427 protein-coding genes, 10 tRNA genes, 1 other RNA gene and 3 pseudogenes (1 of these 441 cut by a window edge) are annotated in these 454,171 nt (G+C 57.0%); 253 read left to right on the forward strand and 188 right to left on the reverse strand.

Annotation, left to right across the window (positions count from 1 at the left end; translation table 11 throughout):
- The 3 genes from ACR0EV_RS00005 to trxB form a co-directional block, all read right to left on the reverse strand.
- Positions 1 to 169 (reverse strand): hypothetical protein (locus ACR0EV_RS00005; RefSeq protein ID WP_480798995.1); only part of this gene is annotated, 169 nt, incomplete at its 3' end.
- 196 nt (positions 170 to 365) lie between these two features.
- Positions 366 to 2,057: an adenylate/guanylate cyclase domain-containing protein gene (locus tag ACR0EV_RS00010; RefSeq protein ID WP_480798227.1), complete on the reverse strand. Its 1,692-nt coding sequence runs from the start codon at positions 2,055 to 2,057 to the stop codon at positions 366 to 368.
- A gap of 110 nt (positions 2,058 to 2,167) precedes the next feature.
- The gene (trxB, locus tag ACR0EV_RS00015; protein WP_480798228.1) at positions 2,168 to 3,109 is read right to left on the reverse strand and encodes a thioredoxin-disulfide reductase; all 942 of its coding nucleotides are present in this window, start codon (positions 3,107 to 3,109) and stop codon (positions 2,168 to 2,170) included.
- Between the two features lie 216 nt (positions 3,110 to 3,325).
- On the opposite strand from trxB, the gene ACR0EV_RS00020 reads away from it, so the two are divergent.
- Entirely contained in the window at positions 3,326 to 3,826 is a 501-nt protein-coding gene (locus ACR0EV_RS00020) for an Lrp/AsnC family transcriptional regulator (RefSeq protein WP_480798229.1), read from the forward strand.
- 119 nt (positions 3,827 to 3,945) lie between these two features.
- On the opposite strand, the gene ACR0EV_RS00025 is transcribed toward ACR0EV_RS00020, so the two are convergent.
- The 4 genes from ACR0EV_RS00025 to lgt all read right to left on the reverse strand — a co-directional run bounded on the left by ACR0EV_RS00025 (position 3,946) and on the right by lgt (position 8,168).
- Positions 3,946 to 4,728 (reverse strand): Hint domain-containing protein, encoded by a 783-nt coding sequence (locus ACR0EV_RS00025; protein ID WP_480798230.1) that lies wholly within the window; start codon positions 4,726 to 4,728, stop codon positions 3,946 to 3,948.
- Between the two features lie 733 nt (positions 4,729 to 5,461).
- Positions 5,462 to 6,220 (reverse strand): peptidoglycan editing factor PgeF, encoded by a 759-nt coding sequence (gene pgeF, locus ACR0EV_RS00030; protein ID WP_480798231.1) that lies wholly within the window; start codon positions 6,218 to 6,220, stop codon positions 5,462 to 5,464.
- The gene (locus ACR0EV_RS00035; protein ID WP_480798232.1) at positions 6,217 to 7,284 is read right to left on the reverse strand and encodes a class I SAM-dependent methyltransferase; all 1,068 of its coding nucleotides are present in this window, start codon (positions 7,282 to 7,284) and stop codon (positions 6,217 to 6,219) included. The genes pgeF and ACR0EV_RS00035 overlap by 4 nt, the downstream gene beginning before the upstream one ends.
- The gene (lgt, locus tag ACR0EV_RS00040; RefSeq protein WP_480798233.1) at positions 7,281 to 8,168 is read right to left on the reverse strand and encodes a prolipoprotein diacylglyceryl transferase; all 888 of its coding nucleotides are present in this window, start codon (positions 8,166 to 8,168) and stop codon (positions 7,281 to 7,283) included. The genes ACR0EV_RS00035 and lgt overlap by 4 nt, the downstream gene beginning before the upstream one ends.
- A 97-nt stretch (positions 8,169 to 8,265) precedes the next feature.
- Between lgt and ACR0EV_RS00045 the strand changes: the two genes are divergently transcribed.
- The 5 genes from ACR0EV_RS00045 to ACR0EV_RS00065 all read left to right on the forward strand — a co-directional run bounded on the left by ACR0EV_RS00045 (position 8,266) and on the right by ACR0EV_RS00065 (position 11,472).
- Positions 8,266 to 8,514, forward strand: coding sequence for an accessory factor UbiK family protein (locus ACR0EV_RS00045; protein ID WP_050604795.1), 249 nt, complete (start codon positions 8,266 to 8,268; stop codon positions 8,512 to 8,514).
- A gap of 321 nt (positions 8,515 to 8,835) precedes the next feature.
- Positions 8,836 to 9,336 (forward strand): type III secretion system chaperone family protein, encoded by a 501-nt coding sequence (locus ACR0EV_RS00050; RefSeq protein WP_171091662.1) that lies wholly within the window; start codon positions 8,836 to 8,838, stop codon positions 9,334 to 9,336.
- A gap of 39 nt (positions 9,337 to 9,375) precedes the next feature.
- Entirely contained in the window at positions 9,376 to 10,191 is an 816-nt protein-coding gene (gene proC / locus ACR0EV_RS00055) for a pyrroline-5-carboxylate reductase (protein ID WP_480798234.1), read from the forward strand.
- Positions 10,184 to 10,522: a tRNA-binding protein gene (locus tag ACR0EV_RS00060; RefSeq protein ID WP_480798235.1), complete on the forward strand. Its 339-nt coding sequence runs from the start codon at positions 10,184 to 10,186 to the stop codon at positions 10,520 to 10,522. Before proC ends, ACR0EV_RS00060 begins: the two co-directional genes overlap by 8 nt.
- On the forward strand, positions 10,522 to 11,472 hold the full coding sequence (locus tag ACR0EV_RS00065) for a 2-hydroxyacid dehydrogenase (RefSeq protein ID WP_480798236.1): 951 nt from the start codon (positions 10,522 to 10,524) through the stop codon (positions 11,470 to 11,472). Before ACR0EV_RS00060 ends, ACR0EV_RS00065 begins: the two co-directional genes overlap by 1 nt.
- Here the strand turns inward: ACR0EV_RS00065 and ACR0EV_RS00070 are convergent.
- Positions 11,469 to 12,047: a thymidine kinase gene (locus ACR0EV_RS00070; protein ID WP_480798237.1), complete on the reverse strand. Its 579-nt coding sequence runs from the start codon at positions 12,045 to 12,047 to the stop codon at positions 11,469 to 11,471. The two genes, ACR0EV_RS00065 and ACR0EV_RS00070, sit on opposite strands and share 4 nt — an antisense overlap.
- Before the next feature lie 354 nt (positions 12,048 to 12,401).
- Between ACR0EV_RS00070 and ACR0EV_RS00075 the strand changes: the two genes are divergently transcribed.
- Positions 12,402 to 12,863, forward strand: a complete 462-nt coding sequence (locus ACR0EV_RS00075) for a hypothetical protein (protein WP_171091651.1) — start codon at positions 12,402 to 12,404, stop codon at positions 12,861 to 12,863.
- A 179-nt stretch (positions 12,864 to 13,042) separates the two neighbouring features.
- On the forward strand, positions 13,043 to 14,845 hold the full coding sequence (locus ACR0EV_RS00080) for a hypothetical protein (protein WP_480798238.1): 1,803 nt from the start codon (positions 13,043 to 13,045) through the stop codon (positions 14,843 to 14,845).
- Positions 14,846 to 14,852: 7 nt separating this feature from the next.
- On the opposite strand, the gene ACR0EV_RS00085 is transcribed toward ACR0EV_RS00080, so the two are convergent.
- Entirely contained in the window at positions 14,853 to 15,977 is a 1,125-nt protein-coding gene (locus ACR0EV_RS00085) for a beta-ketoacyl-ACP synthase III (protein ID WP_480798239.1), read from the reverse strand.
- 159 nt (positions 15,978 to 16,136) lie between these two features.
- Between ACR0EV_RS00085 and ACR0EV_RS00090 the strand changes: the two genes are divergently transcribed.
- Genes ACR0EV_RS00090 through ACR0EV_RS00100 form a run of 3 tightly spaced genes read left to right on the forward strand, consistent with a single transcriptional unit; the run spans position 16,137 to position 20,691 of the window.
- A complete protein-coding gene (locus tag ACR0EV_RS00090) occupies positions 16,137 to 16,604 on the forward strand; it encodes a MarR family winged helix-turn-helix transcriptional regulator (RefSeq protein WP_480798240.1) in 468 nt (155 codons plus the stop codon).
- On the forward strand, positions 16,601 to 17,638 hold the full coding sequence (locus ACR0EV_RS00095; protein WP_480798241.1) for an efflux RND transporter periplasmic adaptor subunit: 1,038 nt from the start codon (positions 16,601 to 16,603) through the stop codon (positions 17,636 to 17,638). The genes ACR0EV_RS00090 and ACR0EV_RS00095 overlap by 4 nt, the downstream gene beginning before the upstream one ends.
- 11 nt (positions 17,639 to 17,649) lie before the next feature.
- On the forward strand, positions 17,650 to 20,691 hold the full coding sequence (locus ACR0EV_RS00100) for an efflux RND transporter permease subunit (protein WP_480798242.1): 3,042 nt from the start codon (positions 17,650 to 17,652) through the stop codon (positions 20,689 to 20,691).
- Between the two features lie 229 nt (positions 20,692 to 20,920).
- On the opposite strand, the gene carB is transcribed toward ACR0EV_RS00100, so the two are convergent.
- Positions 20,921 to 24,265 (reverse strand): carbamoyl-phosphate synthase large subunit, encoded by a 3,345-nt coding sequence (gene carB / locus ACR0EV_RS00105; protein ID WP_480798243.1) that lies wholly within the window; start codon positions 24,263 to 24,265, stop codon positions 20,921 to 20,923.
- A gap of 178 nt (positions 24,266 to 24,443) precedes the next feature.
- On the opposite strand from carB, the gene ACR0EV_RS00110 reads away from it, so the two are divergent.
- The 4 genes from ACR0EV_RS00110 (at position 24,444) to aspS (ending at position 28,696) form a co-directional block, all read left to right on the forward strand.
- Positions 24,444 to 25,571, forward strand: a complete 1,128-nt coding sequence (locus tag ACR0EV_RS00110) for an aminodeoxychorismate synthase component I (RefSeq protein WP_480798244.1) — start codon at positions 24,444 to 24,446, stop codon at positions 25,569 to 25,571.
- Positions 25,526 to 26,173 (forward strand): aminotransferase class IV family protein, encoded by a 648-nt coding sequence (locus tag ACR0EV_RS00115; protein ID WP_480798245.1) that lies wholly within the window; start codon positions 25,526 to 25,528, stop codon positions 26,171 to 26,173. Before ACR0EV_RS00110 ends, ACR0EV_RS00115 begins: the two co-directional genes overlap by 46 nt.
- Positions 26,170 to 26,841 (forward strand): CPBP family intramembrane glutamic endopeptidase, encoded by a 672-nt coding sequence (locus ACR0EV_RS00120; RefSeq protein ID WP_480798246.1) that lies wholly within the window; start codon positions 26,170 to 26,172, stop codon positions 26,839 to 26,841. Before ACR0EV_RS00115 ends, ACR0EV_RS00120 begins: the two co-directional genes overlap by 4 nt.
- 79 nt (positions 26,842 to 26,920) lie before the next feature.
- On the forward strand, positions 26,921 to 28,696 hold the full coding sequence (aspS, locus tag ACR0EV_RS00125) for an aspartate--tRNA ligase (protein WP_480798247.1): 1,776 nt from the start codon (positions 26,921 to 26,923) through the stop codon (positions 28,694 to 28,696).
- Positions 28,697 to 28,876: 180 nt separating this feature from the next.
- Here aspS and ACR0EV_RS00130 read toward each other — a convergent pair whose 3' ends face one another.
- On the reverse strand, positions 28,877 to 29,596 hold the full coding sequence (locus tag ACR0EV_RS00130) for a response regulator (protein WP_480798248.1): 720 nt from the start codon (positions 29,594 to 29,596) through the stop codon (positions 28,877 to 28,879).
- A 136-nt stretch (positions 29,597 to 29,732) separates the two neighbouring features.
- Between ACR0EV_RS00130 and mce the strand changes: the two genes are divergently transcribed.
- Positions 29,733 to 30,137, forward strand: a complete 405-nt coding sequence (mce, locus tag ACR0EV_RS00135; protein ID WP_170384716.1) for a methylmalonyl-CoA epimerase — start codon at positions 29,733 to 29,735, stop codon at positions 30,135 to 30,137.
- Between the two features lie 24 nt (positions 30,138 to 30,161).
- Positions 30,162 to 30,434: a DUF1467 family protein gene (locus ACR0EV_RS00140; protein WP_171091626.1), complete on the forward strand. Its 273-nt coding sequence runs from the start codon at positions 30,162 to 30,164 to the stop codon at positions 30,432 to 30,434.
- 7 nt (positions 30,435 to 30,441) lie between these two features.
- Here the strand turns inward: ACR0EV_RS00140 and ACR0EV_RS00145 are convergent, their stop codons facing one another.
- Both ACR0EV_RS00145 and ACR0EV_RS00150 read right to left on the reverse strand, forming a co-directional pair.
- Positions 30,442 to 31,140 (reverse strand): EI24 domain-containing protein, encoded by a 699-nt coding sequence (locus ACR0EV_RS00145; RefSeq protein WP_480798249.1) that lies wholly within the window; start codon positions 31,138 to 31,140, stop codon positions 30,442 to 30,444.
- Positions 31,137 to 31,715, reverse strand: a complete 579-nt coding sequence (locus ACR0EV_RS00150) for a nitroreductase family protein (protein WP_480798250.1) — start codon at positions 31,713 to 31,715, stop codon at positions 31,137 to 31,139. The genes ACR0EV_RS00145 and ACR0EV_RS00150 overlap by 4 nt, the downstream gene beginning before the upstream one ends.
- A 135-nt stretch (positions 31,716 to 31,850) precedes the next feature.
- Here ACR0EV_RS00150 and ACR0EV_RS00155 point away from each other — a divergent pair, with 135 nt between their 5' ends.
- The gene (locus ACR0EV_RS00155; protein WP_480798251.1) at positions 31,851 to 32,126 is read left to right on the forward strand and encodes a DUF167 domain-containing protein; all 276 of its coding nucleotides are present in this window, start codon (positions 31,851 to 31,853) and stop codon (positions 32,124 to 32,126) included.
- Here ACR0EV_RS00155 and ACR0EV_RS00160 read toward each other — a convergent pair.
- The gene (locus ACR0EV_RS00160; RefSeq protein ID WP_480798252.1) at positions 32,114 to 32,362 is read right to left on the reverse strand and encodes a hypothetical protein; all 249 of its coding nucleotides are present in this window, start codon (positions 32,360 to 32,362) and stop codon (positions 32,114 to 32,116) included. The genes ACR0EV_RS00155 and ACR0EV_RS00160 overlap by 13 nt on opposite strands.
- Positions 32,363 to 32,483: 121 nt before the next feature.
- On the opposite strand from ACR0EV_RS00160, the gene ACR0EV_RS00165 reads away from it, so the two are divergent.
- From ACR0EV_RS00165 to ACR0EV_RS00185, 5 genes are all read left to right on the forward strand, one after another.
- Entirely contained in the window at positions 32,484 to 33,191 is a 708-nt protein-coding gene (locus ACR0EV_RS00165; RefSeq protein ID WP_480798253.1) for a M48 family metalloprotease, read from the forward strand.
- Positions 33,188 to 33,556, forward strand: coding sequence for a YigZ family protein (locus tag ACR0EV_RS00170; protein ID WP_480798254.1), 369 nt, complete (start codon positions 33,188 to 33,190; stop codon positions 33,554 to 33,556). The genes ACR0EV_RS00165 and ACR0EV_RS00170 overlap by 4 nt, the downstream gene beginning before the upstream one ends.
- 70 nt (positions 33,557 to 33,626) lie before the next feature.
- Positions 33,627 to 33,878 carry a DUF6455 family protein gene (locus ACR0EV_RS00175; RefSeq protein WP_480798255.1) on the forward strand — a complete coding sequence of 84 codons (252 nt, stop codon included), beginning with the start codon at positions 33,627 to 33,629 and terminating at the stop codon, positions 33,876 to 33,878.
- Positions 33,879 to 33,892: 14 nt separating this feature from the next.
- A complete protein-coding gene (locus ACR0EV_RS00180; RefSeq protein WP_480798256.1) occupies positions 33,893 to 34,162 on the forward strand; it encodes a DUF6455 family protein in 270 nt (89 codons plus the stop codon).
- Positions 34,162 to 34,422, forward strand: a complete 261-nt coding sequence (locus ACR0EV_RS00185; RefSeq protein WP_480798257.1) for a DUF6455 family protein — start codon at positions 34,162 to 34,164, stop codon at positions 34,420 to 34,422. Before ACR0EV_RS00180 ends, ACR0EV_RS00185 begins: the two co-directional genes overlap by 1 nt.
- On the opposite strand, the gene ACR0EV_RS00190 is transcribed toward ACR0EV_RS00185, so the two are convergent.
- The gene (locus ACR0EV_RS00190; protein ID WP_480798258.1) at positions 34,423 to 34,665 is read right to left on the reverse strand and encodes a CDGSH iron-sulfur domain-containing protein; all 243 of its coding nucleotides are present in this window, start codon (positions 34,663 to 34,665) and stop codon (positions 34,423 to 34,425) included. It lies immediately after the preceding gene.
- A 230-nt stretch (positions 34,666 to 34,895) separates the two neighbouring features.
- Here ACR0EV_RS00190 and ACR0EV_RS00195 point away from each other — a divergent pair, with 230 nt between their 5' ends.
- Positions 34,896 to 35,084 carry a hypothetical protein gene (locus ACR0EV_RS00195; RefSeq protein ID WP_480479723.1) on the forward strand — a complete coding sequence of 63 codons (189 nt, stop codon included), beginning with the start codon at positions 34,896 to 34,898 and terminating at the stop codon, positions 35,082 to 35,084.
- 113 nt (positions 35,085 to 35,197) lie between these two features.
- On the opposite strand, the gene ACR0EV_RS00200 is transcribed toward ACR0EV_RS00195, so the two are convergent.
- Positions 35,198 to 35,557, reverse strand: a complete 360-nt coding sequence (locus ACR0EV_RS00200) for a hypothetical protein (protein ID WP_480798259.1) — start codon at positions 35,555 to 35,557, stop codon at positions 35,198 to 35,200.
- Positions 35,558 to 35,669: 112 nt separating this feature from the next.
- Positions 35,670 to 37,058 carry a 30S ribosomal protein S12 methylthiotransferase RimO gene (rimO, locus tag ACR0EV_RS00205; protein ID WP_480798260.1) on the reverse strand — a complete coding sequence of 463 codons (1,389 nt, stop codon included), beginning with the start codon at positions 37,056 to 37,058 and terminating at the stop codon, positions 35,670 to 35,672.
- A 95-nt stretch (positions 37,059 to 37,153) separates the two neighbouring features.
- On the opposite strand from rimO, the gene ACR0EV_RS00210 reads away from it, so the two are divergent.
- Positions 37,154 to 39,109, forward strand: coding sequence for an AsmA family protein (locus tag ACR0EV_RS00210; protein WP_480798261.1), 1,956 nt, complete (start codon positions 37,154 to 37,156; stop codon positions 39,107 to 39,109).
- A 41-nt stretch (positions 39,110 to 39,150) separates the two neighbouring features.
- Here ACR0EV_RS00210 and ACR0EV_RS00215 read toward each other — a convergent pair whose 3' ends face one another.
- The 4 genes from ACR0EV_RS00215 to ACR0EV_RS00230 are packed head-to-tail and all read right to left on the reverse strand — an operon-like array spanning position 39,151 to position 43,722.
- A complete protein-coding gene (locus ACR0EV_RS00215; protein WP_480798262.1) occupies positions 39,151 to 40,647 on the reverse strand; it encodes a phosphomannomutase/phosphoglucomutase in 1,497 nt (498 codons plus the stop codon).
- Positions 40,648 to 40,662: 15 nt separating this feature from the next.
- Positions 40,663 to 41,496 (reverse strand): 3-deoxy-8-phosphooctulonate synthase, encoded by an 834-nt coding sequence (kdsA, locus tag ACR0EV_RS00220; RefSeq protein ID WP_480798263.1) that lies wholly within the window; start codon positions 41,494 to 41,496, stop codon positions 40,663 to 40,665.
- Between the two features lie 5 nt (positions 41,497 to 41,501).
- Positions 41,502 to 43,085 carry a KpsE/RkpR family capsule polysaccharide export protein gene (locus ACR0EV_RS00225; RefSeq protein ID WP_480798264.1) on the reverse strand — a complete coding sequence of 528 codons (1,584 nt, stop codon included), beginning with the start codon at positions 43,083 to 43,085 and terminating at the stop codon, positions 41,502 to 41,504.
- Positions 43,063 to 43,722 carry an ABC transporter ATP-binding protein gene (locus ACR0EV_RS00230; RefSeq protein ID WP_480798265.1) on the reverse strand — a complete coding sequence of 220 codons (660 nt, stop codon included), beginning with the start codon at positions 43,720 to 43,722 and terminating at the stop codon, positions 43,063 to 43,065. Before ACR0EV_RS00230 ends, ACR0EV_RS00225 begins: the two co-directional genes overlap by 23 nt.
- 215 nt (positions 43,723 to 43,937) lie before the next feature.
- Here ACR0EV_RS00230 and ACR0EV_RS00235 point away from each other — a divergent pair, with 215 nt between their 5' ends.
- Together ACR0EV_RS00235 and ACR0EV_RS00240 are read left to right on the forward strand one after the other, a co-directional pair.
- Positions 43,938 to 44,525, forward strand: a complete 588-nt coding sequence (locus ACR0EV_RS00235) for a uracil-DNA glycosylase family protein (protein WP_480798266.1) — start codon at positions 43,938 to 43,940, stop codon at positions 44,523 to 44,525.
- On the forward strand, positions 44,518 to 45,306 hold the full coding sequence (locus ACR0EV_RS00240; RefSeq protein WP_480798267.1) for an SseB family protein: 789 nt from the start codon (positions 44,518 to 44,520) through the stop codon (positions 45,304 to 45,306). Before ACR0EV_RS00235 ends, ACR0EV_RS00240 begins: the two co-directional genes overlap by 8 nt.
- 61 nt (positions 45,307 to 45,367) lie before the next feature.
- Here the strand turns inward: ACR0EV_RS00240 and yghU are convergent, their stop codons facing one another.
- Positions 45,368 to 46,246 carry a glutathione-dependent disulfide-bond oxidoreductase gene (gene yghU, locus ACR0EV_RS00245; RefSeq protein WP_480798268.1) on the reverse strand — a complete coding sequence of 293 codons (879 nt, stop codon included), beginning with the start codon at positions 46,244 to 46,246 and terminating at the stop codon, positions 45,368 to 45,370.
- 236 nt (positions 46,247 to 46,482) lie between these two features.
- Between yghU and ACR0EV_RS00250 the strand changes: the two genes are divergently transcribed.
- Entirely contained in the window at positions 46,483 to 47,001 is a 519-nt protein-coding gene (locus tag ACR0EV_RS00250) for a YHS domain-containing (seleno)protein (RefSeq protein WP_480798269.1), read from the forward strand.
- Between the two features lie 59 nt (positions 47,002 to 47,060).
- On the opposite strand, the gene ACR0EV_RS00255 is transcribed toward ACR0EV_RS00250, so the two are convergent.
- Positions 47,061 to 47,723 carry a J domain-containing protein gene (locus ACR0EV_RS00255; RefSeq protein ID WP_480798270.1) on the reverse strand — a complete coding sequence of 221 codons (663 nt, stop codon included), beginning with the start codon at positions 47,721 to 47,723 and terminating at the stop codon, positions 47,061 to 47,063.
- Between the two features lie 228 nt (positions 47,724 to 47,951).
- Complete coding sequence (gene metF, locus ACR0EV_RS00260) at positions 47,952 to 48,818, reverse strand: methylenetetrahydrofolate reductase [NAD(P)H] (protein ID WP_480798271.1); 867 nt, start codon at positions 48,816 to 48,818, stop codon at positions 47,952 to 47,954.
- A 94-nt stretch (positions 48,819 to 48,912) separates the two neighbouring features.
- Between metF and ACR0EV_RS00265 the strand changes: the two genes are divergently transcribed.
- Together ACR0EV_RS00265 and ACR0EV_RS00270 are read left to right on the forward strand one after the other, a co-directional pair.
- A complete protein-coding gene (locus tag ACR0EV_RS00265; RefSeq protein ID WP_480798272.1) occupies positions 48,913 to 49,818 on the forward strand; it encodes a LysR family transcriptional regulator in 906 nt (301 codons plus the stop codon).
- A gap of 98 nt (positions 49,819 to 49,916) precedes the next feature.
- Complete coding sequence (locus ACR0EV_RS00270; protein ID WP_480798273.1) at positions 49,917 to 50,702, forward strand: inositol monophosphatase family protein; 786 nt, start codon at positions 49,917 to 49,919, stop codon at positions 50,700 to 50,702.
- Positions 50,703 to 50,714: 12 nt separating this feature from the next.
- On the opposite strand, the gene ACR0EV_RS00275 is transcribed toward ACR0EV_RS00270, so the two are convergent.
- Together ACR0EV_RS00275 and putA are read right to left on the reverse strand one after the other, a co-directional pair.
- Positions 50,715 to 51,458 carry a rhomboid family intramembrane serine protease gene (locus ACR0EV_RS00275; RefSeq protein WP_171091573.1) on the reverse strand — a complete coding sequence of 248 codons (744 nt, stop codon included), beginning with the start codon at positions 51,456 to 51,458 and terminating at the stop codon, positions 50,715 to 50,717.
- Between the two features lie 42 nt (positions 51,459 to 51,500).
- The gene (putA, locus tag ACR0EV_RS00280; RefSeq protein WP_480798274.1) at positions 51,501 to 54,899 is read right to left on the reverse strand and encodes a bifunctional proline dehydrogenase/L-glutamate gamma-semialdehyde dehydrogenase PutA; all 3,399 of its coding nucleotides are present in this window, start codon (positions 54,897 to 54,899) and stop codon (positions 51,501 to 51,503) included.
- A 109-nt stretch (positions 54,900 to 55,008) separates the two neighbouring features.
- Between putA and ACR0EV_RS00285 the strand changes: the two genes are divergently transcribed.
- Positions 55,009 to 55,491: an Lrp/AsnC family transcriptional regulator gene (locus tag ACR0EV_RS00285; protein ID WP_480798275.1), complete on the forward strand. Its 483-nt coding sequence runs from the start codon at positions 55,009 to 55,011 to the stop codon at positions 55,489 to 55,491.
- 14 nt (positions 55,492 to 55,505) lie between these two features.
- Here the strand turns inward: ACR0EV_RS00285 and ACR0EV_RS00290 are convergent, their stop codons facing one another.
- Positions 55,506 to 56,279 carry a FadR/GntR family transcriptional regulator gene (locus tag ACR0EV_RS00290; RefSeq protein WP_480798276.1) on the reverse strand — a complete coding sequence of 258 codons (774 nt, stop codon included), beginning with the start codon at positions 56,277 to 56,279 and terminating at the stop codon, positions 55,506 to 55,508.
- 334 nt (positions 56,280 to 56,613) lie between these two features.
- Here ACR0EV_RS00290 and ACR0EV_RS00295 point away from each other — a divergent pair, with 334 nt between their 5' ends.
- The 4 genes from ACR0EV_RS00295 (at position 56,614) to dld (ending at position 62,706) form a co-directional block, all read left to right on the forward strand.
- Positions 56,614 to 57,663: a TRAP transporter substrate-binding protein gene (locus ACR0EV_RS00295; RefSeq protein ID WP_171669514.1), complete on the forward strand. Its 1,050-nt coding sequence runs from the start codon at positions 56,614 to 56,616 to the stop codon at positions 57,661 to 57,663.
- 110 nt (positions 57,664 to 57,773) lie between these two features.
- Entirely contained in the window at positions 57,774 to 59,843 is a 2,070-nt protein-coding gene (locus ACR0EV_RS00300; protein ID WP_480798277.1) for a TRAP transporter large permease subunit, read from the forward strand.
- A gap of 12 nt (positions 59,844 to 59,855) precedes the next feature.
- Positions 59,856 to 61,007 carry an alpha-hydroxy acid oxidase gene (locus ACR0EV_RS00305; protein WP_480798278.1) on the forward strand — a complete coding sequence of 384 codons (1,152 nt, stop codon included), beginning with the start codon at positions 59,856 to 59,858 and terminating at the stop codon, positions 61,005 to 61,007.
- Between the two features lie 19 nt (positions 61,008 to 61,026).
- Positions 61,027 to 62,706, forward strand: coding sequence for a D-lactate dehydrogenase (gene dld, locus ACR0EV_RS00310; protein ID WP_480798279.1), 1,680 nt, complete (start codon positions 61,027 to 61,029; stop codon positions 62,704 to 62,706).
- 10 nt (positions 62,707 to 62,716) lie between these two features.
- Here dld and ACR0EV_RS00315 read toward each other — a convergent pair whose 3' ends face one another.
- Together ACR0EV_RS00315 and gph are read right to left on the reverse strand one after the other, a co-directional pair.
- Positions 62,717 to 64,417, reverse strand: a complete 1,701-nt coding sequence (locus ACR0EV_RS00315) for a SulP family inorganic anion transporter (protein ID WP_480798280.1) — start codon at positions 64,415 to 64,417, stop codon at positions 62,717 to 62,719.
- 322 nt (positions 64,418 to 64,739) lie between these two features.
- Positions 64,740 to 65,399: a phosphoglycolate phosphatase gene (gene gph, locus ACR0EV_RS00320; protein ID WP_480798281.1), complete on the reverse strand. Its 660-nt coding sequence runs from the start codon at positions 65,397 to 65,399 to the stop codon at positions 64,740 to 64,742.
- Between the two features lie 206 nt (positions 65,400 to 65,605).
- Between gph and hemP the strand changes: the two genes are divergently transcribed.
- Entirely contained in the window at positions 65,606 to 65,773 is a 168-nt protein-coding gene (hemP, locus tag ACR0EV_RS00325; protein ID WP_083445319.1) for a hemin uptake protein HemP, read from the forward strand.
- Entirely contained in the window at positions 65,770 to 66,246 is a 477-nt protein-coding gene (locus tag ACR0EV_RS00330) for a hypothetical protein (RefSeq protein WP_480798282.1), read from the forward strand. The genes hemP and ACR0EV_RS00330 overlap by 4 nt, the downstream gene beginning before the upstream one ends.
- 50 nt (positions 66,247 to 66,296) lie before the next feature.
- Here the strand turns inward: ACR0EV_RS00330 and ACR0EV_RS00335 are convergent, their stop codons facing one another.
- The 8 genes and pseudogenes from ACR0EV_RS00335 to ACR0EV_RS00370 form a co-directional block, all read right to left on the reverse strand.
- Entirely contained in the window at positions 66,297 to 69,362 is a 3,066-nt protein-coding gene (locus ACR0EV_RS00335; RefSeq protein ID WP_480798283.1) for an aminotransferase class III-fold pyridoxal phosphate-dependent enzyme, read from the reverse strand.
- A gap of 108 nt (positions 69,363 to 69,470) precedes the next feature.
- Positions 69,471 to 70,355: pseudogene (locus ACR0EV_RS00340) on the reverse strand (NAD(P)-dependent oxidoreductase); the annotation flags it as partial.
- A 78-nt stretch (positions 70,356 to 70,433) separates the two neighbouring features.
- Positions 70,434 to 70,823 (reverse strand): Cu(I)-responsive transcriptional regulator, encoded by a 390-nt coding sequence (gene cueR, locus ACR0EV_RS00345; protein WP_480798284.1) that lies wholly within the window; start codon positions 70,821 to 70,823, stop codon positions 70,434 to 70,436.
- The gene (locus ACR0EV_RS00350; protein ID WP_480798285.1) at positions 70,820 to 73,288 is read right to left on the reverse strand and encodes a heavy metal translocating P-type ATPase; all 2,469 of its coding nucleotides are present in this window, start codon (positions 73,286 to 73,288) and stop codon (positions 70,820 to 70,822) included. Before ACR0EV_RS00350 ends, cueR begins: the two co-directional genes overlap by 4 nt.
- 78 nt (positions 73,289 to 73,366) lie before the next feature.
- Positions 73,367 to 74,131 (reverse strand): SDR family NAD(P)-dependent oxidoreductase, encoded by a 765-nt coding sequence (locus ACR0EV_RS00355; RefSeq protein ID WP_480798286.1) that lies wholly within the window; start codon positions 74,129 to 74,131, stop codon positions 73,367 to 73,369.
- On the reverse strand, positions 74,128 to 75,060 hold the full coding sequence (locus ACR0EV_RS00360; RefSeq protein WP_480798287.1) for an SDR family oxidoreductase: 933 nt from the start codon (positions 75,058 to 75,060) through the stop codon (positions 74,128 to 74,130). The genes ACR0EV_RS00355 and ACR0EV_RS00360 overlap by 4 nt, the downstream gene beginning before the upstream one ends.
- On the reverse strand, positions 75,057 to 75,959 hold the full coding sequence (locus ACR0EV_RS00365) for a bile acid:sodium symporter family protein (RefSeq protein ID WP_480798288.1): 903 nt from the start codon (positions 75,957 to 75,959) through the stop codon (positions 75,057 to 75,059). Before ACR0EV_RS00365 ends, ACR0EV_RS00360 begins: the two co-directional genes overlap by 4 nt.
- Complete coding sequence (locus ACR0EV_RS00370) at positions 75,956 to 77,272, reverse strand: flavin-containing monooxygenase (protein ID WP_480798289.1); 1,317 nt, start codon at positions 77,270 to 77,272, stop codon at positions 75,956 to 75,958. The genes ACR0EV_RS00365 and ACR0EV_RS00370 overlap by 4 nt, the downstream gene beginning before the upstream one ends.
- Positions 77,273 to 77,337: 65 nt before the next feature.
- Between ACR0EV_RS00370 and ACR0EV_RS00375 the strand changes: the two genes are divergently transcribed.
- A complete protein-coding gene (locus ACR0EV_RS00375; RefSeq protein WP_480798290.1) occupies positions 77,338 to 78,000 on the forward strand; it encodes a TetR/AcrR family transcriptional regulator in 663 nt (220 codons plus the stop codon).
- 7 nt (positions 78,001 to 78,007) lie between these two features.
- On the opposite strand, the gene ACR0EV_RS00380 is transcribed toward ACR0EV_RS00375, so the two are convergent.
- Genes ACR0EV_RS00380 through ACR0EV_RS00390 form a run of 3 tightly spaced genes read right to left on the reverse strand, consistent with a single transcriptional unit; the run spans position 78,008 to position 79,312 of the window.
- Positions 78,008 to 78,166 carry a hypothetical protein gene (locus tag ACR0EV_RS00380; protein WP_480798291.1) on the reverse strand — a complete coding sequence of 53 codons (159 nt, stop codon included), beginning with the start codon at positions 78,164 to 78,166 and terminating at the stop codon, positions 78,008 to 78,010.
- 49 nt (positions 78,167 to 78,215) lie between these two features.
- Entirely contained in the window at positions 78,216 to 78,836 is a 621-nt protein-coding gene (locus ACR0EV_RS00385; protein ID WP_480798292.1) for a pyridoxamine 5'-phosphate oxidase family protein, read from the reverse strand.
- 11 nt (positions 78,837 to 78,847) lie between these two features.
- On the reverse strand, positions 78,848 to 79,312 hold the full coding sequence (locus ACR0EV_RS00390; RefSeq protein WP_480798293.1) for a nuclear transport factor 2 family protein: 465 nt from the start codon (positions 79,310 to 79,312) through the stop codon (positions 78,848 to 78,850).
- 305 nt (positions 79,313 to 79,617) lie between these two features.
- On the opposite strand from ACR0EV_RS00390, the gene ACR0EV_RS00395 reads away from it, so the two are divergent.
- The 3 genes from ACR0EV_RS00395 to ACR0EV_RS00405 all read left to right on the forward strand — a co-directional run bounded on the left by ACR0EV_RS00395 (position 79,618) and on the right by ACR0EV_RS00405 (position 82,916).
- Positions 79,618 to 80,181 (forward strand): TetR/AcrR family transcriptional regulator, encoded by a 564-nt coding sequence (locus ACR0EV_RS00395; RefSeq protein WP_480798294.1) that lies wholly within the window; start codon positions 79,618 to 79,620, stop codon positions 80,179 to 80,181.
- 140 nt (positions 80,182 to 80,321) lie between these two features.
- Positions 80,322 to 81,479, forward strand: coding sequence for an acyl-CoA dehydrogenase family protein (locus ACR0EV_RS00400; RefSeq protein WP_480798295.1), 1,158 nt, complete (start codon positions 80,322 to 80,324; stop codon positions 81,477 to 81,479).
- A 165-nt stretch (positions 81,480 to 81,644) separates the two neighbouring features.
- Entirely contained in the window at positions 81,645 to 82,916 is a 1,272-nt protein-coding gene (locus ACR0EV_RS00405; RefSeq protein ID WP_480798296.1) for an NAD(P)/FAD-dependent oxidoreductase, read from the forward strand.
- A gap of 2 nt (positions 82,917 to 82,918) precedes the next feature.
- On the opposite strand, the gene ACR0EV_RS00410 is transcribed toward ACR0EV_RS00405, so the two are convergent.
- On the reverse strand, positions 82,919 to 83,620 hold the full coding sequence (locus ACR0EV_RS00410) for an SDR family oxidoreductase (protein ID WP_480798297.1): 702 nt from the start codon (positions 83,618 to 83,620) through the stop codon (positions 82,919 to 82,921).
- 103 nt (positions 83,621 to 83,723) lie between these two features.
- Here ACR0EV_RS00410 and ACR0EV_RS00415 point away from each other — a divergent pair, with 103 nt between their 5' ends.
- A complete protein-coding gene (locus ACR0EV_RS00415) occupies positions 83,724 to 84,575 on the forward strand; it encodes a LysR substrate-binding domain-containing protein (RefSeq protein ID WP_480798298.1) in 852 nt (283 codons plus the stop codon).
- On the opposite strand, the gene ACR0EV_RS00420 is transcribed toward ACR0EV_RS00415, so the two are convergent.
- A complete protein-coding gene (locus tag ACR0EV_RS00420; protein ID WP_480798299.1) occupies positions 84,566 to 85,468 on the reverse strand; it encodes a LysR family transcriptional regulator in 903 nt (300 codons plus the stop codon). The two genes, ACR0EV_RS00415 and ACR0EV_RS00420, sit on opposite strands and share 10 nt — an antisense overlap.
- A gap of 75 nt (positions 85,469 to 85,543) precedes the next feature.
- On the opposite strand from ACR0EV_RS00420, the gene ACR0EV_RS00425 reads away from it, so the two are divergent.
- The 5 genes from ACR0EV_RS00425 (at position 85,544) to ACR0EV_RS00445 (ending at position 92,717) form a co-directional block, all read left to right on the forward strand.
- Positions 85,544 to 88,756, forward strand: a complete 3,213-nt coding sequence (locus tag ACR0EV_RS00425; protein ID WP_480798300.1) for a reductive dehalogenase — start codon at positions 85,544 to 85,546, stop codon at positions 88,754 to 88,756.
- Positions 88,757 to 88,881: 125 nt separating this feature from the next.
- Complete coding sequence (locus ACR0EV_RS00430) at positions 88,882 to 89,748, forward strand: FAD binding domain-containing protein (RefSeq protein WP_480798301.1); 867 nt, start codon at positions 88,882 to 88,884, stop codon at positions 89,746 to 89,748.
- Positions 89,745 to 90,224, forward strand: coding sequence for a (2Fe-2S)-binding protein (locus tag ACR0EV_RS00435; protein WP_480798302.1), 480 nt, complete (start codon positions 89,745 to 89,747; stop codon positions 90,222 to 90,224). Before ACR0EV_RS00430 ends, ACR0EV_RS00435 begins: the two co-directional genes overlap by 4 nt.
- Positions 90,224 to 92,479 (forward strand): xanthine dehydrogenase family protein molybdopterin-binding subunit, encoded by a 2,256-nt coding sequence (locus ACR0EV_RS00440; RefSeq protein ID WP_480798303.1) that lies wholly within the window; start codon positions 90,224 to 90,226, stop codon positions 92,477 to 92,479. Before ACR0EV_RS00435 ends, ACR0EV_RS00440 begins: the two co-directional genes overlap by 1 nt.
- Positions 92,472 to 92,717, forward strand: coding sequence for a MoaD/ThiS family protein (locus tag ACR0EV_RS00445; RefSeq protein WP_171105585.1), 246 nt, complete (start codon positions 92,472 to 92,474; stop codon positions 92,715 to 92,717). Before ACR0EV_RS00440 ends, ACR0EV_RS00445 begins: the two co-directional genes overlap by 8 nt.
- On the opposite strand, the gene ACR0EV_RS00450 is transcribed toward ACR0EV_RS00445, so the two are convergent.
- Entirely contained in the window at positions 92,714 to 93,418 is a 705-nt protein-coding gene (locus ACR0EV_RS00450; protein WP_480798304.1) for a lysophospholipid acyltransferase family protein, read from the reverse strand. The two genes, ACR0EV_RS00445 and ACR0EV_RS00450, sit on opposite strands and share 4 nt — an antisense overlap.
- Positions 93,419 to 93,560: 142 nt before the next feature.
- On the opposite strand from ACR0EV_RS00450, the gene ACR0EV_RS00455 reads away from it, so the two are divergent.
- A tRNA-Trp gene (locus ACR0EV_RS00455) sits at positions 93,561 to 93,636 on the forward strand.
- Positions 93,637 to 93,764: 128 nt separating this feature from the next.
- Here the strand turns inward: ACR0EV_RS00455 and ACR0EV_RS00460 are convergent.
- Together ACR0EV_RS00460 and ACR0EV_RS00465 are read right to left on the reverse strand one after the other, a co-directional pair.
- Positions 93,765 to 94,088 (reverse strand): hypothetical protein, encoded by a 324-nt coding sequence (locus ACR0EV_RS00460; RefSeq protein ID WP_480798305.1) that lies wholly within the window; start codon positions 94,086 to 94,088, stop codon positions 93,765 to 93,767.
- 58 nt (positions 94,089 to 94,146) lie between these two features.
- Complete coding sequence (locus ACR0EV_RS00465) at positions 94,147 to 95,073, reverse strand: alpha/beta fold hydrolase (protein WP_480798306.1); 927 nt, start codon at positions 95,071 to 95,073, stop codon at positions 94,147 to 94,149.
- A 206-nt stretch (positions 95,074 to 95,279) separates the two neighbouring features.
- Between ACR0EV_RS00465 and lptF the strand changes: the two genes are divergently transcribed.
- Complete coding sequence (lptF, locus tag ACR0EV_RS00470) at positions 95,280 to 96,419, forward strand: LPS export ABC transporter permease LptF (RefSeq protein WP_480798307.1); 1,140 nt, start codon at positions 95,280 to 95,282, stop codon at positions 96,417 to 96,419.
- Here lptF and ACR0EV_RS00475 read toward each other — a convergent pair.
- Positions 96,416 to 97,249, reverse strand: a complete 834-nt coding sequence (locus ACR0EV_RS00475; RefSeq protein WP_480798308.1) for a LysR family transcriptional regulator — start codon at positions 97,247 to 97,249, stop codon at positions 96,416 to 96,418. The genes lptF and ACR0EV_RS00475 overlap by 4 nt on opposite strands.
- 101 nt (positions 97,250 to 97,350) lie before the next feature.
- On the opposite strand from ACR0EV_RS00475, the gene ACR0EV_RS00480 reads away from it, so the two are divergent.
- Positions 97,351 to 97,941, forward strand: a complete 591-nt coding sequence (locus tag ACR0EV_RS00480; RefSeq protein ID WP_480798309.1) for an HD domain-containing protein — start codon at positions 97,351 to 97,353, stop codon at positions 97,939 to 97,941.
- On the opposite strand, the gene speB is transcribed toward ACR0EV_RS00480, so the two are convergent.
- The 10 genes from speB to ACR0EV_RS00530 all read right to left on the reverse strand — a co-directional run bounded on the left by speB (position 97,938) and on the right by ACR0EV_RS00530 (position 108,946).
- Positions 97,938 to 98,780, reverse strand: a complete 843-nt coding sequence (gene speB, locus ACR0EV_RS00485) for an agmatinase (RefSeq protein ID WP_480798310.1) — start codon at positions 98,778 to 98,780, stop codon at positions 97,938 to 97,940. The two genes, ACR0EV_RS00480 and speB, sit on opposite strands and share 4 nt — an antisense overlap.
- The gene (gene nspC, locus ACR0EV_RS00490; RefSeq protein ID WP_480798311.1) at positions 98,777 to 99,946 is read right to left on the reverse strand and encodes a carboxynorspermidine decarboxylase; all 1,170 of its coding nucleotides are present in this window, start codon (positions 99,944 to 99,946) and stop codon (positions 98,777 to 98,779) included. Before nspC ends, speB begins: the two co-directional genes overlap by 4 nt.
- Before the next feature lie 75 nt (positions 99,947 to 100,021).
- A complete protein-coding gene (locus ACR0EV_RS00495) occupies positions 100,022 to 101,245 on the reverse strand; it encodes a saccharopine dehydrogenase family protein (protein ID WP_480798312.1) in 1,224 nt (407 codons plus the stop codon).
- Positions 101,246 to 101,269: 24 nt separating this feature from the next.
- Positions 101,270 to 103,159, reverse strand: a complete 1,890-nt coding sequence (gene speA / locus ACR0EV_RS00500) for a biosynthetic arginine decarboxylase (RefSeq protein WP_480798313.1) — start codon at positions 103,157 to 103,159, stop codon at positions 101,270 to 101,272.
- Between the two features lie 101 nt (positions 103,160 to 103,260).
- On the reverse strand, positions 103,261 to 104,346 hold the full coding sequence (locus ACR0EV_RS00505; RefSeq protein ID WP_480798314.1) for a DUF1513 domain-containing protein: 1,086 nt from the start codon (positions 104,344 to 104,346) through the stop codon (positions 103,261 to 103,263).
- Between the two features lie 3 nt (positions 104,347 to 104,349).
- Complete coding sequence (locus ACR0EV_RS00510; protein ID WP_480798315.1) at positions 104,350 to 105,360, reverse strand: imelysin family protein; 1,011 nt, start codon at positions 105,358 to 105,360, stop codon at positions 104,350 to 104,352.
- Between the two features lie 3 nt (positions 105,361 to 105,363).
- Positions 105,364 to 106,857: a di-heme oxidoreductase family protein gene (locus ACR0EV_RS00515; protein WP_480798996.1), complete on the reverse strand. Its 1,494-nt coding sequence runs from the start codon at positions 106,855 to 106,857 to the stop codon at positions 105,364 to 105,366.
- Between the two features lie 13 nt (positions 106,858 to 106,870).
- A complete protein-coding gene (gene bfr / locus ACR0EV_RS00520; protein WP_171238592.1) occupies positions 106,871 to 107,356 on the reverse strand; it encodes a bacterioferritin in 486 nt (161 codons plus the stop codon).
- Complete coding sequence (locus tag ACR0EV_RS00525) at positions 107,304 to 107,597, reverse strand: (2Fe-2S)-binding protein (RefSeq protein WP_480798316.1); 294 nt, start codon at positions 107,595 to 107,597, stop codon at positions 107,304 to 107,306. Before ACR0EV_RS00525 ends, bfr begins: the two co-directional genes overlap by 53 nt.
- A gap of 77 nt (positions 107,598 to 107,674) precedes the next feature.
- Positions 107,675 to 108,946: an imelysin family protein gene (locus ACR0EV_RS00530; protein ID WP_480798317.1), complete on the reverse strand. Its 1,272-nt coding sequence runs from the start codon at positions 108,944 to 108,946 to the stop codon at positions 107,675 to 107,677.
- A 255-nt stretch (positions 108,947 to 109,201) separates the two neighbouring features.
- On the opposite strand from ACR0EV_RS00530, the gene ACR0EV_RS00535 reads away from it, so the two are divergent.
- Complete coding sequence (locus ACR0EV_RS00535; protein ID WP_480798318.1) at positions 109,202 to 109,729, forward strand: ZrgA family zinc uptake protein; 528 nt, start codon at positions 109,202 to 109,204, stop codon at positions 109,727 to 109,729.
- Between the two features lie 147 nt (positions 109,730 to 109,876).
- On the opposite strand, the gene ACR0EV_RS00540 is transcribed toward ACR0EV_RS00535, so the two are convergent.
- Both ACR0EV_RS00540 and ACR0EV_RS00545 read right to left on the reverse strand, forming a co-directional pair.
- The gene (locus ACR0EV_RS00540; RefSeq protein WP_480798319.1) at positions 109,877 to 110,899 is read right to left on the reverse strand and encodes a HupE/UreJ family protein; all 1,023 of its coding nucleotides are present in this window, start codon (positions 110,897 to 110,899) and stop codon (positions 109,877 to 109,879) included.
- Positions 110,899 to 111,723 (reverse strand): peptidyl-prolyl cis-trans isomerase, encoded by an 825-nt coding sequence (locus tag ACR0EV_RS00545; RefSeq protein WP_480798320.1) that lies wholly within the window; start codon positions 111,721 to 111,723, stop codon positions 110,899 to 110,901. Before ACR0EV_RS00545 ends, ACR0EV_RS00540 begins: the two co-directional genes overlap by 1 nt.
- Before the next feature lie 497 nt (positions 111,724 to 112,220).
- Here ACR0EV_RS00545 and ACR0EV_RS00550 point away from each other — a divergent pair, with 497 nt between their 5' ends.
- From ACR0EV_RS00550 to ACR0EV_RS00585, 8 genes and pseudogenes are all read left to right on the forward strand, one after another.
- A complete protein-coding gene (locus tag ACR0EV_RS00550; protein WP_480798321.1) occupies positions 112,221 to 112,838 on the forward strand; it encodes a DUF4329 domain-containing protein in 618 nt (205 codons plus the stop codon).
- 1,146 nt (positions 112,839 to 113,984) lie between these two features.
- The gene (locus ACR0EV_RS00555) at positions 113,985 to 114,452 is read left to right on the forward strand and encodes a hypothetical protein (protein ID WP_480798322.1); all 468 of its coding nucleotides are present in this window, start codon (positions 113,985 to 113,987) and stop codon (positions 114,450 to 114,452) included.
- Between the two features lie 2 nt (positions 114,453 to 114,454).
- On the forward strand, positions 114,455 to 115,741 hold the full coding sequence (locus ACR0EV_RS00560; protein WP_480798323.1) for a hypothetical protein: 1,287 nt from the start codon (positions 114,455 to 114,457) through the stop codon (positions 115,739 to 115,741).
- Between the two features lie 5 nt (positions 115,742 to 115,746).
- Complete coding sequence (locus ACR0EV_RS00565; protein WP_480798324.1) at positions 115,747 to 117,009, forward strand: hypothetical protein; 1,263 nt, start codon at positions 115,747 to 115,749, stop codon at positions 117,007 to 117,009.
- Positions 116,996 to 117,898: an OmpA family protein gene (locus tag ACR0EV_RS00570; protein ID WP_480798325.1), complete on the forward strand. Its 903-nt coding sequence runs from the start codon at positions 116,996 to 116,998 to the stop codon at positions 117,896 to 117,898. The genes ACR0EV_RS00565 and ACR0EV_RS00570 overlap by 14 nt, the downstream gene beginning before the upstream one ends.
- Positions 117,899 to 117,903: 5 nt before the next feature.
- Entirely contained in the window at positions 117,904 to 118,731 is an 828-nt protein-coding gene (locus ACR0EV_RS00575) for a hypothetical protein (protein WP_480798326.1), read from the forward strand.
- An 897-nt stretch (positions 118,732 to 119,628) separates the two neighbouring features.
- Positions 119,629 to 120,257: pseudogene (locus tag ACR0EV_RS00580) on the forward strand (IS6 family transposase).
- 54 nt (positions 120,258 to 120,311) lie between these two features.
- Positions 120,312 to 120,550, forward strand: a pseudogene (locus ACR0EV_RS00585) (tripartite tricarboxylate transporter permease); the annotation flags it as partial.
- A 109-nt stretch (positions 120,551 to 120,659) separates the two neighbouring features.
- Here the strand turns inward: ACR0EV_RS00585 and ACR0EV_RS00590 are convergent.
- Genes ACR0EV_RS00590 through ACR0EV_RS00600 form a run of 3 tightly spaced genes read right to left on the reverse strand, consistent with a single transcriptional unit; the run spans position 120,660 to position 124,046 of the window.
- Positions 120,660 to 122,162: an ABC transporter transmembrane domain-containing protein gene (locus tag ACR0EV_RS00590; protein WP_480798327.1), complete on the reverse strand. Its 1,503-nt coding sequence runs from the start codon at positions 122,160 to 122,162 to the stop codon at positions 120,660 to 120,662.
- Positions 122,159 to 123,205 (reverse strand): DUF1611 domain-containing protein, encoded by a 1,047-nt coding sequence (locus tag ACR0EV_RS00595; RefSeq protein WP_480798328.1) that lies wholly within the window; start codon positions 123,203 to 123,205, stop codon positions 122,159 to 122,161. The genes ACR0EV_RS00590 and ACR0EV_RS00595 overlap by 4 nt, the downstream gene beginning before the upstream one ends.
- 25 nt (positions 123,206 to 123,230) lie before the next feature.
- A complete protein-coding gene (locus ACR0EV_RS00600) occupies positions 123,231 to 124,046 on the reverse strand; it encodes an alpha/beta fold hydrolase (RefSeq protein WP_480798329.1) in 816 nt (271 codons plus the stop codon).
- Positions 124,047 to 124,256: 210 nt separating this feature from the next.
- Here ACR0EV_RS00600 and ACR0EV_RS00605 point away from each other — a divergent pair, with 210 nt between their 5' ends.
- Both ACR0EV_RS00605 and ACR0EV_RS00610 read left to right on the forward strand, forming a co-directional pair.
- Positions 124,257 to 124,763 carry an RNA polymerase sigma factor gene (locus ACR0EV_RS00605; protein ID WP_480798330.1) on the forward strand — a complete coding sequence of 169 codons (507 nt, stop codon included), beginning with the start codon at positions 124,257 to 124,259 and terminating at the stop codon, positions 124,761 to 124,763.
- The gene (locus ACR0EV_RS00610; protein WP_480798331.1) at positions 124,760 to 125,503 is read left to right on the forward strand and encodes an anti-sigma factor family protein; all 744 of its coding nucleotides are present in this window, start codon (positions 124,760 to 124,762) and stop codon (positions 125,501 to 125,503) included. The genes ACR0EV_RS00605 and ACR0EV_RS00610 overlap by 4 nt, the downstream gene beginning before the upstream one ends.
- Positions 125,504 to 125,512: 9 nt before the next feature.
- Here the strand turns inward: ACR0EV_RS00610 and ACR0EV_RS00615 are convergent, their stop codons facing one another.
- A complete protein-coding gene (locus ACR0EV_RS00615) occupies positions 125,513 to 126,934 on the reverse strand; it encodes a S8 family serine peptidase (RefSeq protein WP_480798332.1) in 1,422 nt (473 codons plus the stop codon).
- A 419-nt stretch (positions 126,935 to 127,353) separates the two neighbouring features.
- Between ACR0EV_RS00615 and ACR0EV_RS00620 the strand changes: the two genes are divergently transcribed.
- Positions 127,354 to 127,686 (forward strand): YegP family protein, encoded by a 333-nt coding sequence (locus ACR0EV_RS00620; RefSeq protein WP_480798333.1) that lies wholly within the window; start codon positions 127,354 to 127,356, stop codon positions 127,684 to 127,686.
- A 396-nt stretch (positions 127,687 to 128,082) separates the two neighbouring features.
- On the opposite strand, the gene ACR0EV_RS00625 is transcribed toward ACR0EV_RS00620, so the two are convergent.
- The 3 genes from ACR0EV_RS00625 to ACR0EV_RS00635 form a co-directional block, all read right to left on the reverse strand.
- A tRNA-Met gene (locus ACR0EV_RS00625) sits at positions 128,083 to 128,159 on the reverse strand.
- A 55-nt stretch (positions 128,160 to 128,214) separates the two neighbouring features.
- Positions 128,215 to 129,216, reverse strand: coding sequence for an alpha/beta fold hydrolase (locus tag ACR0EV_RS00630; RefSeq protein WP_480798334.1), 1,002 nt, complete (start codon positions 129,214 to 129,216; stop codon positions 128,215 to 128,217).
- Positions 129,217 to 130,683, reverse strand: coding sequence for a flavin-containing monooxygenase (locus ACR0EV_RS00635; RefSeq protein WP_480798335.1), 1,467 nt, complete (start codon positions 130,681 to 130,683; stop codon positions 129,217 to 129,219).
- Positions 130,684 to 130,912: 229 nt separating this feature from the next.
- Here ACR0EV_RS00635 and ACR0EV_RS00640 point away from each other — a divergent pair, with 229 nt between their 5' ends.
- The 4 genes from ACR0EV_RS00640 (at position 130,913) to ACR0EV_RS00655 (ending at position 135,112) form a co-directional block, all read left to right on the forward strand.
- Positions 130,913 to 132,460 carry a trimethylamine methyltransferase family protein gene (locus tag ACR0EV_RS00640; protein ID WP_480798336.1) on the forward strand — a complete coding sequence of 516 codons (1,548 nt, stop codon included), beginning with the start codon at positions 130,913 to 130,915 and terminating at the stop codon, positions 132,458 to 132,460.
- A gap of 71 nt (positions 132,461 to 132,531) precedes the next feature.
- Positions 132,532 to 133,635, forward strand: a complete 1,104-nt coding sequence (locus tag ACR0EV_RS00645) for a mandelate racemase/muconate lactonizing enzyme family protein (protein WP_480798337.1) — start codon at positions 132,532 to 132,534, stop codon at positions 133,633 to 133,635.
- A 14-nt stretch (positions 133,636 to 133,649) separates the two neighbouring features.
- Positions 133,650 to 134,381, forward strand: coding sequence for an SDR family NAD(P)-dependent oxidoreductase (locus ACR0EV_RS00650; protein ID WP_480798338.1), 732 nt, complete (start codon positions 133,650 to 133,652; stop codon positions 134,379 to 134,381).
- On the forward strand, positions 134,378 to 135,112 hold the full coding sequence (locus ACR0EV_RS00655; protein ID WP_480798339.1) for an SDR family NAD(P)-dependent oxidoreductase: 735 nt from the start codon (positions 134,378 to 134,380) through the stop codon (positions 135,110 to 135,112). Before ACR0EV_RS00650 ends, ACR0EV_RS00655 begins: the two co-directional genes overlap by 4 nt.
- 3 nt (positions 135,113 to 135,115) lie before the next feature.
- Here the strand turns inward: ACR0EV_RS00655 and ACR0EV_RS00660 are convergent, their stop codons facing one another.
- The 4 genes from ACR0EV_RS00660 to ACR0EV_RS00675 are packed head-to-tail and all read right to left on the reverse strand — an operon-like array spanning position 135,116 to position 139,590.
- On the reverse strand, positions 135,116 to 136,456 hold the full coding sequence (locus ACR0EV_RS00660) for an NAD(P)/FAD-dependent oxidoreductase (protein WP_480798340.1): 1,341 nt from the start codon (positions 136,454 to 136,456) through the stop codon (positions 135,116 to 135,118).
- Positions 136,453 to 137,949: an aldehyde dehydrogenase gene (locus tag ACR0EV_RS00665; protein ID WP_480798341.1), complete on the reverse strand. Its 1,497-nt coding sequence runs from the start codon at positions 137,947 to 137,949 to the stop codon at positions 136,453 to 136,455. Before ACR0EV_RS00665 ends, ACR0EV_RS00660 begins: the two co-directional genes overlap by 4 nt.
- 5 nt (positions 137,950 to 137,954) lie before the next feature.
- Positions 137,955 to 138,872, reverse strand: a complete 918-nt coding sequence (locus tag ACR0EV_RS00670; protein WP_480798342.1) for a dihydrodipicolinate synthase family protein — start codon at positions 138,870 to 138,872, stop codon at positions 137,955 to 137,957.
- A gap of 7 nt (positions 138,873 to 138,879) precedes the next feature.
- Positions 138,880 to 139,590 carry a GntR family transcriptional regulator gene (locus ACR0EV_RS00675; RefSeq protein WP_480798343.1) on the reverse strand — a complete coding sequence of 237 codons (711 nt, stop codon included), beginning with the start codon at positions 139,588 to 139,590 and terminating at the stop codon, positions 138,880 to 138,882.
- A 162-nt stretch (positions 139,591 to 139,752) separates the two neighbouring features.
- Between ACR0EV_RS00675 and ACR0EV_RS00680 the strand changes: the two genes are divergently transcribed.
- Positions 139,753 to 140,703 carry a GlxA family transcriptional regulator gene (locus ACR0EV_RS00680; RefSeq protein ID WP_171647848.1) on the forward strand — a complete coding sequence of 317 codons (951 nt, stop codon included), beginning with the start codon at positions 139,753 to 139,755 and terminating at the stop codon, positions 140,701 to 140,703.
- Between the two features lie 336 nt (positions 140,704 to 141,039).
- On the opposite strand, the gene ACR0EV_RS00685 is transcribed toward ACR0EV_RS00680, so the two are convergent.
- Positions 141,040 to 141,114: transfer RNA gene (locus ACR0EV_RS00685), tRNA-Thr, on the reverse strand.
- 83 nt (positions 141,115 to 141,197) lie between these two features.
- Here ACR0EV_RS00685 and ACR0EV_RS00690 point away from each other — a divergent pair.
- The 9 genes from ACR0EV_RS00690 to ACR0EV_RS00730 all read left to right on the forward strand — a co-directional run bounded on the left by ACR0EV_RS00690 (position 141,198) and on the right by ACR0EV_RS00730 (position 147,008).
- Entirely contained in the window at positions 141,198 to 141,353 is a 156-nt protein-coding gene (locus ACR0EV_RS00690) for a hypothetical protein (RefSeq protein WP_170346170.1), read from the forward strand.
- A 6-nt stretch (positions 141,354 to 141,359) separates the two neighbouring features.
- Positions 141,360 to 142,628 (forward strand): UDP-N-acetylglucosamine 1-carboxyvinyltransferase, encoded by a 1,269-nt coding sequence (murA, locus tag ACR0EV_RS00695; RefSeq protein ID WP_480798344.1) that lies wholly within the window; start codon positions 141,360 to 141,362, stop codon positions 142,626 to 142,628.
- The gene (locus tag ACR0EV_RS00700) at positions 142,625 to 143,101 is read left to right on the forward strand and encodes a DUF2948 family protein (RefSeq protein ID WP_480798345.1); all 477 of its coding nucleotides are present in this window, start codon (positions 142,625 to 142,627) and stop codon (positions 143,099 to 143,101) included. Before murA ends, ACR0EV_RS00700 begins: the two co-directional genes overlap by 4 nt.
- Positions 143,102 to 143,623 (forward strand): GNAT family N-acetyltransferase, encoded by a 522-nt coding sequence (locus ACR0EV_RS00705; protein ID WP_480798346.1) that lies wholly within the window; start codon positions 143,102 to 143,104, stop codon positions 143,621 to 143,623.
- A 61-nt stretch (positions 143,624 to 143,684) separates the two neighbouring features.
- Positions 143,685 to 144,986, forward strand: a complete 1,302-nt coding sequence (gene hisD / locus ACR0EV_RS00710; RefSeq protein WP_480798347.1) for a histidinol dehydrogenase — start codon at positions 143,685 to 143,687, stop codon at positions 144,984 to 144,986.
- Positions 144,987 to 145,084: 98 nt separating this feature from the next.
- A complete protein-coding gene (locus tag ACR0EV_RS00715) occupies positions 145,085 to 145,564 on the forward strand; it encodes a UPF0262 family protein (protein ID WP_171091315.1) in 480 nt (159 codons plus the stop codon).
- A gap of 3 nt (positions 145,565 to 145,567) precedes the next feature.
- Entirely contained in the window at positions 145,568 to 146,020 is a 453-nt protein-coding gene (locus ACR0EV_RS00720; protein WP_171091313.1) for an arsenate reductase/protein-tyrosine-phosphatase family protein, read from the forward strand.
- 3 nt (positions 146,021 to 146,023) lie between these two features.
- Positions 146,024 to 146,422 carry a ketosteroid isomerase-related protein gene (locus ACR0EV_RS00725; RefSeq protein ID WP_480798348.1) on the forward strand — a complete coding sequence of 133 codons (399 nt, stop codon included), beginning with the start codon at positions 146,024 to 146,026 and terminating at the stop codon, positions 146,420 to 146,422.
- Positions 146,415 to 147,008: a GNAT family N-acetyltransferase gene (locus ACR0EV_RS00730; RefSeq protein WP_480798349.1), complete on the forward strand. Its 594-nt coding sequence runs from the start codon at positions 146,415 to 146,417 to the stop codon at positions 147,006 to 147,008. The genes ACR0EV_RS00725 and ACR0EV_RS00730 overlap by 8 nt, the downstream gene beginning before the upstream one ends.
- Before the next feature lie 7 nt (positions 147,009 to 147,015).
- Here the strand turns inward: ACR0EV_RS00730 and ACR0EV_RS00735 are convergent, their stop codons facing one another.
- The 3 genes from ACR0EV_RS00735 to ACR0EV_RS00745 form a co-directional block, all read right to left on the reverse strand.
- Entirely contained in the window at positions 147,016 to 147,231 is a 216-nt protein-coding gene (locus ACR0EV_RS00735; protein WP_480798350.1) for a hypothetical protein, read from the reverse strand.
- Between the two features lie 112 nt (positions 147,232 to 147,343).
- Positions 147,344 to 147,997, reverse strand: a complete 654-nt coding sequence (locus ACR0EV_RS00740) for a DUF1826 domain-containing protein (protein WP_480798351.1) — start codon at positions 147,995 to 147,997, stop codon at positions 147,344 to 147,346.
- Positions 147,994 to 149,205 (reverse strand): GTP-binding protein, encoded by a 1,212-nt coding sequence (locus ACR0EV_RS00745; protein WP_480798352.1) that lies wholly within the window; start codon positions 149,203 to 149,205, stop codon positions 147,994 to 147,996. The genes ACR0EV_RS00740 and ACR0EV_RS00745 overlap by 4 nt, the downstream gene beginning before the upstream one ends.
- A 275-nt stretch (positions 149,206 to 149,480) precedes the next feature.
- On the opposite strand from ACR0EV_RS00745, the gene ACR0EV_RS00750 reads away from it, so the two are divergent.
- The 6 genes from ACR0EV_RS00750 to ACR0EV_RS00775 all read left to right on the forward strand — a co-directional run bounded on the left by ACR0EV_RS00750 (position 149,481) and on the right by ACR0EV_RS00775 (position 152,608).
- Positions 149,481 to 150,356: a carbon-nitrogen hydrolase family protein gene (locus ACR0EV_RS00750; protein WP_480798353.1), complete on the forward strand. Its 876-nt coding sequence runs from the start codon at positions 149,481 to 149,483 to the stop codon at positions 150,354 to 150,356.
- A gap of 91 nt (positions 150,357 to 150,447) precedes the next feature.
- A complete protein-coding gene (infA, locus tag ACR0EV_RS00755; protein ID WP_005978431.1) occupies positions 150,448 to 150,666 on the forward strand; it encodes a translation initiation factor IF-1 in 219 nt (72 codons plus the stop codon).
- 11 nt (positions 150,667 to 150,677) lie between these two features.
- Positions 150,678 to 151,256, forward strand: a complete 579-nt coding sequence (locus ACR0EV_RS00760; protein ID WP_480798354.1) for a Maf family protein — start codon at positions 150,678 to 150,680, stop codon at positions 151,254 to 151,256.
- Positions 151,253 to 152,275 carry a ribonuclease E/G gene (locus ACR0EV_RS00765; protein WP_480798355.1) on the forward strand — a complete coding sequence of 341 codons (1,023 nt, stop codon included), beginning with the start codon at positions 151,253 to 151,255 and terminating at the stop codon, positions 152,273 to 152,275. The genes ACR0EV_RS00760 and ACR0EV_RS00765 overlap by 4 nt, the downstream gene beginning before the upstream one ends.
- On the forward strand, positions 152,272 to 152,454 hold the full coding sequence (locus ACR0EV_RS00770; RefSeq protein WP_480798356.1) for a DNA gyrase inhibitor YacG: 183 nt from the start codon (positions 152,272 to 152,274) through the stop codon (positions 152,452 to 152,454). The genes ACR0EV_RS00765 and ACR0EV_RS00770 overlap by 4 nt, the downstream gene beginning before the upstream one ends.
- Positions 152,455 to 152,533: 79 nt before the next feature.
- Positions 152,534 to 152,608 (forward strand) — tRNA-Phe (locus tag ACR0EV_RS00775).
- A gap of 92 nt (positions 152,609 to 152,700) precedes the next feature.
- Here the strand turns inward: ACR0EV_RS00775 and ACR0EV_RS00780 are convergent.
- On the reverse strand, positions 152,701 to 154,122 hold the full coding sequence (locus ACR0EV_RS00780) for a metallophosphoesterase (RefSeq protein ID WP_480798357.1): 1,422 nt from the start codon (positions 154,120 to 154,122) through the stop codon (positions 152,701 to 152,703).
- Between the two features lie 180 nt (positions 154,123 to 154,302).
- Between ACR0EV_RS00780 and ACR0EV_RS00785 the strand changes: the two genes are divergently transcribed.
- Entirely contained in the window at positions 154,303 to 157,392 is a 3,090-nt protein-coding gene (locus tag ACR0EV_RS00785) for an ATP-binding protein (RefSeq protein WP_480798358.1), read from the forward strand.
- Positions 157,393 to 157,416: 24 nt separating this feature from the next.
- Entirely contained in the window at positions 157,417 to 158,160 is a 744-nt protein-coding gene (locus ACR0EV_RS00790) for a nucleoside 2-deoxyribosyltransferase (protein ID WP_171188310.1), read from the forward strand.
- 48 nt (positions 158,161 to 158,208) lie between these two features.
- Here ACR0EV_RS00790 and ACR0EV_RS00795 read toward each other — a convergent pair whose 3' ends face one another.
- Genes ACR0EV_RS00795 through ACR0EV_RS00810 form a run of 4 tightly spaced genes read right to left on the reverse strand, consistent with a single transcriptional unit; the run spans position 158,209 to position 163,818 of the window.
- A complete protein-coding gene (locus ACR0EV_RS00795; RefSeq protein WP_480798359.1) occupies positions 158,209 to 159,246 on the reverse strand; it encodes an ACP S-malonyltransferase in 1,038 nt (345 codons plus the stop codon).
- On the reverse strand, positions 159,243 to 161,432 hold the full coding sequence (locus ACR0EV_RS00800) for a dehydrogenase E1 component subunit alpha/beta (RefSeq protein ID WP_480798360.1): 2,190 nt from the start codon (positions 161,430 to 161,432) through the stop codon (positions 159,243 to 159,245). Before ACR0EV_RS00800 ends, ACR0EV_RS00795 begins: the two co-directional genes overlap by 4 nt.
- 11 nt (positions 161,433 to 161,443) lie before the next feature.
- Positions 161,444 to 162,646, reverse strand: a complete 1,203-nt coding sequence (locus ACR0EV_RS00805; protein WP_480798361.1) for an acyl-CoA dehydrogenase — start codon at positions 162,644 to 162,646, stop codon at positions 161,444 to 161,446.
- Positions 162,643 to 163,818 carry a pyridoxal phosphate-dependent aminotransferase gene (locus ACR0EV_RS00810; RefSeq protein ID WP_480798362.1) on the reverse strand — a complete coding sequence of 392 codons (1,176 nt, stop codon included), beginning with the start codon at positions 163,816 to 163,818 and terminating at the stop codon, positions 162,643 to 162,645. The genes ACR0EV_RS00805 and ACR0EV_RS00810 overlap by 4 nt, the downstream gene beginning before the upstream one ends.
- 89 nt (positions 163,819 to 163,907) lie before the next feature.
- Between ACR0EV_RS00810 and ACR0EV_RS00815 the strand changes: the two genes are divergently transcribed.
- Complete coding sequence (locus tag ACR0EV_RS00815; RefSeq protein ID WP_480798363.1) at positions 163,908 to 164,822, forward strand: LysR substrate-binding domain-containing protein; 915 nt, start codon at positions 163,908 to 163,910, stop codon at positions 164,820 to 164,822.
- A gap of 96 nt (positions 164,823 to 164,918) precedes the next feature.
- Here the strand turns inward: ACR0EV_RS00815 and amaB are convergent, their stop codons facing one another.
- The 3 genes from amaB to ACR0EV_RS00830 form a co-directional block, all read right to left on the reverse strand.
- Entirely contained in the window at positions 164,919 to 166,415 is a 1,497-nt protein-coding gene (gene amaB / locus ACR0EV_RS00820) for an L-piperidine-6-carboxylate dehydrogenase (protein WP_480798364.1), read from the reverse strand.
- Positions 166,416 to 166,433: 18 nt separating this feature from the next.
- Entirely contained in the window at positions 166,434 to 167,540 is a 1,107-nt protein-coding gene (locus tag ACR0EV_RS00825; protein ID WP_480798365.1) for a saccharopine dehydrogenase family protein, read from the reverse strand.
- A 172-nt stretch (positions 167,541 to 167,712) separates the two neighbouring features.
- Positions 167,713 to 168,582, reverse strand: a complete 870-nt coding sequence (locus ACR0EV_RS00830; RefSeq protein WP_480798366.1) for a hypothetical protein — start codon at positions 168,580 to 168,582, stop codon at positions 167,713 to 167,715.
- A gap of 182 nt (positions 168,583 to 168,764) precedes the next feature.
- Here ACR0EV_RS00830 and ACR0EV_RS00835 point away from each other — a divergent pair.
- Positions 168,765 to 168,840: transfer RNA gene (locus tag ACR0EV_RS00835), tRNA-Thr, on the forward strand.
- 277 nt (positions 168,841 to 169,117) lie between these two features.
- Here ACR0EV_RS00835 and ACR0EV_RS00840 read toward each other — a convergent pair.
- Complete coding sequence (locus ACR0EV_RS00840) at positions 169,118 to 169,594, reverse strand: hypothetical protein (protein WP_480798367.1); 477 nt, start codon at positions 169,592 to 169,594, stop codon at positions 169,118 to 169,120.
- A 551-nt stretch (positions 169,595 to 170,145) separates the two neighbouring features.
- Between ACR0EV_RS00840 and ACR0EV_RS00845 the strand changes: the two genes are divergently transcribed.
- The 3 genes from ACR0EV_RS00845 to ACR0EV_RS00855 all read left to right on the forward strand — a co-directional run bounded on the left by ACR0EV_RS00845 (position 170,146) and on the right by ACR0EV_RS00855 (position 170,954).
- On the forward strand, positions 170,146 to 170,343 hold the full coding sequence (locus tag ACR0EV_RS00845; RefSeq protein ID WP_480798368.1) for a hypothetical protein: 198 nt from the start codon (positions 170,146 to 170,148) through the stop codon (positions 170,341 to 170,343).
- Positions 170,344 to 170,484: 141 nt separating this feature from the next.
- Entirely contained in the window at positions 170,485 to 170,712 is a 228-nt protein-coding gene (locus ACR0EV_RS00850) for a hypothetical protein (RefSeq protein ID WP_480798369.1), read from the forward strand.
- 92 nt (positions 170,713 to 170,804) lie between these two features.
- Positions 170,805 to 170,954, forward strand: a complete 150-nt coding sequence (locus tag ACR0EV_RS00855; RefSeq protein WP_480798370.1) for a hypothetical protein — start codon at positions 170,805 to 170,807, stop codon at positions 170,952 to 170,954.
- A gap of 221 nt (positions 170,955 to 171,175) precedes the next feature.
- On the opposite strand, the gene ACR0EV_RS00860 is transcribed toward ACR0EV_RS00855, so the two are convergent.
- Together ACR0EV_RS00860 and ACR0EV_RS00865 are read right to left on the reverse strand one after the other, a co-directional pair.
- Positions 171,176 to 171,550: a DUF4345 family protein gene (locus tag ACR0EV_RS00860; RefSeq protein WP_480798371.1), complete on the reverse strand. Its 375-nt coding sequence runs from the start codon at positions 171,548 to 171,550 to the stop codon at positions 171,176 to 171,178.
- Between the two features lie 17 nt (positions 171,551 to 171,567).
- Positions 171,568 to 172,491, reverse strand: a complete 924-nt coding sequence (locus ACR0EV_RS00865) for an SDR family NAD(P)-dependent oxidoreductase (RefSeq protein ID WP_480798372.1) — start codon at positions 172,489 to 172,491, stop codon at positions 171,568 to 171,570.
- 110 nt (positions 172,492 to 172,601) lie between these two features.
- Between ACR0EV_RS00865 and ACR0EV_RS00870 the strand changes: the two genes are divergently transcribed.
- The gene (locus tag ACR0EV_RS00870) at positions 172,602 to 173,519 is read left to right on the forward strand and encodes a LysR family transcriptional regulator (RefSeq protein WP_480798373.1); all 918 of its coding nucleotides are present in this window, start codon (positions 172,602 to 172,604) and stop codon (positions 173,517 to 173,519) included.
- 467 nt (positions 173,520 to 173,986) lie between these two features.
- On the opposite strand, the gene ACR0EV_RS00875 is transcribed toward ACR0EV_RS00870, so the two are convergent.
- A complete protein-coding gene (locus ACR0EV_RS00875) occupies positions 173,987 to 175,681 on the reverse strand; it encodes a glycosyl hydrolase 108 family protein (protein WP_480798374.1) in 1,695 nt (564 codons plus the stop codon).
- A gap of 265 nt (positions 175,682 to 175,946) precedes the next feature.
- Between ACR0EV_RS00875 and ACR0EV_RS00880 the strand changes: the two genes are divergently transcribed.
- From ACR0EV_RS00880 to ACR0EV_RS00895, 4 genes are all read left to right on the forward strand, one after another.
- Positions 175,947 to 176,999, forward strand: coding sequence for a hypothetical protein (locus tag ACR0EV_RS00880; protein WP_480798375.1), 1,053 nt, complete (start codon positions 175,947 to 175,949; stop codon positions 176,997 to 176,999).
- 192 nt (positions 177,000 to 177,191) lie between these two features.
- On the forward strand, positions 177,192 to 178,664 hold the full coding sequence (locus ACR0EV_RS00885; RefSeq protein ID WP_480798376.1) for a patatin-like phospholipase family protein: 1,473 nt from the start codon (positions 177,192 to 177,194) through the stop codon (positions 178,662 to 178,664).
- Between the two features lie 12 nt (positions 178,665 to 178,676).
- Entirely contained in the window at positions 178,677 to 182,036 is a 3,360-nt protein-coding gene (locus tag ACR0EV_RS00890) for an AAA family ATPase (RefSeq protein WP_480798377.1), read from the forward strand.
- A 428-nt stretch (positions 182,037 to 182,464) separates the two neighbouring features.
- Entirely contained in the window at positions 182,465 to 184,804 is a 2,340-nt protein-coding gene (locus ACR0EV_RS00895; RefSeq protein ID WP_480798378.1) for a hypothetical protein, read from the forward strand.
- A gap of 612 nt (positions 184,805 to 185,416) precedes the next feature.
- Here the strand turns inward: ACR0EV_RS00895 and ACR0EV_RS00900 are convergent.
- A complete protein-coding gene (locus tag ACR0EV_RS00900) occupies positions 185,417 to 189,052 on the reverse strand; it encodes an SIR2 family protein (RefSeq protein WP_480798379.1) in 3,636 nt (1,211 codons plus the stop codon).
- A 496-nt stretch (positions 189,053 to 189,548) separates the two neighbouring features.
- Between ACR0EV_RS00900 and ACR0EV_RS00905 the strand changes: the two genes are divergently transcribed.
- Positions 189,549 to 189,776, forward strand: a complete 228-nt coding sequence (locus ACR0EV_RS00905) for a hypothetical protein (RefSeq protein ID WP_480798380.1) — start codon at positions 189,549 to 189,551, stop codon at positions 189,774 to 189,776.
- Between the two features lie 218 nt (positions 189,777 to 189,994).
- Here the strand turns inward: ACR0EV_RS00905 and ACR0EV_RS00910 are convergent.
- From ACR0EV_RS00910 to ACR0EV_RS00920, 3 genes are all read right to left on the reverse strand, one after another.
- Positions 189,995 to 190,069: transfer RNA gene (locus tag ACR0EV_RS00910), tRNA-Gln, on the reverse strand.
- An 89-nt stretch (positions 190,070 to 190,158) separates the two neighbouring features.
- On the reverse strand, positions 190,159 to 191,148 hold the full coding sequence (locus ACR0EV_RS00915; protein ID WP_480798381.1) for an NADPH:quinone reductase: 990 nt from the start codon (positions 191,146 to 191,148) through the stop codon (positions 190,159 to 190,161).
- A gap of 91 nt (positions 191,149 to 191,239) precedes the next feature.
- Entirely contained in the window at positions 191,240 to 191,719 is a 480-nt protein-coding gene (locus tag ACR0EV_RS00920; RefSeq protein ID WP_480798997.1) for an SH3 domain-containing protein, read from the reverse strand.
- A 180-nt stretch (positions 191,720 to 191,899) separates the two neighbouring features.
- On the opposite strand from ACR0EV_RS00920, the gene ACR0EV_RS00925 reads away from it, so the two are divergent.
- From ACR0EV_RS00925 to ACR0EV_RS00950, 6 genes are all read left to right on the forward strand, one after another.
- Positions 191,900 to 192,886, forward strand: coding sequence for a 2-hydroxyacid dehydrogenase (locus tag ACR0EV_RS00925; protein ID WP_480798382.1), 987 nt, complete (start codon positions 191,900 to 191,902; stop codon positions 192,884 to 192,886).
- 20 nt (positions 192,887 to 192,906) lie between these two features.
- Positions 192,907 to 193,290, forward strand: a complete 384-nt coding sequence (locus ACR0EV_RS00930; RefSeq protein ID WP_480798383.1) for a GFA family protein — start codon at positions 192,907 to 192,909, stop codon at positions 193,288 to 193,290.
- 111 nt (positions 193,291 to 193,401) lie between these two features.
- Positions 193,402 to 195,189, forward strand: coding sequence for a gamma-glutamyltransferase (gene ggt, locus ACR0EV_RS00935; protein ID WP_480798384.1), 1,788 nt, complete (start codon positions 193,402 to 193,404; stop codon positions 195,187 to 195,189).
- Between the two features lie 93 nt (positions 195,190 to 195,282).
- Entirely contained in the window at positions 195,283 to 196,692 is a 1,410-nt protein-coding gene (locus tag ACR0EV_RS00940; RefSeq protein ID WP_480798385.1) for an FAD-binding oxidoreductase, read from the forward strand.
- 85 nt (positions 196,693 to 196,777) lie between these two features.
- Positions 196,778 to 197,056 (forward strand): hypothetical protein, encoded by a 279-nt coding sequence (locus ACR0EV_RS00945; RefSeq protein WP_480798386.1) that lies wholly within the window; start codon positions 196,778 to 196,780, stop codon positions 197,054 to 197,056.
- Positions 197,057 to 197,198: 142 nt separating this feature from the next.
- A complete protein-coding gene (locus ACR0EV_RS00950) occupies positions 197,199 to 199,706 on the forward strand; it encodes a GcvT family protein (RefSeq protein WP_480798387.1) in 2,508 nt (835 codons plus the stop codon).
- 43 nt (positions 199,707 to 199,749) lie between these two features.
- On the opposite strand, the gene ACR0EV_RS00955 is transcribed toward ACR0EV_RS00950, so the two are convergent.
- The 3 genes from ACR0EV_RS00955 to ACR0EV_RS00965 all read right to left on the reverse strand — a co-directional run bounded on the left by ACR0EV_RS00955 (position 199,750) and on the right by ACR0EV_RS00965 (position 201,877).
- Complete coding sequence (locus tag ACR0EV_RS00955) at positions 199,750 to 200,085, reverse strand: carboxymuconolactone decarboxylase family protein (protein WP_480798388.1); 336 nt, start codon at positions 200,083 to 200,085, stop codon at positions 199,750 to 199,752.
- Positions 200,086 to 200,153: 68 nt separating this feature from the next.
- Positions 200,154 to 200,807 carry a DUF938 domain-containing protein gene (locus ACR0EV_RS00960; RefSeq protein WP_480798389.1) on the reverse strand — a complete coding sequence of 218 codons (654 nt, stop codon included), beginning with the start codon at positions 200,805 to 200,807 and terminating at the stop codon, positions 200,154 to 200,156.
- Positions 200,804 to 201,877: an NAD(P)/FAD-dependent oxidoreductase gene (locus ACR0EV_RS00965; protein ID WP_480798390.1), complete on the reverse strand. Its 1,074-nt coding sequence runs from the start codon at positions 201,875 to 201,877 to the stop codon at positions 200,804 to 200,806. The genes ACR0EV_RS00960 and ACR0EV_RS00965 overlap by 4 nt, the downstream gene beginning before the upstream one ends.
- A gap of 162 nt (positions 201,878 to 202,039) precedes the next feature.
- Between ACR0EV_RS00965 and ACR0EV_RS00970 the strand changes: the two genes are divergently transcribed.
- The gene (locus ACR0EV_RS00970) at positions 202,040 to 202,468 is read left to right on the forward strand and encodes a hypothetical protein (protein WP_480798391.1); all 429 of its coding nucleotides are present in this window, start codon (positions 202,040 to 202,042) and stop codon (positions 202,466 to 202,468) included.
- Positions 202,465 to 203,697 (forward strand): HlyD family secretion protein, encoded by a 1,233-nt coding sequence (locus ACR0EV_RS00975; protein WP_480798392.1) that lies wholly within the window; start codon positions 202,465 to 202,467, stop codon positions 203,695 to 203,697. The genes ACR0EV_RS00970 and ACR0EV_RS00975 overlap by 4 nt, the downstream gene beginning before the upstream one ends.
- A 58-nt stretch (positions 203,698 to 203,755) precedes the next feature.
- Here ACR0EV_RS00975 and ACR0EV_RS00980 read toward each other — a convergent pair whose 3' ends face one another.
- From ACR0EV_RS00980 to ACR0EV_RS01010, 7 genes are all read right to left on the reverse strand, one after another.
- On the reverse strand, positions 203,756 to 204,901 hold the full coding sequence (locus tag ACR0EV_RS00980) for an iron-containing alcohol dehydrogenase (protein WP_480798393.1): 1,146 nt from the start codon (positions 204,899 to 204,901) through the stop codon (positions 203,756 to 203,758).
- A 67-nt stretch (positions 204,902 to 204,968) separates the two neighbouring features.
- Positions 204,969 to 206,351, reverse strand: a complete 1,383-nt coding sequence (locus tag ACR0EV_RS00985) for an aldehyde dehydrogenase family protein (protein ID WP_480798394.1) — start codon at positions 206,349 to 206,351, stop codon at positions 204,969 to 204,971.
- A gap of 90 nt (positions 206,352 to 206,441) precedes the next feature.
- Positions 206,442 to 207,794, reverse strand: a complete 1,353-nt coding sequence (locus tag ACR0EV_RS00990; protein WP_480798395.1) for a glutamine synthetase family protein — start codon at positions 207,792 to 207,794, stop codon at positions 206,442 to 206,444.
- A 90-nt stretch (positions 207,795 to 207,884) separates the two neighbouring features.
- The gene (locus tag ACR0EV_RS00995) at positions 207,885 to 208,916 is read right to left on the reverse strand and encodes a TRAP transporter substrate-binding protein (RefSeq protein WP_480798396.1); all 1,032 of its coding nucleotides are present in this window, start codon (positions 208,914 to 208,916) and stop codon (positions 207,885 to 207,887) included.
- 67 nt (positions 208,917 to 208,983) lie between these two features.
- Complete coding sequence (locus ACR0EV_RS01000; protein ID WP_475196909.1) at positions 208,984 to 210,309, reverse strand: TRAP transporter large permease; 1,326 nt, start codon at positions 210,307 to 210,309, stop codon at positions 208,984 to 208,986.
- Complete coding sequence (locus ACR0EV_RS01005; protein ID WP_480798397.1) at positions 210,309 to 210,827, reverse strand: TRAP transporter small permease subunit; 519 nt, start codon at positions 210,825 to 210,827, stop codon at positions 210,309 to 210,311. The genes ACR0EV_RS01000 and ACR0EV_RS01005 overlap by 1 nt, the downstream gene beginning before the upstream one ends.
- 16 nt (positions 210,828 to 210,843) lie before the next feature.
- Positions 210,844 to 211,629 (reverse strand): N-formylglutamate amidohydrolase, encoded by a 786-nt coding sequence (locus ACR0EV_RS01010; RefSeq protein ID WP_480798398.1) that lies wholly within the window; start codon positions 211,627 to 211,629, stop codon positions 210,844 to 210,846.
- Between the two features lie 103 nt (positions 211,630 to 211,732).
- Between ACR0EV_RS01010 and ACR0EV_RS01015 the strand changes: the two genes are divergently transcribed.
- The 6 genes from ACR0EV_RS01015 to ACR0EV_RS01040 all read left to right on the forward strand — a co-directional run bounded on the left by ACR0EV_RS01015 (position 211,733) and on the right by ACR0EV_RS01040 (position 218,627).
- Positions 211,733 to 212,605: a MurR/RpiR family transcriptional regulator gene (locus ACR0EV_RS01015; protein ID WP_480798399.1), complete on the forward strand. Its 873-nt coding sequence runs from the start codon at positions 211,733 to 211,735 to the stop codon at positions 212,603 to 212,605.
- Positions 212,606 to 212,710: 105 nt separating this feature from the next.
- Positions 212,711 to 212,784 (forward strand) — tRNA-Gly (locus tag ACR0EV_RS01020).
- 128 nt (positions 212,785 to 212,912) lie between these two features.
- Positions 212,913 to 214,733: an ABC transporter transmembrane domain-containing protein gene (locus ACR0EV_RS01025; protein WP_480798400.1), complete on the forward strand. Its 1,821-nt coding sequence runs from the start codon at positions 212,913 to 212,915 to the stop codon at positions 214,731 to 214,733.
- A gap of 159 nt (positions 214,734 to 214,892) precedes the next feature.
- Positions 214,893 to 216,782 (forward strand): acyl-CoA synthetase, encoded by a 1,890-nt coding sequence (locus ACR0EV_RS01030; RefSeq protein WP_480798401.1) that lies wholly within the window; start codon positions 214,893 to 214,895, stop codon positions 216,780 to 216,782.
- 12 nt (positions 216,783 to 216,794) lie between these two features.
- The gene (locus tag ACR0EV_RS01035) at positions 216,795 to 217,718 is read left to right on the forward strand and encodes an alpha/beta hydrolase (protein WP_480798402.1); all 924 of its coding nucleotides are present in this window, start codon (positions 216,795 to 216,797) and stop codon (positions 217,716 to 217,718) included.
- A gap of 105 nt (positions 217,719 to 217,823) precedes the next feature.
- Positions 217,824 to 218,627 carry a methyltransferase domain-containing protein gene (locus ACR0EV_RS01040; RefSeq protein ID WP_480798403.1) on the forward strand — a complete coding sequence of 268 codons (804 nt, stop codon included), beginning with the start codon at positions 217,824 to 217,826 and terminating at the stop codon, positions 218,625 to 218,627.
- Between the two features lie 23 nt (positions 218,628 to 218,650).
- On the opposite strand, the gene ACR0EV_RS01045 is transcribed toward ACR0EV_RS01040, so the two are convergent.
- The 14 genes from ACR0EV_RS01045 to ACR0EV_RS01110 all read right to left on the reverse strand — a co-directional run bounded on the left by ACR0EV_RS01045 (position 218,651) and on the right by ACR0EV_RS01110 (position 233,627).
- A complete protein-coding gene (locus ACR0EV_RS01045; RefSeq protein ID WP_480798404.1) occupies positions 218,651 to 219,487 on the reverse strand; it encodes an alkaline phosphatase family protein in 837 nt (278 codons plus the stop codon).
- A 151-nt stretch (positions 219,488 to 219,638) separates the two neighbouring features.
- Positions 219,639 to 221,276 (reverse strand): ABC transporter ATP-binding protein, encoded by a 1,638-nt coding sequence (locus ACR0EV_RS01050; RefSeq protein ID WP_171092556.1) that lies wholly within the window; start codon positions 221,274 to 221,276, stop codon positions 219,639 to 219,641.
- Positions 221,273 to 222,088, reverse strand: a complete 816-nt coding sequence (locus ACR0EV_RS01055; RefSeq protein WP_480798405.1) for an ABC transporter permease — start codon at positions 222,086 to 222,088, stop codon at positions 221,273 to 221,275. The genes ACR0EV_RS01050 and ACR0EV_RS01055 overlap by 4 nt, the downstream gene beginning before the upstream one ends.
- A complete protein-coding gene (locus tag ACR0EV_RS01060; protein WP_171092552.1) occupies positions 222,085 to 223,041 on the reverse strand; it encodes an ABC transporter permease in 957 nt (318 codons plus the stop codon). Before ACR0EV_RS01060 ends, ACR0EV_RS01055 begins: the two co-directional genes overlap by 4 nt.
- Before the next feature lie 15 nt (positions 223,042 to 223,056).
- The gene (locus ACR0EV_RS01065; RefSeq protein ID WP_480798406.1) at positions 223,057 to 224,643 is read right to left on the reverse strand and encodes an ABC transporter substrate-binding protein; all 1,587 of its coding nucleotides are present in this window, start codon (positions 224,641 to 224,643) and stop codon (positions 223,057 to 223,059) included.
- A gap of 235 nt (positions 224,644 to 224,878) precedes the next feature.
- A complete protein-coding gene (locus ACR0EV_RS01070; RefSeq protein ID WP_480798407.1) occupies positions 224,879 to 225,982 on the reverse strand; it encodes a DUF4147 domain-containing protein in 1,104 nt (367 codons plus the stop codon).
- Complete coding sequence (dtd, locus tag ACR0EV_RS01075; protein WP_475196895.1) at positions 225,982 to 226,419, reverse strand: D-aminoacyl-tRNA deacylase; 438 nt, start codon at positions 226,417 to 226,419, stop codon at positions 225,982 to 225,984. The genes ACR0EV_RS01070 and dtd overlap by 1 nt, the downstream gene beginning before the upstream one ends.
- 42 nt (positions 226,420 to 226,461) lie before the next feature.
- Positions 226,462 to 227,130 carry a nitroreductase gene (locus tag ACR0EV_RS01080; protein ID WP_480798408.1) on the reverse strand — a complete coding sequence of 223 codons (669 nt, stop codon included), beginning with the start codon at positions 227,128 to 227,130 and terminating at the stop codon, positions 226,462 to 226,464.
- Positions 227,131 to 227,206: 76 nt separating this feature from the next.
- On the reverse strand, positions 227,207 to 228,313 hold the full coding sequence (locus ACR0EV_RS01085; protein ID WP_480798409.1) for a TFIIB-type zinc finger domain-containing protein: 1,107 nt from the start codon (positions 228,311 to 228,313) through the stop codon (positions 227,207 to 227,209).
- A gap of 46 nt (positions 228,314 to 228,359) precedes the next feature.
- Positions 228,360 to 229,508: an SPFH domain-containing protein gene (locus tag ACR0EV_RS01090; protein ID WP_480798410.1), complete on the reverse strand. Its 1,149-nt coding sequence runs from the start codon at positions 229,506 to 229,508 to the stop codon at positions 228,360 to 228,362.
- Positions 229,509 to 229,530: 22 nt separating this feature from the next.
- Entirely contained in the window at positions 229,531 to 230,451 is a 921-nt protein-coding gene (locus ACR0EV_RS01095) for a DUF2927 domain-containing protein (protein WP_480798998.1), read from the reverse strand.
- A gap of 49 nt (positions 230,452 to 230,500) precedes the next feature.
- Positions 230,501 to 231,691: a toxic anion resistance protein gene (locus ACR0EV_RS01100; protein ID WP_480798411.1), complete on the reverse strand. Its 1,191-nt coding sequence runs from the start codon at positions 231,689 to 231,691 to the stop codon at positions 230,501 to 230,503.
- A gap of 30 nt (positions 231,692 to 231,721) precedes the next feature.
- On the reverse strand, positions 231,722 to 232,636 hold the full coding sequence (locus ACR0EV_RS01105; protein ID WP_480798412.1) for a 5-bromo-4-chloroindolyl phosphate hydrolysis family protein: 915 nt from the start codon (positions 232,634 to 232,636) through the stop codon (positions 231,722 to 231,724).
- Positions 232,637 to 232,811: 175 nt separating this feature from the next.
- Positions 232,812 to 233,627, reverse strand: a complete 816-nt coding sequence (locus ACR0EV_RS01110; RefSeq protein ID WP_480798413.1) for a pseudouridine synthase — start codon at positions 233,625 to 233,627, stop codon at positions 232,812 to 232,814.
- 61 nt (positions 233,628 to 233,688) lie between these two features.
- Here ACR0EV_RS01110 and ACR0EV_RS01115 point away from each other — a divergent pair, with 61 nt between their 5' ends.
- A complete protein-coding gene (locus tag ACR0EV_RS01115) occupies positions 233,689 to 234,153 on the forward strand; it encodes a nucleoside deaminase (RefSeq protein ID WP_480798414.1) in 465 nt (154 codons plus the stop codon).
- Positions 234,154 to 234,161: 8 nt separating this feature from the next.
- Here the strand turns inward: ACR0EV_RS01115 and ACR0EV_RS01120 are convergent, their stop codons facing one another.
- Positions 234,162 to 234,854: a metal-dependent hydrolase gene (locus ACR0EV_RS01120; protein WP_480798415.1), complete on the reverse strand. Its 693-nt coding sequence runs from the start codon at positions 234,852 to 234,854 to the stop codon at positions 234,162 to 234,164.
- Positions 234,855 to 234,914: 60 nt separating this feature from the next.
- On the opposite strand from ACR0EV_RS01120, the gene ACR0EV_RS01125 reads away from it, so the two are divergent.
- A complete protein-coding gene (locus tag ACR0EV_RS01125; RefSeq protein ID WP_480798416.1) occupies positions 234,915 to 235,580 on the forward strand; it encodes a ceramidase domain-containing protein in 666 nt (221 codons plus the stop codon).
- Positions 235,581 to 235,656: 76 nt separating this feature from the next.
- On the opposite strand, the gene ACR0EV_RS01130 is transcribed toward ACR0EV_RS01125, so the two are convergent.
- Both ACR0EV_RS01130 and ACR0EV_RS01135 read right to left on the reverse strand, forming a co-directional pair.
- The gene (locus tag ACR0EV_RS01130; protein WP_480798417.1) at positions 235,657 to 236,220 is read right to left on the reverse strand and encodes a DUF4202 domain-containing protein; all 564 of its coding nucleotides are present in this window, start codon (positions 236,218 to 236,220) and stop codon (positions 235,657 to 235,659) included.
- Between the two features lie 154 nt (positions 236,221 to 236,374).
- The gene (locus ACR0EV_RS01135; protein ID WP_480798418.1) at positions 236,375 to 236,533 is read right to left on the reverse strand and encodes a hypothetical protein; all 159 of its coding nucleotides are present in this window, start codon (positions 236,531 to 236,533) and stop codon (positions 236,375 to 236,377) included.
- Positions 236,534 to 236,761: 228 nt separating this feature from the next.
- Here ACR0EV_RS01135 and gatC point away from each other — a divergent pair, with 228 nt between their 5' ends.
- The 5 genes from gatC (at position 236,762) to rnpB (ending at position 240,465) form a co-directional block, all read left to right on the forward strand.
- Entirely contained in the window at positions 236,762 to 237,049 is a 288-nt protein-coding gene (gene gatC, locus ACR0EV_RS01140; protein WP_171092525.1) for an Asp-tRNA(Asn)/Glu-tRNA(Gln) amidotransferase subunit GatC, read from the forward strand.
- A 3-nt stretch (positions 237,050 to 237,052) separates the two neighbouring features.
- Positions 237,053 to 238,540 carry an Asp-tRNA(Asn)/Glu-tRNA(Gln) amidotransferase subunit GatA gene (gatA, locus tag ACR0EV_RS01145; RefSeq protein ID WP_480798419.1) on the forward strand — a complete coding sequence of 496 codons (1,488 nt, stop codon included), beginning with the start codon at positions 237,053 to 237,055 and terminating at the stop codon, positions 238,538 to 238,540.
- Positions 238,541 to 238,578: 38 nt separating this feature from the next.
- Complete coding sequence (locus ACR0EV_RS01150) at positions 238,579 to 239,283, forward strand: hypothetical protein (protein ID WP_480798420.1); 705 nt, start codon at positions 238,579 to 238,581, stop codon at positions 239,281 to 239,283.
- A complete protein-coding gene (locus ACR0EV_RS01155; RefSeq protein WP_480798421.1) occupies positions 239,234 to 239,950 on the forward strand; it encodes an N-acetylmuramoyl-L-alanine amidase in 717 nt (238 codons plus the stop codon). Before ACR0EV_RS01150 ends, ACR0EV_RS01155 begins: the two co-directional genes overlap by 50 nt.
- Before the next feature lie 123 nt (positions 239,951 to 240,073).
- Positions 240,074 to 240,465, forward strand: an RNA gene (rnpB, locus tag ACR0EV_RS01160) — RNase P RNA component class A.
- A gap of 6 nt (positions 240,466 to 240,471) precedes the next feature.
- Here rnpB and ACR0EV_RS01165 read toward each other — a convergent pair.
- The 3 genes from ACR0EV_RS01165 to ACR0EV_RS01175 form a co-directional block, all read right to left on the reverse strand.
- Entirely contained in the window at positions 240,472 to 240,804 is a 333-nt protein-coding gene (locus ACR0EV_RS01165) for a GYD domain-containing protein (RefSeq protein ID WP_480798422.1), read from the reverse strand.
- Between the two features lie 66 nt (positions 240,805 to 240,870).
- Positions 240,871 to 241,713 (reverse strand): DUF2182 domain-containing protein, encoded by an 843-nt coding sequence (locus ACR0EV_RS01170; protein ID WP_480798423.1) that lies wholly within the window; start codon positions 241,711 to 241,713, stop codon positions 240,871 to 240,873.
- A gap of 13 nt (positions 241,714 to 241,726) precedes the next feature.
- Positions 241,727 to 242,362 (reverse strand): DUF1326 domain-containing protein, encoded by a 636-nt coding sequence (locus ACR0EV_RS01175; RefSeq protein ID WP_480798424.1) that lies wholly within the window; start codon positions 242,360 to 242,362, stop codon positions 241,727 to 241,729.
- A 266-nt stretch (positions 242,363 to 242,628) separates the two neighbouring features.
- On the opposite strand from ACR0EV_RS01175, the gene ACR0EV_RS01180 reads away from it, so the two are divergent.
- From ACR0EV_RS01180 to ACR0EV_RS01190, 3 genes are all read left to right on the forward strand, one after another.
- Positions 242,629 to 243,336: a DUF533 domain-containing protein gene (locus tag ACR0EV_RS01180; RefSeq protein ID WP_480798425.1), complete on the forward strand. Its 708-nt coding sequence runs from the start codon at positions 242,629 to 242,631 to the stop codon at positions 243,334 to 243,336.
- Between the two features lie 127 nt (positions 243,337 to 243,463).
- Positions 243,464 to 243,631: a 50S ribosomal protein L33 gene (gene rpmG, locus ACR0EV_RS01185; RefSeq protein WP_037309480.1), complete on the forward strand. Its 168-nt coding sequence runs from the start codon at positions 243,464 to 243,466 to the stop codon at positions 243,629 to 243,631.
- A gap of 220 nt (positions 243,632 to 243,851) precedes the next feature.
- A complete protein-coding gene (locus ACR0EV_RS01190) occupies positions 243,852 to 244,358 on the forward strand; it encodes a hypothetical protein (protein WP_480798426.1) in 507 nt (168 codons plus the stop codon).
- Positions 244,359 to 244,488: 130 nt separating this feature from the next.
- Here ACR0EV_RS01190 and ACR0EV_RS01195 read toward each other — a convergent pair whose 3' ends face one another.
- Positions 244,489 to 245,226, reverse strand: a complete 738-nt coding sequence (locus ACR0EV_RS01195; RefSeq protein WP_480798427.1) for a Bax inhibitor-1/YccA family protein — start codon at positions 245,224 to 245,226, stop codon at positions 244,489 to 244,491.
- Between the two features lie 183 nt (positions 245,227 to 245,409).
- The gene (locus ACR0EV_RS01200) at positions 245,410 to 245,619 is read right to left on the reverse strand and encodes a DUF1127 domain-containing protein (RefSeq protein WP_480798428.1); all 210 of its coding nucleotides are present in this window, start codon (positions 245,617 to 245,619) and stop codon (positions 245,410 to 245,412) included.
- A gap of 127 nt (positions 245,620 to 245,746) precedes the next feature.
- On the opposite strand from ACR0EV_RS01200, the gene ACR0EV_RS01205 reads away from it, so the two are divergent.
- The gene (locus tag ACR0EV_RS01205; RefSeq protein WP_480798429.1) at positions 245,747 to 246,628 is read left to right on the forward strand and encodes a LysR family transcriptional regulator; all 882 of its coding nucleotides are present in this window, start codon (positions 245,747 to 245,749) and stop codon (positions 246,626 to 246,628) included.
- A gap of 6 nt (positions 246,629 to 246,634) precedes the next feature.
- Here the strand turns inward: ACR0EV_RS01205 and ACR0EV_RS01210 are convergent, their stop codons facing one another.
- Positions 246,635 to 247,591 (reverse strand): NADPH:quinone oxidoreductase family protein, encoded by a 957-nt coding sequence (locus ACR0EV_RS01210; protein ID WP_480798430.1) that lies wholly within the window; start codon positions 247,589 to 247,591, stop codon positions 246,635 to 246,637.
- 330 nt (positions 247,592 to 247,921) lie between these two features.
- Here ACR0EV_RS01210 and ACR0EV_RS01215 point away from each other — a divergent pair, with 330 nt between their 5' ends.
- The 3 genes from ACR0EV_RS01215 (at position 247,922) to ACR0EV_RS01225 (ending at position 250,574) form a co-directional block, all read left to right on the forward strand.
- Positions 247,922 to 248,293 carry a helix-turn-helix domain-containing protein gene (locus ACR0EV_RS01215; protein WP_480798431.1) on the forward strand — a complete coding sequence of 124 codons (372 nt, stop codon included), beginning with the start codon at positions 247,922 to 247,924 and terminating at the stop codon, positions 248,291 to 248,293.
- Between the two features lie 40 nt (positions 248,294 to 248,333).
- Complete coding sequence (hisN, locus tag ACR0EV_RS01220; protein ID WP_480798432.1) at positions 248,334 to 249,125, forward strand: histidinol-phosphatase; 792 nt, start codon at positions 248,334 to 248,336, stop codon at positions 249,123 to 249,125.
- A gap of 114 nt (positions 249,126 to 249,239) precedes the next feature.
- The gene (locus ACR0EV_RS01225) at positions 249,240 to 250,574 is read left to right on the forward strand and encodes an 8-oxoguanine deaminase (protein ID WP_480798433.1); all 1,335 of its coding nucleotides are present in this window, start codon (positions 249,240 to 249,242) and stop codon (positions 250,572 to 250,574) included.
- Here the strand turns inward: ACR0EV_RS01225 and guaD are convergent.
- Entirely contained in the window at positions 250,571 to 251,857 is a 1,287-nt protein-coding gene (guaD, locus tag ACR0EV_RS01230) for a guanine deaminase (RefSeq protein ID WP_480798434.1), read from the reverse strand. The two genes, ACR0EV_RS01225 and guaD, sit on opposite strands and share 4 nt — an antisense overlap.
- A 139-nt stretch (positions 251,858 to 251,996) precedes the next feature.
- On the opposite strand from guaD, the gene mgtE reads away from it, so the two are divergent.
- Together mgtE and ACR0EV_RS01240 are read left to right on the forward strand one after the other, a co-directional pair.
- Positions 251,997 to 253,391, forward strand: coding sequence for a magnesium transporter (mgtE, locus tag ACR0EV_RS01235; protein WP_480798435.1), 1,395 nt, complete (start codon positions 251,997 to 251,999; stop codon positions 253,389 to 253,391).
- Positions 253,388 to 253,945 (forward strand): 5-formyltetrahydrofolate cyclo-ligase, encoded by a 558-nt coding sequence (locus tag ACR0EV_RS01240; RefSeq protein WP_480798436.1) that lies wholly within the window; start codon positions 253,388 to 253,390, stop codon positions 253,943 to 253,945. Before mgtE ends, ACR0EV_RS01240 begins: the two co-directional genes overlap by 4 nt.
- Before the next feature lie 3 nt (positions 253,946 to 253,948).
- Here the strand turns inward: ACR0EV_RS01240 and ACR0EV_RS01245 are convergent, their stop codons facing one another.
- Entirely contained in the window at positions 253,949 to 254,176 is a 228-nt protein-coding gene (locus ACR0EV_RS01245) for a putative hemolysin (RefSeq protein WP_480798437.1), read from the reverse strand.
- A 133-nt stretch (positions 254,177 to 254,309) separates the two neighbouring features.
- Between ACR0EV_RS01245 and ACR0EV_RS01250 the strand changes: the two genes are divergently transcribed.
- The 3 genes from ACR0EV_RS01250 (at position 254,310) to ACR0EV_RS01260 (ending at position 257,824) form a co-directional block, all read left to right on the forward strand.
- Positions 254,310 to 255,125: a TIGR00282 family metallophosphoesterase gene (locus ACR0EV_RS01250; RefSeq protein ID WP_171092487.1), complete on the forward strand. Its 816-nt coding sequence runs from the start codon at positions 254,310 to 254,312 to the stop codon at positions 255,123 to 255,125.
- An 87-nt stretch (positions 255,126 to 255,212) separates the two neighbouring features.
- Entirely contained in the window at positions 255,213 to 256,991 is a 1,779-nt protein-coding gene (locus ACR0EV_RS01255) for an SLC13 family permease (protein WP_480798438.1), read from the forward strand.
- A gap of 95 nt (positions 256,992 to 257,086) precedes the next feature.
- Complete coding sequence (locus ACR0EV_RS01260; protein ID WP_480798439.1) at positions 257,087 to 257,824, forward strand: YbaY family lipoprotein; 738 nt, start codon at positions 257,087 to 257,089, stop codon at positions 257,822 to 257,824.
- A gap of 13 nt (positions 257,825 to 257,837) precedes the next feature.
- On the opposite strand, the gene ACR0EV_RS01265 is transcribed toward ACR0EV_RS01260, so the two are convergent.
- The 4 genes from ACR0EV_RS01265 to ACR0EV_RS01280 form a co-directional block, all read right to left on the reverse strand.
- Positions 257,838 to 259,499 carry an FAD-binding dehydrogenase gene (locus tag ACR0EV_RS01265; RefSeq protein ID WP_480798440.1) on the reverse strand — a complete coding sequence of 554 codons (1,662 nt, stop codon included), beginning with the start codon at positions 259,497 to 259,499 and terminating at the stop codon, positions 257,838 to 257,840.
- 11 nt (positions 259,500 to 259,510) lie between these two features.
- The gene (locus ACR0EV_RS01270) at positions 259,511 to 260,368 is read right to left on the reverse strand and encodes a bile acid:sodium symporter family protein (RefSeq protein WP_480798441.1); all 858 of its coding nucleotides are present in this window, start codon (positions 260,366 to 260,368) and stop codon (positions 259,511 to 259,513) included.
- A 73-nt stretch (positions 260,369 to 260,441) separates the two neighbouring features.
- Positions 260,442 to 261,176, reverse strand: coding sequence for a glutamine amidotransferase (locus ACR0EV_RS01275; RefSeq protein ID WP_480798442.1), 735 nt, complete (start codon positions 261,174 to 261,176; stop codon positions 260,442 to 260,444).
- A gap of 16 nt (positions 261,177 to 261,192) precedes the next feature.
- A complete protein-coding gene (locus tag ACR0EV_RS01280; protein ID WP_480798443.1) occupies positions 261,193 to 262,965 on the reverse strand; it encodes an SLC13 family permease in 1,773 nt (590 codons plus the stop codon).
- A 110-nt stretch (positions 262,966 to 263,075) separates the two neighbouring features.
- Between ACR0EV_RS01280 and ACR0EV_RS01285 the strand changes: the two genes are divergently transcribed.
- Together ACR0EV_RS01285 and ACR0EV_RS01290 are read left to right on the forward strand one after the other, a co-directional pair.
- Entirely contained in the window at positions 263,076 to 263,816 is a 741-nt protein-coding gene (locus tag ACR0EV_RS01285; protein WP_170519960.1) for a YebC/PmpR family DNA-binding transcriptional regulator, read from the forward strand.
- Positions 263,817 to 263,964: 148 nt separating this feature from the next.
- Positions 263,965 to 265,245 carry a permease gene (locus tag ACR0EV_RS01290; protein ID WP_480798444.1) on the forward strand — a complete coding sequence of 427 codons (1,281 nt, stop codon included), beginning with the start codon at positions 263,965 to 263,967 and terminating at the stop codon, positions 265,243 to 265,245.
- An 11-nt stretch (positions 265,246 to 265,256) separates the two neighbouring features.
- Here ACR0EV_RS01290 and ACR0EV_RS01295 read toward each other — a convergent pair whose 3' ends face one another.
- Both ACR0EV_RS01295 and ACR0EV_RS01300 read right to left on the reverse strand, forming a co-directional pair.
- A complete protein-coding gene (locus ACR0EV_RS01295) occupies positions 265,257 to 265,946 on the reverse strand; it encodes a nitroreductase family protein (protein ID WP_480798445.1) in 690 nt (229 codons plus the stop codon).
- Positions 265,947 to 265,973: 27 nt separating this feature from the next.
- Positions 265,974 to 266,867 carry a LysR family transcriptional regulator ArgP gene (locus tag ACR0EV_RS01300; RefSeq protein ID WP_480798446.1) on the reverse strand — a complete coding sequence of 298 codons (894 nt, stop codon included), beginning with the start codon at positions 266,865 to 266,867 and terminating at the stop codon, positions 265,974 to 265,976.
- Positions 266,868 to 266,955: 88 nt separating this feature from the next.
- On the opposite strand from ACR0EV_RS01300, the gene ACR0EV_RS01305 reads away from it, so the two are divergent.
- From ACR0EV_RS01305 to ACR0EV_RS01335, 7 genes are all read left to right on the forward strand, one after another.
- Positions 266,956 to 267,555, forward strand: a complete 600-nt coding sequence (locus tag ACR0EV_RS01305; protein ID WP_480798447.1) for a LysE/ArgO family amino acid transporter — start codon at positions 266,956 to 266,958, stop codon at positions 267,553 to 267,555.
- Between the two features lie 40 nt (positions 267,556 to 267,595).
- Positions 267,596 to 268,504 carry a DMT family transporter gene (locus ACR0EV_RS01310; protein ID WP_171092466.1) on the forward strand — a complete coding sequence of 303 codons (909 nt, stop codon included), beginning with the start codon at positions 267,596 to 267,598 and terminating at the stop codon, positions 268,502 to 268,504.
- An 86-nt stretch (positions 268,505 to 268,590) separates the two neighbouring features.
- The gene (gene betI / locus ACR0EV_RS01315) at positions 268,591 to 269,163 is read left to right on the forward strand and encodes a choline-binding transcriptional repressor BetI (RefSeq protein ID WP_480798448.1); all 573 of its coding nucleotides are present in this window, start codon (positions 268,591 to 268,593) and stop codon (positions 269,161 to 269,163) included.
- Positions 269,160 to 270,668 carry a choline-sulfatase gene (betC, locus tag ACR0EV_RS01320; RefSeq protein ID WP_480798449.1) on the forward strand — a complete coding sequence of 503 codons (1,509 nt, stop codon included), beginning with the start codon at positions 269,160 to 269,162 and terminating at the stop codon, positions 270,666 to 270,668. Before betI ends, betC begins: the two co-directional genes overlap by 4 nt.
- Before the next feature lie 70 nt (positions 270,669 to 270,738).
- A complete protein-coding gene (betA, locus tag ACR0EV_RS01325; RefSeq protein ID WP_480798450.1) occupies positions 270,739 to 272,397 on the forward strand; it encodes a choline dehydrogenase in 1,659 nt (552 codons plus the stop codon).
- 55 nt (positions 272,398 to 272,452) lie between these two features.
- Entirely contained in the window at positions 272,453 to 273,100 is a 648-nt protein-coding gene (locus tag ACR0EV_RS01330; RefSeq protein ID WP_480798451.1) for a thermonuclease family protein, read from the forward strand.
- 100 nt (positions 273,101 to 273,200) lie between these two features.
- Positions 273,201 to 273,440, forward strand: coding sequence for an HP1242/YdcH family protein (locus tag ACR0EV_RS01335; RefSeq protein WP_171092456.1), 240 nt, complete (start codon positions 273,201 to 273,203; stop codon positions 273,438 to 273,440).
- 75 nt (positions 273,441 to 273,515) lie between these two features.
- Here the strand turns inward: ACR0EV_RS01335 and ACR0EV_RS01340 are convergent, their stop codons facing one another.
- On the reverse strand, positions 273,516 to 274,916 hold the full coding sequence (locus tag ACR0EV_RS01340) for a helix-turn-helix domain-containing protein (RefSeq protein WP_480798452.1): 1,401 nt from the start codon (positions 274,914 to 274,916) through the stop codon (positions 273,516 to 273,518).
- 63 nt (positions 274,917 to 274,979) lie between these two features.
- Positions 274,980 to 276,185: a multidrug effflux MFS transporter gene (locus ACR0EV_RS01345; protein WP_480798453.1), complete on the reverse strand. Its 1,206-nt coding sequence runs from the start codon at positions 276,183 to 276,185 to the stop codon at positions 274,980 to 274,982.
- Positions 276,186 to 276,368: 183 nt separating this feature from the next.
- On the opposite strand from ACR0EV_RS01345, the gene ACR0EV_RS01350 reads away from it, so the two are divergent.
- From ACR0EV_RS01350 to ACR0EV_RS01360, 3 genes are all read left to right on the forward strand, one after another.
- The gene (locus tag ACR0EV_RS01350) at positions 276,369 to 277,901 is read left to right on the forward strand and encodes an acyl-CoA carboxylase subunit beta (protein WP_480798454.1); all 1,533 of its coding nucleotides are present in this window, start codon (positions 276,369 to 276,371) and stop codon (positions 277,899 to 277,901) included.
- Between the two features lie 113 nt (positions 277,902 to 278,014).
- Entirely contained in the window at positions 278,015 to 278,500 is a 486-nt protein-coding gene (locus tag ACR0EV_RS01355) for a DUF6497 family protein (RefSeq protein ID WP_480798455.1), read from the forward strand.
- Between the two features lie 133 nt (positions 278,501 to 278,633).
- Positions 278,634 to 278,987 carry a hypothetical protein gene (locus ACR0EV_RS01360; protein ID WP_480798456.1) on the forward strand — a complete coding sequence of 118 codons (354 nt, stop codon included), beginning with the start codon at positions 278,634 to 278,636 and terminating at the stop codon, positions 278,985 to 278,987.
- A gap of 86 nt (positions 278,988 to 279,073) precedes the next feature.
- Here the strand turns inward: ACR0EV_RS01360 and ACR0EV_RS01365 are convergent, their stop codons facing one another.
- The gene (locus tag ACR0EV_RS01365) at positions 279,074 to 280,225 is read right to left on the reverse strand and encodes a DcaP family trimeric outer membrane transporter (protein ID WP_480798457.1); all 1,152 of its coding nucleotides are present in this window, start codon (positions 280,223 to 280,225) and stop codon (positions 279,074 to 279,076) included.
- Between the two features lie 650 nt (positions 280,226 to 280,875).
- Here ACR0EV_RS01365 and ACR0EV_RS01370 point away from each other — a divergent pair.
- Positions 280,876 to 281,079 (forward strand): hypothetical protein, encoded by a 204-nt coding sequence (locus ACR0EV_RS01370; RefSeq protein WP_480798458.1) that lies wholly within the window; start codon positions 280,876 to 280,878, stop codon positions 281,077 to 281,079.
- Positions 281,080 to 281,195: 116 nt separating this feature from the next.
- Complete coding sequence (locus ACR0EV_RS01375) at positions 281,196 to 283,241, forward strand: acetyl-CoA carboxylase biotin carboxylase subunit (RefSeq protein WP_480798459.1); 2,046 nt, start codon at positions 281,196 to 281,198, stop codon at positions 283,239 to 283,241.
- 76 nt (positions 283,242 to 283,317) lie between these two features.
- On the opposite strand, the gene ACR0EV_RS01380 is transcribed toward ACR0EV_RS01375, so the two are convergent.
- The gene (locus ACR0EV_RS01380) at positions 283,318 to 283,764 is read right to left on the reverse strand and encodes a DUF4174 domain-containing protein (protein ID WP_171092440.1); all 447 of its coding nucleotides are present in this window, start codon (positions 283,762 to 283,764) and stop codon (positions 283,318 to 283,320) included.
- Positions 283,765 to 283,932: 168 nt separating this feature from the next.
- Between ACR0EV_RS01380 and scpA the strand changes: the two genes are divergently transcribed.
- The 6 genes from scpA (at position 283,933) to ACR0EV_RS01410 (ending at position 289,398) form a co-directional block, all read left to right on the forward strand.
- Positions 283,933 to 286,059: a methylmalonyl-CoA mutase gene (gene scpA, locus ACR0EV_RS01385; protein ID WP_480798460.1), complete on the forward strand. Its 2,127-nt coding sequence runs from the start codon at positions 283,933 to 283,935 to the stop codon at positions 286,057 to 286,059.
- A gap of 107 nt (positions 286,060 to 286,166) precedes the next feature.
- A complete protein-coding gene (locus ACR0EV_RS01390) occupies positions 286,167 to 286,769 on the forward strand; it encodes a VOC family protein (RefSeq protein WP_480798461.1) in 603 nt (200 codons plus the stop codon).
- Entirely contained in the window at positions 286,766 to 287,254 is a 489-nt protein-coding gene (locus ACR0EV_RS01395; RefSeq protein ID WP_480798462.1) for an N-acetyltransferase family protein, read from the forward strand. Before ACR0EV_RS01390 ends, ACR0EV_RS01395 begins: the two co-directional genes overlap by 4 nt.
- A gap of 45 nt (positions 287,255 to 287,299) precedes the next feature.
- Positions 287,300 to 287,980, forward strand: a complete 681-nt coding sequence (locus tag ACR0EV_RS01400) for a TerB family tellurite resistance protein (protein WP_480798463.1) — start codon at positions 287,300 to 287,302, stop codon at positions 287,978 to 287,980.
- Between the two features lie 4 nt (positions 287,981 to 287,984).
- Complete coding sequence (locus ACR0EV_RS01405; RefSeq protein WP_480798999.1) at positions 287,985 to 288,986, forward strand: endonuclease/exonuclease/phosphatase family protein; 1,002 nt, start codon at positions 287,985 to 287,987, stop codon at positions 288,984 to 288,986.
- Between the two features lie 37 nt (positions 288,987 to 289,023).
- The gene (locus ACR0EV_RS01410; RefSeq protein WP_480798464.1) at positions 289,024 to 289,398 is read left to right on the forward strand and encodes a hypothetical protein; all 375 of its coding nucleotides are present in this window, start codon (positions 289,024 to 289,026) and stop codon (positions 289,396 to 289,398) included.
- 7 nt (positions 289,399 to 289,405) lie between these two features.
- Here the strand turns inward: ACR0EV_RS01410 and ACR0EV_RS01415 are convergent, their stop codons facing one another.
- The 5 genes from ACR0EV_RS01415 to ACR0EV_RS01435 all read right to left on the reverse strand — a co-directional run bounded on the left by ACR0EV_RS01415 (position 289,406) and on the right by ACR0EV_RS01435 (position 295,191).
- A complete protein-coding gene (locus ACR0EV_RS01415; protein WP_480798465.1) occupies positions 289,406 to 290,950 on the reverse strand; it encodes a Ppx/GppA family phosphatase in 1,545 nt (514 codons plus the stop codon).
- A gap of 49 nt (positions 290,951 to 290,999) precedes the next feature.
- On the reverse strand, positions 291,000 to 291,689 hold the full coding sequence (locus ACR0EV_RS01420; protein ID WP_480798466.1) for a P-loop NTPase family protein: 690 nt from the start codon (positions 291,687 to 291,689) through the stop codon (positions 291,000 to 291,002).
- Positions 291,690 to 292,763 (reverse strand): AI-2E family transporter, encoded by a 1,074-nt coding sequence (locus ACR0EV_RS01425; RefSeq protein WP_480798467.1) that lies wholly within the window; start codon positions 292,761 to 292,763, stop codon positions 291,690 to 291,692. It abuts the gene before it with no gap.
- A gap of 89 nt (positions 292,764 to 292,852) precedes the next feature.
- The gene (locus ACR0EV_RS01430; protein ID WP_480798468.1) at positions 292,853 to 293,827 is read right to left on the reverse strand and encodes an isopenicillin N synthase family dioxygenase; all 975 of its coding nucleotides are present in this window, start codon (positions 293,825 to 293,827) and stop codon (positions 292,853 to 292,855) included.
- Positions 293,827 to 295,191: an FAD-dependent oxidoreductase gene (locus tag ACR0EV_RS01435; protein WP_480798469.1), complete on the reverse strand. Its 1,365-nt coding sequence runs from the start codon at positions 295,189 to 295,191 to the stop codon at positions 293,827 to 293,829. Before ACR0EV_RS01435 ends, ACR0EV_RS01430 begins: the two co-directional genes overlap by 1 nt.
- A 169-nt stretch (positions 295,192 to 295,360) precedes the next feature.
- Here ACR0EV_RS01435 and proS point away from each other — a divergent pair, with 169 nt between their 5' ends.
- The gene (gene proS, locus ACR0EV_RS01440) at positions 295,361 to 296,701 is read left to right on the forward strand and encodes a proline--tRNA ligase (RefSeq protein ID WP_480798470.1); all 1,341 of its coding nucleotides are present in this window, start codon (positions 295,361 to 295,363) and stop codon (positions 296,699 to 296,701) included.
- Positions 296,702 to 296,817: 116 nt separating this feature from the next.
- On the opposite strand, the gene ACR0EV_RS01445 is transcribed toward proS, so the two are convergent.
- Complete coding sequence (locus ACR0EV_RS01445; RefSeq protein ID WP_480798471.1) at positions 296,818 to 297,177, reverse strand: hypothetical protein; 360 nt, start codon at positions 297,175 to 297,177, stop codon at positions 296,818 to 296,820.
- Between the two features lie 357 nt (positions 297,178 to 297,534).
- On the opposite strand from ACR0EV_RS01445, the gene ACR0EV_RS01450 reads away from it, so the two are divergent.
- Together ACR0EV_RS01450 and ACR0EV_RS01455 are read left to right on the forward strand one after the other, a co-directional pair.
- Positions 297,535 to 298,830, forward strand: a complete 1,296-nt coding sequence (locus ACR0EV_RS01450) for a lipoprotein-releasing ABC transporter permease subunit (RefSeq protein ID WP_480798472.1) — start codon at positions 297,535 to 297,537, stop codon at positions 298,828 to 298,830.
- The gene (locus ACR0EV_RS01455; protein WP_480798473.1) at positions 298,823 to 299,509 is read left to right on the forward strand and encodes an ABC transporter ATP-binding protein; all 687 of its coding nucleotides are present in this window, start codon (positions 298,823 to 298,825) and stop codon (positions 299,507 to 299,509) included. The genes ACR0EV_RS01450 and ACR0EV_RS01455 overlap by 8 nt, the downstream gene beginning before the upstream one ends.
- Here ACR0EV_RS01455 and ACR0EV_RS01460 read toward each other — a convergent pair.
- Positions 299,493 to 299,930, reverse strand: coding sequence for a DMT family transporter (locus ACR0EV_RS01460; RefSeq protein WP_480798474.1), 438 nt, complete (start codon positions 299,928 to 299,930; stop codon positions 299,493 to 299,495). The genes ACR0EV_RS01455 and ACR0EV_RS01460 overlap by 17 nt on opposite strands.
- A gap of 93 nt (positions 299,931 to 300,023) precedes the next feature.
- Between ACR0EV_RS01460 and ACR0EV_RS01465 the strand changes: the two genes are divergently transcribed.
- Positions 300,024 to 300,428: a c-type cytochrome gene (locus ACR0EV_RS01465; RefSeq protein ID WP_480798475.1), complete on the forward strand. Its 405-nt coding sequence runs from the start codon at positions 300,024 to 300,026 to the stop codon at positions 300,426 to 300,428.
- On the opposite strand, the gene ACR0EV_RS01470 is transcribed toward ACR0EV_RS01465, so the two are convergent.
- Together ACR0EV_RS01470 and ACR0EV_RS01475 are read right to left on the reverse strand one after the other, a co-directional pair.
- Positions 300,419 to 301,111: a hypothetical protein gene (locus ACR0EV_RS01470; RefSeq protein ID WP_480798476.1), complete on the reverse strand. Its 693-nt coding sequence runs from the start codon at positions 301,109 to 301,111 to the stop codon at positions 300,419 to 300,421. The two genes, ACR0EV_RS01465 and ACR0EV_RS01470, sit on opposite strands and share 10 nt — an antisense overlap.
- 42 nt (positions 301,112 to 301,153) lie before the next feature.
- On the reverse strand, positions 301,154 to 301,816 hold the full coding sequence (locus ACR0EV_RS01475) for a DNA-3-methyladenine glycosylase I (protein ID WP_480798477.1): 663 nt from the start codon (positions 301,814 to 301,816) through the stop codon (positions 301,154 to 301,156).
- 422 nt (positions 301,817 to 302,238) lie between these two features.
- Between ACR0EV_RS01475 and ACR0EV_RS01480 the strand changes: the two genes are divergently transcribed.
- The 7 genes from ACR0EV_RS01480 (at position 302,239) to ACR0EV_RS01510 (ending at position 310,126) form a co-directional block, all read left to right on the forward strand.
- Positions 302,239 to 303,189 (forward strand): ABC transporter substrate-binding protein, encoded by a 951-nt coding sequence (locus tag ACR0EV_RS01480; RefSeq protein WP_480798478.1) that lies wholly within the window; start codon positions 302,239 to 302,241, stop codon positions 303,187 to 303,189.
- An 8-nt stretch (positions 303,190 to 303,197) separates the two neighbouring features.
- Positions 303,198 to 304,247, forward strand: a complete 1,050-nt coding sequence (locus tag ACR0EV_RS01485) for a quaternary amine ABC transporter ATP-binding protein (RefSeq protein ID WP_480798479.1) — start codon at positions 303,198 to 303,200, stop codon at positions 304,245 to 304,247.
- Positions 304,244 to 306,310 carry an ABC transporter permease gene (locus ACR0EV_RS01490; protein WP_480798480.1) on the forward strand — a complete coding sequence of 689 codons (2,067 nt, stop codon included), beginning with the start codon at positions 304,244 to 304,246 and terminating at the stop codon, positions 306,308 to 306,310. The genes ACR0EV_RS01485 and ACR0EV_RS01490 overlap by 4 nt, the downstream gene beginning before the upstream one ends.
- A 105-nt stretch (positions 306,311 to 306,415) precedes the next feature.
- Complete coding sequence (locus ACR0EV_RS01495) at positions 306,416 to 307,120, forward strand: NnrU family protein (RefSeq protein WP_480798481.1); 705 nt, start codon at positions 306,416 to 306,418, stop codon at positions 307,118 to 307,120.
- Between the two features lie 31 nt (positions 307,121 to 307,151).
- Positions 307,152 to 307,673, forward strand: coding sequence for a DUF2478 domain-containing protein (locus tag ACR0EV_RS01500; protein ID WP_480798482.1), 522 nt, complete (start codon positions 307,152 to 307,154; stop codon positions 307,671 to 307,673).
- A gap of 87 nt (positions 307,674 to 307,760) precedes the next feature.
- Positions 307,761 to 309,008 (forward strand): D-arabinono-1,4-lactone oxidase, encoded by a 1,248-nt coding sequence (locus ACR0EV_RS01505; protein ID WP_480798483.1) that lies wholly within the window; start codon positions 307,761 to 307,763, stop codon positions 309,006 to 309,008.
- The gene (locus ACR0EV_RS01510; RefSeq protein WP_480798484.1) at positions 309,005 to 310,126 is read left to right on the forward strand and encodes an alanine racemase; all 1,122 of its coding nucleotides are present in this window, start codon (positions 309,005 to 309,007) and stop codon (positions 310,124 to 310,126) included. Before ACR0EV_RS01505 ends, ACR0EV_RS01510 begins: the two co-directional genes overlap by 4 nt.
- A 35-nt stretch (positions 310,127 to 310,161) precedes the next feature.
- Here ACR0EV_RS01510 and ACR0EV_RS01515 read toward each other — a convergent pair.
- Positions 310,162 to 310,245, reverse strand: a tRNA-Tyr gene (locus ACR0EV_RS01515).
- Between the two features lie 116 nt (positions 310,246 to 310,361).
- On the opposite strand from ACR0EV_RS01515, the gene rlmB reads away from it, so the two are divergent.
- The 4 genes from rlmB (at position 310,362) to ACR0EV_RS01535 (ending at position 312,653) form a co-directional block, all read left to right on the forward strand.
- Positions 310,362 to 311,132 (forward strand): 23S rRNA (guanosine(2251)-2'-O)-methyltransferase RlmB, encoded by a 771-nt coding sequence (rlmB, locus tag ACR0EV_RS01520; protein WP_480798485.1) that lies wholly within the window; start codon positions 310,362 to 310,364, stop codon positions 311,130 to 311,132.
- A gap of 15 nt (positions 311,133 to 311,147) precedes the next feature.
- Entirely contained in the window at positions 311,148 to 311,429 is a 282-nt protein-coding gene (locus ACR0EV_RS01525) for a hypothetical protein (protein ID WP_480799000.1), read from the forward strand.
- A gap of 98 nt (positions 311,430 to 311,527) precedes the next feature.
- Positions 311,528 to 311,986, forward strand: a complete 459-nt coding sequence (locus tag ACR0EV_RS01530) for a YHS domain-containing (seleno)protein (RefSeq protein ID WP_480798486.1) — start codon at positions 311,528 to 311,530, stop codon at positions 311,984 to 311,986.
- Between the two features lie 196 nt (positions 311,987 to 312,182).
- Positions 312,183 to 312,653: a CoA-binding protein gene (locus tag ACR0EV_RS01535; protein ID WP_480798487.1), complete on the forward strand. Its 471-nt coding sequence runs from the start codon at positions 312,183 to 312,185 to the stop codon at positions 312,651 to 312,653.
- Here ACR0EV_RS01535 and ACR0EV_RS01540 read toward each other — a convergent pair.
- The 4 genes from ACR0EV_RS01540 to ACR0EV_RS01555 all read right to left on the reverse strand — a co-directional run bounded on the left by ACR0EV_RS01540 (position 312,650) and on the right by ACR0EV_RS01555 (position 316,700).
- Positions 312,650 to 313,222, reverse strand: coding sequence for a hypothetical protein (locus ACR0EV_RS01540; RefSeq protein WP_171092393.1), 573 nt, complete (start codon positions 313,220 to 313,222; stop codon positions 312,650 to 312,652). The two genes, ACR0EV_RS01535 and ACR0EV_RS01540, sit on opposite strands and share 4 nt — an antisense overlap.
- Positions 313,223 to 313,291: 69 nt before the next feature.
- Positions 313,292 to 313,609: a phosphoribosyl-ATP diphosphatase gene (locus ACR0EV_RS01545; protein ID WP_480798488.1), complete on the reverse strand. Its 318-nt coding sequence runs from the start codon at positions 313,607 to 313,609 to the stop codon at positions 313,292 to 313,294.
- Positions 313,606 to 314,367 (reverse strand): imidazole glycerol phosphate synthase subunit HisF, encoded by a 762-nt coding sequence (hisF, locus tag ACR0EV_RS01550; RefSeq protein WP_171185026.1) that lies wholly within the window; start codon positions 314,365 to 314,367, stop codon positions 313,606 to 313,608. The genes ACR0EV_RS01545 and hisF overlap by 4 nt, the downstream gene beginning before the upstream one ends.
- 110 nt (positions 314,368 to 314,477) lie before the next feature.
- Entirely contained in the window at positions 314,478 to 316,700 is a 2,223-nt protein-coding gene (locus ACR0EV_RS01555; RefSeq protein WP_480798489.1) for a fused MFS/spermidine synthase, read from the reverse strand.
- Positions 316,701 to 316,925: 225 nt separating this feature from the next.
- Between ACR0EV_RS01555 and ACR0EV_RS01560 the strand changes: the two genes are divergently transcribed.
- Positions 316,926 to 317,372, forward strand: a complete 447-nt coding sequence (locus ACR0EV_RS01560; protein ID WP_480798490.1) for a DUF302 domain-containing protein — start codon at positions 316,926 to 316,928, stop codon at positions 317,370 to 317,372.
- A gap of 1 nt (position 317,373) precedes the next feature.
- Here ACR0EV_RS01560 and hisA read toward each other — a convergent pair whose 3' ends face one another.
- Positions 317,374 to 318,093, reverse strand: a complete 720-nt coding sequence (gene hisA, locus ACR0EV_RS01565) for a 1-(5-phosphoribosyl)-5-[(5-phosphoribosylamino)methylideneamino]imidazole-4-carboxamide isomerase (protein ID WP_480798491.1) — start codon at positions 318,091 to 318,093, stop codon at positions 317,374 to 317,376.
- A 134-nt stretch (positions 318,094 to 318,227) separates the two neighbouring features.
- Here hisA and ACR0EV_RS01570 point away from each other — a divergent pair, with 134 nt between their 5' ends.
- Positions 318,228 to 318,629 carry a DUF2147 domain-containing protein gene (locus ACR0EV_RS01570; RefSeq protein WP_480798492.1) on the forward strand — a complete coding sequence of 134 codons (402 nt, stop codon included), beginning with the start codon at positions 318,228 to 318,230 and terminating at the stop codon, positions 318,627 to 318,629.
- Between the two features lie 3 nt (positions 318,630 to 318,632).
- Here ACR0EV_RS01570 and hisH read toward each other — a convergent pair whose 3' ends face one another.
- Both hisH and hisB read right to left on the reverse strand, forming a co-directional pair.
- A complete protein-coding gene (hisH, locus tag ACR0EV_RS01575) occupies positions 318,633 to 319,271 on the reverse strand; it encodes an imidazole glycerol phosphate synthase subunit HisH (protein WP_480798493.1) in 639 nt (212 codons plus the stop codon).
- Complete coding sequence (gene hisB / locus ACR0EV_RS01580) at positions 319,272 to 319,859, reverse strand: imidazoleglycerol-phosphate dehydratase HisB (protein WP_480798494.1); 588 nt, start codon at positions 319,857 to 319,859, stop codon at positions 319,272 to 319,274. It lies immediately after the preceding gene.
- Between the two features lie 154 nt (positions 319,860 to 320,013).
- On the opposite strand from hisB, the gene ACR0EV_RS01585 reads away from it, so the two are divergent.
- Complete coding sequence (locus ACR0EV_RS01585; protein ID WP_170384414.1) at positions 320,014 to 320,253, forward strand: Lrp/AsnC family transcriptional regulator; 240 nt, start codon at positions 320,014 to 320,016, stop codon at positions 320,251 to 320,253.
- On the opposite strand, the gene ACR0EV_RS01590 is transcribed toward ACR0EV_RS01585, so the two are convergent.
- The 3 genes from ACR0EV_RS01590 to ACR0EV_RS01600 form a co-directional block, all read right to left on the reverse strand.
- Positions 320,250 to 321,116, reverse strand: coding sequence for a GNAT family N-acetyltransferase (locus ACR0EV_RS01590; protein WP_480798495.1), 867 nt, complete (start codon positions 321,114 to 321,116; stop codon positions 320,250 to 320,252). The genes ACR0EV_RS01585 and ACR0EV_RS01590 overlap by 4 nt on opposite strands.
- 81 nt (positions 321,117 to 321,197) lie before the next feature.
- Positions 321,198 to 321,272, reverse strand: a tRNA-Gly gene (locus ACR0EV_RS01595).
- 33 nt (positions 321,273 to 321,305) lie between these two features.
- A tRNA-Gly gene (locus tag ACR0EV_RS01600) sits at positions 321,306 to 321,380 on the reverse strand.
- Positions 321,381 to 321,528: 148 nt separating this feature from the next.
- On the opposite strand from ACR0EV_RS01600, the gene ACR0EV_RS01605 reads away from it, so the two are divergent.
- Entirely contained in the window at positions 321,529 to 321,681 is a 153-nt protein-coding gene (locus tag ACR0EV_RS01605; protein WP_480798496.1) for a hypothetical protein, read from the forward strand.
- Positions 321,682 to 321,693: 12 nt separating this feature from the next.
- On the opposite strand, the gene ACR0EV_RS01610 is transcribed toward ACR0EV_RS01605, so the two are convergent.
- The 4 genes from ACR0EV_RS01610 to ACR0EV_RS01625 form a co-directional block, all read right to left on the reverse strand.
- Entirely contained in the window at positions 321,694 to 322,077 is a 384-nt protein-coding gene (locus tag ACR0EV_RS01610; protein WP_480798497.1) for an MAPEG family protein, read from the reverse strand.
- A 78-nt stretch (positions 322,078 to 322,155) separates the two neighbouring features.
- Positions 322,156 to 325,593, reverse strand: coding sequence for a pyruvate carboxylase (locus ACR0EV_RS01615; protein ID WP_480798498.1), 3,438 nt, complete (start codon positions 325,591 to 325,593; stop codon positions 322,156 to 322,158).
- A gap of 161 nt (positions 325,594 to 325,754) precedes the next feature.
- Positions 325,755 to 326,876 (reverse strand): alpha-hydroxy acid oxidase, encoded by a 1,122-nt coding sequence (locus ACR0EV_RS01620; RefSeq protein ID WP_480798499.1) that lies wholly within the window; start codon positions 326,874 to 326,876, stop codon positions 325,755 to 325,757.
- Between the two features lie 38 nt (positions 326,877 to 326,914).
- Positions 326,915 to 328,690, reverse strand: a complete 1,776-nt coding sequence (locus tag ACR0EV_RS01625) for a sensor domain-containing diguanylate cyclase (RefSeq protein ID WP_480798500.1) — start codon at positions 328,688 to 328,690, stop codon at positions 326,915 to 326,917.
- A 179-nt stretch (positions 328,691 to 328,869) separates the two neighbouring features.
- Between ACR0EV_RS01625 and ACR0EV_RS01630 the strand changes: the two genes are divergently transcribed.
- Positions 328,870 to 331,470: an ATP-dependent helicase gene (locus tag ACR0EV_RS01630; protein WP_480798501.1), complete on the forward strand. Its 2,601-nt coding sequence runs from the start codon at positions 328,870 to 328,872 to the stop codon at positions 331,468 to 331,470.
- A gap of 4 nt (positions 331,471 to 331,474) precedes the next feature.
- Here ACR0EV_RS01630 and ACR0EV_RS01635 read toward each other — a convergent pair whose 3' ends face one another.
- Together ACR0EV_RS01635 and ACR0EV_RS01640 are read right to left on the reverse strand one after the other, a co-directional pair.
- Positions 331,475 to 331,765, reverse strand: a complete 291-nt coding sequence (locus ACR0EV_RS01635; RefSeq protein WP_480798502.1) for a DUF1330 domain-containing protein — start codon at positions 331,763 to 331,765, stop codon at positions 331,475 to 331,477.
- Positions 331,766 to 332,138: 373 nt separating this feature from the next.
- A complete protein-coding gene (locus ACR0EV_RS01640; RefSeq protein WP_480798503.1) occupies positions 332,139 to 332,363 on the reverse strand; it encodes a DUF1127 domain-containing protein in 225 nt (74 codons plus the stop codon).
- 993 nt (positions 332,364 to 333,356) lie between these two features.
- On the opposite strand from ACR0EV_RS01640, the gene mraZ reads away from it, so the two are divergent.
- The 10 genes from mraZ (at position 333,357) to ACR0EV_RS01690 (ending at position 343,448) form a co-directional block, all read left to right on the forward strand.
- Complete coding sequence (gene mraZ, locus ACR0EV_RS01645; RefSeq protein WP_480798504.1) at positions 333,357 to 333,860, forward strand: division/cell wall cluster transcriptional repressor MraZ; 504 nt, start codon at positions 333,357 to 333,359, stop codon at positions 333,858 to 333,860.
- Between the two features lie 4 nt (positions 333,861 to 333,864).
- The gene (rsmH, locus tag ACR0EV_RS01650) at positions 333,865 to 334,857 is read left to right on the forward strand and encodes a 16S rRNA (cytosine(1402)-N(4))-methyltransferase RsmH (protein ID WP_480798505.1); all 993 of its coding nucleotides are present in this window, start codon (positions 333,865 to 333,867) and stop codon (positions 334,855 to 334,857) included.
- Entirely contained in the window at positions 334,854 to 335,222 is a 369-nt protein-coding gene (ftsL, locus tag ACR0EV_RS01655) for a cell division protein FtsL (RefSeq protein ID WP_171092339.1), read from the forward strand. Before rsmH ends, ftsL begins: the two co-directional genes overlap by 4 nt.
- Positions 335,219 to 337,006 carry a peptidoglycan D,D-transpeptidase FtsI family protein gene (locus ACR0EV_RS01660; protein ID WP_171092337.1) on the forward strand — a complete coding sequence of 596 codons (1,788 nt, stop codon included), beginning with the start codon at positions 335,219 to 335,221 and terminating at the stop codon, positions 337,004 to 337,006. The genes ftsL and ACR0EV_RS01660 overlap by 4 nt, the downstream gene beginning before the upstream one ends.
- A 22-nt stretch (positions 337,007 to 337,028) precedes the next feature.
- A complete protein-coding gene (locus tag ACR0EV_RS01665; RefSeq protein ID WP_480798506.1) occupies positions 337,029 to 338,528 on the forward strand; it encodes a UDP-N-acetylmuramoyl-L-alanyl-D-glutamate--2,6-diaminopimelate ligase in 1,500 nt (499 codons plus the stop codon).
- A complete protein-coding gene (locus ACR0EV_RS01670; protein ID WP_480798507.1) occupies positions 338,525 to 339,919 on the forward strand; it encodes a UDP-N-acetylmuramoyl-tripeptide--D-alanyl-D-alanine ligase in 1,395 nt (464 codons plus the stop codon). Before ACR0EV_RS01665 ends, ACR0EV_RS01670 begins: the two co-directional genes overlap by 4 nt.
- Positions 339,920 to 339,955: 36 nt before the next feature.
- Complete coding sequence (gene mraY, locus ACR0EV_RS01675) at positions 339,956 to 341,038, forward strand: phospho-N-acetylmuramoyl-pentapeptide-transferase (protein ID WP_171184995.1); 1,083 nt, start codon at positions 339,956 to 339,958, stop codon at positions 341,036 to 341,038.
- Positions 341,035 to 341,580, forward strand: coding sequence for an AAA family ATPase (locus tag ACR0EV_RS01680; protein ID WP_480798508.1), 546 nt, complete (start codon positions 341,035 to 341,037; stop codon positions 341,578 to 341,580). The genes mraY and ACR0EV_RS01680 overlap by 4 nt, the downstream gene beginning before the upstream one ends.
- On the forward strand, positions 341,577 to 342,974 hold the full coding sequence (gene murD / locus ACR0EV_RS01685; protein WP_480798509.1) for a UDP-N-acetylmuramoyl-L-alanine--D-glutamate ligase: 1,398 nt from the start codon (positions 341,577 to 341,579) through the stop codon (positions 342,972 to 342,974). The genes ACR0EV_RS01680 and murD overlap by 4 nt, the downstream gene beginning before the upstream one ends.
- Positions 342,975 to 343,073: 99 nt before the next feature.
- Positions 343,074 to 343,448, forward strand: a complete 375-nt coding sequence (locus ACR0EV_RS01690) for a glycine zipper family protein (RefSeq protein ID WP_171092324.1) — start codon at positions 343,074 to 343,076, stop codon at positions 343,446 to 343,448.
- On the opposite strand, the gene ACR0EV_RS01695 is transcribed toward ACR0EV_RS01690, so the two are convergent.
- Entirely contained in the window at positions 343,445 to 344,626 is a 1,182-nt protein-coding gene (locus ACR0EV_RS01695; protein ID WP_480798510.1) for a BaiN/RdsA family NAD(P)/FAD-dependent oxidoreductase, read from the reverse strand. The genes ACR0EV_RS01690 and ACR0EV_RS01695 overlap by 4 nt on opposite strands.
- An 813-nt stretch (positions 344,627 to 345,439) precedes the next feature.
- Here ACR0EV_RS01695 and ACR0EV_RS01700 point away from each other — a divergent pair.
- From ACR0EV_RS01700 to ACR0EV_RS01790, 19 genes are all read left to right on the forward strand, one after another.
- Entirely contained in the window at positions 345,440 to 347,263 is a 1,824-nt protein-coding gene (locus ACR0EV_RS01700; RefSeq protein WP_480798511.1) for an adenylate/guanylate cyclase domain-containing protein, read from the forward strand.
- A 21-nt stretch (positions 347,264 to 347,284) separates the two neighbouring features.
- Positions 347,285 to 348,424, forward strand: coding sequence for a phosphatase PAP2 family protein (locus ACR0EV_RS01705; RefSeq protein ID WP_480798512.1), 1,140 nt, complete (start codon positions 347,285 to 347,287; stop codon positions 348,422 to 348,424).
- Between the two features lie 21 nt (positions 348,425 to 348,445).
- On the forward strand, positions 348,446 to 349,996 hold the full coding sequence (locus tag ACR0EV_RS01710; RefSeq protein WP_480798513.1) for a S8 family serine peptidase: 1,551 nt from the start codon (positions 348,446 to 348,448) through the stop codon (positions 349,994 to 349,996).
- Between the two features lie 143 nt (positions 349,997 to 350,139).
- The gene (ftsW, locus tag ACR0EV_RS01715; RefSeq protein ID WP_480798514.1) at positions 350,140 to 351,303 is read left to right on the forward strand and encodes a putative lipid II flippase FtsW; all 1,164 of its coding nucleotides are present in this window, start codon (positions 350,140 to 350,142) and stop codon (positions 351,301 to 351,303) included.
- On the forward strand, positions 351,303 to 352,400 hold the full coding sequence (locus ACR0EV_RS01720; RefSeq protein WP_480798515.1) for a UDP-N-acetylglucosamine--N-acetylmuramyl-(pentapeptide) pyrophosphoryl-undecaprenol N-acetylglucosamine transferase: 1,098 nt from the start codon (positions 351,303 to 351,305) through the stop codon (positions 352,398 to 352,400). The genes ftsW and ACR0EV_RS01720 overlap by 1 nt, the downstream gene beginning before the upstream one ends.
- Positions 352,397 to 353,806: a UDP-N-acetylmuramate--L-alanine ligase gene (gene murC, locus ACR0EV_RS01725; RefSeq protein ID WP_480798516.1), complete on the forward strand. Its 1,410-nt coding sequence runs from the start codon at positions 352,397 to 352,399 to the stop codon at positions 353,804 to 353,806. Before ACR0EV_RS01720 ends, murC begins: the two co-directional genes overlap by 4 nt.
- Positions 353,807 to 353,884: 78 nt before the next feature.
- Positions 353,885 to 354,133, forward strand: a complete 249-nt coding sequence (locus ACR0EV_RS01730) for a DUF2484 family protein (RefSeq protein WP_480798517.1) — start codon at positions 353,885 to 353,887, stop codon at positions 354,131 to 354,133.
- Positions 354,130 to 354,396: a DUF2484 family protein gene (locus ACR0EV_RS01735; RefSeq protein ID WP_480798518.1), complete on the forward strand. Its 267-nt coding sequence runs from the start codon at positions 354,130 to 354,132 to the stop codon at positions 354,394 to 354,396. Before ACR0EV_RS01730 ends, ACR0EV_RS01735 begins: the two co-directional genes overlap by 4 nt.
- Before the next feature lie 21 nt (positions 354,397 to 354,417).
- Positions 354,418 to 354,711, forward strand: a complete 294-nt coding sequence (locus ACR0EV_RS01740; RefSeq protein ID WP_480798519.1) for a hypothetical protein — start codon at positions 354,418 to 354,420, stop codon at positions 354,709 to 354,711.
- A complete protein-coding gene (gene murB / locus ACR0EV_RS01745; RefSeq protein ID WP_480798520.1) occupies positions 354,708 to 355,634 on the forward strand; it encodes a UDP-N-acetylmuramate dehydrogenase in 927 nt (308 codons plus the stop codon). The genes ACR0EV_RS01740 and murB overlap by 4 nt, the downstream gene beginning before the upstream one ends.
- 109 nt (positions 355,635 to 355,743) lie before the next feature.
- Entirely contained in the window at positions 355,744 to 356,661 is a 918-nt protein-coding gene (locus ACR0EV_RS01750; protein WP_480798521.1) for a D-alanine--D-alanine ligase, read from the forward strand.
- On the forward strand, positions 356,649 to 357,656 hold the full coding sequence (locus ACR0EV_RS01755) for a cell division protein FtsQ/DivIB (protein ID WP_480798522.1): 1,008 nt from the start codon (positions 356,649 to 356,651) through the stop codon (positions 357,654 to 357,656). Before ACR0EV_RS01750 ends, ACR0EV_RS01755 begins: the two co-directional genes overlap by 13 nt.
- A gap of 8 nt (positions 357,657 to 357,664) precedes the next feature.
- Positions 357,665 to 358,999, forward strand: coding sequence for a cell division protein FtsA (gene ftsA / locus ACR0EV_RS01760; RefSeq protein WP_171092297.1), 1,335 nt, complete (start codon positions 357,665 to 357,667; stop codon positions 358,997 to 358,999).
- Positions 358,986 to 359,405, forward strand: coding sequence for a hypothetical protein (locus ACR0EV_RS01765; protein ID WP_480798523.1), 420 nt, complete (start codon positions 358,986 to 358,988; stop codon positions 359,403 to 359,405). The genes ftsA and ACR0EV_RS01765 overlap by 14 nt, the downstream gene beginning before the upstream one ends.
- A 346-nt stretch (positions 359,406 to 359,751) precedes the next feature.
- Positions 359,752 to 361,356, forward strand: a complete 1,605-nt coding sequence (ftsZ, locus tag ACR0EV_RS01770; RefSeq protein WP_480798524.1) for a cell division protein FtsZ — start codon at positions 359,752 to 359,754, stop codon at positions 361,354 to 361,356.
- A 213-nt stretch (positions 361,357 to 361,569) separates the two neighbouring features.
- On the forward strand, positions 361,570 to 362,490 hold the full coding sequence (gene lpxC, locus ACR0EV_RS01775) for a UDP-3-O-acyl-N-acetylglucosamine deacetylase (RefSeq protein WP_480798525.1): 921 nt from the start codon (positions 361,570 to 361,572) through the stop codon (positions 362,488 to 362,490).
- Positions 362,491 to 362,616: 126 nt separating this feature from the next.
- Positions 362,617 to 363,477, forward strand: coding sequence for an outer membrane protein assembly factor BamD (locus ACR0EV_RS01780; protein WP_480798526.1), 861 nt, complete (start codon positions 362,617 to 362,619; stop codon positions 363,475 to 363,477).
- A 36-nt stretch (positions 363,478 to 363,513) separates the two neighbouring features.
- Positions 363,514 to 365,163: a DNA repair protein RecN gene (recN, locus tag ACR0EV_RS01785; RefSeq protein WP_480798527.1), complete on the forward strand. Its 1,650-nt coding sequence runs from the start codon at positions 363,514 to 363,516 to the stop codon at positions 365,161 to 365,163.
- Positions 365,164 to 365,263: 100 nt separating this feature from the next.
- Entirely contained in the window at positions 365,264 to 366,949 is a 1,686-nt protein-coding gene (locus ACR0EV_RS01790; protein ID WP_480798528.1) for a chloride channel protein, read from the forward strand.
- Between the two features lie 3 nt (positions 366,950 to 366,952).
- On the opposite strand, the gene ACR0EV_RS01795 is transcribed toward ACR0EV_RS01790, so the two are convergent.
- The 7 genes from ACR0EV_RS01795 to ACR0EV_RS01825 all read right to left on the reverse strand — a co-directional run bounded on the left by ACR0EV_RS01795 (position 366,953) and on the right by ACR0EV_RS01825 (position 375,328).
- Positions 366,953 to 368,320: a DUF3179 domain-containing protein gene (locus tag ACR0EV_RS01795; RefSeq protein WP_480798529.1), complete on the reverse strand. Its 1,368-nt coding sequence runs from the start codon at positions 368,318 to 368,320 to the stop codon at positions 366,953 to 366,955.
- A 174-nt stretch (positions 368,321 to 368,494) separates the two neighbouring features.
- The gene (locus tag ACR0EV_RS01800) at positions 368,495 to 368,836 is read right to left on the reverse strand and encodes a DUF427 domain-containing protein (protein ID WP_480798530.1); all 342 of its coding nucleotides are present in this window, start codon (positions 368,834 to 368,836) and stop codon (positions 368,495 to 368,497) included.
- Positions 368,837 to 368,899: 63 nt separating this feature from the next.
- Positions 368,900 to 370,690 (reverse strand): aminopeptidase P family protein, encoded by a 1,791-nt coding sequence (locus ACR0EV_RS01805; RefSeq protein WP_480798531.1) that lies wholly within the window; start codon positions 370,688 to 370,690, stop codon positions 368,900 to 368,902.
- A 136-nt stretch (positions 370,691 to 370,826) separates the two neighbouring features.
- Positions 370,827 to 372,704, reverse strand: a complete 1,878-nt coding sequence (gene cobT, locus ACR0EV_RS01810; RefSeq protein ID WP_480798532.1) for a cobaltochelatase subunit CobT — start codon at positions 372,702 to 372,704, stop codon at positions 370,827 to 370,829.
- A 123-nt stretch (positions 372,705 to 372,827) separates the two neighbouring features.
- Positions 372,828 to 373,814 carry a cobaltochelatase subunit CobS gene (gene cobS, locus ACR0EV_RS01815; RefSeq protein WP_480798533.1) on the reverse strand — a complete coding sequence of 329 codons (987 nt, stop codon included), beginning with the start codon at positions 373,812 to 373,814 and terminating at the stop codon, positions 372,828 to 372,830.
- 191 nt (positions 373,815 to 374,005) lie between these two features.
- A complete protein-coding gene (locus ACR0EV_RS01820) occupies positions 374,006 to 374,560 on the reverse strand; it encodes an NYN domain-containing protein (RefSeq protein ID WP_480798534.1) in 555 nt (184 codons plus the stop codon).
- Positions 374,561 to 374,701: 141 nt separating this feature from the next.
- Positions 374,702 to 375,328: a J domain-containing protein gene (locus ACR0EV_RS01825; protein ID WP_480798535.1), complete on the reverse strand. Its 627-nt coding sequence runs from the start codon at positions 375,326 to 375,328 to the stop codon at positions 374,702 to 374,704.
- A gap of 107 nt (positions 375,329 to 375,435) precedes the next feature.
- Here ACR0EV_RS01825 and ACR0EV_RS01830 point away from each other — a divergent pair, with 107 nt between their 5' ends.
- Positions 375,436 to 375,690, forward strand: coding sequence for a BolA family protein (locus tag ACR0EV_RS01830; protein WP_480798536.1), 255 nt, complete (start codon positions 375,436 to 375,438; stop codon positions 375,688 to 375,690).
- Positions 375,691 to 375,702: 12 nt separating this feature from the next.
- On the opposite strand, the gene ACR0EV_RS01835 is transcribed toward ACR0EV_RS01830, so the two are convergent.
- Positions 375,703 to 376,779 carry a PLP-dependent cysteine synthase family protein gene (locus ACR0EV_RS01835; protein ID WP_480798537.1) on the reverse strand — a complete coding sequence of 359 codons (1,077 nt, stop codon included), beginning with the start codon at positions 376,777 to 376,779 and terminating at the stop codon, positions 375,703 to 375,705.
- A 212-nt stretch (positions 376,780 to 376,991) separates the two neighbouring features.
- On the opposite strand from ACR0EV_RS01835, the gene ACR0EV_RS01840 reads away from it, so the two are divergent.
- Entirely contained in the window at positions 376,992 to 377,711 is a 720-nt protein-coding gene (locus ACR0EV_RS01840; protein WP_480798538.1) for a hypothetical protein, read from the forward strand.
- 5 nt (positions 377,712 to 377,716) lie between these two features.
- A complete protein-coding gene (locus tag ACR0EV_RS01845) occupies positions 377,717 to 378,394 on the forward strand; it encodes a hypothetical protein (protein WP_480798539.1) in 678 nt (225 codons plus the stop codon).
- Positions 378,395 to 378,431: 37 nt separating this feature from the next.
- Here ACR0EV_RS01845 and ACR0EV_RS01850 read toward each other — a convergent pair whose 3' ends face one another.
- The 6 genes from ACR0EV_RS01850 to pepN form a co-directional block, all read right to left on the reverse strand.
- Positions 378,432 to 378,845 carry a DUF4177 domain-containing protein gene (locus ACR0EV_RS01850; RefSeq protein ID WP_480798540.1) on the reverse strand — a complete coding sequence of 138 codons (414 nt, stop codon included), beginning with the start codon at positions 378,843 to 378,845 and terminating at the stop codon, positions 378,432 to 378,434.
- A gap of 80 nt (positions 378,846 to 378,925) precedes the next feature.
- Positions 378,926 to 380,182, reverse strand: coding sequence for a peptidase T (pepT, locus tag ACR0EV_RS01855; RefSeq protein WP_480798541.1), 1,257 nt, complete (start codon positions 380,180 to 380,182; stop codon positions 378,926 to 378,928).
- Between the two features lie 147 nt (positions 380,183 to 380,329).
- Positions 380,330 to 381,841 carry an Asp-tRNA(Asn)/Glu-tRNA(Gln) amidotransferase subunit GatB gene (gatB, locus tag ACR0EV_RS01860; protein WP_480798542.1) on the reverse strand — a complete coding sequence of 504 codons (1,512 nt, stop codon included), beginning with the start codon at positions 381,839 to 381,841 and terminating at the stop codon, positions 380,330 to 380,332.
- Positions 381,842 to 381,922: 81 nt separating this feature from the next.
- On the reverse strand, positions 381,923 to 383,182 hold the full coding sequence (locus ACR0EV_RS01865) for a hypothetical protein (RefSeq protein ID WP_480798543.1): 1,260 nt from the start codon (positions 383,180 to 383,182) through the stop codon (positions 381,923 to 381,925).
- 129 nt (positions 383,183 to 383,311) lie between these two features.
- Positions 383,312 to 383,740: a hypothetical protein gene (locus ACR0EV_RS01870; RefSeq protein ID WP_480798544.1), complete on the reverse strand. Its 429-nt coding sequence runs from the start codon at positions 383,738 to 383,740 to the stop codon at positions 383,312 to 383,314.
- Positions 383,737 to 386,289 carry an aminopeptidase N gene (gene pepN / locus ACR0EV_RS01875; RefSeq protein WP_480798545.1) on the reverse strand — a complete coding sequence of 851 codons (2,553 nt, stop codon included), beginning with the start codon at positions 386,287 to 386,289 and terminating at the stop codon, positions 383,737 to 383,739. Before pepN ends, ACR0EV_RS01870 begins: the two co-directional genes overlap by 4 nt.
- Positions 386,290 to 386,498: 209 nt before the next feature.
- On the opposite strand from pepN, the gene ACR0EV_RS01880 reads away from it, so the two are divergent.
- From ACR0EV_RS01880 to ACR0EV_RS01895, 4 genes are all read left to right on the forward strand, one after another.
- Complete coding sequence (locus ACR0EV_RS01880; RefSeq protein WP_480798546.1) at positions 386,499 to 388,634, forward strand: malate synthase G; 2,136 nt, start codon at positions 386,499 to 386,501, stop codon at positions 388,632 to 388,634.
- A 79-nt stretch (positions 388,635 to 388,713) separates the two neighbouring features.
- The gene (locus tag ACR0EV_RS01885) at positions 388,714 to 389,139 is read left to right on the forward strand and encodes a GlcG/HbpS family heme-binding protein (protein WP_480798547.1); all 426 of its coding nucleotides are present in this window, start codon (positions 388,714 to 388,716) and stop codon (positions 389,137 to 389,139) included.
- Between the two features lie 219 nt (positions 389,140 to 389,358).
- Complete coding sequence (locus ACR0EV_RS01890; protein WP_480798548.1) at positions 389,359 to 390,135, forward strand: gamma-glutamyl-gamma-aminobutyrate hydrolase family protein; 777 nt, start codon at positions 389,359 to 389,361, stop codon at positions 390,133 to 390,135.
- A gap of 147 nt (positions 390,136 to 390,282) precedes the next feature.
- The gene (locus ACR0EV_RS01895) at positions 390,283 to 391,893 is read left to right on the forward strand and encodes an autotransporter outer membrane beta-barrel domain-containing protein (RefSeq protein ID WP_480798549.1); all 1,611 of its coding nucleotides are present in this window, start codon (positions 390,283 to 390,285) and stop codon (positions 391,891 to 391,893) included.
- Between the two features lie 56 nt (positions 391,894 to 391,949).
- On the opposite strand, the gene ACR0EV_RS01900 is transcribed toward ACR0EV_RS01895, so the two are convergent.
- Together ACR0EV_RS01900 and ACR0EV_RS01905 are read right to left on the reverse strand one after the other, a co-directional pair.
- Positions 391,950 to 394,190, reverse strand: a complete 2,241-nt coding sequence (locus tag ACR0EV_RS01900; RefSeq protein ID WP_480798550.1) for a xanthine dehydrogenase family protein molybdopterin-binding subunit — start codon at positions 394,188 to 394,190, stop codon at positions 391,950 to 391,952.
- A 3-nt stretch (positions 394,191 to 394,193) separates the two neighbouring features.
- Entirely contained in the window at positions 394,194 to 394,658 is a 465-nt protein-coding gene (locus ACR0EV_RS01905; protein ID WP_480798551.1) for a (2Fe-2S)-binding protein, read from the reverse strand.
- A 99-nt stretch (positions 394,659 to 394,757) separates the two neighbouring features.
- Here ACR0EV_RS01905 and ACR0EV_RS01910 point away from each other — a divergent pair, with 99 nt between their 5' ends.
- Positions 394,758 to 395,336, forward strand: a complete 579-nt coding sequence (locus ACR0EV_RS01910) for a TetR/AcrR family transcriptional regulator (protein WP_480798552.1) — start codon at positions 394,758 to 394,760, stop codon at positions 395,334 to 395,336.
- Here the strand turns inward: ACR0EV_RS01910 and kynU are convergent.
- On the reverse strand, positions 395,329 to 396,522 hold the full coding sequence (gene kynU / locus ACR0EV_RS01915) for a kynureninase (RefSeq protein ID WP_480798553.1): 1,194 nt from the start codon (positions 396,520 to 396,522) through the stop codon (positions 395,329 to 395,331). The two genes, ACR0EV_RS01910 and kynU, sit on opposite strands and share 8 nt — an antisense overlap.
- 175 nt (positions 396,523 to 396,697) lie before the next feature.
- On the opposite strand from kynU, the gene ACR0EV_RS01920 reads away from it, so the two are divergent.
- From ACR0EV_RS01920 to ACR0EV_RS01945, 6 genes are all read left to right on the forward strand, one after another.
- Positions 396,698 to 397,147: a methyltransferase family protein gene (locus tag ACR0EV_RS01920; protein ID WP_480798554.1), complete on the forward strand. Its 450-nt coding sequence runs from the start codon at positions 396,698 to 396,700 to the stop codon at positions 397,145 to 397,147.
- A gap of 127 nt (positions 397,148 to 397,274) precedes the next feature.
- Positions 397,275 to 398,846, forward strand: a complete 1,572-nt coding sequence (locus tag ACR0EV_RS01925) for a Re/Si-specific NAD(P)(+) transhydrogenase subunit alpha (protein ID WP_480798555.1) — start codon at positions 397,275 to 397,277, stop codon at positions 398,844 to 398,846.
- 13 nt (positions 398,847 to 398,859) lie between these two features.
- Positions 398,860 to 400,314: an NAD(P)(+) transhydrogenase (Re/Si-specific) subunit beta gene (locus tag ACR0EV_RS01930; RefSeq protein ID WP_480798556.1), complete on the forward strand. Its 1,455-nt coding sequence runs from the start codon at positions 398,860 to 398,862 to the stop codon at positions 400,312 to 400,314.
- 148 nt (positions 400,315 to 400,462) lie between these two features.
- Entirely contained in the window at positions 400,463 to 400,819 is a 357-nt protein-coding gene (locus ACR0EV_RS01935) for a VOC family protein (protein WP_480798557.1), read from the forward strand.
- A gap of 107 nt (positions 400,820 to 400,926) precedes the next feature.
- Positions 400,927 to 402,204: a DUF3422 family protein gene (locus ACR0EV_RS01940; protein WP_480798558.1), complete on the forward strand. Its 1,278-nt coding sequence runs from the start codon at positions 400,927 to 400,929 to the stop codon at positions 402,202 to 402,204.
- A 107-nt stretch (positions 402,205 to 402,311) separates the two neighbouring features.
- Positions 402,312 to 403,409 carry an MFS transporter gene (locus tag ACR0EV_RS01945; RefSeq protein WP_480798559.1) on the forward strand — a complete coding sequence of 366 codons (1,098 nt, stop codon included), beginning with the start codon at positions 402,312 to 402,314 and terminating at the stop codon, positions 403,407 to 403,409.
- Between the two features lie 7 nt (positions 403,410 to 403,416).
- Here ACR0EV_RS01945 and ACR0EV_RS01950 read toward each other — a convergent pair whose 3' ends face one another.
- The 3 genes from ACR0EV_RS01950 to ACR0EV_RS01960 all read right to left on the reverse strand — a co-directional run bounded on the left by ACR0EV_RS01950 (position 403,417) and on the right by ACR0EV_RS01960 (position 407,200).
- Positions 403,417 to 404,397 carry an ABC transporter permease gene (locus ACR0EV_RS01950; RefSeq protein WP_480798560.1) on the reverse strand — a complete coding sequence of 327 codons (981 nt, stop codon included), beginning with the start codon at positions 404,395 to 404,397 and terminating at the stop codon, positions 403,417 to 403,419.
- Positions 404,390 to 405,397, reverse strand: a complete 1,008-nt coding sequence (locus tag ACR0EV_RS01955) for an ABC transporter permease (protein WP_480798561.1) — start codon at positions 405,395 to 405,397, stop codon at positions 404,390 to 404,392. Before ACR0EV_RS01955 ends, ACR0EV_RS01950 begins: the two co-directional genes overlap by 8 nt.
- Before the next feature lie 96 nt (positions 405,398 to 405,493).
- A complete protein-coding gene (locus ACR0EV_RS01960) occupies positions 405,494 to 407,200 on the reverse strand; it encodes a peptide ABC transporter substrate-binding protein (protein ID WP_480798562.1) in 1,707 nt (568 codons plus the stop codon).
- A gap of 285 nt (positions 407,201 to 407,485) precedes the next feature.
- Between ACR0EV_RS01960 and ACR0EV_RS01965 the strand changes: the two genes are divergently transcribed.
- From ACR0EV_RS01965 to ACR0EV_RS01985, 5 genes are read left to right on the forward strand one after another with little or no spacing between them, the layout of a single operon-like run.
- Positions 407,486 to 409,306, forward strand: a complete 1,821-nt coding sequence (locus ACR0EV_RS01965; RefSeq protein WP_480798563.1) for an ABC transporter ATP-binding protein — start codon at positions 407,486 to 407,488, stop codon at positions 409,304 to 409,306.
- Positions 409,307 to 409,311: 5 nt separating this feature from the next.
- Positions 409,312 to 410,478 (forward strand): acetylornithine deacetylase, encoded by a 1,167-nt coding sequence (argE, locus tag ACR0EV_RS01970; protein WP_480798564.1) that lies wholly within the window; start codon positions 409,312 to 409,314, stop codon positions 410,476 to 410,478.
- A gap of 43 nt (positions 410,479 to 410,521) precedes the next feature.
- Positions 410,522 to 411,688: a M20 aminoacylase family protein gene (locus tag ACR0EV_RS01975; protein ID WP_480798565.1), complete on the forward strand. Its 1,167-nt coding sequence runs from the start codon at positions 410,522 to 410,524 to the stop codon at positions 411,686 to 411,688.
- A 15-nt stretch (positions 411,689 to 411,703) separates the two neighbouring features.
- Positions 411,704 to 412,867 (forward strand): M20 aminoacylase family protein, encoded by a 1,164-nt coding sequence (locus ACR0EV_RS01980; protein ID WP_480798566.1) that lies wholly within the window; start codon positions 411,704 to 411,706, stop codon positions 412,865 to 412,867.
- Positions 412,868 to 412,884: 17 nt separating this feature from the next.
- Complete coding sequence (locus ACR0EV_RS01985) at positions 412,885 to 414,048, forward strand: M20 aminoacylase family protein (RefSeq protein ID WP_480798567.1); 1,164 nt, start codon at positions 412,885 to 412,887, stop codon at positions 414,046 to 414,048.
- A 42-nt stretch (positions 414,049 to 414,090) separates the two neighbouring features.
- Here ACR0EV_RS01985 and ACR0EV_RS01990 read toward each other — a convergent pair whose 3' ends face one another.
- Together ACR0EV_RS01990 and moaA are read right to left on the reverse strand one after the other, a co-directional pair.
- Positions 414,091 to 415,413: a 3-deoxy-D-manno-octulosonic acid transferase gene (locus ACR0EV_RS01990; RefSeq protein WP_480798568.1), complete on the reverse strand. Its 1,323-nt coding sequence runs from the start codon at positions 415,411 to 415,413 to the stop codon at positions 414,091 to 414,093.
- Between the two features lies 1 nt (position 415,414).
- Positions 415,415 to 416,422 (reverse strand): GTP 3',8-cyclase MoaA, encoded by a 1,008-nt coding sequence (moaA, locus tag ACR0EV_RS01995; RefSeq protein WP_480799001.1) that lies wholly within the window; start codon positions 416,420 to 416,422, stop codon positions 415,415 to 415,417.
- 91 nt (positions 416,423 to 416,513) lie between these two features.
- Between moaA and ACR0EV_RS02000 the strand changes: the two genes are divergently transcribed.
- Positions 416,514 to 416,945 (forward strand): hypothetical protein, encoded by a 432-nt coding sequence (locus tag ACR0EV_RS02000; RefSeq protein WP_480798569.1) that lies wholly within the window; start codon positions 416,514 to 416,516, stop codon positions 416,943 to 416,945.
- Here ACR0EV_RS02000 and ACR0EV_RS02005 read toward each other — a convergent pair.
- From ACR0EV_RS02005 to glmU, 4 genes are read right to left on the reverse strand one after another with little or no spacing between them, the layout of a single operon-like run.
- Positions 416,933 to 417,619: a DNA alkylation repair protein gene (locus ACR0EV_RS02005; RefSeq protein ID WP_480798570.1), complete on the reverse strand. Its 687-nt coding sequence runs from the start codon at positions 417,617 to 417,619 to the stop codon at positions 416,933 to 416,935. The genes ACR0EV_RS02000 and ACR0EV_RS02005 overlap by 13 nt on opposite strands.
- 4 nt (positions 417,620 to 417,623) lie before the next feature.
- Positions 417,624 to 418,166, reverse strand: a complete 543-nt coding sequence (locus tag ACR0EV_RS02010) for a pyridoxamine 5'-phosphate oxidase family protein (RefSeq protein WP_480798571.1) — start codon at positions 418,164 to 418,166, stop codon at positions 417,624 to 417,626.
- 3 nt (positions 418,167 to 418,169) lie between these two features.
- Entirely contained in the window at positions 418,170 to 419,993 is a 1,824-nt protein-coding gene (glmS, locus tag ACR0EV_RS02015) for a glutamine--fructose-6-phosphate transaminase (isomerizing) (protein ID WP_480798572.1), read from the reverse strand.
- 4 nt (positions 419,994 to 419,997) lie between these two features.
- Positions 419,998 to 421,350 (reverse strand): bifunctional UDP-N-acetylglucosamine diphosphorylase/glucosamine-1-phosphate N-acetyltransferase GlmU, encoded by a 1,353-nt coding sequence (glmU, locus tag ACR0EV_RS02020; protein WP_480798573.1) that lies wholly within the window; start codon positions 421,348 to 421,350, stop codon positions 419,998 to 420,000.
- A 134-nt stretch (positions 421,351 to 421,484) separates the two neighbouring features.
- Between glmU and ACR0EV_RS02025 the strand changes: the two genes are divergently transcribed.
- The 3 genes from ACR0EV_RS02025 to ACR0EV_RS02035 all read left to right on the forward strand — a co-directional run bounded on the left by ACR0EV_RS02025 (position 421,485) and on the right by ACR0EV_RS02035 (position 424,707).
- The gene (locus ACR0EV_RS02025) at positions 421,485 to 422,156 is read left to right on the forward strand and encodes an HAD-IA family hydrolase (protein WP_480798574.1); all 672 of its coding nucleotides are present in this window, start codon (positions 421,485 to 421,487) and stop codon (positions 422,154 to 422,156) included.
- A gap of 39 nt (positions 422,157 to 422,195) precedes the next feature.
- Complete coding sequence (locus tag ACR0EV_RS02030; RefSeq protein ID WP_480798575.1) at positions 422,196 to 423,386, forward strand: DegT/DnrJ/EryC1/StrS family aminotransferase; 1,191 nt, start codon at positions 422,196 to 422,198, stop codon at positions 423,384 to 423,386.
- A gap of 157 nt (positions 423,387 to 423,543) precedes the next feature.
- Positions 423,544 to 424,707, forward strand: coding sequence for an isovaleryl-CoA dehydrogenase (locus tag ACR0EV_RS02035; RefSeq protein WP_480798576.1), 1,164 nt, complete (start codon positions 423,544 to 423,546; stop codon positions 424,705 to 424,707).
- Positions 424,708 to 424,759: 52 nt separating this feature from the next.
- Here the strand turns inward: ACR0EV_RS02035 and ACR0EV_RS02040 are convergent, their stop codons facing one another.
- Positions 424,760 to 425,362, reverse strand: a complete 603-nt coding sequence (locus ACR0EV_RS02040; RefSeq protein WP_480798577.1) for an OmpW/AlkL family protein — start codon at positions 425,360 to 425,362, stop codon at positions 424,760 to 424,762.
- Between the two features lie 136 nt (positions 425,363 to 425,498).
- Here ACR0EV_RS02040 and ACR0EV_RS02045 point away from each other — a divergent pair, with 136 nt between their 5' ends.
- From ACR0EV_RS02045 to ACR0EV_RS02205, 33 genes are all read left to right on the forward strand, one after another.
- Positions 425,499 to 427,025 (forward strand): AMP-binding protein, encoded by a 1,527-nt coding sequence (locus tag ACR0EV_RS02045; RefSeq protein ID WP_480798578.1) that lies wholly within the window; start codon positions 425,499 to 425,501, stop codon positions 427,023 to 427,025.
- The gene (locus ACR0EV_RS02050; RefSeq protein WP_480798579.1) at positions 427,025 to 427,486 is read left to right on the forward strand and encodes a hypothetical protein; all 462 of its coding nucleotides are present in this window, start codon (positions 427,025 to 427,027) and stop codon (positions 427,484 to 427,486) included. The genes ACR0EV_RS02045 and ACR0EV_RS02050 overlap by 1 nt, the downstream gene beginning before the upstream one ends.
- Positions 427,483 to 429,090, forward strand: coding sequence for a carboxyl transferase domain-containing protein (locus ACR0EV_RS02055; protein ID WP_480798580.1), 1,608 nt, complete (start codon positions 427,483 to 427,485; stop codon positions 429,088 to 429,090). Before ACR0EV_RS02050 ends, ACR0EV_RS02055 begins: the two co-directional genes overlap by 4 nt.
- 1 nt (position 429,091) lies before the next feature.
- A complete protein-coding gene (locus tag ACR0EV_RS02060) occupies positions 429,092 to 429,517 on the forward strand; it encodes an ASCH domain-containing protein (RefSeq protein ID WP_480798581.1) in 426 nt (141 codons plus the stop codon).
- A gap of 5 nt (positions 429,518 to 429,522) precedes the next feature.
- On the forward strand, positions 429,523 to 431,454 hold the full coding sequence (locus ACR0EV_RS02065; protein WP_480798582.1) for an acetyl/propionyl/methylcrotonyl-CoA carboxylase subunit alpha: 1,932 nt from the start codon (positions 429,523 to 429,525) through the stop codon (positions 431,452 to 431,454).
- A gap of 77 nt (positions 431,455 to 431,531) precedes the next feature.
- Positions 431,532 to 432,383 carry a hydroxymethylglutaryl-CoA lyase gene (locus ACR0EV_RS02070; RefSeq protein WP_480798583.1) on the forward strand — a complete coding sequence of 284 codons (852 nt, stop codon included), beginning with the start codon at positions 431,532 to 431,534 and terminating at the stop codon, positions 432,381 to 432,383.
- A gap of 1 nt (position 432,384) precedes the next feature.
- Positions 432,385 to 433,173, forward strand: a complete 789-nt coding sequence (locus ACR0EV_RS02075; protein WP_480798584.1) for a crotonase/enoyl-CoA hydratase family protein — start codon at positions 432,385 to 432,387, stop codon at positions 433,171 to 433,173.
- A 187-nt stretch (positions 433,174 to 433,360) separates the two neighbouring features.
- Positions 433,361 to 433,726: an NADH-quinone oxidoreductase subunit A gene (locus tag ACR0EV_RS02080; RefSeq protein ID WP_050602775.1), complete on the forward strand. Its 366-nt coding sequence runs from the start codon at positions 433,361 to 433,363 to the stop codon at positions 433,724 to 433,726.
- Positions 433,717 to 434,250, forward strand: coding sequence for a NuoB/complex I 20 kDa subunit family protein (locus tag ACR0EV_RS02085; RefSeq protein WP_037307875.1), 534 nt, complete (start codon positions 433,717 to 433,719; stop codon positions 434,248 to 434,250). The genes ACR0EV_RS02080 and ACR0EV_RS02085 overlap by 10 nt, the downstream gene beginning before the upstream one ends.
- A gap of 11 nt (positions 434,251 to 434,261) precedes the next feature.
- Entirely contained in the window at positions 434,262 to 434,864 is a 603-nt protein-coding gene (locus ACR0EV_RS02090; RefSeq protein ID WP_480798585.1) for an NADH-quinone oxidoreductase subunit C, read from the forward strand.
- Between the two features lie 24 nt (positions 434,865 to 434,888).
- Positions 434,889 to 435,011, forward strand: a complete 123-nt coding sequence (locus ACR0EV_RS02095) for a hypothetical protein (RefSeq protein WP_256367953.1) — start codon at positions 434,889 to 434,891, stop codon at positions 435,009 to 435,011.
- The gene (locus ACR0EV_RS02100; protein ID WP_170343780.1) at positions 435,011 to 436,234 is read left to right on the forward strand and encodes an NADH-quinone oxidoreductase subunit D; all 1,224 of its coding nucleotides are present in this window, start codon (positions 435,011 to 435,013) and stop codon (positions 436,232 to 436,234) included. Before ACR0EV_RS02095 ends, ACR0EV_RS02100 begins: the two co-directional genes overlap by 1 nt.
- Positions 436,234 to 437,352, forward strand: a complete 1,119-nt coding sequence (nuoE, locus tag ACR0EV_RS02105) for an NADH-quinone oxidoreductase subunit NuoE (RefSeq protein WP_480798586.1) — start codon at positions 436,234 to 436,236, stop codon at positions 437,350 to 437,352. Before ACR0EV_RS02100 ends, nuoE begins: the two co-directional genes overlap by 1 nt.
- A gap of 32 nt (positions 437,353 to 437,384) precedes the next feature.
- Positions 437,385 to 437,606 (forward strand): DUF5337 domain-containing protein, encoded by a 222-nt coding sequence (locus ACR0EV_RS02110; RefSeq protein WP_480798587.1) that lies wholly within the window; start codon positions 437,385 to 437,387, stop codon positions 437,604 to 437,606.
- A 12-nt stretch (positions 437,607 to 437,618) separates the two neighbouring features.
- Positions 437,619 to 438,917, forward strand: a complete 1,299-nt coding sequence (gene nuoF / locus ACR0EV_RS02115; protein ID WP_480798588.1) for an NADH-quinone oxidoreductase subunit NuoF — start codon at positions 437,619 to 437,621, stop codon at positions 438,915 to 438,917.
- Positions 438,918 to 438,922: 5 nt separating this feature from the next.
- Positions 438,923 to 439,339, forward strand: a complete 417-nt coding sequence (locus tag ACR0EV_RS02120) for an MAPEG family protein (protein ID WP_480798589.1) — start codon at positions 438,923 to 438,925, stop codon at positions 439,337 to 439,339.
- 37 nt (positions 439,340 to 439,376) lie between these two features.
- Entirely contained in the window at positions 439,377 to 439,727 is a 351-nt protein-coding gene (locus ACR0EV_RS02125; RefSeq protein ID WP_480798590.1) for a hypothetical protein, read from the forward strand.
- Positions 439,728 to 439,828: 101 nt separating this feature from the next.
- The gene (locus ACR0EV_RS02130; protein ID WP_480798591.1) at positions 439,829 to 440,233 is read left to right on the forward strand and encodes a DUF5333 domain-containing protein; all 405 of its coding nucleotides are present in this window, start codon (positions 439,829 to 439,831) and stop codon (positions 440,231 to 440,233) included.
- Positions 440,234 to 440,236: 3 nt separating this feature from the next.
- A complete protein-coding gene (locus ACR0EV_RS02135; RefSeq protein ID WP_480798592.1) occupies positions 440,237 to 440,683 on the forward strand; it encodes a DUF5333 family protein in 447 nt (148 codons plus the stop codon).
- Between the two features lie 7 nt (positions 440,684 to 440,690).
- Positions 440,691 to 442,712 (forward strand): NADH-quinone oxidoreductase subunit NuoG, encoded by a 2,022-nt coding sequence (gene nuoG, locus ACR0EV_RS02140; RefSeq protein WP_480798593.1) that lies wholly within the window; start codon positions 440,691 to 440,693, stop codon positions 442,710 to 442,712.
- On the forward strand, positions 442,709 to 442,924 hold the full coding sequence (locus ACR0EV_RS02145; protein WP_480798594.1) for a hypothetical protein: 216 nt from the start codon (positions 442,709 to 442,711) through the stop codon (positions 442,922 to 442,924). The genes nuoG and ACR0EV_RS02145 overlap by 4 nt, the downstream gene beginning before the upstream one ends.
- Positions 442,917 to 443,954, forward strand: coding sequence for an NADH-quinone oxidoreductase subunit NuoH (nuoH, locus tag ACR0EV_RS02150; protein ID WP_171092162.1), 1,038 nt, complete (start codon positions 442,917 to 442,919; stop codon positions 443,952 to 443,954). Before ACR0EV_RS02145 ends, nuoH begins: the two co-directional genes overlap by 8 nt.
- A 4-nt stretch (positions 443,955 to 443,958) precedes the next feature.
- Entirely contained in the window at positions 443,959 to 444,732 is a 774-nt protein-coding gene (locus tag ACR0EV_RS02155; protein ID WP_480798595.1) for a methyltransferase domain-containing protein, read from the forward strand.
- Complete coding sequence (gene nuoI, locus ACR0EV_RS02160; RefSeq protein WP_170331439.1) at positions 444,729 to 445,223, forward strand: NADH-quinone oxidoreductase subunit NuoI; 495 nt, start codon at positions 444,729 to 444,731, stop codon at positions 445,221 to 445,223. Before ACR0EV_RS02155 ends, nuoI begins: the two co-directional genes overlap by 4 nt.
- Positions 445,220 to 445,630: a carboxymuconolactone decarboxylase family protein gene (locus tag ACR0EV_RS02165; protein WP_171092158.1), complete on the forward strand. Its 411-nt coding sequence runs from the start codon at positions 445,220 to 445,222 to the stop codon at positions 445,628 to 445,630. Before nuoI ends, ACR0EV_RS02165 begins: the two co-directional genes overlap by 4 nt.
- Positions 445,627 to 446,229 (forward strand): NADH-quinone oxidoreductase subunit J, encoded by a 603-nt coding sequence (locus tag ACR0EV_RS02170; RefSeq protein ID WP_170615376.1) that lies wholly within the window; start codon positions 445,627 to 445,629, stop codon positions 446,227 to 446,229. The genes ACR0EV_RS02165 and ACR0EV_RS02170 overlap by 4 nt, the downstream gene beginning before the upstream one ends.
- A 4-nt stretch (positions 446,230 to 446,233) precedes the next feature.
- A complete protein-coding gene (gene nuoK, locus ACR0EV_RS02175; protein WP_005984024.1) occupies positions 446,234 to 446,539 on the forward strand; it encodes an NADH-quinone oxidoreductase subunit NuoK in 306 nt (101 codons plus the stop codon).
- A 7-nt stretch (positions 446,540 to 446,546) separates the two neighbouring features.
- Positions 446,547 to 448,724: an NADH-quinone oxidoreductase subunit L gene (gene nuoL / locus ACR0EV_RS02180; protein WP_480798596.1), complete on the forward strand. Its 2,178-nt coding sequence runs from the start codon at positions 446,547 to 446,549 to the stop codon at positions 448,722 to 448,724.
- Complete coding sequence (locus ACR0EV_RS02185) at positions 448,724 to 450,268, forward strand: NADH-quinone oxidoreductase subunit M (RefSeq protein ID WP_480798597.1); 1,545 nt, start codon at positions 448,724 to 448,726, stop codon at positions 450,266 to 450,268. The genes nuoL and ACR0EV_RS02185 overlap by 1 nt, the downstream gene beginning before the upstream one ends.
- A 15-nt stretch (positions 450,269 to 450,283) precedes the next feature.
- Positions 450,284 to 451,726, forward strand: a complete 1,443-nt coding sequence (gene nuoN / locus ACR0EV_RS02190; protein ID WP_171105703.1) for an NADH-quinone oxidoreductase subunit NuoN — start codon at positions 450,284 to 450,286, stop codon at positions 451,724 to 451,726.
- A gap of 54 nt (positions 451,727 to 451,780) precedes the next feature.
- The gene (locus ACR0EV_RS02195) at positions 451,781 to 452,530 is read left to right on the forward strand and encodes a biotin--[acetyl-CoA-carboxylase] ligase (RefSeq protein WP_480798598.1); all 750 of its coding nucleotides are present in this window, start codon (positions 451,781 to 451,783) and stop codon (positions 452,528 to 452,530) included.
- A gap of 12 nt (positions 452,531 to 452,542) precedes the next feature.
- Positions 452,543 to 453,322, forward strand: coding sequence for a type III pantothenate kinase (locus ACR0EV_RS02200; RefSeq protein WP_480798599.1), 780 nt, complete (start codon positions 452,543 to 452,545; stop codon positions 453,320 to 453,322).
- Positions 453,319 to 454,171, forward strand: the 5' portion of a protein-coding gene (locus ACR0EV_RS02205; RefSeq protein WP_480798600.1) for a ribonuclease J. It continues 815 nt past the right edge of the window; 853 of the gene's 1,668 nt are visible here — the first part of the coding sequence; it begins with the start codon at positions 453,319 to 453,321; its stop codon lies beyond the right edge, outside the window. The genes ACR0EV_RS02200 and ACR0EV_RS02205 overlap by 4 nt, the downstream gene beginning before the upstream one ends.

Below are 454,171 nucleotides of genomic sequence, written 5' to 3' on the forward strand. Positions count from 1 at the left end.
AGCCCTTGAGCGGGTTGAAGCCGCCATTCATCAGCAGTTCCAGATCGCAGATCTGGCGCGGGCTCAGGTCATGGCTGGTCAGATCCGCCGCTTCAACCTTCAGTTTCTGCGCCGAGTCATAGGACACATAGAGTTCGGGGATCGGGGCCAGATTGCTTAACATCGTCATTGGAAAACTCATATCGCAGTGTTGATTAGCCAGTGGGTATCAGGCGTTTTCGGGGCATTTGCACGGACTGATGGGCGAAGTCCACCGGCGTCAATGAAACAAAGGAGGATATGCGCTGATTTTTCCTGAATTGGAAGGAATTTCTAACTTGGCAGCAAGTCGTGTGAAATGGTTCCTCAGGATGGAATGAATTCCCTCACGCAGAGTATAACTGTTCCTGTTTTTGTCTGTTTGTCTCTAGTTGCGAGGCGCGCGTCACTGGCAGGGCGGGAATCGGCTCTGAGACGCCACGTAGCTCGAAGGGTCGGACCTCTGCCTGAGCCACATCCACACCCGCGGCGCGCAGTAGTTCGTCAGAAACCAGCAATTCGGCTCCCAGAGCTTTGGTTTCGCTCTCCAAGCGGCTGGCCACATTGACCGCATCACCGATGATCGTTTTCGCGGCGTGGCCTTGCGCGCCGATTTCGCCCACGACCAGATCGCCAAGATGCAATCCCATGCCGATGCGAATCCCAGGGCTTCCTTCTGCCTCAAGCTGTTGGTTGAAGTGATCCAACGCCCGGCTGATCGCTATTGCCGCATTTAACCCTGCACGGGCAGAGGCCGCCGCATCGCGTTTTTCGAATACAGCCAGCAGCCCATCGCCCATATACTTGTCCACGATACCGCCTTCATTCGTTATGGCGGGCACAACCGCATCGAAGAACCGGTTCAAAAGAAACACGATGTCATAAGGCAATTGCCCCGTTGTGCGGGCGGTAAAGCCTCGCATGTCCAGAAACAGAACGGCCAGCTTGCGTTCCTGTCCCTGACTGGCATGCCCGCGAATCCGTCCACCATCTGGACGGAATACACGGAAAACGGTGGTCGGCTCGGTGGGGCGGATCTGGCAGGCCAGTCGTGTCTGGGGCGAAGCGCCAACTGCAGCCAGACTGCGCGCCTCGACCTCACTAGGTGCTGGCAGTGCGTCGCCGCCGTCCTCAACAATGACGCGGCATGTGGTGCAGCGCCCCTTGCCCCCGCATAAAGCGGCATGAGGTACGCCATTGGCCTGCGAAATCTCAAGCAAAGTCATACCTTTTTCCGCAACGACATCAGGCCCTTTCGCATATGAGATGCGCACAGAATGCCTGCGTCGCCATAGTTTACGCCCAATAAACACAAGACCCGTGATGCCCAATGCCATCCAAAATGCCATCATGGCGTTGTCTTTGACGCTGAACAACGTCTGAAAGGCTTCGGGGGACGGCCAGTTATAATGCTCGATATACTGTTCGCGCAGGAATTCGTCAGAAAAATCGGCCCAGATGCGACGACCTTCGGTCAACAAGCCTGCCAGTGCGAAAAGCGGAACAAAGACCGCGACACCGATCAGATAAGGCACCGCCCGAGACCACCATTTGGTCAGCCGCAGCCACATATGCAACCCGATGCACCCATGCACCCAGACGATCAGCAGCAGAGCACTTTGCATCCAGACGGCAACGCTGGGCCACATCAGTATGATGATGTACCCCATCTCGTCATTGACGTCATAGATCTCATGCGCGACCCGCGTCTGAATAATGTGTGAGATCAACTGCAAAGGGATCAGCAGGCCTAATACCACCTGAAGCGCTGTGCTGAATGGCATGCGCAGTGTCCTGCGCTGCGCGATAGATACCAGGGCCAGACCGGCATGCACGAACAGCGCCACGTAGAGAAGTACACTGATGGCGTCGTGGCGCGTCACGCCTTTCCGGCCATCCTGCATCCCGTGCAAGTAGTCGGTATGAAACAGTCCCAAGCCGATATTGATGAAATGAAAAAACGCAAAGACAAACAGGACCAAGCCACTGCCGATCCGAAGTCGGGTTGCCCACCCGCCGCGCCAAAGAGCGTTGTTCAAAAGCTCACCCGTTTTTCGCCTGTCTTGTGGCAATCCTGATACGGCACTGTGACTGGGTCAAGGCGGCAGGGTGGAAGTCCCCGACCCGTGTCAGGGACCAAAGCTCGCCACTATTCGTTTTCGGCCAGGAAACGTTCGGCGTCCAGTGCGGCCATGCAGCCCATGCCAGCGCTTGTGACGGCCTGACGGTAAACGTGATCTGTCAGATCGCCTGCCGCAAACACACCCGGAACTGAAGTCTCAGTTGTGCCCGGCTTGGTAACGACATAGCCGCCCATATGGGTTTCCAGCGTGTCCTTGACCAGCTCGTTCGCTGGGGCGTGACCGATGGCAACAAAGACACCTTTACACGGGATCTCTGTGATCTCGCCAGTTTTGACATGTTTGACGCGAACGCCTTCCACGCCCAACGGCGCGTCAGTACCGATCACTTCTTCCAGTTGGTGGAACCACAGCGGTTCGATCTTTTCATTCTTCATCAACCGGTCTTGCAGGATTTTTTCCGCCCGCAGCTCATCGCGACGGTGGATCAAAGTGACCTTGCTGGCGAAATTGGTCAGGAACAGGGCTTCTTCCACAGCGGTGTTGCCGCCGCCGATCACCACAATCTCCTGCCCGCGATAGAAGAACCCGTCACAAGTGGCGCAGGCCGAGACGCCAAAGCCTTTGAACTTCTCTTCTGACGGCAGGCCAAGCCATTTAGCACGCGCGCCAGTAGCCAGGATAACCGCATCTGCGGTGTACGTTGTGCCACTGTCGCCTTTAGCGGTGAAGGGGCGTTGGCTGAGGTCCAGATCGCTGATGATGTCGCCGATCACTTCACAACCCATTGCTTTTGCATGGTCCTGCATGCGCACCATCAGGTCCGGCCCCTGTACTTCGGTATCACCGGGCCAGTTTTCGACTTCGGTCGTCGTAGTCAATTGGCCGCCGGGCTCGATCCCCTGAACCAGAATGGGCTCCAGCATGGCGCGGCTGGCATAAACCCCTGCGGTGTATCCTGCGGGCCCTGACCCGATGATCAGAACCTTGGTGTGTCTTGTGTCGGCCATGCTAACCCCGCTCGAATTGCCTGAAATGGGCCGTTAGCCCGTCGCCCCGATATAGCGACCGACCGACCCGGCTTAAACCCCCATCCTTATTGTGACCTCCTGCGCTGTATCCGTAAGAAACGAGCGATTTGAAAACAAAGAAAATTGCGCATGTGCGAAACATTATTGCGCGCGTGTGGGGGGCTGATATAAGAACCGAAAAACCAGGAGCATTTTATGGTCACGACTCGGCTGGATGATATTGATCGAAAGATTCTGGCGGAATTGCAGGCAGACGGTCGGATGACCAATGTTGAGCTGGCCAAAAGGGTCGGCATCTCGGCACCGCCTTGTCTGCGTCGGGTGCGCACACTGGAAGAGTCCGGCTATATCACCGGCTATCATGCCGAGGTCAATTCACGCGAGCTTGGTTTCGAAGTGCAGGTGTTTGCCATGGTCGGGCTGGACAGCCAGGCCGAAACCGAACTGCGCGCGTTCGAAGAACGATGCCGCGAATGGCCGCTGGTTCGAGAATGTCACATGCTAAATGGCGAGGTCGACTTCATCCTGAAATGCGTCGCCCCCGATCTCAGCAGTTTCCAGCAGTTTTTGACCGGTGAACTGCTGACCACGCCTAACGTGGCCAGCGTCAAGACTTCGCTTGTTATCCGCGGCGCAAAAGACGAGCCAGGCGTGCCGTTCGACGTTCTGGAAGAACGTATGAACCGGATGGCGTAACGCCGACACGTTTCGGATGTGCTGTGTTTGGTGGCAGCATCGCAGCCACCGCAAGGGATAGAACCCAACTTAGTACCAGCTGCATGATGCCCCCCATAATGCAGTACTTATTATCACGCTCAGGCTGACATCGCGTCGATCTCTCCATCTCCGGCGCGCGGCATTAGCAGCGGGCCAAAATCGTTAAGCGACTCGATATGAGCGAACAGGTTCAGATAAATCGACCGCAACGAATGGCTGATCATGCGAACCGCGTTCACACCTGGGTGATATGTCTCGAACTGTAAACCATCTACGCGAATAACGGAATGCCGTTTGAGGCAAATGTGAAACAGTTCGACTGGCGTTGGTGGCATTGTTTCAATCACACCCATCCCATCCTGAAATTCAGAGACCGGCGTCAGAATCGGTTCACCGCCATGTAGATGCCGCAAATGCCCCGGAGAGCCTACGATTCGCGCCGCTGGTCCGGCAATTACGCCCGACATCGGCTTTTGCATCCCAAACGTGTCCGCCATGATCCGAGTCAGCGGGCGGGTCCGTCCGCGTGAATCCTCACGCCCAGGGATCAGAGTGACAGACCCCTTCCACAACACAGTTTGCGAGCTGCCGTCCTGCGTCAGAACTGTGTCGCCTGGCATCAGGTCCTCAATCGCAACCGGTCCGTACTCCGTTTCAACCAGCGATCCTCGCGAAAAGGCGCAAAACGCGTCTTCAAACATCGGCAGAGCGGGTGCGATGTGACGGGTTTGAGCCACGTCTCCGTTTGGCAGCAGGCTGCTGACTTCATAGCGGCGCAGTTGCGCCTTAGGTTTTGCGACCGGCCGCGGTGCTTCCCGCAGCATGGGCGACGTTTCGATGGCATTTCTGGCCGCACGGGCCAATGAATTAGGAATAGTCATAAATATTCCGTCCCCTCAAATGTCCGAACAGGCCTGGCGTACCCCCGTACAGGCCCACCTGACGAACAGGTTCTTTGTCTTGAAACGAATGGAAGACCCTTGGACGGCGACCGTTCCGGCCCCGCATGGCGACAAAATCCCGCTTTCCAATGGTCAACACATTGACCCCCCAGACAAACTCGTACTTCACGGGCGGCAATTGCCCGCACACACACAAACTCCTGAAAAAAATCGTAAATTTTAACTTACGACTTACGCGACATCGGGCCGGAGCGTACCCGTTGCGCGTTTACCCCGTCTTTTGACCGGCAGCTTGGTCTTGGGGTTCTCCTGATTCAGCGCCGGGCCGCAATACGGCTGGCAACCCTCGCAGAATGGCTTGATACCCGTTTCCACGGCATTTCCAGCTTATGGTCCCGAGTGGCGGCAACCATGGCTTTGAGAAAGCGGGATTTGGGTTTCATATTTCTGGTCCTGCATTGTGCGGGAAGGTCATTCCCGCATCCTGTGTGAACCTTTTGTGACGGCGATTTGCGGCACGGATAAGGCTTAACGGGGATGTTTTGCAGACAAGAAATAAATTTGCACAGTCCTTTCACTCAACACGCCAGCGTTCAAAACACGAACGTCAGATACCCATCTGATTGCCGGCAAAACTCGTTACGATTCTTGAGTCTGGTAAACACAACAAATGTGGCGGAAAAGTGGCAGTGCGCCTAAATCTGGACCTGAATCACAATCTTATGACCGAAATCAGCCTGCCGTAATCGGCCTCATTTTTGTGCGTTGCGCGGCGATAGGAATAGAACCGATCCGAGTCGGAATAGGTGCAGTGCCGGGTCCATTCGGCATGTCCAACGCCAGCCTTCCGCAACCTGTGCAGGCCAAAGGCGGGCAGATCAAATTGCAACCGGTCATCCTGTCCGTTTGCAAAGAATTGCGTGTTTTCTGAAGAATCGGCGATGAATGCGTCCAGAAACTCGGGGCCCACTTCATATGCGCGCTGCGAAATGCTGGGGCCGATCACGGCGCTGATGTCGTTTCGATTGGCGCCAAGCGCTTCCATGGCATCCAGCGTGGCTTCCAAAACACCGTCCAGCGCCCCGCGCCAACCCGCATGGGCAGCACCGATTACCTGAGCATTTGGGTCGGCAAACAGAACCGGCTGACAATCCGCAGTGAGAATCGTCAACGCGAGGCCAGGTGTTGAAGTGACGATGGCATCGGCCTTGGGTCTTTCGCCCTGAACCGGCCCTTCAACTGTCAGAACTGTCGGAGAATGGACCTGATGCACACCGATCATTGCCTCAGGTGTAACCTCCATTGCGTCCGCCACCCGCCTGCGGTTCAACGCCACAACCTCAGTTTGGTCAGACGAGCCATAGCCGCAATTCAAACCGTCAAAGATGCCGGACGAGGCTCCGCCGCGACGGGTGAAAAACCCATGACGCAGTGGTAACAGCAAGTCTGAGGTCAGAATTTCCAATGTCATGGCTCTAATCCTGGCGGTGGGGCGGCATAGGCCGGGAAAAGGCCCATCACTTTGAACAGATTTCCCATTTCATCCGGGTGCGTCAACCGGCGATGCGCGGCAACCAATGCGTCCAGCTCAGAACCGCTCAGCGCCTTGGACAAAGCCTGCGCGCGCGCCGTTATGCCAAGCCGCTCCAGAAACACGCCCTGAGGTGTCACGCGCGTATGGCGACATCCGCAAGCGCGAGTTGCGACAGCCAAAGGTTCAAAATCCACATGTGCCGTCAGATCGGCCTGACCGGGCGCTGCCAGAGGATCGGCACGTTCGTGGTTTTGCAGAGCCTGCAACGTGTCGCCCAGCGAATGCCAGTCACCGTAATCCACGATCAAAGCCGCACCGCCATGGCTGGTGATCCGACCAGCAATAACGGTCAGAATGGGAATCGCTGCTGCACATAGCTCGATCAGATCGCCGTCTTTAGTGTCCGCAAGCCTGTCCTTCAACGCTGCTTGCGGTCCGATTGGGCCCCGCCCAAACAGCAGCGCGCCGTCCCGCTCACCCACCAAGCGTTCTCTCCACCCGTCGCCATCACGCAGAAACTGACGAATAGGCAAGGCATCAAAGAATTCGTTTGCCACCAAAAACAGAGGCTGGTCCGGCAGGTCTGCGACGCTGCCTATCCAGGTCGGCGCGTAATCCTTCAAGGTCTCGGCCTGCACCTGTTTCAACACCGGTGAGACCTCGACCAGTGTCACTCTTGCAGCATCGTGGAACCTAGGTACACCCCGCGTCGCGCGTAGAATGTCGGCCATAAGTGTGCCGCGCCCCGGACCCAGCTCGCACAAGGTAAACGGCGCGGGCTTGCCCTGATCCATCCAGCATTGCGCCAAGGACAGCCCGATCAGTTCTCCAAACATCTGACTGATCTCAGGCGCGGTGGTGAAATCCCCCTTGGACCCGAGTGGATCGCGGGTTGTGTAGTAGCCCAGCGTGGGGTGCAACAGGCATTCGGCCATGTAGTCTGCCACGCTCATCGGCCCATCCTGCCGGATGCGGGCGACCAGATGATCGGTCAGGGTCATGCCGCCCGCCGCGCGCGCAGGGCGAACCAAAGGCCAATCGCGATCATCGGCAATGACAGGATTTGACCCATGGTCAGGCCATAGCCGCCCACATGCCAGGCCAGCCCCAGCGGGTTGCCGGGCGACACGAACTGAGCATCCGGTTGACGGAAGAACTCGACAATAAAACGCGACGCGCCGTAGCCGGCCAGAAACAGGCCCATGATCAGCCCGGGTTTCTGAAAGGCCCTTCTGCGATAGACCATCCACAGCAGCAGCGCGCCCAACAACAGGCCCTCAAGCGTGGCTTCATACAGCTGCGACGGGTGCCGGGCGCACATACCTGCGACCACGCCGGGGCAGTCCTGCGCGGCGAAGCCGGGGAAGACCACGGCCCAAGGTAGTTCGCTTGGGCGACCCCACAGTTCGGCATTGACGAAGTTGGCCAGCCGCCCCAGCAACAGGCCAGGTGGAACGGTGTAGGCGACCAGATCACCCAGCGACAGGGCGGGGATTTGATGACGGCGGGCAAACAGGTAGGACGCGAGGATAACGCCCATTAGGCCGCCATGAAACGCCATGCCGCCTTGCCAGACTTTCAGAATCTCTAACGGGTTCGATAAGTAATAGGCCGGCTGATAAAACAGCACAAAGCCAAGCCTGCCACCCAGAATCACGCCCAGAATGATCCAGGTGACCAGATCCTCCAGCTGTTCAGGCTTCATCGGAGGGGTATCTGCGTGCCATAGGCTTGGGCGCCGCAGCGCCACAACGGCCAGCCGCCAGGCGATAAGAATGCCGGCAATGTAGGCCAACGCATACCACCTTAACGCGAACTCCATCCCGAACAGCGAGATCGAGAACAATTCGGGCGACAGATCGGGGAAATTCAGAACAGCCTGCATGTGCGTCTCATTGCCCGGGGTTTGCAGGGCAAGTCAACCTTGAGCCCACGCCATTCTTTGCCCATATACAGATAAACCGTGATACCGGAGTGAACACATGCAAACCCGCAACAAGATCCTGGACGATGTTTCCCAACTGATGACCAATGCCATGGGCGTGGCGCAGGGCGCGCGGGAAGAAGCCGAAAACGCGATGAAGTCAATGATCGACCGCTGGCTGGCCGACCGCGATTTCGTAACACGCGAAGAATTTGACGCCGTCCGCGCCATGGCCCAGAAAGCCCGCGAAGAAAACGCTGCACTTGAGGCGCGTATCGCCGCGCTTGAGGCAAAACTGGACAAATAACGCCTCGGCGTTCCTTGTTTCAAAGTTTTTTGTGCAACATTCAAAACCGCGCAATCCAGCTCGGATTGTGCGGTGACGTGTATTTTCACGCTTTGCGGAATTTAATCAAGACAAAGCTGGTCCAAGTGCCAATATTTTGACCTGCGTTGCCGACTGTCCACAACTTATTGCTGTTATCCCCAAGAAATGGGGTTGTCAGAACCCACGCCACATCGCACCATATTTAGTACAGGTCTACGGGGGAAGCCCGGCTTGTAGAGCAGGCAACTAGCGCTGGGGCGCTGCCAGCCCCGAAATGCTAGAGATTAGTGAGGTGGCATTATGGCCCTTTCCGAGCAGTATCTCGAAGAAGACATTCATCCGATCGACATTGTTGAACATCTGGCCGAACATCACGACTGGGATTTTGATCGTATTGGGGACGATCAGATTGCCATGGCTGTCGAAGGCCAGTGGCGGACGTATTCAATCACTCTGGCCTGGTCCAACTATGACGAAACGCTGCGCATGGTGTGCTCTTTCGAAATGGAGCCACCGGCCGAGCGTGAGATGCAGCTCTATGAGTTGCTCAACAAGATGAACGACCAATGCTGGGCAGGTGCCTTTACCTATTGGGCGAACCAGAAGCTGATGGTCTACCGCTATGGTCTGGTCCTTGCAGGCGGGCAGACGGCCAGCGCGGATCAGATCAACACGATGATCACCGCCGCCGTCATGAGCGCCGAGCGGTACTACCCCGCGATCCAACTGGTGACCTGGGGCAATCGAGAGCCAGAAGAAGCCATGCAAGTGGCCATTGCAGAGGCCTACGGCCGGGCGTAAAGCTTTGCCCCAAACCGACTAGTAACGCGGGAGGGGCAAATGGACATGGTACGTGTTGCCGAACAGGGGCTTGTGCTTCTGGGGTGCGGAAAGATGGGGTCCGCAATGCTGGCGGGGTGGCTGGAACACGGCCTCCCGCCAGCGTCCGTTTGGGTGATCGATCCGTACCCCTCTGACTGGCTGAAAGGGCAGGGCGTCAACATCAACACCCCCCTGCCCGAAGCCCCTGCTGTGGTACTTGTGGCCGTTAAACCGCAAATGATGGGCGAGGCATTGCCAGCCATTCAGGCACTGGGCGGTGGTAAAAGCCTGTTTGTTTCGGTCGCGGCAGGCACACCTATCACCACGTTTGAAACTGTTCTGGGCAGCGACACGCCCATCATTCGCGCGATGCCGAACACGCCTGCCGCCATCCGTCAGGGGATCACAGCGCTGATCGGAAACAGCCACGCCTCTGGCGATGATCTGAATTTGGCCGAAAACCTACTGTCTGCAGTGGGTGAAACAGTGCGCCTGGAGGATGAGACTCAGATGGACGCCGTTACCGGGTTAAGCGGCTCTGGCCCGGCTTATGTCTTTCACCTGATCGAAACACTTGCCGCCGCGGGTGAAGCGCAAGGACTTTCGGCGGAACTGGCGATGAAACTGGCCAAGTCGACCGTTGCGGGAGCCGGTGCGTTGGCCATGGCAGCTGAGGATGATCCAACACAATTGCGCGTCAATGTGACGTCCCCGAACGGAACCACACAAGCTGCGCTTGAAGTACTGATGCATGATGAGCAGGGGTTCCCCGACCTGCTGCACCGTGCCGTTAAGGCTGCAACCGAGCGATCCAAGGAGCTGTCGCGTGAGTGAGATTTCTTTCGACGACTTTCTCAAAGTCGACATCCGAGTAGGCGAGGTGATCCGCGCCGAACCCTATCCCGAGGCCCGCAAGCCTGCGATCAAGATGTGGATCGACTTTGGCGACGAAATCGGCGAGCGCAAAACCTCGGCTCAGATCACGGCACATTACGATCCGTCGGCTCTGGTGGGTAGGCAAGTCATGGCCGTTGTCAATTTCCCACCGCGCCAGATCGGCAAGTTCATGTCCGAAGTTCTGGTGCTGGGCCTGCCCGATGAAAATGGCGAGATCGTTCTGATTGGACCGGATGGCAAAGTTCCAACTGGCGGACGGATGCACTGATGAAACTGCTGATCACGCGCCCGATGACACCGGCAGTCGAGGCCCGCGCCCGTACCGAGTTTGATGTAGAGATACGTGAGAACACTCTGCCCATGACGCAGCAGGAGATGCTGTCCGCTTTGACGGAATTCGACGTTGTATTGCCAACGCTGGGGGATTTGTTCTCGGCGCAGGTTTTTGCAGATGCCGGTACATTGCGCTGCAAGCTGCTGGCCAATTTCGGCGTTGGTTACAATCATATCGACGTCGAGGCCGCGCGCGCAGTAGGAATTGATGTGACCAACACGCCTGGTGCTGTCACCGATGCAACCGCAGATATCGCGATGACCCTGCTGCTGACCACGGCGCGTCGCGCAGGCGAGGGCGAGCGGCTGGTCCGATCGGGTCAGTGGCAGGGGTGGCACCCGACGCAGATGCTGGGGCATCACGTGACAGGCAAGCGCGTCGGAATTGTTGGAATGGGTCGCATCGGGCAGGCCATCGCTCGGCGTTGTCACTACGGTTTCGGAATGCAGGTGGGATACCAGTCCCGTAGCGCTAAGGATTTGGACTTCCCGGCTGAGTTCATTCCCGATTTGCAGGCTCTGGCCGCCTCGGTCGACTTCCTCGTGCTGGCGGTTCCTGGCGGGGCTGACACCCGCCATCTGGTCAACGCTCAGGTCCTAGAGGCGATGCCCGCTTCGGCCATTCTGGTTAACATTGCGCGGGGTGAGGTCGTGGACGAAATGGCCCTGATCTCGGCGCTTCAATCCGGTCAGATCGCAGGGGCAGGGCTGGACGTTTACGAGTTTGAACCCAAAGTTCCACAGGCCCTTTGTGACATGGAAAAAGTCACCTTATTACCGCATCTGGGCACGGCCACAGAAGAAGTGCGCAGCAGCATGGGCCAAATGGCGTTGGACAATGTTGCGGCCTTTGTGGCGGGCGGAGCATTGCTCAACCCGGTCTAATCGCCCACCGCCTCGCGCCAGTGCTTGCGGCAGAGCGAGACATAGGTCTCGTTGCCACCGATCTGTACCTGAGCACCCTCGGTGATGGCCTTTCCGTTCTCGTCCTGACGAATCACCATAGTGGCCTTGCGCCCACATTTGCAGATGGTGCGGACCTCGCGCATCTCATCTGCAAGGGCCAGCAAGGCGGCTGATCCGGGGAATAGTTTACCGCGAAAGTCCACCCGCAACCCATAGGCCAATACCGGCACATCCAGATCATCTACGGCACGCGCCAATTGCCAGACCTGATCATCCGACAAGAACTGAGCTTCGTCGATGAAAACACAAGCCACGCGGCTTTGGTTCAGGCGGTTTTGGATCATGGCGAACACATCGTCATCGGGCCGGAACGTATCAGCCTGTTCCGAAATTCCGATTCGTGAGGCAATGCGCCCGGCGCCCGCGCGCCCGTCAATGGCAGCGGTCATCAGATAGGTCTGCATCCCTCGCTCGCGATAGTTATGCGAGGCTTGCAGCAACACAGTCGATTTGCCCGCGTTCATTGTGGAATAATTGAAATACAGCTTTGCCATGTCGCGGGTCTAAATCGCTTGGCGGAAAGGAACAAGACAGCAATCATTTTGGTGGAGCGACGTCGCCGTTGTTTCTGCAGAGGCCGAGCTACGCTCTAGGGGATGGAACCCCCACATCTGCAACAGCGACGCCGTCGGCCAACATGTGGCCAAAACGCAGCGAGGCCAAACAATACCACCTCGCAATCACTCGTTACCGGCTTGAACTGCCGCCACTCACTCACAAAATCCCCCGCTTATCTGAGGGATAGTCAATGTATGACATTTCAATTATGACTCAGTTATGGGAAATTTCCCGACGCTTTCCCCCGTTTGGACATCGGGCGGGCGTTTGCAGGTAACAAAGGTAAAAAAATGGCAGATATCGGGGCCTATCTGAAGAAACACACTGAAGCATTGGTCAAGGACGTCGGAATCGAGGCCGCATGTGAAATTACCGGGAAATCCAAGGCCACATTAGGGCGGTATTATTCCGACAACGCCGAACATGCGGACAGGTTTATGCCCGTGGATGCAGTGGCTCGCCTTGAAAATGCAGCGTCTTATCCGCATGTGACATCCGCTTTGGCTGACCTGAAAAACATCACTCTTTCATATGGTGATCGCAACTCGGATGAACCACGCACAGGCGGTGTAAATTCGGACGTGATCGCGCTCAGCCAGCGGTTTGCGATGCTGATGACAGAATATCAGGCTGCTATCGAAGACGGAATTATTACCGTGAACGAGGCCAAACGGCTGCTGAAAGAAACCAGTCTGTTGCAGCAAGTCCTTATCGAGATGAAGCTGCATCTGGAAGAAGAAAGCGTCAGCTGAGCCTACCGTCTTAGGTGAATGCTCGCGCGCTGGCTGAAAATCGCCGGTTGCTTTGTCTTCATGGCGTGACACTGATTTACGGTCAAATCATGGTCCCAAGCGGTGCAGCGTGCCTCAATTCAGTCACGCCCATGGGATAGGACGTATGGCGCAGACTGTGCTGTCGAGGATCCGAGACCATGCAGACATCGCAAAAGCGCTATAGCAGCCACGCCGACCCGGTGGTTCGGTGGGCTTTCCTGTGCGCCTTTGCGATTCTGGTGGTCCTAATGACGCTCAGCGGCCACTACGAAGGGTCTGACGATGTGATGCGTTGGGTTGGTGTGCGCGACCTATTGGCAGGGCAGGGTTGGTTCGACCCTTATCAGCACCGGTTGGGACCCGATGGTGGCACCCTGATGCATTGGTCGCGTTTGGTCGATGCTCCGATTGCCGGACTTTACACCGTACTGAGCGTGTTCATGGCACCGGACATTGCCTTTCAGATCACGGCCTTTGCATGGCCAGCGCTGTTGGCCGCGCTAACCCTTTGGGCTTTTGCTGTGACAGGCGGTGTGTTGGGGGGGCGCGAAGGCGCTGTCTCGGCTTTGGTGATCGGAGTTCTGACACTCGAACATTCTCGCAAGTTCGATTATTTCTCGTTCGATCACCACAATCTTCAAATCCTTCTCTTTGCTGCGGGGCTTGCATTTTTTGTACTGCGAAAAGAAAGGCCCCATGCCGCATGGCTGCTGGGCGTTTGTCTGGCCCTTTCAGTGTCCGTCGGCACCGAGTCGATCCTTCAGGTCGCCCTTATTGCGGTGTTTTACGCCATCGACTGGATTGCCAATGGTGCGTCTTCCCGTCAGCGCACAATGGGCTTCGCGACTGCGTTGGCAGTTACACTTGCGCTGACCAGCTTTGCCACAACAGGTCGAGAAGGGTTTTTCTACCCGAGCTGCGATGCCCTGACCCTGAGCGTGGCCTTGCCCGCAGGTGTTGCCGCTTTTGGACTTTTGACTGCGGCCCGGATCGGTTCGGGCTGGTCGGTTCCGGGTCGGTTCGGGGCCTGCATGGCGCTTGCTGTAGTGACACTTGCAATCGCCCTTACGATTGCACCCCACTGTCTCAGCAATCCAATCGACGCTCTGCCCCAAGACATGCGGGACTACTGGTTAAGCCAGGTGGCAGAGGCTCAAAACATTTCCGTCGTGCTTGAGCGACACAGGGGTGAGGCCGTGGCTTTGATCGCCATGTCCATTCTCACAATGGGAGCGGCACTTGCCTTCGCCGTAAGATCGCAGGCCAGATTGGAATACACCTTGTTTCTGGCCTTGATTGCTGCCGGATTCGTCGTATTCCTCTACCAGACCCGCATGATGACCTTCCTGAGCGTTTCGCTCGTGGCGGTTCAGGCGCAGATTCTTCGCGTGCTTTATGTCTATTACGCACGGGATCGTCGAATGGTGACCGGACTAGCGATGGTGGCGTTTGTAATCTGTGCCTCGCCAAAGGTAGGCATCAGTTTGGAAAAACAGATAGGTGCGCTTTCTCAACCCTCATTCGCCGCTTCGGCTGCCGCTGTTGGGCAAGATGCGTCAGAAACAGGGGCATCTTGCCGTACACCGCAAGCCTACGCGGCTTTGCAAAGTCTACCCGGCGGCATGGTTTTGGTTGATTTCGACTTTGCCGCGCATGTGCTGCGATACACGGACCATTCGGTGCTGGGCGGAAACTATCATCGGAATCAGGCCGGAATTCTGGCGCACATTGACCTGTTCCGGGTCGAAGCCTCCAAAGCCGCGCCGCGCTTGGCTGAGGTTGGCGTAGACTACGTTATGCTCTGCACGTCAGCACCAAGGGCTGAATTCTGGGCATGGGCGTCAGACGGGCGTGGCTTGCAAACTCGGCTGGTCGAAGGCGAAGTGCCGAGCTACCTCAGAAGTATTCAGGGCACGCCCGGCGACGCGTTCCAGATTTTCAAAGTGGTGGTCGAAAAATAGGCGTTGTTCAGGCGTGGCGCTTCACGATCACCGAGCCCACCGAATACCCGGCCCCGAAAGAGCAGATCAGACCCAGATCGCCCTCTTGCAGGTCATCCGAATACTTAGAAAACGCGATGATCGAGCCAGCAGATGAGGTGTTGGCATAATCCTGAAGGATGTTGGGTTGTTCATCTGCCTCTGGCGTGCGGCCCAGAACCTTCTTACCGATGAAATCATTCATGGTTTTGTTCGCCTGATGTAACCAAAGGCGTTTCAGGTCGGTATTTGCCACTCCTTCGGATTCCATGTGGTCACTGATGTGTTTGCTGACCATCGGCAACACTTCTTTGAACACTTTTCGACCGTTCTGCATGAATTGCATGTCGCGTCGATCAATCATCCCATCCGGGCGCGAGCGGCGCAGGAATCCGTTGTTGTTGCGGATATTGTTCGAAAACGCAGTCGCGCAACGCGTTGACAGGATTTCGAAATGCGGGCCTTTGGCTTCTTCGATCCGTTCGATCAGGGTCGCCGTCGCCACATCGCCGAAAATGAAGTGACAGTCCCTGTCCCGCCACTCCAGATGGCCCGAACAGATCTCGGGATTTACCACCAGCGCCGCGCGCACCGATCCTGACCGAACCATGTCTGCAGCTGCCTGAATGCCGAATGTAGCCGAAGAACAGGCGACATTCATGTCAAAGCCGAATCCATCGATGCCCAGTTCCTGCTGTATTTCGATTGCAATCGCCGGATAGGCACGCTCGTGGTTCGAGGCGGCGCAAATCACCAGATCGATATCCGCAGCCGTACGCCCGGCCTGTGCCAACGCTTTCTTGCAGGCATCAACCGCCATCTCGGTCATGATCCCGGGCTCTTCATCGCTACGTTGGCGCAGGGCTGGATGCATGACCTCAGGGTCCAGCACACCAGCCTTATCCATCACAAAACGATTTTCGATTCCCGACGCCTTGACGATGAACTCTTCCGAGGAGTGCTGCATCGGCTCCATCTGACCAGCCGCGATAGCCTCGGCATTCTTTTCGTTTTGTTTGTCGGCATAGGCGTTGAACGCTTGGACCAGTTCGGCATTGGTGATGACGTTCTGAGGCGTAAAGACACCGGTACCGGTGATGGCGGGGGTATACATGGCGAGCCCTGAATGTTTCGGATCTGCACAAAATGCAGTCATGGTGTGATTTGATCAAGGTATGTTGACCTAAGGGAATGTGTTCACAAGTCTAACTTCATATCTTGAATAGTTCAAAATTCGAAGTATATGGCCGTCTGACTCGCGCGGAGACTTCACATGCAAGATGATACCAGCGTCCGGCTTAATCGCCTCAGCCCCGAGATTCAGGCGATCATGGGGGTGTATGCCCTGTACTGGAAGCTTGAAGAAACCTTTGACTGTATCGAAACGGATCTGAACCATCCAGAATGCCACATGCTGATCAAACTGGATCAGCCGAAACGCATGGGGGTGCTGGCCGCCGATATGCTCAGCGTCCCGTCCACGATCACTGCCACTGCCGACGCATTGGAAAAGGCTGGCTATCTGACCCGCGAACGCGACCCCGAAGACCGCCGGGCCTGGTTGCTTGTATTGACCGAAAAAGGTGAAGAGGCGCGCAACATGCTGGTCACCGAAGCCGGAGGTCTTTTTCACAGGGCTTCTGGTCTGAACAAAGAAGAAACTGCCGAGTTCGCGCGTCTGGCGCGCAAAATCCGTGACAACGTTTTGAAAACGGGAATTCCCGAGGGATTGAAGAAATGAAACTCCTGACCTCTATCGGCCTTGCTCTGGCCGTTCTGGCAAGCCCCATTGCCGCCCAAGACACTCCAAAACCGGTAAAACTCATACAGGTGCACGAAACAGCGCCTGGTTTTACCCGCCAGTTCTTTGGCCGCGTGGCTGCGCGTCAAACCGTTGACCTGGCCTTTCAGGTCTCGGGCCAGATCGTCGAGTTTCCGATCAACGAAGGCTTTGTGATCCCCAAAGATGGCCTGATCGCGCGTTTGGATCAGGAACCGTTCGAACTGCGTCTGGATCGGGCTCGGTTACAAAAGGAACAAGCTGACCGCACCGTTGCGCGCCTCTCGCGTCTACGGGGTACAACCGCAAGTCAGGTGGCAGTCGACGATTCGGAAACCGAAGCGCAGCTGGCTGCGATTGCCGTGCGGGACGCGGAATATGAACTGGATCATGCGACCCTGACCGCACCATTTGATGCGCTGGTCTCCAGCCGCGCGGTAGAAGCGTTCACCACCGTCTCGGCAGGTGCTCCGATCGTCCGCATCCATGACATGTCTGAATTGCGCATTGAAGTGGACGTGCCAGAGATCCTGTTCCAACGCTCTGGTCAGAACGAAGACATCAGCATCACAGCCAAGTTCCCCGTCAGTGATGAAGTTTTTCCATTGGAAGTTCGTGAATTCGACGCCGAAACCTCAAGCGTTGGCCAAACCTTTCGAATCCAGTTTGGTCTGACCCCGCCTGAGGGGTTACAGATTTTCCCCGGCTCGTCCGTGACTGTAAACGTGCAAGTTAATGATGGGCTTAGCGGAATCTTCGTACCGCCAACGGCCATCGTGGCCGATGCGACCGGAGACCTAAGCGTTTTTGTTTTTGCTCCGGTCGGTGCGGATGAAGGCTCTGTTCGCCGCGTGCCTGTGACGATCGAACCCTCGCAAACAGGTGATGTACGGGTTCTGACGGGGCTGTCTGACGGTGACGAAGTGGTCGTCGCGGGAGGAGCAGTGCTGACCGACGGCCAGGCCGTGCGCCGTTTCACCGGTTTCGCAAATTAAGGGGCTGACGGATGAACATCGCTCGTGGCTCAATTGATCGGCCGCTGTACACATGGCTGATCATCCTCATTGCCCTGTTTGGTGGCATTTGGGGTTTCCTGTCGCTGGGCCGGTTGGAAGATCCGGCCTTCACAATCAAAAACGCCGTTATCGCAACGCAATACCCTGGCGCTACGGCGGAACAGGTGGCGCTTGAGGTGTCCGAGCCGCTTGAGTCCGCCATTCAGCAGATGGGTGAAGTGGACGTTATCACTTCGGTCAACCAGCCCGGACAGTCTCTGATCGAGGTCGAGATCAAATCGACTTACGATGGAAGCGAATTGCCCGACATCTGGACCCGGCTCAGGGCCAAAGTGCGCGACGCCGCGCGTGGTCTGCCATCTGGTGTTGGCCAACCTTATGTGAACGACGGCTTTGGTGACGTGTTTGGCCTGTTCTACGCCGTTACCGCCGAAGGGTTTTCCGACGCTGAAAAGCATGAGCTGGCCACATTCCTACGGCGCGAGCTGTTGACCGTAGACGGTGTGGCGGACGTTGAGGTGCAGGGCCTGCCGAACGAGGCCATCTTTGTCGAACCGGACCTGGCGATCTCGGTTAACCAGAACGTTCCGCTTCAGGCGATCAACGAAGCCATCGCCAATGCGGATTCGGTCAATTCCTCAGGCTCATTGCGCTCGGAAAGCGGCCGCACAACTATTCTGACCGCGGAAGGTTCGGACAGCGTGTCCGCCATTGCAGGTCTTTCAGTTGGCTCGCAGGGGCAGGTGATCAACCTGTTCGACATGTCCGATGTCTATCGTGCCCGTCAGACCGACCCTGACATAATGATACGCTACAATGGGACCGAAGCCTTCACCCTCGGAATCGCCGGGCTGTCTACGGAAAACATCGTTGAAGTTGGCAAACGGGTCGACGCCAAATTCGAAGACCTGAACACGGCCATTCCTTTTGGCGTGGATATCTTGCCGATCTATCAGCAGCACGTTGTGGTCGAGCAGGCCTCGAACGACTTTCTTGTCAATCTTGCCATGTCCGTGGCCATTGTGGTTGCCGTGCTGGGTATCTTCATGGGGTGGCGTGCCGCCATCGTAGTGGGCTCGACCCTGCTGCTGACCGTGGTTGGTACGCTCTTGTTCATGTCGCTGTTCTCGATCGAGATGGAGCGAATTTCGCTGGGGGCCCTGATTATTGCCATGGGGATGTTGGTGGACAACGCCATCGTGGTGGCCGAGGGCATGCAGATCGCGATGTTGCGCGGCAAGTCCTCGCGCGATGCCGCCGAAGATGTGGCTTCGAAAACCCAAATCCCGCTGCTGGGGGCCACTGTAATCGGTATCATGGCCTTTGCAGGCATTGGTCTCAGCCCTGATGCAACGGGCGAATTCCTGTTCTCGCTGTTTGCAGTGATCGGTATTTCGTTGCTGCTGAGCTGGGTGCTGGCCATCACGGTCACACCGTTGCTGGGTCACTACTTCTTTAAGCAAGGCAAAGAAGGTGAGATCGACGCTTACGGAGGCATCTTGTTCCGCATTTATGGCGCGATCTTGCGTTTTGCACTGCGTTTCCGGTGGCTGGTTGTTGCGGGCCTCATCGGCGTGACTGTTGCGTGCTACGCCGGGTTTGGATTGATGAAGCAGCAGTTCTTCCCCAACTCGAACACGCCTTTGTTCTTTGTGCATTACAAGCTGCCGCAAGGCACACCGATTGCACGTACAGCGCAGGACATGGCGGTGTTCGAGGACTGGCTGGCCGAACGTGAGGATGTGGTTTCGGTCACAACTTTTGTCGGGCAGGGTGCAACGCGATTTATGCTGACCTATTCGGCAGAAAAGCCGAACCCAAGCTACGGACACATGATTATCCGCACCGAAAGCCTTGAGGACATACCGGCACTTCAGGCGGATCTTGAGGCGTTCGGATCTGTTCAGTTTCCCGAAGGCGAGTTTGGAACCAAACGTCTGATCTTTGGTCCTGGCGGTGGTGATCCGATTCAGGCTCGGTTCTCGGGGAGTGATCCGGTCGTGCTGCGTCAGCTTGCTGACGAGGCCGTGCAGCGTATGGCTGCAGCATCGCCAAATGCGTTGCTTGTCCATCACGACTGGCGTGAGCAGGAGCTGGCAGTTCAACCGATCTATGCCACCGAACGCGCGCAAACTGCCGGCGTCACGCGTGAAGACATCGCCGCTACACTGCAATTCTCGACCGACGGCATCACCGGTGGCGTGCTGCGCGAACGTGATCGTCAGATCCCGATCATCCTGCGCCGCCCGGCCGATGGCGATTATTCCATTGTGGATCAAGTGGTTTACTCGGATCAGTCCGAGCGGTTTGTGCCGATCGAACAGATGGTTGATGGGTTCGAGTACAAGTCGCTCAACACACTTGTTCACCGCCGCGACCGTGTTCTGACGATCACCGTCGGAGCAGACATCCCGCCCGAGCTTACGGCGGCGCAGGTCCATGCCGAAGTCCGCGAGGCCATCGAAGCCATTGAACTGCCCCCGGGCTACAAGATGGAATGGGGTGGAGAGTTCGAGGACTCGCGCGATGCGCAGGAGAGTTTGGGCAAGCAATTGCCGCTGAGCCTGCTGATCATGGTGCTGATCTCGGTCTTGCTGTTCAATGCGATCCGTCAGCCGATCATCATCTGGCTGCTGGTGCCGATGTCAGTGAACGGTGTGGTCATCGGCCTGCTGGGAACAGGGCTTCCGTTTACCTTTACGGCGCTGCTGGGTCTGCTCAGCCTGTCAGGTATGTTAATCAAGAACGGTATTGTTCTGGTCGAAGAGATTGATCTTGTTCGTGCCACCGGCAAACCTCTGCGCGAGTCTATCGTCGAAGCTTCGGTCTCTCGTTTGCGTCCCGTGATGCTGGCGGCAATTACGACCATTCTGGGTATGGCACCGTTGCTGACAGACGCGTTCTTTGTTTCGATGGCCGTGACCATCATGGGCGGTCTGGCCTTTGCGACCGTCCTCACGATGGTCGCAGCACCCGTCTTCTACCTGCTGTTTTTCAAGCGGGACGAAAGACGCGAGGCGCAAGCAGCGTGAAGTGTAGGTGCGACCGGGCCCGGCGAAACAGCCGGATCCGGTTGCATCATATCAATGGAACAAACGGCACATCGCAGGCGGCCAGAATTGTGAGTGCAGCGAGAACCAGAATTGTGCGCATTATTCGTACTCCTTAGTTCCTCAAAAAATGCGCGCCCGCTGATTCCAGGTCAACGGGCGCGTATCCATTTGAACTTGAATGAGCCAATTGTAGCTCAGGCGGCGTGGGTCAGCCTTGCAGCGACTTTACCTCTACATCCCCTTCAGCCTGCGCCTTGATCGCCAGCGCGGCGGCGTTGGCTCCGGCGGCGGTGGTGAAGTACGGGATTTTGTCATAAAGCGCGATTGACCGGATGGCCTTGCTGTCCTCGACCGCCTGCGCGCCTTCGGTAGTGTTCATCACCAACTGCACCTGACCGTCTTTCAGCATGTCCACCACATCCGGGCGGCCTTCGTAGACCTTGTTTACAACCTCACAGGCGACGCCTTGTTCGTCCAGCCAGCTTTGGGTGCCGCGGGTCGCCACAAGCGTAAAGCCTTGGTCTACCAGAACCTGTGCCGCCTCCAGCATAGTGTTCCCTTTGTCGGCGTCCTTGATGGAAATGAATGCCCGGCCCGAAGACGGCAGCACCATCCCCGCGCCCATCTGCGCCTTTAGGAAGGCGCGCGGGAAGTCGCGGTCCCAGCCCATGACTTCACCGGTCGAACGCATTTCCGGGCCCAAAATGGTGTCAACGCCAGGGAAACGAGCGAAGGGCATGACAGCCTCTTTCACTGAGAACCACGGCATGTCCGGGTCGGCCAATGTCATCTGGTCCGCGATCTTGGTGTCCTGTCCTGCTTTGTAGGCAGGGCGCATCGGGAAGTTCGACAATTTTTCGCCCGCCATCACGCGCGCTGCGATCGAGGCAATCGCGCTGTCGGTCGCCTTGGCTACGAATGGCACGGTGCGCGAGGCGCGCGGGTTCACTTCGATCAGATAGATCTCATCGTCCTTAATCGCGAACTGTACGTTCATAAGGCCCACAACGTTCAACGCTTTGGCCAATTTGAACGCCTGATCTTTTATCTGGTCGATAATCTCCGCGGACAGCGAATAGGGCGGCAGCGAACAGGCCGAGTCACCCGAGTGAACGCCAGCCTCTTCGATATGCTGCATGATGCCCGCGACGTGGACGTCAGTGCCATCGCACAGCGCGTCGACATCCAGTTCCACGGCACCGGCCAGATAGCTGTCGAGCAGAACGGGGCTGTCGCCCGAAACCACTACGGCCTCGTTGATATAGCGCCGTAGCTGATCCATATCGCGCACGATTTCCATTGCGCGGCCGCCCAGCACGTAAGAGGGGCGAATGACCAGCGGGAAGCCAATTTCTTCAGCGATCTCAAGTGCCTGTTCGTCGGTAGACGCGATGCCGTTCTTGGGCTGCTTCAGGCCCAGATCGTTGACCAGCGCCTGGAACCGTTCGCGGTCTTCGGCCAGGTCGATGGCGTCCGGGGTGGTGCCCAGAATTGGAATGCCTTCGGCCTCAAGCGCGTTGGCAAGTTTCAGCGGGGTCTGACCGCCGAACTGAACGATCACACCGTGCAGCGTGCCGTTTTCCTGCTCTTTCGTCAGAATTTCCATGACGTGCTCGAAGGTGAGCGGTTCGAAATACAAGCGATCCGAGGTGTCATAGTCTGTCGAGACCGTCTCGGGGTTGCAGTTGACCATGATGGTCTCGTACCCCGCTTCGGTCAGCGCAAAACAGGCGTGACAGCAGCAATAGTCGAACTCGATGCCCTGACCGATCCGGTTCGGGCCACCGCCGAGAATGACGACCTTTTTGCGGTCGCTCGGGCGCGCCTCGCATTCGACCTCACCCATCATTGGAGCCTCATAGGTCGAGTACATATAGGGCGTCTGCGCTTCGAATTCTGCGGCACAAGTGTCGATGCGTTTGAACACTGCAGTGACGCCCAGATTGCGGCGGGCGCGGCGGACGTTGTCTTCTTCACGGCCGGTCAGGTTGCCCAAACGGGCATCGGTGAAGCCCAGCATTTTCAGCTTGCGGATACCGTCTTCGGTCATCGGCAGGCCGTCCTTGCGCACCTGACGCTCGGCCTCGATGATCTCCCGGATGCGGGCCAGAAACCACGGGTCGAACTTGGTGACGCCGAAAATCTCGTCATCGGTCAGACCATGACGCATCGCTTGCGCGATGGTGCGCAGGCGGTCAGGTGTCTGTTGGCTGATCGCCTTGATCACGGCAGCCTTGTCGTCGGCTTCATCCCACACGCCCACGTTCAGGCCGGGGATTTCGATCTCATCAAAGCCTGTCAGACCCGACTCCATCGAAGCCAACGCCTTTTGCATCGATTCGTGGATGGTGCGGCCAATAGACATGGCTTCGCCCACCGATTTCATCGCGGTGGTCAGGTAGGGTTCGGAGCCTGGGAACTTCTCGAACGCGAATTTCGGGATCTTGGTGACGACATAGTCGATGGTCGGTTCAAACGACGCGGGAGTGACCTTGGTGATGTCGTTGTCCAACTCGTCCAGCGTATAACCCACCGCCAACTTTGCGGCGATCTTCGCAATCGGGAAGCCGGTTGCTTTGGACGCCAGCGCCGAGGATCGCGACACGCGCGGGTTCATCTCGATCACGACCATACGGCCGTCATCGGGGTTGATCGCCCACTGCACGTTCGAGCCACCGGTCTCGACCCCAATCTCGCGCAGAACGGCGATCGAGCCGTTGCGCATGATCTGATATTCTTTGTCGGTCAGCGTCAGGGCAGGGGCGACGGTGATCGAGTCGCCCGTATGCACGCCCATCGGATCGACGTTTTCGATGGAACAGACGATGATGGCGTTGTCAGCAGTGTCGCGCACCACCTCCATCTCGTATTCTTTCCAGCCCAGCAGGCTTTCATCGACGAGGATCTGGTTGACTGGCGAGGCATCCATGCCCGAACGACAGAAGTGGATGTAATCCTCGCGGTTATACGCCACGCCACCGCCGGTGCCTCCCAGAGTAAACGCCGGGCGGATAATGGCGGGCAAACCGATTTCTTCCAACTCGTCCAGCGCCATCTGCACGCCGGCATCCAGATCAGTGGAACCGTCTTCACGCTTGGGCGCGGTTACGATGGTCGCCTTGGGGTTTTCCAGTCCCAGCCGGTCCATCGCCTCACGGAACAGGGCGCGGTCTTCGGCCATTTCGATGGCGTCGCGCTTGGCACCGATCATCTCGACACCAAATTTGTCCAGCACACCCATCTCTTCCAGTGCGAGCGACGTGTTCAGGCCGGTCTGGCCGCCCATTGTGGGGAGCAGGGCGTCGGGGCGTTCTTTCTCGATGATCTTGGCGACTACTTCGGGTGTGATCGGCTCGATATAGGTGGCATCTGCCAGCCCGGGATCCGTCATGATCGTGGCGGGGTTCGAGTTCACCAGAATGACCCGGTAGCCTTCTTCACGCAGCGCTTTACAGGCTTGAGCACCGGAATAGTCGAATTCGCAAGCCTGACCGATAACAATGGGACCCGCCCCGATGATCATGATCGACTGAATGTCGGTTCTCTTCGGCATGGTCTGGCCCCTTCGATTTTGCATGAGTCGCGGGCACCGCCCAAGCGCCCAAATTGTCGTGCGTTATAGGGACCGCGCAAAAAGGTTCAAGGGGTATCGGAAACAGAAGCGAAATTGCCGCTTTCCCCCCTTTCCCTTGGCAGAGTATTCTCTATATCGCCCCACACGGCAAATGAGGATGCAATTGCGTATTCGTTTCGATCAAGGGCCGGCCGGGCGTGGAACCCGGTTCGAGCGTCCGTCTCAAATCATCCGCGCGGATGTTGCGGAAGAGGTGCCCCAGGCTTTGGGAGCGCTGGATGAGGTGCGCGCAGGTGGTTCCTGGGTGGCGGGGTATGCGAGTTACGAGCTTGGTTATGCGCTGGAACCCCGGTTGCTGAACCTGTTGCCCAAAGATCGCCGTCTGCCTTTGTTGTGCTTTGGAGTATACGACGCGCCGGATCGTGTTGTTCTGCCAGCAGCAGCAGGAGAGGTCAGCACTTTTGAGCCCCGTTGGGACGAGGCGCGTTATACGCAGGCGTTTCAGGCCGTACACGATGCTATCGGTGCTGGCGACATTTACCAGGCAAACCTGACCTTTCCGATCAATCTGACGGTCTCGGGCGACAGTGAAATGCTGTATGCAGCACTCGCTGCAGGGCAACCGGTTGGCCACGGAGCTCTGGTGCAACAGGACGGATTGCCCGATTTGCTCAGCCGGTCGCCCGAACTGTTCTTTCGCACAGACGAGGCGGGCAAGATCGAAACCCGCCCAATGAAGGGAACCCAACCGCGCAGCGACGACCCGGAGGAAGATGCGCAGCGCCGGGCCTTTCTGACCTTGGACGAAAAGAATCGCGCCGAGAACCTGATGATCGTTGATTTGCTGCGAAACGATATCAGCCGTGTGGCATTGCCCGGATCTGTTCACGTGCCCGAGCTGTTCAAGGTCGAGACCTACGCCACTGTGCACCAGATGGTCTCGCTGGTGCGTGCTCAGTTGCACAAATACGTGGGGCTGGGTGATATTTTGACGGCGCTATTCCCTTGCGGGTCGATTACGGGCGCACCCAAGATTCGCGCGATGGAGATACTGGCCGAACTGGAACCCTGGCCGCGTGACATCTATTGTGGGACTATCGGCTGGGCCGCGCCGGATGGCCGGTCTGAGTTCAATGTGGCCATCCGTACCCTGATGCTGGAGGATGATCACGCCACGTTGAACGTGGGCGGTGGTCTCGTTTGGGACAGCACTGCCCCTTCAGAATACGAGGAGGCGCTATGGAAAGCCCGCTTTGCCCGTCAAATGAGCCTGATTTCCGCGTGATCGAAACACTGGCCTTTCGGCCGGATCAGGGATTTGTGCGGAAGGCCCGTCACCTGGCGCGTATGGCCCGCACGGCACGGGTTTTCGATCTTCCGTTCGACTTGGATGCCGCAAGTGAGACCTTGGCTGCTGCCGAGGGGGATCGTCCACTGCGCTGCCGATTGACGCTGGATGCGAGCGGCGTGTTCGAACTGACGACTGGTGCCTTGGCTGAAAACCCGCCGATCTGGCGCGTGTCCCTGTCCAAAGAAAGCCTGGCATCGAACGACCTGTGGTTGCGGCACAAGACCACCCACCGCGCGCTCTATGACAAGGCACGTGCTTCGCTTCCAGAAGGTACAGACGAACTGTTGTTCCAAAACGAACTTGGCGAGCTATGCGAAGGCACCATCACCAACCTGTTTGCTGAAATGCCGGATGGTCGGTTTCTGACGCCTGCGCTGTCCTGCGGGTTGTTGCCGGGTATTTTGCGTGAAGAGCTACTGGATAAAGAAACAGTGACCGAGGCCGTGCTGACCTTGACCGACCTACAAAACGCGCGGACTGTGTACATGGGCAATTCATTGCGCGGGTTGATCCGGGTGGAGCTGATAGATACGTGACCAAAGATAGCACTTTGATCGGCCCGCCTGTGGCGCTGTTGCGGCTGCGGTTGGAATTCGGGCTGTTCTATATCGGACTGCCGCTTCTGATTGCCGTTCTCTTTCCGCCAAACTGGATGTTTCCGGCGTTGCTTGCGCTGACCGGGCTTGGCATTGTTTTGCTGCATCAGACACCGGGTTTTCAATGGGCCGAACTGCGGTATGAGTGGGCCAACTGGTCCTTTCGAGAAGTATTGCTGTTCACGGTTGTTTTGGCCGTCTTCTGTACCGGCCTGATCCAGATCACGCGTCCGGATGCGGCGTTTTTTCTGGCTATTCACCGACCCGAGATGCTGGCTTTTATCTGGATCGGCTATCCACTGTTGTCAGCCCTGCCGCAAGAGCTGCTGTTCCGCCCTTTGTTCTTCCGCCGGTATCACGCGATCCTGCCAGACGGGCGCGCGGCCTATTTGCTGAACGCAGCCATATTCTCGTTCGCGCATCTGATGTACTGGAGCTGGATTGTCGCCCTCATGACCTTTGCGGGCGGACTTCTGTTCACATGGGCGTACAGGCAGCGCTGCTCGTTCTTTTATGCGGTGCTGTTGCACGCAATCGCGGGCAATATCATCTTTGCAGTGGGGCTGGGTGTCTATTTCTACTCTGGCAACGTGCAAAGGCCGTTTTGACGGGGCGACCTGCCTTGACTTTCCGGGCCTGACAGGGTGTATCGGCGCGACGAATTCTGCGCCCGAAGGGATATGATCCATGCACGCCTATCGCAGCCACACCTGCGCCGCTCTGACCGCCGCCAATGTCGGTGAAACTGTCCGCCTGTCCGGCTGGGTGCATCGGGTTCGAGATCACGGCGGCGTGCTGTTTATCGACCTGCGTGACCATTTCGGCGTGACACAGGTTCTGTGCGACGGCGACAGTGCTGCTTTCGCAGAGTTGGAGAAAGTGCGGTCCGAGTGGTGTATCCGCATCGACGGGACTGTCAAAGCACGCGACCCAGAACTGGTGAACCCAAAACTGCCGACTGGCGAGATAGAAGTTTACGTCCGCGAGCTGGAAGTGCTGGGTTCCGCCGAGGAATTGCCGCTGATGGTCTTTGGCGATCAGGAATACCCCGAGGAAACCCGCCTGCGCTATCGTTATCTGGACCTTCGCCGCGAGGCGATGCAGCGCAATATGACTTTGCGGTCGGACGTTGTGGCATCCATGCGCAAACGCATGTGGGATCAGGGCTTCCGCGAGTATCAGACACCGATCATCACCGCGTCGTCGCCCGAGGGCGCGCGTGACTTCCTGGTGCCCTCGCGACTTCATCCGGGCAAGTTCTACGCTTTGCCGCAAGCTCCTCAGCAGTTCAAGCAGCTGATCATGGTGTCTGGCTTCGACAAGTATTTCCAGATCGCGCCGTGCTTCCGTGACGAAGACCCGCGTGCTGACCGTTCGCCCACTGATTTCTACCAGCTTGACCTTGAGATGTCCTTTGTCGAGCAGCAGGACGTGTTCGACACGATTCAACCCGTTCTGACCGGCGTGTTCGAAGAATTCGGCGGTGGTCGCAAAGTCGATCAGGAATGGCCGCAAATTTCCTACAAGGACTCGGCGTTGTGGTACGGCACCGACAAACCCGACTTGCGGAACCCTATCAAAATGCAAGTGGTCTCCGACCACTTCCGCGGGTCGGGCTTTGCGATCTTCGCAAAGCTGTTGGAGCAGGACGGCACCGAAATCCGCGCCATCCCCGCGCCAACCGGCGGCAGCCGCAAATTCTGTGACCGCATGAACGCGTTCGCCCAGAAAGAGGGTCTGCCCGGCATGGGCTACATTTTCTGGCGCGATCAGGGCGAAGGCATGGAAGCCGCTGGTCCTCTGGCCAAAAACATCGGGCCTGAGCGGACTGAGGCAATCCGTCATCAGCTGGGTTTGGGCGTCGGCGATGCGGCGTTTTTCCTGGGTGGCAAGCCGAAAGCTTTTGAAAAGGTTGCTGGCAAGGCGCGTGATGTTATCGGTGAGGAACTGAACCTGACCGAGAAAGACCGCTTTGCTTTTGCCTGGATCGTGGATTTCCCGATCTATGAGCAAGACGAAGAAACAGGCGCGATCGATTTCGAGCACAACCCGTTCTCGATGCCGCAAGGTGGTATGGAGGCGCTTCAGGGTAACCCACTGGACGTGCGCGGATATCAGTATGACTTGGCCTGTAACGGGTATGAGCTGGTCTCGGGCGCGATCCGGAACCACAAGCCTGAGATCATGTTGAAAGCCTTTGAACTGGCGGGGTATGGCGAGGATGAGGTCAAGTCTCGCTTCGGCGCTCTGTTCAACGCTTTCCACTACGGCGCACCGCCGCACGGGGGCTGCGCGGCAGGCATCGACCGGATCGTTATGCTGCTGGCGGACGAGGCAAATATCCGCGAAGTCATGATGTTCCCGATGAACCAGCGTGCCGAGGATCTGATGATGGATGCGCCCTCTGATCCAACTTCGGATCAGTTGATGGAGCTTGGTTTGCGCATCATCCCTCAGGACTAAGAACAATCGCCCGCATTAAGCGGGCGATTTTCATTTGGCGGCAGGAAACGTTCCGCGTATCAGTCCAGAGGGTTTTCCAAATGATCTCGATTGCTTCGAATGCTTCGCGCCGTCTCGCGCGTCTGACGATAGGCCCAGAGGCACAGAAGCGTTGCGGTGATGAAATAAGCCGTAATCATTTCAAATCGCTTCCCGCTGTTCCAGTCGGTTCTGCACCATCCCAGCGACTTGCGCCGCCTGTGCAGTAAGCGGTGCCCCGCTTGCGCGTGACAGAGCCAGTTTGCGCGCGGCCTCGGCCAGCGGTTTATCTCCTGCCTCTCGTGCGACGCCCTGAAGGAACTGGGCGGCATAATCCAGAGTGTGCTGATCGTTGGGTCCGGTCAGGAAATCAGCGATATGGGCCATGTCATCCTGATAGGCCAAGGGGTCTGGCTGGATGACCTCGTCCCGGATTGCATGTAACCCGCTTGGACGCCGATCCTCGGGCAACCGTTCCAGAATGGACTTCTGAAAATAGGACATTGATTTTAGCGGCTTGGCCAAAAATCCATCCGCGCCGGCAGCCAGTGCCAGACTTTCGTTGGTATCATCGCCAGACAGGCCCATGATGACGCTGATACGAGGCGTTGCCTCGGCCAGTTCGGCGATCAGATCGGCCCCCGACCCATCTGGCAGACCCATATCGATCAATATGACCGAGGGGCGATAAATCTGAAGGTGCCGTCGGGCCGATTTCAGACAATCCGCGCGGCGAATACGTGCGCCGCTGTGCAGGCACATCAGTCTGATCGCGTCGCACGCGTATCGGCTGTCTTCGACAACCAGAATGGTCTGACCCAGCAAGGGCCGCGTTGCGGTGGGCGTGACGGTGGTGGTGGCAAGTAGGCCCGAATCGTCCATGGCAGCTCTCCTATCCAGCAGATGCCTCACGCTAGGAACTACTGGCTAACACGACGTTAACGCGCGATTTGGCGCACTTGTCCTTTGGCCTAACAGCCCCCATAACCCATGCAACGCAGGACATCAGGAGTGAGATATGATTGGACGTCTGAACCACGTCGCCATTGCCGTGCCGGATCTTGAAGCAGCTTCGGCGCAATATCGCAATGCGCTGGGCGCCAAGGTCGGCGCACCGCAGGACGAACCGGATCACGGCGTCACGGTTGTGTTCATTGAACTGCCCAACACCAAAATCGAGCTTCTGTATCCGTTAGGTGACGACAGCCCGATCAACGGCTTCCTGGAAAAGAACCCGTCGGGCGGCATTCATCACGTATGCTATGAGGTTGAGGACATTATCGCGGCCCGGGATCATCTTAAGGAAACCGGTGCCCGCGTTTTGGGTTCAGGCGAGCCCAAGATCGGGGCCCATGGCAAGCCGGTTCTTTTCCTGCACCCCAAGGACTTTAACGGCTGCCTTGTCGAGTTAGAGCAGGTATAACCCCCCAGCGCCGGAGGGCTTGAAATGACCATCACTGCCGCACTTGTACTGTTCGCCGTCATCTGGTTCCTGACGCTGCTGATCGTGCTGCCCGTTCGCATTAAAACACAAGGCGATCTGGGCGATATCGTTCCGGGCACTCATGCTGGTGCCCCGGAAGTGCATCACATGAAGAAAAAGATGTGGATCACGACAGGTATTTCCGTGGTGCTGTGGGCCATCATTGCCGGTATTATTTTATCGGGATTGATCTCGGTCCGGGATTTCGACTGGTTGAACCAGCTGGAGCCTCGCTGACCCAATGTCAGGCCCTTGGGCCTGACACCGCGTGATAAATGTGGGTGAACGTGGCTGCACCTATAATTGGAATCACCAGATTAACCAGCGGCACCGAAAGCGGAACCGCCATCAAGGTACCTGCCACCCAGATCGTAGTTGAATGCTTGGCGCGCAGCTTTCGCGCGCCATCGCGCCCGATCCGACGCATGGCGGCCAAGGTAAAGTACTCCCGCCCCAGCAGAAACCCGTTCATCGCCCAGAAGATAAACGGCGCCAGCGGGGTGAAAATCGCATAGAGAATGAACGCCAGCAAGTTGGCGACAATCAGCACGCCCAAAAAACTGAGACTGTCCATAAGCGCTTCGGACACTGGTATGCGCCGCGCAGGTTCCAAGGTTGGAAAATGCTTGTCTTCAACCGCTTGGGCGACCTCATCCAGAAAGATCGACGTGATGGCTGATGCCACCGGAACCATCAGGAAAATAGGTAGAATCAGGACCAGAACGATCCCTGAATAATTCAGAACGTCGTTCAGCCACGGTACAGCACCGATGAAGGGCAGGGAAATCTCACTGCCCGACAACCAGTTGATCAACCAGATTGCCACTGCACAGGCAACGATCAGAAGCAGGATCGTCAGACCCACGCCGCGCAGCAAAACCCCCCGAAATTTCGGGTCTCCGATCTGGCCAAGTGCGCTGAAAAAGGCGTTTAGGATGATCATTCGCTGACCCATTCCGTCAATGCCGACAAGTCTGGCCTTGGCCGCTCGGGCGGTGCCGATCCTTCGGTCGCGATATGGATCAAACCAGCCACGCGTTCGTTGTCTGCCAATCCAAACGCTTTTGCGCAGAATTCGCTGTCATGTGATTGCCAGCCCGATAGCCAGTTTGCGCCCCAACCGGCCGCCAGTGCGGCATTCAGCAAGGCCAGACAGACCGCCCCGGCGGAATAGGTTTGCTCGATCGTGGGGATCTTTTCAGACGGTTTTTGAACTTCGATTACTGCCACCGCCAAATGCCCCATGTCGAACTGGCTGCGCGCTTTGGCGATGTCTTCGGGGCTTTTTCCCAGCTTTTGACCACATTCTTCGGTCAAAGCCGCCAAACGCGGCATCGCGCCTTTTTCCAACACGATGAAGCGCCAAGGCTCTAACTTGCCATGATCGGGGCTGCGCGCAGCAGCGGTGAGCAAAGGCAGCAATTCGTCCCGTGTCGGGGCCGGAGCAATCAATGTCTTGGCCGGGCGGGAACGGCGCGACAGTAAAAACTCCAGAGCGGCGGGGCTTTTCAGGGACATATGTTAACTTCCTTTACATCACGACTCTGTATCTTGGGCGGCAACCCGCCCGATTCAAGGGTGTGCCGATACATTGCGTGGATCATTTTCATTCCGACGCCAGTCATGCAAGTTTTTGAAGAAAAAGGGGTGACAATGGCGAAATCCAAATTGCGCGATCTGCCCGATCTCAGCGTGCTGGCAAAGGCCGGGGCGACGTTGAGTGTTAAGGTGACGCCAAAGGCGTCATGTGATCGAGTGATCTGTGAAGAAGATCAGATCAAGATGTATGTGACGGCCCCACCTGAGAACGACAAGGCCAATCAGGCTGTTACGACATTGCTCGCCAAGTGTCTTAGAGTGGCCCCCTCGACGCTGACATTGCAACTGGGGCAGACCGCGCGGAACAAGTTATTTCTCTATGATCCCTGAGGCCCGGTTTCGCGAATCTGATAGACGCCCTCGGGCAGGTCCAGCGCTGCGGCCAGGTCCCGTACCTGTTCGGGCGATAGGGTGATCCTCTGAACCTGTTCGGTGCGCGGATCCAGCTGTTCCAGCGTGACGCATTCGGCGAAATTGTTGATCACCACATCTTCCTGCAAAGGTTTTTCACCTTCGTCCACAAGCGTAATGACCGTCGAGTCGAATTCATGCTCAATCGAAAACATGTGTCCACAGTGCAAGTCGCCGAGGCGCAATGCAAGCCGTTACTTGCCAAGGGTGCAGTGGCATCAGCTGAAGGGGCGTACTATGTTGAAATTGCGGCCCGATCGGCCCAAGGGATGTATCATGCGCAGATGCTTTATTTTACCGCTTTTCCTGCTGTTGTCGGCCTGTGCACAAGGTGTCTTCAGTGTACAATCGCCCGAGGACTGGCTGGGAGACGCATCGGGTGTCGAACCGACGGCGCAGACCTTTCAGCAGGTTAGCCAGGCTGTTGGTGCGGAAGCACGAAAACAGTGTCTGAAACAACCCAGACGCCAGAATTGTGAGTTCAGGATCCTGGTTGATCTAAACCCGCGGGCGCCGGCAAACGCGTATCAGACTTTGGATGAAAACGGGCAACCGGTGATTGTTTTTACGCGGTCTATGATCCGGTCCGCGCAAAACGCGGACGAGCTTGCCTTTGTCATGGGCCACGAAGCGGCCCACCACGTGTTGGGGCACATTGCCCGGCAAAGCGAAAACGCCAGCGCCAGCGCCGCAGAGTTTGGCAGGCGAGAACAGTTGCGCGGCGGTGATGCAGCCGCCATAGAAGAGGCGCAAAAGCTGGGGGCCAAAGTTGGTGTTCAAGCTTACCTGAAGGATTTCGAGCTGGAGGCAGACCAGTTGGGCACGATCATTACCCACAACGCCGGATACAACCCATTGGTAGGTGCGAAGTTTTTTGACCGGATACCGGATCCCGGCGATAAGTTTCTGGGAACGCACCCACCAAATGAGCAGCGCGTTCAGATCGTGCTTGAAACAGCAGCACAGTTGGGTTTGACACAGTGAGCGGCCTTGTGCGTCTCGGGGTGATCCTGACGGATCGCGGCTCGAAATATGCGGTGTCCGGGGCGACAGTTTCTTCGCGGCCCGAAATCGACAGCGTTTTGAATGATCTGAAATCGGACAAAGCCTATGCCAAAGCGACTCACAACACGTGGGCCGCGACTCTGCCGACCGGTGCGCTTAAGGCGGATGATGGGGAAAGCGGGGCGGGTATGGTAATCCTGCGCATGATCGAACGGGCGGAATTGCAGAACCATGTGATCATCGTCACCCGTTGGTATGGCGGCAAGAAACTGGGCGGTGATCGGTTTCGCCGGGTTCAGGATGCGACCCGAGCCTATCTGGATCACATCGGCTTCCAATCTTGACCTGTGTCAATGTTTGAAGGTGCAAATTCGCTACCCTTTTGCCAAAGCGCGATAGGGAAAGGAAAACACCATGCCCACCCGAGAGACCCTGCGATTGCACGCCGGTTTGGTGGACGATATGGCCAGCATGCTGGACATCGATCTTGAAGAAGCGGCCATTGGCGGTTCGGTTTCCGTGGATCAGATTTCCGAGGCAGTTCTACGGTGCACTGACTGTCCGAACCCACAACACTGTCAGACCTTGTTGAGCCAGGCGGCAACCGCACAGCGAGCGCCTGAATATTGCCGGAACCAGGAATTACTCCATAAATTAATGCCTTAACCTAAAGGTCCGCCATGCCACGTCTAGGCAACATCATGACCCATTTGCGGCTTGTGCTGCGGATGGGGCAAGCCACCGGCACCGATCTGGCCGGTGCATACCGCAAGGGTTATTTAAATCACGAAGAATGGGCTGAGATCGTGCAACAATGCCGTGGTTGCGCCTGGGCCCACGACTGCCCGGAATGGCTGGAGCAGAGGGGCCAGATTGATGAAGCTCCAAGCAGCTGCCCCAACCGAGAGCGATTCGCGGCACTTAAGGCGCAGCAGTTGGAGAACGTGTGATGGCACAGATCCCGCTGGGCGAAATTGAAAAGCACTTTTGGCTGACGCGGTCTGTGTCGCGATGCATGGGCATTTCATTGACCGAGGCGATGGCGGACGGCCGTCTGACACCAGAGGGCTATGCAGAATTGGTCACACGATGTCGGGCTTCAAATTGTGACGGCCAATGCGCTTTGTGGCTAGCTGATCAACAGGCACTGGTCGAAAAGGCCCCGGATTTCTGCGCAAATGCCGAGACCCTGAATGGTCTGAAGACCTGATCACAGTTTACTGTGGCTGCCATCGCATAGCGGTTTCTTTGCGCTATGTTTGCACGCACAGAAAAAGACCTTTTTACTAGCGTCCGCCGTATATTTTATTGGCTCGAAATCGCTGTCTTTGTGGGAGCCGTCGCAAAACGGTTGTCGCGCAGATTTTCCACATGAACACCAAAAATAAGTCTTCCCTTCAACAACCTCGACCGGAATCGGCGATTTCTGGGCAATATTTGGCGCGTCTGACATGTGGCTTCTCCGTCTTTTGGCTAATGTCGTGACAACAGTGTAGAGCAGAGCTGCCAAAAAGGTAGCTTTGAAGCTGTAAATGCCCTTGTCCAAAGCTAAAACCGGCATGGAATCGCTTTGACTCACAAAGACGTGATCGATTCAGTTGCCAGATCGAAGCTCAGCCCGTATTCTGGATATGGCCCCGAAAAGTTGGGCAATATCAGAAAAGTAATAGAGGATTGACGGACATGAAACTGAAACTCGCTGCCGTTGGCGCATTTGCCCTGATTCTGACTGCCTGCGCGCAGCAGGAAGAACCGACTCCTGTTTTTGTTCAGCCCAGCTATGACAAAGCCGGCACGCCCAGCTGCCCAGGCGGTTATGAACTGGCGACAACCGAAGCAGGTCAGACTGTCTGTAACCCGGTTACTCAGTAAGCTTTTTGCAGGCGGTCCACGACCGGACCGCCTGCACAATTGCTCGATGAACAGCCGCCTTTGAGGCGGTTTTTTCTTGCAGGTACTAAGTTAAGTGCACACCATTCAGCGGTTCAGTATTTCCTGAAACCGTATTTGTGTTTGAACCTGAACGAATTGGACTTGTGCCGTTTGATCTGCCTGTAAGGCACATGCCCGATCACCCGCCGTTTCGGGCTGTGAAAGCGATATGTTTTGGGGTGCTTTTTGTGGTGCAGCTGCCGCTGTTTGACATGTGCCGTGGATTTTGGCGCAAGATAATAGCGCTTGATCTTAAGGTGCCCGGTCTTGTGAAAGCTAAACTGCTTATCGCTGACCACGATCAACCCATTTGGGCCACCCGACGCCGTTTGCGCTGAAGAGGGCGCTGCAAGCCATAACGCGGCAATCATAAACACCACGCTGTTCAGGCCGATTTTGACGTTTCCAGACATGAAACCCTCCGTTTATGGATTTCAGTCTAAGATCGCGTCTTTAGATGCGTTGGGCCAATAAACTTGCTTCACGCTTTGCCCAACTGTGGTGAAACAGGCAGGCGGAACAGTTCTAAGCGAGCTTGCCCCAAAGATCGTATTCTCCGGCCTCGTCCACCTCAACTGTTACGATATCGCCAGGATTAAGTGCTTCGAACCCTTCATCAATGAACAGGTTGCCGTCGATCTCGGGCGCGTCCGCTTTGGTGCGGCAGGTGGCGGCTTCGTCATCGACCTCATCCACGATGACCTGCAAGGTCTGGCCGACTTTTGCCGCCAGTTTGGCTTCGGAAATCGCCTGGGCCTTTTCCATGAAACGATCCCAGCGCTCTTTTTTGACGTCGGCCGGGACGTGATCAGGCAGGTCGTTCGACCGCGCGCCATCCACGTTTTCATATTGAAAGCAGCCAACGCGATCCAGTTGCGCTTCGTCCATCCAGTCCAGCAGAGTTTGGAATTCAGCCTCAGTCTCTCCCGGATAACCGACAATAAAGGTCGATCGCAGGGTGATGTCTGGGCAGATGTCACGCCAGGCCCGGATTTCGTCCAGTGTTTTGGCTGCGGCGGCCGGGCGGGCCATACGTTTCAAAACGTCGGGGTGCGCGTGCTGGAAGGGAATATCCAGATAGGGCAGCACATTGCATCCAGCGTCCGCCATCAGAGGGATCAACTCGCGCACATGCGGATAGGGGTAGACATAATGCAGGCGCACCCACGCCTCCAAACGTCCCAACTCCCGCGCCAGATCGGTGATATGGCTGCGCACTTCGCGGTCTTTCCACGGGTTCACATCATATTTCCGGTCCAGCCCATAGGCCGATGTGTCCTGCGAGATCACCAGCAGCTCGCGTACGCCGTTATCGACCAGCTTTTCCGCCTCACGCAGAACCGCATGGGCCGGGCGGCTGGCCAGTTTCCCGCGCATATCTGGGATGATGCAGAACTTGCACTTATGATTACAGCCCTCCGAGATCTTCAGATAGCTGTAATGGCGCGGGGTCAATTGCACGCTGCTGGCAGGCAGCAGATCGACAAACGGATCAGGTGAGGGCGGCACGGCCAGGTGTACAGCATCCAAGACCTGTTCATACTGATGCGGTCCAGTGACAGCCATGATGCGGGGGTGATGTTCCCGGATGTAATCCGGTTCCGCCCCCAGACAGCCGGTTACTATGACCTTGCCGTTTTCAACCAGTGCCTCTCCGATTGCGTCCAGCGATTCCGCCTTGGCGCTGTCCAGAAATCCGCAGGTGTTCACAATGACGGCATCGGCCCCGGCATAATCGGGCGAAATGCCGTATCCTTCAGCGCGAAGCCGGGTCAGGATGCGTTCGCTGTCCACCAACGCCTTGGGGCAACCCAGCGACACCATGCCGATGGTCGGCTGGTCGGAACGGGGCGTCTCGGTGATCCGGGCGGCGGGTGCCAGGTCGGGGCGGAGGTTTGGCGGGTTCGTTGTCATGGCGCGGCATATAGTGGGGAACGCTTCCCCTTGCAAATGTGACGTGTGATTTGAATGATCATGGCAAAGAAAAGCCAAAAGGCGGAGAGCAGATCATGAAGTGGCTGATGCGCATTCTATTTGTTGTTGTGGCTGTCGTTGGGCTGGTCATTGGCGCGCTTTTGCTGATGCCCGGGGACAAGCTGGGCGCGATTCTGGCCGAGCAGGTGAAGGCGCAAACCGGGCGTGATCTGACATTGAGCGGTGATGTGCGCCTGTCCTTTTGGCCCGTGCTGGGAATGGAAACCGGCCCGGTACGGTTTGGCAATGCAAGCTGGGCAGGGTCCGAGCCAATGCTGAGTGCAGACAGTCTTGCCGTCGGTGTGGACGCTGCTGCTCTGTGGAATGGGGATCTGCGTATCAAACGCGTATTTGCTGAAAACCCGATATTGCGGCTGGAGCGATCAGAGGGTCGGGCGAACTGGGAGTTTGGTGTCCCGACTTCTACCCCAAATGCCGAAACGCCTGGAACTAACGACCCCGCCAATACGACAGGTGAGGTCACTCTGGATCAACTGGAGCTGACGAACGCTCAGCTGATTTACGTCGAGAACGGCGTCACACAGATGGACTTTTCCGGTGTGACACTGGCCGCAAGCTGGCCCAAGGTTACCTCCCCCATGATCATGCAAGCCGCAATGGCCGTACCCGGCGGAGCCGTTGAGGTAGACTTGAAAATTCCGGACCTGCCAGCCTTTTCCAATGGCGACGTCACGGCGCTGGAACTGGCTTTGACTGCGCCGGGGGGTGAGATCGGTTTCAACGGTCGTGTCAATCTGGCCGGTGAAATGGACGGCACCACCAGTGTCGAGGCACGGGACAGCGAAAAGATGTTTGCAGCTTTTGGTCAGGCTGGTGTGCATATCCCGCCGGGTTTGGGCGGCAAGGCGAATATCGCCGCGCATATGACCTATACGCAGGACGGGCGTATTTCGTTGCGGGACATGACCGCTCAACTGGATGACAACCGTTTCGTGGGCGAGGCGGATATCACCATTTCGGACCCACCACAGATCGTAGCAAGGTTGGATGCGGGTGATCTGGATCTTTCGCGAATCTCAGAATCGGAGGCAACATCGAGCGGTGCCTCTCAACCAAGTAGCTCTGCAGTAGACGGGTGGTCGCAAGAGCCTATTGATGCCTCCGCTCTGGCGCTGGCGAACGGTAAAATCCGCCTGACGGCGAACTCGATCGCCGTGCCGGGAATGGAATTTGGCAAAAGCGATCTGACTTTGTCTCTGGATCGCTCTCGGGCGGTACTGGAAATGCATCCGGCCACGCTGTTTGCAGGTCAGTTGAACGGGCAGGTGGTCGCCAACAATCGCAATGGCCTGTCTGTCGGTGGCAAAATCTCGGCCAGCGGGATCGATCTGAAACAGGCGTTGACCACGCTGGCTGACGTTGAACGTTTGTCGGGCACTGCTGCGGGCAGTCTGGAGTTTCTGGGCGTTGGCCAGACAGAGGAACAGATCATGCGCTCGCTCAGCGGCAAGGGAAATCTGGATGTCGGGTCCGGAGTGATTTCCGGTTTCGATCTGGACCGCCTGATGGGGCGGGGGACCGGATCGGGTGGAACGACCGTGTTCAACAGCCTGACGGGCAGCTTCACCATGGATCAGGGCGTGCTGACCAACAATGATTTGCTCATGTCGCTGGAAAACTTCCGTGCGGATGGCACGGGAACCGTGGGTTTAGGCGCGCGCGATATTGACTATCTTTTCACACCCGTGGCACTGCGGGCCAATTCCGGAGAGGGTATATCTGTTCCGGTACGCATCGTCGGTCCGTGGAGCAATCCGTCCATCAAGCCGGATCTGACCAAAGTCATCGAGGCAGCGGCAGACGTGAAGGTCAAGGAGCTGGAAGACGACGCCAAGCAGAAGGTTTTTGAGAAGGTCGGAAACGAGCTGGATACGACGATCACCGACAGCGGCCAGATCGAAGATGCGCTGAAGAAAAAGCTGGAAGACGAGGCAAAAAAAGGTCTGCTCAAGCTGTTCGGCGGCAATTGAGCGCGGCGCTTGGGGCGAAGATACGCCCCAAGCCTTTTGGGTCAGATGGTCTGATCGTAATCGCCAACACCAGGCTCAGTGCGGATCACGGCATCAATGTCGGCAAAGATCGCACGCATTTCAGCCTCGCTTTCACTACTCTCGCACACAACCACCAGATTAGGGGTGTTGGACGAGGCCCGCACCAGCCCCCAACTGCCGTTGTCCAGAATGACTCGCGCGCCGTTGACGGTGACAACCTCTTTGATCGCGCGGCCCGCAAAGGTTTCGCCAGCCTCGGCTTTGGCGACCAGCTTGTCGACCAAACGCTGAAGGATATCGTATTTCTCGGTATCCGCGGCATAGGGTGACATTGTGGGTGTGGACCAGGTCTTGGGCAGCGCCTTGCGCAGGTCCGACATGCTCTGATCCGGGTTGCGGTCCATCAGTTTGCAGATCTCGACCGCCACGCGCATTCCGCAGTCATATCCACGCCCGACAGGCTCGGCCAGGAAGTAGTGGCCGGATTTTTCGAACCCTGCCAAAGCGCCAATTTCCTTGACGCGCCGTTTCATGTGGCTATGGCCGGTCTTCCAGTAATCCGCTTTGACATCCAGCGCCTGCAATTCGGGATCGCTGGCAAACAATCCGGTGGATTTCACATCCGCGACAAAAGTTGATCCGGGATACAGCTTGGCCAGATCTCGGGCCATGATCACACCCACCTTGTCGGCGAAAATCTCCTCGCCTTCGTCATCGACCACGCCGCAACGGTCGCCGTCCCCGTCGAACCCAAGCGCCAGATCAGCGCCGCTGGATTTGACCGTGTCGGACATGTCATGCAACATCTCCATCGCTTCGGGGTTCGGGTTGTAGTTTGGGAAAGTATAATCCAGCCGGTTGTGGCTGGGCACGACCTCGACCCCGATCCGCTCGAAAATTTCGGGCGCAAAGGCCGAAGCGGTGCCATTGCCAGTGGCACAGACCACTTTCAACGGGCGGGACATTTTGAAATCACCGACGAGGTCATCGATGTAAGCTTCCTTCACGCCTTCGACGAATTCGTATGATCCACCTTCGTGCTGTTGGCCTTCACCGTTCAGCACGATGTCACGCAACTCCGACATCTCGTCCGGGCCGTGGGTCAGAGGGCGGTCGAAGCCCATTTTCACACCTGTCCAGCCATTGGGGTTGTGGCTGGCCGTGACCATTGCAACGGCAGGCACATCCAGATGAAACTGCGCGAAATAGGCCATCGGGCTTAGCGCGGGGCCAATATCTTTCACGCGGATTCCGGCCTGCATCAGACCAAGGACCAACGCGTTTTTGATTGCCAGCGAATAGTCGCGATAGTCGTTGCCAACGGCGATCACGGGTTCAATCCCGCGCCTGCGCATCTGGGTGCCCAGACCCAGTCCAAGCGCGGTCATTCCGGGCAGGTTGATCTCTTCTGGGTATTTCCAGCGCGCGTCATACTCGCGAAACCCGGTGGGTTTGATCATCGCGTCGCGCAGAAAGCTCCAGGTGTTGGGGGTCACCTCGGGGAGGGGTTTGGTCATAACAAGTCTCAATCGTTAAATCTGAATAGGATTCGCTTTGGCCAGCGCATCAAAGCGCATCAATGTGTCAACAAGTTGGGGCATTTGGTCGAGGTAAATCATGTTGGGCCCGTCGCACGGTGCGTTGTCGGGGTCCTGATGCGTCTCCATGAACACAGCAGCTGCGCCGACGGCGACCGCTGCACGTGCCATCACAGGCGCAAACTCTCGCTGACCGCCGGAAGAGCCGCCCTGCCCACCAGGTTGTTGCACCGAGTGGGTCGCGTCCATCACCACCGGATACCCGGTCTGGGACATCTGCGGCAATGACCTCATATCGGCCACCAATGTGTTATACCCGAACGACGTACCGCGCTCAGTCAGCAAGATGTTCTGGTTTCCCGTGCTTTCGATCTTGGCAATGATGTTGGGCATTTCCCACGGGGCGAGGAACTGACCTTTTTTCACGTTGATCACGGCACCGGTATTGCCGGCGGCCAGCAGCATGTCGGTTTGACGACACAGAAAGGCAGGAATTTGCAGAACGTCCACAGCCTCGGCTGCGAGGGCGCATTGTGCCTCGGTATGGACATCGGTCAGGACCGGGATGCCCATCGTTTTGCGAATGTCATCCAGAACCTGCAGGCCCGCATCGATTCCCATGCCGCGTTTGCCTGACAGAGATGTTCGGTTCGCTTTGTCATAAGACGCCTTGAACACATATTGCGCACCGGCTGCATCGCAGGCTTCTTTCATCTTGCCCGCAATCATTTGCGCATGGTCTGCTGTTTCAAGCTGGCAGGGGCCAGCAATGATGGTCAGCGGAAGGTCGTTGCCGACCGTCAGGTCGGAGATATTTACATGTTTCATGAGTCTTATGAGGATACCTGTTCACGAAGGACCGACGCAGTAAGCGAGATCAAGAGGTAGATACCAGCAAATAACAGGAATGCCAAAATCGTATTTTCAAACTTGCGCGGATAGCTGGGTTCCTGACTGGGAATAGGGTTCACCGAAACAGTCAGGTAGCGAACCTGCCGATTGGCTTCGGACCGGGTCGTTTCCATTTGCTGCATTGCCGTTTGCAGCATCATGTCCCGGGCCGCCAGATCAGCCTGGGCGATCTGAATACGCACGCTCAGCCGGGCCAGCGAATTTTCGCCGGCAGAGGCGTCCTGCATTTGGGCATTCAACTCTTCGAGCACTTTTTCCAGCCGGGCGATGTCAGCCTGAACACCATCTACTTTGGCTTTGTTCGGGCGCAGGTTGTCTTGCAAAGCCGCTAGCTCCAGCTCTTTATCCTGAACCAGTATCTCGATCTCGTTGATGCGACTTCGCAGGCTTGCGATTACGTTTTCCGGATCCAGCACAGCACCTTGCAACTGAAGTTCAATCAGCTCTTCCTGCGCCTGTTTGCGCGCCTCCTGCGCCGCCTCAAAGCTTTCAATCGCATCACGCATCTGGTCTTCACGTTTTTTACCGGAAAGCGCGTTCACCCGGTTTTCGGCGTACGAGATCAGACGTTCTGAGAATTCGGTCGAGGTCTGTGGATCTGGGGCCGCGACCTCCATCCGAATGACACCTTCGGTTGGATCGTAGCCGATGGTGATCATGCGTTTGAACAGTTTATAAGCGTCCTCAAGTGATGCGTCGGCGGCCAACCTCTGAACCGGGTCGATCCAGTCTTGTTTGAAGACATCCGAAAACCCTGCATCCTGATCCAGCAACAGCAGCGCCTCTTTCGATTCAAGAAAGGACTGCACGGAGATCGAGTCCTGCGTTGTGGCAAACTGGGTTCCCGCCAGCAAACCACCAACACTGCCCGGGCCACCATCTGCCTGCAGGATCAAAAACTCTGAATCGCTGGCATACATTGGGGTGGCGATGCGGTAAAAATAAAAACCCACGACAAAGGTTGGCAGAAATACAAAGACGGCCAGTCGCGCAAACAAAGCAAATAGTTTGCGTTTGCGTCTGCGCGCAATGTCTTTCTGGATTTCCCCGATTTCAAGGTTGCGTCGTTCAGCCGGGCTCAGCTCGGGTCCCGGTAAATTGGGTTGTTTCGCACCCACAGCCTGCGGAAGCTTGATACTGACCTTGTCCTTGGTGTTGTTCTCTTCGCCGTTGGTCGATGGTCTGGCCGCAGCAAGATCCAGAAGATTGGTGCGCTGGAAGGGGTCGATGCCCTTTTGACGCAACAAACGCACCGCATCGTAGTCCGAAGTCGCAGCCAGCCCATGTTTCTGCGCCAACCGTCGTGCGATACGCAACTGGCGTCCCGTCAAACCTTCGCGTTTGATATCGTCCAACTGCGTTCCCGGCTGCGCCTGATCCGCAGCGGGTTGGCCTTGCGTTGCATTGCGAATGCGCGAAATTGCGTCTGCCCGCGCTTCGGCGGAGCCTTCGGCCTGCTGGTTGCGGCGCCAGTTGTACTTTCTAACCTTGGGATTCGTAGTCATATAACTGCTTAGCCTCTTCCAAGGATTCAAACATGTACAATTGCCCGTCCAAGAGGACGGCGGCTTGTTGGGCGAATTTCTCCAAAACGGACGGACTGTGCGATACGATGACCAGAGTTGTGGTGCGCAGCCTTTCTTTCAGGATTGAGCCGGCTTTTTCATTAAACTCGACATCCGTTGTTGCGGGCATCCCTTCGTCGATCAGATACATGTCGAAATCCAGCGCCAGCATCAAAGCGAAGGTGAACCGGGAACGCATCCCCGAGGAATAGGTCGCTAGTGGTTGATCGAAGTATTCACCCAGACCACACAGCCACTTGCAATAGGCTTCGATATAATCCGGATCCATACCATAGATTTTGGCTATGTAGCGCGCATTCTCAAGCGCTGACAGTTTTCCCGACACACCACCCGTAAACCCCATGGGAAAAGAGACGCGGCATTCGCGTCGGATCACGCCCTCGTCTGGTTTTTCCAGACCAGCCATCATATTGATTAGTGTGGTTTTTCCAGTGCCATTCGGGGCTAGAACCCCCAGTGACGTGCCCAGCTCGACCCGGAACGAGACCTGATCCAGAATCACCTTGCGGCGGGTTCCGGTCCAGAAGGACTTGCTGACATTGTCGAACTCTAACATTCGGGGCCTGCTGCTCGTGTTCCGTTGTGTTGCCGTTCTTTGGGACGGCCGGAGAAGGTTATTTTTACCGTTCCATGTTGGCTACATTATGTCGAATTATGAAACAAATGATCAATGCGTTGCGGTAAAACCTGTGACAACCTGATTGGCGGTGTGTCCGGTGGGTCTTATGTTCCCCATCGAGACGCGTGGGCCAGAAGAGGTTTTGACATCAGATGGACAGCTTAGCTGACGAAATTCGAGCCTGTCGTCTGTGCGCAGACAGCTTTGCACAGACAGCAACGGCGCATGAACCACGCCCGGTAGTTTGGTTTCGTTCAGGCACACCAGTTCTGATCGCAGGGCAGGCGCCGGGTGCACGCGTGCATGAGTCGGGGCGGCCGTTCACCGACCCTTCGGGTGACAGATTGAGGCATTGGTTGGGGATTGATGAGACGATCTTTTATGACCGCGACCGCGTGTCGATTGTACCCATGGCGTTCTGCTTTCCCGGTTATGATGCCCGCAGCGCCGACCTTCCGCCGCCCGCCCTGTGCCGAAACACCTGGCATGATCGGGTGATGAGCGTTCTGGGCCAGGTGCCGTTGACCGTCCTGGTCGGGGGGCATGCGCATAAGTACCACCTTGGCGTACGCGGTTCGGTCACAAGCACCGTCCAAAGCTGGCAGGACCATGCGCCGCGGGTCTTTACCTTGCCTCATCCGTCCTGGCGCAATACGGCATGGTTAAAGAAAAACCCGTGGTTCGAGGCCGAGCTTTTACCGGTTCTGCGCGCGCGGGTCCAAGAGGTGTTGAATGACTGAACCCACGGCGTTGGACGCAGCACATGCCGCGATGCAGGCAGATCCGCAAAACGATTCCGCCCGATTGCGATTTTTTGAGCGGCTGGCCGACAGCGAGCTGTTCCTGATGCTGACCGAGGAAGCGCGGGACGAGAATATCTCGCCCGAATTGTTCGACGTTGCGGACGGGCGCTTTGTGCTGGCCTTTGACCGAGAGGAACGGTTGGCGCAGTTCGCAGGTCGGCCCGTACCTTACGTGGCGCTTTCAGGGCGGGTGCTTTCCGGAATGCTGGCAGGGCAGGGGATCGGGCTGGGCCTGAATCTGGAAACTGCGCCATCTTCGATGCTGGTGCCGGCAGAGGCGCTGGGTTGGTTGGCCGAAACGCTGCAACACAGTCCAAAAGAGGTTGAGGAAAAACTGGCAGAGTTCATGTCGCCATCTGGCTTGCCCGATAATTTGCTGACCGCGTTGGATGCCAAACTGGCAACCGCAACTGGGTTGGCCTCTGCGGCCTATTTGGTTGCCACCAAGTCAGGATCTGGCGCGCAAGGGCATTTGTTGGGTTTTGTCGATGTGGTTGATGGGGCTGAGCCCGCGCTGGCTAAGGCCGCGTCCGAGGCGCTGACTTTTTCCGGGATCGAGGCGGGCGCGATGGACGTTGGTTTCTTCGCCGCCGGTGAGCCTGCTGCTGCGTTGTTGGCCAAGGTTGGACTTCGGTTTGATCTGCCCAAGCCCAAAAGCGTCGAGCGGGTGAGAGAGGCCCCCGGCAGCAACCCGGACAATCCGCCAATTTTGAAATAAACGTCTAAACGCATACACGCGGCGCAAACCGCACCGCGTGTTGTTGCATTAACGCGTTTAGTTATTCCGCCGCTGGTTCCAGTTTGTCCTGCGTGCGTGTCTCGAAATCGCTGGCATCGTGGCGCTCGTGCAGCTGCGTGTGCGGCTCGCCAAAGGCGCGGTTGACCATGCGACCGCGCTGAACCGCCGGACGGGCGTCAATTTCTTTCGCCCACCGCATGACGTTTTTGTACGATTCAACGTCAAGAAACTCGGCGGCGCTGTAAAGACGGCCCAGTACCAGTTGGCCATACCACGGCCAGATCGCCATGTCGGCAATCGTGTACTCGTCGCCAGCAATGTAGGTCTTGTCCACCAATTCCCGATCCAGAACGTCCAACTGGCGCTTGGTCTCCATCGCGAAGCGGTTGATAGGGTATTCCCATTTCTCAGGCGCGTAAGCGTAGAAATGGCCAAACCCGCCGCCCAGATATGGCGCGCTGCCCATTTGCCAGAACACCCAGTTCATCACCTCGGTGCGCTCAGGGCCGGACGCAGGAAGGAACGCGCCAAACTTTTCAGCCAGATGAAACAGGATCGAAGCGCTTTCGAACACGCGCGTGGGTGTATCCCCTGACCGGTCCCAAAGGGCCGGGATTTTCGAATTTGGGTTGGCTCCGACAAAACCCGAGCTGAACTGATCGCCCTCGCCGATATTGACCAGCCAGGCATTGTATTCAGCGCCTTCGTAACCCAGCGCCAACAGTTCTTCCAGCATGACCGTAACTTTGACGCCGTTGGGTGTGGCTAGCGAGTACAGTTGCAGAGGGTGGCGTCCGACCGGAAGGTCTTTGTCGTGGGTCGCTCCGGCAATCGGCCGGTTGATATTGGCGAACTGGCCGCCACTTTTGCTGTCCCAGGTCCAGACCGCTGGGGGGGTGTACGGGGATTGGTCGCTCATCTCTTGCCTTTCTTGCCGTTATCAGGGCTGTCTTAAAGCTAATATTGCAAACCGCCGAGTCCAACCCGCTGCTGTTGGCTTATTCTGTAACAATCCCGGTCCAAACTCTCACGTTTTCTCGTGTCGGGTCACAGCGGCGTTAGGGGGACTACGAACTGTACGGGAATCGCATATTGTCTTGTCAGACCTGCCACAATGGCATCACGGACACAGTTGACCCGAAAAGGATAGACCACATGAAACGCTTTGCATTGACCTTCGCTGCGGCCATGGCACTGGCGGTTCCGGCTTTTGCCGGACCTCAATATGTTGATGGCACCGGCTTTGCTGTCTCGGGTTATGACGTGGTTGCATATCGCAGCCTGGATCAGGTGCCGGTTGGCCAGTCGCAGCCCGAAGCCGTGCGCGGAAAAGCCGACATTACTGCGGAATATAACGGTGCAACCTGGGCTTTTGCGACCGAAGAAAACCGCGACAAATTCCTGGAAAACCCGGCCTTCTATGCCCCGCAATATGATGGCCACTGCGCTTATGGCGTGTCAAAAGGCGGAAAGGTTCCGGCCAACCCCAACTTGTGGCGCATTGTCGATGACAAGCTGTACCTGAACATCACCGACGTCGTTGTTGGTTTTTGGGAAGAAGATGTGCCCGGCAACATCAATATTGCTGAAGGCAACTGGCCAGGCATCGAATCCTCGGACGCATCCACAAGTGTGATCCCGAAATTCACCTCGGAAGGCCCGGTCACAAACTGATCTGACGCCTTGGAGTGAAAAATTCAAAGCCCGGCTGCTCTGGCCGGGCTTTTTTGCATTCAACCCGCCACCCAGAACTGATCGCGGATATCCTGATCGGCATCAAACCGGATCTTCACGCTTTTGGCGCCTGGAAATTTGCGTTCGCAAATCGTGTCCGGGATCACCACCTCTCCAGCACCGGTGTCCTTGGACTGAAAGCTCAGAATCTCTGCCTCGGTATGCCGCGCGCCGCTCAGGACTGTCGTTGGCAGGGCCACACGATTTGCACCGTGATGCACGGGGGTCGTGACAAAATAGGTCAAGTGCCGTCCGTAACAGCCGACCGCATCTGGAACATGGTCCGAAACGCACGCTTCGGGCACGTCAAACGCATCTGCGTTGTGATTATGAGACAAGACTTGCTCAGGGCTCAGCATTGCCTTGCAGGCGGCGATGTCTTCCTGCGGCAACTCAATGATCCGTTTTTTTAACTGCGGACGGCGTGGCTGAGGCGGACCAGCGTTACCACCACCTTTTTTCGTCAATCCTTCGTTGCGTAAGAAATCATAGGCGGCCTTGGCGCGCGAGAACCCGGAACTGTCCCCATCCCGGTGATCGGGATGCGAATGAAAGGCGATCTGCCGCCACGCCTCTCTAATTTCATTGGAACTGGCAGATGGGGGTAATCCCAAATCTGCAAGGGCATCAGTGCGCGCCCGCACTTTATCTACAGGTTCCATACTCAAAACACTCGTTACAAACTACACGCCCTCAGTGTCGCCCAGGTCATAGTTTTGTCAAATTCCGGGGTGGATTTGCGAGGGTGCAGACAACAATCGCGATCTTGCGATTCAATTGTCCTGTAAAACTGCAAATTTGCGAATGTGAGTGTGAAACAGTTCACACAAAATAGAACGAAAGTCGCCCGAGGTGAACGTAACCCGGGCGAATCGTTGAGTTTTTCCGAATTAGGCGACGTTTTCCAGCTCAACGCGCGGCGTGATGCCAAGCGCAAAGCACACATCGCGGGTCAGTTCCGGACGGTTCAGTGTGTAGAAATGCAGCTTGTCCACGCCACCTTCGATCAGATCTGAACACAGCTCGGTACAGATCGCGGTTGCCAGCAGATCCTCCCGCCCATCGCGCACTGCCTTTTCAAAGGCCTGCTCGACCCAGACAGGAATGTGCGTGCCGCAGCGCTTGGCGAAATTGCGGGCACCAGCCCAGTTCTCGATCGGCAGAATGCCGGGCACAATCGGCTTGTCGATGCCAGCTTTGGCGCAGGCGTCGCGGAACCGGAAGAAAGTTTCAGCCTCGAAGAAGAACTGCGTCAGGGCCTCGTCCGCGCCCGCGTCCAGCTTGGCCTTCAGCCAATCCACATCCGCAGCCAAATCGGCTGCTTCGGGGTGTTTGTCAGGATAGGCGCCGACGCGAATGCTGAACATCTCGGTTTCGGCCAGCGCTTCGATCAGTTCGACCGAACTGGCGAAGCCCTCGGGATGTGGCACGAACTTGTCCTGACCCTTTGGCGGGTCGCCGCGTAGGGCGACGATGTCCTGCACACCAGCGCGTGCAAATGTGTCGGCAATTTCCAGCGTTTCCTGTCGCGAAGCATCGACACAGGTCAAATGTGCAGCGACGTTCAGTCCCGACGACTTATGAAGGGTCGAAACCGCGTCACGCGTCAGCTCGCGCGTTGTGCCACCAGCGCCATAGGTAACGGACACGAAGCGAGGGTCCAGGGGGGCCAAAGTCTGAACCGTGTCCCAAAGACGGAATGAGGCTTCCAGAGTTTTGGGCGGAAAGAACTCGAATGAAATTTCAGGTTTGGACATAACGGCCTCGCTGGATCATCTGAGCCTCTTGTGCCATGGCAGGCAATGTGAGACAAACTCATATTATTCAACAACAACATGAGTGCTGTTCGAAATGCATATTGAATTCCGGCACCTGCGTACCATCAAAGCGATCCATGAATGCGGTGGGCTGGCGCGTGCAGCAGACCAGTTGAACATCACTCAGTCTGCGTTAAGCCATCAGATCAAAGGGTTAGAGGATCAGGCCGGGGTCGAGCTTTTCCTGCGTCGCTCCAAGCCCATGAAACTGTCGGCCGCCGGGTTGCGCTTGCTTCGCTTGGCGGAACAGATCCTGCCACAGGTCGAGGCCGCTCAGCATGAATTTTCTTCGCTGCGGGATGGGCGCACCGGGCGGATGCATATCGCCATTGAATGCCATGCCTGTTTCGAATGGCTTTTCCCGGTTCTTGAGGCTTTCAGGAAATCCTGGGGCGACGTTGATGTGGATATCCGCCCCGGCCTGGCCTTCGACGCGCTTCCGGCCTTGCAGAAGGAAGAGGTTGATCTGGTGGTGTCGTCCGACCCCGAAGACTTGCCGGGCGTCGAGTTTGTGGAGCTGTTCGACTACAACGCCGTCTTTGTGGCCGCCTCGACCCATCCGCTGGCCGAGAAAGAATATATCGAGGCAGAGGATTTTCGCGGTCAGACCCTGATCACTTATCCGGTGGAGCGTACGCGTCTGGATGTGTTCAGCCAGTTGCTGATCCCTGCGCGTGTTGAACCCGCCGCGATCCGGCAGGTCGAGTTGACCGCCGTCATTCTGCTGCTGGTCGCGTCTAACCGGGGGATTTCAGTCTTGCCGGATTGGGTCGTGCGCGAGGTCAAGTACAACTCGGACTACGTAACCCGCCCCCTGACAAAGGAAGGGATCACGCGCCGCCTGTACGCGGCGGTCCGGTCGGAAGATCTGGAGAAACCTTATGTGCAGGAACTGGTGAAACTGGCCCGGGAAGAAGCGCGCAGACTGCAATCACAGTAACGGCGTTTCCTGCGGGTCTGTTATGCGTATCATTCCTCTTGGCAATAGCGCATTGCGGCAGTATACGCGCGGTTTGACCGGACAGGAGCCTTTTGACAATGGTTGGCAGTGCAAATCTCAACATCATGATCAAAGCCGCGCGTAAAGCGGGGCGTTCTTTGGTCAAGGATTTCCGTGAAGTCGAGAATTTGCAGGTGTCGATGAAAGGCGCGGGGGACTTCGTCTCCAAAGCCGATATTGCCGCCGAGGCTGTCCTGAAAGAGGAGTTGCTGGGCGCACGTCCCACCTATGGCTGGCTGGCCGAAGAAGGTGGTGCGATTGACGGCGAAGACCCGACCCGTCGTTGGATCGTCGATCCGCTGGATGGCACCACCAACTTTCTGCACGGCCTGCCGCATTGGGCGATCTCAATCGCGCTTGAACACAAGGGCAAGATTGTTGCCGGTGTGATCTATGATGCCGCCAAGGACGAGATGTTCTTTGCCGAAAAAGGCGAGGGCGCATGGATGAACGACACCCGCATTCGCGTGTCGGGCCGTCACCGCATGATTGAATCGGTCTTTGCGACCGGTTTGCCCTTTGGCGGTCGTTCGGACTTGCCGGCGACTCTGCAAGATCTGGCGCGTTTGATGCCCGCGTGCGCTGGTGTGCGCCGCTGGGGTGCTGCTGCGCTTGATATGGCGTATGTCGCCGCTGGCCGGTACGAAGGCTTCTGGGAACGCCGCCTGAACGCGTGGGATCTAGCGGCCGGTATCATCATCGTGAAAGAGGCTGGCGGCTTCGTCCAGGCTTTGAACCCCGAAGGCAGTGTGCTGGAGGATGGTGAAGTGATCTGTTCGAACGAACCGATCTTTGACCAGTTCGCCAAGGTTATCCGGGGCTAAACAGTTCTTAACTTACTTGCGCGGAACACGTGGAATACGTGACTGCGAAAGCTTGTATTTCGCTTCCGGGTGGGGCGGGTGGCCATGGGTGCGGTCCCAAAACTGCACCCCTCCGCGCCGCAGCCAAAGCGGTATGCACAGGATCAGGCCCACAGCAAACCCTCCGGTATGGGCCCAATAGGCAATGCCGCCTTCGTCGGGGTTGCTGGTGACGCTGCCAAAGAACTGAATCGCCAGCCAGACCCCCAGCATGATGAAGGCTGGAATGGTGAAGACCCTGAAATAGACAATCAGGATCAGCAGGATATCCACCCGCGCTTTCGGGAACAGCAACAGATACCCACCCATCACACCTGCAATTGCGCCCGAGGCGCCGACGGTCGGTACTTGAGAGTCCGGCCCGGTGATGATGTGAATGAGGCCAGCGCCAATCCCGGCTGCCAGATAGAACAGCAAGAAGGGCAGGTGTCCCATCTCGTCTTCCAGGTTGTCACCGAAAATCCAAAGGAAAAGCATGTTTCCGGCCAGATGCATCCAGCCGCCATGCAGGAACATGGAAGTCACAAGGGTTTCCAACCCAAACCCATCGCTGACGCGCGCTGGGATGATGGCGTAGTCGAAGAACAGCCTGCCGATCCGCGGCCCGTCATCCATGATCCCCACATAGCTGAGGAAGATCAGGATGTTGGCCGCCATCAGAGCATAGACAACATAAGGCGTGCGCCCCGAAGGGTTATGGTCACGGATCGGAAACATGGTGCGACGCTGGGCTTTTGCGCGCCCAGCGTCAAGGCAAGCTTATGCCGCACCTCCCAACAACGCAGCGTTTCCGCCCGCTGCTGTCGTGTCGACGCAGACATGACGCTCACCCAGAACCCGCGCACGGTCAGGCTTGCCGGGGATCAGGGGCAGAATCGGGCCGTCGCGGCGCGCCAGATGCTGCTCGATCTGCCGGGCGGTCTCATCATCCCCCCACCACAACACGCCTGAGATGCCAGACAGGTTTTCCAACCTGTGCAGGTCCAGCATCCCGGTCGCCTGAATGGCCGTGCCACCCAGCGCCTGAACAGCCTCAGCCTGCAAAGCTGCGGCTGTCTCTCCGGGCCCCATACACAGCAATGGCTGGCGAGGGTATTCACTCAGGCGGTTCGATTCTCCGGTCGGACCGGGCAAGGATTGGGTTTTGACTGCCGCTGGTTGCCCTTGAGGGGCTGGCAGGTCGGCCACGGTGCTCCAAGTATCCGCCGTATTTTGACGATCCGGCGCGCAGAAGCGGGCCATGTAGTTCGGCCCGCCCGCCTTGGGGCCGGTGCCCGACAAGCCTTCGCCGCCAAAGGGTTGCGAACCGACGATGGCCCCAATCTGGTTGCGGTTCACATAAATGTTGCCGGCATGGATCGCCTCGGTCACATGCTGGACCCGGTCGTCGATGCGCGTATGTAGGCCAAAGGTCAGGCCATATCCAGTGGCGTTTATATCGGCGATGACCTTGTCAATGTCCTGCGACTTGAACCGGGCCACGTGCAGTACGGGGCCAAAAATCTCGCGTTCCAGCGCGGCAATGCCAGAAACCTCGATCAGTGTTGGGGCAACAAAAGTGCCTTCGGGCGGCAGCGGAAGCTCTTTCAGAACCCGCCCTTCGCCGCGCGCCTTGGTCACGTGATCAGCTATGCCTTGCCGGGCTTGTTCGTCGATGACCGGGCCGCAATCGGTTGAGATGAGCCAGGGATCTCCAATGCTCAGGGCGTCCATTGCGCCTTTGAGCATGGTCAAAACGTCGTCGGCGATGTCTTCCTGCAGATACAGACACCGCAGGGCTGAACAACGCTGGCCCGCCGATTGAAAGGCGCTTTCGACGATCGATTGCACGGCTTGTTCGGGCAGGGCGGTGCTGTCGACGATCATGGCGTTCAGACCGCCGGTTTCCGCGATCAGCGGTGTACCGGGGCGCATGTTCCCGGCCATCGCGGCCCTGATCTTGAGCGCGGTGGCTGTAGACCCGGTAAAGGCCACGCCCGAAACGCGTTCATCCGACGTTAGCGCCGCGCCCACAGCAGGCCCGCCTAGCAGCAATTGCAACGCATCGCGAGGCACGCCTGCCTCGTGCATCAATTGAATGGCGCGATGCGCAACCAAAGGCGTCTGAGGCGCAGGTTTGGCCAACACAGCGTTTCCGGTGGCCAGCGCCGCTGCGATCTGCCCTGAGAAAATGGCCAGAGGGAAGTTCCAGGGGCTGATGCAGGTAAAAATTCCGGCAGACTTGGCCGCAGGAATATTGGCTGCGTAATACCGCAGGAAGTCCACCGCCTCGCGAAGTTCCGCCACCGCGTCAGGCAGGGATTTCCCGGCTTCGCGAGCAAGAAGGGCGAAAAGCTCGCCATAGTTCGCTTCATAAAGATCGGCAGCAGCGTTCAGAACGCGCGAACGCTCAGCAGCCGGTGCGTCCCAGGGGTTGGCCGAGGCCAGGGCCAGCTCTGCATCCGCCGCACTGGCTGGCGCAACGGAACCGGGCCGGTCCTGCGGATTGGCCGGGTTGGTAACAGGTTCTTCGGCCTCTGGCTTGGCCTTGTCAGCCAACAGGGGTTGAGCAAACCAATGATGCGCCCGGAACCCATCCCGCGCTGCTTCGATCCGATCCAGAGTGGGCGTGTGGTGCAGATCAAACCCTTTGGAATTGGGGCGTTCTGGTTGAAACAGCTCGGGTCCTGTCGGTAGGGCGGGCGGCGGCGTCTGTACGGTGACAAACGGATCTGCGGCGACCTCTTCCGGCGGCACGTTTTCATCGACAATCTGGTTCACGAAGGACGAGTTCGCCCCGTTTTCCAGAAGGCGTCGCACCAGATACGCCAGCAAGTCGCGATGCGCCCCGACCGGCGCATAGATGCGGCACCGGGTGTTCTGTTTGCCCATCACGATCTGATGCAGAGTCTCGCCCATGCCATGCAGGCGCTGGAACTCATAAGGTTGGTCGTCAGCCATATGCAGGATGGCGCTGACCGTATGGGCGTTATGGGTGGCAAATTGCGGGTAGATCCGGTCGGTCATGTTCAGCAGTTTGCGGGCATTGGCGATGTAGGAAACATCGGTTGCCGCCTTGTGGGTGAACACTGGAAACCCACCCACCCCTTCGACCTGCGCACGTTTGATTTCTGTGTCCCAATAGGCGCCTTTGACCAGTCGCACCATCAGCTTGCGGTCGTGACGTTCGGCCATGTCATACAGTGTATCCAGAACCAGCCCGGCGCGCGGCCCGTAAGCTTGCACCACGATACCGAACCCGTGCCACCCGGCGAGGGCCGGATCAGACATGACTGCCTCTATGACTTGAAGCGATAGCGAAAGGCGGTCTGCCTCTTCGGCATCGACGTTCAGACCCATGCCAGCGGCTTTGGCCAGCAATGCCAGAGCCCGCAGGCGCGGGACCAACTCGTCCATGACACGCTGCTCCTGCGCCAGCTCATAGCGAGGATGCAGGGCGGACAGCTTGACCGAGATGCCGGGATTGGCGCGGATGTCGTAATGGATGCAGGCCTCGGCAATGGCCGAAATGGCGCGCGAGTATGACAGGTGATAGCGCGCGGCGTCCGCCTCGGTGCGTGCGGCTTCGCCCAGCATGTCATAGGAATAGGTATAGCCCTTATCCTCCATCCCCCGCGCACGTTTCATGGCGGACTGAATGGTTTCACCCAAAACGAACTGCCGCCCCATTTCTTTCATCGCACGCGCCACGGCGGTGCGGATCACGGGCTCGCCCAGGCGCTTGATTGCGCCGCGCAGCGCACCGACCGGAGAGGCCTGGCCTTCGTCCAGCACCTTGCCGGTCAGCATCAGCGCCCAGGTCGATGCGTTCACCAGCGATGATGAGGATTGCCCCAGATGTTTGCCCCAATCGGATGGCGCGATCTTGTCTTCGATCAACGCATCGATCGTGTCGGCATCGGGCACGCGCAGCAGTGCTTCGGCCAGACACATCAGGGCGATGCCTTCGTCGGTGGAAAGGCCATATTCGGCCAGAAACACCTCCATCAACCCGGGTGAAGTGCTGGACCGGATGTCACGCACAAGCTGCGCCGCGGCGGCACAGATGGCGTCGCGATCTGTATCCGTCAAATTGGCCTGAGTGATCAGGGTATCAAGGGCAGCCGACTGATCGGCATAGGTTGGGGTGTCAATGAGTGTGCGCAGGCTGTGTGACATGGGTCCTCCGGTCTTTCGTGATAATATATGTCGGAAGAAACGGGACAACGGACCGAGTTTAGCATAAAAAGAGGCGAGTGTTCCGAATTTACCGTGAAAGACAGTGCAAATGAACTTTCCAGATCTGGACCGCTTCGACCGGTCGATTCTGAAAATACTGGCTGAGGATGGCCGTGTTTCGGTTGCCGATCTTGCGCGCGAGATCGGTTTGTCGAAATCCCCGACACAGGCGCGGCTAAAGAGGCTTGAGGCAAGCGGCGTGATAAAAGGGTATCGTGCAATGCTTGACCCAATCAGATTGGGCCTGGATCACGTGGCATTTGTCGAGGTGCGTATGACTGACACGCGAGAAAAGGCACTGGCAGAGTTCAATGCTGCCGTCCGCAAGATCGCCGAGGTCGAGCAAGCCCATATGATTGCATCGAACTTCGACTACCTATTGAAGGTTCGAACCGGATCCATGTCAGAATACCGCGCGGTGCTGGCAGAAAAGATTTCGTCTCTGCCACACGTAGCGAGCACATCCACCTTTGTTGCGATGGAGGCGGTTAAGGAAACCGGCATGTTGGGCGCATTGGACGTGACGGGCTGACCACCCGCTGGTGATCAGCGGGACAGTATCCGGCGCTTTTCAGCCATGGCTTCGCGGCGTTGCTGTTCGATTCCCAGTTTGAAGGAATCTTCAACGAAATCGATATGTGCAAACGCAGCCTGTTCCGCACGCTCCTCGTCGCTGTCGATCACGGCCTGACCCAATTCCAGATGCTGCTCCAACAATTTCTTGCCAGACCCGTCAATCGACTTCAAAAAGCTGCGGTTGTAGAAGACGCCTTGCTTGGTCAATTCATAGATGGACGCCATCATGTGAATAAGGGTTGCATTCTGGCTGGCATCAACAATGGCGGAGTGCAGCGCGAAATCTGCCTCGCGCGAAGCCACGGCATCATTTTCTTCCCACGCGCGTTGGTTTTCGGCCAGAATCTCGGCAATTCGTTCCTTGTCCGCCTTGGTCGCGCGTCGGGCGGCCAGCCTGGCAGCAAACCCTTCCTGCTCTCGGCGATACTCCAGGTAGTCAAAAAAGGCGGGTTCGTGTCGTTCGTAAAGTGAGAGCAAAGCCGGCAGCATCGCCTGCCCGGTCAGGGCGGCGACAAACGTACCTTCGCCGTGCTGAGTGGTCACCAAACCACGTTCTTCCAGCACGGCCAGAGCCTCGCGCAGTTTCGGGCGCGACACGCGCAGCATCTCTGCCAGATCACGTTCAGAAGGAAGCTTGCGCCCCTGTTTAAGAATGCCCGACGCGATCAGATCTTCGATTTGTGAGACAACCGCATCTGCCAGCGATTCGTGTCCGACCGGTTCAAAAATCGCCTTGGTGTTCATGGGTTTTGCCTCATATGAAATGCGAAGATCATATTACTGGTAAATAAATATAACCATATATCGAAAATTTTCAAGCAAACACGATTTGCTGGTTTTTTAGGCATAATGCTACGAATTAATTGGAAAAACTTCCAAAACTAGGTGTCAAATTCAAAAACATAATTCGCTGGAGAACCGCGTTGGCATGCTGCCGATGAAAGCAAACACAAATCCAGTGGTAAACAAAATTGTTGACTGGATTGCCATGGTAAAGTTAGTTTACCACCGGAGCGGCGCTGGAAGAGCCTGCGCCAATGATCGGGCCGAAACCCCGACCAACCCTGGAGGAGATCTCATGAAGAAGACCCTGACGAGCTTGGCCGTGGCGGCCAGCATTATCGCCGCACCTGCGGTTGCCGCAGACAAACTGCTGTTGAAAACGCCGATTGCGTTCTCGACAGAATTGCCGGGCCTGGGCTCGCCGATCCCACGTGTTGCCGAACAGCTTGACGTGATGTCGGGCGGCACGCTGAAGATGAAAGTGTACGAGCCGGGCAAGCTGGTTCCGCCGTTCGAAATTCTGGACGCTGTATCCACTGGCAAGATCAACTCGGGCTACACCACAGCAGGATATTGGGCCGGTAAAATCCCGGCTGCGCCGCTGTTTTCGGCTGTGCCTTTTGGCCCGGAAGCGGGTGAATACATGGCGTGGCTCTATTATGGCAACGGCATGACCCTGTATCAGGAAATGTATGATCAGGCCGGTTACAACGTTCACGTTCTGCCCTGCGCGATCATCGCACCCGAAACCTCGGGGTGGTTTGCGACCGAGATCAATTCGCCCGAAGACCTGAACGGTCTGAAGATGCGTTTCTTTGGTTTGGGCGGCAAAGTCATGCAGAAGCTGGGTGTTGCAACCTCGCTGCTGCCGGGTGGTGAGATCTTCCCCGCGCTGGAAAAAGGCGCGATTGACGCGACTGAATTCTCGATGCCTGCCATTGATGCGCGCCTGGGCTTCCATAAACTGGTCAAGTTCAACTATTTCCCCGGCTGGCACCAGCAGGCGACTGTATTCGAATTGCTGATCAACAAAGACGTCTGGAATGAAACCAGCGACCAGCACAAGGCGATCATCGAAAGCGCCTGTAAGGCGTCGATGGCAGACAGCTTTGCCGAAGGTGAAGCGATCCAGCATGCCGCGCTGATCGATAACGTTGAAAACAACGGTGTCACCATCAAGCAGTGGTCGCCCGAGATGTTGGATACCTTCCGCGCCACCTGGGACGAGGTTGCTGCTGAAGAAGCCGCAAACGATGCATTCTTCGCACAGGTTCTGGCGGACATGAACGAATTCCGCGACGGCTACAACCTGTGGAAAACCAACGCGTTCCTCCCACGTCAGTAAACTCTCCCTAACTGACGTTACCGGAGCGGCGGAACCCGCCGCTCCGAACTCTCCCGAAATTGGAAATTCTAACCCTTCACCGTCCCGCGCGCCGGGGTGCTGAGCGAGGTATGACCATGACCAACGAAAAGTACACCAATGATCCGGTCGAAGCCTATGAAGGCATCCTGGAACATCCCGAAACCGACCGTCAGAAGATTGCCGTCGCCATCGACACCAGCGTCAAAGCGGTAGGACATGTGGTCATGTGGGCGAACGTGCTGCTGATGGGCGCAATTTTCGCTCAGGTCTCGCTGCGTTACCTGCTCAGTCAGAACTATCCCAAGCTGGACGAGATCCAGTGGCACTTCTACGGCATCGTCACGATGATCGGTATTTCTTATGCCTTGATCACCGACAGCCATGTCCGCGTTGACGTCCTGCACATGCAGCTGTCCCGCCGGGCGCAGCGGATCATCGAAGTGATCGGCATCCTGACCCTGCTGACCCCGTTCATCTATTTGATGGTCGATCAGGGATATGACTATTTCTACGAAAGCTTCCGTGTCAACGAACGCTCGGACAGCCCCACTGGCCTGCCTGCGCGCTGGGCGTTCAAGGCGGTCATCCCGATCAGCTTCATTCTGTTGGCTTTGGCAGCAGTGGCGCGGCTGATCCACGACGGGCACGCGCTGCTCTATGGGCCGGCCTCAGAACGGGAAGGCGCACCGCTGCGTCGTATCCTTCTGGTACTGGCCGTTTTTGCCGCCGTCTGCGTGGGCTTGACCTTCCTTGTCGAAACGACCGAGGAAAAGCTGGTCATCGCGATGTTCCTGACCTTCATCGCGCTGCTCTTCACCGGGTATCCTGTAGCATGGGTACTGGCCGGTGTCGGTGTGGCCTATTGCGGTCTTGCATACCTGTTCGACAATGATCTGATGCTGTGGACGGGTCTTGAGAGCACCTTCACCGGGCTCGATTACTTGACCCTGGGTGCTGTAGTGAACCGCGTTTATGCCACCATGTCGAACGCAGTTCTGGTCGCCCTGCCGATGTTCATCTTCATGGGCCTGATGCTGGACGAATCCGGTGTGGCCGAGCGTCTGATGTCATCGATGCAGCGCCTGTTCGGAACCGTGCGCGGAGGTCTTGCAATCACCGTGACCCTGATCGGGATCATTCTGGCGGCCTCGACCGGCATCATTGGAGCCTCGGTCGTGCTGCTGGGCGTGCTGTCGTTGCCGTCCATGATGCAGCAAAAATATCAGCCCACTCTGGCGGCTGGTGTGGTTTCTGCATCCGGTACGCTGGGTATCCTGATCCCGCCCTCGATTATGCTGGTGATCATGGCCGACCAGATGGCCCTGTCTGTCGGGGATCTGTTCATGGCAGCCGTTTTCCCTGGTGTCATCATCGGTGGCCTGTACCTGACCTATATCTTCCTGCTTGCGTTGATCAAACGTGACGCAGCCCCCGTGCCCGAGGGCGCAAAAGCCCCCGACTGGGCTGCCGTCAAGGACGTTCTGATCGCCGTCATACCGACGCTGATGCTGATCCTCGCCGTGCTGGGCTCGATCTTTGCCGGTCTGACCACACCGACCGAAGCCTCGGGCATCGGTGCGCTGGGTGCGACACTGCTGGCGCTGGGCTATCGCAAGCTGACTATCGCCAAGCTGTGGAACGTGCTGGTGTCGACTTTCAACACCACTGCGTACATCTTCGCGATCTTCCTTGGCGCGACCGTGTTCTCCTACGTCCTGCGCGAACTGGGCGGGGACGAGTTGATCGAGCATGTGGTGCAGTCCACCGGCTTCGGAGCCAACGGCACCGTCCTCTTCATCCTGTTCATCGTCTTCCTGCTGGGCTTCGTTCTGGACTGGATCGAGATCACGCTGATCGTGCTGCCCCTGATGCGCCCCATCGTGAACGGATTGGGCATCGACATCCCCGGCTTCGGCGTACTGGATGAACCGGCGCTGGTGTGGTTCGTGATCCTGGTCGCTGTGACGCTGCAAACCAGCTTCCTGACCCCGCCGGTTGGCTTCGCCCTGTTCTACCTGAAAGGCGTCTGCCCGCCCGAGATCAAGCTGACCCACATCTACAAAGGCATCATCCCCTTCGTGTTGTTGCAGCTGACCGGTTTGGCGCTAGTGTTCCTCTGGCCGACCCTCGCCACCTGGCTGCCCTCGGTCGCCTATTAAGGAGCTGCCCCGATGCGTCTGAGCCAATGTCATAACTTCCACGACTTCCGGCGGCTGGCCAAACAGCGGCTGCCGGGGCCCATCTTCAACTATATCGACGGTGGCGCGGATGATGAGGTGACGTATCGGGAAAACACCAACGCGTTCGACCGGTGCGATCTGTTGCCCTCGGTCCTGCGTGGGGTGTCGGACGTGGATATGTCGGTCACGGTCATGGGGCAAAAGCTGGACATGCCCGTCTATTGCTCGCCCACCGCTTTGCAGCGCTTGTTCCACCATCAGGGGGAACGCGCAGTTGCGGCGGCGGCTGAGAAATACGGGACAATGTTTGGTGTGTCGTCATTGGGCACTGTCTCGTTGGAGGAGCTGCGTAAGAAACACAAGAACCCGCAGGTCTATCAGTTCTACTTTCACAAGGATCGCGGCCTGAACGCCGCCATGATGCAGCGCGCCAAAGAGGCAGGTGTCGAGGTCATGATGCTGACCGTCGACAGCATCACCGGCGGCAATCGTGAGCGCGACTTGCGCACCGGGTTCTCGATCCCGTTCCGCCTGACGCTGGGCGGGATGATCCAGTTTGCGATCAAGCCGATGTGGGGGATCAACTACGTCACACACGAGAAATTCCGCCTGCCGCAACTGGAAGAACACGTGGATATGGGTGGCGGCGCCAGCTCGATCGGCGGCTACTTTACCGACATGCTCGATCCGTCGATGAACTGGGAAGACGTGGCACAGATGGTGCGCGACTGGGACGGACAGTTCTGCCTCAAGGGCATCATGACCGTCGAAGATGCTAAACGCGCGGCTGAGATCGGATGCACCGGCATCATCCTGTCGAACCACGGTGGTCGCCAGTTGGACGGCTCACGCACGCCCTTTGATCAACTGGCCGAGATCGTCGATGCCGTCGGCGACAAGCTGGATGTGATGATGGACAGCGGCATCCAACGCGGCACCCATGTGCTGAAGGCGCTGTCGATTGGGGCCAAAGCCGTGGGTGTTGGTCGTCACTACCTGTACCCGCTAGCTGCCGCAGGGCAGGTGGGTGTCGAGCGCGCGCTTGGCCTGATGCGGGCCGAGATTGAGCGCGATATGAAACTGATGGGTGTCACCAGCGTCGACCAACTGAGCCGTGAGAATATCCGTTTCCGCAACGCCTGAACCCAAAATGGGGGCCGACATGACCAATGACGAGTTGATCCAACACTTCCGTTCCATCGTCGGTTCGCGCCACGTCCTGACCGGCGAACGCGCGACCGAACGGTTTCGGCGTGGCTTCCGCTCGGGCGAGGGGGAGGCGCTGTGTGTCATTCAGCCCGGTACTCTGGTGGAACAGTGGAAAATCCTGCAAGCCTGCGTTGCCTCGGACAAGATCGTCATCATGCAGGCGGCCAATACCGGCTTGACCGAAGGGTCGACTCCGTCAGGCAGCTATGACCGCGATGTCGTGTTGATCAACACGCGCCGGATGGACACACTGGTCCCTCTGAACGACGGCGAACAGATCGTCAGCTTTCCGGGTGCCACCTTGTTTGCGCTGGAAAAACTGCTGGCTCCTCTGGGGCGTGAACCGCATTCGGTGATCGGTTCGTCCTGTATCGGTGCATCGATTGTGGGCGGGGTCTGCAACAATTCGGGCGGGTCTTTAGTAGAGCGGGGCCCCGTTTACACAGAACTGTCTGTCTATGCCCGGATTTCTGAGCAAGGCGAGCTTGAACTGGTCAACCATCTGGGCATTGATCTGGGCGACACGCCCGAGGAAATCCTGGCAAGCCTCGACGCCGGCACTTTCGACCGCAACCCGGGCGCCACGAACAAACGGGCATCAGCCAGTGACTACGCGCAGATTGTGCGGGATGTGGACGCAGAAACGCCTGCGCGATTCAACGCAGACAAGGCTAAACTGTTCGAATCCGCTGGCTCTGCCGGGAAACTAGCGGTCTTTGCCGTACGTCTTGATACCTTCCGGAAAAATGACGCGGAAAAAGTGTTCTATATCGGAACAAACAACCCTGATGATCTGGCCGCTTTGCGCCGCCATATCCTGTCCAGTTTCAAGTCATTGCCCGTTTCGGCCGAATATATGCAGCGTGAGGTGTTCGACATCACCGCCAAATACGGCAAGGACACGGTTGTGATGATCGACAAACTGGGTACGGATCGCTTGCCGTTCTTCTTCGCGATGAAAGGCGCGGTCGATGCACGTCTTCGGCGCATCCCGTTGCTGGGCAATTTCACCGACCGTTTCATGCAAATGGCCGTGGCGCTATGGCCACGTGTTCTGCCCAAGCGGATGGTCGCGTTCCGCGACAAGTACGAACATCACTTGATCCTCAAGATGAAAGATGACGGTGTCGCAGAGGCTGCCGCGTGGCTGCCAGATTTCTTGGAAGACCGCGACGCAGGGTTTTTTGAATGCGACGCCCGCGAGGCCAAGATCGCTGGTTTGCACCGTTTCGCCGCAGCCGGAGCCGCCGTGCGTTACATGGCTCTGCATAACTCAGAGGTAGAAGACATTATCGCGTTGGACGTCGCGCTGCGCCGCAACGATCAGGACTGGCTTGAAAAACTTCCGCCCGAGATCGAGAGCCAGCTGGTGCACAAGCTCTACTATGGCCATTTCATGTGCCACGTCATGCATCAGGATTACGTTGTCAAAAAGGGTGCAGATCCAAAGGCGTTGAAGGCCGCGATGCTTAAGCTATTCGACGAACGCGGTGCGGAATACCCGGCCGAGCACAATGTGGGCCATTTGTACCCGGCCAAGCCTGATCTGGCGGCGCATTACAAATGCTGCGACCCGACCAATTCGTTCAATCCCGGCATTGGAAAGATGTCGAAGGCGAAACACTATCAATGAGTGTACATCGTTACGCCTTTTGACGCTTGTGAAAGGCTTCGAGAAGGCTGGTGCCGCTGTCGAAAAACGCGGCCTCGCCCACAATGCCGGTCACGCCACAGCGATCCAGCTCGGCTTTTACGTCCGGCTCGACCAGCGTAAATACCAGTCGGATGTTGTTTTCACTCAGGACCCCGGCCATGTTGCGCAAGGCGTATCCAGCGGTGAAATCGACCTCATCTATGGCTGACGCATCAATGCAGAACCATTCAGGTTTGGCGTCCGAACTTTGAGCAATGGCGGTGACTTCATCGGTAAAACGCTGCGTGTTTGCGTAATACATGCCGTGCGAAAACCGATAGATCACAAGGCCGGGCTCAAACTGGTTGGGCGGGGCCAAATCTTTTGAATGCCAGCCACCGGACTGGGTTTTGACAATCACAGCATTCTTTGGGCGATACCCTCTGCGGGTGTGATCGACCAGCGACAGGACCATGGCAAAAATGATGCCCTGTTCTACGCCAACCACGACAACCACAGCTGCGGTTGCAATGGCCACCCAGAACTCGGATCGAGCTTGTTTGTAAATCGTTGCCAAGCCACGCAGATCGATCAGTTTCAACCCGATCAGGAAGACGATGGCAGACAGGGCGGCATTCGGCAGGTAGGCAAGCGGTTTGGTCAGAAACAGGATGACCAACAGGACAATGGCAACCGTGGTCAGTTGCGCCACCTGACTGCGGCCACCCGCGCTGGCGACCATTTCGGTTTTGGTGGGGCTGCCGTTGACCACAAATGTGCCGGTGAACGCCGCCCCGAAATTAGCAAGCCCCAGCCCGATCAGGTCTGTGTTCTCGCTGAACCTCTCGTCATATCGGGCCGCGTACGCGCGCGAGGTCGCAGCGCTTTGGGCCAGAATGACAACGAAGATGGACAGTGCAGTAGGCAGGAGTTGTTTGAACAGGGTCCAACTCCAATCCACCTCGGGGATCGAGAGCGACGGCAAGCCGCCGGGCACTACTCCCAGAAGGGCAATGCCAACCGTTTCGAAGGAAAAGGCCCAACTGCATAAGATCACCCCCACGATCGCGATCAAGGGTCCTGGTACTTTTCGCGACAACATTGTGCAGGCAACAACAATGCCAAGAACGGCCGCCGATACGCTCACGGTTGGCCAGCTGACCTGAGCAAAATTGTTGAAAACATCGGTCAGTCGCGCAAGCGTGCCGTGCCCGGTGGCCTCGATCCCCAAAAGACCGGGGATCTCTCCCGTGGCGACCTGAATGCCTACGCCGGTCAGGAAACCAACAAGAACGGTACGAGACAGGAAATCGGCCAGGAATCCCAGTCCGATGATCCGCGCGCCGATCAAAAACACCGCTGACATCAATGCCAGAAGCGACGCCAAAGCCAGGTATTCGGACGAGCCTGTAACCGCCATGCCTGCAAGAGCCGAGGCGGTAATGGCCGCCGTTGCCGAATCGGCCCCGACCACAAGGTGCCGTGATGAGCCGAACAGGGCGAACAGGGCCATGGGAATCAGGATCGTATACAGCCCGGTCACGACCGGCGTGCCCGCAATTTTGGTGTAACCCATAACTTCTGGTATCGCGAGGCAGGCAAATGTAAGCCCGGCAAGCATCTCGGCAGGAAGGCGTGATCGGTCCAAAGGCAAGACACCTTGCAGCACTGGCAAAGCCGACAGTTTGCGATTTCTGCCCGGTTTTTCCATGGGTTACCTTTCGCCCGATTTGTTCTTCATTTCCACCTTTCATACCACCAGAGCGCCGGGTCGGGATGAATGCAAGGGAAGAGGGATAAATCAAGATGGCTTTACAGCCGTTTTTGACAGGTTTTCAGGGAATTTTTCACAACTACGGGAAACCCCCAATTTCGCGCGCCGCCTATCAAGGGTAAACATGACCTACCGTACTTACCACACAAACACACGGTAATTACTTTCCCCGATGAGGGGCTGGTCACACCCCCTCGGCCGGCCCCTCTTAACTTTTGAGGACCTGTAGACGCCGACCGTTTTCGAAAAACGAATGCGCTCAGTTGGTGGCCAGTGTTGTCACATGAGCGGGTAGGTCTGCGGCAGTCTCATAAGCAAAATCATGCGGAATGTCCTGTACGGGGGACTTTCGATACCCTTCCGTGAACAGAAGAAAAGGGACTTTTGCCCTGACAGCGGTTTCAGCGTCAACTTCGCTGTCTCCGACAAAAATACGTGGACCTGTACCGTCAAGGGCGTCGAAGCTTGCAAACAGATGTTGGGGGTCTGGTTTCCGAGTCTGCAAACTGTCGCCGCCAAGCACGACGTCGAAGAATTGCGACAGGTTCAACGCCTCCAGCACATGCCGCGCCGGGGCTTCGGGCTTGTTGGTGCACACGCCCAGAACGCAGCCCATCTGTTGCAAACGTTCCAAGGCGGCGGGAACTCCGGGATAAGGAACGGTCGTTTCACTGGCGGCGGCATTGTAGTGCTTGAGGGTCAATTGCGCCAATTCCGCGTGACGGTCCATCGACAGATCACAGTGGCGGATCACGCGTTCGACCAGCTTGGGCAGGCCATTTCCAACGAATCCTTTGATGATCTCGAATGACAGGGGATCCCGTCCGGTGTCATCCAGCATTCGGTTTGTCGCTGCAGCAAGATCACCCAGGCTGTCCACCAGCGTTCCATCCAGATCAAATACAACAGTTGCGGTCATGTTTTACCCGCCCTTTCCACTCTGCCCACAGAGGTAACCCGCCCTTTTTCCGGGTGCAATCACTTGTGTTAAAACGACACTTGACAATCCTTACTAAAATAATCAGATTAACCGCAGGAACAGAAAGCCAGCCCATTCGAGGTCAGCCAGATCACATGAAACGCAACTGAATTGGCGCGATGCCGACACGCTCTGGAGATGTCCCGATGAACGTACAGAACCCGACCCCAACCCAAGGTTACGCTGTCTCGATGCTTCCGGCGCACAAGGCCGAAGACCTGACCAAAGGTGGCAACCTGGCGCATATCGAATTGGGCGACCAACTTTACACCCTGCGCATTACCCGCGCGGGCAAACTGATCCTGACGAAATGAGCGCTGGCAACACGCGCGGCGGCGCTACGGTCGGTCGCCTTGCTGACTTGGACCTCGTCGAGGCGGGGGCGGTTATGTATCTGCGCATGTGGAGCGCAGGTGAAGGTGCAAGGGCCGATGTCGCCAGTGACTTTCAGATCGCTTTGGGCGCAGAAAGCGGGCAGGCCGCGATGCTAACACTGGATCGTCTGTGTTCACTTTGCGCAAATTACGGTCGACGCCCCTTAATCCAGCATGGGTTGGGATGTGGGTGTCTTGGCGCGGACGAAAACTGTTTCGCTCAGATGATTTCAGCCGCCTCTGAAGGGGCGCGTGAAGACGCAATGATGATGGCGTCATTAATTGTGCGGCCGGATTTTGCGCCCGCACTGGCCGCGTTATCCGAAGAGTTGGGTCTGGCTCTCAGGCGTATGACGGCTGGGTTCCGGATCCCGACAACGGGTCACCATACCCCCTCGGCCGTTCTCCACTGATCCCCGGTTCAGGACGGCTTAACCCCGGCATTGCGCCGGGGTTACTTAGTTCAACAGCACCCACATCCGGCATGATGATGATCGTGATCGCAAACCGGGGCAGGGGTGTAATCACCCACTTCCGACAGCACGTCGCGCAAGGCCCAAAGGATCATGTCCACATCTTCGGCCTCAATGGTCAGCGGTGGGCGGATTTTCAGGATGTTGTCCTTTGGTCCCTCGCTGCCGATCAGAATTCGGTGGTCACGCATCCGGTTTTTGACATAGCTGCAAATCTCGGTGCCTTCAGATCCATCAGGGTTGATCAGTTCCACACCCAGAAACAGCCCCATACCCCTCACGTCACCAACACAGCCAAAGACGTTTTCGATTTGGCGTAGCCCGGTCATAAGACGATCTCCCATCAGGCGGGCATTCTCCTGCAGACCTTCGTCGTCAACGATATCCAGCACCTCTTTGCCGATCCTGCAGGACAGGGTCGAGCCGCCGAAGGTGGAAAAGAACTCAATCCCGTTGTTGAAGCTGTCTGCGATTTCTTTGGTCGTTACTAGCACGCCCAGAGGGTGCCCGTTGCCGATCGGCTTACCCATGACAACAATGTCAGGCAGCGCGCCCTGGTGTTCAAAACCAAAGTAGTACTCGCCCAGACGGCCAAGACCTGTCTGAACCTCATCGGCGATGCAGACACCACCTGCGGCGCGGATTTTTTCATAAACCGCAGGCAGATAGCCCTTAGGTGGAATGATCTGTCCGCCGACCGAGGGGAAGGTCTCCGCAATGAACCCGGCGACGCCTTGCCCGCGCTCGTTCAAGGCTGTGATTGCCGGGTCTACAAGTTCGGCAAATCTCTGTGCCCGATCCGCATCGTCGCGCTTGAACGTGCCACGGTAGTCATCCGCAACCTCAACCAATTCAACCCAATCGGCTTTCCCGACGCTGCCCGGTTTGTTGAACTTATAAGCCGAGATTGCCACAGCCGCATTCGTATTCCCGTGATAGCCATGATCCGGTGTCACGATCCCTTTTGCTCCGGTATGGGCGCGGGCCAGTCGCAGCGCCAGTTCATTGGCCTCGGTCCCGGAATTGACGAAGAAGCAGACCTCGAAATGATCCGGCAGTTTTGAGAGGATCTTGTCGGCAAAAGCGGTCTGCGCTGGATGCAGGTAGCGGGTGTTCGAATTCATCCGCTTCAACTGGTCAGCTGCCACGGCCTGAATACGCGGATGCGCATGGCCGACATGGGGGACGTTATTGTAGGCGTCCAGATAGGGGCGGCCCCATTCGTCGAACAGGTGATGCTTCCAACCACGCACCAGCATGACCGGATCGTCATAGGTCAGTGACAGGTTGCCGCCAAAATGATTGCGTCGCCCCTGCAAAACCGTTTGTTTGTCTGTGGGTTGGTAAAACACCTTGTCATCCGGCAGGTTCAGCAAGGCCGCCGGGTTCGGACAGACCGCGTGCCACAGTTCCATCTCGTCAGGATCGCCAACACCGGGCCAGTCCGCTTCCATGCCAACTGTTGTCATGGCCAACTGGAAATGCACATGCGGGGACCAACCGCCATTCTGGCTGGCATCGCCCAGCCGGGCAAACGCTGCCCCTTGTGCCACCGGGTCGCCGGGTTTCAGCCGGTCACAGCATTCCGGATCCAGATGCCCGTAAAGCGTGTAGAACTGATCACCTTCGGGCGTTTCGTGGTGCAGGATGATCACACCGCCATAGTCGAGGTGGCTGTCGCGGTTCTCGACCACCTCAACCCGCCCGCTCATGGGCGCGTGCAGCACCGTCCCGGCAGGCGCAAACACATCCACGGCCAAATGCACTGTCCGCCGGTCCGAGGCCTTCCAGGGGCCCTTGCGGAACCCCGGTTCGGCATAGATCAAGCGGGGTTCGTAATAATAGCCCAGCCACAGATCCTGCCCATATTCCTCGCCCACTCGTGCGGCCTCGGCCAGAGGCATGTGGAACGGATTCTGCGGCCAGACACAGTTTTCAACCGACAGCGAGCCCATGGGAACATCGCTCAGATCCTGATCGAACATCTGGGCGAACTGACCGCGATGATCCTGCAAATATTCGTGGATACGTTCAGCTCCATCGACCACCGGCAATCCACAAGCCGCACGCAAACGCGCCGACATGAGGCCACCATTGACCGAGGCATTCTCAAGAAACCGCCACGCAGGCGCCTGAGAGATTGTCACATAAGGATCATCCGGGTTCTCGGCGGCCATCAGGGTCGAGTTGACGACCGAAACCGCAAGCCGCATCCGCAACAACGGCCAGATCAGATCCACCTCATCCTCGCTCAGCCGGTTGGCCGCGTGATACCCTTTCACCAATGCAGCCAGCGCCCGTTCCGGCTTGGGGTGGTCCAACACGATATAGGCCCCGGCTATCGCCAGATCGCAAACCCGCGGCGCCGCGCACATGTCACCCAGATCAATCAGCCCCGAGATCCGCCGCCGTTCGCTCAACTCCCCTTCGACCAGAATGTTATAGTCATTGGCATCATTGTGAATGGCCTGCTTGGGCAGATCCGCAAGGGTACCGGAAATCGCTGCAAACCCGCCGCGGATTTCCTTTAGCAAGGCTTGCCGCGAAGGATCTGAAATCGCGCCCAGCTTTACCGCAATCCAATCCGCCTGCATCAGGTCCCATTTGAAGCCGGCCCTATGCAACCCCTCATGCTGGAACCCTTCCAGGGCCCGGTCAGTTGCCCCCAACACGCGCCCCAGTTTCAGGATCAGTTCTTCGGATTTTGGTGCCGCCTTTGCGTAACACTGACCTGGCAGACACTCCAGCAGCCATACCAACCTCGGCTGAGCCTCAGAATCCGCAATCTTGGGCAGCATGTCGCCGTTCAAATCGGGGAACACTTTGGGAAAAGGCAAACCCGGTGCTTCCGACGCAATATGAGCCAGCGCCTGTATCTGCAGGTCTACCAGATTCGCCTCGCAGCCCGCACGCATAACCTTCAGCACATAATCCTGTCCATTGGTGGCCTGCACCAGAAAGTTCAGGTCATATTCGCCATCCAGCCGCGTCAACCGTGCGTCCAGCCCCCAATGCTGACGCAGCGCATCTGCCCAGAACTTCACCAATTCGCTCATGTCGTTCTCCGTCCCGTCACGCCCGGGATCCTATTCATCTGGCTCAAAATACCTTCGGGGGTGAATTGGCCCACCGGGCCAAGAGGGGGCAGACAGCCCCCTGATCCCTCAATCCAAAGCGCGCAGGCGTTTGAACAGCGACGACGTATCCCAGCGCCCGCCGCCAAGTTTCTGCACATCCTTATAAAACTGGTCGACCAAAGCCGTCAGAGGCAAAGAAGCCCCGTTTGAATTGGCCTCATCCAGACAAATCCCCAAATCCTTGCGCATCCAGTCCACAGCAAAGCCGTAATCGAAATGATCGTCCAGCATCGCCTCGTGGCGGTTCACCATCTGCCAGCTTCCAGCCGCGCCCTGACTGATCACCTCGACCACAGAGCGCCCGTCCAAGCCGGCCTTTTCCGCAAAATGCAGCGCTTCGCTGAGGCCCTGTACGACACCGGCGATGGCTATTTGATTGCACATCTTGGTCATCTGGCCCGTGCCGCTCTCGCCGATACGGCGGCATATCTTTGAGTAAACCTGCATCAGGGGTTCCGCTGCATCATAGGCGTCCTGATCCCCGCCGCACATGATTGACAGGACCCCGTTTTCCGCCCCGGCCTGACCACCCGAGATCGGGGCGTCGACAAAGGCACATCCTTGCGCTGCTGCTGCCGCGTAAAGCTCTAATGTGACATCTTTGGAAACCGTTGTGTGATCAACAAAGATGGCCCCTTCCGACATGCCTTGAAAGGCGCCGTTTTCGCCCGCGCAGACCATGCGCAGATCGTCATCGTTGCCGACACAGGCCATGACAAAATCGGCATCTTTGACGGCATCTTTCGGAGTGACTGCCATGGCTCCGCCATGCTGTGCCACCCAGGCCTCAGCCTTGGCGGTGGTGCGGTTGTAGACGGTGACGTCATGACCTGCGGCCTTCAGAAATCCGGCCATGGGATAGCCCATGACACCAAGGCCAAGGAACGTGACTTTTGCCATTTTGTGATCCTCTCGGCTGTTCGACCGTTGCCTAGGGCCGAAATCTTCGACGAAGACAAAGCAAAGCTGCGCCCAAAGGGCAACCCCAAGTCAGCCTTTCCTACCCAGATCCTGCAATATGGGACAATCGGGCCGGTCATCCCCGGCGCAGGCGTCTATCAGATGACTCAGCGTGTCGCGCATGGCGTTCAGGTCGGCGATCTTGGCCTCGATCTGCGCCAGATGATCCCGCGCGACCTGTTTTACATCGGCGCTGGCGCGGGTTTCATCCTCGTACAGCGCCAATAAAGTCCTGCAATCCTCGATGATAAACCCAAGCGCGCGGGCGCGGCCCAGAAAGTTCAGTTTATGCACGTCCTGATCGCGAAACCGGCGATACCCGTTGTCGTCGCGCAGAGGCTTGATCAGGTCGATATCCTCATAATACCGGATCGTCTTGGCGGGCAGGCCTGTGCGGGTAGAAACGTCTCCGATATTCATGCGTGCACCTTTTTGGTGGCCAAGGTCGGGGTTTCCGGCAGGCTGGCGCGGACGCGACGCAGGCGGAGAGCATTCGAGACCACAAATACGCTGGACAGTGCCATCGCGCCCGCTGCCAAAGCAGGCGACAACAGATGACCGCCAAACGGATACAGCACGCCAGCCGCCACCGGGATCAGCAGGACATTGTAACCAAACGCCCATCCGAGGTTCTGGCGAATGTTTCGCATTGTGCGACGGCTGATCTCGGTCGCGTTTGCAACGCCGCGCAGATCACCGGACATCAGAACGACGTCGGCCGTCTCAATGGCCACATCCGTTCCTGTTCCAATGGCGATGCCGATATCCGCAGATGCAAGCGCCGGGGCATCGTTGATCCCGTCGCCAACAAAAGCCAGCGTTCCGAAATTGTCCCGCAGAGCCGTGATCGCGTCCACCTTGCCGTCCGGCAACACCTCGGCAGTGACGTGATCGATCCCCAACCGATCAGCCAACGCCTGTGCTGTCCGCGCGTTGTCTCCGGTGATCATGGCCACAGTCAGCCCCATTTGGTGCAACCTTTGCAGCGCTTCTTTGGTGCCGGGCTTGATCGGGTCGGACACAGAAATCGTAGCAGCGGCCTGCCCATCGAGAGCAACGAATAACGGCGTTGCCCCTTCGGAGGCGCGCGCTTCGGCCTCTTCCGCCAAGCGGCCAAGATCGATCCCACGGTTTTCCATCAGCCTGTACGACCCGACCAGTACGTCCCGGCCTTCAACGAGGCCCTGTACGCCAAGGCCGGTAATTGACTGGACGTTCGACGCCTCGGGCAGAGCGGAAGGGCCGGCCCGGGTGATAGCTGAAGCAATTGGATGCTCCGACTGTGCTTCGAGGGATGCAGCAAGTCGCACAACCTCATCCCGGTCAAACCCGTTCGCCGTCATCACGCTTTCCAACTCGGGACGTCCGAGTGTCAGAGTTCCGGTTTTATCCAGCGCGACAATGCGTGCTTGTTGAAGCTGCTGCAATGCATCGCCTTTGCGGAACAATACTCCCAGTTCTGCTGCACGCCCTGTGCCCACCATGATAGAAGTGGGCGTCGCCAGTCCCATCGCACAGGGGCAAGCAATGATCAGCACCGAAACACCTGCAACAAGCGCCAGCGGCAGGGCGGGGCTGGGGCCGAATACCAACCAGATTATGACGGTGATCACAGCAACGAGAATGACGGCTGGGACGAAACGATAGGTGATCTGGTCGACCAGCCCTTGAATGGGCAATTTGGCCCCCTGTGCCTGCTGCACCATGCGGATGACCTGAGCCAGAACCGTGTCGTCCCCAACGCGCGCGGCACGCACCCGCAAGGCACCGGTCCCGTTCACCGTGCCGCCAACAACAGCGGCCCCTTGCGATTTTCCGACCGGCACAGGCTCGCCAGTGATCATGCTTTCGTCAACGTAAGACGTGCCTTCAAGCACTTCAGCGTCTACTGGTACGCGTTCGCCCGGACGGACGCGCAAAGTGTCACCCACAGCAATGTCAGCAATCGGGCGGTCCTCGGTTCGGCCATCTACTTCGACCCTTGCGGTCTTGGGCTGCAAGCCTACCAGCTTCCGAATTGCGGCCCCGGTTCTGCCTTTGGCGCGCGCCTCCATAAGTCGGCCCAGAAGGATCAGTACAACGATGACAGCTGCGGCTTCGAAATAGACATTCGCGGTGCCTTGCGGCAGCACACCCGGGGCGAATGTGGCCACCACGGAATAGAGATAGGCAGCCCCGGTCCCAAGCGCGACCAGCGCGTTCATATCTGGCGTGCCGTTCAGCAGGGATGGGATGCCCTTGCGGTAAAACACTCGTCCCGGACCGATCAACAGGGCCGAGGTCAGCGCAAACTGGATAAGCTGACTGGTCTGCACACCGATAGTCGCGTGTACCCAATGATGGAATGCGGGGATCATGTGCCCGCCCATTTCAAGAACAAACACCGGCAGCGCAAGGACGGTGGCAAGCATCGTGGTGCGGCTCAGACTGTGAATTTCGTCATCTTCGCGGCTTTCAGGTTCCTGGGCGTTCTGAAGGCGCGCGGGGTACCCGATTCTGGTGATTAGCTGTGCCAACTGCTCTGGCGTGGTTGTCCCGGCCGCGTATGTCACTTTGGCGGTTTCAGTGGCGAGATTGACCTGCGCGTCGATCACACCCGGGTTGGCTGCCAGCGCGCGTTCGATCTTGGCGACGCACGAGGCGCAATTCATCCCGTCGACACTAAGATCTACGCAATTGGTTTCAGCTGGATACCCTGCCGCGTCCAGCGCCGCAGTCAGAGCCGTAACCGGCCCGTCAAACGCCACTTGCGCTGATTTGGTTGCAAAGTTGACTGAGGCCGCATCGACACCGGGCACGTCGCGCAGGGCCGCTTCGACACGGCCCACGCAGGAGGCGCAGCCCATGCCGGTGATTTTGAGTTCTGTGAGTGTTTCATGTGCCATGCGACTCGTTCCGCAGATTGCCTTGCCCTCCAAATGAGGGTTCCAGTCACGGGAAGGTCAAGGGGTCATGGCAAAATTCTATGTCTCTGGCCCGCGTATATTACGCTCCATCAGGCGTTGATACAGACGCGGTGAGAGGCTGTTCAGCCACCAGGACAAACGCGCCACGCGTCCAACCGGAATCATCGGCTGCGATTTGTCCAACCCTCGCAGGATTGCTTTGGCGGCGGCCTCGGGGCTCATCTCGTCCATACCATCCTTTGCCGATCCGGGTCTTGCAGTTCCATCGGCCTGCTCTTGAGCGTTGCCCGGGTTGGTGGCCACGAAGGACGGCGCCGCGATCTGAACCTGAACGCCATGAGGTGCTTCTTCGGAGCGGAGCGATTTGAAAAAACCCTCAAGCGCGTGTTTCGAGGCCGCATAGGCGGTTCGGTGATAGAGCGGCGCAAACCCTGCCACGGACGAGATCGCCAAATGCGTTCCTTTCGAGGCCCGGACCGGTTGCAGAAACCCGCGGGCCATTTCAACGGCTGCAAAATAGTTGATGTCGAACACCATTCGGTGGCTGGCAGCGTCGGACTGATCGAACCCCCGAATTTGCGTGACCCCGGCGTTGTAGATGACCAGATCAATACTTTCGCTGGATTCGATCACCCTTAGAGTTGCGTCAATTAGCTGCTCGGGGACTGTCAGATCGCAGGCGATTGGCAACTGGTTTGGCTTGGTGTCCAAGCCCGAGACATCACGGTCCAGTAACACGATCCGCCAACCGCGAGCTTGCAGGGCTTGGCTCAAGGCCCGCCCCAAACCGCCTGCCCCGCCTGATATGACAGCTGTCTTCATAGCCCTGCCTGCTTTCGCCAGAACGCGAACACCTCGGCGCTGGTTTTTTTAGGCGTATAGCCGAATTCTGATTTTAGCGCGGAATTGTCCAGAACCGGCCTATATTGCAGGAACCGCACCTGTTCCGGACCGTAGCGAGACAAGCCAAGCGGGCGTGCCACGGTCAGGGCCGCTTTCAGCGCCCAAGCGGGAAGACGCAGAACCGATTTCCCCATGGCGCGGGCCAGATCTGTTACACCCATCTCGCCGTCTCCGGCGACGTTGTAAATGCCGGGTGGCCCGTCGGTCGCTGCGCGCTGTAGGATACGGGCCAGATCGTGCGTCCAGATAAACACAAAAGGGCTTTCGCTGCCGGTAACAGCCAGCATGCGCGGTTTGTGAAACAGGGCGGTGATCTGGTTTTCAGTGCCAGCCCCCAACACCGTTCCCACGCGCAGAACCACTTGTTCAAGATCAGGGGCGACACTTCGGGCTTCCGCCAACAATTCTTCGACCTGTCGTTTGTGATAGGAATAGGGGAATTCGGGGTTGCCTCGCAGCGGGTCACGCTCGCGCAACGGCACTGGATTATCAGCGTGATAGCCATAAGCAGCCCCCGATGATGTGACCACCAGTCTGCGCACCCCATTGGCAACCGCCGCATTCACCACTTTGCGCGTTCCTTCGACGTCAACAGCATATGCTGCGGCGCGTCCCATCTTGGGCGGGGGCGTCACGATTGAGGCCAGATGCACGATGACATCCGGCTTCACCTTGGCAATCACGCGGGCAGGGGCATCGCTTGTTACATCCATGGGCAGATAGGCGACGTGTTCCGGCAAAGCCTCCGGGCGCTTTAGGTCGGTGGCAAAAACCTCATGCCCCCCAAGTTCCGGCAATAGTGCTTGCCCGACCATACCGGCGGCGCCTGTGATCAGAATACGGGTCATCGCGCGGCCTCGGTTCGGGCCATGAATGACGCAAGCGCAATGCCCGAAATCGCGTGCCAGATGCCCCAGAACGCGGCGACAACTGCCATGCCGCCCAGCCCGTGGAAAAAGGCGAAGATCAAGACCAGTCCAAGCCCTGAATTCTGAATGCCGGTCTCTATGGTGATTGCGCGACGATCAAAGGGGGACAGCCGGGTCAGAGTGGCCACGACCCAACCGCCCCCCAGCGCCAGAGCGTTGTGAAGGATCACAAGCCCGGCAACAGCCCCGGCAAAACTGAGGAAGAACCCCCAATTGGCGGCCAGGGCAAGAAGGATGAAGGCTGCGAAGATACCCATCGACAAGTATTGCAGCGGTGTGCGCAAACGTGCGGTCAGGTCAGGTCGACGCTGATTCAACGCAATACCCAGAACAAGGGGCAGGATCAGCATCAAGCCGACGAGGATGGCGATTTGCACCGGGTCGATCTGGGTTTGCTGCAGGATCGCCCGTGTTGGTGGATACAGCCCGCCCCAAAGCGCGATGTTGAAAGGCGTCATGAAGATTGCGCCGATGGTTGCGAATGCGGTCATCGACACAGACAGCGCCGCATTGCCGCCCGCGCGATGCGTGATGAAGTTCGAGATGTTGCCTCCGGGGCAAGCCGCCACAAGGATCAGCCCTAACGCTATGGATGCACGCGGCTCTGTGACCCAGACCAGCGCAAAGGTCAGTGCGGGCAGGACCACAAACTGAGACACCAGCCCGACAACCACCGGTTTTGGCGCGCGTCTCAGGCGATCAAAATCCCGAGGCGTCAGATCGATCGCGATCGAGAACATCACAATGGCCAGAATGGCGTTCAGCAACGTCAGAGATGCCGGGCTGAAATTTAGAGTGACTTCGTCAATTCCACTCATGCAGTGGCTTTCCGCAGACGGTCGATCCAGCCGGTGACGGCCTTTCTATAGGTGGCCTTGTCGACGTAGTAAGCCATGCGGGGCAGGTCGATATAGTTCATACCTCCGGTGGCGCGCGTGTAGTCTTTTTGTTTTTCGGTTTTCAAATCGGCCGCCGCCGGGCAACCTTTCTGAAGACCCTTGATATAGCGCGCCACCATCTCGGCCTGCTCGTGCCTCCCCTGCCAGCCAAGACCCGTGGCCTCGACCATGCCCAACACAAACAGATCGTCCCGTTCGGGGTGGATGGTGTTCAGGTACAGATGCGGGGCATCGCCCTGCCAGTTTAGTAGGTCCTTGTCGACAAACGGATAGTGCAGCTTGTACCCGGTCGCAGCGAGGATCATGTCATACTCTTCGCTGGAACCGTCCTTGAAGTGAACGGTGTGACCCTCCAGCCGGTCGATATCCGGACGAATGCGCAGATCACCATGGCCCGCGTGATACAGGACCAGTGAATTCACCACCGGGTGGCTTTCGTACAGCTGATAATCGGGTTTGGGAAAGCCGTATTTCTGAGGATTTCCGACGAACCAGCTTAGGATCAGGCTGTCGACCTTTCGCTTTAGCCACATGGGCAGGCGGATCTTGCCACCCATCGTGTCAGCGGGTTTGCCAAAGACGTACTTCGGAACGAAGTAATACCCGCGCCGCATCGACAGGTCGCAACGTTTTGCATGGTGGATCGCATCCACCGCAATGTCGCAGCCAGAATTGCCCGCACCCACAACCAAAACGCGTTTGCCGTCGAACTGGCTGGGATACCTGTATTGCGAGGCATGGATCAATTCGCCGTCGAAGGTTCCGGGGAATTCTGGCATGTTCGGTTCCGACAGGGTGCCGTTTGCTATCATAACCCCTGCGAAGTCGGCCTGATGGTCGCCTTCGGCATCCTTCCAGAACACGCGCCAACCGTCTCCCGAGTTGCCCAGTGGCGTGATCTGGGTGACTTCGGCATTGAACCTATAGTTCTCACGCAACCCGAAATGATCTGCGAAAGCACGGAAATAGTCGCGCATCGCACGGTGAGAAGGGTATTCGGCCACAGCCTCATCCATCGGGAAATCTTCGAACTCGGTCATACGCTTGGACGAGATCAGATGCGCCGTTTCATACATGGTTGATCTGGGGGCATCGATGTCCCACAGGCCGCCCACATCGGAATGAAGCTCGAACCCTTGAAATGCGATGCCCTGTTCTTTCAACACCTTGGCTGCGGCCAATCCCATTGGTCCCGCCCCGATCAGGGCGAATGCGTTGCGCGTTTCTGTCATGAACCCTCCCGAAGTTCGTGAGGCTTAACTTGAACGAACGACCAAAATAAGGCAAGATGAAAATCATGACTCTAAAAAACATAGAAAAACCAAGGCAAAGAGCGCCCTCCAAGCGGTCGTTGGAGACGCGCGCGCGGATCATGGATGCTGCGGAATTGATCTTTGCTGAGCGGGGATTCGAAGGTGCCTCGATCCGCGATATTGCCGCTTTGGCAGGTGTGCAGATTGGCCTGGTGCACCATCACGGAGGCGGAAAAGAAGAGCTTTTCTATCGCACCGTTGCCAGACGCGCGGATGAGTTGGCGCAGTTACGGATCGACGCGCTGAACAAAGTGAGGGCCGAGGAACCGCTGACATTGCACACCATTCTGGACAGTTTTATCCGCCCCTATGTGGAGCTGGCTGAAACGGGTGGTCCGGGCTGGATGGCCTATGGTCGACTGGTTGCGCATGTGTCGGTCGATCCACGGTGGAGCGACATTGCGGCCGAGTGTTTCGATCCGACGGCCCAGCACTTTATAGACGAGATTGCTGCGCTTTACCCCGATGTAGATCCGGCAGTGCTGGCCAGTGGTCAGGTGTATTCGGTTTCGGCCATGCTGGCGCATCTTAACAGCGGCTGGCGCGTTAAGGCGCTGTCGCAGGGCGGTGAACAGCCTGACATAAAGCCCTTGGTCGAGTTTTGTGTTGCAGGTATTGCTGCGATGGTCAAAGCCAGTCGAGGCTGAACGCCTTTCACTCCTGCTTCAGGTGATCAAACAGCATGGTGCTGAATACGGAAGGAGACGAGCGCACAGCGCTGGGTGACGCGAAAAACCCAAGCATCACAATCAGCAAGATCAGGGCCGCTGCCGTAATACAGGCTGCCGAGAGTTGAACGACTGAACGAACCATTGCACAAATTCCTTTCCTGAATATCGAAATCCTGTGACAGTCCGGCGAGTTAGTCTGACTTGGCCAGCTGTTGCTTCAACCGTTCATTCTCTGCCTGCAACTGGGCCAGCTGCTGTCCAAGCGTGTTCAGATGGGGGCGTAACTCGGCTTCGGTGAAGCGAGGGGTGATGTGACGCGGGCAGTTCCAGTCCAGTGCCTCGACACGTATGATTGCTGCCCGTTCCGCCGGGGCCTCGGCCCCTTCGGGATACAAACTGGCTGCGGCTGCTTCGCCTTCAGTAAATTCGACACGCCCCAGAATCTTCAGGCGGCGCTGGTTGGCGTAATCCATCAGGATCATTGCGATCCGATCATTCCCATCCAGGTTGCCGCGCGAGATATACTGCTTGTTGCCAGAAAAATCCGCATAGCCGATGGTCTGCGGCCCCAGCACTTTCATAAACCCTACAGGTCCACCGCGATATTGCACGTAGGGCCAGCCGGTTTCGGACACAGTGGATTGATAAAACCCATCCCGTGCCTGAATGAACTCTTTCTCGGGCTCGCCGATCAAGTGGCCTTGCTGTGGCCCACTTTCGATGAACTTGGCATAGGTTTTTGCCGATCCCATCCGCTCTTGATGGGCGCGGACGGCTGGGGTGAAGGCGCGTTCGGAAAAGGCACGGGGCATGGTAAGTCCTTTCAAAGACCCAAGTCTGACAGTCCGGGATGATCTTCAGGGCGTTCGCCCTGCGGCCAATGAAACAGACGGTCATCTTCGGTGATCGGCAGATCGTTCAGCGAGGCGTGGCGGTGCGACATGCGCCCGTCTTCGGCAAACTCCCAGTTCTCGTTACCATAAGAGCGGAACCAATGGCCGCTGTCGTCTCGCCATTCATAAGCATAGCGTACTGCAATGCGATGTCCTGCAAAGGCCCAGAGTTCCTTGATCAGGCGATAGTCCAGCTCCTTGCGCCATTTGCGCGTCAGGAAGGCGTGGATGTCGGCATGGCCTGACAGAAACTCAGCCCGGTTTCGCCATTGACTGTCCTCAGTGTAGGCGGGCGTCACCCGGTCGGGGTCGCGACTGTTCCAGGCGTTTTCCGCCATCCGCACTTTCTGAGTTGCGGTTTCACACGTGAATGGGGGCAGAGGAGGGCGAGACATGGGGCAAGGGCTTTCAGGTGAGTGATGCGGCCAAAAGGGCCATGGTCAGAAGGAACGGAACGTACTGAGGGGGGAAAATGCTGGCGCGACGTTTCATCGGTCAAATCCTCTGGTGTACAGATCGGTTAGCTTTGGACTTCAAAGTGTACCGATCTGTTAACTTTTGCAAGAGTAAACTTCGAAAAATTTCAGATTGAGACTGTCTAGTCAAATAAAGTAATTTAAAATCAATAACTTGATTTGGTGTTATTGTACTTCGCGATTCGGGCTAATATGTACAGAACGGTACACTATGGAGCCGAATCATGCGCCCAAACAAACGGGACGAACTGGTGAGCAAGGCCCTGAAGGTCTTTTACCGCGATGGGTTTCACGCAACCGGCATGGACAAGCTGGTGGTGGAAACGGGTGTGTCCAAAACGTCGATGTACAAGCACTTCCGCACCAAGGAAGAGCTGATCCTTGCGGCCCTGCGTTTGCGGGACGAAAGCTTTCGCGATTGGTTTCTAAAGCGGATTGACGAGATGGCGGAAACCCCAGCCGAGCAAATCCTCGCCAGTTTCGATGCGCTGAAAGAATGGTTCGAAGAAGACGAGTTCCGGGGGTGCATGTTCATAAAGGCAGGTGCTGAATTCCAAGACCCGGATCACCCGATCCATGTACAGGCTGCCGAACACAAACAATTCCTACTGGACCATTTCACCTCGGTTGCCGAACAAGCCGGTGCTCAGGATCCGCATAAACTGGCCTGTCAGATCGTTGTCTTGCAGGAAGGGGCAATTGTCTCGGCCGTTTTGCTTCAACATTGCGATCCGGCGCAAGACGCCAAGGATGCAGCGGCAGACCTGCTGGCAACAGCATTGTCCTGAACCTGCTCAAGCAAAAACGGTTCTTTCAGTTTTGGGCAAGGGACGTTGCGTTGTTCTGCGGCGAGACGCGGCGTCACATGCATTGGCGTGAATCAGGCAGAACGCTAGGCTTATAGGAAAGACTGTCTGGAGAGCGTTCGATGCCACTTTTCACTTCCACCGCAGCGTGGGTCACCGACGAACACCGCATGTTTGCGGATATGGCGGGTCGGTTTATGGATGATGAACTGTCGCCCAACATTGAAACCTGGGTCGAAAACGGCGTGGTGGATCGCGACTTTTGGCGCAAGGCAGGTGAAACCGGGCTGATGGCGGGGGCGATCCCCGAAGAATATGGCGGTGTCGGTGGCGGTATGGGCTTCGACGCAATCACAGCCTACGAACAGGGCGCGCGCGGCGATGCCGGTTGGGGCTATGGCATTCAGTCGATTGTAACGCACTACCTCACGGCCTATGGCAGCGAGGATCAAAAACACAAATGGCTTCCCAAACTTGCTTCGGGCGAAATGGTCGGTGCTTTGGCAATGACGGAGCCCAGCACCGGTTCAGATGTGCAAGCAGTGCGGACTACGGCTGAGAAAGACGGAAATTCGTATCGGCTGAATGGATCCAAGATCTTTATCACAAATGGGCAGTCCGCTGATCTGATCATCGTGGCAGCCAAGACAGACAAATCCGAAGGCGCGCGTGGCGTGTCTTTGATCGTGGTTGAAACCGAAGGGGCGGAAGGCTTTCGCCGGGGGCGGAACCTTAAAAAACTGGGTATGAAGGGCAACGATACGGCCGAGTTGTTCTTTGAAGACGTCAAGGTGCCGATGACTAACCTGCTTGGGGCCGAAGAAGGGCAGGGCTTTTACCAGCTTATGAAACAACTGCCGTGGGAACGGCTGAACATCGCGATCATGGCGCTGGGCGCGATTGATTTCGCTATCGCTGAAACGGTGAAATACGTTCAGGAACGCAAGGCCTTTGGGCAACGGGTGATGGACTTTCAAAACACCCGGTTCAAGCTGGCGGAGTGCAAGACCAAAGCCGAGGTTCTGCGCAGCTTCATCAACGATTGTGTTGCCAAGCTGGAAGCCGGAGAGCTAGACGCGGCCACCGCTTCGATGGCGAAATACTGGGGTTCAGAGGTGCAGAACGAGATCATGCACGAATGTCTGCAACTGTTCGGCGGCTATGGGTTCATGATGGAATACCCGATTGCGCGTCTTTATGCGGATGCGCGGGTTCAGATGATCTACGGTGGCACCAATGAGGTGATGAAAGAGTTGATCGCACGCTCAATCGACGTCTGACGGTTTCTGGGCGGCGTCCCGCCCGTTTCCATCATTTCTCAAAAAAGACCTCTTTGGTGCGTATGCATCAAGAGGTCTCTTTCGTTGCAACTGCGCCTGAACGACTCCGCTTGCAAAGGTTTGTTTTCGATAAGATGATCCGCGCAAAAGACTCAGAGGCCAGACGTGAACGATCCCGAAAATGCTCTTTGGCGCAACACCTGCTCCGAAACGGTCTCCGCGTCTCCCTTGAACGCCGACACCGAAGTTGATCTGGCGGTCATTGGGGGCGGATATACTGGATGTTCAGCGGCATTGACGGCAGCACGCAGTGGTGCGTCGGTCTGTTTGCTTGAGGCATATGAGATTGGTTTCGGCGGTTCGGGTCGCAATGTCGGTTTGGCCAATGCCGGCCTTTGGCTTCCGCCTGAAGAAATCCGCTCTCATATCGGACAGGCGGCTGGTGACCGCCTGATAGATCTGCTGGCCCAAGCGCCGTCAGACGTGTTCGCGTTGATCGAGGAGCACGACATCGCGTGCGAACCTGTGCGCAACGGAACCTTGCATTGCGCGCATTCCGCAGCCGGACTGAAAGACCTGCAGACGCGCCACGCACAGCTGAGCGCGTCAGGTGCGCCGGTGGAGCTGCTGTCAGCGGATCAGGCGTGTGACCGGACCGGCAGCAATGCCTTCCATGGGGCGCTGTTCGACCCCCGCGCCGGGACCATACAGCCACTGGCTTATGTGGTGGGGTTGGCTCGTGCGGCTTCGAAGGCTGGGGCCCAAATCCACGAGCAGAGCCCGGTACAGACCATGCGCCATGAAAACGGCCAATGGGTCCTGATCACACCGAAAGGGGTGGTGCGGGCCAAGTCCCTCATTCAGGCTACCAACGCATATCACCTTGGTTTGCCGAATACCGCGCCCGCCTATGTGCCGGTTTATTATTTTCAATACGCGACCGTCCCGCTCTCGCATAATTTGCGCGCCAACATTCTGCCGCAAGAAGAAGGGTGTTGGGATACCGGTTTGATCATGACGTCGTTTCGATTGGATCAGGCGGGCCGCATGATTATTGGCGGTATGGGCGACCTGGGCAATGCAGGTCAGAGCGCGCACGCTGATTGGGCCCGGCGCAAACTGGCAGAGCTTTATCCGCAATTGGCCGACCAGCCGTTTGAACAGGGTTGGCACGGGCGGATCGCCATGACGTCCGACCATATCCCAAAAATCACGCAGATCGGCCCAAACGCTTTGGCCGCACACGGGTATTCTGGTCGCGGCATCGGACCCGGCACGGTGTTTGGTCGCATGATGGCCGAAAGCCTTCTTGCCGAGGACCCCTCACTTTTGCCTGTGCCCGCCGTGCCCGAGCATCGCGAAAGTTGGACACGTGTGCGCCGCGCTTTTTTCGAATCCGGCGCGGCGCTGACACATTTGGTAAAGGCACGGTTTTGAGGTCAGACAGACCGGGTGATGCCACCATCCACCCGGATATTCTGTCCGGTGATGTAGCCGCCCCCTTCGGATGCCAACAGGGCCACAACCGAGGCGATCTCGTCATAGCTGTGCCCATAACGCCCCATTGGAATGCGACTGCGGAACTCCTCGTTTTCGGGAAGACTGTCGATGAAGCCCGGAAGAACGTTGTTCATGCGGATGTTCTCGGCGGCATATTTGTCCGAGAACAGCTTGGTGAATGCGGCCAACCCGGCCCGTAACACGCCCGAGGTCGGGAATACCGGATCAGGTTCGAATGCGGCAAAAGTTGAGATATTGATGATCGACCCACCACCCTGCGCCTGCATGATCGGCGTCACCAGCCGGGTCGAACGGACCGCGTTCAGGAAATAGACATCCATGCCGGTGTGCCAATCCTCATCCGTCAGCTCAAGGATCGGGGCGCGGGGGCCGTGACCAGCGGAATTGACCAGTACGTCAATACGCCCCCACAGGGCCATCGCGGCATCGACAAGCTTTTGCAAATCTTCCGTGGACTGGTTCGAGCCGGTCACGCCGACGCCACCCAGCTCATGCGCTAAGGCTTCACCTTTGCCCGAAGCGGACAGAATACCCACCATGTATCCGTCTGCAGCCAGTCTGCGTGCGGAATCTGCACCCATGCCACTGCCGCCGGCTGTTATAAGAGCTACTTTTTCCATCTGACGTCTCCGTTTTCAATTGATCCCAAGATGGCGATCAAGGTCCGGTTTGACCAATCAGTTATACTGGCTTTATACTGTAGAAAAACTATAGTCTTATACCATGGCAGCCCTTCCACCTCTGAACGCCCTGCGAGCTTTCGAAGCCTCCGCGCGTCATCTGAACTTTCGTCTCGCCGCTGAAGAGCTGGGCGTGACACAAGGCGCTGTCGCGCAGCAGGTACGCGGGCTGGAGGCGCGGTTGGACGAGGTTCTGTTCGACCGGCTGCCGCGTGGTTTACGGCTGACCGAAGCCGGGCGACGGTTCCATGCGCCTTTACGCAGGGCCTTCAGGCTGATTGAAGAGGCTGTAGAAGATCTGTCTCCGGAGCGTCGGATAATATTGTCTGTCACGCCCAGCTTTGCCTCAAAATGGCTGGTGCCGCGGCTATCGGATTTCATCGACTCGTATCCGGATATCTCGGTTCAGGTGGACGCGCGCGAACGTCTGGCGGATTTCAAATCGGATGGCGTGGATCTGGCGGTCAGGCAGGGCAGGGCTCCTTTCGGGTCTGATCTGGATGCCGTGCCGTTGTTCTCGACAGAATTCATCCCGGTGTGCAGTCCTGCCGTTGCCGGGCAAGTGACCAAACCGTCTGACCTGCTGGGGCAAGTGCTGCTGAACGACACTCATGGACTGTGGCCCTTGTTTCTTGAAAGGGTGGGTGTAAGCGGCAAAACTCGGATGATGAGTTTCAGTCAAACTAGTCTTGCGATTGATGCCGCGCTGTCAGGCCAGGGGGTCGCTTTGGCAAATGCAGCGCTTGTAACGCCCGAACTCGCTTCGGGTCGTCTCGTTCGACCACTTGAGAATGTCCTGATCGAAGATCTCGGGTTCTATATTGTCGCGCCGCGCAAGCCGCGTCAGCCACAATTGGTCGAGATCATGCGCAACTGGTTGTTGTCTCAGGTCTGAAGGGTCGCCGCGATGGCCTCGATTCGTGCGCGCAACCAGCGGTGCGCTGGATCATTTGCCGATCTCTGATGCCAAACCATGTAGATCGAGACAGGTGGGCAATCGAAGGGCAGAGGCGCGCAGTCCAGCGTTTCCAGCGGTCCTTGTTTCATCAGCGCAGTGTCGGTCGAAATCAGGTTGCTGCCCTGAACAAAGGCGGGAATCGCGTTGAAATGTGGCAGGGTCACAACCGCAGGTCTGATCTGGCTTTGATCGACGCCGCGCATTACGACACGCGCGTTGCGTCCATCCGCAAAACGCACCTCGACATGATCTCGATCGCAATAGGCTTGCCAACTGTCTGGCGGTGTACGTTGTGTCGCGTCGTAGAAGATCATAAGCGGGCTTTCGAGTATGCATTTTTGAAAGATATCCGGCCCGTCCGGCGGTAGCGGGGTCAGCATCAAATGACACCGGTCACTTCGCAGCAGATCAGGATCGGGAACGCCCGAGGGGATGAATTCAAGTTGCAGACGCACGTCTTCGGCGCGGGTTTCACGAAGGAGCTGCGGAAAGAGCAACTCGCGTGGCATATCATTTGCGGCGATACGAATGTTGATCTGTTCAGACAGCGGATCGAACGGCCGACCTTCGGTCAGCGCGCGCATCCCATCCAGCACCTTTTGCGTGGGCTCCTTCAGAGCCAAGGCGCGCTCGGTCGGGGTCAGGCCTTGACCTGAACGAATAAAAAGCGGGTCGCCCAACACTTTCCGAAGCTTGGACAGGGTATGGCTGATCGCCGATTGCGATACTCCAAGTCGGTCCGCAGCTTTCGAGACCGAATTTTCCTCGAGTATCGTCAGAAATGTGCGAAGAACCTTGCCGTCAAGGTCACTGAAATCGATTTTGCTCATACCATTTATGATTAAGTATGAATGGTTTTGCTGTCCATGGTGAGTTACGAGACTGGCAGCAACAGGAGATATGCGATGGGGATCCGTTTTTTCTCGGATAAGAATCGACCCGTTCACATGGGTCGTTACCCGCTGGAGCGGTTGGCCCGTATGGACGACACGCCGAACCTGTCGCTCTTGCCTTCGATGGTCGACCTGAGCTTTCACCGACTGAATCAACCAGACAGTATCGTCAACGCGATGGGCGAGTTTCAGGCGATGATGGACGCCATCCGCGACGGGCTGGTGAACCCGGTTGCGTCAGAGATACCGTCAGACCCGCAGGAACGCGCCAACCATCTGAAAGCGTTTGGGTATTTCAACGATGCGTCAATGATGGGTTGCGGGCCCCTGCCATCTGATACGTTGCTGAACGAACCGCGCCGTAACCCGGATATCGACCGGCTTGCCCATGCGTTGCGCACGCGCCAGACCAAGACGTTGGCCTCGGGGATCGACGTCATCATGGCCGATCTTAAAGACAGTATGGAGGCTGCGCCCAAGCCGATCGACAGCCACCGGCACAGCATCGTGTTTCTGTACGAACACAACCGCGACCCGGACCCGTCCGAACCGGGTGCCGATTGGATCATCGACGCGCAGGATCATCGCGCCTGTCTGCTGGCCACCGAAAATGCCGTGGTCATCGCCAACTATATCCGTCTGCTGGGTTTTGACGCGCGGGCGCACAGCGTGATGTCGTCAGACGTTGATTTGGGCAAACTGGCCGTGGCCGCCGGGCTGGTCACGGTCGAAGACGGTGAACTGATTGCGCCGTGGCTGGGCACGCGATTTGGTCTGGCTGCCGTCACGACTGAGATGCCGATTGCCCATGACCGACCGCTCCGACCCATGGCGCAACAGCCCTGGTTTCACACACAAGGCCCGTCATGGTGGTTGGGAACGGGTTTTGCCAAGAACGCCCTTAACCGTGATCCTTATGCCAAGCGGCGCTATGTAAATGGGGCGCATCCGTTCGAGAAACTCAAACGAGTCGAGACACCGACCACGTATATCGACGAAGAAAACGTCGCCCGTGTACCCAAACGTGCCGACATGTTTGCCCGTGCTCAGTTCGGCGATATGGGCAAGTCGCTGCAGGATTCTGCGAAAGGTGGCTACTATGTCCGCAAGGCCGCGCCCAGCTTCGCGCAACGCCGCGCCTTGGGTGCGTTTGTATTGTTGCAGGATGGCGAAAACGCTGAGGCTGCAATGCCAACGGATGCCGCTCGGAATGCGGCGAATATAAAGGCGGCGACCTATTTCCTCGGGGTCGATGCGGTGGGCCTTAGTCGTTGTCCGGAATGGGCGTGGTACTCCCACGATGCGACGGGCGAAGAAATCGTCCCGCCCCATGATCAGGCGATCAGCATGATCATCGATCAGGGCTATGAAACGATGGAAGGCGCCAGCGGTGACGACTGGATCAGCGTTGCCCAATCCATGCGCGCCTATCTACGCTTTTCGCTGCTTGGGGGCGTGATTGCGCAGCAAATCCGCAACCTCGGCTATAAGGCCAAAGCGCATACGGTGATGGATGGCGAGGTGCTTCAACCTCCGTTGCTGTTGCTATCCGGTCTGGGTGAGGTCAGTCGGATCGGGGAAGTGATCCTGAACCCTTATCTCGGCCCGCGACTGAAGTCAGGGGCAGTGACCACCGATATGCCGATGGAACACGACAAGCCGATTGATTTCGGTCTGCAAAGCTTTTGCGAGTCTTGCAACAAATGCGCGCGGGAATGTCCGTCGGGCGCGATCACGGCTGGGCCGAAGCTGATGTTCAACGGCTATGAAATCTGGAAATCCGACAGTCAGAAATGTGCGACCTATCGGGTAACAACACCGGGAGGGGCGATGTGCGGGCGGTGCATGAAGACCTGCCCTTGGAACCTTGAAGGCATCTTCAAGGAACGGCCGTTCCGCTGGGCCGCGATGAACATCCCCTCTGCCGCGCCCGCACTGGCCAAGCTGGACGATGCGGTCGGCAATGGCGGTCTGAACGAAATCAAGAAATGGTGGTGGGATATCGAGCTGCAGCCAGACGGGTCCTATCGCCCCACAACGCACCCATTGAACCGGCGTGACCTACAAACGGATCTGGACCTGAAATACGAAGATCAGACGCTGGCTGTCTATCCCGCCTATCTGGCCCCGCACCCGTGGCCCTATCCCTTTGCCATGGATCGTGAGGCCGGAATTGCGGCCTATGAGGCCATGGTGACAGCCGATGAATACAAGTCCCGCAAGGCCAGCGGGGATATGTCGGTTATCCACCGCTATCAGATCGCCGGTGACGCACCGGTGATGCGGGTTGCCGTAACCAAGGTCGATAAGATGACTGCCGACGTAACGAAGTATGAATTCTCAACGCTGGACGGTGCGCCCCTGCCGGGATGGGCGGCGGGCGCACATCTGGACGTGTTGGTCGCGCCGGAATTCTTGCGGCAATATTCCATGTCCGGCGACCCGTCGGACAGGTCGATCTATCAGATCGGTGTGCTACGCGAAGATGAAGGGCGCGGGGGTTCGGCGCTTTTGCATCGCATCTTCAACGAGGGGCGCAAAGTTTTCATCTCGAAACCGATCAACCATTTCGAACTGGATGAAACGGCAACCAAGACCTTCCTGATGGGCGGTGGTATTGGTATCACTCCGATGATTGCTTTTGCTCATCGCCTGCACGCTCTGGGCCGAGTGTTCGAACTACACTACTCTGCCAGCACAAGGGACGGGGCAGGGTATCTGGAGGATCTGGCCGCGATGCCCTGGGCAGATCGCGTGCACTATCATTTCTCAGATGAAGGTACCCGCGCCGATCTGGATGCGATCCTGTCAGGATACCAAGACGGATGGCATGTTTACACCTGCGGGCCAGATCGCTACATGGAGGGAGTCATGCTGGCGGGTGAGCAGCAAGGCTTCCCCGACGAAGCCCGACATCTGGAGTACTTTTCGGTTCCTGAAACGCCCGAATACGAAAACCATCCGTTTGTAATCAAGCTTGCGCGTTCAGGTAAATCGCTGCCTGTGCCTGCAGACAAAGATGCTGCGCAAGTGCTGAACGAGGCCGGTTTTCACGTGGACGTGAAATGTTCCGACGGTATCTGCGGGGTGTGCAAATGCGGCGTACTTTCGGGTGATGTAGAGCATCGGGATTTCGTTTTGTCCAAGAAACAGCGTGAAGGCGCGATGATCCTTTGCCAAAGCCGCGCAGCGGAACCGGATGGGGTGATTGAAATCGATCTCTGATCCCTGCTGAAAAGCGACATTTGGAATTTGAATTTTGGTCGCTCGGCCCATGGACGCCGGACGAGGGGTGAATTAACGTCGCCCCGAACCCAGATATTCCTGACCAACAGGTACGAGGTAGCTTCATGGATTATCACAGCCCCGCCAGCTTTGCCGAAGCTTCGGCTCTGGCCGCAAACGCGACGGGCATCACACGGTTTCTGGCGGGTGGCACCGATGTATTGGTGCAGTTGCGCTCGGAACTGGTGACGCCTGATACGCTGATCGACATCAAGAAAATCAACGGTGTACACGACATCACCCGCAATGCCGATGGCAGCTGGACGCTGGGTGTGGCCGCGACAGGTGCCGAGATGAGCGAGCATCCCGATCTGGGCAAGGACTGGCCCGGTGTGGTCGAAGCGATGGACTTGATCGGATCCACCCAGGTGCAGGGGCGCGCAACTTTGACCGGCAATTTGTGCAACGGGTCTCCGGCGGCTGATTCCGTGCCAGCGATGGTCGCAGCGGGTGTGACCGTCACGGTCACTGGCCCGGATGGCACCCGTGAGGTTGCAGTCGAGGATATCCCAACTGGCCCCGGCAAAACCTCACTGGCGAAGGGAGAGGTCATCTCGGCCGTACGGATTCCCGCCCGGGGCGACAGCGCAGGTGATGCCTATCTGCGGTTCATCCCGCGTACGGAAATGGACATCGCAGTGGTTGGCGTCGGCGTCAGCTTACGACTGGACGGGGACACCATAACCGAGGCTCGGGTGTCGCTGGGGGCGGTTGCCCCCACGGTTCTGCTGGTGGAAGATTGCGCGAAAGCCCTGATCGGCAGCACGCTGGACGATGCCGCGTTGGATGCGCTGGCTGCCGCCGCCTCTGCCGCCTGCAACCCGATCGACGACAAGCGCGGTACGATCGCATTCCGCACCGAGGTCGCTGGCGTTCTGGCCAAGCGCGCCGCGAAAATCGCCTATGCCCGCGCGAAAGGAGAAAACGCATGAGCAAGCTCCACGTATCCACCACCGTGAACGGGGACGCGGTTGAATACCTCTGTGACCCGCGCGAAACCTTGCTGGATTGTCTGCGTGACAAGCTGAACCTGACCGGCGCGAAAGAGGGTTGTGGCACCGGCGATTGCGGTGCGTGTTCCGTCACCGTCGATGGCCGTCTGGTCTGCTCCTGCCTGATGCTGGGCGTTGAGGCCGAAGGTAAGCAGATCGAAACCGTCGAAGGCATTGCAGACGGCGACGTTCTGCATCCGCTACAAAAGAAGATTATCGAATACGCTGCTTTGCAGTGCGGTATCTGCACTCCGGGTATTTTGGTGGCGGCAAAGTCGCTGCTGGAGAAAAACCCCAACCCGACCGAAGAGGAAACCCGGTATTGGCTGGCAGGCAACCTGTGCCGCTGCACCGGGTACGACAAGATCATTCGCGCTGTGATGGATACGGCGGCTGAGATGCGGGAGGCGTCGTAATGGCTCTGGACGATCGTAAATCAGACTTCACTTTTGTGGGCACCCGCCCCAACCGTCCTGACGGTCTGGACAAGGTGACAGGTCGCGCCAAGTTCGGCGCGGATATCTCAGCGCCTGGAATGTTGCACGGCGCTGTTCTGCGCTCGCCTCACGCCCATGCGCGGATCGTGAAGATCGACACGTCAAAGGCCGAGGCGCATAAGGATGTCAAAGCCGTTGTGACCCGTGCGGATTTTGCCGACGTGCCCTTCAAGCCGGGGCTGGAAGGCGAGTTCTGGAATGTTCTGGAAAACGTCATGGCTGGTAAGAAAGCGCTCTATGACGGTCACGCGGTGGCGGCTGTTGCGGCGACGTCTGCGCTTGCGGCCCGTGATGCGCTCAAGCTGATCGAGGTCGAATACGAGGTGCTGCCCCATGTCACCGACGTGGACAAAGCAATGGCTTCGGACGCACCCGTCATCCGCGAAGGCGCGGCAGACTATTCCGTACCCGAAGGGATGCACCCCAACGTGGTCCGCTATCACGAAAGCGGTCACGGCGATGTCGAGGCTGGCTTTGCCGAGGCTGATCTGGTCATCGAAGACAGCTTTGTGACCGAGGCCACGCATCAGGGCTACATCGAACCGCACGCCTGTCTGGGTATGCTTGGTAATGACGGCAAAGGCGAGCTGTGGTGCACAACGCAAGGCCACTGGATCGCGCAGAAAACCTGTGCTGCGCTACTGGGCATCGAAACCTCGCAACTGCGCGTCACCGCGTCTGAAATTGGCGGGGGGTTCGGCGGTAAAACCACTGTTTTCATTGAACCTGTTGCGCTGGCGCTGAGCCGCAAAGCCAATCGTCCGGTCAAAATCGTCATGACGCGCTCAGAAGTTTTCCGCGCCACTGGCCCGACGTCTTCTGCGTCGATGGATGTGAAGATCGGGATGAAGAAGGACGGTACAATTTCGGCAGCACAAGGTGTCTTCCGCTTGCAAGGTGGCGCCTTCCCGGGTGCCCCGGGCGATATGACCGCCATGTGCGCCTTTGCGCCCTACAATCTGACCAACGTTAAGCAAATTGGCTATGACGTGATGTCGAACCGGCCCAAGCAGGCAGCGTACCGGGCGCCGGGTGCGCCGATGGGGGCTTTTGCCGTTGAATCTGTGATTGATGAGCTGTGCAACAAGCTAGGCCTGGACCCCATTGATGTGCGCCTGAAAAACGCAGCCCATGAGGGCACCAAGGCCAGCTATGGCCCGACCTATGAACGCATAGGTTTGGTCGAAACGCTTGAGGCTGCCAAGTCACATCCGCATTACGAAGCACCGCTGAAACCGGGGCAGGGGCGCGGGATTTCCTGCGGGTTCTGGTTCAACCATGGTGGTGAGACCAGTGTGTCCTTGGCCTTGTCAGAAGATGGCTCGGCCCAGCTGATGGTCGGAACGCCCGACATCGGCGGGTCGCGCGCGTCGATGGCGCTGATGGCGGCCGAGGTTCTGGGCATCGCCTACGAGAACATCCGTGTCACTGTCGCCGACACCGCGACACTGGGTTACAACGACGTCAGCCACGGCTCGCGCGTAACCTATGCCTCGGGTCTAGCTACGATCAAAGCCGCAAAACATGCGGTCGAGAAACTATGCGAACGCGCGGCGTCCAAATGGGGAATCCCGGTGGATGCAGTGAAGTGGGAAGACGGCTGCGCGGTGCCCTCGGGCCCCAACGCGGGCGATTTCGATCCGATGCCGCTGGCCGACATTACTGCGGATATGGGGTCAACCGGCGGTCCGATCTCGGGCCACTTTGAAGCAACCCCAGAAGGTGCGGGCGTGTCCTTTGGGACCCATATCGTCGATGCCGAAGTCGACCCTGAAACCGGCAAGACCTCGATCACGCGTTACACGGTCATTCAGGACGCCGGCAAGGCGATCCACCCGACCTATGTTGAGGGTCAATTCCAGGGTGGAGCCGCGCAAGGTATCGGCTGGGCGCTCAACGAGGAATACATCTATGGCGAGGACGGTCGGTTGCAGAACTCGATCTTCCTCGACTATCGCATTCCCGTTGCCAGCGACCTGCCGATGATTGACACGGTGATTGTCGAAGTACCCAACCCCGGCCACCCATTTGGTGTGCGCGGCGTGGGTGAGACGGGCATCGTGCCGCCATTGGCTGCTATTGCCAACGCTGTGTCCAACGCGGCTGGCGTGCGGTTGAAGCAACTGCCCATGTCGCCGCCGCGCATTCTGGCTGCGCTCAAGGACAATGGTTGAGGTCCACCTTTGGTCCGGCCTCCGGTCATTGACCGGGGGCCAACAGGTGGTGGAGGTTGAGGCCAAAACCACTGGCGAACTTTTGCGGGCGTTGGTTCAGGCCCACCCGCAATTGCAGGCCCCCATCGATGCGGGGGTTTCTATCGCGATTGACGGGCGCGTCATTGCCACCGGGCTGACTGAGCCGATCCCCGAAGGCAGCGAGGTCTATCTGATGCAACGCCTTAGGGGCGGTTAGACATCAGGCGACCAAGGCTCACGCCCCACCATTCGGTCGGCTTCTGCCGTGATGTCATTCATGTGCTGCTCAAGGCTCAGGCGCAGGGCCTCAAATTCTTCTTCGCTGGCCTTGCGCGGCACCGTTTCGGTCCATTCGCGGCACAAAAACACCCCTTCATTGCGCCAGGGGCGTGGCATCAGCAGGCGGTCCCACGTACCGGCCTCGCGCGCGTGTTTCGCAGAAAAAGTGATACCAAACACACGTTTGCCCGAGGTGCGCGCCCAGACCAAAGGCACAGTCGACAGCACCCGTTCTGGCCCACGCGGCCCATCGGCAGCAATACCAATGGAAATGCCCTGTTTCATCTTCCCAAGCACTTCGCGTGACAAGGCGACGTGCCGCTTGTGGCTGGACATGGCGATAGTGTCCATGCCGAACTGTTCCTGCACCCGGCCCACCATGCTGCCGGCGCGGGCTGCGGACGTGATCGAACAAATCCTGCCCTTGTCCAGCGGAAAGAAATAAGGGGACTGCGCCAGCCGCTGGTGCCACAGCACAACGATGACCGGCTCGCCCTGTTCGGCCAATTGGTCCAGTTCTTCATACCCGATGCGCTGCCAGCGCGTGTTGCGGTTGACCCATCGAATATAGCTGGCGATCCGGCGTGCCACCCAGTTCAGCACAACTTCGCTGTCTGCGATCTTCTTGCGGAGGTTCACACGGGCTTCCTTTAACTGACCGGACCTTGTCTTAGCGCACTGCGCATTTTGCGCAACTTGTTTGTCGGATCAGATAGTGGTGTGGAATCTGAAAAAGCCTCTTGAGTCCGCCGCGCGGCTGGCATATCTGGGTGCTCACCACAGGGGTATAGCTCAGTTGGTAGAGCGACGGTCTCCAAAACCGTAGGTCGCGGGTTCGAACCCTGCTGCCCCTGCCATTTTAATCCCATGAGAGAACCTGACCGGGATGTGTATGCAACCCACACAAGTTCTGCGCGCACGACGTTGGTATAAACACCGTCGGCGATCTGGGGCGATTTTCAGGACTTTTCCGTAGAGTTTGAAGTCAATCCGATTTCTCGGGCTGAGACACGGCCCCCAGTTTCTGAGCCCAAATTTGCCGATAATCCTGAAACAAATCAGTTCTTTTCATATGAAGTGCCGCCAAGGCACACGCGGCCCACATTGCGATATCGTATTCCGCGTCGCTCTTCTTCAGTATGTGAGCGTGTAGTGCCGCAGCTTCTGGTGTTGAAGGTTTACGCATTAGCGTAAATGCTCCGCAGACAGTCAAAACCGTTTCACTAAAGGACATGGCAAGCGAATTGGCCACCTCCGCGTAGCGCATTATGCAGTGGTCATGTAAACGCGCAGCAAATATGTCGTTCATATCCGGTTAACTTTGCGACAGCGATTCAGCCCCAAAGAGAGGTTGGGCAACCGACGGATCAGACCACTAGTGCCTGATCTCCGATATTGGTCTTTTGCCGGGTCGGCATCGTTTTTGCCGGATGGCCGTCGATTGTCAGGGCGAGATCTTGGTAAAACCCGTTGCTGTCGAACCACCATCGATGAGATTTCATCAACTTGCGCTGACCTTTGGGAACCTCTCGCAGGTATTGGTGGTCGCAAAAAATATCCCAATGACCTTTCGAGGTCAGCTTGGGCATCCCCACGCGACCCGCCCGCTGCCGCCCGCCGTGTACAATTCCGCCGGCCAGGGCCAAAACCTGGTCTTTGCCGCTGTAATAGTTGGTGAACCGCTTGCTGCGCTTTTTCAGCACCAGATCACCCCAGGCGCCTTTTGCCAACCACTTTGCATCGACATCACCAGACGCGAACACGACCTGATCCGCCGACCAGACCTTGTTTCCCGGTCCGGCGGCATCCCCGAAATCCGAAAATGCGCGTAGGACGACCAAAGCCCCCATGGAATGCGCGATAAGATGTACTTTAGGGCGAGGAGACATTCCCAGTAGCGGCAGAATCCCGTCCCCGACCAGATGTGGGGCCACAGCCTTGGCATCGTTACGGTCTGAGTCGTAGGCGTGAACCGATCCGTCGCTGGGCCAGTCAAAGGCGACGACCGCCCCCTGATACCCGTCGGACCTGAGATTGCTTTCAATTTTCGCCAACCGATCCAGCATGCTTTTCTGGCTTGTATTGAACCCGTGGACATAGATCAGGACGTCAGAATCTCCGCCTTCTTGGCGGACAAGATCGAGCCATTTACCTTTCTTGATGATGCTGCCCTTACGAATTTTACCCCCCGGGCTTTGTTGGGTGATGTGTACGTATCTGGTCTTTGCGGCAGGCTTGAAGGTGAATTTCTTCTTTTTTGCGTTGTATGTGCGGCGGGAAAAAAACAGGGCCATGCTTCAAACTCCATTCCAAGTAATCTGTGAAATGTGCCACGAAGTGCCGTTTTTTACAAAGTACCCTACCTTTCCATAAGGAGGACGGTTGACGCTGACAGCAAATCGAAACACGCGTACCCCGCGATGCAGGCTGCCAATCCCTGTTTCCTCTGCCGACAGAATGGCCTAGTGTCCGCTGCAAACAAACACACTCACGAGGGACCATGTCGCGTTTTGATGGATACTTCCTGCGGCAATTGCTGATATTGTTCGGCTTTTTCACCCTCGTGCTGGTGGGCGTGTTCTGGATCACCCGCTCTGTCAGCCTGTTCGACCGTGTCATCAGCGGTGGGCAATCGGCAATGGTGTTTCTCGAATTTACCGCGCTAACGCTGCCAACCCTGATCCGTACAGTCATGCCAATGGCGGTTTTTGCAGCAGCAGTCTATGCCACGAACCGCCTAAGTCGCGAAAGTGAGTTGACGGTGATGCTGGCCACAGGCTCTAGCCCACGCAGGTTGGCGCGTGCCGTTGTTCTGTTTGGGGCGATTACTGGGCTGATGATGGCGGCCATCAGTGTTTTCCTGCGCCCTGCTTCGGTCGAGCAGTTGGAAATCCGGCAGGCCGAAGTCGCAGGGGATGTGACAGCCCAGCTGTTGAACGAAGGCGAGTTTCTGCACCCCGCCGAAGATGTCACGGTGTATATCGGGCGTATTGATCTGGATGGAACGCTGCATGAGGTATTCGTGTCGGACCGGCGTGATCAGGAAAATGCGGTCAGCTATTCCAGTGCCACAGCTTATCTGGTCAACAATGACACCGGTATTCACCTTGTCATGGTCGATGGCGTAGCGCTGCGGCTGACCAAAGAGGGAAGACGGTTGTCCTCGACCCTATTTCAGGATGCGTCTTACGACATATCGGAGTTGACCAGCGCTAGCCCTATGGCACAGCGTAGCCTGGAAGCCATTCCAACGCTTGAGCTGATCCAAAACCGGGCTGAGATTTCTGCCGCGGAAGGGTATAGCGAAGGAAAACTGGTCGAAGAATTGCACCAGCGATTTTCCTGGATTGCTATCTGTGTCGCCGTTGCTCTGGCTGGGTATTCAACACTGATGCTGGGCAGTTTTTCCCGGTTCGGGCTTTGGCCACAGATCCTGGGTGCGTTCACCATTCTGGTGCTGCTTGAAGGGGTCCGCGGGTTTGTTTCGCCGGTTGTCATAGATGACCCCAAGCTTTGGATTCTGCTCTATCTGCCTGCCATAATGGGGGTGTTGATTTCGGGCATCTTCCTGCTGATTGCGGGACGTCCTATTCTGCGAAAGCAAGCGCGCACAGACAGAACGATGCCGACACCCGCTTAGGCACGCAGATCTGCCAGACAACTGCGAAGTTCATCAAACTCGGGCTGGTCACTGCGCGTAACCAGATACATTGGCAACGGCAAGACGACGCTATCTTTCACGCGTTCCAGTTCGCCTGAGATGAGGTGGTCCGAAACAACATAGTCTGGGAAATAGCCGCAACCCCCGCGCTTTAGGACATACCGCAGCGCCATCATGCAATTACCCAGAAACAGGGTTTGCCCGGACGCGCGTCGCGCGGCTGATCTGACGTGGTCCTGATAAACCTCTCCCAGCTCAAGATTAACGAAAACCAAATCATCTTCGGAGATTTCCTTTTGCGGTGTCTGCACCAATGACAAAACCTCAGGTTCCAATTCGCACCATGTGACACGCCGGTCCGTGGGTTTTTCATGCGTGATGGTTGCATCCAGCACATGAGTTGCCACCGCTTCGACCATGTCGAGATCGTGATCGTAGTTCAGCGTCAACAACAGTTTGTCAAAACGCTGTTCAAAGCGCACCGCGAGGTCCACCAGCAATGGGTCCCAAATGCTGAGTTGCCCCCCTAAGCGCAGCGCCGGGCGGCTCTGGGCCTGCATCGGTAAATCGTGCGAAGCAAAGGCCCACAAAGAGAGCATCTGTTCCGCATAAGGTTTGAATTGCCGGCCGAATTCAGTCAGAGCCGTACCCCCGGCACCGCGTGTGAACAACGGCCTGCCGGTTTCTTCTTCGATCAGGCGAATGCGCGCGCTGACGGCTGTCTGAGTGACGTTCAGCTTACGGGCCGCCGCATGGAAACCACCGGTTTCGGCAACACAGAGAAAGGTCTTAAGAGCTTTGGTTTGCATATTGACAGTATTTTTTCATCAATTCGATAAAATCAATTCATTTTTTTGAACAGCAAAGCTGCGGTATTCCTTAGGTCAGGAAACTCGCCGGAGGATCAGCAATGCTGGACAAAAGCCACAAACCCACCTGGACCAGTTTTGAAGAGGCTACCAAGGCCGACTGGGACGCCGTTATGGAGTATGAGGAGGCATATAATGCCGCTTTGCCTGACCGCATCCTCGACGCCATTCGGTCGTTGGACGAGGAATGGACACCCTATCCCGTGAACCGCTATCAACACAGCCTGCAAGCTGCGACGCGTGCGTATGAGGACGGAGCAGATGAAGAATTGGTGGTCGCGGCCCTGATCCATGACACCGGCGATATTCTGTCGCCCTACAATCATGGTGAGCTGTCAGCGGCGATGATGAAGCCGTATGTCAGCGAAAAGACTTACTGGATTCTCAAGCACCACTGCGTGTTTCAGGGCTATTACTACAACCACCACCTTGGCGGCGACCGCAACGCCCGCGACAAGTACCGCGACAGCCCCTATTGGGAGGACTGCCGCTATTTCTGTCACGAATACGATCAGAAAGCGTTCGACCCGGATTATCCGACCAAACCGCTAGAGTTTTTCGTGCCCATGCTGCGCCGTGTCCTGAACAAAGGCGAAGGGCATATGGAGTTGAACGAAACCTCTGAGGCTTAGCAGGCCGCCATCAGCCGATAGACGATCTGCGCGGCAGTAAAGTCCCAGGCGGCGTTGCCGTCCGGGGCTAGTTCGACCACGTCGTAGCCCACGCATTTGCGGCCTTTCAAGGCGTGTTCAACCAGACGCAAGGCTTGGTAGTACCCCAAACCTCCCGGCACGGGCGTTCCTGTTGCGGGCATCTGGGACGGGTCCAGACCGTCGACGTCAAAGCTGACATAGATCAGTTCAGGGAAATCCTCGGGCAGGTCGACCGCGTGAATGTTTCCGGTGACCAGTTCCTCGGCATCTACGTGAAAGACGTGGTTTTTTAGACGACTTTTGGCCTCTTCTGTGGAAAAGGCACGGACGCCGAACTGGGCCAGCCGGACGCCTTCTTCGGCCAGCAAGTGCATGACCGAGGCGTGGGAGTGCCTTTCACCCTGATAGGTATTGCGTAGGTCGGCATGGGCGTCGATCTGGACGATTCCGATTGGCTGGTCCAAAGCGCGCGCTACACCCATGACTGCGCCGTAGCTGAGCGAATGCTCTCCACCCAAGGTCACCGGCACTTTGCCCGTACGAACAGCAGCTTCGGTGCGCTGGGCGAGGCTTTCCATGACATCGGGCAGGGGGCCGTCGCAGTTCAGTGGTTCTTCGGTGAAGATGCCCTCGACGCAAGGTTCGGCATGGCCGGTGATGCGTTCCAACTCGTTGCTGGCCTCGATAATCGCCTCGGGACCCTTGGCGGTGCCCGAGCCGTAGGACACAGTGCGTTCTAGCGGCACGGGGATGACGCGGAACCGCGCGTGCTCGCTGCGTTCGGATGCGGTCAGTTCACTGTCGAGGAAAATGCTCATGAAAGGCGGTCCTTAAAGTCGTCATAGCCGAACTGTTTGATGATTTTCAGTTCGTCCGTTTCGCTGTTCCATAAGGCAATGGTTGGCAGGGGAACACCGTTGAAAGTATTGGTCTTGACCATGGAGTAATGGGCCTGATCGAGGAAGGCGAACCGCTGGCCGATTTCCAGCGGCTTGTCCCATATGTAGTCGCCGATCACGTCGCCTGCCAGACAAGACGGACCACCCAAACGATAGGTATGGCCCGCCTCTGCCTCGTCCATCAGGGCGGGGCGATAAGGGGCCTCAATCACGTCGGGCATATGGCAGGTTGCTGAGATATCGGTGATCGCAAGGTTCATGCCGTTTGTCGGCAAGTCGAGGATTTCTCCGACCAAAATACCGGCATCCAGCGCGACGGCCTCGCCAGGTTCGAGGTATACATCAACATCGTAGGTCTTGCGAATGCCCTTGATGAATTTCACCAAACCCTCGCGGTCATAGTCGTCACGCGTGATATGATGGCCACCGCCGAAGTTGAGCCATTTGAGCTGATTGAGAAAGGGTTTGAGTTTGGGTTCAACGGCCTCCCACGTGCGTAGCAGTGGCTCAAACCCCTGTTCGCAGAGGGTGTGCATGTGCAGCCCATCCACACCGGTCATGGTTTCGGCGATTAGTTGGCTGACAGGTGTGCCAAGACGTGAACATGGGGCGCAGGGATCGTATTTGGGAATCTCACCTTCGGAGTGTTCAGGGTTGATCCGCAGACCGACCTGAACGCCCGCAGCCTGCGCCCTGGAGAGGAACCGATCTTTCTGAGCCGGAGAGTTGAAGATGATGTGGTCGGACAGTGACAGGATTTCGTCGATATCACTGTCCTTGTACCCGGCGCAAAAGGTTGCGACCTCGCCACCGTATTCTTCGCGGCCCAGCCGGGCCTCATAAATGCCTGACGCGCAGGTGCCGCCGAGGCGCTCTCGCACCAGTGGGGCCAGCGAGAACATCGAAAACGCCTTGAGCGCGCTGAGGACATGCGCGCCGGATTGCGTGCCAATGTCGGAGAGGATGGTCAGGTTGCGTTGGACTGCTTTTTCGTCGACCACGAAGCAAGGTGTGGGGACACGGCTTAGGTCGAAATTGCGGAAAGCGCCGGCGTCTCCGGCTTGTGTGGTCATCATGTCGGACATAACCGGCGTCTCCGTGTGATGGAGAGGCCGGGGGCGCTGCCCCCGGACCCCCGGAGTATTTAGGAAAAGATGAAGTTAAAACTCGACCGGGCCGTCGAGTTCGTGGACCTGCCATGGCAGACCGTGGGTGTTCAGCATGTCCATGAAATCATCCGGGTCCAGCTGTTCCATGTTCCAAACACCCGGATCGGTCCAGTTGCCTTTCAGCACCTGTGCCGCGCCGATCATCGCAGGCACGCCGGTTGTGTAGCTGACGGCCTGGGAGCCGACCTCGGCATAGCATTCCTCGTGGTCGCAGATGTTGTAGATGTAGTAGGTCTTTTCGCCTGAGCCATCCTTGGCCTGACCTGTTGCGATGTCGCCGATGCAGGCTTTGCCTTTGGTTTCCGCGCCCAGATCACCGGGATCGGGCAGCAGGGTTTTCAGGAACTGGATCGGGATGATTTCCTTGCCGTCATGCATCACCGGGTCGATGCGGGTCATACCGACGTTTTCCAGCACTTTTGCGTGGGTGATATAGGCGTCGCCGAAGGTCATCCAGAAGCGCGCGCGCTCGATCTCGGGGAAGTGGGTCGACAGCGACTCCAGTTCCTCGTGATACATCAGGTACATGTTTTTGGGACCGATGGCAGGGAAGTCGAACTCGACCTTGTGAGTCATGGCGGGGGAGTGTTTCCACTCGCCACCTTCCCAGTGGCGCACTTCGGCCAGCACTTCGCGCAAGTTGATTTCCGGGTTGAAGTTGGTGGCGAATTCCTGATCGTTCGAGCCGCCATTGGCGTCCAGCACGTCAATCTGACGGATGGTATCCAGCTTGTGCTTCTTCAGCCATTTCGCGAAGACGCTGGTCACGCCCGGATCGAAGCCTGAACCGAGGATGGCGGTTAGGCCCGCCTCTTTGAAGCGTTCCTGATAGGCCCATTGCCAGTGGTATTCGAACTTAGCCTCATCCTCGGGCTCGTAGTTCGCGGTGTCGAGGTAGTGGATGCCTGCCTCAAGACACGCGTCCATCAGAACCAGATCCTGATAGGGCAGCGCGAGGTTCACGAGGATTTCCGCACCGGTTTCCTTGATCAGCTTGACCGTGTCTTCAACCTTGTAGGCGTCCAGTTCAGCGGTGGCGATATCAACGCCCACGCGCTCTTTCACCGCTTTGGCGATGGAGTCGCACTTCGACTTGGTTCTGCTGGCCAGGGTGATTTCGGTGAAGATGTCCGAGTTCATCGCCATCTTGTGCACGGCTGCGTGGGATACGCCGCCCGCGCCGACAACCAGTGTTTTGCCACTAAGTGAACCCATGGGGGTGATCTCCTCTCATAGGGGTTATTCGTAATAGGTGTAGCCGTTGATCGAGTCGCGATAGGCGCTCATCAGGGTTTTGCGGTCCTTGGCTTTCAGAGTACCGGTCGAGATCGCCTCGTCCACCATTTTGCGGAACGCGGCGACGCAATCGGTCGGATCGAATTCGACGTAAGACAGGACCTGACTGATCGTGTCGCCCTCTTGTTCGTGCAGCAGGTCAAAGCCGCCATCGGCGCGCAGGTCGATGGTAACGACATTGGTGTCGCCGAACAGGTTGTGCAGATCGCCCAGTGTTTCCTGATAAGCGCCAACAAAGAAGACACCCATGAAGTATTCGTCGTCTTCAGGCAGCGAATGCACTGGCAGGCTGGGTGAGACACCATCGGCCAGGATGAAGCGGTCGATCTTGCCGTCGCTGTCGCAAGTAATGTCGGACAGGACTGCGCGTCGGTCGGGTGTCTGGTTCAGGCCCTGAAGCGGTACGATGGGATGGAGTTGATCAATGGCCCAGACGTCGGGAAGGGATTGGAACAGCGAGAAGTTGCAGTGGTAGATATCGGCGACTTTCTCAAGCTGCTCGTCCACATCCGTGTCCAGTTCGTCAGAAGCGGCCAGCGCCTTGAGGCGAGCCATCAGCGACAGGTAGATACGTTCGGCGCGGGCCATTTGGCGCAGGTCAACATAGCCGCGGCGGAACAGGGCGCGCAGTTCATTGCGGTAGAAGGTGGCGTCGTTCCAGCATTCCTGCAGGCGGTCTTTGCTGAGGTATCCGTGCACGGCGGCGAGGTCTGAGACCAGGTGATGGTCGTCTGCTTCGACCTCGGGGCCGTTGGGCGCGTCATAGAGGGTGCTTTCCAGCACGTTGAACACCAGCATCGAGGACGTCGCGACAACCGCACGCCCGCTTTCGGTGACCAGCGTGGGGTGGGCAATCTCGGCCTCATCCATCGCGTAGGCCACGGTTTCGACGACATTGGCGCAGTATTCTTCGACCGTGTAGTTGATCGAGTTTTCAGCGGCCTTCTTCTCACCGGTGTAGTCCACGCCCATACCGCCGCCCAGGTCGAGGTGGGTCAGGGGCACGCCCTCGCGGGTGAGTTCGGTGTAGTATCGGCAGGCTTCGCCCACAGCACGGCGGACATCGTTGACGTCTTGCACCTGGCTGCCCAGATGCGAGTGTTGCAGCTTCAAACAGTGCAACAATCCGGCTACTTTTAGCTTGTCCACCGTAGCGACCAGTTGATCTGTGTTCATGCCAAAAGCAGACCGGTCACCCGAGCTTTCTTCCCATTTACCGCTGATTTGGTTAGTCAGTTTGACCCGGACACCGATCAAGGGTTCGATGCCCAGTTCGTTGTAGACCTTGATCACCGTGTCTGCCTCTTTCGGGCTTTCCAAAACGATGACTGTGTTGAAACCAATCTTACGAGACAGAATCGCCAGCTGGATGAACTCGGCATCCTTGACACCGTTGCAGACGATCAGCGCCTCAGACGCCAGCCGATGAGCAAGGGCTACCACCAGTTCAGGCTTGGACCCGGCCTCGAGGCCATAGTTGTACTTCTTACCGAACTCGACGATCCGGTCGACCACCTGCGCTTGCTGGTTTACCTTGATCGGGAAGACACCGCGATAGGATCCCTTGTACCCCACGCGTGCGATGGCATCGTGGAAACTTTCGTTCAGATGCGCGATTTCATGTTCCAGATAAGAAGTTACCCTCAGAACCATCGGCGCTTTGATGCCCCGGTCATCCAGATCGCTCAGGATGCCCGGCAGGCTGATTGCTTCAGCCTCGGGCGCCATTGGATTGCGCAGACCGATCTCGCCCTGTTTCGTCACCTCAATGAGGCCCTTGCCCCATTTCTCAACCCCGTAGATGGAATGCGGTGCGTCGGGCGTCTGTTTCAATCAAGTCGGTCCTTAACGTAGGGGTGCCAGTTTCGCGCCCGCCAATACGGCAGCAGCTTGATTCTTCCAAGTGTAAACTATGTGATAGTGAAAACCGAATTTTACGCGATGCGGCGGATCGGGATCAAATGATTGTCCCACTGGCACTTCTTATGGGCGCGGATCGCAGGCGAAGTACCGTTCAATACGCCAAACAGGCCGGTTCCGGTGGTAAAGACCAACCCGTCCGTCCCTGCGCCCAAGCCGCACACATCCTGTAACGCAAAGGCGTTCGTCAAGGCCCCTCTGGCTGTGTCGAACTGATGCAATGTGTTGCCGCGCGGGCAAGTGATGGCAATGGTCGCACCATCTGGCGCAAATGCGATGCTGCCCGCATAGCCTTGCAGCGCGCTTTGATCCTTGTCGGGGGCCGTCAGCTGACGAGGATTTTCACCCCGACGGTGCAGGCCCAGCAGGGGCGGATGCTTGGCGCTGCTGCCTTGCCACTGCATCGCAAAACCTACAAGCCCATCTTGCCGAACAGCCAGATGACGGATCGAGTTCTTATGCAGATCTTGAGGCAACGAAACCTGATCCAGAACAGTGCCGGACAGGCTCAGATAGGTCAGATTAGGGGCCATAACCGGCAGGTTCAGCTTCGTGCGCCCGGTTTCGGGATGTGTTTCTATCCCACCATTGGCGACTACAAGAGTTTGCCCATCGGGCATCAGGCGAATGTCGTGCGGACCGATGCCGCCTGAGGAGAATTCACCTATACGTTCATAGCTTTCCGCATCCCAGATGCTGATGCGGCCTACCCCGGCCTCGTAGTCATTCTCGGTTGCGAAGAAAACCGCGCCGTCCGCCGAGAATGTGCCGTGGCCATAGAAATGGCGACCTTCTGGGGCGGTTAGCTGTGCAAGCTGCGCGCCGGTGGCGCAGTCAACGACTATGGCAAATGTTCCGGGGCGGCGGGCAAAGGCGACAGCCTGCGCCTTGTACGGGTGCGCTGCGGCTGCATGTCCGCGAGCGGGCAAGGGCACAGTAAACAGGGTTTCGCCTTGTTCATCCAACCCCGCGAACCGGTACGAGCCATCGGGAAAAAGCCCTGCGGCCAGAAAGTCAGGAGCACCGACGCTCGCCCATCCCTGGATCGGAGACAGGGTTGTCGCGGCCAGACCGGCCAGAAAATGGCGTCGTGAGGGCACAGATCAATCCCCGTCCAGCGAATTGAAACCTGCGCTGATCCCAAGGGTCGGACCCAGTTCGGTGGCGGCAATACCGCGGATATCCCGAATGGATTGTTGCAGGGCTTCGATGCGGAATCGGGCCTGCGGGTCAGCGACACCGGCCAGCGCGGGATCGTCAATGGATTGGGCGTTCTCGATTGCGCGGGCAAAGGCGGCGTCCAGATCGGCTGCGATTTCGGGATGATCGAAGGACAAACGCGCCGCCAGGTCGCGCAGGGCGATCAGCGACAGTTCTACGTGACGCAGCGACCGCTCGGATCGGCGCGCTTCGGCCCGGTTGGGACGCGGTCGGTCGAATGTGCCCAAAGGGCGGCCCAGTCGTGTATCGGCAGTAAACTCAAGCCCTGCAGACAGGGCTTTGAACAGCTCTTGCAGGGCTTCGTCCTGTGTCCGATACGGGCTGTTGTCTCCGGGTTGAGTCAGGCTGGGCGCGTAGCTTTGCCAGCCTTCTGTTATGGCTTGGGCATTGGCGTCAATGTCCGCCGTGATCGCCTGAATAAGATCGCAGCGGTACTCTGCACTGCCTTGATCGGCAAACGTGGGATCGTATAACATCCGCTCCAACGCAAAGAACCCGCGCCCCGCGATGGACGTCTCGGCATAAGCTTCGGGGCTTTGCACTGCTTCATCCTCGGTCGCGATATGCTGTGAAAGCGCCTTCGCGGTGAACCCTTTCGTGTCAGGCCAGAAAGCCAACGCAAATGCGCGGTCATCGACCTCGGTTGGGCCAAATCGCAAGTGGCTGGCTGAAATCCAGCTGTCAAAGGCGTCATCATATGCAGCACGCAGCGCAGGCGAGGTCGGGGTGCAATCTACTAAGGCGGCACTTACGAGTGCGCCGGTTGTCTCGCGCAACTTGTCGAACCGGGGCAGGATATGCGTTTCGGTCACATCCATCAGGATTGGCGCGCGATCCTGCGCCAGTGTCGCGACGGGTATGATCAATGCGGCGATGAGGGGCAGGTAGCGCATGTGTCAAAGGCTTTCCAGAAAACGGATCAAGGCATCGCGGTCTGACTTGGGCATCGACACAACTGTGTCGCGCGCAGCCTGTGCCTCACCGCCATGCCACAAGATCGCCTCTAGCAGATTGCGCGCCCGTCCGTCATGCAGGAATTGTGTGTGACCCGATACACGCTGGGTCAGACCAATGCCCCACAAAGGTGGCGTGCGCCATTCGCGACCCGTTGCGCGGGCCTCGGGGCGATTGTCTGCCAGACCTTCGCCCATGTCATGCAACAGCAGGTCGGTGTAAGGCCAAATCAGTTGAAAACTGTGCTCGGGCCGGTCTTCCATGCGGTGGGTTACATGCGACGGCGTATGGCAGGACGCGCAGCCTGTGGCGTGAAACACTTCTTTGCCACGCAGCACTTCTGGGCTGTCCACATCCCGGCGACCGGGAACGCCCAGATTGCGGCTGTAGAAGGCGACCAGATCCATGCCTTGCTGATCAATCTCGAACCCGCGCACGTCATTGTGGCCATGCGGGGCTTCAACGCAGTTCACCTGCAATTCGGTACAATCGCCTTGCGGCGCGGGATAGAACGGGCTGGATATGCCGATATCGCCGGCAAAGGCCGCTGCCGATTGTTCCATTATGGTTGGCATACCGGCCTTGTGCCCGAACCGACCCATCATCGGTGCCCCATATTCGACGGACCAGACGATATTGGGGCGCCCTGAAATACCATCGCCATCCATGTCGTCTGGATCAGCCTGTGCCAACAGATCTTCGACAGGGATCGCTTCAAGCAGACCTAGCCCGATCATCTGAGGTGCGACACGAGGGCTCAGCATCGCGTTGGGGTGCAGAGGCCCATAGCCCAGGTTTGCAGCCTGATAGGTCGGGTGGCGTAGTGAAGCGGTTTCACCCTCTGATAACTCTACAGGGATTTCCTTGTACGCTATATCCAATCGGTACTCTGCCGGATGCCCTGCCAACGCAAAGTCCTGCATCTGTCCGCCATAGTTGGGATCCGGCAGGGTTGCGATGTAATCTTCGATTCCTGCAGGACCATCTTCTGGCGCGCCGGGGATCGAGATCCGAAGGAACATGGAAATCGCCTTGTCCTCAGGTCCGTTCGGAGTGTGCCCGCGCCCATCCTTGATATGGCAGCGTTGGCAGGATCGCGCGTTGAACAGCGGCCCCAACCCGTCAGAGGCCAGCGTGGAAGAAGGCGACGAGACCCAGATTTTTTTGAACAATCCATTGCCGACCTTGAAGTCCAGCTCCTGATCGAAACTCAGGTTGCCAGAGGGCTGTGAAAACGCATCTGCGTTATTGCGCACGCGTACAGTCGCGGCGCCTGCAGAGAGCTCTTCAAACGGCTGCGGCACGCTGAAATCCAGCGGCGGGGCTGTGACGAGGGCGATGCGGGCGCGCTCATCCATGGTTCGGGGGGTGATGTTCAGATGCAGATCCTTCAGATCCGCAGACAGGGCAGGGGCGGCCGCAAAGGCGGCCACCATAAGGGTAAAAAGGCTACTCGCCTTCGTCCATTTTTGACGCGTTGAGTTGCGCATAATTTGCTTCGCCGATCCTTTCGTACAGGTCGAGCTGCGTTTCGAGGAAGTCGATATGACCTTCTTCATCCGCTATCAATCCTTCGAACAGCGACATGGAGACATAGTCGCCCACTTCGCGGCAATGATCGCGCGCCTCGGCATAAAGTGCACGCGCGTCCAGTTCGGCGGCAAGGTCACATTCCAGTGTTTCCTTGGGTGTTTGCCCAATACGCAGCGGGTCCAGTTTCTGCAGGTTGGGGTGGCCTTCCAAAAAGATGATCCGCTCGATCAGCTTGTCCGCGTGCTGCATCTCTTCGATGCTTTCCTCGCGGCTTTTCTTGGCCATGTGGCCAAGGCCCCAGTCCTCTTGCAGCCGGTAGTGCAACCAGTACTGACTGACTGCGGTCAGCTCATGCCGCAGAGATTTGTTGAGATATTCGATGACCTTTGGATCGCCCTTCATCTTCTTTCTCCTGAGTTACTGCTGCGCGTAAGGCACGCAGTTGCATGGGGACTTCCAGATTATCGCTTGCCCGCATCGTGTCTAGGAAAAGAGGCATGCACCCGCCACAATCCGCTGACTTTCCAAGGGCATGGTAGATTTTGCCGGGGGTGATAATGGTCTGTGGATCCGCCGTACGCATCCAGTCGATGGCGGCGCGGATATCATGATCAGAGATGTTGGTGCAGTGGCAGACAATCATTGTCGTTGGCTCGGGTTTTTCAGGCGATCAGGTAGGGATACGGGCCGGAAAGCAGATATTCCCGGCCCGCTCGGGGGTTATTGGAATACGGCGTTGGGGTTATCCAGGCTGTCGGACCCTTCAAACGCGATCCCGTCCAGTTCAAGTGCTGTTACGATGCGTTCGATGGTTTTGGTTTGATCGACCAGACCGTTGACTCCACCCATGATCAGGGCCTCGCCACCTTCATTGCCGCGTTCCAGCATCTGGTCATAGGCAAACCCTGCTTCCGCAGTCGACTTGATCTTGCCCAAGGCTTGCATGGTTGCGGCCAGTTTCGCCTTCATCTCGGTGTCCAGCGCCGGGTCGGTTGCGGTAACCAGATCCGAGAGGGACGCGCCCGAAACCGGTGTTCCGTCGATGCGCGTGTAGCTGCCCAAATAGACGTTCTGAATGCCCAGACCGTCATAGTAATGGCTGTTATGCGTGTTGTCCGAGAAGCAGTCATGCTCTTCTTCGGGATCGTTCAGCATGAGCCCCAGACGCATGCGTTCACCGGCCTGCTCACCGTAAGACAGTGACCCCATACCGGTCAGGATCGCACTGACGCCTGCAGCCTCATTCTCCATCAGGGCGGCACGGGCGGCGCCGCCTTCCTTCCACTGATCTGCCATCCAGGCCAGATCACTGACCAACAGATTGGTCGCAGCACTCAGGTATTGGGCGCGACGGTCACAATTGCCGCCAGTGCAGTCATCGCCTTGCACATAGTCGGTGGCCGGGCGGTTGCCTGCACCTGCGCCATGGCCGTTCATGTCCTGCCCCCACAGCAGGAACTCGATCGCATGATAGCCTGTGGCCACGTTGGCTTCGATTCCATCGGCCTCGTGCAGCGTTTCGCTCAGCAGCTCGGGGGTGATTTCGCTGGCATCAATGGACTCGCCCGACAACTCGAAGCTCAGGTTGGCGATGACGTTCAACACGGCAAATTCGTTCTCGTCGGTGGCGCCGCCATAGGCCGCATCGACATAATCGATCAGACCTTCGTCCAGCGGCCATGCATTCACCTTACCTTCCCACTCATCAACGATGGCGTTGCCAAAGCGGTAAACCTCGGTTTGCTGATAGGGCACGCGTGCTGCGATCCAGGCGGCGCGGGCCGCGTTCAATGTGGCATCCGAAGGTTCCGCGATCAGCGCATCAACGGCTGCTTGCAGGCGTTTGGCTGCGATCAGGCTGTCATCAAATTTTGCTTCGGCAATATTGGCGTAGTTTTCCAGTACATCTGCCTTGGCGGGCGCGTCACCGGCAAAAGCGGCGGTCGCTGCGCAAAGTGTCAGAGCGCTGGCGGCAAAAAACAACTTGGTCATGGAATTGGTGCTTTCTTGTCTGATTGTGCGGGAATGCCCCGCTCGCATTGCGCCTGAATAACTGAGTTAATTACTCAGCAAAGTCAACCTGACTTTTATTGTCGGAAATAAATTTAAAGCCCAGAGCTACTAAACTCCCCATATCTGGTGGGGTCGGAACAGGCCGTTGCAATTGCACGCCGGTTGATTCGCGCTAGAATCAGCGTTGTGATTCTGTTTGTGGCGGTTTGGTTAATGAAGTGTGCAGTCCTGGCCATGTTCCTGTTTCCCGCGGCTCTTGCAGCGCAAGCAACGCAGGTGACATCGCCTCATCAACATGGCACAGGCCAATTGGACATTGTTCTGACTGAGACAGGGTTTTCATTGAAACTCAATGTGCCCAGCGTAGATATCGTGGGATTTGAGGCTCCGGTTTCCAACGATGACGAACGTACGCAAGTCGCTATCGCGATTTCTGAATTGTCCGAGCCCTTGGATCTGTTTGTTGTCCCGGAAGAAGCAGGATGTTTCACCGCATCCGCAAATGTGATCCTGACACACGACATTGCGGGTCAGGTCGATACCGACGGTGCTGCCTCCGGAATATCCCCCAACGAGAGTCATGCAGAGTTTCAGGCTGACTATGTTGTCCAATGTCAGGACATGAGCTTGCTGGACAGCATTGATTTTGCCTATTTCGAGAAATTCAGTGGAACGGAAAAACTGTCAGTCCGTGTCGAAGCGGGTGGGGCAACGCAAACCCATGAAGCGACCCGCGAAAAGCGCAGTATAACCTTGCCGTAAATTGGACAATTGCCACACTTAGCGCTTGTTTGGTCGGTGGTTGGCTTCTGGGTAGTGAACGCTGTGATTTGTCAGGGACACTAACGCCGAAAAATAGACCCACGGAAAATTGCGCCCCGAAACTGACGGGCTGCTTTGGTCTATTGTCTACGTCCAAAATCCCACAACACGTTCTACAAGCCAATAGGATGCGATTGCGCCAATCGCGTAGCTTACAACGATATCTGCCAGGCCCTTCCGTTCGGTTTGGATGCGGGCTGCGGCAGGAATAAGCCGTGTGCACACAATGCCAAGCATCAAGACAACACCAACAAACAGCAATTGGCCAATCTCGACACCGATATTGAAGCCTAGGAGCGCAATGAAGATATCGCCCTGGGGCAGCCCAATCTCGCTGAGAGCACCGGCAAAGCCCAGACCGTGCAACAGCCCGAACGAGAATGACACGATCCAGGGCCATCGTTCAGACAGGCGCAGTGTGTCGTGGTTCCGTTTGGCGATTTCGACCGCCAGAAACACGATAGACAATGCAATGACGGCTTCAACTGGCGGAGCAGGCACGTGAAGCAACCCAAGCGACGCCAAGGCCAGTGTAATGCTGTGGGCAACTGTAAATGCGGTGATTGCTCCGATCAGCCGCCAGACGTCGCGGATCAGAAAAAGCAGGGCGAAAACGAACAGCAGGTGGTCGAACCCTTCAAGAATATGTTCGGTCCCCAATCCCACATAGGTCACCAGTACCGACAGGCGGGTGGTTTCGGCAGGGATGAGGAATGTGGTTTCTGTCGGCGTAAGGCGTGTGCTGGTCGCGGGCGAAGCCAACAGGTGCACCCGTACCAATACATCCGTTTGCGTGTGTTCTAGGCCGGGAATTTCCAAGTTCGCCCCTGCGATCCCGCCGCCGCAGACGGTCTCCCAACTCGACACCCAGGCCGCGCCATCGAAATACGGGGCAGGGGGATGGGCAACTTCGCATTGCTCGGGCAAGCTGACGTCAATCGCCATCGGTTGCCCCTGCACATCCGGTTTTCGCCAGAATATGCGATAGCTTTCTGGGCCGGTTTCGGTGATCTCAAGATAACCCGGTTCAAGAGCGTGGGCATGTACAGCTGTCGCCTGAAAGATGGTCAGCACGCCAAGACCCAGAATGAACGCAATGTGGCGCAGCATCAGTTGACCACCCGCTGGTCATTTTCGACAGTGATTTGGTACTTGTGCTGCAATCCCTGCACAAACGCATCTCTGACCACTGACTGGTTAATTTCCCACCACTTGGCTAGCACTTTGTCTTCAACATCTGCCAGATCGGGAAGTTCGGCTGAGGTCCTGTCAATCACCCGCACCAGATGCAGCCCATAGCCGGATTGTACCGGACCTGCCCAATGGCCATCCGGAAGCTGCTCCAGCGCTGCGGCAAATCCAGTACCGAACACGCCGTCTATTCGAACAGTCGGAGCGAGCGTTACCTGGGAAGGCAGAAGGGTCAGATTCCGCAACCCTTCAGGCGTGCGTCCATCATTCAGCGTGGCCAAAATGGTTTCGGCCTGCGCAACAAATGCGGGATCAAGCACCACCTGCTCAAACCCAATCTGAGGCGGAGTTCGAAACTCCCCCGCATGAGCGCGATAGACCTCCTCCAGATCCTCTTTTGTTGGCGATGCCGCACCTGCGGCCGAAGTCGCAATGAACTCCATCTTCTTTCGCAGGCGGTTGCGAATGATCGGGTCTTGTTCGTCCATGCGCAAGGCGCGCGCCTCGCGCACCAGGACTTCTTCAAGGACGAGATTGGTAATCAACGCATCCAACTCTTCCCCGTCGGGCTTTCGCCTCCTAATGGCTTCAAACTGCCGTTCCAAAGCTTCGATATCGGTCTGGGTGATATCAATCGCCTCAGTGTCAGGTTCGTTGCTTCCAACCAGTGCGAACAGTACGAAGATTCCCGCACCCATCAGAAGGAAATGAAGAAACGGTTCTCGAAGAATACGAATTGCCATTGAGTTGTGCCTATCGGCCAGTTTCGTTGATGAACTTTGAGTATCTTTTCGCTATCTATACATAAAAATAAAACAATATGTGTGGGGAACGGGGTTTCCGACCTCGTACATGCTGCGAAAATAGCGCAAATTCTACAGCAGTTCTTGCGTTTATGAGACATGTCAGACCAAAGTGTTTATCCGTTGTTTTAGGGTCATCCTTGACACCCTATGGACAACGGTTGCTGCAAAGCTGAGATTTACGGCGACATCTGTAGGGACAGGTAGAGCGGCCTTTTCGCTGTAAATTTCACCAGCCCGAGCAGCCGAAGACAACGCAGATAGACCAAAGTCGAACGACAAGTCGGGCTGGAAAAGCACTGGGAAGGCGCAACAGGATGTCCAGAAGTATCCAGCAGCGATGAACGGATTTGCTTTTGTCGCAGTTGGCGCCTTTCATAAGGCGATCCCTGAAGCGGTAGCACTGTTCTTATTGGGTACGTAACAAGGAGCAAGACATGATCGAGTTTAGCATTGTTGCTTTTTTTGGGCTTTGCCTTCTTTTCGCAGTCCATCGACTTTGCTTTGCAGACGGCAAGTGTGAAGCCATACGCCGCCTTGGCTATACCTTAGCGGTTTTGACACTCTGGCCACCCGCGGCGACCCTAGCCCAATCACAGGAAGAAATCAGTGTAGCGAAAGCGACATTGTCCAGCCTGCAGGGTATTTCTTTCAGCAATAACACAGAGTATTGCGGCTACCTTGCATATGATCCAGACGGTAAACTTGTTGCTACCCCCGCTCAGCGTGGTGACAACAAAAGCTGCCTTTGGGATCAGAACGAAAACGGTTTGGTGCTTGTTTTGTCTTATCACACGCACGGGAGGTTCGATCCAGAATACAGTTCGGAAGTTCCAAGCGTTGCAGATATTGAAGCAGATGAAGATGAAGGTATCGACGGCTTTGTATCAACGCCAGGCGGGCGTTTGTGGTACGTAGACACAGAGCGAATGGAAGTGCGCCAAATCTGCGATATAGGATGTTTGCCGAAAGACCCCAGGTTCGTTCCGGGTTTAGAAGGGGAAATCTCCTCGGTTTACTCTTATGAGGATCTTCTTGAATACGAGAGCGACTAGCTTCGGGTAAAGGTCCTACGAAACCGTTGCTCTACTTCAATAGTAAAGATCACAAGTAGGGGGATCCGTGTAAGAGTGCGGTTGATAATCGAGTGAACGGTTCTTTTCCCCCTCGGATTTGCTTGCGCTGATTACACTTCAAGCTGCTTGCCCAAATGAAGAGTTGCCATATAGTGAAGCAACTCCGCGCGAAATTTGTGTTCGCGAATGGAGCGTACCATTGAGTAACAAAGATACCATTCGAAACGGTTTAGTGGTTTTGAGGAAGACTCGGCAGAGGGTCTTTCGACATTAATTTTTCCAAGGGCCTAATTCTCATGTTGGCGGTCAGAGCGATGACCAGCCAACCCGGCGCTCGTTCGGCTCTTGATTTGCGCCAAGGAAGACATGTTCGTGTTCAAGCGCCGACGTCGCTTGGCAGCTGTTTAATTGGGCTTTCTGAGCAAGCTTGATGGTCATTTTGGTTATGAATTCAAACGCTGTGTGCCGCGTTGTGAGTTATTTGTGCAACGCTTAAAAAGTTCGGATTGTTTGATCGCCTTATGGGTGCATTTCGCTTGCTCTTGCGGAGATTGGCTGTAAACAAATCTCAAGAGCACGTAAATTAGCAAGTTGAAGAAGAATGAAGTTAAGATACTTTTTTTAAACAAGATTTAAAATTACATCAATGCGAAGCGGGCTTGAATACCTTTCGGACGCTCAGTAATCAATCAAATTGAGTCGAGAGATAGGGATTGAGATTCCAGTGTTTCGTCATGCGCTGATCACTCATAAGTAGAAATTGGTGCTCGATATCATGATGGTCAATAACCCCAAAACAGCGGCTCGGGGCCGCAGTTTCCGAAGCTGCAGATCCTTTGATTCCAGCGTGCGCATCAGGTGTGGTCTGTCGGGTTAATCCAAGCCAATCCTGACTTCTCGAGGTTAGTTAACCATTCGCTAACGGATGATCTTTAACGGTCAAAATTCGGCCAAAAATATCAGGCGGCAAGTTTGGTCGCCGCAATAAAAACTGGGTGTGGGAAGTGAAAATTAAAATAAGATGGAGGTGCCACTTTGATAGGGTTGTGTGAAGCCGCTGTAGGTCGGTTTGTTCGTTTGGGTTGCGTTCCGGTGCTGTTGGTGGCGCTGACAGGGTGCGCAGGAATGACAACTCAACAGAAAACGTTAGCTTGCGGCGGAGCCGTTATTGGCGGCACCCTTTTGGGTGCGCATGTGGCGGGTAGCGAAGGTGCAGCAGTCGGTTTCGCGCTGGGCGGCGCTGCTTGCGGTGTGATTTTGCATGTGGCTCATGAAAAGGACCAGGCACGTATCGCAGCAGCGCAGAAACAGGCGGCCTTGTCCAACCGTTCCAGCAAGAAAAGCTTCACCACCCAATCCGGGAAGAAGGCAACCGTAACCACCAAAGTCGAGCCACGACCGAAGCCCAAAAAGCTTAGCGACAGCTTGTTTTCGGCAATTCCAGCCTCAGCCGCGAGCAGTGAGCAACCCAAGCAGGAATACTGTCGCTACGTCAGCCAAACAGTGACTGTCGAAGGGCAAAGTGCAAATCTCGGCGGCCAAATGTGGTGCTCGACCGACGGAGATTTCAAACCATACAAGGGAGGGCTGTAAGCATGGATGGTCAAATTCGCAGCGCTAACTCAGCTTATCTTTCGATGGATCTTTCGCAGGGTGGTTCAACCGGGTCCGAGCTTCTGCAAGCGGCGGAGGACGAAGCCCGCAAATCTAAGATCATGCTGACCGACATTGTTGGGGCAGTGCCGGCGTATCTTACGCCGGCCATGGCGAATTGGTTTCAACTGCACATCATGGCAAACCGTCGGGCCGCACTGGATGAGATTGACGCCAAATTCGGTGAGGCAGAGCGAACTGTGCATGGTGAACCTCTGTTCTATGAACGGCGTCGAAACGAAGCTGAGGACAAACGCGTTCTCAACAAGCGCGAAGCGATGGCAAACTGCCGCGAGCAAAACAAGGTTTTGTTCGAGAAGATCGACAGTTCCAAAAGCGATCTGGCGATTAAAAACAGCCGCTTTGAAACTTTGCGCAATAAGCACAAGCGGGAGCCGAAGTCTCCGAATCCGATCTTATATATGCTGGGAATCCTTTTGATCGCGGTTGCAGAACTAGCGATCAACTACGAGTCGTTCCTTGCGATCGAATACTTCTCACCCGCAATTGCATTGGGAACCTCGCTGGTTGTAGCTGCCGCAATCGCCGGCTCTGCCCATGGTTTCGGAACCATGATCTGTCAGTTCCGCTATCGGTTCGATCCAGCGCGTCGCGACGATGAAATCAGTTCTGGCTGGATGATGCTAAGCCTCAGTCTGACCGCACTGAGCATAGCGCTGGCCGCGGTCTGGTGGGGTCGAGTGATTTATTTTGATGAGCTGATGAGAGAGACTCTTGTTACCGGTGGAAACAGCGCAAGCGCGATGCGTGTTATCGGTGGGTCAATGCTGGGCAATATCCTCGTCTGGATCTTGGGCGTGTTGCTGGCCTATTTCACGCATGATGCCGACCCCAATTTCCCGGCGCGGGCAGAAGAGCTTCGCAAAGAAGAGAAGGAATACAACTCTCTGAAACAACGCGCTGAAAAAGAGACAAAGCGTGCGTTTCAGCAAGCCGATGCCACCTTGGAAAACCAGTTGGAGGACATCAGCAACCGGAATGACTCCATGTCCTCAATTCCTGAGCATCAGGAAGCACGTGAAATGTTGCGTCAGGTTCAAGCACAAGACCAGAAGGTTTTGGGTTTGTTGATGAACTACCGTGAAGCTCTTGTTCAACGGCTCACCGAAAAAAGTGTGCTGCAAAAACCGCTGGAACGAAGTGATGAGTACGCGACGATTTCACGGGAAGAATACTCGGCGCTTGCCCTGCAAATGAAGTATCTGTGACCACCATGGCTTTTATACGACTACAAAAATTCGCCTACGTTTTTGCTGTTTGTTCGGGGGGCGCGTTGCACGCGGCCCCTTACACCAACGAGCGATACTGTTCGTACGAGGATTTGCCTGAGGCATTGCGCCAGACCGTTCTCATCATTGACGGTACGGTCATTTCACCGGAAGCAGCCGAGACCGGTGCTTCTGAGGAAAACCAGGATTGGCGGCAGTTTGCCGTGTCATATTTGGATGCGTCCCCGGAAAATTCACAGATCAAGCTGGCTCCACGCGAGCGAGTGACTGTTGTAGCTACCAACGCTGCGGGGTCCGGTTCCAAACCTTTAGTGACTGGATGTGTTCCGGTCTTTTCTTCGGATGAACGGGCGGCACTGCAGGGGCAATCTTCCAAGTTGTCCATCTTTATCGGGAAAGATTGGCTGAGTGAATGGAAAGCAGACACGAAAGAGTTCCGACGCCAATCTGTTTTCAAGCTGGTGGATGAAGTACGCGGGCTTGGCGCGCAGGATGTAGCCCCGGCGGCTTTCCGCGATGGTGCCCTCGTGTCTTCACTAAAGCGAGGGGCGGTCGTCAACGTTAGCGACGGTGTCCCGCGCGTGGTCATTTTTACCGATCTGTCTAAGTACGAGTTTCCGGATGGTGATGTCGAGACCGTGCGCCGATTGGGCTTTGCGGATGGTCAGCAGGCCGGTATTGATTTTGATCGGGCGGAACTTCACATCGTCTCAAGAGGCGCGGGCGTATCAGACGAAGTTGCAGCCTATCTGGACGCGTTCTTTCTTAGCTCTTCTGCGCAAGTTGCCAGCTACAGTGACTCGTCGGGGCAAATCTCCGATACTCCTGAACCTGCGAAGGTCGAGTTCTATCAGGGCGCCTGGCAAATCGGTGGTTTTGGCAAGTTTCCCGTCCGCATGCGTCTTGCCACCGACCGCAACGGAAGTCTTGTTCACTCGTGGATCGAAGAGAATCGCGATGGGCAACGGCCGGTTCCGATCTCGGGATCTCTGACCTGTTCTGGAAACGGTCAATGCGACTATATCGGCGATTCAAAGTTTGCCCAGTCGTACAGTGTGTCTGCAGGTTCTGATCCTGAATGTGGCCAGCACATGCCATTTCTCGGTTACCGAAGCCTGAACATGACTGTGGCGCAGGATGCTGTTGCTGGAGAGATCAGTGATCAGACCTGTTTTACCGAGGAACAGGAAAGCCAAGGCGACGCCTTCAAACTGGACCTGCGAAAGATTCCAGATGGACTTTGGTAAGTTTCGAACAAGTCTGGCTGCTGCGTTTGCAGCGGCCATCCTTTTTTCCGCGTGCGGCGTGTCTGCGCAGCAATCGCTTTGCAAGGACGGTGAGGTAGATGGCGAACCCTGCACGGTCGAGGCGTGGCAGACGGTTGAAATAGAGCACAATTTCCGCCTCCAAAGGTTGCAGCGATTGTCCAAAGGGCAGGCTGGCTTTGACTATTCGGCTGCCGTTATGCCGCGTGACATGCATGGGCTGGCCGATTTCCCGGTCGATATTCCAGTACTGCGGGTCGTGGCCAAATCGGATGTCTTCTTTGACACGGGCAGCACGGAAATCCGCCAAGAAGCGCTGCCTTTTCTGGACATCATCGCCGAAAATCTGCGACTGGAGCCTCCCGATGTGGCGCTGTTCATTGGCGGTCATACGGATTGGCGCGGGAGTGCTGAATTCAATATGGACCTTGGCCAAAAGCGGGCACAGAGTGTAGCTGAAGCATTGGTTCGGCGTGGCATTTACCAAGCCCGCATTTTCGCGGTGTCATTCGGTGAGCACATGCCGATTGCCGACAATGATACCCGGGCTGGAGAAGCAAGAAACCGTCGGGTAGAGTTTCTTTTCGGTGCGCGTCAACAGGCCGTGGTGACCGTGCTTGAACAGCAGGCGATCCTTCTTTGCCCGAAGTCCGAATGTGGGACCGAGCTGAAATTTGTCGCTCGGGAAGTTCTGGTTCCGCTGGAGCATCGAAAGAAGGTTCTGGAATTGGCCGCTCGGTACGAATCTGTGTCGCTGGATGCAAACCTTACGCCTGAGGAACTAGCAGAAGAAAAACAGATCATCGAATTGGCGCGAAAGAGCATTCCCGTCGTGCTGGAGCGCAAACGGATTTATATCGAACTAAAGTGATCTGGTTGAGCTTTGACTTAAAAAAAATACTGTTGGTAGCATGGCTCGTCGGCGCGACCTTTGTGGCTCAGGCCGTTCAGGCCGAAGCGGAGCTGGATCTTGAGGCTTCGAACGCGCTCGTACGTTGCCAGACCGCGTTCGACGAAAAGGCCTTCAAACATGCGCAAGGAATTCTCTTCGACGGTGACTTGCTTTGTATCTATGGTGCGATATCTTCTTCAGCCGCCCAAGCGATCATCTCACGAAACCAGCTAATGCAAGTCAAGACAGTTGTCGCCCGTTCTTATGGAGGGGACGTGTCTTCATGGTTGGCTGCGGCGGAGAGTTTCGCAAATGGCATCGACCTATTGATCGTCGATGGGTTTTGCTTTTCAAGCTGTGCGATTTACTTGCCACCAATGGCTGAGAAAATTCTGGCCGTTCCAGGATCTCTTCTTGTTTGGCATGGAGGTCCAAACCGTTGGAACGATGCCAGAGACTACGGAGCTGTCTCTGATCAAGACCTTGAATCCTATGCCGACCTGAGCCAACGCACAGAAAACTTTCTCGAAAGTTACGGGATTAATCCTCTGATATTGTGGGTTTCCCGGCAACCGTTGAGTCCGAGGTATGCAAGGCAACTGGCCTCAATGGGCCTAAGCGATCGAACAATGGCTGGCTATGCGTTTTCACCCCGACGCCTAAAAAACTGTTTCGGCTTTTTGTCAGTCGACGATCTTTGGCACCCAGGAGGGAACAAAAAAGTTCTGCGGTTAAGCAAGGAAATTTCTCAGAAATATGTGGTGGCGGAATCACCAAAGCAAATTGTGCAATGTTCAAATCTAACAGAATGAGTGTGGTGAAGTAGCGCCATGAGAGAATACATTCGGTGCAGCTATGGATTTAGGCTCACCTGCCAACAGTTTTCTGGCAGAGAATTTCTGGCGGTTTACAGGGGCTTTTGGGGCGATGAGGTTCGGAAGGATACCCGAGAATGCATCTTTGTGGTCGGCGACAGGCCAACAGCACGGTATCCGCGCCCAGACACGGCCTCATAGCTTACCGCAAACTGCGAAAGCTCGCTAGACCGGTGAAGCACCTCGGACTCCCATTGTTCTATCAGTCGTCGGGGATGCGGTGCTCCGGACACTTCAATCATCTCCGGTATCGTTTGAGTGGAAAAATACTTACAAGGTACAAAAACCTTTTGGCCCCAGAATATACTACCGATATTTCCAGAGTTCTGCATTTCTCCGTCAATCAGGTTCGGGAGGAAGTTCCCAATCAGGTTCCCGTTTGGTCGATGCATAGCATCAAAATGGTATGCGATTGACGCATCGGCCAAACTCTTGAGACACAAGTGAGTGAGAGAATGGACACTGCATCTGAGCTTGCGAATTCCCCACCACCCTCTCTAAATTGAGACCCCCTGGGGTGGATACTCACCTCGGGGGTCTTTTTCCACGCGCGACGCGGGGACTTATCCTTTGCACCTGGCATCGCCGCGAGTCGTTCGTGGCCGTGTTCATCCCCCGTGTTAGCGGGCCGATTGTCAGGACAGTTCAACGTGTCCCTTGATTCCGTTGCTGAGCTTGTAGTTCACCCGTGAAAAGAACTCGCCTTGCGGCACGACAGTGCCCACGCCGGATTTCACCCATCCTCTGCACTCCAGCGTGAAGTTTTGGGCTATAAGCTTTCCGTCTGGGATCTTGACGCGTCCGGCGCAAGTCCATGCATTCCCGAGAACCGTAATGCGAATGATCCCGTATCTGCGATACACAGTGTCGTACTGGGACTTAGAGGAAATCCTGGCAGAACGCTGCGCTCTGGTGGACAATACCACTCTCAACAGGTGGGTTGTGAAGTATTCACCGATGATCGCAGCAAGAGCGCAATCGAAGAAACACCTAACGCTTAGCTCCTGGCGAATGGACGCGACATATGTTCGTGTTCGCGGCAATTGGAAGTATCTTTACAAGGCCGTCGACAATGCAGGAAATACCCTTGATTTCATGCTGTCTGAGCGGAGGAATCGTCCAGCAGCAGCACGGTTCTTTGCCTAAGCGCTGTCTTCGAATGGAAACCCGAGCAAGATTGTCATCGACAAAAGTGGCGCCAACGCAGCGGGTATTCTAGAGGTGAACAAAATCCTTAAACGGTTTGTTCGCCCCGCCAAAATTCAAACAGTCAGTTCAAAGTACTTGAATAACCTGATCGAGCAGGATCATCGGTTATCAAGCGTCGCATGCGGCACATGTGCGGGTTCAAGTCCGCATCGGCTACTCTGGTCGGAATTGAGGTCGACAACATAATCCAGAAGCAGCAATTCTCTAGCGCTGCGACCTCGGAATTTCGGATGTTTGCTGAGCTCGCAGGATAGATGTGTCCAGTAAGTCGCCGGCTCTGGCCGTTCCAAAAGTTTGCGACACTTCCCGCCACCATCCTACGCTTTGCCAACTACCCGCTGGCACCGCTGTTGATCGGCTTCTCCTCGGACGGCCGCTGAACAACAATTTATTGCGCGTCATGCAGCTTTACGACGGGATGGGCTTTATCTGGCAACGACCGATGACACTGGGTCTGCTGGCAATCGCGGTGCTTCTTGTCTTACTTCCAAGCTACCGCCAACGCCGGGCGCGCGCCCGGGCTGAAGGCGTCGCAGGCGGTCATTGAGCATAGAGTTCGTTTGGTGTGTTAGGAAAATAGCACTCCAAACGAATGCAAGTCTCGTCCAAGTCGCAGGCGTTTAGATTGCTCTTAATCTATGTGCGTCGGAAACAAGTTAACTAGCGCGGAATTCACCAAGTGTTGCGATCTTCGTTGCGCGCCGCCAAAACGACAATGAATTCAGGTGCATGCACTTAGCATTTCGAACTAGGATTATCTTGGGTTTCTGGAGAACAAGTCGAAGACATGAAACGGCAAGTTTCTGATCGACTGTTAGGTTCGCGCCGCGCTCTGCTAGTTTGAACTCCAAGCCACCTATTTCAAGGATGGTATCCTGTAGTGAAACGCTCTCCGCTGCCCAAGTAATTTCTTCATCCGATGGTCGTCGACGCAAACCTAAAGTCAAGGCTCGGCGCAGGCTTCCTTTCAGGATTAGCGGCTGATCGGTGAGAACGCCGACAGCTCGGCGCAGGCTTCCCGGGGTCAGTTCAGAAAAATCATTGCCGTCCAGTTTCAAAGACATATCCTCAGGTGTTGCGTTGCCAAGCAGTGCGATTTCGATCTGGTCCATCATTGTGCTGGAAACAATGGCTTGTTCCCCGGGGCGTATTTTCAAATCTGGGCCATGTGTGGTGGTGATTTCGACCGAAACGGGTTCCTCACGCAGACGAGCTTTTGCGCTTCGGGATGCCGCCAGCGGGCGGTTTAAGGCCCTCAACAGGTTGTTGTGGGCCGCATGGTATTTTGCAGCATAATCGCTGGAGGTCATCGCATTGCGCAAAGGTCTGATCATCAGACCCAGAGCCGCCAAACCGGCCGCGATTGTTCCCGCAGACAGGCCGCCAGTTCCGCCGATCACCATGATTAGGCTTGCGGCGATTGCGGCAGAGAACTCTGGCACGGCTTTTCGGACTTCGCTCAGACCCCGGCGAGCGCAGGCCGCATCGGCCACGCGGTCTGCCCGACGGTCCAGCGACTTCATCTCGATGTGGCGCCGTCCCAGCGCCGAAAGCCTTGGCGCAATCGGTAGGCGCTCGGTGACATCTGCTGCCAGCCGCGCCCGCAGTTTTCGCAATTGGCTGTGCGCGTCCAGAAGTTTGCGCTGTGTCAGCGCCGCCCAAAGCGCTGAGGGCAGGATCGCGCAGACCGCCACCCAGACAAACCGCTGGTCAAGGTAGATCAACACAGCTGTCGCGACGGGCAACAGAACAGCAGCCTGAATAAGCCGTGGCAGACCAAGGCCCGGCCAATCCTGTAGTGCCGACAGGTCTCCGGTAAAGCGCAGGACATGATAACCCATGCGCCTTTGGTCCAGATCACGTTGGTCGCTGCGGCTTGCGTGATCGAACAGCCTCAGGCGGACGTCCTTGGCGTAGTTCTGGCCCAACCGTTCCGCGAGTGTCCTGAAGACCAGTTGCATCAGCGCGCTGCACAGCCCTGCCACCCCGATGATTGCAATCGGAAAAACCGGCAGGTCTGATCCGGTGTGCAAGGCGACAAAGACCGTGCGCGTTGCAATGGCCACCGCTGCAAGAGCGGTGGCCTGCGAAAGGGTTGCGAACAGAATCCAGACAAAAAGGCGACGTCTTTGACCCTCAAGCAGTTCCGGGGGGGTCATGCGGCGTGCCGGGCCCGCTCAATCCCGGCGCGTGCGGCCAATGTGTTTGCATAGGCCGGATCAAGAAGCTGACTGCGTGTCAGAACCTGAACGCTCGTGGCATTCTGAGCTTCTTCGACCGCCATAGGCGAACATGACAGCATCCCTGTCAGTGCGATTGGGCGAATGCCTTTTCGGCCCAGCTCAGCTACACCCCCAGCGGCTGCGACCGGATCGGCACAGGCAAATAGGTACTTTGAGAACCGGTCACGGACGGAAGCGTCGGCCAGCAGGGCGGCTGTTTCCCGCTGGAAAATGCCGTCTGCCAACTCCATCACCGCTATGTCGCAGCCGAAGGCTTCCGACTCGCCCAGAAGCGTATCAATGCCCGCAACGATGCGCGGCATGGGTTCTAGATAGGTGGTGACCATGCCTGCGTCGGTAAAATCGGCCACAAAGGACGCGCCTGCATCGACAAAGGAGTTGTAATCTCCAAACGCGCCAGTCCCTGTGCCTTTCAGCACGGCCACCTGCCACCCGGCCTTGGTCAGACCGTGGGCCAGTGCCGCCGTTGCTGTTGTTTTACCAGAATTCATCGCGGTTCCAACCACACAGATTACCGGAATCTGCGCCGGTCTTGTGCGTCCGGGCAGGGCGAAATCACCGGTGTTTAGAACAACGCCGTCCTTTGATGTGATACGTCCCAGCGGCTGAACGCGGGTCGGGGGTTTGATACGCTCGTTCCGATGCACCATGCGTCCAAGACAGCCCCCGCCTGCAAGCATATCGCTGCCCTTTTTGTCGATCTCGGCAAGCCCTTCGAACTGGTCGGGCGCGTATCGCGCGCCGCAGGGCAACACAACAAGATCACCCGGATACAGGGTTGCGGGCCGCCCTGCGGGCAACTGAATCCGTTGATGGTTGCCGATGGAGGTGACACGGCCAAGGATCAGATCTCCGGGTTGCGCCTGTGCAAAGTCCTGACGCAGTCCATACGCCAGACTCTGATCGATACGTCTGGTTGCAAAACACCATTTTGCGTCTTCGAAGTGATAGTTTTCCATGGGTAATCTCCTGTTCTCAAAGAATTTAAGATTCACAGACAAGTTTTATTAAACCCGCTTCGGCGCAGTCAGCGAAGCTATGCGCACAGTTGGGGATTTCCGTCAGAGACAGATCAGGGACGATTCCCCGGGCTTCGGCGGCAGCTCGAAAGGCCCTGCAATAATGCCGCGCGCGGGCCAACCGGTTGCGGCCTTGGACATCGTCGATATCATGCCCTTTTCGCAGGGCATCATCCCGGCAATGATCCTCAGCACCCACATAGACCCGAAGTTTCAGTTCGAGGTAATGCCGCAATTGATTATGAGCCAAGGTGGGGACGTTTATCTTCAGGGGCTTTTTCGCCGGGGCCAAACCCATCGGAAAGGGCTGTGTAAAGTCCGGCAGGCAATACCAACCGGCTGCCGCGATATGTAGGGTGGCCACACGTTGCGGGTAAAGCATTGCAAATCGGTGCGCGAGCTGCGCGCCGCCGGAATAGCCAAATAGGTCGAGCTTGTTTGTGTTTTTAACACCCATTTGCTCAACCAAAGCGAGCATTGCGAGAAGGGATCGGTCGGGCCGGCAGTTGCCAATGCGTTGAAAATGTGGCCATTGCTTTCTAGAGAAACGGGGCGTGATCAGTACTTGCCCTTTGGCCTCACAATGGTTTGCGAAAGCTTTGGTCATCACTGAAGCACGCCGTGAAATTCCGTGCAAAGCCAACAAGGGAGGGGTATCGGGCGCGGGCATGCTCGGGATGTGAATGTCGGCGGACAGTGTACGTTCGCCGACACGGACCGAAAGCCGGGTGGTCGTCATTGGTCCGTTGACAGGGGGAACATCCATTGCGGTATCGAACATCATTTCAGCTCCTGATTGATTGTAGTCTTGCTGGGACAACGAGGCTGATTGCGATCTATTCCATCTTTTTTGAGAAATTTGTTTTGGGTTGGTCAGAACATACTGGGTCGTGTTCAAACGACACGCGTCTTCATTTTTTCTTCGGTCCCGTGGAATAGTATTCGCTACCATTCGTTGTCATTGGACATGACCCGAAACAGGAGAGACGGCATGACGGACCGGTTCCGTAAAGATCTGGTGGCGCTGGTGCCAAAACTGCGCCGATTTGCACTGTCTCTGGCAGGCAACCAGCCGGACGCCGATGATTTGGTGCAGTCTGCCTGTGTGAAGGCTTTAAAGAACGCAGCCCAGTTCCGCGAAGGGACGCGTATGGACAGTTGGATGTACCGAATTATTCAAACCCTCTGGATCGATGATCGTCGACGGGCCAAGACGCGCGGGGCGCCTGTAGACCCCGAACTGGCGGGTTTGAGCGATGAGGGGCGATCAGCGCGTCTTCCCGAGGATCGGATGATGCTCGACATGGCAAGAAGCGCTATGGGTGCACTACCCGAGAAACAGCGCATTGTTTTGTCCCTCGTTGCGGTCGAAGGGCTGACCTACAAAGAGACTGCAGATGTCCTGGAGGTGCCCGTCGGCACGGTTATGAGCCGTTTGTCGCGGGCCAGAGACGCTCTGCTGCCGCAATTGGGGATGACGAAAGGGCCGATGCAATGAGTGCTAAACCTACAATGGACCATTCCCGCCTCGCAGCTTTTGTGGATGGGGAACTTTCACCCGAAGAGGCCGCCGCCGTTGTCATGCATTTGGCGGATCACCTCGAGGATCAGGCCTATGTCGACAATCTCATGGCCGCAAATGAAGCCCTGTTGCAGGCGTTCAGCGATCCTGTGGACGAACCCGTGCCCCAGGAGATCAAGAACGCCATTCTGGGTGAGCCGCAGACAGCCGAGATCATACCCTTTCGGAAACGACCCGCCGTGTGGATAAGCACCGCTGTGGCGGCGACGCTGGCACTTGCCGTTGTCACAGGTCCAGACCTGTTTGCGCCGACTTCCGCGCTGAATCTGACTTTGGGGCCCGTCGATACTAGCTCTAAGCTCGCCGTTGCGTTGAACAACTTGCCGTCTGGCGTGCCAGAGGCAGCAGGGACGGATCAGGAGTTTATGATCCTCGCCACGTTGCCGATTTCAGACGGATATTGCCGGGAGTTCGAGGTCATCAACCGCGCAGCGCAACGCATCGACCTCGGCATCGCCTGTATCATGTCCGACAGCTGGATGGTGGAAGTGACGATGTCAGAGCCGCTGTCTGCGTCAGGTGCTGAGGACGGATTTGTGACGGCAAGCGGTGCGGAAATGCAGGGGTTGATGCCGTTTCTGGATCGGCTGGGGGCAGGGGCGTCACTCGACCCCGCCGCCGAAGCGAATTTGATTGAAAACGGTTGGACGCCTTAAAGCGGAAATCTAGCATAGGGTCGCAGCATTCAGCAGCCCGTGGCCGAAGACCTCATCTGCACCGGGCGCGCCCAGGTCCTGAGCGGTATTTCTCAAAAGCTCCCGCACCTGATCTGGTGACAACGTGCCATCTTGCGATAGCATGATTGCAACCGCCGCAGTGACAAAAGGAACGGCAAAAGAGGTACCCGACTTCATACGCGCACCGCGAATGGATGTGGCAGACAACATGTTGACGCCCGGCGCTGTCAACTCGATATGCGGCCCGCGCTGCGCTTTGCGATAAATGCGTGTCCGCGCATCCACGGCTGTTACAGCCAGTACTGTGTCATATGCTGCGGGATATCTCAGTTCTCCGGCCGGGCCTTCGTTCCCGGCTGCCGCGACTAGAACGATCCCATCTTCCTCCACCATCTGATTGACGATGTTCTCCAAAAGGCTGTTGTTGGGGCCGGTCAGAGACAGGTTAACGACACGTACACCACGGGCTTTCAAAACGTCCAACCCGCGCAGCAACGAGATTATGTCCGCGCGTTCGTCCGAGCCTTCGCGCGCAAACGCGTCCACTGCGATGACCTCTGCACCGTGAATCAGTCCGGGAACCCGGCTGTCGGGATCACCGATCATAAGGGACGCTACTGCGGTGCCATGAATCGCTTTGGATGGCGAAAGGGATTGGTTGGAAACTTGAATCAACTCCAGCCGCGCACCGGTCATGATCTCATGGTCAGTATTTATTCCGGTATCGATCATGCCCACGGGAACCCGCACGGGGCAGGTTGCCCGAGCGTGCTCGATACTTGGCCATTTGATCATTTCCCATGCCGGGCAGTTTTCATGCAAACATGGACTCGACGATGCCACGCGCGTTTCGCTTTGTTCAAAGCGATAATAATGATTAAAATCTGCAGTGCCACCGCTTGGAAGAGCGCGCACCCGATCCCGAGCGGCTTCTAGATTCAGCCCGCCGGGTGTAGTCAGACGAGTCAGAACCCGATCAGAGGCTTCCAGGTTTTCTGTCGCGGCAATTGCAAATCCTTCTGATAGAAGTTGTTCCAGATCCTCGGACGATGCATCGGCGACAACTATTTCCGCAGTTGCACGCGTCGGCAGTTCGAGAGGTGCCGGGGCAGGCGCCTGCGCGGGCTGCGGCGCAGGTGGTCGGTTGGTCAACCGTCTGAAAAGGTTGCCAAGCGGGTTTTCGCCTGAGGACCTTTGACCGCCTCCTGAGCCACCACCACCTCTGCTGCCTCCATCGCCTCTGTCGTCATCCCGGTCATCATCCCCGTCATCCCCGTCGTCGTCATGGTCGTCTGCCCATGCGACAGAAAGAGATGACAGTTGCCAGTCCATCGGTACGGCAAGCTGCAGAGGCAACAACAAGCCGAGCACAAGGCTGGTCTTAAGAAGCTGAGCCGATATCTTTCTCATTTGAACATCCAGTTGAAGCTAATGTTGTAACACGACAACGAAGCTCGTGAGTTTTTATTCCAAGCAAGACACAAGGTGACTCCACTTGTTCTGCGCCTGTGAACGTCTTCAAATTTGTTTGTCTATAAATCCACAACCACCAGCGAGAGGGATGTGTCGCAAATTTTTTGGAACGGCCAGCACCAGCGAGTTACTGGACACACCTATCCTCCGATCTCGGCAAATAGCCGAAAGCCAAACGCCGTCCCAGCTCCCTGACAAAAACAGTTGCTAAGTAGCTAATTCTAGACTTCGAACCGCTGTTTCGAAACTCACCAGCTGGGTGACATAGTTTCTTCTATTTTTTTACCTTGTGAGTGACTGGTGAACATAGCAACGTCATGTAGATTTTTTTGTTCAACTATAAGGAGGTAAATCACATGGCTGGAAAATTCGAGGTTTTAGTAGACAAAGCGGGAGAGTTCCGGTTTCGGCTCAAAGCTGGAAATGGCGAGATTACTTTGGCCAGCGAAGGTTATGTACAAAAAGCAAGTGCCGAGAACGGCATCGAGTCAGTGAAGACTAATGCGCCAAACGACGACCGGTACGAGCGTAAGGAGACGAAGTCAGGCAGGTACATGTTTAACCTCAAAGCCAGCAACGGGCAGGTGATCGGTACCAGCGAGAGCTACACCAGTGCATCTGCTCGGGATAATGGAATTGAGTCCGTAAAACGAAATGCGCCAGACGCGCGTGTCGAAGACCTGACCTGATTTGACAAGACTATGCTTCGGCTGACCAACTTTGGGCAGCCCTTGGCGACGTCAGACCAATCGGCCGCAAGATCGAGTGCTTCGATCTGATCAACGAGCATGTCTGTGGATCTACACAGCGCTTTTGCGATGCCATCCAACGCCTTTAGTGTTTGGGGGTGTATGCCTTGCAGCCCGCCATTGTCGAAGAAGAACGTATTGTCCAGCGCCACTGCCAAGCCAGCGGCCTGATAAGCTACACCCAGCATTTCGTCGCAGATTTCCTTAGGTGAGGCATTTTGCATCATTTTTCCTTTCCAATAGGTTTTTAGAAACCAAGTGGTGGGAAAGATGGCGGGACCTTTTCAAGGGAAGATATGATTTTCTTTCAAAATCATATACTAAACTTGAGCGATTTGGTAGCGGAGGAGGGACTTGAACCCCCGACACGCGGATTATGATTCCGCTGCTCTAACCAACTGAGCTACTCCGCCTTGAGTGAGAGGCGATTTAAGCGAGGGGCCGGGGAGGGTCAAGAGGGAAATCACCCTAACCGGGGATTTCTTTTACCGCCTCAGGCATCGCCTTCTGCGTGGACGTACAAGGGGCTGTCGTCGCTTCTACGATCCTGCGGATGAACGCAGCGCATGTTTCCGGTTCTGTAATCAGAATCATATGACCCAGCCCGTCCAGTTCTTCGTAACTCAGGCCATATTTGGTCATCGGGGGGCCATGAAGCGCCGGAGACAGGAGCGCGTCCTGGCGGCCGTAGAGGATACCCCCAGGTACAGACAGCTCGGGATATCTGGCCACCTGAGCGTCGCAGCTGGCATCCAAGCCTATGACATCCTGCGAGGCGGTAATAAATGCCGAAGGGCGCAATCCAAGCGCGCCGCCTGCACGGTCCAGAAAGTCATCCGGTGGGGTTTCTGGCCCAAAGGCCACGCCCAGACTGTGCGGCGCTGTTTTTGAGGCCATGGGCACCGCGATCGTGTTGGCAATCAGGCTGCGCAGCCATTCTGTCCGGATTTCGAGCGGTTTGAAGATCACCGGTGTTTCGGGCAGCCTGTGCGTCAGCGGGGCCAACAAAGCAAGGCCGGACACCCGCTGGGGATGATCCAAAGCCAGTGCCAGCGATATCGCGCCTCCCAACGAGTGTCCGACCAGCACGGCTTGATCAACGCCTTTGGTTTCCAGAAATTCGGCAATCATTGCGGCTTGTTTCGGCAAATGCGCCAGGTCTGCCATGTCTCGTGTCGAGTACCCGCATCCGGGTCGATCCAGCGCTATGACGTGGTATTCCTCTGACAGTTGATCCACCAGCGCGTACGTGAAGTGCTGTAACTGCCCGGCGAGGCCGTGAATCATGACGATGGTTTGTGCGTTGGGATCGCCCTTTTCCACAAAGTGAATGCTGCCGCCCTGAACGGGCACAATCTGACCCAGCTGTGGCACGGTTTTCAGACCCTGACGCATTATCTTTCGGGTCCACAATGCCATGGCCAGAAGAAAGACGATAAAAGCTGCGATCAGACTTAGAACAATTGTCATTTAGCTATCTCCGGATCCAACGGGAATGTATTGCTCCAGCCCTGACTGTGCCATGCGTTTTTGAAATTCGCCAACAGTTCCCGGCCAAAGAGTCGTGTTCTTACCGTCCGCATCTATGTACCATGAGGTACACCCCCCGGACTGCCAGACACTGTCGGCGTGACGATCCGCCATTTCCTGCTTAAAGCCCGCCTGTTTTGTCTCGTGAGGTGTGATTGCGGAAAACCCTTTGCGCTTCATCTCGCTCAGAATTCGGCCGATATGCTCGACCTGCGCCTCGATCATCAGCACGACTGAGTTGTGCCCCAAACCTGTATGCGGACCCAGCAAAACAAAGAAATTGGGGAATCCCGCGACTGAAGTGCCCAGATGAGCGTTCATACCGTCTGCCCATGCCGTGCGCAGTGTCAGTCCGTCAGAGCCCGTGATGTCCAGCCGCTCAACCACATTGGTCACGTGAAAGCCGGTGCCCCAGATCAGCACATCAGCCCGGACCTCAGTACCGTCCGTTGCAATGATTTTATCCCCGTCGATATGGGCAACGCCCTGCGGGACAACGCTGACATTGTCGCGGGCGAGCGTCGGGTACCAGTCATTCGAGCTGAGAATGCGTTTGCAGCCGATCTGGTAGTCGGGTGTCAGAACGCGCTGTTCCTCTGGGTCGGTGATCGCGGTTTCCAGCGATTTTCGCCACATCTTCAGAGCAAAATTCATCGCCCGCTCTTCGCCCCGGAACACGCGGTGACGGAACTCAAAAAACATGAAAATCAGCTTGCGTCTGATACGTGGCAACAAAGGAATGCGGGCGTATAGCTTGCGTACCCACGGCGCGATCGGGCCATCCGGACGCGGCATCACGTATGGCGCGCTGCGCTGAAAGATGGTGACATGGCGTGCGAGTTTGGCGATCTCAGGCACGAATTGCACAGCCGACGCCCCGGTGCCGACAACTGCAATCTCTTTGTCTGTCAGATCCACTTGGTGGTCCCATTGGGCCGAGTGAAAACTGGGGCCGGGAAAACTTTCTGCGCCCGGAAGATTCGGAATACTCGGATGATGCAAGGCCCCAATTGCAGAGACCAGAAACCGGGCCAACCATAGATCCCCATCGACGGTTTCAACGTGCCAGCGGCCGCCATCCCATCTGGCCGACTTAAGTTCGCGCCCGAAATGGCACAGATCATAAAGTCCTTCTTGTCGCGCGACGTTTTTCAAGTAGGCCTGAATTTCGGCACCCCCGGCATAAGCACGGCTCCAGTGCGGGTTCGGATGGGTGGCCATGGAATAAAGGTGCGAGGGCACATCACAGGCTACGCCGGGATAGGTATTTTCGCGCCACGTGCCACCGATATCATCGGCCTTTTCCAGAATCGCAATATCGGAGAGGCCACGTTTGCGGGCCTCAAGCGCCATGGTCAGCCCTGAAAAACCGGCGCCGATGATCAGCATTTCCGTCGCGTGGTGCATTTCTGCGCCCCTCCTGAAACAACCATACGGGTACGTGTTGCAGATGTATGCACCTGTTTGACAGTGAAGCAGGTTACTTAACGAAAGGTAACCAAAGGTTCGCTTGCGCTGCGTGCGTACGAAAATACCGGGATGTGACCCGTGTCGCTTCCTGCAAGCACATATCGCAATCAGAGAGGTGATCGCCCGGCGAATCCGCCAGTTTGTTTGAAAATTGGAGGATTGCCCTTTGACTACTCGCACAGCTGCGCGGTCCGGTGGACGCTCTGCCCGCCGCGCCCAACGTACCGCTCCGAACTTTGCCATGCTGCCGGGCCTGACCCGAGGCATTCCCGTTTGCGAAGTCATGGACGGAAGCCAGGTCGAACGCATCGACAACGCCGCGATGGACATTCTGGAAAACGTCGGCGTTCAATTCCGCGACCCCATCGCGCTGGAAGATTGGAAGAAAGCCGGTGCCAAGGTTGTCGGTGAGTTGGTCTATCTGGACCGCAACATGGTCCGCGAGCTGATCTCGACCATTCCAGCGCAGTTCACCTATCATGCGCGCGACCCGCAAAAAAACCTCGCACTAGGTGGCAAACACTCGATCTTTGTTCCGATGACCGGCGCGCCTTTCCTGCGCGATCTGGATGACGTGCGGCGGAATCCGACGCTGGATGATCTGGCGATGTTCCACAAGCTGTCGCATATGATGCCTGCATTGCACAGCTCGGCCCACCACATCGTCGAGCCTTACGATCACCCGATCAGCCAGCGGCATCTGCGCATCACCTATTCGTCGATGAAATACTCGGACAAGACTTTCATGGGCATGACAACCTCGCCCAAGAACGCCGAGGATGTGATGGATATGTGCGATATCCTGTTCGGCGAAGGCTTTATCGACGACCACCCAGTCACCACCGGCAACTGCAACGGCAACAGCCCATTGGTGTGGGATGAAACCATGCTGGGCGCGATGCGCGCCTTTAGCCGACGCAACCAGCCGGTTTTGTGCTCGCCTTTCGTTTTGGGTGGTGCGAACACACCCGCGTCGGTGCCCGCGACCGTAGCGCAGCTGACAGCCGAGGCGTTGTCGGCGCTGGCCTACACACAGGTGATCCGCAAGGGCGCACCTGCGATCTGGGGGCATTACCTTTCGACCGTGTCAATGAAATCCGGTGCGCCCATGGCGGGCACACCTGAAATCAGCCTGATGAATTTCATGATCGGTCAGATGGCGCGGTTCTACGACGTACCGTGGCGCACTTCGAACACGCTGGGCGGGGCCAAGACGTTTGACGCGCAAGCGGGATACGAATCCGCCACAACGCTCAGCGCGGTGATCCACGCCGGAGCCAATTATATCTGGCACTCGGCAGGTTGGAACGAGGCGGGCATGCACTGTTCGGTCGCCAAGTTTGTAGTTGATGCCGAACAATGCGCGATGGCTTACCGCATGGCGGAAGGCCCGAAGTGGCACGATTTCGATCAGGCTCTGGCGGCGGTTCCAGATGTAGGCCCCGGCGGTCACTACCTTGGCCACCCGCACACGCAGGACAATTTCCAGACGGCGTTCTTTATGCCTGAACTCTTTGACAACAACTCGATCGAACAATGGGTAGCCGAGGGCGAAGTGGAAATCACCGAACGCGCCTTGAAGCACGCACGCAAGCTGCTGGCCGAATATCAAGAACCAACACTGGACGAAGCCAAAAATGAGGCGCTTCTCGACTATATCGCGCGCCGCGAAAGGGAAATCCCGGCAGCGGATGAGTTGAACCAGACCTACTGATACAATCTCCCCGTACTGGCCCGCCCACAATCCGGGCGGGCCCTTTTTTCGTTCAGGACAAGCAGAGCAGCATGAAGATCGCCGAACTCCATATCTACAGCCACGACCTGCCGGTCAAAAACGGACCATACACCATGGCCAAAGCACAGGTCTGGTCGCTTGATACCACTCTGGTCAAAGTCGTTGCGGATAACGGTCTGGTGGGTTGGGGCGAGACCTGCCCGGTTGGCCCGACCTACGCCGAGGCGCATGCAAAAGGCGCCCGCGCTGCATTGATCGAAATGGCCCCCGGCCTGATCGGAACCGAAGCACTTCCGCTAAACTTGCATCGCCAGATGGATGGGCTGCTGAACGGGCACACATATGCCAAAGCGGCTATCGATATCGCAGTTCATGATGTGTTGGGCAAACATCTGGGCGTTCCTGTCTGCGATCTGCTGGGCGGAGCAACCACAGACACGGTGCCGTCCTATTATGCCACTGGCGTTGGTGCGCCGGACGATATTGCCCGTCTGGCCGCCGAAAAGATGGCCGAAGGCTACCCGCGTTTACAGATCAAGGTCGGGGGCCGCCCGGTTGAGATCGACATCGAAACCATCCGCAAGGTCTGGGACGTCGTCAATGGTTCAGGCATGCGTCTGGCGGTCGACGGCAACCGGGGCTGGACCACACGTGACGCTTTGCGCGTCAGCCGCGAGTGTCCGGAAATCCCGTTCATCATGGAACAGCCCTGCAACACCATCGAGGATCTGCAGAAGATCCGCCCTCAGGTAACGCACGGTATTTACATAGACGAAAACAGCACCGACCTGAACACAGTGATCTCAGCAGCAGGGACCGGTCTGGTCGACGGTTTCGGGATGAAAGTCACTCGGATCGGTGGGTTGCACCCCATGCGCGCTTTCCGCGACATTTGCGAGGCCCGCAATCTTCCGCACACCTGCGATGACAGTTGGGGTGGGGATATCATCGCCGCTGCCTGCACTCATGTCGGTGCAACGGTTCGGCCCGATCTGTTGGAAGGCGTCTGGCTTGCCGCGCCTTATATCGAAGGCAATTACGATCCCGAAAATGGCATCCAGATCAAAGGCGGGCATATTGCACTACCTACCGGGCCGGGGCTGGGCGTGGTGCCTGACGAAAGCCAATTCGGAACTCCTGTCGCGTCGTTCTAACTGTGGATGATCTCATGACCCTGAATGGAAAATCGGCTTTGGTCACTGGTGCGGCTGGCGGCATCGGGGCGTCAATCGTTCACCGTTTGCGGGAAGCCGGAGCGCGGGTCGCGGTTGCGGACCGGTCGGTCGTTGGCATTGAGGCCGACGCGCATCTGCCCGGCGATCTGCTTGATCCAGACTATGCCGACCAATTGCCCCAGGCCGCGGCGGCTGCGCTGGGCGGGCTCGATATCGTGATCAACAACGCAGGTGTCATCACACGCGGGTCTGTCACTGATACGTCAGATGCGGATTGGTCGTTGTCACTGGGCGTCAATGTCGAAGCCCCGTTCCGTATCTGTCGCGCGGCGATTCCGATCATGGCAGAAACGGGAGGGGGGGCTATCGTCAACACTGCGTCTTGTTGGGGGCTGCGCCCTGGCCCCAATCACGCCGTTTATTGTATGACCAAAGCGGCCATTGCGTCCCTCACCCAGTGTATGGGAATGGACCATGCCCATCAGGGTATCCGCATCAACGCTGTATGCCCGAATGAGGTGAATACGCCTATGCTGCGCTCGGGTTTTGAAAAGCGCGGCTTTGATCCAGATACGGCCGTGGCCGAGTTGGGCCAGACCGTGCCGCTGGGCCGCATCGCTGAACCCGAGGATATTGCAGACGTCATCATGTTCCTCGTCTCAGACGCGTCGCGTTATGTTTGCGGTACGCTGGTTGAGGTCAACGGTGGGAAGCCCGTTTCATGAAGCGGTTCGAGGGCAAGGTGGCATTGGTCACAGGCGGGCGCAGCGGCATCGGTCAGGCCATTGCCCGTCGGTTGCGGGATGAAGGCGCACAGGTCTTTACCGCGCAACGAGGAGAAGACAGCGAGTTTCAAGGCATCGCAGCGGATTTCGCCGATCCCGACAGCCCGGCTCAGGTGATCAGCGAAGTGGTCTCTGATGCTGGGCGCCTGGATGTATTGATCAACAACGCGGGTATGATGCAGGAAGCCTTGGTCGAAGACATGAGCCTAGAAGACTGGCACCGAAGCCTGATGGTCAACCTGACCGCTCCGTTCCTGATGATCAAAGCCGCGCTGCCGCATCTGCGCGAAACCAAAGGCAGCATCGTTAATACAGGATCCATCGAAGGTTTGGGCAGCAATCCCGGTCACGCGGCTTATTGCGCGTCCAAAGCGGGGCTGCATGGGCTGACCCGCGCCGTTGCGGTGGATCACGGGGCTGAAGGTGTCCGTTGCAACGCCGTCGCACCGGGATGGATTGATACTGATCTGAACGAGGATTTCATTGAATCCATGCCCGACCCCGCTGCATTCCGTCGTGACGTTGCCAAAATCCACCCTGTGGCCCGGACCGGGCAACCCGAAGAGGTTGCAGCGCTCGTTGCCTTTCTGGCGTCAGCGGATGCGGCTTTTATCACCGGGCAGGTTTACACGGTGGATGGCGGGCGTATGGCTAAACTCAGCTTGCCCTGACCATCATTCCTTGCCGGATCGCCATTCTTTCCAGAACAGGTAGCTGTTTGCCCCAAGCGATGCGAATGGCTCGGGCGGCAGGCGCGGAAGGTCCGGCTGCGCTAGAAAGTGATCCGCGATCTCTGATCCGCCTTGCATCACCAGTTCTGCGATCCCCATGCCCTGCAGGGTCCCTCGGGCGATTCCAAGACCATTCTGACAGCAGGCCGAAAATACGCCGTTTTCAAGCTCACCAAACGCTGCGGACCCGTTTCTGCTAAGGCAGAGCATTCCGGCCCAGCGGTGCTCCATCTTGACGTCTGGCAGGTGCGGGAAACGTTCCTTGAACTTGCGGTCATGTACCCGGCCAGCATTGCGCATTCGCGTCGCACTGGTTTCGATCGTCGGATGAAAGCTGGAACCGGTGCGGATCAGGATGCGATCGCCGTAGCTGCCGGAAATGCGCCGTACCGATGTGCCCATCGGATCCGCCGGTGTCACTGACCAGCGCGATTGTCCACCAAGCGTCTTGATCTGTGCCTCGGTCAGCGGGGCCGAGATCGAGGCGTAAAGGCAGATATGCATCAATCGTCGCTGGTAGAACCCAAAGCTTTCGAGATGGCCATTATTGGCCAGAATGATCCGCCCGGTGCTGACCCTGGCTTTGGCTGTGTTGACCACCCAGCCTGCGCCCTGCTTTTCGAAACTGGTGACGGGCGAGTTCTCGAACACGGCAATCTGATCAGCCAATTGGGCTGAAAGCGCCCGCACGTAGGCTGCGGGCTGGATCATCACTGTTCCTGGTGCGTAAAGCCCCGAGGTGTAGTGTGGGCTGCCCGTGATCTCTTGCATCTGCTGCTGGTCGTAGAGCGTATGCGGCTCGCCCAATTTCGTCAGATGTTCTGCAAACTCTTTATTGTGCGCGTCGCCCACTTTGGTGGCGGCTGCATTGTACTTGCCGCAGGGGTCGAACATCTCTTGCGGCAGTGCGCAGTCCGAGGCTACGTCGGTCGCAAAAGCTATGGCCTTGCGGTTCAACGCAATGGCAGCACGATCTGCCTCTAACGCATCGCCCGCGTAGTTGTCCGAGGCCAGATCATGTGGCAGGTCGATCATAAATCCCGAGTTTCGCCCTGCAGAGCCATCGGCAAATCGGCCGGCTTCCAGTAGAACGACCTTGAGTGACGGATCCAGTTGATACAGACGCCGCGCCGTGCTGAGCCCGGCGAACCCACCGCCGACAATTGTGATGTCAGCGGTCAGGTCCTTGTCCAGCTCCGGCAGGGGCGTCTGGGGTGGCAGGATGGCATTCCATCCCGCCGGGCCCGTCTGTCGGGGTAGTCGTTTGGCCTTGAACCGCGTCAATCCACGGCCTCGTCTGCGTCATCGGCCAGATCGATCCAGATCGTTTTCAACTGGGTGTACTGATCGTGGGCGTGGACCGAATTGTCGCGACCGCCAAAGCCCGACTGCTTGTAGCCGCCAAATGGCGTGGTGATGTCGCCTTCGCCAAAGCTGTTGACCGTCACAGTGCCCGCCCGGATTGCCCGCGCGCCTCGAATTGCGCGCTTGGCATTGGCCGTGAAGATCGAGGCGCACAAGCCATAGTCAGTGTCATTGGCAATCTTGATGGCTTCGTCAAAACCCGAAACTTCGATTACCGACAGAACCGGGCCAAAGATCTCCTCTCGCGCCAGGGTGGCGTCATTGCCGGGCACTTCGACCACAGTGGCCTCGACAAAGCCTTTGTCAGCTTTGCCACCGATCACCACGTTTTCGGCCTGATCCAGATAGCCGCAGACCTTATTGTAATGCCCTTCGCTTACCAGCGCGCCCATGCGGGTTTCCGGGTCCAGCGGGTCGCCGATATTCCACTGTTTGGCATGATGCGCGATGCGCTCCAGCAGCTCGGCCTTCGCATCCTTGTGCACGATCAGGCGGGAAGAGGCCGAGCAGTTCTCGCCCATATTCCAGAACGCGCCGTTGACAACATGCGCGGCCACACGGTCAAGGTTTTCAGCGTCATCCATGACGATGGCCGGGTTTTTGCCGCCCATCTCCAGCACCACCTCTTTGGCGTTACTTTCGGCGGAATAGGTCAGGAACCGTTTGCCGGTCACGGTCGAACCGGTGAAAGACACCATGTCAATATCCATATTCCGCCCGATGGGTTCGCCGACCTCTGCGCCGCCGCCCGGAACGATGTTCAGAACGCCGCGGGGCAACCCAGCCTCCATCGCCAGCTCGGCCATACGCAGTGCGGTCAGCGTGGTTTCCGCCGCTGGTTTCACCACCACTGAACACCCTGCCGCCAGAGCCGGCCCGATCTTCCATGCCAGCATCAGCAACGGGAAGTTCCAGGGCAGCACCAGACCGACGACGCCAATCGGTTCGCGCACGACCATGGCGATGTGATCGTCGCTGGCCGGCGAGACCTGATCGTAAATCTTGTCAATCGCCTCAGCGTGCCATTTCAGGCAGTGGATCGTCTCGGGCACATCCACGGTTTCGCAATCAAAGATGGTCTTGCCGCTGTCGATGCTTTCCATCACCGCCAGTTCGCGCGCATTGCGGGTCATCAGTTTGCACAGCCGGATCAGCACATCCTTGCGTTCGGACGGATGCAGCTTGGACCAACGGCCATCGTCAAACGCCTCGCGCGCCTTTTCGACAGCAAAGTCCACATCCGCTGCGCCGCAAGATGCGATATCTGCCAGTTTGTCGCCAGTGGCTGGGTTCACTGTCTCAAAGGTCTCACCCGAAATCGCGGGACGGAAGGCACCGTCGATGAAAGCGCCTGTGGGCAGCGTCAAGCCTGCGGCGATGGATTTGTATTCGTCCTGTGTCAGCAGATCCATGTCTCTTACCCCTCAGCCACAATGTCAGCGATTGTCTTCTTGAGCACACGCGTCACCTGTTCCAATGCGCGTTTGTCGTCTTTGTTCAGACCCTTCAGCGGAGGCCGCATGGCGCCCGCATCGATCCCGTTCATAGTCACGCCATGCTTGATGGTCTGGATGAACTTTCCACCCTGTTCCAACACCCGCATCAGCGGCATCATGGCCGACATGATCCGCCGACCTTTGGAGAAATTCCCCTCAATCACGCAGGCATTGTAAAGCGCCACATGCTCGGCAGGCAGGAAGTTCGACCCGCCACAGACCCAGAACGGTGCGCCCCAGGCGAAGAACTCCAGCGCCTGGTCGTCCATACCGCAGCCCAGCTGGATGTGCGGATAATCCCGCGCCAGCAGGTGCACCCTGTTGATATCGCCCGAACTTTCCTTGATGCCGCAGAAGTTCCGGCTGCGGCCTACACGGTCAAGGAATTCCTCACCCATCATCGTGCCGGTGCGGTGCGGGTAGTTGTACAGCATTACAGGCAGGTCCGCGGCCTTGTCGATGGCCAGTGCGTTCAGTGCGTTTTCGCGGTCGGTTGGCACCGAATAGGGCGGGCTGGCGAGTAGGATAGCATCCGCACCAATCTCACGTGCGCCCGATGCAAGGGCAATCGAGTCCGACGTCAGCATCGCACCTGTGCCAACCACTAACGGCAGTCTGCCATTCAGCTTCTTATGGGTGAATTTGGCCAACTCCAGCCGTTCGTCCACGGTCTGAGCATAGTTTTCACCGGTTGAGCCGCCCGAAATTAGACCGTGCACGCCGTTCTCGATCAGATATTCGATCACGTCGGACAGGGCGTCCCAATTTACGCTGCCATCATCGTGATAGGGCGTGACCACAGGGGTATAGATACCCTCAAACTTGAAAATCGGGTTCATTCCGTCCTCATGCAGGTTTCGAAAGGGGCGGGACGCCCATTGGGACATCCAACGCGTCAGGCATCACGAACATCTCAATTTGATCGCGTGACAGGTTCCAATGATCTTCTGCCAGCTTCGCGGCGGCGGCTTCATCTCGTGCCTCGATCGCTGCGATGATCGCGTCATGCTGCTGACTGGCAAGGGACAGGTTTTCTGACATTTCACCGCTTTGCGGGCGATAAAACGTCATACCGATCCTTGCGTGATCGATCAGCAGTCGGTTGAACGACGGCAGAAGGTAGACATTACCGGACATTTCGCCGGTCACATCGTGAAAACGGTTGTTGGCCAGTGCTCGGTCTTCGCCAGAGCCCTTGCGCAGCGCCGCTTTGAACGCTTGCTGCGCGTCTTTTAGAGCGTCGATCTGCGCCGCGCGCGCGTTCACCGCCGCCAGACGCAGGATCGCGCCGTACACCATTGGGGCGGCAAGGAAGAAATCGCGCAGCGTGGTATACGACATCTCGGAAACCCGCGCGCTGCGATTTGTTCGCAGATCCAGATAGCCTTCTCCGGCCAGTTGCCTGAAGACCTCGCGCAGCGGTGTGCGTGACAAACCAAATTCGTCGGACAAATGCGCTTCGTCCAGATCTGTGCCTGGCTGCAGGCGCAGCGTCAGGATGGATGTTTTCAGATGCTCTTGTAACGCGGTTTTACGCGATTTGGCTTCGTCTTTCATTCCCTGAATCCGTTCTTTCGCTGCCGCGTTCGAATCGTGCGCGGTGAGTGCTATGTATTCCAAGAAAATACAACTTGTATACAAAAAAATTTCGTGCAGCATGGGCGCCTGCAAAATAGACTCACATTTGGGCGCTGCCCCAATTTCAAAACGGTACAACTCATGCCACAAACTCGGCACATCACATTTGTCTTGGTTGAAGAGTTCTCGCACCTCGCGTTCTCATGCGCGGTCGAACCGCTGCGCATTGCAAACCTTGTAAGCGGGGAAGACCTGTATAGCTGGAACTTCGTTTCCGAACAGGGCGAACAAGCGGTGTGCTCCAACGGGTCAGTTACACTGGTGCATTCCGGACTGGAAAGCCTAACCAAATGTGACCAGCTTTTTGTTCTGTCGGGTATCCACATGCGCAAGCATGTCACGCGTCCTTTGCTTGCTACCCTGCGACGCGAACGCGCCCGCGGCACGCCGATCGGGGCCCTTTGCTCGGGTGCCTGGGTTTTGGCCGAGGCCGGTTTTCTTGACGGTATGCAGGCTGCGATCCACTGGGAATACCATGACGCTTTCATGGAGGCGTTTCCCGAAGTTAATCTGGTCCGCAGCGTGTTCGTGGCTGACGAAAAGCACATTACTGCGTCCGGCGGTACTGCGACGGCAGACTTGATGCTTCACCTGATCGAGCGCGACCATGGCGAAGAGTTGGCAATCGATGTGGCTGATCAGATGGTTTACAACGCGGTGCGCAATGCAACGGCGAAACAGCGGGTTTCGCTGCAATCACGCAATGGCATGCGCAATGCGCATCTCGCCAAGGCGATCAACATCATGCAGGACAGTATAGAAACCCCTGTCTCACCGTCCTTCATTGCCGAAGAGCTTGGAATTTCCACTCGGCAGCTTGAACGGTTGTTCGGGAAGTACCTGAATACGTCACCCAAGAAGTACTTCATGGAGATGCGGTTGGAGCGCGCCCAGAAGTTGCTGCTGCAAACCGAGGCCTCGGTCACCGAGATTGCAATTGCCTGCGGGTTCGAAAACCCCGGCCACTTTTCGCGCGTGTACCGATCCAGCTTTGGTGTCACACCGCACGCGCAGCGCAACAAGATCGACTGAGTACCGTTTACGTAAGAATTCTGCTGTTCGATACGGCAGGGGATGCCGCATTTCACCGGTCCAAAACGGACCAGAGCGGGCATCCCCCTAACCCTGCCGAGATACCCCCTCATTAAAACCGGACTAGTCAACAGATCGACAGGATGATTTAGCAATAGATTGCGATATTGGCATAACTATTACGAGAACTTGTCATCGATGAGTTTCTTGTGCCCACATTCCTTAATCTTTGCCTTAATTTCGGTCTTCGGATCTCTCATGAGAGGCCGTGAGCCCGCAGGAAAACACACGTTTTTCCGCGCCCAACGCGACATAGTTTTTTGCTTTTGCGGGGAATGGTGCTGCTGGAGAGAATTGAACTCTCGACCTCTCCCTTACCAAGGGAGTGCTCTACCTCTGAGCTACAGCAGCGCTGTGGGCGGGTGATTAGACTCAAACGATACGCGGCGCAAGGGTGTCTGGACGGTTTTTTTCGCCTCCTGTAGAGAAAGATCATGACAGATAAAAATTCACCAAAAAAACAAGGCAAATCCGGGGACGCGCGGGAAGAGCGTTTGAAGGCGGCGCTGAAGGCGAATATGGCGCGGCGCAAGGCGCAAGCCAAGGCGCGGGCAGCCTCGGGGGACAAAGCCGATAAGGACGAGGGATAAGAGCAGATGGATTCGATTCTTGTAACGGGCAACGGCCCGCTGAACGGGCAAATTCCGATCGCGGGGGCCAAGAACGCGTGCCTGACGCTGATGCCCGCAACTTTGCTGAGCGAAGAACCGCTGACGCTGACCAATGCGCCGCGACTGAGCGACATCAAAACCATGACCGCCCTGCTGCAATCGCTGGGGGCCGAAGTGTCGTCGCTGCAGGACGGACAGGTGATCGCGATGTCGAGCCACAGCCTGACCAGTCAGACAGCTGACTATGACATCGTGCGCAAGATGCGCGCGTCGAACCTGGTGCTTGGCCCTTTGCTGGCGCGTTTTGGGCAGGCGGTTGTCTCGCTGCCCGGTGGTTGCGCGATTGGCGCGCGTCCGATGGACCTGCATGTCGAAGGGCTTGAGGCGCTGGGTGCGGAGATCGAGCTGAAAGACGGGTATCTACACGCTAAGGCACAGGGCGGGTTGAAAGGCGCGGTGCATGAGATGCGCTTTGCCTCGGTTGGGGCAACTGAAAACATCGTCATGGCTGCGACGCTGGCCAAGGGAACCACTGTTCTGAAGAATGCCGCGCGCGAGCCTGAGATCGTCGATCTGGTCGAATGTCTGCGCAAGATGGGGGCCCAGATTTCGGGCGAGGGGACCTCGACCATTGAAATCCAGGGTGTCGACCGGTTGCATGGTGCCACGCATCAGGTCGTTACGGACCGGATCGAACTGGGCACCTATATGCTGGCGCCCGCGATTTGCGGCGGCGAGGTAGAATTGCTGGGCGGGCGCATGTCGCTGGTCGAATCCTTCGCCAAGAAACTGGACGCTGCCGGCATCAACGTCACAGAAACCGAAAAGGGGCTGAAAGTGGCGCGCAAGAATGGCCGCGTTCAGGCCGTGGATGTGGTGACAGAGCCGTTTCCGGGCTTCCCGACGGACCTTCAGGCGCAGATGATGGCGCTGATGTGCACTGCCGAAGGAACCTCGGTGCTGGAAGAACGCATTTTCGAAAACCGATTCATGCACGCACCCGAACTGGTGCGCATGGGCGCGAATATCGAGGTGCATGGTGGCACAGCCACAGTCACCGGTGTTGAAAGCCTGAAAGGTGCGCCAGTTATGGCAACGGACCTGCGCGCCTCGGTCTCGCTGATTCTGGCGGGGCTGGCGGCAGAAGGTGAAACAACGGTCAGCCGGGTCTATCATCTGGACCGCGGATATGAGCATGTGGTGCGCAAGCTGGAAGGCGTGGGTGCAAAAATCGAACGGATCAAGGGCCAATGACAGACGCAAGTTTTGAAGACGGGCGCGAGGCCCCGCTGAATCTGGGCGCTGAGGACAGCGACGACCTTCAGGTCATCTCGACACTGGCGCAGGACGCGGTTTTCCCGGTGACCGAGATGAAGTGGCAGCCGTCGCAGCGCCGTTTTGGTCTGCTGCTGAACCGCTTTCGTTGGGAAGATAAGGACGCTGCCACCCGCCGTGATCGCCCGTTCGAGCGGGTGCAATCCGTGCTGGTATTTGATTCGGTCCTTTCCGTGGCCAGCCAGGGCGTTGATCGAAGTGACACAGATATGATCATGTCCCTTCTCTCGGTCGATTTCGAAGCGGGCGAGGATGGCGCTGGTCAAATCTTGCTGACATTGGCGGGCGACGGTGTGATCCGTCTTAAGGTCGAAGCCGTCGACGTGACCCTTAAGGATGTAACCCGCCCGTATCTGGCCCCGTCGGGTCAGGCCCCGCATCACCCCGAATAGATGCAGAATAAGCGCGGTATCTCTCAGGCGTTTTCCAAACCGTCAGGAGGCGTCGCGCTGCGTCCGGCCACCGTGTTCGACGTGTTCGACATCAGCCAGGTGCTGATCCGGTCGATCACACAGCTTTGTGTGGCCGACCACAATAACGATCCTGACAACCTAAAACAGTGGACCGCAAACAAGGATCCGGAAACCATCCGGGGTTGGTTCAGACCAGGGTCGCAGATCTGGGTGGCCGAGCATGAAGGGCAGGTGGCTGCCGTCGGAGGTTTGTTCGAGACCGGGAAGATCACCTTGCTCTACGTTGATCCGGGTCATGTGGGCAGCGGGGTTGGGGCCGCGCTGCTCAGTCAGTTGGAACAACAACTGGCTGCGTGCGGTTGCACCGAAGCGCATTTGGATGCGACTCGGACGGCGCGGGAGTTTTATCTACGCCATGGGTGGGAAGATACCGGACGGTGCAGTGACCGCCAGGATTTGTCCTGCTTGGCCATGCGCAAATCGCTGCACCCCGGCGACTGAGGGTTGAGACCCGACCCTCGCAGCGATATGTCCCATTGCGCAACGCTCGGAGTGCCTGATCATGCCCGTTTTCCTCGACACCACATCGCCCGATTTTGAGGATGCCTTCCAAACGCTGCTGTCTGCCAAGCGCGAAGACAGCCCAGATGTGGACGCAGTCGTGGCTCAGATCATCGATGATGTTCGCAACAGAGGTGACGCGGCGGTCATCGAGTTGACTGCTAAATTTGACCGTCTGGAGCTGACACCTAAAACACTGGCTTTCAGCGCGCACGAAATCTCAGACGCGGTGGCTGAGGTCGGGGCGGAAGATCGTACGGCACTGGAACTGGCTGCAGCCCGCATCCGATCTTACCACGAAAAGCAGATGCCCACCGATCACAGCTGGACGGATGAAGCCGGAGCCACGTTGGGTTGGCGTTGGTCTGCGGTCTCCGCCGCGGGGCTGTACGTGCCGGGCGGTCTGGCGTCCTATCCGTCGTCGGTGTTGATGAACGCCATTCCGGCTAAAGTGGCGGGCGTGGAGCGGCTGGCCATTGTGGTGCCTACGCCGGATGGACAAGTGAACCCGCTGGTGCTGCTGGCCGCGCAATTGGCGGGCGTGGACGAGATCTATCGCATCGGCGGAGCGCAGGCTGTGGCCGCACTGGCCTATGGCACCGACACTATCGCGCCGGTCGACAAGATCACCGGCCCGGGCAATGCCTTTGTTGCAGCCGCCAAACGCCGTGTCTTTGGAAAGGTCGGCATCGATATGATCGCGGGCCCGTCGGAGATTTTGGTGATTGCCGACAAGGATAACGACCCCGACTGGATCGCGCTGGATTTGCTCAGTCAGGCCGAACATGACGAAAGCGCGCAATCCATCCTGATCACAGACGATGCAACTTTCGGTCAACGCGTAGCTGAAGCAGTCGAAAAACGCCTTGAAACTCTGCAACGTCGCGCTATCGCTGGTGCCAGTTGGCGCGACTTCGGCGCAATCATCACCGTAAGCGATCTGGATGAGGCGGCAATCCTGTCCAACCGCATTGCGCCTGAACATCTGGAACTGTGCGTCGCAGATCCGGTGGCGTTGAGCGAAAAAACCATCCACGCCGGGGCGATCTTTCTGGGTCAATACACGCCCGAAGCCATCGGCGACTATGTCGGCGGCCCAAATCACGTGCTGCCGACTGCCCGGTCTGCTCGGTTCTCATCGGGGCTTAGCGTGATGGATTTCCTCAAGCGCACGACGCTTAGCCAGATGACCCCCGAAGCGCTGCGCGCCATTGGCCCCGCCGCCGAACAACTGGCGCAATCGGAGAGCCTTGAGGCGCATGGCTTGTCGGTTACGGCACGGCTGAACCGTCTGAATGGTTGAATTGACGCAAAGACCTGGCCTATGTGGCGTTTCTGTGCGTTGCTACGCGAATTTCGTTGTTATAGGTCTGTGCTGACACAAGGATTGTAGCTGTAAAGATGACCCGCATCTCGCATATCGAACTGGATGACCGAAACCTGCCGCCGCCGACGCCGGAGATCGAGCAGGAGCGCAAGGTTGCCATCTATGATTTGCTGGAAGAGAACAGTTTCTCTTTGCCCAAACGCGATGACCGCGTTGTGCCCGACGGGCCCTATCACCTGCAATTGTCGATCCGCGACAAGCGGCTGGTCTTTGACGTTGCAACAGAGGAAGAGCAGAAAGCGGCGGAATTTCATCTGTCGCTCGGCCCCTTTCGGCAAGTGGTCAAAGACTATTTCCAGATCTGCGAAAGCTATTTCGACGCGGTGAAATCGCTGCCGCCCAGCCAGATCGAAACCATCGATATGGCTCGGCGCGGTATCCACAACGAAGGCAGCCGCGTCTTGCAGGAAAGGTTAGAGGGCAAAGCCGACGTAGACACCGACACCGCCCGCCGCCTTTTCACGCTGATCTGCGTGCTGCATTTCGGAGGCTAACGGGTGACGCCTCTGCCGCAGTCGATCCTGTTCTGTTGCGACCACAACTCGGTTCGGTCCCCGATGGCCGAAGGCATCATGAAGAAATTCTACGGCACCGGCACTTACGTTCAGTCTGCCGGAGTTCATAACGATCTGGATATCGACGGCTTTTGCATTTCTGTCTGTCACGAAATCGGGGTCGAGCTGTCCCGCCACCGCACCCGATCCTTCGACGAAATGGAAGAGTGGGGCGATGACCTCAGTTCGTTCGATCTGATTGTTGCCTTGTCACCTGCCAGTCAGCGCAAAGCGCTGGAACTGACCCGGATTTTTCATCTGGATGTCGATTATTGGCCAATAATGGACCCTACCGGGATGGGTGAGACGCGCGAAACCAAGCTACACCACTACCGACAGACCCGCGATCAGATCATCAAGCATCTGAAAGACCGCTGGGGCGAACCAACGGAGTGACCGATGAACCAGACCGTTCAAACCTATTTCGAGGCATTCAACGCCGGTGATGTTGATGGCATGTTGGCCTGTTTGTCCGACGACGTGGCCCATCACGTGAACGAGGGCCAAATCCGTGTGGGCAAGGAAAAGTTTGCGGCCTTCTGCGCCCATATGAATCGCTGCTACAAAGAAAACCTGACCGATATCGTCGTTTTCGACGCCCAAGGTGGCACCCGCGCTGCGGCCGAATTCGTCGTGAATGGCACCTATTTGGAAACCGACGAAGGCCTGCCTGAAGCGCACGGCCAGACCTATCGTTTGCCTGCCGGATCGTTCTTTGATCTGAATGACGGCAAAATTACCCGCGTCACCACTTTTTACAATCTTGCGGACTGGACCAAACAGGTCTCGAATGGCTGAGGTCAGCGCTGTCCGCCCCCTGACTGGAGCGGCGCTTGAAGCCGCTTTGGACGATGTTGCCCGTCTGCGGATCAAGGTCTTTCACGACTGGCCTTACCTTTATGATGGCGACCTCGAGTATGAGCGTAAATATCTGCAATCCTACCGGGACAGTGATCAGGCCATCGTGGTCGGTGCTTTCGACGGCGACCGCCTGATCGGCGCGTCAACCGGTGCCCCCCTGATGGATCACGCCGAAGATTTCGCCGCCGCGTTTGAAGGCACAGGTCTTGAGTTGGGCGACACCTTCTATTGCGCAGAGTCGGTACTGTTACCGGAGTATCGTGGGCAAGGTGTCGGCCACAAATTCTTTGACGAACGTGAGGCCCATGCCCGCCGCCTTGGGTTTTCCAAAGCCGCATTCTGCGGGGTGCAACGCCCGGACGACCACCCGATGAGACCTGCACGATATCGCCCGCTCGACACCTTCTGGCGCGCACGCGGTTACACGCCTCTACCCGGCGTCATTGCGCAGTTTTCCTGGAAGGACATCGGAGAAGACGGCGAGACGCTTAAGCCGTTACAATTCTGGATCAGGGATCTTTAATCGTTGTCTACGGTGCGCGCCTGCGGCTTAAGAAACCGTATTTCACGGCCCAAGCCCGAAGCGAGAGGCGTTTGTGTTTGTCTTGTTTCACGGCCGTTTTGGATTGCTGACCGCCTTTGCGGTTGAACTCATAGACGTCAATGACACGCTCGGCGCACCCACAGGCTTCGCCCATCCCAACCTTGGCGAAGTAGAACTTCTCGAATTCTTCCTGTTTTTGCATCACGGGCCTCCTTCGCACATTCAAGCACGTCAGACGGCGGATGCCAATTCACGTTCCAGTCGGAGCATAACTGAGAGAAGGTCCCGGGCAGAGCATGCCCGGGCAATTGTTTTCAGTGCCCCAAGATCGGGTCAAACTCACTTTCAGGGTCAAGGACCGGATCCAGGACAAGCACCAACCGCGTCTCGCCCGTGCCTTCAATCGGAGGCGAGCGGTGCAGAAACCCGGGATCCGGTTGAGCGGGCCAGAGCGTGCCACGTAATAGAATTGGTGCGCCGGTTGGGGTTGTGAAAACGCGCGAAGGGTCGGCGCCATCTGCCGAGACCCCATATTGCGTTCCCGTTCCCTTATAGGTGCAGACGAGGCGCGCGGTCACGGCATCGATGTGGAACCTGCGGCATGCATTGGTCGTTATCACGTCCAACCGCAGCCGCAGCCATTTCGCGTTCATCAGACCGGCAAAGATATCGGACAGCGCTGCAATGTCATCCACCAGCCGATCGCGCTCTGCGCCCGGTGGCGTGCCCCGCGCGTCGCACACTTCTGAAACAGCCTCGCGCACCAACTCGGGGCGCAGGATCACGCGGGTTTTGGGCAACTGTTCGGGTTCAAGCCCGTTCAGCCACGATTGAAAACCCTGCAACGGTTGTCTGTTCCATACGGCCGCAGCGCGGCCGGGCTTGTGAATGGCTGAAAGACTGTCCGGCGTGGTGCAAATCTCGATCCCCATAGCCGCGTCTTGTACGATGTTCTGCACAATGCTCATGCCGCAGCCTCGGCGCGGCGCCAGATCGGGAAGGGGTCTGGCAGCTTTGGCAGGTCTTCAAGACGGCTTGCAGCGACAGCGGGCAGCAGTGCGGTATCCAATCGGGCTTTCAGTTTAGGCCAGTCGATGCCGCTGCCTATAAAGACGATCTCTTGCCGACGGTCGCCCCAGGGTTCTTGCCAATGGGCCTGCATGTACGCGCGTGCGCTTTCGTGATCGGGGCGGCGTTCTTCTGGCACGGTTGCCCACCAAGTGCCCAGTGGCTGCACGGACGACAACGCGCCTGCCAGTGAAAACTCAGCCACCCAATCCGGGCGCGTGGCGATCCAGAAATGGCCCTTGGCCCGGATCACACCGGGCAGATCGCCATTCAGGATTTCAAGGATCTTTTCAGGGATAAAGGGCTGCCGCGCCCGGTACACATAGCTGGTGACGCCATATTCTTCGGTTTCCGGCACGTGATCGGCAAATCCATAAAGTTCTTTGGCCCACATCGGGTGCTCATGCGCCTTTTCGAAGTCGAACAGCCCGGTATCCAGAATTTCGTCTGCGGCAACATCTGAGTGGTTGGTTTCAATAATCTTTGCATCCGCGTTCAGGCTTCGGATGATCTTGCGCGCAGCTTCTACGCGGTCTGGCCCGGCGTCGGCAACCTTGTTCAAAATGACCACATCGGCAAATTCGATCTGATCGGTCAGCAAATGTACCAACGTGCGCTCATCTTCTTCACCCATCGTCTCGCCCCGGTCGCGTAGGAAATCGTGGCTTGAGAAGTCATTGAGCAGATTGACCGCGTCGACAACAGTCACCATCGTGTCCAGGCGTGAAACATCCGACAGGCTTTCGCCAAGTTCATCGCGGAAGTCAAAGGTGGCCGCTACGGGCAGAGGCTCGGAAATACCGGTGGATTCGATCAGCAGGTAATCAAACCGCCCTTCTGATGCCAGCCTGCGCACCTCGTCCAGCAAGTCGTCGCGCAACGTGCAGCAGATGCAGCCGTTCGACATTTCGACCAATGTCTCGTCTGTGCGGGAAAGCTCGGTATCGGCGCGAACAAGATCGGCATCGATATTCACTTCGGACATGTCGTTAACAATCACGGCCACCCGTCGGCCATCGCGATTGTTCAGTACGCGGTTCAAGAGGGTTGTTTTGCCCGCGCCCAGAAAGCCGGACAGAACAGTGACCGGAAGTCGGGTTTCAGTCATGGGGTGCGCTCCTGTGTTTTTTTTTAGCCCGAATCGGGGGGCAGACGGGTGTTTGCCTTCGCCCGCTATAAATTGCCGGCTATGTAATGTTATTACATTATTAATGACAAGCCGGTTTTTGACGGGTTATCGTTTGATTGCTGAACCAGCGTCTCGCAACACCTCCACAGCGCTTGGGTGCGGGTCAGAAGGACGGCGCGGAAACAAATGCCCTGTACATGCCGCGCCGTCCTCTTCTAGTGTCGCGGCAACCGAGTCATAACAGATGCCAAATCATGAAAATCGCCACTGCCGCTTACGACCTCAGCTGGCTCGACAGTTGGGCACATTATGAAGACAAATTGGACCGCTGGGTCGCCGAAGCCGCAGGGAAGGGGGCCGAACTTCTGGTTTTTCCCGAATACGGCGCAATGGAGCTTTCCACTCTGGATGGGGTCGAGGTGGCAGGTGATCTGGAACGCTCAATCCATTCAGTGTCTGAGCGGATGGGGGATGTGCAAACCCTGCACAGCCGCCTTGCGAGGACATACAACACATACATCGTGGGCGCTTCCGCACCGGTTGTGGATGGCCACGGTCGTCCAGTGAACCGTGCCGCGTTTTATGCGCCGGACGGAGGTTGCGACCATCAGGACAAACAGATCATGACCCGATTCGAGCGTGAAGACTGGGACATTGCCCCCGGTGGTCCGCTGAAGCTGTTCAACACCGCGCTGGGCAAGATCGGGGTGCTCATCTGCTATGACAGCGAGTTCCCTTTGCTGGGCCGCGCCCTGAGCGAGGCGGATCTGATCCTTGTTCCGTCCTGCACCGAAGCCCTTTCCGGTTATTGGCGTGTTCGCATCGGCGCGATGTCAAGAGCATTGGAAAATCAATGCGTTACAGTGATGGCTTCGCTGGTCGGAAATAACGAATGGTCCCAGGCCGTGGACAAAAACACCGGTACGGGCGGTGTATTCGGCCCGCCGGACAAGGGTTTTCCGGCCACAGGAGTGCTGGCCGAAGGCGCGCTGAACCAACCCGGCTGGACCTATGCCGAGGTGGATTTGAATGCAATTTCACAAGTCCGTACGGACGGCCATGTGCTGAACCGCGCTCATTGGCAGGAACAAGCCCCCCGAGTCGAATCGGTCACAATATCCAGCCTTTAGGTGATTCCGCCCTTGAAATAAGGGCAAAATAGGCTCATTTAGGCGCACATCCCTGCAGATTCTGCGGGTGCAACGTAATGATGGAGACAACATGGCCAAGGAAGATACGCTCGAATTTCCCGGTGTCGTGAAGGAACTCCTGCCTAATGCGACGTTTCGGGTCGAGCTGGAAAACGGCCATGAGATCATCGCACATACGGCAGGCAAGATGCGCAAGAACCGCATCCGTGTTCTGGCCGGCGATAAAGTTCAGGTCGAAATGACCCCGTATGATCTGACCAAAGGTCGGATCAACTACCGCTTCAAGTAACGCCTGCCGCAATGGCGTTTATTTTAGGATCGGGCAGCCCGAGACGGCTGGACCTGCTGGCCCAGCTTGGTGTGCAGCCCGACGCCATCCACCCCCCGGACATCGACGAAACGCCGCTAAAAGGGGAGCTTCCGGTTCCTTATTGCAGCCGTATCACACGCGAAAAAGTGCAGGCGGTGCAAGCGGATAGCGATGACTTCACGCTGTGCGCAGACACCACCGTCGCTTTGGGACGGCGCATTCTGGGCAAGCCCGAAGATGCAGGCCAGGCCGCCGAATTTTTGCACGCGTTGTCCGGTCGCCGTCACCGGGTCATAACCTCGGTCGCTGTACGGTGTGGGGATCGAATACTACAGCGTGACGTGGTCTCGCAGGTGAAGGTCAAACGCCTGTCCGATGTCGAAATCAATGCTTATCTGGCGACAGGGGACTGGCAGGGCAAAGCTGGAGCTTACGCCATTCAAGGCCCCGCAGGTGCGTTCATACCCTGGATTTCGGGATCGTTCACCGGCATTGTCGGGTTGCCCCTGTCCGAAACCGCCGCTCTGCTGCAGGGTATCGGCTATCCACTTTATCGCGAGGCGTCATGAAGGGCCGCACCATCGTTCTGGACCACATCGAGGACCGCGAAGCCGCGGCCCTTATGGTTGATGGCAAGCTTGATGACTTCCTGATTGCAGCGGACGCGCCTACGCCCGGCACGATTTACCGCGCCCGCGCCGACCGTCCGGTCAAAGGGCAGGGAGGCATGTTCCTGACAACTCCGGATGGGCCTGCCTTCTTGCGGCAAGTCAAAGGGTTGGCCCCCGGTGCTATGCTTCTGGTGCAGGTGAGTGGCTATGCCGAACCAGGCAAAGCCATTCCGGTGAGCAACCGGATCCTGTTTAAAAGCCGCTATGCCATTGTCACGCCCGAAGCGCCGGGCCTGAACATTTCGCGCAGCATCAGGGATGAAGAAATCCGTGACCAGTTGCTTGAAATTGCGCATGAACAGATGGGCGACAGCCGTTACGGTCTAATCCTTCGCTCCTGCTGCGTGGGTGCTGATGCGGATGATATTGCCGAAGACATCTCGGCCATGTTGGCGCAAGCGGATCAGGTGATGACTGACTCAGGCACCGAGCCAGAGGTTCTGAGCGAAGGTGACAGCCCTCATGTCCTGGCCTGGCGGGATTGGACAGACCCGGCCGAGGTTGTCACGCGGGCCGGAAGCTTCGAAACTCACGGTGTGCTGGATGCACTGGATGTGGCGCGTGGTGTTTCCGAACCTTTGCCGGGTGGCGGATACCTCTATATCGAACCCACGCGCGCATTGGTTGCAGTGGATGTGAATACCGGCGCCGACACGTCCTTGGCGGCTGGAACCAAAGCCAACTTTGCCTGCGCCAAGCTGTTACCCCGCGCCTTGCGCGTGCGTGGATTGGCGGGACAGATCACTTTGGATCTGGCACCGATGCCCAAGAAGGACCGGCGTGGTTTTGAATCCGCTCTGCGGGCTGCTTTCAAGTCGGATCCAGACGAGACGATTCTGGCAGGCTGGACACCGCTGGGACATTTCGAACTGCAACGCAAACGCAGCCGTTTGCCGCTAGCGGAGATCCTGAAATGAGCTGCCCGATCTGCGGAGAAGACACGGTGCAGAAGTTCCGTCCGTTCTGCTCAAAACGCTGCGCGGACATTGATTTGGCCAAGTGGCTGAACGGTTCTTACGCGGTCCCTTCGCAGCGCGAAGACGACCTTGAAGCGGACGCTGAAGCCCAAGAGCTTATGCCGAAACGGCCGCACTGAAAAAATGTAAAAAAGCCTCTGGACACTGCCGGTGGCAAGTCATAGAACGCCTCCACCCAACGACGATTGTCGTTCCCGTGCCCGGGTAGCTCAGGGGTAGAGCAGTGGATTGAAAATCCTCGTGTCGGTGGTTCGATTCCGCCCCCGGGCACCATTTTAAGATGAGCTCAACAGGACTTTTCAGCAGTTGCTTTTCCACAGGTTGGACGGCCTCATGACGTTCCGGAACTCAACTGCACGCCGACTCTAACAATTACCACCGGCGTTTTTCAGAAAATCGGCCAGTCGCGCGTTATGCTGTTTGACCGCAACGGCTGCGGCTTTGGAAAAGTCCGACCAAGGCCAGTTCTGGGGATCAATGGATTTACACAGTTGTGAAAACAGCGGATTATCTGCATCGTCTGGGGTCTCGGCGATTTGGACTGAGACGCGATAGTCCGAGGTGTCGTCACCCTCGTTGTACATACGAAGCGAAGCTAGGTTGGCGTCATCGTCGATTAGCACAATCGCGCCTCCGATGAGCGGTTTGACCTCGGGGCTGTCAACGACCCATCCACCGCTGTTATAGGCGGCGAAGCTTGGGACAAAGAAATGCTCCAACGGCATGATTGCTTCAAAAGGCTTGTGCGTGTGGCCAAAAACAAGTGCTACGTTCGACGGATCGGTCTCGCCAAATTCTGATTTGATTTGTTCTTGAACCGGAACCTGCATGAACCGCTTGACGCCTGCACCATCGTCGCTGAGCAACTTCTCGGTCTGCCCGCGTTCAAAATAGTCTGTGACCAACGCGCCGACCATATCACCGACGCCTTTGGCAAGTGTTTTCCCGGTCGCTCCGCCCTTTTTCAGAACCAGATTTCGGGCCGCACTGCCCAGCAGTGATCCAATCGCCTTGGGGCTGTTTTCGGTATTGTAAACGTTTTCCTCGTCGACACCGATATGGCCAGAACGGCCAAGAACGGACCAGACAAAATCAATCCAGGCAAAGTTCTGGGCTTCCCAGGCTTCCATTGTCTCGGGTGGTGTTGTTTTTGGGTAGAGGAGATCCGCGAATTCGCTGACCATCAGATATGCGTCTTCAATAAAGTGCCCGTGGCTGACCACAATAAGCGTGTCGCCGGATGTGATGGCGTAATTGGGATAAACGGCTTTGATCTTGACGTCGACAAGCCAAGGAAGACTGTGTGCGATTGCATTGACAAAATAGCTGGGAACACCGTCGGGTTCGCGCATCGGAGTGATGTGCGGTGGGCTGGGCAAAGGGGTGCTCCAATCGGCTGAACTCAGACGATCCGCATATTGTCGCTCTCTGCAGGTTTCCCAAAGATGATGGTCATGATTGCCGGGGATGAAAATAATCTCGGGGTCGAAAAGCCGGGCGGCGGGATCTTCCGGCATGGTCAGTTCAAGAAAGTGGCGAAAGGCCATCGCAGCCACGTTTTCCGTACTGAAGGCCAGATCAAGAATATCCCCGTTCAAAATGAGCGTTGGGAGGCGCTCACCTGAATTGTCGTTGATGAGGTGCCTCAGGCAGTTCGCCAAGTGGATCAGAACATCGCTGGGGTGCATCGGATCCACACTGCCGTCGGTCGCGTTCAGGCGAGTCAGAATGCTGTTATCCGCCCCAAAATGCATATCTGAAAGACAGACATATCTGATGTCGCCCATAATCCACCCAAAACATGTTTAAATTACGATTTATTGCTTCGTGCCGGTGTATTGACACGAAGAATGACTATTCCGTTGACTTATCACAAAACTTGACCTTGCGACACCTTTGCGTGTTTGTTTGAACAATAGCTGGATTTTGACCAGAATGTTTTTTCATTTTTGCGCGCAGGTGACTTTATGGCGAAGACCTCCGCTGGTACTCAAAACGACTCTGGGCTTAGCGGTGAGCGGCGGCGGCTTGTTCTTGCGTTTGTCGATGTTGTGGGCTCAACCGAATTAAGCACCAGGATGGATTCCGAAGATTTCGCTGACTTGATGCTGGCGTTTCAAAAGTTCGGAAGCCAGACATTCGAGAAATTCGGTGGAAAAATTGCGCACTACCTAGGCGATGGGCTTCTTGTCTATTTTGGATATCCTCAGGCGCAGGAAAACGATGCCGAGCGGGCCGTGCGCGCGGCTTTTGAGATGCTGGAAGGGCTGGGTCAAGTTGGTCAGCCCCGGCTAAAATCACCGTTACAAGCGCGCGTAGGTATTCACGCCGGGCCGGTGATCGTAGGGCAAAGCAGCGACGGCTTGGGTGATATCCTTTTGGGCGAAACGGTGAACGTTGCAGCGCGTATCCAATCAGCCGCATTGCCCGGAACAATCTTTACCAGCGAGACTGCGCTGAATCTTCTGAAAGGAAAATTTGCGTCCCGACCGCAACCCCCAGCCCGGTTAAAGGGGCTTGCGAATGAAGTTGTTCTTCATCAATTGCGCCAATCCACGCCGGCGAAACGATCAGTGGCGCGGCCCCTCAGCGCGCTGGTGGGACGAGAGGAAGAGCTTTCGACGTTGAAGTCAGAATTCGAGGCCGTGCTTGGCGGCTCGCGGTCCAGTGTTAGCATTGTTGCAGACCCGGGCGTGGGCAAGAGCACGTTGATCGACAGGTTTCAGGCTGGTCTGTCCGAAACGCCGCATACCTGGCTAGAGGCGAGATGCGATGTATTGCAAACCGGCGCGGCTTTGCATCCGTTTATCGAATTGGCGTTGAAAAGCCTTGGAATAACAGACCCGCAGGATACCGAAGACGCAGCGTTTCGGTTGAACGAGGGGTTGGCAGCTTGGGATGAACGACCGGAAAATACGTTTCCCGTCATCGCCAATTTTTTGGGACTCCGAGTGCCAGAGTTATCGGTTCTGGCCAGTGAAAGCCCTGAAAGCCTGCGCAAACTGACTCTGGAAACACTGGTTCTCTGGATCGAGTTTCTGTCCAATCAACGTCCCGTTGTATTGGTGTGCGAGGATCTGCATTGGAGCGATGCAACAACGATCGACTTGCTAAATCTGATGTTGCAGAGGGAAACGCCTGCAAAGCTTTTGTGCCTTATCACGTCGCGGAACGCCAAAGACGGTATCGACAAAAAGCTGATTGGTCGCGTTATTGAGCTGCCGACACTTGCAGGTGCTGAGGCTCAGCAACTTATTCACGCGATTGACACCGGGCAGCGTCTGAATGCCGATGACACTCAGCAATTGATTGACCGGGCACAGGGCGTGCCGCTGTTTCTGGAAGAACTGACGCGGCAAGCATTGCGCGAGGAGGTCGGGCACCAATCCCTCATTCCTACATCGCTCGACGGCCTTGTCATGCAACAGCTTGATCGCTTGCCAAAGAGCGCCAAAGGCACTGCTCAGGTTGCCGCGGTTTTGGGACAGGCTTTTGATCAGACGCTACTTGCGGCGGTGTCTGAGCTTGATGCTGAAGGTTTGGATGCATCAATTGATATTTTGCTGGATGCTGATCTGATCCGGCGTCATGCGGGCCAACCGGGCAGCTATTTCTTCCGCCACGCCCTTACGCGCGATGGCGCTTATGGCACTTTGCTGCGGCAAAGGCGCAAGACCCTTCACGCAGCGACGGCGGATCAGTTGATGACGCAATTCAGCGGACAGGGTGACATGAACCCGTCTGTCGTCGCCCATCACCTGCTGGCGTCCGAACAATTCACGCCAGCGGCTGAGTGGTTCAAAAAAGCGGGGCGGAGTGCTGCAAAACAGGCTGCGGTCGAGGATGCTGCGACACTGTACAGACGTGCGCTTGAAGCGTTGGATGGTGCTTCGGAAACGCCCGAACGCCACAATTCTGAACTGTCTTTGCAGATATTGTTGGGCAACGCTTTGATGGGTGTGCGTGGATTTGGATCTGATGAAATCGTACCGGTTTGGGAACGCGCCCTGAGCATTGCGGAAACGCTGAAGGATTACGATGAGCGGTCGTCGGCGCTCAATGGTCTGGCTGCATATTGGATTGGCAAAGGCGATTGCGCAAAAGCCTGTGATTTTGCACTTCAGATACTGTCGTGGTCGGAACCTGCCAACCATCGCATTGGTATGCTGCGGGCGCATTCATCGCTTGCGAATGCAAAGTTCCAAATTGGCGATGTACAAGATGCGTTGGACCATGCCGAGACGGCGGTCTCACTGTATCAACCCGATGACTTTGCAAACGTAACATATGGTGTCGGAACCGATCAGGGCGTTGTCGCCTATGGGGCCGCAGCGGCGTCGCATTGGTGGTTGGGGGCCGCGCAAACCGGACTTAGACGGGCCCGTCAGGGTGTCGCTCTTGCTGAGGGGCTTGAATCTGCCCTGAGCCTTGCTGCAGCTCGGTCTTATCTGGCGCTTATGCACCATTACCGCGGGGACGAGGAGCTCGCATACGAGGTTGCTGACGAAACAGTGATGTTTTGCGCCAACCTTGGGATACCGTTCTGGCAAGGGTTGTGCCTGTTGCTGCGCGCCGGTCAAAAAGTCGATCAGCCTGCAAAACGTCTGCAAGACATAGAAGCGGGGCTTGGTATTCTGTCGGGCAGCGGCAGCCAATCCGCTGTGGGCTTGGGCTTTTCCATAATGGCCAGCGCGCAGGCAGATCAGGGCAACCCCGAGATCGCGCTGGGTGTTTTGCAAACGGGAAGTCAGATGTCGGCAATGCTGGGTCAGCATTTCTGGGATGCGGAACTGAAACGCTTGTTGGGAGTGGTTCAGGCGACGATGGGCGACCGTACGGCAGCGGTTGAAAGCGTGTCCGAAGCCGTGGACCTGGCGCGCGGCAACCACGCCCGCTCGTTGGAATTGCGCGCGTTACTAACCCTGGACGATGTGCTTGGGTCCGAGGATCGGACCACCCGAAATCGAATGGCGACTGTCCTGAAGGCACTTGAGCCTGGGACAGATACTCTGGATGCGCAAAAGGCATCTCGGATCCTCGCTTCTGTGAATTCCTGAAGTCAATTTGTGGAGCTTTTTCAAATGTCAGAACAGATCGTGTATTGCTCGGGGCCGATGTTCAGCGTCGGGGATCTTTGGGAACAGCAGAACATTGCTGCCGTGCTTGAGGCCGGGGGGTTCACAACCTATTTGCCGCAGCGTGACGGCCTTGAGGTTGGCAAGTTAATGGCCCTGCTTCTTGATCCCCAGATTTCTTCGCAGGAAGGGCAAATTGCGCTCTCGATCGTTCGCAAAGTCACTTATTCGCTGGATATTTATCAGTTAATTGGTCGGTGCACATGTCTGGTCTTCAACATGGATGGGCGTGTGCCTGACGGGGGCAGTCTTGTTGAATCTTCCATTGCCTATGCGGCTGGAAAACCAATCGTGATCTACAAAACCACACCGATCACAATGCTCGCCGGGACCGACAACCCCATGATCGAGGGGCTGTCTACCAGTTGGACCTATGTCCATGACACAGTCGACATCGTTCCGGCACTGCAGGCCCGTATCGCGGCGCAATCCGATGCGGACTATGTGTATACCCCGCCATCGGTTGTTGGCCTTGTGCTTGAAGTGGGTTCAAGCGTCGCAGACAAGAACTCGAAGCTTCGGCAAATCCTCGCGGCAATTGCCGCTGCTCCAACCGGGCCGGATGCGTTGAAAGAAGCCAAAGCACTTTTGGAATGGGCCAAGACGGACAAGGCCTTTCAAGCGGCTTTCGGGTCCGGTCAAACAAGTTTCTTGGGCGCTGACGGACAGCACAAACTTGTCAGCCTGTAACCAACGCAATCGCTCAGGTGTTGTTGCTTTATGAGAGGGAGCGTCAGGTTAGGTAACCTGCGCTCTCTGATCGTCCATACCCATTGAAACCAACATTGGCGTGTCGTGTTGTTTGCTTTGGAAGGAGGCCTTATCGCTCATCCCGTTCCAGTTGCTGAGGATCAGGGATTGTGCCACAGCACCGCCCAGCGTGGTGCCCGGACCAGTAACGATGAACAGATCCGGCGCGAACTCACGTGCGGCCTGCGCTATCGCGTGGGTGAAGTCGTAGGTTTCCGTGACCTGATGACCCAGCGTATACTCCCACAAAGTATCCGAGTCACACGCCCCCGGCCACCAAATTTGGCCTCGACCGTCGATCATTGGCAGACTGGGCTGTTGGAAAAGGTCTGCGCCCAGCTGCGCGCGACCCTGTGCGGCCACGGGGGCCTGAAGGCGCGAATGAAAACCTGCGTGATTGGCAAGGCGCAAGGGAAAACGCTCCTGCACCACCGGCACGGCTTTTTCGAACGCGGCTAGCCCGGCCTCATCCCCCGCCAGTACAAGCATTCCACCCAGATCAATTGATAGGGTCAGCGTTGCACCCGTTCCGCTGATCTGATCAACCAGAGCCAAAAGCTCGGCCTTGCGTTCAGGATCCGGATGCCAATCCGTGTTCAGGAATGGATAAACCAGTTGCCCGCCGATCATGTTGTCCTGCATCAGCGTGCCCATTGTGTTGACGACCTCGAACCCACCTTCGGCAGTCAGCGCACCCGTGCAGGCCAAGGCCGAATACCAGCCCATCGAGTTGCCCGTCACCGCGACCACGTCGATCTTGTTGCGGTCGATGGAACGGAAGTCGCCAAGTGTGGCTGCATAAATCAGGGCCGATGCATTGTCGCCGCGCGTATGTTTGGCAACCGAATACCGTGCCGCGCCGTCCAACGCAGTCAGAGTTTCCTGCCCCTGCGCGTTACGCATCTGGTCGAACCGCGCCAGCAACGCCTTGTCCGGAAACTGCCGCCCCAGCACACCCAATTCGGGTTTGTTATACGTACCCCGACCGGGGCAGATGACAACGGCGGTCTGTTTATCTCCGCTCATACCGAAGCCTCCATCAAACGGCGCGCTGCGATCTCGATGCTGTCTTTGGACGGCATTGTGGCGGCATAGGCCGTGCCGGTTGCGATGAAGCTGTCTTCGGCGGTGATGCGGGCCAGTGGCACACTTGCCGTTTCGTGGAAATGCGCCATCAGCGCTTCGGCTACACCGCCATGATGGCGGGTTTCGTCAACGATCAGGATACGTTTGGCCCCGGCGACTGCTTGTGTCAGTGCATCCTTCGGCAAGGGTGACAGCCATCGCAGGTCAACGATCCGGGTATTGATACCATCGGCTTGCAACGCCTTTTGCGCCTGGTGGCTGAGATAGACGCCATTGCCAAAGGTCACGATGGCCAAATCCCCTCCGTCTCCGTTTACGCCGACTTCTCCGAACCCGATGCGTTCGGACGGGTCAGGATAGGTCTGCATCCACCCACCATCACCTGCTTCGTGCAAGTCCCGCATCGGATAAAGCGCGATGGGTTCAAGGAAGACAACGAGCCGCTGTTCTTCGCGCGCCAGCCGCACGCATTCGCGCAGCATCCGCGCGGCATCAGAGCCGTTCGACGGGCAGGCCAGAATCAGGCCCGGAATGTCGCGCAAAACGGCGACGGAGTTGTCATTGTGGAAATGCCCACCAAAGCCCTTCTGGTATCCCAGCCCGGCAATACGCACGACCATCGGGTTGGTGTATTGACCGTTCGAGAAGAAGGGCAGGGTGGCAGCCTCGCCACGCAACTGGTCTTCGGCGTTGTGCAAATAGGCCAAGAACTGGATTTCCGGCATCGGCGTATATCCGTTCTGCGCCATGCCGATGGCCAGACCCAGGATCGATTGTTCGTCCAGCAAAGTGTCAATCATCCGGTCGGGGCCGAAGCGGGCCTGCAGTTTTTGCGTCACGCCGTAGACACCGCCTTTGCGCCCGACATCTTCGCCCATCATCACGATCTCACCGTGCTCCAGCATCAGATCGGTCAGGGTCCAGTTGATCAGGCGCGACATGATCTGAGGTTCGGATTGCGCCTTTAGATCGCTGCCGAACACGTCGGCTCTTTGCTCTGGGCTTGGACCATTGGTCGGCGCACAGGGGCGTACGGGTGGTATCAGGCTGGCCATAACGTCGCTTGCTGTTTTCAGACGCGGACGGGTGACGGCTTTGTCTGCGACACGGGCGACACGTGCGCAGGTATCGGTATAGACGCGCAAGGCGTCCTCGGACTGCATCGCCCCGGATTGTTCCAGCAGGCGGACGGAATGCAGCAGGGGATCGTTGGCCTCTTCTGCCTCAACTTCTGATTTCGGCAGGTAGGTTGTTGGCATATCTGCCCCGGCATGACCGTAAAGACGCACAGTGCGGACATGCAGGAAGGCGGGTTTGCGACGGTGGCGCACATAGTCGGCCGCCTCTTGTGCGACGCGGAATGTGTCGAACAGATCAAGCCCGTTGCAACTGAAGTATTTCAATCCCGGTCGGTTCTGGAAAGTCGCTGCGATCCAGCCCTGCGGTGTCTTGGTCGAAATACCGATACCGTTGTCTTCGCAGCAAAACAGCAAAGGCAGAGGGACTGATTGGTAAGACGTCCATTGCGCAGTGTTGAATGCCCCTTGCGCGGTTGAATGGTTGGCCGAGGCATCGCCAAAGGAACAATAGACAATCGAATCGTCCGGCATTTCAGCATGTTCGGGGCGATGGCGGCGGGCCGCGCCAATGGCATATGCCGCGCCCACAGCTTTGGGCAGGTGGCTGGCTATGGTTGAGGTCTGCGGCGGAATGCACAGCGCCTTGGACCCCAGTACCTTGTGCCGTCCGCCGCTGATCGGGTCTTCAGAAGACGAGGCGAAGGACAGCAGGATATCCCAGGTTGGGCTTTGACCCGGCACCTGGTCGGAGCGGGCAATCTGAAAGGCAGCATCGCGATAGTGCAGAAAGGCCGGATCGGTCGGGCGCAGTGCAGCAGCAACAGCTGCCATGCCTTCGTGCCCGGAAGAGCCGATGGTGTAAAACCCCTGACCGGCTTTCTGCATTGCGCGGCTTTGCCGATCCAGCGCCCGGCTGAGGCATTGTGCGCGATAAAGCCCCACGGCCTCGGTCTGGGTCAAGGGGCCAGCAGGGGCGTCACCTGCAGGGAAATCCTGCGCCGCCACGCGACGCAGGAAGTTTTCGTGCACAATGGCTGCGCGATCCATATCGAATGTCCTTAGGCGAAGGCTTGCAGGCCCGTTTGCGCACGGCCCAAAATCAGCGCGTGCACATCATGGGTGCCTTCATAAGTGTTCACCGTTTCCAGATTGACCATGTGCCGGATGACGTGGAAATCCTGGCTGATACCGTTACCGCCATGCATGTCACGGGCGTGGCGCGCGATCTCGAGCGCTTTACCACAATTGTTGCGCTTGATCAGGCTGATCATTTCGGGTGCGGCGCGGGCTTCGTCCATCAGGCGACCCACGCGAAGGGCGGCCTGTAGGCCAAGCGCGATTTCAGTCTGCATGTTGGCAAGTTTCAACTGGAACAACTGGGTTTGCGCCAAAGGTCGCCCGAATTGCTTGCGATCCATCCCGTATTGATGGGCAGCGTGCCAACACGCTTCGGCTGCGCCCATGGTGCCCCAGGCAATGCCGTACCGCGCGCGGTTCAGACAGCCGAACGGACCTTTGAGGCCCTCGACATTAGGCAGCAACGCATCTTCTGAGACTTCGACATTGTTCATCACAATCTCACCTGTGATCGAGGCGCGCAGCGACAGTTTGCCTTCGATCTTGGGCGCGGACAGTCCCGCCATGCCTTTGTCCAGAACAAAGCCTTTGATCTTGCCGCCATGTGCCTCGGACTTGGCCCAGACCACAAACACATCCGCGATCGGTGCGTTTGAGATCCACATTTTCGAGCCGTTCAGCACATACCCGCCTTCGGTCTTTTTGGCGACGGTCTTCATCCCGCCGGGGTCCGAGCCCGCATCGGGTTCGGTCAGGCCAAAACATCCGATAAACTCGCCACTGGCCAGTTTCGGCAGGTATTTTTGGCGTTGTTCTTCGGTGCCGTAGGCATAGATCGGATACATCACCAGACTGGACTGCACGGACATCATCGAGCGATACCCGCTGTCGACACGCTCAACTTCACGCGCCACAAGGCCATACGTCACATAGCTGGACCCGATGCCGCCGAATTCTTCGGGGATGGTTGTGCCCAGCAGCCCCATCTCACCCATCTCGCGGAAGATACCGGGATCGGTTTCTTCTTTGGCAAAGGCTTCGGTCACGCGTGGCAGCAGCTTGTCCTGCGCATATGCACGCGCGGCGTCGCGCACCATGCGCTCGTCTTCGGCAAGTTGATCTTCCAGCAAGAAGGGGTCTTCCCAGGTGAACGGGCCAAGCTGCGGGCGGGATTGTGGTTTCATGAGAGTTTCCTTTCTACAGCTGATTTAAGGCGTTCAAGACCAGCTACAATTGTATCTTGGGCGTATGCGAAGCTCAGGCGGAAATGTCCGGGCAAGCCAAAAGCGCGACCGGGGACAAGGGCGACACCGGCATCTTCCAGCACCCGGGCGCAGAAGTCAGCGTCATTTTTGAAGGGTCCCCCGTTATCTTCAAGCAATTCCGCGCAAGATGGGAAGGTATAAAAGGCCCCATCAGGCGCGTCACACCGCAGCCCAGGAACCGCGTTCAGTCCAGCAACTACCAGATCACGACGTTGGGCGAACAGGGTGCGCCTTTCTTCCAGCAACTTCGGGTCACAGGTGATTGCTGCCAAAGAGGCCCATTGTGAAATCGAGCACGCGCCCGAGGTCACCTGACCTTGCACTGCCACCATCGCCTTGATCAATTCGGCCGGTCCGATCCCCCACCCGATGCGCCAGCCAGTCATGGACCAAGCCTTGGCCACGCCATTGACGACCAACATACGTTCGGTAAGTTCTGGTGCGGCTTCGGCTACCGAGGTGAACGGAACAAAGCTGAGGTGCTGATAGATTTCATCCGCCAGAACCCAAATCTGCGGGTGCTGGGCCAATACGGTGGACAGAGCGGCGATCTCGCCTTTCGAATAGATGGCGCCGGACGGGTTCGATGGTGTGTTGAGCATCAGCCAGCGAGTGCGGGGTGTGATAGCAGCCTCAAGCTGTTCGGACTGCAATTTGAAAGCTTGTTGCATCGGGCAAGGCAGAACAACCGGTGTGCCACCAGCCATGCGGACAATATCGGAATAGCTGGTCCAATAGGGCGCAGGCATGATCACCTCGTCGCCGGGGTTGAGGTTGGCCAGCATGGCGTTTGCAATCACCTGTTTTGCCCCGGTCGACACGATGACTTGCGTCATTTCGACCTTTGCTTGCAGGGCGATCTCGCTACGCAGATCGTGAATGCCTGCTGTCGGCGGGTACTTAGTCTTGCCGTCTTGCGCTGCGGCGTGGGCCGCCTCGACCACGTGGGGCGGCGTGGGCAGGTCAGGCTCGCCCGTTGACAGAGCCACAATATCGCGGCCATCCGCGCGCAGACGGGCAGCGGCTTCTGAAATCTGTACAATCTCGGAAAGCTCGATACCGTTTAACCGGTCGGCGCGTTGGAACAACATGGCACTTCCTTTGACATTCGGATTGAACCTAGTGCCAAATTCACTTGAGAAAAATACGTCAATAGGTATCTTTTCTGTGACTAAAACTCATGGATCTCATGCCCCGGATCAGCGCTCTCCCATCTCTTGCCCTCATGCGCAGCTTCGAGGCTGCCGCGCGTCATGAAAGTTTTACCATGGCTGCGGAAGAACTGGGCGTTACGCAGGGCGCGGTCAGCCGTCAGGTGCGCGAGTTGGAGGCGGCGATTGGTGTCACGTTGTTTCGACGTGTCGGGCGCGCGGTGCGCCTTTCCAAGGCAGGACGCGCGTTGCGCAAGGAACTGGCCGGTGATCTTGAACGCCTTAGCGGAACGATCAACCGTGCTATTGCGGCCGGAGATGGTGCAACGCTTTTGACAATGGCTGTTTTGCCCACCTTTGCGACGAGGTGGTTGGTGCCGCGCCTCACTGATTTTAAGACACGGCACCCGGGGATTGAATTGGATCTTCATTCCTATACCACACCCTTCAGTCTGGAAGAGCAACGCGTGGACGTCGCCATTCACTTTGGTCACGAAGACTGGCCGGGCGCCGGACTGCGCAAGTTGTTTCCAGAAAATCTGGTAGTTACGGCTGCACCAGCCCTTCTTGGCGGCGCTGGATTGACCGAGAAACGGGATGTGTTCGATCTGCCATTGCTGCATCTCACCTCTCGACCTGATCAGTGGTCCAACTACCACGCCGGTCTCGGGCTGGATGCGCGTGCTGTGTTCTCAGGTATGCGCTTTGATCAGTTTTCTATGCTGATCGAAGGGGCAGTGGCCGGGTTAGGGGCTGCGATTCTGCCGTCTTATCTGATCGAGGCCGAGTTGGCTTCGGGCGCGCTTGTCGAGATTGGTCAGATCGCGAACACGTCGGGCAGCGCGTATTACGTCGCTTTTCCAACAGGGCAGAAAAATGAAGCGGTTCAGCTCTTTTCGGGCTGGTTGATCAAACAGTCAAAGCAACGGCGATCAGCTAGGTAGCTATGGGGATCAAAAAAGGCCGCACCGGGTTTACCCCTCCGATGCGGCCACCTTGTGTCGATTTCATATGCTGCTGCTTCGTTAGCTGCACAGGCCTCAGATGTCGAACTTCACCCCCTGAGCCAAAGGCAGCTCAGCTGAGTAGTTCACGGTGTTTGTCTGTCGACGCATATAGGCTTTCCACGCGTCCGAGCCGCTTTCACGTCCGCCGCCAGTTTCCTTTTCACCGCCGAACGCGCCGCCAATCTCGGCCCCTGATGGCCCGATATTGACGTTCGCGATCCCGCAATCGGACCCGGCTGCGGTAAGGAACTGCTCGGCCTCGCGCATGTTCAGGGTGAACACGCAAGAAGACAGCCCCTGCGGCACATCGTTTTGCAGCTCGATGGCCTCGTTGAAATCCTCATAGCCCAAGACATAGAGGATTGGCGCAAATGTTTCGGTTTTTACAGTATCGGACTGTGCGGGCATCTCGACGATCGCAGGTTCCATATAGACGCCGCCGGGGACACCTTCGGTTACGCGGTTGCCGCCAAAGACCTTACCACCTTCACCCTCTGCCGCCTTCAGCGCAGCTGTCATGGCTGCGCCCGAGGCTTCATCCACCAAAGGCCCGACCAGCGTGCCTTCGGCCATTGGGTCGCCGATGGGCAAACCGGAATAAGCTTTCTTGAGGCGGGCCACCAACTCGTCCTTGATCGAATTGTGAACGATCAGGCGGCGCAAGGTGGTGCAGCGCTGACCTGCGGTGCCAACGGCCGAGAACACAATGGCGCGCACGGCCATTTCCAGATCTGCCGAGGGACCAACGATCATTGCGTTGTTACCGCCCAGTTCCAGAATGCATTTGCCAAAACGCGCCGCCACGATGGGTGCCACCGCGCGACCCATACGCGTCGAACCGGTTGCCGAGATCACAGGCACATCTTCGCTCGACACCAGTGCCTCGCCCAAAGCCGCGCCGCCGATAACGGTCTGTAACAGACCGTCTGGGGCGTCGCCAAAACGGGCCAGCGCACGTTCAAAGATCTTCTGGCACGCCATCGCAGTCAGCGGTGTCTTCTCGGACGGTTTCCAGATCACCGGATCGCCACAGACAATCGCCAGCGCTGCGTTCCACGACCAGACTGCAACCGGGAAGTTGAAGGCCGAGATTACACCGACCGGCCCGGCAGGGTGCCAGGTTTCCATCATCCTGTGCCCTGGACGCTCGGATGCGATGGTCAGACCGTAAAGTTGCCGCGACAGGCCAACGGCAAAATCGCAGATGTCGATCATCTCTTGCACTTCGCCCAGACCTTCGGACGTGATCTTGCCGGCTTCCCAGCTGACAAGTGCTCCAAGATCGTCTTTGGCTGCGCGCAGTTCTTCACCCAGCAGTCGGATCAACTCGCCCCGCTGCGGCGCGGGCACCACGCGCCAGGCTTTGAATGCAGCTTTTGAGCGGGCGATGATGGCGTCCATCTCAGATGCAGGCGTCTCGTGCACATCGGCCAGAACACGGCCGTCGATTGGAGACGTCACCTGCAACGTGCCTCCGGTCAGCTCAGCCGCCGTCAGGTCCAGTTTCAAAAGTGTGGATTCTGCTGTCATTACAACGTCTTTCATGTCTCAGGCCGCTTTGTTTTGAGGGGTTGCATCACCAGCGCTATAGAGCGCGCCAAATTCAGTGTTCAGGAAGTCGGGCAGCTTCACCTGCTCTTGCCGGACAAAGCCTTTCGAAGGCAGCGCTCCCGTACGCATCAGGTCGACAACGCCAAGAACACCTGCGGCTGTCGTGACCTGAATGGCGCTCCAGGTCTGGCCACTGATTTCACGGGCAAAGCTTTTGTTGATCAGTGATTTCTCACGCAGCGCGCCGTCGATTATGCCCTTGGCGGTGCAGTAGACCAGAACAACGTCCTGATCGGTGCGGGGCAGGGCGGACTCGAATATCTCTTTCAACAGATCGCGGCGACGTTCCAGCCCCAGATCATGCAGGAGAAGTTTCAGAATGTCACAATGGCCCGGGTAACGGATCGAACGATAAGAGACCGACCGCGCCTTACCTTCCAGCGTTTCGGGCAATGTGCCCAGCCCGCCCGAAGTGTTGAAACATTCGTATTCCACGCCGTCATGCCCCAGAACCTCATAATCCTCCAGCGGAGCGGTCTTGACACGCTTGCCGTTCACGATGGCATCGCAGGGGTTGCAATACTCGTTGATCAGCCCGTCGGTTGACCAGGTCAGGTTGTATTTCAGCGCGTTGGTCGGATAAAGCGGCAGCGCACCGACCCGCATATGTAAGCTGTGTATTTCATCGAACTCAGCGGCCAGAGATGCGCCCGCGATACCAACAAAGCCCGGCGCCAGTCCGCATTGGGGCATGAACGCGGTTTGGCTGCCCTCGGCCAGCGCGCGCACAGCGTTCGTGGCGGCCACATCCTCGGTCAGGTCAAAGTAGTGCGCGCCTGCTTTCTGGGCCGCCTCAGCAATCTTTGGCGTCAAAAAGAAGGGCGCCGCCGAAATGACGGCATCAAAACCGCTTAGACCTGCGGCCAAACTATCTGTGTCGCTGGCGTCGACTTGCTTTGTGGGTACACCAAGCTTGGCAATTTCTGCCAGTGATTTCAGGTCGTGATCCGCGACAGATACGGTGTAATTTGGCGATGCTTTCAGCAGGGTCGCGATCATCTGCCCGATTTTGCCTGCGCCTACAATACACACATTCCAGGACATTACTGTCTTTGCCTCCCAATTTGTGCCTCACTTAACGATGGTTCGCAGGCTGTTCGTGTGGCAGAGTAAAATTTGACGAAACGTATAGGTTTTCTGTCGTTTTGACGAATAATCCAGAGTTGTGACGGATCAGAGGCAGGCTTCTGTCGTTGCCTGAAATGGTGATTAAAGGTTACAACACGCGAATGTCTGACATGGCGCGGATGGCGGCTATGTCCTGCGCGTAAAGCTCTGTAAACGCGTCGAATATATCCGTATTCCACCCAGGTAAATCCAACTCTTCCTCAACCTGCTCGAGGCGCGCTTGATCCTCGAGGACTTGCGCCAATTCTTCGCGTTGGCCTTGTGGGCCCAAGGGTGTGCGTCGCCCAAGGATCTCCAGAACTTGCCTCTGCCCTGCGTCGGTCAAAAGCGAAGACAAGAAGGAATACTCATCGGGAAGGAGGGTCTCGTTCTGCAGCCCTGTCATTGCCCGGACAATATCACCCCAGATCAGAGGTAGATTTTCGTTTTCCCATACTGTCAGTTTTACCTGAGGCGCAAGCTCGCGCAGGTCTTCGATCATGCTGAGCCAGCTGAGGCAACTGAGGTCGGTGTTGGCTAGAATATCCCGCCGATGGTCTTCGTGGATGGACATCAGCGTTTTGGGAATAAAAATTCCCGGGTTCACCAGCCCGACAAACAACTCAAGCTGCGCGCCCTCCAAAAGGGTCTCGGTAAAGGCTGTCCGTCTTCCGGCAAAAGGGTAAATCTGACCATGTTGCAAAGCTGTTCGTCGTGGACCAAAGAACTTATCGCTCGAAAGAACGACACGCTCCAGGTTGACGTCTTGTGGAAAAAGAGGGGCAAGGCCGTCCCGTGTTTCTTCGATTGATGTGCCTTGGATCAGCGCATCCGACATGATCTTGACGAATTGCCGGGACATGCGTGGGCCCATCGGAGCAGTTTTCAACTCTGCCAGCATCTGTCTGTTTGCAACTAGCGAGGACAAGATGTGCCCTTCATCGGTAAAGGCTGCACCGGCATGAATGATTACCTGCATGTCGTCTTCCGTACCTTCAGCTACAGTGCCCAGCCTCGCACATGTCCTGCGCTCAGCCAGACGTATGCGGCGTTTTTGCCTGAGTGGTTTTTTGCACTTTCTCAGGAAAACCGACAATACCTTAGTTCAAGCTGAAAATGAGGCTTGCAGTCCCCCGCCAGAGGAAGTAATCGACTGCCAACGCCCCTATAGCTCAGCTGGTAGAGCAACTGATTTGTAATCAGTAGGTCCGCGGTTCGAGTCCGTGTGGGGGCACCACTTTAACGCGTCAACTTGAGATTGACTTGCGCCACTGATCTCCGGCGATCAATTTGTGCTGTTAGGCCGACTTTCGGTAATCCGCATTTTTGTGCTCTCTAGTCGAGCCTCAAACGCAAAAGGATGACTCGGCGCGTTCCCACTATTTTTGCTGCTCAAAAAGCCAGCCCTCGTCCGCTTATATATGATTCACGCTTCCGCGGAGCCACCGTTAGAGGTTCGCTGGGTCTTACGCGTAAAGCCTGCCTGAAAAAGGACAATGCTTGTCTCGAATCGCTTAATGTTTGCGGCAGATTTCAAGCATTCTTTTGTAAGCAGTGCTACCTTTTCCAGTATTAAAATACCCCTTCACGCCAAACCTTGATTTGGCAGCTACAAATGAACCGTTGAAAAAGACTCTATCTGAGGAAAGAACGCTTCGTCTGATGCTGGATTGGTTTTTCTGAGGATAAATTCCCCAGCCATCTTCGTCGCTGAGCGAGAATGTAAACTGTCCAGCGTTCAGCAAGATACTTTCCCACTTTAAGTTTCCATAGTTAGATATGTCGCCAAGTTGAATGATTACTTCGCCGTTGCTATCGACCATTAATAGCATTTTTTTGGTTCGACCTGTTGAAACGAAACTTGTGGCAATCCAACAGTAGTCACTATCCTGAAAAACGCCCCAAAGACCAACTTCCTCCTTTCTTAATAAAGTACCTTGAGCCATTGCGGCATGGACCGTTGCTGACATTAGTATGGTTAGAGCGCCCAAGCGCATTCTGCGAAGACTATTTTTCAAATGCGAAGCTTCTCGTAAAACTCTGAATCTGTCATTCAAGGATAGTGATAGAAACAGATAGGTTTAGCTCTTTGTCGAAATCAAGTGCCCTTTGTCCCAGGGCTGTCTACATCGCCCTGCTTTTGACCCAACTTCGTCGCGGCGATCTTGCGAAACCATTCCTTACGAAACTTTGCGTGTGCGTCGGAACGCATGTAACGTTTCAAGCACTAGTTTTTTAGGGCGGGCTGAGTACGCTTGCGGCAAGCGTGTCTTTTTCTCCCCTCAGAGGCCTTATTTGATCCTTCTCGGCGGTTGCGGAGCAACTTACTCCGGCCTCTTCTTTGGATAAATGATATCTTCAAGCTGCGACTGTGCTTTTGTGAGCATGGATGATCGTAAAGAAAAATTGCTCACCCAGCGACTTCCACCGTGCAACCCGGGCGCGCCTTGGATGCGAAGCTATTGGTCGTCATTCGAAATAAACGCACTCGTGCTCTGGAAAATCGGCTATGCTTGCAATTGTCAGAATTCAGGAGACCGACATGCTCTACCCACTTGCCACGCTCAAAGCTGATAAGCTCAACTTGGTTCAGGCGCTCGAAAAAGAAATAGGAAGCCCGGTAGTGGCGTTTAAAGCTGTAGACGCAGACACCGTGACTCTTCCGAAAGATCAGCTTGAAAAGCTACAGGCCCTGGAAGATGAGTTGGATGTCGTTCTTGTGGCGGTTCGGCCAAACTAATCTTCTTTCAATGGTCGGGACGCGGCTTTTGCGAATTTAAGGGATGTTCAGTGGTGATTGAAACGCCCATCCCTTGTGACTCCTAATCTGTTTGATCGCTCTCAAAGCCGCTGTGGTGTCAACATCCTTAGGAGGTTCGCTATGCCGCAATACAACGATATGTTCGAACTTTCGGTTGAGGATATCGACTTAATCGAAAGCTCACTTCGCCGCGCTCAGACAGCACTTTCCCATGCTGAGCGGGATGAGAGCGAGCAGGAAAAGCGGGAGCGTGAAGATGCGTTGAACAGAATTCACGAGCTGTTGGGACGACTACACGATCAGAAGATCTTCTATCGGCCGAAAAGTGGAGTTTACGTTGGGGGGTAGGTGGCTTCCGTCTTATATTCTCGGTTGCGCTTTCACGAATGCGGAAGGGTCTATGCAACGTTGACACTTCCGGCAATCGCCTGAATTCGTCCTTGCCTAAGGGAATTGCACAGCTTGGCGAGACCTATCAGATCGCGCGACGCATGGCTGCGCAGAGCCGCAAACACATGACTGCTCTGGATGGGGACGAGCCTGCAGGCGACGCTGGTGTTGGGCCGGTTTTTGGCAAGAAGGAACGCTAAGGTGACGTGATCCTTAAAGCCATTCCCGACCAACCCAAATGCATCCTGCGTAAAACGGTTCACCAGAACGTTGAGGTTGGATCGGAACTCCATACAAACGGGCATAATGTAAGAAGTCGGCAAAGCGGAGTTTGCTCGAAGATTCGCAAGTGGGTTTAGTTTTAGGCGGGTTGAACGACGGCGACTTTACTCTGGCCGCCGTCCATCTGATTAAATGTCAACTAAAAGGAAAGCTGGTAGTAGGCTGAGATCAACACCGCGATGATCACAATTTCAACGACCAGAGGCGGCAAGACGGCTCTGTCGAATCCATCGATCAGTAAGCCAACAATTCGCCCAAACGTCACCACACCCATCAGGAGCGCAACGGCTATGTAACTCAGTGTCTGCCCGGTCGTTAGACCAATCATCAGCAAAGCAACCGAAGCCAGAAACAATCCACCGATCACTGAACGGATCGTGCTGAGTCCGGCAGTACCCACCGGCTCGATGGCAAAATTGGCGACCATGCGCCGAGGGGCGAACATCGACATGATGCCGAGCCCGGACAGCATAATGGCTGCAAGGATGACGAGTATGTTCAGTGTTGTTTCCATTAAATTTCTCCTTTGGCTCAGGCGAACTGATGCAGCGCCTCGTTTGCGTTGTCCTGCATTTTGATGTCCGATAGGGTTGCATCAATGCTGGCTTGATCCACCACAGGTCCGGTGGGATACCCTGCTTGGCTGGCATAGAAGTGGCCGGTCTTGAATTCCGGGTTGAGCAACCCTTCCAAATACCGTTTTGCCCCTGCTTCCACGCTGTGCATCATCCCGAACAAAGGCATCAGCACGCCACCCACATGTTTGAAGATGATGCGTTTCACCATCGACAGATCGTCAAAGCCTGCAGTACCAGCAGTGCCACCCGGGCTCATGGTAACAAAGCGAATATACGGGTGCTGGCGCGCCATCGCGCCCATCCACAAGGTCGCCACCAGCTTGGCATAGCCGTAGGTCTGCATCGGATCACCCTCGGGTCCGAACTTGCTACCATCGGCAATTGATCTGAATTCTGCCACCGTACCTACAGTCAGATCGGGGCGCTTCATCCCCATTTTAGGAATACCTCTTGCGGCCTCCGATCCCGCGTAAAGCACTGTGGATGTCACCAGTTGGCGCTCCAATAACGCGTCCACCAGCACCACATGGCCCAAAACGTTTGTGGCAAAGATGTTGGTGACGCCGGCGCTGGTCAAGCTGTTGGGCTTACGCCCGCCCGTACCGCCCGCGTTTAGAATGACAGCATCAATCGGCGTCGAGATATCAGCGACCGCTGCGCGAACCGAACCGGGATCGGTGACGTCCATCAGAACAGTTTCAAAGATCTTGCGTTCGGTCTCATGCTCTAGCGACGTTCTGGCGGCCTCAGCTTTGGTTCGGTTGCGGCAGGCCAAATAAATCCTGGCAACGCCTTTCTGTAACGCAAGCTGTCGGGCGGCTTCGCGGCCAAGCCCGGCATTTGCGCCGGTAATCAACACAGATTGAATCGGGTTCATGGTTTGGTTCCTTGGGGTCTCGTTTGATGGGGCCAAGGTAGGGCGGCTAGTAATTGAACTGTAGGTGGTTATTTCTGGACACAATGCTTCAAAAATGAAACACAAGGTTCATGTCGATCAAAGAAAGCCATTCCCTGAATTGGGACGATCTGAAGTACTTTCTGGCCGTTGCCCGCACCGGAACGTTGCGCGGTGGGGCAGACAGCATTCAGGTGAACCACACCACGCTGACACGCAGGGTTTCGGTCATGGAAGAACGCGTGGGCAGCCGGTTGTTCGACCGCTCCAAGTCTGGGTTGGTTCTGACGCAGCTTGGCGAAGACCTGTTGCCCCATGCCGAACGTGTCGAGGCAGAAATGACTGCCGCATCGCGGGTCATCGTCGGCAGGGACGCACAGCCGTCTGGCACCGTTTACGTCACTCTGCCTCATGGGTTGGCGATGACATCATTGATGGAGGACTTTGCCGCCTTTGCCGAGCTCTATCCGGACATCATCCTAAATATGAACTTCACCAATGATATCCGTGATTTGATGCGTCGGGAAGCCGACGTCTCGTTGCGTATTGCAGATGAAGTGACAGATGACGTGGTCGGACGAAAGCTGGTCCAGATGTCTCAGGCAGCCTATTGCACACGCGATTATGCCGAACAGATCAGCGACAATGGCGGCGAAGGACTGCACCTGATCGGGTGGCATGAACCGGAAGAGGCGACCACTGCCAAATGGGTTAAAGACAGCTATTACCCGAAAGCCCAGCTCAAGCACCGTGTTTCGGAACTTGTGCCATTGATCGCATTGGCGGCGTCCGGTCTCGGCATGGCGTATCTGGCTTGCAACCTCGGGGACCGACACCCCAACTTGATCAGGGCACCGTTTCAACGACCCTTACCCTATCGGAGTATCTGGCTTCTTCTCCACCGTGATTTGCGAAATACAGCAAGGGTCAGGCTGTTTGTGGATTTCTTGGCTGAGCGGGTAAGATCAAGGCGCAACGAATTCTGGGTCTCTGGAACAGCATTCAGATAGTGGTCATTCGCTGCGTCTGGACAAAAAAGCAGGTCAGGGCTCAAAACGAACGAATGCTTCAACAGATTTCCGGATGCAATTCTGGTGTATGAAGCAGTTGCTCGATTCTGATTTTACGATCATTTTGACAGCGCATTGCTGATGACTGGCTGTGGACAGAGGATCGATGGGCAAATCCTGCCAAGCGACTAATTTTCCGCAAGTTTTCATAAACGCAATGCTTGAAATAAAGGTCGGATCGTCGGTCGGAAAAGGCCAGCTCTTTCCAAGCAAGTTTGGGTGATCTGCACCCGGCTCAAAGTTGCTGAAAGTTTTCGCGACCTGTTTCTGTTAATTGTAGCCATCAATGGCAAGCTGTGAGGTTACAACCTGTTCAAACTGGTCGTGCCTGATCTTGTGATAGATGACCATGTTGAATTGTTTCCGGCGAGCTTGTGGCAAACACAGGATCAAACCGATACTATCGATCACATGTTCTGCTGTAGATCTCTAAATTTTTTGTCGATTTTACCGAGAAAACCCCAACTCGTTAGCAGTGAAAACAAAGTTAACATGGTGGTCTTGTCGCCATCGGCAAGCAGTTGTTGCAATTGCGGTTGAGACGAACTTAAGCCGAGCTGCGGAAGTACGGCGGTGACAACAAGGCCGATGATGCCGATAACAGATTTTTTGCCGTCCAGCATCTTGCCAATCATCGGTCCAAGTGCATTGTTGACGGGTGTCAACTCGTCGAGGGCTGCTGCAGGCGTCGCAGTAGTTTTTTCGTCCGACGAGGCATTGATCTTTTCGTCCAAAATCGTTTTCAACAAATTGATTTTTTCATCATCGTCCTGTTTCTCAAGGCGCTTCTTCAGAATCCCTATGGCCAATGCCTTAACGGCTGCAGATTTTCCGCCCGTCAAAGCCATTAATGCAATTCTCAGGACGTCGTCAGCTTCAATGTCCAAGTCTCTTTCTTTAACTTTCATGATTTTGATAGGACGTTTGCCCTCTCCTTTCGGTAAAGTACTCAAAAAGACACGCAACTTGTTGACACGATTTATCCAACCAGTCCCAAAGATGGCAAAATCTTCGAGACCTCGCAGGCGTTGCTCGTATAGCTCAAGGTATTTCTCGGATAGTACAGACGGGTCGGTCTGATTGATCGCGCTTAGCGTGATCCGCCCGATTATTCCGTCTTCTTCCAGCTTATTGCCGTCGACTGTCATGCCAAGTTCATTGAAGGCCCGTTGCGCAGTTCTTTGAGCCACACTTGACCCTGAGTGAACCGCCATGTTGTAGACGACCATTGCAACGCGGTCAGGTAATTTATCGCACTTACATTTGATGTAGTAGTTTGTGTAAAGGATCTCATCGGCATCCTTTTGACTCAGTGCGGCCACGTCATCATCCGTAAGATCCGCAACATCTATTTCTAAAGCCTCGGCTAGTGTACTTTTCGTAACACCGAAGTTTGTGGCACCGCCTTTGTCTCGCGGATCATTTACGAAGCCACCTTCAGCGTCTTTGATGAATTCATGAAGCTTTTGGAAGCGGAGATCTCTGCTGGCTAAATTCGTCGAAGAACCTGCCTGAGTTGGCGATTCGGTTTCCATGGACGCCATCAAATCCGTATCGATTGCGGGTGCGCCCAGATAGACCGAAGGTCGGGGCGGGGAGGGAGGGCGTCCACTCCAATTGTCGATCATTTCGTTGAGGCGATCCGCCCAGGCTTCGTCTCCGCCAGCCGGGTAAACACCTTCGTACAAGTCGCGAGATTTTACTCCTTGAATCTGAATGTGTGGCTTTTCGATGAGTTTGCCTTTAGAGTTGTAGATCGGCGTCATTCCATTTTCTTTTGCGAGCACATGCATCCGGTCCCACCAAGCCTCCTTGTGGCCAGTGGTATCCCAACTCCATTTACCGTTCTCTTTTAGGACGAAATCGACGGCGAGCCCGTATTGATGTATCGAATGCCACGGTCCAACCCAGGTCACTTTGGTTCCTGGCTTCGTTCTGCCTTGCGCATAAAGGTCTGCTTGCCGCTCCGGGGTGCGAAATGCCTCGAACACCTCGAATGGAATTTTTTCTTTCTTTAGTTGAGACTGTATGGCTACGACTTTTTCCCTAATTGCAGGATGCAGTTTTGAGATGTCGTTTTCCCGCTTTCTTGAATTTCCCATAACTTAATTCGCTCCTCAAAAAAAAATCGGCGGAAAATATCTGCCACAGACTTTCAGCTCACAATACCGCTGTAAAGTCCTTGAAATTTCGCGCATCTATAAGTGTACACTCTAGCACACTTGATGAAATTTTGCAGGGTTAGATACTTTTTGTTGAATTGATCCTACGACCGAACAAACAAAGGGCATCACCCAAATGGTCTATGTTGATTTTCGATTTTAAGGTTAAGATGGCTTGTGATGTGTGAAAAAAGGGAAACTTATTGTGGCCCAAGAAGTTCGAGATCTTGCGCTAGAAATTTATGATACAATTGTCGACCCATTGACTTGGACGAGTGTTCTTGACCAGTTGGTGGATCGCATGGGAGTGCAGGTGAACACAACATTAGAATGGTTTCAAGACGATGGAGATTTGTCTCTGACTGGGCCGTTTCATTCTGACTTTTATACAAGTACTGTACAGAACACCTATATTGTAAAGTGCCAACATCTTGAAGCCAAAGATCGGGAAATTTTACGGGAACAAACCCTAGGTCACGACGAGATTGAACTTCTTGGCAACACTCCTCTTGCGCCGTCGGTTAAGGAACTAAAAGGCCAAGAAAACGTTCAAAAACAAATGCATCTTGGTATTTTCTATCACGCGGCCGGAATGTTGAATAAAGAAAATTCATGGATATTCCTGTTTTCGGTTCAATTAAACGCCAATAGGGAGCCTCCAGACCACGTAGAATGCGAATACTTGGTCCAACTTCTGCCCCGCATCGAAAAAGCTCTCGACCTCAGTTTTCCTATGCGGCAACTGAATGAACGTTACCAAGGTTTACTACCCGCCATCGACTGCTTGAACATAGGCGTTTGTGTCCTTGATGTTAGGGGTATGATTGTGGCGCGAAATCAGGAGTTCCAGCGACAACTGGAAACTTTTCGCACCTTCCGAGTTAGTCCGGACGGAGAGTCGCACATCACGGATCGTCTTGGGCAAGAGTTTTTGGAAAACCAGATGTCCGATCTTTTTCAACACGGCGAGATCGGCGCGCGACAACGTAAGGAAAGTATCGTTAGCTGCGGGTCTTTGTTTGAGTTTCTGGCCGTCGGCCCTGTGTCAACATTTATTCAAAGTGTAGTCCTGTTTCTAATTTCGATTCCAGTCGCTGTTGGTGTTTCAGGAGCCCGTGGAAATACTATTCTGATAATACAAAATCTGCCAGCGTTGGTCGCATGTACCACATCGTTTTGGGTTACAGTGATGGTGGCTAACTGCGGTCGCACAAATTACTTGCTCAGGGGTCGTGGCATCAGTTTCAATCGTAGTTAGGCTTTTCTGCGAAGCCTGAAATTCGCGGAAAACTTGAGGCTGCTACGTTTTAGACACCTTCGGGTTTGAAGGTGGTTTGAATGAGACAGTCTCACAAATCTACTAGGGTGATCTGTGATCGCCAAGCGCAAGGTAAAATATTGTTTTTCGAATTGAAAACCAACAATGCAGATATTTTTAATATGAGTTAATATGCAACTTCTTATAGAACCTGAAGTCCGTAGACGTCTAATCGAAATCAAGTCGGAATTTGAATTGCAAGCTCTGGCCGGATCGTGTGTGAGTGACAGCAGTGAATTGTCTGGGATAGATCGATTTTTTTGGCTTCGGGCAACTAAGACCGCGACTGAAAATGGTGGCCACAAAATTCGTTCAATCTTTTCTGAGCCCTCACCGGACGTCGAAGAAACTTATCGACTTTGCAATCTGATCTTACAGGGCGGAGGAACACTTGGTCTGGCACACGCCGGGTTTGTCGCCGGGTTAGAGGCGGCAGGGGTACGCTTTGCTGGATTGGCCGGAACCTCGGCCGGATCAATTATCGCTATGGGCATTGCCGCGATACGCGGTGGCGACCTGACCCGTGCAACTGCAGAACGGCTGGCAGACCTTACCGAAACAGTTCCAATGGATCACTTCATCGACGGCCCGCGACCGATCCGCAAGTTTATCAAACAAGCGCTCAAGCAACCTAAGATTTACCAATTCCGCAGTTGGTTAGGTTTGTTCGCTGCCGTACGCAGACTTCGTGATCGCCGAGGTCTGAACCCAGGGCAAGCGTTTGAGAATTGGATGGAGTCTGTTTTGGACGATCTGGGTTTCAAATCTATCGAGGATTTGTATCAAGCCCTCGGCCAGATTTGGAATGACCTTGAGGACTTACGCAACGACGGGACCAAATTGAAGGGTCAAGGCGACAAAAAAGCTATTCTGAGAACCACCGACACAGAGCTTGAACATCCTGAGGTCGAACTGCTTCAATTGATTGCTACCGCGATGCCAGTCGGTCTGAAGATGCAATTTCCAAAGGACCTAAACTTGTTAAGTGACGAGTACAGAAAAACCTCGCCCGCGCGGCTGGTGCGGACGTCGATGTCGATTCCAGCGTTTTTTGAACCGGTGGTTATGCGGCCCGATAGAAAGACCTGGCCCGAATTCGCCGAAAACAGTCTTAAGGGTTTGTTTTCATCGGACCAAATTCGCAAGTTCAGCGAGCTTGAAAAATTTGTCTTCCTCGATGGCGGGTTGACCTCGAATCTTCCCAGTGACTCTTTTCGCGAACTAATGCCTAACGTTCCGACTGTCGTTGTACCACTGATAGGCAATAGCGAGGCACAGTACGTTTCGCAACGCAGAAGGCTGTCTGATTTGGTCGGTGACGCTATCGCCTGTGCAACAGCTGTCAGGTTACAGCGCGACCGCGAGATCTGGATCCAAAACACTGCGCTGCGGAACCAGTTTGAGGATCGAAAAAGTGGGGCAAGCGACGATTGCTTCAAGAAACGTAAATATCCTGTGGGAATCGCGCCTATTGATCCGGGTGACGCCAATTGGCTGAATTTCGTCATGTCCAGCTCTGAGAAAACAAAGCTCTATCTGGCCGGTATCGAACGCGCGAAAGAGTTTCTGCAAGACTTAAACAAAACGGAGAATAAGAACGAATAGGGGGAGTTCATTATGCTATTTAGTGCCTTTAGTAATTACATTCGAAAGCTGGAAGACCTTTTAACGATTCAGGGTACAAATTCCGACTCAGACAGCCCTGAGCAGCAAGAAAAAGATCAAGCCAAAGCTGTAATGGAGATCCTCGAAGATCTGCTGCCAGACATCGAAGCTTTGGACCGCCAGCGCGAAACGCACCAGAACACCATCGCTAAAGTTGATGAGTGTCGCGCTAGGGTCGAAACCTTGCGGCAGCAGCTTCAATCCAGTGTTGACGAACGCGCTCGAATACAACGCGACGCGCAACAGTTCGAAGAAATCATCAATGAAAACAGAGAGAAGCTGGAGACCGCACCAGACTCCGAACGCGATGTGCTTACTGAAATACTCAGTGGGGCTCAGGCGGATTTAAACAATTGCCGACAGGCCATTGCTGACATTAACTCAGCGATCGGCGTGGCAGAGGCTGAAAGCACGGCGGCACAAGCGGAACTGGACAAGTCCGAGATAGGTTTGCAAGAGCAAGACCAGAGGCTCAAAGCAGCCTCCGAGCGAGTTGCAGGTAAAATCCTGGACCTGCCGAACGAGCTGAACGATCTGTCCAAAAAGATCATCTTCGGCATCTTTCCAGGCGATGGCGCACCGTTTCTCATCGAAGGTAAATCCAACCTCCCGCTGCAAGAAGCAACGACACTGTTCGAACAGATTCGGGATTTGAAAAGCCTGTCTAAGGAAGCCGATAGCAGCGACGCGGACCTGTTCTTTCGCCTCAATTGCAAGTCATTGGAAGAAGAGCTGCAATCGTTGCTGGATCATCTGACGGCAAAACGGGTTGCCGAAGAAATGGATGGTCAAACCTATGTAAACCAGCTGCGCGGAAACTACGACAGGATCAGCCGAAACGCAGAAAAGGTCATAAAAGCGCTTTCAGAAGAGCAAACGAAGATCGCACGTGCCAAGCAACGCTTGCAGGACCTTCAAGACTTCGTTGACGCAGTCATCCAAGACCTTCCGCAATATAGCGAGCAGATACAGAGCGAAGCAGAAATTCGTGAGGGCGGCGGCGAAAACCAGATCCACAACATCGACCTGCAAAAGATCCAGGGCCTGTGTAAAAACGGGGTGTCCTTTTGCAAACGGCTTGGTGACTTTCTCAAGGAAAGCCAGGACAATCTCGAAAACCTGCAAAGCGACTTCTGCAACGCCCGAAACAGAGATACGGCTGAACAGCAATCACGCCTCGTTTCGCGAGATATCGAGCGAAATCCACTCATCAGACCATACCCCCTTTTGTGGGCAGCGTGCGTGACGCTTCTAGTCAAGATCATTCTGGGCCACAATACAACCGAACTGTTGCATGACCAATCATTCGGAATCCTAATCATCAGTTTTGTAGCGACCTGGATCGCTTCGATCTGGATAGGATTTGCGGGGCGTAGAAACAAGATGGAAGCACTGCGCGACCATACCTCGCACCAGATACAGTGCCTGATCAATCCAAGCACCGTGAGCGATCCGGGCAATCCGCAGAATACTGGCGCCGCATCGAAGAACGTATTTAGGTCAGACGCACAGCCTACGGAGACCAGGGACGAATTGGGTCCGATTCAGCAGCGGATACACGATTGGAACTTGGCTGATGAAGCTACAAAATTCCTGCCGGTCCCGTATGGTGAAACAGTAACCGGAAACTCCAAGTCTTCTGATTTTAACGTTTATTTCAATGAATTGCGGAATAATGAGAGAGTCTTTTGGCGCAATGCCGGAGCCCTGATTATTCCAGGCGTTCTACTAGGCTTGGTGATCTTGGGCAATTTGGGAGGTTCATCACAAAGGGTTTTTGTGGCTCGCTTCCTAGAATCCCCGCCATGTGTACTGGCGACTGGTCGGTTGGTTTTCACCACAAAAGACGACTTCTTCATCCGCGACGTATCACCGTCCACTACAAATCTGACGGGATGGATTGAAAGGATATTCCCGGAAATCGGCGCGCAAGTAGTGCCTCGGGATCTGGTAATCCGTGTCATCCCGATTAAGGACGCTAATGACGATCAGGGCTTGTTGGATTGCACGGTACCAGACCCTGATCACAATACCCTGCGCATCCATCACGCGAGCAAAGCGCTTGATGCGTTGGGTGAAGAAGAAGTGCGCCAAGAGATACTCTCGGGCTTGCGGGAAGTAGCCGCAAACTTTGGCGGCGCATCAGTTGCCGTTTGGTCGCGTGAGACGGATCCTGAAATTGCAAAAGCGCGCGACGAAATGGAAGAGTTACTGGCCGTAACCGACCCAAGTGAATTCGATGGCCGTCGTTTCGTTGCCGCCTTCGGCAGCATTCAGCAGTCTCTGGCTGAAAAGCTTGTGATCGCCGAACACCTGTCGGTCGCCGACACGATGCGCCTGACATGGCCCGGGACAAGCGCGCGAACTCCGGTGACGAAATTTCCGAATCCGCTGCGGGTAGACTTGCTAGATCAGGAGGACTTCGATGCGCTATCCGAACTGGTTACGAGGATCGCTGCATCAAACGAGAAACTGGCGCAGCTTGTCGAGCAGGAAATCGCTTTGGGAAACAACCCAGCAGCGGTTGTTCTGCCTATCCTACATGAGCTGCAGGAAAATACGCCCTCTTCAGAAGTGAAGGGCAGCACATGGATCACCAATCTTCTTCTGCCCAATGGCGCCCCCGCCGGGAAAGACTGGCCGGACACGCTGATTTTGCCGTTCTTCACTGACGAGGTGAAATTCACCGAACCAAAAGACAACATAGCTTATAAAAAAAATCCTCTAAAAATGGCCTTTGTCTTTGGTGCGCGGTCAGCGAATTTCAAAGACCCGACGGTGGGGATATCACCTGAAGATACTTATTTTAGCCGCATTGCGGAGCACTTGGAGCAATGCTTGCAAAGCTCCGATAATCTTGCTTTGGACGGTGCTAATGCAGAATTAACTTTGGACATAATAGGGCTTGCCAGCCGTACCTGGAAAGACAAGCACCGAAAGTACTCCAAGGGACAACTGAACCTCGCCCTAGCCGAAGGCCGTAGGGCTGCCGCTCTTCACAAGTTGGCAAAGCAGATTTCCAACAAGGAGGCTCAGAACCGAATTCACATTATGATCGGCGACAGCCCAACTGACACCCTGAACCTTGCCCAAATCTCAGACTTGTTAGCCGGAGTAGAGGAGGAATGGCATGAAAAGCTCTCTAAATTCAATCGTTTCTCTAAGCATGAAGAGTTTGCAGAAGCCCGGTCCAACTTCATTACGCCATCCGCCTCAAAAAGTGACGATCGGCTACCGCTCGAAGAGCTCTTTGCGCGCTCCGTTGTCGTGAAGGTCGAACATGTGAGAGGCGGACCATGTGCGAATACTTGACAGACTAGCAGACGGATTAAGAAAACGACCCGCAAAACTTTCTGTTTGTTTGGAGCAATTCCACCAGCCCAACGTCTTAAGTGGCCAATACCCAGAGTCGCCGAAACGAAAGGCTTCGAGAGCTGTTTTCTTTTTTAACGTGTTTCCGACTTTGCTACCTATGAGGGTTGCTGCGGCCAAAATGAAGGGTTTAGGTCTCTTGATGTCACGCTTTCTCCTTTGAAAAAGCTAACCATGTCTGGAATGTTTGCCTTCATTTTGGATGTAAACAGATAACCGAGGAAGGCTGCAGTCGGCTGAAACGATGACAATTGTTTTGGCCTAATTTTATGGAATGAAATATTATTAAATTCACAATTTTATGGAGTTTTTTACCTGTTTTGTTTAGAATTTGAATCATTATTTAGTTAATTGACAGTAGGTGAAGCATGTCGACTAATAAGACCTCACCAGATCATATGGTTCTTTGCGTTCATGGGATTGGAAACCAACTGCCGGGCGATACAGTCGGCGATGTGCTGAGCGGTGCTCTGGAAGAGCATAATCGGAATGGTAAGCGGCCGGCGATTGCTGACGAAACTATCGTGAACCTGTTTGAAACGTCCTTTGCAGAATATGATGGTTTGTCGGTCATGGAAGAACTCACTTATCCGGGCGGCAAAAAGCAAAAGGTGCAAACCCCAATTCATGATCGCCCAAAAGGCAAAGATCCTCGGCGTGAAGGGATGCAAAAGAAATTTCCGATGCACGTCAAGCGCATACGCGAGCAGGGCGCCCAAACAAGTGAAATAAAAACTGTCATGGCCGAGGTCTATTGGGCCGACATTTCACCCGAGCCCAAGGGTGCATTTGCAACAATCTTTGATTTGATTAAGGTCTTGATGTCGATCGGTTACTTAGCGCTCGACAACGCTGCTAATACCGACGCTCGCGGCGGTTATCGTTTCGTTGCATGGTTTTTGTGGGCGCTGATCGGCGGGGTCGTTGCGCTCAACGCGGCGTTGTTGATGGGCGTTCTGGTGCTTCTGCTTGAAGGATCGCTGGTCGATTTCAACAATATCCAGGCGGAAGGCTTCATGGGATCATGGGTCCAGTCCCGTCTCACGCAGGCAATTGCCGGGTTTGCGGTCTTGGCCCTCGTGCTCGGATTTTTTTGCAATCTGCGAAAGTCGGAAGACCCCTTATGGAAATGGTTTGGGCACTGCACAGTCGTGCTGATGGTGCTTGGGTTGATTGGGTTGTTCATCCTGCCCGCAGCAGAAGCCGTCGTCGCCGCCACGGGTATGCTGACGATTCTATTCGGTCGTGTAATCGGTCATACACGATGGGAATTAAGTCTATGGCGTCAATTTGGCGTTGGAACTGGCACTTGGGGTTTGTTGATCTTGCTCTTCGTTCCCTTTCTGCCCGGGGCCTCTTTCGCTAGTTCTGTTTGCTCGTCGCAGATCAGCACGTTTTGCAGTCTTGTTACTTCTGACCAATTTAGCGGCGAAGCTGACCAGTTGCTATTTTTCATAGGTTGTCTGATGCTGCTACTTTCGGTCCTTTGGGGGCTATCTGTCTTGCTGTGCCTTTTTGTCTACGTAGCTTGGGCGCGCGACCGCAGCGATATTCAGGACTCTGCGCCCTCTCAGCAACGCCGAATATATGCCCCAATTTGTTCCGCGCTATTGTTGCTTTGGATGATTGCGGCCTCGTCCTTTTGGGTGGCCATTCAGCATGCAACCGACAACCTCCGTGCCAAGACGCTCGACACAGAGCACCTTATAGGCATCGAAGAAGGCCTGCCTGAGACAATCACAGTCGCAAGCCACAGTTATGGTCCAGATAGGGTGTTATCCGAAGCCTTCGTGGCAATCGTCGAAATGCTAACTCCTACCATGGCAATTGGGGTGATTTTCCTTGTGATTTTGCTTGTTTTTGGAATTTACGTTGTGGTTCAGCGAGCGCTGAACAGGGATGTTTTGTTCAAGGCTACAACCGCGGAACCGTCGGTCGGACGGGTGCTGTTGAACGGGCTCTTTCAAGGCGTTTTCGCGGCTTCAACTCTGGCGTTTGCAACCATACTGGTGCTTCGGGTATTTGATGTGAATCTCAGTTGGATGAGCGATGGTGTCATCGGCAAAGTTTTCCTGCCATTTGTGCCGGTGTTTTTGTTGGGTTTGGCATTGGTGGTTTACCAGATGCGCGATCTGGTCGCGGGTGGATTGGGTGTGTTTCGGGACATTGTTGTCTATGCGAACAACAACATTTTGGATTCGTCGTTTGATGCCGAGAATGGTCTGCTGAATTTTCCTGCTCGCAAGCAGATAGAAGGTCGGTTTGAGCGTGTCTGTAAGTTCATGATGGAGCGAGTTGAGCCCAAACGCGTTACTATAATCTGCCATTCGCAGGGAACGGTTGTGGCAACACGCGCGCTCAGAAGGTTACTTGCCGAGGATCTATTCAAAGACTGTGAGGTTACATTGGTCACAATGGGCTCACCGGTCACTCATCTTTATCGCAAGTACTTTCCAAAAGCTTTTCAAATTGAGCCGGGTGACTTCCACAATGCAGGTAAGCCCATAAACTGGTACAATATCGGGCGAACTGATGACTTTGTTGGTACCTATATTGAGAATCTCGACGAGCTTAATGGGCTTAAACCGGCGCCGGTTAGCAAATCAAAGAGGAACCTTTTGGTCCCGGCAGGAGGACATCCTGGGTATTTCACCGATCCATATGTGTGGCAACATTTTTCCACCAAGATAGGGTTTAACTTGCTGTAACCAAATTGTCCCGACCGAAACACAGACATGTCGGTTTGAGGTTGGCGCGGATTGATCCCAGCCTGCGGAGAACGTCGTGTGATCCATCAAATTTAAACATAACCATCCGGCGACTAAGTTGAACTGTTGGCCAAAACATATGTATCTCAAGAGGCCTCTTTGATTTGGCAGCCTAGAGCCCCTAGCTATAGCGCTGAACGATCGCTTGGAAGCGAGCAGTCTCTCGGCAGTAGCGTGCAAAGAGTGTATCCCACCTTGTATCCCATTGTTGGAAGACTGGGATACACGACGGGTGGGAGGGAAGCATTTCCCCTTGTTTTTGCTCTTTCGGAGAATGGTGGCTGGGGTGGTAGGATTCGAACCTACGATACACGGTACCAAAATGCGAAAATGCCTTACCGGGTGCTAATTTTGCCTTACATTTTTTACTTAAAGTACAAAAGCTTGCGTGGTTAAAAAACGCGAGATGTGCATTTTTACTTACAATTTTGTGGATCGAGCCGTGTTTCCATTACAGCGCACATCACAAATCCTTACTGACCGTCCATTGCTGTGGAAAATTTCCACAGTTGTGTGCTGATTCTATTCAATTGGCTGACCTAACCGATGACGCTATCTCGAATTCCAACGACGCATTAACTCGATCCACTTGGGGCTAGCGCGTAGTTCTGAATTTGCCACAACTATCCGCTCCAAGACGGCATCAATCTCGTAAGGCCAAGAACTGGCGTCCTCGGGCAGCGCGAGATAGAGGATTTCTAGAACTCTATCAGGATATTTGTCGACGATATTGCCTTCGCCTCGTCGAATAGAGGGTAGGACAATATGATCGCGCTCAATTGGACCGATGAGTGGCAAGATAGCTTCGGATGTTTCCATGAAAGTATCCGGGTTGGAAAATGCCAATTCAATCAATCTTGCGGTGTTTTTGGGCGTGCGAGCGGCTATTTGAACTGGCCAGACATTCTTCAGAAAACGTTCTTGCATAGACTTCCAGCGCTTAGAGTCGTCGTCATCGCCCATGCCTCGTCTCTCCAACTGCCAAAGCGCCTGTGCTCTAAATGTATCCCCTCCGTTTAGTAACAAATGACGAAGTTCGGCGTCGCTTATTCGCACTTCCCCTTCGGCATCGTCTGAGTACACCCAGCTTGCCAATACGAGCCCGACCAAACCGTCTCTTTTGTCTTGATCGTCGGTCGCTCTACTGGCCACTTTGTCAAACAAGTGTGGTTTCAGTTTTTCAGATAGTTCGAAGCTGGGAATGCTCTTGGCACCCCAAAGATAGCCTGTCCACCAAGCCTCTATTTTTTCAGCGGAATCTCCATCCAAAACACTTATTAATTTTTCATCGGTCCATTCTGGGTCAATAGCATAAAGCCAATGTATAATGTGGCTAACAAACACCAAGGCAAGGCAACCGTCGTCGCCGGGCAATGACAATGCTCTTTCAACAAGCACTTTCCATTCGTCGGGCAACCCTTGCCCTGTTTTCAAATCGTTTCGGCGAGGATCGTTGTATAGAGCCTGAGCAATTTTGCCTGCTGGCGAGTTTAGCGCTTCCGATGCCCAATCTGGTTCGTCGCCACTCCTAACAATTCCAGAACCGCCAACATCGGGGTTTTCGCTCAACGTATCTAGTAATCTTGAAGTCAATCGTTCGAAAATCGACACGCATTCACTAGAAAGTTCTTTCGACGCATTTAGGAGCCAGTCGGAAACAGGGTAAATGATGCCTCCCAGAGCTTCGTCGTTAGCAGTTAACAAAATTTCGGCAATGAAATTTTTAAGCCGAGAACGGTCCTCTTTTCGTCTCTCGCTATTTAGAAATCTTCGCCAAGCCCATTCAGGAAAGATGCCATTCTTAGCTTCCAGATGAAGAGCAGAAATCGCTAGGATTGGTCGTTTTGTGCACAAGCCTGAAAATGGGTCACGCTCATCTAGGCCGAAGCCAGAATTACTCGATAGCTCCTGAGCTTTAGGCAGTATGTTGGATAAAGGTTCCTTCAAGAGCTCATCAAAGTTGGTATGTGTGCGCACTATACCACCACGGCTTTCGAGAGACTCATCAGCCTTTTCGCCACGTTCTGGAGACCACTCTGGAGCAACCTTTTGCAGTCGCTCGATCTCAGCATCATAGTTGATATTCAAAGTGCAGCCATTGGAGTGTAGCCAGTGAATCCTGTCGGCAATCGCCCATGCGCGCCTAACTACAAATTCGTGCTCGGGCTCGTTTTCCCTACGCTCTCGCCCCTCAAGAATTCGCTGTTCAAGTCTTCTCGTTGTAGGCATAGGCAACGTAGCCCACCGCTCTTTTAGAGCCAGAAGCAGGTCCCGCTGATGGTGAATGTCCCAGAAGGCCTCTCGGGTGACTCTTTCGAAATACTCTTCAAACTCATCGTTTGGAATGACTTCTTCAAATCGACTCGCCCAAATCCGAAGTCGCGCAAATGTGGTGTCATCATTGGTAGACCAACTCGCCACTTCTTGGCGTGCCTTTCGAGCGTCGAGTTCAACTAAGCGCTGAAAAACACTGGTGTATTTCAGAACTGCGCCTCGAAAGCCTTCATTTCGTTCGTGGCCACCGATGTCTGGATCGTCAGAAGGGATAATTGGAGGAATGTCTAGCCACTTGTAGTGACCGCTCTCCGATTCTAGCTGAATGCCAATATCTAGGTTGCGTTTCAAAGCGGAGACTACATCAGCAAGCCACTGGTCAGGGATGTCAAGTTCGGGAGCATGCTCAAGGTATTTGAGCTCTAATCGAACCAGATCACCAAGTTTGGTTTTCTCATCGATTTGAGGGGGTACCACCGATCCGAAGTAATTGTGCGTAGCAGCTAATCTGGGGCGCGAAAGAGTTTCGTACTTTCGTACTGTGGCCTTGCTCCAACCGACGACTTTCAATTCATCGGAGAACCTATACCAATCCAATCTGTTGTCGTCGCTCGCGAAACGCCAGTGCTCAAAAAGGTAATACCAAGCCTGAAGAACATGTGGTTCACACTTGGTTTCGGCATTCCCAACGTGCCAGCGGATTGTCTCTTGAATCCTTTCATGTAATCCATGTTGCCTTGCACCCCACCAAACTGCCGCGTTCTGATCGGATACTTTGGATAACCAACGACCCAACAAGTCTATGCGGTCCGGCAAGAGGCCTGCTCTCAAAGACGCTCCACCTCGTAGCAAAGTTACATGATCGTCTCTAAGTCCAGCCCTATCCCTCCGGTTCAACAAAAACGCATCCCATGCCGTCGACGGGATTTCTCGCTTCGGGTTTAAATCATCTGGATTTACTGGTGGCGGAACCTGATCTGTGGCCAAACCATACAGCAAGAACGGATCAACGAACTTGCCTTCGTCTTCACCGAAAAGGACTTTACGAGGCGGAGAGTAACGGATCGTTCGATCAAACACACAAAGCCAAGTCGCCGGTGGGGGTGGATCGCTTTCGAAGAACTTTCTGACGCCTTCTTTTGTCGAGACCAAATGCGTAACTCGCTCGCGCTCAATCGGCGTCAGTGCTTCTGGACCGCGTCTAGCGAGTTCAATGGTACGGTCTTGCCATGCTTCGGGCTCCCTCGCACGGTCGGCCCATTCCGCGAGAGAGATCCAAAGCGCTTCATGCTGGTTGTCACTTGCGTAGGGGATAGCCGCCACGCCCTTGTGCTGCCAGCGTGCATTTGCGTCATCGTCTGTGCCCGATTGGAATGCATAGACTTCGTCCAAGCGCCCACGCGACTTATTCAAAGCCTCAAGCAAGTATTGCACGGGTGGATCGTCTGCGGCGTAACCTACAAAGACTACTGCGTAGCGATCGATTACATCCTTGAAAAAGTTTGTCGCCCAACCCTCTGCCAAATAGGCTCTTCCAAATTCCGCACTAGATAGTACGAACCCGTCGCCTTCTGATCCGTCATACTTCTCAGTTGCCCGTCCGTGGAGATAGACGACACCGTTAAGTTCGCCGGGGCGAGCCGGGTCTGGTAAACGTGGAGGTTGCCAGACCTGAAGTTCACGTCCGCAGTCATCGAAGAGCCTGTCGAAGTTTGTGGTAACGAGTTTTGTTACCCCGTCTTTTGATGTGGCAAGATCAAGAAGGAGCGCATGCGCGGTCAGGTCCACGCCCTCCTTTGGTATAAGAGCCTTAGCTACAGCTCGATCTATGTCAGCCGATAGGAAATCTCGCTCCAAAAGACCGAAAACCCTGTCCGCAGAGATGAGACCCGGCACCCCAGTTTGATCTTCCATGTCTTGCGCCGCTTCGAGAATCTTGTTCGCTGGGCTGCTAGCTCCAACGCCCAAAGACGCAAGAACTTGCCTAGCCAGACCAAAGAAATCAGGAAGTTGGGCTTTGGCTCTAGAGACACCAGCCCCGCAAAAAAACACTACTCTTCCTTCGTCCAAAGCGTGCAAGAGTTCGTCTGGGATATTTGGGCCGTTTTGTATGAATCGCATTTCGACGTTCGCGGATATGTAGACTTAAAATAACTTAAGAGTCGTCGTGTGTTATAGGAGCTTTCCGATAGTGTAGTGCCGGGATTTCCAACAGCCAAGGCCATTGACGCTGGTATGATTCAAAATGCCGCGCAGTGGGCGAACTGGAGTGTTGCAGGCGATTTTTTGGTGATGGCATTAGATGCTTGTGTGACTCTCAAGCTTCACTTTTGAGTGTCAGGGAGACTTACCTAGATGACAGCGCTGAGACCGGCTTTGGTGTTGGGAAGTTGCTAGGAGACAAATTACCATGAGCTACAAAAAGAATGCCGACCTAAAGGGAGTTCGGTTACTGCGCGCAGACCAAGTCGTAGAAAAACTGCAAGGGATAGGGATGACTGACGTCAATGTAACTTGGGTTAATAATCGCATCGACCGTGGGCAACTACCCTGCACAAAAGTTGGCAAGTATCGTCGGATTCGTGAAGACGTTTTAGAGAAGATGATAATGCGCTGGTATCGGGACGCTGACCGCTAGACCAAGAGCTAGGCGTGAACAGCCAATTTCCCCGGTTCAATTACCATACATCGTAGGTTTCGTTTTTGTAATGAAAACAGAATGTTACCGGTTTATTTCCGGTAATATTTTTGCCGTTTCCACAGTTTTTCCACAGTTTTCCACAGTAATTTACGCTTGGATTTGCGAAATCGCGCAAAAACGAAAATTGTAAGCTATTGTAAAGTAGGGAAAAATTATGGCTGGGGTGGTAGGATTCGAACCTACGATACACGGTACCAAAAACCGCTGCCTTACCACTTGGCTACACCCCAACGGTGAGCGGCTGTCTACGATTGTTGTTGGCGGGGTTCAAGTGCTATTTGCCAAAAAAATGTGAGCGCCGTAAAAATTTCTGGGGTGGTCATTTTGTGGCGACCAACACTGCCCCGACACGGTTCCCATCTTGAACCATATCATGAGCGGCAGCGCAGTCTTCTAATGCAAAGACGTTCTGGACAGGGCAGATCAGGGCACCCTCGGTCAGTGCATTGTGAAGGGTCTCAATGGCGGCAGAGCGTAAGCTTGCCGGCAAGAGATAGATCAGGATCGTTTCGAGCGTCACAGCCTTGAACATCATTGGTCCAAAAGGAAAAACCGGTGCCATGTTTTGCGCCGAGCCGTAGGCGTTGATGCGGCCATTTTCGGCAATTACGGTGGTGTTCGTTTCGATATTTGCTCCGAATTCGACCTCGATGACGCGGCTGATTGTACGTCCGTCATTGGCGTCCAATATCTGATCAGCAAGATCTGGACTGTTGTAGTCGATCACCACATCCGCGCCAGCTGATTGCACCCTGTCGAAATTGCGGCGGCTGGCGGTCGTGATCACGCGTGCGCCCGCCCATTTTGCCAGCTGAACGGCGAGATACCCGACCGTACCAGCACCACCGTGAATCAGAATCGTATGCCCTTTGGGTGTGCCACCCGAGAACACAGCATGGCAGGCCGTCAGGCCCGGAATACCCAGAACCGCTCCAGTCTCGAGCGACACCGCGTCTGGTAATTCGACGGCCTGATCGCTGGGCAAGGTGATGTGGCTGGCGGCTGTTCCAAATGCGCGTTGCCATTGCCCATTCCAGACCCACGCGCGTTGCCCGATCCGGGACACGGGGACGCCGTCGCCGACAGCCGTGATCACGCCAGAGCCGTCGCTATGGGGGATGATCAAAGGGAAAGGAGGTTCGGTGACACCGGGCCGGGCTCCGGCGCGGGCCTTTATGTCGGATGGGTTGACGCCTGAAAATGCCAACTCGACAGTGACTTCACCCGGACCGGGATGAACCGGAGGAAGGTCTTGAAGATGCAAGACTTCGGCTGCGTTTCCGAAAGCGGAATAGGTAACTGCGCGCATGGAATCCTCCGTTTGCCCCAGTTACAGCTTAAACCGGCCGCGATTTCAAACCATTTGCAAAAGGTGTTCAGCGCGACCTTGGACGCGCGACTTATTCGCGGATTTCTGAGGGGTCGACGCCCCAAAGATTCGCCTTCAAAGTCCAGCCCCGATAGCCACCCGCCGTGATCCGGCACCAGTCCAGCGAACACGTGCCAAGGCGGGCCACGACGCCGGTTTCAAAATGTGCATTCACGGGGGAATTGGGATCAGGGCGGGTATAGACGGGCAGCATGTCAGACTCGATCAACACTGTTCGCACACCTGACAACAGGGCATAGTGAACCCAGCCACCAGCCCCGTCTCGGTCCTGAACTTTGCGCCAGTTGCCGTATTCTGCCGTGACTTGCAATGGCATCCCGCGCCGCTTGAACACCCAATCGATTCGATGGCTCAGCGACGGCCCGCGCCGAACGTTCCCTTCGGCGGCCTTCATTGACACATAGCGGGGTAGGGGCAGGTTGGTGACGGATCCACGCTTATCCTCGGCATGTGCGGCCCAGGCACCGAACATGACCAGAAATAGAGCCATAGCCGCCGGAAATCGGCGTTTTACCGGTCGAATACCACTCACTGACTGCCCGCTCTTATGCCTGTTGATCCGGTTTCGAAAAAAGGTCGACTCAATGCCATTGGGGTTCTTGTGCCCCGCCTTATCCTGCGCCACGATGCCATGGCGCGCGTCTGTTTGCAAAGCAGTGGGAGGGCCAAGGTGCCAAGAGAACGTCTGAGTGTTGTCGTTACGCGACGGTTGCCCGAAGCGGTGGAAACCCGGTTGAGCGAGTTGTTTGACGTGCGCCTGCGCGATGACGACACGCCGATGACGCGCGAGGAGCTTGTCGCCGCAGTTCAGGAAGCCGATGTGCTGGTGCCTACGGTGACCGATACAATTGATGGCGGACTGTTGGGACAGGCCGGTGAAAACCTTAAGCTGATTGCAAATTATGGGGCTGGTGTCGACAATATTGATGTGTCCACAGCCCGACAGCGCGGCATTCTGGTTTCGAACACGCCCGGCGTGCTGACTGATGACACAGCCGACATGACGATGGCCCTGATCCTTGCCGTCACGCGCCGCATTCCCGAAGGGTTGGGCGTGATGCAGCAGGGTGACTGGACCGGCTGGGCCCCAACCGCCTTTCTAGGTGGTCGTATTGGTGGTCGGCGTTTGGGTATTCTAGGCATGGGCCGGATCGGGCAGGCTGTAGCGCGGCGGGCAAGCGCGTTCGGAATGCAGGTTCATTATCACAACCGCCGCCGACTGCGTCCCGAGACCGAGCAGGAACTGGAGGCAACCTATTGGGAAAGCCTAGACCAGATGGTCGCACGAATGGATGTGATCTCGGTCAATTGCCCATCAACGCCTTCAACATTCCATCTGATGAACGCACGTCGACTGAAGCTGATGAAACCATCGGCAGTGATCGTGAACACCTCGCGCGGAGAAGTTGTGGATGAAAACGCATTGACCCGGATGATCCGGGCTGGGGAAATCGCGGGGGCGGGACTGGACGTTTACGAACAGGGTACTGATGTGAATCCGCGACTGCGACAGCTGCCCAACGTTGTGCTCTTGCCGCATATGGGATCGGCTACGCTGGAAGGGCGGATCGAAATGGGTGAGAAGGTTATCATCAATATCAAGACCTTCGAAGATGGCCACCGTCCGCCAGATCAGGTTGTGCCCTCTATGCTCTAAGCCACCGGAAAGGAGCCTTCATGGACCGGTTTGAAGGGGGGTGCCGCTGCGGACGTTTGCGCATCAAGGCTTTGGGCCGTCCTCTAAGGGTTGGGATTTGTCATTGCCTGGACTGTCGCAAGCATCATGGGGCTCTGTTCTATGCCGCAGCAATATTCCCCAGCGATGCGGTCAAGATTTCCGGCCCGTTACAAGGATATGAAGATCGGTTCTTTTGCCCAACCTGTGGTTCTCCGGTCTTTGCGCGCAGCGGTTCTGAGGTCGAGGTGCATTTGGGATGTCTAGACGTGCCCAACCAATTGACGCCGACCTATGAGTGCTGGGCCTCGCGGCGCGAAAACTGGTTGCCCGACTTCACTGGAATGAAGCGGTTTGACCAGTATCGGGATGACGCTGCACCGTAGATGACGTGGCGAACCCTTACTGTTAACTCACGCCTGTACGGCAAACCATTGCAGAGCGCGGTAGTTGCTTACAGGCTTGAAATAAAACGAAGTATTGGAGGATTTGATCAGATGAGATGTGTTTCCGCTTTGTTACTTTCGGCATTTGCGTTTTCTACGCCGGTCCTGGCTCAGGAGGCGGCTGATGCCGTGGCGCCAGAAACCGCCACGGAAGGGCAGGTGCAGGCCCTGACTGAAGAGGTCATCGCTGCACTTGAGGCGAAGCTGGGCGGTGTTCCGGTCATATCCGAAAACTGGATGGTGGCCGCCGCCAACCCACTGGCCGTTGAAGCCGGGGCCAAAGTACTGCGCGCAGGCGGATCTGCCGCGGATGCGATGGTCGCCGTGCAGGTCGTGCTGGGTCTGGTCGAGCCGCAATCCTCGGGTTTGGGCGGGGGGGCGTTCCTGGTTTGGCATGACGCAGCGACAGGGCAGATGACAACGCTGGACGGGCGCGAAACGGCACCACAGGCGGCCACACCAACGCTGTTTCAGGACGAAAACGGTGAACCGCTAAAGTTCTTCGATGCAGTTGTCGGAGGGCTGTCGGTGGGAACTCCGGGCACGCCCGCCTTGCTGGAAGAGGCGCACCGCCGTTGGGGGCGTTCCTCTTGGCCTGGTCTGTTCACCGATGGCATCCGGTTGGCGGATGAAGGTTTCCTGGTCTCGCCGCGCTTGGCCAGCCTTGTTGAAAACGACGCCGAGCGCCTGTCGCACTTTCCCGAAACGGCCGCTTACTTTCTGCCGGGCGGAGAGCCTTTGCAGCAAGGGCAGCGCCTGATGAACCCGGCCTATGCGGATACCTTGCGTGTATTGGCCAGTGATGGGGCCGCAGGGTTTTACGGCGGTGAGATTGCTGCGGATATTGTCCGCGCTGTAAGGAACGCTCCGGGCAATCCCGGGGTTCTATCCGGCATTGATCTTGCGCTGTATCAGGTGATCGAACGCGAACCGGTTTGTGCTGCATACCGCGCTTATGAAGTCTGCGGAATGGGGCCGCCATCATCTGGCGCGCTGACCGTGGGGCAGATTCTGGGGATGCTGAACAGCTATGATCTGGCAGCGATGGGCCCCGAAAGCGCGGAAGCCTGGCGGCTGATCGGAGACGCCTCTCGCCTCGCTTTTGCGGATCGGGGTCGTTACATGGCCGACAGTGATTTTGTACCCATGCCGACAAAGGGATTGGTTGATCCGGACTATCTTGCGCAGCGCGCGGCTTTGTTGGATGCCGAAGGTGCGTTGGCCGAAATCGCGCCGGGGCAACCCGAATTCGACCATGCGCTGAACTGGGCGGATGATGTGTCGCTCGAGTTGCCTTCGACCTCGCATATCTCGATCGTGGACAGCTATGGCAACGTGCTGTCGATGACGACGACCATCGAAAACGGCTTTGGTTCACGCCTGATGACGAACGGGTTTCTTTTGAACAACGAGTTGACGGATTTCTCGTTCAAAACCCATAGCAACGGCGTGCCGATTGCCAACCGGATAGAACCCGGGAAACGCCCGCGTTCGTCCATGAGCCCGACCATCGTGATGCAGGACGACGCTCCGGTTCTGGCCATCGGGTCGCCGGGTGGCAGCCGCATCATCGGCTATGTCGCGAAATCGATCATTGCTTGGGCCGATTGGGGAATGGATGTACAGCAGGCGGTGTCCTTGCCGCATTTGGTCAACCGCTTCGGAACTTACGATGTCGAGGCAGCTACTGCTGCCGAAGGGTTTACGGACGCTTTGGTTTTGCAGGGTTTTGAGGTCAATCCACGCGACCTGACATCGGGCCTGCACGCCATTGAAATCGGTGACGTGCTGAGCGGTGGAGCAGATCCGCGCCGTGAAGGGATTGCGCTGGGCGAGTAGGCCCTTGGTATAAGTGGGGATTGCCCAAACTTTGCGGGCCTTTTAGTCATTGGCTGAAAGGCCCGCAGTGTTTTTGGGCAGGGGAGGATGACGATGGTACAAGCTGAGGTGTTGCCTAGAAATGAATCTGGCATAGAAACCGCGATCAGCATTCTCAAACAACGGTTCGGCGACAGACTGCAAACAAGCGCCGCGATCCGGGAACAGCACGGCCACACCACGACATGGATCGAAAATCAAAGTCCGGATGCCGTGGTCTTCCCACACACAACGCAAGAGGTTTCAGACATTGTTAAAACCTGCGCGGCGCACCGAGTACCGGTTATCCCCTTCGGCACTGGAACGTCGCTTGAGGGGCATGTGAACGCGCCGGCTGGCGGCGTCTCGGTCGATCTTACGCAAATGGACAAGGTGCTGGCGGTTCATGCCGAAGATCTGGACTGCGTAATACAACCCGGCGTGACCCGCGAGGCGCTGAATACGCATTTACGCGATCAGGGTCTGTTCTTTCCGATTGACCCCGGGGCCAATGCGTCGCTGGGTGGTATGGCCGCCACTCGCGCCTCGGGTACCAATGCGGTGCGATACGGGACGATGAAAGACAACGTTCTCAGCCTCGAGGCAGTCATGCCGGATGGCCAGATCATCCGCACAGGGCAAAGGGCTAAGAAATCCTCGGCCGGGTACGATCTGGCCCGTCTTTTGATCGGGGCTGAAGGCACGCTTGGGATCATCACTGAACTGACCCTGCGGCTGCATGGAATCCCCGAAGCGATCAGTTCTGCCCGATGCTCGTTTCCCACGGTAGACGCGGCCTGCCGCGCGGTGATGATGACGATTCAGTACGGTATTCCAGTCGCCCGGATCGAGTTATTGGACGAAATGTCGGTGCAAGCCGCCAACGCCTATTCCGGGCTAAGCCTGCCGGAAACGCCCTTATTGCTGTTGGAATTTCATGGCTCGGAAAGCGGCGCGCTTGAACAGGCTGAAACCTTTGGCCAGATCGCAGAAGAATTCGGCGGTACCGATTTTGCCGCGACCACGACCACCGAGGAACGGAACAAGCTGTGGCAGGCGCGCCATGATATGTATTGGGCGTGTCTGCAACTGCGCCCCGGCGCACGTGGCATTTCAACGGACGTCTGTGTGCCGATCTCACGTTTGGCCGAATGTGTGACGCAAGCCCAAAGGAAAGCCGCCGACCTTGACCTTCTGGCGCCCATCGTAGGGCATGTGGGGGATGGCAATTTCCATACTCTGCTGCTGATCGACATGGAAAACGCCGATGAACTCGCCAAAGCTGACGCCTTTGTGGGCTGGCTCAACGAGCTTGCGATCTCGATGGAGGGCACATGCACCGGGGAACATGGGATAGGGCAGGGCAAGCGACCTTACCTTGAGAAAGAGCTTGGAGCAGCTACGCAGTACATGGCGGCAATCAAGGCCGCGCTGGATCCCCTCGACATCATGAACCCCGGCAAAATTCTGTCTGATCGGCCCTAGTGGTTTCGCGATCTGGTCCGTTTTGTGCCCTTAAATCGTCCACATGTTTTGGTCTGAAAGGTGCAAAGACAGACAGGTGGTCGACATGAGTGCAAAATATCTGGCAGGCTTTGTTGCGGTCTGTGGATTGGCTGTTGCCGGGCTGGATTTTTACCAGCAGGCGAAGGCATCGGAGAACGGCATAAGCATCAAAGGCTATATGGCTTCGGTATCTTCGCGTGTCGGCTTCACTGACAACCATGCCGAGGCAGAGGCACAGACATCCCAACCACAGGAACCAGCATCGCTGAAACCTTCGGACGAGGGCGGCAAACTGGTTTGTACCACGGTCGGAACCAGTAAGCGTTGCAGTTCCAGTGGCTGAAGTGAACCGCTGAATGATCAATCTGCGACCTGCATTTGGTGTTCGGGTCGTTTTTTTCCTATCACTGGTCGGATGAATGTCGCGCGCCGCCCCTTAACTGCGCCATATGGTGTCAGCTGAATTCAAGGGGAGACGCCCGGTTATGAAAACCCAAGTCAAAGCACTGGTCGTTGGCGGTGGCGCCATCGGAACCTCGATTGCCTATCACCTGGCTAAAGCGGGCTGGGATGACGTGATGCTGATCGAACGGGACGAGTTGACCTCTGGCTCGACCTGGCACGCAGCTGGCCTTTTGCCGCTGTTCAACATGTCTTACGCAACCACCCATATCCACAAATACTCGGTCGACTTCTACAAGACGCTGGAAGAGGAAACTGGTCTGAACGCGGGCTTCGCGGTGGTCGGCAACCTGCGCATGGCGCAGACGCAGGATCGCATGGACGAATACATGCTCTATGCCTCCACGGCCGAGACATGTGACGTCAAATACGAATGGCTGACCCCGGATCAGATCAAAGAGCGCTGGCCGCTGATCGAAACCGGCGATCTGAAAGGTGCGATCTATCACACCGAGGACGGCTATATTAACCCCGCAGACGTCACCCAGGCCATGGCCAAAGGCGCGCGTCAGCGTGGCGTGGATATCGTCCGCAAGATGCAAGCTGATGCCTTCCACTGGAACGGCACGCATTGGGAAGTCACCTGCACCAAGATGATCGAACAGGGTGGCAACCTTGTCCCTTCTGATGAGCAGGTTGTCATCACCGCCGAACACGTTGTGACCGCATCGGGAAACCACGCGCAGCGCACGGCCAAGATGCTGGGCATCAAGATGCCTGCAATTCCGGTCGAGCACACCTTTATCGTCATGGACAAAGACCCAGAGCTGGTCAAATGGCGTGAAGCCGGCAACCCCGAGCACCCCGTTGTGCGCGATGCAGACAACGAATCCTACGCGCGCGAAGAGCGTGGCGGCTGGATTCTGGGTATCTACGAACACGGCGCGCCTGCGCGGTTCGAATACGGTGTGCCAGACAGCTTCCGTGCCGACCTGTTCCCATTGGACATCGATCGTATCGCGGACCAGTACATGGCGATGGCAGAACGCGTGCCGTCCTGCGCCGACTCTGGTCTGAAAGACGATTTCAACGGTCCGATCTGTTACACTCCAGACGGCAACCCGCTGGTTGGCCCAGCTCCGGGCCTGCGCAACATGTGGCTGGCCGAAGGCTTCAGCTTTGGCATCACCGCCGCGGGCGGCACCGGCTACTATCTGGCGCAGATGATGGTCGATGGCGAAGCCGAGATCGACATGGCCTCGCTGGACCCCAAACGCTACAGCAGCAACTGGATGACCACCGAGTTCGCGGCCCGCAAGAACGAAGAGTGCTATGAGCACGTCTACATCCTGCACCACCCGGATGAAGAGCGTGAAGCCTGCCGTCCACTGCGCACCGTTCCGGCATATGACCGGCAGAAAGCCCGTGGCGCTCAGTTTGGCTGGGTCAACGGCTGGGAACGCCCGAACTATTTCGGCCCCGTCGATGCACCTGACAACTTCGACAAGGAAAGCCGGTCGTTCCGTCGTGGTGGCTGGTGGCAGTACGCCGTTGAAGAAGCAAAAGCGATCCGTGAAGGCGTTGGCCTGATCGACGCGTCAGCCTTTACCAAGCACGTTGTCAAAGGCCCCGGTGCAACCCAGTTCCTGGATTGGTTCACCTGCAACAAGCTGCCCAAGGTCGGTCGTATCAACCTGACCTACGCGTTGACGTCGCACGGCACCACCCGCACCGAGTACACCATCGTCCGCAATGGCGAGAACAACTATTACATCGTGTCCGCCGGTGCCTGGACCGAATACGACGCCGACTATCTGCGCAAGGCGGCCGAGGACAAGATGGAGGAGTTCGGTTACATCGAAATCCAGGACGTGACCACACAGTGGGGCGTCTTCGCCATCGCTGGACCCAAGTCGCGTGATGTGCTGAAAGAGGTCATCAAAGACGCCGATCCGGAAACCGCGCTGTCCAACAAGCGCTTCCCGTGGCTGTCGGCCCGTCAGATCGAGCTGGGAATGTGCCCGGTCAACGCGATCCGCGTGGCCTATACTGGCGAGCTGGGCTGGGAACTGCATCACCCGATAGAAATGCAGAACTACCTGTTCGACCTGCTGGAAAAAGCGGGTGAAAAACACGGTATGAAACTGGTCGGAGCACGCGCCCAGAACTGGCTGCGTCAGGAGAAATCCTATCGCGCCTTCGGCACCGAACTGGGCCGCGACGCAACCCCACTGGAAGCTGACCTGCCGCGCTTTGTCGATCTGTCCAAGGAGTTCCACGGCAAGGCCAAGCTGGAAGAGACCGGTGTGCGCGTGAAGTGCTGTACCCTGCTGATCGACGGTCCGGACGATGCCGACCCTTGGGGCCGTGAAGCGCTTTACACCTTGGAGGGTGAGCGCGTGGGTCGTCTGACCTCGGGTGGCTATTCGGTGGCCTTCGAGAAATCCATCGGCATGGGCTATGTCACGCCCGAACTGGCGGTCGAAGGTACCAAGCTGAAGGTCAAGATGCAGGATAAGCTGTGGGATGCGGTCGTCACCTGCGACAGCCCTTACGACCCGAAGAACGAGGTTATCCGCAAAGACGGTTGATCAAAAATAGGCCCCGGACAACTCCGGGGCCTTTAACTTTTCGTCACGCGGATAGTTCGTCGAAACACTCCAGCGCTTTGGCGGCATACATCATGGCTGGCCCGCCACCCATCTGAATGGACATTGCCAACACGTCCGACACTTCATCTCTTGTCGCGCCTGCTTTGATTAAGGCTTCTGTGTGTAGGGAGATACAGGACTCGCATCGGAGCGTTACCGACATACCCAAAGCGATGAATTCCTTTGTCTTGTAGTCAAGTGTTCCGCCCTCCTTCACAACCTTCCCAAGCGCTCCGAACGCGCGCGTGGTTTCTGGGATTGACCCGTTGAGATTACGGAGGCTCTTGCGAGTTTCCGAGAGTTTTTCTTGCCAGACCATTGCAGCCTCTTTTCATATTGCACAAGTTGAATATGATGCAAATAACAGGGCTCTGACTTTGATCTCGATCAGTCCGCTGGTCGCGATGAGATAAATGCAAGGTTGTTGGCAGGCATATCGACGGTGCTCAGCACGTTGAGACCAAATTCCTCAAACAACGCAAGTATGTCGGTGTCATTTTTGTACCCAATGTCCGGATCTTGTTCCGTCAGAGCTTGGTGAAATCTCTTGTCTCCGTCACTGGTGAGCAGTCCTGACCGCTTAAACGGCCCATAAAGAACAAACCGCCCAGATGGCGCGAGTGCCTTTGCTACCTCTGCGAAAATGGTTCGTGTTTCCTGCCAACTGATCAAGTGTATCAGGTTGATCAAAACGATCATGTTTTGTCCGGGAAACCGAGCATGCCAGCCTGCGGCGGTCGCATCCAGTTCTTCGGCCAAGGCGACATTCGGAAAATCGCGCGCGTAGGCGTCGATACTGGCCCGCCGATCTGTGTCGATTTCCGTAGGCTGCCACTCCAGACCGGGCAACAGTGCCGCAAAAGCCGTAATATGCTGACCGGTCCCACTGGCAATCTCCAGCGCCTGCCCTTGTGACGGAGCCCAGTCGCGCAGCAATGCGCATAAGACGTCAGAGTTTCGCGATGCCGCAGGGGCCACCATTTTACCGTCCTCGGCTGTTTTTGCGACACTGGCAGAGGGGGGAATCTTGCGTTTGGTCATCGCTTCAACCTTTCCGGGGTCAACATGGCAACATTCTCGGCATCAAGGGCAGGGGGGCTTCCGACCACCAAATCGCAAAGCAACTGAGAGGCGGCCGGTGCCGTTTGGAAACCGTAACCGCCTTGGCCCGCGCTCCAGATGAAAGTTGGGTCGTAAGGGTCGCGTCCGAGCACCAAAGTCCCGTCAGGTGCAAAACTGCGTAGGCCGGCCCAACTTGTTTCGACACGTTTGACTGCTTCGGTCATCAGGGCTTCGTAGCGTGCCAACCCTTCTGCCAGCACCATGTCATCAGCATAGGCATCCTGAGGCGGAACAGGGTCTGCTTCGGATGGTGAAACCAACAGTTTTCCGGCATCGGGTTTGGCGTACCACGTTTCACCCACGCCAAGCATCATGGGCCAGCGCGACACATCATGGCCTCCGGGGGCGGGCAGTCGGGCCATAGACCGGCGGCGTGGCGTGATACCGATAGGAGGAAGGTTCGCAAGTTCGGCGATTTCGTCGGCCCAGGCCCCTGCGGCATTAATCAGATTGCGTGCCTCAAAACTCTGACCGGCGGTGACGATCCAATGTGTGTCTTTGCGGATGGCCGTGACTTTGAGTTTGGTTGAAACCGTCCCGCCGTTTTGCCGGATGGTCCGGGCAAAATCCTGCAATAAACGATCTGTGTCGATGTCAAAAGCGGCCTCGCTGACCGCTGCAAAACCGACATGCTCGGGGTTCAGGATCGGAACACGTTCCATGGCATCATCTACCGGGATCCGAGTCATGTTTAGGTCATTGCAATCGGCATCGAACAGCTGAGATTGGTCTTGCGCGCCGACCAGCATCAGACCCCGTGGAGTCAGATAGCCACCGTTCTGTGTGTGCAGAAAGGCAGCACCAGCCTTATTGAGGGCGACCACTGAAGGGGGTCCATAGCTTTCCTCAAACAACGCCGCAGACCGCCCGGATGCGTGATAGCCCAAGGCGTCTTCTGCTTCGAGCACCATCACTTTTCCGTGCGTCGACAGACGTGCGCCCGCGCTGAGCCCGGCGATACCGCCTCCGATGATCAGGAAATCAATCATTTCTTGCTAACCCTACAGATCAGAGACAGGCCGGTTTTCTGTGGAGACACATTTGCCCGCGCGCCTCTGGTTTGTTTTGCGTTTTGCTTTCCGGACTATAAGCAGCCTTGAATTTGTGCTTCAACCCGGTCAAAGACGTATCAAAATAAACAGGAGGGTAATGTGACTGCTGCGGACCTTCATCCAATGGCGACAGGGCATATTCCCCGATACGTCGTCGCAGCTGACGGAAGCGACTACCTATTCTCAGCAATGGTTGTTTTCTTTGTCGTTCTGGTGGTGCTGATCGGTGTTGGTTATCTGACGCTTCATTCCGTTCCCGAGAAAATGGCCCACGAAAACAATCACCCACAATTCCAGTTGGTGGGTATTCTGGCGCTGCTTGCATTGTTTACACATAATGGACTTTTCTGGGTTGCCGCCATACTGGTCGCAGGGTTCCAATTTCCGGATTTTGCCACGCCGCTCCGAAACATTGCTGACGCCATTCGTTCGCTTGCTCGGGTCCCAGCGCCCGAACCGGTGCCCGAGGTGACAGAACCAACGCCACCCGTATCAGAGGCGGGCGAAGCGCAGGAGCACAGCAAATGATCGAGACCATGCTCTGCGCCTTGATTACGGTTCTGCCCGACTATCTGTTCCGTCGGTTTGTTCAGGGCAAACGTATCGGTCACGAGATCACGTTGTTTACCATGTGGTACGAACTGCGTTGGGGCCTGACGACATGTGCGATTCTGGCGCTGACCGTGATCACCACGTTGTTCTATTTTCACCCGGCCAGCAAAACCGCCGCATCCTATTTCCGTACCGTGACGATCCTGCCGCAACTGGGCGGTCGTGTGTCAGAAGTATTCGTTAAGAACAACGAACTTGTAACGGCTGGCCAGCCGATTTTCCGGATCGAGGATTTCAGCCAGACAGCGCAGGTTCAGGCGGCAAATGCACAGATTGCGCAGGTTCAAGCCTCGCTTAAAGTTGCAGAAACCGACCTGGCCGAGGCTGACGCAGGTATTGCCGGCGCAAAGGCTGCTCTGGCGCAGGCGCTCGAAGATTTGGAGCGCAACACAACCTTGCGGGACGAAGGGTCAAGTGCGGTACGTCTGGCTGAGATCGAGCGCCTGGAAAACCTTGTCGCCGAGCGTGAGGCACAAGTTGTTGCCGCAGCAGCCAAACGCGCAGCGGTCGAACAGCAAATCGAAGAGCTGATCCCGGCGCAACTGGCCAGTGCCATTGCGCAACTGGACGCCGCACAGACCGAACTGGACAAAACAGTGATACTTGCCGGTGTGACCGGACGGGTGGAACAGTTTAGCTTGCAAGTCGGCGACTATGTCAGCCCGTTGCTGCGCCCCGCTGGTATTCTTGTGCCGTCCCATACCGGGCATGACCGTTTCCAGGCTGCATTCAACCAGCTGTCTGCTCAGGTGATCAAGCCCGGCATGATCGGTGAATTGGGCTGCATGACCAAGCCTTTCACAGTTATCCCTACGGTCGTGGTCGAAGTGCAGGATGTCATTCCTTCCGGCCAGATCCGTCCCTCGGACGAACTCAGGGATGTGCAGGCCAACAACAATCCCGGCTCGATTCTGGTGTATATGGAACCGCTTTATAAAGGTATGGCCGATGACATCCCTCCGGGCAGCAATTGTCTGGCCAATGTTTACACCGACAACCATGAGCGGTTGGAACATGAGGATCTCGGTTTTTGGGAGGCAGCATTCCTGCATGTGGTGGACACGATCGGTGTCGTCCACGCGGCCGGTCTGCGTTTGCGTCTGATCCTGATGCCGGTGAATACTCTGGTTCTGACCGGTCATTGATCCGGGTTCGGCAACCAAATTGCGAAGGGCCCGGCAGGTTTTGTCGGGCCCTTTGACTTTAAAGCGCTGTTCTGAAAAGCTGCGTCAGATTTTCTTTTGTCAACTCAATCGGGTTGCCCCCGCAAGAGGGGTCAATGATCGCGCCTTCCACCAGCTCTGGGATCGACGCTTCGGTGACGCCCAGATCAGAAAGGGTGCGCGGGATGCCGAGGCTGTCGTTGAATTCCTGCACAAAGCTACGGAAGCCGTCAAAGCCGCCGTCAATGCCCAAATAGGCCGCGGCCTGCTGGAACCTGTCGGCGATGGCAGGGGCGTTGAACTCCAACACAGCTGGCATACACACCGCGTTGGTCGTGCCGTGATGAGTGTTGAACACTGCACCGATCGGGTGGCTCATCGCGTGGATGGCACCCAGACCTTTCTGAAAGGCCGTCGCGCCCATGGCTGCTGCGCTCATCATCTGGGCGCGGGCTTCGATATCGGTGCCGTCGGCATAGGCGCGCGGCAAGAATTCTTTCACCAGGCGCATCCCTTCCAAAGCAATGCCCTGACTCATCGGATGATAATGCGGGCTGGAGAAGGCTTCAACGCAGTGCGCGAATGCATCCAGACCGGTGCCTGCTGTGATGAATTTGGGCATCCCAACGGTAAGTTCGGGGTCGCAGATCACCACGGCCGGAAGCACTTTGGGATGGAAGATGATTTTCTTGGCGTGGGTTTCGGAATTGGTGATGACGCTGGCACGCCCCACTTCTGATCCTGTCCCGGCGGTGGTTGGAACCGCAATGATCGGTGCGATCACGTCCGCGTCCGCGCGGGTCCACCAGTCGCCGATATCTTCAAAATCCCATACAGGGCGAGTCTGGCCTGCCATGAAGGCAACCATCTTGCCAAGGTCCAGACCTGACCCCCCGCCAAAGGCGATGACCCCGTCATGGCCGCCCGCGTGATACGCAGCGACACCCGCTTCAAGGTTCTTCTCGTTCGGGTTGGGATCTACGTCGCTGAACAGCCCACGGCCCAAACCGGCAGCTTCCATGATCTCCAACGTTGCAGAGGTAATCGGCAGATCTGCCAAGCCCTTATCTGTGACCAGCAGAGGCTTTTTCATACCGGCCGCAGCACAGGCTTCGGGCAGTTCCTTGATACGCCCTGCGCCGAATTTGATTGCGGTCGGATAGGACCAGTTTCCAACAAGTGACATGTCAGGTTTCCTTTGTAATTTGTAACCTGCTCGGGCGAGGGGGTCAGACCCGAGCAGGCCTTCGCCCTTAGCCCGTGACCTTCTTCAGGTGGTAGGATTTGGGACGGGTGAGATTGTGATACCCAATAACCGAAAGGCCACCGCCGCGACCTGTGTTTTTGCATCCGGTCCAGCAAAGGCCAGGGTCCAGATAATCCGCACGGTTCATGAACACCGTACCGGTCTCGATCTGGTCGCCCACTCGCGCTGCGCGATCTACATCGCGTGTCCAAAGGCTGGCGGTCAGGCCAAATTCACTGTCATTCATAAGCGCGATTGCTTCGTCATCCGACGAGACCTTCATGATGCCCACAACCGGCCCAAAGCTCTCATCCCGCATTACGCGCATGTCATGGGTGACATTGGTCAGGATTTGCGGGGTCAGATAGGCGCCGCCATCGTCCTGAGGGAACGTCTCGACATGCGCAACCGCGCCTGCCTGAACCGCTTCGGCAATCTGCGCGCGCACTTCCTCAGCGAAACGCACGTTGGCCATGGGACCGATGGTCGTCTCAGCGTCCAGCGGGTTGCCCAGCTTATAACCTTTAACGATCTCCACCGCCTTGGCGACAAAATCATCGTAAAGGCTTTCGTGGACGTAAATCCGCTCGATCCCGCAACAACATTGGCCGGAATTGAACATCGCGCCATCAATCAACGTATCGACAGCGGCATCCAGATCGGCGTCCTCCATGACGTAACCCGGATCCTTGCCGCCCAGCTCGGTCCCGACGCCAGTAAAAGTACCAGCCGCCGCGCGCTCCATCGCCTGGCCACCACCGACCGAGCCGGTGAAGTTCACGAAGTCAAACGCATTGCCCGCGATCAGGTCATTGGTGACGTCATGGCTGAGAAACACGTTCTGGAACACATCTTCTGGCACACCGGCTGCGTGGAAGGCTTGCGCCATCCGCTCACCGACCAGCAGGGTCTGCGTGGCATGTTTCAGGATCACTGTATTGCCCGCGATCAGTGCAGGGGCGACGGTGTTGATCGCTGTCATGTAGGGATAGTTCCAGGGCGCCACCACAAACACGACCCCGTGCGGAATGCGCTTGATGTAACGTTTGAACGTTTCGTCCTCGCCCACCGCGATATCAGCCAGAGATGCTTCTGCAATCTCCGCCATATGGCTGGCACGTTCGTTGAAGCCACCGAACTCGCCACCGTAACGCACCGGGCGGCCCATCATTTGCGCCAGTTCTGGCACGATCTCATCATTCATCGCGCCAACAGCGGCCACGCCTGCCATGACAAGATCAATCCGCTCCTGCAGCGGGCGCGCCGCCCAATTTGCCTGAGCGGCGCGTGCCCGACCCGCAACCTCAAATGCCGCATCCCGAGACAACACGTCTCGTTCCGCAAAAACCGATCCATCAATCGGCGAGACACATTTCAACATCTGCCCCATCTTCACTCCGTATAGAAAGAAAGCAGGATCCCTGCTTCATCTGGCCAAAAATACCTCGGGGGTCTGGGGGCAGAGCCCCCAGCCAGCACCCTATGCCCGCTCAAACCCGCGGGCGACTTCCCAATCGGTGACCACGCGCTCGAACTCCTCGATCTCGACTTCAGCGGTGCGTGTGTAGTGATCGACTACCTCGTCTCCCATGGCCGCCCGCAACATGGCCGAACTGTGCAACGCATCCCGTGCGGCACGCAGGTTGCCTGGGATCATACCCGTATCACCCTGATACACGTCGCCCGTGGTGGGCGGTTGCAGTTCCAACCCCTCTTCAATCCCCGCGATCCCGGCAGCCAGCATCCCGGCCATCGCCAGATAAGGGTTCATGTCCGACCCCGGGATCCGGCACTCCACCCGCACGGCTTTGGTACCGTCCCCGCACAGCCGGAAACCGGCGGTGCGATTGTCCACTGACCAGATGATCCGCGTTGGTGCGAAGGTGCCCTTCATGAAGCGTTTGTAGCTGTTGATATAGGGGGCCATAAAATAGGTGTAGTCGGCGGCATATTTCAACAAACCTGCCATGTAGCTCTTCATCAGAGCGGACATACCCAACTCATCCGCTGCGTCATAAAACGCAGGCGTTCCATCTGCCCAAAGCGATTGATGGACGTGGCTGGAACTGCCCACTTTTTCATGGTGCCACTTCGGCAGGAAAGTCGCGGCATGGCCATGTTGCCAGGCGATCTCTTTCACAGCATTTTTGGCGATCGAATGATACTCGGCAGTGTCCATTGCAGGTGCGTATTTGATGTTCAGCTCTTCCTGTCCGGTCTCGGCCTCACCCTTCGTGTTTTCGACCGGAATGCCCGCGTCCCACAAGTGATTGCGGATCGGGCGCATCACGTGTTCTTCTTTGGTGGTTTGAAGAATGTGGTAATCCTCGTTGTAGCCCGAGATTGGCTCCAGATCGCGGAAACCTTCCTTGCGGATCTGGTCAAAGCTTTTTTCGAACAGGAAAAACTCCAGCTCGGTGGCACACATCGCGTCATAGCCCATGGCCTTCAGGCGATTGACCTGACGTTTCAGGATCGAACGCGGTGCGTGCGGCACTTCTTCATGTGTGTGGTGGTCCAGCACATCGCACATCACCATGACCGTGCCCTCAAGCCACGGAACCGGGCGCAGGGTGGTCAGATCGGGCTTCATGACATAGTCGCCATAGCCGCGTTCCCAACTGGTCGACGCGTAGCCGTCTGGCGTGGCCATCTCTAAATCGGTGGCCAACAGGTAGTTGCAGCAATGCGTCTCTTCCCACGCGCTTGCCACAAAGTGACCCGCATGAAAGCGCTTGCCCATCAAACGACCTTGCATGTCGACCATGCAGACCAATACCGTATCCACCGTACCTTCAGAGACTTGCGTCTTCAGATGTTCGAACGTGAGCATGTGCCACCTTTTTCTTTGCCGAGTTCAGCTTTCGGCCATTCGTCCTGATCGACCTGCCCCTAAAAAGGGGCAGGTCGGTTTTGCAGCTGGTTAACCGTAACGATAAGGCCGTCCAGCCTTGAGCATGTCGGCATTGTATTGCTTGAAAATTTCAACAACCTTCGCCTTCGTCTCTGACTCGGCTGCGATCTCGTCCCAGAATGCAACGGCTGCTGCCTCGACAGTTGCCCATTCTTCATCCGGGATCGATGTCAGTTGCAACTTATCACCGTTGACGCGCAGGCTGGCCTCGCCACCCCAATACCACCACTGGCGGTAATAGTGAGACTGATCGGTACAGACGCGGAACAAAGTCTGCAGGTCTTCCGGCAGCTCGTTCCAGCGATCCATATTGGCGAAGAATGAACCCGCCCATGCGCCCGAGATGTTGTTGGTCAGGAAGTAGTTGGTCACATCCGCCCAGCCCACGGTGTAGTCTTCGGTGATCCCTGACCACGCGATACCGTCCAGCTCGCCCGTTTGAACCGCGACCTCGATGTCTTCCCATGGCAGAGTCACCGGCACGACGCCGAACTGCGACAGGAAGCGGCCCGCTGTCGGGAAGGTGAAAACGCGCTTGCCCTGAAGGTCGGCAAGGCTGTTGATCGGGTCTTTGGTCGCGAAATGGCACGGGTCCCAGGCACCAGCCGAGATGTGCTTGACGCCAACTTTAGAATACTCGGCGTCCCAGATTTCGTTCAGCCCATATTGATTGAACAGAACCGGTACGTCCAGCGAGTAGCGCGAGGCAAACGGGAAGTAACCGCCGAACACGGTGACTTCGGTCGGCGACGCCATCGAGTCGTCATCCGACTGTACTGCGTCGATCGTGCCGCGCTGCATGGCGCGGAACAGTTCGCCTGTCGGGACCAGTTGGTCCGCATAGAACAGCTCAATCTGCATCCGATCACCGGCGATGGTGTTGAACATCTTGATGGCCGGATCGATCACGTGTTCGGCCAGCGCCGGGCCCGCATAAGTCTGCATCCGCCATCTGATCGTTGATTGCGCCAGTGCAGGTGTCGCCAGCGCGGCTGCGGGCGCGGCTGCCGCGCCTTTCAGAAATGTACGTCTGTTTGTCATTCTCTCTCTCCGTTGGTCAGTTTCAGCAATGCGGGGGATACCCGCGATGTCCCGGTTTGGTCCGGGATCATTTGTTGTAAACATACTCCGGCAACCACAGCGCGATCTGCGGGAAGGTCATGATAATGGCCAGTGCAAGGGTCATCACCATCACGAAGGGCAGGATCGACCCGTAAATGTCACGCAGTGAAATCTCCGGTGGCGCCATCGCGCGCATCAGGAACAGGTTATAGCCGAAGGGCGGTGTCATATATGCGATCTGGGTCGTAATCGTGTACAGCACGCCATACCAGATCAGGTCGAAGCCCAATGCCCCCACCAGCGGCACGTATAGGGGGGCAACGATGACCAGCATGGCGGTGTCGTCAAGAAATGTTCCCATCAGGATGAAGCTGAGCTGCATGAAGATCAGGATCACCCAGGGGTTCAGGCCCAGACGTTCAGTAAACAGGTTCTCGATCGCGCGCACCGCGCCCAGCCCATCGAACACGGCGCCAAAGGCCAGTGCCGCGAGGATGATCCACATGAACATGCAGGTGATGCCCAGTGTTGACCGCACCGAGGTTTCGAAAACCTCGCGTGTCATCCGGCCCTTCAACACTGCGGCGACAAACGCCGTCAAAGCGCCGATGGCCGAGCTTTCAACTAGCGAGGTCCAGCCATTCACAAATGGCACCATCATCGCGGCAAAAATGCCCAGCGGCAGCAAACCTGCGCGAAGCAAGCGCAGCTTTTCCGCCATGGGAACATCACGTTCTTCCGCTGACAGAGCAGGCCCCAGCGCTGGGTTAATCCGGCAGCGGATCACGATGTAAAGGATAAACATCGCGGCCATCATCAGCCCGGGCAGAAGCCCCGCCAACCAAAGCTGACCAACCGGTTGACGGGCGATCATTGCGTAAAGAACCAAGACCACCGAGGGCGGTACAAGGATGCCCAGTGACGATCCGGCTTGTATCACCCCCGTCACCATCTTCTTGTCGTACCCACGTTTCAGCAATTCAGGCAGCGCAATCGTTGCGCCGATGGCCATGCCTGCAACGCTTAGACCGTTCATGGCCGAGATCAGAACCATCAGGCCAATTGTGCCAATGGCCAGACCACCGTTCAGCCCGCCCATCCAAACGTGGAACATCTTGTACAAGTCGTCTGCGATTTTGGATTCGGCCAGCACATAACCCATGAAGATGAACATCGGCAGCGTCAGCAGCGGGTACCATTTCATCAGCTTCATGGCAGCGGAAAAGCCAATGTCGTAGCCGCCACGATCGCCCCAAAGAAACAGCGCAGCCATGACAGCGACAAAGCCAATCGCTCCAAAAACGCGCTGCCCCGTCAGAAGCATCAGCATCATGGTTGAAAACATCAGGATGGCGATCATCTCGTATGACATCAGATCACCTCACGCGGGATGTCATCGCCCTTGAGGCGCAGTATGTCTTTGAAGAGTTCCGAGATGGCCTGAAGCAACATCAGAAACAGCCCAAGAACCATGATCACCTTGATTGGCCACAGGTAAGGACGCCACGCGGTCGGACTGCGTTCGCCATATTGCAGGGAATAACTCAGCGAGTCGAAGCCGCCATAGATCATCACACCCAGATAGACGATCAGGAAGAAGACCGTGATCGCATCGGTCCAGGCCCGCCGGCGGTTTGACCATTCGCTATACAGCAGGTCCATACGAACGTTTGACCCCATCTGAATGGAATAGGGACCGCCGAGCACATAATAGGCCACCATCGCAAACTGGGCCATTTCAAGGGTCCACAGAGACGGCAAAAAGAACGTTTTCGAGATCGAGGACCAGAGCAGAATACCCATCATGACGAATATGCCATACATGACCACACGCCCGATCCAGCGGTTCGCGCGATCAATGATCGCCACATATCCCCGCATGAATTTCATTGAGATATTGCCTCTGTCATGCTGTAGCCTCGGTGTTCGAAAAGGCAGAAATGACGGATTGCAGGATCGGCGTGAGCAGCCCCGCCATACGGTTCACACCCGCAGGAGTGTCGATCAGGTTATTGCGCACCTCGATCATGACATTAGGTAACCCGCGTTTGATCGCGTGTTCCTGCAAAGTATGCGTGACGCCGTCAGAGGCCGAGTAGGGTTCGTTCAGCGCGATGTTCAGCCCGCTGCCTTGCGCCTCTTGCAACATGATCCGGGCCGCACGGTCGTCTTTGTCGTGCAATATTCCCAGCTCAACCGTGCGCCTCTGTCCCTTGTAGATCGGAGTGAAGCTGTGGATCGTAATGACCACTGGCGACTCGTTTCTTGCGTCCAAGGTGGACGACAACAGGTGTCGGAATGGTTCATACACATCCCGCGCGCGCTGGGCGCGCTGCGCCATCGTTAGGTTCATGTTGCCGGGTACTGCAAACACTTCGCTGATTTGCGGCATAGCGTCTTCACGTTCCGGCGGGCGGTTACAGTCATAGACAAGACGACTGACGCGAGAATGGACCAATGGGGCGTCCAGCGCCCCCATCAACTCAACCGAAAGCTCCATTGCGCCAATATCCCATGCTGCATGGGACCGGGCCGCATCCTCATCCAGACCCAAGCCGTGCAATGCGGCGGGGATGAAGCGACTGGCATGTTCGCACACCAAAACCGCATGGGCGCTGCCGCGTGCATTGAGCAGGCGTGCAGCCGGAGCCTCGACGGTTTGCAGCAATGATGACTCGGACTCGTGATGCATAGGTAGCATTTGTTACAGCAGCTTCCCAACTGTCAAGAAAATTACTGTAGACAAAATTACAGGCAAGAATATTCTGTAACAAACTTAAGAAACGAGGGTGCCGATGGCCACCGTTGTGAAACTTGTCAAACAGCGGATTCAGGATGAGCTGGACGATCTGACCCGATCAGAGCGCCAGTTGGCGTCTATCCTGTTGCAGGATTATCCGATGGCAGGGCTGCAATCGATCACCAAGCTGGCAGCTGCTGCGCAGGTCTCGACCCCAACCGTTATCCGTATGGCCCGCAAGCTTGGGTTTGATGGTTTTCCGGATTTGCAGGATGCGCTGCGCGAGGAAGTCGCCGCGCAGATCAAGAAACCGATCTCGAAACGGGATGCCTGGGTCGTCGATGACGATGCAGAACACCCGACAACGCGCTTTGCGCAGGCCGTCTGGACGAACATGCGCCACACGCTGGAGCGTCTGGACAAAGAGATGTTCGACGCAGTGGCCCAGTTGCTCGCTGAAACGGACCGGCATCTTTATGTGGTAGGTGGCCGTATCACCCGATCCAACGCGGATTACCTGTTCAATCATATGCAGATCATCCGACCCAATGTGACCATGCTGGGCAATTCAGCCAATGTTTGGCCGCAGTACCTTTTGGACATGGACGCGTCCTCGGTTCTGGTGATCTTCGACATTCGGCGGTACGAGGCGCATCTGGAAAAGCTGGCCCAGGTTGCCTCGAGCCGGGGCGTCACAGTTGTTCTCTTTACCGACCAATGGGGTTCACCCATCGGAAAGACCGCGAATTACACCTTCCACGCCTTGGTCGAGGCTCCTTCAAGCTGGGATTCGACGATAGCGCTGCAGCTGATTTCAGAAACCTTGATTGCAGAAGTGCAAGAGGCCCGGTGGGAGGAAAGTAAGGAACGGATCGAGGAACTGGAGCAGTTTTTTTCTTCGACCCGGCTCTTCCGCAATCAGGATTGAACGGACGAATCTGATTAAGCGCTTTGGTGCAAAAACGGTGGCACAAAATTTGCCACTTCCTGCTTGACGCGCACCTGTGCATGACTTAACCAACGCAAACCATTTGCGGGTATAGCTTAATGGTAAAGCCCCTGCCTTCCAAGCAGGCTATGTCGGTTCGATTCCGTCTACCCGCTCCAATCTCCCTTACTTTTCTGCGTCAAATGGCCCTTTCGGGTGGCTGATCCATGTCGTGATGCTTGACCAAAAGGGCGGCTGAGGCCAAGAAAGCGTTCACTTTGTAGCGTTCAATCCATAAGGGCCCGACATGGCAAGACAGACCGCCAACAAACCAGCTCCAGCCGTTGCACCCGGTGCCAGCGAAGAGCGGGCCCGCTCAAAGAAAATTGGGGTGTTGGCCTCGCTCTGGCCTTTCATGAAGCCCTACAAGCTTTTGATGATCGGCGCGACTCTGGCGTTGATTCTGACCGCAAGCATGACGCTGACCCTGCCACTTGCGGTGCGGCGCGTGATTGACAACTTCCGCATTCAGGACGGCGAACTGCTGGATTGGTATTTCCTGGCAGCACTGGGTATCGCCGCTGTTCTGGCTGTGGGCACCGGCATCCGGTATGCGCTGGTCACGCGGTTGGGCGAACGTGTGGTGGCTGATATTCGCAAGGCCGTGTTCGATCGCGTGATCGCGATGAGCCCTGAATTCTATGAACGCATCATGACCGGCGAGGTGCTCAGCCGGATCACAACGGACACCACGTTGATCCAATCGGTGCTCGGGTCTTCGGTGTCGATCGCGTTGCGCAACATGCTGATGTTCTTCGGTGGGCTGGTGCTGATGCTGCTAACCTCGGCCAAATTGACCGGGCTGGTGCTTTTGTTGATCCCGATTGTCGTTGTTCCGATCCTGGTTCTGGGTCGCCGTTTGCGCGTGATCAGTCGCGAAAACCAGGATTGGATCGCAGCCTCGTCCGGAAACGCAGGTGAGGCATTGGGCGCTGTTCAAACGGTGCAGGCCTTTACCCACGAACAGGAAAGCCGCAAACAATTCGGAGAGATGTCCGAAACCTCGTATGTGGTCTCGTTGCGTCGCATTCAGACCCGTGCGATTCTGACGGTCATCGTGATTTTCCTGGTCTTTTCGGGCATCGTCGGCGTCTTGTGGATGGGTGCCAATGACGTACGAAACGGTGTGATGACCGAAGGCGTTTTGGTGCAGTTCGTGATCTATTCGATCATCATGGCAGGCTCGGTTGCGGCCCTGTCCGAAATCTGGAGCGAACTTCAACGCGCGGCCGGGGCGACCGAGCGTCTGGTCGAACTTCTGAATGCCGAAGACACCGTGACCGATCCCGCCAAGCCCTTGACCCTGCCTAAAGATGTTAAAGGTGAAATCCGGTTCGAAGACGTTAGCTTCCGCTATCCAGCGCGCCCCGACACTGTCGCGCTGGATCATCTGTCGCTACAGGTCAATCCGGGCGAAACGGTGGCCTTTGTCGGACCGTCAGGTGCAGGCAAGACGACCGTCATTCAGTTGATCCAGCGCTTCTATGATCCCAATTCGGGCCGGGTCACGTTGGATGGTCATGACCTGCGAGAGCTGGATCGGGCAGATTTCCGTACACATATGGCTCTGGTTCCTCAGGACCCTGTGATTTTTGCCGCCTCGGCCCGTGAAAACATCCGCTTCGGGCGTTTGGATGCAACCGACGCCGAAGTTGAAGCCGCGGCTCGTGCGGCCGCCGCACATGATTTCATTGCGGCCTTGCCGAAAGGGTATGACAGCTTTGTCGGTGAACGCGGTGTGATGCTGTCCGGTGGGCAAAAGCAGCGCATTGCCATCGCCCGTGCCATCCTGCGAGACGCGCCGGTTTTGTTGCTGGACGAGGCGACCTCGGCTTTGGACGCGGAAAGTGAACGTGCCGTTCAAGGCGCGGTGGATCAGATGCGTGCCGGGCGCACGACGTTGATCGTCGCGCACCGATTGGCAACCGTGAAAAAAGCCGACCGTATCGTCGTGCTGGAAGAGGGCCGTATCGTGGCGCAGGGCAGCCATGATGATCTGGTGTCTCAGGACGGGCTGTATGCGCGTCTGGCCCGGTTGCAATTCACCGACGGTGTTGCCGCAGAATAAGGGTGACGCATGGGCATTTTCCCATTCGCCGTAGCGTCATTCTACATTTTACCCGTTGTCACAGCTAAGCCCTCGCTTGCGCGCGGTCGGTTTTGATCCCATCTTGGAGGCGAACAACAAGCCCGCGCGAAATGCGGGAGATCATACGGGAGGAACCACATGGCTTTTGTGGGATTGGAAGACAAAACGCGCATGGAACAGGAAATGCCGTGGGAGGATCGGGATTTACCCGTCACCTTCCATCAGCTCTTGTCGCGCACGGCAGAGAAGTTTCCCAACCACAATGCCATCAGTTTTCAACTGTTGTCGGGGCCAACCGACAAGGCCGAGACCCTGACCTGGTCGCAACTGCAGGGCAAGGTCAATCAGGCGGCAAACCTCTTCCGTTCGCTGGGCGTTGGCGAAAAAGATGTAGTGGCCTATGTGCTGCCCAACTGTAACGAGACACTGGTTACGATGATGGGCGGCGCGGTTGCGGGGATCGTGAATCCGATCAATCCGCTGCTTGAGCCGGAACAGATCGCGGCCATTCTGCGCGAGACCGGCGCAAAGGTTGTGGTGACGCTGAAATCTTTCCCAAAAACGGATGTGGCCCAGAAAGTGGAAGAGGCTGTACGTCACGCCCCCAAGGTCAACACCATTTTGGAAATTGATCTGAACCGTTATCTGACTCCACCCAAATCCTGGCTTGTGCCTTTCCTGCGCCCAAAGATGGGTGACAAGGAAAAACTGGCCCATGCGAACTACAAGAACTTTAACAAAGAGCTGGCCAAGCAGCCGACGACGCTGACGTTTGCAGACAGCAAGGAAGACCGCGTTGCGTGCTACTTCCACACCGGTGGTACGACGGGTATGCCAAAAGTGGCGCAGCACAAGTACTCCGGCCTCGTCTATAACGGCTGGCTGGGTCATACGCTGCTGTTTGACGAAAACGACGTCATCATGTGCCCGCTTCCCATGTTCCACGTCTTTGCGGTGCATGTGATTATGATGGCGGCCGTGTCCTCGGGCGCGCATGTGATTTTCCCAACACCTGCCGGGTATCGCGGAGACGGCGTTTTCGACAACTTCTGGAAGCTGATCGAACGCTGGAAAGTATCGTTCATTATCACCGTTCCCACTGCCATTTCGGCCAAAATGCAGCGCCCGGTCGATGCCGATATCTCGAGCGTGAAAACGGCCTTCTCTGGCTCGGCCCCGCTGCCGGTGGAGTTGTTCCGTCGCTTTGAAGAAGCCACGGGTGTGACGATCGTTGAAGGCTATGGCCTGACCGAGGCCACGTGTCTGGTGTCTTGCAACCCTGTGGATGGTGAGAAAAAGATCGGATCGATCGGTATTCCGTTCCCCTATACGGATGTGAAAATCCTGCAAAGCGGACCGGATGGACCGGTCGAATGCGATACAGATCAAATCGGAGAAATCTGTATCTCGAACCCGGGTGTCTATGCGGGCAACACCTATACCGAGGCCGACAAGAACGTCGATCTTTACTATTACGACAAGTATTTGCGCACGGGTGATCTGGGGCGGTTTGACGAAGACGGCTATCTGTGGATCACGGGCCGCGCCAAGGATCTGATCATTCGCGGTGGCCATAATATCGACCCAGCCGAGATCGAAGAAGCGCTATTGGGACATGAAGCTGTCGCGTTTGCCGGTGCCATTGGTCAACCAGACGCGCATTCCGGTGAAGTGCCATGTGCGTTTGTCGAACTGGTCGACGGGGCGTCGGTCACGGAAAAAGAGCTTATGGACTACTGCAAGGTTCATGTGCATGAACGTGCGGCGCAGCCCAAGCATATGACCATTCTGGACGAACTGCCGAAAACTGCCGTTGGTAAGGTCTTTAAGCCTGATCTGCGCAAGCGGGCCATCACACGTATCTACAATGGTGCGCTTGAGGCAGCTGATGTATCGGCACGTGTCGTTTCGGTGATCGACGATAAAAAGCGCGGCCTTGTCGCGCAGCTTGACGCGAACGGATCTTCGGAAGACGATGTCTCAAAAGTGCTGGGCGCATATACCCGGCCGTGGGAGTGGTCTGAGTAAGCCGGAGGGACAATGGACTATGAACGCCTGATTGACGAGGAAACCTGGGCGTTCATACGTCGCACGGCTGAAAGCTATCCCGATGATGCGGTTGATCTTTCAATCCAGGATCAGCGTCGCGTCTATGACACCATGTGTCAGGATTTCCGACAACCTCGCCCTGCGGGTGTAGAAACACAGGATCAGGCGGCTGATAGCGTTCCGGTCCGTATCTACACCGCCGGGCAACCCACCCGAACCATCGTCTATTTCCATGGCGGTGGGTTCGTTGTGGGCGGATTGGACAGCCATGACGATGTCTGCGCCGAACTGTGCGCCCAGACTGGGTATCGTGTTGTTTCGGTTGACTACCGGCTGTGCCCGGAACATGTGCATCCCGCGCAGTTCGACGACTGTTGGACGGCGGTGAGTTGGGCGGCGCGTGAATATGGTGACCCGCTGATCCTGGCCGGAGACAGTGCCGGCGGGAACCTTGCCGCTGCCGTGGCCCATCACGCGCGTGGGCGCTTGGACGGCATCTTGGGGCAAGTGCTGATCTATCCGGGGCTTGGTGGCGACCGTAACAAGGGTTCGTATCTTGAACACGCCCATGCGCCATTGCTGACCTTGGACGATATCAAGTTCTATGAGACCGTTCGATGTTCAGGTGATCAGCCTCAGAACGACCCGACCTATGCGCCCTTGCAGGACAGCGATTTTTCGAACTTGCCCCCGACCGTGGTTGTGACTGCCGATTGCGACCCGTTGCGTGATGACGGGCTGAACTACTGTCAGCGAATTACCGCAGCAGGGGGGCAGGCCCAATGGATCAACGAGCCCGGCCTTGTGCATGGCTATCTGCGGGCGCGGACTACAGTGAAACGCGCTGCAGAGAGCTTCGAGCGCATCTCGGTCGCCGTCGAAGCCCTGGGGCAAGGGATCTGGTCTTACGACTAATGCAGTGATTTGAAAGCTCTGATCCTCAACGACCTTTTGTTTTCACAAACGAAGATCATCTAACTGTGCTATGGTCTCTCAAGTTTTCTGAGGAGACCTTACCCAATGGCCGACCCTTTTCAGAACGTAGATGCCGCAGGACCGGAATTCATAAAGCTGTTTGCGGATGCGATGGACCAGCGGCAAGCGGACCCGGCGATGGAGCGGATCGTTGCAGCCTATTTGGATCATCTGAACGTGGCGGATGCGTCTATGGTCGTTGAAGTTGGGGCAGGTGCCGGCGCCGTAACGCGTCGCATCGCATCACACTGCTACCCGGTAAAAGTTGTCGGATTTGAACCTTCGAAAGGGTTTGTCTCAGAAGCCAACAGTCGGGCTAAAGATCATTCGAACCTGACTTTTACGGTCGCGAACGGTGCAGCGCTTCCCTTGGAAGATGAAGCCGCCGATGCGGTTGTCATGCACACAGTGCTGACCCATGTGGAAGATCCCAAGTCATTGGTTGCTGAAGCCTTCCGAGTGCTGAAACCCGAAGGAGTTTTGGTTGTATGTGATGCTGATTTCTCAAAAGCTACCTTTAGTGCCTTTCCAAATGACCCGCTGGATATGTGTGCAAAAGAGTTTGTGCGCGAATTCGTAACCGATCCTTTTATCGTCGCAAAACTCAGGTCAATGATTGCCAATGCTGGGCTTTCGGTCCGGCACTTTGACGTTCAGAGCAGAGTTGTAACAACACTAGAACAAATGTTGCCTTGGGTCGATTTGACCACCAAACAAATGTACGAACGGGGTGATATCGGAAAAGAACTGGCGGAGGCACTTGTGTCCGAGCACGAACGGCGCGCTCGAAACGGGTCACTTTATGGATATCAGGTTTTTGCGACGGTCGTGGCTGCGAAGGCCACATAAGCGGCCCCGAAGCGACGTGCGCATTACCTTAGAAACGGTTCCGCCTTCATCGTCTCTGCAATGGGGGCGCCCATGCGGCTCAGGATTGTCGGTGCCAATTGCAACTGGCTGATGACGGTCTCTGCGTCAGGTCCTTCTGCATCGCCGAAGTAATACAGCGCTGTTTCCTGTTGCAACGGGTCACGACCGCCGTGATGGCCACGCTCGTCCTGCCCGTGATCGGCGGTGACAATCACATCATATCCCAGCTGACGCCAACGGGGGATGAAAGGGGCCAGCATCTCGTCGGCGACAAAGCACGCATGATCCATTTCTTCGCAATCGTGGAAGAAACGGTGGCCCATGCTGTCCAGCGTGCAGGTGTGCAGAATGCCATAATCCAGTCCGAAGCGCAGGCACAGGTTGGTGAGTGTCCCATACAGGTCCACGTCGGATGGCGTCATCTGGTTGTCTTTGCCATATCCCGTCATGCTGTGGAAGCGGCCGTGGTTGATCGTCTGGCTTTCGGGTTCGTCATATTCAATGTCACGGACATAGTCGAACGGGTGGCGATTGAAGAATTGGGACCAATAGCTATGCGTTACTGCTCCGGTTACGCCGCCACCTTCGCGAACCTGACTGAATACGTCCTTGTGGCTCAAACGAAAGACGTTGCCGTTGCCGGTGCAGCCATGTTCCTGCGGCGACACACCTGTGTGGATTGACGCGTAACAGCTGGCAGAAGTCGAAGGTAGCACGGCCCGCAACTTCCAAACCCGTGCGTCGCCGCTGTCGACCCAGCCTTCCAGATTGCCAAACAAACGACGGAAATTGCGGTAGGGGACGCCGTCCAGAATGATAAGCAGAAGTTTGCGGTCCATGCCCGAGCCTTTCAGTAAATTCTTCAGCCGAGCCTAGGAGATTCGCGGCCCAAAACGCGACTGTTCACGCCCCCAATAACAAAATCCCGACACCTGTCATCTGACAAAGCGCCGGGATTTTCAGATTTCATGGAACTGTCACAAGCGTGGATCAGTTCCCTGCGCTCTCCATCTTGCGATGGGCGACAACCTCTTCCAGCCAGCCCAGATGCATTTCGGGCACCGAGCTGAGCAGAAGGTCGGTATAGTCGTCAAACGGCGGGCTCAGCACCTGCGATTTCGGGCCGTACCGCACCACACGCCCCTGATACATAACCGCGATGCTGTCGCTGATCGCGCGGACCGTCGCCAGATCGTGGGTGATGAACAGATAGGCCACGTTCTCGATCTTTTGCAGATCCAGCAGCAGCTTGAGAATGCCATCCGCCACCAGAGGGTCGAGCGCAGACGTCACCTCATCACAGATGATCATTTTCGGCTTTGCCGCCAGTGACCGGGCGATGCAGACACGCTGTTTCTGACCACCGGACAGCTCGGCCGGATAGCGATCGATGAACTTTTCGCCCAACTCGATCTCGTCCAGCAATTCGATGACCCGCTTGCGCTTTTCCGCACCCCGCATGTTGAAGTAGAACTCCAGCGGGCGGCCGATGATGGTTCCTACGGTCTGACGCGGGTTCATCGCCACGTCGGCCATCTGGTAGATCATCTGCAATTCGCGCAGGTCTTCGCGGGTTCGACCTTTGAGGTCCGGCGAGAGTTTGCGCCCGGCAAAGGTGATTTCACCATCACGAGGGGGCAACAAACCGGTGATGACCCGCGCCAGTGTCGATTTGCCCGAGCCGGATTCGCCCACCACAGCCAATGTCTGCCCCGGATGAAGCTCGACATTGACGTTGTGCAACACGTCGAAGTTCAGCCCCTTGTAACGCGCGGTGATACCGTCAACGCTGAGCACCGGTTCTGGTGTCGGCTGTTTCTCTTCATGTTCGATTGAGCGGACCGAGACCAGTGCCTGTGTGTACTCTTCCTGCGGGTTGTTGATGATCTGATCGGTATTGCCGTACTCGACGGTGTTCCCCATACGCAGAACCATGATGTCATCGCTCACCTGCGCCACAACTGCCAAGTCGTGGGTGATGTAAAGTGCGGCAACTCCGGTGTCCGCGATGGCTTCTTTGATTGCCATCAGAACATCGATCTGGGTGGTCACATCCAGCGCCGTGGTGGGTTCGTCGAAAACCACAAGATCAGGCTCGGGGCACAAGGCCAGAGCCGTCATACAGCGCTGCAACTGCCCGCCCGAAACCTGATGCGGGTACCGGTCGCCGATATTGTCCGGGTCGGGCAGACCCAGCTTTGCGAACAGTTCACGCGCCCGGCCTTCGGCCTCTTTGCGGCTGAACTTTTTCTGTTCGACCGCAGCCTCGACCACCTGATCCATGATCTTCTTTGCCGGGTTGAAGGATGCTGCGGCGGACTGGGACACATAGGTCACCTCACCACCGCGCAGCTTGCGGATATCCCCGTGCGAAGTTTTCAGTATATCACGCCCGTTGACCCACACTTCACCACCGGTGATCTTCACACCGCCCCGGCCGTAAGCCATTGAGGCAAGGCCGATGGTGGATTTCCCGGCACCGGATTCCCCGATCAGGCCCAGCACCTTTCCGCGTTCGAGGTCAAAGCTGACCCCGTGCACGATCTCGATGTCATGAGGTTTTTCACCCGGTGGATACACGGTTGCGCCGATCTTGAGGTCGCGGACCTTGAGAAGTGGATCGCTCATCCCCGGCCTCCTTTCAGTGATGTGGTACGGTTCAGAACCCAGTCAGCCACCAGGTTGACCGAAATCGCCAGTGTCGCGATGGCGACAGCGGGATAAAGCGCCGCACCGATACCATAGACGATGCCGTCCTTGTTTTCCTTCACGATGCCGCCCCAGTCCGCCAGCGGCGGCTGAACGCCCAGACCCAGGAAGGACAGGGTCGAGACAAACAGAACCATGAAAATGAAACGCAGACCCAGTTCCGCCACCAGCGGCGACAGAGCATTGGGCAGGATTTCGCGGAAGATCACCCAGATCTGGCCTTCACCCCGCAGGCGCGCGGCTTCCACGTAGTCCATTACAGCGATGTCCACTGCAACAGCGCGTGCCAGACGATAGACGCGCGTGGCATCCAACAGGCCCATGACGATGATCAGAACAGGGATGGTGACCGGAACCATGGCCAGAACAACCAATGCGAAGATCAGCGATGGAATCGACATGATCAGATCGACTGTGCGCGACATGACCTGATCGACCCAGCCGCCCATGACTGCCGCCAGAAAACCCAGGATCGAGCCGGTCACAAAGCTGAGGATCGTTGCTGCCGTGGCGATGAAGATCGTCGTGCGCCCACCATAGATCATGCGGCTGAGAAGGTCGCGGCCGATGTTGTCCGTGCCCAGCCAGAATTGCGAGCTCGACGGCTCCCACACGTCGCCAACAACCTCGGCCATGCCATAGGGGGCCAGCAGGGGGGCAAAGATGGCAACGAAGAAATACAGGCCGGTAAAGCCAAGACCGATCATTGCAGAGATAGGAATGTTCTTCATTTCGGATGCCTCAACCTTGGGTTGGCAAGGATCGAGACGATGTCTGCAATCATGTTCAAACCGATATAGATCGCGGCGAAGATTACACCGCACGCCAGGACAACGGGCACGTCACGCTTGGTCACGTGATCCACCAGATATTGCCCCATGCCGGGATAGACGAAGACGACCTCGACCACGACGACGCCAACAACGAGGTAGGCCAGATTCAGCATGACCACGTTTACAATCGGCGCGATGGCATTCGGGAATGCGTGGCGGTAGATCACCTGAAAGTTGCTCAGGCCCTTAAGCTCTGCCGTCTCGACATAGGCCGACTGCATCACGTTCAGAATTGCAGCGCGGGTCATACGCATCATGTGCGCCAAAACCACCAGAGTCAGCACGATGACAGGCAAAGCGATAGAGTTCAGCTTTTGCCCAAGGGTCATGCTGTCGTTGATCATTGCAAGCGGCGAGAAGAAGCCCAGTTTGACGGCAACGAAGTAGACCAGCACATAACCGATCAGAAATTCGGGGATAGAGATCGTAGTCAATGTGACCGCCGAAATCATCTTGTCGGGCCAGCGGTTGCGGTAGCGGACCGCCAGAAGGCCCAGAAAAATAGCCAGTGGAACCGAAATAATAGCGGCCCAGAACGCCAAAAACAGCGTGTTGCCCAGACGGCTGCCAACGGATTCAGCGATGTCGAGCTTGTTTGTCAGTGATTGGCCCAGATCACCCTGCACAATGCCACCCAACCATTCAAAATAGCGGGTCAGGGCTGGCCGGTTGAGGCCCATTTCTTCACGCAGGTTTGCCAGCGCTTCGGGGGTTGCGGATTGGCCAAGGACGGCTTGCGCCGCGTCCCCGGGAAGGGCTTCAGTGAGGCCGAATATCAGAGCCGATGCACCGAAGAGAAGCAAGAGTCCCAGCGCTAAGCGCTGGAACACCAGTTTGATGATGGGATGCATGTACAGTAGCCCGGATCAGACGAACCACATTTTGCGGGACATGTTGCCGTTCATCAGCTCTTGCGTCGGGTCGGTTTCCCAACCGTCCAACTGGTTGCTGATGCCCTCAACAAAGTCGTTGAACATCGGGCAAATCAAGCCGCCTTCATCGCGGACCATCATGCCCATCTGGCTGTAGATGCCTTTGCGCTTTTCAGGATCCAGTTCAGCACGTGCGGCGAACAGCAAGTCGTCGAAGGCCGGGACCTTGAATCGCGTGTCGTTCCAGTCCGCAGTCGACAGATAGGCTGTTGCATACATCTGATCCTGAACTGGGCGGCCACCCCAGTAGGACGCACAGAATGGCTGAACATTCCAGACTTCCGACCAGTAGCCATCATTTGGCTCGCGCTTGATTTCAAGCGGAATGCCAGCTTCTGCTGCAGACTGTTGGAACAGAGCCGCTGCATCTACCGCACCAGGGAAGGCACCATCTGCCACGCGCAGAATAATTGGCGAACCGTCATGGCCCGACTTCTGATAGTGCTCTGCGGCCTTTTCAATGCTGAATTCGCGCTGCGGAATTGTCTCATCAAACAGCGGGTATGCCGCGTTGATCGGCATATCGTTCCCGATCGAACCATATCCTCGAAGCACTTTCTCAACCAAATCTTCTCGGTTGATGGCGTGTTTCAGAGCGAGGCGCAGTTCGTTGTTGTCGAACGGTGCAGTGTCAATATGCATGATAAAGACGTAATGTCCGCGTCCTGCGGTTGAATGCACTGTCAGGTTTGGCGCGCGTCCCAAAAGGTCGGCCACTTTCGGTTCGACCCGGTTGATAGCGTGAACTTGTCCAGATTGAAGCGCGGCCGTACGGGCCGTGGCATCGTTGATAACGATCACTTCTACACTGTCGAAGTTTCCAAAATCCGAGTTCCAGTGGTTTTCGAATTTTGTGTAAAGGTGGCGCACACCGGGTTCATCCACTTCTACCTTATACGGTCCGGTTCCGATGCCCGCGCCAGGATTTTCCATACCTCCATCAGGCTGAACGATCAGATGATAGTCGGCCATCAGATAGGGCAAGTCAGCGTTTGGCTCAGTCAGCGTGACCTGGAAGTTGTCCCCGTCAGCCTTCATCGACTCGATACCTTTCATGATGCCAAGCGCACCAGATTTCGAGTCTTCGTTCGAGTGACGCTGCATCGTTTTGAGCACGTCTTCGCTGGTCATCGTTTTCCCGTTGTGGAACTCAACGCCTTGACGCAGCTTGAACGTCCATACTTTGGCGTCTGCGCTACCTTCTACGCTTTCTGCCAGGCGCGGCTCGATGGTGCCATCGGGTGCCACTTCAACCAACTGATCGCCGAATTGTTTGCCGTTCTGGAAGGGAACTGAACTTGCGTAGGTCGCAGGGTCAAGCGAGTTAGTCGATTCGCCACCTTGCAGACCAAACTTGAGGTCACCGCCTTTTTTGGGCCCTGCCGCCCGCGCGGCATCCGCAAACATTGTGCTGGCCATTGCTGCTGAAACACCTAAAGCCGCAGCTTTCCCCATGAATTCGCGCCGGGTCATCTTCCCGGCAGTGACCTGGCCGGCCATGTGCGTGATTTGTTCGTTCATTGAGTATTCTCCCTATTGAGTGGTTTTAGCCCTTTGCGGACTTTTTATTGACGCATGAGTCAAAGTTGGCGCATTTCAGACAACCGAGCAAGGATATTTCGCGCGTATTCCGAAAACGATGGTCTTCACGATAACGTCACGAACACCGCCTTCGTGATCTGTATGTTGAGAAACCGTCTGCATAATCCTTCATTTTCGGTTCTTGATGGAACAAAGTGTAAGGGAATGCGTCAAATCATACGCGTATTGCGACAATTAGGTCCATTACGTTGGTCCCGGTTGGTCCCGTCACCAAAAGCGCACCCGCTGAATCCAGAAAAGTACCGCTGTCAGCGTTTTGAAGGTAGGTTTCGGCTGCGTCCACCCAGGTTGCGCCAGTCACGATCCCTCCGGCTGCGTTTGTTGGGCCGTCCGTGCCATCTGTACCACCAACAACAACCGTCAGGTTCGTTTGACCTGAGATCTCTTTGGCCAATGCAAGCGCCAGTGCCTGATTTCGCCCACCGCGCCCTGGGTCATCGGGGAGAACCACGGTCGGTTCACCGCCAAAGATCATCACACCCTTGTCCATGCCGCGTAGCATCGATCCAAGCTTTGCCGCCACTCGCAGATAGTCATCGTGCAGCGCTTCGTCATTGGCCAGTACCGTTTGACCCGCTTCGCTTGCTGCTAAGGCAGCCGCATTTCGGGCATGTGCGTTTGACGCCACGATCTGTGTCGTCGCCGTGAAGCTGTAGTCATCTGGCAAAGCTCCAATGCCCGAGCCAATGACATTGAGATCGTCGCCGGGCACGTCTGAAATCGCCAGAACAGTCGCGTGTGCACCTTTGAAATGAGACAGCAAACCGCCGCCCTTGATGCGTGACAGCTTGCGCCGCTCGGCGTTCATTGCCCGAATGTCCATCCCCTCAGACAGCAGTTTGCGGTTCAACGCTTCCAGATCGTGTAAAGACGTGCCGGTCAGAAGATCCTCGGCCAACGAGGACGCGCCGCCTGAAACCAACAGAAGGACATGAGAGCCCGGCGGCATCTGCTCCATCGCAACGCGGAGCGCGCGCCCACCCGCAAGGCTGCGGTCATCCGGCACCGGATGAGAGGCCTCGATCACCTCGACCGACTCGGGGAGATCGCGACCGTGTTCGTCTTTGGTGACCACAAGAGTGGGGACCGGACCAAACTGAGCCAGCGCCGCACGTGCCATGGCGGCAGCAGGTTTCCCAGCGGCGAGAATCCGATCGGGCTTGGGAACATCCGGCAGTGCGGCCTTGGTGGCAGCGAACCCATCGACCGCATCAACTCCGGCCTGCCAAAACGAAACGGCTTGCTTTGTGATATCCATCAATTCTCAATCCAGATCGTAACAGGGCCGTCGTTTACAAGTTCGACCGCCATATCAGCCCCAAACTGCCCCGTTTCCACCGCAACACCTTGTGCGGAAAGGTGATTTGCAAATTCTTTATACAGGCGTTCACCCTGATCCGGCGGGGCTGCGGTTGAAAACCCCGGCCGGTTGCCGCTTTTTGTATCGGCGGCGAGTGTAAACTGGCTGATCACTAAAGCCGATCCGCCAATATCCCGAAGTGAGCGGTTCATTTTCCCCGCATCATCTTTGAAGATACGAATCTTGGCCGCCTTTTCGGCAAGCTTCTTGGCCTGCTCGTTGCCATCGCCCTGCATGGCGCAAACTAGAATCATCAACCCCTGTCCACATGATCCTGTGACAGTGCCATCGACCGACACTTTGGCATGCGATACCCTCTGCAATACTGCGCGCAAGGGATTCCTCCTTGTTATGCAAAAGCCAACCTCTGGGATTGTTTAATCCCGCCATTCCACAAAGTCACTCGGTGCGGCGCGTTCTGTGCGAAAGCTATTTGCAGGATGATCAGGGTCCGCATAGCCAAAAGAAATCGCGCACAGGATCAAGCGGTCTTCGGGGATCTGAAAATAGCGATGCAAGAATGGACCGTAAGTGGCCAATGCGGCTTGTGGTATGGTCGCGATCCCCAACGCTTGGGCTGCCAGCGCGAAGGCCGTGACAAAACCACCGCAATCCATCGCGCCATAGGGGCCAAGCTCGGCCGGGCTTGAAAGGATGGCGCAATGCGGTGCGCCAAACAGGGCAAAGTTTTGCATCATTTGCTGCGCCGACCCGGCGCGGTCCCCGCGTTCCACTCCAACAGCTTCGTACAGCGCCCAACCACAGGCGCGGCGGCGATCCCGGTACACGCCGGAGTAGGAGGTTGGAAACGGTAGATCCGGTGCTGGGGTTCCGCTGACGGCCTCAGCTAACATTGCTTTACGGAACGCATCTGTTTCATCTGCGCTGGTGATCACCAACTGCCAGGGTTGTGCATTGCACCAGCTAGGGACTTGGGATGCGCTTGCTAGGATCTGTTGAATCTGTGCACGGGGGACTGGCTCAGGCAGAAACGCCCGGCAGGAATAGCGGCCATTCAGCAGAGTATTCAGTTCAGCTAACGACACGGCAGACCCATCCCTTTGTTTCCGCGCTGAACATGACCGGGCTTTGCCCGATGCACAAGCCTGTCCGCAGGTCCGACTATTGCCCTGTGGCCGCCAAATATCCGACACCCGCAGCCACCAACAAACCTATTACAACAGCGATGGTGATTTTGATCGCTGACCAAGGACGTTCGCCTTGAACCCGCCCGGTTCTGCCATTGACCACAAATCGGTAGGTCTGGCCGCGGTATTTATAGGCGGCCATCCAAACCGGCAGCAGGATATGCTTGAACGTAACATCACGCACATCTGTATCTACGGCATGAATGCGCTGCCGGTCCCCGCCGATGTCAAAACGAACATCCCGCTCGATCACGCGCGCCATATGGGCGCGGGCTTCGGCGTACCCTTCCCGCAGTTCAACGCTGTAGGCTTCAGCACGGAAACCGGCCAGGTATTCGGGCTGATAAGGCTCCAGCGCGGGCAGATCCCAGGGCTCCAGCGCGTCGGTGTAGCGTTTTGGAAGCGATTTGGAGGCCAGCACCAACACGTCGTCAAAAAACCGCGCGACGCGGCCGGACTTGGGGGTCCAGCGTACCTTTGGCACTTGTTGCTGAACCCGCTTGCCGTCGCGCATAATAGTGCGGGTTTCGTAATAAACAGTGCCGCGTTCACCGCGATACGTTGATTTGGTATCGGCGTCGAAGGTCCAATAGGGCACGTAAATACCCTGCATCTTGCGCCCTTTGCGGGCATATTCCTTCAACCCGTTTGGCGCAAACCAAAGCCGCCCTAACCAATCGCCCATCGCCTTGTGCGCTGATCGTTCGTCAAACGCAAAAGGCAATACGCCTTTTGGTTTGATATGCCGGTTGATCCCGGTATCTGTCACGACCGGTGTGGCGCAGAACGGACATTCCGCGGCATGGGTGTTTGGGTCAAACTCTACCTGCGCGGCACAGTTAGGGCAGGATAGAACGCGGGTTTCCTCGATCTCGCTGTCCGGCAGGCGGTCAGCGATGGCGGCGTCAAAGTCCAGCTCTCGCAGACTGGCACCGCCCCAGGGCCCAGCGCCGATTGATTTGGAGTGCCCGCAGTGATCGCATGTCAAAGTGCCGTCACCCGGGTTGAACCGGTAGTCCGCGCCACACTGGTCGCAGGGGAAACGGTGTTCGGTCGGGTCAGGGGCGGTGACGTGTGTCATGAATTACCCGGTGGTCATGATGAATAGGAAGGAAGACCGTGTTTGTTCACGTTCCAGGCGGAGGAGGCGGCAGGATTGTGAACAACTGCGCAAGTTCCTGCACGTCGCCTGCCTTTTTCCAACCGTCTTGTCCTGCGGTCCAGACATATGTGTCACGTGTCAGTTCGCCTTCGCTGGCCATGCGTCCCATCTTGGCTTTGGAAAACGGCCCACTTGTCTGACCATCCACAGCGATATGCCACACATGTTCGACAGGTGGCGGAGGAGGCGGTGCCGCATGTGCTGCCGGTTGCGGGGCAGCGGGGGCGGGCGATCCCCACGGGCCACTGGGTTGGCCCGCTGCCATGTTCGACATCTGATGCGCCATCGCCATCCCCATACCCATGCCAAGACCGGCGCCCATGCCGCCGCCTTGACCCGGATTGCTGGCCGCGGCCGTCATCGCCTCTGCAGCGGAATACTGTGTGAACTTGCCCAGATCGCCTGCCAACCCCATCGAGGTCCGCTTGTCCAGAGCCGCCTCAACCGCCGGGGGCAGCGAGATGTTTTCGATGTAAAACTCTGGCATTTCCAGCCCATAGCTGTCCAAGACCGGCGAAACTTCGGCGGCGATCAGCTTGCCCAGATCGGCGGTGTTTGCGGCCATGTCCAGAACAGGAATGCCTGAGCCCGAGATAACGCGGCTGAACTCCTGCACGATGATGTTGCGCACCTGAAAGCTGATTTCATCCATGGTGAATTCGCCATCTGTTCCGACGATTTCAACCAGGAATTTCGCGGGGTCTTTTACACGCACCGTGTAGGTGCCATAGGCCCGAATACGGGTCGGCCCGAACTCGGGGTCGCGCAGCATGATCGGGTTTTTGGTGCCCCATTTCAGGTCATTGAAACGGGTTGTGTTGACGAAGTAAATCTCGGATTTGAACGGCGACTGAAAACCGTGATCCCAATGCTGAAAGGTGGTCATGATCGGCATGTTGTTAGTCTCAAGCATATAGAGACCCGGTGTGAACACGTCGGCCAATTGCCCTTCATGCACAAATACTGCCGCCTGACCTTCACGCACGGTCAGTTTGGCGCCGTACTTGATCTCGTGCCCTTCACGCTCAAACCGCCAGACCATGGTGTCACGGGTGTCATCCACCCAATGAATCACATCAATGAATTCTCCGGTCAGAAAATCGAAAATTCCCATTTGGGTTCTCCTGTCCTTGGGGTCAGAGCGGCTGACCCATTAACTCGCGGGCAATAATACGTACGACGGGGCGTGCTTCATCCACGCCCACGCCGGGTTGCAGGCGCTGATCATACAGCATCGTCAACAGTTTCTCGTCATGGCTGGTCAGCAGCGCAAACTCATCATCATCGTTGAAAATCGAAGGCCGCGCCGCTGGGCTGTCGTTGGACAGGCCAAGTCCCTGCGCAATCTCTTCGTGAATACAACTGCGACGTACCAGATCCGTCAGTTCGGCCCGGATTAATGCGACTGCACGCACATATTTGTAGGGTGACGTCCTGGTCGCGGAGGCAAAGACCAGACAATCGAAATTGGCGCGTGGATTGGCGACGAGATCCAGCGAAGCCTGGCTGATGTTCGGGATCAATTGCTTCAGGCGTGACGCGACATAGGCGCTGTCGTCCTTGCCTGCGAAAAAGACATGGAAGTTGGCGTTGCGCGATACAACCGAAATCGGATGCTGGGTCAAACTGGCCAGACGGCTTGCGAACACCCGCACTTGTTCCGCATCCTGCGTCCGCGTTTCGGGCAAAACCGAAGGGCCAAACTCGGTCTGGATGCGCACGGGGCCGGACCACCGGCTCAGTTGCCCATCTGTCTGGCGTGAACCGATCGAAACACTCTGCGTCGGATATTCGCTGTAGAACGCGATCGCTTCGAAGTTGCGGGCCAGATCGTCGGCATCATAGGGCGTATCTGGTCCGCCGCCATCTGTGCGCAACAGCCCACGAACCAGAAGGTCACGCTCAACCCGCTGGTAGAAGCGCGCCAGATCCTGACTTGCCGCAGAAGGCGGTACATACGCATTCGCCGCTGTCGGTGCGGGCTCGGGCCGGGGTTGCGGCGCAACAGTGGACGTCAGGGTTTCATCGCAATTGGCCAAGGCCAATACCGAAATCACCCCTAAAGCAAGTTTCAGAGAGTTGAAGCGCCGCACGCGGATCCCGCCTTTAGCCAGGTACCGCCGTGCCGGAATTGTCACCAATTCCGTCCCGGCGCGCTTTGGCAGCGGCCAGCGTGTCACGCAATTCGGTCTCCATCTTTTGCAATTCGACCTCAGCCGCCGCGCGTTTCGCTTTTCCTTCGTCCGCAATCGCCAGGCTTTCGTTGATAGTTCCGATCAGGTCAGCATTGGCCTGTTTGACCGCTTCGATGTCGAAAACACCGCGCTCCATCTCTTCGCGGATCATCTTGTTGGACTCGCGCAAGTTGGCCGCGTTCGAGGTCAGCAATTCGTTTGTCAGATCGTTGGCGTCACGCACGGCAGCGGCAGCCTCGGCGCTGCGCTGGATGGTGACGGCCTGCGCCAGTTGGGTTTCCCACAAAGGCACGGTGTTCACCAGCGTCGAATTGATCTTGGTCACCAGCGACTTGTCGTTTTCCTGCACCAAACGGATCGAGGGCAGTGACTGCATTGTAACCTGGCGAGTCAGCTTCAGGTCATGAACCCGGCGTTCCAGATCGTCGCGTGCGGCACGCATGTCGCGCAACTCCTGCGCCTTCATGACCTGTTGATCTTCGGGTGCGGCCTCAACTTCGGTCTCTTTTTCCGGGATGTCGTGGCTGTCCAGCTCGGTCAGCTTTTCTTCACCGGCTGCGATATACAGTGCCAGTTCGTCATAAAAGCCCAGCGTCTTCTCATACAGCAGATCAAGCGACTTGATGTCCTTGAGCAACGTATGCTCATGGCTCAGAAGATCGTCGGTTATGCGGTCGATCTGGTCCTGAACTTCTTCGTATTGGGCGGTGAATTTGGCAAAAGGTGCGGCCTTGCCCAGCAGTTTTTCCCACCAGCTGCGTTCGCGGCGCACATCCAGTTCACTGACCGAGAAGCCTCGGATCGTGGTCACGATGTTGCGCAGACTGTCCCCGGCAGGACCCACATCCTTGTTGCGCACATCGGCGAGCATCGCTTGACTGATTTCCTGCAATTCTACCTGTGCAGACGACCCAAACGACACGATCGAATTGGTATTACCCATGTCGATCTCGTCCATCCGCTTGCGGATCTCGGCGCTGACAGGTTCGTCGGCGTCTTCCAGCGACACGACTTCGGCCTGTGGTTCGGGCAGAGCAACGGCGGTGACTTCCTGCACCAGGGTTTCGGCCTGAACTGCCTTGTTCTTGATCTCATCGGACATGGGGATGTTCCTCGCTCAAATAATGGCCGGTCAGTCCAACCGGACGCCTTCGCGCTGCAGCCTTTCGCGCAGCACGTCAATTTCAACCGTCAGATCACTGCGGTCATCCAATAGCATTTTGCGCGTACGCGCGGCGAAATTCTGTTCCAGATCGTCAAGCAAAGCTGAATAATCCGCAAGCGCCTGCGCGTCGCGGGTTCGGGCGTAGACGTCGGCAAACTTGACGGTCGCGTCCCGTGCACCCTGCAGATAGACGGTCAGATACTTTCTGGCGCCAGCCAGATCGCGGGGATCTTCCTCAACCGTGCGAAACAGATCCCGCGCGGTGTCCTGAAAACGTTCAACGCGCGCCTCGATTCTGCGGTCGCCTGCGCGTTTGATCGCATCCGTCATCTCGGACAGGTGCTTTTCTGCGTCATCGACAACGCGGGCGACACGGTCTTGTTGAAAGGTGTCGATCCCTTCCATGCCTTTGTCTTTCATCGGATCAAACCCGAATGAGACAGAATGCAAAAAAGTTGCTGCCACGCCAAATAGAACCGGGGCCAGAAGGCTTGCCTGCGCAACGGTTTCCGCATCCAGCAGTTCAGTCCGGTAAGCGGCGAGGCCCGCGCCAAGGCCGGTCAGAATACTAGCGAAAATCTTGCGCGGAAAAGCAGGGCGACGCGCGGTCTTTCGGGCGTTATACGCGGCTTCGGCCCGTAGACCTTCGCGCAGCAGGAACGCGGCAGCTGTCAAGATACCAGCTGCGATCAGTCCGATGGTCATACCGATCGCACCATCGTTCAGCGACAAAAACACCAAAGGAATGGCCGGAAGAAAAAGAAGGTTCGCCCGCGCGCCAGCAGGTTCAACCCGTGCGCCATCAAATTGCCCCCTTGGCAGAGGTGAATCGTCCGACGTATCGCCTTGCGGGCTATACTTGCCGCCAAACCGCTTTGCCATGGTCTAAAGCCCCCCAAGCAGGCCGGTGCAGACACCAAGCAACAGCAGCAACAAGACAGCGTAGGCGAGTTTTTGCACTCCGCTTCCGGACATCACGCCCCCCAAACAGCAGCATTCACTGAAAATTTAGGGGATGCGAGGGCTTAGCGCTAGGGGGAAGGTTGCCGAACCCGCATCACTTGCGAAGTTTCTTGCCGATTGGTGCCCGTTTTCTTTGCGGTCGGGCAGTGCGTTTTGGTGCGGCCTCGGGTTTGACGTCTCCGTCCAGCCCAAGTTGATCGCGCATCACACGGCGGCGGATCTCTTCAACCTCGCCCTGCTTCAGGCTGCCCAATTGGAACGGGCCGTAAGACACGCGCAACAGGCGGTTCACAGTGAAGCCGATATCTTCCATCGCGCGGCGGATTTCACGGTTCTTACCTTCTCGAAGGCCAATGGTCAGCCAGGCATTAGCCCCTTGCTGGCGATCCAGCGACACGGTCATAGGCTGAAACCGCTCGCCTTCGATGACCAACCCTTTGCGCAGTGGTTCGAAATCTTCGTCTTTCGGGCGGCCATTCACCCGCACGCGGTATTTGCGCAGCCAACCGGTCGAGGGCAATTCGAGCTTGCGTTTGATGCCACCATCATTGGTCAGCAGCAGCAATCCTTCGGAGTTCAGGTCTAGTCGACCAACGCTCATCACGCGTGGCATATCGTCGGGAAGCTTGTCGAAAATCGTCTCGCGCCCTTTTTCGTCACGGGTCGTTGTCACAAGCCCCGCAGGTTTGTGGTACAGCCAAAGGCGCGAGGGCTCCGGTTCCGAGACCGGTTTGCCATCGACAACGATCTTGTCTTTGGCCGTCACGTTCAGGGCTGGGCTGTCGATAGCCTTGCCATTCACGGCCACACGGCCAGCTTCGATCATGCGTTCGGCTTCACGCCGCGATGCAACGCCGGCACGGGCCAGGACTTTGGCGATCCGGTCGCCAGGAGGAGGGGTCTTGTTCATGTCAGGCCCATACCGCATCCCGCGCGCTTGCGAAAGGCGGGTTTCTGATGCAGTCAGGGGCATGACGTTCAAATCGCATATGGATCAGGCTCTGGCCGAGGCGCGCGCGGCAGCGGATCGCGGTGAGGTGCCAGTAGGCGCCGTTGTCGTCGGGCCGGACGGTTCCGTTGTTGCAGCGGCAGGAAACCGGACGCGCGAGTTGAACGACCCAACCGCGCATGCCGAAATTCTTGCCCTACGGGAGGCATGCGCGCGTGCAGGGTCCGAGCGGTTGCCGGACCATGATCTCTACGTCACGCTGGAACCCTGTGCGATGTGCGCTGCGGCCTTGGCAGCCGCGCGCATACGGCGAATTTACTACGGCGCGGCCGATCCCAAGTCAGGAGGGGTGGCGCATGGCGCGCGCGTGTTTTCACACCCGCAAGCGCATCACGTACCCGAAATATACGACGGGATCGCCGGTGACGATTCAGCAGAGCTTTTGAAAGATTTCTTTGCATCGCGCCGCAAAGACGTGCTGGGCTGAAGCCCGACTTACAGTTTGATGGGCTGCATCACCTCTGGCTCGATCACGTTGACCTGCGGTAGCCCGTCTATCAGCGTCTGTGCTGATTGTTCGAGGATCGGGAAGGTCTTGTAATGGCACGGAATAACCGTTTTGAAGTTGAAGTACCGCTTGGCCGCGTAGGCTGTGGCCTTCATGTCCATCGTGAAATGCCCGCCAGCCGATAATATGCCGATGTCAGGTTTGTAGTAATCCCCCATCCAATCCATATCGGCCATGATGTCCGTATCGCCCGAGACATAAAGCATCTGCCCCTCAGCCGCGATCATGAAGCCTACCTCGCTGCCGCCGGTACGCAGCCCGTCCGGTGTTGAAAAAGTCGAGCTGTGAGACGCCGGAACCATAGTGACCTTGACCCCGTTCAGGTCGACCGTACCGCCTTTGTTGAAGCCTATGGTCTCGATGCTTTCGGCTTCGCTCCAGTATCCCATCAGATCGTACTGACCGACCACGGGGATTTTCAGGTGTTTGGCCAGTGGGAGTACATCGGCCACATGGTCAAAATGGGTATGTGTCAAAAGGATATGGGTGGCCCCATCCAACGCCGCGTCGTGCTGATCTTCAGCTAGAGCGGGATTGCCGGTCAGCCAAGGGTCGATCAAAAGAACCTGTCCCTGGGTTTCGATGCGAAAACTGCCATGACCCAACCAAATAATGTTCATTCCAAATTTCCTCCCAAATGGTGTCTTGGCAGCAGCCTAGCATCGGCTATGTAAAATTCCATGGATTGGATACGAGAAATTGATGGCTACTGTGAAAGGCTGTCGCCGGACTATTGGGCAGAGCCGATAAACGCGGTCACCAACGCGGCCTTTCTGATTTCTGCTTGGATCATGTGGAGGCGTGTTCGCAATCAGGACATGCCACTTGCCATGATCCTCGTTGCGCTTTTGGCGATGATTGGAATCGGCAGCTACCTATTTCACACGCATGCGCAGGTCTGGGCGGCCCTGGCAGATGTGGTTCCGATCCTTCTGTTTATTCTGGTTTACATTTTTGCCGTGAACAAAAACATCTGGCGGATGTCATCGGGGTTGGCCTTCGGGGGGACGGTGCTTTTCTTTCCCTACGCGGCTGCAACTGTTCCGCTGTTCCAGCTTATTCCCGGGTTGGGGGGATCGGCTACATATGCGCCGATTCCGCTGCTCATCCTGATTTATGCGACTCTGCTGCGGGGCCGGGATCCGGTTTTGGCCAAAGGGATGTCCGTTGGAGCGTTGATTCTGATCCTCTCAATCACGTTCCGTGCGCTTGATTTGCCGGTTTGCGGGCAGTGGCCGTTGGGCACGCATTTCATGTGGCACATTCTGAATGCCATCATGCTGGGTTGGATGATCGAAGTGTATCGCGCGGCCCTGATACGGGCCCGCTTTGCAGAGAGTCTTTAAAGCTATGAGGTGGGACGGTCCCTATCGATCGTCCTCTAAGTAAGAAAAGAGCGTTCCAGACTGCGTCAGTTCCGACTCAATCCTGAAAAGCTGCGGCTAGTTGTTCCGGCAAGTCGAATTCAGTTAAAACCCGCGCGCGGCCCTCGGATGACATCTTGCGGGCCGTCTTTTCAACGATGCTTTGGATTTTCTCAGCCGAGTGTTTCGCGGCAAAGGGCTGGAAATACCATTTCAGGAACACAAAGCAGATTACATCTTCAAGCGCCTGCACCTCTTCGTCGCGCTTGATGCCCTGTTTCCGCAACATACGACCCGCAGCTTCAACCTGTTCGGAGTCATATCCTTCCTGTGTCATCAAACCCATGACCACCTCGGCGTGATGCACGGCCTGTGCCTTGCGCCAGGCCAGATAGCCTGCCCGGCCTTCGGGATATTCACTACGGGCAAGTTTCCAGCGTTCTACATGCTGACCTCGCGCTGCAATTTGAAGAGCGTCAGAGGCGTTTGGAAACAAACGGCCCAACTCGGCACTCATGCGTTCGCCGTAAAGCAGCGCTTCGGGTCGCCCGTCGTCGAGGTTGGGGTCATGTGCGTTGGCTGCATCAATTGCGTCCAGAACCGCTTGTCTTTGCGCGCTCATATCTTGCTCCACTGGCTTGCCTACGCCACGAAAGTTTCGCAGCCGTCTTGGATATTGTCGCTCATGCTAACGGCTTGCAGTGGGATGCGCATCCTGGAAAATGCAAAAAGGCCGGGTCAGAGAGGGGATGTCCGACCCGGCCGGGACCTGCGCTTTACTTGGCAGGTTTAACCTGATCCTGCGTGACCGGTTCCGCGATAGGGGACGGGAAGGTCAACGTACGTGTCAGGTTGCTTGTGTCGATACCCAAAGCCATGGCCGGCGCGGCCAAAAACGTGGCGGACAAGACTGCGGCTGTGATCAGGGATTTCATTGTGTTTCTCCGGTTTGCGTTGTGTCGCTTTTAATAAAATGAACAGTACAGTTCAGTTTTCAAGGCCGATAATGAACTAATCAGTTTACTTTTTCGCATACCCCTCATTCAGATTTGAATGGCAGGCAAAGGCGCGGAGCCCGAAACTCGGGCTTGCCTGTTGCGCAGCGGTCTTGCGACTGCCGCAACAGACGGGTAAACGCCCCATAACGTATATGAGGGAAGCCGATGTCGATTGACCAAAGCACCGCCGCCAAAGTGGCCAAACTGGCCCGGATCAAGGTCGAGGATGACGCGCTGCCGGCGCTGGCATCCGAATTCAACACCATCCTGGGTTTCATTGAGCAACTGAACGAAGTGGATGTCGAAGGGGTTGAGCCGATGGTCTCGGTCACGCCGATGCGCCTTAAGCGCCGTCAGGACGAAGTGACCGACGGGAACCAGCAGGACAAAGTGTTGGCAAACGCCCCAGACGCGCGCGAAGGGTTCTTCGCAGTCCCCAAAGTGGTGGAGTAAGACATGAGCGAACTGAACAAACTGGGCCTGGCCGAGGCCCGCGATGCGCTGCGCAAAGGTGACGTGACCTCGGTTGAGCTGACCGAATCCTGCCTAAAGGCCATTGACGAGGCCGACGCGCTGAACGCTTTTGTCCACAAGACGCCCGAAATCGCGCTGGAGCGTGCCAAAGCAGCGGACGAGCGGATCAAGGGTGGCGACGCACCGTCGATGTGCGGCCTGCCAATTGGTATCAAGGATCTGTTCTGCACTAAGGGCGTGCCGTCGCAAGCCGCGTCGGGCATTCTTGAAGGCTTCAAGCCTGAATACGAATCTACTGTCTCGCAGCAACTGGCCGATGCAGGTGCGGTGATGCTGGGCAAGCTGAACATGGACGAATTCGCCATGGGCTCGTCCAACGAAACCTCTGTCTATGGCAATGCGGTCAGCCCGTGGCGCCGTGGCAATGATGATGCGCAACTGACACCCGGTGGTTCGTCGGGTGGGTCAGCCTCGGCCGTGGCAGCCGATCTGTGTCTGGCCGCGACCGGCACCGACACGGGCGGTTCGATCCGTCAGCCTGCCGCGTTTGTGGGCATCACGGGTATCAAACCCACCTATGGCCGTTGCTCGCGCTGGGGCATCGTAGCGTTTGCATCCTCGCTGGATCAGGCCGGTCCGATGACCAAAGACGTGCGCGACGCGGCCATCATGCTCGAAGCCATGTGCGGACATGATCCCAAGGATTCCACCAGCGCCGAGTTGGCAGTGCCAAATTTCGAGGCGATGCTGACCGGTGACATCAAGGGTAAGAAAATCGGCATCCCCAAGGAATACCGCATGGACGGTATGCCAGCCGAGATCGAAAAACTGTGGGCAGATGGCGCTGAGATGCTGAAGGCTGCCGGGGCCGAGATCGTCGATATCTCGCTGCCGCACACCAAATACGCGCTGCCAGCATATTATGTGATTGCCCCGGCCGAGGCGTCCTCGAACCTCGCCCGTTATGACGGTGTTCGCTACGGTCACCGCGCGCAGCTGGCACAGGGCGACGGCATCACCGAGATGTACGAAAAGACCCGCGCAGAAGGTTTCGGTCACGAGGTGCAGCGCCGCGTGATGGTTGGGACCTATGTTCTGTCGGCAGGTTTCTACGACGCTTACTACAATCGCGCGCGCCGCGTCCGCACCTTGATCAAGAAAGACTTCGAAGATGTGTTCGCCGCAGGCGTTGACGCGATCCTGACCCCGGCAACCCCCTCGGCAGCCTTTGGCCTGGGCGAAATGACCGACGCGGATCCTGTTCAAATGTATTTGAACGATGTCTTCACAGTGACCGTGAACCTGGCGGGTTTGCCCGGTATTTCGGTGCCTACAGGGCTCGACAAACAAGGTCTTCCGTTGGGTCTGCAGCTGATCGGACGTCCGTGGGAAGAGGGCGATCTGCTCAACACCGCCTATGCGCTGGAAAACGCGGCTGGCTTTGTGGCCAAGCCCGGGAAATGGTGGTAAGCCTCAGGCAACTGAAGCACGATACACGGAGCCAAGTAATGCGCGTTTTGCTTTTGGTCCCCGCCCTGACACTGGCTGCGGCCTGCACGGATGTTGCGCCGCTGACCAGCACCGGGTTCAATACGCCCGAGTATCAGGCACAGCGCGAAGCGCAGTTGGCCGGACAAGGCGCAGCAGGCAACCCGCTTCTGGGTCCTGTCGATGTGTCCCAGCAACCGTTGGGCGCGCCAGGTTCGGCAGGCTTCGCAACCGGTGAGAATGCCGATATTGCCAATCAGGCCGCTGCGGCCTTGGCCAGCACGTCGGGGCAGGGCTCTGGCGTTGTGCCTGCGGCACCAGCATCAAACAACAGCGCAATTTCCGACGAGCAGGACTTTGCTGCGGTGTCTGAACGGCGCAGCATCGAATCCGACGCCGCCCGGATTGAGCAGAACCGCCAAACTTACGAAGTTGTGGCCCCAACCGCCGTGCCAGAGCGCAACGCAAGCGGTCAGCCCAACATTGTGCAATACGCCCTCAGCACCTCGAACCCGGTCGGCACACAACTCTACAGTCGCGCGGGTTTTAACCTGCAAGCCAAGGCTCAGAGGAACTGCGCGCAATTCCCATCCCCTGATCAGGCACAGATCGAGTTCCTGTCCAATGGCGGCCCACAGCGCGATCGCAAGGGCCTGGATCCGGACGGAGACGGCTATGCCTGCGGCTGGGACCCAAGCCCGTTCCGCAGTGCCGTCAACAACTGAACTTTCGCGTATTTGGCATCCGTCGCCCAATTTCGCTGCGCGACGAGATGGTCTGACGCCGTCCTTAATCGTGATCCACTATACGGCCATGGACAGCGCGCAGGCAGCTCTGGACCGTCTCTGTGACCCGAAAGCCGAGGTTTCGGCCCATTACCTGATCGGCAATGACGGAACGCTTTGGCAGATGGTGCGCGAAGAAGACCGCGCGTGGCACGCCGGGGCAGGGGAGTGGGATGGCAAGGACGACATAAATTCGCGGTCGATCGGGATCGAATTGGATAACACAGGATCGCATCCCTTTACCGAACCACAAATGGCGACCCTCGAAGCGTTGCTGTCGCGGATCATGAATGCGTGGTCCATCTCGGCATCGGGCGTGATCGGCCATTCCGACATGGCTCCGGGCCGCAAATCAGACCCTGGGCCCCATTTTGATTGGCAAAGGCTAGAGCGGCAAACTTTGGCACGACCGCGCGGTTCAGACATCTCGTCAGCGTCGCCAAGTCCGGGGGAATTCCGAGCCGCCGCGCGACGGGCAGGTTTCACTGCCCCGGTGGAAGATACTCAACTGCTGGCTGCCGTTCGGCTGCGGTTTCGCCCTTGGGCAAAAGGCCCTCTTGAAACTGCGGATTTGAGTGCGCTCACTCCGCCCAACACAATAACCTGATCCGCTCTTCATCTGGCTAAAAATACCTCGGGGTTGAATTGGCCGCAGGCCAAGAAGGGGCTGGCCCCTTTGCCCGCTTTCCACTCTTGACGCCGCAGGGCGCAAAGCCTACCCATCCCCCGCGCGGAGGGCCGGATGGCCGCTGGGGTCGCAAGGCCCGAGAGGAAAGTCCGGACTCCACAAGGCAACGGTGCCGGGTAACGCCCGGGCGGGGCAACCCGACGGAAAGCGCCACAGAAATCAGACCGCCACTCATGTGGTAAGGGTGAAACGGTGGGGTAAGAGCCCACCGCGCCGCTGGCAACAGGGGCGGCACGGCAAGCCCCACCGGGAGCAATGCCAAATAGGGTCCCCGCGCGGGTTGGTCGGCGTCAGCCGATACCACCGCTAAGCGCGTCTTGGCCGAGAGGGACCGGGTTGGCAGCTTGAGCCGTGCAGCAATGCACGGCCTAGAGGAATGGTCATCGAAGGGGGTAACCCCGGAACAAGATCCGGCTTACAGGCCCTCCGCGCGTATTCACTTATCCTCCGGGCGGCGTGTAAGCCCCGGTTAGCCGTGCGGCTTTTTCGGTGACCGCGACGAATTCATCCGCGGTCCAGGCGCGGACCGTTTCGATATTTGTCACTGCACCTGATGCGGCAACGGCCATGCCTACTGCGACGGCGTCGGTTCCGTCTGGGGCTTCGCTGATTACAACAACATCGTTGCCGCCTGTGGTCATGTAAAAAGACAACAGCCTGCCGCCAACTTTCTCGAGCAAGGCTTTGACCGGGCCAGTGCGGTTCTCTGGCTTTTGCAACATGCCTTTGACGCCAGCTTGCGAATATGATGCGTAAGTGATGAAAATGGGCATAAAAACCTCCATATTGTAACAATCAATTGGGGCCATTGCATCGGCTGACCCCGGGGCCGATTGGTGTCAGCCACCCGTAAGCAACGGGGCTGCGATCAACCAAACACCTGCGCCGATCAGAGCAATACCCGATACCGGAACCAGCCAGCGGGACGTGGGCAGCAGTTTTTCCAGGGCCACATACGCAGCAATGCCGACAATCCAGTAAAGGTTCATGATGCCGCCAACAAAAAGCAGCAGCATCAACGCCCAGCAGCATCCCAAGCAATAGGTGCCGTGCAGGCCACCTGTTCTGAAAGCCCCCAAAAGACCGGGATGGTTGTGGTCCGCCAGAAACCGAGCAGGGCTTTGGCAATGGCGCAGACACGCGGTCTTCAACTCCGAAAACTGGTAAGCGCCTGCAGCCAGCAATACGATTCCTGCAAAGACGCCGGAACGGATCGTCATCATCGGACCGTCAGACAGACCGATATGCTCCAACCCCCATTGCAAGGCGGTTGCGGCAAGACTGAAAGCCCCCCACGCCACCAGATAACCCGACAGAAAGTACAGGCTGAATCTTGCGGTACGCGCCTTTTCCGGACCCACACGCTTGAGCGCGGTAAACAAAAGCACGGCAGGCGCTGCGCTTGGAGTCATCATGGCAATCATCATGACCCACCACATGAGAAAGATCAGCAGGGCGTAACTGATGCTCCATGGTGTGGCAGAACCCATGGTCATAGGCTCGCCGATCGGGCCAGCCATCCGCGTCATTTCAACTGCGGACATATTCATGCCAACCCCAGCGGCGGTGTACCAGGCGGCTGCAAGAACGATCAGCAGAACGCTGCCCAAAACGATCACGGTGTCCTGTCGCAACAACCGTTCAACAGTACCGGCGTGGTGTGAAGAGTTTTGCCTAGTCATGAGGCACCCAAATCTACGCGCCCAATACGCCGTGACCCGAGATGTTCAGATGCGCCAGATGGGCGTGCGTGGCATCAAAGGACAGGCTGATCTTGCTGCCGGTGGTTTTTGCCGAACCCGACGCGGCCTCGGCCTGACGGTACTCGAACCCGTTTGGCAGATGGATCGCCGCCCGATGTGGCGCGCCAGAGACGATATGGGGAATTGGGTTGACCTCAACGTCGAAAACACCCGTGACCTTTGCATATCCGCTGCGATCTTCGCGGCTCCAGTCCAACTCGATCGGAACGAACAGTGTTTCATGCTTGGTTGGGGCCATCGCGCTGAAGACGTACCAGAACGTGGCCATTTCGTCAGTGTCTTCTCCGGTCATGATTGCCTGCAACGCGGCCCGCTGATCGGCCGAGGCGCTTTCGTCGATGATCAGTTGCATCTGACCGTTGCCTTCGTGAATTGGTCCTGGCCAATGGTAAACGCCTGCCGCCCGAAGACCGCTCAGATCAGTGTCGCCATAGTGGCCGCTTTGGATGTCGAAGACGACAACCGCCTCGCAATTGCCATGAGACGGCAAAACGCTGAACTGGCAAGGGCAGCCGAAATTGCAATTGCAATTGGCCAGCTCTTCGGCCTGAATAACCCATTCTGTCATGATAACCCCCCAAGAAAAGTTGTCTAAAACAACTCTGCTCAATGCGGGGCGCCCCCGCACATGCTGCCTCGGAAATCGAGCCTGGATTTGGCTTCTTGGATGCGCGAACGTATCACAAATCCGTGATATGTACAAACATGTGAGCAATGTCCCCGCGATATGCAGGTTTTATTGCGAAGTCTAATCACGCTGGGGTTGAATGCGGTATTCGATTTTACATTCGGCTGTTAGGTTTGAAGCACAGATTTAAATCCGGGAGGTTCATTATGAGTTTTATGAAAACGCTGGCGTCTGTAGCCATTGGGTTTGCCGCGGCAAAGGGCATGGACAAGTATCAAAAAATGGGCGGAATGGCGGGCCTGCAGGATTTGATGCAGGGCTCAGGCGGCGGATTTGGTATGGACCAGCTTGGCAAAATGGCCGAGCAATTTGGTTTGCCCGGAGGCGCAGCGGGACTTCAGGACATGATGGGCAAGATGGGACTCGGCGGCAGCGCTGCCGGAGCTGCGGGTTTAGGAGGGCTGTTGAACGCGATGCAAGGGGCCGCGAAAACGGCCAACCAACAGACCGGTGATATGATGGAAACTGTGTTCAGCGGCACCCCGGCTGGCGCAGCGATGGAAGCACAAGCCAAACTGATGCTGCGCGCTATGATTCAGGCAGCAAAGGCGGATGGCGAGTTGGATGATCACGAAAAAGAAATCATTCTGGGTGAATTGGGCGATGACATCAGCGACGAGGAACGGGCGTTTGTACAAGAGCAGTTGAATGCACCGATTGATGTCATGGGATTGGCGGCTGATTCTGGCGCGCCGCTGAGAACACAAATTTACGCCACATCTCTTGCAGCCATACGTTTGGACAACGCGCGCGAAGCATCGTACCTAAGCCAATTGTCCACTGCGCTGGGCCTCTCAGACGCGGAAAGAGATCAGATTCACACATATATGGGGGCACCAACTCTGCCGGATTGATTACGGGACAGATTCCTGTTGCAGGTCAGGCCGATTGGCCTTGACATAGTTGGTGCAGCGCGTAAAAGCGCACGCTCATAGGAATTCAACCGAAAGGCCCCTGCCTTTTCGGACGCAGGAGATAACCATGGCGAAGCCGACGACAATCAAGATCCGCCTGAACTCGACCGCGGGCACGGGCCACTTCTACGTGACCAAGAAAAACGCGCGTACCATGACTGAGAAAATGACCATTCGTAAATACGATCCGGTCGTTCGTAAGCATGTCGAGTACAAGGAAGGCAAGATTAAATAATCTGCCGTTCCACTTGGACATTATTGTAAAAGGGGCTCTGATTGGCAGAGCCCCTTTTTTCTGTTCTGGTCGGCTGGCATTTGGGGAGGGTTTGGGGCAATCTGATGCGCGTCCGTTGCAGCGACGCATCAGCGGATGGGGCAATCGCATCGGCTGCGGCTTGCTTTTTGCGGTACCCTGCCAGTACGCTTCAGCAAACCGCCACAAAATGTTGAGCGCCATGAAAAAAATCTTGTTATCCACATTCGCCGTCCTGACCCTCGCGGCCTGTGAAGATCCGTTTAACCGCGAAGGTGTCGGATTCACCGGAATCGACGGTGAGCCACGCACAATCTCAGAAGTACCGGGCGCTGTTGCCTTTCTTCCTGAGGCCACAAATGTGCCAGCAGAGCTGGCAGAGCTCCCGACTGTGACTTTGTTGGTTGATGAGACCGATCCGTCCAAAGTTGCGTCGGTGGCGATCAACAATGGCGGGCAGACGCCGAATACAGCTGTTCAGCTCGAGGGCAGTGACACCGACCTGTTCCTCAGTACTGTCAGCGTCAATGGAACGTTGTTCGGCGTGTTGCGAACCTCAACCAACAGCGTCACAGTCGACAACTCTATTGGGATCGGCTTTGCGGAAGAGACCGAGCGATTCACCGGATGTTTGCCAGCAGGCAACGTGTTCCGCAGAGGGACGTCCGAGCGGAGTTCCGGCTTTGCCGTTCCTCTGAATTGTAGCTGATCGGTTTAAACCTCTCAAAAAAATGCCCTGCCTAATAGGCGGGGCATTTTTTCTTGCGGTCTCGAAAGGCGACGCGCTGAAAAGAAAAGGGCCGGTCGATGACCGGCCCTTTTGACGAGATGAGGAATTGTTACTCGCGGTTCCCCAGCAGTTGCAGCAGGAACATGAACATGTTGATGAAGTCCAGATACAGGTTCAACGCGCCCATGATTGCGGCTTTGCCCAACCACTCCTGATCGCCTGCGTGGGCCATCTGAAGGTAGGTTGTCTTGATCTTCTGAGTGTCATAAGCGGTCAAACCCGCAAAGATCAAAACGCCCAGGATGGACACGGCAAACATGACGGCAGGCGACTGCAGGAACAGGTTGATGACCATTGCAACAACCAGACCGATCACGCCCATCATCAGGAACGTGCCCATGCCCGACAGGTCTTTTTTGGTGACATAGCCGTAGAGCGAAAGGCCAGCGAAGGCGATCGACGTTACCAGGAAGACCTGAGCAATCGAAATGCCGGTGAAGGCAACAAAAATCCAGCTGAGCGACAGGCCCATGACCGCTGCGAAAACGTAGAAGAACAGTTGGGCACCTGCTGCCGACAGCCGGTTGATTGCGGCACCAAAGCCAAACACCATGGCCAGCGGTGCAAACATGATGATCCAACCCAGGATGTTCGGGCTCAGCGTGACCGGATCACGGAATACTGCCAGCAATTGCGGGTTTGAGCCAACGGCCCAGGCCACGGCGAACGTGATCAACATGCCCACGGACATTGTGCCGTAGACTTTGTTCATATGGGCGCGCAGGCCCTCATCAATCTCGGCGGCGCGCGCGCCGGATGCCGTCCGGATCGTGTCGAATTGTGCCATCAAAGGGTCTCCCTTATCGAAAAGTTCAGTCGCCCCGGCGTTGCGGGGCGGTTTCCCCGTAAATATCGGCAACTAGAGGCTGTGTTTCAAGAGATTCCGGGCGAAAACCGACTAAAACACGCAACAAATTCGGCGACAGGTGATACGAAGCCACCCATCGCCGTAAAAAAGTGAGTTTAGAACTTATCTTTTCCAGAATTCAGGCGCATCCCAGAAGAAACGATGCGCCTCGGCAGAGGCTTCTGCGCGGGTCACTCCGATATCCTCAAGTGCGGCATCATCCAGTTGAGCCAGTTTGTGACGCTGCCGGTTCAGTTCGAATGCCCGAAAGATCCGCGACATCAGGGACCGGTTGGCAGGTCTGCAAGTCGAATGAAGTGCAATTTGGGTCATGATCTTTGTCCTTTCCAGGTTTTTCGATGCTTTCCGTGTCCGGCATCAATTTCCTTGATTGATATGGAGGCATATGACATATTTTAAAAACGAATATTTTTGATGACACACATAAGGAATTGTGAAGATGCGAAATCTGGACATTACGACCCTGCGGTCCTTCGTGGCAGTTGCGGATCAGGGCGGTGTCACACGCGCTGCCGGATTTTTGCATCTGACGCAATCCGCAGTGTCCATGCAGTTAAAGCGGTTAGAGGAGCTGCTGGGTTTGGAATTGCTGGATCGCAGCGGTCGCACCATTGCGTTGACAGCTTCTGGTGAGCAGTTGCTGGCGTATGCCCGTCGGATGATTGCCTTGAATGATGAAGTGATCGGTCGTCTGACGGATCAGGCGTTTGAGGGCGAGGTGGTTCTGGGTGTGCCCCATGACATCGTCTACCCGGCGATCCCGCGGGTTCTGCAACGGTTCAACGTAGATTTTCCACGTGTGCGTGTGCAGTTGGTGTCGTCCTACTCACTCCAGCTGAAAGACATGTACAAGCGTGGTGAATGCGACTTGATCCTGACAACTGAGCCATCCACGGCTGAGGGGTCAGAGACCATAGCCGAGCTTCCTTTGCGTTGGATTGGTGCGCCGGGTGGGTCTGCGTGGCGCAAACAGCCACTTCCCCTGGCGCTTGGGCGTCGGTGTCTGTTCCGACCGCAGGTGATCTCGGCACTGGATGCCGCTGGAATCCCGTGGGAGCTGTCAGTGGAAACCGAAAACGACCGGACGATTGAAGCCACGGTCAGTGCCGATCTTGCAGTTCACGCCATGTTGGACGGAACCGAAGCCTCGCATCTTGAGCAAATCGAATCTGGCGGCGCATTGCCCGACTTGCCAGCCCACAAGATCAACCTTTATGGCGGCGAGCCAGGCCGTGGCGCAGTCGTCGAGGCGCTGGCGCAGCTGGTGCGTCAGAATTTCCGGATGCTGGGTGGCACCCCCTTGCGGGCGGTGGTGGGGTAATTGCGATCAGGGCGTGATCACGATCTTACCTGTCGATTTCCGCTCTTTCAGCAATTGCATTCCGTGGGCGACATCATCAAGCGGCAGAGTGTGGCTGATATGCGGCTTGATCCGCCCTTCAGCATGCCACTGGAAAAGGGTCTCGAAGCTGTTGCGCACAGCTTCGGGGCGAAATTTCAGGTATCCGCCGATGTAGAAGCCGATAACGGTCAGGTTCTTAACCAATAAGTGGTTCGCCGGAATCTGTGGAACCTCGCCCCCGGCAAAACCAATCGGAAGCAAGCGGCCCTCGGGGTTGGTGGCGCGAAAGGCGGCTTTGAACACGTCGCCGCCGATGGCGTCATACACGACGTCTGCGCCGCCCAACGCTTTGACGCGCTTTCTCAGGTCCTCTGAGGTGTCGATCAGGTGATCAGCCCCTGCAGCCTGAGCAACGGCAAGCTTGTCCGTGCCCCGCGCCTGCGCGATCACCCTGGCACCCATGAGTTTGCCGATCTCGACAGCCGTCAAACCAACGCCGCCCGCTGCACCGGTTACCAAAAGCGTCTCGCCCGGTTGCAATCTGGCCCGATAATCCAGCGCCATGTGACTGGTACCATAAGCAATCTGGATCGCTGCGGCATCTTCGAAACGCATGGCATCTGGCAACGGGATTGCTCGATCTGCGTTAAAAACGCCGTATTCTGCAAGCCCATCCCGCCCAGAATAAACTGCGATCCGGTCGCCCGGCGTCAAACTTGACACGCCCGGCCCGACTTCATCCACGACACCCGCTATTTCCATGCCCAGCGTAAACGGGGCAGGGGGCGTGTCCTGATACGTTCCCTTTTGCATCAGAAGATCGGCAAAGTTCAGGCCACAAGCCCTGATCGCGACCCGCACCTGACCCGGGCCCGGAACCGGGACATCAAGGTCGCATAACTGCGCCGCTGCTCCGTCAGATTGAACGCAATAGGCCCGCATCGTTTTCCTCACATTTTGGGTCATAGGCGCGCGTGAGGTGGCGAAAGTCAATTGGTTTAGCGTGGTGGCGGGCATCGGAAACCAAAAGGTCAGTTGTCAACGTTGGGACCGGGTGCGCTAGGTTTGTCGTTATACAACCACAACCCTTCTAAGGGGGGTGCGACTCAACCGTCTTGAAAAAAACTCAAAAACCGGCATTATGAACGCTTAGTGCTGTGTAGGGGGCGGTACAGTCCGTATTAGGGGGTAATTAAGGGGAACCCTCTAGACATGCGATAGCGGACGTCGCGACCTCCCACGCAGATGTTTGTGTAGTATAGGAGAATACCAATGACTCATCACGTCGATGTCCATGTGGGCAAGCGCGTTCGGCATCGCCGCTGGCTGATTGGCATGACCCAACAGCAGTTGGCGCAACAAGTTGGTATCAAGTTTCAGCAAATCCAAAAATATGAGACCGGAGCCAACCGAATCAGCGCATCCCGCCTTTGGGACATCGCCGAGGCATTGGAAGTGCCGGTCAGTTTTTTCTTCGAAGGACTGGAAGAAGCCCAAAAAAGCGACTCGGACAAGAAATCCGTTCCTGCCGATCTTATGGGCGACAAGGAAGCGCTGGATCTGGTGCGGTCTTACTATGCGATTCCGGAAAACCAGCGCCGCCGTCTGTTTGAACTGGCGCGGGTTCTCAGCGACGTCGCCTGATTGACTTGACTTTGTTGGGCGTTGCTCGCACCTGTGGGCCATGCAACCGACAATTTTGAACGACATCGAAATCGCCGAAGAAATGGCCGACGCAGCACGCGCGGCCATACTTCCTTTTTTTCGCCAAACCAATCTGGAGACAGCAAATAAGCTGACCGATGGGTTTGATCCGGTCACGGTGGCCGACCGTGCAGCCGAAAAGGCGATGCGAGAGGTTTTAGCCCTACGCCGCCCCGAAGACGGCATTCTGGGCGAAGAGTTCGGTGAGCATAAAGGCAGCAGTGGCCGAACCTGGGTTCTGGACCCGATTGACGGCACACGCGGTTTTATCAGCGGCACACCAACCTGGGGCGTTCTGATTGCATTAAGCGATCAGGATGGGCCGTTCATGGGGGTCATTGATCAGCCCTATATCGGAGAGCGCTTTGTGGGATCGCCAACCGGCGCTCATTTTTCTGGTCCGTTGGGCACCCGAAGCATGAAAACGCGCGATACAAAAACACTGGACCAAGCAACTCTGTTTACTACGTTTCCCGAAGTCGGGACCCCAGAAGACAGAAAAGGGTTTCACACCGTATCCGAGCAGGTGCAACTGACGCGGTATGGAATGGATTGCTATGCCTATGCGCTGCTTGCGGCGGGGCAGGCGGATCTGGTGATCGAGGCGGGATTGAATTCTTACGACATTCAGGCGCCCATTGCGGTCATTCAAGCGGCAGGCGGCATTGTGACAGATTGGCAAGGTGGCCCTGCGCATGATGGTGGTCGTGCCTTGGCTGCCGCGAACGCGGACATTCATGCCGCCGCCCTTGAGGTCCTGCGCCATTTCTGAACACTGTTGCCGCGCACAAGAATGGCGGTTAAACCGGATATAGCCGGTTCTTGAGCCCGTTTTCCGCCGGCCAACGCACTCCTTGCATGAAACGGGCAGATGCAGGAGAGCGATATGACCGAAATCCTACTAAAGAACGCTGACCTTATCCTGACGATGGATAACACCCGGCGAGAATTGTCCGGGTCTGACATTCTGATCCGTGATGGGCAGATCGCCCGGATCGGGAATGGGTTGCAGACGCAGGGCGAAGTTCACGATGCCTCGGGCTGTTTGGTGACACCCGGTCTGGTGAACACCCATCACCACCTTTACCAAACCCTCACCCGCGCAGTTCCGGGCGGTCAGGATGCGTTGCTGTTTGGGTGGCTGCAAACGCTTTACCCGATTTGGGAAAGGTTTGGGCCGGAAGAGATGTTCACCTCTGCGCAGATCGGTTTGGCTGAACTGGCGCTGTCGGGCTGTACGCTCAGCTCCGATCACCTTTACCTCTATCCCAACGGTGCGCGGCTGGAGGATACGATTGCTGCTGCGTCCGAGCTGGGGATGCGGTTTCACCCTACGCGTGGTGCAATGAGCATCGGCGAGAGTGATGGTGGCCTACCACCGGACAGCCTTGTTGAACAGGAAGCCGCCATTTTGGACGACATGATCCGTGTTGTTGACGGGTTTCATGACCCGTTAGAAGGGTCGATGTGCCGCGTTGGCCTTGCCCCGTGTTCGCCGTTCTCTGTCAGCCGCGAGCTGATGCGTGATGCAGCTTTGCTGGCGCGAGACAAAGGTGTGATGCTTCATACCCATCTGGCCGAGAATGACGAAGACATCGCCTATTCGCAGGCGCAGTTCGGCTGCCGCCCCGGTCAGTATGCCGAAGATTTAGGCTGGACCGGTCCCGATGTCTGGCACGCCCATTGTGTCAAACTGGATGGGGACGAAATTGATCTGTTTTCACGCACCAAAACAGGCGTGGCCCACTGCCCGTGTTCCAATTGCCGCCTTGGTTCCGGCATCGCACCGGTGCGTGCGATGCGCGACGCGGGCGTCAAGGTCGGCCTTGGCGCAGATGGGTCAGCCAGCAACGACAATGGCAACCTGATGTTGGAAGCCCGGCAGGCCATGCTGCTGCAGCGCGTTGCCAATGGCGCAGATGCGATGTCGGCCCGCGAAGCGTTGGAAATTGCGACGCGTGGCGGGGCCGATGTGCTGGGCCGCACTGATTGCGGCCGGCTGATGCCTGGTAAACGCGCTGATATCGCGGTGTGGGATACACGCAGCATCGAAAGCGCAGGCAGTTGGGACCCCGCAGCGCTGCTTCTGGCTGGGCCGATGAACGTGAAACACCTGTTCGTTGAAGGCCGTCAGATTGTTCGTGATGGGCATATCACTACGATTGATCTGCCCCGTGTGATCGAGCGTCAGAATGCGCTGGCGCGGGCGTTGCAGGCTTAAGCGGCCTGTCGCCCACCGATCCAAACCTCGGCCACGGCCCGATCATCACCCATCATGATGGTCGGGAAAATCGCCTCCCAAACATCGTTTGCATGGGCCTCGCGCTGGGCGATGGCTGGGGTCGAGGCGAGGTCGAGCACAACCAGATCCGCCTCCATTCCCGGTGCGACATTGCCGATGCAGTCATCCATGCGAAGGCTCAGCGCGGACCCGACGGTGCCCAGCCACAGCAATTGCGCCGGATGCAGCGGGCGGCCACGCAGTTGGCCGATTTCATAGGCCGCGGCCATTGTGCGCAGCATCGAGAAACTGGACCCGCCGCCTGTATCCGTGGCCAGACCGATGCGGTGGCCCTCATGGATCAGGCCGCTCATGTCGAAAAGTCCAGACCCGATGAAAGTGTTTGAGGTGGGGCAATGGATCAAAGACGCATCGACCTCGAGCAACCGGTCCCGTTCCCTATCTTCCAGATGGATAACGTGCCCATACAGGCCGTTCTGACCCAGCAGGCCAAACTTCTCGTAAGTGTCCAGATAGTCCCGCGCGTCGGGGAACAGAGACTGGACCCATTCGATTTCATCTGTCTGCTCGCTCAGATGGGTTTGCATCAGGCAATGCGGATGCTCCGCCCACAACGCGCCCATCGCCTCAAGCTGTTCAGGAGTTGAGGTCGGGGAAAAGCGCGGGGTGATGGCGTATGAAAGCCGGTCAATGCGGTGCCACTTTTCCAGAAGGGCGGCAGATTGGTCATAGGCGGTCTGAGCCGTATCGCGAAGACCTTCTGGCGCATTGCGGTCCATGCAGGTCTTGCCCGCCACCACACGCTGTCCGCGCTGCTGTGCTGCGGTGAAGAACGCATCCACGCTTTCGGGATGGATCGTGCAAAAGCTGCACATTGTGGTGGTGCCATGTGCGGTGGTCAGGTCCAGATAGCGATTGGCGATCTCGGTCGCATAATTGGTGTCGCCAAACTTCATCTCTTCCGGGAAGGTGTAGGTGTTCAACCAGTCGATCAGCCGTTTTCCCCAGCTGGCAATCATCGCCGTCTGCGGGTAATGCACGTGCGGATCGACAAACCCTGCCATGATCAGATGATTGCCATGGTCCTTGGTGACTGCGTCAGGATGAGCCTGTGCCAACGCATCGACGGCGCCAACATCTGCAATGCGCCCGTCTTCGATCACGACCGCTTCGTCCAACCGCGTGGCGTCGGTCGGCTCTCCGTCAAAGGGTGAGCCCGTGAAACTTAGAACGCGCCCTTTCAAAAGCGTCTTTTGCGCCATTTGCCCTGTTCTCCACCTGTTTGGAACCGCACATCAGCATAGGCGGGCGAAAGAAGTGGGTAAATCGGCGCATTGTCATTGTTTTCCGGTAGCTGCTTCTTCTATTTAGAGGCCAATCGCCGAAACAAGGGGGCAGCGCATGACGACAGGCACTGACGAAGCCGGACACGATCTGCCCCGGGACGAGGACGCCTATGCGCTGGATCCCAAAGCAGTGGCGGGGATCCTCTATGCGGTGGATATCGATGATCGCGAAAAGCTGATCGAGTTGATGGAGCCGCTGCACGCGGCTGACATCGCCGACCTTCTTGAACAGATCAACCCGTTTGACCGGGCCCGCCTGATCCGCCTGTATGACAAGGAATTCGACGGCGACATCCTGTCCGAACTGGATGAATCGGTTCGGGAAGAAGTGATCTCGGTCCTGAAGCCGGACGTTCTGGCAGACGCTGTGCGCGAAATGGAAAGCGACGACGTCGTTGACCTGTTGGAAGACCTTGAGGAGCCTCAGCAGGAAACCATCCTGGACGCGTTGGAGGATTCTGAACGGATCGCCGCCGAACAGGCGCTGTCCTACCCTGAAAACTCAGCCGGCCGTCTCATGCAGCGCGAGGTCGTCATGGCGCCCGAGCATTGGACAGTTGGGCAAACGATTGATTTCATGCGCGCGAATGATGATCTGCCCGAGCAGTTCTATCATGTGGTGCTGGTCGATCCGCGCCTGAAGCCAGTGGCGCAGGTGACTTTGGGCAAGCTGATGGCGGCCCGACGCGAGGTGCCGTTGCATGATCTGACGGAAGAAGAGTTCCACATCATCCCCGTCGATCAGGACGAGGAGGACGTGGCGTATGCCTTCAATCAGTACCACCTGATCTCGTCGCCGGTTGTGGACGCAGATGGACGTCTGGTTGGCGTCATCACCATCGACGATGCGATGGTGGTTCTAGATGAAGAACACGAAGAAGACATTCTACGCCTTGCCGGTGTCAGCGACGAAAGCTCTTTGTCAGACAGCGTTGCGGCGACCAGCCGGCGAAGGTTGCCGTGGTTGGCAGTGAACCTTTGTACGGCGATCTGTGCCTCGCTGGTAATTTCACAGTTTGAGGCGGCGATTGATCAACTGGTGGCTCTGGCCATCCTGATGCCGATTGTGGCTTCGATGGGTGGTAACGCGGGCACGCAATCGCTGACGGTGGCCGTGCGTGCGCTGGCGACGCGTGACCTGACCAATGCAAACGTTATGCGGGTGATCCGACGCGAATTGTTGGTCGGCATGCTCAATGGGCTTTGCTTTGCCATCGTGTTGGGAACCGTGGGGATGTTGTGGTTCGATTCTCCGCTGCTGGGTGTCGTGATCGGATCGGCCTTGGTCGTGAACATGATCATCGCAGGGTTCGCAGGTACGGTAGTACCGGTCGTGCTGGACCGTTTGGGTGTAGACCCGGCGCTGGCGTCCGGGACCTTTGTGACAACCACAACGGATGTCATGGGGTTCTTTATCTTCCTTGGCCTTGCCAGCGTGGTGCTATTGTGACCGATCTGACCGAAATCAAAGCCGCAGCCCGTAAAGCGGCCTTTGCGCGCCGTAAGGCTGCATTCGATGCGCGTTTGCCCGGTGCGGCAGGACGGTTGTCCGAGGTTCTGGCAGGGCATCGGGGTGTACCCATGTCAGGCTATATGCCAATCCGGACTGAGATCGACCCGCTGCCCGCGATGGCCGAGGCATCGGCTTACGGGCCGGTTGGCGTGCCGGTCATTCAGGCCGCTGGTCAACCTTTGAAATTCTCTCGCTGGACACCCGAAGGTGCGCTGAAAGATGGCCCGTTTGGTGCCAAAGTGCCCGAGGTGGACGACTATTTCGATCCCGAGATTCTGGTCGTGCCGCTGGTCGCGTTTGATGCAAATGGCGGCCGGCTGGGCTATGGTGGCGGGTTCTATGATCGCACGCTGGAGGGTCTGCGCGCCAAGCGCCCGACGCTGGCCATCGGTTTTGCCTTTGATGCGCAAGAGGCCGAGGGCCTGCCGTTAGAGCCGACAGACCAACCTTTGGATATGGTCATCACGGAAAGCCGGGTGCTGACTTTCTAGGTGTTATTGCTCGAAATGGCTGCGCAAGTAATCCCAGGCATCCACTTCGGTGCCGTCTTTAAGGATGCAGACGCCGTAGACGCTGCCATCTTCGTTTTTCCGAAGTTGGTACGTCCCGTCGTTTTCGATGCAAAATGTTGCCGCAGGGTTGGGCATGGAGGTTTTGGTGCCTTCGGCAGCGGCGGACGTAGCGACCAAGACGCTGGCGGTCAGTAAAACTAGAGACTTCACGAAGAATTCCTTCTATGTTCAAACACTGTTTCAAAACATTGCCACGGTTGAATGTGAATTCAACCCTCAACTCAGCGGCAAAATTCATGCTTCCGCCTTGTTATTGCCCTGCACAGCCCCTACGACCCGGATTATGAGGATTTTGTTTCTTGGTGACGTCATGGGGCGCGCGGGTCGCGCCGCCGTTCAGCAACACTTGCCGCGCCTGCGCGACGAATGGCGGCTGGATTTTGTTGTGGTCAACGGTGAAAACGCGTCCAACGGTATGGGGCTCAGCGGTGATCACGCCAAGCTGCTTCTGGATGCGGGTGCGGATTGCCTTACGCTGGGCGATCATGCCTTCGACCAGAAGGACATGTTGCAGTATATCGAGAAAGAGCAGCGCATCGTGCGCCCGGTAAACTTTGCCAAAGGCGCGCCAGGGCGGGGTCATCGGCTGTTCAATGCGCCGGGCGGGCGTAAGGTACTTGTCGTACAGGTGCTTGGACAGGTTTTCATGAAACGGCCGTTTGACGATCCGTTCTCGGCCATTGAACCGATCCTGAAATCCCACCCTCGCGGGGGGCAGGCGCAAGCCATTATCGTGGACATGCATTGCGAGGCGACGTCCGAGAAAATGGCGATGGGCCACTACTGCGACAAGCGCGCAAGCCTTGTGGTCGGGACGCACACGCACGTGCCGACCGCGGATTCTCAGATATTGCCGGGTGGTACGGCGTATTTGACAGATGCCGGTATGTGCGGAGATTACGACTCGGTCATAGGCATGGACAAACAGGAACCGATGCGCCGATTCATCACGGGTATGCCAAAAGCACGGTTCACGCCTGCAAATGGCGAGGCAACCCTGAGTGGTGTGTTTGTGGAAACTGACGATCGCGACGGTCAGGCTAAATCTGTTCAAATGGTGCGCGTCGGCGGGCGTTTGGAACAGGCTGGGCCCGAATAATCAACGTCAGGCTTGCTCTGCTGCGCGCAATGCGTGAAACTGCATGCCATCAGGCGCTTGGGCCCGGGTTCGGACAGAATACCACGAATGAACTTCCTTTCACTGACAGACACAGGCAGCGCAATTCTGGCGCTGCTCATCGTCGCGGGCATGTTCGTCATGTTCCTGCGCGAGGTTTATCCAACCGAAGTCGTGGCAATCGGTGGCGTATCTTTGATGCTTGTCACAGGCATTCTGCCTTATCAAAGCGCGTTGGCGGTTTTGTCCAATCCTGCGCCGTGGACCATTGCGGCGATGTTCATCATCATGGGCGCCCTGGTGCGAACAGGGGCATTGGACTCATTCACTTCAACCGCGCAGAAACAGGCGCAGGTCAACCCACGTATCGCAATTGGGTTGCTGATGGGTTTTGTTGTTGTGGCCTCGGCTGTGGTGTCGAACACACCAGTTGTGGTGGTCATGATTCCGGTCTTTGTGCAAATCGCCCGCACCCTGAATGTGCCTGCATCCAAACTGCTTATTCCGTTGAGCTATGCGGCTATTCTTGGCGGCACACTGACGCTGATTGGCACGTCGACCAACCTGCTGGTGGATGGTGTGGCACGCGCTCAGGGAATGACACCCTTTACAATCTTTGAAGTCACACCGCTGGGGATCGTCCTTGTGATCTATGGGATGATCTACCTGCGCTTCATCGCGCCCAAGCTTTTGCCCGAGCGCGATAGCATGGCGTCGCTTCTCAGCGACCGGTCGAAGATGAAGTTTTTTACCGAAGCCGTCATTCCGCCAGACAGCAACCTGATTGGACGCGAGGTGACAGGTGTGCAACTGTTCAAGCGACCCGGTGTGCGCCTGATCGATGTGGTCCGAGGGGATGAATCACTGCGGCGTAACCTGAAAGGCGTCGAACTGAGGGTCGGCGACCGCGTCGTGTTGCGAACCGAGATGACCGAGTTGTTGAGCTTGCAAAGCAACAAGGAACTCAAGCGCGTGGATCAGGTTTCTGCCGTTGAAACCAAGACGGTCGAGGTGCTGATCACGCCCGGATGCCGTATGGTAGGGCGGGCTTTGGGAATGCTGCGACTGCGCAGGCGCTATGGCGTTTATGTCTTGGCCGTTCATCGCCGCAATCAAAACATTGGTCGCCAGTTGGACGAACTGGTGGTTCGCGTCGGTGACACCCTGCTGCTGGAAGGTGCGCCCTCAGACATCCAGCGCCTTGCGGCGGAAATGGACATGGTGGATGTCACGCAACCTTCTGCTCGGGCTTTCCGCCGTAGTCACGCACCGATTGCAATTGGTGCGCTTGTCGGGATCGTCGCCCTGGCCGCGCTTGGTATCGCGCCGATCCTTCTGTTGTCGATTGTAGCAGTCGCTGTGGTCCTGATGACCCGCTGCATTGACGCGGACGAAGCGTTTTCTTTTGTTGAAGGCCGGTTGTTGGCACTGATTTTTGCCATGCTCGCCATCGGTGCGGCATTGGACAGCTCTGGCGCTGTTTCACTGATTGTCGAGGCTGTTGCACCCGGGCTTAGTGCCTTACCGCCCTTCCTGATCATCTGGGCGGTCTACCTGCTGACCTCGGTCTTGACCGAGCTGGTCTCAAACAACGCCGTTGCCGTCGTTGTTACACCGATTGCCATCGGGTTGGCTCAGGCCGTTGGAATGGATCCGCGCCCCCTTGTCGTCGCTGTGATGGTGGCGGCCTCGGCATCATTTGCGACGCCGATCGGTTACCAGACGAATATGATGGTGTACGGTCCCGGCGGCTATCGGTTTACCGATTTCATGAAGGTGGGTATCCCTTTGAACCTGACGGTCGGATTGCTGGCATCCCTGCTTATCCCGTTGATCTGGCCAATCTAATGTCGGCGCGGAATTGCCACTCGTAAACTGCTAGACTTGTAAATCCCGGTTGATACACAATCTTTTGTGAATGTGATTTGCAAAGGGGATTTGCCATGCTGACAGCAGCCCAAGCCACATTGGCAGGCGCAGCGATTGCAACCATCATCAGCGGTGCCGCAATGGCGGGTACGGTTGAGGGGACTGCAACCTACCGCGAACGCATTGCGGTTCCACCTGACGCAAACCTGTTTGTCGAACTTCAGGATATTTCGCTGGCGGATGTTCCGGCCGTGACATTGGCCGCGCAGCGATACGCATTGAGCGCTGTGCCGGCGCAGTTTGAACTGACATACGACGACGCGCTGATCAAGGAAGGGCATAGCTATGCGGTGCGCGCATCGGTCATGCAGGGGCAAAAGCTGTTGTTCACCACAGACACGGTTTACCCTGTTCTGACAAATGAAGCGGGAAACTCGGCTGACCTGCTTTTGGTTCAGGTTCAAAGCCAGCAAAGTGCAACCCTTGAAAACACCGAATGGGTCGCAGCAACCCTGAACGGCGCGCCGCTGGAGGCTGAACGACGCCCCGAACTGAGCTTTGGGCAAGACGGGTCCTTTGGCGGCAGTGGCGGCTGTAACCGGTTCAGCGGTCAGGCCGAGATTTCAGGCAATCGGCTCACATTTCCCGACAACATGGCCGCTACTCTCATGGCTTGCCCGCCCGATTTGGATGAGGTTGAGCGCGCCTTCCTGAAGACGATGCAAAGCGTCACGTCCTTTGCGATGGAAGGCGACGCGCTGGCTCTTCTGAACAGCGACGGAGAGCCTGTGATCAAGCTGGTCAGCAAATAGAGCAGCAGGGCCGTCAGGCGACGGCCCTTGACCGTCCTGCGTTGCGCCCTGAAAAGATGCAACCGCCCAGGAATGTTCCTTCCAGCGCGTTGTACCCGTGATAGCCGCCGCCGCCAAAACCGGCAACTTCGCCCGCTGCGAACAGGCCGGGCACAACGTTGCCATCTTCCCCGATCATCTGGCTGTCCAGGTTGGTTTGTAGCCCGCCCAGCGTTTTGCGGGTCAGGACGTGCAGCTTAACCGCAATAAGTGGACCGTTGGCTGGATCCAGGAACTTGTGCGGTTTGGCTGTGCGGATCAACTTGTCTCCGCGATAGTTTCGAGCGGCCAGAATCGCCATCATCTGGGCGTCCTTCGAGAAAGGATTATCGACCTGCGAGTCGCGCGCTTCGATCTGCCCGCGCAAGTGCGCTTCGTCAATCAGCCCACCGCCCAGATGGTTCATCCCGTTGACCAGTTCGGTCAACGTATTGGCCACGACGAAATCCTCGCCATGTTCCTTGAACGCCTCGACCGGAGCGGTTGCCTTGGAACCGGACAGAATGCGCTGACGGATCACCTCTTTCCAGCTGCCCGAGGTAAAGTCCGGGTTCTGTTCAGACCCGGACAGGGCGAACTCTTTCTTGATGACCTTTTGGGTCAGAACAAACCAGCTGTATTCGTATCCTGTTTTCAGGATTTCCTTCAGCGTCCCAAGTGTATCGAATCCAGGCAGGCACGGCGGTTTCAGACGGTTTCCTTTGGCGTCGAACCACATAGAGCTGGGACCAGGCAGAATGCGTATGCCATGGGCAGGCCAGATCGGATCCCAGTTGCGAACGCCCTCGGTGTAATGCCACATGCGGTCGCCGTTGATGACGTGTCCTCCCGCTTTTTCACTGATCCCGATCATGCGGCCATCGACATGAAACGGCACACCAGCCACCATGTCTTTTGGAGGTTCCCCAAGACGATCCTTGGGCCAGTTCCGCCGCACCATTTCAAAGTTGCCGCCGATACCGCCAGAGGTAACGATGACCGAAGGTGCATAGACCTCGAACTCACCCACTTCGTCACGGTTTGTCTTGCCGCCACGCTGGATGGTGTCTTTGGCCAAAACCTCGCCAGATACGCCCTTAGCCGTGCCGTTCTGCATGATGATATGGCTGACCTGATGGCGGAACTTCATTTGGATCAGACCGGCGCTGGCATGTTCGCGGACCCGACGGATGAAATGCTCCAGAACGCCGGGGCCAGTGCCCCAAGTGATGTGAAAACGCGGGACAGAGTTGCCATGCTCGTTCGCATAAGAGCCACCGCGTTCTGCCCAACCTACGACCGGAAACCAGCGCAAACCCATCTCGTGCAACCACGGGCGCATTTCACCAGCCGCAAACTCGACATAACTCTCGGCCCATTTGCGGGGCCAGGCGTCTTCCGCGCGGTCGAACTGTGCGCTGCCCATCCAGTCACGAAGGGCAAGCTCTTGGCTGTCCCTAATGCCCATCCGGCGTTGTTCCGGCGTGTTGACCATGAACAAACCGCCGAGGCTCCAGAACGCCTGACCGCCCAGAAAGCTCTCGGGCTCCTGATCGACAATGATCACCTTCTTGCCCCGGTCGCCCAGCTCAGCCGCTGCTGCCAATCCAGCCAGGCCCGCGCCAACGACAATCGCATCTGCTGTGTTCTTGGTCATAAACTGTCCTTTTAGCGTCGGCGAAACCAAACGAGGAACGGCAGCACGACGGCATACATCGTGATCCCGTAGACTGCTGACGGCAGGGCCAGAGGGCTAAATCCGCTCTCTGTGCCGGTGATAAGGGCCGCCAGCGTAATTCCCAGTGTCGAGTTCTGGATGCCTGTGTCAATTGATATGCTTTTACACTCGGCCCATGACAGATTTGCAGCGCGTGCGATCCCTAGCCCGATAAGCAAAAGGGCAACGTTGAGCGAGATCAGACCGGCGCCCATGATGCCCAGGTTATCAATGAAAATCTGCCAGTTTCCGGCCAGGGCGGCCACGACAATCAATACAAACAAAGCGGTTGCGAGCGTTGAGAGCCCACCCTCGATACGGTTTGCAAACCCGGTTGCAAACCTGCGAACTCCGACGCCTATGGCGACGGGAAGGGTGGTGATCAGAAACATGGCAATGGCCAGACCGCTGATCGACACATCAGGTGCATTTTCACCCATGAAATAGGTGATGGACCATGCCGCCAGAAAGGGCACTGTCAGGATTGACAAGATGCTGATCACAGCAGTCAGGCTGACGGAAAGCGCCACGTCTCCCTTGGCCAATTTGGTCAAAATATTGCTGGTCACACCGCCGGGGCAAAAGCTGAGCAGCATGAAGCCAACCGCGATTTCAGGGGGCAGGCCAAACAGAGTGACGGTGAGGAACGCAGCAATGGGCAGAAGCACCACCTGACAGACAGCACCGATTGCAAACGGGTATTTTCGGTTCAGTACGCGCCGGAAATCTGCGGTCTCGAGTCCAATGCCAAGTGACAGCATGATAATGGCCAGCGAAATCGGCAGGCCAACATTGATGAGCAAGTCCAAGAACAACTCCTCCCAAAGTCGTTTCGGATCAGCCTATGCGAGCATGAAAGGCGCAGGCAACCGCGCCGTTGGGTCACTTGTAGCGTTCGACGAAACGACGCAGGATTTCGCCGGGTTGGGTGACGTCTGCGGCGTTGCAGATGTCGATCAGACGCTGGGCATCTTCGGGCGGGAAATAGCCGTGATGCTTGTAGATGTTGATACGCTTTTCAAAATCTTTCGCGTCCGCTTCGGGGTGAAACTGTGTGGCATAGACGTTCTGGCCAAAGCGGATCATCTGAATTGGGCAGGGGTCTGAGGCGACAAGATGCACGCAGCCTTCGGGCAATGCCTGAACAGCTTCTTTGTGACCGACGAAGGCGTCGAATTCCGGGATCAGCCCGGCTGTCAGCGGATCTGTGGCCCCATCTTCCGTCAGGCGGCAGGCTGAAGGTCCGACCGGTTCGCTGTACTGGACTTTGCTCACGTCGCCGCCCAGATGCGCGGCCAGAACGCCTAAGCCGTAGCAGCAGCCCATGAAGGGGTGATCCTGCGCCGTGATCTGCGGCATCAAGCCCATAACCGCGCCTTCGATCTGTGCGTCCAGTTCAGATTTCGTTGCTGGATCGTCGCTGACACAGCCGGGACCTCCGCCAACGATGACGCCTGCATAGTCCGTCACATCCAGATCGTCCGGCAGGTCCTCACAATCCAGCCGGATGCGGTGTGTCTGCTCGGGCGTCAGACCGGTCTTGTCCAGAATCGAAGCGTATTCGGCGTCGGATGCGTCCGTTTCAGGGCGCAGTTGCAGGATCAAAAAGCGTTTCATGTGCTACCTTTACCCGTCACAGCGGCCAGAAGACAAGGATGGCGGGGATGGAAACCGCGATGATCAGCACTTCAAGCGGCAGACCCATGCGCCAGTAGTCGCCGAACCGATAGCCTCCCGGACCCAGAACCAGCGTATTGTTCTTGTGTCCGATGGGCGTGAGGAACGCGGCCGAGGCAGCGACGGCAACCGTCATCAGGAACGGGTCGGGTGAAACCTCAAGCGTGCGGGCCATTTGTATTCCGACCGGTGCGGCGACAATGGCGGTGGCGGTGTTGTTCAGCACATCCGACAGAGTCATGGTCACGACCATCAGCACAGTCAGGATCGCCCAGGCAGGCAGGCCATCGGTCAGCTGGATCAGCGCATTGGCGATCAATTCAGTCCCGCCAGAGGTCTCCAACGCACTGCCAAGTGGGATCATCGACCCCAGCAGTACGACCACCGGCCATTCGATGTGATTATAAATATCCGCAATCGGCATGATTTTGGTCAGCACATAGGCGATGACCACTAGCCCCAGTGCAATGGGCAAATAGATCAGGCCCACACTTGCGGCCAAAACCGCAGCAGCGAACAGCCCAATGGCAAGCCATGCCTTATCGTTGGCGGTGACATTCAGACCACGCCCGGCAAGGGGCAGGCAACCCAACCATTCCGTTACATCCGCCGCCCGGTCGCGCGGGCAGAGCAGTAGCAGAATATCGCCGGGCTCCACCTCGGTCTTGCGAACCTGCTCGGTAATCCGCTGACCCTGACGCGAGATGCCCATCAGAACTGTGCTCTGCCGCCAGGCCAGTCCAAGCCCTTGTGCGGTGCGTCCGGTGATACGGGCGCTTTCCGGTACGACCACTTCAATAACGTCCAACCCGTCACCTTCTGCCGTCAGCACCTCTTGCCGCCGTGTGTCCGAGAAGTCGAGGTTCAGCGCGGCGCGAAATTCGTCCAACGCCTCGGGCCGAGCTTCCAGAACCAGTGCGTCGCCTTCTTTCAGCGTGGCATGGGCGGATCGGCCGTATCGCCGCTTGCCATCGCGGATCAGACCGATGATGGCGACGTCGGATTTTTCAGCGGCCTCATAAAGCTCGCTGACTCGTTTGCCGATATGCGCGGATTCAGGGGGGACAGTTAGCTCGGCTATATACTCCGCCAATGCTTCCGATGTTTCAGTTTGCGGCCCGCGATTTGGGATCAGGCGCCAGCCGACCAGAGCGACAAAGGCAAGACCAGCAATTGCGGCTATCCCGCCCACGGGCGCAAAATCGAACATGTGAAACGGCTCGCCCAGCGTTTCCTGTCGGATCGACGCGATGATGATATTCGGAGGTGTGCCGATCAGCGTCGCCATCCCCCCAAGAATGGTGGCAAAGCTCAGCGGCATCAGCGACAGACCCACTGATCGCCCCGCTTTTCGCGCGGTCTGGATATCAACAGGCATCAACAGCGCCAGCGCCGCCACGTTGTTCATGAAGGCCGATAAGACCGCGCCGATTCCGCCCATCAGAGCGATATGCGCGCCCAGCCCTCGTGAGGCATCGACCAATGTGCGGGTGATCATGAACACCGCCCCTGACCGGACCAAACCGGCAGAGACGACCAGAACCAGCGCCACGATGATGGTGGCCGGGTGGCCGAACCCTGCAAAAGCGTCATCCACTGGCACAACACCCAGCACGACACCGATCATCAGTGCGGCAAAAGCCACAAGGTCGTAACGAAACCGACCCCAAAGCAGCATTCCAAAAACCGTAATGAATAGCGCAAAAAGAATAATCTGATCTGTCGTCATACAGTCACCATAGTCCCAGCCCCGCAAGGAGCAAGTCGCTCTCTTGATCCCGCCCCCTGCAAACGTCTATATGAGCGCCGAACACGTAATCACGATGACGAGGACGCACTATGGCAGGCCACTCCAAATGGGCCAACATCCAGCACCGCAAGGGACGTCAGGACGCCGCGCGGTCCAAACTGTTTTCCAAACTGTCGAAAGAGATCACAGTGGCCGCCAAGATGGGCGACCCCGATCCCGACAAGAACCCGCGCCTGCGTCTGGCGGTGAAAGAGGCAAAGTCGAACTCGGTTCCCAAGGACGTGATCGACCGCGCAATCAAGAAATCGGTTGCAGGTGAAGGCGACGATTATGAAGAAATCCGCTACGAGGGATACGGCCCGAACGGTGTCGCGGTGATCGTCGAGACCATGACCGACAACCGCAACCGCACCGCCTCGACCGTGCGTTCGACCTTTTCCAAGAATGGCGGCAATCTGGGCGAGACCGGCTCGGTCGGGTTTATGTTCGACCGTAAGGGCGAAGTTGTCTATCAGGCGGATGCCGGCGATGCGGATACGATTTTCGAAGCCGCGATCGAGGCCGGGGCCGAGGATGTCGAAAGCTCGGAAGACGGTCACATCATCTGGTGCGCCGATACTGATCTGAACGATGTGTCGAACGCATTGGAAGAAGCACTGGGTGAATCGGAATCCACCAAACTGGTCTGGAAACCCACAACCACGACCGAGTTGGGTCTGGAAGACATGCAAAAGCTGATGAAGCTGGTCGATGCGCTGGAAGACGATGACGATGTGCAGCGCGTCACAACCAACTTCGAAGCCACTGACGAAGTGATGGCTCAGCTCTGAGTTGATAAAGACTTTGATTAAGAAACCCGGCCCAGCGTGCCGGGTTTTTTGCGTTTTCGGGCTGAGTCCAAGAGTTATTGGCTGAAACCTTCCAAACGCTTAGGCTGGGGTAACGGTGAAAATCTGGGAAGGCGCACTTTAAAAACCCATGACGGACGTGACCTCTGATACGGCAAAGCGCAACGTGCCGGTTCTGACCGGCCAGAGTATTGTGTCACAGGTTGCGTGGACTCTTGGCAGCCCATCGGTGGTATTGCCGTTTCTGGCGGTGTCTTTCGAACTGCCCATGTTTGTGGCAGGCGCGCTGGTTTCGGTGCGGATGGTTGGAAGCATGATTTCCGATTTCTTTCTGGCGCAATCCATTGCAGCTAAACCGCAAAAGAAGCGCGCAATTGCCATAACCGAGGTCGCTATCGGCGCCTGTCTTGTCCTGGCAATGGCCGCAGCCGCGACCGGCGTCGTCCCTTTGATCGCGGTAGTTTTCGTTTCAGTCTTTTTTGTAATCGGTCTGGTGGACGAGGTTCAAAACCTGATGTTCACCGATCTGCTGGGCGATCATGTCCATTCCCGATCCCGCATGGTGATGCACTATCTGCAGCTTGGCGGAGGTGGATTATGTGCCATTGGCCTTGCATTGCTGGTGCATCAGATCACCAAGGAAAACCCACCCTTCTCGCGCCATTCCACCATGATCGGCGTGTCTGTTGCGTTCTTTCTGCTGTCGGGGTTGTTGATGTTGGCAATGACAGAGAACGCACGCTCTGCCGCACAAGCAAAGCCGACTGAAACAAAAACTAGGTTGTCGCTCAAGTCCAGTCTTCAAGGCGTCTTGGGCATGTTCGAGCAGGCTTGGTTTCGGCGTTACATGGCCATGCGTATCCCTTTGGTGGCTGTTTCGCTATCAGTTCCCTTTTTCGCACTCATCGCGGCGGAGGCGCATCATAGTTCGGCGAAAGGTCTGACTGCGATGATCGTGTCTTCCGCCTCGGGGTATCTGGTTTCCGGGCCCTTGTGGCAAATCGTGAACATGAAGTCTCATCGCGCCGTCATGGTGGTTGGAACTTTGATGGTGGCAGCTACCGGAAGCGTTCTTTTGGCGTTCCATTACTTGGGCATCGATCACGAGGTTCATCTGCATGCCGTTGCGCTGTTTGTTGTTACGGTCGCAGTGACTGGGATCAGCAGTGCGCGCAAACTATATTTTCTGGATGTCGCGCCCAAAGAACAGCGTGTGCAGGGATCTGCCGCAATCAAGTCTTTCACACGATTGTTCGCGGTTCTGCTCTCGGCGGCCTTGGCCGCTGTCGCGCATATGCACGAGGTCGCCTTGGCGGTCAGCTTCATCGTTGCCGCCAGTCTGGTGGCCTGCGCGACGTGCTATCGCATGATGTCACCCATACAGAACGATGCGCCCGCTTCGCAGGAGTAATCCGGGAGTCCTCAGAAGAAAGAAGAAATCTCCTCCAACGGTTTCTTCAGCTTTGCCACCGCAGGCACCGTTGCGTTTTCCGAAGGGTGACCCACTGCGATGATCATTGTCGGTTTTTCTGATGCAGGGCGGTCCAGTGCATCGTTCAGAAACCGCATCGGATTCGGGGTATGGGTCAAAGTGCTGAGGCCCGCGTGGTGTAGCGCAGCCAGCAGAAACCCGGTGGCAATGTTCACGCTTTCCGGCACGTAGTAGTTCTTGTACCGCGTCCCATCTTCGAAGTGTCCCCAGCGCTGGGCGAACACCACGATCAGCCAGGGTGCAATAGTCAGATGTTCTTTGACAGCGTTGGTGCCGATGGGCTCCAACGCTTTTATCCATTCGTCACCTGCGCCGCCTGCGTAGAACCGGCGCTCCTCTTCTTCAGCTTCTTCTCGAATGCGCTGCTTTAGGTCAGGGGCCGAGATCGCAGCAAAATGCCAGGGTTGATGATTGGCGCCAGACGGCGCGGTGCCCGCCGTCCGCAGGCATGTTTCGATCACAGAGCGGTCCACCGGGCGAGGGCTGAAATCCCGCACCGTATGGCGCTGGCGCATCTTGTCGTAGAACTCTTGTGCGGCACCTTGCATGTCAGCATCGCTGATCTCGGACCGGTCCGGCAGGGGGATGGGATCATAGCTGAGGGCATCGCGTGAGAACATCGGTTCCTCCGAAACTGTGGTGTGCGATCAGTCCGCTTTGGGTGGCAGCAAGACCTGCTTGGCGGCACGTTGAACCGCATGTGTAAGCGGTTTGAGGGCAGGTGCAAGTACGCGACCAACCTGCCAGCTGAGCGCAACATCCAGCGGAGCATTGGCCAGGAGGGGCCGCAACCGTCCCTCTTCCAAAGCGTCTTGGGCAAGGGCCGCTGGGTTCATACCCCATCCCAGCCCGGCAATCGCGGCATCCACGAAGCCGTTCGAGGACGGCAGGAAATGAAATGGCGGCGACATGTGGCCCGCGACGTATTGCGACAGCCATGCTTTTTGCAGACCATCCTTTTGGTTGAAAACTAGGCAGGGCGCTTTGCTGAGCGTGCCCTCGTTCACACCATCCTTGAACCACGTGTTGATGAAGGAAGGGCTGGCTGTGGGTAGATATCGCAGCACACCCAGCGCCGTTACGTCACATCCGGTCACAGGACGCCCGCCCACAGTGACAGCGGCGCTGACCTCACCACGTTTCAGCCAATCTGCCGAATGGTCCTGGTCGTCGACGACAAGATCGAACAGCATATCGGGCACTTGCGCCATTGCATCGATAAACCATGTAGCCAGAACATCGGCAGGTACCGCTATGCGCACCCGTGCGGATCGCGGGTTCTGTTCCAACGCCAAATCGCGGGCCAATTGCGCCTCAAGAAGACCGACATCCTCGGCATAGCGGGCAATACGCAACCCTGCAGGCGTTCCGGTGCAAGGTGTAACCCGATGGATCAAGGATGCGCCGACCCGATCCTCCAGCGCTTTGATCCGTTGGGAAACTGCAGAAGGCGTGACAGCCAATTCCGCAGCCGCAGCTTCAAAGCTCCCAAGGCGCAGGATAGCAGACAATGCGGACAGTTGGTTTGGATCCAGCAGCATTAGAGTTTCTTAAGTCAGAGCAGAATCTTTAATTTGATAGGTCACGCCAAGGGGCTTAGTCAACGCTTGGAAAGGTTCAGGAGTTCCGATGCCAACATCCATGATCGCCGGTTTTGTACTGGGTTTCAGCCTGATCCTCGCGATCGGTGCGCAAAATGCCTTTATCCTGCGGCAGGGATTGCGACGCGAGCATGTTTTCGTTTTGTGTCTGACCTGTGCTGTGTCCGATGCTGTATTGATCGGCGCAGGAGTGGCTGGTTTTGGCACTCTAGCGCAGGCGGTGCCATGGTTTGAAACCGTGATGCGCTATGGCGGGGCCGCGTTCCTGACATGGTATGGGCTGCGCAGCCTTGGCTCGGCCTGGCAGGGCGGCGCAGTGATGGAGATCGGCAATGGTCAACGCACCAGCTTGAAAACCGCGCTCTTCACAGTGCTCGCCTTCACCTGGCTGAACCCGCATGTCTATTTGGACACTGTCGTGCTGATCGGTTCAATCTCGGCGCAGTATGACGACCGTCTGGGGTTTGCACTGGGCGCAATGACGTCCAGCTTTGTCTTCTTCTTCTCGCTGGGGTACGGCGCAGGCATTCTTTCGCCTGTTTTTACCCGCCCGCGGGCGTGGCAGGTGCTGGATGCCGGGATTGGCATTGTCATGTTGGGGATCGCACTGAAACTTGTTGTCATGTGAAGGGTTGTTCCTGACCGGGTTTCGGTGTTCAACCTAAGCCATGACTTCACACGCCGTTTCGTCCCGCCCCATAGCAGGCATGTTCTGGATGTTTTCCGCCGGGCTGTCTTTTGTTGTGATGACGGCTTTGGTGAAATCTCTGGGGACGACCATGAACCCGATTCAGGCAGCGTTTCTGCGATACGCTTTGGGGCTGGTTTTTTTGCTCCCGGCTCTGCGATCGATCATGGCAACACGGCTGACACCCCGTTTGTTGACGCTGTTCGGCGTACGTGGTGTGGTTCATGCCGTCGCGGTGATGCTGTGGTTTTTTGCCATGACGCAGATCCCGTTGGCAGAAGTCACTGCTATGAACTACATGACACCCGTCTACGTGACTTTGGGGGCAGCCCTTTTTCTGGGCGAAAAACTGGCCTTTCGGCGGATCGCAGCAATTCTGGTTGCTTTGGTCGGGGTGTTAATCATCCTGCGACCGGGCTTCCGAGAGGTGTCTCCGGGGCACCTGGCGATGCTGGGCACAGCTTTGACGCTGGGCGGTTCGTACCTGCTGGCTAAGCTGTTGGTGCGCGATGTGCCACCTTCGGTCGTTGTTGCGCATCTTTCGATTTGGGTGACACTGGCGCTGATCCCGTTTGCTGTGGCGGTCTGGACTCAGCCCAGCTTACGCGACCTGGGTGTTTTGTTTCTGGTGGCCTGCTTTGCCACCGCCGGGCATTATTTCATGACCCTAGCATTGCAAGCTGCACCCGTGGCTGTCACGCAGCCGATCACATTTCTTCAACTGATCTGGGCCACACTGTTGGGCGCTGTTGTGTTCCACGAAAGCGTCGATGTTTGGGTCGTTGCCGGTGGAACCTTGATCCTGTGCGCCGTCAGTTTCATCTCATGGCGCGAAGCCGTTCTGAATCGCCGAGACTTGACGCCTCCGAGTATTGCGCCGAAGCTATGAAACGCGTCTTATGGACGCTTTCATTGATTGACGAGTCAATAAAAAACTCCTAATTTGGGGTCATAACGCCTGTTCAGGGGGGAATGATGCCAAAAGTAGGAATGGAGCCGATCCGCCGGGATGCAATTGTCCGCGCCACGATTGCAGAATTGGGCGTGCAGAAATCCCTTGATGTGACAGTCAGCCAGATCGCGAAACGCGCGGGTATGTCCAGTGCACTGGCGCATCACTATTTTGGCGGCAAAGATCAGATATTTTTGGCAGCCATGCGTCAAATTCTGACGGATTTTGGCGAAGAGGCGCGTGCCAAATTGAAGGCGGCCGCGCCCGAGGAGCGAGCAATGGCAATCATTCAGGCGTGCTTTGCCCCCTCATGTTTCACACCGGACGTGATTGCGGCGTGGATGACCTTTTATGTCCTGGCGCAGACCAATGATGACGCGCTGCGCCTTTGGCAGGTCTATCAGGCGCGTATCCGTTCGAACCTTATAGATGCGCTTCGCCCCAAGATGAAGGATCCGGTTGAGGCGGCTGAAAACATGATCGCCCTGATCGATGGGCTATACATCCGAGCGGCTCTCAGCGCCCCGGAAGAACCGCAATTGGCGGTGAACCACGCAATGCGCGTGCTCAACACTCTGCTCGAGGCCGAAAAATGACAAAACCAAACATTCTGATCCTGATGGTGGATCAGCTGAACGGAACCCTCTTTCCCGACGGTCCCGCAGACTGGCTTCATGCCCCGAACCTGAAGAAACTGGCCGAGAAGTCGACGCGGTTTGCCAACGCTTATACGGCCTCGCCGTTATGCGCGCCCGGTCGGGCCAGCTTCATGTCCGGCCAACTGCCATCGCGCACCGGCGTCTATGACAACGCAGCCGAGTTCCGCAGCGACATTCCCACCTATGCACACCACCTGCGCAGGGCGGGATACTATACCTGCCTGTCCGGCAAAATGCATTTCGTCGGTCCCGACCAGATGCACGGGTTCGAGGATCGTCTGACCACCGACATCTACCCGGCCGATTTCGGCTGGACCCCAGATTACCGCAAACCGGGCGAGCGGATCGACTGGTGGTATCACAACATGGGCTCCGTGACGGGCGCGGGTGTTGCCGAAATCTCGAACCAGATGGAGTATGATGACGAGGTGGCCTACAACGCCAAGGCCAAGCTTTATGATCTGGCGCGCGGCAAGGATGATCGCCCGTGGTGTGTGACCGTCAGCTTCACGCATCCGCATGATCCTTACGTAGCCCGCCGCAAGTATTGGGATCTCTACGAAGATTGCGAGCATCTTCTGCCCGAGGTCGCTGATATCGGCTACGACAATCAGGACCCGCACGCCAAGCGGATCTTCGACGCCAATGATTGGCGCAGTTTTGACATCACCGAAGAAGACATCCGCAAATCCCGCCGCGCCTATTTCGCCAATATCTCTTATCTGGACGACAAGATCGGCGAGATTCTCGAAGTGTTGGAAACGACCCGGCAAGAGGCGATCATCCTGTTTGTCTCGGATCACGGGGACATGCTGGGCGAACGCGGCTTGTGGTTCAAAATGAACTTCTACGAAGGTTCAGCGCGTGTGCCGCTGATGATTTCATCACCTGATCTGCCTGCCGGGCGGATCGACACGCCGGTTTCCACGATCGATGTAACACCGACTCTTGGCGCCTTGGCCGGTGTCGACATGGATGAAATCGCACCATGGACGGATGGCGAAAACCTCGTTCCGCTGGCGAAAGGTGTCGAACGCACCGCGCCGGTGGCCATGGAATACGCCGCCGAGGCATCTTACGCGCCGCTGGTGTCGCTGCGCTATGGCAAGTGGAAATACAACCGCTGCGCGTTGGACCCGGACCAGCTTTTTGATCTTGAGGCCGACCCGCACGAGATGACCAATCTGGCAGACAGTCCCGAACATGCGGGTACGCTGCAAACCTTGCGCGCTAAATCCGAAGCCCGTTGGGATCTGGATCGATTCGACGCCGACGTCCGCGCCAGCCAGGCGCGCCGCTGGGTCGTGTACGAAGCGCTGCGGCAAGGCGGATATTACCCATGGGATTACCAGCCGCTGCAAAAAGCATCGGAACGCTACATGCGCAATCACATGGATCTGAACATCGTCGAGGAAAACGCCCGGTTCCCGCGCGGCGAATAACCTCTTCATCTTTTTGAAAATACTCCCGCCGGAGGCATCCAACCTTCTCGGCGGGGCAGGAGTTGTGGAAATGGAAGCAGATTTTGTCATCGTAGGCGCAGGGTCCGCAGGCTGCGCAATGGCATATCGTCTGAGCGAAGCCGGGGCCTCGGTCCTGGTGATTGAACACGGCGGGACAGACGCGGGACCGTTTATTCAAATGCCAGCCGCGTTGAGCTATCCGATGAACATGTCGCGTTACGACTGGGGCTATCAGTCCGAGCCCGAGCCGCACCTGAACAACCGTCGTCTGGCTTGTCCGCGTGGCAAGGTGATCGGCGGCTCGTCTTCGATCAATGGCATGGTTTACGTTCGTGGCCATGCACGTGATTTCGATACCTGGGCCGAGATGGGTGCAGATGGCTGGTCCTACGCTGATGTCCTGCCATACTATAAGCGCATGGAAAGCTGGCACGACGGGGGGCACGGTGGTGATCCGGCATGGCGTGGCACGAATGGTCCGCTTCATGTCTCGCGCGGTCCACGCGAAAATCCCTTGTTCAAAGCCTTTGTCGATGCGGGCCAGCAGGCCGGATACGAGGTCACGGGCGACTATAACGGCGAAAAGCAGGAAGGCTTTGGCCCGATGGAACAGACCGTCTGGAAAGGGCGGCGTTGGTCGGCGGCAAATGCCTATCTGAAACCGGCGCTCAAGCGCGACAATTGCGATATCATACGGGGCCTGGCGTCTCGGGTTGTGATGGAAAACGGCCGCGCCACCGGGGTGGAGCTGATCCGCGGCGGCAAGTCTGAAGTTATCAAAGCCCGGCGTGAGGTTGTTTTGGCAGCGTCCTCGATCAACTCGCCCAAGCTGTTGATGTTGTCCGGCATCGGTCCGGCTGAGCATCTGGCCGAGCACGGGATTGACGTTGTTGCGGATCGACCGGGCGTTGGTGCCAACCTGCAGGACCATCTGGAGCTCTATATCCAGCAAGCCTCGTTGCAGCCGATCACGCTGTACAAGCATTGGAACCTGTTCAGCAAAGGTCTGATCGGGGCGCAGTGGTTGTTTACAAAAACCGGCCTGGGCGCGTCGAACCAGTTTGAAAGTGCGGCCTTTATTCGGTCGAAACCGGGCGTAGAATACCCTGACATTCAGTACCACTTTCTGCCCATCGCGGTCCGTTATGACGGGCGGGCGGCAGCGGAAGGACACGGGTTCCAGGCGCATGTCGGTCCGATGCGGTCTCCGTCGCGAGGAGCAGTGACGCTGCGGTCCGCTCAAGCTGCGGATGCGCCAGTGATCAAGTTCAACTACATGAGCCATGAACAGGATTGGGAAGATTTCCGCACCTGTATCCGTCTGACGCGGGAAATCTTTGGCCAGGACGCTTTCAAGCCCTACGCGGGCAAGGAAATCCAACCAGGTGCCGCCGTGCAATCAGATGAAGAGCTGAACGCATTTATCGCAGAACATGCCGAAAGCGCTTATCACCCCTGCGGCACCTGCCGAATGGGGCGGGCAGACGACAAGAATGCTGTGGTCGATCCCGAAGGCCGAGTCATCGGTGTGGACGGGCTGCGCGTTGCGGACAGCTCGATCTTTCCTCAGATCACGAACGGCAATCTCAATGCACCGTCGATCATGGTGGGTGAGAAAGTGTCGGATTCCCTGTTGGGCAAAGACCCGCTGCCCAAAGCCAATGACCGGCCTTGGATCCACCCGAACTGGGCAACGGCACAGCGTTAACCTTTTGACATACCCCCCGGTTGAATATGCCTGATTTCAGGCGCATATCGGGGGCATGTTAAGGATTTGTTTAGCTTTTGTTCTGCTCCTGCCGTGTGTGACGCTGGCAGCTGAACGTCTTTCAGGCCAAGTTATCGTATTAGATGCAGATACTTGGGATGTCGGCGGCATCCGGATTCGCCTGCATGGAATCGATGCTCCCGAGCTGGATCAATCCTGTCAGGATGCCGAAGGGTCAACGTGGCCTTGCGGTGCCTGGGTTACACAGGAAGTTCGCCGGTTATTCCAGGGAAAAACAGCGTCGTGCATGCCGGTGGACCGGGATCGATATGGTCGCGTTGTCGCGAGATGCATGTTTGGGGCGCAAGATGCGGCCGATCAACTGGTGCGGCAGGGTTTGGCCTTTGCCTATAGCAAGTATTCACATGCCTATGAACCCGCCGAGCAAGACGCAAAGGCTCGGCATGCCGGGCTGCATCAGCAGCAAGTTCAGGTGCCTTGGGTACATCGCGCCGCCAAGAAGCCCGCGTCATCAGACGGGTGCCGGATTAAAGGAAACATCTCTGCCCAGGGCGAAAAGATTTACCACCTGCCGGGCCAGGCCTTTTATGCCAATACCCGGATTAGTACGTCCAAAGGCGAGCGTTGGTTCTGTTCTGCAGCTGCCGCCCGCGCCGCAGGATGGCGTGCGTCGCGACGCTGAAATTTGCATGAAAACTGCATGAAATTGATCCGCGTCAAAGCGGGTTCTCATGGGCGCGTCTACGACTGATTTGCAACGACTTATTATGGAGCGAACAGATATGTCCCACACCCCGCATGAACTGGCTGAAGAGTTCCCGGACAAAGTTGAATTGATGAGCCAGCTCAAGCAATCGGACGCGCATTTTGCCCGGCTGGCCGACGAGTACCACGAAATAAACCGCGTGGTTCATCGCGCAGAAACAAATGTCGAACCGATGGAAGATCTGGCTGAGGTTGAGCTGCGCAAAAAGCGTGCGGCCTTGAAAGATGAGATCTGGTCGATCCTGTCCAAAGCCTAAGCCAAGAGATGGGGGCTCTGCCCCCGTCGCGGCCCAAGCCGCGACTCCCCCGAGGTATTTTGGGCCAGGTGAAGATCAGGTGACTTCGTAGGGCAGGGTGCCGCGCATATGGGTGTCGATGCTTAGGCGGCGTTCCAGGGGCGGAACCGAGCGCTGGTGGCATGTTTGCCGTTCACAGATGCGGCAAGAGATGCCGATCGGTTCGTATGCACTGGCGTTATTGATATCGAGATTGTCGGCATAAACAAGCGCAGGTGCGTGGCGCACTTCGCACCCCAGAGCGATCGCATAGCGTCGGACAGGGGCGCCGAAGGATCCGCCGGACTTTGACACGTCCCGTGCAAGAGAAATATAGCGAACCCCATCTGGCGTTTCTGCAAGTTGGCGAAGAAAGTGCCCCGGTGTTTCAAAGGCGCGGTGCACGTTCCACAAGGGACAAGCGCCGCCAAAACGTGCAAATTGCAGGCGCGTGGCCGAGTGTCGTTTGGTAATCGTGCCGGCCTGATCCACCCGAACAAAGAAGAAAGGGATACCCTTTGCTCCGGGGCGCTGAAGCGTTGATAGCCGATGGGCAATCTGCTCGATTGACGCTCCGAACCGATTGCTGAGCAGTTCCAGATCGTGGCGCTCTTCTTGCGCGGCGGTCAGGAAGGCGGAATATGGCATCAAAGACGCGCCTGCGAAATAGTTGGCAAGGCCGATCTTTGCAATCGACCGGGCCTCGTCGCTTTGGAACTTTGCAAAATCGAGCGTTGCTTCCAACAGCTTGTCCTGGCTGATCAATGCAACCTGCAACAGCAATTGAAACACTTGGGTTTGCGGCGCAGCGCGCGAGGACAGGCGCAGTATCTTGCTTTCCGCATCGTAACTGCGCAGTGGGTCCATATCTGAAAAAACGACCTGAATACCGCGCTCTGACAGGCTGTTCAGGGCGGCCTGCCGTATTCCTCCGGGGCCGTCTGCCCGGTTGGCGAACAGTTCTGCGGCCCTGTCTACAGCGTCGATGTAGTTGTCGCAGTAATGAAAGAAATCGCGCACTTCTTCCCAAGGGCTGGCCTGAATACGTGCATCTTCGCGCCCCAAGGCTTCGTCCAGTGACGCCAGGCGTTCGTGTGTTTGGCGGTAGGTTTTGTGTAACTCGATAAAGGCGCGCGCCAAGGCGGGGGCGTTGGATGCGGTCAGGCGCAGATCAGCGAGTGGAGGTTGGGCATCGGCGAACACCGGGTCGGCCAATGCCTCACGCATGTCAGATACAAGCCGTTCGCTGTCGCCGGTACTGAGCTCGGTCACGTCCATGCCGAATTCCTGCGCCAAGGCTAACACAACCGTCGTCGAAATCGGTCTGTTGTTATTCTCCATCTGGTTCAGGTAGGGCAGGGAAACACCTAGTTTGGCTGCGAATTCACGCTGGGTCAGAGTCAGACGTGTGCGCATCTCGCGGAGCTTTGCGCCCGCATAGAGTTTTTGAGTCGCCATTGGGGGCCTTTGCAAGTTTCCTAAATCCGAAGACTAACTTTGCAAAGTGGCCCGTGCAAGCGATTAGAGCCCCAGTTGTCGTTCCCGTCGGATGACTGCCGCAATCGCACAAATGGCCAAAAAGGCTGTTGCCAGCATCAACCACAAAAGAGGCATCGCGCCGGTTTCGTGCGTCAACAGCGCGCCCGCCAACGCGCTTAGCCCTGCGCCGCCGCCCAACATTATGGCGCCGCTCAAGCCTGATGCGGTAGCCGCCAGGTGCGGGCGGACAGACAGTGCGCCGGCGGTTGCATTAGGAATGACCATGCCGTTTCCGATGCCGACAAAGGTCATGAGTCCAAAGAAGCTGAGCGCCGTTCCGCTGCCCACAAGAAAAAGCGATGCCGATAGCGCGACGCCGAAGGCATTTAGCAGGCTGCCCCAAAAAACCATGCGGTTCACGCCGACCCGCATGGAATAGCGCCCGCTGATGAAGTTCCCCGCGAAGTACCCGACGGCAGGTGCACCAAAATAGATGCCAACCTGCGCGGCGCTTAGCCCGAATAATTCAGTTCCAATAAAAGGGGCGCCGCCCAGATAAGCAAAGAAGGCCCCCGACGAAAATGCGCAGGCGAGTGAATACCCCCAGAAGCGTGGCGAGGTTAGCAATTCGGGGTATTCCTTGAATTGCTGTACGAGTGATTTCCCGCTTTTTGCTGCTGTTTCGCCAAAATCTGTAAAAGTCAGAAAAAGCGTCAAAGCACCAATTGCGAAGGGCAACCAGAAGTTTGCTTTCCAGCCGAAAGCCTCCTCGAGAATGCCGCCAATTGCAGGTCCGATCATGGGGACTACTGCCATGCCCATGGTCACGTAACCGATCATGGATGCAGCCTGGTCTTGATCGTACATATCCCGCACGGCTGCGCGGCTTAATACGATGCCTACAACAACGACTGCCTGACACATCCTGAAGGCCAGGAATATTTCGGCATTCGGCGCATAAATGCATCCCAATGTGGCTAGTAGGAAAAGCGCGAGTCCCCAAAGCAAAACAGGTCTGCGGCCCGCCTTGTCAGCAATTGGGCCAATCACGATTTGCAAAACGGCGTTGATCAAAAGGTAGAGGGCTATCGAGAGTTGCATGACCTTGTAATCGGTGTCGAAGTACAGGGCCATATTCGGCAGGCTCGGCAAGAACAGGTTCATGCTCAGGGCGGACAGGCCCGAGAGCAAGACAAGTGTTGCCAATGTAGGTGGTGTGCGCTGCATGGCGCCTGAGCTGAACTGCATAGTTCACATGTATAGTCATGGAATTTCGGAATGCCAGCCGTTGAGAAAAATCAATTCGATACTTAGCTATTTTGCAGTTATCCAGAATGTTGTTGCTGATACTTTGCAAATTTGCCGAAAAGAACTTTGGCTCAGGCTGTCTAACAGGTAGTGTCCGGTCAAATTTTAAAAGGGATACGCGTCATGAAAGACATCCTTTCGGAGTTGGAAAATCGCCGAGATGAGGCACGACTGGGCGGTGGGCAAAGAAGGATCGATGCCCAACATTCACGCGGCAAGCTGACAGCACGTGAACGGATCGAATTGCTGCTGGATGAAGGCAGCTTCGAAGAATTCGATATGTTTGTCAGCCACCGCTGCACTGAATTCGGTATGGAAAACCAAAAGCCTGCGGGTGATGGGGTCGTTACCGGGTGGGGCACAATCAACGGCCGTATGGTCTATGTGTTCAGCCAGGACTTTACCGTTTTCGGTGGGTCGCTCTCGGAAACCCACGCGCAGAAGATTTGCAAGATCATGGATATGGCTGTGCAGAACGGAGCGCCGGTCATCGGGATAAACGACTCGGGCGGGGCGCGAATCCAAGAGGGCGTTGCATCGCTGGCGGGGTATGCCGAAGTGTTCCAGCGCAATATTACGGCGTCCGGAGTTGTCCCGCAGATCAGCGTGATCATGGGCCCCTGTGCCGGTGGCGCGGTCTACAGCCCGGCAATGACTGACTTTATTTTCATGGTCAAAGACTCGTCTTACATGTTTGTGACCGGCCCGGATGTGGTCAAAACGGTCACCAACGAAGTGGTGACGGCCGAGGAACTGGGTGGCGCGTCGACACACACCAAAAAGTCGTCGGTCGCGGATGCTGCGTTTGAAAATGATGTCGAGGCGTTGGCCGAAGTACGCCGACTTGTAGACTTTCTGCCCCTCAACAACCGTGAGAAACCCCCGGTTCGTCCGTTCTTTGACGAACCCGGACGGCTTGAGCCGTCGCTGGATACCTTGGTGCCAGACAATCCCAACACGCCCTACGACATGAAGGAACTCATTACCAAAGTGGCGGATGAGGGTGACTTCTACGAAATCCAGGAAGATTTCGCCAAGAACATCATCACCGGCTTTATCCGTCTGGAAGGTCAGACCGTTGGGGTCGTTGCCAACCAGCCGATGGTTCTGGCGGGATGTCTGGACATTGACAGCTCGCGCAAGGCAGCGCGCTTTGTGCGCTTCTGCGATTGTTTTGAAATCCCGATCCTGACCTTTGTAGATGTTCCAGGCTTCCTGCCGGGCACGCAGCAGGAGTACAGCGGTGTGATCAAGCACGGCGCGAAGCTGCTTTATGCCTATGGTGAGGCTACAGTGCCCAAAGTGACCGTGATCACACGGAAAGCCTACGGCGGTGCTTATGTGGTTATGGCGTCCAAGCATTTGCGTGGTGATTTCAACTATGCCTGGCCCACAGCCGAGATCGCGGTGATGGGAGCAAAAGGCGCAACTGAAATCATCCATCGTGCGGATCTTGGGGACGCAGAAAAGACCGCGCAGCACGTTGCAGACTACGAAGATCGGTTTGCCAACCCCTTCGTCGCTGCGGAGCGCGGCTTTGTCGACGAGGTGATCATGCCTCAATCGACCCGCCGTCGTGTGTCCAAAGCGTTCGCCAGTTTGCGGGGTAAGCAGCTGAAGAACCCTTGGAAAAAGCACGACAATATTCCGCTGTAACTGCGCTGGGGCGGTGCAGGCCGCCCCGGTGTTCCTATGCGTCGTCAGGCTAAAAAATGGGCAAAACCCGCTCAAAATTGAGGCGGAATTGACAAGAATCGGCAAATAGTTGAATGATCCGACCCATCAGACATAGAACAGCGCAGTTCACAAGCACTGCGCGCGCGATCCCGGAAGGAGGAGCCCGCCCTTGGCGGGTCCGGGATCGCGCCATTTGTCTGCTGTTCAGCGCGCTTTGTACTTCTGCCTTTGCTCAATCGGATGCCCAGCTGCCGGTGCCGTCTGGCCAGCCTGTGCATTTGGATGACGTCTTGCTCGACAACAATCCGGGCGAGCTTTGGGTGCGCTTTCGCTTCATCGCTCCAAAAATTGGCGCGACGGTAGGACGGATCACTTATGATGTCGCGTCGAAAGACATGGAGCATCTGTGCCAAATACTGGCCGTTCCCTATGTGGCCCAACATGAATTGCAGCCAGCGCGGGTCGTCATTTCATTGGCAGACCGACCGGTGGAGTTTGGCGATGCTGCCCCGGACGCGACGCAGTTTTTTGAAGCCTACCGGCTTGAGCAGTCCCGGTGTATCTGGGAGGGGCTTTGATCATGAACTCTTTCTTTCATGACGTCAGAGCATCTCAGACCAACGGTGCGGCTTTGGAGGTGCGCAACATGATCCCATCCCTTTTCGGGTTTGATTTTTCTTTGTCTTTAAGCGTCAGGCCGGGGGTATTGCCATGCTAAAGCATCGCGGATTTCCCGGGCGCCTGACTGGCACAGATTTTCAGTTCACCATTCGTCGTGCCAATCCCAAGGGCGTGACGCCGTTGACGCGTCGGGAGAGGTTTCGCGACCGTAAACCTGCGGACAAACGGGCGGACACTGCGTTCATGGAAGCGCTTTGGGCGCATTTCGGAGATCAGCCCTTCGAGCGGGGCAATCTGGATGCCGGCCGCCTGAGCTGGTTGTTCGGACGCGAAGTTGTACCTGCAGAAGACCCGTTCGATCCCGCGAGCTATGATGCGCTTTTGGTCATCGATGTGGATGCGGTCCGCGCGTCCTTTCCCGAAATCATCGACGGAATTGGCTGACTGTGACATTGGCTGCTACATATCAGCGTGCCGAACACGGTCTTGCAGGGGTCCTGCCCGAAACCGGGCAGGATTTGGGTGCGAGATCAAAAGTTCAGCTGAGCAGCCAACTGAACACGATTGCCGTCAAAGGTCCGGCCGGTGGGCGCGTCGTTCCGCTCACCATAGATGTACTCGGCGCTGAGCGTCAGATTGTCAGTCGCCTTGTAGAAGGCGTTGACATGGATCGTCTCCAACTCGGTGAAGGACAATGTGCCGGTCGAGGTGGGAAGATCATAATTCTCGCGGCCATACGCGATGCCGACATTCCACTTTGGGCTCAGGTCTTGCCTGAATTCGACGGTATAGCCATCCACATCGTTCGCTTGTCCGCCGACAATCGCATCGCCAAGGCCGATCAGATAGGGGCCAAGCGCCTCACCCGTTACATAGTTGACCTGAAACAGCCCACCTTGCCACGGGCGAACCGAGGCAGAGGCGGTGAAACCCGTTTGGTCAACTTCGACATTTCCGGAATTGGCTTTGCCATAAAGAACGGCACCACGCGCAATGTAAGTACCATCGTTGTATTCCGCCGAAGCTGTCAGGACCGGATCATCAGAGTTCGAACCGCTAACGTTTTCTTCCAGCGAAACAGCGAACTGAGCGTTGCCGCCAAGTTGACCCGTATATCGCAACTGTGGAACACGGGCGAATGCAATCCCGACCGGGCCGTTGAATTCAACCGAGGTAGGATAGGTGTCCAGCGGCTGGAAGTTGGTCCAGTATTGGCCGATCAGGAACTGGTCGCCGATTGTGATGTTTGCGTGACGCACGCGCAGTTCGGCGGTGCCACCCGAGCCGAACAAATCAAGCTCCAACTGTCCCCCGATGTCTCCGATCCCACTTGGTGTGGTGGTGCGCAGGCCAATCCGCGATTGGCGCACGGTCGCCCCAAAGGTGCCGTCGGTCGCGGCAGACGGTTCACCGATGACGTTCACGAAAGCAGTATCGCCCTGATCGAATTCAAAGTCGTAAAAAAAGTCGGCCTTGACGTAGCCATAAACGTCCAAAGTGGTGTTGCCGATCCGAAAATCTCCGTTGGCAGGGCTGCTATTGGCGGATTCCAGCGCTTCGACCCTGGCGCGCAATGCGTCAAGTTCGGCCTGTGTCTGGGCATCCTGAGCATGGGCAAGCGTGCCGGTCACACTAAGCGCCGAGGCAGCAAGCAGGAGTGCCTTCATTCGTGTCGTCGTCATGTGGGTTTTTCCTTGTGTGCGAGTGTGCATCCGCACCGTTTCACGCGGTCGGTGACGACGGAAATCACGAGAATGGGACGAAAAAGCCCAAATATCTCAAGGAAATGTGCGATGCGATCCTGGAAAATTCACACCAGGGTGAACCGATCTGTCAACCATATGAATGTGAATGCAATTTTGCATTGCAGAATAATGTCGCTGCGTGATGCCGCACGTGCAAATAACCGCTTCCACACGGGAAACTGTAACGGCAATGTGACGGGCAAACAGGGCATGACGTCGATTTACCAAAGACCCGGGATCGGCACGAACTTGCGCGAGCTGCCTCAGCGTGGGCAGAAACCAGCCGAGTTATCGTGTGGAAACAATACTGTGTTTGCAGGTGATATTGTGGCGTGCACAGTGAGCGGGCCGTGCGGCTCTACTTTGCCTGCGCCGCACATGCACCTACTATTCCGTACCCCTTCCTTACGCGGGCAGGCTTGTGTTCCCCACAAAAACCTGTCCGCGTTTTTCTTTTTGCGCCCTGTACGCAAAAAGAGGCAAAAACCTGCACAAAAGCTGCTTGTGCGCCCTTTGATATTGAATATCACGCCGCGTTTCGCGCATCAGAGCGCAAACGAAGCAAGACAACCAGAAGGGCAGTTACAATGCGAATCTCAAAACTTATCCTCGTTGCAGCGACCTGCGCGGGCTTGTCTGCCTGCGGCGACACCACAGGTGAACAAGCAATCCTTGGAGGCGGAGCCGGCGCTGTCGGTGCAGCCGTCCTCAATGCCGACCCGCTTGTTGGCGCGGCCGTTGGCGCAGCGGGCAACGTGCTTTACTGCAAAACGCAAAACAACTGTAACTAACGCATCTTTTTCGGGGCGTCTGTCGCCTCGTCCGTCATCGCGCATCACGCCGTCGTGGGGATCGCTCCCTGCGGCGGCGTTTTGCGTTTCCAGAACACCAAGCCAAAGGACGTTCCATGTTCAATAAGATCCTGATCGCCAACCGGGGCGAGATCGCCTGCCGGGTCATCAAGACCGCCCGCAAAATGGGTATCGGCACAGTTGCCATTTATTCGGATGCGGACAAGAACGCACTGCATGTGTCGATGGCGGATGAAGCTGTGCATATTGGCCCACCACCGGCCAACCAGTCTTACATCGTGATCGACAAGGTTATGGATGCCATTCGCCAGAGCGGTGCACAGGCCGTGCATCCGGGTTACGGGTTCCTGTCGGAAAACGCCAAATTCGCCGAGGCGCTTGAGGCTGAAGGCGTGGCTTTCGTCGGCCCTCCTAAGGGCGCGATCGAGGCGATGGGCGATAAGATTACCTCGAAGAAAATCGCTCAGGACGCAAACGTGTCGACGGTTCCGGGCTATATGGGGCTGATCGAGGATGCAGATGAGGCGGTCAAAATCTCGAATGAGATTGGCTATCCGGTCATGATCAAGGCCAGCGCCGGTGGCGGTGGTAAAGGCATGCGGATCGCGTGGAACGACGAAGAAGCGCGCGAGGGCTTCCAGTCGTCCAAGAATGAAGCTGCAAACTCGTTTGGGGATGACCGGATTTTTATCGAGAAATTCGTGACCCAGCCGCGCCACATCGAAATTCAAGTTCTGTGTGACAGCCATGGAAACGGGATCTATCTGGGCGAGCGCGAATGCTCGATTCAGCGCCGGAACCAAAAGGTGGTCGAAGAGGCACCGTCGCCTTTCCTCGACGAAGCGACCCGCAAGGCGATGGGCGAACAGGCCGTGGCCCTGGCCAAGGCCGTTGGCTATTCCAGCGCGGGTACGGTGGAATTCATCGTCGATGGGGAAAAGAACTTTTACTTCCTCGAAATGAACACCCGTCTGCAGGTGGAACACCCGGTCACCGAGCTGATCACAGGCGTCGATCTGGTAGAACAGATGATCCGAGTGGCAGCAGGCGAGCCTTTGTCGATCACGCAGGAAGACGTGACGCTGACCGGTTGGGCCATTGAGAACCGCCTGTATGCGGAAGACCCTTACCGGAACTTCTTGCCGTCGATTGGTCGTCTGACCCGGTATCGTCCTCCGCAGGAAACTGCGGCCGGTCCGATGCTGGTCAACGGCAAATGGCAGGGCGACGCGCCTGAAGGCGAAGCGGCTGTGCGCAACGATACCGGCGTCTATGAGGGCGGCGAGATCAGCATGTATTACGACCCGATGATCGCAAAACTCTGCACCTGGGCACCGACCCGCGAGGCCGCGATTGAGGCGATGCGCGTTGCCCTGGACAGTTTCGAGGTTGAAGGCATCGGTCACAACCTGCCGTTCCTGTCTGCTGTGATGGACCACCCGAAATTCATCAGTGGTGACATGACCACCGCCTTTATTGCTGAAGAATACCCAGATGGGTTTGAAGGTGTTTCCTTGCCCGAAGCTGATCTGCGTCGGATTGCGGCATCCTGCGCGGCAATGCACCGCGTGGCCGAGATCCGCCGGACCCGCGTGTCGGGCCGGATGGACAATCACGAACGCAAGGTTGGCAAGCGCTGGGTTGTTTCGCTGGAAGGCCACGAATTCCCGGTTCAGGTCAACGCTGATAAAGATGGGTCAACCGTCAAGTTTGAAGATGGCTCGACCCTGCGTGTGGCTTCGGACTGGACGCCGGGTGACCAACTGGCCGTGCTGGATGTCGATGGCAGCCCGTTGGTTCTGAAGGTTGGTAAGGTTTCGGGCGGGTTCCGCATTCGCAACCGTGGGGCCGACCTGAAGGTTCTGGTGCGCCGTCCGCGACAGGCAGAGCTGGCCAAACTGATGCCGGAAAAACTGCCGCCGGATACCTCAAAAATGCTGCTGTGCCCGATGCCTGGTCTGGTCGTGAAAATCGATGTCGAAGTGGGGCAGGAGGTGCAGGAAGGTCAGGCGCTGTGCACCATCGAGGCGATGAAGATGGAAAACATCCTGCGGGCCGAGAAGAAGGGCACGGTTGCAAAGATCAACGCTGGCCCCGGCGACAGCCTTGCCGTGGACGAAGTGATCATCGAGTTCGAGTGATCATGGCTGTGCTTTCAACATATCTCCAAAAGTCTCCGGCGTTCTGCGCCGGAGCTGCGAGGTATTGCGAAAGCGCTCAACCGCCCTCGCGCCGGTCGCGGATTTCGCGCTCACGCAGGGGTGTCTTGTCGATGGACCGGCCGATTTCGCGAACGCTCCAAGGCGCAGGTTTGCGCAGTTTGACCACACCGTCCTTGTCAACGAACACCATTTGGAACCCGCGCGGGCGCAGTTGTGACCGGATCGGGGATCGCGCCGAAGGATCGGTGTCTGTCAAGACCACGACATCCCGGTCTCGCATAGCCTCTTCGCCATCCAGCAGCATGTCGATCTGTTGCTGGAACCGCGGGTCGGCAGGCGTATCGGCAAAGACCACGATAGGTCGGTTGACCCATAGAAATTCGCTGAGTTCGCTGTCCCCAACCGGGCGAACAAAGCTGTCATCTGAGGGTGCCGTGCCGTCTGCCGCCCAGGCGGCCAGAGGGATTAGTGCCGAGAAAACAAAGGCAAGCGTGCGAGTCATGTGGCCTCCTGTTCTTTCGAATATAGCCCCTGTCTCTGCGATTGCGACTGACGATTTACCCAGAACACTCAAAATTTCGCGCTTGCCCTCCGACGCAAGGGTCAAGCGAAGGACCTCAATGCGGACGCTTTCCGCGGCCGCCACCCGAATTGACGAGAGGAAACTGAAATGACCGACACGAAGGACTGGAGAGCGCTGGCCGAGAAAGAGCTGCGCGGACGTCCGTTGGACGATCTGACCAAGGAGACGCTGGAAGGCATCGCCGTAAAACCGCTGTATACGCAGGAAGATACGGCTGATCTGCCACATATGGGCTCGCTGCCGGGGTTTGGTCCGTTCACACGCGGGGTAAAGGCCACGATGTATGCCGGTCGCCCTTGGACGATCCGGCAATACGCGGGCTTTTCAACTGCTGAAGAGTCAAACGCTTTCTACCGCCGAAATCTGGCAGCCGGTCAACAGGGCGTCTCGGTTGCCTTCGATCTGGCGACGCACCGGGGGTATGACAGTGACCATCCGCGTGTCGTGGGCGATGTGGGCAAGGCCGGAGTGGCCATCGACAGCGTCGAGGACATGAAGATCCTGTTCGACGGCATTCCGCTGGACAAGGTCTCGGTCTCGATGACCATGAACGGTGCGGTGGTTCCGATTTTGGCCAGTTTCATCGTTGCGGGCGAAGAGCAGGGCCATGACAAATCGGTGCTGTCCGGCACCATTCAGAACGACATTCTGAAAGAGTTCATGGTGCGCAACACCTATATCTATCCGCCTGAACCCTCGATGAAGATCATCTCGGACATCATCGAATACACCTCGAACGAGATGCCCAAGTTCAACTCGATCTCGATCTCGGGCTATCACATGCAAGAAGCCGGGGCGAACCTGGTGCAGGAACTGGCCTATACGCTGGCGGACGGGCGCGAATACGTGCGCGCTGCCACCGAGGCAGGAATGGACGTGGACAAGTTCGCGGGGCGTCTGTCGTTCTTCTTTGCCATTGGCATGAACTTCTTCATGGAGATCGCCAAACTGCGCGCCGCGCGGACACTATGGCATCGCGTGATGACCGAGTTCGGGGCGAAGTCTGAACGATCCAAGATGTTGCGGACGCACTGCCAGACCTCAGGCGTCTCGTTGCAGGAGCAGGATCCTTACAACAACGTGATCCGTACAGCTTACGAGGCAATGAGTGCGGTTCTGGGCGGAACGCAGTCGCTGCACACCAACGCTCTGGACGAGGCGATAGCTCTGCCCACCGATTTCTCGGCCCGTATCGCCCGGAACACCCAGCTGGTGTTGCAGGAAGAGACCGGCGTGACCGACGTGGTCGATCCGCTGGCGGGTTCCTATTACATCGAAAGCCTGACCAACGAACTGGTCGAAAAAGCCTGGGCCTTGATGGAAGAGGTCGAGGAGATGGGCGGCATGACCAAGGCCGTGGCCAGCGGCATGCCCAAACTGCGGATCGAGGAAAGCGCGGCCCGCCGCCAGGCCATGATCGACCGAGGGGACGAGGTGATCGTCGGGGTTAACAAGTACCGCAAAGAACAGGAAGACCTGATCGACATTCTGGACGTAGACAACGTCGCTGTGCGTGAAGCACAGGTCGCGCGTCTGGAACGTATCCGCGCTACCCGCGATGAGGCCGCGTGTCAGGCTGCGTTGAACGCGCTGACCACCACTGCCCGCGAGGGTGGCAACCTGCTGGCTGCTGCGGTCGAGGCCGCCCGCGCCCGCGCATCCGTAGGAGAGATCAGCATGGCAATGGAAAAGGAATTCGGTCGCCACCGTGCCGAAGTGAAAACCTTGGCAGGTGTGTATGGCGCGGCTTACGAAGGTGACGAAGGCTTTGCCGCGATCCAGAAGTCCATTGAGGAGTTTGCCGAAGCTGAAGGGCGTCGCCCCCGTTTGCTGGTGGTAAAGATGGGACAGGACGGTCACGACCGGGGTGCCAAGGTCATCGCCACGGCCTTCGCTGATATTGGTTTTGACGTCGACGTCGGGCCTTTGTTCCAGACACCGGCTGAGGCCGCGCAGGACGCGGTGGACAATGACGTGCATGTGGTCGGGATTTCCTCGCAAGCTGCTGGGCACAAGACGCTGGCCCCGCAGTTGGTGGAAGAGCTGAAGAAAGCCGGTGCCGAGGACATCATCGTCATCTGCGGTGGCGTGATCCCGCAGCAGGATTATCAGTTTCTGTACGATCATGGGGTGAAAGCGATCTTTGGGCCGGGCACCAATATTCCCGAAGCCGCGCAGTACATCCTGCGTCTGATCAGCGAAGCACGCGGCTAAACCGTAGTATAGGTTTTTCGTCGAAAAACCTTGTGATCCCGCGACAATGGCGAAAACATGCGACCAGACCTGATTGGGTCTGGTCGAATTGTTTTTGGGAGGGGCGCATGTTGCTCGATCATCTGGCTGTCGCCGGAGAAACGCTGGAAGAAGCATCCGCGCATGTCGAACAGGCTTTGGGTATTGCGTTGCAGGCGGGCGGCAAACACGAGAAGTTTGGCACCTATAATCGACTGTTGGGGCTCAAAGATGGCCTGTATCTTGAGGCGATCGCCATTGACCCAAACGCGCCCACGCCGGAACGGACCCGCTGGTTCGATCTGGACCGGTTCACAGGTAAACCGAGGCTGACCAATTGGATTTGCCGCGTGCCGGATATCGAGGCGTCTCTTTCGCTGTTTCCCAATGGTGTTGGATCGCCGATTGATCTGACACGCGGGGCCCTGAGCTGGCGTATGGCCGTGCCACCGACTGGCCGCCTTCCCTTTGACAACCTGTTTCCCGCGCTGATTCAGTGGCAGGGGGATCTGCACCCGGCGCAGATGTTGCAGGACAGCGGCTGCCGCCTGCGCAGGTTGGTTGTGTTCCACCCCGATGCGCTGACACTGGCCAAACATCTTGGCGCGTTGGACTGGGTGGTGTTCGATACGGGGCCAGCCGCTTTGCGGGCCGAGTTTGAAACCCCGCACGGCGTGCGTGTGTTGGAATGAAGGTTCGACAGGCGCGGCCAGAAGATGCTCCTGCGATTGCCGAGATCACCAATCAAATCATTCGCGAAACGCTTGTGACCTTCACAACCGACGAGCGCACCGCTGATAGCATCACGGAAGATATCCGCGCCCGAGGTCTGGGTTTTCTGGTTGCAGAGATTGACAACCAGGTGGTTGGGTTTGCGACCTTTGGACCTTTTCGCTCGGGCCCCGGTTATGTTCACAGCTCCGAACATTCGATCCAATTAGCACCCGACGCGCGCGGCAAGGGTGCTGGTCGCGCACTAATGGCGGAACTTGAACAATCCGCGCGTTCCAAAGGCATCCATGTGTTGGTTGCTGGGATCTCGTCCGCAAACCCTTCGGCTATTGAGTTCCACACAGCGGTGGGGTTCGAACAGGTCGGGCATATGCCTCAGGTCGGTTACAAATGGGGGCAATGGCTGGATCTTGTGCTGATGCAGAAAATTCTTTCTCCGGAATGATCTATCGCACCTGACAGTCCCGTATTGTGGCGCTAGGGTACGGCCATGTCGATCTGGACCCGCATATCCGACGCGCTCAGCGCTCTTGCACAGGGCGAAAGCCTGACTGCTGTTTTTGAAAAGCTACGCTCGCCGCCTGAACGCTCGGTTGCGTTCACGATTGCCGTTATTGCGCTGGGCGCAAAAATGGCCAAAGCGGACGGGCAAGTGACGCGGGATGAGGTCACGGCCTTTCGAGATGTGTTCCAGATCGCACGTGAGGATGAAGAGGGCGCGGCGCGGGTTTTCAATATGGCGCGCACGGATGTCGCCGGATACCAGGACTATGCCCGCAAGATCGCCCGGATGTTTTCCGAAGACAGCACCACGCTCTGCGACTTGATGGAGGGGCTGTTCCACATCGCTATGGCAGACGGGTTTTACCATCCCAATGAAAACGAATTCCTGGAAGAGGTCAGCCGCATCTTTGGTCAGACAGACGCGCAGTTTCTGGCCTTGCGCGCGCGGTTTGTACCCGAGGCACCCAACGACCCTTATGTGGTGCTGGGCGTATCACGGGACATGCCGGTAACTGAGATCCGCAAAGTCTGGCGTCAACTTGTGCGCGAGACTCACCCGGACGCAATGATGGCACGCGGGGTCCCGGAAGAAGCGATCCGGTTGGCTGAAAAAAAGATGATCGATATCAACCGCGCCTGGGATGAAATCAACGGCGCGGCGGCCTGAGGGGATGCGGCTGGCGACCTATAATATCGAATGGTTCGCCAATCTTTTCGACAAAAATGACACTCTCATCGTCGATGACAGCTGGTCGGGCCGGCACGACGTCACAAAAGCTCAGCAGGTCGAGGCAATTGCCAAGGTGCTGACCGCGATAGACGCCGATGCAGTTCTGATCGTTGAGGCGCCGAATACCGGCAAACGCCAGAACACGGTGCGCGCGTTGCAGGTCTTTGCCGAGGCATTCGATCTTCGCACCTCGGATGCGGTGATGGGTTTTGCCAATGACACACACCAGGAATTGGCGCTGCTGTATGACAGGTCAGTTCTGGACGTGCGCCACGACCCAAAAGGGGACATCGACGAGCTGTCCGCCCCTCGGTTCGATGGTGAATTCAAAATTGACCTGGATGTTGATGCGACCGAAGACATCGTCCGATTTTCCAAACCGCCAATGGAACTGGCTCTGACCACTCGGGCGGGCAATGACGTCAGGTTGATCGGGGCACACCTAAAGTCAAAAGCGCCGCATGGGGCAGATTCAAGGGATGAGGCGATCCGCATTTCGATTGCCAATCGCCGCAAGCAACTTGCGCAGGCGGTTTGGTTGGCCAGAAGGGTCGAGGCGCATTTGGCGCAGAATGAGGCTGTCGTCTTGCTGGGCGATCTGAATGACGGGCCGGGTCTGGATGAGTTTGAACATCTGTTCGGACGGTCGTCGGTTGAGATATTGTTGCAAGCGGGGCTGTATGATCCGCATGCGGTCAGGGCGCATGAGTTCAGGCCGGGTTCGGTGCCGTCCACTGCACGTTTTGCGCGCCCTGACGAAGGCCGGTTTCTTGAGGCCTTGCTGGATTACATCATGATCTCAGAGAATTTGCGGGCCTTTGATCCAGCCTGGCGCATTTGGCACCCGTTTCGGGATGTTACATGCTGGTCTGAGCCAGAGTTGCGGCAAGCATTGTTGACAGCTTCGGACCATTTCCCGGTCACACTGGATATTGATCTGTAACCTTTGCAGCGTGCGCCTGAAGGCTTATATCAACGTTATGAAACGGATTGTTTTGATCAGCGTCGTGTGGGCGTCTATGGCTGCACCAACACTGGCACAAGAAGACACGGGCAAATCCCTGATGGAGCAGGGGGCCGAGCTGTTTTTCGAAGGGCTGCGCAAGGAAATGGAACCAGCGCTGGATGAGTTGCTTGGGATGGCGGACGAGTTTGGACCAGCCATGCAATCTTTCCTGCAAGAAATGGGCCCCGCGCTGGCGGAACTGGCTGCTGAGGTCAAGGATTGGAGCGCTTATGAATTGCCGGAAATCCTGCCCAACGGCGACATTATCATCCGCAAAAAGCCGATAGAGGACCTGCCCGAACCTGAAGGCAAGGACGACGAGGTTCCCGAGGGCGCAACTGATATCTGAGATAATCTCAGTTTTTGATGATCACGCGCATTTCGGATTTCAGTGCGCTTGCCAGTGAATTCAGCCGTGCTTCTGCCACTTCGCTGAACAAGGGCGCCGCTGCTTCAGGCAGATACAGCTCAAGCTCGCGTTTTTTGGGGTAGAGTTTCAGTCGACCCATATTGGCATCGTTGTGCATCCACAGCATCGCGCCAAATCGCATGGCCTTACCCAGTATCTCGGCCTGTTTCTGGTCTTTCTCGTCCAGTAACTCATACAACGGGGCAAAACGGTTGCCTTCACGTTTGTTGCGATACCGATGCTGCAATGCAAGCCCGATAAAAACACGCTCGGAATGCTTCAGGCCACCAAGATTTGCGCGGGTGACATAGTCGAAACATGCTTCGGCCCGGTAATCCGGGTGGGCCCGCCAACTGACGTCGTGCAGCAGGCAGGCCGCCTTGATCAGGCGTACCCGGCTGGGCGGCGCTGACCTGAACAAGGGCATCACAAAATCATAAAGGTGGCGACCAAAGCCGGGCAGGCGCGCATCTTTGGCTTCGGAAAAGCGACTGGCTTCGATCAACGGGTCGCGGTCGCGTAGTTCCTGTGACATCTGTTCGTAAAGCAGACCTTCGCGGATGCCATAGCTTGAAATCGCGATATCCTTGGGTTTGAACGTTCGGATCAGCCGCGCCAGTACGTCCATCGCATAAGGAATCAACGACATGCGCGAGCTTGAGACCCCAGCTTGGCTGCGCAGCTTGTCGGGATCGTTCTTTTCGATGAACTTGATCGTTTCACGCACCTGTTTGGTGGTCATGCGGTATTCGTGCAGCACGTTCAGCGGATAGCCCCGCCGCAGCATGTCCAGTCGTGCAAAAGCTCGCCAGCTGCCTCCGACCAGAAACAGGCGATCTCTCTGCGGACCCATCTGATCGCGCAGCTCTTCCATCGTAGACTTGATATGCGCCTTGCGCGCCCGTCGCCCGCCCTTGATGTCGCGCAGCTTCAGCGGCCCGAGGGCTGAGGTCACACGGCGGCCGACTTGACCGTCGCCGATTTCGGCCAATTCCATCGACGAGCCCCCAATGTCGCAGATCAGGCCGTAAGCACCGGGCCAGCCCAACAACACGCCTTGCGCTGACAGGCGGGCCTCTTCAGCGCCGTCGATCACGGCCACATGCAGCCCGGTTTCCGCTTTGACCTGCGCGCAGAAATCAGGGCCGTCTTCGGCCTCTCGCACGGCGGCTGTGGCCACCACGTGCAGCCCGGGCAGATCCAAATCCATTGCCAGATGCTGGAACCTGCGCAGTGCCGCCAGCGCGCGGTCGCGCCCGCGCGGGTTCAAACGCCCTGTCTCGGACAGACCCGCGCCCAGTTCGCACATCACCTTTTCGTTGTAGAAATATGCGGGTGATCGGGCCGCCCCGTCGAAGATGACCATTCGAACCGAGTTCGATCCAACATCGACCACCCCGACCCGTGACAGAGCCCGCGTGCCAGGGTCGTCGAACAATGGTTTTCCGAATGGTCCCCAGTCCGGGATGTCGGTTTCGACGGTCTGATCCATGTGTCTTCCAGATAGTGCAGTCAGAGGATGCGAAATTGGAGCTTGCGGGTCAATCACCCGTCTCGATCTCATCCGGGCTTGTGTTCAAAACCCGGACGGCCAATGCGCGTGTGATGTCACGTTTTTCCGCCAATGCCACGTAGTCCAGTTGCTTGACAACATTTGCGGCGGTTTCAAAGCGGCGGTCCATGTGCTTGACGAGATAGGCAATGACCTCGGGGCCAGGATTCAACTGACGGTCCACAAACAGCTTGGCGAGAACCGCACCCAACAACGCATCATCGGGTGGATCCAAGGCGACGTGATGGGCCCCCTCAACGCGGCTTTGCAGGTCTGCCAACGGCAATTCCCAGAACTTCGGCACAAGCCTACCGGTCATCAATAGGGCGTGCCCCTCGGCCAGAACCAGATTGTGCAGGTGAAACAGCGTTTTTTGCTGCTCCAGATCTCCGGCAATCATCGGCACGTCTTCAACTGCAATCGGTTTACGCGCCAGTTCAGGGACGTCGTCATAGCGCAATTCAGAGGCTTGGATGATCCGACCGCCGGTTTCGCCGGCCCAAACATGCGCCAGGTGAGTTTTGCCCGCGCCTGCCGGGCCGCTCAGCACCAGTTTGTTTCCGGGCCAGGACGTGGCCGAGATCATTGCGACGGCCAAAGCATTGGCTGGCGAGACAAAGAAGTCTTCTCGCCCAAGCGCAGTTTTGGCGGGCAGATCAAAGCTGAGTTGTCGGGCCATTTACTCGGTTTCCTGATCCTGGCTTTCAAGACCGGTGTACAGGCGGCTGTCCAGGTAGAGCGAGGTTCCGAACCGGGCCAGAACGCCAAGGGCCGCTGCGACCGGAACGGCAACCAACATCCCGACAAAGCCAAACAGCGCGCCAAAAACCGACAGTGCCAGCAACAGCCAGACCGGGTGAAGCCCAACGGAGTTTCCGACCAGTTTGGGTGTCAGAAAATTGCCCTCGGTCACTTGCCCAATGGCAAAAATACCCGCGATCAGCCCGATATGAGCCCAATCGCCCCAAAACTGGAATAGCGCCAGTCCGATGGCCAGCGTACCACCGATCAAAGCACCCAGATAGGGAATGAACGTGACCAATCCCGCAATAAAGCCGACGATCAGGCCGAATTGCAGACCCGCGAGCATCAGTGCGACCGCATAGTACGTGCCAAGGATCAGACAGACTGTACCCATCCCGCGCACGAAGGAGGCCAGAACGGCATCAATCTCGCCCGCCAAGCGTTTGATGGTCGGGGCGTGATCGCGCGGCAGCAACTCTCCGATCCGGGCGATCATGCGATCCCAGTCCAACAGAAGATAGACTGCAACAACCGGCACGATCACCAGAAGAACCACGATGTTGATGGCGGACCCCAGCGACGTCAGCACCGTTTGCAAAACGTCCCCGGTTTTGGACTTTAGCGTTTCACCAAAAGACACGAGCATCTGGTGCGTGCTGGATTCCCGGTCCAACAGAGAGGGAAACTGTTTTTCTACGAAACCGCGCAATTGCTTGAACAGCTCAGGCATCACGTCCACAAGATCCAGCAACTGGGTGATCAAAGCTGGCACGACCATCAGGATAGCCAGCACAAACCCCAGGATGCCAACAACGGTAATGATTGCCGTGGCCGCCATACGCGACAGGCCAAGCCGTTCAAGCCGATCAGCAACGGGATCAAGAAAATAGGCAATGGCCCCGCCGATCACAAACGGCAGCAGGACATCTCCCAAGGCCCAGAGGATCAACACAAATACAACAGCGGCAACGCCCCAGTATCTCAGCTGATCCTTAACCGGCAATGCCATCACGATCCCCTTTTTCAGGTCATTGATGGTGTTCTTGGCGTATCAAGGCGTGTGATGCAAGCGCTTCATTTGGCCTGAATTTGCGGCCTTTAGTCCTTTAGTGTCCCCAGTTCAGGCGTATCGTCGCCTGCGGTCTCATCAGGCCAGTTGGTGCGCCAGATTTCGGCAGACCAATGCCCGCAATGGACAGCTGGGCGGTCGAAACCCGGCAGCGCAGCCAACAATGGTTCGACGATGACGTCGTGGCGAGGGACGGCGAAGTAAGGGAAAGAGTACCTCTCTTTGCCTGACCGGTTGACCACCCGGTGCGGCGTGGACTTTAACCGGCCGCCAGACCAAAGCTCCAGCATATCGCCGATATTGACGACGAACCCGCCCGGCGGGCAGTTTGGCGTGATCCATCCCCCATTGCGCGTCTGTACTTCAAGTCCGCCCACCGGATCTGGGGCGATGATGGTCAGCGCGTCTGTGTCTTTGTGCGGATGGATACCATAGCCGGCCTCGCCCTCAGCCTGCGGTGGGTAGTGTAGCAGGGTCATGTTGGTCATCGGGTCTTGGAACGCACTGCGCAGCGTGTTTGGCTTCAGGTTCAGACCTGTCTCTAACGCCCCGAGCAAAAGATCGGCGACCCGATCCAGCTGGCTCCAGTAACCCAGAATGATCTCTTTGGCGCCGGGTACTTCGTCCGGCCACAGATTCGGCCCGTACAAAGAACAGACCGAGCGTATCGGGGCATTTGCCGCGACTTCGTGATGCAGCTTGTAGCCTTCGTATTTGTCCGCGTTGCCCGAGCCATCGTTGGGTGTGAAGAACCCCATGGGGATATAGCCGCGATAGTTTTCGCGGGTAATGGCCTGATCCCATTTACGCGCTTCATCGATGGCAAAGATCTCTCGGGTCGCCTGTCTGACTTGATCAACGGTTTCCTGAGTCACGCCTGTCCCGGTGATGGACAGGAACCCGATCCCGGTACAAGCCTCAAGGATGTGCTGCACCGTTGCTTCGTATGCATCGGTTTTCGGTTCGCTCAAAGGCGAGATGTCGATTGTTGGAATGCTGTCCATTAGTGAATCCTAACTCCTTGGCGTTCCAGTTCCGTGTGAACAGGTGCCAAATTCAACTGGTCCAGGTCCTGATTGCTTTTGAGTGAAAGGGCGGCCGCAATGCCTGCACCCTGACCCATGACCGCACAACATGCCATGTTGCGCGTGGCGGCGTGCGCTACCCGATCTGCACCATGCGACCGACCTGCAACCAACAGACCCTTGATTCCCTTTGGTAGCATAGACCGGTAGGGAACCTGCATATAACGCCCCGTGGTTGGCAGGATCAGGATCCCATAGCCGTCGATGAATTCGGGATAGATGCCAATGGTATCTTCAAACCGACCCTGATGGCGGGCGTCGTTTTCGGTCATGTTATACACTGCGTCGATCTTGCGCGTGTCGCGGATGCCAATGGTCATACCGAAGTTCCGGAGCCGCGCGTTTTCACAGCCCGGCATGAACCGGCGCAAAGCGTCGATGGCCAGCATCGACTGGCGGCGGCCCTCGATCTCGCCGCGTGTCAGGCTGTCGGGGTCGGTCCCGTCGATCTCGGCCAAGTGGATGAGGTTCATGTAAGTCAGCTCACCGGTGTCATGCATCGCGCCCCAGGTGCCTGCAATAGTGTTCAGATGCGGCGGGATCAGCCCTTCATCTATGGCTTGCTGAAATGGCTTGTGAACAAAGGGCGAGAACATGTCGTCCTCTTTGCCGCTGGTCTCGATGTTCCATTCACCGCCTCCGCCCCAGTCCTTGTATGTCTGTGGGTCAGCTTTGACGCCCTCCATGAAGGCGCGTTTGTCGACGCCAGCCAGATGGAACATGACCGAGGCGGCCATCATATCCTCGCGCGGCGTCTTGTGGGTCGGAGCACCTGCACGATGGGCTACATCCGCGTCGCCGGTGGCATCAATCACGACCTTGGCCAGAATTGCTTCGCGCCCGGCCTTGGATTCGGTGATGATGCCGGTGATCCGGTCGCCCTCCATGATGGGGGCGACGAACTGACGGTGCAGCATTGGATGCACGCCTGCCTCTTCGACCAGCTTGTCGGCCACCAGCTTGAACCCTTCGCTGTCCAGTTCATAACTCAACGACTGGCTTTCCGGCACCGCCGCGCCCATGTCCTTGGCGCGGGTTTCGAACTCCATCCCGATACCGCCTGCTTCGACGGTTTTTTCGTGGCGGTACCACGCGAACCCCTCGACGCCCACAGCAGTGATGTTGCCGCCCATGCAACCGAAGCGGTCGACCAGAGATACTTCAGCCCCGGCGCGCGCCGCCGCCAGCGCTGCGGCCAGCCCCGCGGGACCAGAGCCAACAACCAACACGTCGGTCTGATGGATGACGGGGATTTGGCGAGCGGGTTCCTGAATAGTTTGCATCGGCGCCTCTTGAGTTTCGCAATTCTGTTACAATTGAAACTCTCGATTGGCGGGTCAATCAAAAAACCGACTGACGCGAAGTCGCAAATCTGCCAATGTTCGATTGCCCCCGGCTGGGCTTTGGAATAATCACCTGTGCAGTCGAATTCTTACCTTTGAAGGTCCATCCATGCGCCTGAGCCGTTACTTTCTGCCCGTTCTCAAGGAAAACCCGTCTGAGGCCCAGATCGTCAGCCACAGGCTGATGCTGCGCGCGGGTATGATCAAGCAAGCCGCCGCCGGGATTTATTCGTGGCTGCCGCTGGGCTTCAAAGTACTGCGCAAGCTGGAAAACATCGTGCACGAGGAACAAGCGCGTGCAGGCCACATCGCGATCCAGATGCCGATCCTGCAATCGGCCGACCTGTGGCGCGAATCCGGGCGCTATGACGACTACGGTCAGGAAATGCTGCGCATGCAGGACCGTCATGGGCGCGACATGTTGTATACGCCCACCGCAGAAGAGCTGGTGACCGATATCTTCCGCGGCCACGTCAACAGCTACAAAGACCTGCCACTGACGCTGTATCAGATCCAGTGGAAGTTCCGCGACGAAATCCGCCCACGCTTTGGCGTGATGCGGGGGCGTGAGTTCTATATGAAGGACGGCTACAATTTCGACCTGACCAAGGAAGATGCGCTGCACGCGTATAACCGCCATCTGGTCAGCTATCTGCGCACTTATGAACGCATGGGCTTGCAGGCGATTCCGATGCGCGCCGATTCTGGCCCGATCGGCGGCGATGACACGCATGAGTTCCTTGTGCTGGCGGATACCGGTGAATCCGAAGTCTTCTATGACAGTGCAGTCACCGACCTGACCTTCGGCGACCGCCAGATCGATTATGACAACCGCGAACAGTGCCAGGCTATTCTGGAAGAGTTCACCTCGAAATACGCGCGCACGGACGAGACGCATGATGAGGCGTTGTTCAACCAAATCCCCGAGGAACGCCGTCGCGTGGCCCGAGGTATTGAGGTTGGTCAGATCTTCTACTTCGGCACCAAGTACTCTGAAGCGATGGGTGCAACGGTTCAGGGTCCTGACGGTAAGTCCGTCCCTGTTCATATGGGCAGCCATGGTATCGGCGTCAGCCGCCTGATCGGCGCGATCATCGAGGCCAGCCATGACGACAAAGGTATCATCTGGCCCGAGGGCGTAACACCGTTCCACTGCGGAATTGTGAACCTGAAGCAGGGTGATGAAGAAGCAGATGCGGCCTGCGACAAGATCTATGCGGCGTTGACCGCCTTGGGTCTGGAGCCTTTGTACGATGATCGCAACGAACGGGCAGGGGGCAAGTTTGCAACCATGGACCTGATTGGTTTGCCCTGGCGTATCACCGTCGGCCCACGTGGTCTGAAGAATGGTGTGGTTGAACTGACCTGCCGCCGCACAGGTGAAAGCGAAGAGCTGAGCCCGGAAGCGGCAGTCACCAAAGTTGCAGAAATCTATGCGAAGATCGCCTGATCGCAATCTTCAGGTGCACAATTAACAGTCACCGTGAACTCGTTAGAACAAACTAGGCGGCCAGCATTTTGGTCTGGCCGTCAACCGCGGCCAACTCAGGTTGCCTGGCTTTGATCTCAGTCCTGGTCTGCCGTTGGGCGCTCTGCCAGAACGTCGCCATTGGCGCCGTCGCCGCGCGCGACCACAATCGGTCGACCCAGACGGCTGACCAGTTCGCGAAACTCAAGACCCAGAAACCGCAGCCCGCAAACGCGTGCGTCGGTCGTCCGATCCGTGATGCACAAACGTCCCTGACGGAACGCCAGCCGGTATCCTTTTTCTTTGAGGATATCAGCCAGATTGCTCCAGCTTGCCGCGCTGACAAAGATTGGCCGAATGGCCGCGCGCAGCAGTGCCGCAGTCTCGCAATCCAGTTCTGTTGAAGCCTTGCGGGTCGGAATTGCGCCCGCGCCATTGGTAGAGATTTGAAAATTCATTGAGCGACCCCCGCTCTTTAAATGTGTTCCCCCGTAGTTAGGGTGACAAAGTTTCTGAAAATAATCAAAAAGAGTAATAAAATTTCGCCCTCATTGTTGCCTTTTCGATTCACAGACTCACAAAGTGCGATGATTAACTTCATAACTGAAACAATATCACCTTGTCTGTGAAGGGCTTCACAACTCACGGTGTAGCACGGCGTTTTGAAGTCATCCGTTTCGCCGCGACTTGTCCCCGGCGACCCGAATCACTGCTGCGCATTCAGGTTCAGGAACCGAGTCTTGGTGACTACCGGCTTGACCATCTGGTGAAATGCCGAAACTGTCGCCGCAAACAAGAAACAGCCCGGAGCAGGCATGGCCAACACACCCCCGCCCTTTGCCCCTTTTGAATGGAAGATAGCATGGCGTTACCTAAGGGCCCGCAGGGCCGAAGGTGGTGTCAGCGTCATGACGTGGATTTCACTGATCGGGATCACCCTCGCCGTGTTTGCTCTGATCGCGACATTGTCGGTCCGGTCTGGTTTCCGTTCGGAATTTGTGGGCACCATTCTGGGGGCCAACGCACATGTAACGGTTTTTTCTTCAGGTGAAATCGACGCGCAGGGTCGGCTCGACAGAACGATAGCCGATTACGAAGACCGCTCGGCCCGGATCGCGGAGGTGCCCGGTGTTGAAAGAACAGCACCTTTGGTCAAAGGACAGGTGTTGATCACCAATCGTGATCGCAGTAGCGGGGTTGAGGTGTTTGGCATCCGTCCTGACGATCTGCGCGACCTGCCGGGTATTGCGCAGGCGGAACAGTCTGCAGGCGATCTGACTGAGTTTCAGAGCGGTGAAGATGTCATTGCCATTGGATCCGGCGTGGCGCGTAGCATCGGTGCCACCGTGGGGGATGTTATCAAACTGACCTCGCCCAATGGTGTCAAAACTGCCTTTGGCACCTCGCCGCGTGTGAACGCGTATCGCGTCGTTTATGTGTTCTCGGCAGGTCGTTATGATATCGACCGCACCCGCGTGTATATGCCGTTCTCGCAGGCCCAGAGTTTTTTCAACCGCGAAGGTGTTGCAGATGAGATTGAGGTGATGGTGGAAAAGCCTGAAGAACTGGGCCCGATCCTGATCTCGATTCTCGAAGCCTCGGGCGAACGCAGTCAGATATGGACTTGGCAGGACGCCTCGGGGGGCTTTCTGCGGGCATTGGAAGTTGAAGACAACGTGATGTTCATCATTTTGTCGATCCTAGTCCTGATCGCTGCGATGAATATTGTTTCGGGCCTGATCATGCTGGTCAAAAACAAGGGGCGCGATATTGGCATCCTGCGGACCATTGGCCTTAGCGAAGGGTCGGTTCTGCGTGTCTTTTTCATTTGCGGGGCGTTCACCGGCCTGATCGGGACTGCGATGGGAGTCATTCTGGGATGCCTCTTTGCGATCTATATCGATCCGATCTTTTCTTTCGTGAATTATGTGATGGGCGGCGGCGTCTGGGATCCGTCGATCCGCGGCATTTATGCTTTGCCGGCCGAGTTGCACCTGAGCGACGTTCTCAAGGCAATTGGCCTGTCGCTTGGCCTGTCCTTCATCGTCACCTATTTTCCAGCGCGCCGTGCGGCGCGTCTGAACCCGGTTGAGGCGTTGCGCTATGAATGATGTCACATTGCGTCTGAATGGCCTGACCAAGACTTATCTCAAGGGCACACCGGGCGAAGTACAGGTTCTGCGCGGCGTCGATCTGGATCTGCGCGCGGGTGAGGCCGTGGCGATGGTTGCCCCGTCCGGTGCGGGCAAATCAACGTTACTTCACATTGCTGGACTGTTGGATATGCCCGACGAAGGTTCGGTCGAAATTGCCGGGCAGAGCGTGGCTGGCAAGGGCGACCGAACCAGAACAGCGTTGCGACGGCAGGATGTCGGGTTCGTCTATCAGTTCCATCATTTGCTGCCTGAGTTCACAGCGCTTGAAAACGTCACTCTGCCGCAACTGGCGAACGGCATTTCCGAAAAAGCGGCGCAAAAGCGGGCCATGGACCTTCTGGACCGGGTGGGTGTTGCCCCACGCGCCAGCCATCGCCCAGCGGCACTGTCGGGAGGTGAACAACAGCGGGTTGCATTTTGCCGGGCGCTGGCCAACAAACCGCGCGTTTTGCTGGCGGATGAGCCAACCGGAAATCTGGACCCCGAAACCTCGGATCAGGTGTTTGATGCGCTGATGTCACTGGTCCGGGACGAGGGGTTGTCGGCCTTGATTGCGACGCACAACCTTGAACTGGCGGCGCGTATGGATCGGACGGTTAGACTTGAGGCTGGGGTGCTCAGGCCAGTTGAGTGATCGCAACACCAACGGCCATTACGGCGATACCCCCGGCCCGCATCCACGTCAGCGGCGTGATCTGAGCACCAAACAGGCCGAAATGGTCAATAGCCGCCGTGCTGATCAATTGACCCAGCAGAACAAAGAATACCGCGTTGCCGACCCCGAAATGCGGGGCGACGTGGGTGATCGACAGAACGTAGAACGCGATCAGCACGCCTGCCAGCAGCAGATGTTTCGGGGCCGCAGTGACCTTGGATAGCGCTTCGAACCCCGGGAACAGCAGCATCACAAGCGCTGACGCGGCAAAAGCGATTGCGAACAGGATCACGGCAGCAGTGGTTGGCGATCCGATCAGCTTGCCAAGGGCCGCGTTCAAAGCGGCCAGAATTGGCACTCCGATCCCGGCTGCCAGCATTATGGCTGCGTATTGTGTCATGTCCTGCATCCTCCCGCCTGCGTTGATCTGGATCATTGCGCCAAGGCGCCCACCGGGCAACCCTGCAAATGTCTATCGTGGCAGGAGGATACGATGTTCAAAGCAAAACTTGGTGTGCTGGTTTTTTCAATTTCGCTCGCCACCTCTCAGGCGGTTTTTGCGCAAGACGCCAAGACCGGTGAGGAGCTTTACATGCACTATTGTGCAACCTGCCACGGGATCGATGCGACCGGGCAGGGGCCGATGGCCAGCGTGCTGGTCGTGCAGCCAAGTGATTTGACCAGCTTGTCTGGCGAAGACGGTGTATTCCCAACCGCTCGTGTGGTTGCTCGAATCGATGGGCGTGACCCGTTGGTCAGTCACGGCAGCCCGATGCCGGTTTATGGTCCGTATTTCGACGGACAGGACACATCTATGAAAACGCCGCAGGGTCAGCCGATCCTGACAAGCCAACCTATTGTGGATCTGGTGGCCTATCTGGAAACGCTTCAGGACTGACTGCAAATCCCATCTACTTCGGCCTCGCTCCAAGGCAGTAGTACCGCCCGTTCACGCCCTTTTTCCGGCAATGGGGACAGGTCGAAATGTGCACCCAGCATAGTGTGGAGCCTTGCTGTGCGCTCGGCCTGAGGGTCCAGCGCGCGGCAACACACGTATTCTTCGACAATCGCGCCCTGCTGTTCGAAGCCATAGGACAAAAAGTCAGGTGAGGTATCCAGATCGAACAAATACGGATCCCGTCTTCCGCCGTGTTCTGCTGCGGCCCGCAAGGGGTGATAGCCGGTGGTTGCACGATTCTGCCATTGCCAGACATGGGTCAGTTCATGCGCTAGCAGCATCGCGGCGATTAGGTTCATCTGATCGGGGAAGTCGGTCATATAGTCTTCCAGATACCAGTCGCGCGCAAAATAGACCTTGTTGAAAAGGGCGACTGCAGCGGGTTTGCCGGTGACAAGCCCCGCTTCGACAGGCGGTAGGATGCGTTCGCGGCATGCCAAACGTGGGCGTTCTTCCCTGAAATACGTCACCGGAGCAACTGGTGCGCCTTCGACCAGACGTACGTTGTCGAGGTTCAGTGTTTCGCCTTGAATACTTTCTGCAAACACGCGCTCTGGTTCGGTCAGCGGGCGGCCGCAAGACGATAGAAATAAGAAAGTAACTAGAAATAAGCGCAGAAACATAGGAAGAATCCTAGTCTGCTGCGCCCGTTCAGCAAACCGTTTTCACAGGCTCATAGCCAGAACCCGGCTTATTTCTGTCAAGGACCGTCCGGACTGGTCCATCCAGGTGTTAAAGGCCTGCTGAACTGCAAGCATCGCTTTCTTGGATGAGACGGGTTTATCGATCACGCCCTCGGCGATCAATCGGGCGGTAACGTCCTGGGACAGAATGAAACTGTCGCGTCCAATGAACCGCATAGCATATTGTGCCGACGCCCCGCCCAGACGCGAACCGCGCTTGGCCAACAGTGCAAGCAAGCTGATATAGTCTTGCGAAGGCCAGCCACCCAGCACTTTGCCGGCGCCGCCTTCTTCACGCAATTCCATTAGAAACACAGCGTTGTCCCGCACCGTCGAAATCTTGGTGCCGTTGCGTACGATTCGCGTATCTTGCAACAACGCATCGAATTTTTCGTCGTCCATAAAGGCACATCGCCCCACGTCAAAACCGTCAAACGCGGCTTCGAAACCATCCCATTTGTTTTCGATGACCTTCCAGTTGAACCCGGCCTGAAAAACGCATTTCGTTATGATGGCCAGCCAACGATCTTCTGGTAGGGCTGCCAGTTCATCTGGGCTTTTGGGCTTGTACAGCATTGCGTGCAAAGCATCTGTACCGCCGTGCCGTTCAGCAGCAATTTCGAAGATTTCGTCGAACGCGCGCATATACCAAGCCTTAGATATTACCTCTTGAGTGTTTACCTTTTGTTCCATCATTGCAATCAAAAAGTAAAGTCACCACTGTCTGGCGATACAGTGACCAGTTTTTTAGTCGGGTAAGAAAAAGTACGGTCTTTTTCAAAGAAATTCTCGACAAGCGGTCGAAAGTTGGTTTCTGATTGACTCGTCAGTCAATGTCCCGCGCCGTAGTCTGTGGGGCTACGGCAGGCCGGGTTGAGTGCGGTCGTCGCGCTCGGGGGAAGCGCAAGTGATTTGGCAGAGGAGCCTTTCTGGCTTTTATTGTCGCGACACTTTCCTTTTCCGGCAAAATTTGTGCATGTTGCGACATGGTATTGTCATCAACCAAATATACCGGCGGGATGATCCTCGCCGGGGTGGGCAAAACAAAAAAGACAGGGAGAAAGTCCATGAAAAAACTAAGCGTAAGCCTAATGGCTCTGAGCGTCGCGGGCGCGGTGCAAGCTGCGGATATGGGCGCCGTGGACGAGCCGATCAAGCTGGCGATCAACGAATGGACCGGCCAGCACGTGACCACTCATGTGGCAGGTGAGATGCTCAAGGCCGCAGGGTACAACGTCGAATACGTGACGGCTGGCATGATGAACCAATTCCAGGCTCTGGCTGACGGTGATATCGACGCGACACTGGAAATCTGGTCGTCCAACGTGTCGGACGAGTATGCCAAGAAGGTTGACGAAGGAACCGTGGTCGAAATCGGCGATCTGGGTCTGGATGCCAAAGAAGGCATCGCATACCCCGCGCATGTCGCTGATCTGTGCCCAGGGCTGCCCGCATGGGAAGCGTTGAAAGATTGCGCGCAGGTGTTTGCGACGGCAGAAACTTTGCCTGGTGGCCGTCTGGTCGACTATCCAGCTGATTGGGGCACACCCGGCGCGGACCGCATGACCGGTCTGGAACTGCCGTTCAAAGCCGTACCAGCGGGGTCCGAGGGTGCTCTGATCGCCGAGCTGCGCGCCTCGACCGAGCGTAAATCGCCGCTGCTGATCACTTTCTGGCAACCGCACTGGGCGATGTCGGCCTATGATGTTCAGTTCGTCGACCTGCCTGCGGGCGAAGAAGCGTGCTTTAACGATCCGGCCTGGGGCCCGAATCCCAATGCGGTCAACGATTGCGACTTCTCGCCGTCCCGCATCTTCAAAGCCAGCTGGAGCGGCATGGAAGACAAATGGCCCGCCGCTTATGAAATCCTGTCCAACTACCAACTGGCGGTCGAAGACCAGCAGCCAATGATGGGCGCGATCGACGTTGATGGTGGTTCGGTTGAAGAAGTTGTCGCCGCATGGATGGCCGAAAACGAAGGCAAGTGGCGTCCGGTTGTTGACGCAGCGACGCAGTGAGCACGTAAGTGACTGACGCGACTATGCCAGCCATTGCCTGCCAGAACCTCTGGCAGGTTTTTGGCCCCGGCGCTGAAAAGGCCCTGACCGACGCGCTGTCTCGGTCAGGGAATGACGCTGATAAGGCCGCCTCCGATCTGCGGGAAAACGGATTCATACCGGCGGTGCAGGATGCCAATTTCGAGGTCAAAGAAGGCGAGCTGTTCGTCATCATGGGCCTTTCGGGGTCGGGCAAGTCGACGCTGATCCGCTGTATCTCGCAACTGCTGCCCGGCACGGGTGGCGAGATTCGGGTGGACGGTGCGAATGTCATCGGAGCCTCAAAGAAGGCCCTGACCGAACTGCGCCGCAAAAAGCTGGGCATGGTGTTCCAGCACTTTGGTCTGTTCCCGCACATGACCGTCGCCGAAAACGTGGCCTATCCGCTGCGCGTGCAGGGTGTGAGCAAAAAGGAACGGCTAGCGCGGGCGCAGGAAGTGATCTCACTTGTCGGTCTGGAAGGGCGAGAAGACAGTTTTCCCCGCCAGCTTTCCGGGGGTCAGCGTCAGCGTGTGGGAATTGCGCGGTCCTTGGCCGTGAACCCCGATATCTGGTTTCTGGACGAGCCGTTTTCGGCCCTCGACCCGCTGATCCGTCGCCAGTTGCAGGACGAGTTCCTGCGCATTCAGGCGACGTTGAAGAAATCCATCGTTTTCATCACCCACGATATTCAAGAGGCGCTGAAACTGGCCGATCGCATCGCGATCATGCGCGACGGCAAGATCGTTCAGATCGGAACGCCGACGGATATCGTGCTGCGGCCTGTAGACGACTACGTCCGAGAGTTTTCAAAAGACGTGGCCAAGGGTCAGCACGCCAAGGTCGCTTCGGTCATGCGGAGCGAGGCGGAATATGGCCCGGACGATCCCGGCCTGACCACTTCGATGACGCTGGATGCCGCCCTTGCACATTGCATGGAACTGTACGAGCCCGTGCCGGTGCGGGATGCCAGCGGCAATGTCGTTGGCACGGTTCATCCCTCTGATCTGGCCGCCGCATTGCAGGTGGACGAAACATGACCGCTGTCACTGATCTTCCGACGCAACACAGCGTGCACCTGACGGCGGGTGCGAAGGCTGCTTTGATCACGGTCATCGTCGGTGCGGTTTGCCTTGCGCTTGAGGGCATCGCCCCGTGGCTGGTCAAATGGCCTGCCGTATGGGAACTGCCTGCAACCCAATGGGTTGGGGCGTTTCTTGATTGGTTTCTCAACCTGATTAAACCGGCGATGCGGCTGTTCTCGGACATGATGACCTATCCAATGAACTGGGCGAATTTCGTGCTGGGCAATACGCCATGGCCCATCCTGATCGGGATTGTGACCGCGTTGGGGTGGTATCTGAGCGGCTTGCCCATGGCGGCGTTGGGCTTTCTGGGACTCAGTTTCGTTTTGGCATCCGGTTATTGGGCTGAAAGCATGAATACGCTGGCCCTTGTCGCAGTATCCGTCCCGGTGGCACTTATTTTGGGCGGTGGTATCGGCATCCTTGCCAATGAAGTGCCGAGGGTTAAAACCTTTGTTCAGGCCGTTCTGGATGTGATGCAGACGGTACCGACCTTTGCGTATCTGACACCGCTTTTGCTGCTGTTCGGCTTTGGGCCTGTTGTTGGCCTGATCGCTTCGGCCATCTACGCCGCGCCGCCGATGGCGCGCAATGTGATGTTGGGGCTGGAGCGGGTCGAGCCCGAGATCAAAGAAGCTGCCATCATGTCTGGTGGCACCCGGTTCCAGCAATTGTTTCAGGTCGAAATCCCTGCTGCCACAACGCAGATCATGGTCGGTGTGAACCAATGTCTAATGGCCGCTCTGTCGATGGTCATCATTGCCGCCGTCATCGGAGGTTTCAACGACATCGGCTGGGAAGTTCTGCTGACCATGCGCAAGGCGCAGTTTGGTGAATCGCTGATGGCGGGTCTGGTCATCGTGGTTTTTGCCGTGGTGATCGACCGGATGAGCGGCACGCTGGCAACCGAGCGCAAACGCTATGACAGCCGCGTTGTCTGGGCCATGCTGGGCTTTGCTGTTGTCTTCACGGCCGCCTTCTGGGCGTGGCTGCCGAACCCGTCCGAACTGACTCTGCTGGACCCTTTGGCCGAAGCCGTTGACAGCGGCCTGACAGCGTTTACGCAAAACAATGGCCCGTGGCTGGATGCGCTTAAGAACAATTCGCTGTTCTATGTGCTGCTGCCTTTGCGGATCGGGCTGGATCAAGCAGTTCTGCCTTTCACCTGGGGCTTTCAATGGACAGCGGGTATGAGCTACGGCCTGTTCACCGTTGGTGCCGTGATTGCCCTGCTGATGGCGTGGCGTGGGCGGCTGACGGGCGGCCTGATCGTTTTGATCCTGATCGGAATGCTGGAAACCGGCATCGCCAACCTGCCGTGGCCCTTTGTCCTGACCGGCGCTGCCGCGCTGGGCTGGGTCGCAGGCGGGTGGCGCCTGGCGGCGCTCTGTGTGGGGCTGCTGTGCACCATCCTGGTTTCGGGCCTGTGGGAAAGGGCGCTGCTGTCACTGTATCTCAGCGGCGCGGCAGTGTTTTCCTGTGCAGTCGTCGGCGGGCTGATCGGCCTGGCCAGCGCGGTGTGGGAGCCGGTGTGGAAAGTGGTCCGCCCGATCTGCGACATGCTGCAGACGATCCCGCTGTTCGTGTTCCTGATCCCGGTTCTGATGGTGTTTCAGATCGGCGAGTTCTCGGCCTTCCTTGCAATCTGTGCCTACGCGATTGTCCCGATGATCCGCTACACCCGTCACGGGCTGGTCAATACGCCTGACGAGATGATGGAGGCTGCGATCTCAAGCGGCGCGACCGAGTGGCAGATCATGCGCGATGTCCGTGCGCCTTATGCCGCGCCGACGATCCTGCTGGGGCTGAACCAGACCATCCTTTACGCCTTCGCCATGCTGGTTATCGCGGCGCTGATCGGCACCACCGGTCTGGGTCAGTCGATCTATCTGGCGCTGGGTCAGGCAGATGTGGGGCTTGGTATCTCGGCGGGTGCGGCGATGGCGATTCTGGCACTGATCGCCGACCGCATCGTTCAGGGCTTTGCTGAAGAGCGCCGCGCGGCGCTTGGGCTGTAAAGCAGGACAGGGGTGGTTCATCTGCCCCTGATCCTAACTTGATTTCGGACAAGGAAGCCGCTGCCATTCTGATCTAGACCGATCCCAATACATTCGGAGATCACCATGACCGGTTGGGTCTTATTCCTTGCAGCGCTCATCACTTTCCTTCTTAGCCACGCGATTCCCGTGCGACCTGCCGTGCGTGGGTGGCTGATCGGAACGTTGGGACATCGCGGATATTTTGCGGGGTATTCCATCCTGTCGCTCGCTGTGCTGGCCTGGCTGATCATTGCTGCGGCGAACGCACCGTATGTGGAGGTCATTCCACCATTTGCAGCCTTGCGTTGGGTGCCGATTCTGATCATGCCGGTTGTTTGCTGGCTGGCTGTTACTGGGTTGGCCATCCAAAACCCGTTTTCTTTCGGTGGGTTGGGCAACCGCCCCTTTGACCCTGAGCAGCCAGGTATCCTGCGCACAACGCGCCACCCGATCCTTGCCGCGCTGATGTTGTGGGCGGTGGCGCATCTTGTGGCCAATGGCAGTCTCTCCCACGTGATTCTGTTCGGGCTGTTCGCGGGGTTTGCGGCAATGGGCATGGCCTTGATCGACCGGCGCAAATCCCGCGAAATGGGCTTTGAATGGGTCCGCCTGTCACGAAACACAGCACGGCTTTCACTCCGCGCACCGCGCCCCTTGCCGCGCCCCTGGGCCTGGCTGACCGCGCTTGTCGTATACGCGGTTCTCCTTCACCTGCACGCACCTGTGATCGGCCTGTCTCCGCTTCCATGGCTGTGGGAGTGGTCGGACACGCTCGGGCGTGCTATTTGACTCTTCGCAAACGAAAAACAAGAGGTCCAAGATGCATCTGGCCTATGTCACCACCACTGATCGCGGCGCTACGGATCGCCTGTTAAGCGCTGTTGCAGAACACCTTTTGGCCTCTGGCGCGAAACTGGCGGGCGTTGTTCAAACCAACACCGAATGCGCAGACAGCAGCAAGTGCGACATGGATGTGCGCGTGCTGCCCGAAGGAGAGACCATCCGCATTTCGCAATCACTGGGAACCCAGTCGCGCGGTTGCCGTCTGGATCCGGCTGCTCTGGAGCAGGCGGTAGGCTATGTAACGTCGTCGCTGTCCGACGCACCTCAACTGTTGATCATCAACAAGTTCGGCAAGCACGAGGCCGATGGCCGCGGGTTTCGCCCGGTGATCGCTGATGCACTGGCGCAGGACATCCCGGTACTGGTCGGTGTGAACGGACTGAACAGTGAGAAGTTTCAGGACTTCACAGGTGGTGATGCGGAACAGCTGGACTCGGACCTGAACGCAATCGTCGCTTGGTTCGAACGCGTAAGCGCGCAGCAGGCCAACGCGGCCTAAACCAAGTCACGTCACGTAACACGCTGATTCCCTGCCTTGTTTCACTGACTTCGGGCTGCAATCCTCGGAACACGGAGGATGAGCTGAATGTGGTCAAACTGGGCAGGAAACGAAAACACGAATACCGCGGTCATGCGCCCGACAACACTGGATGCGTTGCAACGCGCTGTGATGTCGCCTCAGACCTTAAGGGTCGTTGGCGCTGGTCATTCCTTCACACCGATTGTGGCGGGGGCCGAGCGTATTCTAGACCTGTCGCAGCTTGAGGCCCCGACAATCGGTGCGGCTGAGGACGGGCAGGTTTGGGTGAACGCCAACGCGCGCTTGCGCGATCTGTCCCCAGCTTTGGCTGATAGGGGGCTGGCTTTTCGCAATCTTGGTGACATCAATACCCAATCGCTGGCTGGGGCGGTTTCGACTGCGACCCATGGCACGGGGCATGAGCTGCCCTGTCTTGCCGCAGAAATCACTGATGCGCGGTTTGTCGGAGCAAGCGGTGAGACACTAACCTCTTCAGATATTTCTTTGGACATGGCACAGGTCACGCTTGGGTTGCTGGGTGTCCTGACCGAAGCTCGCATCAATGTTGTGCCCAAGTACAATCTGCGCCGTCAGGTCACGCTGACCGATTTGCCTGAGTGTCTGGCGAACATGCACAAGAACTGGGCTGAGAACCGGAACTTCGAGTTTTTCTACATTCCTTTCACTGGCAAAGCCGTCGAACTACGCCATGCAGTGGTCGACGCGCCTGAAACCAAGGCCCCACGTGACCTGGATATGCTGGCGGTCAAGGTTCTGAAACTGGCCCGTAACGCCGGGCGGTTCAGCGGTGGTTTGCGTTTAGCCTTGCTCAGACTTTTGACGATGGCGCAATCCGACGAGGATTACGTAGGCGAAAGCTGGCGGGTTTTGTGCAGTGACCGCCATATCCGCTTTAAGGAGATGGAGTATCACTTGCCCACTGAGGTCGCCGGCGACGTTTTGGCTGAGGTGTTCCGTCGTCTCGAACGGGACCACAAGGATATCTATTTCCCCATTGAGGTACGACAGACCGCAGGCGACACTGCGTGCATTTCGCCGTTTCAAGGCGGCCCGCGTATCTCGGTCGCTATTCACACGGATGCGGATGAGGATCACAGTCGCTACTTCAACGCGCTGGAGCCGCTTTTTGTTGAGGCCGGAGGTCGCCCGCATTGGGGCAAGATGCACAGCCTGACATACCGGGAACTATCCGGCCTTTACCCCGATTTCGACCGCTTCTGCGCCTTGCGTGAGCAGCTTGATCCGCAGGGCAAGTTCCTCACGCCTGCCTTGGCGAAGCTGTTTCAGCCATGAACGACCCGTATGTCGCCAGTCTGTCGCAATCTCTGCGAAACTACGGTGTGGATCATCCGGTCATCGCAATTGACCTGAACCGGCTCGAGTCCAATTGCGCGAAGGCGATGGCCAGTGTTGATGCTGGGCTTGAGAAACGCTTGGTTGCTAAATCTTTGCCCTGCTTACCGCTTTTGGATCAAATCCGGGGTCTGATCCCAACTTCGGGGCTTATGACGTTCTCAGAGCCAATGTTGACCACTTTGCTGCAAGCTGAAGGCGGCACCGATCACCTGATCGGCAAGCCTTTGCCCGTCAGTTCAGCAGCGCGAGCGCTTCAGGCATACCCCGACGCTGCAGATCGTGTGCAGTGGCTGATCGACACCCCAGAACGCTTGCAGGAGTATCTGACGCTCGCGGATCAGACCGGCTTGTCTTTGCGGTTGTCGCTTGAATTGGACATTGGCTTGCATCGCGGTGGTCTGAGCGTGGATCAGGTTTCCAGTGTGGCAAAAACGATTGCCGCACACCCATTGGCGCGGTTGAGCGGCGTAATGGGGTATGAGGCGCATCTGGCAAAACTGCCTTCTGTTCTCAGGCCCCGAGCCGAGCGGCGCTGTGCCGAGATCTATCGTCTGGCCGTTGCAGCTTTGCCAGAAAATGGGGCCGGGTTGTGTTTGAACACTGGTGGCAGTCTGACTTTTCAAACCTATGCCTCATCCGGTTCCGCAACAGAGGTTGCCTTTGGTTCGGTTCTGGTCAAGCCTTCGGATTTCGACCACAGCTCGACAAAGGCATTTCAGGCTGCAGCATTCATTGCGACGCCGATACTCAAGACCATGCCCAGCAATGCTTTGCCCGGGTTGGAGTTTCTGCCGCGACGCAAAACGGACGTTGCTGTTTTCGGGGGGCATTACCTTGCACAGCCGATCTACCCTGGGGGTTTTTCCTATTCCTCAATCTTTGGTCGATCCAGCAATCAGGAGGTCTGGACAGGCCCGGCGTCAAGTATTGTACAACCCGGCGATATTGCCTTGCTGCGCCCGACACAAAGCGAGGCGGTGTTGAACCAATTTGGCAAGGTTTTAGCTTTGCGGGATGGTGCGGTTGTACAGGAATGGGAAACCCTGCCGAATTAACAGCAGGTTGCATTGAATCACACATCTTTGGAAGATGGTGGGCGACCCTGGAATCGAACCAGGCGTGCGTCTCCGCGAGGGAGTTACAGTCCCCTGCCACACCTTGCGGCCTGTCGCCCACTGTCAGGCGTTGCACCTGACGTGGAGGCGTGATTACTAGCGCACCAAAGGAGCGTCAACAGGAAAATTCCGCTTTGGCGCAGGAAACCGAATTCCCGGCCCGGAGGCCCACAAAATGAAGAAACCCAAATGGGTCGTCGAAAAGGAACAGGCGCGCAAAGCGGCCGCCGCGGAAACTGTCTGGCTGTTTGGCTTGCACGCGGTGCGGGATGCTTTGATGAACCCAAATCGTCAGAAATTGCGCCTGATCGTGACACGTAATGCGCGTGACAAGTTGTCGGAAGCGATTGATTTTGCTGGGATCGAGGCCGAGATGGTTGACCCGCGCAAGTTTTCCGCACCCATCGATGCGGGGTCAGTCCATCAGGGGGCCGCGCTTGAGGTCAAGCCCTTGGACTGGGGCGGTCTGGCTGAAAACTGTATCGGTCGGGAAAACCCGCGCGTCATCCTGCTGGATCGCGTAACCGATCCGCATAACGTTGGGGCGATTCTGCGTTCGGCCGAAGTTCTGGGGGCGAGCGCTGTGATTGGTACGCGCCATCACTCTGCACCTGAAACGGGCGCGCTGGCCAAAACCGCCAGCGGTGCACTTGAACGTCAACCTTATCTGCGGGTACGCAATCTTGCGGACGCGATCATCGAGCTTCAGGGCATGGGCTTTCTGGTTCTAGGACTGGATGGCGAATCCGAAGTGACGATCGAAGGTGCGCTGAGCGAAGGACGTGATCGCCCAGTGGCCCTTGTGCTTGGCGCGGAAGGCCCAGGCTTGCGGCAAAAAACCAAAGAGACCGTGGATCAGTTGGTGAAAATTGACGCAGCAGGTGGGTTTGGGTCGCTGAACGTCTCAAATGCGGCGGCAATCGCCTTATATGCATCTCGTCCCTGATCGAAGGAGAGCGTCATTTCCGGCCCATCCAAAATCGCCACCTGCTGTTATTGCGGGACCCGTGCGGCTCTGGTTCTGAAAGGAAAAGAGCGGCACGAGCTTAGTTGTTCAAGCTGCGGGGCGCCGTTGCATGATTTGAAGATGCTGCCAAAGCGCAAGGCTGGGAAGACCAAACCGGCGCGACCTGCGGTGTCTCATATGGTGCCTCCAAAGGCGAAACGCAAAAAGAAGAAAAAGAGCATGTTCTCGCGCGTGTTCGACGAAGCTTGGGATGTGATTGAGGATATTTTCGACTGATCTTCCTCGCGTTGAAACTCGATCACATCCTTGTCAACAGGGCTTCCGTTGCCCGTGAAAACTTGCATCTTGATACTCTCAAGAACGCAGATTCTGACATGACGATGCTGATCCGACGTACCATCCTTGGCGCGCTAAGCGCGCTTTTCCTCACTTCTGTCGCGTTTGCGCAGGATAAACCTGTCTATTTCGCCACCGAAGGTGTGGCCTTGGCGGGGTATGATCCTGTGACCTATTTCGAAGGCGCGACGCCTGTGATGGGTGCCCCGGAAAACGCGGTTATGTGGAAGGGGGCAGAATGGCACTTTTCGTCTGCCGAAAACCGCGAGCGTTTTGAAAGCAACCCGCGCGCCTTTGCTCCGCAGTTTGGTGGGTATTGTTCTTACGCGATGGCCAACGGCGTTCTGAAAAGCACCGATCCCAACGCATGGCAGGTTGTTGATGGCCGACTGTACCTGACGCATTCACCTCAGATCGAAGTGATGTGGCGGAAGGACAGGGCGGAGTACATTGAAATGGCAGAAGAAAACTGGCCGGTGATCTTGTATCAGAAATAGGCGAGAATCAGCTAATTGTGAAAAGTCATCACAAAAATGCGCGCCCCCTCTTTTTTTTACCCAACTCATGCCTAAATGTCACAGTGACCGCGGAACGGAACTGCCGCGGGTCATTTCACTGTCCCTCGTTCCAACAACTGGCGCCCAAGCTTTCTTGGGCGCTTTTTTCTTTTGGGAACGATGCTAAGGATAGGGCATGCCAGACTATTCCGATCAGCACCTGAAGACCATTCTGCAACGGACCAAGACGGTTGCCGTTGTCGGCGTGTCAATGAACCCTGTGCGGCCCAGCTTTTACGTGGCGCGCTATCTGTCGCTGAAAGGGTTCGATGTGATCCCCGTCAATCCGGGACACGCGGGCAAGGAACTGTTTGGCCAGACGGTGCGTGGAAGTTTGTCAGAGATATCCGGGCCAGTAGACATGGTCGACATTTTCCGGCGGTCCGAAGCTGTGCCGCCTATCGTTGAAGAAGCATTGGCAACCTTCCCTTCCCTCAGCACGATCTGGATGCAAATCGGTGTCGAACACCCCGAAGCAGCCGCCCTCGCCGAAGCCCGCGGTGTGGAGGTGGTGATGAACCGCTGTCCCAAGATCGAATATCAGCGCCTGTTTGGCGAACTGCGTATGGGCGGGTTTTCGACCGGGATTATCTCGTCCAAGCTTTAGGGCGTTGTCGGCTGATAGGGTTTCAACCTAGCCACCTGTTCCTGCCGCCGTTTCTCTAGCACCACGTCGCGCGGCACCCACTCGTATCGGGTGTCCTCGACTAGTGGAGACCAGAACAAAACTCCACCATAGCGCCACGGATCCAGCACAACACCGTCATAAAGCGATTCCCCCTTGCGGCTGATGATTGCCGTGCTGTGGTCGATCCTAAACGGATTGTCGGCATTGGCGATCGCGCGGTGCATCTCCAACGTTTGAAAGTTTTCCTGTTTCAGGCGGCGCTCAATGTCTTCGGCCCAGTGCCAGCATAAGCCGCGCGGGCGTAGACCCTTGTTGACTTTTGTATTGTGGATCAAGGGTGGGTCGGTGATCTGGTATTCATCAACAAGTTGCGCGGTGTAGGCATAAGCGACTTGCGCCGCGCGTTGGGCTTCGTCGGGATCTACATCGGGCCCCAAGCTTTGGATTTGAGTTGCCAGCCGTTGAACCTCGTCCCCGGTCGAGGGTGGTGGCGCAGAGCAGGCCGCAGCAATGGCAAGCGTTGCTACAAGCATCAAAACTCGGATCATGTCGCGCCCTCGGCCTGCCAATCTGACGCCCGAGTATAGCCTCCCAAACAGCGCCTTGGAACCCGTACGCTACCCTTTGGGGCGGGATGCCTTTTCGGCTATACCGCTGATGCCCTGTCGGCGTGCCAGTTCGTCCAGAACGTCATCCAGCGCAACGTCCCGCGCAGCCAGCATGACCAGAAGGTGATACAGAACATCAGCCGCCTCAGAGGTCAGCTTGGCTTTGTCATCCTTGACGGCCTCGATGATCGCCTCAACGGCTTCTTCGCCAAACTTCTCGGCACACTTCTCGGGACCTTTGGCCAGCAGCTTGGCTGTCCAGCTGGAGTCCGGGTCTGCCCCTTTGCGGGCCTCAATCGTGACGGCCAGATCGTGCAGGATGCTCATGTCAGCCTCATGGGAATGCCCGCAGCGGCCATGTGTTCCTTGGCCTCGCGGATGGTGTATTCGCCGAAATGGAAGATCGAAGCAGCCAGTACGGCGCTTGCACCGCCTTTGGTGACACCTTCGACCAGATGGTCCAGATTACCGACGCCGCCGCTGGCGATCACCGGCACATTCACCGCGTCGGAAATGGCGCGGGTCAGGGGCAGGTTGAAGCCTGCCTTGGTGCCGTCACGATCCATCGAGGTCAAAAGGATTTCCCCGGCCCCTTTGGCAACAACTGTTTTGGCAAATTCGACCGCATCAATACCGGTGGGCTTGCGTCCGCCATGGGTGAAAATCTCCCACTTGCCGGGGCTGACGGTCTTGGCGTCGATGGCGCAAACGATGCATTGGCTGCCAAACTGGTCCGCCGATTCCGCGATCACATCAGGGTTGGCGACGGCAGCCGAGTTGAAACTGACCTTGTCCGCCCCCGCCAGCAACAGAGCACGCACATCATCCTTGGTGCGCACGCCTCCGCCCACGGTCAGCGGCACAAAGCATTGCTCGGCCGTGCGTTGCACCACATCAAACATCGTGCCGCGGTTTTCGTGTGTTGCGTGGATGTCCAGAAAGCAGATTTCGTCCGCCCCAGCGGCATCATATGCCTTGGCAGATTCCACGGGGTCGCCTGCATCGCGCAGGCCAACGAAGTTCACGCCTTTGACCACGCGGCCGTCAGCAACATCAAGACAGGGGATGATCCGGGTTTTCAGCATCAGGGCGTCCTTTGTTGCCGGACCTTTACCGGCAAAGCGCCGGTGATGCCACAGACGTTTTGACGCCTATGGCCCGGATTGCACGGGCCACGGGCGTATGAAGAACCGCTTTAGCTGTCCCCTTCCTTCAGAAGCTTAAGCGCCGAGAGCAGGTTGGCCTTGTCGTCGGTCCAGGGTTGCGCGCCGTCGGTCTCGACGATTTGCCAGTTCCCACCCTGCACGAAGCCGTCAATCCGCGCCGAGTCGGGGCTCAGGATTACAACACTGCTGGTGGCGGCCCCGGTTTCAACCTGTTCTTCTCCCACGGCCAGCCGCTGATGCGCAGCGGTCAGGTTCAGGCTGTCGGCAATGCGAGCCAATGGCGGAACCAGGTCGTAGAAGCGGTTGGTGATGTGGAACACCAGAACTCCGTCTTCGGTCAGGCGACGCGTATACATCTCGACCGCCTCTTGCGTGATCAAGTGCAGAGGGATGGCGTCTGAGCTGTAGGCATCCAGAACAAGGATATCGAAGGCAAACGGCATTTGTTCCAGCACGATCCGGGCGTCACCCAGATGTGTTTCTGAATCGGGTGTGCATTCAGACAGGTAGGTGAACAGGGACGGATCGCGCGCAATTTTATCGACAGTTGCGTCAATCTCGAAGAAATCCCAATTTTGGCCGGGTTGGCGGTAGCAGGCCAGCGCACCTGTGCCCAGCCCCACAATGCCGATGCTGTCAGATTGTTTGCCAAACTCAGAAGTGATCACCTGCGCCATCGGGCCTTCGGGGTGATAGTAAGACAGCGGCGTTGGCCGTGTGTCGTATTCGGATTCGCGCTGCCAGCCATGCACCGTGGTGCCGTTTTTGTAAACGCGGTAGCCGGCGCTGGAATAGACCGAATGCACGCCAAAGAAGCTGCGATCTTCGAAAACCGGATCATTTTTGACTGCGAACGCTGGCAACAAAACAATGGCAAGTACAACCGGGATGCGCAGAGCTTGAGCCCGGAATAGATACAGGACTGTAAAGATCAGCACGAATAGCGCGCCTGCGCGGGGAATGTCATCGCTCAGGGCCGCAACGTTGCGAGTTGCACCTGCAATGACGAGGATGAATACGCTGGCTGCGACGCCAATGATGACATGGCGCAACGCAAAAACCGGTGCTCGGACAAGGAATAATCCCCCTGCCAGAATCATGGTGATTGGCGCTTCAAGCTCTCGGGTGAAAGCAAGTGGAGCGACAATCGAGTTGAACAATCCGCCGATCGCACCGCCCACGGAAAGGGCGATGTAGAACACCGTCAATTGCTCGGCTGACGGGCGCATATCATAGAGCAAGCGGTGTGCGAAGAGTGCGACGATGAACAATACAGGGACATAGAGCAGGATGACCACAGGTGCGTCATGTTCGCTGACCACCTTGGACACCAGCACGACGCCAACAGCCAGTGCAGCGAGCATTGGCAGGTTCAACGCATCCAAGGTCAAGTGTTTCCATTTGGCGAAGGCGATGACGAAGGACAAGATGTAAACCGCCAACGGAACAACCCAGATCAGTGGAAGCGCGCCAAGATCCGTGCTGACACGTGTCGTGAAGGACAACATCAAAGACGAGGGGATGAAGGCAACAAACACCCAGACTGCGATCTGTTTCAGAGCTGGAAAACTGGTTTTGAGCGTGGCGTGCATTGAAGCCTCGGCTTGTCGAGACCCTTGCAATGCGATCACCCCGCTACCGAGTAATAGTGCCCCAAACAGAACGAATCCGATCAACCAGCCAAAACTGATTTCACTTGCTCCAAAGAACGGATCAGCGACCAGAGGGAAGGCCAGTAAGGCCAGCAAAGACCCAACATTGCTGGCGCTGTACAGGAAATATGGATCATCTGCCGAAGGCCCGCCCGATTTGGCGTACCACGCCTGCAGCAACGGCGCGTTTGCAGACAGAACCGCAAATGGCACGCCGACGCCCATGGCAAACAAACCGAGCGTTTGCAACGCGGTCGAAGTCGAGGCGTCGTAGCTCCAGCTATCGCTGGTGGACAGCGGCAGGAAGGTTAGCGCTGCGACCCAAAAGGCGAAATGTGTAATGATCTGCCAGCGCAGGGGCAGGTATTTGGTTAAAAGGTGCGCATAGACGTAGCCAAGAATCAGAACAATCTGAAAAAACAGCATCGCAGTTGTCCAAACTGCCGGAGCGCCTCCGATCTTGGGTAGGACCAGTTTGGCAAACAGGGGCTGCACAAAGAACAATAAGCTCGCGCTTGTAAATATCGCCGCACAGAACACCGCAACAGTTGCGGTTTTGAACCGGGATGTGTTTGGAACATCAATGCTGAAAAAACTCACGCGCGCCACCTGAATTGGATCGTTTGAGGCGCAAGTTAGGAGCGAATTCCGGCTGAATTGGGGCTTGAGTGGGTGAAATGTTGGGCTTTCGGGCGGATTGTCTTCGAATTTGATGGTAAAATTGCGGTTCAAAATCCGGCAAAGCTTTGCCGATGCCAGACTTGTGATTGTGAGAATTCTGAAACTTGCGACAATTGGGGTGAATTTCACAAAAGGAAATCCGATATGCGAACACTGATACTTGCTTCAATTCTCTCGTTCGGAGGCGCGCTGTCCGCAATGGCTGATGACATCATCAAAGTACAAACAGATAAATCCGTCGCTGAGGCGTTGGATGCGCTGGAAGCGGCGGTCGGCAATGCCGGTGCCACTGTGTTCGCTCGCATTGACCACGCAGCTGGTGCGGAAAAGGTCGGTACGCCCATTCCCGCCAATCAGGTGTTGATTTTCGGCAATCCAGCATTGGGCACGCCCGCGATGCAGATCGACCCACGCGCCGGTTTGTTCCTGCCGCTTAAGGTTCAGGCGTATGAGGATGCCAACGGTCAGGTTTGGCTGGCATATGAAGACCCCAAAGAAACGATGGATGAACTGGATGAGGTTGAAAAGTCACCCGTCATCGAAAAGATGCGCGGTGCGCTGGCCAAACTGACCACTGCCGCCGCGCAGTAATTCAGTTCAGGGCGCGAATGGCCTCGGCCAGGTCAATCGCGCCATCATACAGCGCGCGACCCGAGATTGCTCCGTTCAGTTCGACACCACAGTCACGCAGGGCAATCAGATCTTCAAGAGAGCTGACGCCGCCCGAGGCGATGACCGGGATAGACACGGCCTCAGCCAGCGCTGCCGTGGCCTCGACATTTGGACCCTGCATCGCGCCGTCGCGGTTGATGTCGGTATAGATGATTGCAGCGACGCCTGCGTCCTCGAAACTACGGGCGAGATCAGTGACTTGCACATCAGTCTCCTCGGCCCAACCTTTGGTTGCCACCATCCCGTTGCGAGCATCGATGCCTACCGCGACCTTGCCTGGAAAGGCTTTGGCGGCATCGCGCACAAGATCTGGGTTTTCGACCGCTACCGTCCCCAGAATCACGCGGGCCAGACCTTTGTCGATCCAGGTTTCGATGGTGGCCATGTCTCGGATACCACCGCCCAACTGAGCAGGCACGTCGCAAGCTTTGAGAATCGCCTCAACCGGGGCTGCGTTAACCGGTTCACCCGCAAAAGCACCATTTAAGTCCACCAAATGCAGCCACTCACATCCGGCTTCGACAAAGGCACGGGCTTGTGCGGCGGGGTCTTCGTTGAACACAGTGGCCTTGTCCATTTCACCGCGCAGCAAGCGCACGGCGTTGCCGTCTTTGAGGTCGATGGCTGGGTAGAGGATCATTTCGGGCGGCCCTATATTTGTGTTACACGCGCGGGATATCGCACAGGCAGGGCAGGGGATGCAACGCGACGCTGGGTCATTCTTGCCCGTCGGTCCTTGGCGGGTCAGACTGCCCTCAATACAGGGAGAAAATCATGAAGAAATTTACTTTCGCAGCGGGCTTGTCGCTTCTTGCGACCAGCGCTTTGGCAGCAGATCCTGTCGACGGTTTGTGGAAAACCGCGCCGGGTGACACAGGCGGCTATTTGCACGTTTCAATTTCTGAATGCGGCAGCGCGATTTGCGGCACCATCGACAGCGCATTTGACGCGGATGGCAACCAGCAACTGGAATATGAAAACCTGGGCAAACAGATCATCTGGGACATGGTCCCCGAAGGTGGTGGTGCCTATGACAATGGCAAGATCTGGGCCCCGGACCGCGACAAGACTTACAATTCGAAAATGTCGCTGGACGGCCAGAACAAGCTGACCGTCAAGGGGTGCGTGGCTGGTGGTTTGATCTGTCGGGGTCAAACCTGGACGCGGGTTCAGTAATCCTCAGGGGGTCCAGGTCAGGAAATTGGCCAGCATACGCAGACCAACATCCTGACTTTTCTCGGGGTGGAACTGCATCCCAACCATCGTGTCGCGGCCAATCACGGCCGTGACCTCTTGCCCATAATCAACGTAGGCCAGCCGCTGCGCCGGATCGTTCACACGAAAATGGTAGGAGTGGACGAAATAGGTGTGATCACCGGATTTCACTCCGTTGAACACTGGGTGATCGCTTTCCAGAACCAGATTGTTCCAGCCCATATGGGGGACTTTCAGGGCTGCATCCGAAGGCTCGATTCGGACAACATCGCCTGCAACCCAGCCCAAACCATTGGTTTCGCTGTATTCATGGCCCTTGGTAGCCATCAGCTGCATCCCAACGCAAATTCCCAGAAACGGACGACCTTTCTGTTCAACCGCCTCGACCATCGCGTCATAGATGCCCTTGTGCCCACGCAGTTCAGCTGCACAGGCGGGAAAGGCTCCATCTCCGGGCAAAACCAAACGGTCTGCCCGGGCGACAACATCGGCGTCCGAGGTCACAACAACCTCACCGGCATCGACCTCTTGCGCCATGCGCTGAAAGGCTTTTTCTGCCGAGTGAAGATTGCCGCTTTCGTAGTCGATAATGGCAGTCAGCATTTATAGCGCGCCTTTGGTCGACGGAATTGTATCCGCCTTGCGGGGGTCTGTTTCGACCGCATCGCGCAGCGCACGCGCGACAGCTTTGAAAGCCGCTTCGGCAATGTGGTGACTGTTAAAGCCGTGCAATTGATCGATGTGCAGGGTAATGCCGCCATGTGTGCTGAGCGCCTGAAAGAACTCGCGCACAAGCTCTGTGTCGAACGTGCCGATTTTCTGCGTCGGCAGGTCTACATTCCAGATCAGGAACGGACGTCCCGATAGATCCAGCGCGCAGCGCACCTGCGCGTCGTCCATGGGCAGATGGCATTCACCGTAACGGCGGATGCCTTTTTTGTCGCCCAAAGCCTGCGTCAACGCCTGACCCAGCGCGATGCCGGTATCTTCGACCGTGTGGTGGTCGTCGATGTGATAATCGCCCTTGGCGCTGATCGTCATGTCGATCAGCGAATGGCGCGCCAGCTGGTCCAGCATATGGTCAAAGAAGCCAACACCGGTCTGGTTGTCATAGGTGCCGGTGCCATCCAGATTGACCTGAACCGTGATCTCGGTCTCGGCGGTCTTGCGGCTGATCGAAGCGCTGCGCATGGGCGAATTCCTTTTGCTACAGGCGCGCTTATAAACGGGGTTGGGTCGCCTTATCCAGACCGTAGGTTGCATTCAGTCCAAACTGTTGCAGGGGATTGCGCCCGGCTTTGCCCCGTGTCAGCTTGCAAGCAACACGAACCGATGGGGTCACACCATGTCCACCTGCGTTTTCATCCAGATCCGCTGCAAACCCGGCACCACTTACAAGGTGGCCGAGGAAATCGCCCTGCGCGAAATTCATTCCGAGCTTTATTCCACCAGCGGCGAATACGACCTGCTTCTGAAGCTCTACATCCCGGAATCTGAGGATGTCGGCCATTTCATCAACGAACATCTGCTGGTGATTCCCAATATTGAACGATCGCTGACCACCATGACGTTCAAGGCGTTTTAGCCCAACTCAAACGTCGTCACGCCAAAAACACGGTCAAGGTCGATATCCGGCTGGTGACTGGAATACATCCTGGCCGTTTCGAACACTTTGCCCAAGCCAAGTTCATCGGCCAAAGCAAAGGCTTGAGTGTTCGGCTGTGGCATGTCCACAAAAACCTCATGCTCGTTGTGGTCTTCGGGAATCGTGGTCAGCAGAGCTGCTAACAAAGCCCTTGCAATATCGGCATTATCCGCAAATAGCGGACCAACCTTGTACCCGGTGAGGCAAGGTCGCAGCGTCGCGTAGCCTCGGATTCTGCCATTGTCGGAATAGACCTTCGATGCGTGATTGTATGCACTGAGCCAGCTTGCAAGGAACAGATCACGTGGAGCGGGAAACATGTCGCGGTCATAGGCTTTCAATTCGTCTGACGCGCTGCTGAGGTCCGCGATGCGATCATTCGAAGACGTATCCAGCTTCGCCAATATCTGCCTTTTCGTACCGAAAAAGCGGTAGTTGTTGTAAGCGAAAGTAAAGCCGGACTTGCGATAATTGTCCTGCTGCTCGACAACGCCATCCAGACCCATGTTGCGACCGCTGCAATGAGCAAGCGCGTGCTGCGCGATCTCAAGCCCATGACCATGATGCCGGAACTCGGGTTTAACGATGTAAAAGCCCAGAAACGCGAAATCGGCGTTGTAATTTACCGCCGAGACCGAAGAAATCATCTCGCCTTCCAAAAAACCGCCCAGAAACCCGTCCGGGTCTGTTGGGCGAAAGCACTCCGCGTCGTGTACGCCGGGGTTCCATCCCTCGCGCCCGGCCCAATCCACGGCGTGCTGGACTTCGGCGGCGGTGAGGGGGCGAATGGTGTAATCAGACATAAGGTAATCCTGCATTGCGTAATGCGATCAGAATGACGCACCGCGGGGCAAAGAACCAGCATGTTGAGAGAGTTTTGTATCTGGAGCGGGCGAGGCGATTCGAACGCCCGACCCTAACCTTGGCAAGGTTATGCTCTACCCCTGAGCTACGCCCGCATCAGATACATATGTGGCCCGAAGACCTCTCAATGGAGCGGGCGAGGCGATTCGAACGCCCGACCCTAACCTTGGCAAGGTTATGCTCTACCCCTGAGCTACGCCCGCGCCGTTGAGTGAGGAGGGATGTATAAATTCCCACGCGGCGCTGCAAGCGGAAAAACACAAAAAAGCGGAAAAATCTTTCGACGGAAATTCGATCCTGAAGCGTTCTATTTTCAGAGCATCACAAAACAAGAGGGGCTAAGTGAACGAAATGGCGAATACAGCGGACCTGAAAATGGCGGTGTTGGCGGTTTTGATCGTGCTGACAACGGTGATCTGCACGCAGGACGAAAACAGGGTGGCAGAGATAGAGCCGGTACTGATTCAAGCCCCGGTGGTCGAAACGCGAATTTTGGCCAGTTAATCCCGGAAGTGGTCAGAGCGCCAAAACCAGGTTCGCAATGGCTGCGATCACTATCGAAGTGAATGTCAGCCCCATTCCGATCTGTCGTAGGATGATGATTTGCGGGGTTCTGCCAAACCCGTAAGCGTGCAACAGACGTCCAGCCAGCAACGTCAGGCCCAGCAGATGCACAAGCCAGCCACCCGCGCCCTGCAACTCAACCATCGCAATCAGCAAAAGGCCGATGGGCGCGTATTCGGCGCAATTGGAATGCGTCCTTATCGCCTTGATCATCATTTTGCTGCCTCCATCCCCGACCGAGATTTTATCGCTGCGACGCTGCAGAATCACTTTGACGCTGAGCGTCACATAAAGAATTGCGATCAGGGCCGCATAGATCGGAGTGATTGAAAGCAAGGTGTGTCTCCTTTCCATGAAGGAATAAGGCCGCCCGGTTCCCCGCGCGGCCCTTGTAAGCTTAGAATGCTAAACCGGTTATTCCAGTTCGACCAGCAGGTCCTTGGCGTCAATCTGGCCGCCGGGCTGGATGTGAACGGCTTTGACCGTTGCATCACGCTCGGCGTGAATGCCGGTTTCCATCTTCATCGCTTCGATGGTCAGCAGCATGTCGCCTTCTTTGACCTGTTGGCCAGCGGTCACGGCGACGGTGGCCACAACACCAGGCATCGGGGCCCCGACATGGTTGGGGTTGCCGACTTCGGCTTTGGGCCGGGCTTGTGTGCTTGAAGCAACCATCCGGTTCGGAACCCGGATCACACGCGGTTGACCGTTCAGTTCAAAGAACACGCGGACTTCGCCGTTTTCATCGGTTTCGCCAATCGCCTGACAGCGGATTTCCAGCGTTTTGCCCGGGTCGATCTCGGCCGTGATCTCTTCGCCCGGCTCCATGCCGTAGAAGAACGTGCGTGTTGGCAGAGTACGGACCGGGCCATAGATCCGGTGGCGACCCATGTAGTCCAGGAACACCTTGGGATACATCAGGTAGCCGTTCAGATCTTCGTCATCGACGTCTTTGCCTTCCAATTGCTTGGACAGTTCGGCACGCGTGGCTTCCAGATCGACCGCAGGCACGTCCTTGCCGGGGCGCTGGGTGTTGGGGGCTTCGTCCTTCAGAACCTTCTTGATGATCGTGTCAGGGAATCCGCCCGGAGGCTGACCCAGATTGCCACGCATCATGTCCACGACCGAGTCGGGGAAGGCCACGTCAGTCGACGGGCTTTCCACATCGTCGCGCGTCAGGCCCTGGCTGACCATCATCAGCGCCATGTCGCCGACAACCTTAGAAGACGGTGTCACTTTCACGATGTCACCGAACATCTGGTTCACGTCTGCATACATCTGGGCGACCTCGTGCCAACGCTCTTCCAAACCCAAGCTGCGCGCCTGCGCCTTGAGGTTGGTGAACTGACCGCCGGGCATCTCGTGCAGATACACTTCGGACGCCGGGGCCTGCAGGCTGGATTCAAACGCCGCATACTGTCCGCGAACCGCTTCGAAATAATCGCTGATCTCACGGATTGCCTTGATGTCCAAGCCGGTGTCACGGTCGGTGTGGCGCAGGGCCTCAACAACAGTGCCCAGGGTTGCCTGCGAGGTGTTGCCCGAGAAGCTGTCCATCGCGCAGTCCACGGCATCTACACCCGCCTCGGACGCGGCCAGAATGGTCGCGCTGGCGATACCCGCCGTGTCGTGCGTGTGGAAGTGGATCGGCAGACCAACCTCTTCTTTCAGCGCGCGGATCAGGATTTTGGCCGAGGCCGGTTTCAAAAGACCCGCCATATCTTTTAGGCCAAGGATATGCGCGCCTGCATCGCGCAACTCTTTCGCCATTCCGACATAGTACTTCAGGTCATATTTGGCGCGATCCGGGTCCAGAATATCACCGGTGTAACAGACTGTGCCTTCGCAGATCTTGCCGTTTTCAACGACCGCATCCATCGCGACACGCATGTTTTCAACCCAGTTCAATGAGTCAAATACACGGAACACGTCGATGTTCTGCGACGCCTGACGCACGAACTCCTGCACCACGTTGTCGGGGTAGTTGGTGTAGCCGACCCCGTTTGCCCCACGCAGCAGCATCTGGGTCATCAGGTTCGGCATCGCCTCGCGCAGGTCGCGCAATCGCTGCCACGGGCATTCCTGCAAGAAGCGATAGGCGACGTCAAACGTTGCACCGCCCCAGCATTCGACCGAGAACAGCTGCGGCAGGTTGGCCGCATAGGTCGGAGCCACTTTGATCATGTCGATCGAGCGCATCCGGGTTGCCAGCAGAGACTGGTGCCCGTCGCGCATGGTGGTATCGGTGATCAGCAGTTGACGCTGCGCCTTCATCCAGTCGGCCACAGCCTGCGGGCCCTTCTGTTCCAGCAGGTTGCGCGTGCCCATCTGCGGCTCGGCCTTCTGTGCCGGGGGTTTGGCCTCTTTCAGGTCGGCGCGCGGCTCGGGGCGATCCTTGGTCTCGGGGTGCCCGTTCACCGTAATATCCGCGATATAGGTCAGAACCTTGGTGCCCCGGTCGCGGCGGCGTTTGAACGCAAACAGGTCCGGCGTCGTGTCGATAAACTTGGTGGTGTATTCATTCGACAGGAAAGTTGGGTGTTTCAGCAGGTTGATGACAAAGTCGATATTTGTGCTGACGCCGCGAATACGGAATTCGCGCAGGGCGCGGTCCATCCGGTGAATCGCCTTGTCCGGTGTTGGGGCCCAGGCTGTCACTTTGGTCAGCAGTGAATCATAGTACCGGGTGATCACGCCGCCTGCATATGCCGTACCGCCATCCAAACGAATGCCCATGCCGGTGGCCGAGCGATAGGCGGTGATCCGGCCATAGTCGGGGATAAAGTTGTTCTGAGGGTCTTCGGTCGTAATCCGGGTCTGCAGTGCATGACCGTTCAGGTGTACATCCGCCTGGCTTGCAGCGCCGGTGGCTTCGGCCAGAGTCTTGCCTTCGGCAATCAGGATCTGCGCCTGTACGATGTCGATACCGGTGACTTCCTCGGTGACGGTGTGTTCCACCTGCACGCGCGGGTTCACTTCGATGAAGTAGAACTTGCCGGTTTCCATATCCATCAGGAACTCGACCGTGCCCGCGCATTCATAGTTCACATGGGCGCAGATTTTGCGGCCCAGTTCGCAGATTTCCGCACGTTGCTCTTCCGACAGATACGGAGCAGGCGCGCGCTCGACGACCTTCTGGTTTCGACGTTGGACAGAACAGTCTCGTTCATAGAGGTGATAGATCTCACCATGCTTGTCGCCCAAAATCTGAACCTCGACGTGGCGGGCGCGGGTGACCATCTTTTCCAGATAACCCTCGCCATTGCCAAAGGCGGCCTCGGCTTCGCGACGACCTTCCAGCACCTTTTCTTCCAGCTCGTCTTCCGACTGAATCGGGCGCATACCCCGACCGCCACCGCCCCAGCTGGCCTTGAGCATCAGCGGATAGCCGATCTCGGCAGCTTCTTTGCGGATGGCGTCCATGTCATCACCCAGAACCTCGGTCGCCGGAATCACAGGAACATCTGCCGCAATAGCAACACGCCGTGCGCTGGCTTTGTCGCCCAAGGCGCGCATGGTTTCCGCTTTGGGGCCGATGAAGGTGATACCGTTTTGAACACAAGCATCCACGAAGTCGGGGTTTTCCGACAGCAGGCCGTAACCAGGGTGGATCGCGTCAGCGCCACATTGCTTTGCCACGCGGATGATCTCGTCAATCGACAAATAGGCTGCGACCGGACCCATGCCCTCGCCGATCTGATAAGCCTCGTCCGCCTTGAAGCGGTGTAATCCCAGCTTATCTTCCGCAGCGTAGACGGCAACGGTGCGTTTGCCCATCTCGTTCGCTGCGCGCATAACGCGGATGGCAATCTCGCCGCGGTTGGCGATCAGGATCTTGTTGAAGTCTGTCATAGTAGGTCCCGGTCTTTTTGTGTTTGGGCGTCTTATTGGGCAAACAATACGCGCAGGTATATCCGTTCTTCTGGGTAGAACCGGCATGTTACCGCTCGCAAACGCCCTTTGGTCGCTGCAGCCTTATAGTCATGCCGCGCTGCAGCATCAAATGTTTAGCGTTATCTCTCGATTTGAGGCAGATCTGCCAAGCCCATCTGCCCCATATTTGCGTGCAGATCCTGTTGTAGAATGTCGATGACATGGGCAGGGCCACGTGCGCCAAGTGCTGCTAAACCATACAAAAAGGCGCGCCCCAGCATGACAAAGTCCGCCCCAAGGGATAACGCGCGTAGAACGTCCAGCCCGCCTTCGATGCCACTGTCAATGATCAGGGGAAGATGGGTGGCGGTTCTGATGGCTGGAAGAACCTCTATGCTGGCGGGCGCTGCATCAAACTGCCGCCCCCCGTGATTCGAGACCCAAAGCGCGTCCACCCCGACCTGTTCCAGACTGTGTGTATCTTCAGGCCGAAGGATGCCTTTTATCAACAAAGGACCATCCCAATGGTCGCGCAGCCACGAGACATACTCCAAATCCGGTGAGGTCCTGAGCAAGTATCCGACATGCGCCGTCGGCGGCAGGTTGCCCGGATTTTCGATGTATTTTTCCAGTGTACGCATGCGCGGCGCGCCACTGCGCAGCATTCCCATCGCCCAGGCAGGGCGCATCACGATCTGTGCAAGCAAGCGCGGCGTCAGTTTTGGCGGCTGTCTTAAACCCGAGCGTGTTTGCCTTTCCCTGCGCGATGCAACGGGAACATCTACCGTCAGGACAAGCGTTCGAAAACCGGCGGCGCGTACACGGTCCAGCATATCCTTACGAATGTCCGGATCCCGTGGCGGATACAGTTGAAACCACGCGTCTGGCCCAAGGTACGGGGCAAGATCCTCGGGGCTCTGACTGGCGACGGTCGACAGGGTAAAGGGAATTCCCGCCTTTGCGGCAGCCTGCGCCAACAAACGCTCTGCATTGGGCCAGACCAGTCCGGACATCCCGATAGGTGCAATGCCGAAGGGCAAAGAACAGGTGCGGTTCAGAATCGCCTTTGACGTATCAAACTCCAATTCTCCGTGCAGGATCGATGGCGTCAGCCGGACGTCATCCAGCGCCTTTCGGTTGCGCAAAAGGGCCGTTTCCGCACCTGTTCCGCTTTCCACATATTCCCATACGAAATGCGGCAAACGGCGGCGCGCGCGGCGTTTCAGGTCCGGAATGCTCGGAAAGGTGCTGTGCAAGTCCATGCGGATTGATCCGACCCGCTGTGCGATTCGGCAAGGGGCTAGGCCGCAACTGAACCTTTCGGATCTCTTTCGGCATCGGATCGTTCGGGCTTATTGTGCATCCCACCAGCAACTTGAACCTGGTTGCGCCCTTGGTCCTTGGCGACGTAAAGCGCATCATCTGCTGCGCGCATAAGGTCCTGCGGCATGGTTCCGTGTTTCGGGTAATGTGCAACGCCGACCGAGATTGTGATCCGCGGCAATGCCTTTTCTCCGTAGCGGACCGCGACTGCTTCGATCGCCTGACGCAATTGTTCGGCACGGGTCATGGCGTCTTCGGGGGTGTTGTCTGGTAGGATCAGCATGAACTCTTCGCCGCCGATACGGCAGGCAACTTCGTCCCGATCGCAACCCTGTTCCAATGCGGCCCCAACCGCACGCAGGACCATGTCCCCGGCGTCATGTCCATGCGTGTCGTTGAATTTTTTGAAGTGATCCACGTCAACCGCAATCAAGCTCAGCGCGGAACCCGTCTGTTGACTGCGGCTTATGGATTTCCGAAGCGTATCGGTCATGTGACGGCGGTTGAACAGGCCGGTCAGCGGGTCGCGCACCGATTGGTCATGTAACTGATCGCGCATGCGGACATTGGCGATTGCCATGCTGATCTGTTCGGCGCAAAGCTGTGCCAGTTTGCGGCTTTTGTGGAAGCAAGCCTCGCGCCCTTCAAGCGCACGCAGATGCAGCAGGCCAACGGTTTCCCCGTGGGCCAGAATGGGAAAGCAGAAATAGGGCCGGCCGTCATGCGGTTCTGCGTGTTCGCAGACAAAGTCGATCTCGGATGCGCCAAATTCATAGGTTCGCCCCCTTCGCAGACCCCAGCACCCTTCGGGGTGAATATGCGCCTTATGTGTGCCACCATTCCAACTGGCGCAGCCATCCAGCACATCCCGCGAGTTGGAATAGACATAAACACTGCCCTCGGCCTCGGGCAGTATGTGGGTCATGAAGCGCGATACCATGTCGAATAGCTCATCCAGCGATCGGCTGGACTGTAGCCATTCGTTCAACTCGCCCAATAAACGCACCTCGCGTGCGAGGCGGAGTTGATCATCCATCAATGCGCGCTCTTTCTGCGCGCGCAGTTCTAATACGCCCAATTGCTTACGGTTGGTGCGATGAATCACAAGGCTCACGGTGCTCAGCGCGAGCAAAACCACTGTGCTGACGACGATCAAAGAAAGCCGCACGCGGCTGATAAACAGGTTTCTTACGTCTGTGATGTCAGAATAGAATTCGATTGCCCCAAGAAATCGGCCATTCTGAACCACGGGCGCATAGATTTCAGCAACGTGGCGGGTATTGGTGTCAAAACCCTCTAGCTGGTGGGTATCCAGCGAGTCGACCTCGGCAATCGGTTTTTCAGCGTGTTTGTAGAACAAGTTACCCATCGCGACGACGTCAGCGAAGTAAGGTTTTGTGTTTACGGTTCCAACATCAGTCTCGCGCGTAGACCAGAACACGTGACCGGACGCGTCGAACAGCTTGAACCTATAGATGTCAGAGGTTTCAGGCAGCAAAGCCAGAAAGGCTAGGTCATGCTGACTTAGGATATGCCGTTCAAAACTCACCTGCAGATCATACAGCTGGCTTTCAACTTGGCGCCCCATTTGAACGGCACGATGGCGTAAATCGGATTCCAGCATATGATCGACGACCGGACCAGGGATGGCATAGATTCCCCAACCGGCCAGCGCTGTAAGCGCAAGCAGCATTGTCGTTATTATGAAGGTCTTTAGCCTTGTGCTGATGCCTGCCGTCCCAGCCCCGTCCATGTCCACACTCTCCCACATTGGTGAGGACAGGATGTGCGGAGGGTTTTGACAGAGCGTTAACTCAGCCCGGAACACACCAAAGCAAATGTTAAAGATTTATGCGAACAGAGGCAAAAAGCCTGTGAACAAGCCGTGAACAAACTCTTTCCCTTCAGGCTTATCCGGCGTAGTTTGGGCCCATGAGCAGTTTTGACGAAATGGACGCCTTTGAAGGCGCATCGCTGTCGGCGCGGGCCATGGCCGTGCGCCCTTCGCCATATCTGGATGAGCTGAACCCGGCGCAACGGGAGGCGGTCGAACATCTGGATGGCCCGGTTCTGATGCTGGCCGGAGCAGGGACGGGTAAAACCAAGGCTCTTACGGCCCGTATCGCGCATCTACTCAACACGGCGAGGGCCCGCCCGAATGAGATTCTTTCGGTGACGTTTACCAACAAAGCCGCGCGCGAGATGAAAGAGCGGGTCGGTCGCCTGCTGGGCCAGCCTGCCGAAGGGATGCCGTGGCTGGGCACGTTCCACTCGATCTGTGTCAAGCTGTTGCGCCGTCACGCGGAATTGGTCGATCTGAAATCGAACTTCACGATTCTGGACAGCGATGACCAAAAACGACTGCTGAAACAGCTTACTCAGGCGGCGAACATAGATGACAAGCGTTGGCCTGCGCGGTTGCTGGCCAGTATTATCGACGATTGGAAAAACCGTGCGTTGACACCGGATAAAGTGCCCGCCGCAGACGCGGGGGCGTACAACAACAAGGGTATTGAGCTTTATGCACAGTACCAGGCGCGCCTGCGAGAGTTGAATGCGGTAGATTTCGGCGACCTGCTACTGCATATGGTCACGATCTTCCAAGCCCATCCGGACGTTTTGGAACAATACCAGCGCTGGTTCCGCTACATTCTGGTGGACGAGTATCAGGACACCAACATTGCCCAATACCTTTGGCTGCGTCTGCTGGCCGGAGGACACAAGAATATATGTTGTGTGGGGGACGACGATCAGTCGATTTACGGCTGGCGCGGGGCCGAAGTGGGCAACATCCTGCGGTTCGAAAAGGATTTCCCGGGCGCTTATGTGGTGCGGTTGGAGCAGAACTACCGCTCGACCCCACATATTCTGGCGGCAGCCTCGAACGTCATTAGGGGCAACGAAAACCGACTGGGCAAGGAGTTGTGGACGGCTGAGGAAGACGGGCACAAAGTTCGTCTGATCGGTCACTGGGATGGCGAAGAAGAAGCGCGCTGGATTGGGGAAGAGATTGATGCGCTACAAAGCGGACAATCTAGGTTGGGTCAAGGGCGCAATAACCCTCGATCTAAGACTGTTCAGCAAGAGATCGAACGCAGAATTAAGAACGAACTTCCCATCTGGGAGGAAGATACGCCACTTGACGTATTGCTGAGCGACGAGCGGTTTTATAGGGACATAAAAACTCGTAAGTGGCTCCTAAAAGAACTTGGTCTTGAAGCGAAATACTCCAACTTTGCTCCATTTTTTGAGCGGTTCTATTTAGATGAAATCGCAATTCTGGTCCGTGCCTCGCACCAGATGCGTGCGTTTGAGGATCGTTTCCTGACCATCGGTCTGCCCTACAAGGTGATCGGCGGCCCGCGATTCTATGAACGGATGGAGATTCGCGATGCCATGGCCTATTTCCGGCTGGTGATCAGCCCCGAAGACGATCTGGCCTTTGAGCGTATTGTGAACACGCCAAAACGCGGCCTTGGCGACAAGGCGCAGCAGACCATTCAGATGACCGCACGTGAAAACGGTGTTTCTTTGGTGGATGGTGCCCGGATCGCCGTCGATAACGGGCTGATCAAGGGGAAGGGTGGCAAAGCCCTGCGCGAGTTGATTGATGGGCTGGCGCGGTGGAACGCAATGACGCGTGGCCCGCGGATCGAGGTCGACGACGACTCGGTGATTGATGACGGATCACCCTTGCGGTTCGGCGCGCCCGAACACTCGCATATCGAACTGGCCCAGATCATCCTCGACGAATCCGGCTATACGGCCCATTGGCAGAACGACAAGACCCCCGAAGCGCCGGGGCGTTTGGAAAACCTTAAGGAACTGGTCAATCAACTGGACAACTTCGAGAACTTGCAAGGGTTTTTGGAGCATGTCAGCCTTGTCATGGACAACGAACAAGACAGCGACGGGGCCAAGGTTTCGATCATGACCCTGCACGCCGCCAAGGGGCTCGAATTCCCGGTTGTCTTCCTGCCAGGGTGGGAGGACGGGTTATTCCCTTCGCAACGGTCGATGGATGAATCCGGCCTCAAGGGGCTCGAGGAAGAACGGCGTCTAGCCTATGTTGGCATCACCCGCGCCGAAGAGGTCTGTACGATTTCATTCGCCGCCAATCGGCGGGTGTTTGGGCAATGGCAGAACTCCATGCCTTCGCGTTTCATCGACGAATTGCCGGAAGAGCATGTCGAGGTGCTGACGCCTCCGGGTCTGTATGGCGGTGGGCAACAGACAGCGGGAATCGAAACCCGTGCGGCCGAAGCCAATGTCTATAACTCACCGGGCTGGAAGCGGATGCAGGCGCGGCAGGGGCAATATGGCATGTCACAACCCCGCGAAAGTCGGAACACGGTGATCGACGCCACCGCCCTGGCCAGTTTCACTCTGGGTGAGCGCGTGTTTCACCAGAAATTCGGCTATGGCGCGGTCATCGGTATCGAGGGCGACAAGGTCGAGGTCGATTTCGATAAGGCGGGCACTAAGAAGTTGGTGTCACGATTCCTGACCAATAAGGATGACGTCCCGTTCTAAGGCATCATAATCCTTCGACAAGAACCAGATTGGTCGAGGCCGTGGCCTGTCGGATCGTTGCCAGTGCGATGTAGTCTGGGTCATCTTTCCAGGCTTTTGCCGCGGCAAGGTCTGGAAACTCCATCAGCACAATTCCACCGTCCGGCCAATCGCCTTCGATCCGTTCGACCGGTTTGGAAGAAACGGTGAGCAAACGGCCGCCGTGACGATCAAAGATTGGCATGAACCCCGCCAGATAGTCTTGATACCCGTCCGGGTCGCGTATGTCGATTTGCGCGATGAAATAGGCAGCCATGGCGTCCTCCGGATCAGAAATCAGGATGCCATCCTACACCTGCGCCCGAAAAAACAAAAAACGGCGGTTCCCAGGGAGGAGGAAGGGGAACCGCCGTCTTGTCAACATCAGAGCAGGGAGGAGGAGAGCCCTGATGTATACGAACCCGGGTTTGAGCCCGGTATGGGTAAGACGCGGCGACGTCAGGGAGGAGGACGACGTCGCCGCGCGCTTTCAACATCAAGGCAGGGAGGAGGAGAGCCTCGATGTATCAGGTTCCGGCATCCTTAGGCCGGTATAAGGTGCGGCAACGTCAGGGAGGAGGAGAGACGTTGCCGCTGATTACAGACCCTAAGGGAGGAGTAAGGGCCTGATCTCGGTATCTGTGGCGCGCTCAACGCGCGGTGTGGTCTTCTGCCGCCTGCATTGCAACCCGGCGGATCATCGAGCGGTGCAGGCCCAAATCGGCCAGTTCGCGGTTCGACAGGGCGGACAGTTCGTTTACCGTCTGGCGGTACATGCGATAGCGTGCAAAGCGGGTCTTGGCGTTTTCTACCAGTGCGTTCAGTCCGAACGCCGGTGCGCTCTTGGGTGCGGTTTGTGTGCTTGCGACTGCCATTTTCATCATCCGTCTATCATGCGTTACCGATATCAGTCGGTCCGTGCTTGAGACTGAAGATAGGCAAATGCTGCGATTGCACAATGGGTCACGTCATCAATGCTGCTATGCAGCAAATGCATAGATTGGTTCGCTTTTTTCCCAACGACGATATGCGCCTTTAAAATATAGGTTTTACCTAAGGGCATCTTGAGTGCCCCAAAAAACACATCGATGTGAACTGCCTTGGAATTGAGCGCATTCGACGAGAATTTGTGCGACCTGAAACGCTGATGGTGGATCTTGGATGTGCGGAATATGCCGCGAAATGACCGTTTGGAAGGCTTGTAGACGTCTTGCCGATTCTGACCATTCGGGTTGAAAGCAGTGCGAAGTACGGCATCCAAAGTACTCAAGTGGCTACATATGGGAATTCGTGGGCGATGCTGGTGTTGGCGGGGAAAGGCCGATAGCTTTGCCCCCTTTTTCTGGTCGATTCTGGTATTCGACTGCTTCCTGCAGGCCGAAAAATCCAGTCTGAACGAGAAAATACAAATTTTTTCGGGAAAACGCGGGAATTTTTTCCCGACAACTTCTTTCTATATGTAGGGAAAGCCGGATCGAGTTGCGCTATCAGTGGTGTATTGATGTCAAAAACTCGACGATTTAGTATATACATCACGTGCCCCAAGCGCCACGATCGAAAAAATTCCTGTTGATTTCCATGAATTCCCATGGCATCCCTTATGCATCCGATGAGGACGAGGCAGCAGGGGCACCAAACGACCCCGAACCAAAAATACAAATCAGGTTTCATACAGGCATCTCGCTTTCATCACTCAAGAGATCCGGCGCGCGGGCGAGCAGACATCCCCCCAGGTGGCGCGTGCAGCTGGACATCCCGCAAAGCGGGTCAATGCGGCGGGTTGATCAGTGGCAGCAGATCAACCCGCCGTTTTTCTTCCGGGGGGAACGTGAATTTGAGGTGGGGCGCAAGCGAAAGGGACAGTCGTCTTGGCGCGCAGGTTTAGAGGTGAAAGCCACCATAAGGTGGACACGAAGGGCAGGGTCTCGATCCCGGCCTCTTTTCGCCGTGTGCTTGAAGCCTCTGATCCCAACTGGCAGCCCGGTGACAATCCTGAGCTTGTGATTGTGTATGGCGATCACCGCCGCAAATACCTTGAGTGTTATACGATGCAGGCGATTGACGAGGTCGACGCCAAGATCGATGCGCTTCCGCGTGGCTCGATGGAGCGCAAGATGCTGCAACGCATGTTCCACGGTCAGTCTTTTCCGACCAATGTCGATGAGACCGGTCGTCTGGTCTTGCCCGCCAAGCTGCGCACCAAGATCGACCTTGAAAATGAGGCCTTCTTTATCGCCGCTGGTGACACCTTCCAGATCTGGAAACCCGAGACCTACGAGGTCGAGGAACTGGCCAAGGCAGAAGAGTGGATGGACGATCTGCCCGACGATTTCGATCCGATGGTCTATCTCGACGGCGTCGGGGACGCGTGACGGCATGTCCGGCGCTGTCTCCTCCTCCGATAAACCCCATATTCCCGTTTTGCTGCGTCCATTGCTGGACGCAGTGTCTCCGGTATCCGGTATTTGGCTGGATGGCACATTTGGTGCCGGCGGATATACGCGTGGCTTGCTGGATGCCGGGGCCGAAAAGGTCGTTGGCGTGGATCGTGATCCTCTGGCCTTTGACATGGCCGCGGATTGGGCGAGCGAGTATGGCGACCGGCTGGTGATGCAGCCTGGTGTTTTCTCGCGGATGGACGAATACGCACGGGATCTGGACGGGGTAGTGCTGGACCTTGGTGTGTCTTCGATGCAGCTGGATCAGGCCGAGCGTGGTTTTTCCTTCATGAAAGACGGCCCCTTGGACATGCGCATGAGTCAGGAAGGCGAAAGCGCCGCTGATTTGGTCAACACATCGACCGAGGCGCAACTGGCTGACATCCTGTTCCATTTCGGCGAGGAACGCGCAAGCCGCCGGATCGCCAAGGCCATTGTGAAAGCGCGAAGCGAAGAACCAATCACTACGACCCTGCGTCTGGCTGAGATTATTGAATCCTGCCTGCCGCGCCCCAAGCCCGGACAATCGCACCCTGCGACCCGCAGCTTTCAAGGGCTACGGATCGCGGTAAACGCGGAATATGAAGAGCTTTTTCAGGGGTTGATGGCCGCGGAACGCGCGTTGAAGCCTGGCGGGCAACTGGCCGTTGTGACTTTCCATTCCATCGAGGATCGAATGGTCAAACGGTTCTTTCAGTCCCGCGCGGGTAAGACAGGGCGCGCAAACCGCTATGCGCCTGAAATCGAACAAAAGCAGCCGCAATTCACGCTGAAAACCCGCAAGGCCGTTGGGCCAGATGAGCAGGAATTGCAGGAAAACCCGCGTGCGCGGTCCGCCAAATTGCGCGTGGCAATCCGAACCGAGGCTCCGGCGGGGGAAATTGATGCCCGTGCCATTGGGATGCCGCAACTGGGGGGAAGGGCAAAATGAAGAGTATTTTGTATGTGTTGACCGCTCTGTCCGTTTTTGGATTGGCGCTCTGGGCCTATCAGGAAAACTACCGCACCCAGCAGGTGGTCAAAGAAACGCAGAAGCTCCAGCGCGAGATTGGCATGGCGCAGGTTCGTCTGGCCGTTCTGAATGCAGAATGGGCCTATCTGAACCGTCCGGACCGACTGCGTGAACTTGCAGATTTGAACTTTGAACGTTTGGGCCTGTTGCCCCTGCGGGCGGAACAGTTTGGACGTGCTGATCAGATTGCCTATGCCGAAGACCCCGATCTGCCCATCGTTGATCCGATTGAGTTGCAGGCCATCACCGACATTCAGGCGTTGGGCGAGGTACAGATTCCATGACCCGCACCCCCCTACGCCCTCTGGCCCGAATTCTTGATGCCCGCGCCCGAGGTGAAAATCCCAAGGCGATTGAACGGGAAAACATCCGCAAACGCCACGAGGATATGAAAGACCGCGCTCGCGCCCGTGCCGAAGGGCGGCTGTTGGTGCTGGGGCTGTTCTTCTTCTGCGCCTTCTCGGTTGTTGGGGTCCGCATGGGTATGCTGGCCACATCCGAAGCGCAGGAGCCTGTGGCAAGTGCGCCGGGTGCTGCCATTGCCATGCAGCGTGCCAATATCGTTGACCGCGAAGGGCGCATTCTGGCGACCAATCTGGACACTTATTCGGTCTACGCGCAGCCTCCCTTGATGATCGACCCGATTGCCGCCGCAGATCAGTTGGTGGCCATCTTCCCGGATCTGGACAAAGAGCGTCTGGTTAAGGATTTCACCGGCAAGCGTAAGTTCCTGTGGATTAAAAAACGCATCTCACCCGAACAGAAGCAAGCCGTGCACGACATCGGGGATCCCGGTATCCTGTTTGGCCCGCGAGAAATGCGCCTTTATCCCAACGGCAAGCTTGCCGCGCATATTCTGGGCGGGTCCGGCTTTGGTCGTGAAGGTGTCAGCGCTGCTGAAGTGATCGGTGTGGCCGGTGTCGAGAAACAGTTCGACGACTACCTGCGTGACCCGGCCAACGGCAACAAGCCGCTGCAATTGTCGCTGGACCTGACCATTCAGGCGGCTGTTGAGCAGGTGCTGTATGGTGGCATGAAGATCATGAACGCCAAGGGGGCCTCGGCGGTTCTGATGAACGTGCACACGGGTGAGGTTGTCTCAGCCGCGTCTTTGCCCTCGTTTGATCCAAATGACCGCCCACGCCCACCAACGTCGGGGTTTGATCCGTCGGACAGCCCATTGTTCAACCGCTATGTACAGGGCGTGTACGAACTGGGCTCGGTCTTCAAGATTTTCACTGCAGCGCAGGCCGTCCAACTGGGGCTGGTGAATTCCAACACCATCATCGACACGTCAGGCCCGATGAAGATCGGTCGCTTTCCCATCGGAGAGTTCAACGGCAAGAATTACGGAAAGATCAGCGTTGCGGACGTGATCGTACACAGCTCGAACCGAGGTACGGGCCGTTTGGCGTTGCAGATCGGTGCGCAACGGCAGCAGGATTTTCTGAACACGTTGGGCATGTTCGATCCAACGCCGTTTGAAATTGTCGAGGCCAAGGGCGGAGTGCCCCTGAAGCCCAAGAAGTGGGGCGAGTTGAGCACTGTGACCATTTCCTACGGCCATGGCTTGTCGACCAGTCCGATGCATCTGGCCGCCGGGTACGCGGCGATTGCCAATGGCGGGCATTATGTCAGCCCCACCATTTTGCGAAAAAACGGCCCGCAATACGGCCCTCGGGTCATGTCGGACAGCACGGCCCGTCAGGCTCAGAATATGCTGCGCAAAGTGGTGACAGATGGCACTGCTAGCTTTGCTGAAGTCAAAGGTTATGACGTGGCAGGAAAAACGGGCACTGCCGACAAGCCAAAGCCGCGTGGCGGGTATTACGATGACAAGGTCATCGCTACTTTTGCGACGATCTTCCCGGCCTATGATCCGAAATACGTTCTGATCGTTACTTTGGACGAACCTTCGATTGTGGCGTACGGCGAAAAGCGCCGCACTGCGGGCTGGACCGCCGTGCCGGTAGCTGCCGAACTTATTGGTCGCGTCGCACCTTTGCTGGGCTTGCGTCCTCGGCTTGAGCCTGAGGCGGGCGCTGCTATAACGCTGACCTCAAACTAGGCTGTCCGGCAAGAGGTGGGTCATGGGCACAAGGACAAAGAAACTCAACCAACTGGCCCTGACTGCACGCGGGGGCGCAAACCCTGACATCACAGGTCTGGCTGTTGACAGCCGTGAAGTGAAAGACGACTTCCTGTTTGCGGCTCTTCCCGGCACGCGGGTGCATGGCGGAGAGTTCATCCGGTTTGCCCTGCGCATGGGGGCATCCGCGATCCTGACAGACGCCGAAGGGGCCCAGATCGCCGAAGCCGAGCTTACCGATTCAGACGCCGCACTGATTGTGGTCGAAGACCCGCGTCAGGCGCTAGCGGGTGCAGCCGCGTTGTGGTTTGGCGCACAACCAAAGACCATCGTTGCTGTCACCGGGACCAATGGTAAAACATCTGTCGCCACCTTTGTGCGCCAGATTTGGTCTGAATTGGATCACGCTGCTGTCAATCTTGGAACCACCGGGGTTGAGGGCGCATGGACCGCACCGTTGGCCCATACCACCCCTGAGCCAATCACCCTGCATCGTTGTCTGGCAGAGGCGGCTGAAAATGGTGTGACCCATGCCGCGATGGAAGCGTCGTCCCACGGCCTGGAGCAACGTCGCCTGGATGGCGTGCATCTGACGGCCGCAGGGTTTTCCAACTTCACACAAGACCATCTGGACTATCACGAAACCTTCGAGGCGTATTTTGCCGCCAAGGCCGGGTTGTTCGACCGTGTGTTGCCGCAAGACGGTACGGCGGTGATCAATCTGAGTGACCCTAAGGGCGCGCAGGTCCAGCGGATCGCAAAATCCCGGGGCCAATCGGTGTTGACCGTTGGTCTTGGCGATGCTGATTTGTGCCTGATCAATCAGCGGTTTGACGCCACAGGACAGGACCTGCGCTTTTCGTGGCAAGGCCGAACCTATCAGACTCGTCTGAACCTGATCGGAGGGTTTCAAGCCGAAAATATCCTGCTGGCCTGCGGGTTGGTCATCGCTGCTGGCGACAGCCCAGAGCAGGTTTTTGAAACTCTGCCGCATCTGACGACTGTACGAGGGCGGATGCAACTGGCCGCAACGCGCGACAACGGCGCAACGGTTTTTGTGGATTACGCCCACACGCCCGACGCGGTGGCCACGGCCCTCAAGGCGCTGCGCCCGCATGTGATGGGGCGTCTGATCACCATCGTTGGGGCAGGCGGTGATCGCGACGCCACGAAACGCCCTCTGATGGGCAAGGCGGCGGCGAACCATGCTGATGTGGTGTTTGTCACCGACGACAACCCACGCAGCGAAGACCCGGCCACTATCCGCGCAGCCGTCATGGATGGTGCGCTTGAAGCCGCAGGCCAGGCCAGCGTGACCGAGGTCGGTGACCGCGCCGAAGCCATTTTGCGCGGCATTGACGCGCTGCAACCGGGCGATGCGCTGCTGATCGCTGGTAAGGGGCACGAAACTGGCCAGATTGTCGGGGATCAGGTCCTACCCTTTGATGACGTTGAACAGGCCAGTATTTCTGTGGCTGCGCTGGACGGGAGGGTTGCATGACACTCTGGACAGCATCCGAGGCCGCCGAAGCTACGGGCGGTCAGGCCATGGGTGATTGGATTGCCAATGGTGTGTCTATCGACACGCGCACGCTGCAGCCCGGCGATCTTTTCGTGGCACTTAAAGCCGCGCGGGACGGACATGACTTTGTGGCGCAGGCACTGGAAAGAGGCGCAGGGGCCGCGCTGGTGTCGCGCATGCCTGATGATGTGCCGGAGGGCGCGCCTCTGCTGATAGTCGAGGACGTTCAGGCAGGTCTCGAAGCTTTGGGCCAGGCGGCACGGGCGCGAACGGACGCACGTGTTGTGGGTGTGACCGGCAGTGTAGGCAAGACGTCGACCAAGGAAATGCTGGCGACGATCCTCGAAACACAAGGTAAAACCCATGCCAGCGTGGCCAGTTACAATAACCATTGGGGCGTGCCACTTACATTGGCCCGGATGCCGTGCGACACGGAATTTGCCGTGATTGAGATTGGCATGAACCACCCGGGTGAGATTGCTCCGCTGGCTAAACAGGCGCGCCCGCATGTGGCACTGGTCACGACTGTAGCTGCAGTGCACTTGGAAGCCTTTGAATCAGTCGCAGGCATCGCCCATGAAAAAGCGGCAATCCTTGAAGGGTTGGAGCCCGGCGGAGCCGCGATTGTAAACGCAGACATAGAACACGCCGACATTCTGCGCCAAACTGCACTGGACCTCGGGACGGGGATCGTTGATTTCGGTCGTAAGGCTTCTGATTACCGATTGACCGATGTACAGCAAGCGGCCAACGCCGTGAACGCTCAGGCCAGGGTCGGTGATCATACCATCCGCTTTGAGGTCAATTCTGCCGGTACGCATTTTGCTATGAACGCGCTTGGGGCTCTGGCCGCGTGCGTGGAACTGGGTGTTGATCTGGATCAGGCGATCACGGGCTTGCGCGCGTGGTCGCCGGTTAAAGGGCGCGGCGTACGCGAAAGCTTATCGCTGTCTGGCGGTGGTCAAATCGAACTGTTGGACGACAGCTATAACGCCAACCCAACCTCGATGGAGGCCGCACTGGACGTGTTGGCTGCCTCGCAAGGTACTCGTCGCATCGCGTTTTTGGGTGACATGAAGGAACTGGGCTCGCAGGAAGTGGCGATGCACGCCGAAATGGCGAATGTTGCAGCCATGGGGAAAGTGAATCAGGTGCATTGCATTGGCCCTTTGATGCAGGCCATGCACAAGGCGCTACCCGATGACAAGCGCGGGCTCTGGTTTGAAACCAGCGCTGAAATGGCCGAACACCTGAACGCATTGATCCATGATGGCGACACTGTGTTGGCCAAGGGGTCTCTCAGCATGGCATTGGCGACGATTGTTGACGGTCTGCGCAAAATGGGGCAAGGGAGCGCGCTTGATGGGTGATCGCGCCCAGACGCCGCGTGTGAGAAAGGTATTGTCATGCTGTATTGGTTGACCGCCCTGTCGGACGGAGGGGATTTCTGGAACCTCTTCCGCTACATCACCTTCCGCGCGGGTGGTGCCTTTTTAACAGCGCTTATCTTTGGTTTCCTGTTCGGAAAACCCCTGATCAATGTGCTGCGCAAAAAGCAGGGCAAGGGTCAGCCGATCCGCGATGACGGCCCAGAGGGCCATTTTTCCAAGGCCGGCACACCGACCATGGGTGGATTGCTGATTGTTGGTGCGCTTGTGACGTCGACCCTGATCTGGGCGCGGTGGGACAATCCATATGTCTGGATGGTACTGTTCGTAACGCTGGCCTACGCCGCCATCGGATTTGCGGATGACTACGCCAAAGTGTCGAAGCAAAATACGAAGGGCGTCTCAAGCAAGATGCGCCTTGCGCTAGGCGTCATTATTGCGGTTCTGGCCTCGCTCTGGGCGTCGTTGCACCACCCGGAGGCATTGCAGAACCAACTGGCGGTGCCTGTGTTCAAGGACACTCTGGTCAATCTGGGCCTGTTCTATATTCCGTTTGCGGTGGTCGTGATCGTGGGGGCCGCCAATGCGGTGAACCTGACCGACGGTCTGGACGGACTGGCGATCATGCCCGCAATGATTGCCGCCACGACCCTTGGAATCATTGCCTATGCGGTTGGGCGCGTGGACTTTACCGAGTATCTGGACGTGCACTACGTGCCCGGAACCGGCGAAATCCTGATCTTCACGGCTGCTTTGTTCGGCGGTGGTTTGGGCTTTTTGTGGTACAACGCACCGCCTGCGGCGGTCTTCATGGGTGACACCGGTTCATTGGCACTGGGTGGTGCACTGGGTGCGATTGCCGTCGCCACCAAGCACGAGCTTGTTCTGGCCGTGGTCGGTGGTCTGTTCGTGGTCGAGGCACTAAGCGTGATCATTCAGGTCCTCTACTTCAAGCGCACCGGTAAGCGGGTCTTTTTGATGGCCCCGATCCATCACCACTATGAGAAAAAAGGCTGGGCTGAACCGACCATCGTCATCCGTTTCTGGATCATCTCGCTGATCCTGGCGATGATCGGACTGGCAACGCTGAAGGTAAGGTGAGCAACCGTCGTATTGTGCTGTCAGGCTGTTCAGGAGGCGGTAAATCCACCCTCCTGCAAGAGATGGCGCGGCGCGGCTATGCGACTGTCACAGAACCCGGCCGCCGAGTCGTAACCGCGGAACAGCAGGTCGGTGGAACCGCGTTGCCCTGGACAGATCCTGAAGCGTTTTGCCGGAAGGTCATCGAGACGGCCTTCAACGATATGACCCAAGCCCCGGACGGTTTGGTTCTATTCGACCGGTCCGCACTGGACGCTTTGATCTGGTTTGATCGCACGGGTACTGATTTAGAAAATGCCCTGCGAGACCAGATCGTCCGGCTTGACTATGACCGTCAGATTTTTCTGTTTCCGCCCTGGCCTGAAATCTATGTGAAAGACAGTCAGCGTCAGCACGATCTGGTTGACGCTCTTGCGGAATATGAGGGTTTGTGCGACCGCTTGCCCAAACTTGGTTTCAAGACCACCCTTGTTCCAAAGCGACCTGTCAAAGAACGGGCGGATTGGCTTGAGGCGCAGCTAGACGAAGGAAGTAAGACATGATCCCGGTCAAAGGTTTTACAGGGCAGAAAGTCGCCGTTCTAGGGCTGGGTCGATCAGGCTTGGCGACAGCACGCGCCTTGCGTGCTGGCAAGGCCGAGCCTGTGTGCTGGGACGACAACCCGGCAGCTCGTGAAGCTGCCGAAGGCGAAGGATTTACCTGCGTTGACCTGCGCAAGCACGGGGCGTTTGACGGCATTGCGTCGCTGATCGTCTCACCGGGCATTCCGCATCTTTATCCTGAACCGAACCCTGTGGTGGCTGCTGCCTTGGACGCTGGAGTACCGGTCGATAACGACATCGGCCTGTTCTTCCGTTCCTTCGCGGGGTCGGAATGGAACAACTACGACACGCCGCCGCGCGTGATTGCGGTGACGGGCTCGAACGGGAAATCCACCACGGCGGCGTTGATCCACCACATCCTGACCGAGGCCGGGCGTGAGGCACAGTTGGCAGGCAATATCGGACGCGGGGTTCTGGATATCGATCCGGGCGGCGATGGCTCGGTGGTGGTTCTGGAACTCAGCAGCTATCAGACAGAACTTGCCCGTGCACTTACGCCTGATGTGGCTGTTTTCACCAACCTCTCACCCGATCATCTGGACCGACACGGCGGCATGGGCGGTTATTTCGCGGCCAAACGGCGCCTGTTTGCGGAAGGTGGGCCGGACCGAGCGATTATTGGTATTGACGAGATCGAAGGCGCGTTTCTGGCCGGACAACTGGCCGAAGGACCAACGGATGACCGGGTGATCCGCATCTCGGTTGCGCGCAAACTGACAGGCCCGGGGTGGCAGGTGTTCGCACGCAAAGGTTTCTTGTCGGAATACCGCAAGGGGCGTCAGGCAGGTTCCATCGATCTGCGCGCGATCAAGGGGCTGCCCGGTGCCCATAACCATCAAAACGCCTGCGCTGCTTACGCCGCTTGCCGGTCGCTGGGCCTTGCGCCACGTGTGATCGAGGATGCGCTGCACTCTTATCCGGGCCTACCGCATCGCAGCCAGATCATTGCCGAAGCCGGTGGGGTTACTTATGTCAACGACTCCAAGGCGACCAATGTCGACAGCGCATTGAAGGCGTTGAGCGCGTTCAAAAACATCCGCTGGATTTGCGGCGGGCTTGAAAAAGAGGGCGGTATCGCAGCTCTGAACACGGCAGCGGATCAGGTGCGCAAAGCGTATGTGATCGGTCGCGAAGCGGCTGGTTTTGCGATGCAGCTGGAAGCGGACGCGCAGGTTTGCACCACGATGGAGGCCGCAGTGGGACAGGCCATCGAAGACGCGGAAGAGGGTGACACGGTGTTGCTCGCACCAGCTGCGGCAAGTTTCGATCAATATGACAATTTCGAGCAACGCGGCGATGACTTTACAGAACAAGTGCGTAAACGACTGACGTAAGGCGACGCTCTGCCGGTTGATCTGGACTTTTCCCAATCAGATTGACACTTTGTGGGAAGTAAGGTTGCGTCACCTTCAGTTCACAAAGAGGTAGCGGATATGTCTGCACGCAAAATTTTCTTCGCCCTTCCCGTGGTCGCGCTGGCCGGAGCCTGCGCCAACAGCGGGGCGAATTATGTCCCGATCATCGATGGGGCGGTAGGGCCCAACTATCAGTCTGATCTGGCCAATTGTCAGGCGCTGGCGCGGTCTCAGCCAACGCTCGACAGCAACACGGCGGGCGCCGCTGCCATCGGCGCGGCCGGTGCTGCGGCAACCACTGCAATCATCGACAACAGCGCCAGCGATCTGGGCCGTGCAGCAGCAGCCGGTGCGTTGATTGGTGCTGGTGCAAGCGCGATCAACAACACTCAGAATCAGGAAGTGATCGTTCGCAACTGTATGCGTGGGCGCGGGTATAACGTCGTAGGCTAACGCTCGGCGGCAATGGCAACGCCGGCGACATGGCCTGAAGACCAAGCCCACTGGAAGTTGTAGCCGCCCAACCAGCCGGTGACATCCACCGCTTCACCAATTGCAAAGAGGCCAGGGACATCCTTGGCCTCCATGGTTTTAGATGACAAATCGTCGGTATCGATCCCGCCCAGCGTGACTTCAGCCGTGCGATACCCCTCGGTTCCCGATGGAAGCAACTGCCACGCGGATAGGGCTGCGGTCAGGTCTGCCAGCTTCGCATCTGACTGATCCGCAAGGTTCCCGGACATCGAAATGACATTGCTGAGATAGTCCACCAACCGGGCCGGTAGGTGGCGTGCCAGTTCTGTTGTCAAAGCCTTTCGACCCCCGCTCTGACGCTGCGTCCGCAACAGATCGAACAGCGGCAGATCAGGGATCAGGTTTACCCTGATCGCTTCACCCTCGTACCAGTAGGATGACAACTGCAACACCGACGGCCCGCTGAGACCGCGGTGAGTAAACAGCAACGCTTCGTCAAAGCTGGTGCGGTCGTTCGACAGCCGAGCGGGCAGGGAAACACCGGACAAGTCCTTGAACCGACCATCCGAAAAAGTGAACGGTACCAACGCGGCGCGCGTGTCGGTCACGCGCAAGCCAAATTGCCCGGCAATGTCATAGGCCAACCCGGTCGCGCCCATCTTGGGGATCGACTTGCCGCCGGTGGCCAGTACCAGATTGGCGCAAGTCAGGTGCTGCCGTTGCCCGTCACGTTCGACCTCCAGTGCAAACCCGCTTTCAGTCTTGCGCAGATCGCGCAGAGACGTTTGCACCCACAGCTCTGCTTCTGCATCGCGCATCTCGTCCAGCAGCATCTGTATGATCTGTTTAGATGACCCATCACAAAACAGCTGACCCAGTGTTTTCTCGTGCCAGGCAATATTGTGACGCTCAACCAGATCGACAAAATCCCACTGGGTATACCGTGCCAAGGCGGATTTGCAGAAATGCGGGTTTTGCGACAGGAAGTTGCTCGGGCTTGCGTACATATTGGTGAAATTGCAGCGCCCACCGCCAGAGATACGGATCTTTTCGCCCGGTGCTTTGGCGTGATCAATCACCAAAACGCGCGCGCCACATTGGGTTGCGCACATCATGCCTGCGGCTCCGGCCCCCAATATAATCGTGTCGAACCTCATGCACCGCCATTGGCGCGGTTTTCGTGCAATGACAAGAGCGAAAGCCGCGCCAGCTGTTGGGGCGTCAAAATTTCGTTGCACGATTAACGATTCTCAGGGATCCACGGCGCGCCACTTTTCGAGGTGTTGAACAGGCAAAAATGTACCTAAGGCACTATGCAACTTGGGAACGGGCCCACGAGCGCATCTGGGTCACTTCGAAATAAACTGCGGGCGGTAAACTATACAATCGTTATAGTTGAGACATTGGTAAGTTATACCGAAGCGATACGACACTTGGTTTGAACGTTATCTGTCCCTTTTGTTTGCATTGGGAAGGCTGCATAACACTCAACCTTAATTGGGTTTTTCAGTTCGTTTGTCCCGCGCGTTGGACGTGCAAGGCAGCAGTAACGTCAAGGCTTCTGAAGCTCGTTCTCAATACTATCCGCCAACGTTTAGACGTCGATTATACGCGTTTTGCGGGAAAGAAACGTCTTTTCTTACCAATCTCGACCAGTCTGCCACCGCCCCCAGAGCGGTTGGAAAAAGTCTGGTCTGAGGGTGCAAAGCAAAATTAAGTCGACGAAGGTTCACAAAACACATACAATAACCTGCATTAGATTGAACTTAACACATTTTAGAAACCGAATTTTTCCGTTAGGCCGACAAAAGCCTTGTGAAACCCATCCAGAGCAAGGGTCGGTCCTGCGAACTAAAGACGGCGTTGTAAGGAGCACAACCTCCGGATCAGCGTCTCGTACACATCGGATGCAGCCTGATTATTCTTGGGCCGGCGCATCCCAAATAGTTAAAGAAGTCAGAGATACGATCATGGGATTAAACCTGAATCTATACAGGCCAACCGAATTGCCTAAGGCACAGCTCAGGGCCATTCTTTTTTTGGATGCTTGCGACTACTCAGTTGAAGTGCGCGAAGCCGAGGTTGAAACTCTCGCCACAATCCGCCGCGACCTAAATTGCGCCAGTGAACTGGTTCAAAGCTTTCGGGGTCGCGTTACGGGTCTGACAGGTGACGGCCTGTGCGCAGTGTTTCCAAGCGCGCGCGCCGCGGTGGAAACAGCGTTGGGGGTGCAGGAGGTGCTGACCCAAAGCGCTGAACGCTACGCCAAAGGATACCGCGTCGGTGTGCATCTGGGTGACACGTTTGAGGTCGATCAGCAAATCATTGGTGACGCAGTTAACACGGCGGCCCGGATCGAAAGCGTGGGCTCCCCCGGCGAAGTTCTGGTTTCGAGCGTTGTGCGCAATGCCTTGCGCGGGCGAAACGACTTTCTCTTTAACTCTGTCGGCCGTCCCAAGCTCAAGAATATCGGCGCTTCGCTTGAGCTGTTCACGGTAGCGCGGGCGACAATAGAGGGCGCGCTTGAGCAGGTTTCAACAGCAGGTCCCATGCCTGTGCCAGCAAGTCAGCCTGCGCGTGTTTCACTGCCGTCGTCGATTGCACACCCCCGTCCGAATTTTGTGGTTGGTCTGTTGTCTCCGGATGTGGGGGCAGGGTCTGAGACGGCCACTTTTGTCTCCAACATCGTTGCAGAGCAATTGTCAAAATCGCTGATCGAGATCGAAGCGCTTGAAGTGCAGGATTACCGGGTGTCACAAATTCCGCTCCCGACTGATCCATTGACGACAGGACCTGATCTTTTCCTGCAATGCCGGGCGGCGAGTTGCGGTGACATGCTGCAAGTGTCTGCCACTGCCATGAGGTCTGAAGACCGCAAAGTGATCTGGAGCCAGAACGTGGTGGCTGATCAGGGTGATTTTCTGGGGCAAAACTGTTCTGGCCTGACATCCTTCATCAGCTATGCCACCGATGCACTGCTCACCGCTCTGCTCAACGGGCGTCATATGCGTGATCCGGCTGCGCATCATGCTGCCAAGACGGCGGTTGCGGCCGTGCATCATCTGTTGACCATGAGCGGGCCGGGATTGGACGAGCTAGAGGCAGACATCCTGGCCGCGTACGAGTTGGATCCCAAGCCGGTCTATCTGGCCTGGCTGGCTTACGTGACCACGTTCAAGGTCGGCGAGCGATATGGTACATGGGACGCCACGCTTGAGGCGCAGGCGCGCGACCTGGCCCGCCGCGCGGTCGAAGCTGACCCGAACAATGGCACCGTGCTGGGCCTTGTTGCTCATGTGCACTCCTACGTGTTTCGCGAGTTTTCGGTTGCACAGGATCTGGTGGACCGCGCGTTGGAACTTAGCCCGTATCGCGCCATGAGCTGGGATTCGGCTGCAATGCTCTACTGCTACACGGACCGACCTGCGTTAGCGCGGGAAGCTGCACAGCAGGCCAGGCTGGTTGGGCGTCACAGCCCGTATCGGCACCTGTTTGACGGTGCGGCCTGCGTTGCATCGCTGGTCAATGGCGATTTCGAAAAGTCCATCGAATTTGGTGAATCCGTGATGGAAGTTCAGCCACAGTTCAAAACCGTCATGCGCTATCTGGCGGCGGCTTACGGACATGCGGGAAACCGCCAGATGGGAGAACAGGCCTTGAAGCGTTTAATCGATCTGGAGCCGGACATGTCACTGGCCTGCATTCAGCAGGATCGTTTCCCGGTGCCGACCCGGTTCAGCGCGCATTTGATGGAAAGCGGCCTGTCACGGATCGGGTTGCCACAGCAGGTCTAAGTGTTTTGGAAGGGGGACAGTATGAGTTACGTTTATACGCTTAACGCGTTTGGCATGCTTGCGCGGCGAGGTGAGTTGATCTCTTGCACAGTATTGGAGTTGATGAACATTGGTCTTGGTGCCGATGATCCAAGGGCCGTTGTGGAAGAGTTTTTCTACAAAGCGCAGAGCAAAAGTTTTCTGGCATTCAGCGAGTCTATCAGCGTTCTGAGACCTGATCTTCTCAATCCTGATAGCATTGCAGAAATGGCCAATTTTCTGGCAAGTGACGAAGGTGCGGCCCGGATCAGTAAGAGCGACACGGTGACCGAGGCACTAAATGCCGAAATTCAAAACAGATCGGCCTTGGGCGCGGCATCTATTGCTCTCAGCCAAAGCGCGGCCTTTGCCTTAAACCGCAATCGAAACCGGAACCGGAACAGAAACCGCAATCGCAACCGCAATAGAAACCGCAATCGCAATAGAAATCGCAGTGACTTTGCCTTTGACGGAAGTGACGCCGCATTCGGCTGGCGCGACATGCGCCGCCTGTGCAAGATCGGTATCCCCTTTTTGGATCACGTAAAGGGTAAAATCTGGGAAAATATCGACCTTCTGCCCCCACCGGGACCGGATGACAGTTTGAAAGAGACGGAATACCTGCTGAAACTGCAAGGTGAATTGAAAAATGCCAACCAAGCGCTGCGTCGAGAAGAAATTGTGGCGCAGGCCAGTTTCGGGATTGATGACTATCTTTCACCTCTGGGTATCGAAGATGATGGAGGCTTTGGCGCAACCCGTGCGCTGATGGTGATCTTGCTGGAACTGACCAACGAGATCGGGTTGACCTACAAAAACCGTTTCAGCAGGCAGCGTCCGAATATCATCCAGCCTCTGATCCGGCCCTACATCGCAGTGCCTTATCACGCGGCTTACCCTTCGAACCATTCCTTCCAATCTTTCGCAATAGCCGAGATGTTTTCGCGTATCCTACCAGAGCATCCGGGCACCATCGCACTGTTCCACAGAGCGCAGCGCATTGCGGAAAACCGGGAATGGGCCGGGCTGCACTATCCCAGCGACACCGCAGCAGGGCGAGAGTTGGCCCGCAAGACAGTCGCCTATGTGGCCGAGGTCCTGGATGAGCTGATGGACGCCGCTCAGGACGAATGGCTGGGTTGAGAAAAAGGGGGAGTGACCAAGATGACGACGGGTCAGGAAGACTATAAACGTTACTACTATCTCTGGCATCTGGTCGCGATCAAAGCGATCACAGTGCAGACACCTCCGGTTAGTTCTCAGGGGTGCCCGGTAATCGGCGGTGTGGAATGGGATTTTCCAGACAGTAAACGAGAAGCCCATATTGGTTTGATCGATATGGGTGTCGCACCTTATCACCCGAACCTTGTGGCACCGCCAATGTCGACAGATACGGACCAGATTCTGTGGGATAAGGCAATTGATCTGGCCAGCCATCCATACGGGGCCAGATATGTCGATCTGGGCGGGGTTCCGACAGGCGAGCGGCATGTTGAAAAGCCAGTTGCCTTGCTCAGTTCGATACCAGCCGGAGCAACCATCGCAGGTCTTGACCCTGACGAGCGTGCGATCATTGACGAAATCCGCGAGGGGTGTGGCGTTGAGCGTTATGTTCACGCGTATGACGATCGCTATGCGGCCCATGGAACAAGTTGCGCCGGGCTGACCAGCGGCACCGCTTATGTCGGGGATCAATATGGAAACACGGGCAATATCGCAGCCTATTTCGGCGTCGATCCGCTAAGCAAAGTGATCCCAATAACCACTTCGATATCGCCCAGCCCGAAAGAGCTGATTGCGGCGTTTCTATACGCCTATGCGCAAAATGTGCACGTGATCCTATTGCCGAGAGATGCCGCGGACCCAGAGCATTGGCCTGGGTATCCCAGTCTGGATGCGGATGAAAAGACCCGCCTTCACGAGACCCTGCCAGGTGAACCGGATCAGGACGCGATTGCTATTGATGCTTCTTGGCGGCTTTTGGAGAAGGTCATTGAATGGGTCAGCCTGGAGATTCCGGTGGTCTGCGCCGCCGGAAATGATGGGCGAAGCGAATTGATTTACCCAGCCAAAATGTCGTCCGATCCCAATAATGGCGTCATATCAGTAGGAGCAGTGAACTATAACGCCTATCGGTCCGGCTATTCGAACTACTCTTCGCATTTGACGGTCGTTGCACCATCAGATGATGGAGAGGTTTATAATCGTCATCAGATACGACTCGACCGGGACGCAGCCCCTGCAACCGATTTTCATTGGGATGGTGATCTGCACAAGACCCCGGGTTCTTGTACTGCCAAGATACCGACTGTCCCCTATGCGTCTCAACGGCTGATCACACTGGATGCGCCCGGCCCACGCGGCTATGTCGAAGGCTCGCTTGCAGGGCCAGTGGAAACTCGTGCCAAAGCTGCTGACGATCCGGCTGGCTTGTACACCGAATTTGGCGGCACGTCTGGGGCTTCGGCGCTCGTGGCGGGCGCGATCGCGATGATGCAGCGTAAATCAGTCAATGTGTTGAAAGGCCCGGCAATCAAAGGGAAATTCACCTCTCTTACCGGCAATTCCAGATTTGATACGTCACACTGGTATTGGCTCAACGGAACTACCAGTTTGCAGCAGGACGCGATCAACGGCACCCCTATGCCGCCCAAGGATGATCTGTTCGGACAGGCGGGTTTGCTGGACGTTAAGCTGATGCTGTCGTCAGTCTAAACTATCAAGCAGAACAACGTGAGGGCCGAAAATCCAGCTCGGCCCTCATTCCACTAGCCCAAACATCAAATTGCATGTAGACTCTCAAACAGATCCCGAAAACGGGACGTTGACGTTAACGAGGCAGAGAGTGGCGGTATCTCATGACTGAGATGGTGTATGGCGCGGTCCAGGACCAGCGCGGAGAACCGATTCTACCAAAGTGGTGGCGCACAATTGATCGCTGGACGATGTCCTGCGTATTGATCCTGTTCACCATCGGTCTGTTGCTGGGATTGGCTTCATCGCCGCCGCTGGCGGGGCGCAACGGGTTCGATCCGTTTCACTATGTCGAGCGTCAGGCTCTCTTCGGCGGATTGGCGCTGATTGCGATGTTGCTGACATCGATGATGTCTCCGACGCTGGTGCGGCGCCTGGCCGTTCTTGGTTTTCTGGCGTCATTTGTGGCGCTGGTCTTTCTACCGGTCTTTGGGACCGATTTTGGCAAAGGTGCTGTCCGCTGGTATTCGCTGGGCTTTGCTTCTCTGCAACCATCTGAATTCTTGAAACCCGGTTTCATCGTCGTGGCAGCGTGGTTGTTGGCGGCTTCGCAGGAGATTAACGGCCCTCCCGGGCGGATCTGGTCGTTTGCGCTGTGCATGTCGATTGTCGGGATGTTGGTAATGCAGCCCGATTTCGGTCAGGCCTGCCTCATCTTGTTCGGCTGGGGAGTGATGTATTTCGTGGCCGGGGCCCCGATGCTTTTGCTCGTTGGCATGGCGGGTGCGGTCGTGTTGGCCGGTATGTTTGCCTATTCGAATTCCGAACACTTCGCGCGCCGCATTGATGGCTTCCTGAACCAAGAGGTCGATCCGACCACCCAGCTGGGTTATGCTACCAACGCCATCCGCGAAGGCGGGTTGTTCGGCGTTGGTGTCGGGGAAGGGCAGGTGAAATGGTCGCTGCCCGATGCGCACACCGATTTCATCATAGCTGTCGCGGCTGAGGAATACGGCCTGATCCTGGTGCTGATTATCATCGCGCTTTATGCGTTGATTGTCGTGCGGTCGTTACTGCGGCTGATGCGTGAACGGGACATGTTCATTCGTCTGGCAGGAACCGGACTGGCCTGCATGTTCGGTGTTCAGGCAATGATCAATATGGGCGTCGCCGTGCGCCTGCTACCTGCCAAAGGTATGACGCTGCCGTTTGTAAGTTATGGCGGTTCGTCCCTGATAGCGGGCGGCATCGCAATCGGTATGTTGTTGGCATTCACCCGAACCCGCCCACAGGGCGAGCTTGGCGATATTTTGCGCGGACGAGGATAATGGGGAACCCTTACCTGTTGATTGCGGCTGGTGGAACCGGGGGGCATATGTTCCCCGCTCAGGCCCTGGCCGAGGCATTGCTGCACAAAGGCTGGCGCGTGCGCCTGTCCACCGATGCACGCGGTGCGCGCTATACCGGCGCTTTCCCAGACGCGACCGAGATTACCGAGGTGTCCTCGGCCACCTTTGCGCGCGGCGGTTTGGTGGCCAAGGCACTGGTCGGTCCCAAGATCGTAGGCGGCGTGACCAGCATGGCGCTCAAGATGATGCGGGACAAGCCTGACGTCGTTGTTGGGTTTGGTGGTTATCCTTCGATTCCGGCATTGGGCGCGGCAACGCTGCTGAAAATCCCGCGCATGATTCACGAACAGAACGGAGTTCTGGGCCGTGTGAACAAACTTTTCGCCACCCGTGTTGCACAGGTTGCTTGCGGTGTTTGGCCAACGGATCTGCCCGAAGGGGCACAAGGTATCCACACCGGCAATCCGGTGCGCGCCGCGGTTCTGGATCGCGCCGCCGCCGGCTACATCCCTCCCGGCGATTACCCGATGTCGGTTTTGGTCATGGGTGGCTCACAAGGCGCGCGTATCCTGAGCAATGTGGTGCCCGAGGCCATTGCCGCCTTGCCTGAAGGCATCCGCAACCACATCCGCGTTTCGCATCAAGCTCGAGACGAGGATAGCGCGCGTGTCACCGCTTTCTACAATGACCATGGTATCCGCGCCGAAGTTCAGACCTTTTTCGCCGATGTGCCCAGACGCATGTCGGATGCTCAGTTGATTATTTCGCGCTCAGGAGCGTCCAGTGTCGCCGATATCTCGGTTATTGGGCGACCCTCGATCCTGATCCCTTATGCCGCCGCCGCCGGAGATCATCAAACCGCCAATGCGCGTGGATTGGTACAGGCAGGCGGTGCGATCATGATCCCCGAAAACGCCCTTGACGTTCGTGCCATGGCGCAGCAAATGACCACGGTTTTGACCAACCCCGAAGCCGCACAGAAAATGGCTCATGCCGCCCTTTCGACCGGTGCCCCCGACGCGACCGAGCGTCTGGTGCATCTTGTCGAACAACTGGCGCAGAAGGAGACCGCATGAATCCCGCAACCAAACTGCCGCAGGACGTAGGGCCGATTCACTTTGTGGGGATCGGAGGGATCGGGATGTCCGGCATCGCCGAGGTGCTTTTAAATCTGGGGTACCGGGTGCAGGGCTCGGACCTGAAGGCATCCAAAATCACCGACCGGTTGGCGAGTTTGGGGGCTGAAATCTTCGTCGGGCAGCGGGCTGAAAACCTTGAAAACGCGGCCGTTGTGGTTGTCTCGACTGCGATCAAACCCGGCAACCCGGAATTGGATGAGGCACGCGCACAGGGGCTACCCGTTGTCCGGCGTGCTGACATGCTGGCCGAACTGATGCGCCTGCGTTCGAACATCGCCATTGCGGGCACTCACGGCAAAACGACCACGACCACGATGATGGCCGAGCTGATGGTGGCGGGTGATTTCGACCCGACCGTGATCAATGGCGGCATCATCCACGCCTATGGCTCGAATGCGCGCATGGGGCAGGGCGAATGGATGGTGGTTGAGGCGGACGAATCTGACGGCTCGTTCAACCGTTTGCCTGCGACCATCGCCATCGTCACCAATATCGACCCAGAGCATATGGAGCATTGGGGGGATTTCGACAGGTTGCGCGATGGCTTCCACGAATTCGTCTCGAACCTGCCTTTCTATGGTCTGGCCGTTTGCTGTACGGATCATGCCGAAGTGCAGGCTTTGGTCGGTCGCATCACAGACCGGCGCGTGCGCACCTATGGCTTCAATGCACAGGCTGACGTGCGTGCCGAGAATCTAACCTACAAGGGCGGCGTTGCGCATTTCGACATTCACCTGCAATACGAAGACACGGTGATCGAAGGCTGTACCCTGCCGATGCCCGGTGACCATAACGTTTCCAACGCGTTGTCCGCTGCGGCAGTTGCCCGCCATCTTGGCATGAAAGCGACCGAGATCCGTGACGCGCTTGCCAATTTTGGCGGTGTCAACCGTCGCTTCACCAAGGTTGGAGAAGTCGATGGTGTCACGATCATCGACGACTATGGCCATCACCCGGTTGAAATTGCCGCTGTTCTAAAGGCGGCCCGTCAGGCGACCGAAGGTCGTGTCATCGCTGTTCACCAACCTCACCGCTACTCACGCCTGTCTAACCTGTTTGAAGACTTCTGCACGTGTTTCAACGACGCGGACGTGGTGGCAATCGCCGAAGTGTTTGCGGCCGGGGAAGACCCGATTGAAGGCGCTTCGCGTGATGATCTGGTGCAGGGCCTGATCCGCCACGGCCATCGGCATGCGCGGGCGCTGTTTGACGAAAACGACCTGGAGCGCCTCGTCCGAGAACAAGCCCGTCCCGGGGATATGGTTGTCTGTCTTGGGGCAGGTACCATCAGCGCATGGGCCAATGGTCTGCCAGAGAGGTTGCAGAGGAAACAAGCTGTTTGACGTGGCAAACGCTTGGGTGCACAACCCTGGGATGAAACCCTGATTCTGCCAATCGCCACCCTTCCAAAGGAGCGGAGAATGAACCTGTCGATCATATTTGCCATACTTTGGGTCATGTGTTCTACGGTCGTGGCCTTTTTGCCCATGCGATTGCAGTTTCCGCCCGGTATCGTATTGCTGGCCAGCGCGCCGCTTCTGATACTTTGGCTCGGTTATGATTACGGCTGGTTTGTTGCGCTGCTGGCGTTTGCTGCGTTTGCCTCCATGTTCCGCAACGCCTTTCGGTATTTCTGGAACAAATGGGGCGGATCCAAGGCGGCAGAATGAGCTGGTCGATCGCACTAGCCGCGCTTTGGGGTGTCGCAGCAAATGTGCTGGCGATGATCCCCAGCAAGGACAATCATTGGACCCGCGCGTATGTTCTCATCGCGGTAGGTGTCCCGCTATTGGGTTACGTCACCTATGAAAACGGTCCTTGGATCGGATTGCTTGTTTTGGTTATGGGCATGTCGATGCTGCGCTGGCCGGTGATTTACCTGAGCCGTTGGACAAAAGCGAAAATGCAGGGCATGAAGGCGGCCAACAAGTAACGGCCATTTTCAGGAGGCCACATGGTCGACATTGCCACATTCGCCTATTTGCCACTCATTTCTTTGATCCTTGGAGGAGTTGCCGGACTTATTGCCGGGCGCTGGATCGGTGTCAGAGGATTGTTTTGGCTCATTGGCCTGACCTCGGCAGTTGCGTTGGTTCTGATCGTGATGCTGGCGGGCGTCAGCACGGGAGAGGAAGAGCAGGCATTTGGCCCCTTCATCTGGCTGACTGGATCGGTCCTGCCGTTCTTGCTTGCGGTTATCGTGGGTGGAGTGGGCGGTCGTAGCCTGGCGAAAAAGTCAACCATATGAGCATCCTGCCCGAAGTTCGGGGTCGCCTGACGCCGGCCCGCCCGCTGAACGATTTGACATGGCTGCGTGTTGGTGGCCCCGCAGACTACTTATTCCAACCCGCCGACGTCGAGGACCTGCAAACGTTTTTGCGGGGTCTTCCGTCGGATGTTCCGGTTTTTCCAATGGGTGTCGGTTCAAACCTGATCGTGCGCGATGGCGGCTTGCGCGCTGTGGTGATCCGTTTGGGACGCGGTTTCAACGGGATCGAGATCGATGGAAACACGGTCACCGCAGGTGCGGCAGCGTTGGACGCGCATGTGGCGCGCAAAGCAGCGGATGCAGGAGTGGACCTGACCTTTTTGCGCACCATACCCGGTTCTGTTGGCGGAGCGGTTCGGATGAACGCGGGTTGCTATGGCAGCTACACGTCGGATGTTTTGCGTAAAGCGACAGTTGTCACCCGGCGAGGCGAACTGCTTGACTTGACCCCCGAAGACCTGAACTTCCGCTATCGCCAGTCTGATCTGCCTCAAGGCTCCGTGTTGATTTCGGCGACGTTCCAAGCGCCCTCTGGCGACCCGGCAGAGCTTCATGCACGTATGGGCGCGCAACTGAAAAAGCGCGATGCAACACAGCCGACCAAAGATCGCAGCGCCGGGTCAACTTTCCGCAATCCAGCCGGGTTTTCCTCGACAGGGCAGGCGGATGACGTGCACGACCTCAAGGCGTGGAAAGTGATCGATGACGCCGGAATGCGCGGCGCGACGCTGGGTGGTGCACAGATGAGCCCCAAACACTCGAATTTCCTGATCAATACCGGCACTGCCACCGCCGCTGACCTCGAAGGGTTGGGCGAACAGGTGCGAAAAAAGGTTTACGAAACAAGTGGCATCACGCTAGAGTGGGAAATCATGCGGGTCGGTGATCCGCTGAAAGAATAAAGCCCCAACCGTCAGACCATAACAGGCTAATTTAAGGCGACGGATCAAAGGCATAAACGTAGTACGGACCACCACATAAGGTCCGGGGACATTGAGGCGCACGTTGGGAATGTCGAGCAGGACAAACCCCAAAGTGGCGGTATTGATGGGTGGACCCTCGGCGGAACGCGAGGTGTCTCTCAGCTCTGGGCGCGAATGCGCAGCCGCCCTTGTGGGAGAAGGCTTTGAAGTGGTCGAACTGGACGCAGGTCCTGACCTCTATGCGCGCCTTTTGGACATCAAACCAGATGTGGTTTTCAACGCCCTTCATGGCCGCTGGGGTGAAGACGGCTGTGTGCAGGGGCTGTTGGAATGGATGCGCATTCCCTACACCCATTCCGGCGTTTTGGCTTCGGCTCTCGCGATGGACAAACAGCGCAGCAAAGAAGTCTATCAGGCCGAGGGCTTGCCCATCGTGCCCAGCGTGATCGTGCCGAAGGTCGAGGTCATCGAAGTCCACGTGATGGAGCCACCCTATGTGGCCAAGCCCAATAATGAGGGTTCCAGCGTCGGTATCTACATTGTCCACGAAAACGCCAATGGTCCGCCGCAACTGGACGAGACGATGCCCGATCAGGTCATGGTCGAAAAATACGTGGCAGGCCGTGAACTCACCGTGACTGTCATGGGCGATCGCGCCCTGACCGTGACCGAAATCATGACGGATGATGGCTGGTACGACTACGACGCCAAGTACAAACCCGGCGGTTCTTGGCATGTTCTGCCCGCTGACGTTCCGCAAGACATTTATGATCGTTGCATGGATTACGCCGTGCGCGCGCATGATGCACTGGGGTGCAGGGGCGTCAGTCGTACCGATTACCGCTGGGACGACAGCATGGGCGCTGATGGTCTGTTTCTGCTGGAGACCAACACGCAACCCGGCATGACGCCCACGTCGCTGGCCCCCGAGCAAGCCGCCCATCTGGGCATGACATTCGGCCAGCTTTGCGCCTGGATGGTGGAGGACGCCTCATGCGACCGCTGACCGCCAGCCGTTCACTGGAAATCCATCGCAGCAAGCCGCTTGCGGGGCCGGATGCCGATTTCGCATCGGCTGACACCGAAACACATGAAGCAGAGCCGCTTTTGCGCCTGCGCGGGGCGCGTGTGTTTTCCCGCACCGCACGTCGCAGCGATCCGGCACCGTCGCGCCTGAGCTACCGGCTTCAACGTTGGATGCTTACGCCGGGCATTCGCATGGGCGTCAAGATTGGCCTGCCGATCTGTGCTGTTGCGGCAGCCGTTGGGCTTTACTTCGCCTCGCAAGAGCGGCGCGACGCCGTCACCGCTTTTGTGGCCGATATCCGCACCTCGATTCAGGAACGTCCTGAGTTCATGGTCAATCTGATGGCCATTGACGGGGCAGGCACCAGCTTATCCGAGGACATCCGCGAAGTTGTACCGCTGGATTTCCCGATCAGTTCCTGGGATCTGGATGTCGAACATATGCGCGATACGATAACCGGGCTGGACCCGGTGAAATCAGCGACCGTACGAATCCGTCCGGGCGGTATCCTGCAGGTGGATGTAGTTGAACGTCAGCCTGCGATTGTCTGGCGCACCCGCGATGGGCTGGAGTTGTTGGATGAAACCGGAGCCCACGTCAAAGAGACACCTTCGCGCAAGGCCCATTCAGACTTGCCTTTGATTGCCGGCAAGGGCGCGGACGCTCATGTCGCTGAAGCGCTTGAGATATTTCAGACCTCGCGCAGCCTGGGCAATCGCGTGCGCGGCTTGGTGCGCGTGGGCGAGCGGCGCTGGGATCTGGTTCTGGACCGTGGCCAGCGCATTATGCTGCCGACCACCCGCCCGGTGCGTGCGCTGGAGCGCGTTCTGGCGGTGAATGAAGTGCAGGACCTTCTGGAACGTGATGTGGCTGTTGTCGACATGCGCCTTGGCCAGCGTCCAACTATCCGAATGAGCAAAGCCGCCAGCGAAGACTGGTGGAATACAAAAGTGAACGTGAGTAACGGGCAGTAACGACCATGATGACCGATCTTTATCAGTCCCAGCGCGCCATGCGTCAGATGCGGCGGCAGGCATTGCAACGCGGTGTGATTGCTATTCTGGATGTGGGTAGCTCAAAGATCGCCTGCCTTGTTTTGCGTTTTGACGGTACGGGTCGGCTGAGTGAAGACAACACCATCGGCTCGATGGCTGGCCAGACAGGGTTCCGCGTCATTGGCGCGGCAACCACGCGCTCGCGCGGTGTGCAATTTGGTGAAGTCACCGCCATGCAGGAAACCGAACGTGCAATACGCACCGCCCTGCAAGCGGCGCAGAAGATGGCCGATATGCGCGTCGATCATGTGATCGCCTGCTTCTCAGGGGCCAATCCGCGCTCTTACGGGTTGGATGCACAGGTGGATCTTGATGGTCAGCTTGTGACCGAGGCAGAGGTCGGTCGCGTTCTGAACGCGTGCGACGTGCCCGATTACGGCGAAGGACGCGAAGTGTTGCATGCGCAACCTGTGAACTTTGCGCTCGACAATCGTTCGGGTCTTATCGATCCCCGCGGTCAGATGGGTCAAAGCCTGGCGGTCGACATGCATATGTTGACCGTAGACGCCATGGCGATCCAGAACATCGTGCGTTGTATCAAGCGTTGTGATCTTGAGCTCGCAGGTATTGCCAACTCAGCCTACGTCTCGGGCATCTCAGCGTTGGTCGAGGACGAGCAGGAGCTCGGCGCTGCCTGTATCGACATGGGTGGTGGCACCACCAGCGTCTCGATCTTCATGAAGAAGCACATGATCTACGCGGATTGCGTTGGCATGGGCGGCGATCACGTAACCAGCGACATCTCGATGGGTCTGGGTGTACCTGCGGCTGTGGCCGAACGGATCAAAACCTTTAACGGGGGCGTGCACGCAACCGGTGCCGATGACCGGGATATGATCGATATTGGTGGCGACACTGGAGACTGGGAACATGACCGCCGCACCGTCAGCCGGGCCGAGCTGATCGGTATCATGCGCCCGCGGGTTGAGGAGATTCTGGAAGAAGTTCGCGTGCGTCTTGACGCCGCTGGGTTCGAACATATGCCAAGCCAACAGATCGTTCTGACAGGGGGCGGCAGCCAGATTATGGGGTTGGATGGGCTTGCCACCCGCATTCTAGGGCAGCGCGTGCGTTTGGGACGACCGTTGCGTGTGCATGGCTTGCCGCAATCGGCGACGGGTCCTGCGTTTTCCTCTGCCGTGGGTCTCAGCCTGTTTGCGGCCCATCCGCAAGATGAATGGTGGGATTTCGAGATCCCGGTCGACACCTATGCTGCGCGCCCATTCAAACGCGCTGTACGGTGGTTCCGTGACAACTGGTAAGCACTTGCGATGGGCTGCGCTGGGCGCTGCCCTGCTGCCAGGCTGGGCTTGGGCGCAGAGCATGATCACGCCAGACGCGTTTCTGGACGCTGCGGTCGGCAAAACTCTTACGTTTTACGAGATTCGCAGTGGCGATCTGGTTGGGACCGAGCAATTTCTGAACCGCCGCGTCTCGGTTTGGCGGGAAGAGGGCCGTGGATGTGTTTATGGGCAAATCACGACGCCAAACGGTCAGATCTGCTTTCTTTATGACAACGACCCGGACGGGATCCCGGTTTGCTGGTGGCCGTTCCAGCACGAAGGCCGTCTGATGGTAAGGCTTGCCTCTCTTGCGGATGGAGAAATTCAGGAAGTGCGCAGTATCACGCAAAGCGATTTGAACTGTCCAAACGCCCCGACCAGTTGAAGATTTCGGTTGCGGCGCGCAGTTTTATCCCTCAAAATATCCACAGGGCCCGTAAGAGGTCTTGCGGCAGGACCTGAGCAGTTTTCCGCAATTTAGAAGATAGTCTGTCAGAGCGTGAAGGAGGGGATTCCTTCGCGGGGTGATGGGTGTCTTGTTATGGTCGCCGATGGTTCCGCTATATCTGGCAGTGCCTGCGAAATGCCGCCGGTTGCTGCCTTATTTCCTCCATATTTTGTGGCAAAACGCGATTTTTGACGTGACCTTTTCGCATCATCCGGCTAGAATCGACCAAGGATAGGTAAGAAAAACACCGCTTTGGCGGGACATAAATACAGGCGGACAGAGCATGACATTGAATCTTTCGATGCCCGGGCACGACGAACTGAAGCCTCGGATTACAGTATTTGGCGTTGGCGGTGCAGGCGGGAACGCCGTCAATAATATGATTGAGAAACAACTGGACGGCGTCGACTTTGTGGTCGCCAACACCGACGCACAGGCGCTGCAGCAAAGCCAGTCTTCGGCGCGCGTGCAGTTGGGCGTGAAGGTCACCGAAGGTCTGGGCGCGGGGGCTCGTCCGACAGTGGGCGCGGCAGCAGCCGAAGAAAGCATCGAGCAGATCGTCGATCATCTGGCAGGCGCGCATATGTGCTTTATCACCGCCGGTATGGGCGGCGGCACCGGCACCGGCGCTGCACCGATCATCGCGCAAGCCGCTCGTGAACTGGGCGTTCTGACGGTAGGTGTTGTCACCAAGCCTTTCCAATTCGAAGGCGCCAAGCGGATGCGTCAGGCCGAAGACGGCGTTGAAGCGCTGCAAAAGGTTGTCGACACGCTGATTATCATTCCTAACCAGAACCTGTTCCGTCTGGCCAACGAAAAGACCACCTTTACCGAGGCGTTCTCGATGGCGGATGACGTTCTGTATCAAGGCGTTAAGGGTGTTACGGACCTGATGGTTCGTCCGGGCCTGATCAATCTCGATTTTGCTGATGTTCGTGCCGTAATGGACGAGATGGGCAAGGCGATGATGGGAACCGGCGAGGCAACCGGCGAAGATCGTGCGGTTCAAGCGGCAGAAAAGGCCATTGCCAACCCGCTGCTGGACGAGATCAGCCTCAAAGGCGCGAAGGGCGTGCTGATCAACATCACCGGCAGCCACGACCTGACCCTGTTCGAACTGGACGAAGCGGCCAACCGCATTCGCGAAGAAGTGGACCCCGAAGCAAACATCATCGTCGGGTCGACGCTGGACACAGCCATGGAAGGCGGAATGCGTGTATCGGTCGTTGCGACCGGCATCGACGCCAGCGAGAAATCCGTGGATGTACCTGTTGCGCGTCGGTCAATGTCCGAGCCGCTGACCCGCACCGTTTCGGCGGAAGAGCACGTTCAGGAAGACGCACCTGTTGCAGCCGAAATGTCCGAAGCTGCGCCTCAAATGGACGAGCCTCGCGAACCTTCGCTGTTTGAGGCCGCGGAAGAGCCTGCGCAACCGCAGTTCCAGCCGCGAGACGAGCGGGAAGAGGATGATCTGCCGCCTCCGGCGTACCAGCCGCGTGTGGCAGATTTCGAGCCGCAGCCCGAACATGTAGAACCCGCGCCCGAAAGCTTTGTTGCACCGCGCGGCCACGCCGCAGGCACCCCTTCGCCCGAGGCACTACAGCGTCTGCAGGCGGCTGTGCAAAAGGTTCCGTCCGCGCCTCAGCGCCCGGCAGCACCGCGCCAGCCCGAGGCTGTTTCGCAGCCCGAACCTGAAGAACGGTCGCGTTTTGGCTTCAATCGTCTGATCGATCGGATGACCGGTCATGCAGCTGACACACCGGCGCAAACACCGCGACAGCAGCCGGTTCTGCGCCAGTCGGAAGCCACCGCGCCGGTCCAGGACGAAGCCGACCCGGAGCAGGATCGTATCGAAATTCCTGCCTTCCTGCGCCGTCAAGCCAACTGATCGCGGTAACAAAATCCACTCACAGGGCCGCTTCATAGCGGCCCTTTATCGTTTTAAAACAGTGACTTACGGAAATGTAAGCAGGGTTTTGCCGATCTGTTACATACATGTTTCATTCGGTTACAAAGAGTGAGTTGAGCCTTGACGCAGGCTTCCTTAACTGAGTGTCCAACACAGCCGCTGCAGGCTGGACACCACTCACCGAGGCCCATTTTGCAACATACGCTCAAATCTCCGGTCACGTTCAAAGGCGTTGGGCTGCATGGCGGCCAACCCGCGACCATGGTTCTCAAGCCTGCCGCGGCGGGGCATGGAATTTGGTTCAAACGGACGGATATTCATCTGGGCGATGCAATGATCCCTGCAATCTACCATTCAGTCGAGCGTACCCCGCTCTGCACCCGACTGGTGAATGACTCAGGCGTGTCAGTTTCGACCATCGAACATATCATGGCCGCATTGGCCGGATGTGGTGTGCACAATGCGCTGATCGAGATTGATGGACCTGAAGTGCCGATCATGGACGGGTCTTCGATTGATTTCGTACGCGGCATCATGGCCAAGGGCGTGCGCCGTCAGGCAAGCCCGGTTCTGGCCTACGAGGTTCTGAAGCCTGTGACCGCATCGCGCGAAGGCGCAGATGCCAGTATCGTTCCCGCTGACGGTTTGATCATCGACTTCCACATCGATTTCGAAGACAGCGCTATAGGCAGCCAGACCAAAACGCTGGACATGCGCAACGGTTCCTTTGCACGTGAACTCAGTGATTGCCGCACATTCTGCCGTCGTACTGACGTCGAAGCCATGCGGGCCAATGGGCTGGCCTTGGGCGGTACGCTGGACAATGCCGTTGTTGTTCAGGGCAGCGAAGTTCTGACGCCGGGTGGCTTCCGCCGCACGGACGAAGCTGTGCGTCACAAGATGCTGGATGCTCTGGGCGATCTCTATCTGGCGGGTGGACCGATTCTGGGTCACTTCACAGGTAACAAATCGGGCCATTCTCTGACCAACACCCTGCTGCGCAACCTGTTCGAAACACCCGGTGCGGTGCGTCCGGTGCTGTGTACGCCGCAGCAAGCCGCGCGTCTGCCGGGGCAGGGGCTGATTGTAAACGAAATTCCGGAAGTTGCCTGATCTGATCAACTCTGACGACATTTGCGCCAGAAGTTGCATAAGGCGTTTTGCACCGGAATTTTCTGTGCTAGACCATGGCTCAATTCGGGGCGAACCCCATTAAGCAAGACGACAAGGATGGGCGGTATGGTTGGCAGCAAAGCGGCAGTCAGACTCGCAGGGGCGATTCTTCTGACAGCAGTTTTGGCGGCGTGTGGCAACGGTGGCCTTTTCAGTAGAAAAGGCGCGGACCGGGATCAGAACCTTGAAGGATTCACGCCGGAACAAATCTACACCCGTGGTGAATACGAACTGTCGCAGAATCGCTCGGACGATGCGGCATGGTATTTCTCGGAAGTTGAACGCCTGTATCCTTATTCTGATTGGGCCAAACGCGCACTGATCATGCAGGCGTTTTCGTTCCACTCGGACAAGAATTATGAAGAAAGCAGGGCCGCAGCGCAGCGATATATCGACTTCTACCCCACAGATGAAGATGCAGCTTATGCGCAATATCTGCTGGCTCTCAGCTACTATGACCAGATCGATGAGGTCGGGCGCGATCAAGGCCTGACCTTTCAGGCGCTGCAATCGCTGCGCACCGTGATCGAAGTTTACCCCGATAGTGAATATGCAACCTCGGCGGTTTTGAAATTCGACCTCGCCTTTGACCATCTGGCAGGTAAAGAGATGGAAATCGGGCGCTATTATCTGCGTCAGGATCATTACATCGCAGCGATTAATCGATTCCGCGTTGTTGTTGAAGATTTCCAGACGACCTCTCACACCGCTGAAGCGCTCTATCGTCTGGTCGAGGCGTATTTGTCCCTTGGCCTGCTGGACGAAGCGCAGACAGCCGGTGCCATCCTTGGCTATAACTATCAGTCCTCGGAATGGTATGACGATGCCTATAAGCTGCTGACGTCGCGCGGTCTTGATCTAAAGAGCCGTGGTAACAACTGGCTCAGCACGATCTATCGTCAGACCATCAAGGGTGAATGGTTGTAATCGCCATGGCTTCTGGCTTGGGACGCTAAAGACCCGATGCTGCGCGCCCTAGATATCCGCGACATGCTCATCATCGACCGGTTGGAACTGACCTTCCAACCGGGGTTGAACGCGTTGACCGGGGAAACCGGGGCTGGCAAGTCAATCCTTCTGGATTCGCTTGGGTTCGTATTGGGCTGGCGCGGACGGGCCGAATTGGTGCGGCAGGGTGCGGCGCAGGGCGAAGTTATCGCCGAGTTTGAGCTTTCCGCCGACCATCCCGCTCATGCGATTCTGGCTGACGCTGGCTTGCCGGGGGGCGAAGAACTGATCCTGCGTCGGGTCAACACTGCCGAGGGGCGTAAGACCGCCTGGGTCAATGATCGGCGGTGTTCGGGCGAAGTTCTGCGTGCTTTGTCCGAAACCCTGATCGAACTGCATGGCCAGCATGACGACCGCGGGTTGCTGAACCCGCGCGGGCATCGGGCGATGCTGGACGACTTCGCCGGTGTTTCGGATGATTTGGCCAAAGTGCGTGCGGCTTGGACCGAGATGTCCCGTGCGCGCAAGCTATTGACTGAGACCCAGATCGCGCTGGAGGCAGTTCGCAGCGAGGAAGAATTTCTGCGTCATGCGGTGGCTGAATTGGATCAGCTTGATCCGCAACCGGGCGAGGATGCCGAACTGGATGCGCGCCGCCGCATGATGCAGGGGGCCGAGCGCATCCGGGATGATGTCGCCCGCGCTTTCGCGCTGTTGTCCGGGGATGGGGCCGAAGGCGCAATGTCTGACGCTATCCGCTGGCTGGAAGGTGTGTCGGACAACGCAGGTGGCCAGTTGGAAGAACCGATTGCCGCGCTTGGGCGGGCGATGATCGAACTGGGCGAGGCGCAGGACGGCGTGAATGCATGCCTTCAGGCGCTGGACTTCAACCCCGCAGAACTGGAACAGGCCGAAGAACGCCTGTTCGCCATCCGTGCACTGGCGCGAAAGCATGATGTATCGCCGGATGATCTGGGAACATTTGCCGATACCCTGCGCGACCGGTTGAATCGGCTGGAGGCGGGTGACGCCGATCTGGCGGACAAACGTGCAGCCGTGAACGCGGCGCAGGAAGCCTATAACACTGCCGCTGCCGCGCTTAGCACAGCCCGCAAGGCGGCTGCGGGGCGGCTTGATGCTGCCGTCATGACGGAACTGGCCCCGCTCAAGATGGAACGCGCCGTGTTTCAAACTGAACTCACTCTGGCAGAGCCGGGCCCGGAAGGGACCGATGCAGTGGCGTTCACCGTGGCGACCAATCCCGGCGCTCCGGCAGGTCCGCTGAACAAGATTGCTTCGGGCGGTGAACTCAGCCGCTTTTTGTTGGCGCTCAAGGTCTGTCTGACTGGCGATGACAGCGCCCATACAATGATCTTTGACGAGATTGACCGGGGCGTGGGCGGTGCCACAGCCGATGCGGTTGGACGCAGGCTGGCGTCATTGGCGCAAGGGGGGCAGGTGCTTGTCGTCACCCATTCGCCTCAGGTTGCCGCCCGCGCGGCGCACCACTGGCGTGTGCAGAAGCAGGTGACAAAGGGACAGACACTGTCCACCGTGGTACCCTTGGCGGAACCGGACCGCGTGGATGAGATCGCGCGTATGGTGGCAGGCGATACAATCACCGAAGAAGCACGCGCTGCTGCCCGGGCCCTGCTGCAAGCCTGATGGGCCTGTGGCGAGAATCAGTGCTCACACTGTCGCTATCTCACTTTTATATGGGCGCTCCGTGGCTTACTAAGGTGTAAGTGATGATCCCCGAGGGCCAATGACCCAATCGACCCGCACCGTTCTGCGCAACCAGTTCAATCAGGCTCTGGCCGCGATCAAGGATGCGTGGCGGGTGATGCTGCGCCGGGGGCCAAGCCAGATCCAGTTCTGGTTCATCGCACTGGCCATCGGTATCGCGGCAGGGTTCATGGCGCTTGGCTTCCGCAAAGCCATCCGTTCCCTGCAGGCTTATCTTTATGACACGGATGATATCCTGCTGCTGCACAGCCATGCAGAGAAACTGCCCTGGTTCATGGTTCTTATCATTCCTATCATTGGCGGCCTGCTTGTAGGCGTTATCCTGAACCGGTTCACCAACGATGGGCGTGTGCGGTCCGTGGCAGATGTGATCGAAGGCGCTGCCGTGACGGACGGCCGGGTTGAGGTCAAGGCCGGGATCGCTTCGTTTTTTGCTTCACTGATTACGCTCAGCTCGGGCGGGTCAACGGGCCGGGAAGGGCCCGTGGTGCATATGGCCGGAGTGATTTCCACCTGGGTCAGCAACCGCATCCACGCGGACGGGATTACGGGACGTGACCTTTTGGGATGTGCGGTTGCCGCCGCTGTATCGGCCAGCTTTAACGCGCCCATCGCCGGGGCCTTGTTCGCGCTTGAAGTCGTGCTGCGCCACTTCGCCGTTCATGCCTTTGCGCCGATCGTTATCGCCTCGGTCGCGGGAACGGTGATCAACCGGTTGGAATATGGCGATGTTACCGAATTCACCCTGGATACGCCGGGGTCACTGCAATTCTATGTCGAGCTTCCGGCTTTCCTGATCCTCGGTCTGATCTGTGGTTTTGTTGCCCTGCTGTTGATGCGATCAATCTTCTTTGCCGAGGATATCGGCAGTCATATCCAAAGCCGTCTGTCCATCCCGGGGTGGCTGCGCCCGGCGGTTTCTGGCGCGATGCTGGGGCTGATGGCGATCTGGTTCCCGCATATCATCGGTGTGGGATACGAGACCACAATCCGAGCTCTGACCGGTGATCTGGTGCTGACAACGGCCATCCTGTTTGCGGTGACCAAAACGGTTGCCGTCGCCATCACCATGGGCGGGCGCATGGGCGGCGGTGTGTTTTCTCCCTCACTCATGGTGGGTGCGCTGACCGGGCTGGCCTTTGGACTGATCGCCACCGGGCTGTTGCCGGACGTGTCCGGAACACACACGCTTTATGCATTTGCCGGGATGGGTGCTGTTGCTGCGGCCGTGCTGGGTGCACCTATTTCGACCACACTGATTGTCTTTGAACTGACCGGGGATTGGCAGATCGGTCTTGCGGTGATGGTGACGGTTTCTATGTCCACTGCGTTGGCCTCGCGTCTCGTGGATCGGTCCTTCTTCCTGACCCAGCTGGAACGGCGGGATGTCCATCTGGCGGCCGGGCCGCAGGCCTATCTGTTGGCCATGCTGCGCGCCGGGGCCGTGATGCGCCCAATCGGTGACCCGCGTTCAATCACCAAGGAAGAAGCGCAGGGACTGATCGAACAGGGCCTGTGCATTCAGGCCAGTGCCACACTGGAAGCCGCCATGCCCTATTTCGACCGGGCGGACATCCCCTGCATACCGGTCGTTATTCTGGATGACGATGGAACTGAAACACCGGTAGGTGCGCTTTACCACATTGATGCGCTCAAGGCCTACAACAGGGCGCTCGCAGCCACCGCGGCCGAGGAGCATTCCTGATCCTCAACCACCGTAGACGCTGGCCGCGTCCCCCAGGTAATTGTCCCACGCAAACCAATATGAGATGTGGCCGGCAACCCGAGACAAGCGTGTGCCATCCGGTCCGATCAACGCGTCTTCGGTCACGGTCCAGCTTTGACCTCTGCCATCCTGCAAACCTGCTTGCGTGGCCTTGAATGTATGACCTTTACGCTCATAGGCGCGTACGCTGCGTTCCCTTGGATCCCCGATCAGAACCAGCGGCGTTTGGGCGATGGCGTCGTTTATCACCGGTTTGCGCTTGAATGCATCCAGCGGCCACGCGCGCGCGGCTCCGAACTGGCGCACAGCAAAAATGTAATCTTTCTGCCGGTGTCTGGACTGATCCACCACAGCAGGGAACATCAACTCGCTTGAGGCGAAGTAGTCTCGATAGACGACGCCCGACCCATAGTTGCGCCGATGCCCGGTGTTCAGCGACAAGACGCGCGTCTCTGGGTGCGAGGTTTTCCAACTGTCCCACGTTGCGATCACAACCGGGCGCTGTTTCAACGTAATACCGCTGTTCACCAGAGGCCCCACCACGGGTTTGCCGGTATATTGGTTCCAAAGCGAATGTGTCGCGCGATCGAACATCAGCTTGTTCGACCGATAGAGGAAGCCTGACGAACCGAAAATGTAGGGTTTCCGCCGTCCCGCCACTTGCGTTTCAAAAAGAATACCGGACCCGCAAAGCGTGCAATAGGCCAGCGCCACAGGTACTCCGCCGATCACGTCATTGAACATCTCGTGCCAGCCCATGATCCGCAACGGATAGGCGCGCTCGTCCCCGTTGATTGCTACGCCGAAGACCAGATCATCGCCCTTCAGGTAACCGGCATTCGAAGGTGAAATCAGGGTCGGATTGTCCAAAGACGGAATACCGTCCTTATGCACTCCGCCCCATGCGATTTCTTCCAAACGGATATTCATCCGGTCGCGTTGCAGATATTCGGGTTGCAGGAACACATCGAAGTTCGGGTCGATCCGCAGCAGAACCTCGCGCTTGAACGGGATAAGCGACGGATGAGGGATAATCTGGGGGTTCCGCTCCTGCCACAGCATCCACTCGAACCAGTCATTGCCATAGCGCTGCCCGGTCAGAGCCTCCATCACTTCGACAATCTCGTCCCGGCGTCGATCAGCATAACGCATCGCGGTCAACAACCCCGGAACAACGTCCAGTTGGCCACGATCCTTGAGGTAAGCCATCTGCGCCTCAAATGCGGTGCGGCGCCCCTCCAGCGTGCTACGCAAGGCCTCAAGCACTGGATCCTGCTGTGCCCACAGCACGCCGGGGGCCAGCGCGCCAGCTCCGATCATTCCTGCAAATCCGCGACGTGAAATCGACATGGAAGCCTCCGGTGATACCCGGATGTAAGTGTGCCGCAATTGCCGCTCACATGCATTCCACAGCTGCGTGAGGCAGGGAATTGGAAAAAGCCTTCGCTTCCGGGACCTACACCTCAATCAAAAAAACGGGCCTTTCGGCCCGTCTGAATTCGCGAAAAAGTTTCAAAGCAGATACTATATCTGCTCTACCTTCACGGATTCCGCAGGATAAAACGCCAGATGATCTTTGATCTCAGCCACGCTTGGGATTGGGTCCTCATAGCTCCAGACTGCATTTTCGGTCACGGATGATTTGTTGACGATGGAAAAATGCGTCGCGTCGCCCTTTCCGGGGCAATGGGTCACTTTGTCGGTACGGTCCAGAAAAGCCATCGCAATGTCATTGCGCGGGAAGTAGATTACCGGATCCTTGTCGCCTTCGTGCAGTTCCAGCGCGTTATTCGTTTCGCCCAGAATCGCACCGCCCGAGCGGACACTCCATTTGCCCGGCGCTTTTTGGATTGTGATCTCGGTCATTCCAGTTCCTTCCCTCGTCGTATTTGGGCCTCTCCTCTGCCCGTTCTATGTAACAGCCCGGTGTCAGACCGGCGCAGTTGCGGCATCCAACCACAGTTGCGCGTCATGTCCCAGCCTCGGGCGGATTTTTTCCGCAACGTCGCGGTGGTAGGCATTCAGCCAGTCGCGTTCGTCGGGGGTCAACATATCGACCAGGATCAGCCTGCGGTCAATCGGTACAAAAGTCAGGGTGCGCCAGTTCAACATCGCGCGTTCCGTGTCGCCGCCAGCGAGGGCAGGAGCATCTTCCACCACGACAAGGTTTTCAATGCGGATGCCAAAGGCGCCTTCACGATAGTATCCAGGCTCGTTCGAAAGGATCATGCCGGGCTGTAGTGGCACATGGCTGACTTTTGACAAGCGCTGCGGACCCTCGTGGACACTCAGATAAGCTCCGACCCCGTGACCGACCCCATGGTTGAAGTCTTGCCCCGCGGCCCAAAGCGGCGTTCGCGCCACGCATTCGATATCGCGACCTGCAAGACCCGCAGGCCAGCGCAACATCGACATGGCAATCATGCCTTTCAGGACACGTGTAAAACACGTTTTCTCTTCATCGCCAACTTCGCCGATGGCAATGGTTCGCGTGATATCGGTTGTACCGTCCAGATATTGCCCGCCACTGTCCAGAACCAGAATGTGACCGTTTTCCAAGCGGCTGTCGGTTTCTTCGGTCACGCGGTAATGCATGATCGCACCGTTTGGCCCGGTCCCTGCGATGGTGTCGAACGAGATATCCTGAAGCGCATTGTCCTTGCGCCGGTTCTCTTCCAGGCGCGTGACCACTTGAGTCTCGGTCACGCTGGCGGGCGTCTGCCCGTCCAGCCAGCAGAGGGTCTCGATCACAGCCACCGCATCGCGCAAATGCGCTTCGGCGCTGCCCGCGATTTCGGCAGGGTTTTTGCAAGCTTTGGGCAGAGCACAAGGATCGCCACCTTCAGTCATCGCGGCCCCCAACACATCCGCTACGATCTGGGGCAGGGTGCCAATGTCCACTTGAACCGGCCCCTCCAGTGCGCCAACCGTATCCAGGAAAGTCTGCGGGTCATGCACTGTCACATTTGAACCCAGATGATCCCTGACTTCGACCAGCTTTTCGGCTGTCATGAACAGGTCGACCCTGCCATCTGCATGTAATGTCGCAAAACCATGTGCGACCGGGTTATAGGCAATGTCAGATCCGCGAATGTTCAACAGCCACATTATTGAATCCGGCAGGGTGATAATCGCAGCACTGCACCCGTCCCGCTGCAAGTCTCTGGCAAGGCGCGTAATTTTGCTGTCCGATGCTTCACCGGCAAACTCAAACGGATGCACCTTGACCGGGTTCATCGGTGGTGCTGGTTGATCCGACCAGATCCGGTCAACCAGGTTCTCGCATCTCACAAGTTCGATGCCGGTACCGTCCAAATCACGTATCAAATCGGATATCTGACCTGCAGCGTGCAGCCAAGGATCAAACCCCACCTTGCCACCGTTGGGCAGTTGCTCTTTCAGCCACGCGCTTAGGCTGACCTCGGGCCATGGCACTGGCGTGAACTCATCGGCGACCTGTGCCTTAACCTGCGTACGATACCGTCCGTCAATGAACACTCCGGCGATGTCAGACAAGGCGGCGCAAAACCCGGCCGAGCCTGTAAAGCCCGTTAACCAGGCCAAACGTTCATCACGTGGGGCCACATATTCCCCTTGATGCGCGTCCGCGCGTGGGACCAGAAACCCGTCCAAGCCCGCCTGTGTCATTTCTTCTCGCAACGCGGCCAGTCGCGGAGGTCCCTGTTCCGGGCGGGCAGTCACTTGAAAGGATTGGAACATGAAGGGCCTCATTCATTGTGGTACCGGCAGACCCTGAGGCGCAGTAGAACAAATGTCCAGATCAGTATGATCCGAACAAAAGCCGATCCCCGACTTCATCTTTTCAAAAGTACTCCCGCCGGAGGCAAGGCCAGCCTCAGCTGGCCTTTCGCATCCCCATCACACGCGCTCGTGCGCGTGGATCACTGTCGAACAGGGCTGCCAATTGTTCGGTCATCGCACCCGCCAGCTGTTCCACATCGGTGATGGTCACGGCGCGGTCATAATACCGGGTCACGTCGTGGCCGATGCCGATCGCCAGCAGCTCGACCATCTTGCGCTTTTCGACCATGGCGATCACATCGCGCAGGTGTTTCTCCAGATAGTTGGCCGGGTTCACACTCAGCGTGGAATCGTCGACCGGAGCACCATCCGAAATGACCATTAGAATCTTTCGCGCTTCGCGCCGCGCCAGCATCCGACGGTGCGCCCATTCCAACGCCTCACCGTCGATGTTTTCCTTCAGCAAGCCTTCTTTCATCATCAGGCCCAGATTGGGGCGCGCTCGACGCCAAGGCGCGTCGGCTCCCTTGTAAATGATATGGCGCAGGTCGTTCAGGCGCCCCGGTTGCTGCGGGCGGCCATCGTTCAGCCACGCCTCGCGCGCCTGTCCGCCTTTCCACGCCCGCGTGGTAAAGCCCAGAATCTCAACCTTCACATTGCAGCGTTCCAGCGTCCGTGCCAGAACATCCGCACAGATGGCAGCGATCGAAATCGGACGCCCCCGCATCGAGCCGGAATTGTCCAGCAGCAGCGTGACCACTGTATCGCGGAATTCGGTATCTTTCTCGACCTTGAAACTCAGCGGTGTAGTTGGGTTTGCCACAACGCGCGCCAATCGACCGGCATCCAGAATACCTTCTTCGCGGTCGAACTCCCAGGATCGGTTTTGCTGCGCCTGCAGCCGGCGCTGAAGCTTGTTCGCCAGACGCGATACCGCTCCTTTCAAAGGCTCCAGTTGCTGGTCCAAGTACGCCCGAAGACGCTCCAACTCAGCCGGTTCTGCCAGATCCTCGGCGGCTATCTCTTCGTCATAGGCGTCCAGATAAACCCGGTAATCCGGATCAGCCTCGGATGCCGGCGGAGGTGCAGGCGGCTCCATCGGGGCCTCGCCTTCAGGCATCTCCGCCTCATCGCCCAACTCATCCTCGGCCATCTCATCCATCGAGACCTGGGCCTGAGACTGATCCTGTTGCTCTTCCTGGCTTTGCTCAGGTGTGGCGTCGGCGTCCTGCTCGTCTTGATCATCCTGTCCGGTGCTGTCGGGATCGGGCTGTTCTTCGGCGTCTTCTTCAGCCTGATCTTCTTGTTCGTCGTCCAGTTCGTCAGGGTCATCCCCCAACTGGTCGCCATAGCCCAGATCCTTGATCACCTGACGGGCAAATTTGGCAAACTCGGCCTGATCCGAAAGAATTTCGTCCAGATTCTCCAGCGTGCCACCGGCCTGTTCCTCGATGAACCCGCGCCACAGGTTCATGATGTTCTCGGCCGCAGGCGGCAGGTCGCGCCCGGTGGCCAAGTGCCGGATCAGATAGCCTGCTGCCACGGCCAGAGGTGCATCGGCAGGCTGTTTGCATTGATCATATCCGCGCCGGATCGCTTCGTGCCCAATCTTGACATCGATATTGCTGGCGGTGCCGGGCATATCCCGCGCGCCCATCGCTTCGCAGCGAGCGGTCTCCATCGCCTCATAGAGGTCCCGCGCCATATCCCCCGGAGGTGCATACCGCGCATGAGTGGCATCGTCGTGATATTTACGCTGCAAGGCCAGAGCGTCGGCAGTGCCGCGTGCCAGAAGAACCTCTTCGCGCGTCATCCGGCGCGACACCTGAGGCAAACGCATCGACTCGCCGGACATGCCCGAAGGATCAACCGTATAGGTTACGGACAACTCGGGATCATCGGCCATGACCTTGGTTGCCTCGGCCAAAGCCTTCTTGAACGGATCAGCAGGGTTGTCGTTCTTCTGTGCCATGTCCCCAAGCCTTTCACATTGCCGCCCGGAATTCCATCAGCAGAGAAACCGGATCCGGCTTCATCTGGCTAAAAATACCTCCGCCGGAGGCATTGCGCCCGAAAACGGGCGCAATCCAGCGGATCAACCCAAGCTTACGCTGGCCGCGCTTTCCGGCAGCTCTTCGTCGAAGCAGCGCTGATAGAACTCGGCCACGGTCTGGCGCTCCAGCTCGTCACATTTGTTCAGGAAGGACAGGCGGAACGCATAGCCCACATCACGGAAAATCTCGGCGTTCTGTGCCCAGTTGATCACCGTACGGGGGCTCATGACGGTTGAAAGATCACCGTTCATGAATGCAGTTCGGGTCAGGTCGGCGACTGTGACCATCTGACTGACGGTCTTGCGGCCATCAGCTGTGTTGTAATGCGGCGCTTTCGACAGCACGATCATTGTCTCGGCATCGTGGCTCAGATAGTTCAGGGTCGAGACCAGCGACCAGCGGTCCATCTGCGCCTGGTTGATCTGCTGAGTGCCGTGATACAGGCCCGTGGTGTCGCCCAGACCAACCGTGTTGGCGGTGGCAAACAGGCGGAAGTTCGGGTTCGGTGTAATGATCTCGTTCTGGTCCAGCAGGGTCAGTTTGCCGTCATGCTCAAGAACACGCTGGATTACGAACATCACGTCGGCGCGGCCCGCATCGTATTCGTCGAACACAATAGCGACCGGGTTGCGAAGGGCCCAAGGCAGGATGCCTTCGTGGAACTCTGTAACTTGTTTGCCGTCACGCAGCTTGATCGCGTCCTTACCAATCAGGTCGATCCGGCTGATATGGCTATCCAGGTTCACGCGTACCGCAGGCCAGTTCAGCCGCGCCGCAACCTGTTCAATGTGAGTCGATTTACCCGTACCGTGATAGCCCTGGATCATCACACGACGGTTGTGGGCAAAACCCGCCAGAATGGCCAGCGTGGTTTCAGGATCGAATTTATAGGTCGGGTCGATGGCCGGCACACGATCTGTGGCCTCGGCAAAGGCTTTGACCTTCATTTCCGTATCAATGCCGAATACGTCGCGGACCGAGATATCTTCGGTTGGTTTTGCGTTTACGTCGATCGATCCGTCAGCCATTCGTCTTGTCCTTATCCTTTGGCCCGCCTTGCCGGGTCTGAACCCGTGTGTGGTGCAACATATTGCAGGCAAGGGCAAGGGAAAGAGGTGCGCTGGGAAAGGTGAGCAGGTTTTTCTTTCAAACTGGCTCTATCGGCACAAGGTGTAGACGTATCTAACAGCGTTCCCCGAAAAGCCAGACTGATGTTGCATCAAAGCGAAAACCAAAGCTCGCCTTCCCGAAAACCACCCTTCACAAGGCGATCTTTGTTGAGCACGTCAGGGTACGCATCAGCCCAGTCCTTGAACCGGTCGTTTGTGACAATGCGTGCTTTGCTGTCTCGCGATGCCTGCAAAATCAAAGGATCCGCGGGCGTACCCTTTGGGGCGACCATGACCTGTTTTGCCCGAAGACCCAAAGCCCGGCTCAGGGCCCGGTCGTTCATGTATTCGCCCTCGACCTTGTAGCCAACATTTGCATCGAAAACGACGCCCGGTCTGAATCCGGCCCGTTTTAGGGCTGCAAGGACCAGACGCAAGGTGCCTAGATCCGGGTCACCGTTTTTCCAATGGATCACGTTGGATCCGTCCACGATGACCCAGGTATTGGCCACACGCCACCTGCGCCAAGCGCGCAGGCCCCAGATCAGACTGATGGCTATGCATAGCAGGCTCAGCACCTGCACGCCGTTATATTTGGCGGGCAGATAGGGTGCCGCAAAGTAGCCGCCCAGCGAGACGAGGAGCAATAGAAATGGCAAACGCACTGAGGTCGCTCCTTGGAGGTGTCCTTTTCAAACCCCGTCACTATTGCGGGAACTGAAACCGGTTTCCAGTGAGCTTGCGCATAATCCTTTTCGACTGTGTTCTTCACCCACCACAAGCTTGGGGCTTTAATGGGGTGGGGTTCACTTGAAGTTCCGGCTGTCCTTGATCTGATCCCAGGCCCACACAACCTCTTGCAGCTGTTCTTCCTGGCTTCGGTCGCCACCGTTCATGTCCGGGTGCAATACCTTGATCAGTTTCTTATACGCCTTGCGCACTTCGGCTTTGGACCAGCTGTCATTGGCTTCCAGAATCTCGATGGCACGGCGCTCGGTGGGGGGTAGGCGACGGCCACCGCCGCCTGACGTGCGGCCTTTGTTTTGGGTACTGTTGGCACCCAGAACCTGATGCGGGTCCTCAATGCCCAGACGGGCCCAGGCGCGTGCTTCGGGGTCACCCATTGGCTTGGTCTCGCGTTCCCACACTTTGTCCTTCGACCGTTGGGCATTCAGCTCAGCCTCGGTGGTGCCGTCGAAGAAGTTCCATTTCTGGTTATATTCGCGCACATGCTGCTGGCAGAACCAGTAGAAGTCGTCCAACACATCCGGCGCTTTGGGTGCGCGGAATTTACCGGGTTCTTCGCATCCGGGGTGATCACAAATTCTTGTCGAGGTCTCGGACGCGCCCGACATGCCCCGGCGCCCGCGCGGGTTCTTTTTCTTGGCGCTGGAAACGGACATATCAAATCCGAAGGGGTCTGATTTCGTCATGCTCTGATCCTCACGAACGCATCTTTTCGACTCGGAGGCAGCAGTTTAGTCTAAGCAGCCGAAAGTAGAAGAGGGGAGCGGCAAAAATTTTGCCGCTGAGCGAAAAAATGAGCGTGACCGACGAGATCCGAACCCGCCTGCAAGCCGCCTTTGACCCGCGCGAGCTTGAGGTGATAGACGACAGCGAAAGCCACCGCGGCCACGCGGGTTTTCAGGAAGGCGGCGAGAGCCATTTTAACGTCCGCATTCGGGCCGCCGCCTTTAAAGGGCAATCTCGCGTCGCCCGCCACCGTGCAGTTCACAAAGCTTTGGGCGATATCGTGCCCCGCATTCACGCGCTGGCGTTGGATATCGGTACGTGAACGCGCCGGACGTCAGTCCGCGCTCATCTGCGCCGAAGGAGTTGAAGCCGAAATCGCGTATTCTTCTTCGGTCATGCCGTCTTCGATTCCTTCGAACAACGGGGTCGAAAGGTAACGCTCACCGGTGTCCGGCAGCATGACCAGCATAACGGACCCCTCTGGCGCGGATTCGGCCATCTTCATGGCTACGGCAAAGGTCGACCCGCCCGAGATTCCGGTGAAAATACCTTCTTCCGAGGCAAGTCGCTGAGACCACGCGATCCCTTCGGGTCCGGGTACGGGGATAAGTTCGTCATAGTAGGAATTGTCAATGGCTTCCTGAAGGACCCAAGGAATGAAGTCCGGCGTCCACCCCTGAATCGGGTGCGGCTCGAAATTCGGGTGGCTCTCGGTCGGCTGATGATCTCCGTTTCGGGTGTTGGTGTACCCCGATGACACGATGGCTGCATTGGACGGCTCGGTCAGGATGATCTTCGTTTCGGGCCGCTCTTTCCGCAAGGCGCGCGAGACACCTGAAATCGTTCCGCCTGTCCCGTATCCGGTCACCCAGTAATCCAACCGCTGACCTTCGAAATCGGCAAGAATCTCCCGCGCTGTCGTGTTTTCATGAATGTCGGCATTGGCAGCGGTTTCGAACTGACTGGCCAGAAACCACCCGTTTTCTTCGGCCAGTTCCTTGGCTTTGGTGTACATACCAAACCCTTTCTGGGCCTTGGGAGTCAAAACGACCTTTGCCCCCAAAAACCGCATCAGCTTGCGCCGCTCGACCGAGAAACTTTCAGCCATCGTGACAACCAGCGGATAGCCCTTTGCAGCGCAAACCATGGCCAGTCCTATCCCGGTGTTGCCAGATGTCGCCTCGACAACGGTCTGACCGGGCTTCAACCGCCCATCCCGTTCCGCTGCTTCGATAATATTCAGCGCCAGCCTGTCCTTGACCGAACCGGCCGGGTTGAACGCTTCGAACTTCACATAGACGGTCACATGATCTGGCGCGATCCGATTGACCCGGATGCAAGGCGTGTCGCCCACGGTGTCGAGAATGCTGTCATAAAGGCGTGCCCGCCCTTGCGTCTGCCGAATAGCCATTTTGATGTCCCTCCCGGTTGTTCGGTTAACATGATACAGGTTTCTTGGAGGATACCCCTAAAAGTTTTCCGGGCTCAGCCAACCTTCGGATTGCGACAATCCCAAGATGCCCGGGCCCACAGTGCTGAAGCGACATGCTTGGTTTTGCAGGTTGACGTTTCAGGTGTCGCTACTCATACATTCAACCATTGATTGTTTTGGGACTTTTCAACTTGAGAAGAACAGCTCTTGTTCGCGTTATTGCAGTAGTATTTTTCGCCTCGCTGTCGGCAAAACAACTCGCAGCGCAATCATCAACAGCAAACTTAAGGCTTGATACAAATCACGTATCTGCACCGCTCGAGATTTTAGACGGTGATGCGGCGTTTGATTGCCCAAAGGCTATGCGGCCAGCAAAAATGGATGTTGTTTTTGACGTTAGTCTCTTTGGCAACAATTTAATGCCGTTCAATCAAATCGCCGGCAAGAGGAAACCTGTCGTTATACGTCGCGGAAACCAAGTAACTTCTCAAGCAGAGGAAAGCGACCGTCCCAATCGAACCGACAAGGCACACTATTCTAAAGAGCGCGTTGCCGCGGTTTCAGACTTGAGACTACAAACGGTTTTTTATCTGTGCGAGCTGTACGGGTATCCAGTATTCTTGCGTCTTGACTACTTATTGTCCGGGCATGTTCATGACTATTCGGTTCAATTTGAATGGTCGATTGACCCAGACAATAATGAAAATCTCGACTTAACTTATTCTGAAACTATCTGGCGCGTTAGGAACCATGAAACGGGTAAGTACGAAAGTTTAAGCTACGGCACAATGCGAGCGGATTTTGATTTGGCTGAGGTGCCATTTCGAATAAACGAAATCCTGCCCGTTCTGCCGGTGGATCTAAGTCACTATTTGTACATCACAATCCTCAGTGCGGACGAAACGAATTGAAAACTATGTCGTTTCAAGTCGGTTGGCTGGTTTCTTTAATCACCCTATGGACAAGTGTTTTGGCCCAGGCCGAACCTGTGGGGCGATGGGCTTTAAAGTTCTGGCAAGACACTTATGTCGTTGCTCGACTGACGCCCGTTGCACCAGCTGTTGGAAGTCTGCGTTGCAGAGAAGGGTTTCAAAATGCGCGCGTTGAAGCTCAAGCGAACCTGGGTGAACTTGGACAGGTTGCAGCAGCCAAGAAGGCTCCGCAACTCTTCAAATCGAGGGAAATAGAAAATGCAAAGGTGCGCAAAAACCTGAGAATCGAATTGAACCTAGAATTTGAGGGATGTTCGTTTGGATCTCATTTTGTACCTCATAGCGGGCATATTGACCTTTTTGGTGACTTCGGTCCGGCCCAAATTGGTCCAAGCCGGTTCGTTTATGCCCCTTCAAAGAAAAACGACACAATGAATGCGACTTACCTCGCACAGTTGTCTGGTAATATCCGAAAGCGCGGTTATTGGGGCCGAAAAGATATGGTGCCACCCATCAGCGCACCTGACATACGTCAGATCGGAACGCTCCAATTGTCAATCGACAAGGGACCATATGCCAATTTGAATGGAGAGTTCTCAGACGATATTGTGAAATTGTATTTAGATCTGTGGGTTGTGCTGGAAGTAGCTGAGGAAAAGTGAAGTAACCCGGCCGTATGAGTGCCCATTGCAGAGCCGCCTACGGCTTGTCGGCGCTTTCCGACGTTCTCAGATCATCCTTCAACGACAAAGGCGGTTCATCCGCTTCCGCCGCGATCGGTTTCGGCGCCTGAACCTCGTCAGGGCCTGGAACCGGCTGGGCCAACAGGGTTCTGTCCGTATCCGGTGCTGTACCGATTTCGGATGCGTCGACTTCTTCTTCCACTATGCGCCGAAATACCAGCACGTTGCGCCAGTTCGTTGTTGATCCAGTCAGACCTGTGCGTTCTTCGCTGGGTAACAGCTCGGCGCGTTGGTATTCCCAGCCGTCCTGACCCATCTGGTTCAGGACCTGTTCAACCGAGACCGCAAAGCGGCCCTCGGGTGTTTTTACCCCTTTGGCTTTGACACCCTTTTGCGGGGCGGGGATCACCTTGTATTCGTAGCGCTGCATCAACTGTTCCTAAACACCTGTTCGCGCCAAACTAACACGCTGATCCCCGAGGGAAAGAGCCGTTGCCCAACCGGCGGATTTCAGCCCTGATGATTGCCGCCCGCCTGTGCTGCCTTGGTCACAACCGACAGGCACAGTTCTGTGGCCAGCGCCATATCCTGTACCGAAATCCACTCCATCGGTCCATGAATGCATTGCATCCCTGTGAACAGGTTGGGGCAGGGGGTGCCGAACTCGGTCAGGCGCGACCCGTCGGTGCCGCCACGGATCGGAACAGACAGAGGCTCGATCCCCAACTCACGACATGCGTCGCGGGCCAGATCGACCGGTGTCATGTCGCTTTCCAGCCAGTACCGCATATTGCGATACTGATGGCTGATCTCGCAGGTGATATTTGCGCGCGGTTCGGTGGCCTGTACGGCGGCGCAAACTTGACGCACGATGTTGCGCTGAGCTTCCAGTGCGTCCATTTCGAAATCACGCAGGATCAGCTTGATCTCCATCTCGGACGAGCCGCCATTCATGTCGGTGACATGGATGAACCCTTCGCGCCCATCGGTGGTTTCCGGGGTCATGGTGGCCTGAGGCAGCGTCTGCACGATCTTGGCCGCCAGATGTGCTGCGTTCACCATCTTGTCTTTCGCCAACCCGGGATGGATCGAAACGCCTTCGATCTTGATCACCGCACGGTCGGCTGAAAAGCTTTCGTACTCGATCTCACCGACTTCCTGACCGTCCAGAGTATAGGCGAAATCCGCGCCCAGATCCTTGGGAAGCTGTTCGGTTACGCCGCGCCCGATCTCTTCATCCGGGGTAAAGCCGATGCGGATCGGTCCGTGCGGAATATCCGGGTTTTCGATCAGGTGCCGTGCCATGGTCATCAGGATCGACACGCCCGCCTTGTCATCCGCACCCAGCAGGGTCGTGCCCGAAGCGGTGATCAGGTCATGGCCAATTTTCTCGGCCAGATAGGGGTTTTCTTCTGGCGACAGAACCAGATCAGGATCGTCTGGGAATGAGATGTCACCGCCATTGTATCCCTTGATTACACGTGGTTTGACGCCTGTGGCGTTGAACTGTGGGGCCGTATCCACATGCGCCAAAAAGCCCACTGTCGGCCCCGGAGCGGTTCCGGGAATGGTCGCAACCACCACGCTGTCGCCTGTGATCTCGATATCCTGAGCACCGATCTGGGCCAGCTCGTCGCGCAACAGGTTCAGCATGTCGAACTGGATTTGCGTGCTGGGGGTTGTGGGGGAAGTCTCGTCGCTCTGACTGTCGATGGCCGCATACCGCACCAGCCGGTCTTCGAGTTCCTGATCAAATCTGTTCTGCATGATACCTCACCTCTCTGGAGGCGAAGAAAGAGCGCGGACAGGGGGAAGTCAAGCCGATGGCTTGACCCCAAGTCTTAAGATTTCGTGAGGATAGGATGCGTGCAAGCCCTCCCGCTGCCGTTGGCAGACCTGCACAAATCAAACGGGTTAAGACCCCAGCTTTTTGCTGACCAGTTCGTTCACAGCCTTCGGGTTCGCTTTGCCTCCGGTCGCCTTCATGACCTGACCCACGAACCAACCCGCCAGTTTCGGGTTCACTTTAGCCTTTTCAACCTGTGCCGGGTTGGCAGCGATGATTTCATCCAAGGCAGCTTCGATGGCGCCGGTATCAGTCACCTGCTTCATGCCACGGTCTTCAACGATCTGCGCCGGGTCACCGCCTTCAGTATAGACGATCTCAAACAGGTCCTTGGCGATCTTGCCCGAAATGGCATCCGACGAGATCAGATCAATGATCCCACCCAACTGCGACGGAGAAACCGGCGAGTCAGTGATGTCGTGATCTTCCTTTTTAAGACGGCCGAACAACTCGTTGATCACCCAGTTTGCAGCCAGTTTACCGTTGCGGCCCTTGGCGACTTCTTCGAAATACGCGGCAGATTCCACCTCGGCAGTCAGAACCGACGCGTCATAGTCGGTCAGGCCGAATTCGCTGATAAAACGTGCTTTTTTCTCGTCGGGCAGTTCAGGCAGCTTCGCGGCGATGTCATCGACCCACGCTTGTTCGATTTCCAGCGGCAGCAGATCAGGGTCGGGGAAGTAGCGATAGTCATGCGCCTCTTCCTTCGACCGCATCGAGCGGGTCTCACCTTTGTCCGGGTCATACAGGCGGGTTTCCTGTTCGACTTCACCACCCCCTTCGACGATGGCGATCTGGCGGCGGGCTTCGACCTCAATCGCTTGTTGAATAAAGCGCATCGAGTTCATGTTTTTGATTTCGCAACGGGTGCCGAGATGCGAGAAATCCTGCGTTTCCTGATACTTCTCATAGGCGCCCGGCAAACAGATCGAGACGTTGACATCCGCCCGCAGGTTGCCGTTCTGCATGTTGCCATCACAAGTGCCCAGATAGCGCATGATCTGGCGCAGCTTGGCGATATAAGCGGCGGCCTCTTCAGGGCCACGAATATCGGGGCGGCTGACGATCTCCATCAGGCAAACGCCGGTCCGGTTCAGGTCGACGAAGGACATATGCGGGTCCATGTCGTGGATCGATTTGCCCGCGTCCTGCTCCATGTGGATGCGTTCGATGCGAACCATGCGCGCGGTGCCGTCACCCATCTCGACCAGCACCTCACCTTCGCCCACAATAGGGTGGTAGAGCTGGGAAATCTGGTAGCCTTGCGGCAGGTCAGGGTAGAAATAGTTCTTGCGGTCAAAGGCAGATTTCAGGTTGATATCCGCTTTCAGGCCCAGCCCGGTGCGCACAGCCTGTTCAACGCAATATTCGTTGATCACAGGCAGCATTCCCGGCATCGCCGCGTCCACAAAGGCCACGTTCGAGTTCGGCTCGGCCCCGAATTGGGTCGACGCACCCGAGAACAGCTTGGCATTGGACGAGACCTGAGCGTGCACCTCCATCCCGATCACCAGTTCCCAGTCGTGTTTGGCCCCGGCAATGGTTTTGGGTTTGGGCATTTCATATGTCAGGTCGAGCATGGCGCGCCTCATTTCCGCAGAAGTCTAAGCCTGCGTATTAGGCCCGGCAGGGCCTAGGGGCAAGGGGGAATCCTGTTGAGATCAGTTCTGAGAAAACTGCAGGCCCGAGGGTGTGAACGTCACGTCCATACCGCTGCGCAATTCATCCCGGAACAAATCCGAGATCGCCCGCAATGCATCCCGCTGACCCCGCGCGGCAAACCGCTCGGGCGAGTTGATGCGTACAGAGTTGTTGAACCCTGCGGTCGCGTGGGCCCAGATTAGGGGGTGCAACTCGGTCAGGTGATCACGGATCAGCCAGTTTGCCGTATCGCGCATTTGTGCACGGAACTGGTCGGCTTGTGCGTTCCGCCCGCGCCCGTTCTGGATGGTAATTGCGCAATAAGCCGAGAGCATGTTGATCATTTGCTGGTCTGGCCGCAGCCGCACGATATCACGTAACCCGTCCAGAAAATACTCGGCATCGACGCGTGCGCAGGCCTCTTCGTCCAGCGAAATGGCATCGAACTGAACCCAAGTGTAGCCAGCGGCACCCCAGACGTCCTGTGTTCGTGCAGCTGTGCGCAGCGCCTGTAGTTCCAGCTCTTCATAGCTTCCGAACCAACGCGGCAACAGATGGCTACCCATAGCGCGCATATGCCGTTGATTGCGCGGGTCCAGCGTGATCAGGCGCTCGTATTCATCAGACACACGCGCATTGGACCTGCGTTGTCCGGCCAAAAGCGCACAGTTTGCCGCCGCAATTAACGGGCTGTCTGGAGCGTCCGCCCGGCATTTCGGCAAGATCGCTGCGGCCCGGTCGAAATGTGCCGCACAGCGTGATCGGTGCAAAGGCGGCAGCGCCGTGTCGGACGCCGTACCGCGCCACGCCCAGGCCAGATCGATATGGGCAAGGGCCACAACGGCGGCGATCATGGGGTCATCAGGATTGTCCGCCATTTCGCCTTCAAGCTCAGATATGCCTCCCAACAGGTCGTAGTCCGAAATGGCCTTGCCGTCCGTCAGTGCGTGTTCCGCAGCCAGAACCACATCCGATCTTGCCCCAAATGCCAGAAGATCAGCTATTGGCATCCCGTCCGACACCGCGGCGCGATCCTGATCGGCGTCTCGCATTTCCTTGGACAGGTCGGCCCAACGATCCTGCCTGGCCAAATAGCGGCCATGTTCGATTGTGGAATGTCCGATCAGGTTTTCATTGCCCGTTTGCGCAACAGGAATGTTGAGTTGTCCTTGTTCAGGCAATGCAGCCGCCAACGCAGACTTCGTCGCGCACAATTCCGGTGCGGCGGGAGCGGATGAGGCTGAGGGTTGGGCAAACATTGCCCGAAACGACCGAAACATGGCGGAACTCAAAAACTGTAAAAACACTTAACGTCTATCAAATCTGGCGAGATATTGGGCTCAGATCAAGTTAAATGCTTAACAGTTTTCGATTTTTGTGTCCAATTTACCGGTCAGGGGCCCAGTGTTTCAAAAAATAGTAAAATGATGGCGCTCAACACGGAACCCGGCTTGTGTCAGGACCGGTTCCAGGTCCCGATGCGGTGGGAGCGACTCATCCGGCAAACGGATTCGTTTGCCCGAATGCAGAACGATGGAAACGCGCACAGACAAGTCCCACCGCGTGTCAAATCGAAAAAAATCAATGTCCTGCAGCAAGACCTCTGCCTGACGCTTGCCGGTAAACCAGCGGATGGCGGCAGCATCTATCTGCACGCCAGCGCGCGTGTTCTTGATCACGTCCCACACAGCGGGCAGGGTGCCCAATGCCAACAGCCATACGATCCACCAGGCGGCATCGAACAAGACGACCAGAGCCATCAAACCAGAATAGACCACAGCCAGAATGACTAATGTTCGCGTGTTGCGGTTCTGGCGGGCGAATGTGAATTCAGTCATGCGCCAAGGATACGCGATACCATTTCACTGGTGTCACGCGACAGGTTCGGGGTTTCGGCAATGCGAGAAAGCTGCGTACTCATCAGGTCCTGACGGTCGGCATCATACCGTTTCCACGTTTGAAATGCCGAACACATGCGCGCAGTGGTTTGCGGATTCACGGAATCCAGTCGGATCAGCCAATCAGCCAGCAGGGCATAGCCCGCTCCACCATTCTGATGGAACCCGGCATGATTCATCGCCAGTGCGCCCATAACAGCGCGGAACCGGTTCGGGTTCTTCCAGTTGAAGTCGGAGTGTTGTGTCAGAGATTGAGCCACGCCAGGTGTCGCCTCGGGTGCAGACATTGCCACCTGCAAACCAAACCACTTGTCCAAAACAAGGCGGTCATGCTGCCATTGGTCATAAAACGCGGCCAACTCGGACTCACCTTTGCGCGCGCGCAACAGACAAGACAGGGCAGTCAATTGCAGGGTCATGTTATCCGCTTTGGCGTATGCCTCGGCCGCCATTGCCCCGCCATCCAGTCTGGTGGTTAGCGCCAGCGCGGCGCTGCCAAGGGCGCGTTTGCCGGATTGCGCAGCGTCCGGCGCATAGGTGCCATCCACCAAGGCTTCGCTGTGTAGCCGGGGCAACAGATCCTGTACATGCTGGGCTGTTGCCTGCCGCAGCGTCTCTACTGCGGACCAGATCTCCATCGGATCAGGGGTCTGGCCGCGCTCGTACAAGGTTGCCGCCAGTTCCGATTGCGTCGGCAGCCCAAGCATCAGGGCCCGGTAGGCCGGATCAAGTTCTCCGTCACGCAACACGGCCAGCAACCCCTCAAGGTAATCGGTATCTGGGGCGGCATCATCCAGGATCATTCGCAGCAAAGTGTCCTGCGCCAGAGACCGCCCGGCCTGCCAACGGTTGAAGGGGTCTGTGTCGTGGGCCAGCAGAAACGCCCGCTCGGTGTTGCTGACGTCATGCTCAAGGATGACTGGCGCTGAGAAATCACGCAGGATCGACGGTGTGGGTTTTGCGGCCAGCCCGGTGAATTGAAAGCTTTGCTCAGCTTCGGTCAGTTCCAACACTTCGGTCGGGCGGACCTCATCCCCATTTGCACCTAACAGGCCCACGGCAACCGGGATCACCTGAGGCTGCTTATCATTTTGCCCCGGCGTCGGCTCGGTGCGCTGTTTCAACGTCAGGGTATATGTGCCGTCCTCCCAGTCTTCCGAAACGGTGACGCGCGGCGTGCCCGATTGGCTATACCAGCGTTTGAATTGGGTCAGGTCGCGGCCTGTTTTGTCTTCAAAAACCTTGATCCAATCCTCGATGGTACAGGCCTGGCCGTCATGGCGCTCAAAATACAGGTCCAGCGCTTTGGCATAGGCGTCATCCCCGACCAAGCGTTTCAACATTCCGATTACTTCAGCACCTTTCTCATAGACGGTCGCGGTGTAGAAGTTGTTGATCTCCTGAAAGCTCTCAGGCCGAACCGGGTGCGATAGCGGGCCGTTGTCTTCGGGGAACTGGCGTGCGCGCAGGTCGATGGCGTCGTGAATGCGTTTCACCGGGGCCGAGCGCATGTCAGATGTAAATTGCGCATCGCGGAATACCGTCAGTCCTTCTTTCAGACACAGCTGAAACCAGTCGCGGCAGGTGATGCGGTTGCCGGTCCAATTGTGGAAATACTCATGTGCGATAATTGCTTCGATGCGTTCGAAATTCGCATCGGTCGAGGTTTCGGGGCTTGCCAGCACAGCCGACGAGTTGAAGATGTTCAGCCCCTTGTTTTCCATCGCGCCCATGTTGAAATCATCCACGGCGACGATGTTGAACACATCGAGATCGTATTCGCGACCATAGACGTCCTCGTCCCATTTCATCGACTTTTTCAGGGCTTCCATGCCAAAGGCGCATTTGCCCTCGTCTCCTGGCCGCACCCAAAGATTCAGCGCGACGTCACGGCCCGACTTGGTGGTAAACTGGCCGGGATGGGCGATCAGATTGCCTGCAACCAGAGCAAACAGATAGGCCGGTTTGGGCCACGGGTCGGTCCATTCGGCCCAGCCGTCGCCCTTGCCCGACGGGTTGCCGTTGGACAGCAGCACCGGAAGGTCTCCGTTGATGCGTACGGTAAAGGTGGACATCACGTCCGGGCGGTCGGGGTAATAGGTGATTTTGCGAAACCCCTCTGCCTCGCATTGCGTGCAATACATGCCGTTTGACATGTAAAGCCCTTCCAGCGCGGTGTTATTGCCGGGATCGATCTCGACCTCGGCCTCCCAGATGAAGGGCGCATCCGGTACGGCAGCGGTCAGGCCCTTTTCGGTTACATCCGGCGTGATCTCTGCACCGTCGATTGCAGCGCGGATCAGCGTCAGGTCTTCCCCGTGCAGAAAGAATGTTCGGTCCTTGGCATCAGGATTCGGGCGAAAGGCGACGCGCGATGTGACCCGGGTGGCATGGTCGGCAAGGTCGAAGGTCAGGTGCACGCTATCCACCAAATAACCGAACGGCGTGTAGTCCTTCAGGTAAATTGTTGTGGGGGCAGCATCGCGCATCTTGGGCCTCGTATCCGTACTGGTTTGGCGCGACGTTAGGGGCTTCGTACAGGGGCTGCAACTGGCCTGCGTCATTCGCTTGCTGATTTTAAGGCAGCTTTTTGAAGGACCGAATATTGCTAATCACTCGACAAAAGTTGCCTATCGGAAACTTTCCCCCTAAATGCACCTGAGCATACAGTGGCACACAATCGCGGGAGAGCGGGAACATGACTGGCAGACACACCCTGAACGGGCTGCAGATCGATCCGATTTTGGCAGAATTTATCGAGACGCAAGCACTGCCAGGAACCGGAGTGTCCGCGCAGCAGTTTTGGGCAGGCCTGGCGCGATTGGTGAACGAGTTGGGGCCGAAGAATCGCGACCTTCTTGCGAAACGGTCTGAAATTCAAAGCCGTATCGACGGCTGGCATATGGCACGCAAGGGGCAGGAGATTGATCCTGCCGAATACCAAACTTTCCTTAAAGAGATCGGTTATCTGGTTCCGGAAGGGGATGGGTTCCAGATCGAGACGGCAAACGTGGATCCCGAGATTGCCCTTACCCCCGGTCCCCAACTTGTTGTGCCGATCACCAATGCCCGTTTTGCCTTGAATGCTGCCAATGCCCGTTGGGGCAGTCTGTATGATGCGCTTTATGGAACCGATGCGATGGGTGATTTACCTGCGGGCGGTGGCTATGACGCCGCGCGTGGTGCGCGCGTGATCGCATGGGCCAAAGCCTTTCTGGACGACGTCGTGCCACTGGCGTCCGGGTCTTGGGCGGACGTGTCCAGCCTTACAGTGAAGGACGGAGGATTGGTTCCTGCGCTGGGCGACCCCGCGCAATTTGCTGGGTTTGGTGGTGCGGCGGACAAACCGGAATTCGTGCTGCTAAAGAACAATGGCCTGCACATCCAGATCATGATCGATCCTTCTAGTACCATTGGCGCAACCGACCCCGCAGGTATTGCAGACGTTAGGCTTGAGTCAGCGTTGTCGACGATTATGGATTGCGAAGACTCGGTGGCGTGTGTTGATGCAGCAGACAAAGTTGTCGCATACGGCAACTGGCTGGGTCTGATGAAGGGCGACCTGACCGAAGAAGTCACGAAGGGCGGCACGACATTCACACGCAAGCTGGCTGACGACCTGAGCTTCACCACGCCGGCGGGAGGACAGGCTTCGCTGAAAGGCCGATCACTTATGCTGGTGCGCAATGTGGGCCACCTGATGACCAACCCGGCTGTGCTGGACGCCGAAGGGCGCGAGATTGGTGAAGGGCTGATGGATGCCCTGTGCACTACGTTAATCGCCATGCACGATCTGAAGCGCGAAGGCGGCAACTCGGTTGAAGGTTCCGTCTATGTAGTGAAGCCCAAGATGCACGGGCCAGAGGAAGTTGCCTTCTCGGTCGAAATCTTCGACATAGTCGAAGATATTCTTGGCCTGCCCCGCAATACCGTAAAGCTGGGCATCATGGACGAGGAACGGCGCACATCGGCCAACCTGAGGGAATGTATTCGGGCGGCTAAATCACGTGTGGCTTTTATCAACACCGGGTTTTTGGACCGGACCGGGGATGAGATTCATACCTCGATGGAAGCCGGCCCGATGCTGCCCAAGGGCGATATCAAGAACACGCCATGGATCGCGTCTTACGAGGACCGCAATGTCGACATCGGTCTGGCCTGCGGCCTGAAGGGAAAGGCGCAGATTGGCAAGGGCATGTGGGCCATGCCGGATCGCATGGGCGACATGCTGGACGCCAAGATCGGACACCCGATGTCCGGCGCAACCTGCGCCTGGGTGCCGTCGCCGACCGCCGCGACGTTGCACGCGACGCATTATCACAAGGTTGATGTGCTTGCGCGCCAGGATGAACTGGCTACCGGAGGCGCGCGCGGTACGCTGGATGACCTACTGACCGTTCCGCTGCTGGGTGGTCGGAACCTGAGCGATGATGAAATCACCCGCGAGATCGAAAACAACGCTCAGGGCATTCTGGGTTATGTCGTGCGCTGGGTCGATCAGGGCGTGGGATGCTCCAAAGTGCCGGACATCAACGACATCGGCCTCATGGAAGACCGCGCAACCTGCCGGATTTCGTCTCAGGCCCTGGCCAATTGGCTGCACCATGGCGTAGTGGACGAAGCGCAGGTAATGGCCGCGATGCAGAAAATGGCGGCTGTAGTGGATCGTCAGAACGACAGCGATCCCAGCTATACGCCTATGGCGCCAAGCTTTGACGGCATTGCCTTTAAGGCGGCCTGCGATCTGGTGTTCAAGGGGCGGGTGCAGCCTTCGGGCTATACCGAGCCGGTTCTGCACGCCCGTCGTCTGGAGTTGAAGGCAAGCCAGGCGTAAGCGGTTCGGGTCGGGGCAAGGGGGAGTACCTACCCCTTGTTTTCCAAAGAAGATTTTATCCAAATGAAAGGGATCAGGGATGGCTATTTCTTTGCGTAAGGCGCGCACCATCATTCGTAAGGCTCTTGAGAAGGGGCGCGAGATAGAGTTGAAACCTCTGTCTGCTGTGGTTCTCGATGCGGGCGGTCATGTCATCGCCTTCGAACGCGAAGACGGTGCCGCCCCGGGTCGTTTCGCGATTGCGCATGGCAAGGCTTACGGCTCGGTCATGTTGGGCATGGCCGGGACTGCGCAGATGCAGCGCGCCGAGGCGCAGGCCTATTTCATGGCCGCAGTGAATGGCGTCTATGGCGGGCAGGTCGTGCCGGTTCCAGGTGGTGTTCTGTTGCGCGACCGGAAAGGCGCTGTCATCGGGGCTGTGGGTGTAACAGGAGACACCTCGGACAATGATGCGATTGCCGCAATGGCTGGAATTGAGGCAGCCGGTTTGATCGGTGAGATTTAATCCCCCGCTTGTTTCGTCCAGTTGTTGTTGCGATATTGGAAATATTTCCCAAGAAAGTGCAAATGTTGGGAAATAATTCTATACAGCGCGTCTTCTTTGGGATTGTATTGTGCGTCTCTGAACACGTCCCTGCGCTGTTATGCAGGGCGTGTATTCTTGCACGTCTGAGAGGCTGCCGCTAGCTTCCATGTTAAGCAATGAAACAACAAGGAAAGCGGAATGTCTCGTCCTGTCGTCGGTATCATCGGCAACTCGTATCTTATGAATGACCAATACCCGACACATGCGGGTGGGACGATGAACTCGGATGCGGTGGCCAATGTGTCGGGATGTCTGCCGCTGCTGATCCCGGCGGATCCGCGCTATGTGACGGTTGATGAGCTGCTGGAGGTTTGCGACGGCTTTCTGCTGACCGGTGGTCGCCCCAACGTGCACCCGGAAGAGTATGGTGAGCCCGAAACCGAAGCGCATGGAGAGTTTGACCGCGCACGTGATGCCATCACCTTGCCACTGGTTCGGGCCTGTGTGGAACGTGGGCAGCCCTTCATGGGCATCTGTCGCGGGTTTCAGGAGGTCAACGTGGCAATGGGTGGAACGCTGTACCCCGAAATCCGCGATCTGCCGGGCCGGATGAACCACCGTATGCCGCCCGACGGCACACTGGAAGAGAAGTTTGCGCTGCGACATGTGGTGACGCTGGATGAGGGCGGTGTGTTCCATAACGTGTTTGGTGCGACCGAGGTCATGACCAACACGCTACACGGGCAGGGTATCAAGACCATTGGCGAACGTGTTGTCATCGAAGGTCACGCGCCCGACGGCACGCCCGAGGCGATCTTTATCAAGGACGCGCCTGGCTTTACGCTGTCTGTTCAGTGGCACCCGGAATGGGATGCCATCAACGACCCGGTGTCGCGCCCTCTGTTCGAAGCTTTTGGAAACGCTGTTCGTGTTTGGAGCCACGGCGACTGTACTGCGATCAAGCAGTCCGCCTAATCGCAATCGTCCGTCTCTTTCTTGCGCCACGTCACCGTATCGCAACATTCAAATCTTTATAACTCAGATCCGCTCAATATCCTTTTGCGTTCGTCTACGAGTCTGAGAACCTGTCGCTGATGCCATGAAACGGTGCAGGATCGCGCAATGTGTGAATCAACCCAAAGGCGACAGAACCAAGGTAAGCTACTTGCAGGAACACTGATTGCGTTCTCTGGATTCGCTGCTGAGGCGGTCGCGCAGCAATGCGGCTCTCTGGGAGAATTGTTCTATATCGGGCGCACGCCCGACTCATCCTCTTCGGTGTGGCTTTCAGCGACAGAGCAAGGCGACTATCGCTTGGAAGCAGCGCAGCGAAATACAACGGTCGATATCTGGAACAAGCCCCGTCGAGGTGTTCATCTGAGCTTTTCGCCCTTTGTTTCTAACGGAAACGGTGGAGTGCACCGGTTGTTTGCAATTGGCGGAGCGCCTAATGGCCGCGATTGCCTGATTGACACGCAAAATCAACAGCGAAACTGGAGCTTGCCCGGTGGCGGAGGTGGCTCTGGCGGCGGAGGTGGTGGCTCTGGAGGTGGCTCTGGTGGCGGTGGCGGTTCCGGCGGCGGCTCTGGTGGATCCGGTGGCGGCTTTGGCGGCGGTGGCGGTTCTGGTGGATCCGGCGGCGGCTTTGGCGGCGGTGGCGGTTCTGGCGGATCCGGCGGCGGCTTTGGCGGCGGCGGCGGTTCTGGTGGATCCGGCGGCGGCTTTGGCGGTGGCGGCGGTTCTGGCGGGACCGGTGGTGGTTTTGGTGGAGGTGGAACAACGGCTGCTTTGCCTCGAACTCAACCCCAAGGTGCTTCTGCAGGGGCATATGCTGTGGGCGTAGAGTGTGTTGACGCGGCGACGGGTAAGCTGGACGCGGCACTTTGCGATCCCACCGTTACGGCGCCCCTTGCAGGCCCTCCTTTGACAGAGGGCCGTGATCTTGCGCCGCCTTCCACGTGGAACGTATGGACAGACTTCACCTATACCGAAATCGAAGACACACGCGGGGTCACTGAAGTCGATCTAAACGACAACTATTTCGCGGCTGGGTTCGACAAGCTTGTCACGCCGGACTTGGTCATTGGATTTCAGGTCGAATATGAAGACATTGATGTCGAAGGGTTCCAGGGCCAGTTCAGACAAGACACCAAAGGTCTGGCCGTTGGACCTTACTTTGCCTGGCGTATGTCCGAGAGGTGGGTGCTGAACGGATTGGCGACTGTTGGCGAGTTTTCAACGGATGCAAACGTCTTGGGATTGACCGGTGATTTTGACCGAACCCGCTGGCGTGCCAATCTGGAAGCTGTTGGCCAATATGAGGCTGGGCAATTCCTGTTGCGTCCGTCGATCGCCTTTGACTACTACAACTACAGCGCGGAAGACTATGATCTCAGTGGTACTTTGGCAGGCGTTCCGGTCAACATCATTGGCGAAGTTGCTTCTGCGACTTACAGCGCCTTGACGCCTGAGTTGGAGGTAAGTCGGCCATTTGTTACGTCGAGGTCGATCGTGTCCCCATTTGCGACGTTGAGCGCAACGTATTGGTTCGAACGAGACAATATTGGGATTGGCGCGGGATCACAGACTGACTTGACCTGGGCCACACGCGTCGGAGTTCGCGGACGCGCAAGTGAGGCCGTCTTTGTCGAGGCAACACTAGGCTATCTGAGTCTGTTCGAGGATGATCTGGACGCGACAGAAGCGTCCATTTTCCTGTCAGTCAATTTCTGATGCTAAGTGGAAAAAGTAAAAACGCCGGCTCATGTCACTGAGCCAGCGTTTTGCGATCAAACCAGCAGGTTGAACTGGTTGATCAGCGGCAGGCTGCGGGCACGTTCTCCGGTCAGATCAAACAGGGCATTTCCGAGCGCGGGCATCGAGGGGGGCGTGCCGGGCTCTCCTGCGCCACCCATGTGGCGGTTGGTCTCGAGAACGCGCACCTCGACCTGCGGGGCCGTGTGCATGCGAAGGGCGTCATAGTCGGGGAAGTTGAACTGTTCCGCTTCACCATCTGCAAAGGTGATCTCGCCGTAACACGCAGCGGACAACCCATACACCATGCCACCGAACATTTGTGCCTTCACGTTGTCAGGATCCAGCGCCAGCCCCATGTCACAGGCGATCCAAGCTTTGTTGATGCGGATGGTGCCGTCCTCGTCGACAACCTCAATCACCTGCGCCACGGGCGTGCCAAAGCTATAGGCAAACGCGACACCGCGACCAACGCCGTCTGGCGTCTGGCCAGTCCAGCCCGACATCTCTTTTACGGCTTCAAGACACCCGGCAGAGGGGGCGTGTTCCGACTTCATTAACTCGAGCCGGAACTCCAGCGGGTCGCGCCCTGCTGCGTGGGCCATTTCGTCCATGAAGGTTTCATGGAAGAAGCCATTGTGGCTGTTACCGACCGAGCGCCAAAAGCCAACCGGGACCGCCAGATCAGCGATATGACCACTCATGCGATAGTTCGGCACAGCATAAGGCTGGTTAAAGAACCCTTCGACTAGCACCTTGTCGGGGCCGCCACCGGGGAAGCCGGTGTAGCGTTCAACCGCCTGCTGCGTGCAGGATTGCGCTGCTACCTTGCCGTCAATGAGAACGGCTTTGCCGTCCTGAACTGCGCCGCGCATTCGGGCAATGGCACCGGGGCGGTAATAGTCATGGCGCATGTCTTCTTCGCGGCTCCAGGTCGTTTGAACCGGCGTGCCGGGCATGGACATGGCGACCTTGGTGGCGATCTCTCCGAAATCCAGTTCACCGCGACGGCCAAATCCGCCACCCAAATAGGTGGTGTGAATCTGAACCGCATCCGTGTCCAGATTGGCGGTATTCGCGACGCGGAATTGAATCAGGGTCGGGGCTTGGTTGCCGCACCACAACTCCAAAGCGTTTCCGGTATACAGAGCGGTGGCATTCATCGGCTCCATCGTGGCGTGGGCAAGATAGGGCACCTGGTATTCGGCTGTGATTTCCGTCGCGCCTTCGGGGGTCAAGCTGACATCGCCGTCGTCGCGCATGGTCGAGTTCGGGGCGTCGTCGAACGCCTCGGCTATCTTGGCAAAGATACCTTCGGTGTTCGGCGGGTAGGGCGCGTCGCCCCAGTCAACGTCAATGGCCTCAACCGCCTGATTTGCCAGCCATGTGTTGTTCGCGATCACGGCTACACCCGTGCCCAGATCGACAATCTTCTCGACCCCTGGCATGGATTTTGCAGTGCTGTCATCAAAGCCATTCATCGCACCGCCCAGTTTGGGATTCATGCGCACCGCAGCAAACTTCATCCCTGGCAGACGAACATCGACGCCGAATTCAGCAGTGCCCGTCGCTTTGCCGACCATGTCCAGACGCGGTTGGGTCCGGCCCAGATACCGCCATTCGGACGGATCGCGCAAAGACACTTCGACCGGTTCCAATCCAGCTGCATCCTCGGCCAGATCGGAATACGCAATCTTGTCGCCGTTGGGGGCAATAACGTGGCCCGAGGCCGTTTGCAGGTTTGAAGGGTCAACGCCCAACCGGTCAGCGGCCGCGCGTTTCAACGTTTCACGCGCCGAAGCACCGGCTTGCCGCATCCGCTCGAACCCGTCTTTCATCGAAGTCGAACCACCGGTGACTTGCAGGCTAAGCGCCTTACCAAGAACACCCAGTGCCTCACCCAGATTGTGTTGGAAATTCGAGATGTCGTAGCCTTTGTTGGGCAATCCTTCGCCCACAATAGCCGAGTTGTAGTAGGCTGCCGCCGCCGGGCCATGCAGAACGGTGATTTGATCCAGATCGACGTCGAGCTCTTCGGCAATCAGTGCGGCCCAGGTGGTCTGCACGCCCTGACCCATTTCAGCGCGGGGGGCGAACAGGGTAACGCCGTTCTGGTCGATCAGCACAAACGGGTTCAACGCCGCTTCACCTTCCTGGGGTTTCAGCGGGTTGGCAGCTGGACGGGTGACGTAATACGCGCCAAAGGCCACGCCGCCAACAACAGCGGCTGACCCAATCAGGAACGTGCGGCGGAGGATTTTACCAACTTTTCCCATAACTTATGCCTCCTTCAGCTTGCCAGCGGCATCGTGAATTGCTGCACGAATTCTGGGGTAGGTGCCACAGCGACAAAGATTGCCCTGCATCGCCTCGTCGATATCTGCGTCAGTCGGGGTCGGGTTCTCCGACAACAATGCTGCGGCCTGCATGATCTGCCCAGACTGGCAATAGCCGCACTGCGCAACTTGGTGGTCGACCCAAGACTGTTGGATCGCGGCCAGCGTGTCTGGCGCTCCGATGCCTTCAATTGTGGTCACGTCACCCCAAACGTCCGACAACGCGACCTGACAGGACCGCACCGCCTCGCCGTCGATATGAACGGTGCATGCTCCGCAGGCGGCAACGCCGCAGCCGAATTTGGTGCCGGTCAACCCGACCTCATCCCGCAGAACCCAGAGCAGGGGGACGTCATCAGGCAGGTCTACCTGATGTTGCTTTCCATTGATCCTAAGGGTTGTCGCCATGGCGCACCTCTCATTGCTGTGGCTGGTTTCTGACATAATTAGTGAAAAGTGTCAGGGTGTCAATTGACAATTTAAACAAAAAATGTCAGTGCTTCGGTTATGAAAGACACGAATGACGATTCACGGCAAAAGGCGATCCTGAACTCGGCGTTTCAAGCCTTTTCTACGTATGGGTATCGAAAGACCTCGATGGACGATATTGCGCGTGGTGCGAGCATGTCCCGGCCTGCGGTCTATCTGCACTACAAAAACAAAGAGGCAATCGTCAGCAAGCTGACCGAGTTATACTATGCCGAAAAAATCGTTGCGGTGGCGCAGGCGCTGGCGACACAAGGATCGGTGCCCGAGGTGTTGACCCGAGCGATTCAGGCTCAGACGGACGGGATGGCGAAAATTCTGGCCTCTCCACACGGGCTTGAGATGCTGGACAACACCAAGTCTCTGTCTTCTGAAATTATTGCGGCGGGTGAGACAAAGCTGGCCGGATTGTACGCAGACTGGCTGACGCAGCAGGAACAGGCGGGCCGCGTCCGTCTGCTGGCTGACGCGGCCGAGACCGGACGAACGATCGCGGCCACGCTCAAGGGGCTAAAGCTGATCGGTGCAGGGGCAGAGGTCTACGAACAGCAGGTGGCGCAGGTTGCCGCCCTTTTTGGTGCGGGGCTTGAGGTCAGGTAACGCGCTGACGAACCTTGTATTCAGGCGTGTCCCACAGCTTGTTCTGCATGACATCGGCCAGAATTTCGGTCGCTTTGATCACATCGCCTTCGTCGATATAGAGCGGCGTGAAGCCAAACCGCATGATATCTGGCGCACGGAAGTCGCCGATCACGCCACGCGCGATGAGAGCCTGCATTGCGGCATAGCCTTCCTCGAAACGGAATGAGACCTGACTGCCACGTCGCTCTGGTTCGCGAGGGCTGGCCAATTTCAATTCGGGGCAGGTTGCCTCAACGCGGCTGATGAACAACTCGGTCAGTTCAATGGACTTTGCCCGGACATCGGTCATTTCCGCCATGTCCCATATATCCATGGCCGCAGACAATGCCGCCATTTGGATCACGGGGGGCGTGCCGACGCGCATGCGTTCGATCCCGTTGCCGGGGCGATAGTCCAGATCAAAGGCAAACGGGGCTTCGTGTCCCAGCCAACCGGACAGGGCAGGTCGCACTGTTTCCGCCAGTCGTGGCGCGACATAGATAAAGGCGGGGGCACCGGGGCCGCCGTTGAGGTATTTGTACGTGCAACCCACAGCAAAGTCGGCATTGCATCCTGCAAGATCGACCGGAATTGCCCCAGCCGAATGTGCCAGATCCCATACGGTGACGACGCCGTTGGCGTGAGCCAATTCGGTCAGGGCTTTCATGTCGTGCATTCTGCCCGAGCGGTAATCCACTTCGGTCAGCATCAAGACCGCTATCTCTTCCGTGATGGCTGCGGCCACGTCCTCGGGATCTACAACGCGCAGTTCATACTCTTCCCCCAGCGAACGCAGCAGACCGTCCGCCATGTACAGGTCCGACGGGAAATTGCCATTGTCTGACAGAACCACCTTGCGCGAGGGGTTAAGCTCAAGCGCGGCGGCGACGGCCTGATACACTTTGATCGACAAGGTATCTCCGGTGACAACACTGCCCTGTTCGGCACCGATCAGGCGGCCGATGCGGTCGCCCAGCCCGGTGGGCAGTCCCATCCAACCGGCCTTGTTCCAACCGGTAATCAACATCTGACCCCATTCATCTGTCAGCATTTCCTGTACGCGCGAGGTCGCTGATTTAGGCAGAGGGCCAAGAGAGTTACCGTCAAGGTAGAGGATGCCATCGGGTAATGAGAACATGGCTTTGGTCGCGGCGAAATCGGTCATGAAAGCTCGTTTTTTGTGTTTGTCTGTCGCTGTTTACCCTCGGGCGTACCCGATCCAAACTAACCTGTCCACTGATGCGACATCGTGGGGTTTTGCTATTCTGTCCTGAAAACGATAGGACAGCGCCCAGAAACGACACGTATCTTTACGTTACGTCATCCACAAAGGACCAACTATGCGCTGGATCGATGTTCCCCCTGTGTGGCTTGCGGGCTTTGTCCTGTTGGCGTGGTTGCAGGGCCGGTACATGGCGTTTGGCCTGTCGCTGGAGGGTGGGCTAACCGACCTGATCAGTGGCGTTTTGATCGGAGGTGGCGTCCTGTTGGCGGTTCTGGCAGTTGTCGAATTTCGCCGACATCAGACCACTGTCATTCCGCATGAAACACCAAGTGCGATGGTGCAATCCGGAATCTACAAACGCAGTCGCAACCCAATCTATCTGGGCGATGTGCTGATCCTGGCGGGTTTGATCCTGCGGTTTGATGCTGTCCTGTCGCTGGTGCTGGTGCCCGTCTTTGTCTGGGTGCTCGAACGTCGGTTCATTTTGCCGGAAGAGGATCGCCTGCGTCGCACTTTCCGCGCGGACTTCGCACGCTATGAACGCAAAACGCGTCGATGGGTGTAGGAGGGGACGGTTCATGACACAACGTAACAGATGCTGCGCTTGCGAAATAAAATTGCGCAAGATACATCTTTTCTTAACAAACCATACCCGAGGACCTGCTCGGCCTTAGACTCTAGGGGGACTGCCAGTGAAAATAGGCACACCAAAGGAAATATTGGATGGCGAGAACCGGGTCGCGATGACGCCGGACTCTGCTGTGCAGTTGCAGAAACTGGGCTATGAGTGCCAGATTGAGAAGGGGGCAGGTGCAGCGGCCGGTTTCTCGGATGAGGCGTACAAAGCCGTGGGCGTCGAAGTCGTGAAGACGGCTGCGTCTTTGTGGAAAAGCTCGGACATCGTCGCCAAGGTACGTATCCCGACTGAGACCGAGATGAAGCGTCTGACCAAGGGCAAGACGCTGATTTCCTTCTTTAACCCGGCGGGCAATGAAGACGGGATGGAGCTGGCCAAATCCAAGGGCGCGAATGTGATCGCGATGGAGATGGTGCCGCGTATCAGCCGTGCGCAGAAGATGGATGCGCTGTCGTCGATGGCCAATATCGCGGGTTATCGCGCCGTTATCGAAGCCGGTAATAACTTCGGTCGCTTCTTCACGGGTCAGGTGACTGCTGCCGGTAAAGTGCCACCTGCCAAGGTGCTGATCGTGGGCGCGGGTGTGGCTGGTCTGGCCGCGATCGGGACGTCGACGTCTTTGGGCGCGATCACCTATGCGTTCGACGTGCGCCCCGAAGTGGCCGAGCAGGTCGAATCCATGGGCGCCGAATTCGTCTACCTGGACTTCGAGGAAGAGCAGCAGGATGGTGCGGCGACCGGCGGCTATGCCTCGGTTCAGTCGGAAGAGTTCCGCGAGGCGCAACTGGCCAAGTTCCGCGAACTGGCGCCCGAGATGGATATCGTCATCACCACCGCCCTGATCCCCAATCGCCCGGCGCCGAAGCTGTGGCTGGAGGATATGGTCAAGGCGATGAAGCCGGGTTCGGTCATCGTTGACCTCGCGGCTGAGCGTGGCGGCAACGTCGAAGGCACCGTGCCGGATGAGAAGGTTGTGACCGACAATGGCGTGACCATTATCGGCTATACCGACTTCCCCAGCCGGATGGCGGCGCAATCGTCGTCTCTGTACGCGACCAACATCCGTCACATGATGACTGACCTGACGCCTGAAAAGGACGGTCAGATCAATCATGACATGGAAGATGACGTGATCCGCGGCGCGACCGTGACCCACGAGGGTGAGATCACCTTCCCACCGCCGCCGCCGAAAGTTCAGGCGATTGCGGCGCAGAAGAAACCCGAGGTCAAGGAACTGACCCCGGAAGAGAAAAAGGCGCAGGAGATTGCGGCTTTCAAGGCGCAGACCAAACAGCAATTCACCCTGTTGGGGGTTGGCGGCGCGCTGATGCTGCTGGTGGGGCTGGTTGCTCCGGCCAGCTTCATGCAGCACTTCATCGTCTTTGTGCTGGCCGTGTTTGTCGGCTTCCAGGTGATCTGGGGCGTCGCACACAGCTTGCACACACCTTTGATGGCGATCACCAACGCGATCTCGTCGATCATTATCGTTGGGGCCTTGATGCAGATTGGGTCGGGGTCTTTCCTGGTCATTCTGCTGGCAGCACTGTCTGTCTTCATGGCCGGGATCAACATCTTCGGCGGCTTCCTCGTAACCCGGCGCATGCTTGCCATGTTCCAGAAATCTTAAGGAGGCCGGGCACATGGAATTTGGCTTCACCACTGCCGCCTATGTTGTTGCGGCTGTTCTCTTCATCCTCGCTTTGGGCGGGTTGTCGAACCAGGAAAGCGCCAAGCGCGCGGTCTGGTACGGTATCGTTGGTATGGCGCTGGCGGTCTTTGCCACGCTGGTGGGTCCGGGCTCGGGCCTATGGCTGCTGTCTCTGCTGCTGATCATCGGCGGCGGTCTGATCGGTCAATACGTGGCGCAGCGCGTTCAGATGACCGAGATGCCACAACTTGTGGCAGCGATGCACTCGCTGGTTGGTCTGGCGGCGGTCTTCGTGGGTTTCAACGCGCATTTTGAAGTCCAGAACGTGGCCGAGGTCTTTGCGATTGCAGACGCCGCGAAAGAGGTTGAACTGGACGGTCTGGGGTCCTTTGCCCAACTGATCGCCAAGAAGACCCCGGCGGAGCTGGCGATCCTGCATGTGGAACTGTTCCTGGGCATCTTCATCGGTGCGATCACTTTTACCGGCTCGGTCGTGGCTTATGGCAAGCTGGCGGGCAAGGTGACGTCGGCGGCGACCAAGCTGCCCGGTGGGCATGCGCTGAACGCAAGCGCTGCGGGTCTCTCGTTGATCTGCCTGTTTTGGTACACCAGCACCGGTGGTTTCTTCCCGCTGTTCCTGATGACTCTGGCGGCGCTGTTCATCGGCTACCACCTGATCATGGGCATCGGTGGCGCCGACATGCCGGTGGTTGTGTCGATGTTGAACAGTTATTCGGGTTGGGCCGCTGCGGCCATCGGCTTCAGCCTCGGCAACGACCTGTTGATCGTTGTCGGTGCATTGGTCGGCTCGTCTGGTGCGATCCTGTCTTACATCATGTGTAAGGCCATGAACCGTCACTTTGTCAGCGTGATCCTTGGGGGCTTTGGTGGCCCGCAGGGGGAACAGATGGCCGTCGAAGGTGAACAGATCGCGATTGAGGCTGACGGCGTTGCGGCAGCACTGAACGACGCGGATAGTGTCATCATCATCCCCGGTTACGGCATGGCGGTGGCGCAGGCACAGCAATCAGTCTCCGAACTGGTCCGCAAGCTGCGCGCCAAGGGCAAAGACGTGCGCTTTGCTATCCACCCGGTTGCAGGCCGTCTGCCGGGCCACATGAACGTGCTGCTGGCCGAGGCAAAGGTGCCGTATGACATCGTTCTGGAAATGGACGAGATCAACGACGACTTTCCGGATACGGATGTGGCCATCGTCATCGGCTCGAACGACATCGTGAACCCTGCGGCGCAGGAAGATCCCAACAGCCCCATCGCCGGGATGCCGGTTCTGGAGTGCTGGAAGGCCAAGCAGGTGTTTGTGTCGAAACGTGGTCAGGGCACCGGGTATTCGGGCATCGAAAACCCGCTGTTCTTCAAAGAGAACACCCGCATGTTCTACGGCGATGCGAAAGCGAGCCTCGACAAGCTGCTGCCGATGATCGACTGATCAAAAGGATTAAGTAAATTGCAAAGGGCGCCATTGGGCGCCCTTTTCTTTTTTGAATTGCAGGAGGCTTTGCCTCCTGACCTCCAAGGTATTTTGGGCCAGATGAAGCAGCGGATTGTGGTAGGATGGCTGGGTCAGGAGGTTTGTGATGCAGAAGGTTAATGGCATAGGAGGCGTGTTCTTTCGCGCTAAAGACCCAAAGGCTTTGAGCGCATGGTACGAGGTACACCTGGGCGTCAACCACTACGATCCCGTACCCTGGAAACAGCGCGAAGGCTATACTGTCTTTGCACCGTTTGCACAGGACACCGAGTATTTCGGACGGGAAGATCAGCAATGGATGATCAACTTCCGTGTCGATGATCTGGCGGCCATGACTCGGCAGCTGGAAGCCGCTGGAATCGCCGTCGAAACGCATCCGGACTGGGACAGTGAGGTTGGGAAATTCGCGCGCATCCATGATCCCGAAGGCAATCCCATCGAGCTGTGGCAGCCAAATCAATGAGATAGCCGGCTTGTATACCTTTGTATCCTTGTAAGTATATGAAACAAAAAGAGAATTGATGTAACTTTTATGTGTCCTATATTGCGCGTGACGAGGCGGAGCCCTGAATGACACCGATAGACGACCATCCCCTTCGCTATGCGCTGGCCAATGAACTGCACGCGCGACCATTCCCGGTCGCGTCTATGCCATGCACAGTGGTATTTTTGGCAATCAAGAAACCCGAGGCTGCGGTTGCGCGTGATCGTCGCCAGGATTTGGCCCATTTGATCAATCTTCTGGATCGCCATGGCGCACAGCATCCTCAGCCTGATGCCACACATTACGCCGGTCAGATCGGCCGACATTGGCTAAAATGGGAGCAACACACAGAGTTTGTCACCTATACGGCGATTGCTCAGAACGTGAGCGACCGTGCGTTCAACCCGGCCGATTTCGAAGTCTTCCCGCCTGACTGGCTGATGGCCAGTCCGGGCCAAAGGGTCACGTCTGCGATGGTTCGTGTCGTGGAACGCGAAAGTGACGATGCGATAAAGTCCAAATTGCTAGACTGGTTCGAGCCTGAAAGTCTTGCAGTGGCCAGGGTACTGGACGATGCGGCCGTGTGCGCCAGCGATTTCCGCATCGATCCGGCAGGCCATATGCGCTTTGCTTTGTTTGTCACCGAGGGTACGGGGCGCCGCCGGACAGGGCGAATTGTCCAGCGTCTGTGCGAGATTGAAACCTATAAGGCGATGTCCATGTTGGGATTTGCGCGCGTCAAGCAGTTGATGCCGCGTATCGGAGAGTTGGATGGGCAGTTAACCCAGTTGATGGGACAGATGACCGATAACTCGGCTCAGCCAGACTCGCTTTTGCAGGATCTGCTGTCGACGTCGATTGAACTTGAAACTTTGTCAGCACGGTGTTCGTTCCGGTTTGGGGCAACGGGCGCCTATGAAGCTATCGTCAATCAGCGGATTGAAGTTTTGCGGGAAGAGCGGTTCCAGGGCGGTCAGAACTTTGCCGATTTCATGATGCGGCGCTATGACCCTGCGATCCGTACCGTAAAATCCACTGAACGCCGTCTTCAGGCTTTGTCTGACAGGGCTATCCGCGCAGGCGAGTTGCTGCGAACCAGGGTGGATGTGGAACGCAGTGCGCAGAACCAAGCGTTGTTGGAAAGCATGGACCGTAGGGCGGATCTGGCGTTACGGCTGCAGCATACTGTCGAAGGGTTGTCTGTTGTTGCCATCAGCTACTATGCGGTTTCTTTGGTGAGCTATCTTCTGTATCCGCTGACGGCTTCGGGAATTAGCAAGGGTATGTTGACGGCGGCGGTTACAATTCCCGTTGTGGCCGGAGTATGGTTCGCAATTCGACGGATCCGGAAGCGGCTTGGCTGAAGGTCAATTGCCAAATTTGGCAGGACCTGTAGAACAGATGCGTTTGGCTAGCGATGCGAGGGTTTCCGGTGATTTCTTTAGGTGCAGCATGGCGGGCTGTTGCCGCCATGTTCATTCTGAACGGTGCTTTGTTCGGGATTTGGGCCTCGCGCATCCCCGCTGTGCGCGACAGGCTGGGCCTGTCTCATGAAGACCTGGGCTACGGGTTGCTGTTCATGGCGGCTGGTGCTGTATGTTCTTTTCCCATCACCGGGCGGCTTACAGATCAGTTCGGCGCTGTTGCTATCACCCGTGTCATTGCGGTGCTCTACACCCTGTCGCTGATCCTGCTGGCTATGGCCGGGGGATTTTGGGGGCTGGCGGTCTTTCTGTTCGTCTTTGGTGCCTTCCATGGCTCTATGGACGTGGCGATGAATGCCTGGGCGGCAGAAGTTGAACAGGCATATGACAAGCCTGTCATGTCTTCTTTCCACGCGATGTGGAGCCTAGGTGCGGGTCTTGGCGCTTTGAGTGGATATGCCGCTGTTCAGATGGGACTGAGTGTGCTTGCGCACTTCCTAACGGCAGGCGGGATTGTCGTTGGCTTTGCGCTGGCCTTCTCCTGGGTGCAATGGACCTCAAAACGCTCTGAAGGGGAGCAAGGGTCCGTCTTTGCGTTGCCGTCCGGCGTATTGGTGTTGGTAGGGTTTACTGCTTTGTGCGGGGCCTTGGGTGAAGGCGCCGTCGCGGATTGGAGCGCGATCTATTTGCGTGACATCACAGATGCGACTGAAAGCGTTGCGGCCCTGGGGTATGCCGTCTTTTCCGTGACAATGGTGGCGTTTCGCCTTGCCGGTGCGTTTGTCATTACACGCTTTGGCCCGGTTGCTACGGCCCGGTTCGGTGGGCTCTGCGCCGCTATGGGCGTGTTTGCGGTGGTGTCAGCAGTGGCACCTGGGCTTGCCTTGGCGGGCTTTGCCCTGATGGGGGTGGGCTATGCCGTCATAATGCCGCTGGCGTTCAGTCGGGCCGCAAGTGACCCAGATGTGCCGCCGGGGCAGGCCATAGCAAGCGTTGCAACTTTGGGATACGGGGGGCTGTTGATCGGGCCGCCATTGATCGGCTTTTTAGCGGAATTGTTTGGCCTGCGTCTGGCATTCTCGGTTTTGTTGCCGCTGGCGGTCCTGATCATCGTATTGGCCGGCGCGCTGAAGCGCGCCGACTGATATTGATTTAACGTCCGCGAATTCGCGGATCCAGCGCGTCACGCAGACCGTCGCCCAGATAGTTGACGCTGAGAACAGTCAACGAGATTGCCAGACCGGGCCAGAACACGCGTTCGGGGTATTGCTGCAAGTAGTCGACGCCGTCGAACAACAGGCGCCCCCAGGTTGGGAAATCAGGCGGGAAGCCCAGCCCTAGGAAAGACAGTGCGCTTTCGGTGATGATCGCCGTGGCAATCCCCAGCGTCGCGGACACCATGATCGGCGAAAGCACGTTTGGCAGGATATGCCGTGTGATGATCTGGCTGTTGCTGGTGCCGATAGAGCGCGCGGCCAGAACAAACTCTCGTTCCTTGATAGCCAGTACATCCCCTCGCACGATCCGGGCGGTCGGCATCCAAGAGGTGATACCAATGGCGCAGACAATCAGGATGAAGATTCCGCGCTCTAACCCAAAGGCAGCCGATAAAGGCTCGCGGAACAGCAGCATCATGACCAGCAGCAACGGTAGAAGGGGCAGGGCCAGGAACAGGTCCGTCAGGCGCATAAGAGGTCCGTCCAGCCGTTTGAAGAACCCGGCTAAGACACCGATGAAGGAGCCCAGGAACAGTGCCAGCAACATCGCCGTGATGCCCACCGAGACCGAAGTCTGCCCGCCTGACATCATACGCGCCAGAATGTCCCGGCCCAGCTGATCTGTGCCAAACGGGTGTGCCCAGCTTGGTCCCTGATTGCGCGAGCGGATATCAATCTGGGTCGGATCGATGGTCCAGATGTATGGACCCAGATACACCGCAGCCACGATGAAAATGAACAGGATCGCTCCGATCATCGCGCCCTTATGGGTCTTGAACTGATCCCACACGTCGCGCCATTGGCTGCGTGGCGGGGTGGTCAGTTCCTCCATCACGTCGGCGGTTGGCAAGGCGGTGGAAGCAAGTGCCAGTCCTTCGTCCGGGATCAGCGTGTCTGATTTGTCGGTATCAGTCATAGCGGATCCTCGGGTCAAGAATGCCATATAGGACGTCGGCGATCAGGTTGAACAGCACGATCAATACGGCAAAGATGAAGGTCAGGGTTTGCACCATTGGCAGGTCATTGGCCTGGATAGCGCCGATCAGAAGTTGGCCGATACCGTTCACTTTAAAGACCTGCTCGGTGATGATAGCTCCGCCGAAGATCGACGGGATACCCAGCGCAATGACAGTGACAACCGGGATCATCGAGTTGCGCAGCACATGAACCATGACCACCGTGTATTCGCTCAGGCCCTTGGCGCGTGCGGTGCGGACGTAATCCTGGTTGAGGTTGTCCAGCATCGAAGCGCGCATAAAGCGGCTGAGCTGCGCCGTGATCTGCAATGCCAGAACCATGACGGGCATGATCATCTGTTGCAGCTGTTTGACGAAACTGTCCCAGCTGTTCACGACCAAAGTGGTGTCATAGATCGACGGGAACCAACCCAGTTGGACCGAAAAGATCACGATCACCAACACGCCCGAGAAGAAGGGCGGCACCGAAAATCCGACCATCGACACGAATGTGCCCATCTGATCGAACCACGAATACTGACGGTACGCGGAATAAATGCCGATAGGCAGGGCAATCAGGATGGCGACCACATAGGCGGTGCCAACAACCCACAGGGTCTGCGGGATACGCTGAACGACGATGTCCATAACGGGCGAGCGGGTCTGCCACGAAATCACACGAAGGTCACCTTCGGAAAAGGTGGTGCCGAACATGTGGTCGATCAGAACCTGCGGCTCGATCCAGAAGAACTGCACGATCCATTTCCAGAACCGGATATGCATCGGCTGACCGAGGCCAAGTGCCTCGCGCATCTTCTCTTTGACTTCGGGCGGAACGGTGAGCGGAACCTGCGCCATCGGGTCGCCGGGGGCGAGTTCGAGGAGCAGGAAAATGACGAGGCTGATGAACAGCAGTGTGGGTACGGCCAACACCAGTCGTCTGATTGTAAAGTTGAGCATTCAAAGGCGCCTTTGTTGATGCGTCTTTTTGTTGGAGTGGTCTGCAAATGACCGCGCCCCGATAAGGATCGGGGCGCGGCTTTGCAAGACTAATGCTTAGGAACCGGTCTTGCGGTACCAGTCCGCAATGTTCCACAGCTCGCTGTCCCAAACGTTCAGGACAACGCCACCCAGCGTGTTTGCGTGCGCCGACAGACGACCACGGTGGACCAGCGGGATCATGCCGCCGTTCTGAACCATGATGTCGTTCAGCTGCTTCGCAATCTCAGCGCGGGCTTCCAGACCAGCGGTTTCAGCCAGTTGACCGTGCAGCTTGTCGAACTCTTCGTTGCAGAAGCGGCTGATGTTTTCACCCTGCCACTGGCTTTCCGGCTTCGGTGCTTTGTCGCACAGGCCGTTGCCCAGGTAAGACTGCGGGTCAGTGCCGTTGAAGGTGTTGGCGTACATTTCAACGTCAGCATAGAACTTCTGGAAGGTGTCAGGCGAACCCGGGTCACCACCAAAGAAGACCGACGCGTTGATGTTGCGCAGTTCGGTTTCAACACCGATCTGGCTCCACCATTCTTTGATCAACGCCTGGAAGTCCTGACGAACGGCGTTGGTCGATGTCTGATAGACAATCTTCAGCGGAACACCGTCTTTTTCGCGAACGCCGTCGCCATCGGAGTCAACGATGCCAGCGTCATCCAGCAGCTTCTTCGCGCCTTCAATATCCTGCGTATCGCACGTCATTGAAGTTGAGTTGAACGCAGCAGGTGCCGGAACCCAGTTACAGGTCACTTTACCCGCCTGGCCATAGCCGATCTCAACCAGCAGCGGGCGGTCGATTGCCATGGACAGGGCCTTGTAGACCGCAGGGTCCTGTAGGAACGGGTGCGGATGCTTGGCTGTCGAACGCTCACCTTCCGGCAGGTCCGGTGACGGGTTGGTCTGGTTCAGCATGATACGCTCGACCAGCGGACCGAAGCCTGCAACCGGAGTACCCTTGCCGCCTTCCTGCATCTGCGCGATTACCTCAGGCGCCAACTGTAGGTTCCAGGCATAGTCAAACTCGCCTGTCTCCATAACGGCACGACCCGCAGCAGTTGCGTCGCCGCCACCTTTGAAGGTTACGGTCGCGAAGGCTGGCTTGGCCGGATCACGATAGTTGTCATTGGCCTTGAAGGTGATCACGTCGTTCGGCTTGAACTCGGTGACAACAAACGGGCCGGTTCCGATCGGGTTGAAGTTCTGATCGGTGCACTCAGGTGCTTTGGCACCCAGGCAATCCGCGAACTGTGCCGCTTGAATAATCGGGCTTTCGCCACCAACAAAGGGTCCGTACGGGAATGGGGTAGGGGCGTCGAACGTGACTTTGACAGTCAGGTCGTCCAAAGCTTCGACCGAGGTGACACCTTCGAATTTTGTGACCTGCGCGCAACCGCCTTCAGGGTGCATGCAGTAATCAGCAGTGAACTTTACGTCTGCCGACGTGAATGGGGTACCATCCGACCAGGTGATTCCAGGCGCGATCTTCCAAGTGATCGAAGTCAGGTCTTCGCTGACACCGCCGTTTTCAACAGTTGGGATTTCAGAGGCCAGAAACGGAACCATGTTGCCGTCTTGGTCATAGCGGGCAAGCGGTTCGATCACCAACGAAGCTGATTCCACATCTTTCGTGCCACCAGACAGGAACGGGTTCAGGATCGACGGCGCTTGCCAATAAATGATGCTGACATTGCCGTCCGATCCACGCTCGGCAAAGGCCACGGGGGCCATTGCCGTGCTTGCAATCGCACCAAGCAAAAGAGTTTTGATTTTCATAATTTACTCCCGAATTGGACACGTTTGTGTCTCGATTATTTCCGCATGGCCTGCGGACTTGGCGTTGCCGCTTTGGGGCAAGGTTTTGATCGATAACGATAATAGCGCTAACGTTTTTTAAGCGCGTGCTCTCCCCAAAGCAGTTACGTTGGGTATCGAAACAGAACTTGCAAAAAATGCAAGTGGTGCCGTCGCGAAAATGTGTATTGCGTTTGACTTTTCCCGGTAGCCCGCCGTAGCGTTCGGCACTCAGAACAAAAATGACAACGTCAGGGGAGCGTGCGCGTGCTGGATCAGCCTATTGCACAGATCAAAAAACTGCGGGTGGAATTTCAGACCAAGGACGGCCCTGTCGTCGGTGTCGAGGACGTCTCGTTCGAGGTCAATCCGGGCGAAACCGTTTGTATCGTTGGTGAATCGGGCTCGGGTAAATCTGTTTCGTCGTTGTCTTTGATGCGGTTGGTCGAGTTCGGCGGGGGCGAAATTGCTGGCGGAGAGCTGCTGTTTGATCGCCGCGATGGCGAGGAGATGGACCTGTCCACAGCCGATCAGGATCTGATGAAACAGATTCGCGGAAACGAGATCGGGATGATCTTTCAGGAGCCGATGACCGCCCTGAACCCCGTGTTTACTGTCGGTCGCCAGTTGACCGAAGGTCTACGTATCCACAAGGACATGTCAAAAGCCCAGGCTGAGGAACGGGCATTGGAATTGTTGCGGCAGGTACGAATCCCTGAACCTGAGCGTCGCCTTCAGCAATACCCGCACGAGCTGTCCGGCGGGATGCGTCAGCGTGTGGTCATCGCGATGGCGATGGCGTGCGAGCCGCGCCTTTTGATCGCGGATGAACCTACCACGGCTCTGGACGTGACCATTCAGGCCGAGATTCTGGCTCTGATGGATCGTCTTAAGCGAGAGACCGGCACTGCGGTGATGTTCATTACACACGACATGGCGGTGGTTGCGCAGATGGCGGACCGCGTGGTGGTCATGTTCCGTGGCAACAAGGTCGAAGAGGGTACCGTCAAGGAAATCTTCGAAAACCCTCAGCACGACTACACCAAGGCTCTTTTGGCCGCGGTACCTAAGCTGGGTGAGATGCGAGGTAAATCCGCGCCCGAGCCCATGAAGCTGTTGGGGGTGGAAGGGCAGAATATTGCCCCCATTCCCGGCACCGAAGAGGTTCTATTGACCGTCAAGAACTTGACAACGCGCTTCCCGGTCAAAGGCGGGCTGCTGCGTCGCACGATTTCTAACGTGCACGCCGTTGAAGATGTCTCATTCACACTGAACAAGGGCCAGACCCTTAGCCTTGTGGGTGAATCCGGGTGCGGCAAATCCTCGGCCGGTCGCTCGATCCTGCGGCTGGTTGAGCCCATGGCGGGTGAAGTCAATCTGGATGGCGTTGATATCATGAAATTGGACCCGTCCGGCCTGCGCAAGGCGCGGTTGGACATGCAGATGATCTTTCAGGATCCCTTCGCCTCGCTGAACCCACAAATGCAGTTGGTGGATCAAGTGGCTGAACCAATGCGCAACTATGGCGTCGCGTCTGGGTCGGAGCTTCAGGATCGCGTTGCGCAATTGTTTGACAAGGTGCAGCTGCCACGCAGCTTCATGCGCCGCTTTCCGCATGAAATGTCAGGCGGTCAGCGTCAGCGGATCGCCATTGCCCGGGCCTTGGCCCTGAACCCCAAGCTGATCATCGCGGATGAGGCGGTTTCGGCCCTCGACGTATCGGTGCAGGCGCAGGTGCTGAACCTGATGATGGAGCTACAATCCGAGCTGGGCTTGTCCTATTTGTTCATCAGTCACGATATGGCCGTGGTTGAACGGGTCAGCCATTATGTAGGGGTCATGTATCTGGGTCGCATTGTTGAGCTTGGCCCGCGTGCTCGGGTCTTCGAAAACCCGCAGCACGCCTATACGCAGGCGCTGATGAAGGCCGTTCCGATCGCGGACCCCAACAAGCGGAAGTCCGAAAAAGACCTGAACTTCAAACCGATTCCGTCGCCGATTCACCCTGTTGGCTACACGCCTGAACCTTCGCAATATCAAGAGGTTGAGCCAGGTCATTTCATCCTGACGACGGATAGCGGGTACTAATACCAATGGCAAAACGCCTGACGCCGCTTGAGATCATGACCAAGTTGATCTCTTTTCCAACCGTAAGCCGCGAAACCAATTTGCCTCTGGTGGATTGGGTTGAAGAGTATCTTCAAGGCCACGGAATCCACCCGCATCGCTGGCCCGACCCGGACCAACCGCACAAGGCCGCGATCTTTGCCCATGTGGGTCCAATGGACGAAGGCGCGGTGGTTTTGTCCGGTCACACCGATGTCGTGCCAGTGGATGGTCAGCCATGGGATACGGACCCGTTTACCGTGACCGAGAAAGACGGCAAGTATTTCGGGCGGGGCACCTGCGACATGAAGGGCTTTGATGCTTTGGCCATTTGGGCCCTTGTCGAAGCGCATCACGCCGGGGTCAAACAGCCGTTGCAGCTTGCGCTCAGCTTTGATGAAGAGGTCGGTTGTACCGGTGCGCCGCCCATGATCAAGGCGATGCAGGAGGTCCTGCCTAAAGGATCCGCCGTGATCGTGGGTGAGCCGTCGATGATGCAGGCAGTGACGGGCCACAAAGGTGGCTTCGGCTTTGACACGCACATCATGGGGTTCGAAGTTCATAGCTCGATCATGCACACAGGCGTCAACGCGATCATGGAGGCCGCGCCTCTGATCGATTGGGCGAACCGGCAGAACGCAGTAAATATGGCGGCGGAACCCAGCCCGGTTGCCGCCGTGTTCGATCCGCCATGGACGACCTGTCATGTTGGCATGATTGAAGGTGGCACAGCACACAATATCACCGCCAAAGACTGTAAGTTCATGATGGATTTCCGAACCGTACCGGACGAATCCAAAGCGCAATGGAAGGACGCGTATTTTCAACAGGTCCGCGCGATTGAGGCCCGGATGAAGCAAGTGCACCCCGAGGCCCGTATTGAACTGTCCGAAAACTTTTCTATCCCTGGCCTCGTACCTGAACAGGATGGTGAAGCGGAAGCTCTGGTGCGCGTGTTGACGGGCGACAATGCCAGCCATGTTGTCAGCTATGGAACCGAGGCGGGTCAGTTTCAGGAGGCTGGCTATTCTGCGGTGATTTGCGGCCCCGGCGATATCGCGCAGGCGCATCAACCGAATGAGTTCATCTCGGTTGCGCAGTTCGAAGCTGGGCAAAAGTTCATGCAGCGCTTGGTTGAAAAGCTGGGCACCTGATCCGACGTAAAGCGGTAATCGCAGCCGAAGGGGAGGTTTTGAGATGCCGGTAAAAAACAGACTTGCGGAAATGCATGGCGAGATAACCAAGTGGCGCCGTTATCTACATGCACATCCTGAGCTCATGTACGACGTCCACGAAACTGCGGCATTTGTCGCAGACCGCCTGAAAGAATTTGACGTAGACGAGATTACTCCGGGGATTGGCAAAACTGGCGTCGTTGGGGTGATCAAAGGGCGCACGGATACGCAGGGGCGTGTCATTGGCCTGCGGGCGGATATGGATGCGCTGCCGATTGAAGAGGCGACAGGGCTGGACTATGCCTCAACTGTTTCGGGTAAGATGCACGCCTGCGGTCATGACGGTCACACCTCAATGCTGCTGGGGGCAGCGCAATATCTGGCCGAGACACGCAATTTCGACGGCACTGTGGTTCTGATCTTTCAGCCAGCCGAAGAAGGTGGCGCAGGTGGACTGGCCATGTGTCAGGACGGGTTGATGGACCGCTGGGGCATTCAGGAAGTTTATGGAATGCACAACATGCCCGGTCTTCCCGTGGGTGAGTTTGCCATTCGACCGGGTGCGCTGCTGGCTTCATCTGATGAGTTCAAAATTACCGTCACCGGGAAGGGCGGGCACGCCGCCGCGCCGCATGATGCGGTGGACACGACGCTGGTTGCCTCGCATATCGTTGTTGCGTTGCAATCCGTGGTGTCGCGCACGGTTGACCCGATCAAACGCGTTGTCTTGACAGTTGGAACTTTCGAAACGGACAGTGTTGCGTCAAACGTAATTGCACACACTGTACGTTTGCAGGGAACCGTTCGGACGCTGGATCCTGAATATCGCGCCATCGCGGAAGAACGGGTGCGCCGGATTGCCGAGGATACTGCGTCGGCTTTTGGAGCAAAGGCTGAAGTCACTTGGGAGCCGGGATACCCTGTGACAGTGAACTCAGATGCCGAAACGACATACGCCGCCGAGGCAGCCCAAGCTGTCGCGGGTAAGGTCAACGACAGCACGGACCCGATCATGCCGTCCGAAGATTTTGCCTATATGCTTGAAGAACGGCCCGGAGCCTACATCTTTATCGGGAACGGGGACACGGCCATGTGCCATCACCCCGAGTATAATTTTGATGACGACGCCATTCCCGCCGGCTGCAGTTGGTTTGCCGAGCTTGTGGAACGACGATTGCCCGTCGCATAAATCAAGGAGAATGACATGCCGATTAAAAACCGCCTTGCAGAGATGCACGATGAAATCACAGGTTGGCGGCGTGACATTCACCAACATCCGGAAATTCTGTATGACACCCACCGCACCAGCGCACTGGTTGCCGAAAAGCTGAAGGAGTTCGGCTGTGATGAAGTTGTGACCGGCATTGGTCGCACCGGTGTGGTCGGGGTCATTCGTGGCAAGAGCGATACGCAGGGCCGTGTTATCGGGTTGCGCGCAGATATGGATGCCCTGCCGATGCAGGAACAGACCGGGCTGGACTATGCCTCGAAAACAGAAAATGCGATGCATGCCTGCGGTCATGACGGGCATACGGCCATGGTTTTAGGCGCAGCGAAATACCTGTCTGAAACACGCAACTTCGACGGAACGGCGGTGGTGATTTTCCAACCCGCTGAGGAAGGCGGCAATGGCGCAGAGGCCATGTGCAAGGACGGTCTGATGGACCGGTTCGGCATTCAAGAAGTCTATGCGATGCACAATGTTCCGGGTTTGCCGACCGGGCAGTTTGCGATCCGGTCGGGACCGTTGCTTGCGGCAGCGGATGAGTTCTCGATTCAGCTGGAAGGGCGGGGCGGTCACGCGGCAAAACCACATGAGACTGTGGATACTACGGTGATGCTGTCGCAAATGATCGTGGCTTTGCAGACCATTGTTTCGCGCAACGCGGACCCAATTCAGCAGGGTGTTCTGTCTGTAACGTCGGTTGAGACCTCGTCCAAAGCGTTCAACGTGATCCCGCAATCGGCGCAGATACGCGGTACGGTGCGTACGCACTCGAACGAGATGCGCGACTTGATTGAGAAACGCCTGAAGGAAGTCTCCGAAGGGATCGCCGCGACGTTCGGTGGTTCAGTGAACGTCAATTACACGCGCGGTGTGCCGGTGACGATCAATGCTGAAGAGCAAACAGGTTATGCCGAAGAGGCTGCCGTATCTGTTGGTGGCAGTTGTGTTGAGGCCTCGATGGTGATGGGCGGCGAGGATTTCTCGTTCATGCTGGAAGAACGGCCCGGAGCCTTCATCGTTTTAGGCAACGGAGACAGCGCCGGGTTGCACCACCCCGAATACAACTTCAACGACGAGATCATCCCGATCGGGTGCTCGTGGTTTGCGGAAATGGTCGAGCGCCGGATGCCGGCGGCTTGAATTAGGAGAGAGAAGACATGCCAGTTAAAAACCGCTTTGCCGAATTGCAGGATGAAATCACCGCATGGCGACGGGATCTGCACCAAAACCCGGAAATCCTGTTTGAAACCCACCGTACCAGCGCGGTTGTGGCCGAGAAACTCAAAGAGTTCGGTTGTGATGAGGTTGTCACCGGCATCGGACGTACCGGTGTTGTGGGTGTGATCAAGGGCAAGTCGGACAGCAGGGGCAAGGTGATTGGTTTGCGCGCAGATATGGATGCGCTGCCGATTCATGAGGCGACAGGGCTGGAATATGCCTCGAAAACACCGGGTGCTATGCATGCCTGCGGTCATGACGGTCACACAGCGATGCTGTTGGGGGCGGCAAAGTACCTGTCTGAAACACGCAATTTCGATGGCACCGTGGTGGTGATTTTCCAACCCGCCGAAGAAGGCGGGGGTGGTGGCCGTGAGATGTGTGAAGACGGTATGATGGAGCGCTGGAACATTCAGGAAGTCTATGGAATGCACAACTGGCCGGGTAAACCGGTTGGCAGCTTCTCAATCCGTCCTGGATCTTTCTTTGCGGCAACAGATCAGTTCGACATCACCTTTGAAGGTCGCGGCGGTCACGCGGCCAAACCGCAAGAGACGGTGGACACGACCGTTATGACGGCGCAGGCGGTTTTGGCTTTGCAAACTATTGCGTCCAGAAATGCGGATCCGATTGATCAGGTTGTTGTGTCGGTGACGTCTTTTGAAACCTCATCAAAGGCCTTTAACGTGATCCCGCAAACTGTGCAGATCAAAGGGACCGTGCGTACCATGAGCAAGGATATGCGCGATCTGGCTGAAAAGCGGATCAAAGAGATTTCCACGGGCGTGGCAACAACGTTCGGAGGCACCGCAGACGTGACCTATATCCGCGGCTATCCGGTAATGGTGAATAGCGACGAGCAGACAGCGTTTGCAGCGGATGTGGCAAAGTCAGTGTCGGGGAATTGTGAAGAAGCTCCGTTGGTGATGGGCGGAGAGGATTTCGCGTTCATGCTGGAAGAACGTCCAGGGGCTTATATCCTTGTAGGCAACGGCGACACCGCCATGGTTCATCACCCGGAATACAATTTTAACGACGAGGCCATTCCGGCCGGTTGCAGTTGGTGGGCTGAGATAGTCGAACAGCGGATGCCGGCGGCTTGATTAAAAGCGTGGGGGCTCTGCCCCCACACCCCCGAGGTATTTTCAGCCAGATGAAGAAAGATCCAGTTTGTGCAGATCAAGCTCTGCACAGAGGGTGTCGATGACGGATTCAAGGGCATCTGACTGCGTGTGAACGCAAGACCGGGCTGCTTTTTGTGCGGATTGCAGGGCGTTCTGGTCTGACAACCAATGCGCCACGACTTGGGAGAGTTCAGCCGCTGTTTGAACCTCGATTGCGCCACCGGATTTAATCAGCGGGGAAAAGGTCTCGGCAAAGTTAAAGAAACCCGCACCCGTGATCACCGCGGCCCCGGCTTGCGCAGGCTCAAAAGGATTGTGGCCCCCGATTTCTTTCAGCGAACCGCCGAGAAATACAATCGGACACAGAGCGTACCAGGTTCCGGTTTCTCCTAGTGTATCGGCAACGTATATTTGGGTGTTTTCTCTGATCAGTTCGTCCCTGGATCGGAAAGAAGCAGGCATATCAGCGTCTTGGATCAGCGATCCAATGTCGCCCCGACGCTCTGGGTGGCGCGGGATCAACAGCAAGAGCAAGTTCGGCCAGCGTTCAAGTAGTGTCTTGTGCGCGGTCAGAACGGTTTCTTCCTCGCCCGCGTGGGTTGAGCTTGCAATCCAGATCGGGCGGTCTGCGATCTGAGCTTGGATATCCTGCAACGTCGCTTGATCCACCGGCAGGGGATCGGACATTGCCTTAAGATTGGTGCCCGGATGCACGCGGCTTGGTGTTGCACCGATGTCGATCAGGTTGGCTGCGGTTTTGTTATTCTGGGTCAGAAACAGGCAGAAATTGGATAAAATGAAACGCGCGGTGTCCGGGCGTTTTTTCCAACCTCTGACAGATTTTTCAGACAGGCGGGCGTTTAGAAGTGCCAGCGGGATGTTCTGCCGATGGCTTTCCACGATCAGGCGGGGCCATATTTCGCTTTCGACGAAGATGCCCGCATCGGGTTGCCAATGAGAGAGAAAGCGAGCTACAGAGCCTGCGGTATCCAGCGGTGGGTATTGATGCCGTGTTCGGGGCGGCATGCGTTTGGCGATCAATGCGGCTGAGGTGGGCGTACCTGAGGTAATCAGGAACTCGGCATCCGGTAGGCGGTCTGCCAACCGTTTTATCAGGCTGAGGACCGACAGGCTTTCGCCGACGCTGGCGGCATGAAACCAAATCAGACGCCCAGCTGGACGGGGCAAGCTGGCGTGGCCAAGACGCTCTCTCGCGCGGTTCTCAGGAACATCGGCTGCGCGCAGCTTGTTGCGCACGGTTCGCCATGCCAAGGGTTGTATAAGAGCTGTAAAGCCGCAGTACAGCCTGTACAGCAGCGTCGGGCGGTCGTCTGCGCCGGGCATGTCAGCCGCCTGTATGGCTCATGTGACGGCTCATCTGGCCATCGACGGCCTGACGGGAATAGTCGAAATCGTGACCCTTGGGCTTGAGGTTGATCGCGGCCCGGATTGCGTCCTCTAGCGGCGCTTCGCTTTCGTGGTGATCGCGCAGCGGGGCGCGCAGATCAGCCATGTCTTCCTGGCCCAAGCACATATACAGCTCGCCGGTACAGGTCAGGCGCACGCGGTTGCAACTTTCGCAAAAGTTATGAGACAGTGGTGTGATGAACCCGATCTTTTGGCTTGTTTCCTCAAGGCGAACATAGCGGGCCGGGCCACCGGTGCGTTCGGCCAAGTCGGTGACAGTATAGTGGTTTTCGTATTCTTTGCGCACGTCCTTAAGCGACCAATATTGATCCAGACGGTCTTCGTTGCCGATGTCGCCCATGGGCATGACCTCGATCCAGGTCAGGTCCATGTCACGCTCTGCGCACCACTCGGTAATCTTTGGCAGCTCGGGTTCGTTGAACCCTTTCAAGGCAACCGCGTTGATTTTGATCCGCAAGCCTGCTTTTTGCGCGGCGTCGATGCCGTTCAGGACTTGTTTCAAGCGCCCCCAACGTGTGACTTTGGCGAATTTGTCATCGTCCAGTGTATCCAGCGAGACATTCACCCGCCGCACGCCGGCTGCATAGAGGTCTTCTGAGAAGCGATGCAATTGCGAACCGTTTGTGGTCAGCGTGAGTTCTTTCAGCGCGCCGCTGTCCAGATGGCGGGTCATTGAGTTGAAGAAGGTCATGATGTTGCGGCGGACCAAGGGCTCTCCGCCCGTGATGCGCAACTTCTCCACGCCCATCTTCACAAAGGTCGAACACATCCGATCCAGCTCTTCCAGCGTTAGCAGGTCTTTCTTGGGCAGAAAGGTCATGTTCTCGGACATGCAATACACGCAGCGGAAATCGCAGCGGTCCGTGACGGAGACGCGGAGATACGTGATGGCGCGGGCAAACGGGTCGATAAGCGGAGCTGTCATGGCGTAATAGGTAAAGCCGGAACCGGGTCCCGACAAGGGTGAACTGTGCTTTGCGCTGGTACAGATGCGCGCAGGGCTATAGGATTTGAGCATGAAGAAAGCACTCGTAATTCTGTGTGTGTTGGCTGCCGGTTGCGATACGGTCCGGTCCACGACCGAGCGCGTCTTCGGGCGGAGCGACGCACCCGCGCAAACCGATGCGGACGTGGAGACCGCCACTGCTGTCTCCGAGGAGGTTCTGGAGCCGGAACCAGTTTCAGCGCGTCCCAGTTGGGCTGGGGCCAGAACCACCATTGCCGGGCTGGGAGACCCGACCACGCCGGGGCGTTGGATGCAGACGCCTTTGGTCGAAAGCGAGGTAACGGCGCGCGTGGTTGTGCCCAGAACCGGGGCGCAAGCCTATATCACTCTGGTTCCGATCCCGGGCCCTGCCAGCAGTGGCAGCCGGTTGTCGTTGGATGCCATGCGAGCTTTGCTGGTGCCGCTGGATGAACTGGTCGAGGTCGAGGTCTACGCCAACTGATCCTTCAGATATTTGCCGGCTTCACGGCGGGCAAATGGCTTCATCGCGTTGCCGTGTTCTTCCAGGAATGCAATCACGCGATCAGGGTCATGTTTGGAAAGCTCACGCAGCCACCAAGCTATGGACTTTTGAATGAACCAATCGCGATCCGGGACATAGCCGGCGGCCCAGCCAAGGATACGGTCGCGGCGTTGCAGGTCTTCGGGCTTGGGGTGGTTCTGTTTTGTCCAGGGCAGGGTCGAGACCAAGGCCGCACGGCGGGTCCACATGTGGTCGGATCGGGTCCACTGTTCAACTTCGTCCAGACGATCGGGGTTAGCTGAAAGCCGCTTTTGCATTGCCGTGCTGGCGTGGTCGGCGATAGCCCAGGCATCGAATTCAGGTAACCAGCTTTGCAAAAGGTCCCAAACTGCGTCATCTGGCCGGGTGCGCGCCTGAGTCAGCAACTTGGCCGCTGCAACGCGGGCTTCGTGAATGTTGGTCTGCCACAGTCCGTTTGCCACTTCGACCCGCGCCGCAACATCCAGTTCCTTTCGCCATGCTTTGCACAGGTCGTTCAATACGGGGTTCGCGACACCAAGATAGACGCGATCCACCTTGTGGTAGCTGGCCACTTGATCCGCACGCTCCGCGTCGGCATGGGCTTTGATTTGATCGAGGAACCTGGCGAGCATAAGATCAGACCGGAACGCCGGTGGGCTTTCCGTCAATTGTCTGCCCGTTTTTCTCAGCCCAGTAGGCGCGGATTTCGTTGTCGGATTTTCCGTCGACCCATTTCTGCATTGTATCGCGGTCGGACTGGAACTCCATGAAAGGAACGGCATAGCCGCACGAAGTCTGAACTATTTCTATAGACTGGTCATAGATTTGCCGCGCGCTGCGATGATTGGGGAACAGGTCCGCCAACTCGTCCCAACCCTCGTCCCCGACATGTAGGGTACGCGCAGTTCCATAAGTGCGCAGGATCAGGGGACGGGTGCCGAATGAACACCACATCAGCGTCATGCGGTTAACCTGCATCAGGTGGCCTGCTGTTTCATTGCCGCTGCCGGTAAGGTTCATCCAGACGATGCGGTTGGAGCCCAAGACCCGCAGCGAATCCATCCCTTTCGGGGAAATATTGACCTGGCCCTCAGCCCCGGCGGTGCCGACAAAGAACATATGCTGCTCTTCGATGAATTTCCGGTGGGTGTCTTCAAGCTGAGGGAATTGTTTGGCCATGGGTCACTCTACCGTAACAGATTTTGCCAGATTGCGGGGCTGATCCACATCGGTGCCCTTGGCGACGGCAGTGTGATAGGCCAGCAGCTGTGCAGGAACGGAATAGAGGATCGGTGTCAGGTTGTGATGAACATGGGGCATGCGGATCTTGCTCCAGACCTCATCCCCGGCTTCGGCGATACCGTCATCATCCGACACAAGGATCACTTTACCTTTGCGCGCCATGACTTCTTGCATGTTTGAAACGGTCTTGTCGAACACAGTATCCCGCGGGGCCATGACAACCACAGGCATGTGTTTGTCGATCAGAGCGATAGGGCCGTGCTTCAGCTCTCCCGACGCGTAACCTTCGGCGTGGATGTAGCTGATTTCCTTCAGTTTCAACGCGCCTTCCAGAGCCAGCGGATACATCAGCCCACGGCCCAAAAACAGAACGTCGCGCGCTTCGGACAAGCGCTGTGCAGCTTTGCGGATCGACCGGTTCTGATCAAGCGCCGCGTTTAGAACAGTTGGCAATCCGCGTAGGGCCGCAGCATGATCAGCAATTTCGTCGTCTGTCAGCGTACCCCGGTCAGCAGCGGCCTTCAAAGCCAGCATCAACAGCACGCTCAACTGGCAGGTGAAGGCCTTGGTCGAGGCCACGCCAATTTCGACACCGGCATGGATTGGCAACGCGATATCGCTTTCGCGCGCAATCGAGCTTTCCGGGACGTTCACAACTGAAACGATCTTCTCTGCTTTGCCTTCGCAATAACGCAATGCGGCCAGCGTGTCGGCGGTTTCCCCCGACTGGCTGACAAACAGCGCCAGAGTCCGGTCGGTGATTGGAGGTTCGCGATAGCGGAACTCGCTGGCGATATCGACCTCAACCGGCATCTTCGCCAGTTGCTCGAACCAGTATTTGGCGGTCAAGCAGGCATAAAAAGCAGTACCGCAGGCCACCATGGTCAGGCGGTCCAGCTTGCTGAAATCCAGATCTGTATCGGGCAACACCACCCGGTCTCCGCTGGTGGGCAGGTAGGACCGGATTGCCTCGGCCACAACGATGGGCTGTTCAGCAATTTCCTTGGCCATGAAATGCTTGTGCTCGCCTTTGTCGGCGCGCGTATGATCCAGTTTGATCTTGCGCTTTTCGCGGTTGGCCAACTCGCCAGCTTCGGTACGGATCTCCAGCGAATTGCGGGTCAGAACCGCACGGTCGCCCTCCTCAAGATATGTGATCTTATTGGTCAACGGCGCCAGTGCGATGGCGTCAGATCCGACATACATCTCACCATCCCCGTGGCCGATAGCCAGCGGCGATCCCTTGCGAGCGGCCACAATCAGGTCGTCTTCTCCGTCGAACAGAAACGCCAACGCAAAGGCGCCTTCCAGTTGATCGATGGTCTTGAACGCGGCCTCAACCGGCGACAGTCCCGCGTTGAGGTGATGTTCGGTCATCAGGGCAACGGTTTCCGTATCAGTCTCGGTCTGAAAATCGACGCCATGTTCCGCCAGCTCGGCGCGTAATTCGCGATAGTTTTCAACGATGCCATTATGCACAACGGCCACAGGCCCCGCCTTGTGCGGATGCGCATTGTTGACCGTGGGCGCACCGTGGGTGGCCCAACGGGTATGGCCAATGCCCGATTTTCCGGGCAACGGGTCATGCACCAGCAGATCGCTGAGGTTCACCAGCTTGCCGACTGCGCGCCTTCGACCCAACGCGCCATCATTGACAGTTGCTATCCCGGCGCTGTCATAGCCGCGATACTCCAGCCGTTTCAGGGCCTCTACCAGAATAGGGGCCGCTTCATGCTGCCCCAGAACACCTACAATTCCACACATAACCTTAGGCCTCTTTATCGCGGCGAGCCTTCTTCGCCTTCAACATATCAAACAATTTACGCGCATATCCGGGCTTATTTTCCTGCTTGGCACGCGCGACCGCCAGCGCATCAGGGTCCACATTCTTGGTTACGACGGTGCCCGTCGCCGTCATCGCGCCATCACCTACGGTCACCGGGGCCACCAACATGGTGTTCGACCCAATAAAGACTTTCTCACCGATGGTGGTCTTGTGCTTCATCACGCCATCATAGTTGCAGGTGATCGTGCCAGCGCCAATATTTGTCGCAGCTCCCACCGATGCATCGCCGATATAGGTCAGGTGGTTGACCTTTGCGCCTTCGGCAATTTCGGCATTCTTGATTTCGACGAAATTGCCGACGCGTGTGTTTTCCGCAAGCTCGGCCCCGGGGCGCAGACGAGCGTAGGGTCCGATGATAGCGCCGCGGCTGACATGACAGCCTTCAAGATGCGAAAATGCCCGGATCGTCGCGCCGCTTTCCACGGTGACGCCGGGACCGAAAACCACATTGGGTTCAATCACTGTATCGCGCCCGATCACGGTATCGGCGGCCAGAAAAACCGTTTCTGGAGCCAGCAAGGTGACGCCCATGTCCAACAGCTCAGCGCGGGCACGTGACTGGAAGACCGCATCCGCCGCGGCCAGATCCGCGCGCGAGTTCACACCCAGCGTTTGTGCTTCGTCACAGGCGACAGCGGTCACGCTTAGCCCACGTTTGCGCGCGATTTCCACAACGTCAGTCAGATAGTATTCAGCCGAGGCGTTATCGTTGCCAACTTCGTCGATCAGCGAAAACAACAGCTGCGCGTCACAGGCCAGAAGCCCCGAGTTACAGAAGGTTATGGCACGTTCTTCGTCACTGGCGTCTTTGAATTCGACGATGCGTTCCAGGCTGTTGCCTTTCATGACCAAACGGCCATAACGTGCAGGGTCGGCAGCTTCGAAGCCGAGAATGACCAGATCGTTGTGCGACCGCGCCTCGATCATTCGTTCCAGTGTGTCTGGTTGCAGAAACGGGGTGTCGCCATAAAGAACCACAACATCGCCTTCGAAACCCTCCAGCGCTTGCCGCGCCTGAGCTACTGCGTGCGCGGTGCCTTGCTGTTCCTCCTGAACGGCGATCTGCGCCTCTTCGTCTTCGCCCTGCGCAGCCTTTGCCACAGCTTCGGACCCGTGGCCGGTGACAATCACCGTCCGTTCGGGGGACAGAACGGACCCGGCGCGCATCGCGTGAACAAGCATCGGCACTTGGGCGATGGGATGCAGGACTTTGGGAAGATCCGAATTCATCCTGGTGCCTTTTCCGGCGGCGAGGATGACAAGGGCAGTGCTCATGAAATCGTTTTCTCTTTGTGTTTTGGTGCCGACCGTTTTATCCGCTGAGGTCAAAGGCGCAAGCCGTTCGGCCATCAAACAAGATTGCCGATTGAAACAGGACACGGCGAAAACCTGCCGAACAAGGAGGCTAAATGCGAACAGTCATTTTCGATCTGGACGGCACTTTGGCGGATACATCGGGCGATTTGCTGGCTGCGGCGAACCATTGTTTTCGCGAGATGGGGCATGGTGATGTACTGGTCCACGGGCAGGATTCTGGTATCGCACTGCGCGGCGGGCGCATGATGTTGACCCATGGGCTAAAGCGCGTCGGCGCCTATGACGAGGGTACAGTCCAAGCATTTTACCCGGTGCTGCTTGAAGCCTATGCCCAGGATATCGACACTCATACCAGCTTTTATCCCGGCGCGTTGCAGGCGGTCGAGATGCTTAGCAGCGCGGGATACGGTATTGGCATATGTACGAACAAACCGGAGCATTTGGCAGAATTGTTGCTAACGCGTATGGGGGTGCGAGACCGCTTTGCCTCGCTGGTTGGGGCAGATACATTGCCGGTTCGCAAACCAGATCCGGCCCCACTGCGAGAAGCTGCACGTCGCGCGGGGGGAGATCCCGATTTGTGCGTGTTGATCGGAGACTCGGATACGGACCGCAACACCGCCAAAGCCGCAGGTGTTCCGTCGGTCCTCGTGACCTTCGGCCCGTCAGGCAATGATATGGCTGCATTGGAACCCGAAGCCTTGCTGCATCATTTTGACGATTTACCTTCCCTTGTGCCTGCCTTGATTGGTGCGGCGGCGTAGCGTCTTGACCGAACCTTGTCGGAGCCTCAGAACGAAATCATGACCGAAAAATTCTCAGGCAATTTCACGCAGCAAGAACCCCTTCCCGAGGACGCGATCAAGGCGGCTTTGGCCGTTCTGCGCCACGGGCGTTTGCATCGCTACAACGTGGCCGCGGGCGAGTTGGGCGAAACGGCCTTGCTGGAGCAGGAATTCGCGGCACAGACGGGGGCAAAATACTGTCTGGCTGTGTCATCTGGCGGATATGCGCTTGCCACCGCCCTTCGCGCGGTTGGAGTTCAGCCCGGTGATCCGGTTCTGACCAACGCCTTCACGTTGGCCCCGGTGCCGGGGTCAATTGCCTCAGTCGGCGGGCGGGCAATCTTCGTTGGCGTGACAGAAAGCCTGACCATCGACTTGGATGATCTTGAGCGCAAACTGGATCAGGCACGTGTGCTGATGCTGAGCCACATGCGCGGTCATCTGTGTGACATGGACCGGCTGATGCAGATGTGCGACGCCGCCGGGGTGGTCGTGATCGAAGACTGCGCGCATACGATGGGCGCGGCCTGGCGGGGCCAATTGTCGGGGCGGCAGGGCGCAATCGGCTGCTATTCGTGCCAAACCTACAAGCATGTCAACTCGGGCGAGGGCGGTTTGCTTGTCACCGATGACGAGGAGTTGGCGGCCAAGGCCACGATGCTGTCTGGGTCCTACATGCTGTACGAGCGCCATCTGGCTGCTCCTGGGCCAGAGGTGTTTGAAAGGATTAAGTATACGACCCCAAACGTGTCGGGCCGCATGGATAACTTGCGCGCGGCGATCCTGCGTCCGCAATTGCGGGATCTGGACCGGCAGGTGCAGCGTTGGAATGAGCGCTATCGCGAGATCGAGGCCGGGCTGCGTGGCACACCGGGTTTGACCATGGTCGAGCGGCCCGAGGAGGAAGCCTATGTAGGGTCTTCGATCCAGTTCCTGCTGTTGGATTGGTTGCCCGAACGGATTGCCGACGTGATCAGCCGTTGCGCGGCGCGTGGGGTTGAGCTGAAATGGTTCGGAGGGGCAGAGCCAACCGGGTTCACGTCACGGTATGACAGTTGGCGTTATTTCGATAGTGAACCCATGCCGGAAAGTGATCGCGTTTTGGCTGGTGTCATGGATATGCGCGTGCCGTTAACCTTTTCGCTTGAGGACTGCCAATTGATTGCGCGCATTATCCGAGCTGAGGTAGGCGCGGTCTACCAATCGTAACCATGTAGAGTGCGCTTTCAGCGCACGCTCAATCCTATGCGCGCCGCCCGTATGGGCGGCGTTTGCGTTTTGGCTGTTTCACAAAGATTGACCGGGCCTGGATTCGCTGTTACTTATTTATTGAACACTTGTTCATTAACGCGAAGGGAGGGCACAGATGTTCATGGCCACGATGAAGTTTGATCTGGGTGAGGATGTGAATGCCCTGCGCGAGATGGTGCATCGCTGGGCACAGGAACGGGTCAAGCCCATGGCAGCCGAGATCGACCTGACCAATGCCTTTCCGAACGAGTTGTGGAAAGAGATGGGAGAGCTTGGCCTTTTGGGTGTCACAGTACCCGAAGAATATGGCGGCGCGGGTATGTCTTATCTGGCGCATACAATCGCCGTCGAAGAGGTCGCGCGGGCCTCGGCCTCGGTTGCCCTGTCATATGGGGCGCATTCGAACCTGTGCGTGAACCAGATCAAGCTGAACGGCAATGAAGAGCAGAAGCAGAAGTACCTGCCGCGCCTGATCTCGGGTGAGCATGTGGGCGCGTTGGCCATGTCGGAGCCTTCGGCCGGGTCCGATGTCGTTTCGATGAAGTTGCGGGCCGAAAAACGGAATGATCATTACCGTCTGAATGGTAATAAATACTGGATCACCAACGGGCCGGACGCAGATACTCTGGTCGTTTACGCCAAGACGGATCCGGATGCTGGATCCAAAGGGATTACGGCTTTTCTGATAGAAAAAGAGATGAAGGGTTTTTCGACCTCAGCCCATTTCGACAAGCTGGGGATGCGCGGGTCGAATACGGCTGAACTGATCTTTGAAGACGTCGAAGTGCCATTCGAGAATGTGTTGGGCGAAGAGGGAAAAGGCGTGGCCGTACTCATGTCCGGGCTGGATTATGAACGTGTGGTTCTGGCCGGGATCGGCACTGGCATAATGGCTGCTTGTCTGGATGAGGTGATGCCATACCTGGCCGAGCGCAAGCAGTTCGGCAAACCCATCGGCAGCTTCCAGTTGATGCAGGGCAAGATCGCCGACATGTACACAGCTATGAACTCGGCGCGTGCCTACGTGTACGAGGTCGCCAAGGCATGTGATCGGGGGGATGTAACGCGTCAGGACGCGGCGGCGTGCTGCCTGTACGCCTCGGAGCAGTCGATGGTACAGGCGCATCAGGCGGTTCAGGCGCTGGGTGGGGCAGGCTTTCTGTCCGACGCGCCAGTGAGCCGGATGTTCCGTGATGCCAAACTGATGGAGATCGGTGCGGGCACCAGCGAGATTCGCCGGATGCTGATTGGCCGTGAACTGATGGCTGAAATGCTCTGAACACAAAAACGCCCCGCGGACGAGGGAACCGCAGGGCGCTTGTAAGATGGGATCAGAACTTATGGACGTAGGAAACGCCGACAAGGAACGGATCGATTTCTGCGGTGCCGATGTTGGTGCCGTTCAGCGAAACGTCCGAGTCGATGTCGAACCAACGTACGTTCAGACGGACCGCGCCATTGTCGCTGACCATGTAGTCCAGACCAGCCTGCAGCGAGACGCCGAAGGAGTCATCGACCTTGAGGTTGCCCAGAGCGGTCTGTTCGTCAAAGAAGATGGTGTAGTTCAGGCCGGCACCGACATAGGGTTTCCACGCGCTGTTGGTCGGGAAGTGATAGTTCACCGACAGGGTGGGCGGCAGGTGCTTGACCGTAGCCGCGTCAACACCGCCCAAAGCGATGGTGTGTTTGAACGGGGTTGCGGCCAGCAGTTCGATACCCAGATTGTCACGGATGAAGTATTCGGCGGTGAAGATCGGGCGCGTATCTGCGTCGATGGTGGCAGGTGCACCTGCGATCGTGCCGTTGTCGGATTTCGGGTCCAAATAACCCACACCAACGCCGACGGTCCAGTCACCTTGCGATTGAGCAAACGCAGGGGCGGCCATCGCAACCAGCGCGGTGGACAGGGTCAATGCGGCGAGCTTTTTGGTCATTGTTTTGCCTTTGGTTCTGTTGATGCGTCTGACGTCGCAGAGAAGAGCCTTGAGCACTCTGATCTGTATCAAATTCCTGTGAAAGCTGGCAGCGGCAAGAATCAGGGAAGTGTCAGCAAAATAAGGAGAAATTGCTGTGCTAACCTCTGAGCGCATACCGGGGTTGCACTCGGGGGGCAGCTGGGACGTGCCGGATCGGCTCAATATGGCGCAGCAATGCCTGCACCATGCGAAGGATCACGTGGCGGTTATTGATCTGACTGGCCCGGATGCCCGCAGTGTCACTTATGGCCAACTGGATCAGATGGCAGATGATCTTGCCCGTGCGCTGTTGCGACGCGTACAGCCCGGCGATCGTGTTGGCGTGTTGCTGAGCCAGTCCCCGTGGTGCGCCGCCGCCCATCTGGCGATTTGGAAGATCGGGGCGATCTCTGTCCCGCTGTTCAAATTGTTCAAACAAGATGCCCTGCGGTCGCGGGTTGGTGACGCAGAGGCCAAGATTGTGCTGACCGATGCCGAAGGGGCTGCGCTGTTGGGCGATCTGGCCGAGGCTCTGATTGCATCTGAAATAGGCGAGGCGGGCCCATCCCTGCCATTCGCCGACACTGGCCCCGAGGACCCGGCGGTTCTGATCTATACTTCGGGCACCACCGGCAGCGCAAAGGGGGCTTTGCACGGGCATCGGGTGCTGACCGGGCATTTGCCGGGTGTCTCGATCAGCCATAACCATTTGCGTGGGGGCGATTGCCTGTGGACTCCGGCGGATTGGGCATGGATCGGCGGTTTGTTCGATGTGCTGATGCCAGGCCTGGCGCTAGGCATTCCGGTCGTTGCCGCAAGGCTTGAAAAATTCTCGCCTGAGGCTTGCGCCGATATTGTCTCGCGCGGCGGGGTGCGCAACGTGTTCTTCCCACCCACGGCATTGCGGATGCTGAAGGCGGCAGATCAGGGTATTGACGGCCTGCGCTCGGTCGCGTCCGGGGGCGAGCCGTTGGGGGCCGAGATGCTGGCCTGGGGGCAAAAGGCGTTTGGTCTGACAATCAACGAATTCTACGGCCAGACTGAATGCAACATGGTCGTGTCCTCTTGCGCCGAGGATTTCCCAGTGCAGCCCGGCTGCATCGGCAAACCCGTGCCGGGGCATGAGGTGGCGGTGATTGACGAGAAAGGCAACCCAACGACCGAGGAAGGCGACGTGGCGATCCGGCGCGGCTCGGCTTCGATGCTGCTGGAATACTGGAACAGGCCCGAGGCGACGGCTGAGAAATTCCGAGGCGATTGGTTGATCACCGGAGATCGCGGCGTTTGGGAGGGCGACTACCTGCGCTTTGTTGGTCGCGACGACGACGTAATCACCTCAGCCGGATACCGTATTGGCCCTGCCGAGATCGAGGATTGCCTGCTGACGCACCCAGCGGTGGCGACAGTAGGCGTGGTCGGAAAGCCCGACCCGCTGCGGACCGAGATCGTCAAGGCGTATGTGGTGTTGAAACCGGGGGCTGCGGCGTCGGCGCAGGAGTTGCAGGATTGGGTCAAAGACCGTCTGGCGCATTACTCCTACCCGCGTGAGGTGGCGTTTCTGGAGGAGTTGCCGATGACGGTGACGGGGAAGGTGATCCGGAAGGAACTGAAGGCGCGGGCGGCGGTGGAAGGGGTGCTATGATGAAGAGCTTATACGTCGCGACTTCGTTCGTCGTTGCCTGCATTGCAGCGCCAGCTGTGAGCTTGGCAGACCAAAGTAGTCCCTATGCTTGGACAGAACGCTGCCTTGCAAGTGCAGAAGGCAAACTGGATCAGGCTGGAAAAACACAAGAGTGTATAGCGGTGATCCTAGGCTATTGTCGTTTCTCCACAGACAGTCATTCTTGCTTTAAAAACTTGGCTTCAAATTTCGTAGACCGGTCCAAAGCAATTGTGGATGGTCTTCCAGAAAACCTAGAGGCTTTGTCCCAGCAAAAACACTTCTATCAAAAGCGATTGGAGCTTTTGAACAACACAAGCGTTGCCAGTCGTTGTGAAACACCAAGCTTTGACACGGAATGTGCTGCCTTAGTGTCTTTCGGACGTTACCTGGGAGCGGTGTCTTTGGCCGATTGGGTAGAAAAGAGGGAGGAGAGCCAATGAAGCTCACGAGTAAAGCAATAACAACCTCTGAAGGCTTCAAGGCAAACCGCGCGGCCCATCTCGACGCGATGGCCCAAATCTCTGCTGCTGCCGAAGCGGCCCGCATGGGCGGTGGCGAGAAATCCCGCGCGCGGCATGAGTCACGGGGCAAGATGCTGCCTCGGCGCAGGGTGGCGAACCTGTTGGACGCGGGCTCTCCGTTTCTGGAAATTGGTGCGACGGCGGCGCATGGGATGTATGGCGATGCCGCACCTTGTGCCGGGGTGATCGCCGGGATCGGTCGTGTGCAGGGCCGCGAGGTTATGGTGGTGTGCAACGACGCCACCGTAAAGGGCGGCACGTATTACCCGCTGTCGGTCAAGAAACACCTGCGCGCGCAAGAGATTGCCGAGGAAAACCATCTGCCCTGCATCTATCTGGTCGATAGCGGCGGTGCGAACCTGCCCAATCAGGATGAGGTCTTCCCTGACCGCGACCACTTTGGCCGCATTTTCTACAATCAGGCGCGGATGAGCGCCAAGGGGATCGCTCAGATCGCGGTGGTGATGGGGTCCTGTACGGCGGGCGGGGCTTATGTGCCCGCGATGTCCGATGTGACGATCATCGTGAAGGAGCAGGGCACGATCTTTCTGGCCGGGCCACCTCTGGTTAAGGCCGCGACAGGCGAGGTCGTCAGTGCCGAGGAGCTGGGTGGAGGAGACGTCCACACCCGATTGTCCGGCGTGGCGGATTATCTGGCCGAGGATGACGCCCACGCGCTTGCCCTGGCCCGGCGCGCGGTCGGGTCGTTGGGCGGTGCCGAGCTTAAGCGTGGCCTACAGTTTGAATCCCCGGAAGAGCCTGCTTACGACCCCGAAGAGATCCTTGGCGTCGTCCCCGCCGATCTGCGCACGCCCTACGACATCCGCGAGGTCATTGCGAGGATGGTTGATGGCTCTCGGTTCGATGAGTTCAAACCGCGCTTTGGCGACACGTTGGTGACTGGGTTCGCCCATGTCAAAGGCTGCCCGGTCGGCATAATTGCCAACAATGGTGTGTTGTTTTCCGAGGCCGCTCAGAAGGGCGCGCATTTTGTCGAACTGTGTTCGCAGCGCAAGACACCGCTTGTGTTCCTGCAAAATATCACCGGCTTCATGGTCGGACGGAAATACGAAAACGAAGGCATCGCCCGGCACGGGGCCAAGATGGTGACGGCGGTGGCCACGACTTCGGTGCCGAAGATTACCATGCTGGTGGGCGGCTCGTTCGGGGCCGGGAACTATGGCATGGCCGGTCGGGCCTATCAGCCAAGGTTCTTGTGGACATGGCCGAACTCGCGGATTTCCGTGATGGGCGGTGAGCAGGCTGCGGGCGTTCTGGCGACCGTGAAACGCGACGGCATCGAACGGCAGGGCGGCACATGGTCGCCTGAGGAAGAGGCCGAATTTAAACGTCCGACGCTTGAGATGTTCGAAGAGCAGTCCCACCCGCTTTATGCATCGGCGCGGCTTTGGGATGACGGCATCATCGACCCGCGAAAGTCGCGCGACGTTTTGGCGTTGTCGCTGAGTGCGGCGTTGAATGCACCCATTCAGGAGACACGCTTCGGCGTGTTCAGGATGTAAGATGAGCGTGAGCTTGAAAACCCTTACGGCCCGCTATCCCGGCGCACAGACATTCAAATTTGGCGACAACGCAGAGCTGAGCGCTGAGCTTCTGTCATTGGTTCGTAGTGGCCGCAAAACAGCGACCTGCGACGCGCTGAGCAACTATCCTGATGGCAGTTCTGAAATGCCCAAGCGGGGTCGCCGCGATATTGCGCTGAACTGGGACAATACACCGGCATTGGTCATTGAAACCCTGGATGTTTCAATTCAGCGGTACTGTGACGTGACCGAGGATTTCGCTTTGGCGGAAGGTGAGACTGAAACGCTCGAAGAATGGCAAGACCATCATCGTCGCTATTTCCAACGAAACGGTGGGTTTGATCCCGAGATGAAACTCGTGTGCGAACGGTTTCGACTGGTGGAAGACTTGGCCTTGGAAGGGTGAAAAAGATGTTCAACAAAATCCTGATTGCCAACCGGGGAGAGATCGCCTGCCGCGTGATGGAAACCGCTCAGAAGATGGGCGTGTCCTGCGTGGCGGTGTATTCGGATGCGGACGCCGCGGCCAAGCATGTGCAGATGGCGGATCAGGCCGTGCATATCGGCGGTGCGGCCCCGGCTGAGAGTTATCTGAAAGGCGATGTGATCATTCAGGCCGCGTTGGATACGGGCGCGCAGGCAATTCATCCCGGCTATGGGTTTCTGTCCGAAAACCCTGATTTCGTGGATGCGGTTGAGGCTGCGGGGCTAGTTTTCATTGGCCCTTCAGCGGATGCAATCCGCAAGATGGGTCTGAAAGATTCGGCCAAGGTTCTGATGGAGCAAGCTGGCGTTCCGGTGGTTCCGGGCTATCACGGTGATAATCAGGACCCTGAACACTTGGCGGGCGCAGCGGATACCATCGGGTATCCCGTTCTGATCAAAGCCGTTGCAGGCGGTGGCGGCAAGGGGATGCGTCTTGTCGAGCGGGCCGAGGATTTCGCGTCTGCTTTGGACAGTGCCCGGGGCGAGGCAAGGACAGCGTTCGGCAACGACGCAGTATTGGTCGAGAAATTCGTCGCCAAACCGCGCCATATCGAGGTGCAGGTTTTTGGTGATGGCACCCATGCGGTGCATCTGTTTGAGCGGGACTGCTCTCTGCAACGGCGGCATCAGAAGGTGATCGAAGAGGCTCCGGCCCCCGGCATGACGCTGGAAATGCGCGAGGCGATGGGGCAGGCGGGCGTGCGTGCTGCCGAGGCGATTGGATACAAGGGCGCAGGCACGGTTGAATTCATCGTGGACGCCTCGGACGGGCTGCGCCCGGACAGGTTCTGGTTCATGGAGATGAACACGCGCCTGCAGGTGGAACACCCCGTGACCGAGGCGATCACCGGCGTCGATCTTGTCGAATGGCAATTGCGCGTCGCGGCAGGCGAGTCCCTGCCGAAGCAACAGGAAGACTTGTCTATTCAGGGCCATGCGTTCGAGGCACGGCTTTATGCCGAAGACGTCCCGAAAGGGTTTCTGCCCGCAACAGGAACGCTGACCCATCTGAGTTTTCCATCCAATTGTCGCGCCGACAGTGGCGTGCGGGCCGGGGATACGATCAGTCCTTGGTATGACCCGATGATTGCCAAAGTGGTTGTGCATGGGGCGACTCGCGCAGTTGCGCTTGAGACATTGCATCGCGCGCTTCAGCAAACCGAAGTGGCGGGAACCGTAACAAACCTTGCCTTCCTGGGGGCGTTGACCCGTCATACGGGGTTCGCCTCGGGCGACGTGGATACGGGTTTGATCGGACGGGACCTTGAGACATTGGTTCAGGAGCGAGAACCTTCAGTCGTGGCAGTTGTTGCAGCTGCGATGACGGCCTTGGGCCTTGTGGACGTCGAACCTGAAACCGGGTTCTCGCTCTGGGCTCCGTTGCACCGGGCGGTGCAATTGTCGAATCGCGGAGAAGTCTTGGATCTGGATGTGCAAGTCGACGGGGCGGACCGCCAGATTTGGCAGATTGGAGAGGATCGCGTCTTGGCCGAGCGGACCTCGGAGAGCTGGGCGCTGAATGGTGCGCCTATGCCTCGGGTCTCGGTTAGCGGATCAACGCTGACCGTGTTCTCGGATTATGGCCGCAGCTTCGACCTGATCGACCCGCTGGACAGGGATGCCAGTGCCACAGGCGACACCAATGTGATCGAGGCACCAATGCCGGGTCTGGTCAAAGCGGTCTTTGCAACAGCGGGGCAAGCGGTGCAGGAGGGTGATCGCCTGGCCATTCTTGAGGCGATGAAGATGGAGCATTCCCTGCTGGCGGCGCGTGACGGCGTTGTCGCCGAGGTGCTGGTCGAAGAGGGTACTCAGGTCGAGGCCGGGGCAGCGCTGGTGCGTTTGGAGGAAGAGTGATCTGTACCGGCACCGCCGCACGTGGCACGGTCGGGCAATCCGTAGTGGAATGTGAATGAGCCGGGAGGAGCGCAGACATGGGTGATCGGGTCGAGATTTATGAAGTAGGGCCGCGCGATGGGCTGCAGAACGAAAAAAATGAGATACCGGTCGCTGACAAGGTTGCTTTGATCGACTGCCTCAGCCGTGCCGGGTTCCACCGGATTGAAGTCGCAAGCTTTGTGTCCCCAAAATGGGTGCCGCAGATGGCCGGGTCGGCGCAAGTCCTGGCTGGGATCAACCGTGTGGATGGAATCCGCTACGCGGCGCTAACGCCCAATATGCGCGGGTATGAGGATGCGCTGGCGGCCAAGGCCGACGAGATTGCCGTGTTTGCTTCGGCTTCCGAGGGTTTTTCCAAAGCCAATGTCAACGCGTCAATCGAGGAATCGATAGAGCGGTTCACGTCGATTCTTGAAGCGGCGCGCCACATCGACCTGCCGGTTCGTGGTTACGTCTCTTGCGTGACCGATTGCCCCTACGATGGTCCGACCCCGCCCGAGAAGGTGGCCGAGGTTGCAGATAAATTGTTTGCTTTGGGCTGCTACGAGGTCTCGTTAGGCGATACGATCGGGCAGGGGACGCCCGACAAGATCGCCCATATGCTTTTGGCGGTGCGTGAACGGGTTCCCGTAACGCGGCTGGCGGGGCATTTCCACGACACCAATGGACGTGCAATTGACAATATCGATGCGGCGTTGGCGCTGGGCGTGCGCGTGTTTGATGCGGCCGTGGGCGGGTTGGGCGGTTGCCCTTATGCGCCGGGGGCTGAAGGCAACGTGGCGACCGAAGCCGTCGCCGCCCATTTGCAGAGACTTGGATACGAGACGGGGCTGGATCTGGTTATGATTGAAGAAGCTGCACAGATGGCAAAGGCGCTGAGGGGCTGACATGTTTGAAACACTCGCGATTTCAACCGATTCACGTGGTGTTGCCACTCTGACTCTAAATCGGCCAGAGAAGCACAATGCCCTGTCGGGCCTGATGATCACGGAGCTTACCCAGGCCGCAGGGCAATTGGGTCAGGATGCTGGTGTTCGAGTAGTTGTTCTTGCGGCGCGTGGAAAAAGCTTTTGTGCGGGTGGCGATCTGGGCTGGATGCAGGACCAGATGGCGGCGGATAAAGCGACGCGCTTCACCGAGGCCCGCAAGCTTGCCGAGATGTTGCAAGCCCTGAATACGATGCCCAAGCCTCTGATCGGGGCATTGCATGGCAATGCTTTTGGCGGTGGCGTCGGGATGGCGGCTGTGTGCGATATCGCCATTGGCGTCGACAGCGCGAAGATGGGATTGACCGAAACACGGCTGGGTCTGATCCCGGCAACAATCGGGCCTTACGTCACTGCCCGTATGGGCGAGGCGCGAGCAAGACGCGTTTTTATGTCGGCTCGTCTGTTTGATGCTGCCGAAGCCGTTGATCTGGGATTGTTGGCGCGAAGTGTACCAGCGGATCAATTGTCAGCTGCTGTCGAGACGGAAATTAGCCCCTATCTGACCTGCGCGCCAGGGGCTGTTGCTTCGGCCAAAGCGCTTGTTCAGAGCCTCGGGCCGCGCATTGACGATGCTGTGATCGATCAGACCATACATGCGCTGGTCGAACGGTGGGAAACCGAGGAGGCGCGGGAAGGGATTTCGGCGTTTTTTGAGAAACGTAGCCCATCCTGGAGCAACACGGGATAAGCGGTCTCTGCTTATTTGACCTTGAACGCCAGCGCTGCGATTCTATGCCGCGCTGTCAAGTGCATGTTTGATGTCGTGGGGCATTGTGTTCGGTTGACCACCTGACCCCGCACGGATAGAGAATGTCCAGTCAACACGCCAATTGACGGCGCACCCTTTTGGGATATGCGCAGGAAAGGAGCTATTCGTGGAAGACCTGCTGCGGGAGTACCTCCCGATTCTGGTGTTTCTGGCCGTTGCCGTGGGCCTTGGGATCGTCCTGATTCTGGCCGCTGTGGTTCTGGCCGTCCGCAATCCCGACCCTGAAAAGGTCAGCGCATATGAATGTGGGTTCAATGCCTTCGACGATGCGCGGATGAAATTCGATGTTCGGTTTTATCTGGTATCGATTCTCTTCATCATTTTCGATCTTGAAATCGCCTTCCTGTTTCCATGGGCCGTCGGCTTTAAGGACATCAGCGATGTAGGCTTCTGGTCCATGATGGTGTTCCTGGGCGTTCTGACCATTGGCTTTGCCTATGAATGGAAGAAAGGGGCCCTGGAATGGGAGTGATGACGGGTGCAAACACCGCCGGTGTCGACAAAGAAGTCGCCACTCAGGCCCTGAACGCTGAACTGCAGGACAAAGGGTTTCTGCTGACCTCGACCGAGGACATCATCAACTGGGCCCGCACCGGATCGCTGCACTGGATGACCTTTGGTCTGGCCTGCTGCGCGGTTGAGATGATGCATACCTCGATGCCGCGCTACGATGCGGAACGGTTCGGTATCGCTCCGCGCGCATCCCCGCGCCAGTCGGATGTTATGATTGTGGCGGGGACGCTGACCAATAAGATGGCCCCCGCGCTGCGTAAGGTCTATGACCAGATGCCCGAGCCGCGTTACGTGATCTCGATGGGATCCTGCGCCAACGGTGGTGGCTATTACCACTATTCCTATTCGGTCGTGCGTGGCTGTGACCGTATTGTGCCTGTGGACATTTACGTGCCCGGCTGCCCTCCGACGGCTGAGGCGCTGCTTTATGGTCTGATGCAGCTGCAACGCAAAATCCGCCGCACCGGCACCATCGTCCGCTGAGGAGAGAGTTGATGAGCGAAGCACTCAAAGAACTCGGCGCACAGCTGGAGCTTAAACGGGCAGATTGTGTTTTGTCCTGGGACGTGACCCATGACGAGCTGAACGTGGATGTGGCCCCTTCGAACCTGGTGGAATTTGTCGAATTCCTGAAAACTGACCGATCCTGCCAATTCTCGACGTTGGTGGACATCACCGCTGTCGACTATCCCGAACGCGCCAAGCGGTTTGATGTGGTCTATCATTTCCTGTCGATGTACCAGAACCAGCGTATCCGCCTGCGGGTTTCGATCCGTGAGGAAGACATGGTGCCATCCATCGTTGACGTTCACCCCTCGGCCAACTGGTTCGAGCGTGAGGTGTTCGACATGTTCGGCATTCTGTTCTCAGGCCACCCGGATCTGCGGCGCATCCTGACCGACTATGGGTTCCGGGGCTATCCGCTGCGTAAGGATTTCCCGACCACTGGTTACACTGAGGTACGGTATGACGAGGCGCAAAAGCGTGTGGTCTACGAGCCGGTCAGCCTGGTGCAAGAATACCGTCAGTTCGATTTCATGTCCCCGTGGGAAGGTGCGAATTACATCCTTCCGGGCGATGAAAAGCAGGAAAGCTGACACTGATGATGGAGCGTTGCTGAGATGTTGGGAGAACTGATCATGCTCGGGGCGCTTGGAGTTTTGCTTGCTGGGGCTGCTGCCAAGGCGGCCGAGGCCGAAAAGGTCCGGGTTCGGGCCGAAGCGAAGAAGAAACGAGGGCGTTGATGGACGGCTCAAGATACGATGACGGCAGCACGGACGCGCTGAGCGGAGAACAGAAGATCCGCAACTTCAACATCAACTTCGGCCCGCAACACCCTGCGGCGCACGGGGTTCTGCGCCTTGTGCTCGAGTTGGACGGCGAGATTGTCGAGCGTTGCGATCCGCATATCGGCCTGCTGCACCGTGGCACCGAAAAGCTGATGGAAAGCCGGACGTATCTGCAGAACCTGCCGTATTTCGACCGTCTGGACTATGTGGCGCCGATGAATCAGGAACATGCCTGGTGTCTGGCCATCGAAAAGCTGACCGGTGTCGAGGTGCCGCGTCGTGGCTCGTTGATCCGGGTGCTGTATTCCGAGATCGGGCGCATCCTGAACCATCTGCTGAACGTGACCACGCAAGCGATGGACGTCGGCGCGCTGACCCCGCCTCTGTGGGGGTTCGAAGAGCGCGAAAAGCTTATGGTCTTCTATGAGCGCGCCTGTGGTGCCCGCCTGCACGCCGCCTATTTCCGCCCCGGTGGTGTGCATCAGGACCTGCCGCCGGAACTGCTGGATGATATCGAGGCGTGGAGCCACGAGTTCCCTGCCGTTCTGGACGATATTGACGGATTGCTGACCGAAAACCGCATCTTCAAACAGCGCAACGCCGATATTGGCGTCGTGACCGAAGATGACATTCAGAAATACGGCTTTTCGGGCGTAATGGTGCGTGGATCGGGCCTCGCATGGGACCTGCGGCGTGCGCAGCCCTATGAATGCTATGACGAGTTCGAATTCCAGATTCCTGTTGGTAAGAACGGTGACTGCTATGACCGCTATCTGGTGCGGATGGAGGAGATGCGCCAGTCGCTGCTGATCATCCGTCAGGCCATCGCCAAAATCCGTGACTGTCCCGGAGATGTTCTGGCCCGTGGCAAGATCACCCCGCCGAAACGCTCGGACATGAAGACGTCGATGGAGAGCCTGATCCATCACTTCAAACTGTATACCGAGGGCTTCCACGTTCCCGCAGGCGAGGTTTATGCCGCCGTCGAGGCCCCCAAGGGCGAGTTCGGCGTCTATCTGGTCGCGGACGGAACCAACAAGCCTTACAGGGCCAAACTGCGCGCGCCGGGCTTCTTGCACCTGCAAGCCATGGACCACGTTGCCAAAGGCCACCAACTGGCCGATGTCGCCGCCATCATCGGCACCATGGACGTCGTATTTGGAGAGATTGACCGCTAATGCTCCGCCGTCTTCACCCCGAACAACCCGAAAGCTTTGCCTTCACCGCTGCCAACCAGCAATGGGCCGAAGCGCAGATGACCAAATACCCCGAAGGCCGTCAGGCCAGCGCTGTGATCCCGCTGCTGTGGCGCGCGCAAGAGCAGGAAGGCTGGCTGTCTCGCCCGGCGATTGAATCCGTTGCCGACATGCTTGGCATGGCCTATATTCGCGTGCTCGAGGTTGCGTCCTTTTACTTCATGTTCCAACTGCAGCCGGTTGGCTCGGTGGCGCATATTCAGGTGTGCGGTACGACGTCCTGTATGATCTGCGGGGCCGAGGATCTGATTGCGGTCTGCAAGGAAAAGATTGCCGCCAAACCGCATGAGCTGTCTTCCGATGGCAAGCTCAGCTGGGAAGAGGTGGAATGCCTCGGCTCTTGCACCAACGCACCGATGGCGCAGATCGGCAAGGACTATTACGAAGACCTGACGGCTGAGAGTTTTGGCAAGATCATCGATGATCTGGCCTCTGGCAAGGTGCCGACACCCGGACCGCAGAACGGGCGCTATGCGGCTGAGCCGTTGAAGGGGCTGAGCAGCCTGTCGGAATATGAAGCTGGAAAGCCGCAATACAACGCAAGCGTTGAGCTGGCGACGGATCTGGGCGACACGGTCAAGCGCATCGACGGCACCGAAGTGCCGATCCTGACGCCTTGGTTGGGCAAGGATGGCAAGCAAGCCGGTGCGTCGGCCGCGGCGAAACCTCCCAAAGCGCCCGAACCCGCGAAACCGGCGGTGAAGCAGGCGGAAGAAGCAAAAGCCAAGGCTGAGCCGGAAGCTGTCAAGGAAGACGCGCCCAAAACGCTGACCGAGGCGCGTGGCGGATTGCCGGACGACCTCAAGCTGTTGAAAGGCGTGGGACCGAAGCTGGAAGAAACGCTAAATGAGCTGGGTTTCTATCACTACGACCAGATCGCGGCCTGGACACCCGAACATGTGGCCTGGGTGGATGCACGCCTGAAGTTCAAAGGCCGGATCGAACGCGACGGCTGGATCGAGCAGGCGGCCAAGCTTGCGGCGGGTGAGGAAACCGAATTTGCCAAACGTGCCAAGGAAGACGGCACCTACGAAGACTAAACGACGGTGCCCGTCCTGGGCATCAGGGTAAGATGGACAAAGACAAGGAACAGGCCATAGCCCGCAAGGGCCGACACATAGGAGTGGTCATCGCCGTGACCATGCTGATTTGGCTTGCCATGAACCTGTTCATTGGACCCGCACTGGGTTTGACGACCCGGCACGCGCTGCTGTTTGATCTCGCTGCTCTGGCGGGGTTCATCTATGCAGGCGTCAACATTTTTCAACTCTGGCGCATGCGTCAGGACAGCTGAAGGTAACACGCGATGCTGAAGGATCAGGACCGGATCTTTACCAACATCTACGGGATGCATGAGCGCACGCTGAAAGGCGCGCAGGCCCGCGGGCATTGGGACGGCACTGCTGGCCTGATCGAAAAGGGCCGCGACTGGATCATCCAGACGATGAAAGACTCGGGTCTGCGCGGTCGCGGTGGCGCGGGCTTCCCGACGGGCCTGAAGTGGTCTTTCATGCCTAAGGAAAGCGATGGGCGTCCTGCTTATCTGGTGGTGAACGCGGATGAATCCGAACCCGGCACCTGCAAAGACCGCGAAATCATGCGCCATGATCCGCATACGCTGATCGAAGGCTGTCTGATCGCGTCTTTCGCGATGAACGCGCATACCTGCTATATCTACCTGCGCGGCGAATACATCCGCGAGCGCGAGGCGCTGCAGGCTGCAATTGACGAGGCTTATGACGCAGGTCTCTTGGGCAAAAACGCCGCTGGTTCGGGCTGGGATTTTGATATCTTCCTGCATCATGGGGCCGGGGCCTATATCTGTGGCGAGGAAACCGCCCTGATCGAAAGCCTTGAGGGCAAGAAGGGTATGCCGCGGATGAAACCTCCGTTCCCGGCGGGTGCGGGGCTTTATGGCTGCCCGACCACGGTGAACAACGTGGAGTCGATTGCGGTTGTGCCGACCATCCTGCGCCGGGGCGCGGACTGGTTTGCAGGCTTTGGCCGTCAGAACAACGCGGGCACCAAGCTGTTTGCGATTTCGGGCCATGTGAACAACCCGTGTGTCGTTGAAGAGGCGATGTCGATTTCCTTTGAAGACCTGATCGAAACCCATTGTGGCGGAATTCGCGGAGGTTGGGACAACTTGCTGGCGGTAATCCCGGGTGGGTCGTCTGTTCCTTGTGTGCGCGGTGAGAACATGCGCGACGCGATTATGGATTTCGACTACTTGCGCAATGATCTGGGCTCTGGCCTTGGTACGGCTGCGGTGATTGTGATGGACAAGTCGACGGACATCATCAAGGCGATCTGGCGGCTGTCGAAATTCTACAAGCACGAAAGCTGTGGACAGTGCACGCCGTGCCGGGAAGGCACCGGCTGGATGATGCGGGTCATGGACCGTCTTGTGCGCGGCGAGGCCGAGTTGGAAGAGATCGACATGCTGTTCGACGTGACCAAACAAGTCGAAGGTCATACGATCTGCGCTCTTGGTGATGCGGCCGCCTGGCCGATCCAGGGCCTGATCCGTAACTTCCGCGAAGAGATCGAAGATCGTATCAAGGCCCAGAAATCGGGCCGCATGGGTGCGATGGCAGCGGAGTGAACCCAATGGACATATTTGCTGAATATTCCCACGCAATTGCTTCGGTTGTGCTGTTCTCATTGGTTATTCTGCTTCTGTCTCCGTTTTCTGCGCTGGCCAAGCAAGGCAAAGGACTGGCACCGGGTGCGACGCCCGAACAGGATTATGGCGATCAAGCCTATCGTTTGAACCGAGCCTACTTGAACGGAACCGAAACGCTTCCGGCGTTTCTGACGGTTGTTGTGGCGGCAGTTTTGCTGGGGGCTAGCCCGTTCTGGGTCAACCTTCTGGCGTCAATTGCTTTGGTTGCGCGCTTGCTCATGCTGGTGGTGCACCTTAGGGGGATCGGCAAGCCGAACAGCGGTCTACGGTCCGTGCTGTATGTGCTGGGTTGGGCCTGCATGTTTGTAATTGGCCTTATGGCCTTGGTGGCGGCGTTTTGATGGCGACTTGGCGGATAAGACTGCAATGAGGGAAAGTATGAAGATCTCCAAAACCCTAGTTGTTGTTCTGGTTTTGGCCAGTGTATCCGCCTGCGGATTGATCAGGCCGTCAGAGGACCGGCTTTTGTTCGATGGTCAGGCTTTCCGGACCAAGGCGAAAGTTGTCGACAAGAAGAAGTCGCCCGCTGACTTTACCGTGGTTGTCAAAGGTGTGTCTGCGTCCTTGGATGGGGCACGCGAGGCCGGGCGCCACGAAGGCACTAAGTTCTGCGTGCAGAATTTCGGGTCGTCGCGGATCGACTGGAAAGTGGGTCCGGACACGGAACCGCAACAGCTTACCATCGCGGATGATCAGCTCACATTTGCAGGAACCTGCAAACGCCCATGAGGACCCGTGTTTTTGCATATCACGACAGGGCGCGTATGGCGTTATTGCCTAGCAGACGCGCATCTCTTCGTCTTGGACACTCTAAGACGAAAGGAAGACCTATGTCGTATGCAAAAACGATCGCTTTGGCTGCCTTGATGGCTGTTCCTGCGGCGGCTGAAGCCAAGCCGCCCTTGAGGGATGTCAAAGAGATCGACAATGAACTCTATTACATCGCCATCGCAAACGAGATTTCGGAATACTGCCCCTCAATCAGCGGGCGACGGTTGAAAGCGATCAGTGTGATGTGGGGGCTGCGCTCCAAAGCGAACGAGTTGGGGTACACAGACCGGGAAATCCGGTCTTATGTCGAATCGGACGCCGAAAAAGATCGCATGCGCGCCAAGGGTGAGGCTTATCTGGCCTCGAACGGGGTGACTTATGAAAACCCCACCACGTTTTGCACGCTGGGCCAGAAGGAAATCCAGCGAAACAGCGCCATTGGCGTTTACTTGAGGGCGGATTGACGGATGGGCGTTCAGGTTCTCAGATCCGGAACAGTTGGTGTCGCATTGCTGATGTCATTGTCGGCGTGCGAAACGCCAACCAGTTCTGCGACCGACACCGCTGCTTCTCGGGCAGAGTTTCGTGGCGAACTGCCACCGGAACTGTACGACTTTGCGTTTTCTGCTGCCGTGGCTGAGCAAATCGCCGGCGAATGCCGGTCGATCAAGTTCAATCGGCCCGAGGCGCAGGCGCAGATGAAATCGCTGGACGCCGAGCTCAAGGCCAAGGGCTATCAAGAAAGCGACATACGCTATTTGGCCGATGCCATTCCGCGCAAGCGCGCGCAGGACGACCTAATCAAATACATCCAGCAAAGCGGTGTTGTCGTGGGCGAGCCCGAGACGTTCTGCGCAGCTGGCCAACGCGAGATTGCCAACGGCACCCGGATCGGTGCATTCCTGAAAGGCTAACGAAATCATGTCTGACCTCCGCAAGATCAATATCGACGGGCAGGAAATCGAAGTCGAAGGCGCGATGACCCTGATCCAGGCTTGTGAGCAAGCCGGGGTAGAAGTGCCGCGTTTCTGTTACCATGAACGTTTGTCGATCGCCGGGAACTGCCGGATGTGCCTGGTTGAGGTTGTGGGCGGCCCGCCGAAACCTGCGGCCTCGTGCGCTATGCAGGTGCGCGACCTGCGCCCCGGCCCGGAAGGTCAGCCGCCGGTGGTCAAGACAAACTCGCCCATGGTCAAAAAGGCCCGCGAAGGGGTGATGGAGTTTCTGCTGATCAACCACCCGCTGGATTGCCCGATTTGCGACCAAGGCGGAGAGTGTGATCTTCAGGATCAGGCCATGGCTTATGGCGTGTCGGGGTCGCGCTTCAAGGAAGCCAAGCGCGCAGTCGATGATCTGGATCTGGGCCCGCTGGTTGGCACGGCGATGACGCGTTGCATTAGCTGCACCCGCTGCGTGCGTTTCACGACTGAGGTCGCCGGGATCACGCAGATGGGTCAGACCGGGCGGGGCGAGGATGCCGAGATCACCTCGTACCTGAACCAGACGTTGGAGTCGAACCTGCAGGGCAATATCATCGATCTATGTCCGGTTGGCGCGCTGACGTCGAAACCATACGCGTTTACCGCTCGCCCCTGGGAACTGACCAAGACCGAGAGCATCGATGTCATGGACGCCCTTGGATCTAACATCCGCGTGGATACCAAAGGGCGCGAAGTGATGCGCTTCCTGCCGCGCAACCATGATGGCGTGAACGAAGAGTGGATCAGCGACAAAACCCGCTTTGTCTGGGATGGCCTGCGTCGTCAGCGCTTGGACAAGCCCTACATTCGCGAAAACGGCAAGTTGCGCCCGGCGTCGTGGCCAGAGGCGCTGACCAAAGCTGCTGAGGCGCTGAAAGGGGCTGAAAAGCCTGCTGGGATCGTGGGTGATCTGGCCTCGGTCGAAGCAGCCTTTGCCTTGAAGCAGATGATTGAAGGGCAGGGCGGTGTTGTCGAATGCCGCACGGATGGTGCCAAGCTGCCTGCTGGCAACCGCGGGGCTTATGCCGGGACCGCAACGATTGAAGACATCGACTCAGCCGAACGCATTCTGTTAATCGGGACCAATCCGCGCGATGAAGCTCCGGTACTGAACGCGCGGATCCGCAAAGCCTGGGCCCACGGGGCCGAGGTGACTCTGGTCGGTCCGGCAGTGGATCTGACGTATGACTACCATCACATGGGCGATGATCGCGCGGCCTTGCAGAAGGTCGTCGATATGGGCGATGATGACGCCATCAAGGGTAAAGCATCGTTGGTGATCGTGGGTCAGGGCGCCCTGCAAGAAGCGGACGGTGCTGCAGTATTGGCATCCGCGCAAACCATTGCAGCCAATACCGAAAGCGGGCTTCTGGTATTGCACACTGCGGCCTCGCGCGTGGGTGCGATGGATGTAGATGCGACCAACGAAGGTGGCATGGATGCCGTCAACGCTGCCGACGTGATTTATAATCTCGGCGCGGATGAGGTTGAAATCGGCGAAGGCGCGTTTGTCATTTACCAGGGCAGCCATGGAGACCGTGGCGCACACCGCGCCGACGTGATTCTTCCGGGCGCGGCCTATACCGAAGAAAACGGTTTGTTCGTGAATACCGAAGGACGCCCGCAACTGGCGATGCGCGCGGGATTTGCACCGGGCGAAGCCAAGGAAAACTGGGCAATTCTGCGGGCATTGTCGGCCGAAGTGGGCGCGACACTTCCATTCGACTCGCTGGCGCAATTGCGAACCGCACTCATTGAGGCTGTGCCGCACCTGGCCCGGATCGATGAGGTGATCGAGAATGAGGTTCACCCGCTCGACGCAGCGCCGCTGGGTCAGGCCACTTTCCGCAATGCGGTCAAGGATTTCTATCTGACCAACCCGATTGCCCGCGCGTCTCAACTGATGGCCGAGCTTTCGGCACAGGCACAGGCGCGTCAGACCGGAAAGATCGCGGCGGAATGAGCCGGAACCGTTTCATATCGCAAGCAAAGGCGGCTGCCGGGTGGCAGTTCGCCGCGCTGGAATTGTGTGTGAAACTGAAGATTAAGGGTGGCGCTGAAGCGGCAGATGCTGTTTACACCAACGCGCCGACCCAGTCGCACTTTGCGCAGGCACCTGGCCTTTGCATCGCGCGCGGAAAACGGAATACCCACGGTGTGAGGACCAATGGCTGATTTCTTTAACACCCCAGGCGGAATAGCCATCATCATTCTGGCGCAAGTGCTTGCAGTTGTTGCGTTTGTGATGATCTCGCTGTTGTTCCTTGTTTACGGCGACCGCAAGATCTGGGCCGCTGTCCAGATGCGTCGCGGACCGAACGTGGTTGGCGCGTACGGCTTGCTGCAATCGGTGGCCGACGCACTGAAATATGTGGTCAAAGAGGTGGTCATCCCGGCGGGGGCAGACCGGACCGTCTTTATCCTTGCTCCGCTGACCTCTTTTGTACTGGCGATGATCGCCTGGGCAGTGATCCCGTTCAATGATGGCTGGGTGTTGTCGGACATCAACGTCGCCATTCTCTATGTGTTCGCTGTGTCTTCACTGGAAGTTTATGGCGTGATTATGGGCGGTTGGGCGTCGAACTCAAAGTACCCGTTCCTTGGGTCTTTGCGCTCTGCTGCGCAGATGATTTCGTACGAGGTTTCGATCGGCCTGATCATCATCGGTGTGATCATCTCGACCGGGTCGATGAACTTTGGTGACATTGTGCGCGCGCAGGACGGCTCGTTCGGCTTCTTCAGCTGGTACTGGCTGCCTCACTTCCCGATGGTCTTCCTGTTCTTCATTTCGGCGTTGGCTGAAACCAACCGCCCACCTTTCGACCTTCCCGAGGCAGAATCTGAACTGGTCGCCGGTTATCAGGTTGAATATTCTGCCACACCCTTCCTGTTGTTCATGGCTGGCGAGTACATCGCGATCTTCCTGATGTGCGCACTGACCACGCTGCTGTTCTTCGGCGGCTGGCTGTCACCAATCCCGGGCCTGCCCGATGGCGTGCTGTGGATGGTTGCGAAGATGGCGTTCTTCTTCTTCCTCTTCGCGATGGTCAAGGCGATCACGCCGCGTTACCGCTATGACCAGTTGATGCGGTTGGGTTGGAAAGTCTTCCTGCCGTTCTCACTGGCTTGGGTGGTCTTTGTGGCCTTCGCGGCAAAGTTCGACTGGTTCTGGGGTGCGTTTGCCCGTTGGAGCACAGGGGGCTAACGCGTTGGGTATCGATTTCACAGTCTTCTCAAAGCTTGTCGAGTTTTCGACACGGCACTCTGTAGAAGGCCGTTCATTGATGCTGGGCCGTCAGGAATTTGTTCGCCTGCGCCCGCCCAGGATCTTTCAGCGCAAACTGCGCCGAGAGGGACTGGATCATATTCAGTTAGAAGACCTCCAGCAGTCGGATGGCTACAGCGAGACGTTCTTTCGCAAGCTGGGATTCGGTGAAGTCGAAACTATGGATTTCTCGGACCATGAAGGTGCAACGATCCTTCAGGACCTAAACCGCCCCATTCCGAAAGAGCTTGCGGGTCAATTCGATTTCATCTTCGACGGTGGAACGATTGAGCATGTGTTTAACGTCCCCGTTGCGCTGGAAAACGTGTTTCACATGCTGAAGCCCGGCGGGCATTTCATCTCGGTGAATGGCCTGAACGGCTGGGCCGGGCATGGGATGTATCAGTTCAACCCGGAACTGGTCTATTCGTTCTGGCGTCGGAACGCAGGCTGTGTGGTCAACACGTGCCAGGCGATTCAACGCAGCCACGCCTTTCACCAGGCGATTTTGGATCTACAAGATCCGGCGGATGGAGAACGGCGGATCGACCTGGGCGATGCCCTCCCGGATGGGCAGGTCTATTTGTACTATGAAATCCAGCGCGGTTCCGAAGCGTCTCTCACGGACACGGTTCTTCAAAGTGACTACGAGACGCACTGGCGTGACTACTCCAATGCCGGTGGAACGCGATATGATCAGAAGGTTAGCTCTCTATGACTCAAATCGACTATACCCGCGCCGCCAAGTACTTTCTGCTACAGGACTTCTGGGTCGGTATGAAATTGGGGCTCAAGTACTTCTTTGCCCCGAAGGCCACCGTGAACTACCCGCACGAAAAGGGCCCTTTGTCGCCGCGATTCCGTGGGGAACACGCTCTGCGTCGTTATCCCAACGGTGAAGAACGCTGTATTGCCTGCAAACTGTGTGAAGCGGTTTGTCCCGCGCAAGCCATCACCATCGACGCCGAGCCGCGCGAAGACGGCAGCCGCCGTACAACGCGTTACGACATCGACATGACCAAATGCATCTATTGCGGCTTCTGCCAAGAGGCATGCCCGGTCGACGCCATCGTCGAAGGTCCGAATTTCGAATTCGCCACGGAAACCCGCGAAGAGCTGTTCTACGACAAGGAAAAACTGCTGGATAACGGTGAACGCTGGGAAGCCGAAATCGCCCGCAATCTGGAAATGGACGCGCCGTATCGATGACTGACAGCCCGACAAATCCGTTCGAGCTGATGATGAAGCAGGCTCAGGACATGGCCAAGGCGATGAACCCGGCGATGGAAAGCTTTTCGCCCAAGGGGTTCGAAGCGCTGTGGCCGACCATGCCGAAAGAGGTCATGGAGATGATGTTCGGCAACACCGTCAACAAAGACGGGCTGGATGCCAAAACCCGCCTGCTGTTGACGCTGGCCGGGCTGACCTGTCAGGGCGCGCAAGCGGATAGTGCCGTGCGCCAAACTGTGCGCCACGCGCTGGAAGCGGGTGCCAAGAAACAAGAGATCGTGGAAACGATCGGTCAGATGTCGGTCTTTGCCGGCATCCCGGCCATGACCCGCGCGCTGGATCTGGCGCAAGAGGTCATGGGCGGCAACGAGGATGAGGATCAATGACCGTCTTTGCCTTCTATCTTTTTGCCATCAGCGCCATCACCGGCGGGCTGTTCACGGTGATCAGCCGCCAGCCGGTGCACTCGGTGTTGTGGCTGATCCTGTCCTTCCTGTCGGCGGCGGGGCTGTTCGTGCTGCTGGGGGCCGAGTTTGTGGCGATGCTGTTGATCATCGTCTACGTGGGCGCGGTTGCGGTTCTGTTCCTGTTCGTGGTGATGATGCTGGACGTGGACTTTGCCGAACTCAAGGCCGAGATGGCACGCTATATGCCGCTGGCCCTGCTGATCGGTCTGGTCATCCTGATGCAGTTCGTCATGGCCTTTGGCGCTTGGGACAGCGCGCAGGGTGCGGCGGCCAATCTGGCCCAGCCAGTTCCAGCGGACCGCCACAACACCGAGGCGTTGGGTGTCATCCTTTATGATCAATATTTCCTTCTGTTCCAACTGGCGGGCCTGATCCTGCTGGTGGCCATGATCGGCGCCATCGTGCTGACATTGCGCCACCGTCAGGACATCAAGCGTCAGGACATCGTCGGCCAGATGATGCGAGACCCGGCCAAGGCGATGGAGTTGAAGGACGTTAAACCGGGGCAGGGACTTTGAGACGATGATCGGACTTGAACACTATCTTACGGTCGCGGCGACGCTGTTCGTCATCGGCATCTTCGGTCTCTTCCTGAACCGCAAGAACGTCATCATCCTGCTGATGAGCATCGAACTGATGCTGCTGGCGGTGAATATCAACCTCGTGGCGTTTTCCAGTTTCCTCGGCGATCTGGTCGGGCAGGTGTTTACGCTGTTCGTGCTGACCGTTGCGGCAGCTGAGGCGGCGATTGGTCTGGCCATTCTGGTCTGCTTCTTCCGCAACCGTGGCACCATCGCGGTTGAAGACGTCAATATGATGAAGGGCTAAGAGAACTATGGAAACCACCATCCTCTTTGCCCCGCTCGTGGGCGCGCTGATCTGCGGCTTTGGCTGGAAGTTCATTGGCGAGAAAGCCGCCATGTGGACGGCCACGGGCCTGCTGTTTCTGGCCTGTCTGCTGTCGTGGATCGTTTTCTTCACATTTGATGGGGTGACCCAGCAAATAGAGATCATGCGCTGGATCGAAAGCGGCTCGTTGTCGACAAGCTGGGCGATCCGTCTGGACCGTCTGACTGCGATCATGCTGATTGTGGTGACAACCGTTTCGGCGCTCGTGCACCTCTATTCCTTCGGATACATGGATCACGACCCGCAGTGGCGCGAGGGCGAAAGCTATAAGCCGCGTTTCTTTGCCTATCTGTCCTTCTTCACATTCGCCATGCTGATGCTGGTGACAGCGGACAATCTGGTGCAGATGTTCTTTGGCTGGGAAGGCGTGGGTGTCGCCTCGTACCTGTTGATCGGCTTCTATTATCGCAAGTCTTCGGCCAATGCGGCGGCGATGAAAGCGTTCATCGTGAACCGGGTGGGTGACTTCGGCTTTGCGCTGGGGATCTTCGCGATCTTCTTCTTGACCGACAGCATCAATTTCTCGGACATCTTTGCGTCCGCCCCGGCGCTGGCCGAAGAAAAGCTGCACTTCCTGTGGGGCGAGTGGACAGCGATTGAAGTCATCTGTGTGCTGCTGTTCATCGGCGCGATGGGTAAATCGGCTCAGTTGATCCTGCACACCTGGTTGCCGGACGCGATGGAAGGCCCGACGCCTGTGTCGGCCCTGATCCACGCTGCAACCATGGTGACGGCGGGTGTCTTCCTGGTCTGCCGTATGTCGCCGCTGATGGAGTTTGCGCCGGGCGCAACCGGCTTCATCACGGTACTGGGCGCGTCCACCGCATTCTTTGCGGCCACGGTGGGTCTGGTGCAAACCGACATCAAGCGCGTGATTGCGTATTCGACCTGTTCTCAGCTTGGATACATGTTCGTGGCTGCAGGCGTGGGCATGTACTCGGCGGCGATGTTCCACCTGTTTACTCACGCCTTCTTCAAAGCCCTGTTGTTCCTTGGTGCGGGTTCCGTGATCCACGCCATGCATCACGAGCAGGAGATGACTGAATACGGCGGACTGCGTAAGAAGATCCCCTATACCTTCTGGGCGATGATGATCGGGACGCTGGCCATCACTGGCGTTGGTATTCCGTTGACCACGTTTGGTTTTGCAGGGTTCCTGTCGAAGGATGCCATTATCGAGAGCGCTTATGCGGGTGGCTCGGGCTATGGCTTCTGGTTGCTGGTTGTGGCGGCTGCGTTCACCTCGTTCTACAGCTGGCGTCTGATCTTCCTGACCTTCTACGGTGAGCCGCGTGGCGACAAACATACGCATGATCACGCGCATGAAAGCCCGATGGTCATGCTGGTGCCGCTGGGCGTTCTGTCACTGGGCGCGGTTTTTGCCGGGATGATCTGGTACGGCAATTTCTTTGGCCACGCCGACAAGGTTGGCAAGTTCTATGGCATCCCTGTTGCCGAAGCGTCTGAGCACGCAGAGGCCGGCGATCACGGCAAAGCAGAAGAGCATGACGATGCCGCACATTCGGATGACGGTCATGCGGATGATGGTCATGGCACTGAAACACATGCGGATGAGGGCCATGCAGACGACGGCCACGGTGACAAAGCTGCGCATGGCGGTGATCACCACTATGCCTTTGTCGGCGAACCGGGCGAGGGCGCGCTGTATATGGCACCGGACAACCACGTGTTGGACGATGCGCACGCCGCTCCGAAATGGGTTAAGGTTTCGCCCTTTGTCGCGATGGTCCTCGGCTTTATCGTGGCCTATTGGTTCTACATCGTGAACACGACGCTGCCAGCACGGCTGGCCGAGAACCAGCGCCCGCTGTACCTGTTCCTCAAGAACAAGTGGTACTTTGACGAGATTTACGACGCGATCTTCGTCAAACCCACCGTGGCGCTTGGCCGGTTCCTGTGGAAGCGCGGCGATGGAAATACAATTGATGGCTTCCTGAACGGAGTAGCAATGGGCGTTGTTCCCTTCTTTACCCGCCTCGCAGGCAAGGCGCAGACCGGGTACATCTTTACCTATGCCTTCTGGATGGTGCTGGGCATCGCAGCTCTTGTGACCTGGATGTCTATCGGCGGAGGGGCCAACTAATGGACAATATCCTTTCCATCGTTACGTTCATCCCGGCGATTGCAGCAGGTATTCTGGCCCTGTTCCTGCATGGGGATGATGCTGCGGCCCAACGCAATGCCAAGTGGATTGCGCTTTTGGCGACGACCGTGACCTTCCTGGTATCGATTGGCATCTATACCGGCTTTGATCCCTCGAACCCCGGCTTCCAGATGGTGGAAGAGGGTGAGTGGCTGATGGGCCTGAAATACAAGATGGGTGTGGACGGCATCAGCGTTCTGTTCGTCCTGCTGACCACCTTCATCATGCCTCTGACCATTCTGGCCAGCTGGAATGTAACCGACCGGGTCAAGGAATACATGGTCGCCTTCCTGCTGCTGGAAACGCTGATGCTGGGCGTGTTCATGGCGCTGGATCTGGTGCTGTTCTACCTGTTCTTCGAGGCGGGCCTGATCCCGATGTTCCTGATCATCGGCATCTGGGGCGGCAAGGACCGTATCTACGCCAGCTTCAAGTTCTTCCTCTACACCTTCCTTGGCTCGGTGCTGATGCTGGTGGCTATGGTTGCAATGTATGCAGATGCGGGCACGACGGATATCGAGGCGCTGATGAGCCATCAGTTCTCATCGGAAAGCTTCAGCGTTCTGGGCGTCTATGTTGTCGGCGGTATGCAGACTTTGATGTTCCTGGCCTTCTTTGCGTCGTTTGCGGTGAAAATGCCGATGTGGCCGGTGCACACCTGGTTGCCGGATGCGCACGTTCAGGCTCCGACAGCGGGTTCGGTCGTACTTGCAGCAATCCTGCTGAAGATGGGCGGCTATGGCTTCCTGCGGTTCAGTCTGCCGATGTTCCCTGTGGGATCGGCGGTGATGACCGATCTGGTGCTGTGGATGTCTGCGATTGCGGTTGTCTACACCTCGCTGGTGGCGTTGGTGCAAGAGGACATGAAGAAGCTGATCGCTTACTCTTCGGTCGCGCATATGGGCTTTGTGACCATGGGCATCTTTGCGGCAAACCAGCAGGGTATCGATGGCGCGATCTTCCAGATGCTGAGCCACGGGTTTATCTCGGCGGCGCTCTTCCTGTGTGTCGGCGTGATCTATGACCGGATGCACACCCGCGACATCGAGGCTTATGGCGGTCTGGTCATTCGGATGCCTGCTTACGCGCTGGTCTTCATGCTGTTCACCATGGCCAATGTCGGCTTGCCGGGCACATCCGGGTTTATAGGGGAATTCCTGACCCTGATGGGCGCGTTCCAGGTCAATACTTGGGTGACGGCTGTGGCTGCGACCGGTGTGATCTTTTCGGCCGGTTATGCGCTGTGGCTGTACCGCCGCGTGGTCTTTGGCGACCTGATCAAGGAAAGCCTGAAGGCGATGACCGACATGAGCTCGCGCGAACGTCTGATCTTTGCCCCGCTGATCGTGATGACCATCCTTTTGGGCGTTTACCCGTCGCTGGTAACGGATGTAATCGGGCAATCCACCACCGCGCTGATTTCGAACTATGACACGGCTCTGGCCGCGGCTGAGGCTGCGACCCAGACGGCCGCCTCGCACTAAGGGAGCTTTGGAGACATGATCCAGGCTGATCTGACAATTATCCTGCCGGAAATCATTCTGGCGCTCTACGCGATGGCGGCGCTCTTGGGGGCTGTCTATACGACGAAAGACGGCATGGCACCTTTGTTGGTCTGGACCACAGCTGGTCTGATGGCCCTTCTGGCGATCTGGATCGCCACGCAAGGCGAGGGCACCAATGTGGCCTTCAATGGCATGTTCGTCGACGACGGGTTCGCCCGTTTCGCCAAGGTTGCGATCCTGCTTTCGGCAGGTGCCGTTCTGGTCATGAGCCAGGACTACATGGCGCGCCGCGATTTGCTGCGGTTTGAGTATCCGCTGCTGGTGGCACTTGCCGCTGTTGGCATGATGATGATGGTCAGCGCGGGCGATTTGATGTCGCTTTATATGGGGCTCGAACTGCAATCGCTGTCGCTCTATGTTGTTGCGGCATTGCGTCGTGACAGCGCGAAATCGACCGAAGCGGGTCTGAAGTATTTCGTGCTGGGTGCACTCAGCTCGGGTCTGCTGCTTTATGGTGCCTCGCTGGTCTATGGCTTTACCGGAACCACGCTCTTTTCAGGCATCATCACGACCGTTCAGGCCGGGGAAGTTTCGATTGGCCTGTTGTTCGGTCTGATCTTCCTGATCTCAGGTCTGGCCTTCAAAGTCTCGGCCGTGCCGTTCCATATGTGGACACCGGACGTGTACGAAGGCTCGCCAACGCCGATTACTGCCTTCTTCGCGACCGCGCCGAAAGTGGCCGCCATGGCCCTTTTTGCACGGCTGATGCATGACGCGTTTGGAGGTATTGTGAAAGACTGGCAGCAGGTGATCGTCCTGCTTTCGGTTCTGTCGATGCTGCTGGGTGCGGTGGCTGCGATTGGTCAGCGCGACATCAAACGTCTGATGGCCTTCTCGTCGATTGCCCATATGGGTTATGCTCTGATCGGTCTGGCGGCAGGCACTGAGTTGGGCATCAAAGCGATGCTGATGTATCTGGCCATCTACGTGACCATGAACATCGGAACCTTTGCCTTCATCCTGATGATGGAACGTGACGGCAAGCCGATCACCGATATTGATGCCTTGCGCCAATATTCCAAGCGCGATCCGGGCAAAGCCCTTGCCGTTCTGATCCTGATGTTCTCGCTGGCCGGTGTGCCGCCGATGCTGGGTTTCTTTGCGAAATTTGGCGTTTGGCAAGCAGGCGTCAGCGCGGGTCTGACCGGTCTTGTGATCGTCTCGGCCATCGCGTCCGTCATTGGTGCCTTCTATTACCTGCGGATCGTGTTCTACATGTATTTCGGGGCCGAGAATGAAGACCCGATTGAAACCCGGTCGACGCCGGTGTTGTGGGTCGCGTTGATGGGCTCGGCCGCCTTGATGCTGATCGGTATCTTCTATCAGTTTGGTGTCGAGGGCGCGGCGGCAGCTGCGGCAGCGACGCTTGTCAACTGAAGGTCTTGAACACTCGGAAGGAGGGGCTCGGTCGCGTGACCGGGCCTTTTTGATATGACCAAATGGCCCCAAGGCTATGGACTGCACGAGGTGCAGGAAGTCGATAGCACACTCAATGAGGCAGCGCGGATTGCTCCCACTGCGCGTGGTCCCGTCTGGATCATGGCGCATCATCAGACAGCGGCGCGCGGACGGCGCGGGCGGGCATGGGCCAATCCGATGGGTAATCTGGCCGCGACATTGCTGATGCGCCCGCAAGGAGCGCCGGAACAGGCGGCGTTGCGCAGCTTTGTGGCTGCGCTTGCATTGTTTGATGCCTGCGTCGCCGTAACCGGGAGGGCCGCGGGGTTATCGTTGAAGTGGCCGAACGATGTTCTGTTAAACGGGGGCAAGCTTGCTGGAATACTGCTGGAAAGCACCGGGCAGGGGCAAGGAGTAGCACATCTGGCGATCGGGATCGGGGTGAATTTGGCCAATGCACCGGACGCGGATGCGGTCGAACCTGGTGCCATGCGACCCGTTTCATTGCTGTCAGAAACCGGTTCAAATGTCTCGCCCGAAGATTTCCTAACCGAACTGGCAGCCGCTTATGCCGCTTACGAAACCCAATTTACCACATATGGGTTCGAGCCAATCCGCACCGCATGGCTGGCCCGTGCAGCCCGGTTGGGAGAGGTCATCACCGCGCGAACTGGAACGTCAGAGACGGTTGGAACCTTCGAAACAGTGGACGCAAGCGGCAACCTTGTCTTAAACACCGCCAAAGGCCGCGTGAGCATTCCTGCGGCAGACGTGTATTTCTGAAAGGGGCGTTAGATGCTTCTGGCCATTGATTGCGGCAACACCAATACCGTTTTCTCGATCTGGGACGGCGAGAAGTTCCTGTGTACCCTGCGTACCTCGACCCACCATTCCCGCACTGCGGATGCGTATTTCACGTGGTATTCGACATTGGTGAAACACTACGAGATCGATGCTGAGATCACAGACGTCATCATTTCATCCACTGTGCCACGCGTGGTGTTCAATTTGCGCGTTTTCGCGGATCGGTTTTTTGGATGTCGACCACTGGTCGTGGGAAAGCCCGAAACACTGTTGCCCAGCCCACCTCGTGTTGACGAAGGCACGCAGGTCGGACCCGACCGCATTGTAAATGCGGCAGGTGCCTATGATCGTTTCGGTGGCGATTTGATCGTTGTGGATTTCGGAACGGCCACAACATTTGATGTCGTTGCGCCTGATGGGGCCTATGTGGGTGGTGTCATCGCACCGGGCGTTAACCTTAGCCTTGAGGCCTTGCATTTGGCCGCAGCGGCTTTGCCCCACGTTGATATCTCGAAGCCGCAAAAGGTGATTGGTACAAACACTGTAGAATGTATGCAGTCCGGCGTGTTCTGGGGCTATGTGGGTCTTGTGCGCGAAATTTGTGAGCGTATTAAAGGCGAGGCCGGGGTTCCGATGAAAGTGATTGCTACAGGCGGGTTGGCTCCGTTGTTCCAACAGGCCGCACATCTGTTTGATGCGTTCGAAGATGATCTGACGATGCACGGTTTGACCGTGATCCATCGCTATAACAAGGATAATGGCTCCGAATGAGCAGTGAAAGATTGATCTACCTGCCGCTGGGTGGCGCGGGCGAAATTGGCATGAACGCCTATGTGTATGGCTACGGCAAACCCGGTCAGGAACGCCTGATCCTTGTCGATTTGGGTGTTACCTTTCCGGACATGGACACAACACCCGGTGTTGACCTGATTTACGCAGATATCTCTTGGTTGAAAGAGCGTGCTGACCGGCTGGACGGCGTTTTTATCACCCACGCGCATGAGGACCATGTTGGCGCGGTGGCGCATTGCTATGAAGCTTTGGGCGCGCCGGTCTATGCCCGCGCGTTCACGGCCAATATCGTGCGCCGCAAGATGGACGAACAGGCGCACCCGACCGAGGCGGTGACGACCGTATCCGCCTGGCCCGAACAGGTCGCGGTCGGGCCTTTTACGGTTGGTTTCCTGCCTGTATCGCACTCGATCCCCGAAAGCGCGGCGTTGGTCATCGACACGCCTGCCGGACGGGTCGTGCATTCGGGCGATTTCAAACTGGATGCAAACCCTGTCGTGGGTGAGGCTTTCGATCCTGATCTTTGGGCCGAGGTCGCCAAGCCCGGCGTCAAGGCGCTGGTCTGCGACAGCACAAATGTGTTCTCGGCCCATCCAGGTCGTTCGGAATCCGAAGTAGGGCCGGAAATCACCAAACTGGTCGAAAGCGCCGAAGGCATGGTTGTGGCAACCACCTTTGCCTCAAACGTCGCGCGGGTCAAAACACTGGCAGAGGCGGGTCAGAGAGCAGGGCGGTCGGTCGTCCTGTTGGGCCGCGCCATGCGCCGAATGATCGAAGCCGCGACCGAAACGGGCATCCTTGTGGATTTTCCAAAGGTGATCAGTGCCG

This window comes from Ruegeria sp. CF8 (assembly GCF_056537285.1).

Bases quoted from the DNA above. Each gene is read 5' to 3' on its own strand.
- trxB (WP_480798228.1), bottom strand. From the start codon at position 3,109: ATGGCCGACACAAGACACACCAAGGTTCTGATCATCGGGTCAGGGCCC.
- ACR0EV_RS00020 (WP_480798229.1), top strand. From the start codon at position 3,326: ATGGTCACGACTCGGCTGGATGATATTGATCGAAAGATTCTGGCGGAA.
- ACR0EV_RS00025 (WP_480798230.1), bottom strand. From the start codon at position 4,728: ATGACTATTCCTAATTCATTGGCCCGTGCGGCCAGAAATGCCATCGAA.
- pgeF (WP_480798231.1), bottom strand. From the start codon at position 6,220: ATGACATTGGAAATTCTGACCTCAGACTTGCTGTTACCACTGCGTCAT.
- ACR0EV_RS00035 (WP_480798232.1), bottom strand. From the start codon at position 7,284: ATGACCCTGACCGATCATCTGGTCGCCCGCATCCGGCAGGATGGGCCG.
- lgt (WP_480798233.1), bottom strand. From the start codon at position 8,168: ATGCAGGCTGTTCTGAATTTCCCCGATCTGTCGCCCGAATTGTTCTCG.
- ACR0EV_RS00045 (WP_050604795.1), top strand. From the start codon at position 8,266: ATGCAAACCCGCAACAAGATCCTGGACGATGTTTCCCAACTGATGACC.
- ACR0EV_RS00050 (WP_171091662.1), top strand. From the start codon at position 8,836: ATGGCCCTTTCCGAGCAGTATCTCGAAGAAGACATTCATCCGATCGAC.
- proC (WP_480798234.1), top strand. From the start codon at position 9,376: ATGGACATGGTACGTGTTGCCGAACAGGGGCTTGTGCTTCTGGGGTGC.
- ACR0EV_RS00065 (WP_480798236.1), top strand. From the start codon at position 10,522: ATGAAACTGCTGATCACGCGCCCGATGACACCGGCAGTCGAGGCCCGC.
- ACR0EV_RS00070 (WP_480798237.1), bottom strand. From the start codon at position 12,047: ATGGCAAAGCTGTATTTCAATTATTCCACAATGAACGCGGGCAAATCG.
- ACR0EV_RS00075 (WP_171091651.1), top strand. From the start codon at position 12,402: ATGGCAGATATCGGGGCCTATCTGAAGAAACACACTGAAGCATTGGTC.
- ACR0EV_RS00080 (WP_480798238.1), top strand. From the start codon at position 13,043: ATGCAGACATCGCAAAAGCGCTATAGCAGCCACGCCGACCCGGTGGTT.
- ACR0EV_RS00085 (WP_480798239.1), bottom strand. From the start codon at position 15,977: ATGTATACCCCCGCCATCACCGGTACCGGTGTCTTTACGCCTCAGAAC.
- ACR0EV_RS00090 (WP_480798240.1), top strand. From the start codon at position 16,137: ATGCAAGATGATACCAGCGTCCGGCTTAATCGCCTCAGCCCCGAGATT.
- ACR0EV_RS00095 (WP_480798241.1), top strand. From the start codon at position 16,601: ATGAAACTCCTGACCTCTATCGGCCTTGCTCTGGCCGTTCTGGCAAGC.
- ACR0EV_RS00100 (WP_480798242.1), top strand. From the start codon at position 17,650: ATGAACATCGCTCGTGGCTCAATTGATCGGCCGCTGTACACATGGCTG.
- carB (WP_480798243.1), bottom strand. From the start codon at position 24,265: ATGCCGAAGAGAACCGACATTCAGTCGATCATGATCATCGGGGCGGGT.
- ACR0EV_RS00110 (WP_480798244.1), top strand. From the start codon at position 24,444: ATGCAATTGCGTATTCGTTTCGATCAAGGGCCGGCCGGGCGTGGAACC.
- ACR0EV_RS00115 (WP_480798245.1), top strand. From the start codon at position 25,526: ATGGAAAGCCCGCTTTGCCCGTCAAATGAGCCTGATTTCCGCGTGATC.
- aspS (WP_480798247.1), top strand. From the start codon at position 26,921: ATGCACGCCTATCGCAGCCACACCTGCGCCGCTCTGACCGCCGCCAAT.
- ACR0EV_RS00130 (WP_480798248.1), bottom strand. From the start codon at position 29,596: ATGGACGATTCGGGCCTACTTGCCACCACCACCGTCACGCCCACCGCA.
- mce (WP_170384716.1), top strand. From the start codon at position 29,733: ATGATTGGACGTCTGAACCACGTCGCCATTGCCGTGCCGGATCTTGAA.
- ACR0EV_RS00140 (WP_171091626.1), top strand. From the start codon at position 30,162: ATGACCATCACTGCCGCACTTGTACTGTTCGCCGTCATCTGGTTCCTG.
- ACR0EV_RS00145 (WP_480798249.1), bottom strand. From the start codon at position 31,140: ATGATCATCCTAAACGCCTTTTTCAGCGCACTTGGCCAGATCGGAGAC.
- ACR0EV_RS00150 (WP_480798250.1), bottom strand. From the start codon at position 31,715: ATGTCCCTGAAAAGCCCCGCCGCTCTGGAGTTTTTACTGTCGCGCCGT.
- ACR0EV_RS00155 (WP_480798251.1), top strand. From the start codon at position 31,851: ATGGCGAAATCCAAATTGCGCGATCTGCCCGATCTCAGCGTGCTGGCA.
- ACR0EV_RS00160 (WP_480798252.1), bottom strand. From the start codon at position 32,362: ATGTTTTCGATTGAGCATGAATTCGACTCGACGGTCATTACGCTTGTG.
- ACR0EV_RS00165 (WP_480798253.1), top strand. From the start codon at position 32,484: ATGCGCAGATGCTTTATTTTACCGCTTTTCCTGCTGTTGTCGGCCTGT.
- ACR0EV_RS00175 (WP_480798255.1), top strand. From the start codon at position 33,627: ATGCCCACCCGAGAGACCCTGCGATTGCACGCCGGTTTGGTGGACGAT.
- ACR0EV_RS00180 (WP_480798256.1), top strand. From the start codon at position 33,893: ATGCCACGTCTAGGCAACATCATGACCCATTTGCGGCTTGTGCTGCGG.
- ACR0EV_RS00185 (WP_480798257.1), top strand. From the start codon at position 34,162: ATGGCACAGATCCCGCTGGGCGAAATTGAAAAGCACTTTTGGCTGACG.
- ACR0EV_RS00190 (WP_480798258.1), bottom strand. From the start codon at position 34,665: ATGTCAGACGCGCCAAATATTGCCCAGAAATCGCCGATTCCGGTCGAG.
- ACR0EV_RS00195 (WP_480479723.1), top strand. From the start codon at position 34,896: ATGAAACTGAAACTCGCTGCCGTTGGCGCATTTGCCCTGATTCTGACT.
- ACR0EV_RS00200 (WP_480798259.1), bottom strand. From the start codon at position 35,557: ATGTCTGGAAACGTCAAAATCGGCCTGAACAGCGTGGTGTTTATGATT.
- rimO (WP_480798260.1), bottom strand. From the start codon at position 37,058: ATGACAACGAACCCGCCAAACCTCCGCCCCGACCTGGCACCCGCCGCC.
- ACR0EV_RS00210 (WP_480798261.1), top strand. From the start codon at position 37,154: ATGAAGTGGCTGATGCGCATTCTATTTGTTGTTGTGGCTGTCGTTGGG.
- ACR0EV_RS00215 (WP_480798262.1), bottom strand. From the start codon at position 40,647: ATGACCAAACCCCTCCCCGAGGTGACCCCCAACACCTGGAGCTTTCTG.
- kdsA (WP_480798263.1), bottom strand. From the start codon at position 41,496: ATGAAACATGTAAATATCTCCGACCTGACGGTCGGCAACGACCTTCCG.
- ACR0EV_RS00225 (WP_480798264.1), bottom strand. From the start codon at position 43,085: ATGACTACGAATCCCAAGGTTAGAAAGTACAACTGGCGCCGCAACCAG.
- ACR0EV_RS00230 (WP_480798265.1), bottom strand. From the start codon at position 43,722: ATGTTAGAGTTCGACAATGTCAGCAAGTCCTTCTGGACCGGAACCCGC.
- ACR0EV_RS00235 (WP_480798266.1), top strand. From the start codon at position 43,938: ATGGACAGCTTAGCTGACGAAATTCGAGCCTGTCGTCTGTGCGCAGAC.
- ACR0EV_RS00240 (WP_480798267.1), top strand. From the start codon at position 44,518: ATGACTGAACCCACGGCGTTGGACGCAGCACATGCCGCGATGCAGGCA.
- yghU (WP_480798268.1), bottom strand. From the start codon at position 46,246: ATGAGCGACCAATCCCCGTACACCCCCCCAGCGGTCTGGACCTGGGAC.
- ACR0EV_RS00250 (WP_480798269.1), top strand. From the start codon at position 46,483: ATGAAACGCTTTGCATTGACCTTCGCTGCGGCCATGGCACTGGCGGTT.
- ACR0EV_RS00255 (WP_480798270.1), bottom strand. From the start codon at position 47,723: ATGGAACCTGTAGATAAAGTGCGGGCGCGCACTGATGCCCTTGCAGAT.
- metF (WP_480798271.1), bottom strand. From the start codon at position 48,818: ATGTCCAAACCTGAAATTTCATTCGAGTTCTTTCCGCCCAAAACTCTG.
- ACR0EV_RS00265 (WP_480798272.1), top strand. From the start codon at position 48,913: ATGCATATTGAATTCCGGCACCTGCGTACCATCAAAGCGATCCATGAA.
- ACR0EV_RS00270 (WP_480798273.1), top strand. From the start codon at position 49,917: ATGGTTGGCAGTGCAAATCTCAACATCATGATCAAAGCCGCGCGTAAA.
- ACR0EV_RS00275 (WP_171091573.1), bottom strand. From the start codon at position 51,458: ATGTTTCCGATCCGTGACCATAACCCTTCGGGGCGCACGCCTTATGTT.
- putA (WP_480798274.1), bottom strand. From the start codon at position 54,899: ATGTCACACAGCCTGCGCACACTCATTGACACCCCAACCTATGCCGAT.
- ACR0EV_RS00285 (WP_480798275.1), top strand. From the start codon at position 55,009: ATGAACTTTCCAGATCTGGACCGCTTCGACCGGTCGATTCTGAAAATA.
- ACR0EV_RS00290 (WP_480798276.1), bottom strand. From the start codon at position 56,279: ATGAACACCAAGGCGATTTTTGAACCGGTCGGACACGAATCGCTGGCA.
- ACR0EV_RS00295 (WP_171669514.1), top strand. From the start codon at position 56,614: ATGAAGAAGACCCTGACGAGCTTGGCCGTGGCGGCCAGCATTATCGCC.
- ACR0EV_RS00300 (WP_480798277.1), top strand. From the start codon at position 57,774: ATGACCATGACCAACGAAAAGTACACCAATGATCCGGTCGAAGCCTAT.
- ACR0EV_RS00305 (WP_480798278.1), top strand. From the start codon at position 59,856: ATGCGTCTGAGCCAATGTCATAACTTCCACGACTTCCGGCGGCTGGCC.
- dld (WP_480798279.1), top strand. From the start codon at position 61,027: ATGACCAATGACGAGTTGATCCAACACTTCCGTTCCATCGTCGGTTCG.
- ACR0EV_RS00315 (WP_480798280.1), bottom strand. From the start codon at position 64,417: ATGGAAAAACCGGGCAGAAATCGCAAACTGTCGGCTTTGCCAGTGCTG.
- gph (WP_480798281.1), bottom strand. From the start codon at position 65,399: ATGACCGCAACTGTTGTATTTGATCTGGATGGAACGCTGGTGGACAGC.
- hemP (WP_083445319.1), top strand. From the start codon at position 65,606: ATGAACGTACAGAACCCGACCCCAACCCAAGGTTACGCTGTCTCGATG.
- ACR0EV_RS00330 (WP_480798282.1), top strand. From the start codon at position 65,770: ATGAGCGCTGGCAACACGCGCGGCGGCGCTACGGTCGGTCGCCTTGCT.
- ACR0EV_RS00335 (WP_480798283.1), bottom strand. From the start codon at position 69,362: ATGAGCGAATTGGTGAAGTTCTGGGCAGATGCGCTGCGTCAGCATTGG.
- cueR (WP_480798284.1), bottom strand. From the start codon at position 70,823: ATGAATATCGGAGACGTTTCTACCCGCACAGGCCTGCCCGCCAAGACG.
- ACR0EV_RS00350 (WP_480798285.1), bottom strand. From the start codon at position 73,288: ATGGCACATGAAACACTCACAGAACTCAAAATCACCGGCATGGGCTGC.
- ACR0EV_RS00355 (WP_480798286.1), bottom strand. From the start codon at position 74,131: ATGAAGACAGCTGTCATATCAGGCGGGGCAGGCGGTTTGGGGCGGGCC.
- ACR0EV_RS00360 (WP_480798287.1), bottom strand. From the start codon at position 75,060: ATGACCCGTATTCTGATCACAGGCGCCGCCGGTATGGTCGGGCAAGCA.
- ACR0EV_RS00365 (WP_480798288.1), bottom strand. From the start codon at position 75,959: ATGAGTGGAATTGACGAAGTCACTCTAAATTTCAGCCCGGCATCTCTG.
- ACR0EV_RS00370 (WP_480798289.1), bottom strand. From the start codon at position 77,272: ATGACAGAAACGCGCAACGCATTCGCCCTGATCGGGGCGGGACCAATG.
- ACR0EV_RS00375 (WP_480798290.1), top strand. From the start codon at position 77,338: ATGACTCTAAAAAACATAGAAAAACCAAGGCAAAGAGCGCCCTCCAAG.
- ACR0EV_RS00380 (WP_480798291.1), bottom strand. From the start codon at position 78,166: ATGGTTCGTTCAGTCGTTCAACTCTCGGCAGCCTGTATTACGGCAGCG.
- ACR0EV_RS00385 (WP_480798292.1), bottom strand. From the start codon at position 78,836: ATGCCCCGTGCCTTTTCCGAACGCGCCTTCACCCCAGCCGTCCGCGCC.
- ACR0EV_RS00390 (WP_480798293.1), bottom strand. From the start codon at position 79,312: ATGTCTCGCCCTCCTCTGCCCCCATTCACGTGTGAAACCGCAACTCAG.
- ACR0EV_RS00395 (WP_480798294.1), top strand. From the start codon at position 79,618: ATGCGCCCAAACAAACGGGACGAACTGGTGAGCAAGGCCCTGAAGGTC.
- ACR0EV_RS00400 (WP_480798295.1), top strand. From the start codon at position 80,322: ATGCCACTTTTCACTTCCACCGCAGCGTGGGTCACCGACGAACACCGC.
- ACR0EV_RS00410 (WP_480798297.1), bottom strand. From the start codon at position 83,620: ATGGAAAAAGTAGCTCTTATAACAGCCGGCGGCAGTGGCATGGGTGCA.
- ACR0EV_RS00415 (WP_480798298.1), top strand. From the start codon at position 83,724: ATGGCAGCCCTTCCACCTCTGAACGCCCTGCGAGCTTTCGAAGCCTCC.
- ACR0EV_RS00420 (WP_480798299.1), bottom strand. From the start codon at position 85,468: ATGAGCAAAATCGATTTCAGTGACCTTGACGGCAAGGTTCTTCGCACA.
- ACR0EV_RS00425 (WP_480798300.1), top strand. From the start codon at position 85,544: ATGGGGATCCGTTTTTTCTCGGATAAGAATCGACCCGTTCACATGGGT.
- ACR0EV_RS00430 (WP_480798301.1), top strand. From the start codon at position 88,882: ATGGATTATCACAGCCCCGCCAGCTTTGCCGAAGCTTCGGCTCTGGCC.
- ACR0EV_RS00435 (WP_480798302.1), top strand. From the start codon at position 89,745: ATGAGCAAGCTCCACGTATCCACCACCGTGAACGGGGACGCGGTTGAA.
- ACR0EV_RS00440 (WP_480798303.1), top strand. From the start codon at position 90,224: ATGGCTCTGGACGATCGTAAATCAGACTTCACTTTTGTGGGCACCCGC.
- ACR0EV_RS00445 (WP_171105585.1), top strand. From the start codon at position 92,472: ATGGTTGAGGTCCACCTTTGGTCCGGCCTCCGGTCATTGACCGGGGGC.
- ACR0EV_RS00460 (WP_480798305.1), bottom strand. From the start codon at position 94,088: ATGAACGACATATTTGCTGCGCGTTTACATGACCACTGCATAATGCGC.
- ACR0EV_RS00465 (WP_480798306.1), bottom strand. From the start codon at position 95,073: ATGGCCCTGTTTTTTTCCCGCCGCACATACAACGCAAAAAAGAAGAAA.
- lptF (WP_480798307.1), top strand. From the start codon at position 95,280: ATGTCGCGTTTTGATGGATACTTCCTGCGGCAATTGCTGATATTGTTC.
- ACR0EV_RS00475 (WP_480798308.1), bottom strand. From the start codon at position 97,249: ATGCAAACCAAAGCTCTTAAGACCTTTCTCTGTGTTGCCGAAACCGGT.
- ACR0EV_RS00480 (WP_480798309.1), top strand. From the start codon at position 97,351: ATGCTGGACAAAAGCCACAAACCCACCTGGACCAGTTTTGAAGAGGCT.
- speB (WP_480798310.1), bottom strand. From the start codon at position 98,780: ATGAGCATTTTCCTCGACAGTGAACTGACCGCATCCGAACGCAGCGAG.
- nspC (WP_480798311.1), bottom strand. From the start codon at position 99,946: ATGTCCGACATGATGACCACACAAGCCGGAGACGCCGGCGCTTTCCGC.
- ACR0EV_RS00495 (WP_480798312.1), bottom strand. From the start codon at position 101,245: ATGGGTTCACTTAGTGGCAAAACACTGGTTGTCGGCGCGGGCGGCGTA.
- ACR0EV_RS00510 (WP_480798315.1), bottom strand. From the start codon at position 105,360: ATGCGCTACCTGCCCCTCATCGCCGCATTGATCATACCCGTCGCGACA.
- ACR0EV_RS00515 (WP_480798996.1), bottom strand. From the start codon at position 106,857: ATGGTGGCCGCCTTTGCGGCCGCCCCTGCCCTGTCTGCGGATCTGAAG.
- bfr (WP_171238592.1), bottom strand. From the start codon at position 107,356: ATGAAGGGCGATCCAAAGGTCATCGAATATCTCAACAAATCTCTGCGG.
- ACR0EV_RS00525 (WP_480798316.1), bottom strand. From the start codon at position 107,597: ATGATTGTCTGCCACTGCACCAACATCTCTGATCATGATATCCGCGCC.
- ACR0EV_RS00530 (WP_480798317.1), bottom strand. From the start codon at position 108,946: ATGACCAAGTTGTTTTTTGCCGCCAGCGCTCTGACACTTTGCGCAGCG.
- ACR0EV_RS00535 (WP_480798318.1), top strand. From the start codon at position 109,202: ATGTTCCTGTTTCCCGCGGCTCTTGCAGCGCAAGCAACGCAGGTGACA.
- ACR0EV_RS00540 (WP_480798319.1), bottom strand. From the start codon at position 110,899: ATGCTGCGCCACATTGCGTTCATTCTGGGTCTTGGCGTGCTGACCATC.
- ACR0EV_RS00545 (WP_480798320.1), bottom strand. From the start codon at position 111,723: ATGGCAATTCGTATTCTTCGAGAACCGTTTCTTCATTTCCTTCTGATG.
- ACR0EV_RS00550 (WP_480798321.1), top strand. From the start codon at position 112,221: ATGATCGAGTTTAGCATTGTTGCTTTTTTTGGGCTTTGCCTTCTTTTC.
- ACR0EV_RS00555 (WP_480798322.1), top strand. From the start codon at position 113,985: ATGACAACTCAACAGAAAACGTTAGCTTGCGGCGGAGCCGTTATTGGC.
- ACR0EV_RS00560 (WP_480798323.1), top strand. From the start codon at position 114,455: ATGGATGGTCAAATTCGCAGCGCTAACTCAGCTTATCTTTCGATGGAT.
- ACR0EV_RS00565 (WP_480798324.1), top strand. From the start codon at position 115,747: ATGGCTTTTATACGACTACAAAAATTCGCCTACGTTTTTGCTGTTTGT.
- ACR0EV_RS00570 (WP_480798325.1), top strand. From the start codon at position 116,996: ATGGACTTTGGTAAGTTTCGAACAAGTCTGGCTGCTGCGTTTGCAGCG.
- ACR0EV_RS00590 (WP_480798327.1), bottom strand. From the start codon at position 122,162: ATGACCCCCCCGGAACTGCTTGAGGGTCAAAGACGTCGCCTTTTTGTC.
- ACR0EV_RS00595 (WP_480798328.1), bottom strand. From the start codon at position 123,205: ATGGAAAACTATCACTTCGAAGACGCAAAATGGTGTTTTGCAACCAGA.
- ACR0EV_RS00600 (WP_480798329.1), bottom strand. From the start codon at position 124,046: ATGTTCGATACCGCAATGGATGTTCCCCCTGTCAACGGACCAATGACG.
- ACR0EV_RS00605 (WP_480798330.1), top strand. From the start codon at position 124,257: ATGACGGACCGGTTCCGTAAAGATCTGGTGGCGCTGGTGCCAAAACTG.
- ACR0EV_RS00610 (WP_480798331.1), top strand. From the start codon at position 124,760: ATGAGTGCTAAACCTACAATGGACCATTCCCGCCTCGCAGCTTTTGTG.
- ACR0EV_RS00615 (WP_480798332.1), bottom strand. From the start codon at position 126,934: ATGAGAAAGATATCGGCTCAGCTTCTTAAGACCAGCCTTGTGCTCGGC.
- ACR0EV_RS00620 (WP_480798333.1), top strand. From the start codon at position 127,354: ATGGCTGGAAAATTCGAGGTTTTAGTAGACAAAGCGGGAGAGTTCCGG.
- ACR0EV_RS00630 (WP_480798334.1), bottom strand. From the start codon at position 129,216: ATGACAATTGTTCTAAGTCTGATCGCAGCTTTTATCGTCTTTCTTCTG.
- ACR0EV_RS00635 (WP_480798335.1), bottom strand. From the start codon at position 130,683: ATGCACCACGCGACGGAAATGCTGATCATCGGCGCCGGTTTTTCAGGG.
- ACR0EV_RS00645 (WP_480798337.1), top strand. From the start codon at position 132,532: ATGAAGATCGCCGAACTCCATATCTACAGCCACGACCTGCCGGTCAAA.
- ACR0EV_RS00650 (WP_480798338.1), top strand. From the start codon at position 133,650: ATGACCCTGAATGGAAAATCGGCTTTGGTCACTGGTGCGGCTGGCGGC.
- ACR0EV_RS00655 (WP_480798339.1), top strand. From the start codon at position 134,378: ATGAAGCGGTTCGAGGGCAAGGTGGCATTGGTCACAGGCGGGCGCAGC.
- ACR0EV_RS00665 (WP_480798341.1), bottom strand. From the start codon at position 137,949: ATGGATCTGCTGACACAGGACGAATACAAATCCATCGCCGCAGGCTTG.
- ACR0EV_RS00670 (WP_480798342.1), bottom strand. From the start codon at position 138,872: ATGAACCCGATTTTCAAGTTTGAGGGTATCTATACCCCTGTGGTCACG.
- ACR0EV_RS00675 (WP_480798343.1), bottom strand. From the start codon at position 139,590: ATGAAAGACGAAGCCAAATCGCGTAAAACCGCGTTACAAGAGCATCTG.
- ACR0EV_RS00680 (WP_171647848.1), top strand. From the start codon at position 139,753: ATGCCACAAACTCGGCACATCACATTTGTCTTGGTTGAAGAGTTCTCG.
- ACR0EV_RS00690 (WP_170346170.1), top strand. From the start codon at position 141,198: ATGACAGATAAAAATTCACCAAAAAAACAAGGCAAATCCGGGGACGCG.
- murA (WP_480798344.1), top strand. From the start codon at position 141,360: ATGGATTCGATTCTTGTAACGGGCAACGGCCCGCTGAACGGGCAAATT.
- ACR0EV_RS00700 (WP_480798345.1), top strand. From the start codon at position 142,625: ATGACAGACGCAAGTTTTGAAGACGGGCGCGAGGCCCCGCTGAATCTG.
- ACR0EV_RS00705 (WP_480798346.1), top strand. From the start codon at position 143,102: ATGCAGAATAAGCGCGGTATCTCTCAGGCGTTTTCCAAACCGTCAGGA.
- hisD (WP_480798347.1), top strand. From the start codon at position 143,685: ATGCCCGTTTTCCTCGACACCACATCGCCCGATTTTGAGGATGCCTTC.
- ACR0EV_RS00715 (WP_171091315.1), top strand. From the start codon at position 145,085: ATGACCCGCATCTCGCATATCGAACTGGATGACCGAAACCTGCCGCCG.
- ACR0EV_RS00725 (WP_480798348.1), top strand. From the start codon at position 146,024: ATGAACCAGACCGTTCAAACCTATTTCGAGGCATTCAACGCCGGTGAT.
- ACR0EV_RS00730 (WP_480798349.1), top strand. From the start codon at position 146,415: ATGGCTGAGGTCAGCGCTGTCCGCCCCCTGACTGGAGCGGCGCTTGAA.
- ACR0EV_RS00735 (WP_480798350.1), bottom strand. From the start codon at position 147,231: ATGCAAAAACAGGAAGAATTCGAGAAGTTCTACTTCGCCAAGGTTGGG.
- ACR0EV_RS00740 (WP_480798351.1), bottom strand. From the start codon at position 147,997: ATGAGCATTGTGCAGAACATCGTACAAGACGCGGCTATGGGGATCGAG.
- ACR0EV_RS00745 (WP_480798352.1), bottom strand. From the start codon at position 149,205: ATGACTGAAACCCGACTTCCGGTCACTGTTCTGTCCGGCTTTCTGGGC.
- ACR0EV_RS00750 (WP_480798353.1), top strand. From the start codon at position 149,481: ATGAAAATCGCCACTGCCGCTTACGACCTCAGCTGGCTCGACAGTTGG.
- infA (WP_005978431.1), top strand. From the start codon at position 150,448: ATGGCCAAGGAAGATACGCTCGAATTTCCCGGTGTCGTGAAGGAACTC.
- ACR0EV_RS00760 (WP_480798354.1), top strand. From the start codon at position 150,678: ATGGCGTTTATTTTAGGATCGGGCAGCCCGAGACGGCTGGACCTGCTG.
- ACR0EV_RS00765 (WP_480798355.1), top strand. From the start codon at position 151,253: ATGAAGGGCCGCACCATCGTTCTGGACCACATCGAGGACCGCGAAGCC.
- ACR0EV_RS00770 (WP_480798356.1), top strand. From the start codon at position 152,272: ATGAGCTGCCCGATCTGCGGAGAAGACACGGTGCAGAAGTTCCGTCCG.
- ACR0EV_RS00780 (WP_480798357.1), bottom strand. From the start codon at position 154,122: ATGGGCGACATCAGATATGTCTGTCTTTCAGATATGCATTTTGGGGCG.
- ACR0EV_RS00785 (WP_480798358.1), top strand. From the start codon at position 154,303: ATGGCGAAGACCTCCGCTGGTACTCAAAACGACTCTGGGCTTAGCGGT.
- ACR0EV_RS00790 (WP_171188310.1), top strand. From the start codon at position 157,417: ATGTCAGAACAGATCGTGTATTGCTCGGGGCCGATGTTCAGCGTCGGG.
- ACR0EV_RS00795 (WP_480798359.1), bottom strand. From the start codon at position 159,246: ATGAGCGGAGATAAACAGACCGCCGTTGTCATCTGCCCCGGTCGGGGT.
- ACR0EV_RS00800 (WP_480798360.1), bottom strand. From the start codon at position 161,432: ATGGATCGCGCAGCCATTGTGCACGAAAACTTCCTGCGTCGCGTGGCG.
- ACR0EV_RS00805 (WP_480798361.1), bottom strand. From the start codon at position 162,646: ATGAAACCACAATCCCGCCCGCAGCTTGGCCCGTTCACCTGGGAAGAC.
- ACR0EV_RS00810 (WP_480798362.1), bottom strand. From the start codon at position 163,818: ATGTTGTTCCAACGCGCCGACCGGTTAAACGGTATCGAGCTTTCCGAG.
- ACR0EV_RS00815 (WP_480798363.1), top strand. From the start codon at position 163,908: ATGGATCTCATGCCCCGGATCAGCGCTCTCCCATCTCTTGCCCTCATG.
- amaB (WP_480798364.1), bottom strand. From the start codon at position 166,415: ATGACAGCAGAATCCACACTTTTGAAACTGGACCTGACGGCGGCTGAG.
- ACR0EV_RS00825 (WP_480798365.1), bottom strand. From the start codon at position 167,540: ATGTCCTGGAATGTGTGTATTGTAGGCGCAGGCAAAATCGGGCAGATG.
- ACR0EV_RS00830 (WP_480798366.1), bottom strand. From the start codon at position 168,582: ATGCAGGTAATCATTCATGCCGGTGCAGCCTTTACCGATGAAGGGCAC.
- ACR0EV_RS00845 (WP_480798368.1), top strand. From the start codon at position 170,146: ATGCTCTACCCACTTGCCACGCTCAAAGCTGATAAGCTCAACTTGGTT.
- ACR0EV_RS00850 (WP_480798369.1), top strand. From the start codon at position 170,485: ATGCCGCAATACAACGATATGTTCGAACTTTCGGTTGAGGATATCGAC.
- ACR0EV_RS00860 (WP_480798371.1), bottom strand. From the start codon at position 171,550: ATGGAAACAACACTGAACATACTCGTCATCCTTGCAGCCATTATGCTG.
- ACR0EV_RS00865 (WP_480798372.1), bottom strand. From the start codon at position 172,491: ATGAACCCGATTCAATCTGTGTTGATTACCGGCGCAAATGCCGGGCTT.
- ACR0EV_RS00870 (WP_480798373.1), top strand. From the start codon at position 172,602: ATGTCGATCAAAGAAAGCCATTCCCTGAATTGGGACGATCTGAAGTAC.
- ACR0EV_RS00875 (WP_480798374.1), bottom strand. From the start codon at position 175,681: ATGGGAAATTCAAGAAAGCGGGAAAACGACATCTCAAAACTGCATCCT.
- ACR0EV_RS00885 (WP_480798376.1), top strand. From the start codon at position 177,192: ATGCAACTTCTTATAGAACCTGAAGTCCGTAGACGTCTAATCGAAATC.
- ACR0EV_RS00890 (WP_480798377.1), top strand. From the start codon at position 178,677: ATGCTATTTAGTGCCTTTAGTAATTACATTCGAAAGCTGGAAGACCTT.
- ACR0EV_RS00895 (WP_480798378.1), top strand. From the start codon at position 182,465: ATGTCGACTAATAAGACCTCACCAGATCATATGGTTCTTTGCGTTCAT.
- ACR0EV_RS00900 (WP_480798379.1), bottom strand. From the start codon at position 189,052: ATGGAAGATCAAACTGGGGTGCCGGGTCTCATCTCTGCGGACAGGGTT.
- ACR0EV_RS00905 (WP_480798380.1), top strand. From the start codon at position 189,549: ATGAGCTACAAAAAGAATGCCGACCTAAAGGGAGTTCGGTTACTGCGC.
- ACR0EV_RS00915 (WP_480798381.1), bottom strand. From the start codon at position 191,148: ATGCGCGCAGTTACCTATTCCGCTTTCGGAAACGCAGCCGAAGTCTTG.
- ACR0EV_RS00920 (WP_480798997.1), bottom strand. From the start codon at position 191,719: ATGGCTCTATTTCTGGTCATGTTCGGTGCCTGGGCCGCACATGCCGAG.
- ACR0EV_RS00930 (WP_480798383.1), top strand. From the start codon at position 192,907: ATGGACCGGTTTGAAGGGGGGTGCCGCTGCGGACGTTTGCGCATCAAG.
- ggt (WP_480798384.1), top strand. From the start codon at position 193,402: ATGAGATGTGTTTCCGCTTTGTTACTTTCGGCATTTGCGTTTTCTACG.
- ACR0EV_RS00940 (WP_480798385.1), top strand. From the start codon at position 195,283: ATGGTACAAGCTGAGGTGTTGCCTAGAAATGAATCTGGCATAGAAACC.
- ACR0EV_RS00945 (WP_480798386.1), top strand. From the start codon at position 196,778: ATGAGTGCAAAATATCTGGCAGGCTTTGTTGCGGTCTGTGGATTGGCT.
- ACR0EV_RS00950 (WP_480798387.1), top strand. From the start codon at position 197,199: ATGAAAACCCAAGTCAAAGCACTGGTCGTTGGCGGTGGCGCCATCGGA.
- ACR0EV_RS00955 (WP_480798388.1), bottom strand. From the start codon at position 200,085: ATGGTCTGGCAAGAAAAACTCTCGGAAACTCGCAAGAGCCTCCGTAAT.
- ACR0EV_RS00960 (WP_480798389.1), bottom strand. From the start codon at position 200,807: ATGACCAAACGCAAGATTCCCCCCTCTGCCAGTGTCGCAAAAACAGCC.
- ACR0EV_RS00965 (WP_480798390.1), bottom strand. From the start codon at position 201,877: ATGATTGATTTCCTGATCATCGGAGGCGGTATCGCCGGGCTCAGCGCG.
- ACR0EV_RS00975 (WP_480798392.1), top strand. From the start codon at position 202,465: ATGATCGAGACCATGCTCTGCGCCTTGATTACGGTTCTGCCCGACTAT.
- ACR0EV_RS00980 (WP_480798393.1), bottom strand. From the start codon at position 204,901: ATGTCACTTGTTGGAAACTGGTCCTATCCGACCGCAATCAAATTCGGC.
- ACR0EV_RS00985 (WP_480798394.1), bottom strand. From the start codon at position 206,351: ATGGGGCAGATGTTGAAATGTGTCTCGCCGATTGATGGATCGGTTTTT.
- ACR0EV_RS00990 (WP_480798395.1), bottom strand. From the start codon at position 207,794: ATGCTCACGTTCGAACATCTGAAGACGCAAGTCTCTGAAGGTACGGTG.
- ACR0EV_RS00995 (WP_480798396.1), bottom strand. From the start codon at position 208,916: ATGACAAACAGACGTACATTTCTGAAAGGCGCGGCAGCCGCGCCCGCA.
- ACR0EV_RS01000 (WP_475196909.1), bottom strand. From the start codon at position 210,309: ATGTCATACGAGATGATCGCCATCCTGATGTTTTCAACCATGATGCTG.
- ACR0EV_RS01005 (WP_480798397.1), bottom strand. From the start codon at position 210,827: ATGAAATTCATGCGGGGATATGTGGCGATCATTGATCGCGCGAACCGC.
- ACR0EV_RS01010 (WP_480798398.1), bottom strand. From the start codon at position 211,629: ATGCATCACGAGTCCGAGTCATCATTGCTGCAAACCGTCGAGGCTCCG.
- ACR0EV_RS01015 (WP_480798399.1), top strand. From the start codon at position 211,733: ATGGCCACCGTTGTGAAACTTGTCAAACAGCGGATTCAGGATGAGCTG.
- ACR0EV_RS01025 (WP_480798400.1), top strand. From the start codon at position 212,913: ATGGCAAGACAGACCGCCAACAAACCAGCTCCAGCCGTTGCACCCGGT.
- ACR0EV_RS01030 (WP_480798401.1), top strand. From the start codon at position 214,893: ATGGCTTTTGTGGGATTGGAAGACAAAACGCGCATGGAACAGGAAATG.
- ACR0EV_RS01035 (WP_480798402.1), top strand. From the start codon at position 216,795: ATGGACTATGAACGCCTGATTGACGAGGAAACCTGGGCGTTCATACGT.
- ACR0EV_RS01040 (WP_480798403.1), top strand. From the start codon at position 217,824: ATGGCCGACCCTTTTCAGAACGTAGATGCCGCAGGACCGGAATTCATA.
- ACR0EV_RS01045 (WP_480798404.1), bottom strand. From the start codon at position 219,487: ATGGACCGCAAACTTCTGCTTATCATTCTGGACGGCGTCCCCTACCGC.
- ACR0EV_RS01050 (WP_171092556.1), bottom strand. From the start codon at position 221,276: ATGAGCGATCCACTTCTCAAGGTCCGCGACCTCAAGATCGGCGCAACC.
- ACR0EV_RS01055 (WP_480798405.1), bottom strand. From the start codon at position 222,088: ATGAAGAACATTCCTATCTCTGCAATGATCGGTCTTGGCTTTACCGGC.
- ACR0EV_RS01060 (WP_171092552.1), bottom strand. From the start codon at position 223,041: ATGCATCCCATCATCAAACTGGTGTTCCAGCGCTTAGCGCTGGGACTC.
- ACR0EV_RS01065 (WP_480798406.1), bottom strand. From the start codon at position 224,643: ATGAACGAACAAATCACGCACATGGCCGGCCAGGTCACTGCCGGGAAG.
- ACR0EV_RS01070 (WP_480798407.1), bottom strand. From the start codon at position 225,982: ATGGATATCACAAAGCAAGCCGTTTCGTTTTGGCAGGCCGGAGTTGAT.
- ACR0EV_RS01085 (WP_480798409.1), bottom strand. From the start codon at position 228,313: ATGACACACGTCACCGCCCCTGACCCGACCGAACACCGTTTCCCCTGC.
- ACR0EV_RS01090 (WP_480798410.1), bottom strand. From the start codon at position 229,508: ATGGGAATTTTCGATTTTCTGACCGGAGAATTCATTGATGTGATTCAT.
- ACR0EV_RS01100 (WP_480798411.1), bottom strand. From the start codon at position 231,691: ATGTCCGATGAGATCAAGAACAAGGCAGTTCAGGCCGAAACCCTGGTG.
- ACR0EV_RS01105 (WP_480798412.1), bottom strand. From the start codon at position 232,636: ATGGCAAAGCGGTTTGGCGGCAAGTATAGCCCGCAAGGCGATACGTCG.
- ACR0EV_RS01110 (WP_480798413.1), bottom strand. From the start codon at position 233,627: ATGAACAAGACCCCTCCTCCTGGCGACCGGATCGCCAAAGTCCTGGCC.
- ACR0EV_RS01115 (WP_480798414.1), top strand. From the start codon at position 233,689: ATGACGTTCAAATCGCATATGGATCAGGCTCTGGCCGAGGCGCGCGCG.
- ACR0EV_RS01120 (WP_480798415.1), bottom strand. From the start codon at position 234,854: ATGAACATTATTTGGTTGGGTCATGGCAGTTTTCGCATCGAAACCCAG.
- ACR0EV_RS01125 (WP_480798416.1), top strand. From the start codon at position 234,915: ATGGATTGGATACGAGAAATTGATGGCTACTGTGAAAGGCTGTCGCCG.
- ACR0EV_RS01130 (WP_480798417.1), bottom strand. From the start codon at position 236,220: ATGAGCGCGCAAAGACAAGCGGTTCTGGACGCAATTGATGCAGCCAAC.
- ACR0EV_RS01135 (WP_480798418.1), bottom strand. From the start codon at position 236,533: ATGAAATCCCTGATCACAGCCGCAGTCTTGTCCGCCACGTTTTTGGCC.
- gatC (WP_171092525.1), top strand. From the start codon at position 236,762: ATGTCGATTGACCAAAGCACCGCCGCCAAAGTGGCCAAACTGGCCCGG.
- gatA (WP_480798419.1), top strand. From the start codon at position 237,053: ATGAGCGAACTGAACAAACTGGGCCTGGCCGAGGCCCGCGATGCGCTG.
- ACR0EV_RS01150 (WP_480798420.1), top strand. From the start codon at position 238,579: ATGCGCGTTTTGCTTTTGGTCCCCGCCCTGACACTGGCTGCGGCCTGC.
- ACR0EV_RS01155 (WP_480798421.1), top strand. From the start codon at position 239,234: ATGCCTGCGGCTGGGACCCAAGCCCGTTCCGCAGTGCCGTCAACAACT.
- ACR0EV_RS01165 (WP_480798422.1), bottom strand. From the start codon at position 240,804: ATGCCCATTTTCATCACTTACGCATCATATTCGCAAGCTGGCGTCAAA.
- ACR0EV_RS01170 (WP_480798423.1), bottom strand. From the start codon at position 241,713: ATGACTAGGCAAAACTCTTCACACCACGCCGGTACTGTTGAACGGTTG.
- ACR0EV_RS01175 (WP_480798424.1), bottom strand. From the start codon at position 242,362: ATGACAGAATGGGTTATTCAGGCCGAAGAGCTGGCCAATTGCAATTGC.
- ACR0EV_RS01180 (WP_480798425.1), top strand. From the start codon at position 242,629: ATGAGTTTTATGAAAACGCTGGCGTCTGTAGCCATTGGGTTTGCCGCG.
- rpmG (WP_037309480.1), top strand. From the start codon at position 243,464: ATGGCGAAGCCGACGACAATCAAGATCCGCCTGAACTCGACCGCGGGC.
- ACR0EV_RS01190 (WP_480798426.1), top strand. From the start codon at position 243,852: ATGAAAAAAATCTTGTTATCCACATTCGCCGTCCTGACCCTCGCGGCC.
- ACR0EV_RS01195 (WP_480798427.1), bottom strand. From the start codon at position 245,226: ATGGCACAATTCGACACGATCCGGACGGCATCCGGCGCGCGCGCCGCC.
- ACR0EV_RS01200 (WP_480798428.1), bottom strand. From the start codon at position 245,619: ATGACCCAAATTGCACTTCATTCGACTTGCAGACCTGCCAACCGGTCC.
- ACR0EV_RS01205 (WP_480798429.1), top strand. From the start codon at position 245,747: ATGCGAAATCTGGACATTACGACCCTGCGGTCCTTCGTGGCAGTTGCG.
- ACR0EV_RS01210 (WP_480798430.1), bottom strand. From the start codon at position 247,591: ATGCGGGCCTATTGCGTTCAATCTGACGGAGCAGCGGCGCAGTTATGC.
- ACR0EV_RS01215 (WP_480798431.1), top strand. From the start codon at position 247,922: ATGACTCATCACGTCGATGTCCATGTGGGCAAGCGCGTTCGGCATCGC.
- hisN (WP_480798432.1), top strand. From the start codon at position 248,334: ATGCAACCGACAATTTTGAACGACATCGAAATCGCCGAAGAAATGGCC.
- ACR0EV_RS01225 (WP_480798433.1), top strand. From the start codon at position 249,240: ATGACCGAAATCCTACTAAAGAACGCTGACCTTATCCTGACGATGGAT.
- guaD (WP_480798434.1), bottom strand. From the start codon at position 251,857: ATGGCGCAAAAGACGCTTTTGAAAGGGCGCGTTCTAAGTTTCACGGGC.
- mgtE (WP_480798435.1), top strand. From the start codon at position 251,997: ATGACGACAGGCACTGACGAAGCCGGACACGATCTGCCCCGGGACGAG.
- ACR0EV_RS01250 (WP_171092487.1), top strand. From the start codon at position 254,310: ATGAGGATTTTGTTTCTTGGTGACGTCATGGGGCGCGCGGGTCGCGCC.
- ACR0EV_RS01255 (WP_480798438.1), top strand. From the start codon at position 255,213: ATGAACTTCCTTTCACTGACAGACACAGGCAGCGCAATTCTGGCGCTG.
- ACR0EV_RS01260 (WP_480798439.1), top strand. From the start codon at position 257,087: ATGCTGACAGCAGCCCAAGCCACATTGGCAGGCGCAGCGATTGCAACC.
- ACR0EV_RS01265 (WP_480798440.1), bottom strand. From the start codon at position 259,499: ATGACCAAGAACACAGCAGATGCGATTGTCGTTGGCGCGGGCCTGGCT.
- ACR0EV_RS01275 (WP_480798442.1), bottom strand. From the start codon at position 261,176: ATGAAACGCTTTTTGATCCTGCAACTGCGCCCTGAAACGGACGCATCC.
- ACR0EV_RS01280 (WP_480798443.1), bottom strand. From the start codon at position 262,965: ATGACGACAGATCAGATTATTCTTTTTGCGCTATTCATTACGGTTTTT.
- ACR0EV_RS01285 (WP_170519960.1), top strand. From the start codon at position 263,076: ATGGCAGGCCACTCCAAATGGGCCAACATCCAGCACCGCAAGGGACGT.
- ACR0EV_RS01290 (WP_480798444.1), top strand. From the start codon at position 263,965: ATGACGGACGTGACCTCTGATACGGCAAAGCGCAACGTGCCGGTTCTG.
- ACR0EV_RS01295 (WP_480798445.1), bottom strand. From the start codon at position 265,946: ATGTTCTCACGCGATGCCCTCAGCTATGATCCCATCCCCCTGCCGGAC.
- ACR0EV_RS01300 (WP_480798446.1), bottom strand. From the start codon at position 266,867: ATGCTGCTGGATCCAAACCAACTGTCCGCATTGTCTGCTATCCTGCGC.
- ACR0EV_RS01305 (WP_480798447.1), top strand. From the start codon at position 266,956: ATGCCAACATCCATGATCGCCGGTTTTGTACTGGGTTTCAGCCTGATC.
- ACR0EV_RS01310 (WP_171092466.1), top strand. From the start codon at position 267,596: ATGACTTCACACGCCGTTTCGTCCCGCCCCATAGCAGGCATGTTCTGG.
- betI (WP_480798448.1), top strand. From the start codon at position 268,591: ATGCCAAAAGTAGGAATGGAGCCGATCCGCCGGGATGCAATTGTCCGC.
- betC (WP_480798449.1), top strand. From the start codon at position 269,160: ATGACAAAACCAAACATTCTGATCCTGATGGTGGATCAGCTGAACGGA.
- betA (WP_480798450.1), top strand. From the start codon at position 270,739: ATGGAAGCAGATTTTGTCATCGTAGGCGCAGGGTCCGCAGGCTGCGCA.
- ACR0EV_RS01330 (WP_480798451.1), top strand. From the start codon at position 272,453: ATGTTAAGGATTTGTTTAGCTTTTGTTCTGCTCCTGCCGTGTGTGACG.
- ACR0EV_RS01335 (WP_171092456.1), top strand. From the start codon at position 273,201: ATGTCCCACACCCCGCATGAACTGGCTGAAGAGTTCCCGGACAAAGTT.
- ACR0EV_RS01340 (WP_480798452.1), bottom strand. From the start codon at position 274,916: ATGGCGACTCAAAAACTCTATGCGGGCGCAAAGCTCCGCGAGATGCGC.
- ACR0EV_RS01345 (WP_480798453.1), bottom strand. From the start codon at position 276,185: ATGCAGTTCAGCTCAGGCGCCATGCAGCGCACACCACCTACATTGGCA.
- ACR0EV_RS01350 (WP_480798454.1), top strand. From the start codon at position 276,369: ATGAAAGACATCCTTTCGGAGTTGGAAAATCGCCGAGATGAGGCACGA.
- ACR0EV_RS01355 (WP_480798455.1), top strand. From the start codon at position 278,015: ATGATCCGACCCATCAGACATAGAACAGCGCAGTTCACAAGCACTGCG.
- ACR0EV_RS01360 (WP_480798456.1), top strand. From the start codon at position 278,634: ATGCTAAAGCATCGCGGATTTCCCGGGCGCCTGACTGGCACAGATTTT.
- ACR0EV_RS01365 (WP_480798457.1), bottom strand. From the start codon at position 280,225: ATGACGACGACACGAATGAAGGCACTCCTGCTTGCTGCCTCGGCGCTT.
- ACR0EV_RS01370 (WP_480798458.1), top strand. From the start codon at position 280,876: ATGCGAATCTCAAAACTTATCCTCGTTGCAGCGACCTGCGCGGGCTTG.
- ACR0EV_RS01375 (WP_480798459.1), top strand. From the start codon at position 281,196: ATGTTCAATAAGATCCTGATCGCCAACCGGGGCGAGATCGCCTGCCGG.
- ACR0EV_RS01380 (WP_171092440.1), bottom strand. From the start codon at position 283,764: ATGACTCGCACGCTTGCCTTTGTTTTCTCGGCACTAATCCCTCTGGCC.
- scpA (WP_480798460.1), top strand. From the start codon at position 283,933: ATGACCGACACGAAGGACTGGAGAGCGCTGGCCGAGAAAGAGCTGCGC.
- ACR0EV_RS01390 (WP_480798461.1), top strand. From the start codon at position 286,167: ATGTTGCTCGATCATCTGGCTGTCGCCGGAGAAACGCTGGAAGAAGCA.
- ACR0EV_RS01395 (WP_480798462.1), top strand. From the start codon at position 286,766: ATGAAGGTTCGACAGGCGCGGCCAGAAGATGCTCCTGCGATTGCCGAG.
- ACR0EV_RS01400 (WP_480798463.1), top strand. From the start codon at position 287,300: ATGTCGATCTGGACCCGCATATCCGACGCGCTCAGCGCTCTTGCACAG.
- ACR0EV_RS01405 (WP_480798999.1), top strand. From the start codon at position 287,985: ATGCGGCTGGCGACCTATAATATCGAATGGTTCGCCAATCTTTTCGAC.
- ACR0EV_RS01410 (WP_480798464.1), top strand. From the start codon at position 289,024: ATGAAACGGATTGTTTTGATCAGCGTCGTGTGGGCGTCTATGGCTGCA.
- ACR0EV_RS01415 (WP_480798465.1), bottom strand. From the start codon at position 290,950: ATGGATCAGACCGTCGAAACCGACATCCCGGACTGGGGACCATTCGGA.
- ACR0EV_RS01420 (WP_480798466.1), bottom strand. From the start codon at position 291,689: ATGGCCCGACAACTCAGCTTTGATCTGCCCGCCAAAACTGCGCTTGGG.
- ACR0EV_RS01425 (WP_480798467.1), bottom strand. From the start codon at position 292,763: ATGGCATTGCCGGTTAAGGATCAGCTGAGATACTGGGGCGTTGCCGCT.
- ACR0EV_RS01430 (WP_480798468.1), bottom strand. From the start codon at position 293,827: ATGGACAGCATTCCAACAATCGACATCTCGCCTTTGAGCGAACCGAAA.
- ACR0EV_RS01435 (WP_480798469.1), bottom strand. From the start codon at position 295,191: ATGCAAACTATTCAGGAACCCGCTCGCCAAATCCCCGTCATCCATCAG.
- proS (WP_480798470.1), top strand. From the start codon at position 295,361: ATGCGCCTGAGCCGTTACTTTCTGCCCGTTCTCAAGGAAAACCCGTCT.
- ACR0EV_RS01445 (WP_480798471.1), bottom strand. From the start codon at position 297,177: ATGAATTTTCAAATCTCTACCAATGGCGCGGGCGCAATTCCGACCCGC.
- ACR0EV_RS01450 (WP_480798472.1), top strand. From the start codon at position 297,535: ATGGCCAACACACCCCCGCCCTTTGCCCCTTTTGAATGGAAGATAGCA.
- ACR0EV_RS01455 (WP_480798473.1), top strand. From the start codon at position 298,823: ATGAATGATGTCACATTGCGTCTGAATGGCCTGACCAAGACTTATCTC.
- ACR0EV_RS01460 (WP_480798474.1), bottom strand. From the start codon at position 299,930: ATGACACAATACGCAGCCATAATGCTGGCAGCCGGGATCGGAGTGCCA.
- ACR0EV_RS01465 (WP_480798475.1), top strand. From the start codon at position 300,024: ATGTTCAAAGCAAAACTTGGTGTGCTGGTTTTTTCAATTTCGCTCGCC.
- ACR0EV_RS01470 (WP_480798476.1), bottom strand. From the start codon at position 301,111: ATGTTTCTGCGCTTATTTCTAGTTACTTTCTTATTTCTATCGTCTTGC.
- ACR0EV_RS01475 (WP_480798477.1), bottom strand. From the start codon at position 301,816: ATGCGCGCGTTCGACGAAATCTTCGAAATTGCTGCTGAACGGCACGGC.
- ACR0EV_RS01480 (WP_480798478.1), top strand. From the start codon at position 302,239: ATGAAAAAACTAAGCGTAAGCCTAATGGCTCTGAGCGTCGCGGGCGCG.
- ACR0EV_RS01490 (WP_480798480.1), top strand. From the start codon at position 304,244: ATGACCGCTGTCACTGATCTTCCGACGCAACACAGCGTGCACCTGACG.
- ACR0EV_RS01495 (WP_480798481.1), top strand. From the start codon at position 306,416: ATGACCGGTTGGGTCTTATTCCTTGCAGCGCTCATCACTTTCCTTCTT.
- ACR0EV_RS01500 (WP_480798482.1), top strand. From the start codon at position 307,152: ATGCATCTGGCCTATGTCACCACCACTGATCGCGGCGCTACGGATCGC.
- ACR0EV_RS01505 (WP_480798483.1), top strand. From the start codon at position 307,761: ATGTGGTCAAACTGGGCAGGAAACGAAAACACGAATACCGCGGTCATG.
- ACR0EV_RS01510 (WP_480798484.1), top strand. From the start codon at position 309,005: ATGAACGACCCGTATGTCGCCAGTCTGTCGCAATCTCTGCGAAACTAC.
- rlmB (WP_480798485.1), top strand. From the start codon at position 310,362: ATGAAGAAACCCAAATGGGTCGTCGAAAAGGAACAGGCGCGCAAAGCG.
- ACR0EV_RS01530 (WP_480798486.1), top strand. From the start codon at position 311,528: ATGACGATGCTGATCCGACGTACCATCCTTGGCGCGCTAAGCGCGCTT.
- ACR0EV_RS01535 (WP_480798487.1), top strand. From the start codon at position 312,183: ATGCCAGACTATTCCGATCAGCACCTGAAGACCATTCTGCAACGGACC.
- ACR0EV_RS01540 (WP_171092393.1), bottom strand. From the start codon at position 313,222: ATGATCCGAGTTTTGATGCTTGTAGCAACGCTTGCCATTGCTGCGGCC.
- ACR0EV_RS01545 (WP_480798488.1), bottom strand. From the start codon at position 313,609: ATGAGCATCCTGCACGATCTGGCCGTCACGATTGAGGCCCGCAAAGGG.
- hisF (WP_171185026.1), bottom strand. From the start codon at position 314,367: ATGCTGAAAACCCGGATCATCCCCTGTCTTGATGTTGCTGACGGCCGC.
- ACR0EV_RS01560 (WP_480798490.1), top strand. From the start codon at position 316,926: ATGCGAACACTGATACTTGCTTCAATTCTCTCGTTCGGAGGCGCGCTG.
- hisA (WP_480798491.1), bottom strand. From the start codon at position 318,093: ATGATCCTCTACCCAGCCATCGACCTCAAAGACGGCAACGCCGTGCGC.
- ACR0EV_RS01570 (WP_480798492.1), top strand. From the start codon at position 318,228: ATGAAGAAATTTACTTTCGCAGCGGGCTTGTCGCTTCTTGCGACCAGC.
- hisH (WP_480798493.1), bottom strand. From the start codon at position 319,271: ATGCTGACTGCCATTATCGACTACGAAAGCGGCAATCTTCACTCGGCA.
- hisB (WP_480798494.1), bottom strand. From the start codon at position 319,859: ATGCGCAGCGCTTCGATCAGCCGCAAGACCGCCGAGACCGAGATCACG.
- ACR0EV_RS01585 (WP_170384414.1), top strand. From the start codon at position 320,014: ATGTCCACCTGCGTTTTCATCCAGATCCGCTGCAAACCCGGCACCACT.
- ACR0EV_RS01590 (WP_480798495.1), bottom strand. From the start codon at position 321,116: ATGTCTGATTACACCATTCGCCCCCTCACCGCCGCCGAAGTCCAGCAC.
- ACR0EV_RS01605 (WP_480798496.1), top strand. From the start codon at position 321,529: ATGGCGAATACAGCGGACCTGAAAATGGCGGTGTTGGCGGTTTTGATC.
- ACR0EV_RS01615 (WP_480798498.1), bottom strand. From the start codon at position 325,593: ATGACAGACTTCAACAAGATCCTGATCGCCAACCGCGGCGAGATTGCC.
- ACR0EV_RS01620 (WP_480798499.1), bottom strand. From the start codon at position 326,876: ATGGACTTGCACAGCACCTTTCCGAGCATTCCGGACCTGAAACGCCGC.
- ACR0EV_RS01625 (WP_480798500.1), bottom strand. From the start codon at position 328,690: ATGGACGGGGCTGGGACGGCAGGCATCAGCACAAGGCTAAAGACCTTC.
- ACR0EV_RS01630 (WP_480798501.1), top strand. From the start codon at position 328,870: ATGAGCAGTTTTGACGAAATGGACGCCTTTGAAGGCGCATCGCTGTCG.
- ACR0EV_RS01635 (WP_480798502.1), bottom strand. From the start codon at position 331,765: ATGGCTGCCTATTTCATCGCGCAAATCGACATACGCGACCCGGACGGG.
- ACR0EV_RS01640 (WP_480798503.1), bottom strand. From the start codon at position 332,363: ATGGCAGTCGCAAGCACACAAACCGCACCCAAGAGCGCACCGGCGTTC.
- rsmH (WP_480798505.1), top strand. From the start codon at position 333,865: ATGTCCGGCGCTGTCTCCTCCTCCGATAAACCCCATATTCCCGTTTTG.
- ftsL (WP_171092339.1), top strand. From the start codon at position 334,854: ATGAAGAGTATTTTGTATGTGTTGACCGCTCTGTCCGTTTTTGGATTG.
- ACR0EV_RS01660 (WP_171092337.1), top strand. From the start codon at position 335,219: ATGACCCGCACCCCCCTACGCCCTCTGGCCCGAATTCTTGATGCCCGC.
- ACR0EV_RS01665 (WP_480798506.1), top strand. From the start codon at position 337,029: ATGGGCACAAGGACAAAGAAACTCAACCAACTGGCCCTGACTGCACGC.
- ACR0EV_RS01670 (WP_480798507.1), top strand. From the start codon at position 338,525: ATGACACTCTGGACAGCATCCGAGGCCGCCGAAGCTACGGGCGGTCAG.
- mraY (WP_171184995.1), top strand. From the start codon at position 339,956: ATGCTGTATTGGTTGACCGCCCTGTCGGACGGAGGGGATTTCTGGAAC.
- murD (WP_480798509.1), top strand. From the start codon at position 341,577: ATGATCCCGGTCAAAGGTTTTACAGGGCAGAAAGTCGCCGTTCTAGGG.
- ACR0EV_RS01690 (WP_171092324.1), top strand. From the start codon at position 343,074: ATGTCTGCACGCAAAATTTTCTTCGCCCTTCCCGTGGTCGCGCTGGCC.
- ACR0EV_RS01695 (WP_480798510.1), bottom strand. From the start codon at position 344,626: ATGAGGTTCGACACGATTATATTGGGGGCCGGAGCCGCAGGCATGATG.
- ACR0EV_RS01700 (WP_480798511.1), top strand. From the start codon at position 345,440: ATGGGATTAAACCTGAATCTATACAGGCCAACCGAATTGCCTAAGGCA.
- ACR0EV_RS01705 (WP_480798512.1), top strand. From the start codon at position 347,285: ATGAGTTACGTTTATACGCTTAACGCGTTTGGCATGCTTGCGCGGCGA.
- ACR0EV_RS01710 (WP_480798513.1), top strand. From the start codon at position 348,446: ATGACGACGGGTCAGGAAGACTATAAACGTTACTACTATCTCTGGCAT.
- ftsW (WP_480798514.1), top strand. From the start codon at position 350,140: ATGACTGAGATGGTGTATGGCGCGGTCCAGGACCAGCGCGGAGAACCG.
- ACR0EV_RS01720 (WP_480798515.1), top strand. From the start codon at position 351,303: ATGGGGAACCCTTACCTGTTGATTGCGGCTGGTGGAACCGGGGGGCAT.
- murC (WP_480798516.1), top strand. From the start codon at position 352,397: ATGAATCCCGCAACCAAACTGCCGCAGGACGTAGGGCCGATTCACTTT.
- ACR0EV_RS01730 (WP_480798517.1), top strand. From the start codon at position 353,885: ATGAACCTGTCGATCATATTTGCCATACTTTGGGTCATGTGTTCTACG.
- ACR0EV_RS01735 (WP_480798518.1), top strand. From the start codon at position 354,130: ATGAGCTGGTCGATCGCACTAGCCGCGCTTTGGGGTGTCGCAGCAAAT.
- ACR0EV_RS01740 (WP_480798519.1), top strand. From the start codon at position 354,418: ATGGTCGACATTGCCACATTCGCCTATTTGCCACTCATTTCTTTGATC.
- murB (WP_480798520.1), top strand. From the start codon at position 354,708: ATGAGCATCCTGCCCGAAGTTCGGGGTCGCCTGACGCCGGCCCGCCCG.
- ACR0EV_RS01750 (WP_480798521.1), top strand. From the start codon at position 355,744: ATGTCGAGCAGGACAAACCCCAAAGTGGCGGTATTGATGGGTGGACCC.
- ACR0EV_RS01755 (WP_480798522.1), top strand. From the start codon at position 356,649: ATGCGACCGCTGACCGCCAGCCGTTCACTGGAAATCCATCGCAGCAAG.
- ftsA (WP_171092297.1), top strand. From the start codon at position 357,665: ATGACCGATCTTTATCAGTCCCAGCGCGCCATGCGTCAGATGCGGCGG.
- ftsZ (WP_480798524.1), top strand. From the start codon at position 359,752: ATGACATTGAATCTTTCGATGCCCGGGCACGACGAACTGAAGCCTCGG.
- ACR0EV_RS01780 (WP_480798526.1), top strand. From the start codon at position 362,617: ATGGTTGGCAGCAAAGCGGCAGTCAGACTCGCAGGGGCGATTCTTCTG.
- recN (WP_480798527.1), top strand. From the start codon at position 363,514: ATGCTGCGCGCCCTAGATATCCGCGACATGCTCATCATCGACCGGTTG.
- ACR0EV_RS01790 (WP_480798528.1), top strand. From the start codon at position 365,264: ATGACCCAATCGACCCGCACCGTTCTGCGCAACCAGTTCAATCAGGCT.
- ACR0EV_RS01795 (WP_480798529.1), bottom strand. From the start codon at position 368,320: ATGTCGATTTCACGTCGCGGATTTGCAGGAATGATCGGAGCTGGCGCG.
- ACR0EV_RS01800 (WP_480798530.1), bottom strand. From the start codon at position 368,836: ATGACCGAGATCACAATCCAAAAAGCGCCGGGCAAATGGAGTGTCCGC.
- ACR0EV_RS01805 (WP_480798531.1), bottom strand. From the start codon at position 370,690: ATGTTCCAATCCTTTCAAGTGACTGCCCGCCCGGAACAGGGACCTCCG.
- cobT (WP_480798532.1), bottom strand. From the start codon at position 372,704: ATGGCACAGAAGAACGACAACCCTGCTGATCCGTTCAAGAAGGCTTTG.
- cobS (WP_480798533.1), bottom strand. From the start codon at position 373,814: ATGGCTGACGGATCGATCGACGTAAACGCAAAACCAACCGAAGATATC.
- ACR0EV_RS01825 (WP_480798535.1), bottom strand. From the start codon at position 375,328: ATGACGAAATCAGACCCCTTCGGATTTGATATGTCCGTTTCCAGCGCC.
- ACR0EV_RS01830 (WP_480798536.1), top strand. From the start codon at position 375,436: ATGAGCGTGACCGACGAGATCCGAACCCGCCTGCAAGCCGCCTTTGAC.
- ACR0EV_RS01835 (WP_480798537.1), bottom strand. From the start codon at position 376,779: ATGGCTATTCGGCAGACGCAAGGGCGGGCACGCCTTTATGACAGCATT.
- ACR0EV_RS01845 (WP_480798539.1), top strand. From the start codon at position 377,717: ATGTCGTTTCAAGTCGGTTGGCTGGTTTCTTTAATCACCCTATGGACA.
- ACR0EV_RS01850 (WP_480798540.1), bottom strand. From the start codon at position 378,845: ATGCAGCGCTACGAATACAAGGTGATCCCCGCCCCGCAAAAGGGTGTC.
- pepT (WP_480798541.1), bottom strand. From the start codon at position 380,182: ATGCAGAACAGATTTGATCAGGAACTCGAAGACCGGCTGGTGCGGTAT.
- gatB (WP_480798542.1), bottom strand. From the start codon at position 381,841: ATGCTCGACCTGACATATGAAATGCCCAAACCCAAAACCATTGCCGGG.
- ACR0EV_RS01865 (WP_480798543.1), bottom strand. From the start codon at position 383,182: ATGTTTCGGTCGTTTCGGGCAATGTTTGCCCAACCCTCAGCCTCATCC.
- ACR0EV_RS01870 (WP_480798544.1), bottom strand. From the start codon at position 383,740: ATGACTGAATTCACATTCGCCCGCCAGAACCGCAACACGCGAACATTA.
- pepN (WP_480798545.1), bottom strand. From the start codon at position 386,289: ATGCGCGATGCTGCCCCCACAACAATTTACCTGAAGGACTACACGCCG.
- ACR0EV_RS01880 (WP_480798546.1), top strand. From the start codon at position 386,499: ATGACTGGCAGACACACCCTGAACGGGCTGCAGATCGATCCGATTTTG.
- ACR0EV_RS01885 (WP_480798547.1), top strand. From the start codon at position 388,714: ATGGCTATTTCTTTGCGTAAGGCGCGCACCATCATTCGTAAGGCTCTT.
- ACR0EV_RS01890 (WP_480798548.1), top strand. From the start codon at position 389,359: ATGTCTCGTCCTGTCGTCGGTATCATCGGCAACTCGTATCTTATGAAT.
- ACR0EV_RS01895 (WP_480798549.1), top strand. From the start codon at position 390,283: ATGTGTGAATCAACCCAAAGGCGACAGAACCAAGGTAAGCTACTTGCA.
- ACR0EV_RS01900 (WP_480798550.1), bottom strand. From the start codon at position 394,190: ATGGGAAAAGTTGGTAAAATCCTCCGCCGCACGTTCCTGATTGGGTCA.
- ACR0EV_RS01905 (WP_480798551.1), bottom strand. From the start codon at position 394,658: ATGGCGACAACCCTTAGGATCAATGGAAAGCAACATCAGGTAGACCTG.
- ACR0EV_RS01910 (WP_480798552.1), top strand. From the start codon at position 394,758: ATGAAAGACACGAATGACGATTCACGGCAAAAGGCGATCCTGAACTCG.
- kynU (WP_480798553.1), bottom strand. From the start codon at position 396,522: ATGACCGATTTCGCCGCGACCAAAGCCATGTTCTCATTACCCGATGGC.
- ACR0EV_RS01920 (WP_480798554.1), top strand. From the start codon at position 396,698: ATGCGCTGGATCGATGTTCCCCCTGTGTGGCTTGCGGGCTTTGTCCTG.
- ACR0EV_RS01930 (WP_480798556.1), top strand. From the start codon at position 398,860: ATGGAATTTGGCTTCACCACTGCCGCCTATGTTGTTGCGGCTGTTCTC.
- ACR0EV_RS01935 (WP_480798557.1), top strand. From the start codon at position 400,463: ATGCAGAAGGTTAATGGCATAGGAGGCGTGTTCTTTCGCGCTAAAGAC.
- ACR0EV_RS01940 (WP_480798558.1), top strand. From the start codon at position 400,927: ATGACACCGATAGACGACCATCCCCTTCGCTATGCGCTGGCCAATGAA.
- ACR0EV_RS01945 (WP_480798559.1), top strand. From the start codon at position 402,312: ATGTTCATTCTGAACGGTGCTTTGTTCGGGATTTGGGCCTCGCGCATC.
- ACR0EV_RS01950 (WP_480798560.1), bottom strand. From the start codon at position 404,397: ATGACTGATACCGACAAATCAGACACGCTGATCCCGGACGAAGGACTG.
- ACR0EV_RS01955 (WP_480798561.1), bottom strand. From the start codon at position 405,397: ATGCTCAACTTTACAATCAGACGACTGGTGTTGGCCGTACCCACACTG.
- ACR0EV_RS01960 (WP_480798562.1), bottom strand. From the start codon at position 407,200: ATGAAAATCAAAACTCTTTTGCTTGGTGCGATTGCAAGCACGGCAATG.
- argE (WP_480798564.1), top strand. From the start codon at position 409,312: ATGGCAAAACGCCTGACGCCGCTTGAGATCATGACCAAGTTGATCTCT.
- ACR0EV_RS01975 (WP_480798565.1), top strand. From the start codon at position 410,522: ATGCCGGTAAAAAACAGACTTGCGGAAATGCATGGCGAGATAACCAAG.
- ACR0EV_RS01980 (WP_480798566.1), top strand. From the start codon at position 411,704: ATGCCGATTAAAAACCGCCTTGCAGAGATGCACGATGAAATCACAGGT.
- ACR0EV_RS01985 (WP_480798567.1), top strand. From the start codon at position 412,885: ATGCCAGTTAAAAACCGCTTTGCCGAATTGCAGGATGAAATCACCGCA.
- ACR0EV_RS01990 (WP_480798568.1), bottom strand. From the start codon at position 415,413: ATGCCCGGCGCAGACGACCGCCCGACGCTGCTGTACAGGCTGTACTGC.
- moaA (WP_480799001.1), bottom strand. From the start codon at position 416,422: ATGACAGCTCCGCTTATCGACCCGTTTGCCCGCGCCATCACGTATCTC.
- ACR0EV_RS02000 (WP_480798569.1), top strand. From the start codon at position 416,514: ATGAAGAAAGCACTCGTAATTCTGTGTGTGTTGGCTGCCGGTTGCGAT.
- ACR0EV_RS02005 (WP_480798570.1), bottom strand. From the start codon at position 417,619: ATGCTCGCCAGGTTCCTCGATCAAATCAAAGCCCATGCCGACGCGGAG.
- ACR0EV_RS02010 (WP_480798571.1), bottom strand. From the start codon at position 418,166: ATGGCCAAACAATTCCCTCAGCTTGAAGACACCCACCGGAAATTCATC.
- glmS (WP_480798572.1), bottom strand. From the start codon at position 419,993: ATGTGTGGAATTGTAGGTGTTCTGGGGCAGCATGAAGCGGCCCCTATT.
- glmU (WP_480798573.1), bottom strand. From the start codon at position 421,350: ATGAGCACTGCCCTTGTCATCCTCGCCGCCGGAAAAGGCACCAGGATG.
- ACR0EV_RS02025 (WP_480798574.1), top strand. From the start codon at position 421,485: ATGCGAACAGTCATTTTCGATCTGGACGGCACTTTGGCGGATACATCG.
- ACR0EV_RS02030 (WP_480798575.1), top strand. From the start codon at position 422,196: ATGACCGAAAAATTCTCAGGCAATTTCACGCAGCAAGAACCCCTTCCC.
- ACR0EV_RS02035 (WP_480798576.1), top strand. From the start codon at position 423,544: ATGTTCATGGCCACGATGAAGTTTGATCTGGGTGAGGATGTGAATGCC.
- ACR0EV_RS02040 (WP_480798577.1), bottom strand. From the start codon at position 425,362: ATGACCAAAAAGCTCGCCGCATTGACCCTGTCCACCGCGCTGGTTGCG.
- ACR0EV_RS02050 (WP_480798579.1), top strand. From the start codon at position 427,025: ATGAAGAGCTTATACGTCGCGACTTCGTTCGTCGTTGCCTGCATTGCA.
- ACR0EV_RS02055 (WP_480798580.1), top strand. From the start codon at position 427,483: ATGAAGCTCACGAGTAAAGCAATAACAACCTCTGAAGGCTTCAAGGCA.
- ACR0EV_RS02060 (WP_480798581.1), top strand. From the start codon at position 429,092: ATGAGCGTGAGCTTGAAAACCCTTACGGCCCGCTATCCCGGCGCACAG.
- ACR0EV_RS02065 (WP_480798582.1), top strand. From the start codon at position 429,523: ATGTTCAACAAAATCCTGATTGCCAACCGGGGAGAGATCGCCTGCCGC.
- ACR0EV_RS02070 (WP_480798583.1), top strand. From the start codon at position 431,532: ATGGGTGATCGGGTCGAGATTTATGAAGTAGGGCCGCGCGATGGGCTG.
- ACR0EV_RS02075 (WP_480798584.1), top strand. From the start codon at position 432,385: ATGTTTGAAACACTCGCGATTTCAACCGATTCACGTGGTGTTGCCACT.
- ACR0EV_RS02085 (WP_037307875.1), top strand. From the start codon at position 433,717: ATGGGAGTGATGACGGGTGCAAACACCGCCGGTGTCGACAAAGAAGTC.
- ACR0EV_RS02090 (WP_480798585.1), top strand. From the start codon at position 434,262: ATGAGCGAAGCACTCAAAGAACTCGGCGCACAGCTGGAGCTTAAACGG.
- ACR0EV_RS02095 (WP_256367953.1), top strand. From the start codon at position 434,889: ATGTTGGGAGAACTGATCATGCTCGGGGCGCTTGGAGTTTTGCTTGCT.
- ACR0EV_RS02100 (WP_170343780.1), top strand. From the start codon at position 435,011: ATGGACGGCTCAAGATACGATGACGGCAGCACGGACGCGCTGAGCGGA.
- nuoE (WP_480798586.1), top strand. From the start codon at position 436,234: ATGCTCCGCCGTCTTCACCCCGAACAACCCGAAAGCTTTGCCTTCACC.
- ACR0EV_RS02110 (WP_480798587.1), top strand. From the start codon at position 437,385: ATGGACAAAGACAAGGAACAGGCCATAGCCCGCAAGGGCCGACACATA.
- nuoF (WP_480798588.1), top strand. From the start codon at position 437,619: ATGCTGAAGGATCAGGACCGGATCTTTACCAACATCTACGGGATGCAT.
- ACR0EV_RS02120 (WP_480798589.1), top strand. From the start codon at position 438,923: ATGGACATATTTGCTGAATATTCCCACGCAATTGCTTCGGTTGTGCTG.
- ACR0EV_RS02125 (WP_480798590.1), top strand. From the start codon at position 439,377: ATGAAGATCTCCAAAACCCTAGTTGTTGTTCTGGTTTTGGCCAGTGTA.
- ACR0EV_RS02130 (WP_480798591.1), top strand. From the start codon at position 439,829: ATGTCGTATGCAAAAACGATCGCTTTGGCTGCCTTGATGGCTGTTCCT.
- ACR0EV_RS02135 (WP_480798592.1), top strand. From the start codon at position 440,237: ATGGGCGTTCAGGTTCTCAGATCCGGAACAGTTGGTGTCGCATTGCTG.
- nuoG (WP_480798593.1), top strand. From the start codon at position 440,691: ATGTCTGACCTCCGCAAGATCAATATCGACGGGCAGGAAATCGAAGTC.
- ACR0EV_RS02145 (WP_480798594.1), top strand. From the start codon at position 442,709: ATGAGCCGGAACCGTTTCATATCGCAAGCAAAGGCGGCTGCCGGGTGG.
- nuoH (WP_171092162.1), top strand. From the start codon at position 442,917: ATGGCTGATTTCTTTAACACCCCAGGCGGAATAGCCATCATCATTCTG.
- nuoI (WP_170331439.1), top strand. From the start codon at position 444,729: ATGACTCAAATCGACTATACCCGCGCCGCCAAGTACTTTCTGCTACAG.
- ACR0EV_RS02165 (WP_171092158.1), top strand. From the start codon at position 445,220: ATGACTGACAGCCCGACAAATCCGTTCGAGCTGATGATGAAGCAGGCT.
- ACR0EV_RS02170 (WP_170615376.1), top strand. From the start codon at position 445,627: ATGACCGTCTTTGCCTTCTATCTTTTTGCCATCAGCGCCATCACCGGC.
- nuoK (WP_005984024.1), top strand. From the start codon at position 446,234: ATGATCGGACTTGAACACTATCTTACGGTCGCGGCGACGCTGTTCGTC.
- nuoL (WP_480798596.1), top strand. From the start codon at position 446,547: ATGGAAACCACCATCCTCTTTGCCCCGCTCGTGGGCGCGCTGATCTGC.
- ACR0EV_RS02185 (WP_480798597.1), top strand. From the start codon at position 448,724: ATGGACAATATCCTTTCCATCGTTACGTTCATCCCGGCGATTGCAGCA.
- nuoN (WP_171105703.1), top strand. From the start codon at position 450,284: ATGATCCAGGCTGATCTGACAATTATCCTGCCGGAAATCATTCTGGCG.
- ACR0EV_RS02195 (WP_480798598.1), top strand. From the start codon at position 451,781: ATGACCAAATGGCCCCAAGGCTATGGACTGCACGAGGTGCAGGAAGTC.
- ACR0EV_RS02200 (WP_480798599.1), top strand. From the start codon at position 452,543: ATGCTTCTGGCCATTGATTGCGGCAACACCAATACCGTTTTCTCGATC.